A 461373-nucleotide genomic window follows, 5' to 3' on the forward strand; every position below is an offset into this window, starting at 1 on the left:
TTTCGCCATCTTCATCGCGTTCAACACCTATGTGGTAAAGTTCATGCTCAATCAAAGCACAAAACTCGCTATCGTTTGCCTTATCGCAAAACCCGCCATCAATCGTAATTAAATATGTTGGTACAAAACCAAACCAGTCGCGCATTTGCTGTTCTTGTCTTGCTTTACGCCAGCCACCAACGTTAAACATAACTTTCTCACATTGCCCTAACACCATAGCTTGTTTACTTTTATAAGCTGAAGAAGCCCAAGCAAATGCTAAAAACTCATCTTGATCATGAAGTATTTCCGCAATGTGGTCATGGTCAGGGTTGTGAAGTGGTCCACCCAATGTAAGAAAGTTTGCTTTAACCCACTCCATTAATTCTGGTGCAGGGATTAAACGGATAGCTTTCTCATTTTCCGATTGATCAAGAAAGTCCGTTGGAGGGAATGGTCTGATCTCCATTAAATATTTGCCTCTTTAAATTTTCGAGCCACTGGCTGGCAAAGTGAGCTTGTATCTGTAATGGTCCAGATTCATTGATTTTGAATCTAGCTGCAGATTCCAATCGAACAATCGTATACCCCATAACATGAGCAGTATCTTCACGATCCGAATCATAAGAAATTTGTTTTCTTTTTCTTCCTGCTGACCAAGGGCCGCCAGCAATTTCCACTAAAATTTTGTACTCAATTAAATGAAAATCAAATCGCCAATGCTTTGTTGTTTTAAACTGAAAATTCTTTTCATATTTGATATCCAAAATATCTAAAGCCTTTGTAAATTCTTCTTCTGCTTTTAAATATTTCTCGGTGGCTTTAGGTAATGGACGGCTTTTGGGTTTTGTTTTAATCTCCCTTTTTCTTGTTAGGCCAAAATAGTCTTTAATTTCCATATAAAGCAGTCCGTAAATTTTTAACTTGCCCCTTTAATCGAACAATTATCCTATCTATAACGAGCATCTCATCACGAGTTAGACCTGTACGCGATAAATTTTGATAACGCTCCAATTCTAAGGAAAATTTATCAAGATTCTTTTTACCTTCATTTTTGTCCATAATCACCCCAAGAAATGCCAAGACATCCAGATTATTGCGACACATAATGTTAGCCAGATGCCGACTTTTACACCCTTGATAAGCTTTGATTCCTTAAGGCCTTCTATTGGTTCAAGAGTTAATTCATCATGAGCATTATTCCACTCATAAATGTCTTTCTTCTCTTTTGGAGTCATATAGACCTGAGCTTGCTTTTGAGTATGGGCTTTAGCATTCAAACGCTTTGCTTTCTTTTGTTTTCGATTCATTGGTGAACAATCCTTAAAAATAATTACCCAACAAAGTCTTTCAATATTTCAAGCAACTTTTTGGCTGCATCTTTGCTAATCACAATGTCTGAATCTTTTTGATAAAGAATTACTGTGCTTTCTTCCACCTCAACTTCTAAACTGAAGTACTTCTCTTGTATGATTTCGATACTCATTTTTGAATCCTTTATAAAAGAAAACCCCACACTAGGCGGGGTTGTATTGGTTCAATTCAACTTAATTATTTTGACTTTCCAGATGAGTATCTAATGCTTTTTCAAGATTAGGGATTTCACTTCCATCTAGCTTGCCAAGATAACCTTTTATGTAAATCAAATATCTTGTGTCATTTCTATCCAAATGGTGATAGTAAATAGAATTTTCACTAACCTTTCCTGAAGCTAAATCCACACCACTATCATTGATAGAATTTGGATATGATGGAGTTATACCATCATCATTAAATTGCAGTTTAAGTGAACCATCAAATTGTCGTGTTGTTTCTAACCGAACTAATTTCATACAACCTATACCATTATCAAATTAGCTAAATAATGAAGCTATTTCATTCAGTTTGCAACAACAAAATTTAACGTAAGCTATTGTATTCTCAATAGTAAATTATATTCACTCAATCTTACAAGAATAAAATAAAAGCCCCTCCAATAACCATTTTTTAGAGGGGCCGTTTGTGCCGCAATAACTACGGCAAACTTACAAACCAAATTATGAAACTAGTAATTCATAATTATTAGTTCTTTGCTTTTCTTACTCTTAGCAGCCAAATCACGGCCAACAGAGTAATTAATTGAAGTAACAGCAAAATTAAAACCTTTATAGATCTCCCGAATCTTTTCATGATCATTAATTGAAAGCATTACCTTCCCTTTGCAATTCTTCATTTTTTCAGAAAGCAATTCATATTGATCAAGTGGAAAGTCAATTCCATAACCTGCGGTATCAAGATAAGGTGGATCTGCATAAAAGAAAGTGTGTTCCCGATCATATCGATCAAAACACTTATTCCAAGATTGATTTTCTATATACACACCATTCAATCGCAAATGTGCTGCGCTTAAATGTTCTTCTATCCGTAAAAGATTTAAAGATCGACCTGTTGTGGCATAACCAAAAGTTTGACCAGAAACCTTCCCACCGAATGCATGTTGCTGAAGATAATAAAATCTTGCTGCACGTTGAATATCTGTAAGAGTATCTGGAACCTTTAATTTTTCCCACTCAAATATTTGTCGGCTTGATATACACCACTTGAATTGCCTCACGAACTCTTCTAAATGGTTTTGAACAACTCGATAAAGATTTACGAGCTCACCATTTAGATCATTTATAACTTCTGTTTTAGCTTGATCTTCCTTTAAGAAAAATAAAGCAGCTCCACCGCAAAACAATTCCACATAACACGAATGATCTGGGAATCTACTCAACAAATCCTTAGCTAAACGGGTTTTACCACCCTGCCATGGAATTATTGGTTTTGATTTCATAAATATTTTCCTGTGCAAAAGCAATTGATTCTGATAGCCTTCGCAAATCGTGTGCACGATAGCTGGGCTTGGCTTTTGGCAGGCTACATCTGTCAGGAGGTCGAAGTGCTGTTACCGCAGTACTTCGTCCCCAGTTTTACTCGATATAAAAAAACTCGGTCGCCATTAGGGACCGAGTTTTTTATTTATTTATTTTCTAATGCAGTAACACGTGTCTGAACTGCATTTAAGCCATTATTCAAAGTTGTGATCGAATTACCTTGGCTTGTATTTACACCTTCAACACTCGTTACTCGGGTAGTCAAAGCACTCACTGCTGTAGTATCAGCTTTATTGCTAACAGTTCCTTGAAGAGCTGTTAATTTTGTTTTAAGAGCATTTATTTCATTCTCTAATTCTGCATTTGTCATAGTCATGATGTTTTTCCTAGAAGCAATTTTAAAATAAAAAAACTCGGTCTCCGTAAGGATCCGAGCTTTTATAAGGGCAATAAAAAAGCCCACCTATTTAGATGAGCTTTTAAATTCAATTTGGTCTAATTTATACTACGACCAATTTAATAAAACTATACCCTAGTTATCGCAAAAGTGGAAACTAATTTCTCACCTCATTTAAAGTTTCTTCCTTGTAACGTCTAGCAATTTTAGTCGCTTTTTTAATTTCTTCCTCTAATGCAGTTACCATTAACTTTTCATATCGCTTCCATGTTTGGCGATATACATCAGGATTCATTTGAAAACTTCTAATACCTGCATATACCAATCGACCAGGGTCTTTATGTCCACTTTCCAACTCAGGATCTAATGCATAATCAATCACAATGCGAGCAATTAACCATGCTAAATGATAAATAGCTATTCCTTCAGGTTCTCGTCTTTTATCTTTTTTGGCACCATCCATCATAATTTTAGCTAAATGGTTCCGAACATATTCATAATCTTGTTGAGATTTACCTTCAGACAAAATTACCATTGCAACTGATTTCGTAAGTTGATCACCCATAGCAGCTACCACCCCCAGTTTATCTTGAAAGTCGATTGACCTCCCATCTGTACATCTGACATTCGCAGCACCAAAAGATGGTGATTTTGGATTAGAACCACTTACGAACCATTCAAAAATTGAAAATCTTGACCAATCCATTACAAATGTAGTTTGCATTTTCACCACCTCAAGTATTTAAAAGCTTTTGGAACTCACTAAATAAGAGCTCTTCAATTGGTTCATCTACACTTGCATCTTCATCAAGCGCCCAAGGATTTATATAAACCTTATCCCCACACATAACGGCGAGCTTTCCCTTAAATACACAACCAGAAAATTCCTGACTGTATTTACGAACATAAAGCCCAGCCAAAGCATCAAATTCGTCAGTAGTCAAAAACGCATCCATATTTACTTTTAATATGAAAAACTTCTTATCTACCGTCCAACCCACCGTTTCAATATCGGTCATAAACACTCCTCAAACCTCTCTAACATCAATGCCGTGTACAGTTTTCATCAAATGCTTTTTATTGCGGTAACTCGGCAATTTACGTGTTGCAAGTGATTTAACGTCCTCAACAATGAATTCGCCATTAATGAGGTAGTAAGTAAAATCAGCAAAATATCTAAGTGCTGGTTTAGCTCGTTTCTCCCCTTCTAATTTTGTCTTCGGTGCCAATTCAAATTTTGTGTGATGCTGCAATTCTTTAATTTCACCTCGTTGTTGTAGAGCCTTTAGCTCGATATACCGTTTGTATTCTTTAGTACTGTCAAAAGTCATTCCATCCAATTTAATTTTCGAAGCATTAAACTTGTTTCGACCCTTTTTAACTTTTTGAGCTTTCGGACATGTTGCGCGGTAATCTGCAAGGCTCATTGAACTCATTCTTCAAACGTCTCCTTTCTTGCCAACCACCACAAAACCACCGCACCGCTAATAGCTGCTGTAAAAAATGAAATTAATAAGCCCCACGCTAAAATCTCGAATTTATTCATATATTCGCCCCATCAATTAGCTGAAGAATATTTCTAGGAATCGGCATACCCTCCCGACGGCACATCTCTGCGTATTCGTGTGGATTATCGAAAGGATCAGGGCCCAACTCTTTTATAAGCTCAGGCTCTTTTTCCTTAGCCTTAAGCTTTTGTACTGGTACAGGTTTACGACCATTGATTTTTAAACGTTCCATCAATGATTGGAGATGCTTTTGCGCTTCGTCATTGCTTACTGGGGTGTGTTCAGGTTCTTTATGCTCTAGTTGTAGCGGTGGAGTGTAAAACTCTTGCTGACGGCCTTTTAACTGAGCTTTAGCCACCATCACGTTGTAGGTCCCGAAGAAATTATCTTGAGCTGCTCGCATTTGGCCGGCTTCGATCAAATACATAACCTCGTCTAAGGCGTACTTAGTGATTTGGGTAATAACCACGGAACGGTCAGTTGTAAACTTACATGCGCGAGACCAAGCTTCTTCTGGAGACATCCAACTTTCACCGATACACCAGGTGCGAAACTCGGCAAATGACGGCATAAAGCGTCCACCTGCTGTAAGTAATCGAGCAAGTGCGTTGTTAAATTGGTTTTGTTGAACGCCAACCAGTGTTTTAAGTGCAATTTGCTCAACTACTGACAGAGGAATTGCACTTTCGCCTGTTGCTGGAAATTGCTTATTGAACTGAGCAGCGTAAACAGTGCGAAGAGAAGCGATTAATTGACGCACTTCGTTCAAGGTAATCTCATGCATGACCTACCTCCTCAATCATTGGAAGCTTTTTTGCTGGGGTTACATCCACGATTTGAGATTCGCTCTGTTCTTCAAAAAGATTAGCGAAGTAACCCGACTCTTCTGGTTTTTGACCGGTTGAAGTGATTTGCTCTTGTTTCTTGCGGTTAGCAGCAACTTGTTTCTCGTTGTTTTGAACCCAAGAGAACCACTTAACCAACCAGATGCTTGGTGTATTCAACGAGCTTGATTCATTTGCAAAGTACCAGTCACCGAAGTTTTGAATCATGGTTCTCAAGTCGATTTCAGGTACCGAAACAAATCTTTGTTGAGCAAGTGAGATGAAATCGTATTGAAACTCGCTGTATTCAGAAATGAATTCACGCATTGAATAGCGTTTGTGATCATCGATCTGATACTGAGCAAATTGAATTGGAGTTAATTGCGAATTTTCTCCACGCGTATTACTACTACTATCAATAATTGGTTCTTGGTTAATGGTTAATGGTTTATGGTTATTGGTTGGTTGCACGCCCGTTTGTTCTTCGTTTAACGGATTTTCAACGACCGTTGAATTTTCGTTAGACGATTGATCATCTTTTGATGAACCACTGTTGGACGAACCTTTCTTTTTCGCTGCACGTTTTGCAGCAGACGCTTTACCAGCCTCACTCGCTTGTTTCTTTTTCCCGTGGTATTCAGCAATTTCTCGTTCACAACGATTATTGCGATAAACACCTTCTTCAAGAATGAAAAACTCATCAAGTACATATTTGAGAGCTTCTTTTTGCTCTTCGGTAGTACATTGCAAACGACGTGCTAAACGATCAATGCTTGTTGCATCAATCGCCTTCTCCGTGTCGTAATACATGTCTAATAAGTCACGGTAAATCGCACGCTCAATTAAACTGAGGTGGCGAGTCGCATTGTTAAAGTCACCAATATGGTGTTGGTAATAATTCATGCGGCCCCCTTAATTTGTTGCGTAATAAATGGATTATTTGCTCTGGCAATTGCGGCCATAGGCTCTGGTGAAACACTATTGCCGCACATATGGACTTGTTCAGTCTTAGTTAATGGCTTTCCATCGTGTCCACGGTCAATAATGTAAGACTGTGGAAATCCTTGGGCTGTATACAACTCACGTGGATAAAGCATGCGCATTTTTATATCCACAATTACCCATGGTTCTCCTTTAACCCAAACAGTTACAAGAGCTAGTCGGTCTTTAGTGGTTAGGGTGTCGATGGGTGCAGTAATGTCGCGGGCATCGCCGTTTCCGTAGTAATTGATTAAGAAAGCCGCGACACGCAAAGCACCATCAATATTTTCTTTACTCAATTCCGCAGTAACTAACTGCTGCTGGCTTCCTTTATTTGTGATTGTCGTTAACGGTTCACGTAAATCGTGACCTGCCGTTTCGTTAAATCCACCGTTAGCCTGCATCATGTAGGCTGTAACTAAGTTACGTTGAGCACCTGATGCTGTTACTGTACCTAAAGGTTGACTAATGCAGTCAAAACCTTGGCTCCATCGTGGGTTATCAGGTGTTCCTTCGCCATGTCCTACATGTACAAGCATTGGTGCCACTAACGCATGATGACCACCCTTAACTTGAGCGCATATCGTTGTTAAGGGCTCGAAAATGCCCCAATTCCGTTGGTGTGATGCATTTGCAAACTCTGTTAAAAATGGAGCTAAGATTGGGCTGATTAGAGAACTATGTCCACCATATCCAGCAGTTGTTGTGCCTAATGGCTCGGAGATTGCATGACCAAAACTCGTATTAAAGTCACGCCCAATAAATGGTGCTGCATTTTTTACGATGTATGGTTTTTTGGCATCAAGTACGAGTTTTTTCATTCCTCTTGCAACACGTCTCAAAGTCGCATCAACAAGAGGTTTTGGGCGATCAAAGATAGAATTACCCAAATCACTAAAATCAATGCACTCAGCTGCTTCACGCCATTTTTTCTGACCACGTTTAGGTTTTTTTGCATGCGTAGCTTCTGGCCAAACGATTGATTGTCCATCACAACGTGCAACCATGAACAAACGTTTACGTATTGTTGGAGCGCTATAGTCAGCAGCTATAATCTTTTTCCATTCCACAACATAACCAAGTCGTTGAAGACTACGCACAAAGTGGCGCCAAGTTTTACCCTTCTTTCTTGGATCTGGCACTAAGAACTGATTATTTCTTGGTACATGTTCACCAGGTTCTGCAACTCGATGCACCTTTTTACCGTTCACTTCGATTTTTTCTAAAGTAATAACACGTCCAGTGACCTTGTCGCGTTTAGCAATAAGTGGACCCCAATTAAGGATCTGCTCAACATTTTCCAAACTAATAACGTCGGGCTTAACCTTGCCTGCGAACTTAAGAACCACCCATGAAAGGTCGCGTATTTCTTTTTTACGTGGTTGACCACCAGCGGCTTGCGAGTGATGTGTACAGTCTGGGCTTGCATGAAACCAACCCACTTGATAGCCATCGCATATTTCAACTGGATCTACTGCGAATACATCTTGAACATAATGCTTAGCATGGGGGTGATTAGCTTCATGCATAGAAATAGCTTTAGGGTTATGATTTACAGCAACATAAACAGGTCTGTTTAAGCCCATTTCTAAACCAGTGCTTGCACCACCGCCGCCCGCAAAGAAATCAACAATGATTTTTTCCGAGAAATTCAGATCAAACTGAGTTCTGAAAGAACGTGTAGCATCAACAAATGTATTCATGCTTCACCGCCTTCATTCATCTGAATAAAAGTGCTGCCCAAATAACGGATCCGTTTAGCCCGATATAAACTTGAAATGATTTGACCAGCATGGACCAGATAAAGACCATGCTTTCCGTGTTGATCCACCAAAGCTTGCATAAACTCATCACGTGTTACGGCAGCGTTATTTACATCACGGTTTTGACGAGCTAAATTTTCCTTTCGTTTTTTCAATAAACCAGACAAAGTTCTTAATGCTGGTTCATGCCAGGATTGAATATTCTTTTGTTGTTGTTCAGAGGTACTCATGACACCTCCGCTAATGCTTGCTCAGCGCTTGTTAGTCGGCGTTTGGCATTAAGTTCAGCAACTGTTGCTGTGCGGATTTCTTTTGAAGAAACCAGAATCAAATGATTCTCTGATTTGATGGTCCATAAACTAGTCAAGGTTTTATTTTTGACTTCAAACAAATCATTTGATTTAAAACTACGGCACTCTTCAGTAAGTACCACTACATCACCCACTAAAAACTCTTGTAAGTTGTGTTTGGACGTTTGATTTGATAAATTAGTTTGCATATTCATGGGTTCCTAAATTTGTGAATTAAGAAGCCTGATCTTGACCATCAGGCTTTTTTATTGCGTTCTCTCCGAACGGATTGTTTTCTTTGTTCATATAAATCAAAACGTTCTCTGGGTATTCCAGATACCTGTGACATAAGATTCTTGTCATCTTCACAACGCTTCATATCCAGAATGGCTAACCATCTTAAATACTGGCTGTTAGACCAGCCTCGTTCATATGCTTCCCTTGCCACATGCTCAGCTACAGGCTCAGATAAATGTGTCGGCATGCACACCGTCTTTTTTGCACTTGGCTTTTGTTTGGTCATGGTTGTTCCTAAACTGATATTTGTTCATGAGGTCAGTTATGCTATAGACGACTCTGGCTTAGCATTCTCAAGTAGCCATTCAGCCGTAAACTTTCCACCGCTATTAATTGCAAGTATCTGGGCATATTTGGTTTCGCCCGTATATTCAGTTCTTGGTAATACCCCTCGTTTTTCCATCTTGCTCATGGCCATGTATGTACGGTTTAGTAACGCTGCTGCTTTAGATCGACCACCAACAGCATCAAAAGCATATTTAATGGGATTCAAAGTTAAATCTCCCTTTTAATTGATTTCACCAAAATTAAATCATAGGTTTAATTTTAATACAATCCATGATTGCTTCTATTTTTTTAAATTTCCAATAGAATTTTAAACCAAAGGTTTATTTTATTAATGATTATGGAATCTATAGCTGAACGCATCCAAGCAGCACTTGATTATGCAAATCTAAAATGGTCAGCAGCATCTCTCAAATTGGGACTATCAGCTCAAGCTGCATCTAACTGGAAAAAGGGGAAAATTGGTAAGGAAACCCTGAAAGAGCTAGCGGCTTTAACTGGAGTAAGTGCCGGATGGTTGCTAGATGGTTCTGGATCAATGATCGAGTTGGCTGACAATCCTGAGAATGCTGATGCATATAGGCCAGTTATGGCATGGGAAGCACCGGATGACCTCGATCCTAATTCTTTTATGATTATTCCGCATGTAGACGTCAAGTTTTCCGCAGGTAATGGCCGACTGGTTGAATTTGAGCCAACAACCAGGATGACGGGATGCGCACAACGCATGGAGTGGTTTCATAAGAAAAAAGTTTCACCTAAAAATCTTGTAGAAGTGGATGTTGATGGTGACAGTATGGAACCAAGGATACCAAGCGGCAGCGTTGTAATTATCGACAAGTCTGTTAATAGACTAGAGCAAGTTCAGAACAGAAAGGTGTATGCAATCAGGTATGGTGATGAACTAAAAATCAAAAGATTATCTCGTAGATATGACGGAGCCTTGATTATTGATAGTGATAATCCTAGCTATGAAAGAGAGATCGTTGAGCCGCAAGACTTGGAGCATATTGGCATCATTGGTAAATATGTTTCTCATTCTTATGATGGTGAAATTTAGGCGAGCTAAGTAATTAATTTTTAAAGAAAAGAGGGTATTATGATCGCAACACTTAATAAATCCAAAACTGCGCTAACGATTAATCGCCAAGAGTTCAAATTAGCATTAGGTAAAATTGGCGAAGGTATTGAAAAACAAATAGCCTCACTTAAAAAAGCCAAGCAAAGTTATGACGCTACTGAAATGGCATGTGAGGTCATTAATGAAGCAAATATCTTTGAGGCTATAATCGAAGGATTTAATGAAGCTGAAGGTACTAATTTAAAACTATCAGATATAAGTAATTTGGAGCAAGCGCAAGGCTGGGTTGATGATTTTCTAGAAAAGTACAGCACTTGAAAAGGTAAATAAGAAGAAGTTGATGAGGTAAGATTCGTAATGAATAAAAAATATATGCCACCAGAACTTTACGAATACAGGCATCTAACAAGCACTGAACAAATGGCAATTCATCAGATGCTTATTTCTTATGTTCGTGAAGATCACCGCTTCAATATCATCATGATGGGGGCTGCGGAGCCTTACAACTTAGTAAAGATAATCAGTGTGAATTTTGAAAATGAAGCTGCAGGTATATGGATTCACTTCGAAACTATTGTTGGTGAAAAGCTGGCCTTGCCTATTGATTTCATTTCAAGAATTGAGTTTTCAGGGCAGCAGGAAATTTAATAAAAAAGATTAGTTTAGGGTTGGAGGAATATTAGGAAATGAAGTGGAATCCACAATATGCAAAAAATTGAAGTTAACTCCCGTAATATCAGCCATGTTCTTTATCAACACTTCTTGTTGACGGTAGTGCTTAGAACAGGTGAAAGGTTTATTTACAGACTTCTTGAAGCAACCACATTCAAAGAGTTTGTTGATTCAGAAGATAAAGATAAATTTTATAGAAGTCATATTGAGGCTAATAAAGAATTTAAGCGGATTCAGCTTTTTGTTTAATTGAAACCGTGACCCGACACAGTGCTTTAAACCATATCGGTAGAGAATATATGTATAAGATACCTAAAGTAGTTATTCCTGATTCCGCTAAAAAATATAGGCCTCCCAAAGTTAAATTAACGCTAGAAGAAATCAAGCAACTTTCAGATGACGAGTTAATGATGCTTTTAAGCGGTGAAGGCCGAAGCGGAATTATCCCAGCACCACTTCTACAAGCTATAAGCTATGAATTGACATCAAGACAGATTAAAAAATCCAGCAAACCGCATTGGACTGCTTATGTTGGGGTGCTGCTGGCCTTAATTGCTGCAGTCACTGGTGTTGTTGCAATACTAAAATGAGAGTAACGATAACAGAGCACATTGAGATAAAACTAAGCACAAAATTTACTATACGTTTGTTTTTGATTTTCATGACATATCCACCAGTAGCACCCTCTTAACAAGTAAAGCAATTGAGGTGATTAGAGGTATTAAGCTAATTAACAGACCAGCTCTCGTCAACTTTATTTCACACATAAGAACTCTCTTTAAAATGTGAACCAAATGGCAATATTCACAAGTATTGTTACCATGCTAATAAACATTTGCATATTTAGTATCTGATCTAATTTCATAAAAATACCTTTGTCAGGTTAAATCAGCGACCAACCCACCACCACGGTGGGTTTTCTTTTGTCTATTAAATCTAAAATTTAAAATAAATTCAATCTTAGGTTTAAATATCTATTGCATCAAAATTAAATCTAAGGTTTAATAATTTTCACCAGATAACAAAAAAGCACACCGCCCTCCCCAGGTCCGATGTGCTTTGCTATATGCGAGATCAATTATGAACGTAAAAGCTACCCCTTTCAACTCATTTGCATTTGTCAGCATGGCTGCTCTTGCAATCTCTGGTGGTTCTTTAGTTGCTTGCCAATTGCAGCCAGCTTTCCAAACAAAAGAAGCACCTACTCTTTTTACACCTAAAACTCAACCAAGTACTTACGGTGTTTTAACCGCGAAAATCACAGGTAAACATTCTGGCGTTGCTGTCATCAAATTAGATAGCTTCCGTTTAAACGTTAGCTTTGATTTTGAAGCTCATCCTGACAGTTACGGTGTTCCGGGTTCTGAATTTACCGCTGTTGATATTACCCAACTCACAGTAAATGAAATCACTGATGTTAATGGTAAGTCATATAACGATTTCACCGAATTTGAAGACATCCGCAACATCAATGCCCTTCTAAAAGGTTTTATCGAACGTAACAAGTTGGTGGAGGCAGCCTAATGAAAGATTACAACTGCCCTACTTGCAAGAAGATGATCCCTGTTGACCGTTCAAAAATAAAAGCTGGTGATGAGGTTTCATTTTGCAGAGTAACCCAATCTTCTAAATCTGCACGTTTTTCTTCAAGAGAAGGAATTGTCAATTGCCGTGAAGGTGATGTGGTTTTAGTTAAATATCGCAAAGAAATTATTCCTTTAAATATTAAGGACGTCTCACCTGTTGATGCTCCTAGCCCGCTTACGTATGCCTTTGTAGGTACATGCGAATGTAAGGAGGCCGAACATGTCTAATTACAAAAAGCACCCTGACGGCTATAAGTCATTTTTAGGCCGTGATGATAAGGGCCTCTACTCTGTTCGTATTGGCTGGCAAGTGTACGCATCTAATGCTAATGGCTCAGTTCTTTACAAAGTTAAAGACGGATTTAAGACGCCTTTAAATGTGTTCAGGTTCCAAACTGACTATCCAAAAGTTTGGAATGAACTTACTCAAGAAATTGATTTTCAACGCAGAAAGCAGCTCGCTATAAAACTGCGTGAAACAAATATCCCTACTTATGACCGCAAAGCATATAAGCAAAAACGCGGCTTCACCGGCTCTAGATGAGGATAAGAAAAATGACAACTGAAAACTCAAAAGACAACTTACATATCTGGAATGCAGTTAAGCAAACGCCTACCAATTTTCTTAAAAAAATTGAGTTTGGTTATTTAAAAGGTAAATCAGATATTAACCCTCAATGGCGATTAATGGCTATGACTCAGGCCTTTGGTCCCGTTGGTCATGGCTGGACTTATAGACATGTACGTTTATGGTCTGAAACTGCTCCAGATGGAACCATTATGGCTTTTGCTGAAGTAGCAGTAAAAACCAAGATTGATGGTGTTTGGGGTGAGGAATTTTTCGGCAACGGCGGTTCAGCAATTGTTGAAGTTCAAAAGGGCAAATTAGTAGCGATTGATGAAGGTTATAAAAAGGCCGTTACTGATGCTCTTGGTGTAGCGTTTAAAGCTATTGGTGTGGCAGCTGATGTCTACCTCGGTAATTTTGATGGAAGTAAATATCTATACAACTATGACTATGCCTATCTAGAGCAAAATGCCTCTACCCCAGCAGGTCAAAATACAAATCAAAATAATCAGACAATCGCTCAGGGTGGTAACCAGAAGCCGCCTCGTACTCAGGACCAACTATATCAAGATGCATTAAAAGCAATTAAAGATGCACCAGACACCAACATCTTAAATGCTGCGATTAAGAAGTTTAAAGGTACTACGTATGAGGCGGGTATCAATAGAGCATGCCAAGCACGTGCCGATCAGATGGGTTGGGCACCTAAAAACAATCCTCAGCAAGTTCAGCAACAACAGTCGTTACATCACTAAAAGGAGAGCTATTTATGTCTAACTTACTAACTGCAGCTGAAGCATTTGCAGCTCTTCAAAACGGTAAAACTGTTCTATGTCGTCCTATTGGAGACATGTTGGACTTTTCTGACTTAGATCAATTCCCCGCTTCTGTTTTTGGTAAACCGGGTTTTGAATTCTGCATCAAAATCGAAACTATTGAGCTGGCTGGCATTACATTCACAAAGCCATTAACTATTGATGAGTATGAAGAAGGTCAGGATGTTTTTGTAATTACTACATATTCGCCTTCTATTTACGTCGTGAATTTTAAAACCACCGCATTAATTGATTCTATTAACTGTGGCTTCGTTCAACGTGATGCAGAAAACGCCAAGCTTCAATTAAAAGCACTGTCCAAAGCGTTAGGTTTTGAAGTTAGTGACGATTTAAGTGTTATTCGCTTAGGTGATGAAAAAAAGAAACAGCGTGGCAAGAAATCAAAAGCAGAAAAGCCTATTGAAGTTATTTCTGCAGAAATTCAACCAACAATTGTTATTACCGAACAAACAAATGTCACCACATCTGAGGATCTGTTAGTTCCAGAAACTAACGAGCCTAAAGTAGATCCAGAATATCAGCAAACCCTAGATACTCTTCTACAGCGTGTAAAAGAGTCAAAAACACCTGCAGAAGTAAATGCGGTTTATCGTTATACCCGCACATGGGATGACGAACAAATGAAGCCTATCCTTCTCGCCACTCACAAACGTCTTGAAGAGCTAGAAAAAGAAAAGGCATCTGCTAATGAGCCACCCTCTTTAATGGTTCAAATCCAAACTGCACCAGACCTTACAACGCTAGATGCTTTGGAAATAGATGTGGCCGCACGAGATCCACAGATTCAATCACGACTCATGGATTTTGTTAAAAAACGTCGCTTTGAGTTAGAAAATCCAGCAGTTTCTCAACCAGAAGCAGACCCTGATTATCTATTAGTGGATGGCTTCTAATATGAAAGATCAGTACAAGAAAGTGAGTCAAAAACACATGCTTGGCTTTATGTACTACTTGCAATTGCTGGGCTATGTAATAGTCCGGCAAGGCATGGATCAAGCGATGTTTCTAACAAAGCATTATGCGGTACCAGTCGCTTGGCGCCGCATAACGATCGACTATCACAACCGATTAAATAAACCAGCACAACAACTTTATAAAGAGTTTGTTGAATGGACTAAAGAAGAATATTTGAGGGCTTAGGTAATGATTGATTTAAAAACTAAACAAGCATTTTGGGCTGAGCAATTGCCTATTTTTAAAGAAAAATATTGGATTCCCGAACATTTAGATGTCCTCGAATTCGATATGAATGGCGGCTGTTTTGATATTGCTGAAGGTGTCAAAACTGATCTAAGTGAAGAAGACCTTTTTGATGTTTACCATCGTGTAAATAGTGGTTGGGCAATGTGGAAGAAAGCTGTAGATTTCATGAAATCCAAAGTTCCAACGTGGATTAGCGTGACTGATGAATTGCCACCTACTGACATAATGGTACTTATTTGTTGGGCAGATGCTCCTGATGTCACCCCAGAACAAGACTATATGACTATTGATGAGGATTTAAATAGCGTATGGGCAAACTATCAAAATGATCCACCTTCACATTGGATGCATTTTCATAGTGTGCCAAACGTATCGGGAGCTGAACAATGAGCATAACACTTAGCGGTCATCAACTAAAAAGCCTTCTCGAATTTGTAAATCCAGATGGTGAGAAAGATTTAGATCAACTTGATACTGAACTAACAATTAAATTCTTTGAAGATGGCCACAGTGGAAAAGGCTATTACTTTTGGATGACCGAATATCCAGATGAAGGTGCAATGAAGTTGGATATTGAATCGGGAGCTGAAGGATGAGCAAAGTTATTGGTGAAGTTAATTTGAGCCCTAGCAGTATTGAAGGTACTCCGGATCAGGTAGCTGTTCATATTTTTGAAAAAATCATTTGTCCAAGTACTGAGGAGCTTCTCAAAAATAATCCTGAGGCTGCAAAGGTTTTTGCATATCACATTTTTGGTTTAGCACTGTCTCAACTAGCAGAGTTTCATTCAACCAAAAGTCTAGATAAAGCTGTAACCGTTACTTTGCATAACCTTTTGCGCCAACTGAACAAAGAACGTAATGAATTGAAAAATTAAGGAGGTTCAAATGTCTTGGTATTCTTTACGACAACTCGCTAAGGAACTTGGTATGGCTCCAAATACATTTAAAAAATATTATTTGGAGAAATTCCCGCCAGATCGAGAGTCAAAAACTTATAAGGGATGGACTTCTCAATCTGTAGCAAAAATTAAAACTGCAATTCAAGGCGCTAAATAAGCGCCTATATTTAAATCGTATTTTTAAATTCACTTAACTCTTTTATCCATTTTTTTGATATCAAGATTATTTCAACTAGGGAATCAATTAAGTGTTCAGGATAAAATATTCTTTGCTCTTCAAAATATTCTGTGAATTCACGAATATTTCCATGCATAAGATCATTTCTTAGCTTAATTAGATTGATCTTTTCATCATTTGTTATTTTTTTATGAAAATCTTGTTCATTACTAAAAGCTAGTGCTGAAATAGGTAAACCTTTATTTTTAGCATCAATAATCATCTCTTTATTCATAATTTTATTTACATACAATCTATCTTCTTCACCATCACTCATCAAATGAAGTGTCGATCTTAAAGAAGACTCTATTCCACATATTAGGCTTAATAAAGCAGGAAGAAAATGTCCATTTATATAGGCTTCAAGACCTTCGATAAAGTACCAGTGAAATTCTGCACCAGAGTTTTTTTGAATAAATTCATTTTTATATCTCAATTTCAAGCATTGAAAATCAGCCATTCGTGAATAATATTCTTCAATATTTAAAAAATTGTCTGGATCTAGGTTATCAATTGAACTATTTATAATATCTTCATATACATATGGATTACCCAGTAGCTTTATAAATTCAACTTCATCTTTACATCCAATAATTGTGTAATCAGCTTCTTTATTCATTAGTCTTTTAACCATCCTTCCACTTCATTTGCATACCAGGTCATAAGTTCCACACGCTCATCCCAATATTCAGCACGGTTATATATTTTACTTGTCTTATCCGCTTTGGTTGATTTGTTCACGTGTGCAATTTGATAATCGATAACCTCACCACGGAACAATTTGCTTTCATTAGCATGGGTCGAGAACAATGAACGAAAACCATGGGTAACCATTTTATCTGTGTAACCCATTCTTTTAATCATTGTAAGAACTGATTCAGATGTCATGTGTTCATAAGGTTTTCCACGTTTTTTAAATAAGTACCCGTCATCAGTCTTGACGCTTTCGAGCTCCTTAAACAAGGCATAAATTTGTGGTACCAACGGAACCATTAATTCTTTTCTTTTTTTCATCCGGTCTGCAGGAATTATCCAGACTTTATTTTCAAAATCTATCTCTCCAGTATCCCACCTAGCTTTTAACAATTCTGTTATTCGGGTTCCGGTATAACAAACTAAAAGCATGGCCATTTTTACTATTGAGCTAGAATGACTCGCTTTCATGCGCCGAAAGAATTCGGGCATTTCACTTACAGGTAAACAAGGATGGCTATCAGATTCATACTCTGGAATTACATCTTCTACCAATGTACATGGATTACGATCTGTATAATCTGAGGCAATTGCAAAATCAAATACTTGCTTACCAAGTCTTAAAGCTCGGCTTGCTGTTTCTAAAGTACCCTTTGCAACAATTTCTTTAATTTTCTTTGAGATGTGTTTTCTTTCAACTTCATTAACTGGAAGATTTTTAAAATCCTCGGTTAGATATGCAAGTCGATATTCGACTGTGTCATAGTATTTTTTGCTGGTCCATTGTGATTTCATGATGCTCAACCATTCCTCAACTACTTTATGGACTGGTGGAGAATTGGCTACCTTGCCCTGATATTCTAATTTTAATTGTCTTGCTTGTTGGCGTGCTTCTTTACATCCCATAACAGGATATTCACCCAGCATCTTTTGATTTTGTTTTCCATTTTGGCGATAAGACAAAACCCATTTCTTTTTTCCATTAGGAAAAACGGAAATGTTTAATCCTTCCCCATCTGCTACTGAATATCTAGATTCTTTAGGTTTTAATGACTTTACTTGGGCATCCGATAACATAGTGTTATACCGTATAACAGTTGTATAACAGCTTATAGTGATAAAGTTTGATTATCAATGATTAAGCTGAATCAAGAATGATTAAATCAAAGGCATTAAAAAAGCCCTAAATCGTTAAGATTTAAGGCTTTTTGATCAACTCTAATCATATGTGATTAACTTTGATCTTAGTATTTGGTGGAGATGGCGGGAGTTGAACCCGCGTCCGCCAGCACTACGCTCGAGAATACTACATGCTTAGATATCGTCTATTGTTTTAACACCAAGTGACCCGACGAACAGGGTACAAGGTGCGATCCTCTAAGTTTGGTATAAAGCCCCGAGGCTTGACTCTATACGGACTTGTGTGCGTGCGCTTCAGTCGGGTTCCCAGACCACAAGTATTCTAGGAAGCGGACAAGCGGCCCTTAGGCAGCTAGAGCGTAAGTTTCGTCGTTTGCGACTATTTAAATGCAAATTTTATTTACGAGAGAAAATGCGCTCTCGGCATGCATCTATGAGTTTCATCACCGGCGTCGAAGCCAATAACATCCCCATGAATTTCTGCACATCATAGCATAACTAAAATAAAATGCTGTGCATTTTATCAACAGTCTGCCACTGATGAACATACTTACATAATGGAGTGCCTTTTATTTTTTTCAAGGCCCCTTATAAAAAAAGCTGCCAAAAATGACAGCTTTTTTTAAAGTTTGCTCTATAAAGCACCATTGCCTAGCACGATCCCTTCACGGCGTGGGTCTACCCCACCTGCGTATTTACTTTGATTATTTATATTTACTTTCATAATCGTTGAAATACCACTGGTTTGTGCAGTGTTCGATATGCCATGCCCTTTTGCTTTTAAACCTTCAATCAGGTCAACTAAGGAAAGCTGTACATTCGAGCTATCCACATTGGTGTTTTTGCTATTGGTCGCGCCAAAGTTTACAAGCGAAGTCGCCTGCTGTGCATTTAAGTTCCAGTCCAATGCACCTACCAAAGTTTTAACCACATATTGAATGATGGTACCACCACCTGGTGAACCTGTTGCCATATAAAACTCATCTGGCGTGGTGCCTTTAAACACTAAAGTTGGCGCCATAGTACTACGTGGGCGTTTGCCCCCTTCTACACGGTTGGCAACCAGTGCCCCAGTGCTGTCATAAGGGTTCGCGCTAAAGTCAGTTAACTGGTTTGACAGCAAGAAACCATCCACCATGTGGAATGAACCCATGCTCGATTCAACAGTCGATGTCATTGAAACCACATTGCCATAGGCATCTACTATCGTAAACTGAGTTGTGCCATGTTCAACAGTGGTATCCACTCCTGCCGCTGTATTGAAATTACCTGCTGGTGCTACGCCCATACTTTGGTTCGGGTTAATCAGTGCTGCACGTTGTTTTTAAGTAGTTTTTATCAATAAAACTTGGAATACCCTGTGCCGGCAAACGAACAAAGTCGGTATCTGCTACATATTTGTCACGGTCGGCGTAGGCCAAACGCTCTGCCTCAGACACTAAATGCACGCCCATCACATCGGGCACACCGCCTTCATTTTCAGGGTTTTTAGGTGGATAGAGCGACATATCAAAGTTTTCTAAAATACCCAGCGTCTGTGCAACTGCAATCCCTCCCGAAGATGGAGGTGGCATGGTACATACATAGTAACGGTCACGGTACGTCGTACAAATCGGGTCGCGTTTTTTCACCTGATAGTTCGATAAATCCTGCAAGGTCATCAAACTTGGGGTAATAGGAGTTTTTGCTGGGTCGTCTCCTTCAGTTCGGCCAGCTTCACTAACAATCGCTTGAGCAATCCGACCAGTATGTAATGCATTTGCACCCTCGGAGACTATTGCTTTGAGGGTATCTGCATATTCTTTATTGGTCATGGTCTCGCCGACTTTGCGTGGTGAACCATCTGAATGAAAATAGATTCTCATTGCATCTGCATCGAGCGCTAAATTGCTCGCATTACTTGCAATGGCATCTGCCAAACGCCCCGGTATACGGAAACCGTTATCAGCCAAACCAATCGCTTCACCAAAAAGCTGTTTCCATTCAAGCTTGCCATGTTCTTTTTGTGCTTGTTCAAGCAAACGCATCACACCCGGCACACCAATCGAGCGACCACTACGGCGGGCACTTGGTACAGGCGGAGGTGAATTTGGGTCATATATATTTTGGCGAATTAAATAAAATTCGTTGGCTGCAGCAGGTGCGGTTTCACGGCCATCATAAGCAGTGACTTGCTTGGTTTTGGCATCGTAATACATCATAAAACCACTACCGGCAATGGTACTCGACTGTGGCTCGACCAAACCAAGTACGGCTTGTACCGCAACGGCTGCATCGACTGCGCTACCGCCTGCTTTTAACACATCACAACCTGCTTTTACCGCAAGTGGCGTGTTTGCCACCACCATATATTTATCTGCGTATTTAACCGTGTTACCGAGTCTATAACCCGAAGCACCCTCTGGTGCGGCGGGGTCACCATTTTGGTTTGAACCGACTACCACGCTTGAACCGTCTTGTGCCAGTTTGCTACAACTGGTCGGGTCATTATCTACAATTAAATTGGGCGGGGTTGTATTTGAATCATCCTTGGGCTGATCTGACGAGGAGTCATCTCCACATCCTTGTAATAAACCGACTGCTAATAAACTACTGAACAAAAATGAATATCTTTTATTCACGTGATAACTCCAATATATACGCCTGCCTATCCATGCAATTGCCATGCAAGCTTCTTTGTTTTCAGGTCTTCAGTTTTTTAATCTTTGATAAAAATAAAGTTTTAATAATATTAAATGATTAAGGGTGTTTATTTTGTGCTCTTTGTGATGTCTCCTTAGTTGTTATCACACTCTTTTATAACTGATTTGCCCAATTCTGGCATGCTTTATTTCTTTAAATACAGGCAAAATCTGCTATTTATAAACCTGCTCATTTTGTAGTAGGCCTAAAAAAAGCACCTCCGAAGAGATGCTTTTTGATATTTAGTGAGAAGGCATACCGCTAACCTGTTTGGGTTTTGGACACAGCCAAATGACCAGCCCTGCAAAGACAAACACAATCGCAAATAGCAAAAACACATGGTTTGCCGACATGGTAATGGCTTCTTTATCGACAAGGTTAGAAATAATTCCTAAGGTCGAGTCAGCCGAAAAACCATTTTGCAAAAGTGTGTTTTGTACTTCAGTTGTATGAAGGTTTGACACCATTTCACTGCGTGCAACTTTAGCGTGGTCATCCCACACTGTGACTGCAATTGAAGCACCAATCGCCCCTGCCATGGTTCTTAAAAAGTTCATGAGGCCCGCAGCAGATGCAATTTCTTGCTGGAGCACCGAACCCAGTGCAATGTTTGACAGTGGAATAAAGAAGAACGGTACAGCAAAACCTTGCAGGATTTGCGGCCAAGCCAACGCCATAAAGTCGGCGTCTGTGGTCCAGAATGCCCGCATTAAGGTCACAGCACCCAGCAAAATCAAACCGAAACTTGCCAGTGCGCGCGGGTCATGTTTGGTCGAAAGCTTTGCCACAATTGGTGACATGGTCAAACTACCAAAGCCCATGGTTGCAGTTAAATAGCCGGCCCAAGTCGCGGTGTAGGAAAGGTTCATTTGCAGCCACTGGGGAATCAGTACAATACTGCCAAAGAACGCGCCAAAGCCAAGCGACAAAGCCAGCACCGATATGGCAAAGCCCCTATGCCTAAAGACTTTGACATCCACGACGGGATGTTTGTCGGTGAGTTCCCATATGAGGAACACCACAAAGCCAATGGCGGCAGTTAAAGCTAAAACGATAATGCTGGTGCTATTAAACCAGTCGCGTTCGTGCCCCAAATCGAGCATGAGCTGTAGCGCACCAATCCAGAGAATTAACAAACCTAAACCGACCGTGTCGATTCTTAAAGAAATCGTTTCTGTTTCGGCTGGTTTAAGCAAACGGATTGCCGCTAAAACACAAACAATGCCGACCGGAATGTTAATAAAGAAAATCCAGTGCCAAGACAGGTTATCACTAATCAGACCACCCAAAATTGGCCCTAAAATTGGTCCAACGACGGTGGTCATGGCCCATAGACCCATCGCCTGTGCATGCTTTTCTTGAGGGAAAATACGCATCAGCAAGGTTTGACTGAGTGGCATAAGTGGGCCACCGCATAGACCTTGGCCAATACGGAAAAACACCAGCATCCCTAACGAGTTTGCTAGGCCGCACAAGAAAGAAAAAATGGTAAAACCAATCAGGCCAAAAATAAAAACCCGAACGGTTCCAAAGCGACCCGCAAGCCACCCTGTTAAAGGTACACAAATCGCTTCTGCAACGGCGTACGACGTAACAACCCATGTGCCTTGTGTACTTGAAACAGCAAGGTTACCAGTAATGTGCGGTACAGATACGTTGGCAATGGTCGTATCGAGCACGACCATAAAGTTCGACAAGGCAATAACAAACGCTGCCAGTATTAAACGGCCACCGCTTAGTTCGGCAAAAGGTGTTTGCGTTTTCATAAGCGTTTACTTCGCAGATAAGTCGACTTTTGCTTCCATCGACAAGCCAACACGCAGTGGGTGTTCAGCAAGTTCTTTCGGGTCAAGTGCAATACGAACCGGTAAGCGTTGAACCACTTTAATCCAGTTGCCTGTTGCGTTTTGAGCCGGAATTAAGGCAAAGGCAGAGCCAGTACCACCAGAGAAACCCATCACTTTGCCGTGATATTCAACGTCATCGCCATATAAATCTGAAGTAAGCGTGACTTCCTGACCCGGACGGACTTTTTTCAACTGACTTTCTTTAAAGTTTGCATCTACATATAAATCATTGAGCGGCACAATCATCATCATGCTGGTGCCCGGCGCAACACGTTGACCCACTTGAATATTACGACGCGTAACCACCCCATCAACTGGTGCACGAATCACGGTACGTTCCAAATCAAGCTGAGCTTGTTCAACATGTGCTTGTGCAACTTGTACATCAGGTGTCGAAGTTTCGCTTACACCCTGAATTAACGCTTCATTTGCAGCTAAGGTACTTTCAGCAGCTTTACGGCTCGAAGAGGCTTGCGCTAAACCAGCTTTAGCAAGCTCTAGCCCTGCTTTGGCTGTTTCAACTGCACTTTGTGCCTTAGTGAGTTCTTCTTTAGACACTGCACCAGAGGCAGCAAGCTGTGCACGGCGGTTTAACTCTAAAGCAGCTTTGTCATAATCTGCCTGTGCTTGAGCAACCTGTGCTTTGGCACTGTTAATTTCATCAGCACGCACCACAACTTGAGAGTTTAAAGAACTACTGTTTGCCGCAGTTTGTTTGTATTGGCGTTTTGCTTTGGCAAGTTCTGCCTCAGCTTGGGCCAATGCAATTTTGGCATCACGGTCATCAATACGAACTAGCACGTCACCACGATGTACCGTTTGGGTATCTTTTACGACAACCTGAGCGACCTGTCCGCTCACCATTGAAGTAATTTGCGCGGTTTCTGCACCGACATAGGCATTATCCGTACTCACGGAATTATTTAAAAATAATGCCCAGATTGCATACAAAATAGCGGCGATCAATAAAATCAGCGCAAAGAAACCAAGAAATTTTTTGCGCTTGTTTTGATTGTTTTCATCCGAGGCAGATGTTGTTGGCACTGTTTCTTGTACATTGCTTTGTGCATCAGTCATGGTATGTTCCTAAAGATGAGTTGGCTTTGCCATCAATCTCGCACTACACCTTGTTATAGAGTTTTTATTTTTCTATAAACAAGACATACCGCATTGTCAAAGGAGCTAATTTTAACGCTAAAACCTCATAATATGAGAATAAAATTTTATAACTCATGCGTTCGTTCTAATTAAATTAATGTTTATCTCAAAGTTTTTGTAAAAATTTTAGCTTTTCAAACACTAAAAAAAGCGCACTTGGCGCTTTTAAAGGGTTCAATTCATTGCTTAATAGGCATATGAAGCAATACCCGCAGCAATGGCTTTATCTTCATCATTGACCATGGTCATGCGCATGGTACAGCCCTTACGACCTAAACGTAGTACTTCAGCACGAGCAATAAAATATTTACCACGCCCTGGTGCTAAATAATCTACACGCATGTCGACTGTTGCCAAACGCGACACTTGCTTAATGGTTTCAGTTAAAGTTTCGGGAGTTGAACGGCGATAGAGGTGTTCCATTGCCACAATTCCACCAATACTATCGAGCAAAGTTGCAGCAACACCGCCATGCAAAATCTGAAATGCCAAATTGCCAATCAGGTTGGGTTGCATCTCGATATAGCCTTCAATGTGCCCGTCCACCACACGCATAATCATTCCACTATGCTTAAAAAAAGGAGAGCTATTAAACGCCTTACATAATTGGTTGAGAACCACAGTCAGGTCTGTTTTTGCACCTAAATGGATGTTCCCAGTCCAATTTTTCTTTTCTTCACTCATATGTTGCCTAAATTTAAAAGCATGATAAACGCCCATAATTTTGTACAAATACAGCATTATGGGGCTACAATACAGCAGTCGGTTGACAGTAATGGAATATCCGCCAACCTATCCTAGTGTAATACCGAACATCGAGATTGTTATGACTTATACGTTCAATCGTCCTGCATTTCCAGCCACTCGCATGCGCCGTATCCGTAAAAATGACCAGTTGCGTGCGATGGTCAGCGAAACACAGCTCACTACCAATCACTTGATTTATCCAGTATTTGTATTACCGGGACAAAATCAGACCCAAGATATTCCAAGTATGCCGAACATTCAGCGTTTGTCGGCAGATTTGTTACTGAAAAAAGCTGAAAGACTTCTGGAATTGGGCGTATCAAAACTGGCTCTTTTTCCAGTTACCCCGCAAGAAGATAAAAGCCTCACCGCAGAAGCTGCATGGCGTGAAGATGGTTTAGTACAAACCACGTGCCGTTTACTTAAAAAAGAATTACCAGAAATGGTGTTAATCACTGATGGTGCCCTCGACCCATACACCACGCATGGTCAAGACGGCATTATTGATGAAACTGGCTATGTGCTCAATGACGAGACTGTAGAATGCTTGATTAAACAAGCGTTAAGTCATGCAGAAGCAGGTGCCGAAGTGATTGCACCAAGTGACATGATGGATGGCCGTATTGGCGCGATTCGTCAGGCTTTAGAAGCCAATGGTCACATCTACACCAACATCATGGCCTACTCTGCGAAATATGCGTCTAGCTTCTATGGCCCGTTCCGTGATGCTGTTGGCTCTGCATCCAACCTCAAAGGTGGTAATAAATATAACTACCAGATGGACTTTGCCAACCGTGCCGAAGCGTTACATGAAATCGCGCTTGATATTCAAGAAGGCGCCGACATGGTGATTGTAAAACCGGGCATGCCATATCTGGATGTGGTACGTGAAGTGAAAGATACCTTTGGTATTCCGACATTCATTTACCAAGTGAGTGGCGAATACGCAATGTTAGCTGGCGCAATTCAAAATGGCTGGTTATCAGATTCAGTCATTTTAGAATCACTCATGTGCTGCCGCCGCGCTGGTGCAGACGGAATCTGGACTTACTTTGCAGAAACCGCTGCTGAAAAACTCAAGGAAATGAACTAAGTTCGCAGAGAAAGGATAACACTGCATGCATATTGCAATCATTGGCGCGGGCATAAGTGGATTAATGTTTGCGCTGGAGTTGGTTGAACAAGGCTGTAAAGTCAGCATTTTTGATCAACAACAAGCGGGACAAGCAGCCTCTTGGGCTGGCGGAGGCATTCTCTCTCCGATGTATCCATGGCGCTATGTGCATGCAGTGAACCAACTCGCTCAATTTGGCAAAGCCTCTTATCAAGCATGGAACCAAAAGCTCTACCCTATTACAGGGATTGATTTTGAAATTCATGACACAGGCATGCTAATTTTTGATGAAGAAGATTTTGACGTCGGGCTTTCCTATGCAAATCAACATCAAGAACCGATGCAGCGCTGTGAATATTTACAGCGAGATGCGTTAGAACAAGTCAATCCACATATTTCCGAAAAGTTCCAAGAAGCGATTTATTTCCCTGAACTGTCTAATATTCGCAACCCGCGCGTATTACAGTCCCTCATTAGCTATTTAAAACAACATCCAAAAGTTGAGTTTTTTGAACACGCTGCTGTTAAAAAACTGATTCAACAAGGTGATGCCATACAAGCTCTCCAAACCGAAGATGGACGCAAACATACGGCAGATCATTTTGTAATAACTTCGGGCGCTTGGAGCCATTACTGGAACTCACAATTACAACTAGAAATTCCAGTCGAACCTGTTCAAGGCCAAATGTTGTTATTTAAAACCCCAGCTCACTGGCTACCGACCATGTGTATGAATCGAGTGATGTATCTCATTCCACGTATGGACGGTCATATTGTGTGCGGGTCTAGCATGGCGCATCGTGGTTTTGACACCTCTACCGATGAAACCACCCAGCACAATATTTTAGAAGCGTGTTTAGAAATGGTACCTGAACTGGCCAATTTCCCGATTGTACATCGCTGGGCAGGCCTCAGACCAAGTTCACCAAATGGCGTTCCCTACATTGGCAAAATGCCTGAAATGGATAACCTCTGGGCAAACTTTGGTCACTTTAGAAATGGTTTATGTATGGGCGCAGGCTCTGCGCAATTGCTCCGTCAGCTTATGCTGGGTCAACCGACATTAGTTGATGCCAAAGCATATTCGCCAGAGCGTTTGCAAAATAAAATCTTAGCCTGACGCCAATATATTCTCTAAAGCCATTTTTAATTGAGGATAAGCAAACTCAAATCCCTCTGCTTGCAGGGCTACGGGTTTGACGTATTGCCCATTTAAAATCAATTGCGACTGTTCCCCTAACACACAGCGAAAAACCGTACTAGGCACCGACAATAATGGTTTCTTATTTAAAACCTGCGCAGCTTGTTCAACAAAAGCTTTTTGAGTCACATTTTCTGGCGCTACGACATTGTGAATTTGAGCAGATTGAGGATGTTTAAATATAAACTCAATTGCGTTTAATACATCTTCAATATGTACCCAAACCACAGGCTGACGACCATGACCAATTTGACCCACTAAATTGAGTCGAATCGGAAGCAACATTTTAGGCAAAATGCCACCGCCCTGCCCAAACACTACGCCTAAACGAATAATTTTAGTGTTTTGCTGAGCGTCTGCTAAAGCTGCGTGTTCCCACTCTTGGCAAAGCTGAGACATAAAAATAGGCTGTGGCGAGCTTTGTTCGGTGCACACTTCTGTCCACTTTTCTTGATCATCTATTCCGTAATAACCAATTGCAGAACCAGACACAATTACTTCCGGAAAAATTTCAGACTGCTTGAGCCATGCATACAATTTTTGTGTCGTATTTACACGGCTTTCAATGAGTTGTTTTTTACGTGCCTCGGTCCAGCGTTTTTCGCCAATATTTGCGCCTGCCAAATTCACCACATAGTCAATTTGACGTGTCGTAATATCTTCAAGTTTTTGCACCCACTGTAAGGCAGGATGGTCAGATTCCTTTCCAGCCTGCCGTGTCACAGCAATCACGTTATAATTTTTTTGCAGCAGGAACTTAATTAAATGCGTGCCAATAAAACCACTTGCACCTGTAATTAATACATTCTTATTCATATTTCCTCCTAAGCTGAGGATTCAAGTTTTATTTCATTGTATAAGACTCATTTATATTTAATCGTATGAGTTTTCGTAGTGATCTATTACACGTTAAACATTTTGTCAGCCATTCGCTGTGCCTGCTTGCCATAAAACCAGTAGGTAATTAAATAAAGCGGAATAGCTAACATTAAAAGCATAATCACCATAATGCTTAAAAACTGAGGTTGTTTGAGGTAAAGCATAAAGTTCTGCAAAATCTCAGGGTCTTTTCTGGCAAATAAAAACAGACCAAATAAAACACCACACAAGTTATAGCCCCAAAAAATCAGGGTAAAACCCAAAGTAAATTTCTTTTTTTCTGGCACAGTCGGGGCACGGCGTTCTTTCTTTAAAAATTTAAATAAGACAAAAATCATTGCGCCTAAATATGGAACGGCTGTTAAAATACCACCTACACTCGCTGGTAATAGTGCTGCAACCACACCTACAATTAATGTGAGCACAATGCATAAACCAAAAAACCAGAGAAAGTAAGAACGTAATTTGGTCATATTTTTGCCTAATTTATGGGTTCAAAAAATAATTATAAATTTTTTTCGATTTTTTTTCATTTTTCTGTCAACCAATCCTGATCTCTTGACGTTATATAGGGTAACAAGGTCGCAGCAACCGAATACTTCCTTTGCACGGCATCCGCAAAATTGTTTCGGTGACCTTTCATTACGACTCTTTCCTTCCTTCGGATTAGGTTTTGTTAGCAGCCGAAACCCTTGATGAAGTTTTTGACCGACGATTCTCTCATCACTCGAATCGTCGGTTTTTATTTTCTAGCACTTTCATTTATTTTACGCTCATCATACACAATAGTCCTTTCGTGGCTATAAAGGCTATGCGTATACTTTTTGCACCATAAAAATATGATTTAAATAATATGAACACTATTGCCTATTTTGAAATCCAGTCTTCAAACCCTGCCCGCGATGCGCAGTTTTACCAAGCTGTGTTTGGTTGGCAATTTAAATTAGATCCAAACTTACCAATTGAATATTATCGCATAGAGACACCTTCGATTATGGGTGGACTATTAAAACGCCCTGCTCAAACACCGCCAATGGAATATGGCACCAATGCATTTACCTGTTCGGTTCAAGTCGAAAACTTCGATGAAGTGGCTGCAAAAATTTTAGAGCAAGGTGGCATTGTCGCGATGGATAAATTCGCTATTCCGGGCCGTGCTTGGCATGGTTACTTTGTCGATTTAGACCACAACGTTTTTGGTATCTTTCAAGTCGATGAAAACGCAGCTTAAAGATTTTATTTATTTTTAATGTATAGCCACCGCCTTTTTATTGGTGGCTATTTCATATTATTTATTCGGCAAAGCTAAAACTTGCTTCACATGTAATTGGGAAATTCATCGAATTGGCAATCATACATTCGTGATGTGCTTCTTCATGCAGTTTTGCTGCAAGCGCTTGGTCAGCACCTTTTTCTAACACAACCTCTGGCCTTAAAATAATTTGGGTAAAGTGACCACGTTTAACTGGATCTGCATCTTCCATAAAGCCAAGTGCTTTGTCGACATAACTCAGCACATGAATATGATTGACTGCACACAGATGTAAATACCAAAGCTTATGACAAGCTGAAGCTGATGCCACCAATAAATCTTCAGGGTTCCATCTGGTCACATCGCCTAAATAGGCAGGATCTGATGAACCTTGAATTGTGGCCTTTTGCGGATGCTGAATACTAAAATCGCGTTTATAAGAATGATAAGATGAAGTGCCTGTACCCATATTGCCTTCCCACTGTATTTTTACTTCGTATTCATGAATGGTCATTTTTTTCTCAAAGTTCATGGTTTAAGTCGATAGTAACAAAGCAGCGTTTAAAGTGAAAAATTTAATTCAAGTTTTAGTGGGGCTTAAATAACGAGCACTTTAAAATGTCTTGATAAAATCTCTCGCCAATTTATGCTAACGTATCTGTGTTTATTTTGGTTTGATGTCTGTTTCTATGTCCGTACATTTTCTACATACTTCTGACTGGCATTTGGGGCAGTTTTTTTATAATCATTCACGCCACTACGAACACCAACAATTTTTAAGCTGGTTACTCACTCAAATTCAAGAAAAACAACCACATGCTCTGCTCATTGCCGGCGATATTTTTGATGTCATTAACCCTGGATCTCAAGCACAAAAACAACTCTACCAATTTTTAGCAGATGCACATCGCATTGCACCGCACATGCAAACACTCATGATTGCGGGTAACCATGACTCAGGCTACCGTATTGAACAGGTCGAACCGCTTTTAGAAAAATACAATGCAAAAACTGTGGGTGTGGTTTGCTGGAATGAAGATAAAACTCTAGATATCGATCGACTACTTTTACCTATTTATAATCAAAATCAGGATATTGTGGCGTGGTGCCTTGCCTTGCCTTTTTTACGCTCGGCCGAAATTACGGGCTTCAACGAACATACCACTAACAGTAAAAATGCGATTGCCTATTTACACCAGCAGCTCATTGCCGAAGCTAAACGTCGTAAAACACCAGACCAAGCGCTTATTTTGATGTCGCATGCCCACATGCAAGGTGGGGAAACATCCGACTCTGAACGCCCCATTATTATTGGTAATGAAGAAGCACTTTCAACGACATTGTTCGAAGATGCTGTCGACTATGTCGCTTTAGGGCACTTACATAAACCACAAAAAGTAGGCCAGCCGCACATTCGTTATAGCGGCTCACCCATTCCACTTTCTTTTAGTGAAATTAACTATAAACACCAAGTGGTTGAGGTCAAAATTGACCCTTCTCAAGACATTGACAGCCGTTTGCAATTTGAAGCTGTCGAAATTCCGCGTTGCATACAATTGCACCGCATTCGTGGTGAGCTAAACGAGGTGCTGCAACAACTCAAAGCCTTGCCTCATGGCGTGATTGAAAATATTGACCACCGTGAATATATCGATATTGAATATTATAGTTTAACGCCGCCACAGCCTAATTTACGTCAGCAGTTTGAAGCGGCCCTACCACCTGACCGCTATCGTTTAGTGCGTATTTCACGTCAATATGTAAATAAAGACGCGATCAACTCAAATACTACTCAGCAAATCGCACTTGAACCACCAACACCAGAAAGACTCTTTCAAAATATTTGGGAAAAACAAGGTTACAACGCCGATGATGCGGTCTTAAAAGATTTTCTAAGCCTAGTACAAGAAGCACAAAAACATCTTGAAAATGATGCAACACCTTAAGGATATGTCATGAAAATTTTATCCATTCGAATAAAAAATCTGGCATCTCTTTCTGATGAACACTTTATTGATTTTGAAAGCGCACCTCTCGCCCATGCAGGTCTCATTGCGATTGTGGGAAAAACTGGTGCTGGTAAATCGACTATTTTAGACGCCATGTGTCTGGCTTTGTTTAATCGGGTGCCTCGCTTGAAAGACAATGATGGCAAATTAAAAGATGTTGATGGTTCTGAGTTGCTCACTAACTCACCTTTAACAGTCTTACGCCGTGGTACAGGACATGGTTTTGCTGAACTTTGCTTTATTGCACAAGATCAAAAACGCTATTTGGCACGTTGGGAAATTAAGCGGGCACGTGAAAACCCAAATGGTAAATTACAAAGCGTACAGCGCCATTTAAAATGCCTGACCGATGGTGTCGTGCTTGCCGACAAAGCCAAAGCGGTTGATGAAAAAGTTAAACAAATTACCCAGCTTTCTTTTGAACAGTTTACACGTGCCGTATTACTTGCCCAATCAGAAGTGACCGCGTTTTTAAAAGCACGAGACAGCGAACGCGGTGAGTTACTCGAGTACCTGACCAACTCCAGCATTTTCGCCAAAATCGGTGAGCTGGCTTTTCGTAAAACAGCAGATATTGCAAAGCAGCGTAAACAGCTTGAAGAGTTCTTAGGCCACATTGAAATTTTGTCTGATGAAGAGATTGCTGCATTTACCGAACAATATCAGCAAGCCGAACAAAACCATCAAAAGTTAGAACAGCAAAAAAATGTCTTAGACAAACAACAACAATGGTTTGAGCGTAAAGCGAAACTTGAGCTAGAAGTCCAAGCTAAACAGCAACAGTTTCAAGCACAGCAAAATCATCATCAACAATTGGCTGGTGAGCGTGAGCAATTAAAACGACTCGAAGTTTTCTCTGAAATACGCCCACAAGTTTTTCAGCAATCTCAAAATTTACAAACCCTACAACAACTTGAGCCGCAAATTCAGCAAGCTCAGACCAAGTTTAATGAGTTGGTGCAAATTTTTGAAACGGGACAAAAACAATATCAACTTGCAGAACAAGAACTCAAACAGACGCTTGATTTTGAGCAACAGCATCAACAAGCTTTAAATCAAGTTCGGCAGTCCATTCAAGAACGTGCTTTTATTGCTGATGAATATAAAAAGTGCAAAGAAAAGAAAAATGTACTTGAGCAGAAACTCAGTCCAGTGCAACAACAGCAAAACACTGTGCAACAGCAGATTATACAGCTTGAGCAGAACAAAATTCATCTACAACAGCAGCTTACTCAAACTCAGCAATATGCTGTATTGGACAAAGGCCTTTCAGCCCATCTGCATCAGCTCGGGCAATTTATTCAAAATTACGAAGCAATTGAACAACAGCTCGGAAACCCGACTCTTGCCCGCCAAAAATTATCGGAAGCTAAAAGTGAACTCGAACAACTCACAGCTTCACTCGGCACAGTTGAACAAATTGAGTTAAAACTTGAGCAACAGCGTAAAGATAAAGATCAGAAACTTGCTCAAATCACTCAGTTAGATCTGATTCAGCAAAAAATAAAAATTTATCATGAGCTATATGCTGAGCTTCAACAATTTAACGAAAAACATACTCAAGCCTCCGCGCAAGAAGAACAGCTTAAAACTGTTTGCCAGTTAGCTGAACAAGACTACCAAACAGCAAAAACTGAACGTGAAAAGTTACAGCACATCCTGCAACAGCAGCGTTTACTACACACTGAAAATATTGAGCAGTTACGTGCCAATCTTAAAGAAGGTGAAGCGTGTTTAGTCTGTGGAAGTACCCACCACCCTTACCGTATTGATGATAGTGCAGTTTCCAAAGCTTTATTCGATTTGCAGCAACAACAAGAGCAGCAAGCTGTTGCACTCGAGCAAACTAAATTTAATGCATGGCAAACCCAGCAACATGCACTTACCCAGTGTCGTGCCGAGCTTGAGCAAGTTCAGAAATATCTAGCTCAACTTCAAACAAAACAATCAAGCTTGCAACAAGAACTTGAGCAAGCGTTTAAGCTCAATCAATTACATATTGAGCTTAATCAAGCTCCTGAGCAGATCTTGCTAACGCTGAATGAACTCAGACAAGCCGCGCAAACAGCCATAAGTTCATTTGACTCAGAAAACTTGCGTTTAACCCAAGCGATTAAACATCACAATCAACTGCTGCAATCTATTCAGCGCAATGAAAGTTTGCTTAATACAGCACAGCAATGGCAACAACAAATTCAACATATTGTCGAGTGTTTATCGGAAGCCGAACAGCACGCATGGCAGCAGTCGAGTAGCCAAACGGCTAAGCAGACTTGGACTATTCTTGATGCACGCGCTAAGCAGCTTGAGCAACAAGAACAGCTTTCACATCGTTTTGAACAGCAGCAACAAGAACTTAAAATGTTGACTGCTAACTTTGAACAAATGGCCAAGCAAATTGATGAGATCGATCAAAATCTCAGAGAGATTACGCTTAAAGGCCAACAAAATAATGAAAAAGCGGTGTCGCTCATTCAGCAAATGACGGGCCTCTCTGATATTAAACCGCACGAATGGCTAATTGAGCATGACGTTAAACGTCAGCAACAACAAACGGCGTATCACGAGGCTAAACAACGTTTTGAACAAACCAGACAGCACTTTGAGCAGCAAAAACAGGCGCTCGATCAACTTAAACATCAGTATCAACACACTGCGGAGTACCAGCAGCAAATTGATGGGCAAATTCAAAACTGGTTAAAAGCCCACGTTGATTTTCAGGCAACTGATCTTACGGCGCTCATGCAAATCAATTCCGCCCAAGAGCAAGACATTCGTAATCGTCTTAATCATGCTGAGCGTTTATTAAGTGAAGCCTCTTCTGCCCTTAAAACCATGCAAGAGCAATTAAGCGAGCACTTACAAACTCAGCCAGATATTGAATATGAAAAGCTTGTTAGCCTTATTCAAGACAATATTGCAGAGCTTAAAGCACAACTTGAAGTACGTGATCGACTTAAGCTTAAGCTCGAAGTGCATCAGCAAAATCTGGCTAAACAGCAACAATACGCCGAGCAAATTCAAAATATTCAGCAAGAAGAACATCGTTGGAGCAAAATTTCAGGCTTGATTGGTGATGCAAAAGGTAAAGAGTTCCGCGACTATGCCCAGCAATATCACCTAGATATTTTAGTGGAACATGCCAACCAGCAACTGGCAATGCTGTCTCAACGTTATACGTTAAAACGCCTAGATCAGTCTCTAAGTCTTGCCATTATTGACCACGACATGGATGGAGAAACCCGCTCAGTTGCATCTTTGTCTGGCGGTGAATCGTTCTTAACTGCCCTTGCCTTGTCTTTAGCGATTGCCAATATGGCCTCGGGTTCAATGAAAATTGAATCGCTGTTTATTGATGAAGGCTTTGGTACTTTAGACGCCTCATCTTTGCACATGGTGATGAATGCTCTAGACCAACTACAAAATCAGGGACGCCAAGTCATTCTCATCTCACACATTCAAGAAATGCATGAACGTATTCCTGTACAAATTCAGGTAAAACCACTCGGCGCGGGTGCAAGTACCATAGAAGTAGTAGGTTAAAACTAAAAAGCCCCGACATCCTGTCGGGGCTTTTTTAGATTCTGCGTTGGTATAACTCCTGTCGTACCTGTATGCATCCATTCATCACTGTTTATTGTTATTCTTAGAAACATCCTGTTTCCTGATGAGTTCATAATACGAAAAAAGCATTGTCTGCCATAGCCGCAAAAGGCCGCAATTTCTGTAAGATAAAGCTTACATCACCCTTTTTGCGAATAGTCTCTAGCACCAAACAACGCCGTTCCTACACGTACCATAGTTGAACCAGCCGCAATTGCAGCTTCTAAATCACTCGACATTCCCATACTTAAAGTGTCCCAATCTTCTGGGTGCGTATGTTGGCCTTTCACAGCATCAAACAAGGCTTTAGCATCTGCGAAAGCGGCAGTATTGTCAGGTGCTGGAATGACCATTAAACCGCGTAATTTGATTTTAGGTAACTGACTCATTTGAGCAACCAGCTCGGCAACTTCATCTGGTGCGCAACCATCCTTACTGTCTTGCCCATCAATATTCACTTGCAAACAAATATTCAGAGCAGATTGATCATCACCACGTTGGTTAGATAATCGCTCGGCAATAATTAAACGATCTACACCATGTACCCAATCAAATTTCTCGGCCAAATGCTTCGTCTTGTTGCGTTGAACATGACCAATAAAATGCCATTCAATGTCTAAATCCTGTAAAGCTTCGACTTTATCTAAAGCTTCTTGCAAATAGTTTTCGCCAAATGCTCTTTGCCCTGCTGCATACATTTCACGCAAACTTTCACTTGGATGTGTTTTCGATACGGCTAAAAGTTGTACGGTTTCAGGCGCACGTTGAGCATGTTCACAAGCACTTTGGATTTGCTGTAATACGTGCTGCCGCGCATCTTGCAGGTAATTCATTGACAAGGTTCTCATTTTCAAAAAACTTTTTTGCTTTTCACCTAAAGCGAGGTGTTGGTAAGCCTCGGTGAAAGCCGTATATTATTCTACAAAATAATGACATATTTTGATTTACTTGGGGAAATTATGGATATTACAGAGCTACTCGCCTTCTCTGTGAAAAATGGCGCGTCCGATTTACACTTGTCTGCTGGCATGCCGCCAATGATTCGCGTTGATGGTGAAGTCCGTCGCATTAACTTACCTGCTCTAGATCATAAAGATGTTCATCGTTTGGTCTACGACATCATGAATGATAAACAGCGTCGTGACTACGAAGAAAAACTCGAAACCGACTTTTCTTTTGAAGTACCCAACGTTGCTCGTTTCCGTGTTAACGCATTTAATCAAAACCGTGGTGCGGGTGCAGTGTTTCGTACGATTCCGTCCAAAGTACTCACCATGGAAGATTTAGGCTTAGGTCAAATCTTTAAAGATATTTGTGATTATCCACGCGGCATTGTACTGGTGACAGGTCCAACAGGTTCTGGTAAATCGACGACACTTGCAGCGATGATGGACTACATCAACGAAAACCGTTATGACCACATTCTAACGGTTGAAGACCCTATCGAATTTGTACACCAATCTAAGAAATGTCTCATCAACCAACGTGAAGTGCATCGTGATACACACGGCTTTAATGAGGCACTACGTTCAGCACTGCGTGAAGACCCAGATATTATTTTGGTCGGTGAGATGCGTGACCTTGAGACTATTCGTTTAGCACTTACTGCTGCCGAAACAGGTCATTTAGTATTTGGTACTCTTCATACCACTTCTGCTGCGAAAACCATTGACCGTGTAATTGACGTATTCCCAGCCGAAGAAAAAGACATGGTTCGTGCCATGCTCTCTGAATCTTTACAGGCGGTTATTTCACAAACCCTGCTTAAAAAGAATGGCGGCGGCCGTGTGGCAGCTCATGAAATCATGATTGGTATTCCTGCCATTCGTAACTTAATTCGTGAAAATAAAGTCGCGCAAATGTACTCAGCTATTCAGACTGGCGCAAATCATGGCATGACCACCCTCGACCAAAGCTTAAAGAATTTGGTGTCTCGCGGTGTGATCAGCCCGCAAACGGCTCGTACTGCTGCTAAACAGCCTGAATCATTTCTATAAAAATAATTAGAGAATAAATATGGATTTTAATGACCTGCTCAACCTGATGGTTGAAAAAAAATCATCCGACCTCTTTATTACAGATGGCGTTGCACCATCGATGAAGATTAACGGGCAAATTGTTCCCATTTCAAAAAATAGTCTTTCAGGCGAAATTATTGGGCAACTCTTACATTCCATCATGAGTGAAAAACAACGCAAAGAATTTGCTGAGACTCGTGAATGTAACTTTGCCATTATGAACCGTGATAAAACTGCCCGCTTTCGTGTGAGTGCTTTTCAGCAACGCGACATGCCAGGCATGGTATTAAGGCGAATTGAAACTAAAATTCCTTCAATTGATGACTTGCAATTACCGCCTGTGCTTAAAGATTTATCAATGACCAAACGCGGTATCATTATTTTTGTAGGTGCAACAGGTACAGGTAAATCGACATCATTGGCTTCAATGATTAGCTATCGTAACCATAACTCTAAAGGTCATATCATTACCATTGAAGACCCTATCGAGTTTATTCATGAACACGCTGGCTGCATCATTACCCAACGTGAAGTTGGGATCGATACAGACTCATTTGAAATTGCTTTAAAGAATACGTTGCGACAAGCACCCGATGTAATCTTGATTGGTGAGATTCGCTCTCGTGAAGTTATGGACTACGCGATTGGCTTCGCCGAAACAGGTCACCTTGTATTAGCCACAATGCATGCGAACAATGCCAACCAAGCACTTGACCGTATTATTCACTTCTTTGAAAGTGACCGCCACAGTCAGCTCTACATGGACTTATCTCTTAACTTAAAGGCCATGATTGCACAGCAACTTATTCCGACTCCAGATGGTAATTCGCGCCGTGCAGCGATTGAGATTCTCATTAACTCACCACTAATTTCAGACTATATTCGCAAAGGCGAAATTCATGAAATTAAAGATTTAATGAAACGCTCACGTGAACTCGGTATGCAAACTTTTGACCAAGCACTGTTTGATCTTTATAAGTCAGGCCAAATTACCTACAAAGATGCATTAAAACATGCCGACTCACCAAACGATTTACGTTTAACAATTAAGCTTGCCGAAGAAGGTCCTGAGCAAATTGCAGGCACAAATCAGCATTTAACCTTCGACAGACAGTAATTTCTTCATAAAAAAAGGAAGGTTAAACGTAACCTTCCTTTTTTATTTGTTTTCTTTGTGTGAAAACGATTATTTCTTGCGCAGTACTTCCTGACATTCAGGTTCGTTACAGTAACCGTAGAGGTTTAATGAGTGACCCGTTAAGGTAAACCCATGTTGCTCAGCTACAGCATGCTGTTCTTTCTCGATAACATCATTAGTAAATTCAATAACTTTGTTGCAATTATGGCAAACCAAATGATCGTGATGATCTTCTTGCATAATTTCGAAAACAGAATGATTATTTTCGAAATGGTGGCGCTGAATGATACCTGCAGCTTCAAATTGTGTTAACACACGGTAAACTGTCGCAAGGCCGACATCTTCCCCTTGTTCTAACAAAGTCTTGTAAATATCTTCAGCGCTAAGATGATGTTGTTTTGAATTTTCTAATAATTCCAAAATCTTAATTCGAGGAAGGGTAACTTTAAGTCCAGCTTTGCGCAAATCTTGATTGGAAATAGGCATGAAAAAAGGTCTCTCAACAAATCTCAAGTTGGAATAGGCAATAGAATTTAGATGAAGTATGATCTATCCTTTGATCAAATGCATCATAATTTATTGGGATAGTGTAGCAAAATGCAAAAACTCGTGCTGACGTTATTAGTCACTTCACTCCTTGCTGGTTGTTCAATCTTTGGTGTATATAAGGTTGATATTCCTCAAGGGACTCCATTGACCAAAGCTCAAGCCTCTCAAGTACAAGTCGGCATGAATTTCCAGCAAGTGCGTTTTTTGCTTGGTAGTCCAACTGTGACTGATCCCCTCAATCCTCTACGTTGGGACTACATTTACAACTATATCCCGGGAACTTATGCTAAAAAAGCAAAAATCCCCGCAGCACATGGTCAGCATTTAAAAATTTACTTTGATGGCACTGGCACAGTAACTAAAATTGAAGGTTTAGAAACTATTCCAGAATCGCAACCAGGTTTACCTGCTTCTAAAGAAGCGATTTTAACTGCACCACCACTATAATCGTTTTTTCTAATAAAAATAAACCCCTCAAGTGAAATACTTTGAGGGGTTTTGTTTATGGGGCTTATTGCTTAAAGCGATTACTTTTAATATATCGCCCCACAGGGTTTTTCTCGGCGCGTTTACGACGTATATCTTTAGGGTTAATCGTTAAAGGTCGATAAACCTCAACTCGATCACCAGCTTGCAAAATCGCATGTGCTTCAACTTTTGTACCAAAGATGCCAAGTTGTAATGGCTCAGGCAAACTGACCTGTGTCTGCAAGCCACTCGCCTCAACTGCTTGTAATGCAGTCATACCAGCTTGAAATGGAATAGCAACTAAAAACTGTTGCTCTGGGGCTGCATAAGCAACCCACACTTGCTGAGCTTTTTCCATCAGATCATTTGTCCAATCACCGCAATCATGGCAATCACAATTGAAAGCGGCAATACAATACGTACCGCAATGCGCCATAAGTTATAAAACAACTCATTGCTAAAATTCATAGATTTACGCAAATGGCTAATTTTCATAATCCAGCCAGCAAAAATGGCATAGATCAAGCAAATGAGTAATCCCCAAAGCATCAAAATCAGCGTAAAGATGTTATGAAGCTCAGGCACAGCCCAAACAGCAATCGCTACAACAATAATCACCCACTGTAAAATAGGCATAAGCTGACGCTGAGCAAGCTGCTCTCTAGCCAGTTGCACAAATAACGCTGTGGTCATTACTGCGGTAAAGATCCAAGTAAAAACAGGAAGCTGTGCTTGTAAAGAAAAGAAACCGAAGGCAATCACAGCAATGAGCTGAGCTAACCAAATTGGAAGAACAGTTTTCGTTGCGCCTTCTTGCGTCTGCACAGCACCTACACTATTTTGCCAGTAAAGCCCTAAGCCTAATCCACTCGCAACGAGCGCAAGTACAGTCGCATTACCCCATTCTTTAAACTCAACATTGGTCCAGTGCCAAGGCTGTAAAGTCGTTCCCATCGTGTTAGCTAAAACAAGAGAAGCAATTACACCAATCGTCATCAGTAAGATTAAAATCTGACGTGGAATAAAAGATAAAATGAGAGCCACAACAGCAAGGCCAGCAAAAACAAGTTGTCCTGAAACACTATTATTAAGTTGTGTAGTCAGTAAATTGCCAGCGGTACTTAGTACATTACCAGCTAAAAATGGAATAAAAATAACTGCAAGCCAGCCAACCAAACGCCATTTTGGGGAACTATCTGCTTCACGAGTTAAACTTGATAAAGCATTTAAGGCTGTAGTCTTCGACCGTTTTGCTAAAGCAATTTCCAAATAACAAACTGGTAGTGCCAATAACAACATTGTGCCTAACCACAACAACCAGAAATCGAGTTGACGATCAATCTGGATTCCCATTGTGGGTGCCAATGTCGCCATAATGATGAAAGATAAGCAAAACGCCATCAGGGGCGATAACCATCGTGACATAGGTATGTCCTGCATTATGCATTCCTTGAAAAAGACTAGAGATATTTTGCCCGTGTCATGCTTGAAAATCAAAGTTTGCTCAATAAAAAAAGCAAACTACCGAATCGATAGTTTGCCGCGCTAACTGAAATTATGAGTTCTTTTTATTTCAGGTTATGAGAAAAACCGAGCAAACCAGTTTTTCCCTTTTTTCTTTTCTTTTTCTCTAATAATTCCCATCATATTTTCTTTTACTGCTCCTACATAATCGGCATCATCATGTTGAATATGGTTAATTAACCATTTAGCCAAAATTTCTTGTAATTCTGCTTCAATCGTGTGCCCCATTTCAAAACGTTCACGATATAACTCTATTTTTTTAATAAATAAATCATGTACACGTTTATGAGGTACACGATATTTATAATCAGCTTCCTCTTGCAAACTTTCTTCGAAAGTAAAATGTGATTGCGTATAATCGATAATATTGTCTAGAACATCTTTAATACGACGTCTATCCTCTTCATCTTTTACATCATCAATTTCATTAATATAATCAAGTATTCGTTTATGTTGCTCATCAATAACATCAATACCCGTATTATATTCTGAAGCCCATTTCATTTTCATACATCTCCCCAATGATGATTAATGATCGTTGCATAAACTGCATGATATATTTAAAGAATATAAATAAAAACAAACCTAATTTGTCGGCTTTAGCATATAAAAATTATATTTAACTCAAGTTATTGTTTTTTAAATATTAAATTAAAATTAACCAACTAAAATAATAAAGTATTTTTTAAACAAACTATTTTATTATTAAATGATAAAAATATATAAACATCCTTATTCATATATTTTAAATGTATTTTATATTAATACTGATCTGCACGCGTAATACGTTTAAGTTCAGGATTTTCCTGTTCGCGCTTTAATCTTTCTACAAAGGTAATAGCCTTTTTAATTGGTTGACCATGTTGAAATAAAATCATTTCACCAGGTTGGTATGCTGTCCAATTTTCATTATGTGTTAAAGGTTCAGTTGTTATTACTGCCACACGGTCTTCTGGAGTGGTTACCTGGCTAAAATCGACTTCGACATCTAAGTCAATTAAATGAGCATGATTAAATGGATATTCACGAACGAGCCAATGTAATTTAGTAATGGCATAACTAAATAATGCTTTGCCATTAGATAGACAATAATTAAATGTGCCGTATTCCGCAATTTGCGGAGAAATCTTTTCTAATACTTCAAAGATTTGTTCAAGACTTGGTTCTTCATAACCAAAAGCTTCAACGAGTTGATCGAGCAAATAACAAAATGCACGCTCGCTATCGGTATTACCTACTGGTGTGAAACGTCCACTTAACGGCGGATTAAAGTCATGTAAATCGCCATTATGGGCAAAAATCCAGTGTCGCCCCCACAACTCTCGAATAAAGGGATGAGAGTTTTCTAATGTGATTTTACCTTGAGTAGCTTTGCGGATATGTGCGATCACGTTACGTGATTTAATAGGATAATTACGAACGAGATCAGCAATTGGAGACTCAACTGCCGATTGGTTATCAACGAATAAACGGCATGCCTTATCTTCGAAAAATGCAATACCAAATCCATCACTATGATCTGAGGTAATTCCTGCCCGTTGTGAAAAACCACGGAAGGAAAAAGTAATATCCGTTGGTGTTGCACAATTCATTCCTAATAGCTGGCACATATCGCTTTTTAAACTACTTCTAATTACCCCATCTGCTCTATTGTGCATGAGAGTAAAAGTGCTTGCAAATCTCAATATGTGCTGGCTATTACAAAATAGGAAATATGATTAACGCTGCACCATTTTATTCATCACAAATGAGGTCGCGACTTTATTCACCTCAAGAAATACAAAATAATCCAAACAGTTAAACTCTTCATCAAAAAAAGCCTGTTTCGATAGTTTTGACTGCATGCTCAGATACATTTGGAATAGCTTTGGCATACGTTCATCTTGTGGGAAGCTAAACTCAGGATATTCAGGTTCATAGATTTTTTTCGAACGGATATCAATCGTTTTACTTTCTGGTAACTGCTGAATCTGGCGATGCGTGTAGTACGCTCTAGCCAAATTATCTTGTAAATGAATGCTGACACAGCCCATTAAATATTTAGCACGCATTGACCATAGCACTTTGGGTGCAAGGTTTAACCACAGCATAGATAATGCTTTACCATTACGAAAGCGAGGATGTACACAAGTACGGCCTATTTCTAACACATTTGGAAGATGGGAAAGCTGAGGAACAATATCAAACTCATGTGCGCTGTAACTCTGTGCTATTTCATGGCCTTGAAATAGTTTTAAACGAGTATACGCTACAATTTCTCCAGTCCACTTTTCACGCAAGACCGCATGTTCACAACCAAAATCGTAAATATCTTGGTCTAAGTTATCTTCAAACTTGATTCCGAATTGTTGACTAAATTGTTGTGCACGAAACCGTTGTACATCTTGTAATTCTTTTAAATTATCAACCCACTCAAAACGAAATTGCGTCTGATTTATTGCTTTATGACGATTTAAAGGTAAAGTCCAGGTTTGGCGATATTGATTAAATTTTTCCAGCATAATGAACGCTCCTAGTGACACCCCCTACACTAGTCAAAGCTCATGACAAAAAAATGACCAAATCAAGATGGTATAAAAAAAGACCACCTAGGGTGATCTTTTTATTGAGAATAACTGATTTCTTAAGCTGTTTTAGTTCGGTTAGAAATCAGCGTTCCAACACCATGATCAGTAAAGATTTCAAGTAATGTTGCATGTGGCACGCGACCGTCAACAATATGCGCACTCACAACGCCGCCTTTAACGGCATCAAGCGCACAGCCTACCTTAGGAATCATACCGCCATAGATCACACCTGTTTCAATGAGGCGATCAACTTCTTGTGTCGTAAGGCCAGTTAACAGATTTTTATTTTCATCAAGCACACCGCTAATATTGGTGAGCAAAATTAATTTCTCAGCGCCTAATGCTTCTGCAACCTTACCTGCAACTAAATCAGCGTTAATATTATAAGTATTGCCTTCTTCATCTACACCTAATGGCGCAATCACTGGAATAAAGTCACTTTGGGTGAACATTTCCAATACATCTGTTTTAACGCCTGTCACTTCACCAACCATACCCAAGTCGATATGTTTGATAGAACCATCTTCTTCTTGCTTTTCCATAAGCAATTTGCGGGCACGAAGTAAATTACCATCTTTACCCGTTAAACCAATCGCACGTCCACCGTGTTTATTAATCAGGTTAACGATTGATTTATTTACACTGCCGCCCAACACCATTTCAACCACTTCCATGGTTGCAGCATCAGTTACGCGCATACCGTCAATGCGGTCAGATTCACGGCCTAACTGCTTTAAGAATGAGTCCACTTGTGGTCCACCACCGTGAACAACAATCGGATTTAATCCTACAGTTTTAAGTAAAACGATGTCTCGGGCAAATGAACTTTCAAGCTCTGGATCAGTCATTGCGTTGCCACCGTATTTCACCACCAGCGTTTTACCAGTAAAGCGTTGAATATACGGCAAAGCTTCAATCAAGATTTTTGCTTTGTCGACACCGATATGCTGATGTTGTGGCATTACGCCTCTCCTTACTTAGGCCTCTGAAAGTTCTTGTGCAATTTGCGGATAGTGTTCTTGCAACATATCCACAAATTTTTGCTGGATTTCCTTTAATCGTAAAGGATTATCTGCATCAAATCGTACTGTAAAGTATTCACCAGTATTTGATGCTCGAATAATGCCAAAACCATCATCAAAATCAAGACGTACGCCATCAATTTTACTAATACGTGCCCCTAAGCGATGACTTAAAATCTCAATATCTTGTAATACATACTTTGGATCAGACTGATAAGTACCAATATAGGTATCTTCTGTACAACATCTTTCTGGATATGGAGCAAATAATTCAGAAATTGTAGCGGCATCAGATTGGGTAAAATACTCCATTACTCGTAATGCAGCATACAAACCATCGTCGTAGCCAAAACCACGGCCATCATTAAACACATAATGACCTGCATATTCTCCACCAAAAATGGCACGTCCATTCGATTGAGATAAATAAGCCCTTAGGAAACTACTTCCCGTGCGGATCATTTTTGCTTTTCCACCGAGTTTCTCGACGGTCTCTTGAACCATACGTGAACATTTCACATCAAAAACAATTTCTTGCTCTGGATGCTGCTCAAGGCACATTTGCGCAAAAAGCGACAATAAGCGGTCTGCTGTTAATATCTGTGCTTTTTCATCGACTAAAACAACACGGTCTCCATCGCCATCAAGAGCGATGCCGATATCCGCCTGCTGCTCAACTACAGCTTTACGCAAATGAGTTAAATGTGCCGCATGTGAAGGGTCTGGTGCGTGATCTGGAAACTCACCATTTGGATTGGTGCGTAAAGCAATGACTTCACAACCCATTTTTTCCAATATTAATTTTGAACAATGCCCAGCTGAACCATGCAGACCATCTAAAACAACTTTTAAAGGACGTTTTAAATGAATATCTTTAAAAATAGCTTGTTGGTATTGTTGGCAAAATTCAGCTTTAAATTGAGGTAATGTCAATTCAAGTACAGAAATTGAATGAGACGGTACATAAGTTTGGGCTTCTTCACCCACCTGCTGAATCATTTCTGGAGACGGCGGTTCACCCTTTAAAATCCACTTAATCCCATTGTCAGATTTTGGATTATGGCTTGCGGTCACCATAATGCCATTGCCCCCAAAATCTCGAGCAATGTAGTACATCATTGGTGATGAACAGCAACCAATATTGGTCACTTTTAAACCTTGTTCTACTAAAATTTCTTCAATTAAGTGTGCATAGGCTGGGCTTGTGAGACGGGCATCATAGCCAATTACTAATTGAGTTTGTTTTGCTTGTTTGTATTGTTGTGCCAATCCGTAGGCAATTGAACGGACAACGTCCGTGGTTAAGAAAGAAAGTTTGCCTCTAATATCGTAAGCACGAAAAATACTTTTTGGAAATGAGTGTCTTACATTCATAGCGTATCTTCTATTTAAAGATCAATTCGATCTATCGCAAAAACATAGATTATTCAAAATTTTTGAAAGATTTGTTTGCTAAAAAAGTTAAAAGAATATGAGTAAAGCGTGTTGTAATATAATCCTTTGTAACATTCAAGATGTAAAAAGAAACGCCTGTTCAACAGGCGTTTGATTTTCGTTAATATTTAAAAAACTTATTGTTTACCTGTGTGACCAAAGCCACCTGCGCCACGTAAAGTTTCTTCAAATTCTTCTACTTGCTCAAATTCAGCTTGTACGACAGGCACTAAAACGTACTGTGCCAAGCGCTCACCTGGTTCTAAACGGAATGTGGTTTGACCACGGTTCCAAACTGAAACCATCAATTCACCTTGATAATCCGAATCAATCAAACCAACTAAGTTGCCAAGCACGATACCGTGTTTATGACCTAACCCTGAACGCGGTAAAATTAAACCAGCAAAATTTACATCATGAATATAAATTGCCATACCTGTTTTAACTAAAACAGTTTGTCCTGGTTCAATATCAATTGCTTCATCTAAACAGGCACGTAAATCTAAACCCGCTGAACCTGCTGTTGCATATGAAGGTAAAGGCCATTCTTTACCTAAACGCGGATCGAGCAATTTCACTTGAACTTTCATGGGATTTCCTAAAAAATAAAAAAATTAACGCTTTAATAAAGCTTTTAAATTTGCCAGATATTGTTGAGCCTGTTCTTTAGGATCAACATTAGCCGCAATTTTCTTTTTACGCCCTAACCACTCAAGCTCATCTTGCGGAAGCTCATCAAGGAAACGGCTAGGCGTCATTTGTTTCATCTGTCCACCATTTTTACGCTGTTCCGCTAGAGTTAACGTTAAACCTTGGCGTGCACGTGTAATTCCCACGTACATGAGACGGCGCTCTTCCTCAATGGTTTCTGCTGCAATCGAGTTCTTGTGAGGCAATAGTTCTTCTTCAAGTCCCATAATGTACACATATGGGAATTCCAGACCTTTTGCTGCATGCAAAGTAAGAAGGTTCACTTTGTCTGTATCTTCTTCTTCCTGCTGCTGTTCTAACAGATCGAGCAAAACTAGTTTTCGGATAACACTTTCAATATTCTTTTCATCAACATCTTCTGCACGATTAATCAGATTTTGAATACTGGTAAATAAATTCTCGATGTTATCGAGTTTACTTTTCTCTTGTGCAGGTGTAGCTGACTGTTCGCGAACGTAATCCATATAACCCGCTTCATTCATCATTTGACGAACTTTAGGCACAGGCTCATCATCTTCCAACAATTCACGAGTAAATGTCGCAATAAAGTCAGCAAACTCATGAAGCTGTGTTTCTGCCTTTTTAGGAAGCACCATACTTAAACGCTGGTCAGCAGAAGCACCGAGTAAAGACAAATTATTTTCTTGTGAAAATAAACCTAGCTTCTCTAGAGTAACAGGGCCAATCGCACGTTTAGGCGTATTAATAATTCGTAAGAAAGCACTGTCATCTTCTGGATTAATAATAAGACGTAAGTAACTCATCACGTCTTTAATTTCTGCACGGGCGAAGAACGATGTACCGCCAGAGAGTTTATACGGAATTTGCATTTGACGAAGCTGGGTTTCTAACACACGTGCCTGAAAGTTTCCGCGGTACAACACAGCATAATCTTTCCAGTTCTTACCGTTCATCAGCTTATGAGTCAGTAAGTCTTTTACCACGCGCTCTGCTTCATCGTCATCATTACGACATGTAATGATTCGGATGACTTCCCCATGTCCTTTATCACTCCACAATTTCTTGTCAAAAATATGTGGGTTGTTTTGAATCACACAGTTAGCTGCTTTTAAAATACGGCTGGTCGAACGGTAATTTTGTTCAAGCTTAATAATATGTAGATTTGGGAAATCTTGTTTAAGCAATGCCATATTTTCAGGCTTAGCACCACGCCATGCGTAAATCGACTGGTCATCATCACCTACCGCGGTGAACTGCCCCATTACCCCAACTAAAAGTTTGACCAAAATATACTGCGCGGTGTTGGTATCTTGATATTCATCGACTAATAAATAACGGACACGGTTTTGCCACTTGTCACGTACTTCTGCATTTTCTTGCAATAAGCGTGTTGGCATAACAATCAAGTCATCAAAATCGACAGCATTGTAGGCACGTAAATTACGTTCATAAAGTTGATAAAGATGAGCAAACTGGACATCTTCTGGTGTTTCACAAGTCGAATGCGCTTGTTCAGGCAAAATCAGATCGTTTTTCCAATCTGAAATTTTCTTCATTGCCTTGGCAATTAATTCTTTACTCTCTGCACCCGATAAATTGTCACGATGCATCAAATCCATCAAAATACGTTTACAGTCGTCTGCATCCAAAATCGAAAAATTAGCTTTTAAAGGTAAATTTTTAAGTTCTAAACGTAAAAGATTTAAACCAAAAGTATGGAAGGTAGAAACAGATAAACCTTTTGCTTCTTCACGTGACAAAAGCTTAGTCACACGTTCTTTCATTTCACGTGCAGCTTTGTTTGTGAAGGTCATCGCGGTTATACGATGCGCAGGAATACGGCAATGTTGCACCAAATAGGCAATTTTACGCGTAATTACCGATGTTTTACCTGAACCAGCGCCAGCAAGCACCAATAAAGGGCCCTGAGTATATTTCATGGCTTCTTCTTGCTTGTTGTTCAATTGACTGGCAGATGACATCGTGTATTACCTCTTAATTTTTCGAGCATGATTATAGTCATCTCTTTTTTAGAATCCCAATAGTAAATCTACGGATATGTATAAATGATGTCTAATAATGCAATTTATGCGCCGCAGAATGTCGTGATTATTTCTTGTACTGCACCCATAAAAAAACCACCCGAAGGTGGTTTTTGAAACAATAAACTAGATCTTATTGTTTAGCATAAATGCTGATTTCTACACGGCGGTTTTGTTCACGGCCAGATGCAGTTGAGTTATCTGCGATCGGGTTAGATGAACCATAACCTTGCGCGTCGATACGGCTAGCAGATACGCCTTGGCTAGCTAAATAACTACGTACTGATTGAGCGCGTGCTTGTGATAATGGAATATTGATAGAGTCATTACCAGTGTTATCAGTATAACCAGTTACAAGAATTGCACTCTTGTTATCTTCAGCCAAAGTTTGAGCCACTTTGTTCAAAGTTGCGTAGAAGTTTGGCTTGATATTTGATTTGTTTGTATCAAAAGTAATGCTACCAGGCATGATCAATTGAACAGAACCATCTGGGTTACGGCCAACGTCTACACCAGTACCCGCCATTTGTTGACGTAATTTTTTCTCTTTCTGGTCAAGATATACACCACCAGCAGCACCAAGAACTGCACCAATTGCCGCAGCACGGTTGTTTTGACGGCTAGAGTTTGCATTTGATTTAGAAATACCATAACCAGCTGCTGCACCAATTAAAGTACCTAATGCGGCTTTATCGTATTCAACGCCACCAAGATTATTACCAGTTGTTTGACAACCAGAAAGAACTACTGCTGCCCCTACCACTGTTGAAATAACTAATGCACGCATTGCATGCCTCCTCACTTTGTGTGTTTTGTTGTCTGAATGAATAATGAAACAAAAAGGAAGTATAAAACATTGATATTTTGTTAATAATAAACAGTTTAGTTATGTTTTTGTAATATTTTGATGCACTTTAAGATGCTAGCTCATCACAATTTCTTCATTGTTGTCTAAGATAACGTTGTATTTCCTATTATGACAGTTATAGTTGAACAACTTTACTATGGATTTGAGACATTCGGGGTCTTTTATATGTCAACTGCACCCAATAAACAATCTGCGCTAAAAAAAATTACACGTGGACTCACTGTAGGTACAGTCATTACAGGAAGTACTTTTTTTCATGGTCCTCCTGTTCTTGCATTAGGTCTGACCAAGCTATTAAAAAAATCATCAAAAATAGATGAAACTAATATTCAAATTACAAATAGCTGGTTAGGGGTAAATAATTGGTTAATTGACCATGTTCTACCCAATCTAAAATGGGACATTACCATTGATGAAGGACTTGATCTGAATATGCAAGGTCGTTATCTCATGACCTGTAATCATCAAAGTTGGGTTGACACGACTGTAAATCAATATTTTGGTTTAACCCGTATGCCCCTTACCCGTTTCTTTACTAAATGGGAACTCATCTTTATTCCTTTTGTTGGGCAAGCATTTAAAATTTTAGGCTTCCCAATGATGAAGCGTCACACTAAAGAACAGATCGCGAAGAATCCTGAACTTAAAGACCGTGACATGATGGAAGCACGTAAAGCTTGTGAGCAGCTTTTAAGTCAGCCCTTCACCCTATTAAATTATTTGGAAGGTACTCGTTTTACTCAAGAAAAACATGACCAGCAAAAATCCCCTTATAAGCATTTGCTAAAACCCAAAGCAGGTGGCTTGGCGCTTGCATTAAACATCTTGGGTGACAAAATCGATGCCCTAGTTGATATGACCATCGTCTATCCTGATGGCGTACCGGGATATAGCGATTTCTGGCTTGGGGATGTTTCTAAAATTGCGGTTAACTTACGTAAAATTGAAATTCCAGACTGGGTACTTGGCGGCAACTATGAAGATGATGCGGCTTATCGTGAACGTTTTCAGCAATGGGTTCATGACATTTGGACCGAAAAAGATCAACTTATTGAGCAAATGAAGTCTCAATATACCACTGCAAATATTTAAGAAAGCACCCGTTATTATGCAAAACAGTTCTGGGAAAAAAACGAAATACCATCATGTAGACCCAAACAGCCTTTCATTTAAGCTGTTTTTGGTCTACGACATCTTTATGGTGTTTATTATCATTTTTAACTTGTTCTGTCTTGCGACTAATTTCTTTTTAATGAGCAGTATTGGGGCATGGTTCTTTGAACATATTCACTTGCCCCAAGTACTCAGCTTTTATCGTACTTCACTACATCCTTGGGTGATTACGTCAGAAGCTTGGTTTATTGGTTTTTTAATTATTGAGCTGCTTGTACGCTGGGCTATTGCGATCATCAATAAGCACCATAAGCGTTGGTTCTTTTTTCCTTTTATTCACTGGTATGAAATTTTAGCTATTATTCCTCAGCTCCGTTTTTTACGTTTATTCCGCGCTGGGATTATTGCTTACCGTTTACATGAGTTGGGCTATCCAGTTGTTCCTGAAAGCTGGCGAAAAACTGGGCTGTTTTACTATCGCGTCGTAATGGAAGAATTATCTGACCGCGTTGTAATTACCGTGATTGATGGCATTAGATATGAACTTGAAACCAGTTCTAGTCATAAACAGATTATTCACGACTTGGTTAATCATCATCGTGAGCAATTTACTGTCGCTCTAACCGCATTATTACAAGAATCTTTAGCCACCGCTTTAAAAGAACAAAAGCCTGCCATTACAAAAGGTGTGGGCAAAATTGTAGATCAAGCCATTATTGATACGCCTGAGCTAACTCAATTATTACGCTTAATTCCTTTAGTCGGTGGCCGCATTGAACAGCAAATTCAAAGCATTGGTCAAAGATTAGGTGAAAATATTAGTGCAGGTTTAATTGAACCTTTAATTGAGGGATCTCAAGATGCTCCAAATCCTACTTATCAATTAATTTCTCAAAGAATAAGTGAGATAAATATTAATAATCGTCAGCTTGAGCAATTGGTTGAATCTGTCGTGTTCGAGACACTGGAGTCTGTACGTAAACAAGTCAAGGTCAAACAATGGCAACAAACCCTTGCGGAGTATGATCGAATCAAAGAATAAGCATTTATTTAATTTTTTATGAATCACGCTAGAGAATTGGCACGAATTGTTCTAGCATTTGCCCTATTTACAATAAACTTAACGATATTACAGCTCGTTTAACGCCTTGAAGGAAGACTTATGGCTGATATACGGATTACCGGCAGAATGGTTAACTTTAGCAGGATAACCTTCGATACCAATGATCATGATGTGATCCGCCAGCAATTATCAAATATTTTAAATGAAGGTTCCTATCAAGGAACTTTAGTGATTATTGACAGTACAGTTGAGCAAGAGTTAATTGCATTAATTCAACTTCTGGTGAGCTTAGGTTTACAACCAATGGCGGTAATCGACGGTATTTTAGGAGATGAAGCTCGCGCTATTCAATTCCCTGTTTTACCGGCAGATCAACCATTACAACGCATTAAAGCGACAGCTGAACAAGTGGCTATTGTGGAAAAACCTGCTACAGCTCCTGCCTCGTCTTCAGCAGAAACAAAAAAACCACTAAACAAGATAGCGGTCGCTCATATTACCTCTTATCATGATGAAATTTTGCGTACAGGCCAATCCCTTGTACAAGATAACGGCGATATTATTTTAAAGGCTGGCATGAATAGTGGTTCCGAGGTGATCGCTTCAGGAAATATACATATTTATGGCATAGTTCGTGGTAGAGTCATTGCTGGTGCGGGCGGGCACGCAGCTGCACGCATTTTTTGCCAATCTTTAGAGGCTGAGCTCGTTTCCATTGCCGGAACGTATTGTGTCGCAGATGATATCCCTAAACATGTGGTAAAAAAACCAGTACATATTTATTTAAATGAAAAGCAAGAGCTTGAATTTGAAGCTCTAGAACTTTAATTTATTAAGCAAATCACCAAAAAACAGCCCTTTTAAGGGTGTATGACCATAATAGGAGTGGATTCGGTGGCCAAAATTGTTGTCGTAACATCAGGCAAAGGTGGTGTAGGTAAAACTACAACGAGCGCATCTTTTGCAACAGGTTTAGCCCTTCGTGGTCATAAAACTGTTGTGATTGATTTTGATGTAGGCTTACGTAACCTTGATTTGATTATGGGTTGTGAGCGTCGTGTTGTTTATGATTTTGTTAATGTTATTAATAACGAAGCACGTTTGCAGCAAGCCCTTATTCGCGATAAAGATATCGAAAACCTTTATATTTTACCGGCTTCACAAACACGTGATAAAGATGCGTTGAGCGACGAAGGTGTTGCTCGAGTTATTGATGAGTTATCTCAAGAGTTTGATTACATCATTTGTGACTCACCTGCTGGGATCGAGCGTGGCGCGATTTTAGCCATGTATCATGCAGATGAAGCAATCATTGTAACAAACCCTGAAATCTCTTCAGTACGGGACTCTGACCGTATTATTGGTATGTTAGATAGCAAAACCAAGAAAGTTGAACACAACGAAGGGCGTATACGTAAACATTTATGTATTACACGTTTTAACCCGGAACGTGCTGACCGTCAGGAAATGCTGACAATTGATGATATTTCTAAAGATATTTTACGCGTACCGACATTAGGTGTTATTCCAGAATGTCCAAGTGTATTACAAGCATCAAACGAAGGTAAGCCAGTTATTCTGTATTCAGAAACTAAAGCTGGTCAGGGGTATGATGATTTGGTTGCACGCTTCCTTGGCGAAGACCGTCCTTATCGACACATCACAGCTCAACCTAAAGGCTGGTTAGCACGACTATTTGGAGCGTAGATATGGCAGGATTCTGGAGTAAATTATTTAGCAGCGAAGAAAAACCATCAAGTGCTCAAACTGCCAAAGATCGTTTGAAAGTTATTGTTGCTTCTGAACAAGGTTTAGGCCGCCGTTTAAGCCAAGACAAAATTGATCAGATGAAAAAAGAAATCATGCAAGTGGTTAGTCGTTATGTTAGTGGTGTAGGTGAACAGCATATCCAAATGCAAGTTCGCTCTGAAGCTAATATCGAAATGTTAGAAATGAATATCAATTTACCTGAAGAACGATAATTCTATTTCTGACTATTCAATAAATCAGAATCAAGGCAAAATAACGCAAGTTATTTTGCCTTTTTTAAAATGAGGAGATTGTCATGGCATTATCACAGCCAGCAACTTTCAATGAAGAATGGTCCGATGAGCGTGTTTTTGCCTACCTCAACCAACTTCCTCCAAGTGGTGTGAATGCAGATTTTCATGTGCTCTACCATGCATTCAAACATATGCGCCCAACAGACTATGAGCGTCTTTTAAAGCAATTTATTGCGGACGGACGTGATATTAATGCCAAAGACCCTGAAGGCCAACGCATCCATGATGTAATTGCTAAGTTTCCGCGTCAATCAGCACCATTTTTAGAAGTTCTAGCAAAGTTTGCTTAAAATAAAAAGCCTCTAAAAGAGGCTTTTTTCTTATCTAGACTTATCGATTACCAATCAGGAAAATACCAAATACGGTAAAAATACCACCCGAAATGCCATCAATCCATTTTGAAAAATTACGATAAGCTGCTCTAAAACTTGGTAGTGAAAAAATAAAAGTCACAAAGCAGAACCATAAAATTGTCTCGACCGTGACAATAATAAAGAGTAGCCAGTGAACTTGATCAAGTTGAGGATTAGCTAAAAATAAAGAGAAAACACTACCAAAATAAATAACAGCTTTTGGATTTGATAAATTGGTTATCAAACCTTTAATAAAAAATAAGTAAGGTGCTTTTGGGAGCTCAACAGCAACATTGCCATCTTGCTCATTTTTTGAAAAAGCTGAACGTAGCATCTGATAGCCCAACCAACATAGATATAAGCCACCAGCAATGAGCAACCCTTGCTTTAACCAAGCCATTTTCTCAAATATAAGATTTAATCCCATCAGTGCCAAGCACGCCCAAAACATAACACCTGCCGTTATACCAGCAACGACCAGCATAGCGTCTTTACGAGATCGACTAATCGCTGTTTGAGATACAAGAAAAAAATCAGGCCCAGGAGTGATCAGCGCACAAAAGTGAATAAAGGCTAAAGTAATCAGAGCTAATAACATGTCTTTCTCCTGATTTAATTCATTGTTATTTGTTTAGGGAAAATACATTAGCATTTTTTACTAGATGATAAAATCTTTAAGTCATTTATAAATAGGTTCACTTTATTTAAGTTATAAAAAAGCCTCCGAAGAGGCTTAAATTATATTGGCTTAAACTAGAATATCCCGTTTACCATTAGGACCCATTGAGCTCACAATGCCGTTCTCTTCCATTTGATCAATAATACGAGCAGCACGGTTATAACCAAGGCTAAATTTACGCTGTAGCGAAGATGTAGACGCTTTTCGAGTTTCTAATACGAATGACACACATTGATCATAGAGTGCATCTCGGTCAGAACCACCCTCACCCTCTTCAAAGCCACGTGATGCAGGCTCTTCATCAAATGGAGTCAAGATTTCATCAATATAATCAGGCTCGCCACGCTCACGCCAAGCATCACAAATACGGTTTACTTCATCATCACTAATGAAAGCACCATGCACGCGTTCCGGCTCAATTTTACCAGGGCCCAAGAACAGCATATCACCATGACCTAACAAGTCTTCTGCACCACCAGCATCCAAAATAGTACGTGAGTCAATTTTACTGTTTACACGTAGTGCTACGCGCGTTGGAATATTGGCTTTAATCAAACCGGTAATAACATCAACAGATGGGCGTTGAGTCGCAAGCAATAGGTGAATACCAGCAGCACGAGATTTTTGCGCCAAACGGGTAATCATTTCTTCTGCTTTTTTACCCACTTGCATAATCATGTCGGCGAACTCATCCGCAACAATGACAATAGATGGTAATGGCGTTAAACGAGGTGCACGTTCTTGTGTCGCTGAATCACTTGGCTTCCAAGTCGGATCAATTAAGTCTTCACCATTCGCAATCGCTTCTTCAACTTTACGGTTATAGTCACTTAATTTACGAATTTTTAAGAACGACATAAGTTTATAACGACGTTCCATTTCATTCACACACCAGTTCAAAGCACTTACCGCATCTTTCATGTCAGTAACGACTGGAGTTAATAAATGTGGAATATCATTATAGTTTGCAAGTTCGAGCTGTTTTGGATCGATTAAAATTAAACGTAATTGGTCAGGCGTATATTTAAGTAACATCGATAAAATCATCGAGTTGACCGCAACCGATTTACCAGAACCTGTCGTACCAGCAACCAACATATGTGGTGCTTTCGCTAAATCAGTGAGTACAGGATTACCTGAAATATCTTTACCCATCGCCATACTAATTAATGCACTTGGGTCACGATATGTTGGTGTTTCCAATAACTCAATCAAACGTACCATTTCACGGGCACTGTTTGGCACTTCAATACCAATGTATGGTTTACCAGGAATAACTTCGACCACACGTACAGATGCCATCGACATTGAACGCGCCAAGTCACGTGAGATATTCGTGACCTTAGAAGCTTTAACACCGGGTGCCAAATCTAACTCAAAGCGAGTTACAACTGGCCCTGGTTGAGCCTCTACCACCTGTGCTTTAACGTTAAATTCTTGCAATTTAATTTCAAGCAATTCAGACAAACGTGAAAGTTGCTCTTCAGTAAAGTTGACTTTCTTATTTGGATCGACCTTATCGAGTAAATCAAGACCTGGTAAAGTTGGCAAATCCAAACGCTTCTTAGCAACTTTCATTGCACGAGACATTGGGCGACCTGATGCATCTGTTAACGGTGCATCAAAATCGAAATCGTCTTCATCAAAATCAGCATTTTCCTGCGGTTTTCCAGCAGTCTCCTGCCAAGCTTCAATAAACTCTTCTTTTGAAAGTTTGTCGGCCTGAATAGTCGTTTGGATAGGAGCTTTTACAAATGCTGAAGATTGCGCATAACTACTTGCTCTCACAGGTTCAGTTGGGGCAATGTCTTCATCTATTAATAAATCATCAAAATCTTCAAAGACTTGTTCGTTTGCTAAATTTTTAGGTGATTGATTTAAATTTGAAATATTTGAAGATGTTTCATTCGCAATATTAACAGATTGCGAAGTTGGTTCGGCTTCTACATGGTGATCTTGAACAAACGGTGTATGCACATCTGTTGCAGTTTTACTGTTTGGAACTGCGGCAAGCAACTCATCAAAAATCTCATCATCATTCCAATCAAGACCATGTAAGTCTTGTTTAGAGGATGGTTGATTTTGATTTACTTGAGAAATTGTTTGCTGAAATTGCTCATGAGCAGGAACTTGTTCTATCTCTGTCGAATCATCAGCTGCTCTTAAAAGCGCATCAATTTCTTGCTTATGACTCGCATCATCACGCTGTAAAGCACGCCATACTTCGCCAGTCGCAACTAAACGTTGGCTATCTCGTTCAAGTTTATGGGCCTGTTCAAGTGTATGCTCAAAGTTCTGAGTATTTGCAACTGGTGTATCTGCAACAGGTTCAGGTCGGCTCTGCTCTTTCGCTAGCACATCTGCAAATAAGCGCTCAGCAACCGCATCATGTCGTGTTGTTGCTTGCGGTTGAGCTGTTTCAGATGGAGCTGATATCTCTTTCTCATCTGAAGCATTCGCATTCGTCTCTGCATTATCAACAACTTTAACTGCAGCTGCTTTATTGGCAGGTTGAGTTGTTAAGTCATAATCCGACTCATTCGGAGATACGTTCTTATAAAATAAATCTTGTAAATAACTTGGTGTAGCTTTGAGCGTAACCCATGTTTTACTCCATTGCACCCCAAATGCAAGAGTAAACAACACCACCCCGAAAACCAGTAAAAATAAGGTTGCACCGTAAATTGTTAACAATTGAGATAGACTTTGACCTAACTCATAACCAATAATTCCCCCAGCTGCGTTATCTAAAGTATCTGCCGGCACATTCCAGTGTAAATAAAGTAAGCTAGATACAACTAGAATTAAGAAGAATTGGGCAGCATAACGAAATGGGCGGTTTAGGAAACTACGTGGCCACCAAACCTGAATTGCTTCAATGAAAAGGAAAATTGGAATAAGCAAACTTGCCCATCCTAAAAAACCAAACAGCAAATCTGCAATCCATGCGCCAGCAATACCACTTGCATTGGATACTTGCTGAGTATCACTGGAAATATGCATCCAGCCCGGGTCAAATGGTGTATATGTTACTGTTGCCAGAAACATATAAATACCAAAAGAAACCAAGAATAATGTCATCAATAAGCGCTGTGCATAAACACTTGACACCGCAGTCATATACTGTCCTGTAACCCATTTAATTATTGGTTTAGAGATGTGAAGAACTATATTTTAGATCTTCAACGAATGAACTTTATATTATGCACCTGTTCTTACAAAAAAGGTGCATGATTCTTTACAGTTGTTGTTAACATAAGGCACTTCTATATTGTTATATAACTTAATTCGATTGACCTGATCAATATTATCCACATTGATTTAACGCTATTGATCGGCAAATTCACGTATAATTTTCAAAATTCTCGAAATAAATAAGGATACCCTCAATGAGTGCTCGTCATTCTCGGTTAATTATTCTCGGTTCTGGCCCTGCGGGCTATAGTGCAGCAGTATATGCAGCGCGTGCAAACCTTAAACCTACTTTAATTGCAGGTTTACAACTAGGTGGGCAACTTACAACAACAACCGAAGTTGACAACTGGCCGGGCGATCCTGAAGGTTTAACAGGTCCTGCATTAATGGATCGTATGCAAGCACATGCTGAACGCTTTGGTACAGAACTCGTCTATGACCATATTAACGAAGTGGACTTAAATGTACGTCCTTTTGTTCTTAAAGGTGATATGGAAGAGTACACATGTGACGCTTTGATTATTGCAACTGGTGCTACAGCTCAATATCTTGGTTTAGAGTCTGAACAAAACTTTATGGGCCAAGGTGTAAGCGCATGTGCAACATGTGACGGTTTCTTCTACAAAAACCAAAAAGTAATGGTTGTAGGTGGTGGTAACACTGCTGTTGAAGAAGCACTTTATTTATCAAATATTGCTTCACATGTAACGTTAGTACACCGCCGTGATACTTTACGTTCTGAAAAGATTTTGCAAGATCATTTATTTGCCAAAGAAAAAGAAGGCAAAATCAGCATTATCTGGAACCACGAAGTTGAAGAAGTATTGGGTGACAATACTGGCGTAACCAGTGTTCGCCTTAAATCAACTCAAGATGATTCTAAGCAAGACGTAGAGGTTCATGGTCTATTCGTAGCAATTGGTCACAAGCCAAACACTGGAATGTTTGAAGGCCAGTTAAACCTACGTGATGGCTACATCCAAGTGCAAAGCGGTACCTCTGGTAATGCAACAGCGACTTCTGTAGCTGGTGTTTTTGCTGCTGGTGATGTCGCTGACAGCATTTATCGCCAAGCGATTACTTCTGCTGGGTCTGGCTGTATGGCGGCTCTAGATGCTGAAAAATATCTAGATAATCTTTAAATCATAGATTTCTAGAGTTTTTAAAACAGCCGTTCTTATAACGGCTGTTTTTTTATAATAATGACTAGCTGACATATATTAATTTTTATAGCATAACCTTAAAGCTCATCTTATTTTGTTTTTATGAATACACTTCCACTTTCCCAATTCATTTTTCCTGATCCCATTGAAGCCGATCCAGATGGGCATGGTTTAATTTGTATCGGAGCGGACCTCTCCCCTTCTACCCTATATGAAGCATACACCCATGGTCTCTTTCCTTGGTTTAATGAAGATGAGCCTATTTGTTGGTGGAGCCCAGAACCTCGTTGCGTGATCTACCCTCAAAACTACAAACCAAGCAAGTCATTACTGAGAAATATGAAAAAACATGACTATGCAATTACGGTTAATCATGCTTTTGAACAAGTTATTCGCTCTTGCTCTTTGCCAAGAAGTTATGCAGACGAAACATGGATTAGTGAAGATATTATTCAAGGCTACTGTGAGATGTTTAATGCTGGTTATGGTTACAGTATTGAAGTATGGCAACAAGAGGAGCTTTTAGGAGGTTTATATGGTGTTACGATTGGTAAAGGGTGTTTCGGTGAGTCAATGTTTAGCAACGAAACCGATGTTTCAAAAATGGCTTTTTATACATTAATGCTCATAGGACAAGAAAATCAGCTACCATGGATAGACTGCCAACTCGTAAACAGTCACTTAATTAGTCTGGGAGCCAGTACACTTTCTCGTCAAGACTACTTAAAATCGTTACAAGATGTAATTATTCACCCCTCTATCAATTGGAAAAAGTATCAAGAACGTGTATTTTCAAGTAAAACAATAGCATTAGATGCAAAATTAATGGAATGATAACAGGAGGGACCAATCATGAAATCATATCACCCGAAGTCCCTTTTAAATGATCTGCAGTATTATATTACTCCACCTCATGATTGCAGCTATCTAGAAAATAAATCAGCACGCATGGTGTTTTTAGATCCCATCCATCGAATTGATGTGGTTACTCTTTCAGAACTTTCTCGTTTAGGCTTTCGCCGTAGTGGCGACTTTGTTTATCGCCCTGAATGTCACTTATGTAGACAATGTCTGTCTTGTCGTGTTCCAGTTGCCGATTTTCAAATGAACAGCATGCAAAAAAAAGCATGGAAACGAAATCAAGATCTCACCATGACTGTTCTGCCTACGCGACAAGCAGCCCAAATTCATTATGATTTATACGAACGATATATTAATGAACGCCATGCAGATGGTGATATGTTTCCTCCGAGCTTAGATCAGTTTGAAAAGTTTTTAGTACATAGCTGCACAGATAGTTTTTTTCTTGAGCTTTGGAAAGACAATCGGCTCATTAGTGTTTCTACTTGTGATTTAATGGATGATGGACTATCGGCTGTCTATACATTCTTTGATCCCGATGAGCATCGTAGATCACTTGGTGTTTACTCTATTCTTAACCAAATTGAATATGTGAAATCGCTCGGTTTAGAATATCTCTACTTAGGCTATTGGGTGCCGCATTCAGCTAAAATGAACTATAAATCTCAATATACACCTTTAGAACTTCTGCTCGATGGGCAATGGCGCCGTTTAAACAGGTCATTATCACCAGAGGAAATTCAACAGCTAGGTACGTCTCTTATGACTACGTTACCTTCTGAATGGAATAATTTAATCATTAAATAAAGATGCGAAATCATCTGTACAGGTTTTTACCATAATGACCGCATGTTCACGCCCACCATCTTGGGTAGGATAATAATTGCGACGCAGATCAATTTGGTGAAAGCCTGTTTTTTCATATAGACCAATAGCGGCTTTATTACTTTCACGGACTTCTAAAAAGATTTGTACTGGTTGATTTTCTAATTTTTCAATTGATGCACTTAATAACTCATATCCTAAACCCTGCCCTTGCATTTTAGGGTCAACTGCCATGAGTAACAAATTAGCTTCATCTAAAACAGGCTGTAAAATACAAAACCCAACCACTCTGTTTTGTGACTCAATCACTGTACATTGATAAGAATTCAAAGATTCAATAAATTGCTGTCTTGACCACGGATGTGTTTGTACTGATTTTTCAATTTGAACGACAATATCCACATCAGTGTTTTGCATAATACGAATCATGAGTTTCAACGCAATGAAGATTCTAAAGTAGTGCGTATTATAAAAACTTCCCACGAAAAAACGAGCAAAAAAAAAGGACAATTGAGTTGTCCCTTTTTTCTGTATTTTTTAAAGACCTAATTTTTCACGCCAAGTTGCTAGCAATGCTGTGGTATCCGAATCATTTGGATGAAATTTTGGTCTTAAAAAATCAAGTAACTCTGGAATTTGACGAGTCATAAAACCTTTACGACCATACATGAACTTAAGCATGTACTTCGTATCTTTCCAAGTTAATTTATCATCAGTTTTAAGTAACTTAGCAGTAAAATAAGACTGCGTTGCGAAGATTAATGCCATTGCAATAATTAAGGCTGTTGAACGCATAAAATAAGCTTTCGGACCTTGTCCATACATACTGGTATACACATCAAATGCGACAGCTTTATGTTCATTTTCTTCAACTGCATGCCACATCCACAAATGATACATAGTGTCGTCTTGGAACATGGCCTGAATTTCAGGGTTTTGTAAAAGTTCAGCTGCAATGGTCGATGTAAAATGTTCTAGTGCACATGTTCCAGTCAAATCAATCATTTCTTTGGTATAGCCAAAAGGTTTCATTAATTTGGTTACAACAGCTGTACCCATCTTAATGACTTTTCCTGTTTGCTTTTCCATATGACGCACATCATAACCATAAGCCTGTGCTGAAGCATTAAATGCTAAATGCTCTTTGGAGTGCATCGCTTCTTGACCAATAAAAGCACTAATTTCTTTTTGAAGATCTGGATCAGCGAGCTTTGGATCATTTCGAACGGCACGCGTACTATTTACAAAGAACTGCTCACCTTCTGGAAAAAGGGCCGATAATGCTGTCATAAAATGTGTTAATGCTGCATCATAATTTGCCCAATAACGTGGGACCTGAGCAAATTCAAAATCCATACGACGCACAGGGAAACTAGCGCCAGCACGATTGGAAATATTTACCTTAGCATTCATCTCAGACTCCTTTTAAGTGAATAGCTAATTCACATATAACTTTATTTATTTTCTTAATATTTATAATCATACGTCTTTCAATGTACCAATTAAGTGCAGATGAGGACAGAGAAATATCAGATGAGGTCATTTATAGACACATAAAGGTGCAATATCTGCTCCACGATCTCTTTAAAATAATTATATAAAAATAAAAAAGGGCCACTATCGGCCCTTTATAAATCATGAATTAAATCTATAAACCTAATTTTGCTTTCCATGTTTTCAATAGACCAACGGTATCTAGATCATTTGGATGAAAGCCAGGTTTAAAGTAAGCTAACATTTCTTTAGCCATACCACTAATAATACCTTTAGATGGGCTATATCCGTATTTATAAATTACTGATAGTTCATCTAAATTCAACTTGTTATCTTGCTTTAATAAACGAAGCACAAAGGATGACTGAATCAAAAAGATTAAAGTCATAGCAAACACTAAAGAACTGGTTCGTAACGCATAAGCTTTTATGCCTTTACCAAACACACCTTCGTACACGTCATAAGCTACGGCTTTATGCTCATTTTCTTCAATCGCATGCCAATACCACATTGTTGACATTGTCTCATCTGTCATAAGCTCTTGAATGTGCTTATTGACCAATAATTGCGACGCAATAGTAGCGGTAAAATGCTCAAGAGCCGTTGTAGCAGTCAAGTCAACCATTTCTTTTGTCATACCGAAAGGTTTGACAATTTTTACAAAAGTTTTAATGGCTGTTTGAATTGCCGTATCGGTAAATTTCTCTAACGTTTCTACATCATGACCAAACTTTTGAGCAGAAGCATTGAAGTTTACATGCTCTTGAGTATGCATTGCTTCTTGCCCAATGAAAGCACTAATTTCTTTTTGGAGCGCTTCATCATCTTTAATAGCTGGGTGATAACGTACTGCTCTTACACTATCTATAAAGAATTTCTCACCAGCGGGAAACAGTGCTGACAATGCAGTCATAAAGTGTGTGAGTCCAGCAGAACCATTCATCCAATATTCTGGTACATCATTAAAGTCAAAATTCATACGACGTACTGGAAAGCTTGCACCTGCACGATTCGTAATATTCACTTTAGCATTCATACCCAAAGCTCCTTAGTAAGTAACCCTAGTTACTCAAACTTTATTGTTCGTTTTCTTGATTCTTATCATACAAATTTAATAAAAAGGATTAAGGGGAAATAAGGACATTGAAATATCAGTTAGGGCCAGCCTTTATAGTGATTGTTAGACAATTAAGTATAAAAAAAGCGCTCTAAAAAGAGCGCTTTTTTTCACTGAAAGTGATTATGCAGTTACTTTCGCAACAACACCAGCACCTACAGTACGACCACCTTCACGGATCGCAAAACGTAGACCTGGGTCCATTGCGATTGGGTGGATTAATTCTACTGACATTTCAACGTTGTCGCCTGGCATAACCATTTCAACGCCGTCTTGTAATTGGATTGCACCAGTTACGTCAGTTGTACGGAAGTAGAACTGTGGACGGTAACCATTTAAGAATGGAGTGTGACGACCACCTTCTTCTTTAGAAAGTACGTATACTTCTGCGTCGAATTTAGTGTGCGGCTTGATTGTACCTGGTTTAGCAAGTACTTGACCACGTTGTACGTCTTCACGCTTAGTACCACGAAGTAAGATACCACAGTTCTCACCTGCACGGCCTTCGTCAAGAAGTTTACGGAACATTTCTACGCCAGTTACAGTTGTTTTAACTGTATCTTTAATACCAACGATCTCTACTTCTTCACCAACTTTAACGATACCAGCTTCTACACGGCCTGTTACTACAGTACCACGACCAGAAATTGAGAATACGTCTTCGATTGGCATTAAGAATGCTTTGTCGATAGCACGTTCTGGTTCTGGAATGTAAGAGTCAAGCGCTTCAACAAGAGCAAGAACTGAAGACTCACCATATTGACCAGCATCGCCTTCCAACGCTTTAAGCGCAGAACCACGGATAACTGGAGTGTCATCACCAGGGAAGTCATAAGTAGAAAGAAGCTCACGAACTTCCATTTCTACTAATTCAAGTAATTCTTCATCATCAACAAGGTCACACTTGTTTAAGAATACGATGATGTAAGGTACACCAACCTGACGAGAAAGAAGGATGTGTTCACGAGTTTGTGGCATTGGACCGTCAGTCGCAGCACACACAAGGATCGCGCCGTCCATCTGAGCAGCACCAGTAATCATGTTTTTAACGTAATCGGCGTGGCCCGGGCAGTCAACGTGCGCGTAGTGACGAATTGGAGAATCGTATTCTACGTGTGAAGTATTAATTGTAATACCACGTGCTTTTTCTTCAGGTGCTGAGTCGATTTGTGAGTAATCTTTCGCTTCACCGCCGTAAGTTTTTGCACAAATTGTTGCAATCGCAGCAGTTAAAGTTGTTTTACCATGGTCAACGTGACCGATTGTGCCCACGTTTACGTGTGGCTTATTACGTTCAAACTTGGCTTTAGCCATGATGATCTTCCTTTATAAACTACTCATGGAGGGTCACCCCATGAGCACTTGGTTTTTAACTAAGAAATTAGTTTGGGCTTATAGTAATCGAAAGATTACTCGTCGTCACCTTTTTTACCGCCAGCTTGGAATTTAGCGATGATGCCTTCAGCCACGTTACGTGGAGTTTCAGCATATTTAGCAAATTCCATAGAGTAAGTCGCACGACCTTGAGACATAGAACGCATTTGAGTCGCGTAACCAAACATCTCAGCAAGAGGAACTTCTGCACGAATTGCTTTTGTTCCACCAGGAAGATCGTCCATACCTTGAACCATACCACGACGACGGTTTAAGTCACCCATGATATCGCCCATGTAGTCTTCTGGAGTTTCTACTTCAACTTTCATGATAGGTTCAAGAAGGATAGGATCCGCTTTCATGAAACCATCACGGAAGGCATAAGAACCTGCCATTTTGAACGATAATTCGTCAGAGTCGACGTCATGGTAAGAACCGTCGAATAATGTCGCTTTAATACCAACAACAGGGTAACCAGCCAATACACCATTCTTCATACGTTCTTGAATACCTTTGTCAACCGCGCCAAAGAATTCTTTAGGTACTACACCACCAACAACTTCTTCAACGAATTGGTATTCTTTACCAGCTTCTTCAACATCAAGCGGTTCAAGACGTACATATACGTGACCAAACTTACCTTTACCACCAGTTTGACGTACGAACTTACCTTCTTGTTCAACAGACTTTTTGATCGTTTCACGGTAAGCAACCATTGGTTTACCAATGTTAGCTTCAACACCGAATTCACGCTTCATACGGTCAACAATGATGTCAAGGTGAAGTTCACCCATACCAGCAATAATTGTCTGACCAGATTCTTCGTCTGTACGAACACGGAACGATGGATCTTCTTTAGCCAAACGACCTAAAGCGATAGACATTTTTTCTTGGTCTGCTTTAGTTTTTGGTTCAACAGCCAATGAAATTACTGGCTCTGGGAATTCCATACGCTCAAGAGTAATGATGTTTTTCTCATCACATAATGTATCACCAGTTGTAACGTCTTTAAGACCTACACACGCTGCGATATCACCTGCACGGATTTCATCAAGATCTTGACGTTCGTTCGCATGCATTTGCACGATACGACCGATACGTTCACGCTTAGCTTTAACTGGGTTATAAACCGGATCACCTTGTTTAAGAACACCAGAGTAAACACGTACGAATGTTAAGTTACCTACGAATTTGTCGTTCATGATTTTGAACGCAAGTGCAGAGAACGGAGCTTCGTCAGATGCTTCACGAGACGCTTTAGTTTCGTCTTTATCGTCAAGGATACCTTCGATCGCTTTAACTTCTGTAGGTGATGGTAAGAATTCAATTACAGCATCCAACATACGTTGAACACCTTTGTTCTTGAACGCAGAACCACAAAGCATTACTTGAATTTCAGAAGCTAATGTACGAGCACGTAAACCAGCGATGATGTCTTCTTTAGAAAGATCACCTTCTTCTAGGTACTTGTCCATTAATTCTTCAGAAGCTTCAGCCGCAGCTTCAACCATTTTTGTACGCCATTCGTTAGACGTATCAACTAGGTCAGCTGGGATATCAGCATATTCAAACTTCATACCTTGAGATGCTTCATCCCAGATAATCGCTTTCATTTCGATAAGGTCAACAACACCCTGGAATGTATCTTCAGCACCAATTGGCACAACGATAGGAACAGGATTACCACCTAAACGAGTTTTAACTTGCTCAACAGCACGGAAGAAGTTTGCACCAGTACGGTCCATCTTGTTCACGAATGCTAAACGAGGCACTTTATATTTGTTCGCTTGACGCCATACAGTTTCAGACTGAGGTTGTACACCACCTACAGCACAGTAAACCATGCACGCACCGTCAAGAACACGCATAGAACGTTCAACTTCGATTGTGAAGTCTACGTGTCCCGGGGTGTCAATTACGTTGATACGGTGTTGTTCGAATTGGTTACCCATACCAGACCAGAAACAAGTCGTAGCAGCAGAGGTAATTGTAATACCACGCTCTTGCTCTTGTTCCATCCAGTCCATTGTTGCTGCACCGTCGTGTACTTCACCAATTTTGTGAGATACACCTGTGTAGAACAAAATACGTTCAGTTGTAGTTGTTTTACCTGCGTCAATGTGCGCAGAAATACCGATGTTACGGTAACGAGTAATTGGGGTTTGGCGAGCCATGATGTCTACATTCCTAAATGTTATATTTAAAACAGGACGCACCAATTAAATTGATGCGCGCGAATATCCAAACAGGCAACTTAAATACCTGCAAAGCCCCCACTTTGATAGAGAGCAATGTTGAATCGAGCTGCTGTACGCATGAATATTCTCCTGAATAAGGCCTGTTTTATCCGCTTAGAAACGGTAGTGAGAGAAGGCTTTGTTAGCTTCAGCCATACGGTGCACATCTTCACGTTTTTTGATTGCTGCACCTTTACCTTCAGCTGCATCAAGCAACTCACCAGCAAGACGTAAAGCCATCGTTTTTTCAGAACGCTTAGCAGCAGCATCTACTAACCAACGCATAGCTAAGGCAGTACGACGGGATGGGCGTACTTCCATAGGTACTTGATAAGTAGCACCACCAACACGGCGTGCTTTTACTTCAACCATAGGACGAACTTTTTCAAGAGTAGTCTCGAAAAATTCAACTGGGTCTACTTTGTTTTTTTCTTGAACGCGTTCTAAAGCACCGTAAACGATACTTTCTGCAATAGATTTTTTACCATCTTGCATTACGTGGTTCATGAATTTAGCGATTGTTTGGCTGCTAAATTTTGGATCTGGAAGGATCTCACGAGCAGCGACTACGCGACGTCTTGGCATTTTAATACACCTAATAATATGACACTTCAGGATGATCCAGCAGTTTGTACAAGTGTCATGTACACGACGCTGGCCTTACTATACGTCGCTTGAATTACAAATCTATGAAGAATTCAAACAAGCGAAACGCTAAAGGGCTTATTCGACTAGTTTCCTAGAATTACTTCTTAGGACGCTTAGTACCGTATTTAGAACGTGATTGATTACGATCTTTAACACCAGCACAGTCTAATGAACCACGAACGGTATGGTAACGTACACCCGGTAAGTCTTTAACACGACCACCACGGATAAGAACAACACTGTGCTCTTGTAAGTTATGGCCTTCACCACCGATGTAGCTAGATACTTCAAAACCTGAAGTTAAGCGAACACGGCAAACCTTACGCATAGCTGAGTTAGGTTTTTTAGGTGTAGTTGTATAAACACGTGTACAAACACCACGACGTTGTGGACAAGCCTTCAACGCAGGAACTTTGGATTTTTCAACCAAAGTCGTACGACCCTTACGGATCAACTGATTCGTTGTTGCCATATGGCAATTCTCCCGTTATTAAAAAACCTTAAAAAGAAAATACCTCTTTTTAAGGGCACATAATTGTAAGCCAAGATGCAAAAATGGTCAACACGGCAATACTTACCAAATGTTGACCATATCAATGTTTGACAGCACGATTTACAAATTTAAATAGAGGCTATTTTTACTTTTTAAACCTTCACTTTGTAAGCGTATTGTTAAGAGTATTTTTTATCTTCCAATATCTCGTCATCATCCTCTGGAGTTAGAGCAGGCTTTTGTTCAGTATGCTCATGTTCTGTCACATGTTTGTCAGCAAGTTTTTCTAAGCCTTTATGAACATTTTCCTGAACTTTCTCTTCACTTTTTTCACTTTCTGTAGGTTTTAACACAATAGATACTTTCGAGATTACCTCGTGGTTTTCTACTTTATGATGATGAGCAGCATGAATGTTGCCATCTTCCCCTACATTTAAAAGTCTTGGGCTTGCTTTTTGAATGAGTGTAACCGCAGCATAATAAGCCTGTAGTGGAGATAAATGCTCACTTGGATGTTCGTTTAAATAATGTCTTGCAGCTCCAAAAATTGCCTGAGCTTTATGTCCTACATCTTCTTGTAATTTCCAGCTATATACTGCACTTAAAACAGCGCCTGCAACTGGGGTAAACTTACCAAAAGCTGAAAGTTTAGGAATACGATTTAACCATTCCCATTTAAACTCCCCTTCTTCATCTGTTAACCAGTTCTTTAAAGTATCTATATCTGTGGTTGAACCTAATACTTGCTGAAATTGATGAATATCTTGAGTTTCCAACATATTCCGCAATGTTTTTAAAGCCAACAAAAGAGTTTGTTTCTCTGCAATCAGGCTAATGTCAACTTCTTTAAAAATAAACTCAACAACATCTTGGTCTGCCACCTCTAGCAAATCAAAGCCATGTGATCTTCCTGTCTGGTAAATAGTTCTTAAAACTAAAACCAATGAAACTGGAATATCTACAGCTGCACCAACCACGCCTGATACACCTGTAATTGCACCTTGTACAGTCGCAATGAGCTTGTTTTGTTCTATAAGCGCCTGACTTAGACGTTGAGAACGACCTGTATCTTTAGTTAATTCAAATAAATCTTTAGCACCCGCTTCTTCTAGGATTTTTTCAGTTAAGGTACTTTTTGAACTAAAGTCATTTAACCAATTAAATAAGTGGCCTGAGATTTTTTCATCCCAATCTGGCGAAAGAAATGTAGCGACACCATTTACTTTTTTAAAATGTCGACCAAATACCTGACGTGTGACTTTTGGTAAATGTTCTCTTAGCATTTGTTGAGGACTTTCATATTGCTCAACTTCAAATGGGCTTTTTGTTCTCGATCTACCTTCAACAGTTTTTCCAGTTGAGATTGGTTCAATTACCTTACTGACGTCACCTGATTGGTTCTGTTGCAAGATACTCAATCCTGTAGAACTGAGCTTTTTAGCCACTCCGAAGACCTGAGAAAACAAATTGTCAGATTGATTATTATTAAATTTTGTCATCAAGTACCTCGATTTTTTAATTTATCTAATTAGAGATAAATACTAGGTGGAATGTGGATTTATCTCAACTTGAATGTGTGTATTTTAGTTAACCCTAAATGCAACATACTATGTATTTGGTTATTTTTTTTAAATGTAAAATTGTCATAAAGATTTGCCATAAGAAATAAAAATCCTTTCTGCTATCATGTTAACAACGAAAAACATGAGTCCCGTTTTCTTACAGCTATATTCTCCTATTCATTTTCATAGCTGTTGAACACGATAGACTCTTAAATATCACCATAAAGGGACCTGTAGATGAAACGTGTTGTAATCACTGGTATGGGTATTAACTCATGTATCGGTAACTCTTTAGAAGCAGTTACTCATTCACTTCAAAATGGAATCTCCGGGACACGTTTTAACCCAACTTATGCTGAACTCAATTTTAAAAGTCATGTCAGCGCTGCTGCAGAACAAGACTTTGATAATATCGACCGTAAATTAAAACGCTTCATGGGCGTATGTGCGATGTATGCATACAACGCTGCTGTAGCTGCAGTTGAACATGCAGGCCTTACTCCTGAACAACTTGCTGGTAATCCACGTTATGGTATTGCAGGTGGTTCAGGTGGTGGCTCAACTGCTTCTGTTGTTGAAATGACAGAATTATTAGAGACTAAAGGCGCACGTAAAGTGGGTCCATTCTTTGTACCACGTAACATGTCAAACACCATTACTGCAAACGTAGGTGTTGCATTTAAGCTACAAGGTATTTCACATACTATTACAAGTGCTTGCGCAACTTCTGCAGATGCAATTGGTTATGCGTACAACTTAATTCAACTTGGCAAACAAGACCTTATGCTTGCTGGTGGCGGTGAAGAAGATCACTGGTCTCAAAGTTTATTGTTTGATGCAATGGGCGCACTTTGCTCGAAATATAACGACTCTCCAGAAACAGCATCTCGTCCATATTCAGCAGACCGTGACGGCTTCGTTATTGCTGGCGGTGGCGGTTTTGTAGTACTTGAATCACTTGAGCACGCGCAAGCACGTGGTGCGAACATTTTAGCTGAAGTAGTAGGTTATGCTGCGAACAGTGATGGCGCGGACATGGTTGCTCCAAGTGGTGAAGGTGCTACACGTTGTGTATTAATGGCACTTGAAGAAGCTAAGCAACATGGCGTAGAGAAAATTGACTATGTAAATACACATGGTACTTCTACTCCAGCTGGTGACATTACAGAACTTAAAGCAATGGAACGTGCATTTGGTGAAGGTAACGTACCTCCTCTTAGCTCAACCAAATCTATGACAGGTCATAGCTTGGGTGCGGCTGGTGTACAGGAGGCTATTTACTCTGTGCTAATGATGCAAAATGACTTTATTGCACCAAACATCAACGTGACTGAACTTGATGAAGGCGCAAAACCTTTCGATATCGTACTTGAAAAACGTGATGCAAAATTGAATACTGTAATGAGTAACAGTTTTGGCTTTGGCGGTGTTAACGCTTGCCTTATTTTCAAGAAGTGGGATGCATAATCCCACCTAGGATTATCGATGGATGCACCTTCTGATGCTTTTTTGTGGGTAAAAGCATTACATATTATTGCCGTGGTTTGCTGGTTCGCTGCTTTGTTCTACTTACCACGTCTATATGTTTATCATGCTATGAGTGAAGATGCTGCAAGTCATCAACGCTTTGAGGTAATGGAACGCAAGTTGTATCGTGGAATTATGTGGCCTTCAATGATTGCTACATTAATTACCGCCCATTTCCTTGTAGAGTGGGGTGATGCAACTCGACATTACCATCAAGCCACATGGTTTTACCTCAAAGTTGGATTAGTGGCTTTATTAGTGATTTATCATTTGGTATGTGGCTATTATCGTAAAAAGCTCATCGGAAATGCTCACTATAAATCACATAAGTTCTGGCGCTTTTTTAATGAAATGCCAACCTTAATTTTATTTGCTGTTGTGATTTTAGTTGTTGTAAAGCCTCAGTTCTAACTGGGGCTTTTGCTTTTCTTCTCTAAGAAGTCTTATATTCACAATAATAAAAACATGAAATTCATTTAAACATTTATAAAAACAGAACTATAAAACTAATGAATAGTCATAGCTCTTTATTTAGCAACACATGATCTATACTATGCTAAACAAATAGATGAACTCATTTAATGGCAAAGCTATGCTAACTTTTAATGCCCTTAAACGCTTAATCCATACACCATTTATCCTTCTTACACTTTTTATTTTCCGTCACTTAAAAAACTATCCGATTAGACATTTGACTGCTCAAGAAAAAATATTAGCGCAAATGGTTTTCGGTGACATGCTTGATTGCGAACGGCCTAAAATTATTGCTACGCGCTACCTCCCTTGGCAGAGTTGCGGTATTTTTATGGCCCCCAATGGGAATATTTATGTTAATCCTGCTGATTACAGTGAAAATTACGCTCTAGAGTCTAAGTTTATGCAGGGTATTTTCATTCACGAACTCACCCACGTCATGCAATATCAAAAAGGCATTCATGTACTATTTAAAGGTGCTTTATTACAATCAGCCTATTACCTCAGCTTTAAAAGTTACAATCCCTACAAATATACCTACCACCCTGACAAGGCATTTAGTACGTATAATATTGAACAGCAAGGTGAAATTGCGCGCGATATTTGCTCTGGAAAAATCCCAAATATTATCTGTTCACCTCGACTTCATTTGTAACTAAATAATCAATCTCGCTTTGAACGTAACATTTTTTGCGTAATGTAAATGAGAATTCTTATAAATCAGAAATACTTATCTAAACTATAAAAGTGCGCTTATTCAATTCAAATTATTGAAAAAAATAGAACAGACTTATTCCAAATTAGCTTGTGATAAGGCAGTATACAAACAATAAAAATAATGAAGCCTGTTTCTATTCTATACAGAAAATCTCGTTATTTTTACGCAGAAAATATGGGATTGGTATATATTATTGATCTTGACATTTTTGTTTACTATTTTAATTGTTTACTATCGTATCATACACATCGTTGAAAAATTATATTCATAAAAATCAACACTGTGTGTATCTATATTCGTTATGATCTAGGATTAGGTTTGAATGAAAAGTTTTAAAGTTGCCCTTGCTCAGTTTTCTCCGCATATTGGCAATATTGACTCAAACACCCAAAAGATGATTGAGCAAGTAAATCAGGCGAAAAAACAAGACGCTGACCTGATTATTTTTCCCGAGCTTTCTGTTATTGGTTATCCAGCTGAAGATCTATTGTTACGTCCAAACTTAAATAAACGTATGCAAAAGGCTTTTGCACAACTTGCCGAAGTTAAAGATATTGTTATGGTTTTCGGATTTGTAAACCAGACAGAAGATGGTCAACGTTATAATTCTGCTGCTGTCATGAAAGACGGTCAAGTTTTGGGTGTTTTTAATAAACATAATTTACCAAACTATGGCGTCTTTGATGAAAAACGCTATTTCCAAAAAGGCCATCAGCATTTGGTGTTTGAATATCTTGGACATAAGTTTGGTGTATTAATTTGTGAAGATATCTGGTCAATTAATACGGTCAAACAGTTGAGCCAATTAAATGTTGATACTGCTCTTGTACTCAACTCATCACCATATGAAGTCGGCAAACCACAACACCGTATACAGACCTTAAGTGAACTTGCAAAACAACTTCATCTAAATATTGTTTACGTTAACCAAGTGGGCGGACAAGACGATTTAATTTTTGATGGTACAAGTTTTGTCAGCAATCAAAATGGTGAAATTGCTTTACAAGCACCAAGCTTTAAAGAAGACATTTATATTGCTGAATTTGACCGTGATACAAAGTTATTTAAAGTCACTGAATCTGCTCCTGCATTAGAAACATTTGCAGAAATCTATCAAGGTTTAGTCATGGCAACTCGTGACTATGTAGAGCGCTCAGGCTTCCCAGGTGTGATTCTGGGTCTTTCTGGTGGTATCGACTCTGCCCTTACACTTGCGATTGCTGTGGATGCAATCGGTGCAGAAAAAGTGCAAGCTGTAATGATGCCTTATACTTACACTTCTCAAATTAGTGTAGAAGATGCGGCTGAACAAGCTCGCCGTATGGGTGTGACTTTCGGTATTGCTGAAATTCACTCAATCGTAAATAGCTTCATGCAAACCTTGTATCCTTTCTTTGGTAATTCACCAGCTGATGCAACTGAAGAAAATTTACAAGCGCGTGCTCGTGGTACATTGCTTATGGGCTTATCAAACAAGTTTGGTAATTTAGTCCTTGCTACAGGGAATAAATCTGAACTTTCAGTTGGCTACTGTACGCTTTATGGCGATATGGTTGGTGGCTTTGCTGTTCTAAAAGATGTTTATAAAACTATCGTGTTTGAATTAGCAAAATACCGTAACAGCTTAAGCGAAACTCCTGTGATTCCTGAGCGTGTGATTACCCGCCCACCTTCAGCAGAACTTCGCCCAGATCAAAAAGACCAAGACTCTTTACCAGCATATGATGTATTGGATGCCGTCCTTTATGCATACATTGAAGAAGATTTAGGTCAGGCCGATATTATTGCCAAAGGTTTTGATAAAGAAGTTGTTGAAAAAGTCATCCGTTTAGTTGATCGTAATGAATACAAACGTCGTCAAGGTGCGATTGGCCCGAGAATTACCTCTCGTGCATTTAGTCGTGAACGACGTTATCCGATTGTCAACGGTTGGACAGCGAATGACTGAGCAGAAAAACTCATCAAAAACTACAGCACTTGCTCAAGCACTTTTGCTTGAGCAGGTGGAATTTTTCAAAAAACAATTATCTATAGAAAACTCACCTATTTATTTCCAGCAGTTCATTCAGTTATTTATGCAACATGCTGACGAAATCAAGCTACATGAGGTTGTTGATTTAGAACAACTACAAGCGGTTGTGAAACGCTATGCTTTTGAAATGCAGCTAGGTGCCGGTTTACTTGAGTTTATTGGGGAAATCGCGCAGCGTATTTATTTATCTGCTATGAAGTCTCCAATTCAGTTACAAGACTTGGTCTCTGACCACCAATTTGAAATGTGGCTTTCTAAATTTTTAGAAATGGAGCATATTCCTCATTATCTCAATCAGTTTTTAAGAACTAGCCCTTCTGTACAACAGCTTTGCCAATATATTGCAACCTCAACTCTAGAACAAAAATTACCAAAACTTCTAACTGCATCTAGAATAGATGACTACCATTTTGAATGGCAACATAAGCTCAAAAAATTCTCTTTTTTACAGCAACAACGTCTTGAGCATAAACTTGAAACTTGGATTGCCAGTTTTATTCATGAGCAACTTACAGAATTAAGTCTTTTATCGAGTGAAGATTTAGAAAGTCTAGTACGTCATGTTTGGGAAGATATTAGACATAAAAAAATGTATGAATTTATGAAACAGCTCACTCCTCTCGATGTTGAAGAGTTTTTTGTTTTAATTTACGAATACTGGAAAGAATTACGCCAGTCACAATTTATGCAAGATCTGATTTTGTATGGTGTCGAAGTTTTTTATGACTTTTATAAAGATCAGAGTTTATTTGAAGTATTAAGTGAGATTGGGTTAACCGAAAGCGATTTACAAACCGAAGCTTTACGTTTTTATCCGAAGGTTATGGATGCCTTTAATGAGCACGGTATTTTAGAACCTTTACTTCAAGCGCTTTTAGCTCCCTTTTATCAAAGCTCAAAAACACTCGATATGATTGAAAAACATTTTAATGAGTAAAAAATAGATAAAAAGAAACCACGCAGGAGCGTGGTTTTTAAAATGGTGGCTATGACGAGACTTGAACTTGTGACCCCCGCATTATGAGTGCGGTGCTCTAACCAACTGAGCTACATAGCCGTAAACTGTGTGCGCATTATCTATAGTTCTGTATAGCAGGTCAATAGGTAAAAACCCTTAATGCCCATCAATTGAACAAATAAGATTCAGATCATCATTATTTGTTCTTTTTTTAGCATTTTTTTGCTTTAAACAATTGATCGGCCACAGAAATATATTAAAGATCTAATACTAGTTTTTTACCTTTAGCTCTCGATACACAAATCATCATGCTCTTCTGTGAGGCCTTTTCTGCATCACTTAAGTATTGATCGAAATGCTCTGCTTCACCTTCTAAAATAGCAGTTTCACATGTACCGCATACGCCTTCGCGACATAAGCATTCCACATCAATATTTAATGTTTCAATAGCTTGTAAAATCGTCTGGTTACTTTGTACTTCAATTTCCTGATTAGACTTGGCAAGTACAACCGTAAAAGCTTCCCCATCTTCAGGAACTGTTGAAGCAAATTGTTCCCAGTGAATGTACTCATCGCGATAACGATGCTTATTACAACAGTCAATTACCGCATCGATCATGGGTTTAGGACCACATACATAAACATGTGTGCCTTTTGGTTGTGATGAAATGAGTTGATCTAAGTCAAGCGTACAGCCTTCTGAGTCAACATAACTAAATACACGCTCTGCATGTTTCTGCTTTAACTCATCTAACAAAGCCGCATGTTCAGGTGAGCGGTAAGCATAATGTAGCTCAAAATCTGCACCACGTGCTGCAAGCTCGTCCATCTGAGGTAAGAATGGTGTAATACCAATTCCACCTGCAATTAAAATATGTTTATTGCCTGTTTCAGCTAAAGGAAATAAATTTTTTGGTTCTGAAATCTGAATTTCACAGCCTTCATTACACTGATCATGCATAAACACTGAACCACCCTTACCTTCCACATCTTTACGAACACAGACTTGGTAAGTTGATAAATCTTGCGTACAGCTCATCAATGAATACGCATTTGAAAGCTGTTCATTCATTTTGACAATAATATGGCTTCCCCCACTAAATCGAGGAAAGTTCTGCCCATCTTGACGTTTGAACGTAAACCGTTTGATTAAAGGGGTTAGCTGTTCCACACGAGTAACAACCGCTGGGAACATTTCATAATGATTAGCCATATTAGAATCCTTCTTTTACCGCATATTCTTGTTGTTAGGGCTTATCCTTAAAGCCCTAAACACATATATTTAATGGTCATAAATTCTTCAAGACCATACTTTGAGCCTTCACGCCCAACACCTGATTGCTTCACACCACCGAATGGTACAACTTCATTTGAAATTGCTGTGGCATTCATGCCGACCATTCCATATTCAAGCTGTTCTGATACTCGCCATAAACGTGAAATATTTTCGCTATACACATAAGCAGCCAAACCGAAGATCGTGTCATTTGCTTGAGAAACGACGTCTGCTTCATCTGTAAAGCGAATAAGCGGCGCAACTGGACCAAAAATTTCTTCTTGGACAATTTCCATTGTACGGTCAACGTTCGTTAGAACTGATGGCTCATAAAAGGTTTGCCCTAAAACATGCTGTTTACCACCGCAAGCAATTTTAGCGCCTTTGCTCACTGCATCATCAATCAACTGCTGTGCTTTCAAAACTGCTTTTTCATTAATTAATGGACCAATTTGTACGCCATCTTCCAAACCGTTACCGACTTTAAACTTTTGTACTTCTTGTACAAACTTCTCGGCAAAAGCTTGATAAATATTGTCATGTACATAAATGCGGTTAGCACAAACACAGGTCTGGCCTGCATTACGGAACTTGGCAAAAATCGCACCTTGTACAGCTTTATCTAAATCGGCATCGTCAAATACAATCAAAGGAGCATTTCCGCCCAACTCAAGCGCCAATTTTTTAATGGTGCTTGAACACTGCTGCATCAATAAACGGCCCACTGGCGTTGAGCCAGTAAAGGTCAATTTCTTCACTTTTTCATGGGAAGTAAATACAGAACCAATTTCTTGAGATTTACCGGTAACAACATTAATTACACCAGCTGGAATACCTGCTTTTTCGGCAAGTTTCGCAATCGCTAAAGCACAGTAAGGTGTTTCATTTGCTGGCTTAATCACTATCGTACATCCAGCTGCTAAAGCTGGTGCTGCTTTACGCGTAATCATAGCAATTGGGAAATTCCACGGCGTAATAGCAGCCACGACACCCATAGGTTCTTTACTAATAATAAAACGCTGCTGATTATTGACGGTTGGAATCACATCGCCATAAATACGCTTGCCTTCTTCGGCAAACCATTGAATAAATGATGCAGCGTAACGTACCTCACCTTTCGCTTCTGCCAAAGGTTTTCCCTGCTCAATAGTCATGATTAAAGCAAGTTCATCGGTATGATCGAGAACCAATTTGTACCAAGCCAATAAAATATCTGCACGGTTTTGGGCAGTTAAAGCTTTCCAACTTTTTAAAGCCGTATAAGCAGCCTCAACTGCTTGAGTCGCCTCAGCCGCTCCCATATTTGGAATTGTGCCAATTTCTTCGCCTGTTGCAGGGTTAGTTACCGGAACCGCCGCATTCGACTGTGCAGCTAACCATTGTCCGTTAATATAGGCTTGTTGCTGAAATAATTCAGTACTTTGTAAACTCGACATATCATCTTCCTAACTGAAGAATCAGGTGTAAGTCATCTTTACACCTGAATAGATCCATTTGTTTTATTTGTGATGCTGCGCCACTAAATGTTGGAAGTAAGCAATACCATGTTCACTAATTCCTGAACGTTGCTTATCAGTCATAATACGGCCTTGACCTCGATAACCACGTGATTTCAAACCACGTTGTACACTTTCTACCAAGTTCAAATCTTCAGGACGGAATACATTGCGATACCACTCAATCAAATCTTTTTGATCTTGAGTAAGTTCTTCGTTCGTAAAGTAAATATCGTAATGCTGCAAAGTCGTTTCTGCATCGACTGGGAACTCATAGATTACAGTCATGAAATTACTGCCCGGTGGTACGTTGAACATCGTGCAAGGCCAAGTCCAGAAACCGTGAAATTCAGGATCTGTTACTGATGGATCAAGCTTGAATGACTTCTCAGATGAGCGCGCAAAGCCATATTGCAATGTCCAGTTCTGATGTGTGGTATGCCAATATTTATCAACTTGTACCGAATCAGCAAAACCAGGATGCGCTGGTCCACAGTGGTAACATTCTAGATAGTTATCAACAATCACTTTCCAGTTTGCTGGCGTTTCTGTCACAAAACGTGCTGCCAGTTTCAAATCTTTAATTACGCTACATGCTTGATTTAAACGCTCAGCAAATTCCGGAAGTTGGTCTTCTACACAAGTCGCATTTTCATCCATATTAATGAAAACAAAGCCTGCATATTCCTCAACTTTTAAAGGCACCATGCTTGAATTTTCTTTATCAAAAGATTCGACATGGTCACAGTTACGCGCCAAAGCTAAGCTACCGTCTAGCTTAAAAGTCCAAGCATGATATGGGCAGGTAATTACATTTTTTGCTTTACCACTGCCACTTAAAAGCTCGTGACCACGGTGCGGACACACATTATAAAACGCACGTAAAACACTATCTTTACCACGAATGATGACAATATTTTCACCAATTACTTTACGGGTAATATAGTCATTCGGTTGTGCCAATTCACTGCCATGTGCAACACAAATCCAGCTTTTAGCAAAGATTGCTTCTTTCTCATGCTCAAAAACTTGTGATGAAGTATAGAAAACTTTAGGGAAAGTCCATGCAACATCTGGGTTTGCGCAAAAATCTTCAGGTAATTTTTCAACTGCACTCATGTTATTACTCCATTAAATTCTTTTCGTCCAAATGACTCGATATTAAATTGATGTCTTTTCGACACTGCCAAACATGCGACGTATCGCACTCAGCATGTTTTGATATAACTGTTGAACTTCTGGGCAATCACGCATGAGACGTAAACTGCCATGTAATAAACCTTTGCCTAAATGGAACTCGTTAGGGATACCTGCTTGTTCCAATTTTTGGGTAAGGAAATAACCGTCATCACTTAAAGGGTCATATTCTGCAACCGCCACAAAACTTGTAGGCATATCTGAAAAATCAGTTGCCAATAAAGGCGCTAGACGTAAATCCTGCCAATCTTGTGAATTCGGTGCATATTCCTTTAAATAAAAATGCATATCTTCGGTTGTGAGTAACGGCGCATGGGCATGCTGTTGTGCGGCTGGTGTATCAAGTGCTGTAGTTAAACACGGATAAACCAAAGCCAGACCTTGAGCTTGCATACCACTATGCTGTAGATGCACTGCAAGGGCTGCTGCTAAGTTACCGCCTGCGCTATCGCCTGCTAGAACGATATTTTCGCTATCAATCTGCCAGTCAGAACTATGTTGTTTAAGCCATTGATAAACTGCTAAACAATCTTCAAAGGCTGCTGGAAAGCGATGCTCGGGTGCCATGCGATAATCCACACCAATGACAACTGCATTTAAGTCCTGACATAAATAACTGGTAATAAACTCATGTGAATCGAGTCCACCCACCATCCAACCGCCACCATGTAAATACAACACACATGGCCAACCAGCTTCAGGTCGTTTAGTTTTTGGTGAATAGATGCGAACAGGTACTGAATGCTCTGCATTTGCAACAACTCTATCTTCTACTTCGATCTTGCCATCACGAGGCAAAGTGTAGTGTCGACACATCGCGTCATAGGCCGCGCGGACTGAGTCAATATCTGCATCTGCTGGTGAATAAATGCTGCTCCAATACACAAGGCTTTGCATTTCTTCACTTAAAACATACGTGGTCTGTTCACATGTAGTCATTACCATTCCCTCTAGCTGGTTTTTCTGTCCAGTTTGATTGAGCTTGCAAGCTCAAGCTGCATCCGTTTTGCATGTTCATCTTGAGACTGGTTTAAACCAATTTCCGCATCATCATAACCTTGTTGTTCAATCAAATGTGATGGGACTTTGGCATAATCCTGTATGAGCCATTTAACTAAGCCATAGGTCTGAATCAGAATAATCACGATGAATGGTAAAGCCGTCACAATAGTTGCCGTTTTCATGGTGTCTAAAGGTGCCTTACTAAAGATCATGGCAATTGGAACCAAAGTCAGCATGACACACCAGAACAGACGTGCGTTTGGCGATGGATCTTGCCCTTCACTTAAACCACGTGTACATGTTGCTGAAACTGCATATCCGACCGCATCCATATGTGCTGCCAAGAACACCACCATAATGCCGAGGAAAATCCACATCATCAGCTTTCCAGCAGGTAACAGGCTGAGCAATTGTCCAATTGCAACCTCACCACCCTGTTGGCTTAAGATTTGCGGTACATTTACAGCCCCATGAATAAAGCTATAAACGCTGTAGTTTTCAAACACACCAAAGATAAACCAAAGACCAACACTGCCACCAATCACCATGGCAAAGATCACTTCTTTAATAGTACGGCCTTTAGAAACACGCGTTACAAACAGTGCCACACCCGGTGCATATGAAATCCACCATAACCAGTAGAAAACAGTCCATTCACGAGTAAACTTGCCGTCACCCATTGGGTCGGTAAACAAACTCATATCAACAAAGTTGGTAGCCATTAACCCAAAACTCATTAATGAATTATTCAAAATGAATTGAGTCGGACCAAAGCAAAGTACATAAATTGCAAATAGCACTACACCTAAGCACACCATGTGACTTAAACGTTGCATGCCTTTATCCATACCGACATAAGAACTTAGTGCAAACAGAACCGAAACACCCAAAATAATGATGACTTTAGTCATAAAGGTATTTGGAATGCCTGTGAGCTGAGACAAAATATTGGTAAATGTCACGGCAGTGAGTACCAATGAAATCGTCAATGCACCGAACATGCAAAGCAAGAACATTAAGTCGACTAAACGACCAACCACGCCAGTTGATTTAAAGCCTGTCACAGCCTCAATCACTGAAGCTAAACTTAAACCCTTGTTTTTTCTCACATGGTAGCTGTAGCACAAAGAAATTGATGCCAAAGCATAAATTGCCCAAGCACTTAAGCCAGAATGAAAAAAAGAGTAAGCCACGCTATATTTTAATGCTTCTGCTGACTCAGGCGGTAAGCTCAAACCCGGAGTTTGATAATAATAAGCCCAGTCCAAAAAGCCCCAGTACAGTGTAGAAGACCCAATACCTGACAAAATGAACATAAAAATCCATGACATCGTGGTGTATTGAGGCTTCCCTTCACCTAGTTTGATTTTGCCGTATTTACTAAAGGCCAGACCAAAAGTAAAAATGATAGCTAAAAAAGCAAACAGTAATACTGGTGTTGTAAATACCGATGTCGTCCACTGCATCCATGTTGCAGCAATCTTGATCGACTCTTGCGAATAAATCGCCAAACCAGCAACTGAAATAAATACAAACAGTAAGCTGGTTACGGCAAGAACTTTATCCGTATAAATTTTTGTGTTTTGATTATCCATATCCATACATCCATTTTTGGATGGCGTTATTCCATAGCGAACACGTCCATTTTAATTTGGGCTACACACGATGCAATTGCATCTCCTACCTCATAAGTTTTTGCCTGACCGCCGATATCGGCTGTCTTTGGCCCATTAATTAATACATGCTCAATCGCCTGCATAATGTCCTGACCTGCTTGAATGCAACGTTCATCTTCTTCGCCAAAGAATTCGAACATCATGGCAGCTGACCAAATCGCAGCGATTGGATTGGCAATTTGTTTACCGTAAATATCTGGTGCCGAACCATGTACAGGTTCAAACAATGATGGGAATTTTCTTTCTGGGTTTAAATTTGCCGAAGCAGCCAAACCAATAGTTCCTGTACATGCAGGGCCTAAATCGGAAAGAATGTCACCAAATAAATTCGATGCCACAACCACATCAAAACGCTCAGGCTGCAACACAAAACGAGCTGCTAAAATATCAACGTGCTGTTTATCAGCTTGAATTTGTGGATATTGTTTTGCCATTGCGTCAACGCGTTCATCCCAATACGGCATGCTGACGGCAATACCATTTGATTTGGTCGCTGCTGTAATTTTTTTCGCTTCACGTTGATTTGCAAACTCAAATGCATAACGCAAAATGCGATCTACACCATGACGCGTAAATACAGCTTCTTGTAAAACAAACTCTCGATCTGTTCCTTCAAAAGCCTTACCACCAATGGCTGAATATTCACCTTCACTGTTTTCACGGACCACGTAGAAGTCGATATCGCTTGGTTTTTTACCTACTAAGGGACATTTAACACCCGGCATTAAGCGCACTGGACGTAAATTCACATATTGGTCAAAACCACGACGGAACTGGAGCAGCGAACCCCAAAGCGAAATATGGTCCGGCACTTTATCTGGCCAGCCTACAGCGCCAAAATAAATTGCATCGTAGCCCTGCAAAGTTTCAAACCAGTCATCTGGCATCATTTTGCCGTGCTCAAGGTAGTAATCGCAGCTTGCCCAATCGAAAGCATCTAACTGAAGCTCAATGCCATGCTTTTCTGCTGCTGCCTTTACAACCTTAATGCCTTCTGGTAGAACTTCTAAACCAATGCCATCGCCTGCAATCGTGGCAACTTTATATCTTTTTGCCATAAGCTTCCTTCACACCTTCGACTAATATCCTTGTATGGCTTAAACATGATGTTTTAAGCAAAAATGATCAACAACAGAACTATCACTCCAATGGACACGGATCGTGAATAATCTACCTAACCTATCGGATTTAAAGGTTTTTTGCACAGTCGCCAAACTAAAAAGTTTTGTCGAATCTGCTGAGGAACTCGGGACTTCGCCAGCTTTTATTAGCAAGCGAATTAATATTTTAGAAAACACGTTAAGCTGCAAACTTTTTCATCGCAGCACGCGTCATGTCAGCCTAACGGAAGACGGCAAACTTATTCTTGAAAGAGTTTCAAATATTCTTGAAGAATTTGATGAAGTCTGTGAACTAGTGAATAACCCGCTGAGTACACCCACGGGTCGTATGGATATTATTAGTAGCTTTGGTTTTGGCAGAAAGCATATCGCCCCAATTCTGTCTAAATTAATGATGCTTTATCCAAAGCTTCAAATTCATTTTGATACCATCGACAATACTAAAGACCTGATTCAACACAGTATTGATTTAGACATCAGAATTGGTAATGAAATTGCGCCAAACATGATTGCGAAAAAGTTAGCTTCTAATTTTCGAATTTTATGTGCAGCACCAAGCTATTTACTTAAACATGGCGTACCAGACAGCATTGAAGACTTGCAAACACATGATTGTTTGACGATTAGTGAGCGTGATCAATCATCTGTGCTATGGAAATTTAGACATGCTTCTGAAGATGTCTCGGTTCATGTCAAACCACGCTTTGTTTCTAATAACGGCGAAATTATTCATCAACTTGCCATAGAAGGCCACGGGATTATTTTCCGATCAATTTGGGATGTTGCAGATGAATTAATTACAGGTCAACTCCAACACATTTTGCCCGAATATTGGCAAGATGCGGATATTTGGGCGGTTTATCCATCACGGCTTAAAAGCTCATCTAAATTGCAAACCTGTATTTTGTTCATTCAAAACGAATTGCTCAATCGTTTACAGCACGTTCAAAATCTAAACCGAGGACAACTCATTTCTCCAGCAGTTAAACGAGAACCGCCGCCTGAAAAAGTCTTTCTATAAAAAAAGCCCTAAGTGAGGCCTATTCACTTAGGGCAATCGTTTACTTTTAAATTTTAGAAATAATATCCAATTGAAAGATAGAACAGTTTATCCCAATCATTACGACTACCTTGTGCAAGGCCATCAGCCCCACCACCAACCATTGGATCATTTTTACTCATAATGTATTCACCCTGAATACCAATGGCTTTGTAATTAAAATAAACCCCTGCAATTAAGCGTTCAGAGTCTTTATAACCATTCTCATCTTTAAAGAAGCGGCTATGAGAGATATAAGGTTTAATATTTTCAAGTTTGTGAAATGGCTGAGCAAAGGTATAGTTAATTTCATTGACCAGATATTTGCCTTTATTAGCAACTTGATATGGATAGTCGAACGCACCAATCGTTGAACTATTAGGGAATAAATCGTCGCCATTCGTGACATCTTGCTTACCAGCTAAGAATATCCATTGCCATGCTTGATATTGCGTTTGAGCAAATACATTCCATGATTTGCGGTGTCCATCTTCATCTGTTCTTTTATTTTCTAAATCAGAATACCAGACTGAACCTCCTAACTCGGTCGAAATTTTTTGAGCTTTATCAAGCTCAAATTTTGTAGAGGCCCGTGCAATCCACATATTTTTTTCTTCAATATTGGTTCCTGTAGTTAAATCATCAGCTTCAACGAAATTACCGCTGTATCTACTTGAGTCTTTTGACGTTCCCTTATAGTTTCCTCCATCAGTTGGATAGAAACCTAAGGTCAAATTATATTTATCATCTGCAAATTTATATTTAATCCCCAGATTATCGATATCTTCTAAACCAACTGTATTTAAAAGTGTTTCGTAATAACTACTGCCCCAAAACTCGCCAAAGCCAAAATCAACGGGTTGCAAACCTGCCGTGATTCTCTGCTGATCAGATAATTTATAACCTACCCAAGCTTTTTTTAGGAAAATCGCATCACATAAGCGATCATATTGATAACAACGGGCATCCGCACCTGCAATCCAATCTGGATTTTCATAACCTAGCACTAATTTAATATCAGTTAATCGCCAGTCATCATTTTGAGAACCTTCATTTGCATCAACCACATAATCTTTATGCAAATAACGGGAACGCACGGCACCAGAAACTTTAAACTGTCCCGAATCCAAAGTTGGATCTCCCCAACTCAAATCAGCCGCAGAAGCCTCTACTCCCGCCGTTAAACTTAAAATTCCAAAAAATAATAATGACCTTTTCATGTCTTCAACATCCTTGTTAAGTGTTATAAGAACATGAAGAAATTGATCTAGACAAACAATGCCATAACTATAAAGTCGGTCTTTACAAACTGTGTTTAATCAAAAAATGAGCATAAAAAAAGACCACGCAGGAGCGTGGTCTATAAAATGGTGGCTATGACGAGACTTGAACTTGTGACCCCCGCATTATGAGTGCGGTGCTCTAACCAACTGAGCTACATAGCCGAAAACTGTGCGCGCATTATCTTAACTTCTTTAACGCACGTCAAGAAAAATTTTAAATAAAATGAGGTGAAGTGAGCCTATAAGCCGGGTTCTGTCGAGGATGGTCATTCCTCTAGGCGTACAATCACTCATACGCTCAAGCGACCTACCCGAATCCAGTACGGGCCGTACCTCAGGATTCCTATTTGGTCTTGCTTCTGGTGGGGTTTACCATGCCGTGAACTGTTACCAGACACGCGGTGCGCTCTTACCGCACCCTTTCACCCTTACCTCACGAATGAGGCGGTCTACTCTCTGCTGCACTTTCCGTCGGCTTTCACCGCCCAGGCGTTACCTGGCACCCTGCCCTATGAAGCCCGGACTTTCCTCCCCTGCTTCAGTCACGAAGACCTCCACAGCAGCGACCATCCAGCTCACTTCAGGGGCGCATATTAACAAATTTATTTACTAATTGCTTGTGCTTTTTTGAGCAATTAATTTTTTATATTTATCGAATAGCTCATCTTCCGTCTCCACATGCTGCGGATCTTTAGGAATACAGTCCACTGGACAAAATAACTGACATTGCGGCTGGTCATGATGACCAACGCATTCAGTGCATAAATCTGGGTGAATTTCATAAATCACTTCACCCATGAAAATAGCTTCATTTGGGCAAACTGGTTCACAAACATCACAGTTTATGCATTCATCGGTAATATATAACGACACTTTACCAACCTTGTTGATGTTTACGTTCAAAAGCCTCAACCACAGCTTGCGGAACAAACTTGGTTACATCCCCTTTTAAACGAGCAATTTCTCGAATCAATGTCGAAGAAATAAATGAATACTGCTCAGATGGTGTTAAAAATACTGCTTCAAAATGTGGGTCAAGTTGACGGTTCATATTGGCAAGTTGAAATTCATATTCAAAATCAGAAACTGCTCTTAAACCACGAAGTACTGCTGTTGCCTTTTGCTCTTTGAAAAAATTAACAAGCAAACCATCAAAGCCTACAAATTCAACATTTGATAAATGGCTGAGTGATGTTTGGGCCAGTTCAACTCTCTCTTCTAGACTGAACAAAGGGTTTTTATGATGTCCAATTGCAATTGCTACTACAACCTCATCAAACATTCTTGATGCTCTAGTAACTAAATCAACGTGTCCATTCGTGATGGGGTCAAATGTTCCAGGATAAATTACACGCGTTTTAGACATCCGCTAGTACTCTAATTGTATTGTGAACCTATTTTAGCAAAAGTTATACATCAGGCAAAATATTGACGTGCAGGAAAAACTTCACCTTAGCATCAGTTTACGGCACAATAGGGGCAATTGTGGAAGTTTGAATTATGGCGAAAGCGACAGTAGTGAAAAAACATAATGGCGGAACCATCGCACAAAACAAACGTGCCCGCCATGATTATTTTATCGAAGAAAAATTTGAAGCTGGTATGTCTTTACTAGGCTGGGAAGTAAAGTCTTTACGTGCTGGTCGGATGAGCTTGACAGAAAGTTATGTCATTTTTAAGAATGGTGAAGCGTTTTTATTTGGTGCACAAATTCAACCGCTCCTTTCAGCATCTACTCATGTAGTACCTGAAGCTACACGTACACGTAAATTATTATTATCACGCCGAGAACTAGAAAAGCTAACAGGTTCAGTTAACCAAAAAGGTTACTCATGTGTTCCTTTGGCATGTTACTGGAAAGGTCACTTGGTTAAACTTGAAATCGCGCTTGTGAAAGGTAAACAACTTCACGACAAACGTGCGACTGAAAAAGATCGCGATTGGCAGCGTGATAAAGCTCGTATATTTCATAAGTAATTAAATAAAAAGCCTCTTTTTAGAGGCTTTTTTATATCGCGGAATTTATTAATTTAATCTATATAAGAGTCCAGCAAGATATTCACCAAACCATTTTGCAGTATCTAAATCGCCTTGTGGAGGAGTAATTTCAACAGGTGCATTATCTGACTGCGTCATTAAACCTAAACAACTCGATAATCGATTTAAATCTTTTTCACTATGCCCAGTCGTCATTAAAGGTAAACCTGACCAAAGCATGCCATGTTGCATCGCAAAAATATTTAATTGTTGTAATACCGCTAATTTATCGCCGCTTAGACCACCTGAGTTTGCAAAGCCAGCTGCAAGTTTGCCTTGCCACAAACGCTCTTTCCAACGTTTAGAAGTACTGTCCATAAACTTTTTAAAGTCAGCGGTCATACTCCCCATATAGGTAGGCGAACCAAAAATAATACCGTGCGATGCATCAAGTGCATCCCAATCAATATGTTCAATATTCATTAAATGTACTTTTACACCCATCACCTCTGCCCCAGCAGCAATAGCGGAAGCTACCTTCGCGGTATGACCATATGGACTGTGGTAGACAATAGAGAGATGTTTTTCAGGCAAAGACATAAGATTAAAATTTTGAGCGATTTTTTCTATTTTATCATTTTATTAACGCTTGCTAAACCTTCATCTATAAATATGAAATATAAGGTTTTCACTACCGCGAACTATAGAAATATTTTCAAATTAAATAAAAAACTCTCCTATTTTTAATAAATATAAAATAAGAGAGTCATTTAAGGAAGTTATCAAAACTTACATAAAAACAAACGTAGCCATACGTCCTGTCTTCGCATCACGACGATAAGAAAAATACTCATCACCCTGTTGATAAGAACATTGATCTCCACCTAAGACTTGTTGCACACCTAGACTTTGCAAAATAAAGCGTGCAATGGCATATAAGTCTGCATGAAATTTATTTGGAGCCACGCCCTCAACAAAAGCTGTTTCCAACTCTGGATATTTATCACAAAAAGCAGTTTTTACTTCGGCCCCAATTTCAAAACAAGGTTGGCTGATTGCAGCTCCTAACCATGCCCAAGTTGGAGGATTCTGCATAGCGGCTACTGTATTTTCAATAATGCCACCTGCTAAACCACGCCAACCCGCATGCAAATTAGCAACTTCACTGCCTTCGGCATTTCCCAACACGACAGGTAAGCAATCAGCCGTCATCATCATTAAAGCATGGCCTTTAGTTTGAGTAACTAAACCATCACCAATTAAAGCTTTAAAAGGAATTTGTTCATTTACAGTATGGCAAATCGTACTATGCGTTTGAGTCATCCATGTCATTTTTTTAACACCAAATTTCGCAAACTCATCTAACAATATCATTCGATGCTGTTGAACACGCTGTGCCTCATCTTTGACATGTAAAGCCAAATTGAAGCCAGATAATTCAAGTTGATCCGTTGGTAATGCCAAAGGATGTTGAACACGTGTCTGCCCTACAAATACGCCTTGAGGTAAACCTTGAACAAATTCCATATGCACGTCCTTAATATGCAGCGTTTTCTGAACGTAACACATTCACTAAATGTGTAAAATCTTCAGGCCACGGCGCGTCAAATAGCATTTCTTCACCAGTACGAGGGTGTTTTAAGCCCAATTTAGCTGCGTGCAATGCCTGACGTTTAAAACCACGTAAAGTTTCAATGAGCAGCTCAGATGCACCAGCTGGCACACGTACACGGTTCATATAAACCTGATCGCCAATCAAGCCATAACCAATGTAACTAAAATGTACACGGATCTGATGTGTTCGTCCTGTTTCAAGACGAGCTTGTACACGAGTAAAATCTTTAAAGCGTTCTTTTACATTGTAGTGAGTTACCGCATCTCGCCCACCCGGTAAAATTGCCATTTTCACACGGTCAACTGGGTGACGTTTGATTGGTTCATCAATCGTACCGCCAGCAATAATATTTCCATAAACAACCAAATCATATACACGGTAAACCGTTTTATTTGCCAACTGTTTACTTAAAGAAAATTGAGCTTCTAGGCTTTTAGCGACAACCAGTAAACCGCTGGTATCTTTATCAATACGGTGTACTAAACCAGCACGCGAAAGTTCGGCCAATTTGGGGAAATGGTAAAGCAAAGCATTCACTAAAGTTCCAGAACTATTGCCTGCTCCTGGATGTACCACCATGCCTACTGGCTTATTAATGACTAAAATATCATCGTCTTCATAGACAATATTAAGTGGAATGTTTTCGGGTTGACTCGTCGTCTGAGCTTCGAGCTCTACTTCGAGCGTAAGCAGCTCAGTTCCTTCACAACGGTGTTTAGGCTTGACAATGTTACCATTCACCAACAGATGGCCATCTTTCAACCATTGCTTGAGCTTTTCACGTGAAAACTCGCTCCATACCAAGGCTGCTACCTGATCGATACGTTGTCCCAGATAGGTTTCATCTAGCTGAACTTGCAACGATAAACGTGTTGCAGTTGTATCAGAAGTATGGTTATCTGCATCCTCAGAATCTTCAAGTAAATTGAAGTCGGTTTCAGAGAAGTTTGTGTTTGAAGATTGTGCTGAAGTCATTTGATCATTGAGATAAAAGTGGTTTAATAGCGCAATTGTAGCTCATTGCCCAACATAACAGAGGAGTTTTTATGTCGCTACCACGTTATAAAATTACGATGCTTGCCTTATCTTTAGGCGTAGCGTCTGCATTTGTGGGCTGTAGCAGCAATCCAAGTAAAAAAGAAGTGGTCGATACTGGCCCTCAATCTAGTGAACAAGCTTACTTCGAAAAGGCCCAAAAGTCGCTTGACCGTGGTCAATATCTTGATGCGACCAAGTCTTTAGAGGCAATCGATACTTATTATCCGACTGGACAATACGCTCAACAAGCACAACTTGAACTTCTATATTCGAAATTTAAACAAAAAGATTATGAAGGCGCGATTGCCTTAGCAGAACGTTTTATTCGTTTAAATCCTCAACATCCAAATGTGGATTATGCTTATTATGTTCGTGCTGTTGCCAATATGGAGCAAAACTACGACAGTTTGATGCGTTATACCTCTTTGCAACAGTCACATCGTGACGTGAGTTATTTAAAAGTTGCGTATCAAAACTTTGTTGATTTAATTCGTCGTTTCCCAAGTAGCCAATATTCTGTCGATGCTGCTCAGCGTATGAAATTCATTGGGCAAGAACTTGCCGAAAATGAAATGACTGCTGCCCGCTTCAACGTTAAACGTAAAGCTTGGATCGCCGCTGCAGAACGTTCGCAATGGGTGATTGAACACTATCCACAAACACCTCAAATTCCAGAAGCTTTAGCCACTTTGGCATATAGCTATGACAAGTTAGGTGATAAAGCTACTTCGCAACAATATATTGAAGTTTTAAAACTTAATTATCCAAGCCTTGTGAAAAAGGATGGCACAGTTAACATGCGTGCTGCTCGTAAAGAAGGTAACTGGATCAACCGTGCAACTTTAGGTATCTTCGGTCGTGAATCGACTGCTGCAACGCCAGAGAGCACAACTGAAGCAGAAGCTCCAAAACGTGGTTTCCTCAACCGTGTTAGTTTTGGTTTAATTGGTAATTCAGATAAAGAAGAAACTGAAGCACCAGAACAAACACCTGTTGAAGCTCCTAAGTCTGAACGTAGTTGGACAAACCGTTTAAGCTTCGGTTTATTAGACAAACCTGAGCCACAAGCAGCAGAAAATACAACTGTTGCACCAGCTGTAACCTCTACTGAATCTTCAACTGATGTGCAATCAGATGAAGCAACTCAAGGTGCGGATGACGCTGCTCAATAAGTTTAAGCTTTAAAAAAACATCAACAAACAGGCAAGTGATATCACTTGCCTGTTTGTTTTTATAAAATATTAAAATATTTATTGGGCATATCTCGATTCATCATGTCAGAATATTCTGACTCACTGTCTCATCAAGTTTTAATACGGTTATCTGAATTATGGCAATTCCACAACATACGATTGATCAAATTCTAGATCGCACAGATATTGTCGATCTGATTGGTCAGCGTGTGAAATTGAAAAAAACCGGACGTACATATTCCGGCTGTTGCCCTTTTCATCAAGAAAAAACGCCCTCATTCCATGTCTACCGTGATAAGCAGTATTATCACTGCTTTGGTTGTCAGGCTAACGGAAATGCAATCCGTTTTCTTATGGATATTGATAACCGAAACTTTATTGAGGTAATGAAAGAATTATCGAGCAGTACCGGAATTGAATTACCCAAAGATAATACTGAGAATAAAAAACTATCTTATACCCGTCAGGTTACAAAGCCACCTGTTACTAAAACAAATGCGGCAGAGCCTGTAACTTCACAACAACCAAGTGATGAGAGCTACAACACGCTTGAACCCGTATTTTTTGATGATCCTTTTGCTCAGTTCGAACAGCCGTTTAGCTTTGATGAACCAGTTCAAGAAGGTAATTTATATGACTTACTGGAAAATGTTGCTCAGTTTTATGAACAACAATTACCTCATAGTCAAAAAGCCAAAAATTACTTTAAACAGCGTGGACTAACCAATCAGACGATTCAATTTTGGCGCTTAGGCTATGCTCCAGAAGACTGGCAACATCTAGAAAAAGCTTTTCCTTATGACATTGACGGTTTAAAACAACTCGGACTTATCCGCTCAAGTGATAATGGGCGTGATTTTGATTTGTTACGTGACCGCGTCATTTTCCCAATTCGCGACCCTAAAGGCCGAGTGGTTGGTTTTGGTGGGCGTGCTTTAAATGATGAAATAAAACCCAAATATATTAACTCGCCGGACTCAGAAGTCTTTCATAAAAATCAGCTACTTTACGGACTTTATGAAGGTAGAAAGCTTAAATCTAGCGATTGGTTAATGGTTGAAGGCTATATGGATGTCATTGCGCTTCAGCAATATGGCATTACAGGAGCTGTAGCAACCTTAGGGACTGCAAGTAATACTGAACACCTTAATATTTTATTTAAACAAAATAGCCGAATTACCATTGCTTTTGATGGTGATGCTGCTGGTCAAAAAGCAGCACGCAGAACTTTAGAAATTGCTTTACCACTTCTTAATGATGGTCGTGAACTCAAATTTTTTGTTCTACCGAATGATCATGACCCCGACTCTCTCATCCGTCGAGAAGGACTCGAAAATTTCCAAAAACTATTACAACAAGCCCCTCTTCTGTCCGATTTCGTGTTTGCTCACTTAACTGGTCAGCACGATATCAGTACGCCTGAAGGGAAAAGTTTAGTCATGGGAGAACTCAGAGAACTAACTGAACTCTTACCTAAACAAGGTTCTTTCCGCTACTTGCTTACTCAATCTTTCCGTGAAAAACTCGGACTAGGTAAACGTTTTACCCCACAAATCAGCCACGATGCCTCGCTCTCATTTAACATCCATACAAAAGATGAAGACTTTGCGATTGCAATTTTAATGCATCATCCTTTTCTTTATATTCATTTTGAAGGATTACGGGCTTATATTCACCAAGATGAATTATTAGCCAAAGTACTGGCAATCTTAAATCGTATTTTTGATGATTTACCGGATGATCAAGAGCTGGCAACTTATTATGTGCTTGGTGCGTGTAGTAGTTACTGCCATGAAATCGCCGATATTATGCAAAGAACAAATATTCAGGCATTAACACAGGCTCCTGAAGTAGCTGACAAGTTAGCTAAAGAATATTCATTAAGTCTGCAAGAAAGATATTTACGTCAAAAACTGAAATCACCGATTTCTTTAATTGAATCAAGAAATCTAAGACAACAATTGAATGAATTAACAAAACAAATTAGCTTAAAGTTGTTGTCTTAATGTTTTGGCTTACGTTCATGCTCAAACACATCCTGTAAATGCTGTTGTAACCATTCAAAATAATCAGGATTTTCTGCTTTAGCAGCTTCACGTAATAATATCGATGTAGGATGCATAAGTTTTTGCGTCAAACGGTGTGCAAAATGCTGTAATACCTGTTCGGCACTCTCACCATGATGCAAAGCTTCTAACGCATGTGTAAGCTCTTGTTGACTAATCTCTTCACTGTGCTGGCGGTAAGCATGAATTGTACTACCCGCCTCTTTAACTTTTTGATGCGTAATAAGCTGAGTAGCTAATTGATTAACCATGACCTCTGCTTCAACAGCCGCCTGACGACGTTGAGCAAGGTTTTCATCAATCACACTTTGTAAATCATCAACACCATACAAATAGACCCCATCAAGTGCTTCAACTTTAGGATCTATATCACGTGGTACAGCCAAATCAACCATTAACATTTGTTGGTAGCGGCGTTTTTTTAATGCGGCCTTAACATCAGAATAAGCAATAACTTGATATAAACTTCCAGTACAACTCGACACAACATCAGCACGATATAAATTCTCTGCTAATCCTGAAAATTCAATAATTTCAACTTCAACCTGATGTGCAATTTCCTGAGCCAACTGATCAGCGCGCTCACGGCTACGATTACAAATAATAATCTTCGCGACACCCATTTCAGCCAAATGTTTAGCCACCAAGCTATTCATTTCACCCGCAGCAACCACCATAACAGTAAGCTTTTCAGGCTTACTAAAAACCTGTAAGGCCAGTTGTGCAACTGCATAACCCATTGAAACAGCATGACTACCTACCGCAGTTTCGGAACGTACCCGTTTAGCTGCATAGAAAGCGTATTCAAAAACACTATTTAATTCAGGAGAGACCGTTTGCGCTTCTTTAGACAATGCCAAAGCGCTTTTGACCTGCCCTAAAATTTGTGGCTCACCAAGCATGAGAGAGTCTAGACCACTCGCCACTCGCATTAAATGTGTAATCGCCTGCGTATTCTCGTAACGATAAACATGATGAATTAACTGCTTTACATCAATATTATTGGCATCGGCTAACCATTTTAGAAGGCTTTCGGCGTTTTCTGCCATGGCATAAACTTCTGTACGGTTACAGGTCGAGACGACCACCAAATCCTTTAAGTTTTGGTGATGGCGTTGTTCGGCAAGCAAACGACTTAATCGCTCTGCATTGAAAGCAATTTGTTCGCGGAGTTCTACAGAAGCTGTTTGATGGTTGACACCCAATGCAAAGAAAGACATATCAGATCATCATTTCGCTAAATTTATGCTATTGTGCAACATCGGTGTCATAAAAAGCATTACTTTGGATCAATAAAAATTGCGTCAAATGAATAGCCGTATTAATTTTAACGGTGCTTCGATAAGACAGTATTCTACCACATTCTTGTTGTTAGGTAGCATGTCCTCGTATGTCTATGCACGTCCTGTGCAAGAGACCTATGCCGTGCATTCATTTGATCAGGCCCTAGAGCAAACAATGGTCGCTGAATTTGCTCTAGCTTATGACGATATTCCAAATGCTTTGCATAATTACACAGTGCTCGCAATTAAAAGCAACTCTACATCAATTAAGCAGAGAGCTTTAGACGTTGCACTTGAATATAATGATTTACAAGCTGCGTTAAATATTGCTACACACTGGGTAGCTCAAGAACCTAAAGATGTACCAGCTTTATTTTATTTGTCACACATTGCTTTAAAAACGCACGAATATCAGCTTGCTGCTGAGACATTAGATAAAATTTTAAAGATAGATCCCACTGCCGATTTAGAACAAATTTTAGCTAGCATTGCTCCAGAAAATGCGCAAGATCGAGAAGTATTATTAACAGCTTTACGTTCTAGCGCAGAAAAAGACAATCCTTCTATTTTGGCACTCATCGCCAATTTAGAAGCTCAAAATGGTCAATTACAAACTGCGCTAACTAACATTAACAAAGCATTACGTCGACGTCCTAAAGTAACGAGCTTTATTTTAATGAAAGCAAACTTACTTATTGCTCTCAGCGATCAAGAAGGTGCGCTTAAATGGTATGCAAAGTCGAGTCGTAAAAATAAGAAAAATTTAGATATTCGATTAGCTGAAATCCGCTATCTCATACAAATTAACCAATCTCAGCTTGCGTTAGAAAAACTTGAAAAGATTATAGAAACTAACCCTAAAGCTGAAGAAGCCTTATTTATTGCAGGCTTAACAAGTATTGATTTAAAGCAATATGACAAAGCGGAACAATATCTTGTTGACCTACGAAACTCGGCAAAATACCAAAATGAAGCGTATTACTACTTAGCCATTAATGCAGAGCGTAAACAGCATTATGAAACTGCAAAAGCTTACTATCGTTTAGTTGATGGCAGTTTATATGTGGTATCTAGACGAAACTTGATCGCAATATATGATAAACAAGAAAACTTACACGATGCTTTACGGTTCCTTACTCAAGAACGAGTAAATTATCCTCAACATGCAAGTTTCTTATATCAAGCCCAAGCTGAAATCTTAAAGAAAATGGGCAATAAAAAAGCTGCACTAAATCTATTAGATGAAGCAATTAAAAACCTACCCGACGACCCAGAACTGATTTATGCGGAAGTTTTATTACTTGATCCATATACGGACCGTGACAAGCTGGACAAAACCTTAAAACAATTATTACAACTTGAGCCCAACAGCCCAACGTATCTAAATGCATATGCTTATACACTGGCACTGCAAAACCGTCGTTTAAAAGAAGCACGTCAGTATGCAGAGCAAGCATTAGAATATGCGCCTGAACAGGCCTCAATTCTTGATACGCTAGGTTATATTGCATTTTTACAGAATGATTATGAAGCTGCGGCGGAAGCCTTAGGCAAAGCGTATGAACTTAGCCATAATATAAATATTGGCGTTCGTTATGCTAAAGCTTTGTATATGCAAGGGTCACTCACGCAATTTAGCGCAGTGTTACAACAACTGAAACAAAAACATGCCAATGATCCACAATTACAACAGCTTGATGCGTTAATTTTACCTACATCTGCAAAAAAGAGTTAAATATATGAGCAAATTTGCCCAACTGTGCACAGCGATCTGTGGATCAAGTGTATTATTTCTAACCGGTTGTCAGCATTTTACTCAACCAAAACCAGCGGTTACCCAACAAGTTCAAGACGAAAAACACTTTAATTTACAAGGTAAGATTGGGGTTCGTACACCACAGCAAACCGGTAGTGCGTTTTTTACCTGGCTTCAACAGCAAGATAATTTTGATATCGAATTAAGCGGTATTTTAGGCGTTGGAAAAACCCAAATTCAGGGTAAACCGGGCGAAGTAACTTTAAATAGTTCTAAAACAGGACTTATTAGCGCAGCCTCTCCAGAAGAACTTTTAGAGCGAGCAACGGGTTGGCAAGCACCAATTACACACTTAACGAGCTGGATTTTAGCAAAACCAGCAACGCTAAATGCTCAAATTACGAAAGACGCTGCAAATCGAGTGAGTCAACTGATTGAAGATGGCTGGACAGTTAATTTCAGTTACGACGGTGAACAAACTTTGCCAAACAAACTGGTTTTAAAGCAAGCTCTTGCTGAAGATAAAGAAAACCGTATTACAATGGTCATCCAAAACCGCTAAGTCTAATTATATAAATCTATGATTCGAGTTCCTTCCCCTGCTAAGCTCAACCTGTTTTTACATATTACAGGCCGACGTGAGAATGGTTACCATGAGCTACAAACTATTTTCCAACTGATTGATTTATATGATTGGATGACATTTACACCGACTTTGGGCGAAGAAATCAAAATCGATGGGTTAAGTGAAGTTCGTGCTGAAGAAAACTTGATTTATCGGGCAGCTCAAATACTAAAACCACATGCGAAAAAATTTTGTGGCTTGCACATCAAAATTGAAAAAAATATTCCAATGGGTGCAGGTCTAGGTGGCGGTTCATCTAATGCCGCCACAACGCTTATTGTGTTAAATCAATTATGGGAATGTGGCCTAAAGCAAGAACAACTTGCGGACTACGGTGTAAAGCTCGGTGCTGATGTTCCAATTTTTATTTATGGTAAAAATGCATGGGCTGAAGGCATCGGTGAACATTTATCATTCATAGACTTAGATCAAAAACAGTTCATTATTTTAAAACCTGATTGTTTTATCAGCACTCAATTGCTTTTTTCACAAAAAACATTGACAAGAGACTCTAAGACCACTAAATTTTGCGCCTATCAGTTAGAACCTTCTAATTTTGGAAATAACTTTGAGCCACTGGCTCGGCAGTTATACCCTGAAGTAGAAGAAGCAATGCAATATTTAGATCAATTTGGTCAAGCAAAGCTTACAGGTACAGGTGCTTGTGTTTTTATTGAAGTAACGAATGAAATGAATATTGATGAAATTCTTAAGCATTCACCATGTAAATCTTACTTGGTAAATAGTTTAAAAGAATCTCCTCTTAATCATTTTAAGGTTACACGTTAGGGGCGTCGCCAAGTGGTAAGGCACCGGGTTTTGATCTCGGCATCCGTTGGTTCGAATCCAGCCGCCCCTGCCAACCTCACCTGTAATGATGATTATATTAGGGGCGTCGCCAAGTGGTAAGGCACCGGGTTTTGATCTCGGCATCCGTTGGTTCGAATCCAGCCGCCCCTGCCATCATATATATCATCGAATTTAGGGGCGTCGCCAAGTGGTAAGGCACCGGGTTTTGATCTCGGCATCCGTTGGTTCGAATCCAGCCGCCCCTGCCATTCTCTTATTTTAAAGACAGACTTAATTGCTATGCTTTTTGTTGATTAATCTTGACATTGCATTGCAAAAATATTAAAGTTCTGCCGCATTAGGGGCGTCGCCAAGTGGTAAGGCACCGGGTTTTGATCTCGGCATCCGTTGGTTCGAATCCAGCCGCCCCTGCCATCTATTTCATTACATACCAACCGCCAAGGGTGCTTCATGCCCAATCTTGTCGTTTTTAGTGGAAATGCTCATCCACAGTTCGCTCAAAAAGTCGTAAGTCACTTACATATCCCTCTAGGTGCTGCATCAGTCGGTCACTTTTCTGATGGAGAAATTTCAGTAGAAATTACTGAAAATGTTCGTGGTAAAGACGTATTTATCGTTCAGCCTACTTGTGCTCCTACCAATGATAACCTTATGGAAATCTTGGTTATGGCAGATGCTTTGCGTCGTGCAAGTGCTGGTCGTATTACCGCTGTTATCCCTTATTTTGGTTATGCTCGCCAAGACCGTCGTCCACGTTCTGCACGTGTGCCGATTACAGCTAAAGTTGTCGCAGACATGCTTACCACTGTTGGTATTGACCGTGTCGTGATGATCGACTTACATGCTGACCAAATTCAAGGTTTCTTCGATATTCCAGTCGACAACATCTACGGTACTCCTGCTTTGCTTGCTGACTTACGTCAACAACAACATGACAACCTTATGGTGGTTTCTCCTGACGTTGGTGGTGTAGTACGTGCTCGTGCTGTTGCCAAACAGATGGGTGACATCGATTTAGCAATTATTGATAAACGTCGTCAAAAAGCCAACGAGTCGCAAGTTATGCACTTAATTGGTGACGTAAAAGATCGTGATTGCGTTATCGTAGACGATATGGTTGATACTGCTGGTACATTGTGTAAAGCAGCTGATGCGCTTAAGCAATTTGGTGCACGTCGTGTAGTTGCATACGCAACTCACCCTGTACTATCAGGTAAGGCTATTGAAAACTTACGTAATTCAGTTATTGATGAACTGGTTGTAACTGATACCATTCCTCTTTCTGAAGAAGCATTGACCTTAGGCAAGATCCGTCAGGTTTCTGTTGCTAGCATGGTTGCTGAAACGATTCGTCGTATTAATAACGAAGAGTCTATCAGTGCAATGTTCGATAGTTTATAATATTGCAGCTTTTTATAAACCCTAGCCTTGGCTGGGGTTTTCTATCACTAAACTGGTCGCAAGTTTAGTCTTTTAAACTTTAATGAGGATTTACTCATGGCAAACTTCGTATTAAACGCTCAAGCGCGTGCTGAAGACAAACAAGGGAAAGGTGCGAGCCGCCGCCTTCGTCGCGAAGCTTTAATTCCAGCTATCATTTATGGTGGCAACGCTGAGCCTGTAACTGTTACTTTAGAACTTCGTGAGCTTGTAAAAGCTTTAGAAAGCAATGCTTTCTTTGAAGAAGTTGTAGAAATCAAAGTGGGCGACAAAGTTGAAAACGTTAAAATCCAAGCGTTACAACGTCACCCATCTAAAAACACTCCTATGCACGCTGACTTCAAACGCGCATAAGTGTTTAAAGGCGTAGATTAGTGTCAAATATTTCGCTAATTGTTGGTTTGGGCAATCCTGGTTCAGAATATGCCCAAACCCGCCATAATGCAGGTTTTTGGTTCATTGAACAGCTTGCTGACAAATATGGCATTACATTAAAAAATGATCCGAAATTTCACGGAATCAGTGGACGTGGTAATATAGAAGGACACGATGTCCGTCTACTTCTACCCACTACATTTATGAACCGTTCTGGACAAAGTGTAGTTCCATTTGCAAAATTTTATCAAATTGCTCCTGAAGCAATTTTGATTGCTCATGATGAACTTGATATGAACCCAGGTGTAATTCGTCTTAAAACAGGCGGTGGACACGGTGGTCATAACGGTTTACGTGACATTGTCCCTCATATTGGTCCAAATTTTCACCGTTTACGTATTGGTATCGGACATCCTGGCTCGAAAGAGAAAGTTTCAGGTCACGTACTTGGAAAAGCACCAAGTAGTGAACAAAGTCTGATGGATGCAGCAATTGATCATGCCCTTTCTAAAGTGAAGCTACTTGTTCAAGGACAAGTTCCACAGGCCATGAATCAAATTAATGCATATAAACCCACTTAAATTGTTGAACAATCATGCTTGCTATCTTGCTTTTTTAGGAGCAAAATGCGCATCAGCCACTTTGCCAACCGCAAAAGCTAAAGATTTCACCATAAGATCTACATCTTAGGTCTACTCAGGAGACGCTAGCCATGCTATCTCGTTTATTAAAATGCAAAATTCACCGTGCAGTTGTAACCCATGCTGAACTTCACTATGAAGGTTCTTGTGCAATTGATGGCGTATTGATGGACTTAGCTGGTATTCGTGAATATGAAGAAATTCATGTTTGGAATGTAACCAATGGCAAACGCTTCACAACTTATGCGATTCGTGGTGAAGATAACTCTGGAATTATTTCAGTAAACGGCGGTGCTGCACATCAAGCAGACGTTGGCGATTTAGTAATTATTGCTACATTTGGTGATTTTACTGAAGCTGAAGCAAATATTCATAAACCACGTTTGGTATATGCTAATCCAAATAATACAGTCAACCACACAGCGAATTGCATTCCTGTTCAAGTTGCCTAATTTATTTTAAGAATAAAAAGCCCGCATTGACGGGCTTTTATCATTTTATAAATCCTTAATAGTTCCTTCCCACCAGTTCTTTTGTTTTTCACAATTTAATGGTTGAAGCTGTTCTCCTCGTAATTCGAACAGTATCGCCTCTCCTTTAGAATTTACCTTAAATTCAGCATATTTGGCTTTTTCATAACATTGAGCCAAGCCTTCTGCAAACAAGAAACTGCGAGAGGCAGGATATAAAGCCTGCAAACGATTTTCAGGATTTTTTAAAATTAACCTCTGCCCAGCAAATGAATTATTGATATCTAAAACTGTACGAACTACGCGATTTTGTGAATCCAAAATAACTTTTGCGGGAACGGAAGAGTGATTAAAAATCACCTGTTCTAGAGCCTCACTTTCAGTTCCTGCAAGAGCTTTAATAGATTGTAAATGTAATTCATAAGCCAGTGCCATATAGTCACCTTGTAAAATTGAACGAGGATCAACTGGCTTAAGCTCAATGAAAATACTTTTACTATGGTGCAGATGCCATTCGTTTTTCGCCACTAAACCTGCAAAAAATAATAGCGTAATAAAGGCAAGAATAAGAGAAAAATACTTTTTCATTCTTTCTCTCCTTTAACAAGATCATTTTTATTTTCACGTTGAAGTAACCAAGACAGAGCCAACAAAACAATGCCCGAAATAAAAATAGATGCACTCTTAGCTAGAAAAGTTATTTGTAGGTTGTAATAGAGCTGCCAGAACACAAAAACGAATACAGTTAAGCTCACTCCATACACAATATAATCTTTCTTTTTTAATACCCACGTTAAAATAATAAGCAGGATGAAAATTTCAAAATATCCCAACACAATAAGTAACACACCAAATATTAAAAAGGCGAAAAAAGTGAGTGCCTTAAGTTGTCGATATAAATGAAGAACACTAAAGCAAAGTAACCAGACAACAGGTAGCAAATATAAAACCCATAACTGCTGATCTATCGAATTTTCTGGTACCAACCCCATAAAAGTATTGAAAAAAAAAGCTACAAGAATTACGACCAGCACGCATAAAAAAATACTACGCTCGTATAGGGCTATTGATTCTCTCTTAGGTAAGAGCACCAAACTAAAAACCAAGTAACTGAGCAAAGTTAAATTTAAATAAGTCTGAGTAGAATGTATTGACCACAATGAATGGTCCAGTTGTAGCAAATAGATAAAAGCTATGCCATACGTAGCAAGCATTTGAATTAAAATGAAGAACCAATGTGGTTTAAGAAAATAACTAATACATAGAATAATAATCTGTGCAATTAAAACCCATAGAATTTGATCTGTTTCTGAACCAAGATGAAACAAGAAAGCGGTCTGCCCACTGATAAACAAACAATAGGCAAATTGCCGAAAGAAATAGCTTTGTGATTTCTTTAAAACAATAAACGCCAATCCAACAAAAACAACTCCAATAATTAAAGAAATAGTCTCCCAAAACACCAGCGTAAAAGCTGCAAGTGCCAAGCCAGCAAGCCAAGCACCAATTGCCAATGGAATGACATAAAAGCGGCTTTGACGAAAAATTTTTATTAAAAGAGAGCTAATCAGCGCAAACCAAATAAAAATAATGCCTGCAATCAATAAAAAAATGAACTCATTAGAATCTTTAAATAAGGTATTAATCCCATCTACAAGCCATATGGTTGCGGTCACGCCTAGAACAGCAGCCATCAAACTGGCACATAGCTGATCGTCTTTTTTGAAGAAATAATAAAAAGCGACTATTCCTGAAAAGAAGGCAGAAATTAGATAAGGAATATTCTCATTCGATAAATATTGAATCATTCCAATAATCGAAATAACGGCGAACCAAGCGATAAATACAAATCGTAAAGCACGATATTTCTTTATGCATACCCCAAATTCAATAAGGCTTAATAGATTCAGAGCGAATAGATATAAATAAGGAAATTTTTCGGACCAAAAAGTCTGTTTAAAAAATAAAAAAAGTGTAAGTTGGCTGGTAATACAAATTAAAGCAAAGATTCCAATATTCGGTCGATATAACCACGGTAATAAAAGCAATGTCCAAATTAAAAAAAGCAAATAACTGTCTGCATCAGTTTGATAAACCTGTCCAATAACGGCCAAGCTTAAGCCTATCATCAAACCACAAACGCTGTGTAAGGTCTGCCTAACCCCATCACTTAAAGTATCTTTTGTGCTGAACCATGCTGACACAAGTAATATAACGGGCGGGATAGCGAGTTGAATACTGTTTGGAAGCATAAACCAGTTGGCAGCAATTAAATAAAGGATACTTACCGCCATAAATACATAACTGAAAATATGGAGATGCTGAATAAATGAACTATTGGTCAGAGGATAATAGTCTCTTCTCTGCATGGAACACCTATTTTATTTATAATTTTCTATAAAAAACATAGCATTCCATTTTCATATCAACAAGTAAGCTCTTGTTAAAAAGCCTATTTCGATTTATGAAAATGCTTATTCAGAAAGAAACTTAGCATTCTATAAAAGCATCTAGCCAATTTTATCAAGCGCGCTATAATAAAACCCATCGCTTCAGGGCGGGGTGTAATTCCCCACCGGTGGTAAAGTTAATTTTTATAAATAGGTTAACAAGCCCACGAGCTTAAATTGTGTAATTTGAGCAGATTTGGTGAAACTCCAAAGCCGACGGTATAGTCCGGATGAAAGAAGACGACGAACTGGGATAAATCCGTTTTATTTCAGTGCCAGCCTGTTTTTACATCAGTCCTGAAATGTTCAACCGTATTTTTACGAGAGCGTTTCATTATGTCTAGCTTAATTCAACCAGAACTTTTTTTCTCAGCCCTCTCTCCTGCTGAGCAACGCATTCAACAAGCATTAGAAGATATTCGTCAAGGCAAGCCTGTCTTGGTTATGGACGACTTTGATCGCGAAAATGAAGCAGATTTAATTGTTGCAGCCGAAACTTTAACGGTAGAAACAATGGCACGTATGATTCGTGATGGTTCAGGTATCGTATGTTTATGCCTTACAGAAGAGCTAGCAGATCATCTAGAACTTCCTCCAATGGTTTCTCAAAACTCGAGCCAATTTCATACCGCTTTCACAGTAACCATTGAAGCTGCTCAAGGCGTTACCACTGGTGTTTCTGCTAAAGACCGTGTAACAACTATTCAAACTGCTATTAAAGATGGTGCTGTTGCAAGTGACTTAAATCGTCCGGGTCACGTTTTCCCATTACGTGCACGTAATGGTGGAGTTCTTACTCGTCGAGGTCATACTGAGGGAACAATTGATCTAGCAAGACTAGCTGGGCTTAAACCCGCTGGCGTATTATGTGAATTAACCAATCCAGATGGCACGATGGCATCGGGCATTCAAGTTTTAGCATATGCTCAAACTCATCACTTAACGGTGATTACGATTGAAGAACTTGTTCAATACCGCCAGCAACACGGTATTTAAATAAAAAAGGTTTGGCTTTAGATCAAAGCCAAACCTTCAAATTAAAATTTAATAATATTTAAGAAACTTTCTTTTGTGCTGCCAGTTCTTCAACATAGTCCAAAAGTTCAGAGAATTGCTTAATCATTGCTTTAGGCTGTGCTTGAGCAAGTTCCTCTGCTGTTCCATAACCATAAGTCACCGCTACCGCCTCAATACCGTTATGACGAGCACCCAAAACGTCATATTGACGGTCACCGACCATTAAACACTCTTCTGGGTTTAATTGCTCATGCTCAAGAATATAATGGATAAGATCAGCTTTATTAGTGCGCTCACCCGTTAACTCACTCCCATAGATATGTACAAAGTATTGGCTTAATTCAAAATGATCCAAAATACGTTTTGCATAAATCGTTGGTTTAGCAGTTGCAACAAATAAACGATATCCTTCTTTTTTTAAAGCGCTAAGCGTTTTTGCAACAGATGGATATACTTCATTTTCAAACAGGCCAACCACCGAAAAACGCTCGCGATAAGCAAGTAAAGCTTGTTCAGCTAAAGCATCATCTTGAGTAGCTAATAATTTTGCGAGTGATGGCTTTAAGGGTGGGCCAATTGTCCAGTCAATATCTAAATCGGCAGCCAATGGATAGCCTAATTTATCCATTGCATAGCGAATTGAAGTATGGATTCCAACTTTTGGGTCTGTTAAGGTTCCATCTAAATCAATCAAAATATGTTTTATAGCCATTCAATCATTAACCCAGTAAAGTATTTAATTCAATTGGTCGAGAGTTTAATCAAACTCTCTTATACTAACGTAAATTTAAATTGAAAAGGAAATAACCGTGCGTCCAACCGTACTTTGTTTCTCGGGTTTAGACCCTTCAGGTGGTGCAGGTTTACAAGCCGATATCGAAGCAATTGGACAAAGTGGTGCCCATGCAGCAATTGCATGTACTGCCCTCACCATTCAGAACTCACAACAAGTATTTGGCTTCGAAGCAACCTCAAAAGAACTCTTATTAGCACAAGCAAATGCAGTTGTAGGTGACTTACCCATTAAATGTGTTAAGTCAGGCATGCTTGGCACAACAGATAATATTGCGGTACTAGCTGAATTTTTACGTGCTCATCCTGACTATCAGTATGTACTTGATCCTGTTTTAGTCGCAAATAGTGGCGGCTCTTTAGGTGATCAGGCAACTCTCGTTAAAGCGTTCGTTGAACTTATTCCTCTAGCCACAATTATTACTCCAAATACCGTTGAATTACGTGCTCTAACAGGTATTACTGATTTAGATCAAGCCACTCAAAAGCTTTTTGAAATGGGTGCTAAAGCTGTTCTAGTGAAAGGTGGACATGAAGATACACCAGATCATATTAAAAATAGTTTATATATCGATGGTGAACTAGTAGCGAGTAGTAGCTGTCCTCGCCTTGAAGGTGAATATCACGGCTCAGGTTGTTCTTTAGCTAGCTTTATCGCTGGCCGTTTAGCTTTAGGTGATTCTTTAAAAATTGCAGTACAGCATGCTGAAACATGGTTATTCGGTGTTTTAAAAAATGCAGATACCCCTGTACCAAACGGACAAAAGATTCCAAAGCGTTTTTAAAAGCACAAAAAAGGCGCTTAAAGCGCCTTTTTTATTAACCTCAATTATTGAGGAATACGTAAAACTTGTCCTGGGAAAATCTCATCAGGATCTTTTAACATTGGTTTATTTGCTTCAAAGATTTTCGGGTACTGATTTGCATCACCGTAAACTTCTTTCGCAATTTTTGAAAGGTTGTCACCAGATTTCACTGTATAAAATTTACTTTCTGGTTCAGGAGTTGCCACTGTCATCTGGTCATCTACTTGAGCCACATGATCAATGTTTCCAACAATAAGAATAATTTTCTCTTTATCTGCTTGGCTTTTTACCTGCCCTTTAATAATTGCAGTATCAGTAGTACCGTTATAGGTTACAGATAAGCCTTCTACCCCTAAGCCCAAACTTTTAATTAAACCTAATAATTTATTTGCAACTTCTTGTGCAGAAGGTTCTGCTGGTGTTGCTGGAGCTGGTTGTGGTTCTGCTGGTGCGGTATTTTTCTTGCCAATACCTTTTACAAAATCAAAAAGACCCATCTTTTAGTCCTCATATTATTGTTTATAGTAAAGTCATTAAACTGACCTTTATTGTTATACTTCAAAAAAGTTATACCTCTGCTATCAATTGAGGTTGATCTTGTAAAAATATGTATCTCTTAAATTTTTTCTAAAATAAAAAAAGCCACCTTACGGTGGCCTTCTTTTTATTCAGCAATATGCGAATTAACCAAGTTTTTTAGTTACATAGTCAATTGCAGATTGAACTGTAGTGATTTCGTTAGAATCTTCATCAGGGATAGTGATGTCGAAGTCGTTTTCGAAAGACATAACAAGTTCAACTAAATCTAAAGAGTCAGCACCTAAGTCATCCATAAAAGATGCTTCGTTTTTAATCTCTTCAGCTTTAAGACCAAGTTGTTCTGCAACCGCTTGTTTAACGCGTTGTTCGATATCGCTCACAGGAATTCTCCTCATTGCTTGTGGCGTTTAATTTGCCACTAGTTTAATTGAATATAAAAATTTTTAAAAGTTTATACATCGGCGTTAGGCCATGTATAAACCACCATTTACATGTAATACCGTACCGGTAATGTAACCTGCTTTATCACTTGCAAGGAAACTCACCGCATTTGCGATATCTTGTGGCTCACCTAAGCGATTTAAAGCCACTTGATCACTCATTTTTTTGCGAATGTCTTCACTAAGTGCATCTGTCATTTCTGTTGCAATAAAACCTGGCGCCACACTGTTTACAGTAATTTGGCGGCTACCCATCTCTTTTGCAAGGCTACGGCTGAATGCTTCAATACCTGCTTTAGCAGCAGAATAGTTCGCTTGGCCTGGGTTTGCAAAGTGAGCTACAACAGAACTGATATTAATAATTCGACCAAAACGTGCCTTCGTCATACCCTTAAGCACACGTTTAGATAAACGATAAACTGCTTTAAGGTGAATGTTGAGAATGTCATCCCAATCATCTTCAGACATACGAAGCAACAAATTGTCTTTCGTAATACCTGCATTGTTAACTAGAACAAGTACAGGACCATAGTTCTGTTCAATATGAGAAACGACTGCTTCAATCTCATCGAGATTACGCACGTCGAGCGCCAAACCTGCACCTTGTTCACCAAAGCTATCACTTAACTTTTGTGCACCAGATTCAGAAGTCGCAGTACCTACAACAAAATAACCGTCTTGAATAAGTTGCTGGGCAATGGCAGCGCCAATACCCCGACTCGCGCCCGTTACTAATGCAACTTTGCGTTCTTGTGTCATGCAATTTTTCCTTCTGCCACTAAAACAGCATTTAGGGCATCTTCCATTTTGCTCTTACTATCAATAGAAAAAGCTTTTTCAATATTTGGTAAACGCTTTGCGAGGTTACTCAATACTGTACCTGGACCACACTCAACAATGTATTGAATACCTTGGTCTTGTAGAGACTGCATGGTACGTGTCCATTGTACTGATTGGTACAATTGTGCAGTTAATGCCTGACGCAATTGAGCAACATCGGTAGCTATTCCCGCGTTGACATTTTGTATTACAGGAATGGTAGGTAGCTCAATGGCAGTTTGTTCCAAAGCTTCTGCAAATTTCTCAGCGGCAGGTTTCATCAACGAACAATGAGAAGGAACTGACACTGGTAAAGCAATTGCTTTAGCTGACTGCTCTTTTGCCAAAGCCATGACTTCTTGTACAGAAGCTGTACTTCCTGCAATCACAACTTGACCTTGTGAATTATAGTTTGCAGCTTCTACAGAACCTTCACCTGATGCACTCACGGTTTGACAAAGTTCAACCACTTTTTCATCAGCCAAACCAAGGATTGCAGCCATAGCCCCCTGACCCTGAGGTACAGCACTTTGCATGAGCTTGCCACGCAAGTTAACTAATTTAACTGCATCCGCCAAGCTCATAGAGCCTGCAGCTACCAATGCACTGTATTCACCTAGTGAATGTCCTGCAAGGTATTTAGGTGCCAGACCACCTAAATCAAGCCATACACGCCATAAAGCGATACTGGCAGTTAATAACACAGGTTGGGTATTTTCTGTTTGGTCGAGACCTTCGCCACTTTGTGCAATATGCCAAAGATCAAATCCAAGAGCATCTGAAGCTTCTGCAAAAGTTTGCCCGACCCCACTAAACTGTTCTGCTAGTTCAGCAAGCATACCGACTTTTTGTGAACCTTGACCAGGAAACACAAATGCAGTTTTTGTGGCTAAAGCTACTTGTTCAAGACGTTTAGCAGACATAAGAAATCCTTTTTTGGGTTTTCACTCATTTCTGGAGCGGAAATTTAACATGTTATTTATATATTTATAATTGCGAAAAACAACAAAAAAAGGGAGCTTTCGCTCCCATTTTTTCTATACTTAAGCATCACGCTTAATGCATATCATGCAATTATTCAGCATCAGCTGCTTTAGCGAATAATTGACGACCACGGTAGAAACCGTCTTTAGTCACGTGGTGACGACGATGAGTTTCACCAGTTGCTTGGTCTACTGTTAATGCATTCTCGGTTAAAGCGTCATGTGAACGGCGCATGTCACGGCGAGAGCGACTTTTACGGTTTTGCTGAACGGCCATGATGGCTCCTTACAAAGATCGAAAAAATGGATCAGAACAAATTCAGTTGTCTTATCTCATAATTATAACACAAATTATGAGTTAAGTTTACCCTTCAAACCTGCCAAAACATCAAACGGATTATCCCGTTTTTCTTCGACAACATTCTGAATGGTAGGTTGATGTTTATGTTCACAAGCATCATGCTTGGGAGATAAAGGCATCAACAATAACAGTTCATCTTCTAGTAATGCGAGTAAGTTAATCGAGGCAGGCGTATCATAATCGCCTTTCGTCGAAGACTCACTTTCACCTAAAACGATGAAATCAGCATCCTCATCCAAGCGCTCTATCAGTGACTCATCATCCACTAATGCAATATGGAAGTCTAAGACAAGAGGCATTTCAACAGGTTCCAAACAACGTTGGCACTCCATTGGAACTTTCGTGTCCATGTGACCGTCCATCCACACAATGCGATGATATGCATCCATTGATAGCTTACAGTCTATGTTGATCAATTGATTATCAATTGATCCAACAGCTTCACGAGCGATACGAGCAAAGCGAGACAAGGGCAGTTGACCTGACCATGTAAAGCCTTGTTCAGCCCATTTAAACGGCTCAATCTGTGCCGGAAAGGTATTTGCTGACATAATTAAGGCGGCAATTCTACAAATTCATCGGTACTCTGTCAAAGATTAAGATACAATTTTGCACTTCTTTAGACAGAACTCGGGGTAAATTAAGCAATGCACCTGTTGCAGCCGCAACCTGAAGTTAACACTTCATTACTCGTTTGCACCCATTCAACTCATCAGAACACTCTTGTACCTGACCTAGTGCAACTCTCACCATGGTCAAGCTCAAAATCGGAGTCTGAGCAAGTTGATTGGCTTATTTTACACTTTAATCACTGGTTTTCCCACCATAATGTGACATTAGTTCGTGGTGATTTTGAACCTGAATATTTCCCAGCGACAAATAAAGAACCAGCCAAGATCCAATTTGCTCACGGTTTCTTTAATAGTGCTTTGCATGAAATTAGTCACTGGTCTATTGCAGGTGAAAAAAGACGTCTATTACCAGATTTAGGTTATTGGTATGCACCTGATGGTCGAACCCAAGAACAGCAAAGTTTATTTGAACAAGTAGAAATTAAGCCACAAGCAATTGAATGGTTATTTGCACAATCTTTTGGCCGAAAATTTAGAGTTTCACTTGATAACCTTACGGGTGATGGCGGAGATGGCAAACTATTTAAAGATAACGTTTATGCTCAAGTGCAACGTTACTTTTCAGGTGAAGCTAAGTTGCCACGTGATGCAGCAGCATTTATTGGTTTTATTTGCCAATGTACACGCTCGGGTACACCTTTACAATTAAATGAATTTAAACGTGAACTCCTTGATTAATTGACAAAAAAGCTACGTTAATTGCTTGCCTAGGCCATTTAAAAAGCCTAATAATTATTTTTAACACTGGCGTGATGGAGTCTCTAAAATATGATGCATTTACATGTACATCCTGAAAATCCACAGCAACGCCTCATTGCCCAAGCGGTTGAACGTATCCGAGCAGGAGATATTGTGGTCTACCCTACCGATGCTGCCTATGCAATTGGGTGTCAAATCGGTAATAAAAGTGCCATGGAACGTATTGCACAGATTCGTGGCTTAGGACCTAAACATCAATATGCCATTATGTGCTGTGACTTATCTGATATTGCAACTTATGCAAAAGTTGATAATGCGACATATCGTTTATTGAAAGCGAATACACCGGCTATTACTACGTTCATTTTACCTGCAACAAGTGAAGTTCCTCGTAGATTGATGCATCCTAAAAAGAAAACGATTGGTTTACGTATTCCAAGTAATCCAATTTGTCAGGCTTTATTAAAAGAACTTGGCGAACCTCTACTCACCAGTACATTAATTTTACCAGGACAAGAATACCCTCTAGATGACCCTTACGATATTGAAAATCAGTTAGATAAACGAATTGATGTATTTATTGACGGAGGTTTTGGTACCTTGACCAGTACAAGTATCGTTGATTTATCGGGCGAACATCCTGAAATTATCCGCCGTGGTGTTGGCGATGTAAGTGCTTTTGAATAAGCACTTACATTTTTTACCAATAGTTTAAAAAAAAGTATTATCACTCAAAAAAATACTCTTTATTTATTTTGGATTTTTTTTACACTTTAGTCGTTAAGTAATTTATTAAAAGACACAATTCATTTAGAATGATTTTCACTATCTGCTGTTCTTCTACTTACAGCTGTCTAGGACTTGAATAACAAGTCTCATGCTTTTGAAAATTCGCGTGGCTTATAATCGTAATGAATCAATCACTTCATCAATCCATGGAAGACGCTCCACACATCCGTGTTTTAGATGAGTGGCATGACAAAATTCCAGAAGATCTCTATATACCTCCAGCTGCATTTGAGATTTTGCTCGAGCGGTTTGAAGGTCCATTAGATTTTTTAATTTATCTGATTCAGAAAAACGGTTTCGATTTAATTCAACTCGATATTGCTCCTATAGCGACTCAATATTTGGCCTATATGGATAGCATGAAATCTTTAAATATCGAGTTGACAGCAGATTATATGGTGATGGCTGCTTTATTGGCTGACTTGAAGTCTCGCCTACTTCTACCAAAACCTACAATTATAAGTATTGAAAAAGATCCTAAGCAGGAGCTTATTGATCGTCTTGAAACCTATCTACGCATTAAGCAAGCAGCTGAGCGTTTAGGTCAAATGCCAATTCTTGAGCGCGATACATTTAGTGCCAATGTAAGCTTGGGACATATCTCTCCTGTTTATGAAGGTTACGATATCTCAGCGCTACATGATGCGTTGTTCTGTGTATTTAATCGCCCCGAACCTATTACCCATGTTGTCGCTCAAGAACCTGTTTTACTCGAAGAACGTATTGCATATATTGAAGAGAAATTAGAGTCTGGTGACGTGTTAAGTTTTAAAGAATTACTCAATCCCCAGCAAGGTCGTATGGGAATGGTTGTTACATTTATGGCAGTTTTAGAATTGACTCGCCAACAGAAAATTAAAATTATTGCCACTGGTATTGAAGCCCCGTTAGCAATTCAAGGATCTTCAATATGAGTAGTTTTGAACAAAATAATAGTGATTTGTCATTAGCTGACATACATCATGAAGTCTTATTACAACTTGAAGCAATTATCTTTGCCAGTGAAGCGCCTGTTTCAATTGCCCGCTTAAAAGAAGCATTTAACAATCAATATAATAAACAACAGCTTCGTCAGCTCTTGCAACAGCTCGCGCTATTGCAACATGGTCGGTCTATTGAGCTGATTGAAACAGCACAAGGGTTTCGCTTTCAGGTAAGATCTAAATATCGTAGTATTATTGCGCAAATTTGGCCAGAGCGACCAACAAAACTGTCGCCTTCATTACTAGAAACCCTGGCTGTCATTGCTTATCATCAACCGGTTACCCGAGCTGATATTGAACAAATTCGTGGTGTATCTAATAATAGTCAGATTCTTAGAACACTATTTGACTGGAACTGGATTAAAGAAGCCGGTTTTAGAGATTTACCCGGAAGACCTGCGTTGCTAATTACAACGCCTCAGTTTCTGAATGCTTTTGGTCTAGCCTCTCTAGGCCAATTGCCTCCCCTACAGAACGCCAAGGAAGCCTTTATGGCTCTCGATGCAAATGCACCGAAATCATAAAGAGGTGGACTGTTGATCATTATGTCTAAGGTTGTGCTGTCATGAGTGAAAAATTGCAAAAAGTATTAGCGCGAATCGGATTAGGTTCCCGCCGATATATGGAAGAGGTTATTGCCGCAGGACGCGTGAGTGTAAACGGTCGTGTTGCCCAAGTGGGTGAGCGCATTGAACCAGGCGATGAATTACGCATTGATGGCCGTAAAGTTCAGTTTCAGATTGAAGACGAAATTCGTCGTCGTGTACTGATTTATTATAAGCCTGAGGGTGAAATCTGTTCACGTAATGACCCTGAAAAACGCCCAACCGTATTTGATCATTTACCACAAATTGCCAATGACCGCTGGGTAATGGTAGGTCGTCTGGATATTAACAGTACTGGTTTATTACTATTCACAAATGATGGTGAACTTGCTAACCGCTTAATGCACCCATCTAATGAAATCGAACGTGAATACGCTGTTCGAGTAATGGGTGAAGTAACGCCAAAACTACGCCAAAACATGGTCAACGGAGTAGAGCTCGAAGATGGCCCTGCCAAATTCGAATCATTCTCTGAAATTGGTGGTGAAGGTATTAACCGCTGGTACCAAGTTGTAGTAAAAGAAGGTCGTAACCGCGAAGTACGTCGTATTTTTGAATCGCAAGATCTTAAAGTAAGCCGTTTATTACGTACACGCTACGGCACAGTTATTTTACCGCGCGAATTACGTACTGGTCGTTGGATGGAACTCGACAAAACTGACATCGACAACTTAGCCAAATCGGTTGAGTTAAAACCACGTCAAGGTACAGGTTTATTTGGTATGGCAAAACGCCGTACTGATCGTATGACTGAAAAACCAATGGCTGCGCGTCGTGGCGGATACTTACGTCAACAACGTCGTGATGATGAAAAAGAAGCTCCTGTTAATACAGGGAACCAACGTAAATCGACTGGTTTTAACCGCGGTTCGAAGAAATTCTAAGATATTAAAAAGATGTAAAAAAAACCGCTCAAATTTGAGCGGTTTTTTTATAGCATGTTTAACTTAATTCATTTTCGCCAATTCGATCCATTTAGCTTCAGGAAAATGAATAGCTAAATAATCTTTCAAAAAATTTGAAGTATCTTGAGAAATTAATGGATCTTTTGATTCATCTTTTAGGTTATAAACCAAGGCATGCAACTTCAACCCACGAGACTTAAGTGCTTCAAGACTAAGTAAAGTATGGTTAATACTTCCTAAACGGCCCGATGTTACTAAAATAACAGGAAACTGATGCTGAGCGACATAATCAATGGTCAGCAGACTAGTGGTTAATGGCACCATTAAGCCTCCCGCACCTTCCAGCAATACGATTTCAAAACGCTCTGCCAAAGTTTGGGTCGCATTTTCAATTTTTTGAAAATCAATTTCTCGGTTATCAAGACGAGTTGCTAAATGAGGTGAAGCAGGATAACTGAAGATTTCAGGCATGGTTAGCTTGTCATGATCTTCTTGAAACCAGCCCTGCCCCATAATTTCACGATGCTTTTCAATATCCTCAGAAATATCAGCGTTACCTGTTTGAATGAGTTTTTGGGTAATCACTTTTTTACCCTGCTCAGTCCATAATTTTGCTAAGAAACCTGTCGCGTAGGTTTTACCAATTTCGGTATCAATCCCGCTCACAAAATAGATCTGACCACTCATTTACTTCATTCTCCGGGCAATACAATAAATCGGATGATACGTTAGGGAATATCCTTCGGCACACTTAAACTGCTCATAATCTTGATAAAACTGTTGTAAAGTTTGCTTAGTCCAACGATGCTGAGCAGTTGCTGTTACACCTGTTGCTTTTAAATGCTGTAACACATCTTTAGGTGAATCGAAATAGAGTTGCGTTTCTGATTCTGACAAATATAAAATCTCAAAACCAGCCTGAGTTAAGGCACTACTCCAATTTTCAACTGACCAATAATTTAAACCTTGACCTGTTAATTCTTTAATCTCTAATAAGTTTCTAGATCCAAAGGTTGAAAAGCACAACCAACCTCGCTCAGTTAAAGCCTCATTACAACGTTCGAGCAAGTGCGGTAAATCTTGCATCCACTGTAAAGCTGAACCTGAAACAATCATATCGAGCTGCAGGGGAAAATCTAAAGTTTCAACATCCCCAATCAACCATTTTAAATTTTCTTGATGACTAAAGTGCTGCTGCACATCTGCATATAGATCATTCAAAATTAACTCTTCAAACTGAAAAAATGTAGCAAGAAGACGAGTTAAATTGCCAGAACCACAACCAATTTCAAAGACACGCGACATCGTACGCGGGCAGAACTGCTGAACTAAACCTATTAAATTTTGGCAAATTTGTTTTTGAACAATTGCATGTTCTGAATAGCTTTGCCCTGCTTTGGCAAAACGCTGGGCAACCAAGTTTTTATTCAAACTCACAGAAAACTCACCAATTCTTCAAGTTCATGTTGCTGCACCATTGACGTTAAAGAAATACGCAAACGCGAACTGTTTTTAGGTACTGTTGGTGGACGTACAGGCATAGCATAGAAACCACTTTCCTGAACGTATTTCGCTTTATCGATCGCAGCCTGACTTTCTCCAACAATGACTGGAATAATATGACTGGTCGATGGGCTTACATAACCCTTTTGCACAACAGCTTGTTGAAGATATTGGCTAATACTTTTTAAATGTTCACGCTGAGATTGAGCGATTAATACTTTTTGAAAAACAAAGTTTGCCCATGCCATAACAATCGGAGGCTGTGCAGTACTAAAAATAAGTGGGCGCATTTTATTAATGAGATAATCTTTAATAATTGGATCACAAATAATGTAACCACCGACTGCTGCTAATGCTTTGCCTAATGTACCGACCAGAAAATCAATTTCCTGAATCACATTATATTGTTCAGCACATCCTAAGCCTTGCTGACCACGAACACCAATTGAGTGTGCTTCATCGACATATAACATGGTTTTAGCAAAACGTTTTTTAAGCTGGACTAATGCAGCTAAATCCGTCTCATCGCCGTCCATACTAAAAATACTTTCTGTGACCACAATGATTCGTTCAATCTTGTCATCATCATGATATTTTTGGAGGAGTTGTTCCAAGTGCTGTAAATCATTATGTCGATAACGCACATACTGCGCACCAGATAAACGTATACCGTCAATCATGCTCGCATGGACTAACTTATCTGCCAAAATTAAAGTTTTACTATCAGCAACAGCAGGCAAAATGCCAATATTCATGTGATAGCCACTATTAAATAGTAGAGCCGAACGACCACCAAATGCATTACTTAGGCTATTTTCCAACTGTTCATATTCATCAAAGTTACCTGTCAATAAACGGGCCGATGAAGAACTAAAATAGCTCCGCTCTAACGGTAAGCTATCTAAAAACTCTTGACGAAGATTGAGATCAGCCGCAAGTCCAAGATAATCATTTGAAGCTAAGTTGAGCATTGTTTTATTTTGAATTGTAATAAAACGCCCCTGCTGCACATTTTGGGTAAATTGTCTAAAATTACCTTGTTGTTTTAACTCATCTAACTCGTTAGCAAAATGATCAAGCAATGACATCTTAATTCGCTCCCTGCATCGTTTGAACAACTTCAACCAATTGTTCGAGCAAATCGTTTAACTCTTGTTGAGTAATGACATATGGTGGCATCACATAAACCAATTTCCCAAAAGGACGGATCCAGATTCCTCGGTCTACAAATTGTTGCTGTAAAGTTTTCATATCAACATTAAAGGTGAGTTCTACTACACCAATTGCACCCAGCACTCGTACATCAGCAACATAATCAAGCTGACTTAAAGGCGTTAAATATTGGCTAAGCTGTTGCTCAATTCGCTTAATATTAGCTTGCCAATCTTGCTCAATTAATAATTGCGTACTTTTTAAAGCAACTGCGCAAGCAAGTGGATTGGCCATAAAAGTTGGGCCGTGCATAAATACCCCAGCCTCACCGCGACTAATGGTTTCTGCAACATGCTTTGTCGTTAAGGTAGCAGATAACGTCATATAGCCGCCTGTTAGCCCTTTACCTATGCACATAATGTCTGGCTCAACTTGTGCATGTTCCCAAGCAAAAAGCTTACCCGTGCGGCCAAAACCAGTCGCAATTTCATCAAAAATTAATAACAGATTATATTGTTCACAAAGTGCTTTCGCCTGACGTAAATATTCAGGATGATAAAAACGCATCCCCCCTGCACCTTGTACAATCGGTTCAATAATCAGTGCAGCAAGGTTTTCATGATTTTGCTGAATAGCTTGTTCTAGCTCGGCAATATCTTCTTGGTTCCACTCTTCATGAAATTTGGTTTGCGGTGCTGCTACAAAAAGACGGTTCGGTAAACTTGTACCAAAAATCTGATGCATGCCTGTCACTGGATCACAAACAGACATCGCATTCCATGTATCACCGTGATAACCAGAACGTGTAGTAATAAAATTTGTTTTTTGTGGTTGGCCTTGTGCTGTCCAGAATTGCACAGCCATTTTCAAAGCAACTTCAACGGCAACCGAACCTGAATCTGCATAGAAAATTTTATCGAGACTTGGCGGTGTAATTTTTAAAAGAATTTTTCCAAGTTCAATTGCAGGATCATGAGTTAAACCACCAAACATGATATGCGACATGTTCTGTAATTGATCTGTCACTGCCTGATTGAGTTCAGGGTGGTTATAGCCGTGAATTACACACCACCATGACGACATACCATCAATTAAAGTCTTACCATCATCTAGTTCAATCGTTGCCCCATAGGCACGTTTAACTTTAAACGTTGGTAAAGGTTGGGTCATTGAGGTATATGGATGCCAAATATGTTCCAAATCAAAATTATCGGTCATCCTCTATACCCTTTTACAGCAATTAAATCTTTCATTTAGCACATGTTAAACCTGTTAAGAATGAAAGAAAATTGCGAGATCAACCAAAGCTTATTAACTTTGCTGATGAATTGTTAAAAATTGGCAGATTTCTTCAATTGTTCGGTCCACTTCTAGGTATGGAAAAGCATGAGTAGCGCCTTCTAATACTTTATAAGTCATGTTTTCTGTCACGATATCCTTGAAATTTTCAATAATTTTGCAAGGAATGACATTATCTTGCTCGGCAAACACATGAAGCTGCGGACCTAGATAGTTTTTTAAGTTATTTACCAAATTTAGTTGCTCAAGCATTTGCAAACCTTCTGATAGCAATTCACTTGAAGGCGGATTTGCTATGTTTTGTATGCTTACCCAATCTTGTTTGGCCTGAGATGAACCGAGTGTAATTAAGTAATAAAAACGCTTTAAAGTGGCTTGTGGGTTTTGAAAAAAAGAAGCTTTAAATTTACTAAACACATCAGCAGGCATAGCAGTTTGCCAATCAGTGTGCGCAACGAAACAAGGATTTGAAGCGAGCGTAATTAAAGTTTTTGTTTGCTCTGTTTGTTCATAAAAAGTATTAACCAGTTGAGTTGCTAACTGTCCACCTAAAGACCAACCTATTACAACATCAACCTCAGACACTAAATCCACCTGTTCTTGAAAGTTACTGTCTAAAACATTAAAAATATTAATAAGTTGAGTTTCAAAACCCTTTTTTTCCAAATGCAATTTTAGAGATTGCAAAGGTTCCACGCCTACTCCCCAGCCCGTAATTAATAAAATTTTATTTTGTAACTTCATATGCTTGTCCAAAGCCAACTTTATAAGGATTATATAATACTATCGGTTTAAAATATCTTTTAAAATCAATATAAAAAGTAAACTCTAGAGCATAAAATTAAGCATTTATAATAAGATAATATTCTGAAATATATTGATAAATAAGACCAGCATTATTCATAGTAAACATACAAAAAATTAATTATCTAAACATTGAAGCCAATCAAAAAACAACATACTCCACACTTCGCCTATAAATCCATTATGCAATGTAATTAATGTTAATACTTATGTTTTTTTATTAAAAGAAATGACTCATCAATTCATTTTAATGCTAGAAGATTAATTATTGATCAAAAAGTATTAGGAAGGCTAATATGAACAGTCAAAGCACAATATCTGATAGGAGAGAAAAAAATACATCTTTTGTTACACCCAACGATATTATAAATAACTTATCTTTAGATAAAAATTACTGCTTATTTTTGGATATTGATGGCACATTAGCACCCTTTCAAATTAATCCTGAGCATAGTTTTATTCCACAAACTACATTAGATGTTATAAAAAAAATTACTAAATTAAATATACCTGTTATTGCTGTAACAGGTCGTGATGTAGATACAGCAAGCAAACTACTACATTCTATTGAAGTTCCAATTGCTGCTTTACATGGTTTAGATATTTATTTTGATTCAGGAAATTATATTCGACCAGATTTAAGCAGTATTAATTTCAAAAAATTAAAACAAGATATTATCAAAAATTGTGATAAATATCCCGAATTATTAATTGAGGATAAAGGATATTCTATTGCCTTACATTATCGTAAAAATCCTAATTTAGAAAATAATGCTATTAATATTATGCAGCAAATTAATCTCAATTATCCCCACTTAAAAATAAATAGAGGAAAATTTGTTGTTGAATTAATTCCAAACCAAGCTGATAAAGGTAAAGCAATTGAAACCATATTAAATCATCTTAATTTATCTACTGTATTACCCATTTTTATAGGTGATGATTTAACAGATGAATCTGGTTTCACTTACATTAATCAGCAATCTGGCCTTAGTATTAAAGTAGGTCCGGGCGAAACACAAGCTAAATATAGATTAAAAGATATTAATAGTGTCGCGGATTTTCTTCTTTTATTTCAAAACAGAATAAAAAGCTTATATGTCAAAAATAGCCAAAATCAGAACGGAGAAAAATTATGTCTAAATTAATCGTATTATCGAACAGAATAAGTATGCCATCAGGTAAAGCTTCAGCAGGTGGTCTTGCTGTAGCTGTACAAGATGCACTAAATGATAGTAACGGCATCTGGTTAGGCTGGAATGGGCAGCAAATTACCGATAGCGAAGCGCCAGAGTTTGAGCAGGCTTATTCTCAAGGAATTGACTACATTACCTGTCCCCTCACTCATCAGCAATATGCCCAATATTATTGTGGTTTTGCTAACAAAGTTTTGTGGCCAGCAATGCATCATAGAGATGATCTAATTGAATATGATGCAGAAGAATATAAGACCTATCAAAAGGTCAACCGTTTGTTTGCTGAAAAGTTAAAACAGCTTGCTCAACCTGAAGATCTTATTTGGATACACGATTATCACTTTTTTAGTGTAGCGCGTTACTGCCGTGAATTAGGCATGCAAAATAAAATTGGTTTCTTTTTACATATACCATTTGCTAGCCTCAATATCTGGCGCAAAATTCCAGTGGGCCGAGAATTAATTCAAGACTTGAGTCAATATGATGTTATTGGTTTACAAACCCAAATCGATCAAAATGCATGTATGCAGACTTGTCTAAATTTACTCGAAGCTCAGAAAATACAAAGTAACAGTATTAGCTACAAGAAACGTCAAATATTAATTAAGTCATACCCAATTGGTGTTCAGCCCGAAATTATACAAAAGCAAGCCCAACAAGATTTGGCGATCTCTTCTGTGTTTAATTTTGAGGAAATACCACGTCAAAAAACAATTATCGGGGTTGATCGTATTGATTATTCGAAAGGCTTGCTCGAAAGATTTAATGCATTTGCAACCTTTTTGGAAACCAGCCCTGAATATCATGGCTTAGTTCGACATCTTCAAGTGGCGATCCCTTCTCGTACCGATATTCCAGCTTATCAACGCTTATATCAACGTTTTAAAACCAAGCTGGAGTTAATTAACGAAGAGTTTGCGCATGAAGACTGGAGACCTGTAGATTGCTGCTATGACACGGTACAACACCATAATCTCATGCACATTTATCGTCATTCAGATATTTGTTGGATTAGTTCACTACGTGATGGGATGAATCTAGTGGCTAAAGAATATATTGCGGCACAAGACCCAGAAAATCCAGGTGTGCTCATTTTATCTAAATATGCTGGTGCTGCTGAGCAAATGTCTCAAGCCTTGATTGTTGACCCGCAAGATAGAGCGGCAATGATGGATGCTTTAAAAATGGCTTTAGAAATGTCTAAAGCTGAGCGTATTAATCGTTATCAACAATTGATAGAGGGATTAACATCATCTGATCTTACCCAGTGGCGAAATAATTTCTTGGATGATTTAGAAAAGACACCAACTTTACTAATGAAGCCTCAGCGATTATTACAAGATAATTATCAATCTATTTATCAGGTTTTATAAATCTAAATAAAAGAACATCGAGAAATTTAATTTCTCGATGTTCGCTATTTGGTGATTATTATTTATAAATTAATTTGTCTTTACTAATGTAAAGCGGTTAAGTAAAGCAATAATAAATAGTAATACAGCGACGCCTGTTAAAACCGTACTTAAACCAGTCCATTCCCCAATTAAACCGATTAAAGCTGGTCCACTTAATGAACCTGTATAGGCAATTGTTGATACTAAAGAAAGTGCTGCTGCTTTAGGCATATTGTTTTGTCGACCAACACGAGAAAACATCACTGGTACAATATTAGAACAACCTAATCCTAATAGTGCATAACCTAATACAACCACTTGCCACACTGGTGCCGTTACAATAACAGCCATACCAATAGCGGCTCCAATTGCACTATAAGTCACAATATTTTTTTCACCCCATTGCTTAAGCAAGATATGACCTGCAAAACGACCAGTCGTCATGCTAAGCGCAAAGAAAGTGTAAGCTAAACCAGCAAAAGCAGGATTAAGCTGATATTTACTTGTTAAATAAATACCACCCCAGTCCATTGCTGCACCTTCTGATAAAAAGGCGATAAAACACATCATACCAATAAGCAGAATAATGCCATCAGGACGATAAAGTTTTTTGGGCGCTTGAGTGGTATCTTCATGTGGCTTTTCGTCCTGTTCAAAAGACGTTAAACAAGATGGAATCGCAACACCACCAATAACAAGCAAAATCATAACGACTGATAAAGTACTCATTAAGGGTGAAAGACCTACTGCCAATAATGCTGTCACAAGCATAGCGCCTGTTAAGCCACCAAGACTGCACATTCCATGGAAGCTAGACATAAGAGCTCTCACACTATGTTTTTCAACAACTACTGCTTGTAAATTGATAGCTACTCCAAGACATCCTGCTGCCGATCCAAAAATAAACAATGCTACAGCCATCGTCACAATGCTGCTCCACATCGTAAGGCTAGGCAATAAAACCATTAACAGCATCAATGCCAAAGCAATTAACGGACGACATCCCCAGCGCTTTACTAAAGCACCAGTCGCAGGCATAGCAATCATTGAACCAATACCCATACACAGCAAAAGTAAACCAAAATCGGCATGATTTAGGTTTAAACGCTGCTGTGCAAAAGGAATAAGAGGTGCCCAAGCTGCAGTCGCAAAACCTAAGCTAAAAAAGCTTAGTCGTGTTGCAAGACGCTGTGTGCTTAGGAGAGTAGCTGTATCTAAAACAGCAGGTTTGGTAAATAACATATTTCGCGAACTCACCATAAAATCATTGGCGATCCATACCAACTGATTTTCCATAGAAAAACCCTTGCCTCATTAAATTTCTAGGCAAGGGTTTTGTTGGCGAAATTATAAACAATTCCATAAAAAAAACAGGGGGTGTGATACAATTTTTCTGACTTTTTTGTAACTGCCAAAGCCTTATATAGTAAGGCTTTGAATATGTTCAATTTGATAAAATCAACATCTAAGTCAAGACTTCATTTTATTAAAATGAGCCAATAAAAAAACCCAGCCTTAGCTGGGTTTTTTATTAAATTTGAGATTGAATATAGTTTTGCAAGCCAATCAACTCAATTAAACGTAATTGCTTTTCTAACCAGTATGTATGGTCTTCTTCAGTATCTGATAATTGTTGACGCAACATATCACGGCTAATGTAATCGCCCTTCTCTTCGCAAAGTTTGATACCTGTCGCCAACTTTTCACGAACATGATATTCAAGCGCCAAATCAGCTTTTAAACAAGATACAACGTCTGTACCAACATTGATATCTTCACGGTGCATATTTGGTTTAGCACCTAAAAACAATACACGGCGAATGATCGCATCAGCATGAGAAGCTTCTTCTTGCATCTCATGATCAATACGTTCATAAATTTTATTTAAACCCCAATCTTCATACATACGAGAATGGATTAGATATTGATCACGGGCAGCCAATTCTCCGCCAATGAGCATATTTAAATAGTCTATGACTTCTGGATTGCCACGCATAATAAATCTCCTATCGTATGAGAACTATTATGGGCAATCTTAAAAGTGATTGCAAAACAAAAAATGGTTAAGTTTATGATTTTTATCAAATTAAAATGAGAAACATACGCATTTGCAGTTTAAGTTATTTAAATTTCCTCTGCAAAAAGAAACGCTTGTCCAATTTATAAGTCCAGACAAGCGTTAAAATATGGCTCAAACCATCAATTTATAAATTTGTAACTAAAATCAATGGTTCTTATTTCGGTAGATCTATTCGCTTAAAGTCTGCCCGTAGCTTGCCATAAGTGATAAGAAATCAGTCTCATTCATAACAGCAATACCTAGTTTTGCTGCTTTTTCTAATTTCGAACCAGCCTTCTCGCCCGCAACAACACATTTGGTTTTACTCGATACACTACCGCTTACACGCGCACCTAATGCTTGTAGCATTTGTGTTGCCTGATCACGGGTCATTTGCTCTAATGTGCCCGTTAACACCCAGCTTTCGCCATTTAATGGCTGTCGTGTTGGTGCAGTCGGTGCATCCCAATGAATTCCTGCTGCAATTAAGCGATCAAGCACTTCAATGTTGTGCGGTGCCAAGAAAAAGTCAGCAATCCACTCGGCAGTAATATCACCAACATCTGGTGTTTTCTTTAAAGCTTCAACATCAGCAGCTTTAAGCGCCTCCAAAGTTTGGAAAGTATTGGCTAACATCCTAGCTGTTGTTTCACCTACCCCACGAATTCCCAGAGCATAAATAAAACGCGCAAGCGTTGTCTTTTTACTGGCTTCAATGGCATCAATCAGATTTTGTACCGATTTCTCGCCCATTTTTTCAATCCCGAGTAAAGTTTCTCGGTGTTCGTGCAAATGATAAATATCGGCAACATCTTTGAGCAAATCGAGGTGTAATAAAGACTCTACCCAACGATCGCCTAGACCTTCAATATCTAGAGCTTTACGTGATACGAAGTGACGAATCGCTTCAATACGCTGTGCAGCACAATACAGTCCACCAGAACAACGTGCTAAAGCTTCCCCTTCTGGCATTACCACTGGTGAGGCACAAACAGGACAGTTTTCAGGTAAATGTACAACTTCAGCATCAACAGGACGGAACTCTGGCCAAACTTTTTCTACTTTAGGAATAACATCGCCTGTACGATAAACACTCACCGTGTCACCAACACGTACATCTAGGCGATGGATCTCACCAATGTTGTGTAAAGTTACATTGGAAACTGTAACTCCTCCCACAAATACAGGGTTTAAACGCGCTACAGGAGTCAAAGTACCTGTACGCCCTACTTGCCAGTCAATCTGATCAACTGTAGTTAATGCAGCTTGTGCAGGGAATTTATAAGCAGTTGCCCAACGTGGTTCACGACTTAAAAAACCAAGTTGTTGTTGTTGCTTTAAGTCATCAACCTTTACAACCATCCCATCAATTTCAACTTGTAGATCTGAACGTTCTTGCTGAATTTGCTCATAACGTTGCTGTACTTCTTGAATTGAATTACACAGATATTGACGTTCAGCAATTTCAAATCCAAGTTTTGTGAGCCATTGCAGACTGTCATGCATGGTAGTTAAGCCATGATTAGGTTCACATTGAGCGATGCCGTAAGCATAAAATGCTAAAGGTCGAGCCGCAGCAATATTAGGATCGAGCTGTCTTAAACTACCAGCTGCGGCATTACGCGGGTTGGCAAATGTTTTATCGCCTTTGGCTTCCTGTTCAGCATTGAGTTTTTCAAAACCAGACTTTGGCATAAGTACTTCACCACGAACTTCCAGCAAACGTGGAATTTCAAAGTGATCTGAATGTAACACTTTAGGCAAATTACGAATCGTTTTAACGTTCTGCGTAATGTCCTCCCCAGTTTCTCCGTCACCACGTGTAACGCCACGTATTAACACACCATTTTCATACCAAAGAGAAATCGCAAGACCATCAAGTTTTAGTTCGACTTCGTATTGTACTTTTTGATTAGGCAAACGCTCTTCAACACGACGTGCAAATGCGAATAAATCTTCTTGATTAAAAACGTTCCCCAAAGAAAGCATCGGAACTACATGAGTCACACTTTGAAATTTAGAGAGTGCTTGTCCACCTACTTTTGTAGTTGGTGAATCTGATTGAACAAGATCAGGATATTGCTCTTCTAAAGCTTTTAACTGGTGAAATAAATGATCATATTCACTGTCCGAGATTGTTGGCTGATCCATGACATAGTAGGCATGGTTATGCTTTGCAATCAGTTGAATAAGCTGACGCATCTGTTCGATCACGGAAGTTGTTGCCATTATGTTATTCACCATAAAAAAGGGTGGAAATTTCTCCACCCTGAGCTGCGACTAGATATGTTGCAATTATCGCAACGAACGTAAAAAATTAAAACTAGGCGGTCGCCTGTGCCGGACGATAATCAATCACATGATGACGCCAGTGCTCTTTTAACTGTGGCGTAAATTCAAGATTATTCTCATCGTAAACTTTGCCATCAATTTCGCGAGCAATTAAACCTGCAATACTCGCCATCATGTCAAAACCAGTCACGGCTTTACTATTTGGAAGCGCAAGGAAAAATGCTAACCCTTGAACTTGTTCAGTAGATAGAGTTTCAAGATCAAAACCAGCTGGTCCATTGTCTGTCATACGCAATACAGAGAACATGAGTACACTCGGCTCATCGGTATTTTCATAACGATGGAAGCACGACATTTCGCCGTAGCGTAAACCATATTTCAACAGCACTTTAAGCGCTTTATCGCCAGACAATGCACGACGAGGGTTTGGATAAACATTTAGCGCAATAATCTGTTCAGCCATCGCTAATGCACTTTCATCATCATAACGTTGCTGTTCATGTAAATGCACATCCAGAATATTACTCTCGCCTTCAAACTCAGCAATTTCGGCGGTTTCAATATTCGGGTTTAAACTCAACTCAGGCTCAGTTTTTTCGCTTTCAGCTTCCAGATTTTCTTTTGCTAAAGCTTCAGCTTCCGGTTTAACAGAAACTGTATCAACCAACTCAACTGAACCATCTTTATGAATGGTAGAGCTTGGTACTGTTTGTTCAGATTTAATTTCTTCTACATAAGCATTTTCAACAACTGCTTGAGTTTGTTCAGTTTGAATTGCTTTAGCGGGTTCTACGGTCTCAATTTCTGACTGTTTTGTTTCAGGTACTTGTGACGGCGCAGCTTCGCTTAAAGTCGGTTCTACTCGCTCTGCACTAGTCACCGCTACAGATTCAGCTTCAGTTTTCTCAAGCTGATCTCTCACGTGCCTAGGTATAACCGGTTGATTACTATCAGGATTAATATGCAAATCACTGTCTAATGAGGGTTCAGCATGGTTTGGCTTTTTTAAAATCATTTTTAAGCCAATTAGCATAATTATAATGGCAACAACGATGCCAATAATCGTATTGATTTCCATTCTATGACTCCGAAACTAACCCGTATTCTTTTGCCTGTTCTAAATCGACAGTGACTAATTTTGATGTACCCGGTTCAGGCATGGTCACACCCAACAAATCAGTTGCCATGGTCATCGCCAGCTTATTATGTGTAATGTAAATGAATTGTACATGTTCAGAAAGTTCTTTTACCAAATTACAATATCTCTGAACATTCGCATCATCAAGTGGTGCGTCCACTTCATCTAGTACACAAAACGGTGCCGGATTTAATCTAAAAATCGCAAATACTAATGCTAACGCTGTTAAAGCCTTTTCTCCACCGGAAAGTAATGCTAGAGAACTATTTTTCTTACCCGGTGGCCTTGCCATCAGTTTAACACCAGATTGCCAGTCATCTTCAAGACTTAAACTCGCCTCACCACCATTAAAAACCTTTGGAAACAGGTTTTGCAACTCCTGATTGATCTGATCAAAAGTTGTCATAAACAGCTTACGGGTTTCTTGGTCAATGCTTTTCATCGCATCTTTTAATTGAGTTACCGTATTTTCCAAATCTTGAATCTGGTGACTCAGCTCATCAAAACGCTGAGAAACTTCTTCAAACTCTTGTGAAGCGGCAAGGTTAACTGCACCGATTTTTTCAAACTGTTTCTGTACTTTTTCCAGTTTTTGCTGGTGCTCGACTAAATCTATTTGTAAGCCTTTTTGAAACTCGGCATTTAGCTCTTTAAGCTGCTCTTGATAATGCTCACGATCTGACTTGGCTGCTTGCCATGCCAATCGTTTCGCTTCAAGTTGTTCTCTAAGCTGCTCATCTTTTTGTTGATATTGATGACGCTGATCGGTCAAAGTCTGCTGTTTTTCCTGCACACTATTGAGTTCAAGCTGCCATTCATTCCAGTTCTTTTGCAACTTTTCAGTTTGAGCAAATTGTTGCTGAAACTCTGACTCAAGATTTGGTAACTCCAATTGAATAGGGTCAACAAACTTTTTCGCTTGCTCCATTTGAACATTAATTTGCTGATATTGGCTTTGCAAGAATGAGATATCTTTTTCAAGCAACTCAATCTGTTGAGTTGTCTGCGTGCTATTACGGCGTAAAATTTCACGTTCTTGTTGCTGATGTTGCAGGGCTTGTTGTTGTTCCTCAAGCTGCTCTGTTAATTCTTCTACCCGAAATTGCAAAGTTTTATAGTCAGGTAAAATGGTTTCAAGCTTGATTGCTAATGCATGCAAATCAATTTCAAGATCGTCTTTTTGCATTGCATCTTCTTCAAGCTGCATGTCTAACTGACCAAGTTGATCTTTTAATTGCTGTTTTTGCAGTAAAAATGCTTGTACTGCGGTTTGTTGCTTGGCAATTTGCACATCAAGCTGTTGCAAGTCTTTTTGTTTTTGTTTAATGACTTGTTGTTTTTGCTGTAGATCAACTTGTAACTGCCCTAGCTCATCTTTTTGCTGAACTATAATTTGATCTAATACTTGTAATTCTGGTTGCTGCTTTTCAAGAACTTGTTCAATTTCATCTAGACGAATACGGTGGCTCAGCATACCTTGTGCACTTTGACTTTCGTCGTCATATATAAGGGCAATCGCCCAATCCTGCCCGACATGATAGCCATCTAAAGTCAAAACAGACTGGCCATGTTGCAACTGCTTTTGCTCATTTAAAGCTTGAGTCAAATCTTGTGCAATCGCTACATTTGAAAAGATTGATAGCTGTGGCGATGCAATCCACTCATTTAAACAAGCCAAGTTACCTTTAAATTTACTTGTTTGCTCTGAAGGTTTTAGCTGGCGAGCAACTCCTTCTTGAAAGACTTGTTCAGTCTCAAGAATATGAGCTTGCAACCATTTTGCTAAAAACTTCTCAACAATCTGCGCATGTGGTTTACCTTGCTCAGTTAACTCTAGAGCCTGCATTAAACGTAGCGTATCTTGGTTTTGCTTTGGATTTTGTTTAGCAACAAGCTGGCTTAAGTTTTTCTGCTCTGATAATAAAACTTGGATTTCTGTTTTCAGCGTTTGCTGCTGATTTTTACTTGATTGATGTTGCTGTTGAGATTGCTCTAAATGCAGTAATTGTTGCTCAATTTCAGTTTCAAGCATCGAAATTTCACTATGCAACTGTTGTTGCAGTTGCTCAAGCTCACTCTGCTCATCTTCATGAACATGCGATTGAATTTGATTTGCTTGATGCTGCAAAGTTTCTTTTTGCTGCTCAATGCGCTGAACATTTTTACCCAACTGTTCAATTTGAGCTGACATCTGCATTTTTTGCTGCTGTTGTTTTTCAACTTGAGCTTTTACTTGTTCAAACTGTTGTTGTGCTTGTTTTTGCTGAGATTGTAAATCAGCAAAGTTTTGTTCAGCCTCCGTCGCTGTATGCTCAACTCCAGTTAAAGCTTCTGTTTGTTCTTCTAGCTGATTATTCAGTGTTTCAAGTTGCAATTCAGAAAGCTGTAAACGTTCTTTAGTTTGGAATCTTTGCTGCTCTAACTGAACGAGAGTCGTACTATTTTGCTGGTATAGACTCTGTTTTTGTTCAAGAGTCATTTTCAGCTCAGATAGTTTCTTTTCAGCTTGTTGCCATTCTTGTTGTAGCGGTGAAGATTGCTGAATAAGTCGCTGAAACAAAGCACTGGTTGCTTCTAAATCATGTTCAATCGTGCTTAATTCTGAGCGAACCAATTTAAAGGTTTCACCCAATTCATTCATTTGAACGGTATATTCTTCTTGTAGGCGTACACTTTTCTCTGCCTGAAAAGATAAAATTTCAATTTTAAGCGTACGAATCTGGCTTTCTAAAGTTTTATATTGAACCGCTGCTTCCGACTGACGCTTAAGCGTTTTAAGCTGCGATTTTAACTCTAGTGCAATATCGTCTAAGCGTGAAAGGTTTTGCTCTGTATGTTCAAGATGCTGCAAAGTTTCACGGCGACGAGCCTGATAACGAGAAACACCCGCGGCTTCCTCAATGAACACACGCATTTCTTCAGGCTTGGCATCAACTAAGCGGTTAATCATGCCTTGCTCAATGACCGCATATGAACGTGGTCCTAAGCCTGTTCCCAAGAAAATATCGGTAATATCACGGCGGCGACAACGTGTACCATTCAAGAAATATTCTGACTTACCTTCACGAGTGACCTGACGGCGAACAGCTAACTCATTATAAGCATTATACGATCCACCTAACTTTCCATAAGTATTATCAAAGCGTAGCTCAACACTGGCCACACCAACGGGCTTACGTCTGGAAGTCCCCGTAAAAATAACATCTTGCATGCTACCACCACGGAGTTGACGAGCGTTTGATTCACCCATCACCCAGCGGATTGCATCGATTACATTGGATTTGCCACAACCATTTGGACCAACCACTGCTGTGCGGTTAGCCTTAAAATTTAAGGTTGTACTATCTGCAAAAGATTTAAAGCCGGAAAGTTTTAAACTGCTTAAACGCATAATGCCCTAACTAGCGGCGTGAGCGTCTTGCCCAAGCCAATTCAATCTGTTTCATTCGTGTCAGCGATTCCAACACAAGGTTACGTAAGTGTCGACAAAAATCTTCCATAAATAAAGCGGCTTGTTGTGATTTTCGGATTAAAATTGCATCAGTCACGAGTTTAAATAATGCAAATGCTTCTTGTAGTTCCCGCTTAGAGGTATTTAAGGTCAAAAAATAACTACGACGTAATGAGGGTAATAACTCTTTATAAAATTTCATTAGATAAGGATTCCCCACCATATCTTGCTGTTCAGCTAAATATTGGAAGACTCCATCATAAAATTTTTCGATATCACCTGCTTTGACATGCTCAAGAAGTTGCTCTAATAGCAACTGTAATTGATCTGCTTCATGCGCACGCCATGTTTCGCTCATGCGTTGTACAATATGCCCCAATAACATCATATTTGTATCAAACAACGCTTTAACTTGTTGTGCAGACATTTCTGAAACAATTGCTCCACGGCGTGGAAAAATCTCAATTAAATGAGTACGCTCTAATAATAACAATGCTTCACGAACTGATCCTCGGCTAACGTCAAGTTCTTTGGCAATACGTAGTTCTTGAATACGTTCGCCTTCTACTAGCTCGCCACTAATGATCTGTTCGCTAATATATTTGACAATTTGCTCAGAAAGACTTTCTGTGTCTTCGAGATTCATAAATCACCCGCTACTTTTTATATGCATTAATCCATGCTTTTCTTTCGCATCCTTGTTTTTAACTGATCCCATCGATTAAAAACTATGTCATTGTCTGACAATTTTATTGCATTTTAAGCCAACTCATTTAAAAACAACATCAAAATCAGATGAATAAAAGCTTGGAACGCTCTTATATTTTATAAATAAAAAAAGCTCGAATTTCTAAAAACTCAAGCTCTTACACCACGGTCTTATAAATTTAAGATTTTAGTCTCTAGTGCATAATACCTTTATAAATAAAATAACTGCCTACCACCACTAAGAGGCAAGCAAAGCATTTTTTTAACATCTGCGGCGACAACGCATGAGCAACCTTTGCTCCAAACTTCGCTGTGACAAAACTCATGACACTAATGCCAATAAAAGCATAGATATGCACATAACCAATCGTGTTAGGCACTGAGATTTGTTCTTTGGCACCAAACCACATAAAGCCAATCGCTCCAGCAACTGCAATTGGTAAACCACAAGCGGCCGAAGTCGCGACTGCTTTTTGCATAACCACGCCATGACGGTTTAAATATGGAACGGTTAAACTTCCTCCCCCAATTCCAAAAATTGCAGAGGCAATACCAATGCCTCCACCCGCCATGAATTGCATAGGGGTTGAAGGAAGCTGACGCGTTGGATCAACAACTACATGTGCTCCTTTAAACATCCGATAAGCCATCACAACCGCAAAAATACCAATAAGAAGTTGCAAATGCTGGCCAGACATCAGGTCGGCAATACCCGCCCCTAAAAATGAGCCCAACACCAGTCCAGGCGCTAAATTACGAAAAACAGGCCAAAGTACTGCACCCTTTTTATGATGAGCTGTAACAGAACTAAAAGACGTCACAATAATGGTTGCAAGTGATGTTCCGACTGCAATATGCATGATTACCGCGGGATCGTAGTGCAATTGGGTAAAAACGACATAGAGGATTGGTACAATAATTAGTCCACCACCAACTCCAAACAATCCGGCAGTAAAACCAGCAATTGCACCAATGAGTAAATATATGATTAACTCCATAAATGTTTTACCACTCTGCTCATATTCAACATGGATTTAGAGACTCGCCAACTACAACAACTTTTAAGCGCAAAAAACCAACTTCCAGAAGTGGTTTTATTAAAAGCAACCACAACTTCGACCAATGATGATATTCGTGAAATTGCCCAAAAAGGCATTACAACGGGCTTGGTTTGCAGTGCTCAACAAACTCAAGGGCGAGGTCAACATCAACGGCAATGGATTTCACCTGAAGGAAACATTTATTTAAGCACATTGGTGCAAACTCGAACACCCTTAGATGGTCGCTTAGCACTTGAAGTTGCTCTGAATATTTTGCAAATCCCCCAGTTACAAGCTCTGAATCTGCAAGTGAAATGGCCAAACGATTTATATAGTGCTCAGGGAAAATGGGGGGGAATTTTAGTCGAACCACTGTCTCAGCATCAGGCTATTGTAGGTGTAGGCATTAATTTAAAAACACCACCAGTGACTGATAGTGATCAGCCAATTACCTCTTTAGAGGATTTAGGTCTAGAGCAAATGGGACGTCTTGAGTTAATTTCAGAACTTTATATTGCGATTCAAAATGCTGCTCGCTGGTTTGATCATGGCTGCTACAATTTAGCGGGACGTTTTAACCATCATGCGGCATGGATTAATCAGCTAGTTCAGTTTGAACATAGTCAGGGACTGGTACATGGCCGTTTCGTTGGAATCTCCAATGAAGGTGCAGTAATTCTTGAAACTCCAGAACCACAGCAGTTTTATCAAGGTCGCCTAAGACCACAAACAACTCAGTAATCAGGTATTTCCCCCATGAAAAGTTTATGGCTTGATATCGGAAACACCCGTTTAAAATACTGGATTACTGAAAATCAGCAAATTATTGAACATGCAGCTGAGCTACATTTACAGTCTCCTGCCGATTTATTACTTGGGTTAATCCAACACTTTAAACATCAAGGTCTACATCGCATTGGAATTTCTTCGGTACTTGATACCGAGAATAATCAACGCATTCAGCAGATTTTAAAATGGCTTGAAATTCCAGTAGTTTTTGCAAAAGTTCACTCTGAATATGCAGGCTTACAGTGTGGTTATGAAGTTCCGAGTCAACTCGGAATTGACCGCTGGTTGCAAGTGTTAGCTGTAGCTCAAGCAGATGAAAACTATTGCATTATTGGTTGCGGAACAGCACTCACAATTGACCTGACGCAAGGCAAACAACATTTAGGAGGTTACATCCTGCCTAATCTGTATTTGCAGCGAGATGCTCTTATTCAAAATACCAAGGGTATTAAAATTCCAGACTCAGCTTTTGACAATCTAAATCCGGGCAATAACACTGTAGATGCAGTACATCACGGTATTTTATTAGGCCTGATTAGTACCATTGAAAATATTATGCAGCAATCTCCTAAAAAGCTGCTGCTAACTGGTGGCGATGCGACACTATTTGCCAAGTTCCTACAAAAATATGAGCCTGTGGTGGAAACCGATCTTTTACTCAAAGGACTACAGCAATATATTGCTCATTATCCTAAAGACTAAAATACACAACAAAATAAAAGGCGCTATATGCGCCTTTTATTTTATGGATTTATTTCTTTTGGTCGTTGTTACCAAACAGTGGTCCCATTCCGCCACCGCCACCGCCAAATTGCTTTTGCATATTGCCTAATGAACGCATCATTTTGCTCATACCAGATGGATTGGCAAACTTCTTCATCATTTTGGCCATTTGTGCTTGTTGCTTGATAAGTTTATTCACTTCAGCAACATCCATACCGCAACCTGCTGCAATACGTTTTTTACGACTTGGGTTCATTAAGTCCGGATTACGGCGCTCTTTAACAGTCATTGACTGGATAATAGCTTCCATCTTCTTAACTTGTTTTTCAGGGTTCGCTTGCTCAATTGCTTGCTGAATTCCTGCACCGCTCATGCCAGGCAACTTGTCTAAGAAGCCCATCATGCCGCCCATTTTTTTCATTTGTTCAAATTGCATCAGCATATCTTCAAAGTTGAAGCTACCGCCTTTTTGCAATTTTTTCGCCATTTTTTCGGCTTTTTCTTTGTCGATTTTACGTTCAACTTCTTCGACTAAAGAAAGTACGTCACCCATACCTAAAATACGTTGAGCAACACGGTCCGGATGGAATGGTTCTAAAGCGTCAAGCTTCTCACCCATACCCAAGAACTTGATTGGCTTACCAGTAATGGCACGCACAGAAAGCGCTGCACCACCGCGTGCATCACCATCAGTTTTAGTAAGAATCACACCTGTAAGTGCTAAAGCATCATTAAATGCTTTTGCTGTATTTGCAGCATCCTGACCTGTCATGGCATCAACCACAAACAAAGTTTCAGTCGGCTTAACTGCTGCATGCAATTCTTTAATTTCGTCCATCATGTCTGCATCGACATGTAAACGGCCTGCCGTATCGACAATCAATACATCAGCAAACTGGATTTTTGCCTGTTCAATTGCACGATTAACAATATCAATTGGCTTTTCAGAAGGATCTGAAGGAATAAAGCCTGCACCAACTTCATTTGAAACAGTTTCTAACTGTTTAATTGCTGCCGGACGGTAAACGTCGGCAGAAACAGTCATTACTTTTTTCTTTTGACGTTCTTTTAAGAAACGTGCCAGCTTGGCAGCAGTTGTGGTTTTACCTGCACCTTGTAAACCAGCAAGTAATACTACAACAGGAGGTTTCGCACTTAAATCAAGTGTTTCATTAGCCTCACCCATCATCTTGGTGAGCTCGTCATAAACAATTTTTACAAATGCCTGGCCTGGTGATAACTGAGTCATCACTTCTTGGCCCAATGCCTCTTCCTTAACTTTCGCGATAAATTCACGAGTTACAGGTAACGCGACATCGGCTTCAAGAAGTGCCATACGTACTTCACGTAAGGTATCTTTAATATTGTCTTCGGTCAGCTGCCCTGAGCCAGTAACATTTCTTAAACTCTGTGTGAGTCGTTCTGTTAAGGTATCAAACATTGCAAAATCCGCTTAAAATGGCTAGTTGCAAAAAAATCTTTCTCGAAATAGAAAATTTATGCATAGAATGCTATAGGATACTTTAGTTCGCAGCGAATTTATATCTTATATAGATGAATTAATCCTGAAAAAGGTTTGACATGATTAGCCTCCCCTTGGTTTATACAATTTTGGCACTCATCGCATATACCACTTCTTTCTGGTATCTGTTTATTCGTTTAATGTCAAAACGTGAACCAAACTCATGGTTATTTGCTTTTGTTACTATCTTGGCATTAGTACTGCACGGCACAGTTTTATGCGATGCCATGCTTACACCAGCAGGAATTAACTACGATGTATTTAACCTGATGTCTTTTACATCAGGGCTTATGTTATTGTTAAGCTTAATTTTTAGTACTTTTCGCCCTATTCTGCCGTTAAATTTGTTAGGCATTCCTGTCGCAGCTATTGGTCTTATTTTAGGGTTTGCCTTTAGTCGACCAGATCAATTTATTGAACAACATTCGTTAGGACTTGATACTCATATCATTCTTTCGCTTTCTGCCTATGCAGTTTTACTGATGGCAACCATACATGCGATCTTAATGTGGTTCCAAAACCGTGAACTCAAAAAGAAACAAAAAAAACGTTTCTGGGTCAACTTACTCCCGCCAATTCAGGCGATGGAATCTTTATTATTTGATCTGATCATTACTGGTTTTATTTTATTAACGATTGCGCTTACATTTGGTTTTTTAACCATTGATAACTTCTTTGCTCAGCATCTCGCTCATAAAACCGTATTTAGTATTATTTCTTGGTTTATCTATGGCTCATTACTGATCGGCCATTACAAACTTGGCTGGAGAGGCCAAAAAGCAATTCGTTTTACCTTAATGGGTTTTGTACTTTTAGCGATCGGATTTATCGGCAGTAAATTTGTGCTTGAGATGATCTTAGGGCGCTAAAAAAATTAAAATTTAATCGATACTAGACAGCGTTATGCATATCCCGTATAACGCTGTTTTCGTTTTACTCAGGTGACACAGACTGTGAAACTCATACTCGCTCCAATGGAAGGTTTAACTGACCCGATCATGCGGGATACACTCACATCTGTTGGTGATTTCGACTGGTGTGTGACCGAATTTATTCGCGTTACAGACAGTATTTTGCCAGACCACATCTATTATAGTTTTTGTCCTGAACTAAAAAATGATGGTAAAACAGCAGCAGGTACGCCTGTTCATGTTCAGTTCCTAGGTAATAACCCAGATATGCTGGCAGCAAATGCAGCAAAAGTTGTTGAATTGGGTGCACCTGCAATCGACCTTAATTTTGGTTGTCCTGCAAAAACTGTAAACCGACACAGAGGCGGCTCTGTTCTTCTTGATGAACCTGATGTTGTACATATGCTAATTAAAGCAGTGAGAGATGCAGTACCTGCACACATTCCTGTTTCAGCAAAAATGCGTTTAGGTTATCTCGATGAAAATCACACCATGGAAAATGCCCACGCTGTTGAAGATGCGGGTGCAAGCTGGTTAACTGTACACGCTCGAACTAAAGCAGATGGCTATACGCCACCAGCTTATTGGGAAAAAATTCTACCGATTAAAGAAGCTTTAAAAATTAATGTCATTGCGAATGGTGAAATCTGGACCAATGCTGATGCTAAAGCTTGCCAGCAACAGTCTGGTTGTGAAGACTTAATGATTGGCCGTGGTGCGGTAACGACTCCAGATTTAACCCAATGTATTCGTGAAAATATGAATGAGGCATTATTCAGTTGGGAACAACTCGTTGACTTACAAATTCGCTTTTTAAACGGTCAAGCAAAAACAGAAATTGGGATGGTTGGTCGTTATAAGCAGTGGTTAGGCATGATGACCAAAGCCTATCCTCAAGCGAAAGAATTATGGGACCAAGTGAAACGTATCAAAGCTTTAGATGAAATTGTTCAACAATTAGAACACACCAGATCATATACTATTTAACTCGGCATAGCCTTTAAAAAAAGAGGGCGATTATTTTCATAGTCGCCCTCTCGTATTTCAGGTTAAGCTATTATTCTTTTTTAAAAGCCGCTTACTTTCATTTTAAAGTCAGTTACAGAAACACCAGTGACACCAAAACTCCCCATAGAACCATTAGGTAAATTATTAAACGTTGTTGTATTTTGAGTACCCATATTCCCTAAAGTGACATTATTAAGTGAAGCATCAAATTTACTAGATGCGCCTGTATTCCCAAAAGTTAATCCAGTTGGATCAACTCCTGCATAAAAACCATCTAATACAAAACCAGTTGAGGTATTTGTTCCTGCAAACTTAAACCCAAATGTAGCACCTGTATTATCGGACACTAAAGTAATTGGACAACCCGTAGCAGCAGAACAAATAGATTGAATTGCCCCACCAAATTTAACCATAACGGACTGGGCAGCATGACCCAGTTGAATGTTTAAACGGGGTTTATTGGTTTGTACAAAGTTAATATCTAGATTTCCAGTAGAACGAATGATTTCTTTTACACCCGTATTTACTGTCGTTCCCGAACTAAAAATTGATTTTGGTGCATAACTTGTTAATGCATAATCGGATGGACTAGATAAAGATGTACTTGGGGCTAAATAAACTGAAAAAGGTAGAAGTCGAATTCCGTTTACATCATTTCCCATAGATATAGCTAAATTTAAAAAAGGATTTCCCCCCCCAGCATCGGTATCCATTGCAATATTAAAAGAAGGATTACCCGATACAGCAGCTTTAATAAACTCTATACCAGGAACTGGGTTAGTAGAGTTTCCAGCAATGACAAAACCAGCTTTACTGTTATAAGAAGTTGAAACAATACCATTAGTATCAATAAGTGCGACTTGATTAAATTTAACTTTATCGACCTGAATTCCTAAAGTTAAGCCATTTTGACCCGTCGCTGCTGCAAGGCTTTGATCATCCAAAGGTTGCATTGCAAAAACACTTGAACTACTGGCAAGTAGCAGCCAAAACCCTATATTTTTATTCTTCATGTCGCTCTAATCCTTAAGAGACAAACGCTTATTATTTGTTCAGACTATCAGAATAATATTCAAGTACAAAGCAATTATCTCTATAACCCGACGAATGCAAATCCAATCACACTAAAATAAAATTTATATAAAAAAGTGACGATAATCGTCACTTTTTTATATTAGTTAAAGGCCCCATTTCTAGGCACAATACTAAAGCTACTATTTAAACGTCCACCCGTAATTGCAAGCTCACCTAAACGTGCTCCCGCTCCTGTTGAAGGCGGATAGAAATTAATATCTTTAACACGTAACGCGCCGTCAATACTCTTATCAGGGTTGAAATAAACCGCTGTATTTACCCCAACTTTACCTAAACCACTTGTTGTATCTTTACCCACAACCAAAGCGGTATTAAACGCTAGCTTTCCTGTAATATTGTCAAAACCAATTGCAGAACCATCAATCGGATCACTAATTTGAACCGTATTTCCAGTTGCTGTCGCAGGCACTGTGAAATCGCCTAGTACAGTTAAAGCACTACCATCTGCAATTGAACTATTTGGCACAATTGATAAGTTAAGATCGCCACCTAAACGGAGTTTTAGACCAAATAACACATCATTATTTTTGGCAAAATTATCTATAGGTGAAGTACATGACCCCGTCGCTGGACAAGTTTTATATTTAGCCCCTGGTAAATAACCAGCTGCAATTTCTGTTGATAAAGCAAGTAGCATCTCTTTTAAACTAATATTAAGACTGCCATTTTCTAAACCAATACTTCCATTGCCTTTGAGGAACATATCGATATTACGTAAGCCCATGTAATAATCAGTAGGACTACCACCATTATTAGCATTTGGAGAACCATCAATTAATAAAATTGAGGTTGTTTTAGTTCCAGTCGCATCACGTCCCGTAGTTCCAGCAGCAATACCAAAACCTAAACGCGAAGTCGTTCCAGATGCAGCTACAGCATTTCGAATAGGCTTACCATTTGTATCTTTTGTATAGTAATAAGCGCTATTTGCCGGTGCATCTAAACCATATACAGCAGCGTTAGCATTTAAATTATAAAAAGGTAAGGCTAAGCCCCACTGGTTATTTGCACCATTGTCTGCAAACTGATTGGCAGCAGCAACATTTGCACTTGTCGTAAAACGACCGCGTCTTGAAAATGCTTGAAACTCTGCTCCACGCATCGCAAGAATTAAGCTAAACGGATTAGTGACCGTATCACGGTGAATATTATGCTGATAATCAGCAGCTGTTGTTAAAGTACCCGACCCTAAACGAATTGCATTTAAGGTCGCGTTGTTTGGCATTAATAATGTTTTTGTATCAGCAAGATTTAAATAAATATTTCCGCTGTCAAAATAACCACGCGTAGCGGAGTTAAGGCCGGTTAAATTACCAAATTCGAAACCATAAGCATTCAGACCTGCTCCACCAATTTCTAAAGTGGTTGCTTTGCCATCTGAGCCCAACATTGAGTCATTGTCTTTAGTGAATTCACCTTTCATACGAAAGGCAATCCCAGAATTACCTAAAATACTATTACTTGAGCCCGTACCCGTAGCGGTATTTGCAGTGCCTAAAGTGGTAGTGTCCGCCGTACCATCCATGCCACGGACTTGTAAATAACTATTTACCATACGTCCGCTAGCACCTAAACGAATCAAACCTTTCGCATTTTGGGGACTATTGGTTGCATCTAAAGCATAAGGGTTAGTTTTATCCACATTAGAACTTAACATGACCTCAATATTCAGGCCTGAATTAGTTACTTTTCCACTACTATCTACATATGTTCCTGCTGTTAGACCAGAAGCTGAATCTGCTACACGATTAAAATCAACATAGCCATAGGTACTATTTGGGGTTTGTCCTACACCAGCGACATTAGTTCCAGTATTTGTCTGTAAAACCACGCCACGAATTGGATCAATCAGCATGGCTCCTTTACCGACAAAGTTAAAGTTAAAATTTCTTAAAATTAACTGATTTAGCTGACTACGAGCATCTAATTGCCCTAAATAAATATTGGCATTATTAATACCAAGCGTCATGCTTGACTGACTATTTGCATTAAATAGACCATCTTGGGTTGTAAGTGCCAAATTTAGAGGGGAAGTCGTTTGAATAGCCAGCTGGCCCATTGTTGGTGAACAAGTAGCAGAGGTATTACATACTTTAAAACTATTTACAGTTATAAGTGATGGACTGCTTTGCATAGAAAAGTCGAGTCCAGTTTTACCCGTAGTTGGGTTACTCCCTACATCTAAACGGTAATTAGTGCTTAAAGTTTGGCTAGATGCATTACTTTTTTGGACTTTTACACCACTTGCTTGAGCTCTTAATACCTGATCAGCACTTGTTGGTGTGCCTGCATGGTCATCCCAGTAAGCATTATCAATATTAATTTCATTAAACGTCGTTTGAATCGAGATCCCATCTTGTCCATTGACGGCGCTCAAATCAGCATCTGTTAAAGCTTCTAAAGCATAAATTTGACCACTCACTAACAACATGCTGGTTGCTAATGTATTTAAAATAAACTTTGAGCTGTGATTTTCTTTATTTTTTTTCATCACTTCAGTTCCTTTGAAATCTACATTAACCCTTAACAACGAGGATGGCTGCCATCACAGCTAAAGACCATGACTTTTCCTTGAATAGCCAAATTCCCATTCATCATCAAGCCCATAAAACCAGTTTCACGTCCATGGTCATACGCCGATGGTGTTGCAGTAGCAACTTGCTGGTTTGCACTATTAGCAGTCGCCGCATAAGTTGGCTTTTTGAAATATGCATAATCATACATATTCGCACTCGAACCTTGCGCTGTTGTTGAGCTGCTAAAGTTATCTTGCTCAATTGATAAGGCATTAAAACCAAAGTTACGAATTAAAATTGGCTGTGCTGCACTAAAACTAAGCTGAATAGCAGGCTTAATCATTTCAGTATTGTTTTTATCCAAATACTTTAAATCAGCACCATCCAAACCCATTTTTTGGATATTTAAAGTACCTTGTACGCCTTTAAATACAAGCCAAAGTTTATTACCACTATCACTATTTTCGGCCCAACCACTTGGTTTGGTCGCATCTGCTTGTACAAAACGCTTATTAATTGCCAAGCCAATATGGCAAAACTCTACGTTCTCACAGACACCACCACTACCATTGTCAAATACACCGTTAGCTGTCTGGTTTAAATTGAGCATTAAAGATAAATCAGCACCCGCCTGACCATTAATCGCCTGTAATGCTTCATTATCTAAAGTTTGTAGCTCTGCATGAGTCACCGTTGCACAAAGAGCGAGGATTAAAGTACTTATTTTTTTCATAGCATTCTCCTCCTCCTTATAGACCTTTAGTTGTCAGTTTCAAGTGTTGGATTAAAACACCGTCGATTGAAGCGGATCCCAAGTTATTTAAAGGACTAATGTTAGACAAAGCTGGAGCTTGATTAGCTGTAGGAATAACGTATCCAGTTGTGCCATTACTACTACCAATTAAATCGTTGACGACAGCATTTCTTGAAGTCAACCATGGAATAGCAGAGTTAGTCCAATCACGATTCGAAGTAGCTCCATACATTGGCGTCGAACCCGATGTACTCGTACATCCTAAAGCACCAGAACAAGTTGTTGCATCAGCTGGTTTTGGCGTTGGATTTGTAATAACCCACGCACCAGTTCCTTTGCTATATTCCCATTGATATAAATATCCTAATGTTTTATAACCACAGTTAGAATTAAACAAACCACAACTATATTCTTGTTTCCATGTCTGGGTATTCTGTTGTCTTTGTTTAAAACGGACCTCTGTCATTGTGGCGGAAGTAGTACCAGATACTGAATTAGTCATTGATACCAAACTACCGGCAGAAGTCCCAGAAACTTGCGTACCTGTTGAAATTAAACGCCCAAAGGAAACGCCAATTGCACCTTCGCCGGTATTTGCTAACAAGGTTTTTCCATTATCAGGACTATATACGGTACCAATCGTAATACTACTATGCGTAGGGTTAACACATGAATAAACGTTACACGTAGAACCTTTGTAAGTCGTGTCAGCACCAGTGTAATCAGTATAAATCTGTTTATATATTTCTGGTTTATTTGCAATTCGAGCAATTTCAATACTAAAGTTTTTGCCGTCGGAACCTAAAATAAGCGGTTGATATAAATTACCTAATACTAAATTAATATTTGGATTGTAGAGATATAAGCCTTCACTATCAGCAAACTTCGGTGCTACAGCGCCTGCAGAGTCAAATGCAGGTGTATATAAATTGTTTGATGCATTTGGTGAGTCTGAAGTTTCACGGGTACTAAATCGCAATACCTTATTTGTATCATTAAAGGCAATTCGTGTTTTATTCGATGTTTTTGTATCTGTTCTAGTTCGATTTTCTACATAGTAACGGCATCCACGAGAGGTACTAAAACTCCCTGTGCCACTGTTACCACAGTCTCCAGTACTACTTGCACTTAAAGTTGAGTTTGCACCCGCATGTACTGTTTGCCATCCATTATTACTACTTGTAGCGTATGTCTGCGTTTGACTCGTAACATTTTCAGTCACAATACTGGTATTTTTGCTATCACCCGTATTTAAGCGAACTAGTCCAGACATTCCTAACGTATTATTATAAAAAGGACTCATTCCTCCAGCCGTAGTTGCACCACCTAATGTTTGGAACATACTAATCTGGCTACCATTTAAACTAAAGCCATTTAGAATGCCTTGCAAACGTAATCGGTTAGCACGAGTTGTATCAATACTGGTACCAATTAACCCGTTATTATTACCATATTGAAATTGGGCTAGAGAGCCATTTGTTGTAGCGACAACATTGGGATTACGTACAAATGCATCAGCCCATAGCCCTAATTTTAAATTATATGCATCAGCTCCCTCTGCCCCATCAATTAATGGTTGATATAGAGGAGCTTCTAAAGATAAATACGTTACTGGGTAAACACCGCTATCTGTTGTACTAAAATTAGGAACATTGGTCGCAGTTTTTACTTTAAATATCCATGGATTGGCTCCTGTGCCCCAACTTGAAATCGCTGCTGCAGCTGAGGTGTTAGCAATACGCGAATTTGCATCGCCATCTGACTTAGATAATGCTAATCCATAAAGAAATATGTCTGCTTTACCTACTGCGCGGTCTTCTGGTCCAACAGTGCCATTACCACTTGTATCAGCCGCACCAACACTCAAAGGCCCTACGGGTACATAGTTAATATAACCTGTATCTTTACTACGATCGGTAATAATTTGATTTACAGATTCATTTGGACCAGCGCCACGAAATACCATGAATGTATTTTGTGGTAATATTGCAATACCTTCGCCTGTAGTTTCACTTAAACCAGCATCAGAAAGTTCTTCAAGAGCAAAGCTTGACTGACTTAAAAAAAGTCCAATTAAACTTGCTAAAACGGTTTTTTGAAACCTTACCGTATAATTAAGTGTAGTCATCGTGACCTTCCTGTTTTATACGATGCCACGCACCATATTTCTTTTTCTTTAACAGTCCTTGATGTGAGATTATTTCCTTTTTCATCTCACAAGGGGCAAACTTTTAAAAATTGCCAACCTTTCCACATTTCCATTATGCTGAATATTTACTCAAATGCAAAATTAAATAAATAAAAACTCATTTTTCCGATAAACGAGAAATAAGAGATGCATTTAACAGAATTTTAAAGAACCATAACAGTTAGCTGAGAAGTTTTGTTTTTGAAGCACTACATTAGTTAAGGCCATAGAAGCTGGTGTTTTCCCTGTTAAATCAACAGTTCCAATAGGAAGATTACCTGCTAAACAGTTTAATGCTAATGCTCCACATTTAACAGGATGTGTTTCTAGATAAGAACTAACTTGTCCCAAGGCATCAGTAATTGTAGCTAATGCAATATCAACATTTCCCGTAGGAGTAATTTGTCCAATATCAATTGGGTTTGTAAGCTCTAGCCACCATCCTGTTTGTGCCGTTGAGGCTGCCTCTGGCCATAATATATTTACGCCCTGTACGGAGAGATAACCAGCAGAGCCATTCAGTTGAGCAGCATGGAAATAACCCAGACTTTGTTTAATTGCCACATTTACATCAAGATTATTTACTGTTCCAGTTACATCACCCGAAATCGGAACAGGAATACCCAGCACTGAAGCAGTTGCATCTAAAGTCCCCGTAACTGCAATCCCTCCAACCCTTGCTGTTGCATTCAAATTAGCTGTATTAATACGCTTACCCGTAATAATTTGTTGCCCCATAGACAATGTTCCACTACCTGCACCTAAATTTAGATTATAGGCCGTAGATGTAAATGGAAGTGTTGCTATGTTACCTATAAATTCTGCCCGTCCTGTAATTGCAGTTCCGGTTTCATCTTGGGTAATACCATAGTAAGGATTCGTAGTTACCGTACCTCCAGTTGGTTTAGTTACCATATATCCACTTAATGAATTAATACCACTAGCAGCATCACCATTTTCTAAACCAAAAGTAAGTAAACCCGAAAGTGACTTAGCACTTAACCGAAAACCTTGGATCTCACGTGTAGAAGCTGAATCTGGATTTTTAACAGCAAATTCTAAAAATGGATTGGTAATAATAGCGGAAGAAGAAGCACGCTCAGTACTAGTACTATCTACCGTGCCACCACTTAAACTCAAATAATCAATATCGATGTCACAGGCACCAGCGCCATTTACCCCACCACAACCTAACTGTAATTTTTTAATATTGGCATTAAGTTCTAATTGGGCATCTAATGCAAGTCGGTAAAACCCCATATTTCCATTTGAACTTGAGTTACTTGCAGAATCTGTAGGCGCAATATAAGACATACCCATTAAAGCTTGGCCACGAGTTGCTGATAGTTCAGCATCTGACATAGGGACTAGTGTAGAAGCAGCGTAAGCTGAAGAAAAACATAAGCTTCCGAGAGTTAAAAGTGCTACTCGAAGAGACGTAAACTGTCGCATGGCCGACCTCCGTATCCGTGGGGGCATAATCCTATTTAATTTCTTTTTATTTGGCCTATCTGCATTTGATAAATATTTAACTAAACATTATCAAAGAGAGCCTATATCAACCACATTTGCCTTTAAATTCTGTGATGCAGAACAAAAAACAAATCAATTATTGATCATATTATATCATTTTTTACAAAAGGAAACTGTCGTTTATCATAATTCCGATAAACGCTTCTCAAAAAAATTTTATTTATAAAATTGGGCCACCTAAGTGACCCATTATTTTTAAAATCTTTTCATCGAGGAAAGATTAAGTTTTAGGAAGCGTAACACCTGTTTGACCTTGGTATTTACCACCACGGTCTTTATAAGAGGTTTCACATACTTCATCACTTTCAAAGAATAGCATTTGTGCTACGCCTTCCCCAGCATAAATACGTGCAGGTAAATTTGTCGTATTTGAAAATTCTAACGTAACGTGACCTTCCCATTCAGGTTCTAATGGAGTCACATTTACAATAATACCGCAACGAGCGTAGGTCGATTTACCTAAGCACACTGTTAACACATTGCGAGGTATACGGAAATATTCAATTGTACGCGCTAGAGCAAATGAGTTTGGCGGAATAATACAAACGTCAGACTCAATATCGATAAAACTTTTGTCATCAAAATTCTTTGGATCGACAATTGCAGAATGTACGTTTGTAAAAACCTTGAATTCACGGGCACAGCGTACATCATAACCATAGCTAGAGACCCCGTAGGAAATCAACTTTTCACCATTTTTATCAAAACGGACTTGATTCTCTGCATAAGGTTCAATCATGCCGTGTTTTTCGCTCATCTCGCGAATCCAACGATCAGACTTAATGGCCATGTATTTTCTATCCAAAAGGTAAATTCATTGATTTCGACGTACTTTAACTTAAAAAACCAATTATGAAAACAACACAGAGCTACTCAAATAAATAAGAATAGCTCAGCAGTACGTTTAAAGGTTCAGTAAAGCAGAATAACTAATTGGAATTGAAAAGCTGACCAATACAAGTGAAGCGGTTTTTTGCAAGTTAGTTTGATTTAACCAACCCACTTTCTTAGAAGCTAAAACCGATCCCAAGAAAATCCAGAACAATGCAATTGGGGTAATAAGCGCTAAATAAGCCATCATATGAATTAAATAAATATGAAAATTACTCCATGCAGCTACCGGGAAAATTGCTGAGGCAAAGAGTAAGGCTTTTGGGTTTAATAAAGTGGCGCAGAATAACTCACGAGCACGAATCGTTGGCTGATTTAATTCAACTTCTTGATTTGCCGTATGCCATAACTTGATGGCTAAGAAAATAATATAGCAAGCGCTCAATAGCTTTAGAATAGGCGGCAGCATTGGTAGTGTGCTAGACACTTTTCCAATCAGCATTCCCCATGCAGAAATAGAGATTACATAACCCAAAACTTCTGCTGGAATAAGTTTTACTGACTTCCTTAAACCCACTTGTACTCCTGAAGAAGCGAGCAGAGTATTGGTTGGGCCTGGAGTAAGTAAAATTGTGGCTACTAAGCCAATAAAAAGCCATGAAATCATTGAATGACCTCACAATATAGTCATCTCAGATTAATAGATATCCTGTCACAAGGCAAAAGGTAATTGTAAGACAAAGTATTTCAAGTTATTTTCAAAATAAAAATAAAGTATATAAAAACAAATATTTATAAAATTACCACATAAAGTCGAGAAGAAAACTTTACGGTCAGTTGTTATACTTTTTAAATAGATTCTGAGTTAAGTAACATAACTATTTTTATTTTAAGTCTATTTTTCCATCAAAAGTCTTTATAATAAAAAATATATAGCAATGGTAAGTTTAAATTTTAAGCTTTTAATAAGTTTCAATTCATATATTGTTTCTGATTTTTTTATATAGAGCATCTCGCTTTACTACCCTTAATGATTATGGCAAAGCATTTTTTTCAATCTTGGCTTCCCTCCCCCGAGAAAGTTTCAAATATGAAATTTCTAAGGATTTTTGGTAAAAAGACCCTTAATCCTGTGCTTTGGTATGTCAATCGAAAATCAATTACCCGAGCTGTTTTTGTCGGAACTTTTTTTGGTTTACTGCCTATTCCTTTTCACAGCGTATTTATTGTAATGGCTGTATTGCTATTTGAAGTAAATTTACCAATTAGCTTGATGCTCGCGTGGTTAAGTAACCCGCTTACATTAGTTCCTATTCTATATATTGGATTTTGGTTCGGTGCTCATATTTTTCATGTGCATATGATTAACAAAGAAATGTTGCTAGGTGTATTGCATCAGATTTCTCGTTGGATTACTCATTTCGGCCATGGCCACATTGATTTTAGTCTTGCGAAAATCTTGATGACTGGACTTGTTGTAGAAGCTTTTGTATTTGCTGTCATTTTATATATATGTACAGAAATTTTCTGGCGCTGGATGGTTGTTAAAAACTGGAAAAGTAGACATCGTCAAAAGAAGCAAGAAGAGGTTTTATAAAATTTTCGCTCTTCTTGCATAAGTTTAAATCATTATTTCGGCAATTTTGATTTCATATATTCTTCAGCTACATTAAGTACATATTCTTGGCAAGCCTCTCCTGTACCAGGGTCATAAGCTCCATTATTGGTAATATTAAGAGGTGGTCCCACATGTTTGAACAACTAAAAGCTTATTTATAAGTGATACTCTGCTCTAGTTAAGCTACCTTATTTTGTTGTGGTAGCTGGTCATAGTAAAACTCATCTGGAGTCATTTTGTCCAGACTCGAATGAGGTCGTTTCAAATTATAAAATTCAAAATATGCGTTTAATTGCTTCTTCGCATCCAAAACATTGCTGTAGGCTTTGAGATACACCTCTTCATATTTAACGCTCCGCCATAATCGTTCAACCATCACATTATCAACCCATCGACCTTTACCATCCATACTGATTTGAATGCCATTTGATTTCAATACATCAATAAATGCATCACTGGTAAACTGACTGCCTTGGTCTGTATTAAATATTTCAGGTCGACCATATTTTTCAATAGCTTCATTTAATGTTTCTATGCAAAATGTAACCTCCATACTAATCGATACTCTATGCGCAAGTACCTTGCGGCTATGCCAATCAATCACAGCACATAAATAAACAAAGCCTTTTGCCATAGGGATATACGTTATATCCGTAGACCACACTTGATTACTGCGCTGAATAGCCAATCCTTTGAGCAGATATGGATATTTGCGGTGAGCTTGATTAGCCTGGCTTAAATTTGGTTTGCAATATAACGCATTAATGCCCATTTTCTTCATTAAAGTACGTGTATGACGTCGTCCTATATGATGTCCTTGACGATTCAACAAATCACGCATCATACGGCTACCTGCAAAAGGGTATTGCATATGTAACTCATCCATACACCGCATCAGCTTCAGATCTGATGCACTCACAGGTTTTGGGCGATAGTAATAACAACCACGGGAGACTTTCAGCAGCTGAGCTTGCTTAGATACTGAAATCTGAAGTGAGTCATCGATTAACTTTTGTGGTTGAAGCGGCCCAGTTTCTTCAACACACCTTCTAAAAAATCAATTTCTAATGCCTGCTCACCGATTTTTGCATGTAGTTTTTTTAGATCGATGGGTGGTTCTGTTGGAGCTTTTGATTGATCGAAAGCTTGCGAGGAAGCTGAAATCAGTTGATTTTTCCAGTCGATAATTTGGTTTTGATGAACATCAAATTCAGCACTCAATTCAGCAAGTGTTTTTTCTGCTTTAATCGCAGCAAGTGCTACCTTAGCTTTAAAATCATTTGAATGATTTCTTCTTGGTCTACGTGCCATAAAATACTCCATATATTGATGTTTATAACATCATTTGGGGAGCAAAATATCACTTATAAGTGTTGTTCAAATTTCCTGATCCACCTCTATTATTAGATAAGATTCGAATGCCTAAGAAAGGAACGTTAAATTGACTTGCGATTTGCGCAACAGATGCTGCTTCCATTTCTTCAACAGAAGTACCATAACGTTGATGGAAAAATTGAATACGATCTAGCTCATTATTCCAGACATCTGCTGAACCAATCGTTCCTTCAACCACATCACCTTTATCATAACGGACTTTATGTGCCGCCATTAACAACTCTTGGTCACCTTCAAATTTGCGTATTGCAATCGGCTCTGGGTCAGATTCACTTGTTGGCAAAACATCAAAAGCCTCAACCCATGTGAGTGAGTTTGAACCACCACCCACTGGCTGTTTAGGTGTTCTAAATGCACCAATATTGGTTGTATATTTTCCTAAAACAATATCATAAACATGTAAATCAGGATCATGTCCACCCGAGGTTCCCTGATTAATGATCGCAATCGGTTTATAACGCTCAATCGCTAGAGCAGTTGCTGCGGCAGAGTTACTCATACCCATGCGGGTTTTAGAAATAATCATTGGATAACCATTATAGGTACCCTTCCAGAATTTCCACCCACCAATTTCTTCAATAGTCTTATTCTCTAATTTTGAAGCCATTTTTTCCGACTCTACGGGTAAAGCACCCTGAATAATGATCGGCTGTAACTTCTGTTTTTGTTCCTGAACTGTTGGTGTTTGTGAAGCAGATGAGTTGTCATCGTTACATCCAACTAAAAATAAAGCGCTACATAAACTGATTACGCCCAAACTATACTTAAATTGCATTTTTTAACCTTTCTTTTTAAAAAGTGTAAGGTAGCAATCTACATGCCAATTTCAAGTTCAGCTTTGTTATTTAGATTCAGTAATTTAATTTTTTATTTTAATCAGATGATAAAAAACCCGACTTAAAGCCGGGTTTTAATAAATTAGAAAATACGCTTATCATCACGTGTGCGTTGAGGGATTTTTTCAATCTGCTGCCAGACTGCTTTAGCAATCTCAATATAACTATCAGCCGCATCATCCATTGCCACAACACTAGGTTTACCCTGATCAGCATGTTCACGTATTTGAGCATTGAGAGGCAAACGGCCTAGCAATGGAATATGGTATTGTTCGGAAAGCTTATCACCACCACCGATACCAAAAATTTGCTCTTCATGACCACAGTTTGAGCAAATATGAGTCGACATGTTTTCGACAACACCTAATACGGGAATACCCACTTTATTAAATAACTCAATTCCTTTGGTGGCATCAAGCAAGGCAACATTTTGTGGAGTAGTCACAATGATGGAGCCTGTAACCGGAATACGCTGTGCAAGCGTAAGCTGAATATCACCAGTACCTGGTGGCATATCAATCATGAGTACATCTAAATCAGGCCAAAGTGTTTGATTAAACAATTGCATTAGAGCGCCTGTTGCCTTTGGTCCACGCCATGCAACAGGTGTGTTGTTATCACCAGTTAAATGTCCAATAGAAAGCACAGCCATACCATAAGCATCTAAAGGTACAAAATTTTCACTTTCAATAAGTGGAGTTTTGCCAGCGTTTCCTAGCATTGTGGGAATACTTGGACCATAGATGTCAGCATCTAATACCCCAACCTTAAGACCCATTTTTTGCAAGGCAAGCGCCAAATTGACGGTAGTTGTCGATTTACCAACGCCACCCTTTCCAGATGAAACTAAAATAACATTCTTAATGCGAGGGTGAAGTGGGACATCTCTTTGTTGCGGAGCGGCTTTTTGAATCGGTGGATTATTTGGATCTGGTTCTGATTTAGGTGAGGCATCAAGCACAGGAGGTAAATTTGAACTTTCTTGTGTAGGGCGCTTTTGTTGAACCACATGTAAATTAAGTTCTTCAATACCGCACTTTTCTAATGCACCAGCTAAATCATCATGGATTTGCTGCAAATGCTCTTTTTCATCAGGAAATGTATTAATCGTAAGTTGCAATATACGACCCTGAACTTGAAGCTGACTAATACGCTCCTTTAAAGCATCTTTTGAATGCGGTAATAAATAATTTTGGAGTACGGTTTGGATTTCATCTTCTTTCACCTCTTGTGCAGGTGAAAAAACGGACTTTAATGAAGAAAGCCAAGACATATTGTTTACTCCAAAAACAGATCATTACAGCTTAGTGGAGATAGTGTAACAGTATTGCTCCGCACTCGCTCACCTTGGGATGAATAATTACTAACTTCAGATCTCATCTTTTAGGTAAGGAGTGCAGATTTTAGTTTAAATCAGCTTATTCAGCAGAATCATGGTTCCTTAATTTATTGAGTTTATCGGTCGCAGTTTTCTTCAACTCATCAAGTTTTGCGGTTGCTTGCGTTTTCAACTCATCCAATTTTGTAGCAGCCTCTTCCTTTAATCCCGCAGCTTTGGCTTTAGCATCGTCAAGTTTATGAGCTGCTTCTGTACGCAAGTGATCAAACTTATCATGTAGACTATGCTGAGCATCCTCAAGTTTACCTTTTAAATCAGTTGCTTTTTCTTCAAGAGCCTCTTTACCAGAAGCTTGTTTCTCTTTTACATTTTCCTTTAAATCGTCCAAAGCTTTTTCGCCTTGTACTTTCGCATCAGCCGCTTTTGCCTTTAATTGGTCTACCTTATCTTCAACTGCTTCTTTACCAGCAGCTTGCTTCTCTTTTACATTTTCCTTTAAATCGTCCAAAGCTTTTTCACCTTGTACTTTTGCATCAGCCGCTTTTGCCTTTAATTCATCTAATTTATTTTCTGTAGTCATCGTTGTTATCCTCATAGTTAATTAAAAAATTACCTGAATAAGTTATTAGTTATACATCGTTATGGCTTATTTTCTGACCGTAACTGCAATTTGAAACAAAGACAATACAGGAAGATTCAAATATTTTTTGATTTGTTTATCTGTTCTAAAGAGAAACCATGCCTGGCCAAAATCCATTTTAATAGAAATCGCTTATGCCAAGCTGGAGATTATTAATCTTTGCTTATCTCCGTGCATCAGTTAAAATCTTCCACCTTATAAATACGAATGAGAGAATGAAATCCGTGCGTAAAATTTTAGTCACTAATGCCCTCCCTTATGCTAATGGTCCAATTCATATGGGTCATTTACTCGGTTACATCCAGGCAGATATCTGGGTTCGTGCCATGCGAGCAATGGGTCATGATGTGACTTATGTATGTGCGGATGATGCTCACGGTACAGCAATTATGCTACGTGCCGAAGCAAATGGTATTAGCCCAGAAGAGCAAATTGCGAATGTTCAAAAAGAACACATCCGTGATTTTGACGGTTTTGGTGTACATTTCGATCATTACGATTCAACGCATAGCGATGCAAACAAAGCACGTTCAACAGATATCTATATTAAAAACCGTGAAGCTGGAAATATTGCAGTCCGTCCTGTAACTCAATTATTTGACCCAGAAAAAGGGATGTTCTTATCTGACCGTTTCATTAAGGGTACATGCCCAAAATGTAAGTCAGAAGATCAATACGGCGACTCATGTGAAGTGTGCGGTACAACTTACAATGCAACTGAGCTACTTAACCCGCGTTCGACTTTAAGTGGTGCAACACCAGTTGAAAAATCATCAGATCACTATTTCTTCAAGCTTCCAAACTTCTCTGAATATTTACAAAAATGGACGCGTGATGAAGGTCGTTTACCTCTTTCAATTGCGAACAAGTTAGATGAATGGTTTGAAGCTGGTTTAGCAGACTGGGATATTTCTCGTGATGCACCATATTTTGGCTTTGAAATTCCAGACGCACCAAATAAATATTTCTACGTATGGGTAGATGCCCCAATTGGTTATATGTCTAGTTTTGAAAACTACATCAAAACTAAACGCCCAGATTTAAACTTTGATGATTTCTGGAAAAAAGACAGCCAAAACGATGTTTATCATTTTATTGGGAAAGACATTGTTTATTTCCATGCTTTATTCTGGCCTGCAATGCTTGAAGGTGCGAACTATCGCACTCCAACAGGCTTGTTTGTAAACGGTTTCTTGACTGTAAATGGACAAAAAATGTCTAAGTCACGTGGTACTTTCATTAAGGCTGAGACTTACTTACAGCATTTAAACCCAGAATATTTACGTTATTACTTTGCATCTAAGCTTTCAGATAAAGTTGAAGACTCTGACTTAAATCTTGATGACTTTGTTCAAAAAGTAAATTCAGACTTAGTCGGTAAAGTCGTTAATATTGCTAGCCGTTGTGCGAAATTCATCAACAGCAGCTTTAACAATACGTTATCTGCTCAATGTGCAGAAACTGATTTAGTACAAAGTTTTATTGATGCTGGCGATTCAATCGCTGCTGCATATGAAGCACGTGAATTCTCTACGGCGATCCGTGAAATTATGGCGCTAGCTGACCGTGCAAACCAATATATTGATGAGAAAAAGCCTTGGGCACTTGCTAAACAAGAAGGTCAAGAGCAACAAGTTCTTGACGTCTGCTCTGTGGGTATCAACTTATTCCGTCAACTCGCAGTGTACTTAGCTCCAGTTCTGCCAACTTTAGCTCAACAAGTTCAAGATTTCTTAAAACTTGAAAGCTTCGATTTCGAGTCACGCAAACAAATTCTTGTAAGCCATGAGATTGCGCAGTTCCAACCGCTTATGCAGCGTGTTGATCCAAAAGCTGTTGCAGCTATGGTTGATGCTTCTAAAGAGTCTTTAGGTGCTCCTGCTCCAGAAGCAATAAAAGCGGTAGCGAAAAAAGACAAAGCAGCTGAGAAAAAAGCAATGCCTGCTCCAGCAGTGGGTGAAGCTGAAATTATCGGTATTGAAGATTTCTTAAAAGTTGACTTACGTGTTGCTCAGGTCATTGAAGCAGGTACAGTTGAGGGTTCAGATAAACTACTACAACTTACTTTAGACGTTGGTGAAGCTGAACCACGCAATGTATTTAGTGGCATTCGTAGCCAATACGCACCAGAAGACCTAAAAGGTAAATTGGTTGTTATGGTTGCTAACCTTGCACCACGCAAAATGCGTTTTGGTATTTCAAACGGCATGGTACTTGCTGCTGGAAATGGTAAAGGTATTTTCATTATTTCTCCAGACAGCGGTGCGAAACCTGGCGATAAAGTTTCTTAATCTGCTTTCAAAAAAAGCTCCCTAAATTGGGAGCTTTTTTATTTTTAAGGACTTTGAATAGGTTTAAACGAGGCTTACTAAATTAGGACCACGGCCACCCTTCGCAAGGGTTATTAAATAAAACGTGTATATTTCCCAACTCTTCATTTGTTAAATAGCCATTCTTATTTTCATCTAAATAATGAAATAGCTCTGTCTGTTTGTTTTCACCTTGAAAACGTTTATCCGTAGGCCAGTTATAGGGATAAAAGTCTTCAACCCGTTGAAATTCTTTTAGGCTATACATGTCATCATGATTTAAATCATATTTTTCCTGAAAAAGCTCCCAATCTAAAGAAGCAGGCTCACATGCACTTACCATATTCAAAACACAGTAAGTTGCACATCCAGCAAGTAACTTAATAGTTAGATTGCTCATGATTATTCACTTGTATATCGGAAATTTTATAATCCTTTTCATGAACTGGAGTACCCACAATACTCATGGTCCGCTCATTTGCTGGCTGTTGCTTGCTCATTGTTCTCATCTCACATCCTGTAGTTAAGATGAGAAAAACTACAGAAATGCTCACCATTAGTTTTTTCATAACGTGATCCTCATTTCTTTTTGTTTTATTTATTAAGTTACCACTTTTAAAGTGTTTAAGTACTAAAAAAGATATTTCAATTTGTATATATTTTACGCAAAAATAAAGCCAGACTATAAATAGCTGGCTTTGGATTTTTTAGATATTTTAATTAAAGACTTATCATTTGAAGAAAATTAACTTTAAGCCTAATACACTCACAATACTTCCAGCTACTCGGTCAACGGCAGTTTTTGCTTTTAAGTACATTGTTCTAGGCTTCTCTGAAGAGAGCAGCATTGCCACACATGAGTACCAACCCGCATCAATCATAAAACAAATCACTGGTAATGCGACATAGTAATAATTCGGAATTTCTTTTGGCAACAAAGCAGTAAACACACTTACTAGTACGACTGCAATTTTTGGATTACTTAACTGGGTAATTAAGCCATATCGATATGCCTGTTTATAGGTCATTTTCGATTTACCATCGTTTTCCATCGCAATTGGTTCTTTAGCATGTTTAATAATTTTAAAAGCCAGCCAAAGCAAATAAAGCCCACCACCAATTTTTAAAATTAAATAAGCAGAAGGCACCGCCAATAAAACTGCTTGCAATCCCATAACTGCTAATAGACCAAAAAGCGCTGCACCTGTCCCCGTCCCTAAAGCGGTAAACAACCCATGTTTACGTGATTTAGAAATTGAATTTTGTGCAACATAAATAAAGCTTGGCCCAGGACTTATTGCTCCAAGCATCAATGCCATCGCAATTGAAAAAAGAGGAATAAGGGACTCAAACATTGTATTGACCTAGCATCATGCAATTGCGCGGTATTCTAACAGCTTTTTATGACACATATAAAAATGGCGAAGATATAAATGATGAAAATTGAATTTTCATGTTTTTACAATTTAAATCTTCACAACGGACAAAAATGTCCGTTAAATATATAACCTTTCGAACTCCCCAAACCGATGACATGAGTAAACGTCAAAAAATTGCTGCCCATAATCGGGATGAATTACTCAATGCAGCCGAAGAATGTTTTCGTATTCATGGTATTAATGTTCCCTTACAAGTTGTGATTGACCACGCTGGTGTAGGCAGAGCGACGTTCTACCGTAATTTTTGTGATCGAAAAGCTTTAATTAGTGCACTTTTAGAACGCGCGATTACACAGCTAGAGCAAAAAGCAGCTCATTTTCAACAATTCGAAGATGGTTTATTTCGTTTAATTGAAGGACATATTGGGCAACTTCCCAAACTCGCAATTTTGCAAGATTTTTGGAGAGTGATTGATCGACAAGATCCAATTATGTTAAAAATTTATGAACGTCGAAATAATGCACTTAACCCACTGATTGAAAATGCGATAGAACAAAAATTGTGCCGAGCTGATCTGACCGCCGATGACTATGCAATGGTCACAGCAATGTTGGGTTCTTCATTTCAAGGACATGAGCCAGAAGAACAGACTCGCTTAGCAAAACGAGCAATTGAATTACTATTTCATGGTATTCAAATACAAAAAATTCGAGGGATAGAATGAGTAAAACGCCTCGTTACTTAGAAACACCACCCGACTGGACCCCAGAAGAGCAACCGACTTTACCTGGTTCACCAGCAGCTATTGCACACTCTGTACCTAAGCGGTTTATTTACTTTTTTATTGGTTTATTTATCGCCCTTTCGGCAAGCTTAAGTAATGGTTTTATTACGGCAAATTTACCTTTAATCCAAGGTGAGTATGGACTAACTCCTTCCGAAGCGGCTTGGTTGCCTGCTGCTTATGTCATGGCAAATGTCAGTTCAAACCTGATTTTATTTAAAGCCCGGCAACAGTATGGTTTGAGAGTGTTTTCAGAAATAGGACTCGTGATTTTTATTGCGGTTTTGGTATTACATATTTTTGTGCATACCTATGAAATGGCACTATTCGCTCGAGTTGTGGCAGGTTTAGCTGGTGCGCCATTAAGCTCTTTAGGTATGTATTACACCATGCAAGCTTTTAAAAAAGCAGACATGGCAAAAGGTATATATATTGCCTTTGGTTTTCAGCAACTTGGCGTGCCATTAGCTTGGATTATTTCTCCATTTCTTGTAAATACAGATAGTTGGTCTGTTCTATATACCTTTGAGCTCGGCTTAGCACTTTGTTGTTTAGCCATGGTCGTTTCATTGAAGTTACCACGTAGCTTAAGAATTTATGTTTTTGAGAAGCAGGATTTCTTTACATTTGCTTTATTGGCTCCAGGTTTTGCCTGCTTGTGTATTGTGCTCACGCAAGGTCCAATTTTATGGTGGTTTAACAGTGAATGGCTTGCTTACGTCTTAATTGCAGGTTTCAGCTTAGTTGTTCTTGGTTTGCTCTATGAGCACTATCGTGCCAATCCATTAATTATGACACGCTGGTTAGGTGCCGCTTCGACCCTACGCTTCATTTTTGGTGCCTTTGCCATTCGACTTTTAATGTCTGAACAAAGCTACGCAGCTGTTAATTTCTTAAAAACCATGGGAATGGGTCCTGACCAATTTGTTCCACTCTATGTGGTCATATTGATAGGGATTTTAAGCGGAACACTTTTTAGTGCACTGACTTTTTCACGCGAACGGATTATCTTCCACTTACTTTTTGCAGAATTTTTAATTTTAGTCGCGTGTGGATTAGATTATCACTTAACCAGTGATGTCCGACCTGTGAACTTCTTTGCAAGTCAGTTCTTAGTAGGCTTTGCAGGTGGTTTATTTATTGGGCCATTGCTCCTGATTGGCTTTGCGCAAACTTTGGCTAAAGGTCCTTCGTATGTGGTGACTTTTATTGTGCTGTTCTCTGCAACTCAAACATTTGGTGGTCTTGTTGGATCTTCTTTCTTCTCGACCTATCAACAACACCGCACGCAGAACTATCAAGTCGAGATTATTAAAGATTTAGAACAAGCAGACCCTCTAGTTGCTCAAAGGCTCTCTACATATCAACGCAGCGCATCAGTTACGACTACTGACCCAGCATTACAAACAGCCCAATCCATGCGCTCACTTAATCAAGTAGTCACTCGTGAAGCGCAAGTGCGTGCCTACAATGACGTTATTGCATTGAACGGTATTTTTGCTATCGCCCTACTCTTGTGGGGTGGATTTAATATTGCACGTAGTAAATATCTACAACGCAGAGGAATTAGCCGTCCTTAATGGCTTCTTTATTGATGAAATAGAAATTGAGATTGATATATGTCAGATGATCAAAAAAAACCGGAACAAGCTCCACCTCAAGCAGCTCCCGCTTCGTCTAATGAACCGGCACCTGCGAGCAAATTAATTCCAACAAAACGCTCAACTTTATTATGGATGCTAGTTGTGCTCATTGTCGGTATTTTAGTGATTTTGTGGGCATGGAGAATCGGACCTTTCGCAACGAGCGTTCAGCAAACTGACAATAGTTATATTAAAGGTAAAACAACGATTTTATCATCGCAAATTAATGGCTATGTTAAAGATGTATTAGTTAAGGACTTTGACCACGTTAAAAAGGGTCAAGTATTAATGCATATTGATGCAACCACCTACGACCAAAAAGTAACACAAGCGGCTTCTGGAGTTGAACAAGCTAAAAATACTTTAGCCAACCAGACACAGTCTATTGCTCAAAAACAAGCTGATATTGTGGCTGCACAGGCTAAAGTTGAACAAGTTAGGGCTCAATATGAGCTTTCTTTAGCACAGCTTAGACGATATCAACAGTTAGGAAATAGTGGAGCAGCCTCTAAATCTGAGCAGGATAAAGCCGCAGCAGATGCTGAAAATAACCTTGCAGCACTGAAGCAGGCAGAGGCCAATGTTTTAGTTGCCAAAGAAGCACTTAAAACAGCGCAAGTGGCAGAAGCTGGATTAGAAGCACAAGTTTCCAGTGCTAAAGCACAACTAGATCAAGCACAAACTACTAAAGACTATAGCGTTATTGTTGCTCCAATGGATGGTCAACTTGGTGAGGTGAACCCTCGTGTTGGGCAATATGTAGCAGCAGGATCACAATTACTCTACCTCATCCCACAGCAAACTTGGGTGATTGCCAACTTTAAAGAAACCCAAATTGCCAATATGCGAATTGGGCAAAAAGCATGGTTCACAGTCGATGCGATGAAACACAAAAAATTTACAGGACATATTGAACAGATCTCGCCTGCTGCGGGTTCCGAGTTCAGTGTATTAAAGCCTGACAATGCAACAGGAAACTTTACCAAAGTGGTTCAAAGAATTGCCGTACGCATTACCATTGATCCAAATCAAGAAGGAATGGAACACTTACGCCCTGGCATGTCAGTAATTACTTCTGTCGATACAAATTCGTAAACAGCTTTTTAAAGCTCTATTTAAAAAGCTACAATGTGATCAATCATTATTTTTCTCAATTTCTAATGTTTGATCACATTGCCCAACCTGTTTCCTATCAGCATATTGAACTCTCCTCTTTAGTTCATCTCGACATTAAGCGATTAGATTTAGTTCATCCTCAAATTTCGGGCAATAAATTTTTCAAACTAAAATACAATCTGCTTGTCGCAAAACAACAAGGTTTATCGAGCATTTTGACTTTTGGTGGCGCTTATTCCAACCATATTGCCGCGACTGCCTATGCCGCTCATCTTTTTGGCTTAAGAAGTATTGGAATTATTCGTGGTGAAGAGTTAGCTGACAAACCTCTGAATCCAACCTTAGCAAAAGCTCAAAGTTTAGGAATGCATCTACATTTTGTCTCACGCAATGAATATCGCTTACGAGATGATGCAAACTATCTTCAACAATTACGTCATCAATTTCCTGAAATTTTCATTATTCCTGAAGGCGGCACCAATGAATTGGCTGTTCAAGGTTGTCAGGAAATTCTCAGCCAAAGTGATTTAAATCAATATGACGTGATTTGCTGTGCAGTAGGAACTGGCGGAACGGTTTCGGGTCTTATTGAAACAAGTTCAGCCGATCAAAAAGTCTTAGGATTTTCGGCTTTAAAAGGTGATTTTTTACAACAAGAAGTTCAGCAGTGGACCCAAAAACAAAATTGGTCGCTGACAGATGCATACTGCTGTGGCGGGTATGCAAAAACTTCACCCGAGTTATTGGCATTTATAGAAAGTTTCGAAGAACAACATGCTGTACCACTTGAACCGATCTATACGGGAAAGATGATGTTCGGTCTGTTTGATCTTATAAAGAATAATTACTTTTCTGAAGGTACTCGCATTCTGGCAATTCATTCTGGTGGTTTACAGGCAGATATAAGAAATAAATCACATCAATAACTTATTAGCTTTTAGTGCACATTACTCCGCATAGCATTAAATGTCTTTAGCATGACTAAGGCTCGGCATGATAGTATATGCCCCTTTTAAATTTTCACGATTAATCGAGAATCTCTTATGTCTAACAGTCATGTCGATGTCATTGTCTTAGGTGCAGGTGCTTCTGGACTCATGTTGGCTGCCCATGCTGCTAAACGAGGGCGCTCGGTTTTAATTTTAGAAAAAGCCAATAAAATTGGTAAAAAGATTTTAATGTCAGGCGGTGGTAAGTGTAACTTTACCAACCTTTATGTAGAGCCTGACAACTATATTTCTCATAATCCACACTTCGTTATTTCTGCCCTATCACGCTATAGCAACTGGGACTTTATCGGTTTGGTAGGTGATTATAAAATTGCTTATGAAGAACGAAAACACGGGCAATTATTCACGCTAAACGGTGCTAAAGAAATTTTAGAGATGCTGGTGAGTGAATGTAATAAAACCAATAATGTTGATATCCAAACTCAATGTGAAGCTGTACAGATTGACCCATTAGAAAAAGGCGGTTTTACTGTACACACAAACCAAGGCCGATTTAGCTGTGAGTCATTAGTGGTTGCTACAGGTGGTTTATCCATTCCAACTTTGGGTGGTTCTGGATTTGGCTATGAACTGGCACAAAAATTTGGACATACGGTTTTCCCAACTCGCGCAGGTTTAGTCCCATTTACTTTTTCAGATCATATTAAAGAAGTCACTACACGCCTAAGTGGTAATGCTTTAGATGTGACTCTAAGTAACTCGAAGAATAGCTTTACTGAAGCATTATTGTTTACGCATCGTGGTTTGAGTGGTCCAAGTTCTTTACAGCTTTCAAACTATTGGAATACTGGTGAAAGTTTTAAAATTGACTTTTTCCCGAGCCAAGATTTAGCAAATTATTTAAAAGACAAAAAGAAAGCCCAACCTAAAGTTTTATTGCGTACTCTTCTGAATGAATTTACGGCAAAAAGTATTGTACAAGAGTTACAACAACTCATCTGGCCAGAGCAGAGCGAGACAGCAATTGGTAATATCAGTGATGCACAGCTAGATCATATTGCCGAGCAACTACATGGTTTTACCGTCAAACCATCAGGCACAGAAGGCTATCGTACTGCCGAAGTTACTTTAGGTGGAGTTGATACAAGTGAAGTATCTTCCAAAACCATGGAAAGTAAAAAGCAGAAAGGACTGTTTTTTATTGGGGAAGTACTTGATGTGACTGGCCATTTAGGAGGTTATAACTTCCAATGGGCTTGGTCTTCTGCTTATGCAGCAGCACAATACGTTTAAATGATCAATAAGCTAATTTGAGGCTTTCGAATCATTTGATGATTTTTCAGAATTACGTGTATGAGTTGTTGCCTGTTTTGATGAATTAGATTTATTAAACACAAATTTATAAGCACTTGCTAAAAAACCTACCGTAATTCCCGCAATGACAATCGGTGCTAAAAAACGACCTGGTTTCTTCATCGTATTTTCCTCACTTATTTGTTTTTATAACGTCTAAAAAGAACGACCACTCAATATAGAGTGGTCGAACTTATCACAAAAATCAAAGATTTTTTGTACGGTTTATCTGAAAATTAGTTTTACTTACTAAATTTCGTCATTTTCTCCAGTAGATCCAAACGGTTTATTTACTGGTGGTTCTGCTGGATTTACTTGTGCAGAATCAGCTGGTTTTGCATCAGATGAAACAGTTGATGGTGAGGTTGTAGTCGTTGGTGCAACTGTAGATGTTGACGAACTCGTAGTTGCAGATGAGCTACCAGCAGATGGGCTGCTCGTTGTGGTAGTAGACGGTGGTTGATAAAGCGGATTCGGTTCATTCGCTTCTTTTTTAGCTTTATCTAACAAATCACTCAACAGTCTTTCTGCTGGTTGGCGACCACCTAAACCAAATGCAAGAGCGAAAGCAACTGCAACTGCGCCTAGAGTCAAACCAAATGCAAGATTAACGATTGAATCTGCAATACCCATCGCTCTTAAACCAAGCGCAAGTACAAGACCAATAATTAACACACGAACTAAACTACCTAACCAACGCGAGCTATTATATTCGCCGCGTTGAACCACGTTCGCCACAACATTGGCAAGCCAGAAACCAATAACCAAGATTACAGCGCCCAATAGAATGTTTGCACCGAAATGGATAAACATTGCAATTAGACCACTAATTTGATCGAAACCAAGACGATCCGCAGCTTCAGAAACTGCAAATAGCATAGTAAAGAATACAATTAACCAGCCAACTGCATTAGAAACTTTAGTTTGACCTAAAAAGCGTTGTACATCTAACTTTGCAGGAATTTCATCAACACCAGTACCTGCAATTAATTCGGCTACTAAGCGGCCAACAAAACGAGAAACAATATAAGCAACTAGTAAAATTAAACCAGCAGCAATAATGTTTGGAATCGCCTGCAAGATTTCATTAAGCATTGCTGTTGCTGGCTGAGAAATTGTCTCAATGCCTAAAGCTTCAAACGCTACAATCAATGTTGTAATAATGATGATTGCGAAAACAAATGACCCTAAGAATTTGCCTACGTTAGAGCTTTTGAAAAGACCAATTTTTTCAGCTTGAGCCTGAACACCTAAGCTATTTACTAAACCTTCAACAATACCGCGTACAATTTTTGCCAAGATATAACCAACAAAAACGATAACACCAGCAATAAAGATATTTGGTAAGAATGCTACTGCATCATTTACCATATTTTGAACTGGAATCAGTAAGCCTGTTAATCCTAATATTGAAAGAACAATCGGAAGGAAAAGTAACAATACAAGCCAGTAAAGAATTTCACCAATATTCTGGCTAATTCCACCTACACCCACTTCACTGCTTAATTTATCATCAAGTTGAGTTCGGGATAAAACATTGGTCACCCCCGCTCGCACCAGTCGAGCAACGATCCAACCAATAAAACCCACCACAACAGCAGCAATAATATTTGGAATATAGACGAGTACCTGATTCACCATATTGCTGAACGGGCCACTTACTCCACTAATGTTAAGTACATTGAGAGCTGCGACAACAGCTAAGATTAGAATAAACCAGAATACTACTTTTGAAATAAGACCTTCTATGTTTGGAGCACGCCCAGTTGCTGAAGATAATTTTGCATTGGTATTTACTTTTTGCAGAAGTTTTTTTACACCTGCCGCAACTAATAAAGCGATTATCCAGCCCACCAGTAAGATGACGATTGCAGCTAAAATAGGATGAAACTGATCCCAGTAATACATCGCATCAAACTGAGCGCCGCGAGGCCCATTAAAAAATTCATTCATATTGTTATGTCCTCAATTGTTATGTTCTTTTCAGTGCCATCAATTATGAAAAACACCATTCGTTGTTAAAAATGACGATAAATGCGGTCTATCTCACCTTATGTTTTGAGTATTTTCTAATCAACACACTTCTGCATAAATACAACAAATTGATGCAAAAGGTTGCAAAAAAAGCCTTTAGGTCACATCCCAAAGGCTTTCTATCAAGATATACTGGTTGGCTTATTACCCTTTATAGAGATTCAAATCTGAAGTACTCTTAATGACATGCGGTGTGGCCTCATGTTGAAAAGCGGCTTCTTCTTTAGGTGTTTTGCTGTGATCAGCAACCATGTAGACGATAAGTGCAATAAGAAAAAGCCCAACAATAATTAAAATGTAAACTGGCAATCTTCTTTTTTTCGCAGTTTCTTCAGGACTCGTCACATGAGGTGGTTTTGAAAAATCATGCATCTTCTTTCCCCTCTTCTTTTATCATTAACTTTATAATCATCATAGCAATTTGGTTTGTTGCATTGTGTGAAAAAGCATTATGCTAAGGTGTCTGTGTTTGCAAAACTCTACTATTAAAATAATAAAAACAGTATAAAATTTAGGCAAAAATATTTAGCCATTAAAAAATAATGACAAGTTATGCTCGAGCTTCTTTAAGGTTCTATTTGTAATACAATATGTTTTAGCGCTTACTTTTTATAAAATAGGCTATAATAAGCCCCCTTGTTTTAAAGCTGCTCTATTTTATGATGTATCGTCAGCAAAACGTAACACTTGATCTCGACACTGACGTCACACATCAATGTTATATACATCAGACGAGAGACGAACATCTCATTGGTATTATTGAATTTAATAAACCAAGTTATGAACTCAAATGGGGTGATTTAGAGTATTTTCGTCGTCGTACTGAAGAATTTTCCGTCATGCCATTTCCTGACTGTATTAATGCCATGATTGTTGATATTCGTAATATCAATATTTTTCTAGACAATGATGTTCCGATTTTACCTTGGCGCTTACTAGAAGAAGACTGTCCTGTTCGCTTAGTCGTTCCACAAGATCGTTTGGAACATTATGCAGGTCTTTTTGAGCCAACTTGGCTTTCAACCGATGTAGACAGCGCAATTTCAGAAATTCGCGAATTTATGGATATGTTTGTCCACTAATAAACATATCCATAAAATTAATTATAAAGTTGTTTTCACCGCAATTTATTACCAGTAATTTTCTACCGCAATATTTCCCTCACCTCGACGATTCATCGTCAAACCACGGCGCTTTAAAGCCTCTTTCGTGTCATCTACCATTTGCGGATTTCCGCAAAGCATGACGTGGCTTGTGGCAGGATTCAGCTCTATACCAGCAGATTTTTCTAATTCACCATTTTCAATCAGAATCGGCAAACGATCATGCAATGGCGCAGAAGGATCTCGAGTAATAATCGGAATAAATTTAAATCCGTTATGTCCTTCCCCAAAAGTTTCAGCAATCTCTTGAATACGATCAACGTAAGCTAACTCAGCTGCGGTACGGACACTGTAGACCAAATTAATTTTTTGATATTTAGACCATGTATCGAAGTCTTGTAACATCGATAAAAATGGAGCTAATCCTGTACCCGTTGCCAATAACCATAAATCATGTGGTAAAGGTTGTTGATAGCGAGCTAAAGTCAAATAACCATAAGGTATTTTTTCTAAATACAGCTCATCTCCTACCTTTAAATGTTGAAGATTTGACGTAAATGCACCGTCTGGTACCACAATCGAAAAAAACTCAAGCGTTTCATCAAATGGTGATGAGACTACCGAATAAGCACGAACAACGAGTTCTTCTCCAACTTTTAGCCCAATACGTGCAAATTGCCCAGCAGTAAATTTAAAATGTGCAGGGCGAGTCATGGTGAAACTGAAAAGAGTTGGAGTCCAGCGGTGTACAGATAAAACTTTTTCTACGCTAAATTTTTCAATTGACATGATTTCAACGTGGCATGAAATAGTGCGCTCATGTTAGCATGACAGCCGAAATAATGAATACTTTTAAACGTTAAGGCTTTTTAAACATGCGCATGACATTACGCCAGTTGGCTGTTTTTGTAGCAGTCGCTCAAGAAGGAACTGTCACCAAAGCGAGTGATGCGGTCAGACTGACGCAAAGTGCAGCAAGTATGGCTTTAGCCGATTTAGAGGATGGCCTTGGTGCTCCTCTATTTGATCGTTTAGGTAAACGATTACAGCTTAATGATTTAGGTCGTTTTCTATTGCCTCAAGCATTAGAAATATTAGGTCGCTGTGAAGCTTTTGAGCAAGCTGCAAAAGGTGAATTGCAAAGTATTGATTTACGTATTGGGGCTACTTTAACGATTAGTGATTACCTCATGCCAGATTTAATGGCAAACTTTTTACAGCATCATCCTAAAGCGCATTTGCAATTACAAGTGGGCAATACACGCCAAATGATTGAAGCAGTCAATCAATTCCAACTTGATTTAGCTTTAATTGAAGGCTCATGTCACTTACCTCAACTCCAATGTATTCATTGGCGTGATGATGAGCTTGCAGTTTGCTGCGCCCCAAATCACCCGTTAGCACGTTTAAATAGACCTCTAACAGCGCATGATTTTCTTCAAGTCGAATGGATTTTACGTGAAGAAGGCTCAGGAACTCGTGAAGTGTTTGATAATGCGATATTGCAAGATCTGCCAGATGCGAATATTCGCTTAACCCTAGGTCACAATGAAGCAATTTTAAAAATCGTTGCTGGTGGTTTAGGTATGTCATGTATTTCTAAACTTGCCATTGAACCTTTAATTGAAAAGGGACAATTAGTAATTTTAGATACACCATTCTGGCAGCTTACCCGTCCGCTTTATATGCTGGTACATCGTCAAAAATATCAGGGTCCAGGCCTCAAAGCATTCTTACAATTCTGTGAAGATCAGGTTTAAAACCTGATCTTTTCGTTGATTAGCGTCGAAAATTTGATAGTAATTCGCTTGTGATCGCTTTATTGTGATCCGCAATTTTATTTTTCTTGGTTTTCGCAGGATTCGGGTCAACACGCTCAATTTTGATCGCTTTAAATTTGCCCTGATTATCTGCGGCAAGAAATCTTACTTTTTCATTTCTTTTCGGTTCGCCCTCTGATGCAGGGAAATCAGAAATATGAAAGAAAATATCTCCTTCACTAGTTTCAATAAAACCAAACCCTTTATCAGCGTTATATTGTTTTACCCATCCAGTATAAAACTCTTGCTTCATGATCTTTCCCCTACTTTTCCAATCCAGTTGTTGCGGTAAATAAAAAAGAGACTCACGATTCCGTTTTAAAATTATACGGTTTAATGAAGTCTCTTTTTAATGCGATTTCAAAAAATTAATCTTTTTGTACACTACCAAAAATTTTATCGCCAGCATCGCCCAAGCCAGGAACAATATAACCTTGTTCATTTAAGCCATTATCAATAGATGCTGTATAAATTTGCACATCTGGATGAGCTGCTTCAACTTTAGCAACACCTTCTGGAGCGGCAACTAACACCATAACACGAATATCTTTACAACCACTCGCCTTTAACACATCAATAGCAGCAACTAACGAATTACCCGTTGCTAACATTGGGTCAATAATCATCGCAAGACGGTTAGCGACATCTGGAACTAGTTTTTTATAATACGTGCGAACTTCTAAAGTTTCTTCATTACGCTCAAGACCTAAAACACTCACTTTTGCGCTTGGAATTAGATTAAGTACACCATCTAACATACCAATTCCAGCACGTAAAATCGGTACAATCGTTATTTTTTTACCAGCAATACGCTGAGTAGTAACAGTTCCAGCCCATCCATCAATTTCACAATCCACAACTGGTAAATCTTTTGTTGCTTCATAAGTCAACAACATAGTCACTTCCTGAGCAAGCTCACGGAAATTCTTAGTACTGATGTCAGCACGGCGTAACAAGCCTAATTTATGACGAATAAGTGGGTGACGAATTTCTTGAATGGCCACAGATGTTACCTAAAAATATAAAAACGTATTTATTATAATCTTTTTTTAACGCTCAATAAAAAAAAGCCTCCAGATTTGGAGGCTTTTTTGTACACCAGAATTACTGTTGTGAAAGCATGAAATGTAATGGAGATAAAATTTCTGCTTTTAATGCCAAATTAATCATTGGATCTGGATAAACACCCAAAATAATAACTAAGGCAGCAGCAGCCAATACCATTAAACCACCCACTTTTTGTCCCCAATGAGCATCTGCATCAATACGAGGAGTTTCCGGTGGTGTCATGTACATTACAACCATCACACGTAAGTAATAGTACAAACCGATACCACTACCCACAATAATCATTGCAGCTAAGAACCAGTGTTGAGTTGTTACAGCAGCCATTACCACCAAGAACTTACCAATGAAGCCTGCAGTTAATGGAATACCAGCCAAAGACAACATCATGACTGTTAAAGTTGCTGTAAGTACTGGACGACGCCAGAACAAACCACGGTAGTCTGCAAGGCTTTGTGCTTCATCTACGTTGTTATATGGGCTAGACATTAACGCTACCGCACCAAAGGCACCGATAGTAGTTAATACATAAGACACCACATATACAGTTACGCTACCTAAGCTTGCATAAGTCATGCTAATTAAAGCAATTAACAAATAACCAAAGTGAGCAATAGATGAATAACCAAGAATACGTTTTAAGTTAACTTGACGAACAGCAAGTAAGTTACCAACTAAAATCGACAATACAGCAATGATCGTCAAAATAGTTACTAACGAGTTCACCATCATTGCGCCTGAAGCAAGCATATAGCGCACGAACAAACCAATTGTTGCAACTTTAGCAGCGGTCGCTAAGAAAGTTGCCATTGGTGCTGGTGCACCTGCATATACATCCGGTGTCCATTTATGGAATGGCGCAAGCGATAATTTAAATGCAACAGCAAAGATAATAAGTGCTAAACCTAATAACACCATTGGCTGTTTGATTGCTTCAAATAATGCTTGTACAGAATCATAGAATGAAAGCGAACCTGTATATGCATAGATATATGCCATACCCATCAACAACATTGCAGAAGCTGTCGCTGAAAGTACAAGGTACTTAATACCCGCTTCAAGTGAGTTACTACGTTGATAAGTATAAGCAAGTAAGCCATATACAGGAATCGACATTAACTCAAGGCTAATGAAGAACGACGCATAGTGAGAGCTTGCAACCATCAACATTGCACCTGCTACTGAAGCAAGTAACAAAAGATATAACTCTTCGCGGTTGTCTTTATAAGTTTCGATGTAAGCATGAGACAAAGTACAACATGCCAATGCCGCAATCAAAATCATAAATTGATAGAACATGGTAAATGGATCAACCATAAACATGCCCATCACATTTGCCGGTACAAACTTACCGCCAAATACTGCAAATAAAATATAAAGTGCAGCAAGGTTTAAACCGACAACAGAGGTTGTTGCGATTAAATTATGATTACGCTTAATTGAAATTAACAGCATGACGACGACTGTTGTCAAAGCAACAATCATCACCGGAGCTAAAGGCATAAGCGTAGAGAATGATACTGTGAAGTTCATGATTATTGGATCTCCACATGGTCAAGTTGAGTAGCTGTTTGCTGAACAGTTTCAACGACTTCTTGTACTGGCACATAACTATTGACCAACCACTGCATGCTTGAATGAGATACATCCAAGAATGTTTGTGGGTAGATACCAAGCCAAACGAGACCAATCGCACAAATCATCAAAATACCAACTTCACGAGCAGATAAGTCTTTCAATGGACTAGTGTAATGTTGCTTTTGTTCAGGATTTGGTTCACCAAATAAAGCACGGTGAATCAAGATCAAGCCATATAAACCTGCAAATACAAGGCTGATAGAAGCAAGAATCGTGAAGACAGGATATTTATTAAATGAACCCATCAAAATCAGGAATTCACCAATAAAGTTACCTAAACCTGGTACACCTACAAGAGCAGCAACGAAGAACATCAAGAAAAATGGCAAGTACTGAAGCTGGCCACGAAGACCACCCATTAAACGTAAATCACGTGTATGTAAACGTTCGTAGATTTGACCAGACATAATGAACAATGCAGCTGATGACAAACCGTGTGCCAACATCATGATCATTAGACCTTGGAAGGTCAAAATATTACCTGCATAGATTGCAAGTATGATAAAGCCCATGTGTGAAATCGACGTATACGCGAGTAAACGTTTCATGTCAGTTTGCTGGTAAGCACACCATGCGCCGTAGAAAATACCAATCAAACCGAAAATAATCGCAATGTCTGCAAACTGTGCAGAAGCTGTCGGGAAGAATGGAATAACAAAACGAAGCAAGCCATACGCAGCTGTTTTAATCAAGATACCTGCTAAGTCTACAGAACCTGCTGTAGGAGCTTGAGCATGCGCATCTGGCAACCAACCGTGTAATGGGAATACTGGTAACTTCACCGCAAAACCGATGAAGAAACAGATCATGAAACCGTACGCTAAGCCTGCAGGTAAATGGTTAGCTACAGCTAATAAATAGTTGTAATCAAAACCGATCATGCCTGTCATCATGTAGCCATAAACTACAAGACCTAGGATACCGATTAACATCACTAGACCGGCAATCTGCGTGTAAAGGAAGAACTTAGTAGCAGCGTAAACACGTGAACGACCGTTTGAACCTTTATGACCCCATAACGCAATCAAGAAGTAGATTGGTACAAGCATCATCTCCCAGAAGAAGAAGAACAAGAACAAGTCAATCGCTAAGAATACACCGATAACGCCACCTAAACTCCATAATAGGTTTAAGTGGAAGAAACCAACGTTCTTTTGAATCTCGCCCCATGAACAACCAACAGCAAGTACACCAAGTAACGCTGTTAATAACACCATGAGTAAAGATAAGCCATCCACAGCTAAGTGAATGCCAATACCGAGTGATTGAATCCACGGTAAATAGAACTCAGCAGACCAAGTTGGGATTTTAGAACCCAACTCGTAGCTATAAGTTCCACTTTGCCAAAGTGCAAGACCTAAGCCCAAAGTAATGAGCATACCAATTAAGGCAATCCAGCGTGGCAAAGTTTTGTCGAGCTTATCGACTAACCAACAAATAAAACCGGCAATGAACGGAACAAGGATCAGCGCGGGTAAAATTAAATTGTTTTCCATTTTATTTCCCCACTACCTGAATAACGATCAAGATCATCAATAACACCACTACACCGAGTGACATGCTTGATGCGTATTCACGCAATGAACCTGTTTGACGTGAGCTTGTAAAACTGTTTCCGCCTTTCACGAGTGCAGGAAGAACTAACCACAAACCGTCAATCGGATCACGGCCAAAGATTTTGGCGAAGAATAAATAAGGTTTAACAAAAACGATGTCATACAATGCATCAAAACCAAAAGCAGTACGGCAAATATGTGCCAAACCTGAACCCAAACTTGTTTGAGCGAATGATTTCACTGCACCATAAGCAAATGTAAATAATGCTATACCAACAACTAGACCAACTAGTGCAATACCTACTGCTAAGTGCTCTGCCCCATGCATGCCTTCCACAAATTGTTCAGCGACATGGAATTCAGGAATTTTTGCAGTATTCAGAATACCTGCTACCGGTGCTTTTAATACCGCACCAACAAAAGTAGACAATACAGCTAGAATACCCAGTGGAGCCCAGTAAGTTGCACCTTTAATTTCATGGTAAGGCGTGTTTTCTTGACCAAAGAATACAACCCAGATTAAACGGAATGTATAGATTGAAGTCAGGAATGCACCTGCTACACCCACCCAATATAAGGTGTGATATAAAGCAACTGATTGACCTTGTACCCAAACTTCACCAAGAATCGCATCTTTAGAGAAGAAGCCAATAGTCAAGAATGGAATCGCTGCTAATGCACCGCCACCAATCGCGAAACAAGCAAACAGGAATTTGTTACGTTTGAACAAACCACCCATTTTGAAAATGTTTTGCTCGTGGTGATAAGCCAGAATTACCGCACCAGAAGACAAGAATAATAATGCCTTAAAGAATGCGTGAGCCAACATGTGGAACAAGCCAGCTTGATAAGCTTCCGCACCTACAGCCATAAACATATAACCAAGCTGACTCATTGTTGAGTAAGCCAAGATACGTTTGATGTCTGTTTGTACAAGTGCAGCAAAACCTGCAACTAACAACGTTACCGCGCCAGTTACCGAAATGAATTGCATCACTTCAGGAGCAAGTTCAAATACGCTGAATAGACGGCAGCATAAGTACACACCAGCCGTTACCATTGTTGCAGCGTGGATTAATGCAGAAACAGGTGTTGGACCTGCCATCGCATCTGCCAACCATGTTTGCAATGGAATTTGAGCAGACTTACCAGCAGCACCCAAGAACAACATTAATGCAGTCCAGATTGTAAGTGACGAACTCTTCGTCATTACTTCTGCTGCGTGTTCAACGATGTACTGAGTATTCAGCGTACCAAATTGTTGGTAAAGCAAGAATAAAGCAATAAGCAAGAATACGTCACCAACGCGGGTCACTGTAAACGCTTTGATCGCAGCCCAACCATTTGCAGGGTTTGCATAATAGAAACCGATTAGCAAGTAAGAGCAAAGACCTACACCTTCCCAACCTAAGAATAACAACGCCAAGTTGTCACCCAATACAAGCACAAGCATGCTTGCAACAAACAGGTTGAAATAAGAGAAGAAACGCGCATAACCCTCTTCACCACGCATGTACCATGATGCAAAGATGTGGATTAAGAAACCAACACCCGTGATCATGCCCATCATGAGTAAAGATAAGCCATCTAAATGTAAGCTAATGCCCGGCGCAAAACCACCAACATTGAACCATGTCCACAAGTTTTGAACAAAAACTTGCTGACCACTCGTGGTAAATGCCATTCCAGCAATGAGTGCAAATAATGCAGATAAACCTACAGAACCTACACCAATAACTGCTGCAACATTTTCAGAGAGTTTGTCTCGTCCTGCCGCCAATAAAATAAAACCGATTAGCGGAAATAATACTGTTAAATATAAATAACTCATCCGCGCATCTCACTAGCAGCATCCACATCCAAATGATGGAAGCGATGATAGAACTGAAGGACAATCGCAAGACCGATACATGCCTCTGCTGCTGCAAGGGTCAAAATCAGAATGAACATCACTTGCCCATCTGGTTGTGCCCATACGCTACCCGCAAGAACAAATGCCAATGCTGCAGCATTCATCATGATTTCAAGGCTCATTAACATAAATAATAGGTTGCGTCGCACCATTACACCGTAAAAACCGAGTGCAAAAAGGATGGTTGCAACAATCAAACCATGTTCTAAAGGAATCTGGCCCATTATTCTTTTTCCTCTTCTGCACCTGGTTCACGTTTACCTAAGTGGTATGCTGCAACAAGGGCTGCTAGCAATAACATCGCGGCAACTTCAACCAATAATAAATAGTGAGTAAAGAGTGCTTGACCAACTACTTTTGGTCCAATCACTTGTGCCCCAAGCGGTGCTGAAATAGTGGTGTATTCACCACCAAGCATCCAAACTAAAAGCAAGCCGAGTAAGAAACTCATGAGTGCTGGATATGCCCAAGCATCTGAAGAAAGCCATTTACGTTCTTGTTCAACGGTGTGTTGACCTAAGTTAAGCATCATCACCACGAAGACAAACAGAACCATAATTGCTCCGGCATAAACAATGATTTCAAGAGCACCTGCAAAAGGCGCCCCCACGATCATGAAAATACCAGCAACAGCAAGCAATGAAACAATTAGACTAAGTAGAGCGTGTACAGGGTTCGTGTTAGTCACTACACGAACCGTAGAAACGATGGCCACGAGTGCCATCAAATAAAACGGCCACATCATGGTAATAGACTCCGTACATCGATTGGTGCACTTTCTTTTTGTGCTTGACCTTTCTCTTTACCGTTAATTGCCATACCCGTTACACGGTAGAAGTTGTAATCTGGGTATTTGCCCGGACCTGAAATGAGTAAGTTTTCTTTCTCATAAACAAGGTCTTGACGTACATATTCGCCTAACTCGAAGTCTGGTGTGAGCTGAATCGCAGTTGTTGGACAAGCTTCTTCACACATACCGCAGAAAATACAACGTGAGAAGTTGATACGGAAAAACTCCGGGTACCAACGACCATCTTCTGTTTCTGCTTTTTGTAGTGAGATACAGCCAACCGGACATGCAACCGCACATAGGTTACATGCTACGCAACGCTCTTCCCCATCAGGGTCACGCGTTAATACGATACGACCACGAAAGCGTGGCGGCACAATCTGTTCAGCCGGAACTTCTGGATATAAAATCGTGTCACGTTTACGTGTTGCATGGCTGAACACCATGAGTAACGTACGTACAATTGATCCGAATCCAGCTAGAAATTTATACATTTTGTACTCCCTGCTGTCCTAGGCCTGATTCATCAGAATCACAGCACCAGTCACTAACAAGTTGACCAACGCCAATGGCAAACAAATTTTCCAACCAAAGTTCATGACTTGGTCATAACGTGGACGCATTAAAGAACCACGTGCCAATACAAACATCATTACAAAGAATGCTGTTTTAATCACAAACCAAAATACTGGTGGAACAAATGGAATTTCTAAATTGAATGGCGCTAACCAGCCACCAAAGAATAAAGTCACGATCAATGCAGAGATTAGTACTACGTTGACATATTCAGCAACGAAGAACATACCCCATTTCATACCGCCATATTCAACATGGTAACCTTCTGCCAATTCTTGTTCTGCTTCTGGTTGGTCAAATGGATGACGGTGAGTTACCGCAACACCAGCAACTACGAAAATCAAGAAACCTAAGAATTGCGGAATGACAAACCAAACATCACGTTGTGCTTCAACAATTTCACGAAGGTTAAATGAGCCTGCAATTGCAACCACACCCATCAATGAAATACCTAAGAACACTTCATAAGAAATAGTTTGAGCTGCTGAACGTAAACCACCAAGCAACGAGTATTTGTTATTTGAAGCCCAGCCACCAAATAAAACCGCATAGACCGCAATACCAGCCATTGCCATGAAGAACAACAAACCGATACTCATGTCGGCAACACCCAGTGAAGGACTCACCGGGATTACCATGAACGAAAGAACCGCTGTTGCCATTGCAACAGCTGGTGCTAAACGGAATGTAAGTTTGTCAGCAAACTTTGGTGTCCAGTCTTCTTTGAACATGATTTTGAGCATGTCGGCAACGATCTGGAACATACCACCAGGACCAACACGGTTTGGACCATAACGGTCTTGCCACCAAGCAAGTAAACGACGCTCAATAAAAGACATCAACGCTGCAACTAAAACTACAACAAGCAAAATCACAACTGCTTGAACGACAGCATAGGCAATCGGCCAGTTCTCAGCCCAAAGTGGCGTTTGACGTATAATTTCTTGATTCATGAATTACACTCCTAAAGCCACTGAAACAGGCTCAGCTAGTGACACCATTGGTGCTAAACCAACTGGGTAACCAATATAACCTGTAGGTAAATATTCAATTACTTGTACCGGCAAGCTTACAGTTGTTTCGCCTGCTTTTACTGTAATGCGTTGACCTTCTTGAAGGTTCAAACGAGTTGCATCTTGTTCGCCCACTGCAAACACAGCTTCAGGAATACGAGTTTCCATTGCAGGTGTTTTAATGGTGAATTCGCCAGAACCAAAAATATGATGCATTGGTACTAAGCGGAAACTTTCAGGGTTTGCAACTACTGGCACTGGAGCAACGTAGCTACGTGCAGGACGTTTTGCCAAGCGATCGAATAAACGAACACCAGAATCACCACCTTTTAAGTGACCACCGACTTCATCTTGGTATTTGTTCCAAGATTGTGGAGAGTTCCAACCAGGAGCCCATGCAAATGGTACTAATGATGATGCTTTTTGCGGGCCAACATAACCTTCCATTGAGAATGTTAATGCTGAATCTGGATCAGTAGGCTGTTTAGGTTCATGAACCGATAACGGCGCACGCATTGCTGTACGACCTGAATAACGACGTGGTTCACGCGCGATTTTCAAACCATGTACACGGTAACCTGCATCAGGTGCAACGTCTTGGATAGCTTCAAGTACTGGTACATTTTTCACGATGCTTTCAATTACATCGTCAAGCAATGTCCAATCTACAGCCTTACCTTTAATGCCAGTTTCAATGGCATGTAACCAACGCCATGATTCTTTAATTGCGTATTCAGGCTTGTAGTAACTTGGATCGTAAACTTGATAGAAACGCTGTGCACGGCCTTCTTGGCTTACAACAGTACCATCACCCTCTGCAAAGCTTGCTGCTGAAAGAACGATATCAGCCTGTTTCACAGTTTCAGTTTCACTGTGATCAAGCACGATTACTGTTTCAGCTTTATCTAATGCAGCTTGTACTTGTGCAGCTGGTAAGCGACGGAACAAGTCATTTTCAACAATAACAAGTGTGTCGTAATCTTGAGCAAATGCTTGTTCAAGGCTTAAACCACCGAACAATGCTAAGCCCATAGAGTTCACTTCAGGAACTACAAGACTTAAACCAGCTTTAGAACCTAGGTTCTGAGTCAACTGTGCTGCAGCTTCCATAATAGAAGCGTCTTGCAAACTCGTACCCGCAATAATTAATGGTTTGTTTGCTGCTTTTAGAGTGTCAGCAATGGTTTGAGCAAATGCTTTTGCATCTTCATCTAAACCACTTACAACTACACCATTCACTGCCGCAGCAACTGCAAAGCCTAAACGTGCGATGTCATTTGGAGAAGCAACCACTTCACCAGTTGCAACGTCAGCAAGACGAGTTTGAGTTGCAGCTAAAATGTAAACCGGAGATTTTGCTTCTTGGCCAATACGTTGTACAGGCTCAGCTAACCAATCTGGTGTACGTGTTTTTGCAGCCATTTCACGCGCTTTGTTTTTCGCAGCTTGGCGAACAGACAATGCCATGCGAGGTGCAGTTTGAGTTAGGTCTTCACCTAAGATCAGAACAGCATCATAGCTTTCAATTTCACGCATATTCGGGTTGTAAATACCCTCTGTTTGCATGATAGATGCAGCAAGTTCAACAAGCTTTTGCTCTTTTTGTGCAATACCAGTTGAATAATTTGCCTGACCTACAAGCTCACGTAATGCATAGTTCGATTCCAAGCTTGCGCGAGGAGAACCAATACCCAAAACTTTTTTGCCTTGAAGCTTAGCAATCGCTTGATCGAGAGCTTGATCGACAGAAACAGTTGCAACAGTTTCACCATTACGGAACTGAGGCTGACGTGGACGGTCTGCACGGTTTACATAACCTGTGCCAAAACGACCTTTATCACAAAGGAAGTACTGGTTAACCGAACCATTAAAACGGTTTTCTACGCGACGAATTTCACCATAACGTTCACCCGGAGAAATGTTACAACCTGAAGAACAGCCTTGACACACGCTTGGTGCATACTGCATGTCCCACTTACGGTTATAACGCTCTGAATGAGTCTTATCAGTGAATACACCTGTTGGACATACTTCAGTCAAGTTACCAGAGAATTCAGACTCTAAAGTACCTGATTCCGGACGACCAAAGTAAACACGAGATGCATTCGCATATACGCCAAAATCTGTACCGCCCGCATAGTCTTTGTAGTAACGAACACAACGGTAACAAGCAATACAGCGGTTCATTTCATGCGCAATGAATGAGCCAAGTTCTTGGTTGTAATGCGTACGTTTTGTAAAACGATAGCGACGACGGTCATGACCCGTCATTACAGTCATATCTTGTAAATGACAGTGACCACCCTCTTCACAAACTGGACAGTCGTGTGGGTGGTTGGTCATCAAAAATTCAACAATAGATGCACGGAAATCCGTTGCTTCTTTGTCTTCAATTGAGATATAGGTATTGTCAGATGCTGGTGTCATGCAAGACATGACTAAACGACCACGCGTATCTTCTGGATTCGCATATTGCGTAACAGCACATTGACGGCAAGAACCAACCGAACCTAAGGATGGATGCCAACAAAAATATGGGATGTCGATGCCCAGACTCAAACATGCTTGTAGCAAGTTTTCCGAGCCGTTGACTTCATACGATTTTCCATCGACATGAATTGTAGCCATAGTCGAATTCCTTAAGCTTGTTCTACGTTGCTGGTTTGCACGACAGGACGATTTGTCACTTTCGCTTCAAACTCACCACGGAAATGTTTGAGTGCGCCCATAAGCGGCTCCATCGCACCTGGTGCGTGGGCACAGAAAGTTTTACCAATCCATAATTTACGAGTTAGTTCTTGTAAATGGTCGATATCTTCTTTCTTACCTTCGCCTGCTTCAAGTGCTTTAAGCGCTTTAACAGCCCATGGCAAACCATCACGACATGGTGTACAGAAACCACATGATTCACGCGCAAAGAACTCTTCTAAGTTACGAGTGAGCGATACCATACATTGGGTTTCGTCTACTACCATTAACAAACATGTTCCCAAACGAGAACCTGCTTTCATAATCGTGTCTGCATCCATTGGTAAATCAATGGTATCTGCTGGTAAAAAGTCAGTTGAAGCACCACCTGGCAACCATGCTTTGAGCTTTAAGCCCTCACGCATACCACCTGCATGATCTTCAATTACTTCACGTGCAGTTGTACCAAACGGCAATTCCCAAAGACCTGGGAATTTAACTTTACCCGATGCACCATAAATTTTAGTGCCTGGATCTTTTGATTTACCCGCTGACAAGCCGATATACCACTCTGGTCCACGAAGCATGATTGCTGGCAAGTTGTTATAAGTTTCAACGTTGTTCACAATCGTCGGACGACCCCATGCTCCTGCAACTTGCGGGAACGGTGGCTTAGTACGTGGGTTAGCACGACGGCCTTCAAGCGAGTTAATCAATGCAGTTTCTTCACCACAGATATAACGCCCTGCACCCGTATGTACATGCAGATCAAAATTCCAGCCAGAACCTAAGATATTTTCGCCTAAATAACCTTTAGCACGAATCTGTTCTAATGCTTCATTTAGATATTGAGCAGCCTCGATGTATTCACCACGGATAAAGATATAACCTTGAGTTGCTTCTAAGGTATAACCCGCAATTAACATCCCTTCGATCAACTGATGTGGAAGTTTTTCCATCAACAAACGGTCTTTAAAGGTACCCGGTTCCATTTCGTCGGCATTACAGATCAAGTAACGTGGACCACCATCATTTGGTGCCATCAATGACCATTTAATACCCGCTGGGAAACCCGCACCACCACGACCTTTTACAGTTGCAGCTTTAATGACGTCTAACACTTCAGCAGGTTTCATGCCTAATGCTTTTTTAAAGCCAGCATAGCCTTCAAGTGCTTCGTAATCATCAGCACTACGTACCGCTTCTTGTTTGCTTAAACGCCAAGTGAGCGGATGAGTTTCCGGATTACCGTCGCCATAAATTGGTTTTGGTTCAGTATTCATACATACTTCTCCAATAACTGTTTAATTGATGTCACTTCGACTAAACCGTGAGTATCTTCATCAATCATTAAAGTTGGGCCTTTATCGCAGTTGCCTAGGCAGCAAATTGGAAGCAGCGTAAAACGACCATCTGGTGTCGTTTGACCATACTGAATTCCTAATTCACGCTGGAATGCTTCAGCAAGTGTTTCTGCACCCATCAAGAAGCAAGCAATTGAGTCACAAAGCAAAATTACGTGACGACCTACCGGATGGCGATAGATACGGTTGTAAAATGTTGCAACACCTTCCAAATCAGCAACGCTCATCGACAACAACTGTGCGATAGCATTCATCTGAGCGTCATCTACCCAACCATTACGGCGCTGTACACACTTCAATGCATCCAAAGAGGCTGCACGAGGGTATGGATAGTGACCAATGTGATGTTCGATTTCGTGAATTTCTTCCGCAGTCAAAATCCCTTCGACATTCACACGTGGTTTTTTATCAGTCAAAATCATCATTATGTGTTACCTCTTAGCGATCCACGTCAGCCATAACCACGTCAATGGTCGCCAGATAAATGATTAAGTCAGATACTAAACTTCCGTTAATCACTGAAGGCATTTGCTGTAAGTGAGTAAACGTCGGTGTACGAATACGAGTACGATAACTCATGGTCGCTTTATCTGAAGTCAAGTAGTAAGTACTTGCACCTTTAACCACTTCAGTCATAAATGATGACTCGCCCGCTGGCATGACAGGACCCCATGAAACGCTCAAGAAGTGCGTAATCAAGGTTTCAATATCTTGTAATGTCTTATCTTTCGGTGGTGGAACAGCCAATGGATGATCCGCTTTGTATGGACCAGAAGGCATGTTATCCAAGCACTGTTGAATAATTTTTAGCGACTCGGTAATTTCACGGAAGTGAACAATCACACGTGCGTATGCATCGCCTTCATACTCAACCGGCACATCAAAATCGAAGTTTTCATAGCCGCTGTATGGGCGATATTTACGTACGTCAAAATCGATACCTGTTGCGCGTAAACCAGTACCAGTTACACCCCATGCGAGTGCAGATTTGGCATCGTATTGTGCAACATTACGCGTACGTCCAATAAACACAGAGTTTTTCAATGCCGCTGTGTAGTATTCATTTAAGCGTTTAGGCATCCACTCTAGCAATTCTTTAACAAGCTTTTGCCAGTTGTTTGGAAGATCGTGTGCTGTACCACCAATACGGAACCATGCTGGATGCATACGGTAACCCGTGATTGCTTCAACAATGTCGTAAACTTTTTGACGGTCTGCGAACATATAGAATACTGGTGTCATACCACCGGCATCCTGAATTGCCGTACCACAGAATAACAAGTGGTTATTGATACGGAACAACTCGTTCAACATGACACGAATCACTTGTGCACGCTCAGGAACTTTAATACCTGCCATTTGCTCTACAGCCATCACATACGGCATGTTTTGAGCACAACCACCTAAGTAGTCAACACGGTCAGTATAAGGAATGAAAGAATGCCATGTTTGACGTTCAGCCATCTTTTCCACACCACGGTGGTGATAACCGATATCAGGTACACAGTCCTTCACTTCTTCGCCATCTAACTGCAATACAACACGGAACGCACCATGTGCAGATGGATGGTTAGGACCCAAGTTCAAGAACATGAAGTCTTCATCAGCGTTACCACGCTTAAGACCCCAGTCTTCAGGTACAAAACGTAAGTGTTCTTGTTCAAAGTCTTGTTTCGCTTTGTCTTGCATGTACGGCGTATATTCTGTCGCACGTGCTGAATATTCTTTACGAAGCGGATGACCTTCCCAATAGGTTGGCAACAAAATACGACGGAGCATTGGATGCCCTTCGAAATTGATACCGAACATATCGTAAGCTTCACGTTCATACCAGTTGGCATTTGGCCAGATATTTGTCGCTGTCGGAATGTTTAGATCATTTTCGTTCAAGGCAACCTTGATACGAATGTCACTATTACGCTCAAGCGATAATAAATGATAGAACACAGTGAAGTCAGATGCTGGTAAACCATCACGATGAACACGTAAACGTTCATCCATCGCAGATAAGTCAAATAGCATTACATACGGACGTTCCACTTTACGCAGGAACATAAGGACTTCTTGCACGCGTGCGCGCTCGACCCAGACTGTTGGAAACTCTTCAAAAGTCGCCTGCACGTAAAAGTTCTCACCAAATTTGGTTTTGAGCTCTTCTACGATTGCAAATGCTGGGCGTGAATCAACTGCTGTTGACTCTGGCATAGCAATGTCAGTTTCAGCCATTGGCTTGGCTTCCTATTTAATACAAATTCTGTCAATTTTCTCGATGAACATATCAGTTAGATATGTCAAAACACCGTCAAAAAATTATTTAATCTCATCCATAGAGCGTAAGTTTTTAACGGCAATACGCTCAGCATTCTTACGGTCACGTTCTGGCATCATCTTTGGCTTATATACTGGCTGAAGATCATCACCGATCACGGCAGAAAGCGGGCGTCGCTCTAATTGAATCTGGTCTTGTAAAAGCATTAAAGCTTGAATTAATGCTTCAGGACGAGGCGGACAACCTGGGACGTACACGTCAACAGGAATAATTTTGTCTACACCTTGTACTACTGAATAGATGTCGTACATACCTCCAGAGTTTGCACAAGCACCCATCGAGATGACCCATTTAGGCTCTAACATCTGTTCATACAGACGCTGAATAACTGGTGCCATTTTTACGAAACAGGTACCTGCAACAATCATCAAGTCAGCCTGACGAGGTGAAGCACGGATAACCTCTGCACCGAAACGTGACAAGTCATGCACACCGGTTAAGGTCGTTGCATATTCGACGTAACAACATGAGGTACCAAAGTTAAATGGCCACAAAGAGTTTTTACGTCCCCAGTTTACTGCTGTATGCAAGACATCCTCTAAACGAGTCATGAATACGTTTTTATTCACTTCCTCTTCAAGCGGATCCGTCACAATTTGACGTTCTTGCAATGGGTATTGATCAGCATCCGGATTCGCGCGGGTCAGAGTATATTTCATCCCGACTTACTCCTTTTCAGATGACAATGCAGGTGTAGTTTTTGACTTAACACGACCTGATGATTGAGCTGGAATCTGACCTGTAGGGTCAGTTACGAGCTCTTCAATAGAATTAAAGCGTGTAATTTCAGCAATGTTCATTGTTGGTGAACCGATTTTAACCGCCTTACCTGCTGATTTACGGCGATCTGCTGGTGACCAACTTAAAGCACCTACAGAGAAGGCATAAACAAGCGCAATCAATAAATCAACGACAAAGATCACTACAGTGGTATATCCCAACCACCCTACTTCACGCACAGAAGTAGACCATGCATAGAGGTAAAGTGCCTCTAAGTCGAAGACAACAAAGAAAATTGCAACTAAATAGAACTTTGCAGACAGGCGAATGCGAGCGCCACCAGCACTCACGACACCTGATTCAAACTGCTCTTGCTTAGCACGTCCCCACGATTTTCCCCCGAGGAGTAAGGGAACTGTGAGCATAAAGACGCAAAGAAATGTAACGCCGATCACGAAGGCGATAATCGCCCAGTCGTATGGAGTAATGGCACTCATGCGGGGATAACTCCTGGCAGGCCTATTATTTAACAAAGAATGTATGTATTGGCCTTCAAATACACCAAACACAAAATTAATCCCGCCAATTGTACCTGATTTCTAATTTCCCATGCTAGTTGAAGCGTCTTAGTCTTTCGGATGATTTTCTAGACAAAACTATTCATCTATGTGTTGTAAGGGGGGTTTCACCGCACATAATCGGTTTATTTAATTGTTTCTTTATTTATGATGATTTTTTTCATTTTTTAATTTTAGAATATTTACACAGTTGAAGCTCTTATTAACTTTTTATAACTTACTTTTTTATAATATTAGTTTGTTTTTTTATTGTATTCAGCTTCTCCTCTGAATTATGATGAATGTTTAATCATGCATAATATTTTATTACTCTTGGATAAGAGTATTTATCATTAAGGGCAGCTGATGCCATACTCACTTCGTGAATTTTCATTTCTCTCCTTTTTAAAATTTTTTCTCCTATTTAGCTTCATTATTGCGACATGTTGTTTCATTGGCATCGCATCTCGCCCTTTAAGTTTTCTTGCATTCTTTTGGCCTGCCAATTCGGTTTTGCTCGGGTTGCTTATTCGTTTCCCAATCACACGCCGACCAAGCACATTTTTAGGTGCCTATATAGGATATGTGATTGCTGACTTATTTCAGGGCACTCCATTTGCTCTCACACTTGTTTTAACAACATCAAACTTTCTTTATGTTGTTACTACGTTTGCGCTCTATATGTTTTTTAATCAACATATTAAGGCGGCCTATCGCGGTTATTCCTACCTTTTTTTATTTGGATTATGCGCTATAGGTAGCGTAGTAGGTGCATTGTTTGCAGCAACTTTCGTGCCTATGTTTAATACCAAATTTATGATTGGTGGCTTGTTGGATGAGTTTGGTTACTGGTTTACTTCAGAACTGCAAAATGCCTTGCTTCTTTTACCTATCATATTGAACATCCCTCAATATAGTCAGGTTAAGCATTACTTTTCAAGAAATCGTGGCCTACAACCAACCGACCTTTTACCTTTTGGCGCTGTGCTTATTTCGATTGCTGCTAGCTATTATGACTCTGGCCCAGGTTCACTCCTCTACCCGATTGCTGCACTGATCTGGTGTGCTATTCGCTACAAACCTATTGTTGTTGCACTCATTACCAGCTTTACCAGTGCTTATATTATTTATCATGTCTCTGGACATTACCTTTTGCTCTATCCAAACGAATATTTCAGCAATACGATCTCAATCCGAATTGGGTTAATTATGATGACGATTGCCCCACTTACGGTTTCTAGTATTAGTGTTTTGCATTCAGAGTTAATTCAAAAGCTTCAACATGCCATTGCACATGATGAGCTAACTTCAAGTCTGACTCGACGCCAGTTTTTACAGTCGGTCAGATTACTTCAAGAAAAAGTACAAAAAGAAAATAAGACCTCAGCTTTTTTCATGCTTGATGTCGACCACTTTAAGCAAGTTAACGACAACTACGGTCATCAAATCGGTGATCGGGCGCTACAAACTTGTGTCACCACGATTCAGAATATTTTACATCCTCATGATTTATTAGGTCGCTTTGGAGGTGAAGAGTTTGCCATTTTTATTGCAGATACTACCAAGGAAAGTGCATTTGAACTGGCTGAACAAATTCGAATTAAAATTAGTCAGCAACCGATTTATATTTATGGGAAATTACCAATTTTTATACAGGTGAGTATTGGGATAAGCTTATATTCACCATCATCCCATCGAGCGATTGAAAGTTTATTTAAAGAAGCAGATGACGCTTTATATCAAGCAAAACGCCAAGGACGTAATCGAGTGTTTATCTCTTTATAATATTTTCATTTCATCATCTAGTGTAATGAATTTTATACAATAACCTATGTTTTGCCATGTATGCTAATAACAGATAATAAGGAGAAAAATGCATGACTCTAGAATATACGCATAAACCAAACTACTACTTGTTTGCACAATTACTGGTGCGACATATAGAAAGCTATATTCACAAACATCCAGATGCCAACAATGCAATTTTTGACTTGAGGGATGTCTATGAAATATTTAGACAGGATTTTGCGTCAACGACAACAAACCTAGAAGGTATTTTGCATATTGCAGATGAATATAAAATAGAAACGCTTAACGGAGATCAACCTCTTATTCAAAAATACCAGATTGATGCAAAAAACAATTCGTTACTGATCGATTTTAATTCCGATGCGTTAACCAGCTTAAGAAGCGGAAAACCTATTTTGGAACCAGATGCAACCCAACTATAAGTAGATTAATAAAAAAGCACCTTATGAAGGTGCTTTTTTATTGGCTTTTAAAGGAGGCTGTTTAAAGCGTTTTGCTGGCCATGTCATAATAAAACGAGCGCCACCCAAAGTTGGGCTTTCATCCACTTTAATTTCACCGCCAAACCAATAGGCAATACGGCTTACGATAGACAACCCTAAACCATAACCACCCGACGCACGCGTACGGCTATCGTCTAGACGGGCAAAAGCTTCAAATACTCTTTTACGGTCTTGTTCAGGAATACCTGCACCATCATCTTCAACACAAACAAAGGCCATGCCATCACTGTGGATACCACCGGTAATCCGAACTTTATTATCGCAATAACGAACCGCATTACCTACCAAGTTTTGAACAACACGATGTAAATAACGGCGCTCAGCATCTACTTTTACATAAAGTGGAGGGGCAACAAGTTCAATTTCTTTTTGCGTTTTTAAGGCTTCGGTTTCGACCGCAACCTGATCTAACACATCAAATAAAGTAATTTCATCAAAATCTAGTGAAGGTGTACCCTGCTCTAGTTTTGCATAAGTCATGATTTCATCAATTAAAGTATTGAGTGCTTCAATATCTTTATCAATCATATCGACCTGATGCATACGATGGTTGTAATCATCTTCTTCCGCCAACATCTCTGTACCAAAACGAATACGGGCAACAGGTGTTCTAAGCTCATGAGATACGGCTCTCATTAACTCACGCTGAGCCTCGATTAAACGCTGAATATGATCAGACATGTTGTTATAACTTGATGCTAAGTTTGCCATTTCGTCACTTCCTTCAATAGGAACACGCAATGATAAATCACCAGACTTCATGCGGTTTAATGCATAACGTACTTGGCGAATTTTACGCTCTAGCGGCAAGATCAACCCATAGACACCTAGACTCAGCAAAAATAAGCTAAATAAAGTAATCCCTGCTGAAAGCTGCAAAGGCATCCAGTTAAACATCGGAACTGGTCCAAGCACGAGAACCCGTGTAGGCTGATTCGGAATTGGAGAGACGATTGAAATAGTTGTTCCGCGTACTGTCGCACTGTCTTTGTACAACATGACGCTTTGGTCTTGGCGTAAACGACCAATTTGTTCGGAGTCCAGATTAATATCTTGAATATTGTAAATATTAATTGGGTAAGAGAAATGTTTTTGAATCTTGGCAAGATATTCTTGTTCTTGCCCCGGATAAAACATTAGATAATCAAGTACAAAAATAGGGAGAGCCTTCATTTGGCGCTCAGTAATTTTGTCGACTTTTATAGATAAAAAGTGCTGAGGATCATCACGTAAGCCAATAATGATATACGCAATACTATTACTGGCATCATAACGGACAACAGATTTTTGAGCTTCGATTCGTTTTTTCTCGGTACGAGATAACTCAACCTTGCTTGCATCAGTATAATAAATTGGAAGTTCCAATAAATCTGATGCATCTGAAACCCAGTCTATTTTCTGTTGTTTCCCCGGTTGTCGAGCGACTCCCTCACTAATGACATAAGAGATACCATCAGTTAAAGATTCTCGGTATTCTTGTGCCCGTTGATAATTGATAATTTGTACAAGCAAATAACCAAAGACAGCAACCAAAACAACAAGAATTACCAGTCCCGCATATATTCGCAGGAATATACTGTGTTTAAACACTCGACCAACCTTATAGGAAGTTTATTCAGATCTTATAACCCATTGGTTTCTTTAACGAACAAGTAACCTTTACTACGTACTGTTTTAATACGCTTTGGATTTTCAGGATCATCACCAATTTTTGGACGAATACGTGAAATACGGACGTCGATTGAACGGTCCTGACCATCGTATTCGATACCACGTAAACGTTCGAAGATATCTTCACGCGATAAGATACGACCAGCATTTGATGCAAGCAACCATAATAGGTCATATTCTGCGCTAGTGAAGTCAACAAGTTCACCATTTAGCGTTACAGAACGACCGCCATTATCAATTACAAGGTCATCGAACTCGATACGCTGTGCAACTTCATCTTCTACAGTTTTATCTGTGCGACGTAATAGTGCACGGATACGCGCTAAAAGAACACGTGGTTGAACTGGTTTAGCAACATAATCATCTGCGCCCATTTCCAAACCAAGTACCTGATCCATGTCTTCTGTACGTGCAGTCAACATCAGAATCGGTTGATGGTAATGTGGACGAACTTCACGGCAAACTGTTAAGCCATCGGCACCCGGCAACATGACATCCAAGACCACTAGATCTGGTTGTTCACTAATAATACGACGAATTGCACGGTTACCATCAGTTTCTACACCAACTTCCAAGCCGTTGCGAATTAAATATTCTTGAGTTAATCGCGCTAAGCGCTCGTCATCTTCAACGATCAGAATCTTTGGTAACTTTTCTTCTTGGCTCATATCATTGCCCCTATAAATCTCGTTTCATGCATCTTAAAAATCTTGCAGATACATTCGTTTATCATTTGCAATATACACACGTTTACATTGTAAACAAGTAGGCGTTCACCAAACTGATACATGACCATCGTATTTTGTTGCATTTTATTAGCCTTTGAATTTTCACGTGTTTTTAAGATTTATTTATTGTTATTAAATTTCATATTCTATTCATATTTCCAATGTATGAATATTAAACAAATTATTTCTCTGTTTAGTTTAAATTTATTTAAGTGTTTGTTTTTTGAGTTATCCACAAAGTTATCTATAAGCGTTTTTTAACAGCTTTGCTATGCTATCTCCCATCAAATCATACAGATAAAAAATTACTAAAAAGTCAAGATTGATCTGCTATGAAAAATCCCGTATCTTGTGTTGAAAATAAACTTTAACTACTAAGTCTTGTGTTTATCCCTCAAATATCGTGGCATGTTTTTTGCTCGGTTCAAACGGTCTATGAACATAACAAAAGTGACAATGGAGCTATGCTGGCATGAGCGTAATTACTTCGACTCCCGGTCAAATTCAGGTGATTAAGCGCACTGGAGATGTTGCTGCATTTGATGCAGAGAAAATTTCAGTTGCGATTGGTAAAGCTTTTCTTGCTGTGGAAGGTCAACAGAGTTCGGATTCTAGCCGTATTCATGACCGTATTACCCAGTTGACGGAAATGGTCTTAAATACTTTTACTCGCCGTTTACCATCGGGCGGTACGATCCATATTGAAGAAATTCAAGATCAAGTAGAACTTGCTTTAATGCGTACTGGGGAACAAAAGGTTGCCCGCGCTTATGTGATTTACCGTGAACAACGTGCTAGCGCTCGTCAGCAAACGAACTCAAACCACCACCCTACTTTACAAGTTACCGACACAAACGGTCAGCTTCAGCCACTTGATTTAAGTGCATTGCAAGCAACTGTTTCTAAGGCAGCTGAAGGTTTGGAAGGTATTGACGTTCAAGCCATTGTCGATGAAACCGTTAAAAACTTATATAACGGCGTAAAAGAAAGTGATATTGCCACTACAATGATGATGGCAACACGTACCCGTATTGAACAAGAACCAAACTACACTTACGTGACTGCACGTTTGCTTTGTAACGAATTAGTGAGCACTGGTTTAACGTTCTTAGGCTTATCAACAGACACACCTGAAAACAATGCACTTGAAGCATTCTTGAAAAAAGGTGTTGAGCTTGATTTGCTTTCACCTGACTTGCTTGACTTCGACTTAGAAAAATTATCAGCAGCAATTCAGCCAGAACGTTCTAATCAGTTTACCTATTTAGGCTTACAGACTTTATTTGACCGTTACTTCATTCACTCAAACGGCGTTCGCTTCGAATTACCACAATTATTCTTCATGCGTGTGTCGATGGGTCTTGCACTCAATGAGCAAGATAAAGAAGAGCGTGCAATTGAGTTCTATAACTTATTGTCTAGCTTCGACTACATGGCTTCTACGCCTACCCTGTTTAACTCAGGTACATTACGTCCACAGCTTTCAAGTTGTTACTTAACAACGATTGGCGATGACCTTTATGACATTTATGGCGCAATGCGTGACAACGCGATGCTTTCTAAATGGGCTGGCGGTTTAGGTAATGACTGGACACCTGTACGTGCCTTGAACTCTTATATTAAAGGTACAAACGGTAAGTCTCAGGGTGTTGTTCCATTCTTGAAAGTTGCGAACGATACAGCTGTTGCAGTAAACCAAGGTGGTAAGCGTAAAGGTGCTGTGTGTGCATACCTAGAAACTTGGCACTTAGATATCGAAGAGTTCTTAGAGCTTCGTAAAAACACAGGTGATGACCGTCGCCGTACTCACGACATGAACACTGCGAACTGGGTTCCAGACTTGTTTATGCAACGTGTATTTGAAGATGGTGAATGGACATTATTTACCCCTTCTGAAACTCCAGACTTGCACGATTTGACTGGTGCTGAATTTGCTGAGCGTTATGCTTACTATGAGTCTGTAGCGAAAGAAACTAACATGCTACACAAGAAAGTACGTGCTAAAGATTTATGGCGCAAAATGCTTTCTATGTTGTTTGAAACTGGTCATCCATGGATCACATTCAAAGATGTATGTAACTTACGTTCACCACAACAACATGTTGGTGTAGTTCACTCATCTAACTTATGTACTGAAATTACCTTGAACACAAATCAAGACGAAATTGCAGTATGTAACTTAGGTTCGATCAACCTTGTACAACACGTTCAAGGTGGTGTGTTAGACCGTGAGAAATTAGCTCGCACAATTAAAACAGCTGTACGTATGCTCGATAACGTGATCGACATTAACTACTACGCTGTACCACAAGCGAAAAACTCGAACTTGAAACACCGCCCTGTCGGTATGGGTATCATGGGCTTCCAAGATGCGCTATACGAAATGGGTATTGCTTACGGTTCAGACGCTGCTGTTGATTTTGCAGATGAATCAATGGAAGTAATTAGCTACTACGCGATTGAAACTTCAAGCAACTTGGCTGTTGAACGTGGTGCTTACTCAACATTTAAAGGTTCATTGTGGGATCAAGGTATCCTTCCAATCGACTCTTTAGAAATTGTTGCGAAGTCTCGTCCAGAGCGCATGTTCGAAGTTGACCGTACTCAACGTTTAGACTGGGACACTTTACGTGCCAAAGTTCAAAAAGACGGTATGCGTAACTCAAACGTGATGGCGATTGCTCCAACTGCAACCATCTCTAACATTTGTGGTGTTTCTCAGTCTATTGAGCCAACATTCCAAAACTTATATGTGAAATCTAACTTGTCTGGTGAGTTCACTGTTATTAACCCATACCTTGTTCGTGCATTAAAAGAACGCGGTCTTTGGGACACAGTAATGGTTAACGACCTTAAACACTTTGAAGGTTCAGTACAAAAAATTGCTCGTATTCCTGAAGAATTAAAAGCAATCTTTGCTACTGCGTTTGAAGTGGATACACGTTGGATCGTTGATGCTGCATCACGCCGTCAAAAATGGATTGATCAAGCTCAGTCGCTTAACCTTTACATCTCTGGTGCAAATGGTAAGAAACTTGACATCACTTACAAGATGGCATGGTTACGTGGTCTTAAGACGACTTATTACCTCCGAGCTTTAGGTGCAACTTCTGCTGAAAAATCTACAATCAACACAGGTGCTTTAAACGCAGTTAAACCTGCGACTGTTGAAGCAGCGGCGGTTGCTGCCCCTGTTGTAGAAGCGAAGAAACCAGAAGCAGCAGTTGAAGAAGAAGGCTTTACTCAAGCAGCTCCTGTACCAATGGCTTGTTCAATCGACAACCCTGATTGTGAAGCTTGCCAATAACATTTAATAAGATTGCTCTTTTTCACTAAAGAGCAATCTTAAAAGAGGTAAAGATTATGCTTTCTCATCTCAGCCATAACTATATGCTTGGTGTTGGAGTTTTAATCTTTGCCTTTATTTTCTTTTATATGCCGATGGTTTACGCATTTATCACAATACGTAAGCAACAGCGTAAACAAAATAAGTTGTAGTGAGTAGAGACCAAAGGCCCAAAATTTGGTCATGCATCAATAAAACTTAATTTTGTTTACACATTAAAAGCGTATAGTAGGGACATCTTCGTTTAAGAGATGTCAAATATAGATATATACAACGAAGAGAGAACAAAAATGTCTATCCTTAGTTGGGACGATTTTGAAGATGATTCGCAAAAACCGACTACACCTGAACACAAGTCTACGCCCGTCCAATCGGAAAAAGCGTCAGATTCGCAGAATGTATCTACTGCGCAGCCATCATCGCCGAGCGTGGCAGCTCCACAATCCGCTGGAACCCATTCCGTGCGATCAACAGTTGCCTCCGATACAGTGGCTAGAGCCGCTCAAGCCTTAGAACATTTAGACGTTGCCCCTGGCCTTGAAGAGCTAGAAATGGGTGCTCAACGTGTTCAAGTTGACGACAAAGCAATGATTAACTGTCGTGCGGACTTGAATCAACTTGTACCATTTAAATATGAGTGGGCTTGGCAGAAATATCTTGACGGGTGTGCAAACCACTGGATGCCTCAAGAAGTTAACATGAACCATGACATCGCACTTTGGAAGTCTGAAAATGGCTTAACTGAAGATGAGCGTACTATTGTTATGCGTTCTTTAGGTTTCTTCTCGACTGCGGATTCTTTAGTTGCAAACAACTTGGTATTGGCGATTTACCGTCACATTACTAACCCTGAATGCCGTCAATACATCTTGCGTCAAGCGTTTGAAGAAGCGATTCACACTCACGCTTACCAATACTGTATCGAATCTTTAGGTATGGACGAAGGCGAAGTCTTCAACATGTACCGTGAAGTTCCATCTGTTGCACGTAAAGCAGCTTGGGGTTTGAAATATACTCAATCTTTAACTGATCCTAATTTCCACACAGGTACGCCTGAAAACGACCAACGCTTACTTCGTAACTTGATCGCATTCTACTGTGTTCTTGAAGGGATCTTCTTCTACTGTGGCTTTACTCAAATTTTGAGTATGGGCCGTCGTAACAAGATGAACGGTGTTGCTGAGCAATTCCAATACATCTTGCGTGATGAATCTATGCACTTGAACTTTGGTATCGACATGATTAACCAAATCAAGATTGAGAACCCTCACCTTTGGACTGCTGAGTTCCAACAAGAAGTGGTTCAAATGATTGTTGAAGGTACGATGCTTGAAATCGAATATGCACGTGACACAATGCCACGCGGTGTATTGGGTATGAATGCAAGCATGATGGAAGAATACTTGAAATTCATCTGTAACCGTCGTTTATCTCAGTTAGGTTTACCAGAGCAATTTGCTGGTGTAACGAATCCATTTGCGTGGATGTCTGAGATGATGGACTTACGTAAAGAGAAGAACTTCTTCGAAACTCGCGTAACTGACTACCAAACTGGTGGTGCGTTAAGCTGGTAAGTTTAACTTATCAAATCAAAAGAGCCGCTCTACTCGAGTGGCTTTTTTATTGAATATATAGAGAATTAGCAAATCAAAGATTTATTCCATATAAAAAATATTAAAATCAAAATATAAAAATTAACAGGTACATACCCAAAACATATTATAGATAAGGTGAGTTGGCGCTCTTGCAGGATAAGTATCTTTTTCGAAAACCTTATAGGTTCTATTCTTATATTTGATGATCAATAATTCTTCTTTTCGATCAATAACTAAACCAACTTTATAAATAAAATAAAAAGAATCATTCTTATTTATGCGTCTAAATACAAATTGTACTAAATCTTCTTTTTGTATTTTTGAATGATCAACCACTATAAAACCTTCACATATAGAACACTTCCATTTGATTAAATCAATACTCATATCCATATTTCGAGCTACCAAAATTATATAAATAAACCTTAAGTTAATAAATATAACTTTTAATAAGTTAAGATATAGCTAAAGGCCTATACAACAATATCAATAGAAATATTAAAATATCAATATGAATTTAATTTTAAAATTTAAATATTAATTTAATAAGTATTAAATAAAATTTTAAAACATGATTTAATACTTATTAACAGCAAAATTTTTCATATCTTAATTGTCAGATTTTTTAATTATTCTTTGAATCACTGTCCTTGAGACAGCAAGGTCCTTAGCTAACGAATACACACTAAAACCTTTCTTAAATTTATTAATAACATCCTGTTTTTGATCGTTGGATAATTTTTCAGGTCTACCCCCTTTTCTGGATAAACTAGATTTTTTTTGTCCAACACAATCAATTAAAAAAAGTTTTTCAAAATTAATGCAAATTTCTATAAAGTGGATAAAATTATTTTTAATATCATCTTCAAATTCACAATTAAAATAATCCAATATAATTAATTTAATCTTCTTTCTTTCAATTAACTTAATAGATGATAATATCTCCGTAAAACTACTACCCAAGCAATCAATACCTTTAACTATTAAAAAATCATCTTCTTCTAAAGAATAGTTAATTAAATTAAGAAAAATAGTTCGTAAAGTAATAGGTTTATCTACTGATACTAATTCAAAAATGACTCTCTTAGGATGAATTTTATAATCAAAGCTATTTAATAAAGAAATAAAAGATTCTTTCTCTTCTTCAATATTTTCAATACTACAATTTACTCGTATATAGGCATAAATACGCATATCTCCTCCTATTCCTTAGAGTGATGTGAAGAGTGATGTGTGCTGAGAAAACAGGAGGTTTTAACTTGGTAAACTATAGACACTCATCAGGAGTTTACCATGAGCAAGAAACAGAAGACTTACACCGCAGAATTTAAAGTTGAAGCAATAAAATTGATTGAAGCCAATCAAGGCAATGTATCGGAAACAGCCAGACAACTTGGCATTTCAATGCAAACTCTTTCAAATTGGAATAATAAAGCAAAGACTGGCACCTTAGCAGGCACTAAACAATATTCACCTGATCTAAATGCCTTACTCGAAGAAAATAAAAAGCTCAAACAACAGCTCAAAACAGCTGAAATGGAACGTGAATTTCTAAAAAAGGCAGCAGCGTACTTTGCGAAAGAAAGTCAGTAAGGTACGCCTATATGAAACAGCAAAGATATTTATTCCCGATTAGCTTTATGGCTAGATTACTTCACGTTTCAGTGTCACGATTTTATGATTGGCTAAAACGAGGCATGAATAAAAGATTGGTTCAGCGAAATCAACAGACAATTTTGGTCAAAATAGCTCATGAGGAAACTAAACAAAGCTATGGCTATATTCGATTAACTAAGCATTTACAAGCGCAAGGTATCAAAATCAGTACGTATGCTGTACGTCAAATAAAAAAGCTCAACCAGCTGTATTGTAAGCGTCATAAGCGTTTCAAAAGAACTACGAAGAGTGATCATAATCGAGCGATCTACGCAAATTTACTAGAGCAACAGTTTTCAATGACTAAGCCCAATCTTGCATGGTCAAGCGATATTACATACATTTGGACTGCTGAAGGTTGGTTATACTTGGCAGCAGTAAAAGACCTGTACACGAAACAAGTGGTTGGCTATAGCTTAAATGAGCGTATGACCGCACAACTTGTTTGCAATGCACTGACTATGGCGATTCGTAATCAAAAACCAACGAAAGGCTTAATTATTCATTCGGACAGAGGCAGCCAATATTGCAGCCATGAATATCGAAAGATACTGGAAAAATGTGATTTTCAAGGTTCAATGAGCAAACGTGGGGACTGTTACGATAATGCACCGATTGAAAGTTTCTGGGGCATACTCAAGAATGAATTAGTGCATCATTGCAACTATAAAACCAGAGATGAAGCTAAAGCAGATATTACAAAATACATTGTGTTATTTTATAATCAGCGAAGAATTCAAAAGAGTTTGGATTTTAAAACGCCAAATCAAATAGCAGAGAACTTTTATCGGTTAGCTGCCTAGCATATCCCAAGTGAAAGTCTCCTGCTAATTCAGCACATATCAGAGTATCTATAAAGTAAATTCAAATCAAAATATACTTTTTAGCTCTTCACTTATTGTTTGTTATATAATTAGTTTATTAATTTTAGACATTTTATAGTAATGTAAATATTTTTATATTTCCATAATTTTAAAAATTCCCACATGGCAAAATTTAAACACATATAATATAATAAAATATTATATAATTATTAAAAAATTAGTTGAAAAATACTTTAATTTTATAATAAAAAAGTTTAGTATTAAATAAATTATAAATATAAGAAAATATTAATTTTTTTTAAAACATGTTTATGAAATATAAATAAAATATTTAAAATTATAATTTAGATCATTTACAAACGACCACATTAAATAGTTTTAAAACTATGTATTTTATTTTTATCAAAATTAAAAACACAATTAAAAACACAATTAAAAACAAAAATAAAAAATAAAATTCATTTAAAATCAATTATATAACAAAAAAGCTAGTAATTAGCAGATTGACCCCATAATGTTTTGTTACGTCATACACCATTAAATTAATTTAATTAAAAAATAAAACTAGATTTTAATATTAGATTTATATTAAATTCACGAATAATTAAGTAAGGAGATTATTAAAGATGAAAAAAACAAACATCATAGAACTAACAAAATTATTAACTAATATAATAAAGATGATAAAAAAACCTAATAACCCATATAGATTTAAGTATGTATTTAATTAACATGTTTTAAACACTGTATAGTACACTTTTGTGATTTAGTTCATGTTTTTTTTAAAAAAATAAGATGCTAAGATTTGTTTTGTTTTTGTTTAATTTTGGTGTTTTTAATATGCGTACATATGCCTATGTTAGAATAGAGCCTAATTTGCAGTTTGAATTTTCTAGATATATCACCTTTTTTAGTGAGTATGGCTATAAGATTCAAAAGAATAGATTAGTAGTAGAAGAAGTATCGGTTGATAAATCTATTATTTATAGAGATAAATTTCTTAATCTAATAAGTTATTCATTAGAAGAAGGCGATATTTTAGTGATAAAAAGCATGGATTGCTTGGGTAACAGTTTTGAGGAAATTTTAAGTATAGTTGATAAAATTGATCAAAAAAAAATCCGACTAATATGCTTGGATTACTCAAAAAATGAGATTAATGGTGACTTAAAAATTTTCTTTCTACATTTTTTAAAGCTATCAGCTGAATTTGAGAAATTATTTAAGTGTAATAATAAAAAATCCAAAGATCACAATCCGGTAAGAAAAGTTGGTAGACCGGAAATATTAAATAATGAACAAAAAACTAGAGTGATCGAATTGTTTAAAAAAGGCTATAGTGTGTATTCACTTGCTAAAGAATTTTCGGTTACAAGAACAGTAATTCAAAGGATTTTGAACAATGCCACTAAAACTAATATATTGTAGTTACTAGGAATTTTTAAGTTTAATTCTATTAAATAAATATGGAATATATAAAAATGGAATTAGAGATGAGTTACATTTTTTAATAAGGTTGATCTTCTACACCAAATTAATTATTAAAAATTTTAAGACAGACTCAACAACGTATTGATATATACAAACATATTCAAGCTATATTGTTATTCTTAAAATTTATATTATAAACAACTCGTTATAATTCAATATTAAGTTAATTTTGTCTTACAATTTTAAGGATTTTTTATTTTCATTAATTTTTAATTAATTAAGAGTAGCCAATTAAGCAAATCAAAAATATACTTTATTTTCAGTTAATTATAAGAAATTTTGTGTAAAAAATAATTAATATATATTTACTATTGATTATCTTATATATACAAAGTAAAGTTGCTTTATCAGAAATGATTTAACCAAATTATCAAAAAAAACTTGATAGTATTAATTTATTTCAAACATCAACTTAACACTTTAACTTTTTAAAATTTATGATTTTCATTTTGTATAAATTAACTTAATGCTTTTAAAGCATTATTACGAAAATTATTTTTTAGTTATGATAAACATTTAATATGAATGATATTTTTTGGAATTCTCTACCCGGCTCAGCAACCGGTGAGATTTTTACTCCCGAAGGAATTGGGCCTTTTCCAGCAATTATTATTTTTGATACAGGATTAAAAGAAAGTACTAAAACTTATGCTACTTTCTATGCAAAAAAAATGAAAGAAAGAGGTTTTTCTGTCTTTATAGTAAAATTAAACTTAAGTAAAAAAAATGAAATAGGTTCAGTAATAGAATTTATTTTAAAAAGAAATGAAGTAAACAGTGATAAGATATATTTAATAGAAATTGAAAAAAACAATTTGATAAATCTGAATATAGAATTATATAAAAATTACTTTCAAGCTATTGCTTCAATTAATTATTTTAATTACTTTTAGGAGAGTAAGCTACTAAAGCTTAGTCTCCCTTTATATATTTAATTATCAAAATCCGTGGCTTACAGATGATTTGGAAACATAAATTGAGTTTTGTGGGTTCGCATCTTCGACCCAACACGATTTAGGGACATTAACTTCCTCGCCACTTACTAAAGTAATCTTTGTCTGCTTCAACTCACTAATAGTATTACTCGCAGCATAGTAATGATGTTTATCACAAATCACTGTCTTCTTATGATTATTTGCATATTGAGCAGCTTTATCTGCTGTAACCTCACCTGTACCAAAGCTAGGATGGCCTGATTTTTCTGCTATTAAGTACAATTTATGATTCGCAATTGTATTAATAGAAGGTGGTGAATAAACCGATTGATGTCCATATGGTTGATTCACACAACCAGAAAAGATTAGTGTTAATGAAAATACGATTTGAGTTAGAATTAAATTCTTCATTAATTTTAATCCTCATGTTAAATATATAAAAATCCATTTTATAAATCCCATCTTAAATTAAAATTTAGAGAGTTGGGATTATTAATAATAGATAGACCCCAATACATTTAAGTGAAATTTAACCTTGCATTCTTAAATTGGAATAAAAGAAATCAATATAACTTTAAGTTCTTTATTAATTAAGAAGAGTCCACACCCTAAAAGGCTGTGGACTTAGTGAATATCACTCAAACCTGAAATACGAGGATAGTTGCATAATAAAAATCCTCAAAATTATATTCACATAAGCCTCCATTTGTATCAATTACAAATCAATTAATTTCAAAAATAATTTTTTTATTAAAAAATTATCTTTATTTTACATACACTAAGATCACTTCCATCAAAAAAATGTTTTAAAATCATGTTTTAAATACTTAAATTTCAAACATTATAAAAATAATTAAAGATAGAATGCTTTCAAAATTTATTGTCCAGAATTTATAGTTTTTACATCTATATTAATTTTCATCTCAACTTTCATTTCGTTTATAAAACTTATATTTAAGTAATAAACAATTAAATAGATCATTTTATAGATTCAAAGCAAGCTAATCTTTTAATATCCGCATAAAAGTGATTCCTATGAATGATAGCAATAGTACTTTTTTATTGTTCTATGCAAATAAAAAGTACGCTTATAGATTTCCAGCTTGGTCAAGAATATTTAAGGTTGGCAATCCCCTTGCACACATCCCTGCGATCTTAGTAGCTTTGTCAGCCAAATTATGATGATCCCTGTCAGCCGCTTGTAAATTTATGATATTTGATGCCCAAGATAATTGAATCAACTTGTCATGAAGTACTTTTTGAGAAACCCAAGGCACAATACTGTCATTTAAATCCCCCACAACAAATACTCTATTCGCTGGGTGCTTGGGTGTAAGTGCTGTTATTGCATCTACAGTTTCAAATAGTCTTGGATCAGATGTCTTCCCCAATGCTTCTGCCAATATTTTTGGTGATGAAGGGGCTGAACTTGGGATAGCACATAATATATCTGTCCTTTTTGATAATAAGGCAGATACAATATGACCACCACCACTATGCCCAACTAACACATAATTAAGGATTTGATGCCTTTGTTTAATTTTATTTAATGCTTCAGACATTAATAAAGATTCTAATCGCTTTCTAGCACCATTATGTACACCAGACGATCCATAAATCCCTGGACGAGCTACAAAAATATATGGAAAATTATACAAATGTGTGGACTTAACGACTGCTTCATTAACTTTGTCCTGTGGTTTTTTATCAGTATATGATGCAGGTGCTTTGCCTCCTACAATTGCTACATCACCAGAAAAATACGCAATCGCTCTATTATTCGTTTGATTTTCGAGTAATCCGGCAGAATAATATCGTATGCATTCTTTATATGAGTAACCGTTTAAATTCACTTCAGCCCAAACTGTTCTTCCGATTCCCGAATTGTCCAATTGTGTACATTGTGCTTGGGTCGAAGTAACAACTTTATATGCATCATCTCCGATAAAATTTCCATTTGTTAAATCAATACTAACTGTTTCAGCAAAGCTATGATTAGCAGCTAAAAATATCAAAAAAGAAATTATTTTTTTCATAATTAACCTTTTTAATTCAAATAAATTTTAGACAATTAAATTAACAATCAAGATTAATTAACACAACAAAAATAGAAATATTAAAATTATATAAAACATATAATTAATTTATTTTATCAAAAAAAATAAACTAGGACACATAAAATTATGTTTTAAATCATACTAAAATTAAAACATATGAATTAAATTTCGAATAATTTTAAACATAACTAAAGCCTTAAAATCACTTCTAGTACAACAAAAAAACCAATACAATAACAAGCAGAATTAAATATCACTCTATTATTTTTTAAGAAAGGAATTAAAACAATTTAATTGTTTTCTAGCCAAGATTAACTTAATTAGGTCGCAATATGCTACATCAATTAAAATATTTAGATTTAAGTAATTTAAAAAATCAGATCAGTGAATGGATATCACTATATGATCAGACTGACTCTGAAAAAAAAATAGTCTTTATCTCATATAGTTGCCTAGATCAACGGTGTAAAGTTTTTTCAATTGCTAGTTCTGATATACAAAAGTTGCAAAAAAAAATAAATAACTTTTTAGAAAAAATTTTTCTTAAAGATAAACGTTATCTAGCCTATATAAAACTTGATATTGTAATTCAGATAGAAAAAAAAAGTTGGACTGATGTTACCAATGATATATCTAATCAAAAGCATAATAATCATTTTAGGAAAGGTATTGGTTTTGATAAAGATTTCAATATATGTTTTTTAGAGCAAGAAATTTATGGGAATGCAATCATACGAGGAATTTCATATGATCAAAAAAATTTCATTGACCAGAATAATTTAAATAATGCAATCAAAAAAAAATATCCTTCTATTAAAAAAGAATTAGAAATTAGTAAAATTAAAGATGTTTGGCTTTTTGAAACTGAGAGTGTATTTTACGAAAATGGGAAATTTATTAAACTTCAAAGTGGTGGTTGTGAAAATGGGGTTAGATTTATTGATAGAAATGATAAATCTCATATTAAAGAAATAATTAATAAAAATGCTAAATTTCTATCCAATCAACTTTTAGAAGATGGGAAATTTATCTATGGCTATTTCCCTGCCTTCGATAATGAAATTAAAAGCTACAATACAATACGGCATTGTACTTCAATTTATTCTCTTTTAGAAACTTTTGAGATTGAAGAGAATAATCAATATTGGCCTAAAATTCATTTAGCTATTGAGTACAGCATCAAAAATTTTTATAAATTAATAGATGAAGATACAGCTCATATGATTGATGGAAATGACAATAATCATGAGATCAAGCTTGGTGCGAATGCAGCTGCTATTTTAATGTTAACAAAATATCAGGAAATTACTAAAAATAAAAAATATCTAGAATATGCAGAAAAAATAGCAAATGGAATTATGCAAATGATTGATAAAACAGGAAAAACTACTCACATTCTGGAATACCCAGCCCTGTCTATTAAAGAGAAATTTAGAATTGTTTATTATGATGGTGAAGCTGCACTGGCACTCTTAAGGCTTTATCAGTTAAATAATAATAAAGTTCTTTTAGATACTGTTAAGTTAATGTTTGATAACTTCATATCTAATTCATATGAAAAATATCATGATCATTGGTTAAGTTATTGTACGAATGAATTAACATTAGTATGTCCAGAAGTTAAATACTATCAGTTTGGTATAAATAACTATTTAAATCATATGGACTTTATTAAAAATCGTAAAACAGTATATGCTACTTTCCTTGAGATGATGATGTCTGCTTATAAAATGGTGAATCGTCTAAATATACAAGGCCATGATAATCTATTTAAATCTGCTAAATTTGAAGAATTAAAATCTCTTATTCAGTTACGTGCTGAATTTCAACGCACAGGTTTCTTTTATCCAGAAGTTGCCATGTATATGAAAAACCCCAAGTCTATATTAAATTCTTTTTATGTAAGACATGATCGTTTTCGTGCTCGAATTGATGATCAAGAACATAATTTATCAGGTTACATTGCTTATTATTTACATTTCAAATATTAGTTTAAAATCCAAAATTATTTAATAATGTAATTAAAGGTATTTTTATGAATAATGAAATATTTACTTTATCAAATGAAACTACAAATGTTGAGTTTTTTAAAATTGAAAAGAGTCTTAGTCGACTTAATATAAATATGTTTTTCCTTAAAAAAAATCCACATAAGCTTATTACACTAAATAATGATTTGAAACTTGAAGGACATAATAATTTTTATAATTCTGTTCTAAGCCTTTGTACAATTGGTGCCTTCTCATACTCATCTTCTAATCTTAACTATGGAGTATCTATTGGCCGCTATTGTAGTCTATCAAGTAATATCAAAATTATGGGTGCTCACCACTTCCCCGAGTGGATTTCTACTTCACCTCACTTTTATAGTGAGGACTATCATGATACTGATCCAGCATTAGTCACCCATAATTATAGAAGTCGGCGTAATGTTATTATTGGAAATGATGTTTGGATTGGAGCTGATGTTGTTTTAAAAAATAATATTACAATTGGTGATGGAGCAATAATTGCTTCTAATAGTGTTATTACAAAGAATGTAGAGCCATATACTATTGTGGGTGGTAATCCTGCCAAATTAATTCGTAAAAGATTCGAAGATACAGTCATTAAAGAATTAATGCACTTAAAATGGTGGAGATTTCATAAAAATGATTTAAAAGGTCTAAATTTTACAGCCCCATCTGATTTCATAAATAATTTAGCAAAAAGAATTTATATGGAAAAATTAAATGAATACCACCCACCAATTTTTACAAAAAATGATTTACTGAAACCATCGTAAAGCAAACAAATCTTTTATGTTGTATAAATTATAAAATGGCTATTTATTATGAAAACTCAATATTTTTTTCTATTCCCAAAAATTGACCAAAAGAAAAATGGATTGGTTTTTGCTCTTTTAAAGCGCGCAAAAATACTAAATGAACAATTAGGTATTAGCCCCACAATTATTACTACTGAATATGATCGCTCACTTGCAGAAAATTATTGGAGCCTTATATCTACAAACTTAGCTCCTCCTTCTATTGGATATCTCAATTTATATGGTGATTTTCAAGGAACTCATCTAAAACTAGCTAATAAAAAAATTCATAGCCCTATGGTAGAAATGTTTAACAGTAACATTTTAAAAACTATAATTCCTTTCACCTACAATCAACGTTTTCATGATAAAAATAATAAAAACTATTTGTACGAAATACGGCAAAATGACTCTCCTACTTTAAGTTATGTGAATACTTTCAAAAAAGGTGTAAAAACAGGACGAATTATTTATGACTCTTATGGTTATCTTAGTTGTATTCAAGTCATCAACCCAGAAAATCAAATGATAATAACTGAAACTTATTATCATACAGAAGGTTATCCAGTTATTATAAAAAACTATCAACTCAACGAAAAGAATAAAAATATTGTTTCAAATATTTTTTTATTTAATAAACAAGGTGTTATTAATGAGGTTTTCGATACTGAGTCTCAGCTCATTCAGTCTTGGTTCCTAAAAATCTCTAAACTTTATAAAAATGATCTAATGTATATTCTTATCGACCGTGCAATTCATTTCTATGAACCACTTAGAGAGATAAAACAAGAAAACATGCGATTTATTGGGACAATTCATGCTACCCATTTAAATGGTCATGATATTCAAAATTCTACAATTAATCGTCATTATCGTAGCTATTTTAAATATAGTAATGAATTAGACGCACTAGTAATCTTAACTGAACGCCAAAAACAACATATTCAACAGCGCTTTGGAATGAAAGAGAAATTATTTGTTATTCCACATATATATGAAAAAACTATTGATCATGTCAATTTTTCAAACAGAGATCCAATGTTTTGCTTAACTATTGCTAGATATGATAAAGCGAAAAATTTAGATAGCTTAATTAGGATTTTCAAAAAAGTTGTAGAAGTAATCCCCAATGCTTATTTAAACATTTATGGTTTTGGAAGTGAGCATAACTTCTTACAAAGTCAAATTGATGAACATCAGTTAAATAACCATATTAAATTGATGGGCTATAATGAGAATACTGATGCTTTATATAATAAGGCAAGCTTATTCCTTTTTTCTAGCCGATCTGAAGGTTTCGGTATGGCAGTTTTAGAAGCTCTATGCCATGGCTGCCCTGTCGTGAGTTATGACATCGATTACGGACCATCAGACATGATTAATCATGATGAAAATGGCTATTTAGTTACTTTTCAAGATGAAGAATTATTTGCACAGAAAGTAGTTTCTTTATTAAAAGATGAACACAAACGGCTTAAACTTAGTGAAAATGCATATGCATGTAGTCGACTCACAGATCAAAAACAATTTGCCCTAAAATGGCAAGAGCTTTTCCAGGCTATTCAGTAATGTTTTTTATGCATAAAAAAACTTTGGTTTTATTATTCTCTACATTTTGTGTATCTACTTATATTCATGCAAAAACTGATTGTTATTCAAGTAGCCCTCCTGTTGTTAAACAACTTGATCAAGTCTATTATGGCATGAATAATCTGCGTATTTTTTACACTACGTCTGGTGATAATGCTTTAATATTTCAGCAGGATAAAAATCTAAATCATGTTCCAGACTATGTAGAAAATATTGCTATTCAAGCAAATACCACACGAAAAGCTTGGTCCGTTTTAGGCTACCAAGATCCTTTGAATAGTCCACGCTATAAAAATAACGTCCAATATATTGATATACAAATACAGAAGCTTGATGGACTCGGACTAGCTTATGATGAACCCCATCGACATTCCAATAATCCATTAAAAAAAAATGCTTGTGCTCTAATTATTCTTATTAGCAATAATATTCCAAATCTAACTACTGACTCTTCATTAATAGCACATGAATTATTTCATCTTTACACCTATGGTTATACGATGTTTAAGCAACCTTGGCTGACAGAAAGCTTGGCAGCTTGGTCAGAAGGGATTATCAGAAAAGATAAGTTTGGTACATATGGACAAAGAAATTTGCCGAAAAATGAAGAAGATTTTGACAAATACATCTTGCAAAGAACTTATAGGACATCTCAATTATGGAACCGTCTTTCTACACTTGTAGATACATCTGATGGAAAACTATTTTTACCCTCTTCTCTCATAAAACAGAGATACACTGATGGGCAACCTGTTTTTCAAGATCAATATTTAAAAGGAACCGTCTTTATGAAAAAGTTTCTTGAAAATCTTAGAAGACAAGATCAACAAATTTCTATTTTAAATAATTGGAATTTATATCATTGGAAAGAAATTGATCAAAATTCAGCTCATTTCAACACACAAATTTTAGATACATTATTGATAACTCTAGAAAGCAAGAACGAACGTAATATAGAGAAAAATGAATTTAAAAGACTCTTAAAAAAAATTATAAAAAATAAAAAAATCTGGGACTGTTCTAAATTTTGTGTAAGTACTTAATTTTCATTTATCCTTCAGAGGATAATTACAAAAGGTACTTCACATGGATGAAGCAACAATCAAAAGTATGGCTGCCGAATTGGCTAAAGGTCTAAAAACACCAGAAGACTTAAACCAAATGACAGCAGTCTTTAAAAAATTCATGATTGAAACTGCACTCAATACTGAACTTTCAGACCATCTCGGTTATGAAAAGCATCAGCCCAAGAAAGGCTCAAATAGCCGTAATGGGTTTAGTTCTAAAACCATTACAACTCAAGATGGACAACTGGCTTTAGATATTCCCCGTGATCGAGAAGGTTCATTTGAGCCACAAATTATAAAAAAGCACCAAACACGCATCACCAGTATGGATGACCAAATCCTCTCACTGTATGCAAAAGGAATGACTAATAGGGAAATTGTAGCCTTCTTCAAAGAAATGTACGATGCCGATGTGTCAGCATCTCTCATCAGCAAAGTTACCGATGCTGTGATTGAGCAAGTGACTGAGTGGCAAAATAGAGCCTTAGATAGCCTTTATCCTGTTGTCTATCTTGACTGTATTGTTGTCAAAGTCCGTCAGCACTCCAATGTGATTAACAAGTCCGTATACCTTGCTTTAGGCATCAATATGGATGGGCAAAAAGAATTACTGGGTATGTGGATTGCTCAGACAGAAGGTGCCAAATTCTGGCTGTCAGTCATGACAGAGCTAAAAAATCGAGGAGTACAGGACATTCTTGTTGCCTGTGTAGATGGATTAAAAGGCTTTCCTGACGCGATAGCCTCTGTTTACCCTCATACTGATATTCAACTGTGTATCGTGCATGTTGTACGCAATAGCCTGAGATTTGTAAGCTGGAAAGACTACAAAGCTGTTACGTCGGGTCTGAAAGCGATTTATCAGGCAAGTACAGAGGAAAATGCTTTAAAATCCCTAGACATCTTCTGTGATCAATGGAATCACCAGTATCCCAAAATTGGAGAATCCTGGCGGGCCAATTGGGAAAATATCCGAACGATCTTTAGCTATCCAGCCGAAATACGTCATGCAATTTATACAACAAATGCGATTGAGTCGTTGAATAGCGTAATACGCCATTCAACGAAGAAAAGGAAAATCTTTTCATCTGATGACTCAGTAAAGAAGGTCATTTACTTAGCAACATCAAATGCTGCGAAGAAATGGACGATGCCAATTCAAAATTGGCGTTTAGCAATGAATTGGTTTACGATTCAGTTCGATGATCGATTAAAAGATCATTTATAAAAAATGGAACTTACACAAAATAATTTACAGGCTCAAAAATCTAGTTAATTTTACTTTCAAAAATATTAAATAAGCCATTTACTGCGACTAATACTTTTAAAAACTGTTTTTCAATAAAAAAAGAGAAGGCACTGGTGCCTTCTCTTTTATTTACAGATTTCTATCAACAACAATCAATTAAAACAACAACTGATTATTATTCAATAACTCATCCAGTGTTGTATCTGTATTTTTCAATACAATGAGATCAGTTGAGTTATAGGTATTTCCAGTACCATCTCGATCAATACTAATCAAAGTATTACCCGCACCGTCAGAAGTAACAGACACATAATTAGAGATATTGCTTGCATTAGCGCCATTTAACAATGAACTAATATCAACTTTATCACCTTGTGCCAAATTAAAGTCAGTCCATTCATCCTTACCATTGCCACCTGTTGCATCAGCAGCGTTCAGTAAGTTATAGACAACTGTATCTGCACCAGCTCCAGTAGTAATAATGTCGTGGCTAGCGGTACTGATGGCCTCACTACCAATATTCACGGTCAAAGTTGCAGGTGTACTTTCATCACCTGTTGCAGCAACCAGTTTATAGTTCAATGTAGCGACATCACCAGAAGTAGCAGAACTATTTGCTGTGAACGTATATGTTCCATTTGCCGAAACAACGAATGTACCATCCTCAACCGTGATTGTTTGACCATTCGCTTGTACATATGTACCAGGCGAAGTTTCTACAAATACTTTTGTACTTGCTCCACCCGTTACATCTACACCATTACCAGAATCATCTGTTAACAAGTTACCCGTAGCAGTTACCGTCGCACCATTACCAACGAATTGGTCATAATGTGTGAAAGTAGCATTTACAGTAGTGTTGACAGTAGTTGTATTCGTTCCAGCAATCAGAGGAATATTAGATTCTGTGCTACCAAACACGATACGCCATTGACTAGCAGTGTCTGATGCAGAAACCTGATAAGAGCCACTGATCAACACAGTACCGCCAGCATCACCTAAGATTGGTGATGAATGTACAACAGAAGCTGATGCTCCAGGTTGAGTTGTCCAAACACCATTCACAAGTTTTTGCACTTGATAACTGAAAGTATCACCATTAGCAGAGCTATCGAGGATACCACCTTGTGTAGTTACTGAGAAATTAAGCGATGCGGCAGTATTTGCAGCGACATTAATCACATCGCTCGTATCACTACCAGCAATTGAAGTAGCAGCGCCAAATAACGGTTTCGTACTACTTGCAGCCATACTACCCGTATCAACAGTTGTATTGGTTGATGGAACTAATGTAATCGCAGCTGCTGCTGTATTATCAGTTGCCGTCAACTCTACGACACCATCTTGAGTTGGATCTTCTGGCCATGTGATATCAAGATCATTTGTATCAATGCGAACATTTAAAGTCGCTGTATCTTGATGCCCGTCACTATCCTGAATGGTGTAAGTGAAACTATCTACTTTACCTAAACTATTTGGAATGGTGAAATCACGGATGTATTCATAATTACCATTCTTATCAATAAACAACTCACCATATTCACCTTGAATACGAGTAAATGCTTCACTGTCTTGTGGTAGAGCAGTTATCACACCATCTTCATTAGCAACACTGATAACCGTTGCTGTTTCACCAGCATGAATCACATCAGCAACGTCCGTTGGATTTTCAGGATTATTTGCTGTAATCACATTACCTTTTGCAACGACATCACCATAATCACTCAACACCTCGTTGGTAACAGAAATTGAAGCGATACCAATTCCTGTAACTTGTACGCCCTCACCTGGAGTTAATACAAGTGCATATTGTCCTTCAGGTAGATTACTGATGGATGCTCCACCTCCCATGACGCCTAAACCAACTCCAAGCATGGATCCAGCATTATCTATTTTATTATAGAGCTCATATCCACCCGTATTCTCGTTATAACGAAGAATATTAAGGTCATAAGAACCAATACCACCACCTATTAGAACTCCACCAAAAGATACATCAAACGATGCAATTCCACCTTCAGGTACAGTCACTGTAATTGGTGTTTGACCTTTCAAGTCAATAATTGGCCCAATCAATGATAATGATGGGAAGGTTACTAACGCACCACCCGGAATATCAGGATGAGTTACTACAGGATTAACCTCACTTAATACCGTAGCAATATCATCAATAGCATCAATGAAAACTGGAACTATAGATGTGACTGGTAATGAAGTATTACCTGCTGCATCTGTCGCTGTTGCTGTGACAACATCGCCAGTTACTAATGTGCCAGGATTAGCTACAGACCAAGTACCATCACCTTCTGTAGTAGTAGTAATGGTACTACCATCTGGGAAGGTTACAGTTACTGTTGAACCTGGTTCTGCCGTACCTGTGATCGGATCAACATCATCCAATTCATCAATAGCAATTACTGGAGGTACAGTATCTACAACTTCTGTTGCCGGTACTGATTCATTACCTGCTGCATCTGTCGCTGTTGCTGTTACAACATCGCCATTATTCAAGCCTGGGTTCGGTACTGTCCAGCTTCCATCTGTACCTGCAACAACTGTTGCTGTGGTGCCATCTGGGTAAGTCACTGTCACTGTTGAACCTGGTTCTGCCGTACCCGTAATCGGATCCGTGCCATTGATTGGATCAATCTCTGGTGCAGTCGGAGCCAATGCATCTACAACTTCCGTTGCCGGTACTGATTCATTACCTGCTGCATCTGTCGCTGTTGCTGTTACAACATCGCCATCATTCAAGCCTGGGTTCGGTACTGTCCAGCTTCCATCTGTACCTGCAACAACTGTTGCTGTGGTGCCATCTGGGTAAGTCACTGTCACTGTTGAACCTGGTTCTGCCGTACCCGTAATCGGATCCGTGCCATTGATTGGATCAATCTCTGGTGCAGTCGGAGCCAATGCATCTACAACTTCCGTTGCCGGTACTGATTCATTACCTGCTGCATCTGTCGCTGTTGCTGTTACAACATCGCCATCATTCAAGCCTGGGTTCGGTACTGTCCAGCTTCCATCTGTACCTGCAACGACTGTCGCTGTGGTGCCATCTGGGTAAGTCACTGTCACTGTTGAACCTGGTTCTGCCGTACCTGTGATCGGATCCGTGCCATTGATTGGATCAATCTCTGGTGCAGTCGGAGCCAATGCATCTACAACTTCCGTTGCCGGTACTGATTCATTACCTGCTGCATCTGTCGCTGTTGCTGTTACAACATCGCCATCATTCAAGCCTGGGTTCGGTACTGTCCAGCTTCCATCTGTACCTGCAACAACTGTTGCTGTGGTGCCATCTGGGTAAGTCACTGTCACTGTTGAACCTGGTTCTGCCGTACCCGTAATCGGATCCGTGCCATTGATTGGATCAATCTCTGGTGCAGTCGGAGCCAATGCATCTACAACTTCCGTTGCCGGTACTGATTCATTACCTGCTGCATCTGTCGCTGTTGCTGTTACAACATCGCCATCATTCAAGCCTGGGTTCGGTACTGTCCAGCTTCCATCTGTACCTGCAACGACTGTCGCTGTGGTGCCATCTGGGTAAGTCACTGTCACTGTTGAACCTGGTTCTGCCGTACCTGTGATCGGATCCGTGCCATTGATTGGATCAATCTCTGGTGCAGTCGGAGCCAATGCATCTACAACTTCCGTTGCCGGTACTGATTCATTACCCGCTGGATCTGTCGCTGTTGCTGTTACAACATCGCCATCATTCAAGCCTGGGTTCGGTACTGTCCAGCTTCCATCTGTACCTGCAACAACTGTTGCTGTGGTGCCATCTGGGTAAGTCACTGTCACTGTTGAACCTGGTTCTGCCGTACCTGTAATCGGATCCGTGCCATTGATTGGATCAATCTCTGGTGCAGTCGGAGCCAATGCATCTACAACTTCCGTTGCCGGTACTGATTCATTACCCGCTGGATCTGTCGCTGTTGCTGTTACAACATCGCCATCATTCAAGCCTGGGTTCGGTACTGTCCAGCTTCCATCTGTACCTGCAACAACTGTTGCTGTGGTGCCATCTGGGTAAGTCACTGTCACTGTTGAACCTGGTTCTGCCGTACCTGTAATCGGATCCGTGCCATTGATTGGATCAATCTCTGGTGCAGTCGGAGCCAATGCATCTACAACTTCCGTTGCCGGTACTGATTCATTACCCGCTGGATCTGTCGCTGTTGCTGTTACAACATCGCCATCATTCAAGCCTGGGTTCGGTACTGTCCAGCTTCCATCTGTACCTGCAACAACTGTTGCTGTGGTGCCATCTGGGTAAGTCACTGTCACTGTTGAACCTGGTTCTGCCGTACCCGTAATCGGATCCGTGCCATTGATTGGATCAATCTCTGGTGCAGTCGGAGCCAATGCATCTACAACTTCCGTTGCCGGTACTGATTCATTACCCGCTGCATCTGTCGCTGTTGCTGTTACAACATCGCCATTATTCAAGCCTGGGTTCGGTACTGTCCAGCTTCCATCTGTACCTGCAACAACTGTTGCTGTGGTGCCATCTGGATAAGTCACTGTCACTGTTGAACCTGGTTCTGCCGTACCCGTAATCGGATCCGTGCCATTGATTGGATCAATCTCTGGTGCAGTCGGAGCCAATGCATCTACAACTTCCGTTGCCGGTACTGATTCATTACCTGCTGGATCTGTCGCTGTTGCTGTTACAACATCGCCATCATTCAAGCCTGGGTTCGGTACTGTCCAGCTTCCATCTGTACCTGCAACAACTGTTGCTGTGGTGCCATCTGGGTAAGTCACTGTCACTGTTGAACCTGGTTCTGCCGTACCCGTAATCGGATCCGTGCCATTGATTGGATCAATCTCTGGTGCAGTCGGAGCCAATGCATCTACAACTTCCGTTGCCGGTACTGATTCATTACCTGCTGCATCTGTCGCTGTTGCTGTTACAACATCGCCATCATTCAAGCCTGGGTTCGGTACTGTCCAGCTTCCATCTGTACCTGCAACGACTGTCGCTGTGGTGCCATCTGGGTAAGTCACTGTCACTGTTGAACCTGGTTCTGCCGTACCTGTAATCGGATCCGTGCCATTGATTGGGTCAATCTCTGGTGCATCTGGCGCGGTTGTATCTGAATCGCTGTCGGAATCAGAGTCACTGTCAGAGTCAGAATCGCTGTCAGAATCAGAGTCGCTGTCAGAATCAGAGTCGCTGTCGGAATCAGAGTCGCTGTCGGAATCAGAATCGCTGTCGGAATCAGAATCGCTGTCAGAGTCTGAGTCACTGTCGCTATCAGAGTCTGAGTCACTGTCAGAATCAGAGTCGCTGTCAGAATCAGAGTCGCTGTCAGAGTCAGAATCGCTGTCGGAATCAGAGTCGCTGTCGCTATCAGAGTCTGAGTCACTGTCAGAATCAGAGTCGCTGTCAGAATCAGAGTCGCTGTCAGAGTCAGAATCGCTGTCGGAATCAGAGTCGCTGTCGCTATCAGAGTCGCTGTCAGAGTCAGAATCGCTGTCAGAGTCAGAATCGCTGTCGGAATCAGAGTCGCTGTCAGAGTCAGAATCGCTGTCGGAATCAGAGTCACTGTCGGAATCAGAGTCACTGTCAGAGTCAGAATCGCTGTCAGAATCAGAGTCGCTGTCAGAGTCTGAGTCGCTGTCGGAATCAGAGTCGCTGTCAGAATCAGAGTCGCTGTCAGAGTCAGAGTCGCTGTCAGAGTCTGAGTCGCTGTCAGAGTCAGAATCGCTATCAGAGTCAGAATCGCTGTCGCTGTCGCTGTCAGAGTCAGAGTCTGAGTCACTGTCAGAGTCAGAATCGCTGTCAGAGTCTGAGTCACTGTCAGAGTCTGAGTCGCTGTCGCTATCAGAATCAGAGTCACTGTCGGAATCAGAGTCGCTGTCGCTATCAGAGTCAGAGTCGCTGTCAGAGTCTGAGTCACTGTCGGAATCAGAGTCGCTGTCAGAATCAGAGTCGCTGTCGGAATCAGAGTCGCTGTCGCTATCAGAGTCGCTGTCGGAATCAGAGTCACTGTCAGAGTCTGAGTCGCTGTCGGAATCAGAGTCGCTGTCAGAGTCAGAATCGCTGTCAGAGTCAGAATCGCTGTCAGAGTCTGAGTCACTGTCAGAGTCAGAATCGCTGTCAGAGTCTGAATCGTTATTTAAATTATTATTTTTATCATCACTATCATGTGCCCACCACAAAATTCCTGCTGCGGTTAGCGGTACAGATAACCACGCCCATGGAGATGCAACTCCATCGTGATAAAGAAGCGGTTCTATACTATCAATATAACTATAAGTAATATTTTCTAATAATGCCCCGTTGGCATCAGTAAATTGTACCCAAATTAATTTATGATTGTTATCCTCAAAAACTAAGCTATTATCAGTTGAATAATTACTACCGTTAAAAAAATCAACTATTACTATTTGTTCACCATTTTTTAAAGTAATAATTGCATTTCGACCATCTTGTCTAATTTCGGAAACATCATCTTTATTTACTTTTATTAAAATAACAGATGCTTCGGAAAGAGAGACTGTATCCTTTGTCGTAATTTCTAAGGTTTCATGACTCTCCTTAGAAACCACCCTTATCTCTGACATATTTATTCCCCTTGTACAGGATTATTTAATTAAACCAATCCAATTTAAAGCCCTTATTTTTTGAAATAAGAAGAGCCCAAATTAAGGAATAAACTAGAGAAAACAAAAGCCAACCTCAACGCAAAAACCAATTATAAACATGAATCACGTCACGAAAAATGTGACAAAAATAAGTTTGTTTATTAACCAAATAAAAAATTAAAATAATAAATATTGTTTTTCAAAAACTTATAAATAAATAATACTCACAATAGTGTTTTAATTTTCTTATGTTTTAAAACATAAATAATAAAAACCACACATTTAAAACAAAAATTTTTATTATTAATATCTATATAGCTTTTAAATATTTAAAAGCTATATAGATTTAATTTTTTATCTTTCTCTCAGAGGTGGTCCCACATGTTTGAACAACTAAAAGCTTATTTATAAGTGATACTCTGCTCTAGTTAAGCTACCTTATTTTGTTGTGGTAGCTGGTCATAGTAAAACTCATCTGGAGTCATTTTGTCCAGACTCGAATGAGGTCGTTTCAAATTATAAAATTCAAAATATGCGTTTAATTGCTTCTTCGCATCCAAAACATTGCTGTAGGCTTTGAGATACACCTCTTCATATTTAACGCTCCGCCATAATCGTTCAACCATCACATTATCAACCCATCGACCTTTACCATCCATGCTGATTTGGATGTCATTTGATTTCAATACATCAATAAATGCATCACTGGTAAACTGACTGCCTTGGTCTGTATTAAATATTTCAGGTCGACCATATTTTTCAATAGCTTCATTTAATGTTTCTATGCAAAATGTAACCTCCATACTAATCGATACTCTATGCGCAAGTACCTTGCGGCTATGCCAATCAATCACAGCACATAAATAAACAAAGCCTTTTGCCATAGGGATATACGTTATATCCGTAGACCACACTTGATTACTGCGCTGAATAGCCAATCCTTTGAGCAGATATGGATATTTGCGGTGAGCTTGATTAGCCTGGCTTAAATTTGGTTTGCAATATAACGCATTAATGCCCATTTTCTTCATTAAAGTACGTGTATGACGTCGTCCTATATGATGTCCTTGACGATTCAACAAATCACGCATCATACGGCTACCTGCAAAAGGGTATTGCATATGTAACTCATCCATACACCGCATCAGCTTCAGATCTGATGCACTCACAGGTTTTGGGCGATAGTAATAACAACCACGGGAGACTTTCAGCAGCTGAGCTTGCTTAGATACTGAAATCTGAAGTGAGTCATCGATTAACTTTTGTGGTTGAAGCGGCCCAGTTTCTTCAACACACCTTCTAAAAAATCAATTTCTAATGCCTGCTCACCGATTTTTGCATGTAGTTTTTTTAGATCGATGGGTGGTTCTGTTGGAGCTTTTGATTGATCGAAAGCTTGCGAGGAAGCTGAAATCAGTTGATTTTTCCAGTCGATAATTTGGTTTTGATGAACATCAAATTCAGCACTCAATTCAGCAAGTGTTTTTTCTGCTTTAATCGCAGCAAGTGCTACCTTAGCTTTAAAATCATTTGAATGATTTCTTCTTGGTCTACGTGCCATAAAATACTCCATATATTGATGTTTATAACATCATTTGGGGAGCAAAATATCACTTATAAGTGTTGTTCAAATTTCCTGATCCACCTCTCTCAAAGCTTCTTTGGCTTTATTAAATGGTTTAAGTAAGTAATCGAGTATTGTTTTTTGACCAGTACGAATATCTACTGTTGCCACCATACCCGGTGTAATACCAAAAGCTTTACCTTCTTTATTGTAAAGTTTGTCGGAATCAGTGCGGATATAAACACGATAATAGAATTGATCCTGTTTCACTTCATCACGAATGGTGTCTGGTGAAATAACCGTAACCTTACCTTTTAAACCACCATAAATTGAGTAGTCATAGGCAGTGATTTTAACCAGTGCTTCTTGTCCCGGACGAATAAAGGCAATGTCGCGCGGCAAAATACGCGCTTCAATCAGCAGTTGCTCATCAATCGGTACAATCGTCATCAATTTACCGTTTTGTGGAACAACACCACCATGGGTAGTCACCGCAATTTCTTTGACGACACCACGCACTGGTGCTCTGAACACTGCACGGTCTAAACTGTCACTACGACCCAGCACGATTTGTTGTTGCGTTTCGCTATCCGTATTCGCTTTAGATAACTCTTCACGCGCTTTCACATAGTACTGGTTCTGCGCATCATTCATTTTATTTTGCAAATCATTTGCTTCACGACGTAAACGTAAAACCTCAACCTCACTTGCTGCACCTTTAGCAACCAAAGGCTCTGTCATCGCCAGTTCTTGTTGTACTAACTGTAAAGCTTGCCTAAAACCCGCAAGGGTTTCTTCAAGATTGGCTCTGCGAGATGTATATAATGCAGTTTCTTCTTGTACTAACTTTGGTTCTTTCATCACAATTTCAGGAAAAACCAAAGGTGTACCGTTTACTTCCGCACGCAAACGCGCTGCTGTCGCTTGAGCAGAGATCAGCAAAGATCTTGATTCACCAACATTTGATGCAAAACGGGTTGGATCGAGCTGTGCAAGAATTTCGCCCTTTTGAACAATGTCACCTTCTTGTACATTCAGCTTAGTTAAGATACCGCCTTCTAAAGACTGGATGACCTGTTCTTTAGATGATGGAATGACTTTACCTGTACCAGTAGAAACTTCTTCAAGTTTAAATACCCACGCCCAGATAAAGAAAATAACCAAGCCAATGCCCACAATCCAGATCACTAAACTTGCACGTGGTAAGGGTGGCTCACTATAAGAGACATTCATTGAACGGGTGAGTTGTTGTTCTTGTTGTGGTTCGCTCATGAATTACCCCCTTGGCTCACTTGTTTTTGTTGGGCTGTTGATTGATTGAGTACCTGATCTCTTGGACCGTCCATCACGATTTTGCCTTCATTCACGACAATAATACGGTCTACAAGTTCTAATACAGCGCGGCGGTGGGTCGCAACGACCAAAGTACGATGTGCCAGCCAACCTTTTAAATGATCAATCAGTTGTTTCTCTGCCACGTCATCAATGGCTGCTGTCGGTTCGTCTAACAATAAAATGTTCGGTTGACGAATCAATAGACGAGCCAGTAACAATGCTTGTTTCTGACCACCAGAGAAACCAACACCACCTTCTAAAATCAGGTGATCAAGCCCTTCTTTTTTCTCTTGAACAAAAGGTAATGCACCCGTTACCACTAATGCACGAAGAATCTCTTCATCCGTTGCAAGCGGTGCGCCCAAAGTGAGGTTTTCACGAATCGTACCGTAGAAAAGATGCGCATTCTGGTTGAGTAAGCCCATATCACGACGTACATCAGACGGATCAATTAATGAAAGATCCAGACCATCTAAATGTACTGCGCCTTGAGTTGGAACTTGCATACCCGATAGAAGCTGGAGCAGTGTTGATTTACCTGCACCGTTACGCCCCAATATTGCAATTTTTTCACCAGCGCGAATTTTTAAATGACGAACCGCAAGGCTAGGACGCGGTTCATCCTCACTATATTGAAACAAGACATTTTTTAGTTCGTAATCGCCATTTAAAACAGCCTTATGTACCAGATGAGAACCCTCTGGCTGATCAATCGGACGTTGCATAAGCTCATCTAGGCTTTGTTTTGCAACTTTCGCCTGCTGTAAACGCCCTAAAACACCTGTGATATGACTAATCGGTGCCAACATTCGTGAAGATAAAATTGAACAAGCCACTAATGCACCTGTCGTCATTTCACCATCCATCACGGCAAAACACCCCACCAAAACGACAAGTGCGTAGGTCAAACCTTGAATCTTTTGGGTCCATGCCATTAAGGTACCGACAATTTTACGCTGTCTCATACCAATGTCAGCTGAAACTTCGTTCATGTGGTTCCACTGGTTTTGGAAACGAGACTCAGCACGTAATAACTTGATGTCTTCAATACCCTGCACCGCTTCAACAAGAATGGCGTTACGGATTGATGATTCTCTCATGCCCTCTTGTGCGAGTTGCGCTAGCTTTTTCTGTGCCAGAATACCCGGCAAAAGCATAAGTGGCACAACCAACAACATCACCCAAAACAGTTTTCCACCGATAATCGCAAAAATGATCAGGAACAGGAAAAAGAACGGAAAATCTGCCATCGCAGTAATGGTAGTTGAAGTCACCAGTTCACGCACACCTTCGAGCTCACGAATTTGGGAAATAAAACTACCGGTAGACTTTGAGCGGTCTTTATTTCTGATGCGTAAGGCATGGCCAAATACACGATCAGATACCCGCAAGTCAGCACGTTTACCAATAATATCGGATAAATAAACTCTAGCTACACGTAAAGTAAACTCAAAAATAGCTGCAATGAGTACACCACCTGCCAGCACCCATAAAGTTGGAATAGACTGTGAAGGAACAACACGGTCATACACTTGCATTGAGAAAATAATGGTTGCCAGTGCCAAGACATTGGCAATCAGTGAGGCAAACATAATGTCAACGTAGCGTTTCCAGTCTCTTAAAACAATCGACCAGAACCAGCTTGCTTCGTATGGTTTGATATATTCGTCAATACGCGCATCGGGAATAGACGTTTCAGGGCGCAAAATATAAATATTTTTGACCGTATCTTTCAAAGCACTTAAAGACGCATTTTGCGAAAGTCCCTGATCTCCACTAAACTGGATACTGACATTTCCTTGAGTATCGGCCTTATCAATTACACCAACTTGTCCGTCATTAAACTCGACCATGACCGGTAGACGCCATGGATTAAGTAAATCTAATGAAAAAGGTACTTTACGTAAATTGAGTCCAACCTGACGTGTCATTAACTGCAAAACATCATCAAGGTTTTGATTTTGGTTCCAGTCAAGTTGTAAACGGATTCTTTCTTCTGAAGGCTCAATTCTATAATGTTTAGCAATCGTTAAGACCGCCTGCAACCAGGGCTGGTAATTTATTTTTGTCATCATGGTTGTACTTCGAACCCCTGAATTGAAATATTATTTAAGTCATAAGCTTGGCGGGAACGTCCTGTTGCTGCAATGTACTGAACAATACTGCTGTAGATGTCATAACGTGCAGTTTCAAGTTCTGAATTGGCACTATGAATCGCCTGTTCAGCATTCAATAAGTCAACCAATGAACGGGTACCGAGTTTGTACTGCTCTTGATAAAGTTCGCGTGTACGAACTGTCGTCGCTTGGCGGTTGGCTAAAACCTGCATTTGACGTTGTTTATTTTCAATTTGCTCACGACTGGTTCTGATCTGATCGAGCACATCCAGATACACAGAATTCACTTTGGATTTAGCGGCTTCTTCTGCATAACTTGCCATTTTTACCTGAGAAGAAACTGATCCACCTTGATAAAACTGACTGGTGGCTTCAAGCATGATGGAACTATATAAACCGTCATCTTCATTATTGTTTGGGTTTCTTCCGTTAATAGCCTGACTCAAAGAGCCTTTCACTGCCAAAGTCGGATAACGACTCAGTCGGGTCTGTTCCTTTTGAGCTTTAGCCACTTCAATGCCCGCTTGTGCAGCGATCATTTTTGGAATGGTATTAAACTCAGGTTCACTATAAAGACCAGATTGTTTCACTAAATCGTCAGGAATGATCCATGATTTATTAAAAACATCTACGCCTACCAGAGTTCTTAAATGTTGTTGGTATTGACGTAATAAAGATTGCTGTGCAATGAGTGTTGACTGCGCAGATTCTAAATATGTTTGTGCCTGAACTGGATCAGCTTGGCTACTAATACCAGCATTTGCACGTAAATTAGCGATTTCCTGAATTCGCTGAATACCCGCAATTTGCTGCTCGGCAATTTTATTTAATTGGAGATAGCGCTGAATATTGATAATCGACTGAGCCACATCAAGTGCAATATCGTCAATGCTGACCAACACATTCGCCTGTTCGACTTGGAGTTTGGCCTTCTCAACCGATACACCTGATTTGACTTTACCAAAATCAAAAAGCATTTGAGTTGCAGATAATGTGAGTAACTGCCTTCCCCGCTCACCGCTACTCAAGTCACCTGTGGTAATACCACCTGAAATTTGAGAGTAATAACCCGCCTTCGCAACATCAATACCAGCGTTTTGGCCAGCTAAAGTTGAAATGGCTTGAGAAATGTTAGGATTTCGTTGAACTGCATATTGAACAGCATCAACTAAACTGACTTGATTATTCCACATCACAGTAGAAGTCGGTAAATAATTCCCATCATTTCCAAACCGTTGAAATTGGTTCTGATCAAAGCCTAAATTACTTAATTTTTGGAAGTCGATAGATCGATAGCTTTCATCTGGTGTGGGTTTAAAGAGCTTAGAAACTTTTTTTGTTAAGTTTTTTCCCGAGTTAACAGACACCGTCTCTGCTTTTGTGATTGATATTGATAAACTAGAAGCAATACAAAAATATAAAAAAAACTTTGTACCTGATTTGATTATAAGTTGTAAATCATTGTGTGGAAGAGGCAATTTACTCATTAGAAGATCTAATCTCTTGAAATATTTTAAAACAATCCAAAACTTATTTAAAAATTATTAACCCCCACACATTAAACAAATAATTTTCAGAATAATTTTCTTTTAAAAAAATAAAGCGAAAAATGATTATTTTTTAAAAACATTAACTAAACAATTAATTTTTTTAAAATTTAAATTATAAAAATAAGTTTTAAACACACACATTTAAAACCTAATAAAACTATACAACTCAACAGCTATAGTAAAAATTTTAAATAAAAAAAACCTACCCCTTGGGGAAGTGGTAGGCTATAAAATCTAAAAAATCATATATTAAAGATATATCATTTATTTAAAAGCAGCAATAATGATTAATTTAAATAAATTTAAAACACATGATTAAAAACATATAAAATTAATAAAAACACTCCCCCATCTATTTTATAAACACAATATATATTTTGCGAAAAAGGATGGCAATAACAGCCCTTTTTATATCTACAGATTCATAAATTAATAATATTACGTCAGATCCAAATACCCAAATACAGCCTTTTCAACTCGCTGCTGTAAATGGTTTAAATCACTTTCCCCTACTATGCCTGCTGCGTTAATCATTCCTTTACTTAAAGCAATCACATCTTGTGCGGCTGTCTGCGCATGTGAAATGCCAGAATGTATAAACAGATCAGAAATTATGGTTTCAAGCTCGTGTTGATGCTCACTTTCCTCAATGTCTTTTCCAATCAGTTCGGAAGCAAACTCTAAAGTTCGTGCCAACTGCGGACGGCTCAATTGATGTTGCACAGCAGCCTGAATGATGAGTTTTAATTTTTCTTTTAAGTCTGCGGCTTCATGCTGCTGTATGGCTTCAACAATATGGCTTGAAAGTTTGGCGCGCTCACGTCGAATTAACTCGACAATTAAAGCATCTTTAGATGGAAAGTATTGATATAGGCTACCAATGCTTACGCCAGCAAGTTCAGCCACGGCATTTGTGTTAAATCCAGCAAAGCCTAACGTCTCTAAAATGCGAGCAGCCGCCTCTAAAATGGCTTCAAAGGTAGCCACTGAGCGTGTTTGACGCGGGCGTTTGCGTGGGTCTGGAAGTGTTTCTGACATGGGCCGAAATGCGAGTATTTAATGTGAGCAATCACTCATATACTGACTGAGTCATGTTGATATGACAAGCAAATGCTGTTTTTTCAGTTGAACTACAACTCGGCCCTGTCATGGAGTGGTTATGTCTAGAACCTATACTTTTTTTATTCATTTAAGAGCTTTGCCTGCTTGGTTGGCTTTAGCTCGTGAAAAGCGGGCTGAGTTTAGTGCACAGAAGCTTGAACCGATTTTTGAAAAGTACCCGACTGTAAAAGTTCGATGGTATGACGTTGAAGCATTTAGCACTAAAGTCAGTGATATTGCTGTATTTGAAACGACATCTTTGCAAGATTATTATTTTGTGATTGATGCGATACGAGACTCTGAGTTTTGTACAGTGCCCTACTTTGAGTTTGTAGAGATTATTCCTGCAATTGAAGATGGATATGTGGAGTATGAGGGTTCTTTATAAACTCTATTAGTCTAATTAATTAAAAACAGATATTACATATCAATTTCAAACAATTACAATAAATTTTTAAAATTTGTAAGAACATATAAAATTAAATCTACTAAAAATAAAAAAATATTCAAAAAAACAACACCATTACCACTTCAGGGTCATGGTGTTATTACAAATAATCTATTTTACTTAAACCAATTTAAAATCCATGTTTTAATATTATTGAAAGTACTAACAATAGAATCCCAAGCACCTTTTATCCATACAATAATATCTGAAACAATTTTAACAATATAATCAACCAACCTAGTAAATAAATCATTGATTAAATCACTAATTTTTTGTGCTGCAACGATGATAAGGTTTTGAGCTACAGGAAAAGTATTACCAATCTTTTCTGCTTCTGCAAAAATCTTCTCAATATTATCATTTGCTTTCTTCTTAGCATCCTCTTTAATTTTATTCAGTTTATCTTTAAATTTTGAGTGTGAACTATCAGAATTACCACTATCTTTCAGCTCTTTAGCAGATTTTTTTAATTCTTCTTCGATAGTTGAAGCAGTATTTGTAGACAAATCCTTTGCTTGATTTTGTAAATCATTCAATTTACTTTGAACAGAATTATCTGCTAATTCACTATCATCAGCGACCAGATACTTATTCGTTGCCTCCATTAAACCTAAAGAATCTTCAACCAAATTAGGATAATATGGTATTGCCACACCATTATTAATATTATTTTGGTAGTGCTCTTTCATTTCATTTAGAACATTAACGAAGTTTGTCATATATTATTCCTATAATACTTTTTAATAATTAGCAAGATATTTATTATGATTAGAATTTTTTAAATTTTTCATTATGATTAATATAAAATAATTCTCACCACAACACAAAATAGATTAACATAGTAAATCTATAAGTAAATATCTCACTCCACATCAATTACAAATAAAAAACAATAAAATTATTATTAAATTAAAATTAAAAATCATTTAAAAAAATCACAAAAGCGCTTAAAAAAACTACATTTTAATTAATTATTTTAAATATTAAAACAATCTAAATAATATTGTTAGCAGAAGTATTTCATAAATGTTTTAATGCGAACTGTCACCTCTAAAATATTCTCAAATTATACCCTAAACCTATACTTTTTTATTCATTTAAGAGCCTTGCCTGCTTGGGTGGCTTTAGCTCGTGAAAAGCGGGCTAAGTTTAGTACATAAAAGCTTGAACCTATTTTTGAAAAGTACCCAACTGTAAAAGTTCGGTGGTATGACATTAAAGTATTTAGCACTAAAGCGAGTGATATTGCGGTGTTTGAGACGATATCTCTGCAAGATTATTATTTTGTGATTGATGCGATTCGAGACTCTGAGTTTTGTACAGTGCCCTACTTCGAGTTTGTAGAGATTATTCCAGCAATTGAAGATGGGTATTTGGAGTATGAAAGTTCTTTATAAAAATTATGAATAAAAAACCGCTATCTAATAGCGGTTTTTTATTCAATCTTTAAGATCTAAATTGAAGTATCACTGATGAAACTAAACAATAAAAACATCAGCTTTAATTAAGTCATCCAAACTAGCTACATTTGTTTGATTATTTAAAATTAATAGCTTGGTAGCTGAATAATTTACATCATTTCCGTCTCTATCCAAACTTAGCGTAATTGTTGAACCACTTTTTTCAAATGATACAAACTGATTGAGATTTTCTTTACTCGCTTGACCAACAATTAAATCAGAAATATTGATTTTATCTCCATGAGAAATGTTAAAGTCTGACCATGTATCAACACCATTACCACCTACAGCATCATTTCCCAAACCTTCTAAAATTTTGAAAATCACAGTATCAGCACCAATTCCACCATTCAATGTGTCGTTTCCTGCTCCCCCATTCAGAAGATCGTTACCATCTCCACCATTTAAGATATCATTTCCAGTACCACCGATTAGAATATCCTTTCCAATATTACCTGTTAATGTATCATCACCAGTTGTACCAATAATCTCTAAACCTATCTTAGGAATATCTGAAGATATTATGGTCTGGTCAGAGAAAGTAAACTTCTCAATGTCGTAATAAGTATTAAAGAAGCCCTTAATCGTGATTTCGTCACCTTCGTTATAGCCAGATAACTTCAGGTCAGTTCCTTCTTTCCGGAACTTTACTTCATCAAATTTCACATCTGTAAACTTGATAATGTCTTCACCAGCAGTACCAGCGCTGTAGTCACTAATGATGTCCTGTCCATGGCCTTTCGAGAAGATATAGGTATCACCTTGATATCCACCTTCAAGATAGTCATTACCCGTGCCACCAACCAGGATATCTACACCAGCTCCGCCATACAGCTTGTCATTACCACTGCCTCCGTCAAGTACATCGTCAGAACCTGAAGCAGTCACGATATCGTCTCCAGCCCCAGCCTTTACGATGCTCTTGTTTGACCAGGTTGTAATTGTCTCACCTGCATCCGTACCATCAAACGTCAATCCGTTCTGGCGGAAATAGTCCATGGTAACGGTCTGGTCCGAGAAGACAAACTTCTCAATATCATAATAGGTATTAAAGAAGCCCTTAATCGTGATTTCGTCACCTTCGTTATAGCCAGATAACTTCAGGTCAGTTCCTTCTTTCCGGAACTTTACTTCATCAAATTTCACATCTGTAAACTTGATAATGTCTTCACCAGCAGTACCAGCGCTGTAGTCACTAATGATGTCCTGTCCATGGCCTTTCGAGAAGATATAGGTATCACCTTGATATCCACCTTCAAGATAGTCATTACCCGTGCCACCAACCAGGATATCTACACCAGCTCCGCCATACAGCTTGTCATTACCACTGCCTCCGTCAAGTACATCGTCAGAACCTGAAGCAGTCACGATATCGTCTCCAGCCCCAGCCTTTACGATGCTCTTGTTTGACCAGGTTGTAATTGTCTCACCTGCATCCGTACCATCAAACGTCAATCCGTTCTGGCGGAAATAGTCCATGGTAACGGTCTGGTCCGAGAAGACAAACTTCTCAATATCATAATAGGTATTAAAGAAGCCCTTAATCGTGATTTCGTCACCTTCGTTATAGCCAGATAACTTCAGGTCAGTTCCTTCTTTCCGGAACTTTACTTCATCAAATTTCACATCTGTAAACTTGATAATGTCTTCACCAGCAGTACCAGCGCTGTAGTCACTAATGATGTCCTGTCCATGGCCTTTCGAGAAGATATAGGTATCACCTTGATATCCACCTTCAAGATAGTCATTACCCGTGCCACCAACCAGGATATCTACACCAGCTCCGCCATACAGCTTGTCATTACCACTGCCTCCGTCAAGTACATCGTCAGAACCTGAAGCAGTCACGATATCGTCTCCAGCCCCAGCCTTTACGATGCTCTTGTTTGACCAGGTTGTAATTGTCTCACCTGCATCCGTACCATCAAACGTCAATCCGTTCTGGCGGAAATAGTCCATGGTAACGGTCTGGTCCGAGAAGACAAACTTCTCAATATCATAATAGGTATTAAAGAAGCCCTTAATCGTGATTTCGTCACCTTCGTTATAGCCAGATAACTTCAGGTCAGTTCCTTCTTTCCGGAACTTTACTTCATCAAATTTCACATCTGTAAACTTGATAATGTCTTCACCAGCAGTACCAGCGCTGTAGTCACTAATGATGTCCTGTCCATGGCCTTTCGAGAAGATATAGGTATCACCTTGATATCCACCTTCAAGATAGTCATTACCCGTGCCACCAACCAGGATATCTACACCAGCTCCGCCATACAGCTTGTCATTACCACTGCCTCCGTCAAGTACATCGTCAGAACCTGAAGCAGTCACGATATCGTCTCCAGCCCCAGCCTTTACGATGCTCTTGTTTGACCAGGTTGTAATTGTCTCACCTGCATCCGTACCATCAAACGTCAATCCGTTCTGGCGGAAATAGTCCATGGTAACGGTCTGGTCCGAGAAGACAAACTTCTCAATATCATAATAGGTATTAAAGAAGCCCTTAATCGTGATTTCGTCACCTTCGTTATAGCCAGATAACTTCAGGTCAGTTCCTTCTTTCCGGAACTTTACTTCATCAAATTTCACATCTGTAAACTTGATAATGTCTTCACCAGCAGTACCAGCGCTGTAGTCACTAATGATGTCCTGTCCATGGCCTTTCGAGAAGATATAGGTATCACCTTGATATCCACCTTCAAGATAGTCATTACCCGTGCCACCAACCAGGATATCTACACCAGCTCCGCCATACAGCTTGTCATTACCACTGCCTCCGTCAAGTACATCGTCAGAACCTGAAGCAGTCACGATATCGTCTCCAGCCCCAGCCTTTACGATGCTCTTGTTTGACCAGGTTGTAATTGTCTCACCTGCATCCGTACCATCAAACGTCAATCCGTTCTGGCGGAAATAGTCCATGGTAACGGTCTGGTCCGAGAAGACAAACTTCTCAATATCATAATAGGTATTAAAGAAGCCCTTAATCGTGATTTCGTCACCTTCGTTATAGCCAGATAACTTCAGGTCAGTTCCTTCTTTCCGGAACTTTACTTCATCAAATTTCACATCTGTAAACTTGATAATGTCTTCACCAGCAGTACCAGCGCTGTAGTCACTAATGATGTCCTGTCCATGGCCTTTCGAGAAGATATAGGTATCACCTTGATATCCACCTTCAAGATAGTCATTACCCGTGCCACCAACCAGGATATCTACACCAGCTCCGCCATACAGCTTGTCATTACCACTGCCTCCGTCAAGTACATCGTCAGAACCTGAAGCAGTCACGATATCATCTCCAGCCCCAGCCTTTACGATGCTCTTGTTTGACCAGGTTGTAATCGTCTCACCTGCATCCGTACCATCAAACGTCAATCCGTTCTGGCGGAAATAGTCCATGGTAACGGTCTGGTCCGAGAAGACAAACTTCTCAATATCATAATAGGTATTAAAGAAGCCCTTAATCGTGATTTCGTCACCTTCGTTATAGCCAGATAACTTCAGGTCAGTTCCTTCTTTCCGGAACTTTACTTCATCAAATTTCACATCTGTAAACTTGATAATGTCTTCACCAGCAGTACCAGCGCTGTAGTCACTAATGATGTCCTGTCCATGGCCTTTCGAGAAGATATAGGTATCACCTTGATATCCACCTTCAAGGTAATCATTATCCGTGCCACCAACCAGGATATCTACACCATCTCCGCCATACAGCTTGTCATTACCACTGCCTCCAACTAAAGTATCGGAACCAGCAGCACCATTTAATATGTCATTTCCTGAAGCACTTACTAAAATATCATCTTGAACTGTACCATTTAAAGTATCATCCAATTTTGTTCCGATAATAAAACCTGATTGATCTAATGTTTTTAGATCAACTTTAGATGCTAAATCGTCCCACAGTCCTTGATCAATTACTTCATTTAAGAATTGAATTAATAATATTTTTCCTTCTGGCAACCAATTAGTTAAAACATCAGGATGATGGTTTACTAAATCAGTTAAATCTGTAAATGCTTTCTCCGGATTAGTTATAAAAGTTTGCTCTAATTTTTCCTGAATTCCGGAATAATCAAACAACTCAGATGGATTTGTTGCTTGTAAATTAAATTTAATCTCTGCCAGATAATCATCTAAGCGAGTTTGATAAAGTAAACCCGTATAAATCCCTTCTTTTAAACTCATATATGCATTATTTATAGTATTAAATACATTCTTAATATCTGCTTCATTGTCATAATAAATTTGTGAAGATTTTGAACCAGAAAATGCATTTAATATTGGAAGCATATAATGGATTTTATCTAACATTATCTTCGATTCTTGTGACAATGGTGCTGCCAAAGTACCTGTCGATGCTTGTCCCGGGGTTAATGCAATACCTTCATTAGCAGTTTTAACCCAAGATACCATTTGCAATTCATTTGCTTCTTTAAAATCTGGATCAGTTTTTGCCCAATTTAAAATCAATTGATCTAATAGATCATACTGCTCAGATCTAGTTTCTGCATTTGAATAATTTTTTAATGTTTCTGCTAATTCTGGAGATAAAGCGGCAGCTTCTCTAAGATCACGAACACGTCCAGCACCTTGTAGATTAGCAGCTTGTTGTTGTTCTGCTGTTAGTTCGATAGCGTTATTAAAACTGCTGTAGATACTATTAAAACTAAAATTGACGTCTCCCATTATATGGCTTTGACCATCTAGAGTTTCAAAGCTTCCAGTTTGAGCCAAGATGTTGTCATTACCCAACGCAGTATCAGTATTTGTATGATTTAAATTTAAAGATTGAATCCCTAACTCAGTTAAACCAAATAATTCATTCGTCTGACTAACTCCATCTTGGTTTAGGTCACGCCAAACTTTAAGCTGCTCAAAGTTTGTATCTTCAGCATTTACTTTACCATCGCCATTACTGTCAAATTCAGCTAGAGCAGCATAACCATTAGTTGCTTGGCTACCATCCTTCAAAGTTACACTGTCACCAAATAACTCACTACCATCATTAATGACACCATCACCATTGCGATCCAATACTAGGATACCGTCATCCGAACCAACCCAACCTGTTGATGTACGGATACCATCATTATCATGATCGAATAACACACCAGCCCATTTATTGGCAGCAATCGTTTCAATACCATCCCCATCTAGATCTAAGACAACTGGATCATAAATATGATACTTCTTTACACCATCGCTATTTGGATCGATATTTTTCCACGGATTCCAATCATCTGGGAACCAGCTATAAAACTCTTTTGACCAATCCTCTAATACTTCACCAACAAAACCAGGCAATAAATCAGGGTCTAGTTCCGGGAATGTTCCATCGTGTTGCATTTTCTGTATTTCTGAAAGAGCATTAGCTAAAGCATCTGCTATTTGCGGTCCTTTTTCTGCAATATTAGAACCCACCCCTAGAAATCCTGAAAGTGCATTTAATTGCGCACTTAACCCAGGTTTGTCTACTGCAAGAGCTGCGAGACTTGTTGCTGTAGACATTGCCGCCAGAGTATTTGAAATTGCCCCAGAGTAATTTCCTTGATCTATATTGATCATAGCTTGAGTCAAAGCTGCACCAGTTAAGGCCGCATCAACTTGATATTTTAAACCAGTTAAACCTGCTGCCGTATTGGAGTTATTATTAGCATTTGCTAATGTAATCCCAACACCTAAAGTTGTTGAAACTAATGAAAGCTGAGCTATTTGCCGGTCAATACCTGTTCCATCTCCCTGTGAAATAGCTGAATTTAAATCATTAACATTACTATATAATTCATTAATTTGTATAATTAAAGAAGAACTCATTTAAACCCCTAGTTAAAGTATTTTTAGTATAAAGTCACAAAAAATGTTATTTAATTCCCCCCACTAAATTAAAATAGAAATATTAAAAAAATAATTACAAAACTATTGTAAAAAAACCTGAAGCCAATAAAACTCCAGTACTAAAAGCACCCAAAACACTAATAAAATTTACAATACGTTGTTCTTTTTTTCTTATATATTTCTTTATTTGATTTAACAAAAAAAACATAAAAAAGAATAAAAAATAAACAACAAAACTATTAACTGAATATAAGTCATTAAAATAATTTATCCCTTTACTTCTTTTAGCAAGAAGATAAAACATAAAAATAGAATAACTGACCAATCCAAAAAAAAGAGCAATAATCACCCACACTTCTGATTTGCTCATAATTTCGTTTTTCATAAATCCCCCAATAAAAAAGTAATTAAACTAAATTTTCATGAAATATAAAACTATTTAATTTTAAATTTATTATTTCAATTTACATTGAAAAATATTCTGCCTTTTTATCTTCCAGCCTTCTTTAAATTTTCATATAAAATAAGCCGAAATTTTCAACATTATCCTTTCGTATTGCTATAGTTATTCTTAAATGATTAGTCACTGTTTTCTCTTTTTAAGTTTCACAATATTTGTTTGATGCAATATTACCATTAAGTTACTTTTTTATAAGGTAAAATTTTACCACTACGACAAATATTGTCGTTTATAAAACTAATATCCCCTCTCCCAAAACCTCTCCAACACCACATCCCGTTCATTCAAACTGTTAGAGCTTAAAACCTGTAGCATCAAGCCATCAATTAAGTTTAAAACCATGTTGGCATCGGGTTTGAGTTTGTTAGTTTCCAGACTAAAAACTAAATCAAAAATTTCTTTCAATAGCCATTTTCGATATTCAACTGCCATGCGGTAAGCCCGTGGATAAAGCAGTTTTAATTCAAAAATGGCTTTAAACAAAAGATGGTAAAGGCTATTTACATCGACATGTAAGCGGACAATTTCTTTGAGTTTATCGGCTGCGTTTGGGTAGCGATGTGAATAGACAATTGCTAGAACTTCTTCTTTGAGTCGGCTTTTTTGAAAGATTAGACACATTTCAACAAGGCGTTCTTTCGAGTGAAAGTAGTTATAAAAAGTCGCTTTTTGAATTTTGGATTTTTTGATAATCAGGTCTACGCCTGCATTATGGAATCCATGCGTCGTAAAGAGTTGGATGGCGGTTTGAATAACCTGTAATTTTTTGGAAGATCTTTCTAAAGTTGGCATAGTTTTACCGTTATAAGTTCTTGTTGTTTCTGCATGAGATAAAAAGCCTGTGCCCTTTCTGGGAGAAAAAAAGGCACAGCAAAGCCGTAAGACGGTGCTTGGCACATCTCAAGTTTTGTTTTGCTAAGTTTTAAGTAAAAATGACTTAAAGCCTGAAAACCTTATGGCATTCAAGCTGCTGTAAATTTTTAAGCTGTGTCGTTATAGCTTTTGGCACGGAGTACCAAAAAATGATGGATGTGCATAGCCAACTCCTGATTTTGGGAGTTCTGCCAAAGCATTCATTTGGAAGTATGGTGGCAGAACGAAAGAGGGTTGACAGACTGGTGAAAGATTTAACCAGCACACCCGAAGGTGTCCCTCTCCCGTCCTACCGCTACGGGAGGAGACGAGGAGTTTACGCATAAGACTATCCCTCAGACGGAATAACTCTGATGCGATCTTTCATTCAGCCTGTCAAAGCCGGCTGGCAATGTAGGCCAGCACGCAAAGCATAATCTGAGAGTTTAGAGGTGTCAATGTAGCTTTTATGACAAGTATTTAAATTTCTTATTATTTTTCATTAGATTAACTTAATTATTATTTTAGATATTATATTTAATTGTATTTATTTATTTTTTAAAAAGAGTCAGATACGGTAAGCTAAACCACATGAATTTTACTTTTTGATTTGGAATATTTTTTAGAACTTTACGAGAACATAAATGATAAGACTATCTTCAAAGTCCATTTTAATATTAACAACTGGGTGTTTGTTAAATGGCTGTAGCCAAGGCCCTCTTCCATTAGAAGTTACGCTACATCAAGATTATGTATGTGCCTTTACCAATAACCCTAAAAAAACAAATTATTCTTTTGATAAGAAATTTTTGATTTTTATGGGGAAAGTGGACTACCAAAACGGATTTAAAAGTTCTTATGAGAAAGAATATTTAAATGCCCCTCTGCCTATAGAAGAAAAAGATTGTGTAAAAATTCCTCTAAAAGAATTTGAAAAGAATGTGGTTTATGACATTACTTTGGATACATACAAAACTTTCGATACACGTATTTGTGTAGTAGAACATAACAATAAGCTAGAAATTCGAGAGCCTGAACCCGGTGAAACAACTTGTAAATAGGCTTGTTCCTAGGTCCTCATTTCATCCTTTCAGAAACAACAAAACAGGTGGGATTAGACAATCTCGGTCTGCCCCACTTGGTGATAAGCACGGTTAAAATAAACCAAACTTTGGTCATGTTGGCTTTGTTTAATCGCTACAATCGGACATATAAAAATTGTGTGTGTACCGACTTGTTGAATTTGCTCAATCTCACAATCGAAACTTACCAAAGCATCATCTAACACAGGTGAACCCGTTTCTAACTCAATCCATGCGCCATGTTTAAAGCGCTCTTCTGGTGTGAGCTTAGATGAAAATGCTTTTGAAATATGTTCGTGATGCGCGCCTAAAACATTCACAGTTAAGATTTTGTTATCTAGGAAATGTGCATGTGAACTCGCAGATTGGTTCATACACACCAATAATGTCGGAGGTGTGTCGGTCACACTACAAACAGCAGAGGCAGTAAATCCAAAACGGCCAGACATGCCTGCCGTAGTCACAACACTAACTGCACTTGTGAGTAAAGACATTGCATTTCTAAAGTCTGTTGCTTGAACCATGACATTATTCCTAAATTGAACCGTACCTTGTCCTGAGTGTTTGCTATACCGCTCAACTCCATCAGGAAGGTACTTTATCGACATGCATTCTGATGTAGAACGACATGTAGTAAGTAAAATGAGGGTTACTTGTTTGATTATCAACTGCCATCAAAAAAGTAACCCTTTATACCACTTATTGGTAAATATTAAGCAGTAAGATCATAACCAGTCAGTTCTCGGCGAACGATTTCTGCACCTGCACTTAAAGCATTTAACTTGCCACGTGCCACTTCACGAGAAAGAGGTGCCATGCCGCAGTTTGTGCAAGGGTAAAGCTTGTCAGAGTCTACAAACTGAAGCGCTTTACGTAGTGTGTTAGCCACTTCTTCTGGTGTTTCAATCTGGTTAGATGCAACATCAATTGCGCCGACCATTACTTTTTTACCACGAATGAGTTCGAGTAAATCGATAGGCACATGTGAGTTGTGACATTCTAACGAGATGATATCAATGTTAGACGTTTGAAGTTTCGGGAAAGCTTCTTCGTATTGACGCCATTCTGAACCTAATGTCTTTTTCCAGTCAGTGTTGGCTTTAATGCCGTAACCATAGCAAATGTGCACCGCAGTTTCACATTTTAAACCTTCAATTGCACGCTCTAAAGTCGCGATGCCCCAGTCATTTACTTCGTCAAAGAATACGTTAAATGCAGGTTCGTCAAACTGAATAATGTCTACACCAGCAGCTTCTAACTCACGCGCTTCTTGGTTTAAGATTTTTGCAAATTCCCAAGCAAGTTTTTCACGGCTCTTGTAGTGGCCATCGTAAAGCGTATCAATCATGGTCATTGGGCCAGGTAACGCCCATTTAATTGGCTGATTGGTTTGCTGACGTAAAAACTTCGCATCTTCAACAAACACAGGCTTTTGACGAGACACCGCACCAACTACAGACGGTACGCTTGCATCGTAACGGTCACGAATACGAACTGTTTCGCGCTTCTCAAAATCTACGCCATTTAAGTGTTCAATAAATGTCGTCACAAAGTGTTGGCGAGTTTGTTCGCCATCGCTCACAATGTCGATGCCAGCAAGTTGTTGTTCGTGCAATGCCAAACGTAACGCGTCTTTTTTACCTTCAACTAAGCCTTCGTTTTCGAGTTTCCAAGGTGACCAAAGCTTTTCAGGTTCTGCAAGCCAAGACGGTTTTGGTAAGCTGCCAGCAGTTGAAGTTGGTAATAATTTTTTCATGATCAATGACCCGTATGTTGATTAATTAGGAGCGTAATTAGCAGACCACTGCTCAAGAATCGCTTGGTATGGTTTGATAAATTGCTCTTCAACAAACTTCCCCTGCTCAATAGCCAAACGGCTACGTTCTTCACGGTCATACACAATTCGAGTAAGTGAATAATCTTCGTGTTTCAAGCTTGGTTGATAAGATTTTCCAGCCACTGAATTTGCGTTGTAAATTTCAGGACGGTAAATCTTTTGGAACGTTTCCATCGTACTAATGGTACTAATCAACTCAAGGTTGGTGTAATCACTCAACAAATCGCCTGTAAAATAGAACGCTAACGGCGCAACGCTATTTGGCGGCATGAAGTAGCGAACTTTTAAGCCCATTTTTTGGAAATATTCATCAGTTAATGAATAATCTTCTTGCTTGTATTCAACACCTAAAACTGGATGTTCGTTTTCAGTACGGTGGTACTCTTTAGTCGTCGAAACGCTTAAGCAAATCACAGGTGCCTTTTTAAAGTTGGCTTTGTAAGTTTCAGAGTTAATAAAGCTCTTAAACAAGTTACCGTGCAATTCACCAAACTTTTCTGGCGTGCTAAAAGTCGACTTGTTTTTGTTGTGATCTAACAACAGCACACTAAAGTCATAGTCACGTACATAAGACGAGAAGTTGTTGCCTACAATACCTTCGATGCGTTCATTGGTTTTCTTATCAACAATATTGGTTTTCAATATTTCGATGAGAGGAAGCCCGCTAGTACGGTTTTCGGCATCAATGTTCATTTCAACTGAAATGATTTCAAGTTCAACGCCATAGCGGTCACCTTTAGGGTTGTCCCAATGAGCTAAGGCATTGAAACGATTGTCGATCATCTGCAATGTATTGCGCAAATTCTCTTCGCGGCTCATCCCTCTTGCCAAGTTAGCAAAGTTGGTTGTAATACGTGTATTGTCTGCTGGACGATAGTTCTCATCGAAACAAATACTCTTAATCGTAAATGTAAATTCTTTACTCATTGTGATCAGTACCCTAATTTCTGAGATAAAACCTAAATAAAAACTTTTTGCTCTTTCTAAACTTTTCCAGACTTGTCAGATTTGTGCCTTATGGTCTTATCAAAGTGAATTACTGGAGCGCTTCAGAGCATGAATAGATTTATACCGCAATCAGAACATGAATAAAAATGATTTAGTCTCATTACAAACTGAGTGAAATTCATGTTTAGGATTTAATAAATAAGTATGAAGTTAAATATTTTTCATCTTAGAGAATGTTAGACAGGAGAAATTCAATATACGGCGCTCAAGCAGCGCTTTAATAAATTAAAATATTTATCATTATTTTCAGAAACTTATTAAGAAAAATTCAATTTTAAAAGAATCAACTTAAAGTAATATGTACTGACTCTCATTCATCTCTGTTTTTAGCCATTCTAAAAATATGGTTTTACGTGAATCTTCCTCAAAAGCGCCATGAGAAAGTAAAAAATAGGCTGAATTATCTTGCACAACAGGTGAAATTTTTTTCAGTAAATTCCACTCAAGCTCTTTTTCGATCATATAAATTGAGATGACTGTAGCTCCGAGTCCCGCTAAACAACCTTCTAAACATAGATAAAAATGTTCGAGTTCAACTTTCGTGTAGCCTTTTAAACTCTGCTTTAACTCAGCAATGCGGCTCATACTTTTGAAAAAATTCGGTCTAGAGGTCGAAATGAGTACGTCCTTGGTTTCCGATGGCTTGGTTGCTTGAACGAGAGCGATATATTCATCGGCAATTTTTTCACTATAGATATGCTCTCCCCAATCAAAATCATTTCTGCGAATTGCGATATCAATATTATCTTTTTCAAAATCGACCACGCCGCCTGCGGTAAGTAACACAATCTCAAAATCATGACCAAGTTTTTTAAATTTTAATAATCGTGGAATGAGCCATTTCATAGAAAGAGTCGGTTCACACGACAAGACCAGTTGTTTGCTGTGAGTTTTAGGTTGGCTTAGCTCTATTAAACATTCATCGAGTTGACCAAACACCTGATGGCAACAACTCAATAAAGTTTCACCCTGTTCGGTCATCACAAGTGTTTTATTTTTTCGGTCGAATAAAGTCGTATTTAAAGCTTCTTCTAAATTATAAATCTGTTTACTGACTGCACTTTGCGTCACAAATAATTTCTTTGCAGCTAACGTGACGCTGCCATACTTCGCCACAAAATAGAAAAATTTTAGTGAATTCAGCGATATTCTTTCAATCATTCCAAAAACTCATAGATGTGTAGTCGTTTTTATTGATTTTTATTTTTAGGTTTCTGTTCAAAATAAAAATCATCTTTCTTAAAACCTATTTTAGATGATGAAAAATATATTAGATATCTATATCTATCTTCAAAAATGTAAAGCCCCAATCTTTCTCACAAAAAGAATAACAGCTTTAAGCAAAACAGTTCCCCTCTCAAATACATTCCAAAAAGTACTGATCAACCCCCTCATTTTTAGTGAGGGCACAAGATAATGGCAGAGTTTATTGCGGTTATTCTCATTACGATTTTGGCGGTGGTTAGCCCCGGCGCTGACTTCGCGATTGTGACCAAAAATAGTTACTTGTACGGCAGAAAAATAGGTGTGTTCACTTCACTGGGAATATCGCTTGGCGTGTTGATACATGTAACCTATACACTTGTAGCCGTTGCCTTTGTGATGACTTATACGCCACAAATTTTGAATATTGTTAAGTATATTGGCGCGCTTTACCTAATCTATATTGGCTATAAAACTTTTACTCAAAAACCAGTTTTAGACACTGCGGCTTTAACTTCTTTAGGTACTTTGCAAGCCATAAAATACGGCTTTTTTACCAACGCCCTCAACCCTAAAACCACACTATTTGTGATTAGCACTTATACGCAAATTGTGAGCTTAACTACGCCTAAATCGATTCTTTTGGTTTATGGCTTTTTTATGTATTTTGCCCATTTTGTATGGTTTTCACTGGTGGCGGTGCTGTTCTCATCCATGCTACTGAGACAGAAAATGTTAGCCAAGCAAGTACAGATTAATAAAGTGATTGGCTCTATTTTATGTGTATTAGGCGTGATTTTGCTTTTTACTAAGTTTCAGTAGAGGTACTTGATTGCTAAAGCGATAATAAATACAGAGCATCGCTTTAGCTTATTTTGTTCAATAGATTAAGACATTACATGACTTAACCATGTAGACACTAACCATAGATATTCCTCCACCTAAACGTTCTCTTCAGTCGTCTAAGAGGTCTTACTTTTTAGATTTAAAAAACAATTGCAGACTGTATTGATAAAAAAAGCGTGTAGTGAGAATTACGAAAATTAATCTTGAGAGTTGAAAGGAAACGACGATGGGTACTGCGAGTCCGAGAGCTTTAGCCATCAGTGACATTTCTGCGATGCCTCCGGGTGAAAGGCCTAAAATCAAGATTTGTTTTTCTGTATGACTTAAATTAACCAGTAATAAAGCAACGCTGATCGATAACGCTAAAGCCAGTAAATTGAATATCAGTGTGATTCCAATAAATTTTTTATTTTTCCTTAAAAAGCTAAATGGAAATTTGCTACCTAATGACCAGCCAATACAGACTTGACCAAAGGCAGTAAACCATTCAGGCAATTTCATCTGAAGTATTCCACAAAATGACAATAACCCAATAATGGCGAGTGGCCCCAAAATCCAAGCATTCAAAAGATTAAAAAATTGAAAAACCTTACCCACAAACAGAGCCAGACAAAACAGTAATACAACCTGAAAAAAGCTAAATTGATCCGACACTGGTATCTTTAAACCAGTCCATTGAACATGAAAATAAAGCTCCATAAAAATTGGAACCAGGACAACCAAAATCACAATTCTCAAACTATGGGCAGCAACGACTTTATCGACTTGAGCTTGATATCGTTCTGCAATATTCACCATTTCACTAGCGCTACCAATCGCAGAAGAAAACCATGCAGTTGCCCAATCCAAGGCATTAACTCGATATTGCAATCCAGCCAGCAACGTACCCAACACAAGTGACCATGCCAAACCTATGAGGATAAAGCCCCAATATGCTGCCACTGCCTGTACCAAAGCTGGTGAAAAGTATAGGCCTAAAGCCATACCAATAATAACCTGCCCTATGCGTCGCCACTGGGGATCACAGGCAAGTGGATGACCAACACTACCGAACAATAAGGCCGTCAATAAAGGTCCAAGCAACCAAGGCAAGGGAATATGCAAGTATTTGGCAATTAAAGCTCCGACCAGAGCAATTGCTAATCCTTTGAGATTTGAGCTTATTTTTTCCATAATTCAGAGCAATAATAGCCAACCAATGCTGACTATTATTGCTGTCCTATTAAGCTTGTTGCTTTTTGATAAACAAGTATTTACGAACGATTGGCAAGATCAATAATAATCCTGACATGATCCAAAGTCCTATACTAATGTTACTGCTCCATAAGACATTAAGTTCCCCTTGAGAAATTGAAAGTGCACGGCGCAGATTCGATTCCATTAATTCGCCAAGTACAAAACCAAGAATCAGCGGTGCCAATGGGAAATCAAATTTTCTGAGAATATATCCACATACACCCAAGCCCATACATAACAACAAGTCAAAGATATTGCTATGAATAGCATATACACCAACAAAACTCACACTTGCGATGATCGGAATCAGAATGTAATTAGGAATACTCAGCATGCGGGCAAAGAAGCCTACCAATGGCAAGTTCAATACCAACAGAATGATATTACCCACCATAAGCGATGCAATCAGCGACCACACCAATACAGGTTGCTGAACAAATAACTGCGGACCTGGTGCGATGTTGTACATAAGCAACGCGCCCATCATGACCGCAGTCGTCCCCGAGCCCGGTACACCTAGTGTCAACATGGGAACAAATGAACCACAAGCGGCTGCGTTATTCGCACTTTCTGGTGCAGCAAGCCCACGTAAATCACCTTTACCAAACTTGCTACTATCCTTTGCCATTTTTCGCTCAGTGGTATAGGCCATTGCACTTGCAACGGTTGCGCCTGCTCCTGGAAGAATACCCAAGAAGAAACCAATCACTGAACTGCGGATAATAGCAACCAACGAGAAAAAGAACTCTTTAAGATTAAAAAGAGAACGCTTTCCTTGTTTTAAAGCAACTTGACCAATTGTCGTACGTTCGAGCATTAATAGGATTTCGCTTACACTAAATAAGCCAATAACCAAAGTAGTAAAAGCAATACCGTCACTTAAACCCACACTGTTAAAGGTAAAGCGATATACACCTGTAATTGCATCCATCCCTACAGTTGAAAGTGCTAGGCCCATGAGTGCCATAATTAAAGTTTTAAAAGGCTGCGTACTAACCAGACCAGTTAAACAAACAATTGCAAAGACCATCAGAGCAAAATATTCAGCGGGACCAAACGCAATTGCCCATTTCGCCAATATAGGAGCAAACAGCACAATCCCAATAAAGGCAACCGTACTTCCAACAAAGGAACTAACCGATGACAAAGACAATGCGATTCCTGCCTTACCTTGCTGTGCCAATGGATAACCATCTAACGTGGTCATAATGGCTCCAGCATCTCCGGGTACGTTTAACAGAATCGCTGAAATACGTCCGCCATATTCACAGCCCAAATAAACTGCTGCCAATAAAATCAAGGCACTATCTACGGGTAAACCCAAAGCGTAAGCAAACGGCAATAAAATTGCCACACCATTAATTGGACCTAACCCCGGTAATAAGCCAACAATCGTTCCAATAAATGCGCCAATCAAAGCAATTAAAAGATTCTGTGGTTGTAAAGCAACCTCAAAACCCATCATTAAAAAACTTAATACATCCATAGCGGGTCATCCTTAACCAAAAAATCCAAGTGGTAACGGCACATCCAAGAAACGGTCAAACATATAGTAGGTACTCATACTAAGTACCAAACCTGTCACCAAAACCGGTATGGTTTTGCCATGGAAAAGTTTGCCCACTGCAATGGTCATCAACAGGGTTGCAACAATAAAGCCGAGCCATTCAAAAACTAATGCATATAGCGTTAAAGCCACCACACACAACACTAACTTAACGACTAGATGTTTTGTCCATCCCAATTCCACGGGTTCAAACATAATGGCCGGTCGAATAGTGAGATACGCTGCACTCGCTGTAATTAAGCCCATTAATAAAATAGGAAAAGCTTTAGGGCCCACTGGATCGTAGGAAATTGGGGCTTCAAAATTGCTCGCATAAATCAACAAAAATAACCCACAAACCGTAATAATGGCGGTAAGAATCCGTTCAGATTTCATCATCTATCCTCAGAAAAAAACTGAGCTGAAAATAGTTTCTCAACCCAGCCGATTTGTTATTGTGATAATTTATATTCTTGCGATAACTGCCGCATTTCCGCGGTCTGTTTATAAACATAAGCTTTGAGTTCTTCACCTGTCAGCTGAAATGGGAGTAGATCCTGATTTTCACGGACTGCGTCAAATTTCTGGTTAGCCATCATTTTATCGAAGGCATTTTTCCACCAACCATAAGCTTCATCACTGACCTTTGGCCCCATATAGAAACCACGGATCACCGGCCACTCAATGTCATAGCCTTGCTCTTTTGCAGTAGGTAATTTTGAGAACTTCCCGTCTAAACGCTTGTTAGCAAAAACTGCCAATACCCGAATATCACCAGACTCTAGGTATGAACTGACTTCACTAATATTGCCTACCCCAACTTGAATATGCTGTCCCAGTAATGAAGTCAGCACTTCCCCACCGCCTTCAAGTGCAACAAATCTTAAATCGGCAGGACTAATACCTGCTTTTTTTGCCAACATTGCTGTTTGCATCCAGTCTTGACCGCCCACACTTCCGGCACCACCAAAGCTAAGTGCTTTTGGGTTTTCTCTGAGTGCTTTCATCAAGTCATCAAGGTTTTTCAATGGTGAGTCTTTATGTACCGAAACCAGACCATAATCGACGGCGACGCCAGACAACCATTTCACATCTTTTTCAGTGAAGTGTCCGAATTTTCCTTGTGCTAAGTTCAAGAGTGAACCAGTGGAAAATGCAACCACGGCATTATTATTCGCAGGGTCACTGTTTACGATTTTGTTATAGGCTACGGCACCTACCCCACCCGGCATATAGGTTACGCGTATTGGATCTTTGAGCTGGTCTGTTTGTTTAAAGCCAGATTGAATCAATTTACAGGTCATATCAAACCCGCCACCCGGCTTGGCTGGTGCTATACATTCCGGACGTTTTGGCTGACCCGCCTCTTTAGAAGCATTTCCTGAACCACACCCAGCCATTGTCACACTGACGCATGTTAATGCGAGTAAAGTTAAATTTTTCATGTTACATACATCCTTATAACGTTTTGCTCTATTCATATTTTGATTTTTACCAATCTCCATAATCGACCTCCTTGGCACGATCATGCTTATTGGTTTTTAGTTTTGGTCTTATGTTTGAAATGCGCTTTTCACAGCGAATTTCAGTAATGCAGCGTTACTAAAAAAATTACGAATCAATCGACTGAAAGAAATAGCTAAGTAGAGGGAAAGTTAGGACAATCACCAGATCTATAATGAGAATTAAAACCTTTGCAGAAATATCTAAAAATGCTACGGTTAAATAATACTGATGAATAACAATAAGATAGTAAAAACGTAATCTATTGAGTTGTCTTTTGCATATCCATGCTATGGGTAACGTTAATATTTAAAAAAATAAACCTATTTACCCAATCTTCCCTTCTGATCAAATGAGCTAAATACTCATATATTTTTCCAATAGTTATTGAATCAGTTACTCTTCTTCATAATTTGAAAATCCATCATATTTTCTAATGCATCATGCATTTAATGTGCTCCTTTTTTTCATTTGAAAAGATTAAAGCACAGATCAAGAAAACATCGTGATACCAATAAATTAAAGGGGGCATTAGTAAAATTAAATAGGTTAAAAGTCTAATAAAAGAGCATGGGAGAGACTGAAAATTTAAGGGTAAATTTATCGTAATAATAAATAAAAGTTAGAGGAGAAATTTTAATATTAAAGTTGAAAAAGATCGTTTTTATTATTTTTAGAATATCAAATTAAAGATCTTTTTAATGGATTGCTGTTAATATTAAAGCACATGATAGATTTCCCAATCCTTCATATCTGTATAAATTAAATCAAGGATGATGAGCGAACACATTTATTATGGAAATCAAACAAATAAAGTATTTTTTGACTGTGGTTGAAGCAGGTAGTATTGGTAAAGCTGCCCAAAAACTCGATGTGGGTGCTTCTGCTATTAGCCAGCAAATTAGTAAATTAGAACAAGAGCTAAGCATTCGCCTATTACAGCGTAATGCCTTTGGTGTAACCCCCACTCCAGCAGGTCTCGCCTTTTTAAAACATTCTCAACTTATTTTACGTCAAGTGAACTTCGCGGTAGATGCTGCTCATTCTGCACGACTGTCTGGACATGTCAGCCTTGGCTTTCCACCGACGATTACTGCTTTGATTGGTATCCCTTTAATGAAACTAATGTCTGAACGTTACCCAGATATTCGTTTAGAGATTGTGGAAACACTATCGGGTAATCTAATTCAGTCTATTAACTCGCGTCAGCTCGATATCGCCATTATTTTTACCAATGAAATTGATAAACAGTGGTCGATTCAACCCTTGGTACGCGAGCAAATGTATTTAATGGCACGAAAGGAAGTTCTAGAAGAATATGGTCTTGCCGATTGCATCAAAAGTGGTGTGATTCAGTCTCAACAAATTGGAGACCTTCCTTTAGTACTACCACGTCAGCGCCATAGCTTAAGAAAGTTGCTTGAGCACAAGATTGGTCAGCTTAATGTCGTCTATGAAATTGATGGCCTACACTTACTCATGGACAGTCTAATTCACCTCGACCTTGCCAGCGTCCGCCCAGGTAGCGCTTGTCTACAAGAGTACAAACATAAGCTTCAATTACTCAAGTTAGTAGACCCTGAAGTTGAACGAATCAATTACTTGGTAAGCCTTGCCGAAGAAGAATTATCACCTGCAGCACTTGCCGCAAAGTCAGCCATTAAGGCCTGTGTGAAAGATTTGATTCAAAACCAGATTTGGCCATGTTCGGAAATTATTTTATAAAGAGTCATTAATTTTATTAAATACCTAATTAATTTTGCCCTCTCACTCCCTCCTGCTTTTTGAGATTACATTTTCGTCCGAATGATAAGTGGTTTTCCGCTTATCGAAATATAGATGTGTAGTTTGAACTGGAAACAAGGCATCACATTTTCTGCAAAGGACCTCGCTAAATCTCATCTCTAACCCATTTGCTCTTTAGATTTATTGATTGAATCAATTTAGGTCCAGCCTCGAAAATCGTGAATGTTTCCATTTTGTCAGGCCAAGGAGGTCTCCAATGGATGTCGTGAATAACCGTAGGGCTACTTTTAAAAAAATATTAAATGTAACGAGTGGCAACTTTTTAGAGCAGTACGACTTTTTTCTTTTTGGTTTCTATGCCACTTATATCGCAGCAAAATTTTTCCACTCTGAAAATGAATATGTCTCTTTAATGATGACATTTACTGTGTTTGCTGCGGGCTTTCTTATGCGTCCTCTCGGCGCTATTTTCTTGGGCGCTTATGTCGACAGAGTTGGTCGACGCAAAGGTCTCATTGTTACTTTAAGCCTTATGGCCATCGGAACCATCTTAATTACCTTTGTACCGGGTTATGAAACTATAGGTATTATTGCGCCGATTTTGGTGGTGATTGGACGTCTATTACAAGGCTTCTCGGCAGGTGTTGAATCTGGCGGTGTTTCTATTTATCTAGCAGAAATTGCAACGGATAAAAATCGTGGATTTATCACAAGCTGGCAGTCTGGCAGCCAACAAGTTGCTGTTGTATTTGCTGCATTACTTGGCTACTGGCTCAACACCATCTTAACTACTGCTCAAGTGGGTGAATGGGGCTGGCGTATTCCGTTCTTAATCGGTTGTTTGATTATTCCTTTAATCTTCTTGTTCCGTCGTACTTTAGAGGAAACTGAAGACTTTAAATCGCAAAAGACTCATCCTTCAACAAAAGAAATTTTCAGCACACTGGCAAGCAACTGGCGCATTGTACTTGCAGGTATGATGATGAGTGCGATGACGACGACCACGTTCTATTTCATTACGGTTTACACCACAGTGTATGCAAAACGTACTTTAGAAATGTCAGTAACAGACAGTCTTTTAGCAACCGTGTTTGTTGGTTTGTCTAATTTCTTCTGGTTACCAATGGGTGGTTTGCTTTCAGACAAAATTGGTCGCCGTCCAGTACTAGTCGGTATTACTACACTTGCTCTCTTTACAAGTTATCCAGTTTTAAATTGGTTAGTGAGCAACATTAGCTTCTCAAACCTTCTAATTACGCTTGCTTACTTCTCGTTCTTCTTTGGTATGTACAACGGAACCATGGTCGCAACCCTTGCAGAAGTGATGCCAAAACGTGTGCGTACAGTTGGTTTCTCTTTAGCGTTCAGTCTTGCAGCCGCTATTTTTGGTGGTATGACACCAATGGCTTGTACCTTCCTTGTCGAAAACACAGGCAACCCAAGTACCCCTGCTTTCTGGCTCATGCTTGCTGCGGTCTGTAGCCTCATCTCAAGCTTGTATCTATGCCGCGGTTCTAAACAGAAAAATACTGACGCGATTGCTGAACCTGCAAAAATTAGCGCTTAAAACAACTACTACTTAACCTGAAATTTTAATGAACAGTACGGCAGATCTTACGTCTCCGTACTGTGTTCTCCTGTCATTAAAGCGAGATACTATGAAAAAGTCCCCTATCTTCATGACCATTTGCCTAGCTAGTGCTGGCTTAGGCTCAACTCTTGCTAACGCAGATACTATAGAAGTAATTAGCTCAGGTGGTTTTTATTCATCTATGGAAAAACTCATTCCATTATTTGAAAAACAAACAGGCCATACTGTGCATCTCTCGTCTGGTTCATCAATGGGTGCATCACCAACTGCAATTCCAAATCGACTCGATCGTGGTGAACGTTTTGACGTGGTGGTCTTGGCTGCTCCTGAACTGAGCAAGCTCGCAGAAAAGGGTTATGTAGACCCAAATTCACAAAGTGCTTTAGTGAATTCAAGCATTGGCATGGCTGTGCCTAAAGGGGCACCAAAGCCAGATATTAGTTCTGCAGAAAAATTTGAAAAAGTTTTATTAAATGCCAAGCATATCGGCTATTCAGCAAGTGCGAGCGGTACGCATCTTGAAAAAGATGTTTTCCCAAGCTTCCCGCCTGTCGAGTACAAAGTAATTTCAAGTAAGGCAGAAAAAGTAGTTGGTGACCGCGTTGCAAAACGTATCGCCGAAGGCCAGTTTGATATTGGTTTCCAGCAAATTAGTGAAATCAAACCTTTTACAGGCAAATATGGACAAGTTGAATTAGTCGGCCCAATCCCTGCACCGTATCAAAAAGTGACGGTATTTGCGGCAGGCATTGGTAAAAACTCGGAACATGCAAAAGTCGCAAAAGAGTTAATTAAATTTGTGAAATCGCCACAAGCAACACAAATTATTGAAGAACAGGGTCTTGAGCAGGTTAAAGAATAAAAGCTCTAAAAGGCAACATCTTGAGGTGATGTTGCCTTTACTCTATTGCCAGTTTACTCAAAGCAATAGAGTAAAAACTATAGCGACAAACCAGTGTAGAATTAATCCATAAAGGTTAATGTAGTATTTGCCGTGGAACTGAAACAATTAAAGTATTTTATTGCAGTGATCGAGTCAGGAAGCTTGGGTAAAGCTGCAAAAAATCTCGATATTGGAACTTCTGCATTAAGCCAGCAAATCTCAAAATTAGAAAGCGAGCTTTCTATTCGCCTTTTACAACGTACCGCTTTGGGTACGGTTCCTACCCCTGCGGGCTTAGCTTTTTTTCAACAAGTGCAACTGGCACTTAGACACCTAGACCATGCCGTAGACTCTGCGCATTCTTCACGTTTAAGTGGCCACGTCACCGTCGGTTTTTCGCCGAGTGTTGCAGCAGTTATTGGCACGCACTTTTTAAAACTCATGAGAAATCGTTACCCCGACATTAAAGTCCGTTTAATCGAAGGCTTATCGGGTGACCTCAAAGCCTTGGTTAATGCAAGGCAGCTCGATGTTGCCATCATCTTTAGTGATGATGTTGACCCACAGTGGGCCATACAGCCTTTAGTCAAAGAACAGATGTTTTTAATCTCACCTAAAGAAGTGCTGAGTGAGTACCATCTTGAAAGCTGTATCGATACTCAGACCATTACTCATTCGCAGCTTAAAGAACTTCCTCTGATTTTACCGAGTCAACGACATGGACTGCGTTTATTGCTCGAACAGAAAATTCATCAGCTTAAAGTGGCTTATGAAATTGATGGACTACATTTGTTAATGGAAAGCATCAGCCAACTGGAAATGGCAACCATTCAACCTGCGGGTGCATCGTTAAACTCAAGGCAAGACTTGTGTTTGCTACGCGTTGTAGAACCTGCCATTGAGCGTATTAACTATTTAATTAGTCTCTCTGAAGAAGAACTCTCGCCAGCTACTTTAGCTACGAAAGTGGTGATTCGTGCCTGTGTAGCAAACTTGATTAATGAAAAGCGCTGGCCCAGTGCGAAACTCATAAACACTTAAGCTGTTAGTGTTTATTTTTACTAAACACCCATTCAAGCCTAGCCTCTCACTTCGCCTTCCCTTTTAAAGCTACATTAGCCCTAGCTGAGAAAGGGAGAAATCCATGCATGATGTGATTGTAATTGGTGGTGGGAATGCCGCACTGTGTGCCGCGCTCACGGCAAAAGAAAGTGGCGCTTCTGTGCTTGTGCTAGAAGCAGCACCTAAAGAATGGCGCGGTGGTAACTCACAACACACTCGTAACCTTCGCTGCATGCATGATGCTCCTCAAGATGTATTGGTCGATGCCTATCCCGAAGAAGAATATTGGCAAGACCTACTTAAAGTGACTGCGGGAAAAACCAATGAACATTTAGCTCGTCTGGTCATTCGTAGCACTGCAACCTGCCGCGACTGGATGCGTAAACATGGTGTGAATTTTCAGCCACCGCTATCGGGTGCTTTGCATGTTGCACGTACCAATGCATTTTTTATGGGCGGCGGTAAAGCCCTCATTAATGCGTACTACCGTAGTGCCCAAGAACTTGGCATCGAAATTTTATACAACACAAAAATTAAAGATCTAAAGTTAAACCAAGGACACTTTGAAGCCGCAATTGCGGAAGATGGCCGTGTGTTTAAAGCCAAAAGCTGTGTATTGGCCGCAGGTGGTTTTGAGTCAAATCTTGAATGGTTAAGAGAAGCATGGGGGCAAAATGAAAACGGCGAATGGCCTGCCGATAATTTCATTATCCGTGGAACCCGCTTTAATCAAGGCAACTTGCTTAAATTTATGATAGATCAAGGCGCCGATATTATTGGTGATCCATCACAATCGCACTGTGTCGCCGTAGATGCGCGCGCACCCTTATATGACGGTGGTATTTGTACTCGTATTGACTGCGTTTCCTTGGGAATTGTGGTCAATAATAAAGCCGAACGTTTTTATGATGAAGGCGAAGACTTCTGGCCAAAACGTTATGCGATTTGGGGCCGCCTTGTTGCTAAACAACCCCAGCAAATCGCCTATTCCATTATTGATTCAAAAGCCATTGGTCGTTTTATGCCACCTGTGTTTGCTGGCGTAAAAGCAAATAGCATTCATGAGTTAGCCGAAAAAATCGGGCTAGATGTCAAAACCTTATGCCATACCGTAGAAGAATTTAATCAAGCCTGTGTGCAAGGCACCTTTAACCATACCGTTTTAGATGACTGCACCACCGAAAATATTGTTCCCAATAAAACCCACTGGGCCGTTCCTCTCGACCAGCCACCTTTCTATGCCTATGCCCTTAAACCCGGCATTACCTTTACCTATTTAGGTTTAAAAGTCGAAGATGATGCGGCTGTGCGTTTTAACAATAAACCAAGCCGCAACCTGTTTGTCGCAGGTGAAATGATGGCAGGCAACGTACTTGGTCAGGGTTATACCGCAGGCGTTGGCATGTCGATTGGCACGACCTTTGGACGCATTGCCGGAAAAAATGCCGCCCACTATGCACTTTCACAAGGAGTTGAACATGAATGCTAATAGCAAAGCCCTAATTCCAGTTGTTCAGCTCTCTGACCATGAGCAAGAAGTCCAAAGAGCCCTACAGATTTGTAATGCTTGTCGCTACTGTGAGTCTTTTTGCGCTGTTTTTGCAGCCATGACCAAACGCCTTGAGTTTAATCAAGCCGATATTCATTACCTCGCAAACCTGTGCCATAACTGTGGTGCTTGTTTACACGCTTGCCAGTATGCCCCACCTCATGAGTTTGGCGTAAACATTCCAAAAGCGATGGCACAAGTACGTTTAGAAACTTACCAAGAGTTTGCGACCCCTCAGCCTTTAGGTCGACTTTATAAATCTGTGGGTATTCCTTTTGTCTCGGTGTTAACACTTATTTTCTTTTTTTGCATGTTAGCTGTGGTGTGGTACAAAGGTACCGACCTGTTTGCAGGCTATCAAGGTAATTTCTATGCGATTTTCCCGCATAACTTTTTAGCTCTATTATTTGGAGCGACCTTTACAGTTGCCATTGTTCTGCTCGGCATTGGAATTGGCAAATTCTGGCGACAAACTTCTAAAGTCATTCATGGCAAAGTTGAGAAACCCGATCTGGTTCAAGCCACTCAAAATGTATTAACGCTTAAATATTTAGATGGTGGACATGGCAAAGGCTGTAATGAGCAAGATGATCGTTATACACAAATCCGCCGTCTGTTCCATCACCTGACGTTTTATGGCTTTATGCTCTGCTTTGCAGCTACAGGTGTAGCGACGTTATATCACTATTTTCTTGACCTACATGCACCTTATCCTTACCTAAGCTTACCTGTGATTTTAGGCACTTTAGGCGGCATTGGTTTAGTTATCGGACCATCTGGCTTACTCTATTTAAATCTTAAACGCCATCCGTTGCATGGTGACCGTGAGCAAAAACCTGTAGATCGAGGCTTTATTTTCCTTCTACTTATCGTTAGCGCTTCAGGGCTAGCACTCATGGTATTTCGCAATACCCCTTACATGGCACTTTTACTGATTTTCCATTTAGCCACTGTCATGACTTTCTTTATTACCATGCCATTTGGAAAGTTCGCACATGGTTTTTACCGCAGTGCTTCTTTACTCAAATTTGCTATCGAAGAGCGTATTTCGAAGAAGTCATAATTTCATTCAAAAGTATTCACTATCTTGGCATAGTGAATACTTTTATTATTTTTAAGCTCAAAATATTTCATACCTCACCTACTTTTTACTATTTAAAATTCCTAAGCCATACATCGGCCACTTGGTACTCGCTTTAATATTATTAATGAGCATCGCCACCAAAACCAAAGACACTGCGCCAACCAAAACAGGGAAAATTAAGAAACTCCACTCGTAATGTATGCTGCTTGCAGTGAGTAAAATAACCAAAGGATTGGCTCCGGCAGGTGGATGAATGCATTTAAAAACCTGCATGAGCGCAATGGCACAGCCCACGGAAAAAGCAATTGTAAAAATGGAAACGCCGACAAATTTTAGAAAAAACAAACCTACAAAAGCCGAAATAAGATGTCCAAATATAATATTTCTCGGCTGTGCCAAAGGTGATTGCGACACGGTATAGAGCAATACACAGGTTGCACCAAACGGCGCCATGATAAAGATATTATGTGTGAACTTACTCAACCACAGAAGTATAAAAATACTGAGCGTCCCCCCAACAAGGCTTCTTAAGACATCAACTTTAGTGGGCGACGGAGCCAGTTTTTCTTTGCCATAAAAGATCGAGAACATGGTTTTTTCCTCAAACAAAAATTTGCTTTTTAAAAAGCATATAGATAAAATTTCAAATAGTACAGATCTGTACTATTTTATTTTTTGGAAAAGACACATGTCAAAATCTGCCTTAAAAATATTAGATACAGCCGAGAAGTTATTTAATGAAAATAGTTTTGTCGGGGTTGGTGTTGACCTGATTCGGGATGAATCTGGCTGCTCTAAAACCACCATGTACACGTACTATAAAAATAAAAATCAACTGGTTAAGTCTGTGCTCGTTGCACGTGATGAACGGTTTAAGCAAAGCCTTTTGGGCTATGTTGGAGATGCAACAGGGTTAGAAGCCATCAATAAGATTCTGGATTGGCACACCAACTGGTTTAGGCAAGATTTTTTTAAGGGCTGTTTATTTGTAAGAGCTGTCGCTGAATCTAACCAAGATGATCAAGACATTATTTCTATTTCTAAAGCCCATAAACAATGGATTAAAGTATTGATTGCGCAAAACTGCAATGTGCCAAATGGTGAAGCTTTATCTGAGCTGATCTATACGGTGATTGAAGGGCTAATTAGCCGCTTTTTAGTCGATGGTTTCGATGAAACACTTGCTATAAATATGAAAAACTCGATTAATCAATTATTTAATATTCATCAACATTAGCATGAGAACTTAAAATGGAAGTGGACCATATTTTTATTTGTGTACAATCAGGCGCTCCCGAAGCTGAAACTTTAAAAAAATTCGGTCTAACAGAAGGTTCATCCAATAAGCACCCGGGTCAAGGTACCGAAAACAGACGCTTTTTCTTTAAAAATAGCTTTATCGAATTAATCTTTTTAAATAACCCAGAAGAAGCCTCAAGCGATCTCACCAAACCAACTCTGCTTTTTGAACGACTCAGTGCTCAAAATAATATCGCGTCCCCTTTTGGTATTTGTTTTCGCCCTAAAAATAAAGATGATAACAGTGCAAAATTTCCTAATTGGGTTTACAAGCCAAGCTATTTACCAGCCAGCTTAGAAGTAAATGTTGCCAAAGATGCTGTTGTATCTGAACCGATGTGGTTCTTCCTTTCATTTGCTTCACGACCAGACCTTGCTGTAAAAGACAAACAACAACCACTTGTGCATAGCAAAGATTTATCAGAAATCACCGCGATTAAGGTTTCTATTCCAAACCTTAAGCAGCATCCTACTTCATTACTGTTCAATAAACTTGATAATTTTGAAGTCACCGATGGACCGGAGCATTTAATGGAAATTAGTTTTGATCATGAACCTCAAGGAATGATTCATGATTTCAGACCAGAGCTGCCGCTTATTTTTAAATATTAAAACGCTTACTTTTTAATAAAAAAACTGTGATTTATTGCAAATCACAGTTTTCATTTAAATTGAATCACATTAAAAACCACAATAGCTTAAGCAATTTTCCCATCAATAATGCCTTTCTCTTTTAACGTAGCCAGCTCCTCTGCTGTTTTAAATCTCGATAAGATTTGAGCAGTATGTTCACCAAGTTCTGGCGGCGCATGATGATATTCAACTGGAGTATCAGACAGTTTGATGGGTGAGCCAATGGTTTGGAAGTTTTCATTTAAACGATGAGGAATATTCACCACCAAGTTGCGATGTACGATTTGTGGTTCAGCCAAAGCATCTTCAATAGAGTTGATAACACCTACAGGTACTTTTAAAGCATGAATCATCTCAACCCATTCTTTGGCAGTTTTCTGCAAAAAGTGCTCCGACAATAAAGGAATCAGTTCATTTCGATACTTTACGCGGTCCTGATTACGGACAAACTTTTCATTTTCGAGCAGCTCTGAATAACCAATCGCAACACACAAATCTTTAAACTGCTTGTCGTTACCGCAAGCAATAATAAACTCTTTATCTTTAGCCTTAAAAGTTTGATACGGCACAATACTCGGGTGTTGATTACCCATGCGCTGTGGTGCTTTACCCGAAGCTAAATAGTTCATTCCCTGATTTGCCAGTGCCGCGACCTGTACATCAAGGAGTGACATATCAATATACTGACCGCGTCCTGTGTGTGAGCGTGCAATCAGTGCCGCTTGAATGGCAATGGTGGAATACAATCCAGTTTGAATATCTACCACAGCCACACCAACCTTTTGCGCACCACCACCTGCCACATCATCAGGCTCACCAGTAATGCTCATTAAGCCAGACATACCCTGAATAATAAAATCATAACCGGGTTCTTCCGCACGTGGACCATCTTGTCCAAAACCCGTAATCGAACAATAAATAATGTTCGGGTTCAACTCACTTAATGACGCGTAGTCCAAACCATATTTAGCCAAAGACCCTGTCTTATAATTTTCAATTACCACGTCGGCAGTCTTTGCAATTTCATAAATTAAGGCCTGACCTTCGGATGTGGTTATGTCTACCGCAACCGAATATTTATTGCGATTCGTACACTGGAAATAACCAGATTCACGGGTCATGTTACCGTCTTGATCGGGCATCCATGGTGGACCCCACATACGGGTATCATCACCTACTCGAGGACGTTCAATTTTAATCACTTCTGCACCGAGGTCTGCCAAGATTTGCCCGCACCAAGGCCCTGCAAGTACACGACTTAAATCTAAAACCCGAATTCCTTGTAATGCACCCATAACGATACCCTTATCTTTTTAGAAGGTACTAACGCACCTCCCTGTCATTGTTTATGATTGTCTTTGTGGATCGTACTGACGATCTTTAATAAATAAGCCCGGCAATACACCCGCAACAAAATACGCAGCGCCCATCACAATAAAGGCCATGGTAAAAGTTCCACCCGATGCTAAGAAACCAATGGTAGCTGGTGCAATAGCAGCCCCGACACGACCAATGTTATAAGCACCGCCAATGGCTGTTCCGCGCACATCGGTTGAAAAACTTTCAGCCATATAGGTCGCGTTCACACCGTATGGTATGCCGTATAAGAAGCCAAAAGTGATCAATAAATACAGAATATTGTCAGGGGTATTGAAGAAAATAATGATTGGCAAGAACACGGCGCTGGCTATTGTTCCAAACACAAAAACAGCACGGCGATTAAATTTGTCAGCAAGATAACCCGCTAAAATTTTGCCTAGAATCATTGCAGTATATGAACCCACCATGTAACTGGTTAAGTTTTTAAAGTTCATATGTACTTCTGTTTCTAAATAACTTGGCATCCAGTTGTTAATGCCGTAATAACCAAACTGTAAGAAAAATGCTGTGGTCATCCACAACAAAAACATTTTACGGTGCTTAAAGTTATTAAAGATTTGTTTGTAGATACTGCTACTTTTCGGCTTTTCAGCCACCACTCTTTCTTTAGTCTGTCTGTTGCCTTGTAAGCTTTCAATTTTGGTGAGCTGCCAAGATTTTGGCTCTGGCACAAATCGTTGTAGGAAAATATTAACGAAAGCAGGCACTACAGTCAGGAAGAACAAAACACGCCAGCCATGATCTGGAATAATTGCGCCAGCTAAGAGGGTTGCCGCAATATAACCTATGGTCTGACCCGTCTGTAACGTACCTAAAACTGTTGTACGGTAAGTGGTTGGCACATATTCAGCCATTAAGGTATTACAAGCCATATAGAGTGCTCCAATACCCAAAGCACCAATAAAACGTAAAGCCATAAATTGCTCGAAGCTTTGCGTAAAGCCTAACAAACACGTCGCTACCGAAAAGAAAGTAACTGAGTTGGCAATGGTTCGTACACGACCAAACTTGTCACATGCCCAGCCACCCAAAATACCACCAATACCCATACCTGCCAAAGAAGCACTGCCTAAGGCACCCGCTTGAAAGGTACTTAAACCAAACTCTGCCTTTAAACTGGTCAAGCTATAAGACAACAGCATAATATCAATGCCATCGACCACCATTGCAAAATAGGCAAATAACAACGCCCATTTCCATGTATTTGGTCCAATCTTTTCGTATGTCCCAAGGTTACTTGGAAATGTATTTCTTAATTCTTTCGATATTACTTGAACGTCATTGTTCATATTTAGTTCCTCATTTTCCCAAATGAGTCATCGGTAGCCTACTTATGTTTTCTGTATGACTTAATCTTCTATATTTTCATCACCTTACATTTAGTTTTAAGTACACAGAGGCACATCTTTACATGAGTATCCTTACGATGAATCTTGTCATTTTCCATAAATTTTTGCGTAAAAATCCCTAAAGGCATTCTCGAAAGAACACCTCTATCTTTTAAATGAATGAGTTAGTTACTAAATGCTGCGATGCCTGTTTGTGCACGACCTAAAATTAAGGCATGAACGTCATGTGTACCTTCATAGGTATTTACGACTTCAAGGTTAACCAAATGACGTGCTACGCCAAACTCGTCGCTAATCCCATTTCCACCCATCATGTCACGCGCCATACGAGCAATATCAAGCGCCTTTCCACAATTGTTGCGCTTAATTAGAGATGTGCCTTCAACTGACGCAATGCCTTCATCTTTCATACGGCCAAAACGTAAAGCTACTTGCAAGCCTAATGCAATTTCAGTTTGCATATCTGCGAGTTTCTTTTGAATCAACTGATTTGCAGCCAACGGACGACCAAATTGTTTACGGTCCATGGTGTATTGATGTGCGGTATGCCAGCAGAACTCGGCAGCCCCCATCGCACCCCATGCAATACCATAACGCGCACTGTTTAAACAGGTAAATGGACCTTTTAAACCTCGAATTTCAGGGAATGCATTTTCTTCAGGTACAAAAACGTTATCCATTACAATTTCACCTGTAATTGAGGCACGTAAACCGACCTTGCCATGAATGGCAGGTGCAGATAGACCTTCCCAGCCCTTTTCTAAAATAAAGCCGCGAATATCGCCAACATTACCTTCAGCAGAAACTTCTTTTGCCCAAACGACAAATACATCGGCAATTGGACTATTGGTAATCCACATTTTTGCGCCACTTAAACGGTAACCACCGTCAACTTTTTTAGCACGTGTAATCATACTGCCCGGATCTGAACCATGGTCAGGTTCGGTCAAACCGAAACAACCAATGTATTCACCCGTAGCTAGTTTAGGTAAGTACTTCTGCTTTTGCTCTTCGGTACCAAATTCATGGATCGGAACCATGACCAATGAGCTTTGCACACTCGCCATAGAGCGGTAACCCGAATCGACATATTCAATTTCACGCGCAACCAAACCATAACTCACATAGTTCAAACCTGCGCCGCCATATTGCTCAGGAATGGTTGGCCCCAGTAAGCCGAGCTCTCCCATTTCACGAAAAATAGATGGATCTGTTGTTTCATGACGAAATTGTTCAAGTACACGTGGTTGCAAACGTTCTTGGCAATAGGCGTGAGCAGCATCACGAATCATGCGCTCATCTTCGGTAAGCTGTTGCTCAATTAAAAATGGGTCTTGCCAGTTAAATTGAACTTTTGCTTTTTTTGTTGTCACCATGTGATTCATCGCATCCTCTGCTTGATTTGATCTTCTTTATTTAACTCGATGTTATGCGTGAAAAATGCAGTAATCAAATGATAAATGTTCATGCAGATATGCGACTTACGCATATTTAAAATAAGATGCATTAAATTTAGATATTTAATTCGTTGTATTTCATTAAAAATGGCTTATTTTTATACTAAACTCTGCTCTCTGCATTTAGGTCATATGCTGTTTTGAAATATGACGACAAATAAAAGGATTTATTTATGCGAAGAAGTATCCCATCCATTCAGGGCCTGATTTGCTTTGAAAGTGCAGCAAAACATCTAAGTTATACCTATGCTGCCCAAGAGTTATGTATTACCCAAAGTGCAGTCTCGCGCCAAATTCAGCAGTTAGAAGATTTCTTGGGCGTTGAACTCTTTATACGTACTCGGCATGGCGTTGAACTCACCATTGCAGGCCAACAATATTTTAAAAGCATTAAACCCTACCTATTAGGTCTAGAGAAATGTACAGCCGATGTGATTTCTCATAAAGGTTTAGGTGGCACACTAAAATTAGGTGTGGTTCCTACCTTTGCAACACGCTGGCTGTTACCCAAGCTTCATCTTTTAAATCAAAAACACCCTGAAATTACGGTTCACTTAGAAACCAGTACCAAGCCTTTTTTATTTAACGATAATATTTTTGATGCTGCTATTTTTGCAGGTACTCAGCAGCAAATTGACCACTGGCCCGGTATACAAGCACATTATTTAATGGATGAAGAAATTGTACCTGTATGCTCACCAAAACTCATCGAAAAGTATTTTCCAGATGCAGTCATGATCAATGAAAATACCTATGATTTAAGCTCTGAAGATTTACTGAAAATCCCCCTACTTCAACAAACCACTCGGCCTAGCATTTGGCAAGAATGGTTTCTAACCCATCAGATGCAACACCCGAAGCCTTTTGATGGACAACGCCATGAGTTATTTTCAATGCTTGCGGTTGCTGCAAGCCATGACATGGGAATGGCCTTAATTCCACAAATGTTGATTGAGTCTGAATTACAAAAAAAGGAACTGGTGATTGTTTCCAATAAAAAATTAAAAGGTAGCCGAAAGTATTACCTTATTCATTCGAGCCAAGACATCTCACCGACTATTCAAAAATTTGTTGAGTGGATTTACCAAGAGTTAGAGCAGTTAAAAAGTAATACCAATTAGCTTAGCAGCTTTGATTTATGCCACATATTGCGATCTATAAATATAAAAAAGATTGTGATTAATCAAATCACAATCTTTTTAGTTAAGTGTAAATGACTTTGAATTAATGACTCATCAATTGAATGTCTGAACCACTACGTTTTGGGTCAATCAAGATTTTGGCGTGCTGTTCAGGGTCACGTAATGCCTCAAATGCACTCGTAACACCTTCTAGGCCAACAACACCTGTAATTAGCGGTGAACAGTTCACTTTACCTTCTGCAATCATATGCAGCGCATCTCTAAACTCAAGCGGTGTATAGCCCAACACAAACTGAATTTCTAACTCTTTATTAATCGCAAGTGCTGGTTCGATTTTGTCACTTTGCATGCAGACACCCACCCCAACAATTCGGGAAAACAAAGGTGCACCTTCAATAATTTGCTGCAAGACACCCGGTACGCCCACACACTCAAAAATAACAGGACGTTTTGGCAGAGCACCTAATTTATCAATCATGCGCCATCCATGCCACCACGGTAAGCGAGTTGCTTGCAACTTATCAAACAGCCCCATGCCCATATTAATTGCGTCAGAAACATTGCCAAGCAAACCAAACTCTTTCCAGTTGGCAAATGGCGATGTCTCTTTAGGGTCTACCACAATATCCGCACCACATTGCTCGGCAAGCTTACGTCGGTTTGGTGAAAAATCACTGGCAACTACAGTTTTAACCCCAGCTGCTTTAAGCATTAATATGACACCTAACCCGACAGGACCACAGCCAATCACAATTGCAGGTTCACCAGTTTTCACACGGCTACGGCGAACAGCATGCAATGCAACCGCCATAGGTTCAGTCATGGCAGCACTATCGGCATCTAGACCGTTGGGTACTTCAAACATCAAGCTCGATTGAGCCAATACTTGCTCGGCATAGCCACCCGAAGCATTTGGAGAAAGCCCTGTAGATAAATAACCATGCTGATCTACATTTAAAAGAGGCATTGCACAGACAAGTGTATCGGCTTTAAATTTATGGCGTGTTTTTGGACCATAATCCAAAACCTTGCCACAGAACTCATGTCCTAGTACAAACGGGTCTGTAGACTTGGCTAAACCATTAAATCCGACACGTGCAGCCAAATCATGCATGTGGTCGCAGTGGTGCTGCATATGTAAATCTGAACCACAGATCCCGCATCGCACCACTTCCAATAAAACTTGCCCTTTTGCAGGTGTTAAGTTCGGTTGGTCTACTACTTGCAATGTTGCTTGATGACAAAGTACCGACTTCATTTGAGTGCTTCCTATTTCTTCTTTTTCATTTACTTGCCAGAAATAGATTTCTACAGATAAATTAATCGCTTTATCGGTTTGGTCTTTAGCAAGCCTTTATTCATCTTTACAAGTAAAAGGCAAAATACCAATGACCATTCTTCAGCCAATCTATTGTTGAAAAGTCAACAAAAAAAGGCTCAGCGAAATTAAAAACAATAAAAATCTTGGTGCTCGTATCTTACACAGACTGTGTTGTCTTCTTAGGCCAGAACAATGTCATCAAAATTAAAACTTATACAAATATAGTAAGTTCAAAAAACTCAACTCAACCATTTTCACAAAAACATAGCAAAACCAAACTTTTATCAGTGCATCTAAACAGGCATGATGAATTGATGCAAACAGATAAGAAGAAATCTATGATTACAAAAACACTTCCACTTACAGATATACACCGCCACCTTGATGGCAATATCCGCATTCAAACCATTTTAGAGTTGGGGCAACAATACAATTTAGATTTGCCTGCTTACGACATTGAAACGTTACGCCCACACGTACAAGTGATAGATAATCAACCTGACTTATTAAGTTTTTTATCCAAACTCGATTGGGGCGTAAAAGTATTAGCAAGCCTAGATGCCTGCAAACGTATTGCTTTTGAAAACATGCAAGATGCAGCACAACAAGGCCTAGACTATGTAGAACTACGTTTTTCACCGGGTTATATGGGCATGACCCATCAACTCCCCCTTGAGGGCGTAGTTGAAGCTGTGATTGCTGGTGTAAAAGAAGGCAGTCAGGCATATGGGGTAAAAGCGAATTTAATTGGCATTATGAGTCGTACTTTTGGTCAAGAAGCCTGCGAAAAAGAATTAAATGCCCTACTCGCTCATAAAAATGATATTAAAGCATTGGATCTTGCTGGAGATGAGCTTGGTTTTCCGGGCAATTTATTTATTGATCATTTTAAAAAAGCGCGTGATGCAGGCTGGCACATTACAGTACATGCAGGTGAAGCTGCTGGCCCAGAAAGTATTTGGCAAGCTATTGAAGAATTAGGTGCTGAGCGAATTGGACATGGTGTTAAAGCAGTTCAAGATTTAAAACTTTTAGATTATTTGGCTAAACATCAGATTGGTATTGAGTCTTGTCTCACCTCAAATATTCAAACCAACACAGTGCCTTCTTTAGCAGAGCATCCATTAAAGACTTTTTTAGAACATGGTGTGCTTGCTACCATTAATACGGATGACCCAGCAGTAGAAGGCATTGAGATACAGCATGAATATTTAACTGCTGCCCCACTAGCAGGTTTAAGCCCTGAGCAAATTTATACAGCTCAAGAAAATGGACTTAAAATCGCATTTTTATCAGAACAAGAAAAAGATGAGTTAAGACAGAAATATCAATAACAGAGAACAGAGAACAGAGAACAGAGAACAGAGAACAGAGAACAGAGAACAGAGAACAGAGAACAGAGAACAGAGAACAGAGAACAGAGAACAGAGAACAGAGAACAGAGAACAGAGAACAGAGAACAGAGAACAGAGAACAGAGAACAGAGAACAGAGAACAGAGAACAGAGAACAGAGAACAGAGAACAGAGAACAGAGAACAGAGCTTATATAATTAAGTTCAGATATTGGAGCAATTTGGAATAAAAATTTTATTATAGAAAACAAAAAAATTTCTTCTATCCATAACATAAGAAGAAATGATTTTAATATATGGGATATTTTAGAAAGCTTAAACGCTTTTAAATATGGTCGGAGCAGTAGGATTCGAACCTACGACCCCCTGGTCCCAAACCAGGTGCACTACCAGGCTGTGCTATGCTCCGAAATTGGGGTGAATGACGGGATTCGAACCCGCGACAACTGGAATCACAATCCAGGGCTCTACCAACTGAGCTACATCCACCATCAAATAAGTTCTACGTACCAAGCTACCAAATGGCGCGCCTGACAGGATTCGAACCTGTGACCATCCGCTTAGAAGGCGGATGCTCTATCCAACTGAGCTACAGGCGCTTAACCGATGATGCTTATCATGCGATACTTCGCCGATCTTAAAATATTCTTTTAAGTGGTCGGAGCAGTAGGATTCGAACCTACGACCCCCTGGTCCCAAACCAGGTGCACTACCAGGCTGTGCTATGCTCCGATCTATCTCAGCTTTTGCTGTATCGCACATCGTGCGGTACGGTGTGCATTCTAGGCGCGACGCCCTCAGACGTCAACACCTATTGTCAAAAAAAGTTAAAAATCCTTATCAAATGTATATTTAACAAGCATTTTGAGGCTTTTTAACGTTTTAATGATGCACTAAAGGCTAACATTCGATCTAAAGGCATTTTGGCACGTTCAGCAAGTGCTGGGTCAACGTGTATTTCTTGATCACCTTTTTGTAAAACTTCTAAAATTCCGTCGAGTTCATTCATTGCCATCCACGGACAGTGGGCACATGAACGACAAGTTGCCCCCTCACCCGCTGTTGGCGCTTCAACTAAAATCTTATTGGGTACTGCTTGCTGCATTTTGTAGAAAATACCGCGGTCAGTTGCCACAATGAGTCTTTCGTTTGGCAAAGTCTGCGCAGCTTTAATGAGTTGAGAAGTACTACCTACCGCATCTGCAATTTCTACAACCGACTCTGGCGATTCTGGGTGTACCAATACAGCAGCGTCTGGGTACAGTGCTTTCATGTTGGCAATACCACGTGCGCGGAATTCTTCATGCACAATACATGCGCCATCCCAAAGCAACATATCTGCACCAGTTTTTTTCTGAATATAGCGACCTAAGTGCTGATCTGGCGCCCAAATAATTTTTTCGCCTAAGCTGTCTAGATGTTCAACAATTTCAACAGCACAGCTCGAAGTCACGACCCAATCGGCACGTGCTTTAACAGCAGCCGATGTATTGGCATAAACAACTACGGTATGGTCAGGGTGCTGATCACAAAATGCCGTGAACTCATCAACTGGGCAACCCAAGTCGAGTGAGCAGGTTGCTTCAAGTGTCGGCATTAAAATTGTTTTTTCAGGAGACAGGATTTTTGCTGTTTCTCCCATAAACTTAACACCAGCCACAACCAGTGTAGAGGCTGCATGATCTCGTCCAAAACGGGCCATTTCTAAAGAGTCAGAAACGCATCCACCTGTTTTTTCGGCAAGCTCCTGTACTTCAGGGTCGCAATAGTAATGAGCAACAAGGACAGCATCACGTTTTTTGAGCTCTGCTTCGATCTGCGCAAACTTTTGTTGTTTTGCTTCTTCACTTAAGCGATTGTCTTTTGGCTCACCTAAACGGTCTAAATGCGCTTGTACAATGTTTTTTGCATCGTTGGCAATTAAAGTCGCATCACTCATAAAACGTCTTCTCTATCCTTCATGCTGGCATACCTGCTCGCATATAACGTTACTGCTTAAATGATTTACGGATTGAATCATTTAATATCAAAAGATGGGGCTAATAAAAAAGCCTCTTTGTCGAGGCTTGATTATAACTGATATTTAAGAACGGTAATCAGCATTAATTTTGACATAGTCGTAAGATAAGTCACACGTATATACCGTGTCTTTGGCCTGACCACGTCCTAAATCAACACGAATGGTAATTTCGGTTTGTGCCATAACACGCGCACCCGCTTCTTCGGTATAGTCCTCAGCTGCGCCACCATCTTTACAGATTTGTACATCGTCTAACCACACTTGAATTTTAGACACGTCTAAGTCTTTAACGCCTGCATAGCCAATCGCAGCTAAAATACGTCCCCAGTTGGGGTCCGATGCAAAAAGTGCAGTTTTGACAAGTGGTGAATGCGCAATGCTATATGCAATGTCACAACATTCTTGAGTATTCGCGCCGCCTTCTACAGCAATAGTAATGAATTTCGTCGCACCTTCACCATCACGGACAATTAACTGTGCTAAACGATTCATTACACGAGCAAGAACTTCTAACACTTTAGCGTAGCGTACATCACTGTCCGATGTAATTTCAGCGCCACCCGCCTGACCTGTTGCTACGAAAATACAAGAGTCATTAGTCGAAGTATCGCCATCAATCGTAATACGGTTAAATGAATGCTCAACTGTTGTCTTTAATAGCTTTTGTACTAAATCACGGCTAATAGGTGCATCTGTTGCCACAAAGCTCAACATGGTTGCCATGTTCGGGCGAATCATTCCGGCGCCTTTACTAATACCTGTCATGGTATAAGTAATGCCATCAAGTTCAAATTGTTCAGATGCGCCTTTAGGCACAGTATCTGTTGTCATAATGCCAGTTGCAGCATCATTCCAAGCAGCATCTTGTACACTATTTAATGCAGGCTGAAGACCAGCAAGTAAGCGCTCCATCGGAAGCTGCTCACCAATCACCCCCGTAGAAAACGGAAGCACTTCAAAACTATTAACGCCAGCAAGCTCCGCTAACTTTGCACAAGTATCCTGAGCGTTTTTCAAACCTGTAGGTCCGGTACCTGCATTGGCATTACCCGTGTTAATTACTAAATAGCGAGGATTACCTTCGGCAAGATGAGCTTTAGAGACATGAACAGGTGCTGCACAGAATGCATTTTGAGTAAATACACCAGCAACATTTGAGCCTTCTACAAACTCAAAAATGACTAAATCTCGTCGGTTTTGGTAACGTACATATGCTTCTGTTGAGCCAATTTTTACACCTTTTACCACATGCATTTGTGGCATTGTTACGTCACCGACAGCCATTTTTAGAACATCCAAAATTTGTTGAATAAGATCAATATTTCAAAAAAAGCGATGCAATAAAGCACCGACCTTATGAAATATCATTGTGAACAGCTTAGTAGAAAAGACTAAAAAAATCGAGCGCAAAAACGGCTCATTGTTGCTCTAGTTTTAATAAAATATCTTTCTTATCAAGCCCACCAGCAAAACCAACTAAAGCTCCACCCGCACCAATGACTCGGTGACAAGGTGCAACAATTGAAATCGGGTTTTTGCCATTTGCAGCGCCAACTGCTCTCACCGCTTTTTCATTGCCAATTTGAACAGCAATATCTTTATAGCTTCTTGTTTCACCATAAGGGATGGTCAGTAAAGCAGACCAGACCTGCTTTTGAAATGCAGTTCCTTCGAAATCTAACGACAATGTAAATTCACGGCGTTTGCCTTCAAAGTATTCTTGTAATTGTTGTTCCGTCTTTAATAAAACTGGATGCTCAAGTTGTTCGACCAGCTCGGCCAGTCGAACACGTTTTGGATTTTCATTGTCCCAGAGTATTGCCACCAAAGCATTTTCATTCGCAACTAGTTTTAATTGCCCAACAGGCGAATTGATATACTTATAAGACAGCAACATAATTTATTCTCTTAGGAAGGCGATGAAATTTTCATTAAAACCAAGCCTGACACAATTAATACAGCGGCAATCATTCTCATAGCGCCAACAGGCTCATGAAGAAAGAAAATACCGACTAGAAATGACCCGATTGCGCCAATTCCTGTCCAAACCGTATAAGCAGTACCAAGCGGTAAAGTTTGCATTGATATTGAAAGCAGAACTACACTCAAAATCATAAAAACTACGGTAATAACACTAGGGGTTAAACGTGTAAAACCTTCGGACATTTTCATAGAATATGCCCAAATGATTTCAAATACACCTGCTAAAATTAAAATAGCCCAAGCCATAACATTCACTAATTTTTATAGCGTCAGGTCGTCCCGACATGATGACCCATTATGGGGGAGGTCGTTCCTCCTTTATGTGAGAACTCAGTTTACTTTAAAATAAAAAATGAAGGCAAACCCGAACTCAAGCTTGTCTCTATCAGAAAATATTATTCATTTTTTAACTGTAAAATTTTTCGTGCACCATTTAAAACAAACAAAACAATAATTAATCCAATCATTAAATCAGGATAACGCGAACCTGTAATGACAACCAATATTCCCGCGACAATGACACCCAAGTTAACGATGACATCATTTGCAGAAAAGATATAACTCGCCTTCATGTGTGCCCCGCTCTCCTTATGGTCTCTCATTAAATAAAGACAACTAATGTTGGCCGCAAGAGCTAATCCGCCAATTAAAATCATGAGAATTGAAACAGGTTCACTGCCATAAATAAAACGACGCAGTACATCAACTAACACAATCATGGCTAAACCAAACTGCAACCATCCTGAAAGATGCGCAGCCTTTAATTGTGCATTTAGATTTTTACCAACCACAAATAAAGCAATGCCATAAATTGCAGCATCGGCAAACATATCGAGTGAATCAGCGATTAACCCTGTCGATGAAGCAATAATGCCTGCCATCAACTCAATAACAAACATGATCCCATTAATGAGTAACAACCATTGTAAAACTTGTTTTTGTGCTGCATTGGTTGAAGAACTAGCTCGAACCTTTTTAGGTTTTTCAACAGGTTCATAATGTGGCTGTGTTTGTTGTAACTCGGCCCCTAGTCCCAAACGCTGTAAACTTTGAGTAATCCTTTCAGCTTGAAGACTGTGATAAATCGCTAAATGGCGTGCAGGCAAATCAAAATGAAGCTCTTGAATATCGTCAGTGTAAGAGGCCAAAGCCATCCGCACCATTTGCTCTTCGGCTGCACAGTCCATGCGAGGAATATGGTAATAACTTACCCATTGACTCTTTTTAGCCACAGGTTCACTAGGCGTAAAACACTCCTGAGACGACATGCTTGAGCATTCGCAGTTAGAGCTATTTTTACTTAAATGTATTTGATTCTCTTGTTTTTCTAAAGCCATCTTTGCACCATAACTGACACAAAAAACAATGCCATTAGTATAAACCAATGGCATATGTTTAAGCTTACTTTTTGTTCGGCAATTAGAATTTTAGTGTTAACCCAGCTCCATAATACCAACCATGTTCGGAGTCGGTTCCAGTTTGCCAAGCAGTTTGTTTTAAACCTTTTTCATAGCCGTAACCAACATCAACAAATGGCATGACCTTTTTGTTGATTTCATAACGGGTTTGAAAACCAGCTTGTAAACTTGATAGCCCTGTTTTACTGGCATAGCGAGATTCATCTTGCAAAACGACATCTGCTTTTAAATAAGGTTTACCAATTAACTTTTGGGTAAAGAGCAAGTCCCTTTCCGTTTCTAAACTTAACTTCCATAGCTGGTCTTCACCTGCATAAAGATATGCATCGGTTTCAAAAAAGTAAGGCGCCATGCCATGTAAACCCACGACACCAGCCCAGCGATCTTGCTTTTCATCTTCCCGTTGCAAACGTTCGTAGTTTACACCGGCCTGTACATCCCAATAGTCAGCTACATTTCGACTATAAAGTACTGAACCGCCATAATTGGCATCTTCTGACTCTGCTTTTTCAACGTGGGCTTTAATGAACAATTTATTTTCATCCGTTCCCACCCAAGTTTCTAATTCAGAAGAAAAACTACCTTCTCCTTCTTCATTTTGAGTCCAGCCAGTATCAATTTTTGTTGCTTGATAAACCTGTCCACCATGTTCACGTAAATGATCATGAGTTAAAGGCTCTTGAGCAAAAGTAAATACTGATATGCTCGAGAAAGCACCACAATATAACATTTGAGAAAATAACTTAGTGATGCGCATGACTAGCTCCTTTCTCATTTTCAGATTGAACAGGTGATTGAGCTTGAGCAGGTTGTTGTCCATCATTCACTTGAGCCACAATCAACTTATTCATCATTCCAGCACTCATGTGATAAAGCAGATGGCAATGAATCGCCCATTCGCCTAAGGCATCAGCTGTCAATAACGCAGTAACGGTTTTTCCTGGTGGAACAATAAGAGTATGTTTATTTGGTAAGTTTTCAGCTTGTTGGCCATTTTCTAATTGCATGAACATGCCATGTAAATGCATTGGGTGAGCCATCATGCTGTCATTCACAAACTTCAAGCGAATACGTTCGCCATACTTAACTTGTAATGGCTCAACTTCGCTAAATTTTTTGCCATTAATGGTCCAGATATAACGCTCCATGTTGCCACCTAAACGAATAACTAATTCACGTTCTGGTGCACGCGTGTCTGGCTGAGGTGTTAAAGATTGCAAATCACTATATTGCAGTGCTTTCATACCCGCTGGTGTCGAAGCATTTGCCCAGCCATAAACGGGTTCATCCTTTTTAGGCTTATTCTCAGATTGCGCAGGCATCTCATGATTCATATTCATCATAGCGTGGTCATGCTCGCTAGCTGACATTGCCTGCATATCATGCTTCATTTCAGGCATCGCTGACATGTCATGCTTCATTTGCATCATGGAATGATCATGTTCGCCAGATGCCATATTTTTCATGTCATGATCCATGTTCATCATTGTAGAATTATGATTAGCATGGCTCGCCTCTTTTTTCATTTCAGGCATCGCTGACATGTCATGCTTCATTTGCATCATGGAATGATCATGTTCGCCAGATGCCATATTTTTCATGTCATGATCCATGTTCATCATTGTAGAATTATGCTTAGCATGGCTCGCCTCTTTTTTCATTTCAGGCATAGCCGACATGTCATGTTGCGTGTTCATTTGATGGCCAACATGTTCATCACTTGCCCCATTGCCATGACTCATGCCCATATCATCCATAGTTAACAAAGCACGTGGACGTGGCTGCGGTATTTGAATTGGCCCTACAGCCTGCGCATTTTCATTATGCAAAGTCCCAATGGCAAAACCACTGCGGTCAATAGACTCTGCTTCAATCTGATAATTTGATTGCGTAGGTTCTACAATGACATCGTAGGTTTCGGCTGTACCAATACGGAACTCGTCAATTGCAACTGGCTTAACTGGCTGCCCGTCTGCACTTACAACTGTCATTTTCAAATTTGGAATTCTGACATCAAAAAATGACATTGCCGATGCATTAATAAATCGTAATCGAACCTTATCGCCAGTCTTAAAGTTACCTGTCCAGTTTTGCTGAGGTGTTTTGCCGTTGACTAAGAACGTATAGCCCGTCACATCAGACATATCGGTTTTTAACATCCGCATCTGATTCCACATCGAACGATCTTGCCAAGTTGCTTTTAAACCTTGCGTTTTAACTTGCTTCAAAACATCAGATACCGTTTCACGGCGGTTTTGATAATACTCAGCAGATTTCTTCAAATTCTTCATAATGCTATCGCTAGAAGAATTATGAAAATCTGAAAGCATCACCACGTAATCACGGTCTGTTTTCTCATGAGCAGCAACAGGTATCTTGCCTTTTGGGTAAATCACAAGTGGTCCATATAAACCATCTTGCTCTTGGCCTTTACTATGCGCGTGATACCAATAGGTGCCGTTTTGTTTCACCTTAAAGCGGTAAACAAAATCACCGTTTGGCGCAATTCCTTTAAAACCATTGAAACCCGGTACGCCATCCATTAACCCTGGCAGTAATAAGCCATGCCAGTGTAAAGACGTATCTTGATTCTTTAACTGATTATGAACATGAATAACAGCGTCATCCCCCTCCTCAAACTCAAGGAGTGGTGCTGTAAACTTGCCATTTACGGTAATTCGTTTTAAAGGTTGGCCCGTAACATTGACCTGTTGTTCATTAATATTAAGGTGATATTCCTTAATTGCTGCGAGTGACCATGGTGAAACCAATAGCCCAAATACAGCGACTAAGCTGCTAATTGTTTTATGAGACATTGCTGTGATCCTTTTTAATTAAAAAAATAAGTAAATAAGGATCAAGCTTTAGGAGGACGTAAAATCTCTTGCCAGTATCCGGCTAAATGTTGAGCCTGATAAATACTGCTAAATTGATATGAAATAGGAATAAGTGGGGATTCAACGTCAGGTACAGCTTGCTGCAGAGCTAAATTCACCATTTGGCAATGAACTGGGTTACAGTCCTGACAATGCTCACCATGTGAATGAAGAGGCTGAGTCATCTTTTGATGACATACGGTCTGATCATTTGCTTGAGTATGCATATTGTTATGCGAAAATTTTTCGCTATGACACGGCATAGTATGAAGATCATGTTGCATAGGCGTCTGTGCAATAGACACACCACTCCACCCAATGACGAAAGCCATTAGGAACACAAACCAAGCATACTTGCGTAAGTGTTGTAGAGCCATTGTGATTTATCGCCTAGAGCCGATGAGTGATCTTAATGCCATTAGCATAACGAAGTTTTAAAAGAGATACAATTTTCTATCTTAACTGCTTGTTATAGAGCAATTAAGCAAATGGGGGTTGATGCTGAAGTACTAAATCAATCACCTCTAATGCACCTTCTTGCTCATTATTTACAGTGGTATAAGGCGCCACTGCTTTTAATGCTTCTACTGCATTTTCAACTGCAAACCCATAACCCACAGCTTTAATCATCTGCATATCATTGTTGTTATCACCAATCGCAACCACTTGATTAGGTTCAACCTGCCATTTTTGTAGTAATAAGTTCAAACCGTGTGCTTTATGCTGGTCGGGAAGAATCAAATCGATAAAATTAAAACCACTTGAAACAGGTACCAAAACTTTATCTGCTACAAAACTTTGCTTCTGAAAATGCTCAAAAATCGCAAAGCTTTCGTTTTCCTGAGCGGTAAAAGTAATTTTGCACACTAAGTCATCTAGTGCATAAAAGTCATCTACAACTGTCAGCTTTTCAAAATATCGGGCAACTTTGGCATAGTCTTCTGCATTCATACTTCTATGCACGTAAGCACTTTTTTTTCCACAGATCACCATGGTTGAGATATATGAAGAGTCAATCGCTTTTAAAATCTCAACGTATTGTTGCTGACTTAAATGAGCAAAAGCTATTTCTTGCCCAGCATCTACAACATGTGCGCCATTTTCTGCAATAAATGCAATCTCATGATTAATCTCTGGAAAATAGGTAACAAGTTTTGCAAGTTGATTACCACTGGCTACCACAAAATGAATATTATTTTGTTTTAGTTGTTCGTATTGTTTTAAAAAACGTGCTTTGTTGTACTGCTTTTTGGAATTAAGAAAAGTCCCATCCATATCTACCGCTAAAATTTTTACTGTCATTAATTATCGAGGTCTCTTACTAAAAACTTATTAAACCAAATTTAGCTTTATTTTTCATGACACTTTTACAGTTTTATACGTATCTATGCACAAAAAGTTTTACACAGAGCTACATCGTTTTTTGCACAGGTTATTTTTTAGCAAAGCTTAATAAAAAACCAGCTAATAAATTATTCAACACGCATAAAAAAAGAACGCCAAAACGTTCTTTTTTCATAGTTTTTGTCTATAGAATAAACGGTTGATCTAATTTTGTTTATTTTACCAACATCTTATCCATACGGTTATCAACACAGTTATCCATACAGTTATAAACAAAGTTATCCACAAGTCTATTTTAGATTAACTCTATCTTTTTAAGCATCAACACTGCCTACTTTCGCAAGCTCTGCACGCATTTGGTCAATCACAACTTTATAATCGGGTTGACCAAAAATTGCGGAACCCGCAACAAACATATCTGCACCAGCTTCTGCAATTTCACGGATATTTGCAGGGCCAACACCACCATCAACTTCTAAACGGATATCACGGCCACTTGCATCAATAATTTTACGAGCTTCACGTAATTTTTCTAAAGTCATTGGAATGAACTTTTGTCCGCCAAAACCCGGGTTTACACTCATTAATAAAATTTGGTCAACTTTATCAAGTACATAATCTAGATAATGCAATGGCGTTGCTGGGTTAAAAACCAACCCTGCTTTAGCACCACCAGATTTAATCAGCTGTAATGAACGGTCAATGTGGTGAGATGCTTCTGGGTGGAATGTAATAATATCTGCGCCTGCTTCCAAAAAGTCTCCAATAATTCGGTCAACTGGAGATACCATTAGATGCACGTCAACAGGAGCTGTAATCCCGTAATTTTTTAAAGCCTTACATACACCTGCACCAAAAGTTAAATTTGGAACATAGTGATTATCCATCACATCAAAATGTACTACATCGGCACCTGCGGCTAACACTTTGTCTACATCTTCGCCTAAACGAGCAAAATCGGCAGATAAAATAGAAGGAGCAATCAAGTAAGGCTTGGACATAGGTGGATGACCTGGCTAAAAATTTAAGGAGAGGCTGAAAATTATAACAAAAAAGAACCTACTTAGCCCGCCCTTCCTTGCTTAAATGACAACATTTCAAACTTGAAACGTAACGTTGCAACAATAGAATGCTAATGGCGAAACGAATTTGTTAAGGTACATTAAACCAATGTGAGGATTGATAATGAAAAGCACAACTCATCTATTAACAAACGATGGAAAACGCATTGCAAAACGTTTAGTTAATCATTGGAAACACAAATTTGAAGTACAAGAAACTGAACAAGATTTTAAAATCTTAATGCCTACCGCAACAATTACGCTTGCACCAGAAACAGAGCAGTTAAACGTTGCTATTGATAGTCAGTTAGATGACCACAACCACTTAGAAAAAGTTGTCCTTGATCATCTAAACCGTATGGCTCAACAAGAATTTCAGGTTGAATGGCTACACTAATTAGCCAGCGACCTTTTCTAATTGGATCGCATGAAACTGTAAATGCTCATCCATAAAGGTTTGAATAAAGTAATAACCATGATCATAGCCAGCATGTTGTCTTAAAGTTAAAGGCTGCCCTGCTTTTAAACATGCTTGCTTAAACTTTTCAGGGTGAAGTTGTTCATAAAATTGGTCATCTAATCCCTGATCAACCAAAATTTCGTCAAATACTGCACCATTTTTTGAGACCAAAGCTGTAGCATCATGAGCTAACCAGCTATTGCGGTCTGCACCCAAATAATGGCTAAAGGCTTTGTCTCCCCATGCACATTCAGTTGGTGCACAGATCGGAGCAAAAGCAGATACCGACTTAAACTTTTCAGGATATTTAAAAGCCAAAGTCAATGCGCCGTGGCCACCCATTGAGTGCCCAAAGATACCAACTTGTTGAGCGTTTACAGGAAAGCTTTTTAAAGTGAGTGGATATAACTCATCAATTAAATAACTTTCCATTTGATAATGCTCAGACCAAGGTGCTTCTGTGGCATTAATATAAAAGCCTGCGCCTTGACCTATATCCCAATGATCCCCTGCCGCAACTTGTTCGCCACGAGGAGAAGTATCTGGGGTAATCAGTATAAGACTAAGTTGAGCTGCCATATGCTGTGCATGTGCTTTAATGGCAAAGGTTTCTTCAGTACACGTTAACCCAGCCAAGTAAAATAGAGTTGAGCAAGCTTTACCTTCTAGAGCTGCTGGTGGTAAATAAACACCAAACTTCGCAGGTCCTTTTAAATAAGAAGATTCAAATTGGTATATACGCTGCTCGCCCTCAAAGCAGCGGTTTTTTTGCAGGAGTTGCATCGTTTTTAGCCTCTGTTTTTGTTTGAGCAATATCTACACTACCCGTATTTTGCTGAGGAAATAGATACTTTTCCAATTGAGGTAGCATAAGTTCCATATTTTTACCGATCATCCACTGAGGTTCCGAAGGTTCAACACCTTGAGCCACTTCCCATTTGGTTACCGTTTGCTTAGCTGTGTTAAACGAATCTTTCATCGACGATTGCTCTCGCATAGCCAAATCAAAGAAAGCTCGACCAAAATAGGTATAGTCAGCTTCGTTATTACACCCAAAAGAAGTTTTATCAGCAGCCGATGCAGTAATAATTAAGGTATCAGGAGACTGTAAAGCAGGAATAAAGCTTCCTGAATAACAGGCTGAGATCACAATTACACGCCAGCGAATACCGGATTTGTCCAGTGTTTCTCGCAACCATTTCGGGTCCACTTGCCCTAAATCTAATGGCGCATTTTCAATTTCGAAGTGATTTTGTTCACCGTGTGAAGTCATATATAAAAATAGTACATCACTATCACGGTTCATTTGCTGGCCCATGCGGCGTAGGGCTAACTCGATACTGGTTTTAGAGGCAATTGGGATCTCTGTACGTGTATCTGGATTATTGACTAACATCATCGAACGGCCAATCGTTCCGAAACGTGTATCAAACTGTTCTTTAATACGGACCACTTCCGATTTAAAAACATCTTGATAACTATCGCCAGCAACACCTAGAAAATACCAATGGCTTTTGGCGAGCTCACCATATTGAACTTGCTCTAAAGAATCATTTAATAGTTTACTTTGCGCATAAAAAGCATCTTCAGCAAACGTTGGAGCCGAATCTTCCACCTTCCAAATCGGTTGATCTTTTACAGAAAGTTGCCACACGACCATTGTCGCAATAGTTGCAACCATGACGAGTGCACGTTCCCACCAGGGCCATTTAAGCTCACGTGAGAAAACCCAAATTACTGCTAAACTTTGCCATACAAATAAAGCTACAAATAAGCTCGGTAAAATTCCGTTATAAATAGCGTCGGGAATAAAGTTGAGATAACCGTTAGACCCCAAATACTGAATTAAACATTGAATTAATAAGATATTTGTATCTAGAACCAGCCAAAGTAAAGCAGGAACTAGCATTAAACGAGGTTGGTTGGTTCGCTGTGATAAGAAAATACCAACAATTAAAGCAATGAATGGCCAAAGTGCATAACCAATTAAACCTTGTGAATTAAAATCACCGATTTGACCAGCGACAAGCCAACTATACAGAGAGTTGGTACATCCTCCTAAAATTCCCCAGACAATAAGCTGAAGAATAGATGGATGCACAATCTGTAAAGAACGTCTTGACCCCAAAAACAGCCACATTCCGGCAATTTGGTTGCTTTTAAAATCATGCCAAAAGTTAATGGAGGGTTTAAGATCAATCATAAAAGGTTTTCAAAAATTTCGTTTTTGACAGGCATCTTAAGTGTATGCCTGCTAAGAATTTTAGCAATCATGCTTTTGAACTATATCACATATATTTGTGCATTATTCAAGCAATAAAACCTAACCTTACATAAGCCTACTGAAAATACGCATCAAAACGACAAGCATCCCCTTGCCATTGATGAGCTGGCTCTTGATTTGCCAAGAAAATAGCATGCCGTGGCCGCTTAACAACTACACGTTTAGCAACTTTCTGTGCCAAAACCAGCAAATTATCCCCCAAATCCATCTCACCATCTTCGGGTAAAAGGAGATGTAAAAGCTGCATTTGTTTTTTGACTTGAGCTTGTTTTTTGATGGCTTGGTGATTCTGGTCACGCTGTGGAAACATCGGATCTAGATAAACCACATCAACTAGTTGAGCTGTTTGTTGTAACTGTTGTAAATAACTTGCAGAGTCAGCAAAGATCAGTTGAATACGATCCATAAATTGACTTAAAAATGGATCACGTTCCGCCAGAGCTTTTGAATCTTCAAGTAAAGTAAATAAAATCGGATGGCGCTCAACGAGCTGGATTTGGGCACCTAAACAAGCCATAAGTAAGCTGTCATGGCCTAAACCCGCGGTAGCATCAACCAGTATGGGTTTTTCGCCTAACTGACAGGCACGAGCAATCATTTCCGATTTAAGACTTGCACGTTTTAAACGTGGAATTTCAGCTTTCCAGTCGGGTTGCATTTTCATGCCATTAGCAGATAACCAAAGTCCGTTTTCATCTACACAAAGGGCAATTTCAGGATTGAAGCGTAAAAACCGTGCATTCAGCTTTTCAATTGGCTTTAAATCGACAGTCACACCTCTAGAACAAAGCACAGCTTGGTAGTGCTGTGCTTGTTCTTGAAAATCTTGTTCAAAATATATATGCATGAGTACTGCCTTTACTTTGCTTTACCCTGATCCGCTATCTTTTTCCACGCATCATCACGTAAATAAACTGGCAAAGCATGCTCGGCATCCACCCATTGCTTTTGTGCAGCATAGACACGTGCAATAGAAGCAATATCCTGTGCAGTTGCAGTGATTGTTTGATGCTCTGCATCAACTTGAAGTAGCTTGGCGCCCGAACCAATTAAGCAATGTTTTGCATAAGCTGCTGCTGGCTCATAGCCCATTAATTTTTCTTCATCAATACACTGCATAATTCCTTGTTCATCTAAAACATAACTTGCAATATAAACTTCATTCATACGCGCATCGAGCACGGCAGTCACTTGTTCCAAACCTTCAAGTCGGTATGCCGCTTGTGCTAAAGCTTGCAATGTAGAAACTGGAACCACAGGTAAATCTTGTGACCAAGCTAAAGCTTGGGCAACAGCAGCATTAATTCGAACACCACTAAAAGAACCAGGCCCACGGCTAAAGGCAATCGCATCCAAACCAGCAACTTCAAGACCTGTTTGTTGTAGCCCTTGCTCAATCATAGGCAAAATGGTCTGGGTTTGTGCTTTCGCCCGCGTATCGAGTTGAAAAAATAGTTCTTGGGTTTCATCGACTAATGAAATAGAACACTGCTCATTTGCAGTTTCCAACGCCAGCAATTTCATGCACAACCTTAGTATTAAATCAGATTAAAAACGAAAGTTATGATACCCCACTCGGCTCTGATAGGCGAGTTGTTCTCTTTCTAAATAAAAATGCCAAGCTTGTGCTTGGCATAGAAAATAACTTATAAAGATTTTAAAAGTGGAATTCTTTTAAATCTGCATAGTTCTTAAAGTGCTCAGCATAATGCAATGCGCTCAAGCGTATTTTCGCTGCCCCATCTTCATCTAAAGTTTTGACAATTTTGCCTGGTGAACCCATCACCACTGAATTATCTGGAATCACCTTCCCTTCAGGAATTAAAGCATTAGCACCGATAATACAATTTTTACCAATCACCGCCCGATTTAAAATTACGGCGTTCATACCAATCAAACTATTATCACCAATCGCACAACCATGCAGCATGACTTTATGTCCGACTGTGACATATTCACCAATATTTAGCTCAATTCCGGCATCGGTATGCAAGACAGAATTTTCTTGAATATTAGAAAAATTACCAATTCGAACTACACAGTTATCAGCACGAACTACTGCACCAAACCAAATGCTGACCTGACGGCCTAGTTCTACCTGCCCAATAAGCGTTGCAGTTGGAGCAACCCAGCCATCCCATGGCTCATGTAAGGCTTTTGGGTGCTGTCCTTGATAGCTATACATCATAATTTATCAATCCTGATCTTTATTTTTTATGAGAAAACTTTGGCATTCCAAAGGTTGGTGAGTTAAGTAAAAATGGCCAATCTTTTTGATAACCTAGTCCATATTTAAACAGAGCAACTAACATACGAGCAGTTAACCCCCAAATAATTTCATTATCAATCTGTAAGCTTGGGAAATATAAAGACTGATGAGCATATCGAACTTCATAGGGTGTCGGACGCGTCTCGATCAGTTGCTGTAACGGAACAAAGAAAATTCGATCAATTTCGGTAGGCTGAGGTATTAAAGTCACCTCTGGAGGAATAAGTCCAACGATCGGTTTTACAGACAAACCGCTTCTTGCACGCTGCATCGGCAAATCACCTAACAACTGTACATCAAACGGATTTAAAGCTGTCTCTTCTTGAGCTTCTCTCAACGCTACAACAATATTACTGGTATCACTAGGATCACGCTTTCCCCCAGGAAAAGAGACTTCCCCCGCATGGTTGTTCATATGTATTGAACGGCGTGTAAGCAGTACCTTTGGATCATTTTCATTAGTAATTGCAATCAGTACTGCTGCTTGTGCTTCTTGTATGCGGGTGGAAAAGCGCAATCTTTGCTGTAACTTTTGTGTTAGCAAGTGCTCTTCCATACCATTCACCTATTATTCTATCTCTCTTTGCATCATATCTGAAAATCAAACTTAGGGAATAGAGTTGATGCGTAAGTCTAAAAATTCAGTTATGCTGAGTCATCTCTATACTCGATGATAATTATGAGTTTCTGTGTAGCGTGTGGGCATAAAACCGAACAAAAAATTCCTTTAGGTGATCATAAAGTACGCCGTGTTTGTACTCATTGTGGAAATATTCACTATGAAAACCCCAAAGTAATCTGCGGTGCCTTAGCGTTATGGGAAGACAAAGTATTACTCTGTCGTCGTGCGATTGAACCTCGTTATGGTTTATGGACTTTGCCTGCTGGCTATATGGAATTGTTCGAAACCATGGAGCAAGGTGCAGCACGCGAAACTCGAGAAGAAGCAGAAGCCGAGATAGAAATAGAACAACTGTATTGTATGTACAATATTCCGCGTATTGGTCAAATTTATGTACTGTTCAAAGCACAGCTGAAAGATGGCATTTTTGGTGCAGGTGAAGAAAGCATCGAGAGTCGCCTGTTTGAAGAGCATGAAATTCCATGGGGTGAACTTGCATTCCCTAGTGTTGAACACACTTTAAGACATTATTTTGAAGACCGTAAAAAACAAGTGTTCCCAACACATCTTGAAACTTTGGGTACTCGTTTAGACCATACGGGTTAATCATTTAGATAATAAAAAAGACCGCTTTCGCGGTCTTTTTTATATGTCTTTTATTTTTTTAAGATTTAGTCTTAATCTGATAACAATCAGCTGTTCTAAGTGTCACAGTTCCAGCCATACGTTGACCTAAAGCTTTTTCAGTCTCAGTCGGAGCAGGTGAAATATCTTTAATATTATTATAAACTTGTTGATAGAAAGCATACGGATTTAACCATGAAACTGTTTTGTTATCATAGGTAGTAAGATTCGCACCACTGGTCTGCCCTTGTAATAGATTAGCAACGTTAATTTTTGCGCCACTTACAAGTAAAGTTTGGCTACCAGTTTGAGAAGTACTTTGAACTACATTTGAATTTAGGCCTACCACAATGCCATTTAAATTCCCTAATTGAGGCACCCCAAAAATCATTCTTACTGTAATTGACTTATCATTGGTGGCCGACTCTGTTCCTCCAGTTGTGCCAATTCTGTACTGCTGAACGCCATTGTTATCAATTAAACTCGTATTCGAAACCACTCCACACTGACCAGACATGTCTGTTGCAGTAGCATTAGGTTTAATATCTGTTCTAATGTCTCCATTTTCATCAACTACAATACCCAAATCAATAGGGGCAATTCCTGCTGTATCAAATTTAAAGTTTAGAGTTGCATATAATGGGAAAATATAAGTTTGACCAGATTTGACATTATTAGCTGTTTTAAAGATCTGATTAGACAGATAGCTCGCAGGGCTTACCTTATAAATATCCATAGAACCATTATAATTTTGGTTATCAACACTCTGTTTCCATAAAGCATACTGCTGAGGATTAGGAGTTTTAGTATTTGTTAACCCGAAATATGAACTATCACGTCCTGCAATAAGTGAATCATTCAATAATTTGCCTTGATAAATCACTAAATCTTCATTTGTATTGCTAGAAGTTTTTAAACGGAATGGTTGTGTTGATTTAATTTCTGTCTGTATTGGATCAAGCCAAGTAGTTTGCGAGTCTGCAACCATTTGAGTTGGCTTAGATTTCGTCAAGACATTTAATACTGCACTAATTGCTAACTGGCTTGTAATTGTACTCGTTCCTTTCCATTGTAAACCATAACCAAATGTATATCCCCGACGATCAGATAGTAAGAATAAATTACCAAACATATGTTGGGTATTAGCGCTATTTTTTGGGCAATCTGCTAAATTAGTTAAATTACATCCATAAAAATTTTCAGATATTAAATTAGGCTCAGCCAAAGTAATATAATCTGATTGATATAACCCTACTAAACTTAAGTGTGCCAACTGCGTTACCAATTCAAAAGCTTGCGTATCTGATACTGGACTTACATCTAACCATGGTTTCAAAATATTGGCATAAGCACCATTTTTCCATTCTGTAGCTGTAATATTTTGAACTAAAATATTTAAAGTATTTTTCTTCTCATCGGTAAATTGGGTTGGCTGCAAATCACCAGCAACATGATCTCCCCTCTCTAAGCCAACGCTTTGAAAAAGTTTTACCAATGCCATTGCAACCCGCACTGTAGGATCATTCTGGTTAAGTGAGGTTGGTGTTTGCCCAGTTAATCCAATCGCCATATCCATGACTTTCAAACGTGGCGGAACAGTCATCTGAATTTTTGAAACAGTGTCTAACTTAACAGAGCCTAGTTCAATTTTTCTTGTAGCTTTGGTATCTTGCAAATAAAAACTAGCAGTATCGCCTGCTTTACAAGATCCGATAACACTATTTCCAGAAGCCTTAGTAACAAAACTTAGATTCGCTGCACTACTACAGGTAAAATTAATACCCGCTATTGGGTAATCTAAAGAGAATTGTAGACAATCACTGTTTGTTACGGAACAACTTCCATTAGCAGTAGCTCCTCCTGATCCATTTGTAGGATTCTCATTTATTGTGGAACTACCACCACCACAACCGTTTAGCATCAGTGCCAATGTGGTAAGTGCAAAAGGCCATAAAACTTTTTTATTCATTAGATATCCTACTTATTTTTAACGTAATACTGAAATTTGAATTTGTCCCTGATTCGTTAACTCATTTTCTGCCACATCTACGGCAGAGGATAATGGCGTCAACATCATGTAATGTGCTAAGGGTGGTAATTTTAAAACACCTTGGATTGATGCGTGTTGTAATAGAGTAGAAGGATACGATTTACTCTTGAAACCGCTCACCCCCTCTAAAATACACCCTTTATCATCTAAAAAAATAACTAAAGGCCAATAATATAAAGGTCTTTCATTACTAGCAGCGAATGACATAAGTTTTAAATGTTGAATTGAAGGATCAAGCTTTATCAACTCATACTCAAACTTTTCTTTAAGAGGTTTTCTTGGCCACAAATTTACTTCTTTACTTATACTGAGCTTTTTAATTGATTTATTATAATTTTTAATAAAACACTTATCTTGTTCAAAAGTTGCTTCTAAATCTTGAGAAGATAAACGTATATACGTCGGCGCTAATACCACTGCCGACTCTGTATCTTGAGTATGTCGATTAAAAAGCTGATCCAACGTTGATCGACTTAGACCTTTTTTACGTTCTATTGACTCAGTTCTGCCTAAACCATCTGGCACGATATAAAAACGTTTTTTTCCTTCTAAATTAAACTCTTGGTCTTCAAGATATTCACTATTTACATATTCTATGCCATCAATAGTAGTAAATTTAGACTTATCTTGTGAAGAATTTGGCTCAGGGGAAGCCTGTGAAGTACTTTTGATCGGAGGTGGAATTAAAAGTAATTGTTTCTGCCATTCATCATTAGATGCCGTCTGAAGTTTTACATTTTCAATAGGTGTTTTTAATTCATGACTATTTGCTGAAGTAGGCTGAGTATTTTGGACTTTTTGCGGTGCAGTCGGTGCAGTCGGTGCAGTCGGTGCAGTCGGTGCAGTCGGTGCAGTCGGTGCAGTCGGTGCAGTCGGTGCAGTCGGTGCAGTCGGTGCAGTCGGTGCAGTCGGTGCAGTCGGTGCAGTCGGTGCAGTCGGTGCAGTCGGTGCAGTCGGTGCAGTCGGTGCAGTCGGTGCAGTCGGTGCAGTCGGTGCAGTCGGTGCAGTCGGTGCAGTATTTAATTTCTTTTGTGTTGATTGCTCCATTTTTTTTGGTGAATCGATAGTAATTTTTTCTTTAGAAACTTTTTGAGCTGGATCAATTATAATTTTATTCGGTAGATTTTGAGATTGTATTTCCACTCTAGGAGGTAGCTGTCTTTTTTGATCAACTTTTTTACTCGGTACAATCATAGGACGCCCATCTGGACCTATAATCGTGTAAAAACCATCTGCATAAGATACAGAAACACTTACCATCGCAACAGATAAAATTGAGATAGCAAGTTTAGGGCGGAACATCCATTTATATTGTCTTACCATTTTGTTCTATAACTCAAACCAAGCACTGTAACTTTAGTATTCGTTTTTACATCTAAACCCGCATAAGGATTTAATAAAATATTATCAACACCACATTTATTCGATAAAGTACTTGTACACGCGGGTATGTTATCGCGACTGCGTAAGAAACCAACTGAAAGATCCAAATCTGTATCTGCATCAAAACGATAACCTAATCCTAAACCAAATAATTGTGCATTATTAATTGGGACCATGGTATTACGTTTGTCATTAGGAATAGCACTGGCACGGGGCTCATAACCAGCTCGTAATTTTAAACGATCCGTTGCTGAATACTCTAAACCAATACCCCAACTCCATGGTGAAGTAAATTTTAAAGGTAATGCTAAAGAGTTATCAGTCACATCATTAGATAATAATTTTGCAACTTTGAGTAATGAGATCTGACGATCAAACTCAAATTTAAATTTATCCCATGCCGAATAATCTGTCCAACCAACATCAAAATTCACTTGTAAGTCTGGCAAGATCTTATACTTAATACCTGCCTGAAAATGTGCAGGGTACTCTAGATCCATTGCAACTAAACCTGATTCAATATCAGGTACATAACCAGGCAAACCTAAAATTCTAGCTAAAATTTGACCTGTAGCAGATGAATTCAATCCCTTAATCAATTCTTGTGGTGCTTTAGCGTTATCAATCAAGTATTTGCCTTTCATACGCATCTTGGCTGAACTTTGATAAACCATACCGAAGCCAAAATCGTCTGTCGGTTCCCACAATAAGCCCAAGTTATAACTTGGACTTAAAGACTGCTCCAATGAAACTTGTAAAGCTCCCATTTTATTAAATGGGTTCATTCCTTCCTGAGCATTACACATACCAAATAATAATAAGTCGGTAATCATGTCATTGTTATTCTTAAATGGTGCGCAAACCACTTCATCAACCATACGCAATACACCAAGCATCTCATTTGGAAAGCGAAGATCAGTTTTCAATGCTAGTGCGTTATAAGACATACCAATTGAGGCACCAATTGATAAGTGATCATTTACTTGAAAACCAAAAGATGGGGATAAATAGGTGATTCGCTCTACTGCAACTTGCTGCCCCATATAGTTACCAGCATTTCCATTTTCTGCTCCAAAACCAGCAACCAATGGTGCATATATCGCTGTTGCATAAGTTACTTTTGAGCCAGGTGGTTTGTAGGCAATTCCTGCAGTAGGAGCAACCAGTGGATAACCCTCCCCTAAATCAACCATTTTTTTAAGGATAGGGACATACAAGCTAGCGTATTCAACATCACCACGCACAGGTCCCTTAAAATCTGTACAAATATTAGCAGTAACCTCTGGTCCATCATTACAGACAAGAGGATCATCTGAATAACCAAAAATATTATAACCAGGGGGGGCTGAAAACTCGCGTTGGATATCAAAATTAGCAAGAATACCCTGTACATCAGTTTGTAGCCCATCAATCTTGGCTAACGCTGCAGGGTTAAAATGAACAGCACTAATACCTGGTGGATCTGCTGTTACAGCATTCCCCATCGATAATGAACGAATATCTACAGCTAGGTTTTGTCCTAATTGAGCATTGGCAAAGCTAGAAAAACCAGAGATCACAATTGCCACTGTTAAAGGACATAATTTAGGATATTTCACCTGCCTATCTCCTTATTTTTATTTTTTGCGCAAACCTAAGATATCTAGCGGGAATGACAAACCAAGTGAAACGTCTGGTGCATCCTCTGTTAAACCAAATCCAACTGTACCGTTAACAATCGTATCAGGTGAAACACGCACCCCCAAAGCAAAAGCCATCACCGCACTACTCTGATCTGGTGACTGATATGATTCACCATTTGCAAACTGAAACTCTGAATTTAAGTTAAAGCTTTGTTGGTAAGACATGGTTAACGACACATCATAGTTAAAGGAATAGGCAAAACCGAAAGAGAATCCTCCACTAATTCCAGGATCAAAAGATTCTAAAATACGATTACCACGTACCTGATTTAAACCAGTCTCTTTAAAACCATAATTGGCAGATGCTGAAGCAAATAAAACCACCGGATCGATATATTTACGAGTACTTGCTCCTAAACCTACAGAGTAATAACCTTTACCAGTTGAAAGTTCATTTTGAGCAACTTCATATGGACTATCACCAGTTTTAGTAGAAACGCTACCAAACAAAACTAAAGGTAAGCGTCCTTGTTTCAATGGGAAAGGTTCCCAACGTGCACCTAATGAAATATCCCCTAACCCTGCAGTATCTGAATCACTAGCAATATCAGATTTAGCAACAAGAGGTACAGTCGCTGAAAGTGTTAAATTATCTAAAACACCATATTGAGCTGTAAAACTGTTGGTCAATGTATGCTGAGCATCTTCCCTAATACTCAATCGACTAATACTAGAATTATCATCTCCTAATGCTAAATCTAAAATACTATCGCGGTAATAGGTATAATCGAGATCATAATATGTTGAAATTTCGCCTTTTTTAATTAATGAATATTGTCGTTCATTCGAGGTAAAAACTTCTTGTAAATTGGTCTCTTGGCTCGCATCTCCTTCTTTTTTCTGTAAAGCAGTCGCGGCTTGATTTGCTTCTGGATTAGCTGATGTAGGTTCAGATTCAGTAGTGGTAGATCCATTTGTCGGAGCTAATGCATCTTCTTGCACTGAATTTGATGTTGGCGTTACATCTGATACCGTGGTCGCTTCAGAAACAGCTGTACTATTTTGTACATCTGCTTGTGCAACTTGATCATCTGCATAAAGTGTACCTGTAATAGCACTCATGCTTAATGCCAATACACTCATCTTCATCCATCGATTATTCATATTTCTTCCCACCCAATTTATTTATTTTACTAAATCAAATTTTCATTACTTACGCTTGTAATAAAGACGCATATAAGTTTCTATCGGCTGATTATGATTGGAAGAGTGACTATCATTATCCAGAACCCTTCGCATTGTTGAGGCTTTATTTGCTAAACGATCATAATTAAACGTTGGATATTGCGCATCCACAAAGGCATAACGGTTAACAGTTGCATCTTCCACATGACGCATATCAGCATCTTTCAATGTTAATAAGTCTTTACGCTGTGATTCAGGCACAGAAATAACAAATAACGTATTATTATCCCAAACCTCTTTAAAACGATTTTCATCAAAGCTGATATTGCCTAAAGCAGGATCAGCTACATAGACTCGTCCATCTTTATAAGCTTTATATACGACAAAATGTTTAAAACCAGCATATGAAATAGGAACAATCGCAGGTTGACCTAATTTAACTAAATCCGAAAACTCCCCTCGATAACCGCCACTATCCAAACCAATAGCAGTTACGAAACGCTTCATATCAAGTAGTGAAAAGCTACGGCGTTCAATAATTCGTTGATACTCACCATACTGAAGTAAACCACTCATTGTTTGTTGTTCAGTTAAGCTTGTACCCACATAACCATTCAACAAAGTTGTAAGTGCAGCTGAACCACAGCTATAGTCATATGCTTGTCGAACAATACCGCGAAATTGATCTTCTATCGCAGGCTTAATCGTTACTGGCTCAATATGATTTCGGCGAAATGATAAATTACGTGAATCGGCAGTCTCTGTATAATAAACAGTTCCCGGTGGCTTTTTTTCTATTTCGAAGGCTTCTGTCGCAAAGTAATATATCAATGCTGAGCCCAAAGCAATCTCTAACATAAGCACTTGTTCTAAATGGTGGCCTAACTGGCCTTATTCATTTTATTCTTAGAGCAATAGCTCTACATCCCTGTGTGTTGAAGATACCTTTTTTTTTTGAAAAAAACAGCCTTTTTTTACTTTTTTTTGATGAACGTTTAGTTTTATAAAAATAAAGAGACTTTTATAGTTAATTTAAATTGATTCTTAATTTAACGGCTTATTTTTATCAATTAAAATATATTTTTATATAACAAAACTAGATGAGTTAATAAATTAAAAAAGCGCGTATTAAACGCGCTTTTTTTATTAAAACTTTTAAATTAGTGGCCAGAAATTGTAATTGTAGAAGTACCTACATTAATACCTTGGATTTCAACATCACCAATTGAAGCAGCAGTATTTGAACCTAAACGAATACCCTGTGCATAGACGTTCATGCCTTGAGTACTATTATTTTGAATCTTCAATCCAGTCGGCACAACAGAAATGTCAGCATTCACATCTAAGTTACCAGTTGTATTACCAGCACCACGGACCATAACTTTATCAAGGACAATTTTACCACCGCCAGCAGCATCATTAATACCTAGGTTAGATAAAGTTAAACCACCTTGCAAACTTGAATTTACTTTAATCATTGCACCTTGTGGTGTAGCACCTAATTGAACATTAGCTGAAATAGCGCCTAAAGATAAATCTAAACCAGAAAGAATTTCAGTTGGAGCTGCTTCTGTAATACCACGTACAGCAGTAGTTTCATTTAAAGTACCAGAACTACCAACACCAATAGAACCAACTTTTACATTAACTGCACCTACATTTGCAGCAACGTTTAAAAACGCGCCATTTGTAGCAGATGCACCAACGCTATCAATTTTAAGATCTAATAAATTCTGTGTTGTATCTACCTGCGTAAGAGTTATCGCTTTACCTTGAGTTGCATCTGTACCCGTAATTGTGATTGCACCTGCAGTTGCTGTAGCACCCACAATACCTGTAGTTGGGTCTAAACCATCGTTATCGTGAATATATAATTTATCGATGGAAATACCGCCAGCACCCAAAGCGATACCGATATTAATACCATCTTGACCAGTAGCAGCACTAAGCGCAGCATCGTCCATTGACTGCATTGCCATTGCATTTGCGCTGATAGCTAAAGAAGAAACTAAAGCAAGTTTAGTGAACATTTTCATTGAGCACTCTCCCAAGAGCATTTATTTTTTGACTTTAACCACTCTCATTGTCTCAAGTCGCATTTTTCTTTATATGGCAACCGAAACTTCCAATCCTTGAGTAGTTTTGCTTAGCAATTACTAAATTACATCTACGTTACTTTTTGTTCAACTAGTGTTGTGCATTTTTTGCCAATTACCCGACAAACGGTACACCTTAGGTTTTACTTCATAAATGATCATAAACATATAAAATCTTAAGCTGTAATTGTGCTTGTTTTATCAGCAAAAAACTTTCCAATTAAAACTCTTCCTCCTGATGAACTATGACTTGTAGTAAACTATGTTCTCTCATTAACCACTACCTTATTTAAAAATGTCTCAGTTAAAGAAAAAAATCTCTTTACATGGTAAAAGTGCTGCCGATATTTTAAAAAAGTTACACGGGTTAACTGGGCTTATTTATTTAAATGACAATAACAATCCAATTATTGGATTTCTTCCTCAAAAATATATTCTTTTTCAAGATGAAAGTTATTTAGAGTTTCATCATCAAAATTTTAATGAATATAGAAATATATCAAAATTAAATCACTTAATAGACTTTACCCAATTTAAAGAGAATAATTCACAAGGAAATATTAAATCTACGACAAGTTTTACAGGAGGTTATATTGGTTTTATCAGTTATGATTTTTCTGCTCATCAGTTTATTGACATACGAAACCACATACAGCCCTCTTTATTCTTAGGACAATATCGCTCTTTTTTAAAATATATAGATAATGATTGGTATTTTTTTAGTGATGAATCAGATGCACTTGAGCTATTCTCATATATTGAAAATAGAATAGAGAATTCTATTTCTAATCATTCTAAAAATATATTTGAATTAAAAACTACTATTCAGCCAAGATGGTCTAAAAAACAATATTTTGATGCTTTTAATAAAATACAAGAATATATTAAAGCTGGTGATTGCTATCAAATTAATTTAACCCAAGAATTTAAAGCTGATTTCAAAGGATCTTTATTAAATAAAGCAGCAGATTTATGGAATCTTACTAATGCACCATATGCAGGCTATTTAAAGTTAGATAATTTTGAATTATTAAGTTGTTCCCCCGAGCTTTTCATCGAATTTAATCAAAATAAACAAATTAAAACTAGACCTATTAAAGGCACAATGCCTCGCTATAAGAATGCAGAAAAAGATTTTATTTCTAAACAAACCTTAAAAAACTCTCAAAAAGACCAAGCAGAAAATGTGATGATTGTCGATTTATTACGTAATGATTTGAGCATTTATGCCAATACAGGATCTGTCAAAACAACAAAACTATTCGAGATTGAAAGTTTTAATCAAGTACATCACATGGTAAGCGAGATCGTTGCCACTCTTAAAGATGATATCAATCCTATGCAAATGTTGCTTTCAGCCTTACCCGGAGGCTCAATCACAGGTGCTCCCAAAATTCGGGCAATGCAGATCATTGAAGAGTTAGAAGAATCAGCAAGAGGCGCATATTGCGGAACATTGGGTTACTTCAATTTTGATGGAACCGGTCGCTGGAATATTCTTATCCGTAGTTTTCAACAATATCAGAATCAGCTTTCTTTATGGGCAGGTGGTGGTATTACGATTGCATCAAATGCAGAAGCAGAATATCAAGAAAGTCTTGATAAAGTCTCTGCTATGCTGAACTTGATGAACAGCACAGCAGAGTAAAATTTAGAGAATATCTTCTTTTAATGTCTGTACTAAACGCTCATTTTGCTCATCAGTTCCTACAGTTATTCGCAAGAATTGATTAATACGAGGCTTATTGAAATAGCGCACAATAATGCCCTGCTCACGTAATTGCTGTGCAAGCTGACCTGCATCATGCGATGGATGTGAAGCAAAAATAAAGTTTGCTTTAGAAGGTAAAACTTTAAAGCCCAAAGTAGTTAATTCATCTACTAGCTTTTCACGACTAGAAATAACTTTTTGACATTGTTCTTCAAAATAAGTTTGATCTTCAAAAGAGGCTACCGCTGCTGCAATTGCAAAACGATCAATAGGATATGAGTTAAAGCTATTTTTGACAGCTTCAAGTGCAGCAATTAAATGAGACTGAGCAATCGCGAAGCCAACGCGTAAACCCGCAAGAGAGCGAGATTTTGAAGTTGTTTGGCACACAACCAGATTCTCATAGCGATTTACTAAACTCACCGCTGATTCTGCACCAAAATCAACATAAGCCTCATCAATGACAACCACTCGATCTGGATTAGCTTTTAAAATTTGTTCGATTTCTGCTAAGCCTAGTGCAATACTTGTTGGAGCATTAGGGTTTGTAATAATAACCCCACCATTTGGTTGCACATAATCTTTAACTTCTATCTCAAAATTATCATTGAGTGGGATTTCTTTAGTCTTTGTACCAAAAAACTGACTATAAACTGGATAAAAGCTATAAGTGATATCTGGATAAAGAATTGGTTCATCTTGAAGAAAAAATGCTTTAAAAATATGAGCAAGTACTTCATCTGAGCCATTACCAACAAAAACTTGTGAAACGTCAATATTCTGTTGCTTAGCAATCGCATGTTTTAATGCCGTAGCATCTGGGTCTGGATATAAACGCAATGCATCAGCCTGATGAGTTAAAACAGCTTGAACTGCTTCAACTACTTTGGGTGATGGCGGATATGGATTTTCATTTGTGTTGAGTTTCAATAAATTCTGAATTTTAGGCTGTTCGCCAGGAACGTACGGCTCTAACTCACGAACTTCTGGACTCCAAAAGCGCATTTGTGCTGTAGATAAAGTCATGGTCTTATCTCAAAAAGGGCTGAAAACCAGCCCTGAGTAATAATTAAAAAACTACAAGGTTTATAAGCTTATTGATAACGATAGCGAGCTGAGCGTGCATGGGCATCTAAGTTCTCTTGAACAGCCAATATATCTGCTGTCTTAGCTAACGATTTGACTCCATCTTTCGAACACATAATTAAGCTCGAACGTTTTTGGAAATCATAAACACCTAGTGGAGAAGAAAAACGAGCAGTTCCAGAGGTCGGTAATACATGGTTTGGGCCTGCACAATAGTCACCAATTGCTTCAGGTGTATAGCGCCCCATGAAAATTGCTCCAGCATGGCGAATATCTTCACTCATAGCCTCGGCATCATCTAAGCAAAGTTCCAAATGTTCTGGTGCAACTTGATTAATCAAATCAATTGCTTCTGCACGGTCCTTTACTAATACCAAAGCACCACGGTTTTCAATCGAAGTTCTCGCAATGTCTGCCTTTGGCAATTCATTTAAATGCTTTTCAATTGCCAACTCTACCGCATTAAGCAAAGCTTCATCAGGAGTAATGAAAATAGCTTGAGCAACTGTGTCATGTTCAGCCTGAGATAAAACATCCATAGCTAACCAATCTGCATTATTTTCACCTTCTGCATATACTAAAATTTCAGAAGGTCCAGCAATCATATCAATACCGACCTGACCAAATACAGCGCGTTTGGCAGCTGCCACAAAACGATTTCCAGGGCCAGTAATTTTATCTACAGGTGGAATGGTCTGAGTACCATAAGCAAGCGCTGCTACAGCTTGAGCTCCCCCAATAGTGAATACTCGACTCACTCCTGCAAGGTAAGCCGCAGCTAGAACCAATGGATTTAGTTCACCGTTTGGTGCAGGAACAACCATAATAATTTCAGGTACACCAGCAACATGGGCTGGCACTGCATTCATTAAAACTGAAGACGGATAAGAGGCTAAACCACCTGGTACGTAAATACCCACACTGTCTAGAGGTGTGACTTTTTGTCCTAATGTATTACCCAAATCATCTATATAAGTCCAGCTCTCTTGTTTCTGAGCTTCATGAAATGAACGAATACGCTTTGCTGCTAACTCTAGAGCATCACGAATTTCTGGGCTTAAATTATCAAAAGCAGTTTTAAGTTGTTGTTGAGATAATTCTAAATCTGAAAATTGATGCGCAGGATGTCGATCGAACTGTTGAGTAAGCTTTAAAACATGATCATCACCATGCTGACGAACATCAGCAATAATTTGATCTACTGTTTGCACTAAATTAAGATCATTTACAGTTTCAAATGCTAAAAGCTCAGCAAAAACCTGTTTGAAGTTCTGATCTTGAGTCGATAAACGTCGCATCAATTTACCCACAAGGCGAAAAAGAAAAACCAAGTTTACTCTTTTTCTAAGCGCTTGTGGGCATCATCTGAAGCAACTATCACAAAAGCATGATGGGAAATTGCTTTTAACGTGATTGAACAGCTTGCTCAAGCTGTGAAATGATTGGATTTAATAGAGTTTGCTTACGTTTAAAACTAGCTTTATTTACAATTAAACGTGAAGAAACTTTGCAAATTTCCTCTAATGGCTCAAGACCATTCGCTCTTAGCGTATTACCAGTGTCGACCACATCGACAATGTAATCACCCAAACCCACCAAAGGCGCTAACTCCATAGAACCATAGAGTTTGATCACATCGACTTGCTCACCTAAGCTTGCATAATACTGACGTGTAAGATTGATGTATTTCGTGGCAATTTTTAAACGGCCTTTTGGACGTTCCATTCCCACTTTACCAGCAGTCATTAATTTACACTTAGCGATTTTCAGGTCAAGTAGCTCATATACATGCTGAGCGCCATGTTCCATCAACACATCTTTGCCTGCTACACCTAAATCTGCTGCGCCATTTTCTACATAGGTAGGCACATCAGATGCACGTAAAATCAAAATACGTACTTGCTTATGCGTAGTAGGAAAAATCAGTTTGCGGGACTTTTCCGGATCTTCGAGCAAATTAATACCCGCTGTAGCTAGTAAAGGTAACGTCTCTTTTAAGATACGTCCTTTACTGAGTGCCAAGGTCAAACCATGATCAAAATTGCCCATCACATCAAAATTAGGATCATCGTTTCTTACATCATTCATTAACTTACTCGCTTAATTTTGGCACCTAAACCTTGAAGTTTCTCTTCGACATGCTCATAACCACGGTCAATATGGTAGATACGGTCAATTAAGGTATCTCCTTCTGCCACTAAAGCTGCCAAAACTAGAGAGAACGAAGCACGCAAATCTGTTGCCATTACAGGTGCAGCCTGTAAAGTTTCTACTCCAGTCACGACAGCATCATGACCTTCAACCTGAATATTAGCACCCATGCGTGACAATTCAGGAACATGCATAAAACGATTTTCAAAAATCGTTTCAGAGATAGTTGCAAATCCACGACCAATAGCATTTACAGCCATAAGCTGAGCTTGCATATCTGTTGGAAACTCTGGATGTGGCAAAGTTCTAAAACTTACAGCTTTAGGGCGTTTGCCTAACATATCAAGTTCGATCCAGTCATCACCACGAGTGACTTCGGCACCCATTTCTTCAAACTTATCCAAAACAGATTCAAGTAATGCAGGGTCGGTATGTGTAGTTTTGACACGACCGCCCGTAATTGCCGCAGCTGCCAAATAAGATCCCGTTTCGATACGATCAGCTACCACAGCATATTCACAGCCATGCAAACTTTCTACTCCAGTTACAACAAGAGTATCAGTATCAAGTCCTTCAATCTTAGCGCCCATTTTAATGAGCATTTGAGCAAGGTCAGTGATCTCAGGCTCACGAGCTGCATTACGAATAGTCGTAACACCATCAGCTAGTGCAGCAGCCATCAAGATGTTTTCAGTACCGCCAACGGTAACCATATCAAAAACAACTTCGCCACCTTTTAAACGACCTTCAACTGAAGCATGGACATAACCATTTTCAACTTCAATATGTGCACCTAAAGCTTCTAAAGCTTTTAAATGTTGATCAACTGGACGTGATCCAATTGCACAACCACCTGGTAAAGAAACTTTCGCATTACCGTAACGCGCTAATAATGGTCCTAAAACCAAAATTGAGGCACGCATTGTTTTTACTAGCTCATAAGGAGCAAACTGATTATCTAAAGTAGAGGTATCAGCTTTTACTGTGTCATTTTCATAGCCGATTGTAACCCCTAAACCACCAATCAACTTGACCAAAGTATTTACATCTTTAAGATTTGGAACATTAGTGATCGTAATTGGAGAGTCTGCAAGAATAGTTGCAGCAAGTAATGGTAAAGCTGCATTTTTAGCACCAGAAATGCGCACTTCCCCGTCGAGCTTAACACCACCCGTAATTAAAAATTTATCCATTAATATTTAAGCTCCGAAAAGGCTTGCTTTACGCCATTCATCTTTGGTCATTGCACGAATTGTTACCGCGTGAACTTCGCCACTTGCAATATAAGTATTTAATGGTGCATAAACTAATTGTTGGCGAGCAACAGTACGCTTACCGTCAAATTGATCATCCACAATACGGAGGTCAAATTTTCCGGCCTGTCCGCTCACCGCTACTTCCGCTTCAGGGAAAGCTTCTTTTAAAATTTGAGTGAGCTGTTCACTATTCATTGCAAAGACCTCTGACACAACCTAAGGTGTAAAACGAAGTATTTTACTATAACTTTTTCAAAGAATTCAGTACGTGTTTATATTTTATCAATAAAAAAGAGGCTATGTTTCAAGCCTCTTTCAACTATATAAAACTTATTAAATAGAAACAGCAACTTGCGAATAAGTGCACTGCATTTTCCGATATTTTAATAATTGTTTTTTTAATTTTTCAGTTAGTTTTTTAATTGAAGTATACATATCATCAGCAGTTGCCTGAGCAAACAACTCAATTCCCGGCAATCTTACAATAGCCTCTGCAACATGGTTCGAACTACCTTTATGAGAGCGCTTATCAATTTGATGATCTTTTGTTAATTTAATCTGCATACTATTCACCTGATCTAAGTGTTTTGTTAACTGATTAAATTTTGATTTAATATTTTCTTCTATAGCTGGTGTAATTGCTAAATGATGTCCACGAATCGTTATTTGCATAATTCTATCCCTCACCTTTTTTAGGTTATCTAAAGAAGAACTAAAACGATTTAATGCTATCAAAAAGAAAACTTAGAACAATTAAACCATTTTAGTTACTCTCTTGGTGAAAATGAAATTTCATTATTTCGTCATAATGAATCTCTAGAATAGCCATACTTCAAAATTCAGATCAAGACTTTTCTTTCAGACGACGAAGGAATATGTAACGATTCTCGATATTTTGCGACCGTTCTTCGAGCCACTTCAATTCCCTCATCCTTTAACAATGTAGCAATTACATTATCTGACAAAGGCTTACGTGGATTTTCGTTGGCGACTAGTTTCTTAATCATTGCCCGAATTGCGGTGGAAGATGCCTCTCCCCCTGCTGTTGTTCCTACATGGCTAGAGAAAAAATATTTCAACTCAAATAGACCACGAGGCGTAAGCATATATTTATTTGTAGTTACACGAGAAACTGTAGATTCATGCAATTCGACTTCTTCTGCCACGTCTCGAAGAACTAGCGGCTTCATCGCTTCCGGGCCTATTTCCAAAAAAGCTTTTTGATGATCTACGATACAAGAAGCTACTTTTAATAACGTTTTATGCCTTTCATCAATACTTTTAATAAAGTTTTTCGCCTCAAGCATCTGGTTACGTAAATATAAATTATCCTCACTCTGATCTGCTCTACGAATCATACTAGAGTAAAAAGAATTAATTCTTAATTTAGGAAGTACATCTGGGTTTAGCTGAACCTGCCAATGTAAATCTTTTTTTGAAACTACTACATCGGGAATTTGATAATCAGATTCTTGCTTATCAAAATCCATACCAGGATAAGGTTTTAACGTTTTTAAAAGATTGATTGCAAACTTTAATTGGTCTTTCGTTAAACCAGTTTGTTTGAGTAATTTATTAAGATCATTGGCTATCAAAAGCTCATAATACTGTAATAGATTTTTTGCCTCATTTAGATATTCAACATCTTTGGGCAGAAACTCTAGCTGTATTTTTAAACATTCCGCTAAATTACGCGAACCGATCCCTAAAGGATCAAGTCGTTGAATGTGTTTTAAGACAACTAAAACCTCATCTTCTTCGATCTCTTCCTCAATATCCATTTCATTCAATAATTGTTGTGCCGCTAAAATTATTTCTTCAATTTCAGCATCTAAAAACCCTTTATCATCTAATGCATCAACAATACAATAAGCAATTAATTGATCTATTTTAGAAAAATGCAAAAGATTAACTTGTTCTAGAATATGTTCCTTTAGCGATAATTGAACTTGGCGATTATCTTCTCGCTCTTCAAATTCTGGAGTAGCCAAAGCCGTTGATTGATGGCTATAAACATCATCCCACTCAGTATCAACGGGTAAATCATCAGGCAAATGATCTGCATTTAGCTCAGTCGTTAAGTCATCCGATTCTTTATTTTCTAATGCAGCCAGACTCTCCGTTAGTGATTCTTCTTCTATTTTTTCAAGTAAAGGATTACTATCTAGTTGAATCTGAATTTCCTGTTCAAGCTCTAAACTAGAGAGTTGTAACAAACGAATCGCCTGCTGCAATTGAGGTGTTAACGATAGAGAATTCGCTACTTTCAATCCAACAGATAATTTCATATATTTCATTTTCCATAAAACAAGCAAAAATCATGCCTATTCAATATTTATAACATATAGTCTCTATTTGTCATACATATCCAACTGAAATTTGTAGAAGAAAAAAGAGATTTTTCCAATTATAAAAATAATCTTATTAAATTAATTCTATCAAACATAGTTCCCATATGATGTCAGACGCGAAATCTTGTTATAAAAAGTTAATTAGGAGAATCTAGCCCTCTTTTAATTTTGTTTAATTGATTACTCTTCGGTTGTATAGTTTTTTCTATTAAATTTAAAGATTTCAACTCATAGCTTACTATTTCATATTTATTCCCCCACACATATATTTTTTCTCCCCCGATAAAAAAACACCCCCATTCATTAGAACGGGGGTGTTTAGAATAATGAGCTGGCGATGACTTACTCTCACATGGGTAACCCCACACTACCATCAGCGCTAAGAGGTTTCACTTCTGAGTTCGGGAAGGGATCAGGTGGTTCACTCTTGCTATGGTCGCCAGCACAACTGGTATGGATACTTGCTTCGTTTTATTCACTGTGTGATACGTTGCGTTTTCCAAATCTTGACAGATGGGCTGATTGAATCTGATTTTTCGTTGTTCATTTTAGCTAGTAGTATAACTAAATCAAGTTGCTTTGCATGTTTATGAATCGATTGATGCTTCATATACAACTGCTTGGGTGTTGTATAGTCAAGCCTCACGAGCAATTAGTATTGGTCAGCTTCACATATCACTATGCTTCCACATCCAACCTATCAACGTCCTAGTCTCGAACGGCTCTTTAGAGGAATAAATTCCTAGGGAAATCTTATCTTGAGGTAGGCTTCCCGCTTAGATGCTTTCAGCGGTTATCCCTTCCGAACATAGCTACCCGGCGATGCGACTGGCGTCACAACCGGTACACCAGAGGTTCGTCCACTCTGGTCCTCTCGTACTAGGAGCAGATCCTCTCAAATTTCCAGCGCCCACGGTAGATAGGGACCGAACTGTCTCACGACGTTCTAAACCCAGCTCGCGTACCTCTTTAAATGGCGAACAGCCATACCCTTGGGACCTGCTTCAGCCCCAGGATGAGATGAGCCGACATCGAGGTGCCAAACACCGCCGTCGATATGAACTCTTGGGCGGTATCAGCCTGTTATCCCCAGAGTACCTTTTATCCGTTGAGCGATGGCCCTTCCATACAGAACCACCGGATCACTAAGACCTACTTTCGTACCTGCTCGACTTGTGGGTCTCGCAGTTAAGCGCGCTTTTGCCTTTATACTCTACGCGTGATTTCCGACCACGCTGAGCGCACCTTCGTACTCCTCCGTTACTCTTTAGGAGGAGACCGCCCCAGTCAAACTACCCACCAGACACGGTCCTCGTCCCGGATAACGGGACAGAGTTAGAACCTCAACATTACCAGGGTGGTATTTCAAGGACGGCTCCATTGGAACTAGCGTTCCAACTTCAAAGCCTCCCACCTATCCTACACAAGTAAGGTCAAAGTTCAGTGTCAAGCTGCAGTAAAGGTTCACGGGGTCTTTCCGTCTAGCCGCGGGTACACTGCATCTTCACAGCGATTTCGATTTCACTGAGCCTCTGCTGGAGACAGCGCCGCCATCATTATGCCATTCGTGCAGGTCGGAACTTACCCGACAAGGAATTTCGCTACCTTAGGACCGTTATAGTTACGGCCGCCGTTTACTGGGGCTTCGATCAAGAGCTTCGCTTACGCTAACCCCATCAATTAACCTTCCAGCACCGGGCAGGCATCACACCCTATACGTCCACTTTCGTGTTTGCAGAGTGCTATGTTTTTAATAAACAGTTGCAGCGGCCTGGTTTCTGCGGCTGTCGTCAGCTCAGGAAGCAAGTTCCATCACCAACAACAGCGTACCTTCTCCCGAAGTTACGGTACCATTTTGCCTAGTTCCTTCAGCAGAGTTCTCTCAAGCGCCTTGGTCTACTCGACCTGACCACCTGTGTCGGTTTCGGGTACGATTCCTGTGTAACTGAAGCTTAGAGACTTTTCCTGGAAGCATGGTATCAGCCACTTCACTGTACAAGTACAGCTTGCTATCGGATCTCAGTATAGAGTACCCCGGATTTGCCTAAGATACATACCTACATCCTTCCACCTGGACAACCAACGCCAGGCTGACTTAACCTTCTCCGTCCTCTCATCGCATTACACAGAAGTATTGGAATATTAACCAATTTCCCATCGACTACGCCTTTCGGCCTCGCCTTAGGGGTCGACTCACCCAGCCCCGATTAACGTTGGACTGGAACCCTTGGTCTTTCGGCGAACGGGTTTTTCACCCGTTTTGTCGTTACTCACGTCAGCATTCGCACTTCTGATACCTCCAGCATACTTCTCAATACACCTTCATCGGCTTACAGAACGCTCCCCTACCACTTGACTAATGTCAAATCCGCAGCTTCGGCACATAATTTTAGCCCCGTTACATCTTCCGCGCAGGCCGACTCGACTAGTGAGCTATTACGCTTTCTTTAAAGGGTGGCTGCTTCTAAGCCAACCTCCTAGCTGTCTATGCCTTCCCACATCGTTTCCCACTTAACTATGATTTTGGGGCCTTAGCTGGCGGTCTGGATTGTTTTCCTCTTGACTACGGACGTTAGCACCCGCAGTCTGTCTCCCGGATAGTACTCATAGGTATTCGGAGTTTGCATCGGTTTGGTAAGTCGGGATGACCCCCTAGCCGAAACAGTGCTCTACCCCCTATGGTATTCGTCCGAGGCGCTACCTAAATAGCTTTCGGGGAGAACCAGCTATCACCAGGCTTGATTAGCCTTTCACCCCTATCCACAAGTCATCCCCTGGCTTTTCAACGACAGTGGGTTCGGTCCTCCAGTTAGTGTTACCCAACCTTCAACCTGCTCATGGATAGATCGCCTGGTTTCGGGTCTATACCCAGCAACTAAACGCCCTATTAAGACTCGATTTCTCTACGGCTCCCCTATACGGTTAACCTCGCTACTGAATATAAGTCGCTGACCCATTATACAAAAGGTACGCAGTCACACCACGAAGGTGCTCCCACTGCTTGTATGCATGCGGTTTCAGGATCTATTTCACTCCCCTCACAGGGGTTCTTTTCGCCTTTCCCTCACGGTACTGGTTCACTATCGGTCAGTCAGGAGTATTTAGCCTTGGAGGATGGTCCCCCCATATTCAGACAAGGTTTCACGTGCCTCGCCCTACTCGTCATCATTATGTGTGCCCTTTCGTGTACGGGAATATCACCCTCTACGTTCGCACTTCCCAGAGCGTTCCACTAAAACACACATAACTTAATGGGCTGATCCCCGTTCGCTCGCCGCTACTGAGGGAATCTCAATTGATTTCTTTTCCTAAGGGTACTGAGATGTTTCACTTCCCCTCGTTCGCCTTGCAACACTATGTATTCATGTTGCAATACCTACCTTAAAGTAGGTGGGTTCCCCCATTCAGAAATCTCCGGATCAAAGGATATTTGCCGCCTCCCCGGAGCTTTTCGCAGGCTATCACGTCTTTCATCGCCTCTGACTGCCAAGGCATCCACCACATGCACTTAATTACTTGACTATACAACCCCAAACAGTCGTCAACACCTACAAGTGAGTGTTGTCCGTGCGATTCTTCATCGCTACTATCTGTTGTCTGTGTACTTAAACACTGTACAGCTTCAATCTAAATTCATATACCAAAACGCTTGATTCAGTTAATTTGCTAGTTCTCAATTCATCTAGATTAATTGCTTAATCTAAACTCTTGAGTGAACAATTTATTTCAGACTCAATTTTGCCAATCTGTTAATGAATAAACATGCCTTCGTCAGGTCATGCTTAATACCGTGATACTTAAATCACAGAAGTTAATAAACCAAGATCTAAATCTCTATTTACTAATTTCTGTAATCCGAACTTCTCTTAAGTTCTGGTGGAGACTAGGAGAGTCGAACTCCTGACCTCCTGCGTGCAAAGCAGGCGCTCTACCAACTAAGCTAAGTCCCCAGCTTACATCATCAGTCATGTATCTTTTATCTATAACTTCAACCAGTCAAAGTCATGGTGGGTCTGACAAGACTTGAACTTGTGACCCCACGCTTATCAAGCGTGTGCTCTAACCAACTGAGCTACAGACCCTCAGATACATCTATGAAGAACAACTTGTTGTGGATTCTTACCAATCGTCAATCTTTCGTTAAGGAGGTGATCCAGCCGCAGGTTCCCCTACGGCTACCTTGTTACGACTTCACCCCAGTCATCGGCCACACCGTGGTAACCGCCCTCTTTGCAGTTAGGCTAGCTACTTCTGGTGCAACAAACTCCCATGGTGTGACGGGCGGTGTGTACAAGGCCCGGGAACGTATTCACCGCGGCATTCTGATCCGCGATTACTAGCGATTCCGACTTCATGGAGTCGAGTTGCAGACTCCAATCCGGACTACGATCGGCTTTTTGAGATTAGCATCCTATCGCTAGGTAGCAACCCTTTGTACCGACCATTGTAGCACGTGTGTAGCCCTGGCCGTAAGGGCCATGATGACTTGACGTCGTCCCCGCCTTCCTCCAGTTTGTCACTGGCAGTATCCTTAAAGTTCCCGACATTACTCGCTGGCAAATAAGGAAAAGGGTTGCGCTCGTTGCGGGACTTAACCCAACATCTCACGACACGAGCTGACGACAGCCATGCAGCACCTGTATGTAAGTTCCCGAAGGCACCAATCCATCTCTGGAAAGTTCTTACTATGTCAAGGCCAGGTAAGGTTCTTCGCGTTGCATCGAATTAAACCACATGCTCCACCGCTTGTGCGGGCCCCCGTCAATTCATTTGAGTTTTAGTCTTGCGACCGTACTCCCCAGGCGGTCTACTTATCGCGTTAGCTGCGCCACTAAAGCCTCAAAGGCCCCAACGGCTAGTAGACATCGTTTACGGCATGGACTACCAGGGTATCTAATCCTGTTTGCTCCCCATGCTTTCGCACCTCAGCGTCAGTGTTAGGCCAGATGGCTGCCTTCGCCATCGGTATTCCTCCAGATCTCTACGCATTTCACCGCTACACCTGGAATTCTACCATCCTCTCCCACACTCTAGCTAACCAGTATCGAATGCAATTCCCAAGTTAAGCTCGGGGATTTCACATTTGACTTAATTAGCCGCCTACGCGCGCTTTACGCCCAGTAAATCCGATTAACGCTTGCACCCTCTGTATTACCGCGGCTGCTGGCACAGAGTTAGCCGGTGCTTATTCTGCGAGTAACGTCCACTATCTCTAGGTATTAACTAAAGTAGCCTCCTCCTCGCTTAAAGTGCTTTACAACCATAAGGCCTTCTTCACACACGCGGCATGGCTGGATCAGGCTTGCGCCCATTGTCCAATATTCCCCACTGCTGCCTCCCGTAGGAGTCTGGGCCGTGTCTCAGTCCCAGTGTGGCGGATCATCCTCTCAGACCCGCTACAGATCGTCGCCTTGGTAGGCCTTTACCCCACCAACTAGCTAATCCGACTTAGGCTCATCTATTAGCGCAAGGTCCGAAGATCCCCTGCTTTCTCCCGTAGGACGTATGCGGTATTAGCATTCCTTTCGAAATGTTGTCCCCCACTAATAGGCAGATTCCTAAGCATTACTCACCCGTCCGCCGCTAAGATCAGTAGCAAGCTACCTCTCTCCGCTCGACTTGCATGTGTTAAGCCTGCCGCCAGCGTTCAATCTGAGCCATGATCAAACTCTTCAGTTAAAATCATTTTGCACCTTATTAAAGACAAGGTGCCAATTCTGGCTCATCAATTACTGACTTAAATTTCGCTCAAATAAACTTCGAGTAATTTAAACCAATCAATTAATGAAAATTATTTCGATTAATCAATCAGTAAAAATCCACACAAGTTGTTCTTCAATTCTCTTAATGATCTTCTTCCTGGTTCGTCACCAGCAAGCTAGGTCGGCTATATTACTCTTAATCTCTTAAAAGTCAACAGGTAATTTCGATATTTTTAAAACTCATCTCTCAAACCAACTCACCATCAAATTCATCACTTAAAGCAATCAACTTAATCACAAGTAACTGTTTTTCAACAAGTTTCTATCTGCATCACCGCCGATGGATGTGCATTATAGACCATTAACAACCCTTTGCAACCCTTTTTTTAAATCAATATCACCAACTGGATACTTTTTAAGCTTTTTAGCATTTTATCTATATTATTTGATCAATTTTACATTGATAATAGGTTATCAATTTTGTATTAAAACATATCTCCACCCAACTGCACATTTAAGTATTAGCCTGGCTGGCGGTTAAGGAATTATATGAATTATTCTAATTTAATTTTACTAAGCGTATTATCTGTAGGTGTTTGTACCTCTCTATATGCTCAAGAAAATACTATAAGTGAATCTTCTGATGCTAGCTCACTAGAAGAAACAGCACCGACTCATACGCGCTCACAAATTATTAAAGATTTAAAAAATATTAAAGTTAAAGATTTAAAAATTAATGCGAATGCAGCACAACCAGATCCTGTAAAAGACCCATTACAATCATTAAATCGTCCAATTTACTCATTTAACGACATGTTGGATCGAAATTTTTTACGCCCAGTTGCTGTGCAATATAGAGAAAAGACTCCAGAAGATGTCCGTGGTTCTTATCGTCAGTTCCGTAAAAATCTTGGAGAACCTTGGAATGCTGTTAACCAGCTTATTCAAGGTCGCCCTGGTCGTGCAGCAAAAACCATAGGTCGCTTTACAATTAATACATTAACGACTCTTGGTTTAGCTGACCCTGCCAGCCGTTTAGGTTTACCGACTGAAGAAGAGAATTTTGGTGTAACTCTTGGTTACTATGGTGTTCCTTCTGGCCCATTCCTGATGTTGCCTTTTTTCGGGCCAAGTACCTTACGTGATGGTTTTGGTTTAGCAGTAGACGCCCAAGCACGTCCACAGAAATATGTTATGGATGATCAAGAGGGTCTTTATTGGTCAAGTAATATGTTACAAGCGGTTGATACACGCGCTCAATATCTAGACCTAGATCAGACCTTACAAGGTGATCAATATGCCATGATTCGAGACTTATATCTCCAACGTAAAGCATTCCAAATTGCAGAGAAAAAGGGCGACTCAGCTGATGTATCTTTCATTGATGATGATTCAGAAGACACGCCAGATGACAATCAAAACCCTTAAAAGATGAAATCAAGGTATTGCTTGGATTAAGAGTTCGGCAATACCTTGATTTTGATCATACATACTCTATGATGAATAAAGTGATCATATAAAAGGACTACCATCTCTTCTATGTATTTTATTAAACCGACACGCTCTATCCCTTACTTAGAGCAAGCTTTGGATAAATTGCCAGGCTTACAAGTCATTAACATAGATGATTTAGATTTATATGATCCAACCATCATTGCAATAGCAGATGTACAAGATTTCCTGACATATAAATGGAATTTACCAACGATTGTCATTGCTTTTGAACATGAAGGTAGCGCTTTAGCTCAAGCTTGGGAAGCGGGTGCTCTTGCAGGTTGGGTATGGAATCAACTACCTAACGATTTAAATAAAGCATTATCAAGAATCGATGCTCAATATAAACGTAACCAAGATAGCCGCGATTTACCTTCGGCTGCTGAACTACAAAAACGATTACTGCCTAATCCAATTGATTTATTAAATTATCAAGTCGAAACTTTCTTTCAGCCTTCAGCTTATCTTTCTGGTGATTGGTATGACTACTGGAAATTAAATGATAAGGAAGTTTTATTCTATCTTGCCGATGTTTCAGGACATGGCGTAACTAGCAGCTTATTAACTTCTTGGATGGCAGCTTTCCATGGCCGCTCAAAAACCCCAAGACAATTAATAAAAAAATTAAATGGAATGTTGGTTCAAGAGAATATTGAAAAGCACATTACGATTGTGGTGGGTATTTTAAACCTTGAAACACATACACTTCGCTGGTCAAGTGCTGGGCACTACCCTCCTCCTATCATTTTTGAACCTAATCAAGCTCCAAAAATTCTAACAACAAGTAGCTTCCCATTAGGCTTGACTGATGAACTCGAAGTTGAAGAACATGTTTGTACATTAAATCACCAATCACGCTTCATTGTTTGCTCAGATGGGGCCCTTGAACCTTTTGATGGCGGCTTAAATGATCAGTTCCAACAATTGGTTCATCATTTGCAAAATCAATCATTCCAAGCACCCGATCATGTGGCTGATGACATTGCCATCTTCAGTCTTTGTCGAATGAATTAATTTACGAATCAATTAATTACATAATATACGACTTAAGGACTCTTGAGTCTGCGATGGCACTATGTGATAATTTTTCTATCCTTCTCTGAAAATGGCATTTATATGTCAACAGGTCATGTTGAATATGCAAGTTTAAATGGAACGCATATTTTCAAACTTATTGGTGAAGTGCGAGCCCATTCTTGTATAAGTCTAGACAAACTTTTAAACAGAATTGAACAGCAAGAGAATGTTGTTGGTGCAATCGTTGATTTAACCCAAACAACATTTATTGATAGTACGGTGTTAGGCATCCTGGCTAAGCTAGGTTTAAAGCTTAAACAAACTCATCATATTCAAGCTGTGATGCTATCTACCAATCCAGATATCACAACCTTAGCCAACAGTATGGGGCTAGGGCAGGTTTTTGTCATTTTGAATTACTGTGGCGATCCTAACGTTTGCACATTAACGTTAACTGATGAACAGATCACTCATAATGCAATGCTAAGAACAGTTCTGGATGCACATAAGACATTGATGAAACTCAATGCAAACAATCAGAACATGTTTGAGCCACTTGTGAAGCAGTTACAGAAAGAACAAGATACGCTTGAACAGGTATCAGATAAGCAAAATGCCTGACTTTAATCATTAAGCCGGATTATTAGAATATGACCCTTATTTCTGTTGCTCAAATGAACTCTCAAGATGATATTGAAAATAATTTTCAAGTCATTGAGTCGTTGATTCAACAAAGTAAGGCGCAAAATGCTAGCCTGATTGTTTTCCCCGAAAACTTTGTATGTTTTGCAGCTGGAAAACAACGCGAAACAGCTGAGCAATTTGAGTCTATTCAACAACGGCTTGAGAAGCTAGCACATCAATATCAAATCTGGATTGTGGCCGGTACCTTACCATGCCCATTTCGTCCAGATGGATCTACTATTCAAGATGGTCGAGTCCGGACGGTTAGTCTTTGTATTAGCCCTGAGCGTACAGAAGCACGTTATGACAAGATCCATTTATTTGATGTACAAGTGGGCGATGCGGTCGGTGGTTATCAAGAGTCTCGTTTTTTTGAACCTGGAACAGACGTAGTAGTCACATCTACCCCTTTTGGCAATATTGGCTTAATGGTATGTTATGACTTACGTTTTCCAGAGCTTGCTCTAACTCTGAGACAACAAGGCGCTCATATTCTGACTGCTCCTGCTGCATTTACTTATACAACTGGACAAATGCACTGGCAGCTTTTGCTACAAGCTCGGGCAATGGATAGCCAATGTTATGTTTTAGGCGCAGCACAACAGGGCTGGCATGGTGAAAAACGACAAACCTGGGGACACTCTGGGGCAACAGATAGTCGTGGTCAAATTTTAAGTATGATTGGATATGAAGGGAGTGGTTTAATCACTGTACCCTTTGATTTAACAGCACAAGAACTCGTCCGCTCTTCAATGCCTCTCATGACTCACCGTAAATTGATTCATTATTAAAAGTTTAATTATTCATGTGGAAATACTTATTTAGCATTTTTTGCTTGGGGGCAAATATTCATTGTTATGCAGAGCTTGGTACAACAAACCATTTTGTTTCGCCTACTGCACAGCTCAAATCAGATATTCTTCCAGAAACTCCTAAAAATATCCCCTTGCCCGCTTTTGGCCAAAGAATTATTGGTTGGGGTACAGGCGCAGAAGGTGCAAGACAACGTTTAGAAAATATTCAGCCAGCAGATGTTTCTGTGATTAAAAAACAAGGAACTACGCTTGAAATGATTACTGCATGGCAAGATTTTTATGAACAAGAGCAGCAACGTAATGCAAATAATCCTACTGCGAAGTATCGTGCGCGTTTAATGAAAAAGATTGCAGATTTGTGGTAAACACTTTCATCTAGACTATTTTTATCTTATGGAATAATTGATGTAATTATTCCATTTTTTATATCCCTTAATTTACTTTATTCATAACCTATTCTTATGAACATTTAAGAAACTGAATAGAACGCGATATACTACAAAAGCAATACTAGTTTCTTTGAGGAAGATATGGACCAAGACTGTCAAAACTTAAAGCTTGAGAATCAATTATGTTTCCTCATTTATTCAACGAATTTAGCGCTTAATCAACTCTACAGAAAACTTCTAGCACCTTTGGGCATTACCTATCCCCAATATTTAGTGATGTTAGTGTTATGGGAGCAGGATGAAGTGACTGTTTCAGAAATTGGAGCTAAACTTTTTTTAGAATCATCTACCCTCACTCCTATCTTGAAAAAGTTAGAAGCCTCGCATTTACTTCATCGTACCCGTTCAACTCAAGATGAGAGACAAGTGATTATTACGCTAAGTGATGAAGGAAAAAAATTAAAAGATCAAGCAATCCATATTCCAGCAAGCGTATTAGAAGCAAGTTCATGTGATATGACAACACTACTAGGCCTTAAAGATCAACTTACTAAACTCCGTACAAACTTAGTCAAATAAACAGCAATTTTTTTAAAAAATATACTTGTCAAAATAATTAAGTCGTGTACGATATATTTGCATTCAATTTATTTTAGGAATAAAAACGATGTCATTAGAAAAAGTTGTTTATCGTGCAAAAGCTAAAGCAACCGGTGGTCGTGATGGCCGTGCGACTTCATCAGACGGCGTATTAGATGTACAACTTGGTGTACCTAAAGAAATGGGTGGCGCAGGTGGTGCTGTAACAAATCCAGAGCAACTATTTGCAGCTGGTTATTCAGCATGCTTTTTAGGTGCTTTAAAATTTGTTGCAAACCGCGATAAGTTTAATATTAGTAAAGACGCTTATGTAGAAGGTGAAGTAGGTATTGGTCCAATTCCTACAGGTTTTAGCATCGAAGCGACTTTAAATGTTTACTTAGTGGGTATGGATCGTGAAGAAGCTGAAAAGTTAGTTGCAGCAGCTCATATTGTTTGCCCATATTCAAATGCAACTCGCAATAATATTGATGTGACGTTTAATATTGTGACTGAATAAGTTTTGATATTTAAAAAATGCCCGAATCAAATCGGGCATTTTTTACATCTTAAATATTATGCTTCACTTGCCTCATTGGTTACGCGAAGTACTTCTTCGAGTGTAGTTTTACCTGTAAGTACTTTGCGCAAACCATCGTCACGAATAGAACCTGAATACTCACGAGCATGATTTTCTAATTCATATTCAGCTGCGTTACCATGAATCAGACGGCGCATAGGTTCATCAACTGGTACGATTTCATAAATCGCTGTACGTCCATTAAAACCTAAATGTGAACAATGATCGCACCCTTTAGCTTCAGGTAACTGCAACAACGGTTCATTATTAATATGCTGAAAAACCTGTTTCTCAAAAGTATCTGCTTCACGCCATGTCATACAATGTGGACATAAAGTACGAACCAAACGTTGAGCAATCACCCCAATTAAAGAACTTGATAATAAGAAGGGTTCAATCCCCATATCTTTAAGTCGAGTAACTGCACCAATAGCTGTATTGGTATGTAGTGTTGATAAAACTAAATGTCCTGTTAAAGATGCTTGAACTGCAATTTCAGCAGTTTCTAAATCACGGATCTCCCCCACCATCACCACATCTGGATCTTGACGTAACATTGCTTTTAAAGCACGAGCAAATGTCATATCCACTTTGGTATTCACTTGTGTTTGACCAATACCTTCGAGTTGATATTCGATTGGATCTTCAGCAGTTAAGATATTACGGGTATTGTCATTTAGATCAGATAAGGCTGCATATAAGGTGGTCGTTTTCCCCGAGCCAGTAGGCCCTGTGACCAAAATAATACCGTGGGGACGATGTACTAACTGAGTTAAACGCTCATAGTCATTAGCCATTAAACCCAAGTGAGTCATGTTGAGTCGGCCCGCTTGTTTATCAAGCAAACGCATAACGACCCTTTCACCATGTGACGATGGCAAAGTTGAAACACGCACATCCACTTCACGGCCAGCAAGACGTAAAGAAATACGTCCATCTTGTGGTACACGTTTTTCAGCAATATCGAGCTTCGCCATAACTTTAATACGCGAGACTAATAAAGGCGCTAACTCACGGCGTGGTTGTACAATCTCACGTAATTGTCCATCTACACGTAATCGTACAGATAGTTTCTTTTCAAAAGCTTCAATATGAATATCAGAAGCCCCTACTCGAATTGCCTCAGAGAGTAGCGCATTGATCAGACGAACAATAGGTGCGTCATCTTCTTGGTCCATCAAATCTTCTGTTTCAGGAACCTGATCGGCCAAACTCAATAAATCCGGATGATCTTCTAAACCAGCTGCAACTTGTTGTGATTCCCCTGTATCACCTGCATAACTCGTACTTAAGAGCGTATTAAATTCTTGTTCAGTACATAATTGATAATGAGCTGGCTTACCCAAGATGCGTCTTGCTTCCTGCAATGCAATTTTTTCAGTGTTTTGACGTCTAATAATAAATACCTGATCACCGTCATAACGAAATAAAACACCATGACGCTTGGCAAAACTATATGGAACTTGTATTTGTTTCAATATTTGCATCACAATTTATAATGATGAGTAAGATGATTTTGAGTGTACTCTAAGCAGATTACAGCGTGAAGTCTGTTTAACAACTCGGTAGAGGAATTTTGCGTCTTGTTTGAAAATAATGAATATCAGCCTCGCCCCCAGAATTCTTTAAAATGGTGGGGTGAACAGCACTTTGAAATTAACCAATCCAAAGCATGGCAATTCGGTTCAATGCTCTTTCGTTTAACACGTGGCATAAAAGAATGGCGCATCGAATATTATCGTCCCTCTCTTCAAGACGATAATGAACAAGATTGGCACCCCATTGCCGATCCACATTTTGCCTTTCCGCATACGGTTCAAGTAGAACGTTACATGTTTCGAAAGACCAATCCAGAATTTTTACTGATGCCACGTCTGGCAGATCGTTCTGTGGTCATTAAACCTGTCGATCCTATTTATATTCCAGCAGGTCAACGTGGGACTCTATATATCAGCACACCATTATGGATTGCAGGCTTAGTTGAAAGTCAGCATGAACCTTTGTTTGAGATTCCTGTGATTCAGCCTAAAGATACGTGGTTTGGTCCTAATGCGCAGCAAGGAGAAATCTGTTATGCCACTTCCGTGGATGGCCGTACTGATTTGAATCTATTAACACCACGCGCTTTCCGTGCTGTTACTCCAATCGACTTTCACAACACAAGTAATCATCAATTACGCTTTGATCGCATGAATGTGCCAGTGACGGCCCTACCGCTATTTTATAGTGAAAGTACAGGTCGTTTATGGACTTCTCAAATTAAAGTTTATTATGAGGGTTCTGATCGTCCGGCACGTATTCGTATTGAAAATCGTACGCCACCTCTTGCTGGTGAAGTGACCTATGTTCACCCACCACGCTCACCTGGTGGAGCATTATTCAATATGTTTGATTCATTCTTTTAAGAGGTTTATATGGCTGATTCAAATATTCCAAAAGATATCGCTGATAGCCTCAAAAGTATATTTACCAATATCAATACCGAACGTATTAGTGAAATTTTAGTCGCTGTTGTACTGTGTTTCATTGGCTTTGTTCTTGCTCGTATTATTTCAAATACGTTTATTAGAACCATTGGCTCACGTTTTAATGCTCACCAACGCCTTGTATGGCGCCGTGGTATTTTTTATTTCATTTTCTTACTCTTCATCATGACAAGTTTGAAAGAAGCTGGGTTCAAACTTAGTGTATTCCTCGGTGCAGCAGGGATTTTAACTGTAGCACTCGGTTTTGCATCGCAAACATCTGCCAGTAACTTGATTAGTGGTTTATTTTTGATTGGTGAAGGTTCATTTGAAGTCGGTGATACGATCCAGATTACTCTCATTCGTGGTAATACAATTGAAGGCGAAGTAATTTCAATTGATTTGCTTTCGGTAAAATTACTTACACTCGACAATGTCTATATTCGTTTGCCGAATGAACAGCTTATTCGTGCGCCTGTACACAACTTGTCTAAATATCCGATACGACGTATCCCAATTACGCTCGCAATCAACTTTCACGAAGATATTATTAAAGTCCGTGAGGTTCTACTGAATGTAGCAGCTCATTATCCACTTGTACTGGATGATCCAAAACCTGCAGTTACGGTTACCGCATTCAGGGAGTCATCAATTGAGCTTTTATTCACGATGTGGTGTAGACAAGAGAACTCTTTAAAAGTTCGGGATGAAATGCAAGAACGAATCCGAAATGGATTTTTAGATAACCGAATTGAAATTCCTGTTCCTAAAATGGGCTTGATTGATCGACCGTCTACTGGTTTTGCTGAAGATGATATCGATCAATATAGCAATCAAAAAGAATTAAAAAGAGAGCCTAAAGCTTAGGCTCTTGATTCTTGTGTGCGGTAGATGACGGGGGTAATGGCGCAAGATAAGCAATAATTAACATTACTCCACCTGCCCCAATAAACGAAATGACTCGAGTTAATGTCGCACTTTGTGATAGGTCAAGCAAAATCAACTTTAATACCACAATACCTAAAAGCGCAGCACCTACAAACCAGAGTTGACGAATCATTTTACGGCTTGAGAATGTAGTGAGTACAAATGCCAAAATGACCCAAAGCAATGTCAAACTTAACTGCACTTCACCATTCATCCAAATTGCTAAGCTCCATAGTGGTGTCCCCCAGTAATGATGTAAGCCCCTAACGACCACACTACTGAATACCAATAACCCAGCTAAAATTGTTGTAATTTTAAAAGTCCACTCTAGTGATTTATCTTGATCAAAAGCATGTTGATAAATAATAAAGAGCAGACCTGCAAATACTACAATAGAAAGAAAATCAGTTAAGTTAAATAAAGGAACAAAATAAAGGTACTCAGCAGAGTGGCGATCAACGCTCACAACTAGCAACCAAATTAAGCTTAAACACCAAACCGGAATTTGATGCAATAGTGTCGTTTTATGAGCCTTATACGCCCAAAGCGAATAAACCACAGGGATAAAAGCCAGAGCAACAACTGGCATTTTTGGAAAGATCGCCAAACCAACTGCTGCTAACGCCAACCAGCTTAAACCAGCCCAGACATTTAAGTACCCAGACTCATCCGACTGCGGTTGAGCCATAAGAAATAAGGCACTTAGAATAATGGTAGCGACTAAGAAAGTAGTTTGTTTTAATGAGTCTACCCATTTAAACAACGTAAACACTTGACTCGCAAACGCTTCACCCAAAACTAACAGCAGTAACAGGCTAATTAAAATTAACTGCAAACTTTGCCATTGCACACGAAGTTTATAGTGCACAACTGCGCTAAATATTGCTATTAGAACTACGGCGAACGTCAAATATGGACTCAAAGAATGATGATGCCATGTCATTATTTCTACACCAGCTACAGCACCTGCATACATCCCTAAACACAAGAAAATGCCACTAAACATGCTTGCGCTAAAATAGCGTTGCTCTTTACTGTTGTATTGCAATAAATAAAAGGCAGAAATAAATTGGGCAATTGCATAGATGCTTGTGCTTAGCGTTGGGAACTCTTCATTTGCCCACACTTGATAAAACAGTGCAATAGAGCTAAGTAAAACTAAAACTACACCAATATATCGGCTTAAACGGTAGCGCTCAGTTACTCCCCACACAATTAAAGCCGTACCTTGAGCAACCCAACCAATTGCTGTCCAATGTGCTCCTTTTGCAAGCGGGAAAATTAAAGCAAAAAATGCAACCGCGAGAATGAAAAAGCTTTTTGCAAGAACTGAAAGCTGAGGATGAGTTTTTTTAATCCAGAAAGTTAATACTGCATAGGTACCCGCCAAGACGGCTGCACCAATCGTCAATGCTTGTGTAGACTCATGTACTAAGTAGGCATGAAGGGTAAAGCCCAGCACTGGCACACTAAAAATAAGACCAACATCTAAGAGCGGAGGTAAACGAATCCCTTCTTGTTTTTCACTTGCTGACGTCCGAGATATATTTTGGCTATAACGAACACTAAGCCAAATAAACAGCGCGATATGGCACCACAAAATCCAGTCTAATGTATTAAATTTTTCGGGTTCTGCATAAAATGCGATTGCACTACCACCAATAAACATTGTGGCAAAGAAAGCAATTTGATTTAAGATTTTCCAAGGCTGAATAAAATTAACCGCAGCAACTGCTAAGTTAATTACTAAGTAGTAGCTAAATAGGAAGGTTACATCAGGGCGATATTGAGGAATAACTAAAGGAGCCGCATAAGCCATACCCAGTGCTAATATTGCCAAATAAATAGCTTGTTGTTTTAAGCTCAGGAATACCGTAATAGCTAATAAAATCGTAAACAGAATACTCGCTGTAGTTAGGTTGGCAATTACACCAAAATGATGTGAGAACACAAGTGTCAGGAATACAACAGCCAGCCCGACACCTTGCAATGCCACAGCAAACAGCTGATTTTTCTTTTGCAATGTATACCCAAATGCCGTTAACACACCTCCAGCAATCGCAATAAATCCAAGTTTCACACCTAAACTAAGTTGCCAATGCTCGCTTGCAAAACGTAATAGCAACACTACCCCAACCATAAGCACAGCAACAGCAACTCTTAAGATTGGATTACCATGAATCATCCAATCTACGGCTGGTTGCCACCATGCGGCCTGTACATGAGCTGGTTGTTCTGTTTGGTTGAAAGTTGCTGTTTCGGCAGGGGCTAGCGTGTCTGTATTGCTGGCACTAACTTGTTCTATTACAGGATTTATAACTTCTGTTTGTATGGTCTCATTTACATGAACAGTTTGTTTTGCTGACTCGAGGTATAATAGTCGAGTATGAAATGCACTGATGGTTTGAATCAAACATAGCAATAAAACCAGTAAAGCCCCACCAACAATCCACATCCAATGATTGATATAAGCAACTAATGCAACCAAGGCTGCTGCATAAATCACTGTTCTTTGCAGGTGAATAGAATAAAGTGGCGTTTTCTGCTGAGAAAACTGCTGTTCTAAATGAGTTAAACGCTCATGCAGATTTGACAGTAATTGAACTAGAATGACAGTAAGTGCAATAGATAAAGCAATAACAGCACTCTGAAATTTAAAACCAATTGAAATGGCTAAAAACAAAGTCAAAGCGATCAAAACAATGATCATTCCCTGTTTGTCTTTTTTATACATGGGCTTAGCAATATGACACCTTCATTACAGGTCATCTTACTTCAAGCCAATACAAGCGTATATTTATACATACAAAATACTGCAAAAATCATAAACCTGCATTCATAGCCGTTTTCACGTAAAATACCCCTAATTCAAATTAAGGAATTGTTCAATGCCACCATTTGTCTTGGTTGATGGGTCCTATTTTTTATTTCGTGCATATCATGCATTACCACCATTGACGACCTCTACAGGGTTACATACCAATGCAATACGTGGGGCAATTTCTGCCATTCAAAAATTAATGCGCCGTATGCAGCCAACACATATGGCCGTCATTTTTGATACGCCCGAGCCAACTTTCCGCCACAAGCTTTCACCTATTTATAAAGGTGACCGTCCTACCATGCCGGAAGAGTTATCTCAACAGATTCCATATTTGCATGCATTGATTAAAGCTCATGGGATTCCTTTATATAGTCTTCCGGGTGCAGAGGCAGATGACATTATCGGTACGCTCGCTAAACGTGCCGTACTCGAAGGCCACCATGTACTTATCTCAACCGGTGATAAAGACATGGCTCAGCTCGTCAATGATCATGTAAAACTCGAAGATAGCTTTAAAGATCGTGTACTCGACACTGACGGTGTATTTGAAAAATTTGGGGTTTGGCCAAATCAAATTATCGATTACTTAACCCTTATGGGCGATGCATCTGACGGCATCATGGGTGTGCCGGGCGTAGGCGCAAAAACAGCAGCGAAGTTACTAACTGAATATGGCACTTTAGACAATATCATTGCCAATGCTGATCAACTTAAAGGCAAGATTAGCCAAAATATTAAAGATAATTTAGACAATATTAAGCTTGATCACCAGTTAGCTAGCATTGTTTGTGATCTTCCTTTAGAACTCGATTGGCATGAGTTAAAGCTTACTGATCCAAATGTTGAGGCTCTACGTAATCTTTATACTGAGCTTGAGTTTAGAAACCAATTACAGTCGCTTGATCATCCAAACAATCCAAATAGCTCAAGCTATAAACAACAAGCTTCACAGACTATTGTGCAAAATGAAGTTAGACCTGCTGAATCTATAGAAACTGAAGATCAAGCAAGCTTAACTAGTCAAGATGACCAGCTTGGAACTGCAAATTATCATACTGTTTTAACCCAAGAAGCATGGGATCAACTCTGGCAACGCATGCAAAATGCCGATCATTTTGCTATTGATACAGAAACTACAAGTCTGGACTACCGTATTGCCGAGATGGTTGGTTTCTCAATCGCATTTGATGCGAAAGATGCCTACTATGTTCCATTAGCGCATGATTATGAAAATGCGCCGCAGCAACTGGATCGTGATCAAATTCTGGCTCAAATTAAGCCTGTACTAGAAAATGAAGCAGTTAAAAAAATTGGGCATCACCTTAAATATGATGCCCATATCTTTGCCAATCATGGCATAGAACTTAAAGGCTGGTATTTCGATAGCATGCTTGCATCTTATGTATTGAATGCAGCGGCCACTCGTCACGGCATGGATGACGTAGCTCGTGTCTACTTAAGCCATTTAACCACCACTTTTGAACAAATTGCTGGTAAGGGTGCTAAACAAAAGACTTTCAATCAAATTGAGATTGAAGTTGCTGCTCACTATGCTGCAGAAGATGCTCATGTGACCTATCGTTTGTATGAAGTGCTTTCAAACAAACTTAAGCCATTTCCTGAGCTAGAAAATATTTTATATAACATCGAAATGCCAGTTGCCCGTATTTTATCGGGTATGGAAGAAGATGGTATTCGTCTAGATCATGCCTTCTTAGATAAATTAAGCGTTGAATTTGCAAAAACGATGGAAGGGCTTGAAAATCAAGCGATGGAAATTGCAGATGAAACTTTTAATATTGCATCTCCTAAACAAGTAGGTGAAATCCTATTTGATAAATTAGGAATCAAAGGCGGTAAAAAAACTGCAACTGGACAATACAGCACCAGTGAAAGTGTTTTAGAAAAAATTGAACATCCTTTAGCGGAGATTATTCTAGAGCATCGCGGTTTAGCAAAGCTAAAAAGTACCTATACTGATCGTCTAGTTGAGCAATCTCATAACGACACGCATCGTGTACATACAAGTTATCACCAAGCGCTCACAGCAACAGGTCGCCTCTCCTCTTCAGATCCTAACTTACAAAATATTCCAATTCGTAGACAAATTGGGCGTCAAATTCGTAAAGCATTCATTGCGCCAGAAGGCCGAGTACTATTGGCTGCCGATTACTCTCAAATTGAATTACGTTTAATGGCTCATTTTTCTCAAGATGAAGCATTAGTACACGCATTCCAGCATGGACAAGACGTTCACCGTCGTACTGCTGCCGAAGTATTGGGCATTGCAATTGAAGATGTGACCAATGACCAACGCCGTCAAGCGAAAGCAGTTAACTTTGGCCTACTTTATGGTATGTCTGAGTTTGGTTTGATTCGTCAATTAGGCTTTACACGTCAAGAATCGCAAAACTATATTAAGCAATATTTCCAACGCTATCCTGGCATCTATGAATATATGCAACGTACCCGCCAAGTTGCATCAGAGCAAGGTTTTGTTGAAACTATTTTAGGTCGTCGTCTTTATACACCTGATATTGATGCACGAAATGTAATGGTACGTAAGGCTGCCGAACGTGCTGCAATTAATGCACCGTTACAAGGTAGTGCCGCTGATATCATTAAACTTGCAATGATTGAAGTCGATAAAATCTTACCAAAAGATCAAGCCAAACTACTACTTCAAGTACACGATGAATTAGTGTTTGAAGCAGATCAAAACATTGCCGAGGAGCTCTCTAAGCAAATCGCGACTGTCATGGAATCTGTAGTAAAAATTTCTGTGCCTTTAGTTGTTGAAGTTGGGCAAGGGCAAAACTGGGATGATGCCCATTAATTAGTAGAAATAAAAAAAGGGCTGTATTAACAGCCCTTTTTTTTTGCGTTAACTTAAAGTCCCGTTAAAAGAACTTTTGCAACTTCATTCATTAAGATCTCGGCAATATAAAGCGCCAAAAACGCCAAAATTGGAGATAAGTCAATCATTCCCATATTAGGCAATAAACGACGGAATGGTGCGAGTAATGGTTCAGCTAAATCTTGAATCACTTCAATATAAGGTGAACGCGATTGAGTGAACATAACCACCCAACTCAAAATAATTGTCGCGAAAATTAAATAACGGCAGAAACGAATTAGGTCCTGAATCATAGTCACAAATGTCAGAATCACTAAGTGAACCGGACTATTTGGCATAGAACCAGAAAGATACATCACGCCAAAAATTTTCAGCAAATATAAAATAATTAAAAGAACCAACGCAGCCAAATTAAATCGGCCTTTTGCGACCGTCGGAAAAATTCGGCCAAAAATATCAACAATTTTAGTCGCCTTTACGGTCGATAAAACCACAGGATTATAAGGACTTACTGCCGCCAATTGCATTAAAAAACGGAAAAAGACCAATAAAATCGCGACATTAATTAAAATTCCAAAAATTAGCGCAGAATTTGCACCCATAGTTGTCTTATCCTATTTAAGCTATTTCGCACTGTCACTCAATTCTTGAGCCAATTCTTGACTACGCTTCTGTGCAGCAGCCAATGCAGATTGAATATTTTGGGAGATTTGTGCACGGTCAAAAACTTCAAGTGCAGCTTGAGTTGTGCCATTTGGCGATGTCACATTCTTACGAAGTTCAGAAGGAGTGTTTGAACTCGTAATTGCCATTTGAGCTGCACCTAATGCCGTTTGAAGAGTCAACGCAGTTGCAACTTTTTCATCAAGTCCTAAATTTTTACCCGCACGGATCATACTTTCCATGAGATAGAAGAAATATGCAGGACCTGAGCCAGAAACCGCTGTTACCGCATCAATTTGAGCTTCGGAGTTTACCCAAATTGTTAAGCCTGTGGCTGCTAAAATCTGACTTGTTAATTCACGATCCGAAGTACCTACTACATCATTTGCATAGATACCATGTGCACCCGTCTGAACTAGAGCTGGCGTATTTGGCATAACTCGAACAATTCGATTGCTATCAATTAAGTTTGATATCGTTTGGATTTCAGCACCAGCAATAATTGAAATAACCAATTTATCTGATAACAGTCCTTTTAAAGGACGTAAAACAGTCGCCAAAACTTGTGGTTTTACTGCCAGTACAACGACATCAGCATTTTTAATTGCAGCTACATTATCTTGTGTCACATGGACTTCTTTTTCTTGCAATAATTGACGTATTTGCTCAACAGGATCTGAAACGGTAATACGTGTTGGCGGTAAACCTCTTGAAATGAGCCCACCAATCAAAGCTTGGGCCATATTACCACCACCAATAAAACAGATATTACTATTTACTGCACTTGTCATAACCATCTTCGCCATTTACCAGATTACAAGAATAAGAAATTAAATCTGGTTGCCATCCTCCTTGCTCACAATACGGAGACTGAGCCAACCAAAATCCTTTCGGTGTAAAAACCCCAAGCATAACATTATCTATGACTAATATTTGAATTGTATGACGAAGCCAAGGCAAAATATGTGCTTCTTGAATTGCTTTTTTTAATGGCCATTGCCCAACACGACCATATAAATGGACCTTTTCACCACCTTGGCGTCGAATAATTTTTAATTTTTTATTTAATAAAGATGCAGACAAACCCATATTTTTTTGAGTAATTTGAAATTGTCCTGAAGCACAGTGCACTATTTCCCCTAGTTGAAAATAATGCTCCATCTCGGTTTCAACTGGGTTTAATTTTTCAGCAAGAAAAACTTGTCGACTCAATCTATAAAGATGATGTTGATAACGGACATAGTAAAACTGGTTCCAATGTAATGCCGCTTGTGCATCAGACTTTGAATCAATTACTTCATTTTTTAACCGCTCAACCATTTCAAATGCAGGGCGATATTGCCCATCACCTTTCATCCAAACCGAAAGCAATTGACGCTGTCGAGCAGAAGATAGTTCTAATAGCTGAGTTAAATCCAAACATTCGTCCGTACCACAATTTTGCAAATCAACTTTTAAAACTTCTTCTAAAATTTCAGAAGCATCTTGCATCAAATAGCTAGTACGACTAAGTGCTTGCTGCATTTTTGGAAAACGGTTTTGTAAGAAGGGCCAAAGTTCTTCACGCGACCACGCCCGATCATAATGGATATCGTAATTTGTAGGATCATCTACATACTCAATCTCAAGTTGAGTGGTCCACTCGGCAATCTGCTCACGGGTTAAATCCAAAAAAGGGCGCCAAATTGTCATATCAACACGATGATCAATACACTGCATAGCAGCAAGCCCATCAACACCCGCACCCGATAATAAACGCAATATTACTGTTTCAGCCTGATCTTGCTGGTGATGAGCAAGCACTAAAATTTCGTTGGCTTGTAAATGTTGTAGATAAGCGTAATAACGTGCCTGACGTGCTTGAGCTTCCAAATTACCGTCAGTAACTTGAACTTTTTGAATGGTATAAGGAATATTTAAACGAGTCGCTTGTTTAGCAACGAGTTCGCCCCACTCTGCACTTTTTGATTGCAGTTGATGATCTATGTAAATTATTCGGATCTTATGAGGGAAAATTTGAGACATCAAATGTAGTAGCAGCATTGAATCCATGCCACCACTACATCCAATAAGAAAAGTACTATTTTCTGAAAACTCTTGAGCCTGTTTTAAGACGCAATGCCTAAATTTTCGCTGCCAAACTTCATTAAACGTTGATAACGTGCTTCGCATCGTTCATTTGCATCCATTGGTAGCAACTCATCCAAAGCTTGCTTCAAAACTACTTTTAGGTTTTGCATGACTTGCTCAGGGTCTAAATGAGCCCCTTCGCCTTCATCTACTACATATTCAACAATACCTAGAGATTGTAATTTATCTGCTGTCAAACCTAAAGCTTCACTTGCTTGAGCCGCTTTTTCAGCAGTTTTCCATAAAATAGATGCACAGCCTTCTGGTGAAATCACAGAATAAATACTATGCGACAACATAATTACTCGGTCAGCAACACCAATACCTAAAGCACCACCAGAACCGCCTTCACCAAGTACTGTTGCGACAACAGGAACTTTCAAACTTGAAAGTTGAGCAAGGCTAGTTGCAATTGCTTCAGCTTGTCCACGCTCTTCAGCACCAACACCTGGATAAGCACCCATAGTATCAATAAATGTGAAGACCGGAAGATTAAAGCGCTCTGCCATATCTAATAGGCGTTGAGATTTACGGTAACCTTCTGGGTTAGCCATACCGAAGTTGTGCTTTAATTTTTCACGGGTACTACGACCACGGTGTTGGCCAATAACCATCACAGGTTGACCATCAAAACGAGCAAGACCACCTACCATCGCACCATCGTCACCAAACAAACGATCACCATGCAAGGCATCAAACTCTGTAAAGATTTCACCGACATAATCTAGAAACTGCGGACGATCAGGATGACGTGCAATTTGAACCGTTGTCCACGCTTTGGACTGAGTAGCTTTTTTCATAGGTCGAATATTATCCCTTTAATCGATAAATTTTTCCGACTGAATATTCAATTCAATGTCCCAATGCTTAAACTGCTCTTGCTCATCATGCAAGTCGGCAACTAACAATGGCCATTGTTTGGCATCACCAGAAACACTAAGTTGCCATTGTTGATCATTTATGATGGTCAGTTCAATGGCAGGAAGCATCTGATCACTTCGACTATGGTTGAGTAAAACTGCTAGGCGAAGTAATAAACATAGATAAAGTAATTTATGACCACCAGCCTTCAAAATTTCATTTTTTACATCATTTCGCAATTTACGACGGTGGTGAGCGACCAAATGTGAAAGGTGATTTTGGTCAATTTGTGAGAAGCCCGGAATATCAGAATGCTGCAATAAATAAGCACCATGACGGTGATACCCACCATGACTAATCGCCAAACCAATTTCGTGCAAATAGGCAGCTCGGCGCAGTAAGTCACTGTCTTCACTCGTTAAATTGAGAGGTTCTGCAACACCATCAAATAATTGTTGTGCTGTATTTACGACTCTTTCTGCTTGCTTTGGATCAGCGTTATAACGTCCCATTAAAGCTTGTACACTACGATCACGGATATCTTCATGTTTAAAACGACCTAATAGGTCATACATGACTCCTTCACGTAATGCACCATCAGAATATGCCAAACAATCAATTTCTAAAACCTCAAAAACTGCGTACAAAATTGCCAATCCGGCTGGCAAAACTGCTCGTCGGTCTTCTCTTAACCCTTCAAAATCAATTTCAGAAATATTTTTAAACTTAAGTAATTTATCTTTGAGTTTGTATAACCCTTCTCGAGTGACGTTTTCTTGCTCATCACTCAAGCCCATATTCACCATAATTTGGCGGCAAGCTTTAATCGTTCCACTAGAACCAACGACAGTATCCCAACCTTCCATTTTATACGTTGTTGCAATAGCTGAAAGTTCTTTACGGGCAGCAACTACTGCTTTATCAAAGGCTTTTTGTGTGATTTCGCCATCGGCAAAGTAGGCTTTTGTATAAGCCACACATCCCATTTGCAATGACTCTGTATAAATAGGCTCAAACTCTTCACCAATAATGAACTCAGTAGAACCACCACCAATATCTACAACTAAACGTCGACCACCATTTGCCATGGTATGCGATACGCCAAGATAAATCAGACGCGCTTCTTCTCGCCCAGCAATAATTTCAATAGGTTTAGGCAAAATTTCTGCTGCTTTTTGAATAAATTCATGACCATTTTTTGCCTGACGCAAAGCATTGGTCGCCACAATTCGTAAGCGATTTGGTTGAACAGAACTTAATCTTCCTACAAAACGAGCCAAGCAGGCTAAGCCTCGTTGCTGAGCGGCTTCTGTTAGGTTTTTATTCTCATCTAAACCAGCTGCGAGCTGTACTTTTTCTGACATCGAAGCAACTTTTTTAACTTCGCCATGATCTACCCGTGCAATTGCAAGGTGAAAACTGTTCGACCCCATATCTATGGCGGCAAGTAATTCTTCATCAATCAGAAAATCAGACATTATTGAACTAAACCCATAACAATTCACGCCTAGAGTAATTCACAAGAATGCAATTGAAAAGCCATTTTCATCAACAATTAGCTGTGATTTAAATTTTTCTATTTATAAGTTGATTGTACAAGTCGATGATGAATATCGTGAGCATCCATTAGACAATTTTAGTTAAGCCTTGAATAATAGCATCAAACCCTTACATTGAACTAAGTAGCTATGTAATACTGATAGAGATAATTTTCTCCTGTAATAGCACTTTTTTCTAAAAATTGGAGCCGTACCATGTCTGCGACTATTGTAAATACAACTGATGATAACTTCCAAGCAGATGTTTTAGATGCTGAAACCCCTGTACTTGTTGACTTCTGGGCAGGATGGTGTGCACCTTGTAAAGCAATCGCACCTGTGCTTGAAGACCTATCAAGTGAATATGCTGGTAAAGTAAAAATTGTTAAAGTTGATGTGACTTCTTGCGAAGATACAGCAGTGAAATACAACATCCGTAACATTCCTGCTTTACTACTTTTCAAAAATGGTGAAGTTGTAGCTCAACAAATTGGTGCTGTACCTCGCTCTAAACTTGTTAGCTTTATTGATGAAAACGTTTAAGTCAAAATGCTAAAAAAGAAAATACGCTATACTTTTTTATAGCGTATTTTTTTCGCCTATAAATTGACAAATTTGCTAGGCTGGCTTATATTGCATGCTCAAGAGGCACTGAAGGGAATCATCTTCGTCCGGCTTCTTACAAGACACAAACATAAAGATCGCCACTCGGCAACAGAAATTGTTTTTTCACATTTCTCTTCGAAACAATTAATCAGACTTCTGAATTGTTATTGTGTAAATACAATTGCGATAATCTTTTTTGTATGCGAGCGATTTTTCTTCTTTTTAAACCACACTCTACTCTTTCCTAATTCTGACCCTTATGAATTTAACTGAACTCAAGAAAAAACCAATCGGCGAACTAATTAAAATTGCTGAATTTATGGGCCTGGAAGGTATGGCTCGTAACAGAAAGCAAGATATTATTTTTGCCATTTTGAAACGCCATGCGATGAATGGCGAAGAAATTTTTGGTGATGGCGTTCTCGAAATTCTCTCTGATGGTTTTGGTTTTTTGCGTTCTGCCGCAGGTTCGTATTTAGCAGGTCCGGATGATATTTATGTGAGTCCTTCACAGATCCGACGCTTTAACTTGCGTACAGGTGATACCATCACAGGTACTATTCGCCCTCCAAAAGAAGGTGAGCGTTATTTTGCGTTGCTCAAAGTTAACCAGATTAACTATGACACGCCAGAAAATTCTCGAAATAAAATTTTATTTGAAAACTTAACTCCCCTTTTCCCTACCGAACAATTGGTTATGGAATTAGGTAATGGTACGACAGAAGACTTAACTGCTCGTGTCGTTGATTTAGTTGCGCCAATTGGTAAAGGCCAACGTTCTATTATTGTTGCACCGCCGAAAGCGGGTAAAACAATGTTACTTCAAAATATTGCTCAATCGATTGTTAGAAACAATCCAGAAGTATTCTTGATTGTTCTATTAATTGACGAACGTCCAGAAGAAGTAACCGAAATGGAGCGTACTGTTCGCGGTGAAGTTATTGCGTCAACATTTGATGAAGCACCAGCTCGCCATGTACAAGTTGCAGAAATGGTAATTGAAAAAGCTAAACGTCTTGTTGAGCACAAAAAAGATGTTGTGATTCTTCTTGACTCTATTACCCGCCTTGCACGTGCTTACAACACTGTTATTCCGTCATCAGGCAAAGTATTAACTGGTGGTGTAGACGCTCATGCATTAGAGCGCCCTAAGCGTTTCTTCGGTGCAGCACGTAATATCGAAGAAGGTGGCTCACTTACGATCATCTCTACTGCTTTGATTGAAACAGGCAGTAAAATGGATGATGTAATTTATGAAGAATTCAAAGGTACAGGTAACCAAGAGATCACTCTTGATCGCCGTATTGCTGAAAAACGTGTCTTCCCTGCTATGAATATCAAAAAATCTGGCACACGTCGTGAAGAGCGTTTAATGGATGAAGATAAATTACGCAAAGTATGGATCCTCCGTAAGCTACTTCACCCTATGGATGAGTTGGCAGCAATGGAATTCTTACTTGACCGCATGAAAGAAACCAAAACAAATGATGATTTCTTTGATCAAATGAAACGTAAAGCTTCAACTTAAGTAATTAAGCCTTCAAAAAAAGCCACTCTTTTGAGTGGCTTTTTATTTGGTTGACAAGCTTTACACAAAAATACATTTTGCTTATTTTTATGTAAAATTATTTATAAGCTTTTGATAATAAATATTTTTGCATAAAAAAGCTTAGTTTTTTTAGTAGCTTACCTCTACCTTTTCCAATATACACGAGCTGATTAATTGTTTTTTTCTGTTAAAAAACAGTCTGTTTTTCTCTTTTTCATACGTTTTTTTGACAGACGACAGTAGTATTTCAGCATTTGCAGTGATAGCATAGCGGCAGACCAGTTAGACTGCTCCATGCGTTGTTACCTAGCTACGTTTTAGGAATAATAAAAGCAAAACAGTCCAACTTAGGTTTTTTTAATCTCAAATCTTTTTTGTGAGAGTGATGCCATGTTATTCAAAAAATTCGCTGTTGCTGCTGCTGTTGCTGCTACTTTAGCTTTCGTTGGTTGTTCTAAGAAAGAAGAAGCTCCTGCTGCTGCTTCTGAAGCTGTAGCTGCTGCTTCTGAAGCTACTGAAGCTGCTTCTGAAGCTGCTGTAGCTGTTGACGCTGCTGCTTCTGAAACTGCTGCCGCTGCTTCTGACGTTGCTGCTGCTGCTTCTGACGTTGCTGCTGCTTCTGCTGCACACTAATCTATATTCTAGATTAGATAAAAAAGAGGACATTTTGTCCTCTTTTTTTATATCTAAATTTTGATTTTCTAAGATTAAGCGGTCCTATATTGCTGCCCAATAAACTATATAAAGCTATTTAAAATATAAAAAAAGCAGATCAATCGATCTGCTCATTTCCAACGCGTTGTCTAAACTTCTGACCCGCTCTGAAGGTCACTACCCTACGTGCTGAAATTGGAATTTCTTCACCTGTCTTAGGGTTACGTCCTGGACGTTCGCGTTTATCTCTTAACTCGAAATTACCAAAACCAGAAAGCTTAACCTGCTCCCCTGCAATAAGTGCTTGGCTAATCTCGTCAAAGAACAACTCGACCATTTGTTTTGCTTCACGGCGATTTAAGCTGGTTAACTCACTTAAATGATCAGCCATGTCTGCTTTAGTTAATGCTGTCATGAGGCCCTCAATGTCGCTTGATAAGTGTTTTCCAACACTTGGATTATATTGTCCATACCAGATTTAATTTCAGCATCTTCAAGCGTACGTGAAGGATGTTGCCATAATAATGCAAACGCCAATGAGCGCTTACCTTCTTCGACACCCTGCCCCGTATACACATCGAATAACCATGTAGAGTCTAAAAGCTCTCCACCAGTTTTTTCGATTAACTGCTGAATATCTCTAACATTTATATTATCAGAGATTAAAAGCGCAATATCACGTCTGATCGAAGGAAAACGTGATAATTCTGTAAAATTAGATACATAAGATTGCAAAACGGCTGTTTGATCGAGTTCAGCAACCCACGTTGTTGTTAAATCAAGCTCATTTTCTAGAGATGGATGCAAACGTCCTAAATAACCAATTGATTGTCCATCAACTAAAATTTCAGCAGACTGCCCCGGATGCAACCATGCACGCTCAGAACGTACATATTCAACTTTGACACGACCAGCAGCCAAAATCTCTTCTATCTCTCCTTTGAAGTCAAAGAAATCCATTGGTTGAGGCTTCACATGCCAAGATTCTGGTTGTTGGGAGCCAACTGCCACTAGAGCTAAAGTTGGAATCTGTTTTAGATCTTCAATACTCTTAGCATCTTGATAATCAAAACGCAGTCCTAATTCAAAGAAACGAACACGGCTTTGCTGACGGTTAAGATTATATTGTACGCAAGGAATTAAACTTGAAAGCAAAGTACTACGCATCGCAGCCAAATCACTTGAAATTGGATTTGCTAGCATTAACGGATTTACTTGCGGGTTCAATTGCTTTTCAAGTTTTGCATCAGCAAAGCTAAAACTAATTGCTTCTTGATAGCCTAAAGTCACGATAGTTTGACGCAACTCTGCAATTTCAAATCGGTCTTGATATTTAGCTAATTGAACATCCATGCTTGGTAAGCTAATTTGGATATTGTCATAACCATCAATACGTGCCACTTCTTCAATTAAGTCTTGATAAATAGCCATATCATAGCGATGTGATGGAGGCACTACGCTCCACTCACCTTCAGCTTTAACAGTTACTTCACATCCTAGTCGATTTAAAGCATCTGCAATGAAATCAGCCGTCAATTGATATCCCAACAATTGGTCTACCTGAGCTTGTTTCAGTTCAATTGCTTCACGTTTTGGTAAAATTTCAGTTTTTTCAGCTACAGTAATTGGACCAAACTCACCACCTGCTAACTCTTGAATAAGCTGCGAAGCACGGTTCATGGCAATTAACGGCAACTCAAAATCTACACCACGTTCATAACGCTGCGAAGAATCAGTATGCAAGCCAAAACGACGAGCACGTCCAGCAATAGCAAGTGGCGCGAAGAATGCACTTTCTAGGAAAATGTCAGTTGTGTCATCAGTTACGCTTGATGCTAAACCACCCATAATTCCGGCAATTGCCAAAGCTTTCTGGTCATCAGCAATCACCATTATATCTTCTTGCAACTCAACTTCTTGATCATTAAGAAGTTGTAGTTTTTCTTGTGGCTGAGCTTGACGCACATGTACAGTTCCTTCGATTTTAGCTAAATCGAAAGCATGCATTGGCTGACCCAGTTCCATAAGGACATAGTTCGTCACATCAACCAAAATACTGTGCGTGCGAATTCCTGAACGAGCTAAAGCCTGTTCCATCCACTCAGGTGTAGCAGCTTTTACATTAACGTTTTTAATTACACGTCCTAAGTAGCGTGGAGCACCTTCAGTGCTGATCACTACTTTCTTCTCATCAGCAATTGTCGCATCAACTGATTTAATATCAGGTTCATTCATTTGCAGTTGGTTAATTACTGCAATCTCACGAGCGATACCACGGATACTGAAACAGTCACCACGGTTTGGTGTAATGCTGATATCGATGACGTTATCATCGAGTTTTAAGTATTCACGGATGTTTACCCCTACTGGAGCATCATCTGGTAGTTCGAGCAAACCATCGATTTTATCTTCAAGATCGATCTCAGAAGCACCACAAAGCATGCCTTGTGATTCAACTCCACGAAGTTTACCTTTTTTGATTTTGAAATCACCCGGTAATACAGCACCAATCATTGCAACTGGAGCTTTCATGCCAGCACGAACATTCGGTGCCCCACAAACAATTTGTAAAGGCTCGCCCGAACCAATATTAACTGTCGTTACACGCAAACGGTCTGCATCAGGATGTTGCTCAACTGTTAAAACTTCGCCGACCACGACGCCAGTAAATGGCTTAGCAACAGGTGCAAGTTCATCAACTTCAAGACCAAGCATAGTTAACTGATCAGATAATGTCTCACTATCAATTGCTGGGTTAACCCATGTGCGTAGCCAATTTTCGCTAATCTTCATCTTTATAAACCTTTTTTAATCCTGAAAAACTGTTAGGCAAATTGGCGTAAGAAACGCACATCATTTTGATAGAACATACGCAAATCATTAATGCCATAACGCAACATTGCAAAACGCTCTACCCCTAAGCCAAAAGCAAAGCCTTTGTATTTATCAGGATCAATACCTGCAGCACGCAATACATTTGGATGTACCATGCCACAGCCTAATACTTCTAACCAACGCCCACGCTCATCCATGATATCTACTTCTGCACTAGGCTCTGTAAATGGGAAATATGAAGGACGGAAACGTACTTTTAAATCTTTCTCAAAAAATTCATTCAGTAGGTTAATCAATAAACCTTTTAATTCAGCAAAGCTGGTGTTCTCAGCAACGTATAAGCCTTCGATCTGATGGAACATTGGCGAATGCGTTTGATCCGAATCACAACGGTAAACACGGCCAGGGCACACGATACGAATTGGCGGCTCACTCGTCTCCATTGTACGAATCTGTACCCCAGAGGTATGCGTACGTAGCAAGTGAGTGGCATCAAAGTAGAAAGTATCGTGCATAGCACGTGCTGGATGGTGACCAGGAATATTTAATGCTTCGAAATTGTGATAGTCATCTTCAACTTCTGGACCGGTTGCAACTGTAAAACCAGCTTTAGTGAAGAACTGACAAATTCGCTCTTGTACTTGAGTAACAGGATGAACTGTACCAATACGTTGACCACGGCCCGGCAGTGTAATATCAATCGTTTCACTTGCTAGCTTTTGCGCAAGTGCTGCCTGTTGTAGTGCCGTTTGACGCTCTGTTAATGCAGTATTAATTGTTTCTCGAACAGCATGAATCGCAGCACCTTGTACTTTACGTTCTTCAGGGTCCATTTTCCCTAATGCTTTCGATTGTTCTGCAAGCTGGCTTTTTTTCCCTGTAAATTGCACACGCACCTGATCAAGTGCAACAAGGTCTTGAGCTGCTGCAATGGCAGCAAGCGCTTCTGTGGTCAGGGCTTCCAGTGACATATTAACTCTCAAAGCAACAAATTTAAAAAATATAATAAAACACTGCATTCTAACAGTTTTTCATCGAATTGATGAAGTTTATCCATCATGAAAAATGTATTAGGCAACAAAAAGATAAAACGTATAAGATAGTAGCATCGTCAATGAGATCAACTATTATGGCGCTTAATCAGATTTGGAAACAACAACTTACGCTTGTGACATATGGTAATGAATACCTCCGTCAGAATTTAAGCTTTAACCAATGGCGACAACATCATATTTTCGACCATCATAGTTTTCAGTTTCGTGACTTAACTTCTCAACATTTGTTGGCCCAACACTTCCAAGTTTGGTTAGAAGCATTAAAAAAACAAGGCACCACAAAGCTCAGCTTACATTTATCAAGCCTTCTCAATGAAGAGCAAAATCCAAATAGCAATGTCGAGCTCTTGCCTTATACTCATTTTATTGTGAGTCATCAGAATGATAAGAAATTTGCTTGGATTTTTGGCCATGAGCTTGCCGAATGGTATAACAATGATAATGAGTTTGAAGCCCCTGCCTCACAAACCTGTGAGCTTCGTTTAGAAACTTTCTGGCGTTTTGAACTCAATGAAAAATTATCAAAAAAAATTGAAGCTGATTTAAAAAATCCGCCATGGCAAGAAATAACTGATTTTATGGATAGTGAATTATTTCGTAGTAAATATGCAGCAGGCTTTGAGGAGCCAGAACTTCAAAATGCTCTTTTTGATGGTACAAATATTAAAAGCTTAGAGCCAAAACTTGCATTAATTCCAGAGAATTATCCCGCAGATTACGCTCATCAACTTTTATCTCGTACACAAGCATTAGCCAATTATTTAGAACAAAAGAAACGCCTTGCAAATGATCCTTTAGGAGAAGAACTAGACCAAGAGCAACTCATTAATTTAAGAAACTTTACACAAAAAACTGATGATTTGTTTGCCAAGCTTATTGTGAAAGTTGCCAACCATTATCAGACAGCTCAGATGGTACCTGTAGTTAAATCATCTCCATTTGAGCAATCAAATGAAAATCCACAGCATCTCAAGTCTCAGCACCATAAAGGCACTGGTTCAGGCGTTATTAAGCTGATTATTCTAACCATTATTATTTGTGCTCTGGCTTATTATTTTGGCCTTTAGATAAATAATAAAAAAGACCGCTAAAAAGCGGTCTTTCTTTGAATCTCTAAGCTTATGCAGCTAATGCGCCTTTAGCTTTTTCAGCTAAAGCAGCAAATGCTACTGCATCATGCATAGCGATGTCAGCTAATACGCGACGGTCGATGATCACTTGAGCTTTTTTCAAGCCATCGATCATACGGCTGTAAGACAAACCGTTTTGACGAGCACCAGCATTGATACGCGCAATCCATAGAGCACGGAATTGACGTTTCTTTTGACGGCGGTCACGGTAAGCGTATTGACCAGCTTTGATTACCGCTTGGAACGCTACGCGGTAAACGCGTGAACGAGCACCGTAGTAACCTTTAGCGCGAGCAAGAATTTTTTTGTGACGACGATGAGCCACTACACCACGTTTTACACGAGCCATTTATAATCTCCTTAGATGTATGGGCACATACGACGAACTGAATTCATGTCAGAAACATGAACCATTACACAGCCGCGTAATTGACGGATACGTTTAGCAGATTTTTTGGTCAAGATGTGGCGCTTGAACGCTTGTTTACGCTTAAAACCGTTTGCAGTCGCTTTGAAGCGTTTAGCTGCACCACGGCGAGTTTTTAACTTAGCCATAGTAACCTCTTTTAGGCACCTGTTCGGCGCGATTGCACCATTGCAAAATCGACCTGCAGGTAAGGAAGCGCGTATTTTATAGCAACCTGAGCAAAATTAAAACTATTAGTTACTGTTTTTATGGTTGCAAAAAAGACTTTTCCAAATTCAACCGTGTCAGCAATATCAATAATAAATAAAGCGCCTGTGCTTTTTTCCATTTATAATACGATCAAATTATCAACATACGATATTCCTAATGCAGAAACATGATGCATTTGCTGCCTTACGCTACAGAGATTTCTCAATTGTTACGATTAATCAATTTTGCTTAACTTTAGCAATTCTGATTCAAGAAATTATTGTTGCTTATTCACTTTATCAAATTACCAAAGACCCTCTGACTCTAGGTTTAATTGGACTCGCAGAAGCCATTCCTTTTATTGCTCTTTCTCTTTGGGGTGGCTATTTTGCAGATAGATTTAATAAACAGATTATTATGAAAATCTGTTTGTTTTTCTCGGTTCCTCTTCCTTTAGTGCTGTGGTCGCTGTTCCATCTGCATGGTTTAGGTCATATCAGCGTAAATTTCCTTTCATGGGGTATTTATGCTGTTATTTTTGGCTTAGGTACTATACGTGGGTTTTATAATCCCTCTGCAACGTCTTTAAAACCATTTTTGATTCCTCGTGAACTGTATGCAAATGGTGCAACATGGACGACAATCGGTTGGCAAAGTGGTGTAATTATCGGGCCAATGCTTGGTGGTTTCATGCTTGCCTATTTAGGCCGAGAAACAAGTCTATTTAGTGTTGCGGTTTTACTTGGTATTTGTTTCATCTTAATTAACCTATTGCATAAGCGTACTTTTCCTAAAATTGAAACTGCTAATGTTTTAGAAAGTTTAGGAGATGGTTTCCGTTTTATCTGGAAAACTAAAATTGTTCTTTGGGCAATTTCTCTTGATTTAGCTTCTGTTTTATTTGGTGGTGTCATCGCATTATTACCAATTTTTGCAGAAGATATCTTAAAAGTCGGTCCAGAAGGACTGGGATATTTGCGTGCGGCGCCATCTATTGGAGCGCTGGTCACTATGATTGCTTTGACTCGCTTTCCACCAACTCAGCATGCATGGCGTAACATGCTACTTGCTGTTGCAGGATTTGGTGTTTTCACGATTCTTTTCGCGTTCTCAAATAACATGTGGTTATCACTATTTGCGTTGGCTATGACGGGCGCTTGTGACAGTATTTCAGTTGTGGTTAGACAAACCATTTTGCAAATTTTTCCGCCAGAAAATATGCGTGGTCGTGTTGCTGCCGTAAATGGCATGTTCGTTTCATCAAGTAATGAGCTTGGTGCATTTGAGTCAGGTTTAGCAGCCAAATATTTAGGAACGATTGCAGCGACTATTTTTGGTGGTTGTATGACACTTGCAGTGGTCACCTTCTGTTGGCTAAAAACCAATGACCTATTTAAAGTCGATATTACAAAAAGCTCAGAAGACTAGTTAAACCATTTTAATAAAAGCATCTTCGGATGCTTTTATTTTAAATAAAACCTGTAATCACCCAATAAATAAAAATATAGCGTCCTGCTTTAGCAATCAAAACTATAATTAAAAAGCGCCAAAAATTTTCTTTAAATAAACCCGCAACTAAAGTAATTGGGTCACCAATCACAGGTGTCCAACTTAGAAGCAGCGAATAAAATCCATACTTATGATAAAAGCTTTGAGCTTGCTCTAAACGCTTTTCAGAAACAGGAAACCACTTTTTGTGTTTAAACTGCTCTATTTTTAAACCAAGCCACCAGTTCACACACGAGCCCAGTACATTTCCGAAAGTGGCGATAGAAATTAGAAGAAAAGCAGAATATTCTTTTTTCAATAATAAGGTGGCGAGTACAGCTTCTGATTGTAACGGTAATAATGTAGCCGCCCCAAACGCGCTCAAAAAAAGTAAAAAGTAACTTAGCATATTAAATTAGACCAAATCACCTTTCACTTTATTCATTACGCTACCAATAAGAGTTAGATGACTTTAATTGATAGTGCTTTTTGTACCGCAGGACGTGCCGTCAAGCGGACAATGTATTCTTGCACATAAGGATAATCCTCTAGCTGAATACCTTGCCATTCATAGCGCAAAATCCAAGGTAAAATCGCCATATCAGCAATCGAATATTCACCCGCAACAAACTTCTGGCCAATGAGCTGCTTATTCAGCACACCATATAAGCGCTTAGTCTCATTTACATAGCGGTCTATAGCATATGGAATTTTTTCTGGTGCAAAGCGGTTAAAATGATGATTCTGCCCAAGCATAGGCCCTAGCCCACCCATTTGCCACATGAGCCATTGTTCAACTTCAACTCGCTCTTGCTCATCAGTTGGATAAAATAATCCAGTTTTCCGACCTAGATATTGCAGGATCGCACCTGATTCAAATATTGAAATTGGCTCACCACGAGGTCCATCTTGGTCAACAATTGCCGGAATTTTATTATTTGGAGAAATTCTCAGAAAGTCTGGTTGAAATTGATCATTTTCTAAAATATTTATTGGGTAAAGAGTGTAGTCCAGTCCCATTTCTTCTAAGGCAATTGTGATTTTATGTCCATTGGGAGTTCCCCAATAATATAGATCAATCATTCTATTTTCCTATTCATCGTTATCATGACTGCGTCTTGCGTTATAGCATGTTTTAAGAGGGACGATGAGATTTCCAACACTAAAAAATACATAAAATTCAAGAATTGAATTTCTTTTAAAAGATATAGCAATTGTCTTAAATAAAACTGAACAGAGAAAATTAAATCATCTTTTTTTATTATGATGAAGATATAAAAAAGCACTGCTTTTGCAGTGCTTTTTTTGAGTATTACTTTTTCTTTTTAGGTCCAAGTAACATACCCATTTGACGGCCTTCCATTTTAGGTGCTTGTTCCACAACCCCAAACTCAGCGACATCCGCTTCAATTTTTTGTAATTGAGCTAAGCCAAGTTGTTGGTGAGCCATTTCACGACCACGGAAACGTAAAGTGATTTTCACTTTGTTTCCTTCTTCAAGGAATTTCAAAATAGCACGAAGCTTAACTTGATAATCACCAACATCAGTTGCAGGGCGCAGTTTGATTTCCTTCACTTGCACTTGATGCTGTTTTTTCTTCGCATCTTTTTGCTTCTGCTTAAGGTCAAACAAGTGCTTGTTGTAATCCATAATTTTACAAACAGGCGGCTCGGCGTTTGCAACGATCTCAACTAGGTCAAGATCTGCCTCTTCAGCAGCGCGCAGTGCTTCATTTAATGAAACAATTCCTTTTTGCTCACCGTCAGCACCAACGAGGCGTACTTCTTTTGCACGAATCTCGTCGTTAATTGCTGGACGGTTGCTTTTTGCACCTTGTTGTTGGTTACGGTCAGGCTGTTTAATCTTTCTTACTCCACAATATACCGGCCACGTTCGGCGACGGCAGACTTCACTAAGTCAATGAATGCATCTACTGACATAGTACCTAAATTTTTTCCTGAGCGGGTACGCACATTCACTGTACCTTCTTCAACTTCTCGATCACCAAGAACTAATAGGTAAGGAATACGCTCTAGAGTACGCTCACGAATCTTAAATCCGATTTTTTCATTTCTCAAGTCAGAAATAGCACGAAGGCCATTTTCTTTGAGTTTTGCTACGACTTTCTCACAAGCTTCAGCTTGAGAGTCGGTAATATTCATGACACATGCTTGTAACGGCGACAACCAAGGTGGCATGAAACCAGCGTAGTGTTCAATTAGTATACCAATAAAACGCTCAAAACTGCCAAGAATTGCACGATGCAACATCACAGGCTGATCACGATCATTGTCTTCAGTCACATAAGATGCATCTAAACGTTCTGGTAAGTTGAAGTCACACTGAATAGTACCACACTGCCATACACGTCCGAGACAGTCTTTCAATGAGAATTCAATTTTCGGACCGTAGAACGCGCCTTCACCAGGTTGTAATTCCCATTCGAGACCCGCTGCATCTAAAGCATCTGCTAAAGATTTTTCAGCCATATCCCAAAGTGCATCATCACCCACACGTTTTTCTGGACGTGTAGAAAGTTTCATTTGCACTTCTTCAAAACCAAAATCTTTATAAACTTCTAAAGTCAGCTTAATAAAGTCTGCAACTTCTTGACCGATCTGTTCTTTAGTACAGAAGATGTGCGCGTCATCTTGTGTAAAACCACGTACACGCATAATGCCGTGTAAAGAACCTGATGGTTCGTTACGATGACAAGAACCAAACTCTGCTAAACGAATCGGTAGATCACGGTAAGACTTCAAACCTTGGTTGAAAACTTGCACGTGACATGGGCAGTTCATTGGCTTAACTGCATAGTTACGATTCTCAGAATGAGTCGTAAACATGTTGTCAGCATAGTTCGCCGCATGTCCTGATTTTTCCCACAATGTAAAGTCTACAATTTGTGGTGTTTTAATCTCAAGGTAACCGTTGTCTTGCTGAACTTTACGCATGTATTGTTCAAGTACTTGGTAAATAGTCCAGCCATTTGGATGCCAGAACACCATACCCGGTGCTTCTTCTTGCATATGGAACAAATCTAAAGCTTTACCAATTTTACGATGGTCACGCTTTTCAGCTTCTTCGATACGTTTGATGTATGCAGCGAGCTGTTTTTTGTCTGCCCAAGCTGTACCATAAATACGTTGAAGCTGTTCGTTCTTCGCATCACCACGCCAGTATGCACCAGAGATTTTAGTGAGCTTGAACGATTTTAAGAATTTGGTATTCGGTACGTGTGGACCACGACACATATCCAAATAATCTTGATGGTAGTACAAGCCCATTTGTGTTTCTTCAGGCATGTCTGCAATCAAGCGTAATTTATATTCTTCGCCACGCGCAGTAAATTCAGCAATAACTTCATCACGTGGTGTCATTTTTTTAACGACATCATAATCTTGATCGATGAGCTTTTTCATGCGCTCTTCGATAGCTGCCATATCATCCAAAGTAAAAGGACGTGGCATCCAGATGTCGTAGTAAAAACCTTCTTCAATGACTGGACCAATCACCATCTTGGCTTCCGGGAAAAGCTGTTTAACAGCATGCCCTACAAGGTGTGCACAAGAGTGGCGAATAATTTCAAGACCTTCCTCATCTTTTGGAGTGATAATTTGTAAGGTCGAATCTTTGGTAATTAAGTCACATGCATCAACTAAGCGATCATTTACACGGCCAGCAACAGTATTTTTTGCTAGACCAGGCCCAATACTTTGGGCAACTTCCATAACAGATACAGCGTGATCAAAACTCTTTTGATCGCCATTTGGCAATGTGATAATTGGCATAAAAAAATCCTTAAGGAGTGATGCCCTATACGAAGGAGCATTTCACCGCGAGATTATGATCGAGGCGAACCTCAAAATATAAAAACGGTGTAAATCAAAGTTAAAAAACCTGAAAGATTTTACACTTGTTCAAGCAATGTGAAAACCTTTGAGTCCATAAAATCATAAATACATTTTGCTTATCGCGTAAACAGCAATAAATGACTTAAAAAATATATTGAGATGATTTTTAAACATGTTTAACACAAGTGGTTTAAGATGAAGAAAATAGCATTTCTGCTCATTTTTTGACTGGAGGGTATCGCTCTTTAAGACTAAAGCATAGATGCTTTGATTAATATTAAATCATATGTTCAAAGAATGAATTAAAAATAGAACACGGAGTTGTTTCACATGGTTAGTGCTTATGATGAGTTACCACGCACACCCGCAAACTTTGTTGCGTTATCACCTCTACGCTACCTAGAGCGTGCGGCTTATATTTACCCAGATCAAGCTTCGATTATTCATGGTAAGCGCCAAATTTCATGGAAAGAAACTTATCAACGCTGCTGTCAATTTGCATCTCAGCTCAAGCAACTGGGAATTGAGAAAAATGATACGGTATCAGTCTTATTGCCAAATATTCCAGCCATGATTGAAGCACATTTTGCAGTTCCTATGGCGGGTGCGGTACTTAATACCCTCAATACACGTTTAGATGCAAAAACAATCGCTTTCATGTTGGAACATGCTGAAAGTAAAGTGCTGTTGGTTGATCCTGAATTTGTGAATTTGGCAAGAGAAGCCCTCTCACTTATTCCGAATCAGCACATTGTTGTGATTGATGTAGCTGATACGGAATACGAAGGTGAAAATCAGTTTTTGGGTTCCTTTGAATATGAAGAATGGATCGCTCAAGGCGACATTAACTTCTCTTGGCATTTACCAGAAGATGAATGGGATGCGATTAGCTTAAATTACACATCTGGAACTACAGGTAATCCTAAAGGTGTGGTCTATCATCATCGCGGGGCTTATCTTAATGCTGCAAGCAATATCTTGGCTTGTGGAATGAAACCGCGTGCTGTGTATTTATGGACACTCCCCCTCTTTCATTGTAATGGCTGGTGTTTTGCATGGAGCATAGCAGCAAGTGGTGGAACCAATATCTGTTTACGCAAAGTCGATCCCGAATTAGTCATGCAATTGATTGCAGCCCATAAAGTTGATTATTTCTGTGGTGCGCCTATTGTTCTTTCAATGATTCTTAACTTACCTAAAGAAAAACAAACCAGCTTTGCTCACCATGTTGAAGTCATGGTTGCTGGGGCAGCTCCCCCTGTTGCCATTATTGAAGGGATGCGAAACATGGGGATTAACGTAAACCATGTATATGGCTTAACAGAAACTTATGGGCCTTCTGCCCTATGTGCTTCGCAATCTGGATGGAATGAACTATCAATTGCTGAACAAGCCCAACTTCATTCCCGTCAAGGCGTACCCTACCCGTTACAAGACAGTATGCGTGTGTTAGACCCCGAGACTATGGAACCTGTGCCTAATGATGGTCAAACCATGGGAGAAATCATGTTCCGTGGCAATATTGTCATGAAAGGCTATTTAAAGAACCCTAAAGCAACTCAAGAAGCCTTTACTGGCGGATGGTTTCACACGGGCGACCTAGCCGTTTGCCACCCAGATGGTTATGCAAAAATTACTGATCGTTCGAAGGACATCATTATTTCAGGTGGAGAAAACATTTCATCTTTAGAGGTAGAAGATGTTTTGTATAAACACCCTGCTGTATTAACCGCTGCTGTAGTCGCTAAACCCGATGCACGTTGGCAAGAAGTACCATGCGCGTTTATTGAATTAAAGATGGGTGCTACAGCAACACCTGAAGAAATTATTGCACACTGCCAAAAAGAATTAGCGCGCTTTAAAGTGCCTAAAGATGTGGTTATTACAGAAATTCCGAAAACATCGACAGGTAAATTACAGAAATTTATCTTGCGTGAATGGGCAAGAGAACGGGCTGAAAATGTATAAATAAAAAAAGCGACGCCTTGAGCGTCGCTTTTTTATGGAAAAGCATTTAGCCTTGATCAGACAATAAAGCAATTTGCTGTACATAGTTTACAAATTTACCTTTTGACGCCTCAAGCTCTGCCTCACTCACTTGTTGACTCTTATCACGGTTGATTCTCAACACATGCTGACGCAAGGTGTGCCGTTCCGAAGCATTATAAATTTTACTAAATTCATTAATTGCAGGGTCACCTTGTTCGATCATACGATCAACCCAACGCATCAATTGAGCCTGTTTTTTTGCGCCTTGCTGCGGAGTTAAATAAGACAAAATAACGGTCTCATCTTCATTACGCAATAATTTACCAATACGTTGAAACTGACGACGACGAGCTTCAAAAGAACTAATGTTCTGTACTTCCATTAACGCATCAATTAAACGTTCATCAACTGGGAGTTTTTGAATCTGTTTAACAGAAAGTTGTGCTAATTGCTCACCTAAAGCAGCCATACGTTGAACTGCTTTTTTCTGCTCTGTCTTACTTGCACGTCCTTCTAAAGAGCCAAAATCTTCTTCAGTATAACGTTGGGGACGACGTGCCACGATTAATCTGCCTCATAAAATTTTGCGGCGAATAACGCCTGTACTTCATTTAATGCCTGCTCTTCGTCGGTACCATCAATGACCAATCGCAAAGTGGTCCCTTTACCTGCACCTAACATCAGCAAAGACATAATATTTTTTGCATCTACTAAATGATCGCCTTTTCCAATTTGGATTGACGAACGAAATTTTGTAGTGACCTCTATCAGTTTTCCTGATGCACGAGCATGTAAACCGAGTTTATTAATTACATCAACAGTTGTGTCTATCATGACCAGTGCTTCATTTCTCTGTGTAAGACCTGAACAGACCATTCTGCCTCAAGTGCTTGTTTTAGTCTATCTACGATATAAACGGAACGATGTTGACCACCCGTACAACCAATAGAAATCGTCATATAGTGACGATGTCCTTCAGCAAATGCTGGAAGCCATTTTTTTAAGAAGTGAAGGATATCATCAAACATTTCGTTTGCTTGCGGACTTGCTTCTAAAAATTGTCTTACTGGCTCATCCAAACCAGAAAAACGTCTCAATTCTAAATCCCAATGCGGATTTGGTAAATGCCGTACATCAAAAACATAATCAGCATCTAAAGGAATGCCATGTTTATATCCAAATGACTGCAATATCACGATAAGCTTATCCGACTGCCCCAATTTAGACAGTAAAATATGCTTTAAATCATGAACACTTTTATCCGTTGTATCAATATGAACCGTAGCACGGAACTGAATTGGGAGCAGCAATTGCTTTTCTTCATGAATACATTGCAACAGACTTTTAAAACGATTGGCCAATGGATGCGGACGACGTGATGCACTAAAACGTGCGATCAAATCCTGATCTTGCGTAGTCAGATAAATCACATCAACTGTGCCATGTTTTTGTAGTTGCTCAAAAACATGATCGAACTCTTGCATATCTGCACGAGTGCTTCGAACATCCACACCTAATGCCAACTGCTCTAGATTATTTTCATGATCTAGCTTTGCCACAATTTCGGGCAGCAATGCCAAAGGCAAATTATCAATACAGTAATAGCCCAAATCTTCTAACACTTGGAGAGCCGAAGATTTTCCTGAACCAGACTGTCCTGTCACGATAAGTATACGCTTCATGGCATGGCTGTCCTTTGATCTGTTTATTGGGGTGTAAAGGCAACTTCTAAATTATCAATCAAACGAGTTGCACCCAATTTTGCCGCGATGAATAACACAATATCACGATCAAACTGAGTAGCAGGTAACAGATTTGACTGACGAGCTTCGACATAATCCACAACAAACCCATTATCTGTCAACTGAGTTTTGATATCTTCTAAAACTTGTTGTAGATCTTTGCCTTGATGTAACTGCTGCTCAGCTTGCTTTAAACTTTGATAAATAACCGGAGCGACCTGACGTTGCTCTGGACTTAAATAACCATTTCTTGAACTAAGAGCTAAGCCATCTGCTGCACGAACAATTGGCACACCAATTACTTCTAGCGGGATATTTAAATCTTGTACAAACTGGCGAATCACTGCTAACTGTTGGTAATCTTTTTGACCAAAGAAAGCATAGTTAGGTTGCACAATATTAAAGAGTTTGGTGACCACCAAAGCTACGCCATCAAAATGCCCAGGACGTGAACTACCACATAAAGCATCAGTAATTTGGCTAACACTTATATTGGTTAAACGTGGCTGAGTACCGTACATTTGCTCGACTGATGGTGCAAAAATAATGTCACAACCAACATCGGCTAATAGACGACTATCTTGTTCTAAAGTACGAGGATAGTTGTCAAAATCTTCACCCGGTCCAAATTGAGTTGGATTTACGAAGATACTAACAACCACAACATCACATAACTTTTTCGCTTCACGAACAAGTGTGAGATGTCCTTCATGTAGATTTCCCATTGTTGGGACAAAACCAATAATTTTACGCGCAGCTCTAGCAGGATTTAAAGAAGCTGCAAGACCTTGTATGGTGGTTTCTGTTTTCATGAATTACAGCTCAACGTGGAAAGTATGTTCTTTGGCTGGAAATGACTGGTCCTGCACAGCAGCATGAAAAGCTTTAAAAGCATCTAGGATTGCTGTTTCACCAGATTGTTCTTTCATAAAGTTACGGACAAAACGCGCAACTCGACCAAAAGTTAAACCCAACATGTCCTGTACCACAAGTACCTGACCATCAGTCGCATTACCCGCACCAATACCAATCACAGGTGTATTTGGAAATAGTTCGGCAATTTCCTGTCCTAACTGAGCAGGAACACATTCAAGCAATAGAACTGCCGCACCCGCTTCAACCACTGCCGTACAGTCAGCAATAAGTTGATCAGCTGCTTCACGTGTTTTAGCTTGTAATTTGTAACCACCAAATACGTGTACAGATTGAGGAGTTAAACCTAAATGTACACATACAGGTACACCATTACGTGTTAACACTTGTACAGTTTCACTTAGCCAAGCGCCGCCTTCGATTTTGATCATCTGAGCACCAGCTTGCATAACTGTTCTTGCATTTTGCAAAGCATCATTTAAGGTGGCATAACTCATAAATGGTAAGTCAGTCATAATCAAAGCATGCTGGTTACCGCGACGCACCGCCGCCGTATGATAAGCCATGTCCTCAACAGTTACAGGTAAAGTTGAGTCACGACCTTGAATTGCCATTCCAAGAGAATCACCAATTAAGATTGTATCAATTTCAGCAAGTTCCATTGCTTTTGCCATACTCGCATCGTAACAAGTTAGACAAGAGAACTTACGTCCTTCGGCTTTAAATTTTCTTAAGTCACTTAGACTAATCATGATGGTATCCTCTACAGGAGTTTGCAGAACGTAATAAGTCAGGTTTTAAGCCCAAGACTCATCAGCAAGTACAGTCAGCGTGGGCTGCTGTATGAGTTCTAAATTTTTAAGTGGCTGATCATTAATATGTAAATCAGCGTCTAAATCTAATAAAGGAATTACAACGAAATCTCGCTCTAGAATTCCAATGTGTGGCACAGTTAAGCGCTCATTTTGAATTTTTTCATCACCATATATAAGCAAATCCAGATCTAAGGTACGCTCTCCCCAACGACGAACGCGTACACGACCAGCTTCTTGCTCAAATCGTTGTAACTGGTCTAACAAATCTAAAGGCATGAGATCTGTATTTAGCTCTGCAACTGCATTTAAATAATTTGGTTGATCTTGAGGCCCCATAGGTGGACTTTGATAAAGTTTAGAAACTTTCACTCCACCTAAAGTTTTAAGCTTAGCAATGGCTTCAGATAAGATTTGGCGCGAATCACCCAAATTACTTCCTAAACCAATATAGGTCTTCGTTGTCATTGCGTTGGCCCAAAAATAACTTGGCTTAAATCGCGTTGTACTCGCTTACGCTTCAAAATCGGATGGTCGCTCATCACCCCAGCTTCTGAAGCAGAGGCTTTTTCAACGAAACGACCCATCGATTGTTCTTGTCGAGCACGTTCTTTTTTCCCACGACGGCTGCGTGGTTCAGGAATATCAACCAAAGGTTCGATTTCCGTCTCAACTTTATTGTTTTCAACAGGTTCAGCAACGGCTTTACGACGGTTTCTAGCTTTCTGACGATTGTACTGGCTAATTGCAGCTTCTTTTTCGTCATTCGACATTTCTTGGTAGGCTTCCCACCAGCTTCCCATTCCTTGTGTTGTGTCATCACCTGACTTTTCACGAAGTAACAAGAAGTCAAAACCAGCACGGAAACGCGCATGTCCAGCCAATGCTTCAATTTGCTGTGGTTTCGGATTAAGCAAACGGGTCTGCATTTCCCAAACTTCACGAATAAAAGTTTCTGCAAAACGAGGAATCACAGTGCGTGTTGCCTGACGTTTTAAGACATCTAAACCAGCTTGTGCACGCGCTTCAGCTGGTACCACACCTTTAGATAAATAAAATTCACAACGCTCTAAAAATGGTTGCCACAATAAGACTGCATAGAAAAATGCAGGGTTGATTGTTTTACCCACTTGAATACGCTGATCTGTATTCTTTGCTGCCCTTAGAATAAATGGAGTGAGGTTAGGCTGAATATCGGCAAAGAGTTGTTTCCAAACACCAAACTCAATCAACATTGGCAAAACACGCGCCAAATGTCCCATTGTAAAGAGCTTCTGAGATTCATCATATAAACGATGTGGAGAGACGTCACGCAATAGTTGCGTCATCTCTGCATCAAATATATTGAGAATATCTGAGTCAATTTTGAAATTTAACTTGGCTGCAAAACGTAGAGTTCGCAGCATACGCACTGGGTCTTCTTCGAAGCGCTGTGCAGGATCGCCCAATAAACGTAGAGTTTTATTTTTTACATCATCAATTGCTTTGCAGAAATCAAGCACAATACTCTTACGCGGTTGGTAATATAGCGTATTGATTGAAAAGTCACGGCGAGCAAAGTCTTGTTCGATGGTTCCCCAGTTATTGTCACGTAAAATCATGCCTGAAGCACTGGTGACTGCTTTTTTTGGAGGAGCACGGAAAGTTGCAACTTCAATAAGCTCACGCCCTGAATAGACATGTGCTAATTCAAATCGACGGCCAATGATTCGACAACGTCGACCAAAAACTTCTTTAATCTGGGAAGGTGTTGCATTAGTGACTGCATCGAAATCTTTAGGATTAAGCCCTAGCATTAAATCACGGACACCACCCCCAACAATATAAGCTTCATAGCCAGCTTTAGTCAGGCTATCGATCACATCTAAAATCGAAGAAGGAAGTTGGGCTGTGGACAAACCACATTTTGACGCTCGCAAGGTTTGCAAAAGACGCTGTCTCCTACGTCAGGACGTAAATAACAAGTTGTCGCTAATCATAGCTCTAACGCACACAAAGGGCAATTTGATTCTCTGTAGTTTGCGCATGAAATGATAATTGACAGACAAATGATTTATAAAGTCAAACGCGTTTTATTCTTTTCAAAAATGGCTGGACCAATGCCCTTTACGTTTTTAAATTCATCAATATTTTTAAAGCCGCCATTCTTTTGACGGTATTCCACAATTGCCTGAGCCTTTTTCTCACCAATACCTTTTAGCTTTTGGAGCTCATCAATATTGGCTTGATTCAAGTGTATTTGCCCTGACGAATCAGTCATAACTGAACTTTTTGGACTGTTAGAATGAGAGGAGTGCTGCATGCTCAACTTCTGATCATACCTCTGCTGTTTAGCCTTCCACTCCTTAAAATTTTGATCAAAAGATTGAGCCTGAACTAGCGTTGATGAGATCAGGCTCCAAAATAAAATAATGAAAATATTGTGCTTATTCTTCCAAAGATTCATGCTGAGCTGCATGTGTTTTTTCCCCTAACTTTAACTGCCGCTTTGCCTGATTCCACAATTCATCCATTTCAGACAAGGTCATGTCCTCTAATGTTCTTTGCTGTTTTTGCGCTTGATCTTCAATAAAAGCAAAACGGCTTCTAAATTTATGTATTGTCGATAAAAGTGATGTTTCACTTGAAATCGCAAGTTTACGTCCAACATTGACTAATGAAAACAGGCAATCTCCAAATTCGTCTTGAATTTCATCAATATTTTGATTTTTTAGGGCTTGCTTAAACTCGTCCAACTCTTCTTCTAGTTTTTCATAAGCATCTTCTACCGTTTCGAAATCAAACCCAACCTTAGCTACATTTGCTTGAATTTCTTGTGCCTGTAACAGGGCTGGCCCATGTTTAATTTCATCTAATCTTGATTGCGGCTTGCCTTGTTTTTCTTGTTGCTTAATTTGTTTCCAAAGCTCACTTACTTGTTCTGGTGTTAAAGTATTAAATTGATCTGCCTGAAAAACATGGGGATGACGGCGTATTAACTTTTCACTTATTGCCTCAACAACATCTTGAAAGTTAAAAGCGCCTTGCTCACTAAACATTTGTGATTGAAACACAACCTGTAATAACAAATCGCCTAGTTCATTTCTAATTTCATTAATATCACCTTGACGGATGGCCGACTCGACTTCATACGCCTCTTCAATCGCATATTTAGTCAGTGACATTGGAGTTTGCTGTTGATCCCACGGACATTTTTCACGTAACTCTTGCATGATTTTAAGCAATTTATCCATGGTAACCCTCAAGTTTAAAAAGTCGGTCAGTCAAACTAAGATTTTAATTTGTTATGATCAAAATCAAAGCGATTAAATCAGTCGCACTATTGTACTGACAAAGAGAAAAAAGATGAGATACAGTATTCTGATTAGTGGTGCCGCTCAAGGTATTGGGGCTGAAATTGCACGCGTATTCTACAAACAAGGATATAAAGTAGGCATTTATGATATTAATGAATCGCTTGCCCAGGAACTAGCAAATCATTTAGGGCCAAACGCCCGTGCCGGCTATCTAGATGTAAGTGTTTACAGCCAGTGGCAACACATATTAAAGGAATTTACCGAATGGGCTGGTGAACTTAATATTTTGGTAAATAATGCAGGTATTTTATATTCTGGCGCGTTTGAAACGACTGATATTAAAGCTCATCAAAGAACAATAAATATTAATGTAAACGGCGTAATCAATGGCTGTCACGCTGCTCTACCCTACTTAAAGCAAGCGTCTTTTGCACGCATTATCAATCTCTCTTCAGCTTCTGCAATTTATGGTCAAGCTGATTTGATCTCTTATTCAGCTAGTAAATTTGCAGTTCGCGGAATTACTGAAGGTTTAGATGTGGAATGGAAAAAATATGGTATTCGCGTTTTAGATGTGATGCCGCTATTTGTCCAAACTGCAATGGTTAACAATATGGATGCAGGCACCATTCAGAATATGGGGATAGATTTAACCCCAAATGATATTGCTGAGCAGGTGCTTACGCTTGTAGAGAAAAAAGCTCATTTTTGGACGCCCACCCACACTCCAGTGGGTATAAAAACCAAACTGCTTTATCAACTCTCAACGTTGAGCCCTCAGTTTCTAAATCGACTCACCAATATTTATTTATCTAGAAAATAATTTGCAGTAAAAAGGCTGTCATTTGACAGCCTTTTTACTCAATTTATTAAACACCTTGAATCATGCGTCGCGCACTAATGATTCCCGGTTGCTGCTCTAAACGAGCCAACAAACGAGAAAGCTGTGCTAAACCTTTAACCTCAATGAGCAACTTCATATTGGCAATACCATCTGCCTCAGAAATTGTATTAACTTGACGAATATTGATTTGGTCAGAGAAAATCACTTGAGTTAAGTCTTTAAGCAGACCACGACGATCATAAGCTTCCACCACAATTTGAACGCTTTGACCACGTGTTGGCTGCATTTCCCAATCCGCTTCAACAGCACGCTCTGGCTCTTGCTTAATCATACGCTGATAGTCAGAACAAATGACTTTATGGATGCTGACACCACGGTTCAAAGTAATATATCCAGCGATTGATTCCCCATGCACTGGCTGACAGCATTGAGCGATGTGCAGCTCTACATTATCCAAACCATCAATTAAAATGCCATGTGCTGATAGTGTATGGCTGGCACGTGGATTTAATGTTGGTTTTAGTACTAGTTCAGGCTCATCCTGATCTAGATGCATTTGGCGGTTCACCTGATTAATCAGGGCATGTAAGCTAATATCGCCACTGACCAAATTCACCAAAATGTCGTCGCCGGTCTTCACATTAAAATGTGATGAATAATCGTTTAAGTCGATACTTTTTGGGTGAATCGCAAGACGAGCTAACTCTTTATTAAGCAGTTCTCGGCCTACTTCAAGATTCTTGCTACGGTCTTGCTGTCTAAACCAATGACGCAACTTGTCACGTGCACGAGAGGTTTTAATATAACCTAGAGAGTTCACTAACCAGTCACGGTTTGGTTCACGATCTTTTTTAGTTAAAATTTCAACCTGTTCACCCGTTTTTAAAGTATAGGTAAGTGGCACATAACGCTGGTTGACCCGCGCTGCATAACACTTATTCCCTACTTCTGTATGCACATGATAGGCAAAATCTAAAACTGTTGAACCACGCGGCAATTCTTTAATATCACCATCACGACTGAAAACATAAATCTTCTCAAAGCCTTCAAAGTCTTGTAACTGTTCAAAGCCTTCTGTTTCATCTTCATTTTGGTGTACCGTCGTTTCATTACGTTCTTGATAGTGTTCTAAAACAGCACGTAATGAATGCAAACGATGGTTAAAGGAATGGTCAGTATTCTTTGAACCTTCTTTATAGTTAAAGTGTGAACATACGCCTAACTCTGCTTCATCATGCATCTCATGAGTACGAATTTGCACTTCAAGAGATTTATTTTCAGCAATTACAGCCGTATGCAAAGAACGGTAACCATTGGCTTTCGGGTTTGTAATATAGTCATCAAACTGATGCGGAATATGACGCCAGATTTGATGTACGATACCTAAAGAGTGGTAGCATTCTGGCACACTATTGACCAACACACGCAAAGCACGAATGTCATAAAGTTGGTCGAAGCTCAGGTTTTTGCTCTTCATTTTTCGATAAATCGAATAAATGTGTTTTGCACGCCCTGTAATTTCAGCTTCAATGCCGTAAGACGCTAACTCATTTTTCAAACGATCAATGACGAACTGAATATAATGCTCACGCTCTAAACGCTTTTCATTGAGTAATGAAGCAATCTCTTTATAACGATCTGGAGCCAAATAGCGAAACGCTAGATCTTCAAGTTCCCATTTAAGCTGAGCAATACCGAGTCGATGTGCCAACGGCGAATAAATAGTAAGAATTTCACGCGCTACACGCTCTTGGCGTTCACGAGAGGAATTTGCAAGCTCTCGCAAAGAATAAGTACGCTCAGCCAACTTAATTAAAACAACACGAACATCTTCGGTCACCGAAATCAGCATTTTATAAATACCGCTTAGATGTTCTCGTTGATTATTATTAAAGTGATCTTCTAACCGTTTATTTTTTTCAATAAGTTCTGAGAGCTTACCCATTGCCAAAGTACCTTTGACAAGGTTGTAAACTTGCTCCCCGAATTTCTGTTTTACTTCTTCTATATCGGTAATGCCTTCACGCACACTACGATAAAGCATTGCTGCTGATAAAGTATCTTCATCTACATGGAGATGTGCCAGAATGTCGGCCATTCCAACGCCTGTAGCAAAAGTATTGGAACGATGATTAACCGTTGAATCTAACTCTTTTTGCAGGGTTAAATGAGCGACTTTTTCAAGTTGTTCAAGCTCCGCCCCATCTAATATTTCACGCACCCGATCCAACCATGAGGCTAAACCGATTTGCGTTTCGGCGGCATGCTCTACAGTCGTTTCCTCTGACAACTCGGTTAGTTGTTCAGGTAACTGTTCACGTACTGTGACCATACCATTCTCCTCAATATGTAACTCATGTTTTTAATCGTTTATCTCTTGAATTTTTTCAAATAGTGCAATGGATTCAACATGTTCGGTATGCGTAAACATGTCCATCACTGCTGCTTTTTTTAACTGGTAACCATATTGGACCAAAACACCCGCATCCCTTGCCAGTGTAGCTGGATTACATGATACATAAACGATTCTTTTTGCTCCAAAATTTGATACATACTGCATAATTTCATATGCACCAGCACGAGGAGGATCAATCAATAATGCATCAAATCCTTGATTTGCCCAAGAATGATGCGAAAAATCTTTTGTTAAATCTTGTGAAAAGAAGGTTGCTTGCACCAAACTATTGCATTTCGCATTAGCTGTTGCTCGCTGCACCATTTCTTCACTCCCTTCAACACCGACAACCTGACCACTCTCACCAACACATCGTGCTAACGGGAGTGAGAAATTGCCCAAACCGCAAAATAGATCAAGTACCTTTTCACCTGGTTGCAACTGAAGCAATTCACATGCCAATTGAACCATCTGTTCATTTACTGTGGCATTGACCTGAGTAAAATCCAATGGCGAAAAAGCAAAATTTACATTAAACCTTTCTAAGGCATAATGTAAACGTAAAGCACCTTGTTCATCATCAATACGACGAATGCTTTCAGGACCTTTTGGTTGCAAATACAACTGCCATCCTTTGTGTAACGCAAATTGCTTTAATTGGTTGACATCAGAATTGTTTAATTTTTCTACATGACGAACCAATAAAGAAATTTCATTATCACCTTTTGCTAATTCTACATGACCAATGTGCGCTTTGCCTTTTAGACTTTGGAGTAAAGTACGTAACTCAGGCAGACTATTTGATAAGTTTTTATCCAAAACACTACAGCTATGGATCGAAGTTAAACGATTACTATGATGTTCGCGAAAACCCATGATTAAGCGATCTGGTTTTGGCAAATAGCGCACGCCTATTCGAGCACGACGACGATAATCGCTTTGTAAAGATCGAATCGGTTCTAGCCACTGTTCAGGTTGAATACCTGCAAAATGCTGTAAATGTGACTGGAGTACATTTTGTTTTAAACGGATTTGTTCATCAGGATGAATATGCTGCATGCTACAGCCACCACAAACACCATAATGAGGACAAATTGCCTCTATACGATGTGCTGAAGGTTCTCCTAACAACTGCAACATTTCAGCTTCTTCAAGACGCTTCGCTTGATGGGTAATCCGAGCTTTTACAGTTTCTCCTGGCAATGCATAACGAATAAAAACTTTTTTGCCATGCTTATCTGCAGGGTGCTCAGGATGAGAACCATAATGTGCAATTCCACGCCCCTCATGAGAAAGTGTTTCAACCTGAAAAATATATTCAGGTTGTTGGAGGTTGCGAGATTGGGCTTGTTGTTTCAAAGAATGAACCTAAAAATCTGAAGAATTAAAATAGTGAGAAGTAAATTCAGTATGTTTCGAAGTACGTTCCCATACTTCAAGGAAGTCGGCCTGCTGTGGCATAGTCTGTAAATACTCAATACTCGAACTGATCCAGTGGTTATGTTCATCTGCATTCAATTGACCTTTTAGTACCAACCAACGCAAATAAATAAACCATGTATTGAGCACATCCCCTTCACAATAGCTCGTCAATTTTAACCACTGTTGATTACGAACATATTCAGGCACATGATAACCCGACTCACCACGCTTACCTGGTAAACCTAAAATACAGGCAATATCATCAAGCTTTTGAAAATTACGACCATTAAACATTGCCATCACGTCCATTAAATCTATATGGCGATGGTGATAACGGTTTTGGTAATTATTAAAACGCTTCTGGCTATCAATCTCACCTTGATCAAACAGACCAGGTGCAGAGAGCCCATGATACATAGCGCGAAATAGGATAACTGGTAAATCAAATTGCGAACCATTCCAACTTACTAGAGTCGGATGGCGCTTATCAAAAATAGATAGAAATTTCTGCAAAATTTCTGCTTCAGAATATTGTTCTCGACTGAAAGAAAATAATCGAAAACCAGACTCATCGATCCATAAGCCAGAAATACAAACAATTTCATGTAAAGGCAAACGCTGAAAATCCATACCAGATTCTTGGCGACGGATTTTCGTCAATGCTTGCTCTACATCGGCTTCAGGTAAATCAAGATGATATAAATGCGCACCCGCTTTTAAATCAGTTAAAGTTTCAATATCAAAAACTAAGGTAGGGAAACGCATTATTTCTCTCAATTATGAGTTATCGTCCTGTACTGAAAACAGACCTGTAGACAAGTAGCGATCGCCACGGTCACAGATAATGCAAACAATAACAGCATCCGGATTTTCTTCTGCAATTTTGATTGACGCCCAAACTGCACCACCTGAAGATGTACCAGCACTAACACCTTCCATACGTGCTAATTTACGCATGGTTTTTTCAGCTTCAATTTGTGGAATATCAATAATACGATCCACACGGCTACTATCAAAAATAGTAGGCAAGTATTCTTTTGGCCAACGGCGAATACCAGCAATACTTGATCCGTCTGCTGGCTGTAAACCAACAATTTGAATATCTGGGTTTTGTTCTTTTAAATATTTAGAAACGCCCATAATAGTACCGGTTGTACCCATTGAGCTTACAAAATGGGTAATTTTCCCACCTGTTTGTTTCCAAATTTCTGGGCCAGTTGTTAAATAATGTGCTTCAACATTATCAGGATTACCAAACTGATTTAAAACGTGACCTTTACCTTCTTTTTCCATTTGCAAGGCTAAATCTCGTGCACCTTCCATACCTTGCTGTGGTGTCACTTCAATCAGCTCTGCGCCATAAGCCAGCATCGCATCTTTACGCTCTTGGCTCATGTTGTTCGGCATAATAAGTTTCATTTTATAGCCGCGCATTGCCGCAACCATAGCCAACGCAATACCTGTATTACCGCTGGTTGCTTCAATTAATGTATCACCCGGTTTAATTTGACCACGTTTTTCTGCCTGCATAATCATGTTATATGCAGGACGGTCTTTTACAGAACCTGCCGGATTATTACCTTCCAATTTTGCTAAAACTATCGCTTGCGTATGAGAAGCTAATCGCTGCAAACGAACTAGAGGTGTCTTACCTACATAGTGATCTAACAAAAATTCGTCAGCTAAAAAATCAGGTTGTGTATTACTCATGATCAACACCTATATCGAGGTGGGCCTATTGTATGAAAAAATGCTCGGTACTGCACCCATTTCAATATGCTTTTTCATGAAAGCGATTAAAGCTCGGTCATTTATAAAATGCCGTCTGTTTTAAAATAAAGCGTGATAAGATGCCGTACAGAGAGATAAATCTGATGTAGCCATGTCTAATTTCAATAAAACCTTATCGAAACGCTTACGTCTGAATCATGCATATGGGCAATTGATTGCTCTTATTTTTGTGCCCATTATGATTTTAACGTGTGTTGGTGCTTTTCTGGTTTTAACTGAAACCTCGCATTCAGTAAAACAACAACAGCTACATCATGCCTCAGCAATTTTAGCCCGCTATAATCAAATCGCACTAGATTTATACCACCTAGTCGAACTACAACCCGATGAATATGACCATGCTCAGCACATCATGCAAAGCATGTTTAATGAAAAAAATCTAAAACGTGCTGCTTTAATTGATAGTAATGGCCAGACTTATTTAAGTATCGGTTATCGAGACAATCGCTACTGGCCAAACTTTACTGAAAAAAATAATTTTTTTGGTCCAATCTCTTATAACCACAACAATATTTATGGACTTCGTATTAGCGATACACCAGGAAAAACACCTGTCTGGCTCGTGATTGAGATGGACAATCAGCCACTAGAATTGGCACATTACCGTATTTTGATTGCCCTCGTCATTACTGGCTTAATGACCTTACTGTTACTTTTACTTTGCTTGAATTTTTATTCGCGTCGCTGGATTGCGCCGATGTACGAAATTCGCATGCAGTTGCAACGTTTAAATGCAGACACACTAGACCAGCACATGGTAATTAACAGTACTGGTGAATTACGCTTGTTACAGCGAGATATTGCAAACGTTGTTAAACGATTGCACTTTAGCTTTTTAGAGTTAAAAGAACACACCGAACAAACCGAAGAGGACTTACGCAGAACGCTAGACACCTTAGAAGTTCAAAACATTACCTATCGTCAAGCACGTGACCAAGCGATTTCATCGAACCAAGCCAAATCGGTTTTCCTTGCCAATATTAGTCATGAGCTTCGAACGCCTTTAAACAGTATTGATGGCTTTATTCATTTATTACTTCGTCAGCAAAACCTAAATAACGAACAAAACCTTTACCTACAAACCATTCGCAAGTCATCTGCCCACTTATTAGCATTAATTAATGATGTATTAGATTTCTCCAAAATTGATGCGGGTAAATTAGAGCTCGAAACAGCACCGTTTGATTTAGAAGAAGCTGTCTTTGATGTCATGGACATGTTGTCTCCACTGGCTGCTCAAAAGCATATTGCAATGGCGTTTTATTATGCAGACAACATTCCACAACAAGTGATTGGTGATGCTTTACGCTTTAAACAAATTCTAACTAATTTGATTTCAAATGCGATTAAGTTCACTCCAGACGGCGAAATTATTGTTCGTGTTCGTATGGAACATGATGATATCGGACAATGCCTACTTCATTTTAGTGTTCAAGATAGTGGTATTGGTTTAAGCGGCACAGATCGTAAAAAATTATTTGAATCATTCTCGCAAGGTGATGCATCCGTTACACGTCAATTTGGCGGTACAGGTTTAGGTCTAGCTATTTCTAAACAGCTTGTCCATCTCATGCATGGTCAAATTGGCTTTGAGGATAACCAAGAACGCGCTCCAACAGAAAAAGGCTCTACGTTCTGGTTTACCGCACAATTTGTGGTAGATGAAGATTACGAGATCGAACATCCACACTTTGAGCATTTACAAGTGGTGTCTTATCTTGCACACCCTGCTACCGCAAGTGTTTTACGTTACTATCTTGAAAACTATCATGTTCCTCACATCGAGACACAATCGATTCTGGACTTATTTAGTCGTTTAAAACATCTTGATCAAAAAGATAATACATGGCTCATTGTTGACCATAGTGGTGATACTGAAGCGTTATTAAAAGAGATTCGTAGTCGTTATCAAGGTAATTTGGCAGTTTATGGCTATCAAATGACGCTTGAGCCAAACATGCTCACTGAATATCGTGCTCGCCCTTTATATCAACCATTAAGTCGAAGCGGACTCATTCAATTATTAAATGATCAGCCTATTTTTGAAGAGGAGCAACAAGATTTTAATGGTCAAGGTTTACACATTCTGGCAGTCGATGACCATTTACCTAACTTAATTGTTTTAGAAGCCTTGCTAGGCGAACTCAACGTTAGAACAACTAAAGCTCTCAGCGGTCAAGAAGCGCTGAACCTGATCCAAGAGCGAATTGACCAGAAGCTTAAACCATTTGATTTGGTATTTATGGATATTCAAATGCCTGTTATGTCAGGTATTGATACAACTCGCGCTATTCGCTCATTAGAGTCGACTTTAGATGGTGAAATGCAGCTTCCAATTATTGCATTAACAGCGCATGCCCTTGCTGATGAAAAGCAAAAACTCCTCAAAGTAGGCATGAATGACTATGTTACCAAGCCAATTCAAATGGAACAAATTATCCAAATTTTAACGCAATGGACCAAAAACAACTTTACATCAAAAGCTCTAGATAAAGACCATCATGTCGTTGCAGAAGCATTAGACCCAGAAATTCTAAACTGGCAACAAAGTTTGCAGCTTGCAGCAAATAAAGAAGATCTTGCTCAAGATTTACTTAAAATGTTAGTTGATAGTTTCCCAACTGAGCTAGACGAAATGCAGCAGCTCATCGAGCTTGAAGACTTCCCTCAACTTGAGCATGTTTTACATCGTCTTTATGGTGCTACCCGCTATGTAGGGACTCCAAAACTGCAACAAGTGACAGGTGATTTTGAGCAATTTATTTCAACACTACGCAAAGAACGCCGTATAGCCGATGAAGGATTTATTGAAGAAGTTATGAGACGCTTTGATGAGTTAGGACTTGTTGTTAAAGAAGTGGAAAGTGCAGCCCACCAAATCTTGGTGATTCCTGACTAGCATATCTACCAAATGGTATGACTGAGCTGTCATGTTTCCAAATTACAGCCATGTTATGCTCCGCTTATCGATAAAAAAATAAGCGGGAATTTCATGGCACTTTTACGTATTGAAAAGAATAATGGCATTGCAACAGTTTATCTAAACCGTCCTGATAAACGTAACGCCATGAGTTTTGCCCTTCTCAAAGAACTCGTTTCAACAGCAAAAGCCATTAAAAAAGATAGAGATATCCGCTGTGTGATTTTGACAGGGGAAGCACAAGTTTTTAGTGCTGGAATTGATTTATCTGATCTGAATAATCCGAAAAACTCCGCTTTTGCCATTTGGGAGCTTGTTAAACCTGGCCAAAGCCTCTTCCAGAAAGCATTCCTGATTTGGCAAAATTTACCTGTACCTGTGATTGCAGCTCTTGAAGGATATTGTTTTGGTGCCGGAATGCAACTTGCCTTAGCAGCTGATATTCGCATTTCTCATCCAGACACTAAAATGTCGATTATGGAAAGCCGTTGGGGCTTAGTTCCAGATATGGGACTTACTCGCTCATTGAAAGGCTTAATTGGTGTTGACCTTGCAAAAGAACTCACCTTAACGGCCCGCGTTTTTGATGGAGATTATGCAAAAGAAATTGGTCTTGTAACTCATTTAAGCGACTCTCCGCTAGAAAAAGCAAATGAAATTGCCACTGAAATGTTACAACGCTCACCTGATGCCCTAACTGCAGCAAAACGTGTACTTGATGCAATGGAACACCAACCTGAAAAGTCATTACGTCTAGAAAAAATCTGGCAACTTAAATTATTACTTGGTAAAAATAGCAAACTTGCTCGTAAAAAAGACAAACATCCAGAAGTTAATTTTTTACCACGCCAATATAAATAAAGAGCTTAGATTATGAATTTTGATCGCAACACCCCTATTGCTTTTTTAGGTATAGGGCTTATGGGGAGCCGCATGGCAACTCGTCTTATTCAGGCAGGTTTTCAAGTTGCTGTCTGGAATCGAACCCCTTCTGCATGTGAAGAACTGATTGATATCGGCGCACAACCTTTAGATCTTATAAATATTGGCGAATATCCTGTTATTTTGACCTGTCTAGCAGATGACAAAGCTGTACAAACTGTATTTGAACAAATTCAGCCGAACTTAAAAGCTAAACAGGTAATTGTTGATTTCTCAAGCTTATCTGTTGCTGCAACAAAAACGCTTGCTCAAACTGCTGCCGCGCATGACGTTATTTGGATTGATTCACCTGTATCAGGTGGAACAGCTGGAGCAGAACAAGGCACGCTTGTTATTTTTGCAGGTGGTGATGCTCAAACCATTACAGAATTAACGCCTGTTTATAATGTTTTATCTCAACGTGTAACACGAATGGGAGATACAGGAACTGGCCAAGCCACCAAAATCTGCAATCAACTCATTGTTGCAGCCAACAGTGCTCTTATTGCAGAAGCTGTTGCACTAGCAGACCGAGCTGGTGTAGATACCACTTTGCTCGCTCCAGCCTTAGCAGGTGGATTTGCAGATTCAAAACCTTTTCAAATTCTCACCCCACGTATGGCAACTCATACCTTTGAACCTGTTCAGTGGAAAGTTCAAACATTATCAAAGGATCTTAACAACGCAGTAACATTGGCTAACAATGTTAATTTAGATATCCCAGTTGCACAAAAAGCTCTATTACAGCTACAAACTCACCAAAAAAATGGCTTTGCCGAGAAAGATTTAGCTACTATGATTCAATTAATAGAGCAAAAATAAACGGAGTTTGAGTATGGGTCGTCTTGCAATCAATTTATCCATGATTTTTACCGAAGTTCCTTTAATTGAACGCTTTGCTCTGGCCCATGCTCAGGGCTTCGAATATGTCGAAATTCAATTTCCTTATGAATTGTCTATTGCAGATATTCAAACTCAACTCGAACGCTACAACCTCAGCCTTTGCTTAATTAATGTGCCTGCAGGTGATCTTATGCAAGGCGGAAACGGTTTAGCAGGCATTCCCGGCCAAGAAACAGCTTTCCATGAGGCATTAGAATTGGCTATTAGGTATGCCACGGCTTTAAACGTTCCTCGTGTTAATATTTTGGCGGGTAAGCAACCACTAGATGCTGACTTACTTCCTTGTTTAAAAACACTAGCAGCCAATTTAAAACTTGCCTGCAACTTACTCAGTGAACATGATATAGAACCCGTTTTTGAAATGATTAATGGCACGGATATGCCTCGCTTTTTGGTGCAGAACATTGCGCAGGGCCAAGAAATGCTCGAAGCGGTTAACCACCCTGCCCTCAAAATGCAATATGACTGCTATCACATGGCCATGATGGGGGAAGATGTACTTGAGGGTTTGCAAGAGAATATTAACTTAATTGGACATATTCAATTTGCAGACTGTCCGGGCCGCCATGAGCCTGATACAGCTCAAATTCCTTATGAACAAATTTTTTCTTGGTTAAAGCAAAGTTCATATCAGAACTATATTGCAGCGGAATATAAACCTGAGAATGGTTCAAATCAGTCGTTGACATGGAAGAAAAAATACTTTTCTGATGATGTAAATATATAAACTGTTACGACTTCTGTTTGAAATTTAGTGCGAAAACCACTATATTAGATAGTGAGTAATTGTCAGGAAAATATACCCTATATGAATTTAGAACCATCGCCCAGCGTGTCTAATTCTCACGATTTCGCAATGAACACTTCAAATAAAGACGTACAAGCTTGTCTCAAAGTCGTCCACGACGCTTTAGTTGATGTAAAAGCAAAAGATATTCTCCAGTTAGATGTTAGCTCAATTAGCAATGTCGCTGATGCTATTGTAATTGCAAGTGGTACTTCTACTCGCCATGTCAAAGCACTTGCTGACAATGTTGCAGAAGAAGCTCGAAAAGCCGGTTTCCGCCCGATTGGCGTTGAAGGTGAACGAGATGCAGAATGGATCTTAATTGATCTCGGCTTTGTTGTAGTACACGTAATGCTACCAACAGCTCGTAAATTCTATGATTTAGAAAGCTTATGGCGTACCGCTCCAGAGTCGGTTGCTTAAAATTTTGCTTTTAAAAAAAGCGGCTCTTTTGAGCCGCTTTTTTAGTTGTTAAAGGTGATATTTTTCATTACCACCTACAGTTTATTGTGTACTAACTTTTCTTTCTTCTCGAATAACTTTAAGCATTTCCTCAGTCATATTTATCTTCATTTTCTTTACAATATCACTTTGTAGCTCAGAAATTAGTTTGAGTTGCTCCTCACTTATATTTTTATAATCATCACCCGCCAATTTTTTTATATCAATTATCCCCATCCATTCCTTTTCCTCTTGTCTACATTTATAGAAAGCATCTTCAACAATATCATTTTCATCTTTATTCATTTTTATTTGAGGCCCAACTTGCCCCATCAAACAATTTGAATATTTTTCACTTACCTCCTCAAGAGGCTCTGCCAAAGTTACCGATGAAAAGGAAAAACTGATAAATGAGATTAAAAAGAATATTATTTTTTTAACCACTTAAATTCCTTAAATAATTACTATATATCAATCAAATATTATCATTCTTAGCATCCAGTTAAAGTAGAAAATAGCCAATATAGCCCCATCACATTAAATAAAAATAAATACCTCCATTTTTGATTATAGAGATTAAGTGAAAGTCCAAAAGCTGTCAGTCATCACCCATTTTTAAATTTGACATGACAAATTGTCAAATTTGCAGCACTATACAAATTCTTGAAGTCCCCACCAATAAATAGCATAACCGGAGTACAGAAAGTGAAGATATTAATTACAGGTGCTAATACGGGCATAGGTTTCGCGACAGCAGAACAACTCGTTAAACAAGGGCAACATGTGATTTTGGCATGTCGAAATCCTCAGAAAGCGCAAGAGGCACAAAACAAACTAAGCTCACTCAACCAAGGACAAGTCGATATCGTTTCTCTCGACTTAAATAGTCTTGAATTAACTAGAAAAGCCGCCGATGAAATTGCTGATCGCTATAGCAACCTGGATGTACTTATTAATAATGCAGGTTTATTTGCCAAAACCAAACAGTTGACCAGTGAAGGCTTTGAGCAACAATTTGGGGTTAATTATTTAGGTCATTTTTTATTAACTCAAAAACTACTCCCAGTTTTACAACAATCTCCTAAAGCGCGCATTATTCATCTTGCGTCTATTGCTCATTGGGTTGGCTCAATTAAACCCAATAAATTTCGCGCAGAAGGTTTTTACAATCCCCTGTTCTATTATGGTCAATCAAAGCTTGCGAATTTACTATTCAGCAATGCATTAGCAGAACAGTTAGCTGGAAGTTCAATTACCAATAATGCATTACACCCGGGTGGTGTTGCTTCTGATATTTATCGCGACTTACCCAAACCTGTCTATGCGGCGATGAAATTAGGCCTAGTACCAACTTCAGTTCCAGCCAAACTCATTACAGAAATGGCAACTGGAGATGCATGGCAGAAGCGTAATGGTGAATATGTGAGTGCACATATGCCAGACTGGAAATCCTCACATGCTAAAAATCAGCAACTGGCACGTGACTTATATCAACAATCTATGGATCTTGTAGAAAAATTTCTTTAAAAATCAGCCCAAATAAAAAACCACCCGAAGGTGGTTTTTTATTTCAAAGCAAATTAGTGGCCTGTACCGTTAATTGCTTTTGTCATATCTTCAACAACTTTCTTGGCATCACCAAAGATCATCATTGTTTTTTCGTTATAGAACAAATCGTTGTCTAGACCAGCATAACCAGTTGCCATAGAACGCTTAATCACCATGATTGTACGCGCTTTATGAGCTTCAAGAATCGGCATACCATAAATCGGTGAGCTTGGGTCATCTTTTGCAGCTGGGTTTACAACGTCGTTTGCACCAATTACAAGTACTACATCTGTTGCAGGGAAGTCTGAGTTGATCTCATCCATTTCCAAAATGTCTTCATATGCTACGTCTGCTTCAGCAAGTAGTACGTTCATATGACCAGGCATACGACCCGCAACCGGATGGATTGCGAAGCGAACGCGAACACCCTGTTCTTTCAAAAGTTCACACAACTCTTTTACAGCATTTTGTGCACGACCTTGCGCCATACCATAACCAGGTACAATCACAACGCTGTCCGCATTTGACATTAAGAAGCCAGCATCATCAGCAGAACCTGAACGGTAGTTACGTTGAACTTGTTCACCTTTATCTGCAGATGCAACTGCTGCACCACCCATTGCTCCACCAAACAATACATTGATGATCGAACGGTTCATTGCTTTACACATGATGTACGACAGAATCGCACCAGATGAACCTACAAGCGAACCTGCAACGATCAACATGTTGTTTTCAAGAGTAAAACCGATACCTGCCGCTGCCCAACCAGAGAATGAGTTAAGAAGCGATACCACTACAGGCATGTCACCACCACCCACTGGTGCAATCCAAACCCAACCAAATGCAAGTGCAAGTGCTGTCATTGCCCAGAAAGCAGTCATGTTGCCAGTTGTAAAGAAGTAGAAACCACAAGCTAACATCGCGATAAAGATGAGTGCTTGAACAGGTTTAACCCATGTACCAGAAATAGTTTTAGCCCATTTTTTCGCAGCCAATTTACCATACGCAAACACAGATGCAGTAAAGGTAATCGCACCAACGAAACAACCAACAAACAATTCAAATAAATGAACCTTACTCATGTGTGCATGCTGCACGCCAGCTGCGGTTAAAGCCGCCTCATTTTGAGCGAATAGTTCAGTAAGTTGGTTATTATGTAAAATTGCAGCAATCGCAATTAATACCGCAGCCAAACCCACTAATGAGTGCATAAGCGCAACAGTTTCTGGCATTTGCGTCATTGGCACTGTACGTGCACGCGCAATACCCACGATTGCACCTAACACCATTGCCCCAACGATCATCCAAATAACTGGGTTATTCGCAACAAAGAAGGTTGTTACAACTGCAATCGCCATCGCGATCATACCGTAACGGTTACCTTGAATTGCTGTTTTAGGACCAGATAAGCCACGAAGCGTCAAGATAAAGAGGATTGCGCCAACAAGGTACAACCAGTTTGCATTTGCTTGAATAAATTCCATGTCAAAGCCCTCTTATTTCTTTTGCTTAGGCTTGAACATTTCCAGCATGCGTGCAGTTACTGCAAAGCCACCGAAAATATTAATGCTTGCCAAAAATACTGCAATCGCACCGAGTACGCTCACCACATTCACACTTTGAAATGCAACGTTAGCATCTACACCTAAAACTGGCAGACCTACAGTTTGCAACATCGCACCTACCACAATAATAGATGACAACGCATTAGTTACCGCCATAAGTGGTGTATGCAAAGCTGGCGTAACACCCCAAACCACGTAATAACCTACGAAGATGGCAAGGACGAAAATTGTAATAGTTTCAACCATGAGAAATCTCCTTAACCACGCTTAAGCAGTACTTGACCGCCATGAGTGACCAATAGGGCTTTTTGGATTTCGTCTTCCTGATTAATCGCAAAGTTTTTCTCTTTGTCGAATAAGGTCTCTACGAAATTAAAAACGTTACGCGCATACAATGCAGAAGCTTCTGTTGCTACAGTTGCCGGAATATTTGGAACACCCAAAATTTTCACGCCATTTTCTGTAAACACAGTCTCACCAACTTTAGAGCCTTCAACGTTACCACCAGTTTCAACAGCCATATCTAAAATGACAGAGCCCGGTTTCATCTTGGCAACAGTTTCAGCTTTAATCAGACGCGGCGCATCACGACCTGGTAACAATGCAGTAGTAATCACGATATCAGCATTAGAAACAGCTTTATCTACAATCGCAGCTTGGTCTTTGATGTATTGCTCACCCGGCATCCATCCATAACCATTTTTAGCGGCATCTGCTGCACGTTGCTGCTCTTCTTCAGACATTGGTACGTCTAACCACTTACCACCTAAAGACTCAACTTGATCTTTTGCTGTAGGACGTAAGTCTGTCGCTTCAACAATTGCACCTAAACGTTTTGCAGTTGCAATCGCTTGAAGACCAGCAACCCCAACACCCATGATCACAACACGCGCAGGCTTTACAGTACCCGCAGCAGTCATAAGCATTGGGAACATGCGTTGATATTCAGCAGCAGCAAGTAAAACTGACTTATAACCAGCTAAGTTTGCTTGAGAAGACAACACATCCATGTTTTGTGCACGAGAAAGCGTACGAGGAAGCAGTTCTAAAGCAAAAGCAGACACTTGTTGATTCGCAAACTGATCTAGCTCGGTGTTACGATAAGGATCAAACATTGCTACAACAGCAGTATTTGCTGCAAGTTTCTGAATTTCCCCGCCCTGTGGTGCGCGAACTTTCAAAATAATTTGACTACCCGTATAGGCATCATCCGTAATGGTTGCACCGACCTGTTCATAAGCACTGTCAATGTACGCAGCCTTTACACCAGCACCACGTTCAATCACAACGCTATGACCAGCGCTAATCAACTTCTTTACTGTCTCTGGCGTAGCAGCTACACGATTTTCACCGACGACAGTTTCGGTTGGGATTCCGATCTGCATGAGCGTTCCTCAAGCTAATTTCTCATTGTCAAAAACATTGCAAGCTGCAATGTTTCCCCCATGTGTATTCTTTGTACAGAATTTGGATTCTAATTGAACTTTTTTAAAATACCACCCACTATTTATTTAATAAATACCCATATTTTGAACTGATGATTCACGATATTTGTTTAGAGGTGTAATATGGGAAGGTTTTTCTTTTTTTGCAGACAATAGTCTCTCTTATACAGTCCTGTATATGAAAATTTCTTTATCTTCGTTTCAAATCGGGTCTTTTTTTGCTCTTTGCTCTGCGTTTCTATTCAGTACAAAAGCAATCTTTATTAAACAGACTTATGCCCTTTCTCCATTAGTAGACGGTACGGTCCTGATGGCTTTACGTATGTTAAGCGCTTTACCGTTCTTTCTATTAATTTGCTGGTTTAACAGGCATCATAATCAGGGCATAAAAAAGAAGGATTGGCTAATTTTAATTTTTGCTGGTCTATTAGGCTACTACTTTGCAAGTTGGCTCGATTTCATGGGCCTTATGTTTATTAGTGCCTCTTTAGAACGAATTATTCTATTTTTATATCCCACGCTTACAGTCATCGTATCAAGCTTACTCTACAAACAAAAATTAGATGTAAAAAGTTTCTTTGCCATTTTTCTTAGTTATGGTGGAACCGTGCTGGTTATGCTTCAGGAGCACAACAACGCACCAATTCAGGGCAACTTCTGGTTAGGGACAAGTTTAGTATTTGCAAGTGCCGTGGCTTTCGCCGGCTATTTGTTGCTGACGCCACCTCTCATTAAGAAATTTGGCTCTTGGAATTTCACAGGGTTAGCCTTAACTGTGGCTTGTATCGGTACATTAACTCATTACGCACTAAGCACACCTCATCCGATTCAACTCCTATTACAACTCCCTTCTAGTGTAATTTGGTATGGCATTGGCTTAGGCTTTTTAGTTACCGTGTTACCTACCGTTATGCTCATGCAAAGCATTGAACGATTAGGTGCCTCTCAATCTGCAATGATTGCTTCAATTGGACCAGTTTTAACGATTTTGCTTGCCGTTGCTTTTTTAAATGAACATCTCAATATGTGGCAATGGGTCGGCTGCCTTCTTAATATTGTCGGTGTCATGATGATTACACTCAGAAAGAAAAGACTAAAACATTAAATTCTCTTGACCTCAACTTAAGTTGAGGTTGGATACTCATCTAAATTTTAATAAATGGTTGAGTTCCAACATGAGTCCAGAAATTTTTAAAATCATAAATCCATCAACTTTATATGACCCAACGCCAAACGCTTATAGTCATGTTTCTTTAGTGGAAAGCTTTAAGAATATTATTCATGTGGCAGGTCAAGGAGGCGAAAATTCCCAAGGTGAATTAAGCCCAAGTTTTGAAGAACAAGCGAACCAAGTTTTTGATAATATTCAACATGCTTTAAAAGCGGCCAATGCAGAGCTTAGCAATATTGCTGTATTGAGAGTTTTAGTTGTTGACCACTCGGTCGAAAAACATCAAATTTTGATTAAAATTATGCAAAATTTATGGAAAAATCATCCTTTTCCTGCCTGTACACTTATTCCTGTGCCGCGCCTTGCGCTAGAACACATGCTTATTGAAGTTGAAGCAACGGCATACACCCAATAAACTGAGAGAACGTCATGTCTACCTCTGAAGATATCAGTCAAAATAAACCTTTGCTTTGGTTGATGGCAGCAGCATGCGGTTTATGTGCAGGTGTGAATTATTATTGTCAGCCTCTCATTCACTCTATTCAGCAAGAGTTTGCTGTAACTCAAGCACAAGCCGCTTTAACAGTGACATTTGCTCAGGTGTCTTATGCCCTCGGTTTACTCTTTATTGTCCCATTGGGTGATATTGTTAATAAAGCCAAAGCTATTCCGTTTTTGATGGTGCTTTGCGCAGTTGGTCTATTTACATCTGCTTTTGCTGTGAACTTACCCATGTTGTGGATTGGTACAATTTTAGCGGGATTATTTTCTGTTGCTGCCCAAGTCCTCATCCCACTTGCCACAATGACCGTAAAACCCGAGAAAACTGGCGAGATCATTGGTTTTTTAATGAGTGGCTTATTGGTCGGAATTTTACTCTCTACCAGTTTAGCTGGCTTATTTTCCAACCTTTTCCACTGGAAAGTAGTGTATGTCGTCAGCGGCATATTAATGCTTCTGTTGGCATTTACCTTAAAAAGTCGCTTACCTTATGTCTTGCGTATGAAAATGAACTATGGACAAATATTTGTTTCCATGGCTCAACTTTTAAAAGAGGAAAAGCGACTATTATTAAGAGCGCTTACAGGTGCTTTCGCCTTTGCCGCAGTAAGTATTCTGTATTCCACCATCGCCTTACTTTTAACTTCGGCACACCATTTGCCCGATCTATTTATCGGACTAGTCCCACTAGTTGGTATCTTTGGGGCATTATCAACACGCTATATTGGTAAATATGCCGACCAAGGCTACACAAGGTTACTTACGTGGATGGGTTGTGGACTGTTTTTGGTGAGCTGGCTTTGTTTCTATTTCGGACAAACCCTCCTTTCTAGTTATGTTATTGGCTTTGCTTTAATTCAATTAGCACTCGCGCTCGTTCATACTAGCAACCAGAGCATTATTTTCCGTTTACGTCCAGATGCTAAATCTCGTATTAATGCCATCTATATGACAACTTATTTTATTGGAGGAGCTGGTGGCTCTGCCTTAGGGATTTTTGCTTGGAATCATGGCGGGTGGACTATGACATGTGTTGCAGGTGTAGCTCTTGTTCTGCTTTGTATTTTATTTAGTGTCATTGATGCTTTCTTACAAAAAAAGCAGCTCGCTCACTCATAAAGTAAATTGTTATAAATCATCTTTCTATATTCAACATAAGGGTGGTTATAAATTACTCGGTTAAATGCCACTGTCGATTCAAGGCTAAACCCCGTATAATGCTGCCCTTTCATTAATTTAGCGACTTTTGGGTCTATTGGCTATGCAATCACTTCAATCGTTACAACCTCGTATTTCTGTCGCACCTATGATGGATAGGATCAACTAAAATAAAATATCATTTATTATTAAAAACTTAGAAACAAAAATAAAATTCATGGTGTAAATTTAGTGTAAAAATTTAATTACTGAAAAATAATTTAAAAATCCAGCCCATTTATGAATGGCTGGATTTTTATTTGATCTATTTTTGATAAGCTAGCTCAAAAGATCCTATTTCCTCTAAGACATACCGAATGTGGTGGCTCGTATCAATTGCAACCCATTGCGTAGGATTTCCTATAAAATTATTAATACCGTGCGCACATTCAAAGATTTTATTGTCTCCCCAACTAAAGCTTACATCTTCATAATAGATAGAATTAATTAATCTCATTGCTAGCTGCTTTCTATGCCCATGACTTCCACCATCTCTAGAAAATGGATGGCCTCTTACGACATAGTAATTTTTATCTATAGTGTAGATAATTTTTCCATTCGTATGTTGATTAATAATCTGCTTTTCTGGAGCTGGATGTCTTGCTCCATGATCTGCAAACTTCAATTTAACATTAGGGAACATGTTTCTTAAAGTCTGCCATACAACCATTTCTTTTCGAAGTACTGGACCATCCGTATCATGATCTTCAATGGCTTCTGCAACGCTTGAAGGATATGAAGCTCCACTGATAGAAATGTATTTAAAATCATATTCAGTTAATACTTCTAAAAAGTCTCTAGACTTGCTTAGCATCTGTTCAATTGTTATACGATTGACACTTACATCCCCAAAATCTAATAATATAGAACAATTATTTTCTGCTAATTTTAAATCAGAAATAATTGATTCTAGTTGTTCTTTGAAAAAATCAGGTTCATCAATATCATACATTGCCTCACCATCTAATCTAATACAAAAATAAGGAGCCTCTGGATAATTTAAATTTTTCATTGTTTGATGATAAAGACTGCTCATTTGATCAAACCAACGGTCATAACCAATTACAGGAACTACCTTTACTCCTAATGCAAACAATTTGTTATACGTATAGGTTAGGAAATGCTCACCATTCTCCAATAAAGCTTCAGATGGTTTCCAAAAATAACCATCCACTAAAGCAATATTTCCACTCCATAATTTCCCTATTTTCTCGCAACGGCTATTAATATCAACAAGTCTTGAAACCCCTTCTTTATAAATATTAGGCATTTCAAATAAAGGGTGGAAAGTTGGCTGTATTTGATATTCTAACTGCTCAGACCTAATAGGTTTTATCGCATCAAATTCACCTTGCTTCGCTTTCATGATTGGGACATATTCTGGAATTTTCATCATCTCTACTCCTCAACACTTAATAAATGAGAATTGGTTAATAATGCCTTGACCTGATATTGACCAACCAAGTCTGAAAATAAGGTGTAATTTCCCAACTCTTTTCGAATACGCCCTGCAATGATTGCTGGATGAACTCTCAACTCTTTAGCCAACTTTTCAATAGATTCTTTACTTGGTGAGATAAATGCCTCTGTACGTCTCAAAACTCCTCTTGGTATAAATGCCTCTCTTGCCAATCGATTTGCTTCAGCCTCCCTCCGATCCTCCATACTTGATGAATCTAAATCATCGAGAAATGCTTCTGTTTCATCAACATGCTTCCAAATATGTGCGCATTCATGTAGTAACGTAAACCAAAAATTATCCAATCGGTCATATCGTAAACTTAGCCCAATAATAGGAGTGCCGTCACTGTCCTTCAATGCCGCTCCATCAAGATGCGTACCCTTAAGATGAGGCTCAATGACTACAGCAATTCCATGCTTTTCTAAGTATTCAATTGCTAATATTGGCCCATGCTCAAACCAGCTTAATTGAGCTAACTCTCTTAAAAAATTACTATTTATTAAATTAGGGTCATATTTTCCTAGACTATCTTTCTTATCTCTAGCTTGGAGAATGACTCTAGCTAGCCACGCATACAGTGCATACATCGTATTAGGTGTTTGGGCATCACCAGACAACTTTCGTTTAAAAGAAGCTGAGCCGATTTGTAACCCTGATTGAGCAATATATTTTTGGATAATACTCTCAGTTGATGCTGCCGTATCAGCAAGAAATGTTTTTAACCACCCCCTATTTTTCATCTCTTTAACAGGAAATTTAGACCAATCAATATTATTTTTATCTAATGTATTCTTTGAATTTGATAAACCAATTAATGTCTCTACCGACAGTCCCAACCCTACAGATAATGCTCGGATCATATCTACGGTTAAAGCTCTTTTTCGATTAAGAACTTCAGAAACTCTACTAGTAGTACCAAAATATGGGGCCAAATCAGCTTGTTTTAACCCTTTCTCATGCATCCTAAATAGAATTGCATCAATAGGATCAGGCGCCTCTATCGGATATTGTTTATTTTCATAATCTTCTATTAAAACCGATAATAATTCCAACCGATCACTCTCAGGACTTCCTATAGCCGGATTTAGCATAATTAAAGAATGCACTTCGTCAAGATAAGCTTGATACTGCTCTCTTGTACGAATAACTTTAAATTCCATTGTTAGCACCTTTAATGTTTACAGCTTTAATAATCGCTATTCTTTGAGAAAACGCGATTTGTAGACAAATAACCCATTTAGAGTTATGTATCGAAAATTCGAAACATTGATTTTCCAAAATAGATACTTTTGGAAATTGTTTCAGAATATCTTCCGCGCCCCGCCAATGAGCATCACGTATTTCAGAGATCCAACTTATGAGCCATTTTTTAGCAAACTCACACTCAATCACTGTTATTTTTTCAAGACCTAAAAGCTTCATTTAAAAATATTCCCAATTTGGGAATAAATTACACCATTTCAAAATACAACTCAATTCCCATTTTGGTAATTATCATAAACTAATTATTGAGAACTACTTTAATTGCTTAAATATTTATCAGTGATATGGTCTTTGTTAGATTTTTTTGAAATAAAAGAATAAATTTAATTAAATAAATCAATATTTAAAGTTTGATATGTTAGATATTGAATTGACATAAGCTGCCCATAATTCCTTCATTCAAAACCTAATTTAGTCACGGTCTTTCTAACAGAATTACAGTCTGACTAACCTCTAATGATCTTAAATAATAAATAACAGTAAAAATACTTTCTGTTATAGGGATAGGTAGTCTATAGATTGTTTTATGTATGTGGACAAATCCAGACTTGTCCACATATTTAAAATTAGGAGTCACTACCTATGCGTTTGCGTTCACGACTTCTAAAATTTTTCACATATAGGCCATCAATCATTTCTTTTGGCTCTAAAGCTAAGGCGCAATTAGCTAAAGTAGCAATTGTATTATCTGTTAACTTAAAGTCATTAGGTAAGAAACCATATTCTTTCTGACGATTACATTCAATAGCTTCAAATAAAGCTCTAAAATAATCAACTAAGGAAGCTCTCTCACCTCTTGTTGCCACTTCAGTAATAGAATCAATAGCAATAGGTACGGCCATTCTTGCATCTTCAGCGATAACTTTCATTACATCATCTAACCGAGGCCAATATTTAAGATCAAACCGACCTTGGAGTTGCTTTAATTTATCTAGCAAAGATGTTCTAAAATACGGATTATTCTGAGATGCTTCACGAATTACATTACCAATGTGATAATGGGTATCTGTCATAAAGCCAGAAGTATTTATTAACTCGGATCTAGTTTCTAGGAGAGCTGCTAATTCATGAGCTTTAATAGAAATTTGCTGATTAATCTCATTCAATTTTTTCTGAGCAGCTCTAGACTTTATTACTTCCTCTGGACTATGCATTGAAGTAATTTCTACTAACAAATCTAAAAAATTTGTGAGGGCTTGATGATATTTCCCTAGTTTTGAATACAACTCACTATAAGCATGTTGTAACTCAACTTTACGCTCAAGTAACCTATCAATGATTATATTTTCACTAGGAAGTATCTTGGCTTGCGTATTAGTAGCTTTTTTATCTAATAGAATAGCTACACATACCTCTTGAGCTTTTATTTCATCTATAGACTTCATGATTTCATCTCTGTAATTGGTTCTGCTTACAGTGTAATTAGCTCAATTAAATCTGTCGGTATCTGAGTAATAACAACTTTTGTAGTACTCAGATACCTCCTTACTCATGAAAGAGTATATAAACAGTAGACTAGTTTTATTGGGAATTATATTAAGCAACTAGAGTCTAGTTAAAATTTTCCAGTTATTGATCACTAACTAAATTAGAACCAATACCACCAAAAAAAAATATAAGTGTTTGATATAAAAAATATATAAACCTTCTATATCTTTAGCCATCCTTTATTTAAGAATTTTTAATCTATAGCTAAGTAAACAGCTATTTCATCGACTACTGCTTTGGCTGTTCTAGAAACCCCAATTAATGTTGCCGATGCCATGCCTGTCCATTCACCATAACCAACTAGCCAAAGGTTGTTTATTTTTATTGAACGCCCATCATTGACAGCAACAGTCTGATTAGGTTCTATCACTCCTAGACTCCTTAAGTGATTTAGGGATGCTTTGAAGCCTGTACACCAAATCACAGCATCAACCAATTGTGTTGAACCATCCTCCCAAACAACCGAATATTCTTTAAATGCTTTAAAGGGTTCTCTGCTATGTAATACCCCACGTTCACGTGCATCTTTGACACTATCAATCATGACAATATCCCCTAGACCACCAATGGGTTGATCAACTATTCGTCCCTCCTGTTGTGCCTTCAAACGTTCTGTTGCTCGAAGGAATAAAACACGCCCATCAACATCATCCGATAAAAATTGAGGAGGATTTACTGTGATCCAAATAGTGTCTGCAACTTCTGAAACTTCAGCAAGAATTTGAGCACCAGAGTTACCTCCTCCTATCACTAGAACCTTTTTATTAATAAAAGGTTCTGGATTAACATAATGTGCTGAATGGGTTTGTATTCCTTTAAATCTTTCTAATCCTTCGTAATGTGGAATATAAGGCTGACTCCATGTACCTGTAGCACTGACAACGGCCTTTGCTCGCCAATATTTATCACCCGCATATACATCTAAGCAGTCATTTTTTTTCTCAATATGATCAACATGTATAGGTCGAATGACAGGAAATTGATAGCGTTGTTCGTATGCAGATAAGTATTGAATCACCTCATTCCGCGTTGGATAAGTTTGTTCAGTTTTTGGCATCATCCAGCCCGACAACGAACTCCAAGTATTTGGAGAAAAAAGACGTAAAGACTCCCAAGCATGTAACCATGCACCACCTGCCTGATTTTGGTCATCTAAAATCACAAATGGAATTTTCTTACGTTTTAAAAAATAGGCTGTAGCAAGAGCTGCTTGTCCACCACCAATAATGACTACATCTACTTCAGCTTGTAATTGAGACAAATTATCTCTCCCTCTTCTTTATTGTCATAAACAAAATCAAAAGCCCAGCCTGTTTAACAGACTGGGCTTATTTCTTAAAACTTTCAAGTGATTGAATTAGCTTTTCAATCGTTCAATTGATCTAGATATTTTTCAGCATCTAGAGCAGCCATACAGCCTGACCCAGCTGAAGTAATCGCTTGACGATAAATGCTGTCAGCGACGTCACCAGCAGCAAAAACACCAGCTACAGAAGTTGCTGTTGCATTACCAGAAGTACCGCTTTGTACTTGGATATAGCCATCACGTAAGTTTAATTGACCATCAAACATTCCAGTATTTGGTTTGTGGCCAATTGCAACGAATAGACCATGAACCTCTACGTCTTGCTTAGACTCATCTTGAGTTGATTTAAGGCGAACACTTGTTACACCAGTATTGTCACCCAATACTTCTTCAACTTCGTGATTCCAGATAATGCTGATTTTGCCTTCTTTTTCTTTAGCAAATAAATGATCTTGCAAAATCTTTTCAGAACGTAAGCTATCACGGCGGTGTACTAGCGTTACATGTGAAGCAATATTTGATAAATAAAGCGCTTCTTCAACAGCAGTGTTACCACCACCTACAACCATTACTTTTTGGTTTTTGTAGAAGAAACCATCACATGTTGCACATGCGCTTACGCCTTGTCCCATAAAGTTTTGTTCAGACTCTAGGCCAAGATATTGAGCTGTAGCACCAGTTGCAATAATCAAAGCGTCACATGTGTACTCTTCCATGTCACCTTTTAAAACAAAAGGACGTACATTTAAGTCCACTTCGTTAATATGGTCATAGACGAGTTCTGTACCAAAGCGTTCAGCATGTGCTTGCATACGATCCATTAATGCAGGACCAGTTAAACCTTCAGGATCGCCCGGCCAGTTGTCAACTTCGGTTGTTGTTGTAAGTTGCCCACCTAGTTGTAAACCCGCAATTAAAGTAGGTTTAAGGTTTGCACGCGCTGCATAGACAGCTGCACTATAGCCCGCAGGGCCAGAACCGAGAATTATCAGACGTGAATGTCTACTTTGCATTTAGTTCTCTCCAATGTGTTACAGACTACGCTGGTTAACACGTTTAGATAATTCTTCAGCAGATTCTTTACGCTCAGAATATCGATCAGTTAGATACAGGCTTTGTCCACGCGTAAGTAATGTAAACTTATAGAGTTCTTCCATCACATCTACTATACGATCGTAATAAGAAGATGCTTTCATACGTCCATCTTCTTCAAACTCTAAAAAGGCTTTAGGAATTGAAGATTGATTCGGGATTGTAATCATCCGCATCCAGCGCCCCAAAATACGCATCTGGTTAACGCTATTAAAAGATTGTGAACCACCACTAACTTGCATAAGTGCTAAAGTTTTACCTTGCGTCGCACGTATTGCACCACCAGCCAAAGGAATCCAGTCGATTTGGGATTTAAAAATAGAACTCATAGAACCATGACGCTCAGGTGAACACCAAACCATACCCTCTGACCAAGCCAAAAGTTCATGCAATTCTTTTACTTTTGGATGTTCAGTATCGGCATCTTCTGGCAAAGGCAATCCTTTCGGATGAAAGATTTTCACCTCAGCACCAAACTCCTCCAAGATTCGTCCTGCTTCCATCACCGCTAAACGACTATAAGAACGTTCACGATTCGAGCCATATAACAATAAGATGCGTGGTGCATGATCCAGTGCTTTAGCTTGAACTTTCTCTAAAGTAGGTCGATCAAGAAGATTCATATCAACATTTGGGAGATTCATAGATTTACACCGATTCAAAATACTTTTTTCTTAGCCATAAAGAGACACTGACCAAAGCAATCAAAACTGGTACTTCAACTAATGGCCCAATGACTGTAGTAAATGCCACAGGCGATGCTAAACCAAAGGTTGCAATGGCTACAGCCAGTGCTAACTCAAAATTATTACCCGCAGCAGTAAATGAAATTGCTGTAGTTTTTGGGTAGTCATTACCCATCCACTTACTCATAAAGAAACTAATGAAGAACATTACGATAAAGTAAATTGTTAATGGAATCGCAATTCGAATTACATCCAAAGGCAGACTCACTACATCTCCACCTTTGAGACTAAACATAGCAACAATAGTAAACAGTAATGCCAATAGACTTAATGGACTGATCTTCGGTAAAAAGACATTTTGGTACCACTCTAAGCCTTTGGCGTTGACTAAGATCAAACGGGTCAAGAAACCAAGAAAAAAAGGAATACCCAAGTAAATTAATACCGCGTGGGTAATCGTCCAAAAATCCACATTGATTACTTGCCCAGCAATACCAAAATAAGGTGGTAAGAAGGTAAGAAATAACCAAGCATAAGTACTAAAGAACAAAATCTGAAAGATACTATTGAATGCAACCAATGCTGCTACATATTGGTTATCGCCGCAGGCTAAACCATTCCAAACTAAAACCATTGCAATACAACGAGCTAATCCGATCAGGATTAGTCCAGTCATATACTCTGGATAGCTATGCAAAAAAATAATTGCTAATGCAAACATTAATACAGGAGCAATAATCCAGTTCTGTACTAAAGACAAAGTTAATGTTCTTTTGTCTTTAAATACTTGTGGTAGAGCTGCATAGTCCACTTTGGCTAACGGTGGATACATCATCAGAATCAAACCAATCGCAATTGGAATATTGACAGAATCCACACTCATTTTGTCTAAAGTAACGGAAGCTTGAGGTAAGAAGACACCTATCGCAATCCCCAACCCCATCGCAATGAAAATCCATAGCGTCAGGTTACGATCTAAAAATGACAGTCTTTGTTGAGCCATGATTTTCTCATTCAATATCTGATATGTGATTGATTGCAGCAATTAATTCAGGACGAGACATATTTGCTGTATCAAGTGCAAATAAAGCATCTAAACGACGGTTGATATGGTCTACTGTCACTTGGAAAGCTTTTAATTTTTCCTCTTTAGGCAAGTCTAAATGTGATGGATCAGCCAAGCCCCAATGTGCCTTGATCGCTCCCCCCAAATAAAGAGGACAAGCTTCTTGAGCTGCTGAATCACACACAGTAATCACTACATCAGGTTTATATTGCTCACAGTCATCAATGGTTTTACTCCATAAACCTTCTGTTGAAAGACCAAGGTTTTCCAAAGTTTCAATAGTCAATGGATGCACCTGTCCTGATGGCTTACTACCTGCACTGTATGCTTTCCAGTCATGAGGAGCACGACTGTTAAAAAGCACTTCAGACAAAATGCTACGACAACTATTTCCAGTACACAAAAAAAGGAATTTCATAATCTATTACTCACAATAACTATTTATAGAAAGCGTGTTGGTATTGCTTACAACTTGACTAGATGATGTTTTTTTTAAAGTATCTAGAATTTCAAAACACCATGCTGGAAGTTGTTGATTAATGCTGTAGTACACCCATTGGCTTTGTCGTCTGTCTTGTAAGAGACCAGAAGAGCGTAATAAAGCTAAATGCCTAGAAATCTTTGGTTGACTCAGTTGTAGCTTTTCTGTCAGATCACAAACACAGAGTTCTTTATTCTCAGCAATTAAAGTGACAATATTGAGACGGGTTTCATCTGATAAGCATTTAAAAAAATTAACTTGATCCATCTTTGCTACCTATAAATTTGGATATGCAGATAATCACATACAAGAACTAAATTTTTTAATTTACTCTCTGACCATTTTCGTCGATCACTTGTTCACCATCTTCTTTAGTGAAAGCACCTTTTTGTGGTAATGGCAGAATATCCAAGACAACTTCTGAAGGACGACTTAAGCGAGTACCTAATTCAGTAACAACAAATGGTCGATTAATCAAAATAGGATGTTCAAGCATAAAACTGAGTAGTTGTTCATCACTCAAATCACTACGATCAAGCTGTAAATCCCGATAAGGATCTACATTCTGACGAATAGCCTCTCTTACTGTTAAGTTTGCATCCTGAATCAATTTAACTAATTCGTCATGACTAGGTGGTGTAATGAGATATTCAATAACGGTTGGTTCAATTCCTGTATTGCGAATCAAAGCCAAAGTATTCCGAGAGGTGCCACAAGCAGGATTGTGATAAATCTTTACATCTAATGAAGTTGTCATGAAACTGGGACCTCTAATATATTAATATCTTTATATATGAATTAGCATATATATGCAACTTCATATATGATGGTCTGCAAAATACAATCCATTAAATAAGCTAGTTAAATTTGAAAAACTGCTGTAAACAATTCATTTTAGATTAAGAATTTAGCAATAATATTAAATAAGCCAATATACGTATCAGTAAGTTTGAGAAACAAATGTGATCACTAACTTTTTATTCAGGCTAACTTCTTCAGTACACCACATTTGTCCACTGTACATAACCCATCACAAGTCTTTCTTATTTCTAATAGCTGCTGTATGAGTTTCTGCTGATTCCGAATATTTTCCTCTACATCGTTAATATGTGAATCGATAAGCTCATTCACATCAGAACAATTTAGATTAGGCAGATCCTTATAATTTAGTAATTTTTTGATTTCAATTAAGTTCATATTCAAAGAACGACAATTCACAATGAATTTCAACCGATCAATGTAATCTTCAGTATATAGTCTATAGTTACCTTGAGTTCGATCAGGTTGCGGGATTAAACCTTCTTTTTCATAAAACCGTATTGTCAGTACTGAGCACGACGTTTTCTCAGAGAGCTCTCCTATCTTCATAAACATTAGAAATACTCAAAATCCAACTTGACTCTATAGTAGCTATAGAGATTTTAATATGCAATAAGTAAAGATATGACTATGGGCACATCAATGAGTGGTTGCGGTTGTAATAAAGAAAGTTCTTGTGAAGACACTAAGCAAAATCAAAATGAATCAGAAACAAATTCTGGTAACAGTAAAGATTTAACTGCTGAAGAAAGTAAAAGCTCTTGTTGTGGTAATGAAGTACCACAACAATCTAAGCCAGATGAAAAAGATTCTTGTGCTAGTACTCAGCCATGTTCTACGCAGTCAAACTCATGTTGCACCCCAGATTCAATAAGTTCACCTGAGATAATCAGTGATAATGAGGGTGTAGCGACTTTCATCAGTGACTATAAAATCCCTAAAATGGATTGTTCCGCAGAGGAACAAATGGTTCGGATGACTTTATCTTCTTTGGTAAATGTTAAGAGGCTAGTTTTTGATTTGCCGAATCGAAACCTAAAAGTTATGCATAATGGTGAAAGTAATGAAATCACTGCAAAACTTGAAGCTCTTGGGTTTGGCGCTAAATTAAATAAAACTGAAGCCTATGTAAATAAAGAGCATGCAAAAGAAATCAGTACGTTTCTGATTCCGAAAATGGATTGCTCTGCTGAGGAGCAAATGGTTCGTATGGCATTGTCTCCAGTGAGTGAGGTCAAAGGACTAATATTTGATTTACCTAATCGGAAATTAAAAGTTTTTCATAATGATGGTCTTAATGAAATTACTAGCAAACTTGAAGCACTTGGTTTTGGAGCCAAACTTGAAAGTACCGCTGCCTCTGTGGGTGAAATGCCTGAAAAAGCAGATACGTCTGAACAAGCAAAAGTTTTAAAAATTCTTTTAGCGATTAATCTCCTATTATTCTTTATAGAGTTTATCAGTGGTTTGGTAGCTGCCTCTACAGGCTTGATTGCTGACTCATTGGATATGCTTGCTGATGCCACAGTGTTTGGTATAGCACTGTTTGTTGTTGGTAAAAGTGTAAAAAAACAATTAAAAGCAGCGCATCTTTCAGGCTGGTTACAGTTAATTCTCGCTACTTCTGTAATTGTAGATGTTGTGCGTCGGTTCATTTATGGTAGTGAGCCAGAGTCTTTCTTGATGATTGGAATTGCTGCTTTAGCGCTAATTGCCAATTTTTATTGTATATACCTAATGTCTCATCAAAAAAATGATGGTGCACACATGAAGGCTAGTTGGGTCTTTTTATCCAATGATATCATAGTCAATTTTGGTGTGATTTGTGCAGGGATACTAGTTGCTTTGACAGGTTCCGCATATCCAGATCTTGTTATAGGAATAATTGTTTCACTTTTCGTACTTAACGGTGCTCGAAAAATTTTGGCATTGAAATAAGAGTATTAAAAATGAATTTATTCCAAGTTAAACCAAACGAATTTGTCAAAATTGTTGACCTAAAAAAAGGTAACCAATATTTAGATAAAAATGATCCAGTTCTCGAACGACTTGAATTGTTAGGTTTCAGAATTGGTGAAACTTTACAAGTTCTAGCTAAGGGACTTTTCGGTGGTGATCCAGTATTGGTTCAAATTGAAACTTCTCGATTTGCGTTAAGAAAGAATGAAGCTGAACGAATTTTTGTAGAGATTGTTTCAAATGAACAGTAAAAATATTGCACTTATTGGTAACCCAAATTGTGGGAAAACATCTCTCTTTAATACTTTAACAGGTACTCGTCAAAAAGTAGCTAATTATGCTGGTGTTACTGTTGAGCGGAAAGAAGGTTTTTTTAAACTACCTTCTGGTGAATCAGTTCGAGTTTTAGATTTGCCCGGCACATACAGCTTAAAGCCTACGAGTCTAGATGAAGAGGTAACAAGGGCTGTATGCTTAGGTGAGCTTGAGGGTGAGGTTCTACCTGATATATATGTATGTGTGGTTGATGCCACTAATTTACATTTACATTTAAGTCTTGTGCTTGAAATAAGGGCATTGAATCGACCAATGCTTCTTGTTTTAAATATGATGGATGAGGTCAAAAAGCGTGGTATTTCGATAGATATTAATAAGCTATCAGAATTGTTGGGTATCCCTGTTATTGAGGCTGTTGCCGTTAAAACTAAAGGCGTGCAAGAACTACTAAATCAATTAGATCAAAAAAATCTATTTGTCACTCCTTATCATTCTGATCTGAATCATTTTGATCAGATTAAAAATATTACTAAACAGGTAATTTTAAAAAATGATAACGGTGATGCAAGAACAGCTTTCTTGGATAAAATTTTCTTACATCCTGTACTTGGTTTAGTCATCCTAACGCTTACCATGTTTGTCATGTTCCAAGCCGTTTTTATCTGGGCACAACCTTTTATCTCATTAATTGAAAATGCAATTGCTTGGTTAGGTAATACAATTGGCCCGCTTATTACTCATCCATTACTTAGAAGTCTTATTGTTGATGGGGTAATCGCTGGATCGGGTAGTGTTTTGGCTTATATGCCGCAGATCCTTATCTTATTCTTCTTTATTTTAATTTTAGAAGAATCAGGTTATTTGCCACGAGCAGCATTCCTTTTGGATAAATTAATGTCCAAAGCTGGTTTAAGTGGACGTTCCTTTATTCCACTATTGTCTAGTTTTGCCTGTGCTATTCCTGGTGTCATGGCAACACGAAGCATTAGTTCGGAAAGAGATCGTCTAGCAACCATTATGATTGCGCCATTAATGACTTGTTCTGCAAGATTACCTGTTTATGCTTTGCTAATTGCGGCATTCATTCCAAACAAATTAGTTTATGGTTGGTTGAGCCTACAAGGTTTAGTTCTTTTTGGACTATATATGGCTGGAATTGTTTCAGCATTATGTGTTTCTTTATTTTTGAAACTAGTTAGAAAAGATAAAACAGAAAGTATTTTTATCTTTGAGTTGCCTACTTATCGATTGCCAGATATTCGAAACGTTGCATTAGGACTTTATGATCGAGCTACGATCTTTCTAAAAAGAGTTGGTGGTATTATCGTAGCATTATCTATATTGCTTTGGGTGTTGGTTACGTTCCCTCAACCACCTGAGCATGCCACGATGCCTGCTATCAACTATAGTTTAGCTGGACAACTTGGACACATTATTCAGCCTATATTTGCACCTATTGGCTTTACTTGGGAAATCTGTATCGCATTAATTCCTGCTATGGCTGCAAGGGAAGTTGTCATTGCTGCTTTAGGTGTAATTTATGCTATGTCTGGAGATGAAGATACTGTAACTCAAACATTGTTGAGTCAAATCTCTGGTCCTGATGGTTGGGGGCTAGCTACAGGGATGTCATTATTAGTTTGGTACATTTTCGCACCACATTGTCTTGCAACATTAGCGACCATTCGTCGTGAAACTGGTAGCTGGAAACAGCCTGTTATTATGGCGACTTACTTATTTGGGCTTGCGTATTTCTTTGCCTTCATTACATATCAGCTTATTAGTAGACTTTAATCAAAATAAGAATATTTCATAAAGAAAAATGGATGCCTTCGCATCCATTTTTCTTTTAAGTATCAAACTGATTATGAGCTTTTTTTCACAGCAACAATAATCTGACTCTCACCCTCTATTTTTAATTCGAAGTCAACCTTTTCCCCTACAGTTAAACCATTCAATAATGCTGGATCTGCAACTTTAAAGCCCATGGTCATTGCAGGCCATTTAATTGCAGGAATTGCTTCATGGTCGAGTGTTAGAATATTTTCTTTCGTATCAATAGCAGTAATCACACCAACAGCTTGAGCTGTTGCAACTGTAGATGACTCTTTACTCATCTGCTCCATCGGTGCTTCCGCTTTCTTTTGCTCTGATGCCTCATTTTTGCTACATGCACTTAACGCAGCAACAGTTGCAACAAGAGCCACAATTTTCATAAATTTCAACATAATAAAACCTCTTTTGACGAAATAATAAAACTATCAATTCTTTGATAGTTTTCTTTTGATTAAAAGCTGATATGCCGCAGGGATAACAAACATAGATAAGAGAGGGGCTGAAATCATCCCCCCAACCATAGGTAAAGCAATACGACTCATTAATTCAGAACCTGTTCCAGTCCCCAACAGAATAGGGATTAACCCCGCCAAAATGACAGCGACTGTCATTGCTTTAGGGCGAACACGTAGCACGGCTCCTGTATGAATTGCCTTATTGAGTTGTTGCTCTGTTAAGGATGCCGTTGAAGAAGATAGGCTTTGCTGTGCATGCTCAATTGCTTGCTTTAAATAGAACAACATGACTACACCAAACTCTGCGGCAACACCAGCAAGTGCAATAAAACCAACAGCAATCGCAACCGAAAAGTGATAATCACTCAAGTACATAGCCCAAATACCACCAATCAAGGCAAAAGGTAGTGTTGCCATAATCAGAACAGCATCTTGTACTTGCCTAAAAATCAAATAGAGCAATAGAAAAATGATCATCAAAGTAATTGGAATAACAACTTTTAAGCGAGCATTCGCACGCTCCATGAACTCAAACTGTCCTGAATAGCTAATGCTCATGGCAGAAGAACGTTTTACTTTTTGGTCTATGGCCTGCTTCAAATCTTGTACAACCGAAGCTAAGTCACGTCCTTGTACATCGACATAGATCCAACCACTTGGACGGGCATTCTCACTTTTAAGCATTGGCGGCCCATCTGTAATTTGAATATTAGCAACACTACTCAAGACTATTTGTTGACCAGATTCAGTTAGAATCGGTAAATTTCTTAAGGCTTCCAGTGAATCTCGAATCTCTCGTGGGTAACGTACATTAATGGGATACCGTGCCAAGCCTTCAACAGTTTCACCAATATTTTCCCCGCCAATCGCTGATGAGACGATTTGCTGTACATCTTTAATATTGAGACCATATCGCGCAGCCTGCATACGGTTAATATCAACATCAACATATCGACCACCTGTGAGCCGTTCAGCTAAAGCTGAACTAACACCGGGCACCTGTTTAGCCACTTGTTCAATTTGCTGTGCTACCCGATCAATATCTTGCAGATCATTTGCTGAAACCTTAATCCCGATTGGACTTTTCACCCCAGTTGCCAACATATCAATCCGGTTACGGATAGGTGGCACCCAAATGTTTGTTAAACCCGGTACTTGGACTGCCTTATCTAGTTCTTTTATCAATTTGTCAGGTGTCATACCTGAACGCCATTCAGACCGTGGTTTGAACTGAATCGTGGTTTCAAACATTTCTAATGGTGCAGAATCTGTGGCTGACTCTGCGCGACCAGCTTTACCGAATACTGTTGCAACTTCAGGAACGGTTTTAATCATTCGATCAGTCTGTTGGAGTAGCTCAGAAGCTTTTGCTGCGGACAATCCCGGTAAAGCTGAAGGCATATACAGTAAATCACCTTCATCCATATTGGGTAGAAACTCCCCACCTAACCGTGTTAAAGGGAAAAGACTAATAAGGAAAATTAGCAATGCACCAAGTAAAATTGTCTTTGGATGAGCTAAAACCTTATCCAACATAGGGCTGTATATTTTGATCAGAAAACGGTTCAGTGGATTACGCTGTTCAGAAGGTAATTTCCCTCGAATCCAATAACCCATTAAAACGGGAATCAAGGTAATGGATAAACCTGCTGCTGCTGCCATTGCATAGGTTTTAGTAAATGCCAGTGGTGAGAACAAGCGACCTTCTTGTGCCTGTAAAGTAAAAATAGGAATGAAGGATAAGGTAATGATGAGTAGACAGAAAAATAAAGTTGGCCCGACCTCACTGGCAGAACGTGTAATGATGTTCCAACGGACTTGTGCTTCCAAGACTTGCTCAGGATGTTCGTGTTGCCAAGTTTCGATATGCTTATGTGCATTTTCAACCATTACAATTGCGGCATCGACCATAGCGCCAATCGCGATAGCAATACCACCCAACGACATGATATTGGCATTTAGCCCTTGATAATGCATCACCAAGAAAGCAGATAAAATCCCAAGCGGCAAAGAAACAATAGCCACCATTGCTGAACGTAAATGCCAGAGGAATAGTCCACAGACTAAAGCCACCACAATAAACTCTTCAATTAATTTATGGCTGAGATTTTCTACTGCTCTATCAATCAATTGACTGCGATCATATACAGGAACAACTTGTACACCTTTCGGTAGACTTTGTTGTAATTCAGCTAGCTTCGCTTTCACAGCAGTAATCGTTTCACGTGCATTTTTACCTGCTCGTAAAATCACGACACCCCCAACCGTTTCACCTTGCCCATTCAATTCACTGATGCCACGACGCATTTCTGGACCAAGTTGAATAGTTGCAACATCACCTAAAGAAACAGGAACACCGAAACTATTTGTTCGTAAAGGAATTTGGCGAAAATCATCTAAAGTTTTTAAATAACCAGAAGCCCGCACCATATATTCCGTTTCAGCCATTTCCAGAACTGAACCACCAGTTTCCTGATTAGCTTTTTGAATCGCCTCAATGACATTGTTTTGTGTGACACCTAAAGTAGCCATCTTGCTTGGGTCTAAGACAACCTGATATTGCTTAACCATTCCCCCAATTGTGGCAACTTCAGCCACGTTAGGTAATGTCTTCAGTTCATACTTTAAAAACCAGTCTTGTATGCTTCTCAGCTCCGAAAGATCATGCTGTCCTGTTGGGTCTACTAATGCATATTCATAAACCCAACCAACGCCAGTGGCATCTGGTCCCAATGAAGATTTCGCATTTGCAGGCATTTTCCCTTGAATTTGATTTAGATACTCCAATACACGAGAACGGGCCCAGTAAAGGTCAGTATGTTCATCAAAGATGACATAAACAAATGAGTCACCAAAAAAAGAATAACCGCGAACAGTTTTAACACCGGGCACCGATAACATGGTTGTTGTTAAAGGGTAGGTCACCTGATTTTCAACAATTTGTGGTGCCTGACCAGAAAAATTAGTTCGAATAATTACTTGTACATCAGACAAATCTGGTAATGCATCGACCGGAGTATTCTTTACGGCCCAAGTTCCCCAAGCAGCCAGAATTAAAGCGGCCAACAGGACAAATACACGATTTGCAATTGAAAAACGAATAATACGGGCAATCATAATCGTCCTCCCGTTTAGTTCTTCATAGATGTCATAGACATCTTGGAAATGTCAGAAATAACGTAAGTATCTCTAGCATGTGTAAAACTAAAACGGACCTGATCGCCTTGCTGAATTTGGGTAAATGGTTGCACTGGTTGTTTAAAGCTCATAGTCATAGCCCCCCAACCCAACTCAGGAATCGCCTGATGTGAAATGGTAATGTCTTGAGCTGTGACTTTTTCAACTTTACCAATGCCTTGATATATTGATGTCTTAACCACTTGAGATGAAGTCTTCGATTGTCCAGTGTTCAGCTTATCCAATACACCTTGTAAATTTGCTTCAGAATCAATCAGGAATTGCCCTGAAATTACCACCTTCTGACCAGCTTTCAACCCTTTTAGAATTGCAATTTTATTGCCATCACTTTGACCTAACTGTACTACAACAGGTTCAAAACGCCCTTGCTCATGTCCCACAATGACAACGTTCCGAGTACCTGTACGTATAACAGCTTGCTCTGGTATAACTAAATTGCTTTGTGGGTTGTTGGAGAATTTAACGGAAGCAAACATTCCCGGCTTGAGCAATCCCTCTCTATTGGGCAACTCAATACGAACTTTTATGGTTCTACTCGTGCTATCCAAAGTTGGTAAAATATCAATGACTTTACCGGACACTATTTGAGAATATGCAACAAAAGTAGCTTCAACTTTCATTCCCCGTTTTATCCCGGCAATTTGTGCTTCTGGAACAGATGCTTCTAACCAGATTGGGCTTATCCCCTTGATGGTGACAAGCGTTTGCCCCATAGCTAAAGCCATTCCATTGCGGACTTCTAACGAATCAATAAATCCACTTACAGGTGCACTTAAAGTCATATTGGATTGCACTCGATGTGTCCGCTCGACTTGATTAATCACATTTTGTGGGATTCCTAAAAGCTGTAAACGTTGTCGGCTTGCCTGAATAAGAGAACGATCTCTTGTTCGGAGTACAGCTAGAAATTCAGTTTGTTCTCCTGTCCATTCAGGTATTGAAATATCAGCTATGGGACTGCCTTGCGTCACCATATCCCCAACAGCATGTCCGTACACTCGTTGGACGAAACCACTTGCTCTTGTTTGTAAAATAGCTACCTGTCGTTCATTGGTCTGCAATATACCATTGGTTAACAAAGTATTTCCCATCACAGCTTGTTCGACTGAAGCATAACGAATTGCTAAATTTTGTTGGAGGGATGGATCAATCTTAACCGCAGGATAACTGTCTTCAGTCATCGTAGTATTTTCATCTGCATATTTAGGAACCAGTTGCATGTCCATAAATGGCGATTTCCCCGGTTTATCAAAATGCTGTTCAGGCTTCATTGGGTCGTACCAATACAACACTTTGGCAGCCTGTTGCGGACCTGATTGAGGATTGTATTTCTGATGTGCAATCCAGTATCCAGCACCACCACCCGCAGCCAGACTAATTACCGCAACGCCCATGACAGTAACTGCTAATTTATTTCTTAACATTATGGCTGCCCCTCAACATGGTTTAAGGTCGGTTCTTCAAAGGCATAATAAAGTTGGGCTTTAGTCACAGCCTGTTGCTGTTGGAGATCAATGAGACGCAAACGCTGTTCTAAAAGAGCTTGTCGAGCAGCAATAACATTAGACAAATTACTTTTACCTGCTTGATAGCTTGCCAACTGTAAACCCACTTTTTGTTTAGCGAGTGGAATACTTGTTTGCATCGCACGTCTAATTTGCTGATCAAGTGCATCAAGATCGGATAACCCATCATCTAGCATAGTGAGATGGTCACGGTATTGGACTTCTTGATCGGCGGTAATCCTGTTTTGTTCGGCTAAAGCTGCCTGAATGAGTGGACTACTACGTCTTTTTGAAAAGACAGGAAGCTCTGTTGTTAGTTGCACCCCGATCATATCGCCAAATTCGGGTGCTCGATGCTGATAAGCAAGTTCAATACCCCAATCTGGTTTCTGTAAAGCCTGAGCTTGCTTCAGTTTTGCTTCAGCAGTTTGCTTTTCTGCCTGAAATGCTTTTAATTCAGGATGTTGATGCAAATGATGATATAGCTTTGATGTATCAAGGTAGATAGATGGTGCTTGGTCAGGTAAGGTTTCAATTTGAGAGAGATTTTCAGTAGGTTCTGCACTGACTAACCGATGCAACTCTAACTTGGCTTTATTTAAATCACGAAGTAAATCATCCTTCTGGTCAAGCAATACCGTGGCTTCTTGTCTTGGATCAAGTGCATCGGCAATGATTGTACGACCAGAGATGACCTGTGTTTGAGTAATTTGAGAAAGTAATCGATTCTCTGAAAACAGTTCATCATATAGTGCTAATTTACGTTCAAGATAAAAGCGCTTAAGCCAAGCAGATGCGACTTTCTGACGTACCTCAATACGCAGAATCTCAGTTTGAGCATTGGCCGAACCTAGTTCAGCTTTTGCTAAATCGACCTCAGCTTGTCTTTTGGCACGATTTGGAAAATCTTGCATCACGCCAATTTTTTGCATAGTCATACCTTCGCGTGTGACTGACCATGCGGCATCGCCGGATACAGGGTAATTATCTAAACCTACAAATAATTTAGGGTTGGGTAAAATACCTGAAGCTGAAACCATATTTTCAGCCCCTTCAATCCTTGCACTATTTGCTCTTAGGGTAGGTGCATATTGCTCAGCAAGCTTCATAGCTGTATTCAAAGTTAATGGCTCAGCATAAGCCTGACCATAGACCAGACAGAAACAGATAGTAGCTATTGGCCATCTCTTACGATGAGATTGCTTTTCTTTATAAATATTCATATTTTTTGCTCTAAAATGTTTACGCGCACGCGCAGAACATTCATAGAAAATTCTATGAATGATAGAGGACTATCAAATTAGTTAGAGCGTGGAGGCTTCCATAAACCCGAAGGGTATGGAGAAGGAAGATTTTGATCTAAAGAGTAAAAAGCTGAGCGCTCTATAGGAAAGGAAACCATTGAGTGCAAAATACCCTGAACGTCATTAGCATATACAAGCTTGGTAAAAGACATAATGCAATCTTGTTCAGACAGACAGGATGGATCATGCAGAGTTTTTTTGGACTTTGCTTCTCCTTTCATACAATCAGTATGCATCATATTCTGATTTTTCGACTCTTCCATTTGCATGGATTGCATCTGTTCAGATGGCATTAAACATCGTTTATGTACAGACGAGGCAACAGCAGCCGATCCTACTAACAGGATAGCAAACGATAAAAACAGCGATAGGCATGTTTTTAACCACTGCATAGACATAGACCAAATTTTAAGCTTTTTTAGTTTTACAGAATTGAATCGTAATAGCAACAATTTCATGAATAGTAGCCGAAACTACTATTCATGATTTCAAGTTATAGTATTTTAAAATACCAATTCGATGCCTGCACCATATTTCCATCCTTTTTCGGACTCAGTTGCTTCTTGCACGTTAGTTGCTTTTTGTCCTTTTTCATATTGGTAAGCAACATCCACAAAAGGTCTGACTCTTTTAGTGACTTCATATCGGGTTTTAATACCGGTTTTTAGTTCAGACAAACCTGATTTTGCAGCATAGTTAGAATCATCGCTAAATACAGCATCTACTTCAAGATAAGGTTGTGTGATCAATTTCTGGGTTAACAGGAAATCACGCTCGACTTCTAAGCTTGCCCCCCAAAAATTATTCTCACCACCGTACAAATAAGCTTGGGTTTCAAAGAAATATGGAGCTAATCCCAACACGCCAACAACACCATCAACCCGATCGCTGTTGCTGTTATTTTTATCTTCACTGTATCTCACCCCAGCCTGTACATCCCAAAAGGGTGCTACATTACGGCTATAAAGCGCAGATACATCATATTTTGGATCATGACTTTCTGCTTTATCCAAATTTGCTTCAATAAATAGGCGATTTTCATCTGTACCTATCAATGTTTCAATTTTCGATCCTAAAGCACCTTTGCCATCTTCATCCACAGTCCACTCATTCTCAAACTTAGTCATTTGGAAAACTTGTCCACCATGTTCTTTCAGATGTTTATCATGATTTCGGTTATTAGAAGTTTCGGCTTCCAGGCCTATACCATTATCTCCATCATTACCAGAAGTTGAATTTTGGTAAGTATTACGATCAACATAACCTAATCCACCAGGCTCTTTTAACAGCATTTTCATACTCTCGGACTGAGAGGATTTAGTACTACTATCCATGCTTTGAACAGCAGTATCATTTGCAAAAGCTACACCTGATAATCCAATTAAAGCTATAGATAAAAATGTCTTAGAATATATTTTTTTAGTGGTGCGCATGTTGATTTACCCCCTTATCATTAGTATTAGGTTGAGCAACAACATCTTTCGAATCAGTACTATTACTATCGACATTTGCCACAATAAGTTTATTCATCATTCCAGCAGACATGTGATAGAGCAAATGGCAATGGATAGCCCATTCACCTAACTCATCAGCCGTTAATAAAGTTGTAACTGTTTTACCTGGTGGAACAATTACTGTATGTTTATTCGGCATATTGCTAGGATCTTGGCCATTTTCCAGTTGCATAAACATGCCATGTAAATGCATTGGATGAGCCATCATACTATCGTTAACAAATTTCAAGCGTATACGCTCACCATATTTCACTTTAAATGGTTCAGTTTCATTAAACTTCTTACCATTAATTGTCCAAATATAGCGCTCCATATTTCCACCTAAGCGGATTTCAATTTCACGTTCTGGAGCACGGGTATCTTTTTGGGGGGTTAAAGATTGTAAATCACTATATTGAAGTGCTTTTAGACCAGCTGGTGTTGATGCATTCGCCCATCCGTAAACCACTTGATCAGATCCAGAAGAGCTTACTGTTTTTGAAGGCATATCATGATCCATACCTTTCATTGAAGACATATCATGATCCATACCTTTCATTGAAGACATATCATGATCCATACCTTTCATTGAAGACATATCATGATCCATACCTTTCATTGAAGACATATCATGGTCCATTCCTTTCATTGAAGACATATCATGATCCATACCTTTCATTGAAGACATATCATGATCCATACCTTTCATTGAAGACATATCATGATCCATTCCTTTCATTGAAGACATATCATGATCCATACCTTTCATTGAAGACATATCATGATCCATTCCTTTCATTGAAGACATATCATGATCCATTCCTTTCATTGAAGACATATCATGATCCATACCTTTCATTGAAGACATATCATGGTCCATTCCCATATCTTCCATCGTCAGTAAAGCACGGGGACGAGGTGTCGGCATCGTAGTACTTTTTACAAGTGAAGTATTTTCATCATGTAATGTACCAATAGAAAAACCACTTCGATCAATAGATTCAGCTTCAATCTGATAATTTGCTTGTTTCGGTTCTACAATAACATCATAAGTCTCAGCTGTTCCTATCCGGAATTCATCCACTGGCACGGGTTTTACTGGTTGTCCATCTGCGCTGACTACTGTCATTTTCAGATTAGGAATTCTTACATCGAACAAAGACATTGCCGAGGCATTAATAAACCGAAGACGTACTTTTTCTCCAGCTTTAAAATTTCCAGTCCAATTTTGTTCTGGAGTCTTACCATTCATTAAAAACGTATAGTTTGTTACATCAGACATATCTGTCTTAAGCATTCGCATCTGATTCCACATGGAACGATCTTTCCATGTTGCCTTTAAACCGTCTCTTTTAATCTGCCTAAAAACATCAAAAACTGTTTCTCTTCGATTCTGGTAGTAATCAGCTTCTTTCTTGAGATTACTCATAATCTGACCACTAGTAGAGTTGTGAAAATCAGAGAGTAAGACTACGTAATCTCTATCAGCTTTTTCTCCGGCCGTTAAAGGTACTTTATTTTTGGGATAAATGACTAAAGGGCCATACAGACCATCTTGCTCTTGACCTTTACTATGCGAGTGATACCAATAGGTTCCATTCTGACGAACCTTGAATTTATATTCATAGGTTTTATTTGGTGCAATACCATCAAACTGGTTGAACCCAGGTACTCCATCCATGATGCCAGGTAAAATTAAACCATGCCAATGAATTGAAGAATCTTGGTTTTTCAACTTGTTGTGTACACGAATAACGGCATCATCGCCTTCCTCAAACTCAAGAAGAGGCGCAACAAACTTACCATTTACAGTAATTCGTTTTAGAGGCTTTCCTGTAATATTCACCGTCTGTTCAGCAATTGTTAAATCATATTCTTTAACCGCTGCCATAACCCAAGTCGACGAAAACAATCCGACTCCTATTAAAAGGACATGACTTAATTTTCTAGACATTTATTTTCACCTATCTATAGTTAATTGAGGGCTAAGCAGGTGGATAAAATACTTTTCCCTCAATATCTTATTTCGCGTATTAATTATTTATTTGGCATATTCATTTGAGAATGGTCCATCTCACCCATTTTAGAATGATCCATATTCATCATCTTAGAATGGTCCATATTCATCATCTTAGAATGGTCCATTTGGGACATATCAGACATTTGGCTGTGATCATGCTGACTATGATTCTGTTGATTTTCCTTATCTTCTTTCATATCACAAGGTTTTTTGCATTTCTCTTGCGCTTTTGAATTTACTTTAACTTCTGTACTTAAAGTATTTTTCTGTTGAGCATCAGCAGCCCAAGATTGGCTTCCAGCAATTAAAGTCCCAACACACATAAAAGCAGTTAAGCCACGACGGAATAGAGTTTTCATTGATTGCTCCAAAAATAAATTTTATATAACTAACTTATAGGTTGGAACCGGACATCTATGTGACTTGAAAATGACATTTTTGTAATCTACATCGCATCCTGTATTTATAACGTTATTATGGTCTTAATATGCGATACGGGGCTTAATAAATGAGAATCTTACTAGTTGAAGATGAACAAAAAACTGGTGATTATCTAAAGCAAGGTCTTTCTGAAGCAGGATATATTACAGACTGGGTTACAGATGGCTTATCAGGTAAACATCAAGCTCTTTCAGAAGAATACGATCTAATTATACTAGATGTAATGTTACCGAAGTTAGATGGCTGGAATATCATTAATGATATTCGCAAAAGTGGCAAAACTATGCCTATCCTTTTTCTCTCAGCTCGTGATCAAATTGAAGATAGAGTTAAAGGCCTGGAACTAGGAGCTGATGATTATCTCGTTAAGCCTTTTGCTTTTGCAGAACTTCTTGCCCGAATTAAAACCTTACTTCGTCGCGGTCAACAAAAGGAAGATAGCAATATTATTACAATTGCTGATCTTGAACTTGATCTTCGTAAACGTCGCGTCACACGTGCTGGACAAAGAATTGACCTTACAGCTAAAGAGTTCGCATTGATGGAATTATTTATGCGTAGACGTGGAGAGATTCTACCTCGTGCTCTTATTGCTTCTCAAATATGGGATATGAATTTTGATAGTGATACCAATGTTGTAGAAGTCGCTATTAAACGTCTAAGAAATAAAATAGATAGTAATTTCAGTCCTAAGTTGATCCAAAACATCCGCGGAATGGGGTATGTCTTAGAGGTAGAAGATGACTCATAAACTGTTTAATGCGATCAGTTTCCGTATTGCGATCATTTTTTCATTATCTACCATTATTATCTTAATGATTATGGGGCTGGTCATTCATCAGCTTGTTATGCATCATTTTGAAACTCAGGACCGCACTCAGCTAGAAGGGAAAATTCAGCTTTTAGAAAATTTACTGGAACAGAATCCGAAAAACACCGATGAACTAAAGATATATTTAAAAGATGCTTTAGTTGGTCATCATGATCTAATTGTCCAGATTGAACGCCCAACTGGCCAAATCATTTTTAGTTCAGCACCTGCCGTTATAAAGGCTCAAACATTAGTAAAGTCTAAACATATCCCTTGGATAGAGTGGGAAATTCAAAATAAAACATACCGTGGCTTAGTTTATAAAAAATCGTTTGATAAAAATATGAGTGTTCCAACTGCTCAAATTATTGTTGGAATCGATACCTCCGAACATCAACATTTTTTAAACGACTTTAGACGACAATTGTTATATATCGGAGTTGTGGGCACAATTTGTTTAATGTTTTTAGGTTGGTTTGCCGCATGGAGGGGCTTACGTCCAGTTCAGAAAATGGCAAAAGTTGCAGAAGGCATTTCAGCTCAGCATCTATCTGAACGATTAGCGGTCGATAATACACGCACTGAACTAAAATCATTAGCCATAGCCTTTAACGATATGTTAGATCGGCTAGAAACGGCTGTAGAAAAACTCTCAGATTTTTCATCTGATCTGGCCCATGAAATTAGAACACCTATTAATAATTTAATGACTCAAACTCAAGTATGTTTATCTCGTAGTCGGGATATTAATACTTATCAGGAAGTCCTCTTTTCTAATCTGGAAGAGTTTGAACGTTTGGCTCGAATGGTTTCAGATATGTTATTTCTTGCAAAGGCAGAGCATGGCCTACACTTACCAAACCTACAACAGGTCAGCCTAGTAAAAGAGATTTCTGCTTTATTTGACTTCTATGATGCTATCGCTGCTGAAAAGGGAATGTCCCTAGAACAAAGTGGACAAGGATACGTAAAAGGCGATCCCTCAATGTTACGTCGTGCACTGAGTAATTTACTATCAAATGCGATCAAATATGGTAAACCTGATTCAATAATTAAGATTAATTGCCGACAAAATATTGATACCACTATATTCACAATCGAAAATGAAAGCTCACCAATAACATCTGAACAGCTGAATCGATTATTTGACCGTTTTTACCGTACGGATGCATCCAGACAAAGAGTTGAGGAAGGCACAGGTTTAGGTCTAGCAATTACCAAGTCAATTCTTGATGTACATGGCGCAACGATTCAAGCAGACTATAACAACGGTCGGATAGTTTTTAAAATAACTTTTAAAAACTAATTTTTGTAAATAAAAGACAACTGACTACTCATTTCCAGTATCTAAAAAATTATGAGTAGTCAGAAAATGATCCTTTCTTAACTACGTAGCCTTAAAGCATTACCAATAACCGATGCTGAACTTAGGCTCATTGCTAAAGCTGCGATCATAGGAGAAAGTAGCCAACCAGTAAATGGATATAAAATACCCGCGGCTAAAGGGATGCCTAATGCATTATAAAGGAATGCAAACATCAGGTTTTGCTTCATATTTTTAATAGTGGCCTCTGACAGGGAGCGAGCGATCTCTATACCTCGTAAATCACCTTTGACTAAAGTGACTTGAGCACTATTCATAGCCACATCTGTTCCAGTCCCCATTGCAATACCAATATCCGCTTGAGCTAAAGCTGGGGCATCATTGATACCGTCACCTGCCATTGCAACCATTCTTCCTTCTTTTTGTAATTTATTAACCAGTTCCAGTTTATCTGCTGGTTTAACTTCTCCGTAAACTTCATCAATACCTAATTTAGCTCCAACTGATTTTGCAGTAGTTAAACCATCTCCTGTGGCCATTATAATTCTTAATCCAGAATTCTTCAGAGCATGCACAGCTTCAGGTGTACTGACTTTGATTGGATCTGAAACAGCCAATAGTCCTACGAGCGTCCCATCAACAGCCAAATGCATAACACTTGCGCCTTCTGCTCTTAATTGCTCAGCTTGAGGGATATATGTATCAACTGATATGCCGAGTTGTTCCATTAAAGCTGTATTGCCTAATGATAATTGTTGTCCATCTAACTCACCCTTAACACCAATTCCAGAACCTGACTCAAAAGATGTTGGTGTTGTTAGTACAAGATTTCTTTCACGGGCAGCCTGTACAATTGCATCCGCTAATGGATGTTCACTACCTTGATCCAAGCTGGCAGCTAATCTGAGAACTTCATTTTCTTCATATCCAGATAAAGCAATGACCTTATCAAATGAGGGGCGACCTTCTGTTAAGGTCCCTGTTTTATCAATAATTAATGTATCAATCTTACGTAAATTTTCTATTGCTGCAGCATCACGGAAGAGTACGCCATTGGATGCACCACGACCCGTTGCCACCATGATTGACATTGGTGTGGCTAATCCTAAAGCACACGGACAAGCAATAATTAAAACTGCGACAGCATTGATTAGTCCGTATACCCAACTCGGTTCTGGTCCAAATATTCCCCACCCAAAAAAGGTAAGGATAGATATACCGATCACCACCAGTACAAACCAGCCAGCTACCTGATCTGCCATTCTTTGCATAGGGGCTTTAGAACGCTGAGCTTGCGCTACCATTTGAACTATCTGTGAAAGTACTGTTGAAGAACCGACCTTTTCCGAACGTATCACTAATGAACCGTTCATATTCATTGTCGCACCGATTACTTGGTCACCTATACGTTTTGTTACTGGAACTGGCTCTCCCGTTAACATTGATTCATCAATAGAACTTGAACCTTCTGTAATTATTCCATCAACGGGGACCTTCTCACCTGGTCGTACTCTCAGTAAATCTCCAACATGTACATGGGAAAGTGGGATATCTTCCTCTGTGCCATCTTCATTAATTTTTCTTGCGGTTTTCGGTGCCAACCCAAGTAAAGATTTTATTGCTGACGAAGTTTGCGAACGTGCCTTTAACTCAAGAACTTGACCTAATAAGGTCAGTGAAATAATTGCGGCTGTTGCCTCAAAATATACAGCAACACGCCCCATAGAGATGAAAGACGCTGGGAAAACTTGTGGGGCTAGGGTTCCAACGACACTATAAATAAATGCAGCTCCAGTCCCAATTCCAATTAAAGTCCACATATTCGGACTACGATTTAAAATTGAATGCCAACATCTAACAAAAAATGGCCAACCTGCCCAAAAGACGATAGGTAAAGTAAGAACAAGTTCAATCCAGCTTTGTACCTTCATCTCAAACCAGTTCAACTGATGACCAAACATCGCCAAAAATATGATAATGAGGGTTAACGGTAAGGTGTACCAAAATCTTCTTTTGAAATCTTTAAGTTCAGGATTATCATCGGCTTCATCTAGATTGGGAAGTAATGGTTCTAGTGACATACCGCAAATCGGACAGTTACCAGGATGATTTTGTCGGATCTCCGGATGCATTGGGCAAGTATAAATTGATGAGGTATTTACACTATCTGAGTGTGTATCCATCTTATTTAGGGAGACATTTTCGGAAACAGATCTATCTTCTTTAGCAATGTAAAAAGTAGGATCATGCTTAAATTTTATCTGACATTTTTCACTACAAAAGTAAAAAGTCTTATTGCCAACTTGTTCATGAAATTTAGATTCTTCTGTTACAGCCATGCCGCAGACAGGATCCTTTAGTACGTTATTTATAGTTTTCTTTTCATGATGATGGTCCATATAGAAACCTCCTTCATATTTGATTTTAAAAAATTAATTACCTTCGTGCAGAAATACATTTCTGATTATTTGAGTATTTAATGAACATTATTCTTGATAAAGTCAGTGTAACACTTGTGAGTTTTTAATTCTAAAAATGACAAAAATGTAATTTTGGAGTCATCAAGACGTTGCTCTCTTTCTTAAATAATAAGCATACAAAGAGTGATGACCAACTCGATCAATTTAGGAATTTCACTGGGTCATTACTTAGCACGTACTAATTTTTAAAAGGTGATGAAATGAAAATTTTCCAAAATAAAGTGTCAGCTCTACGTAATGTACTAGTAGGTGCGACTATGGTTGTAGCTGCTTCAAGCGCATTTGCTCATGTCAAACTTGAAAGTGCCACTCCAGCTATTAATGCATCTGTAGCAAGTCAGCCAAAAAATATAACTTTAAATTTTGGTGAAGAAGTCATGTTAATGAATGTCAAATTACTTGATGCTCAACGTAAAGACATCCCTTTAACTTATCAGATAACTCATGATTTAAAAAAATCATTTGAAGTAGCAGTACCTAAACTTAAGAAAGGTAAATACACAGTGGTTTGGACCACAATGGGTACTGATGGCCATAACATGAATGGCGAATATAGCTTCACTATTAAATCAGCGAAATAACTATAGAGCATCAATAGTCTATATGCCAGCAGCTTGCTGGCATATTGCTATCGCAGGGAGGAAAAATATGAATCCTGAAACTTGGATATATGCAACGTGGCTGATTAAAGTCGTTTTATATTTAGGAATAGCATTTGTTGTTGGTGGTGCCTTTAGCTATTTTCTACTGGGACGTTATGTAGAAATCAGGGAAACTCTTCTAAAGTACATTACTATTGGTGCAGGATTAGGCTTTATTTCAAGCACTTTAGGCTTCTTTGTTCTTATAGGAAGTTTTGCCAATACAGGTCTTTCAGGAATGTGGGACAGTAACTACATTAATATCTTAATAAATACTCCCACTGGGCATATCCATATCATCCGCTCAGTTAGTTTTGCACTTTTATTGTTATTTATGATTGTAAAGCTTAGTAAAGGGACTATCCAAGTTTCCAAAGTAGAAGGAACAATTTTTACCATCCTACTTATCCCCATGGTTTTTAGTTTTTCACAATTAGGCCATGTCACAAACTTGCCCTTTTTCGCTCAATTCTTATTATCAATACATGTCCTTGTAATGTCCTTATGGATGGGATCACTTTTTCCTTTATGGAAAACAAGTAAAAAAATTACTGGTCTTCCATTAAAAGATCGCATGCACTTATTTGGGAGAATCGCAGCATTTGTTGTGGGAATACTACTCGCTTGTGGTGCTAGTATTGCTCTGTTACTCATTAAAGATTTCAATACTCTACTAAATACTCCTTATGGGCATGGTTTTATTATTAAGATCGCATTTGTTCTAAGCATTTTATTATTAGCTGCTTTCAACAAATGGTATTTTACCCCTCGCTTACAAGACCCGAAATTTGCCAGACAGTTGGGCTATGCCATTTTATTTGAAATGTCATTAGGCCTAATGATCCTTTTAACGACTGGATATATTACAACTGTAGTGGGAATTGATTAAATAGGTATATAGTAATTTAAAAAAGTAAAATGAAAAAAATTATCTGATTCTGCTTGATTTCATCATTGGTTCAATCCTTGATATTTTTTCTAACTCCATAAGCTTTACTATTGTAAGTAGAGTGTAGTGTAAGACTGTAGAGTCTCAGATCTTTTAAAATATAGGGGTAAAATTACTTACCCCATAATCTGCCCATGTTTTTATAAATTAATTACATGATTTTCTGTAATTCATGTATAAATAAACTTAAACAAATAATCATAACTTATACAACCATTCTTAGTGCCTGTTCCAGCCCGCGTTGTTTAAGGTTGGCTCCTACCCCAAACCATGCTGAATCTAATCGGTGATCTTTTGAGATCGCACGTCGCTCATGATCAACAAACTCGGTAATACTACAAAGCAGTCCATACGCCGTATCTTTAGCTGAAGCTAACTCGGCACCACGACCATGCCCGTTAAACATGGTCATGACCTTAGACATCGCACGTCCATTTGGCTCAGTTTTATTGTCGGTTTTGGATGAGTTGATTTGTTTAGGCGTAGCTACATTACGGTAGAACTGAATGATACTTTCATCTTGTTCAGCAATATTCAGGTTTGTATTATTGAACACTGCATCGAAGTAAGCTGCTGCTTCCTGCTGGGTGACTTTACGCTGGCTGAGCTGCTTCATTTCATACATGTGCTCGTCCCATGCATGAACCGAAATACCCAATTGCTGTTTAATCTTTTCAGCATCAAACTTGGTACTGTGTGGAACTTTCACCACACCTGCACTACTATTCTGCCCACGTAAGGCAATCGCTAAGGTGTTATTACACACCACACGTACACTTGTAAATTGCGCCGTGGTGGCTAATGTCCCATCACATGCTGTTGCCAGAAGGATATAACCATTACTCACATCCTTTCCTTTCAGTGCTGTTGATTGTCCAGTCGTAGCCAGTGCCCAGAACTTACGACCACCTTTCAATACCCCTGCTGTTTCCAGTTCAAAGCCTGATTGTTCTGTCAGGTCTTTATAGAAGTTTAATATCTCCATCGGTTGCACCTCCTGATAACGCTGACTTACCACTGATAGCGGCGCATGAGTATCTGAACGATAAAGGACTCTCTGATCTTCATACGGCATGATGATGTTTTGTCCACGTTCATTTTTTGTCATATAGCTGACATTGGATGATTCAATTCGCCAATCCATCCCTGCTTGTTGTGCCCATACTTCTAAAGGTTGATTTCTAGTGAGTTGATTGCCCAAACCATGCCAAGGGGTTTGACCTACAAAAGCCATTGTTTCAACTTGATGTGCCATGATGTTTTTCCTATTAAGTGATTTAAATAATTTGATTAAGAGTTTGGGATGAAGTTAAGAAAAGCTTGATTGCTGGATTTCAAAATGTTGCAGACACTGCTCACACTGATAATGCAAGGTCACTGTATTGTCTTGATGCTGGACGTAGAGCAGAAACATGCCCCCTACAACTAAACCAACAAAGCCACCGACTAGTGGGTGAATAGGACTACGTTTTGACAATTGCATACAGGCTGCTGCCAGAGACATGGGGGAGAATGATGAAAGTTTTGCAAATACACCTTGATGGCTTTGTTCTGACTGCCGTAGTAATTTCAGATGTCTCGAATGGCAGTAAGGACATTGATGCATAGTCGTCTCCTCTCAATAAAAGGCATAAAAAAAACCACAAGCAAATGCTTGTGGTTTGATTGAGCTTTATGTCGTTTTAGATTAAGTCAAATTAACGAGTTACTTTTGGAGTCGCTAAACCTTTCTTGCTACAAGGTTGGATACTTTCAATATATTGACCATCTCCAGTGTCTTTAAAGAAACCATGTTTTGATTTGATTTCTAAACATTGCCCCTTCTTAAAAGGTTTAACTTGTGGAACGACTTTAGCTGGTATAGCGTAGCTATTTAAAATGACTTCGCCTTTAGTAGTTGGAAAAACCACCGATTCTTCGCCGTAATAGACATTGGCTTTAAGTGTAATCTGCTCAGTTTTAGCAAAAGCAATAGAACTGAGTGAAAGACTTAAAATTCCACATGCGATAAGTTTGATTGGGTTCATGGTATTTTCTCTGATTAAGTAAAGTAATAATTAAACGAATGCTACAGACCAGCTTTAATTAGTGACCAAAGCATGGCTGGTATCCTTCGTGAAGGACTTGATTGCTGTTCTTATCCCAACTCACCACATACCAAGTACATTGGTAACGGTCAGAGTCCCATGCAGTACGATAGGTCATGGTATTACCTTGCTGGCTCCATCCTTCAACTCGTTTACTCACCTGATCTGGACTTGAGCGGCCCCATACATTCATGAGATGTGACGCTAACATTTGATCAATATTCGGGATGGTTGACTTTAAATCAGCTGGAGCAGATTTGATTGGCTTTAATCCATAGCGAGAAGCATTGGAACTTAAGGTTTTCCCTTCATGGTACTCACCATCAACTTCTGAACTGAGATTACCTAGACTTGTATCTTGTGCTTTTGCCTGATCAACCGCGGCTATTGCCCCCGCAACAACCTCATCTTCAGCTTGTGAATGAGCAGATTCTGATTCCGGGTTTTCCACCATACTTTCAATTCCAGTGAAACCTGATTCAACGGGTTCCGATGCTGCTTGTGTTGTGGCAGATTGATTTTGTACCTTAGATTGTTCTAAAGCGAGTTGTGCTAACTGAAGTTCAGTTTGTCGTTTTTGATGTTGATTAAATAAAATACCGCCTGCAATTAACACCGCCATCATGACTACAGTTAACAACCAATATAACGGTGGTATCTTTTTAGTTGAGTTAGTGCTGTTCTTTATCATATTCATATCATTACCTTGAAATAGAGGATATACGGCGCTTTAGGGCTGCCTTCACTGGGGTAATATGTAAGTAAAAATTCTTTATTTTCAGTTATTGTCCAAATAGCTTTTTAATAAAGCTCTTGCTTCATTCAGTTGCTGTGCCTGACTTTCAATCAACTGACGAACAGATTCAGGTAAGTTCTGGTATTTATCGGGATGGAACTCAGCCATCTTTTTTCGGTAAGCAGATTGTAAGTTCTGCTCAGTCAGTGAATTAGGCTGAATATCAAGAAGTTTGCACGCTTGAAGTTGTCCACCGTTGAAAGTAGAAGTAGTAGACTGATTCATTTCATCAGCCAGACATTGATAGATAATTTTGACCAGATCAGGAAATACGGCTTTAGAAACATTGGATACACGACATAAATGGGTCATGAAGAGATCCGCCTGATTCTGCTCAACCTGACCCAGTGCCATGGCATAAACCAGTTGTTCGATCATCTCCGTACGAAGCTTGTAAGCCAGCACATCTTTCAGTTCTGCAAAGCGATGTAATAATTCTTCATATTCAAAGTTGGGATGTTCAGTCAGTAACCTTTTAATATAGTGCTGTGATGCTTCATCATTCAGCTTTACAAAATGTTTAGATATTGCATGACTAGATTCAGGATTCCACTTACCCATATTGAATGTGATGAAATAAGCAAACAGATCAATAATTACCTTCAGTTCTGCATCAATCTGTGGTGGAGCCCGATCGGTTTCTGTTTCACCCTGACAAACTTCATTTAGAAATGAAGCCAATGTTCGTACTGTGCCCTTATCCAGTTGGGTAAAGGTCAGGGTTTCTATACGATTCAGTACGATGCCATGATTAATGACGCCAATATCTGCCTCGACATGATGAATACTTTTAAAGAGATAAACCGCTTCATCTCCAAAGCTTTCTTTATAAAAGAGTCCTGTCGCCGTCACACAAAGTCCAGCTTTAGCACTGCCAAATACCGTATCGTCAATTAGCATAAGGATTTCATCTGGATGAATTCCTTGAGGGAGATAACTCATAGCCCCTTGCAATTTTTTATAAGGAATAGCGGGTGCAAAATAAATATTGTCACTCGCTCTTAACATCAACATCCAACGGCTTTTCTGGAGTGATTCTCTCGATATGATTGTCATGGCAACTTCCCCAATTTAGCGACTAAAACAACCAACGTAGAAAATCAGCAGGCCAAACAAGTGCCCGACCCAAAGAATATGAACCAGAATAAATAGGGTACTGCCAAATCAAATACAGCCAATAACCAATCACAATGGTGAAATAAAGGCCAATCAATGGATGTTTCATTGTAAATTCCTCATTTTTTTAGGTAAGCCTATCCAACCCACTGCTCTATGGCAGCAGGTGAGATCAAAAGACAAACTAAGATTTAATGTGAATACGAGCTCTAAAGTTTATGTGCACATTGCTGACCAGACTTAAAAGACACCTCTTCGAAATCCTCTGGCATCCTGACTTGCATCATGCCAATCGCCTCCAGCTTTTCTTCACCATAATGTTCTTCCATCCTGTCGTAGAAGCAGGAACAGAAACTGCGACTTCCTCCCGTATTCCTACAGCTTTGTTTCATACCCTTTTCGAAATCAGAAGAACAACCAGTAACCAACAAAATACTGACACCTACCAAACCCATCAAAATTTTATTTTTCATCATTTTATCCAGTGACGTCGTCATGGAGCTTAGGCTTTTTTAGGCAACACGAAGCCTTGCCATGGTGTAGCTCACATGACAATTTTTTAAGTAAATTTTTAGACGAAAAGATCTAAAGCTTGAGAAACTAGAAGTTCATCAAATCCTATTAAAACTAATCAGGCGTTATAAAAAGAATATGCATAGCCAACTCCTTTATATTGGGAGTTCTGCCAAAGCATTAGAGAATTATGGTGGCAGAACGAGAAAGGGTTGACAGACCGGATTGGATTGACACCAGCACACTCGAAAGTGTCCCTCTCCCGTCCTACCGCAACGGGAGGAGACGAGATGTACCCTCAAAATTATTCCTCAGAAGGAATAACTCTGATGCAACCCAATAAAACGGTCTGTCAAAACCGACTGGCAATGTGGCCAGCAAGCAAAGGATAATGTGCAATATTTAAGGTGTCAATGATCTATCGACTAAGTCGTAAAGTGATTGTTATTGTTTTTCATTAGATTAATTCTTTAAACTAACCATTAGGTAAATTTAAGGATGATTCAGTGTTTCGGTTAAAGTGTCTTGGTGGTCCACTGTATGGACAAGAATATTCTCATGCTCAGGATGAGTTTATTTTTAAAGACAAACAGACAGGAAAGCAGACGCGTTATCGAAAGCAGGCTTTAAACTTCACCCCACCCCAAGAGTTCTTTATAGCAGAGTCAATTTCTACAACCGTAGCCTACAATCTTGCATTGCAATTAATGAAACGCTATTGAGACCTTTTAGTAATACAAAGACATACTATTAACTAACCAATAATGAGTGATTTTCTAGCACTTGATTCAGTCCATAATAAATTTATAATCCAGTAGAATGCTTCACAGTACTACAAGTTTAGTCCAACAATTATAACTCTAAGCTACATTTTGATTTTGACTACTTTTCACCCAAAACATCGCAAGTCGGTACAGAATCATCATAAGTCGGTACATAAATGGAGTGCAGTTTAACACCTAACACCCCTCTACAAATGCTCATAATTCACTCTCAAGTTAAGCTAAATCATTTTTAAATTATAAGTAGTTACGACTTATAATATATGCACTTCTTTTAAAATGAATAAGTGAACTTGATTACATGGCAACTTCAGCTAAAAAAAATGCTAAGGCTAAACAAGAAACCACATCTACGAGTAACATCAAAAAACTTATTGGCTTAATTGACCAACTTGAAGAACATATTATTAAAAGACATAAATTTCCCTATGGTTTGCCATCAGCCTATGCCGAACACTACAAAGCTTATTTACCCGAACAAATGGAACCTATCAGTGAAGAAATGACGGATAATGACCGAAAGTGGTTTTATGAACAGCTTGATCAAGGCTTATTAAAAGAATCGCCAGAACAAAAGGCTCTCCGTCAACAGGCATGGAGATTACCCCCACCATTACTTCGAGGTAAATCGGAAATTTACATCTACATTCCCGAAGAGGACCGACTTGCCCGACACTATGGCGAAATCGCGACTGAAATTCGTAAATTCAAAAACTTGGTATCAACTAAAACCAGAATATTCAAAAAAACAGCACAACAAGCTGAGAAACATTTTGAAGAAGCATTTCGTCTCTACTCCAAACATTATGATTGTTCTTTCTATATCTACACGCTACCAGAAGATATCTATAAACAGATTAGGCAATCTCAATTAGCCCGAAACAGCCATAAAAAATCCCAGAGGGTAAAAAAAACTTACCTCTCACTTGTTCAACGTTTTATTACCAGTAATCAAAAAACTTACTCAAGTATGGATACGGTTCTAGGAGCCATTGAGCAGCAAGCTATCTCAAAAATTCCAGAATACCTCACTCAAGAATACAATGCTGAAATAGAACATTGTTTACGAAAAAAAGAAGAAGCTGAATATTTTCTTTTTGCAGCTCGAAATGATCTATCTACAGCTGAAGTCAAAGAAATTGAAGAATATGGTAAAAAAACTGTAATCATACAAGCTCAGAACCGTGATCAACCCCTAACTTCTTTTGCAGGTCGCCCTATCGAACGTTATAAGGAAATAAGAGTATTTTATCAGAAAAAGATTTCTGCCTTAGAAACTCAAAAAAGTAAAATTAGAACCGACGATCAGAGAATGAAGTTACTGAATAGCGCTAAATCTTGGTTAAAGGAAAGCGAGCCAAGCCTATATGATGCGCTGAACATTTTTATAGAAAAGAAAGGTAGAAAACTTTAGAATTCCCCTCCCACCCCAATAAAAATCCGATCACTCACATAATTTATTTAGAGCCTGTTAGTTCTACACTGACATGCTCTTAAAAAAAATTAATAAATTTTTAAAAGAGTAATAATTACAATGAAATTTCTATATTTTAAAGATTTTAAATACATATATATCAGTAGCTTAAATAAATTCTTCGCAGATTTTTAGAGGGTGCTTAATTTTTTTCTAGAATTTCCCTTATGCAATCAAGCATACAAAACTTGCTACATAAGGAACCAATATGACCAACTCAAACCTAAGCCAGCAACACATCAAATTAATAAGTACATTCAATTGGAAGCTTAGCAATTTACGGGTGTGGGTCACCCGAAGAATAGCTCAACGAAGCCATTTAAATGCTGCATAACGCAGGACATCACAACTTTTAAAAAGTCCTCGTATTACCGTCATTTTTTGGTAGAGCATTCTCGAAGTAAAGTGCAATCGGCTTTTCGGTTTAAATACAATTGTAATAAGTAATATTAGATATATGTAATTAATCTACTAGATACTTATTGTCATAAGCAGTGTGCCTTAGCAAATACTGCTTATAGATTAGATTGATTTAATTGTGTATCCATTTGAGATGAATACACTCCAGATAGATTAGCCAATATCCACTCTACGCCTACCCTAATGGACATTTCTAAACGATGTCCATAGGGAGAGCATTTACCTCATGACGCCTGATACGTAATTAATTATTTGTATGTAGGTAAGAGGTGGTCCCACATGTTTGAACAACTAAAAGCTTATTTATAAGTGATACTCTGCTCTAGTTAAGCTACCTTATTTTGTTGTGGTAGCTGGTCATAGTAAAACTCATCTGGAGTCATTTTGTCCAGACTCGAATGAGGTCGTTTCAAATTATAAAATTCAAAATATGCGTTTAATTGCTTCTTCGCATCCAAAACATTGCTGTAGGCTTTGAGATACACCTCTTCATATTTAACGCTCCGCCATAATCGTTCAACCATCACATTATCAACCCATCGACCTTTACCATCCATGCTGATTTGGATGTCATTTGATTTCAATACATCAATAAATGCATCACTGGTAAACTGACTGCCTTGGTCTGTATTAAATATTTCAGGTCGACCATATTTTTCAATAGCTTCATTTAATGTTTCTATGCAAAATGTAACCTCCATACTAATCGATACTCTATGCGCAAGTACCTTGCGGCTATGCCAATCAATCACAGCACATAAATAAACAAAGCCTTTTGCCATAGGGATATACGTTATATCCGTAGACCACACTTGATTACTGCGCTGAATAGCCAATCCTTTGAGCAGATATGGATATTTGCGGTGAGCTTGATTAGCCTGGCTTAAATTTGGTTTGCAATATAACGCATTAATGCCCATTTTCTTCATTAAAGTACGTGTATGACGTCGTCCTATATGATGTCCTTGACGATTCAACAAATCACGCATCATACGGCTACCTGCAAAAGGGTATTGCATATGTAACTCATCCATACACCGCATCAGCTTCAGATCTGATGCACTCACAGGTTTTGGGCGATAGTAATAACAACCACGGGAGACTTTCAGCAGCTGAGCTTGCTTAGATACTGAAATCTGAAGTGAGTCATCGATTAACTTTTGTGGTTGAAGCGGCCCAGTTTCTTCAACACACCTTCTAAAAAATCAATTTCTAATGCCTGCTCACCGATTTTTGCATGTAGTTTTTTTAGATCGATGGGTGGTTCTGTTGGAGCTTTTGATTGATCGAAAGCTTGCGAGGAAGCTGAAATCAGTTGATTTTTCCAGTCGATAATTTGGTTTTGATGAACATCAAATTCAGCACTCAATTCAGCAAGTGTTTTTTCTGCTTTAATCGCAGCAAGTGCTACCTTAGCTTTAAAATCATTTGAATGATTTCTTCTTGGTCTACGTGCCATAAAATACTCCATATATTGATGTTTATAACATCATTTGGGGAGCAAAATATCACTTATAAGTGTTGTTCAAATTTCCTGATCCACCTCTGTATACTATGAAATCTCTGAACAACACAGCTAAACCAATTCTTCCACCTATCGCACAGTTCTCAGTTGCAGATAGAGATGCATTCCTAGAACAGCTCAAGGAAGATTTTTCAACTCATGAGTACATGACAGAAAACGGTAAGATTAAAGTATTCAAAACGAGTATAAACCCTGAAGTTGAAAAAATGCTCAGTCGTGTTGAGTTCATCAAGTATTTTGAGAAAGAGCGCCCAATCGCTACTCTTAAATCTGTTCAAAGTTTTAAGGGCAAAGAGCAACTACGTGTTGAATATGCGAAGGATATTCCACTTTTGCTTAAGTGCCAGCTTACAACAATCTTTGTGTCTGCTCACTCTGGCAATTACAAGATGGGCATAGAGTTACAGGCCTTTAAGGATTCATTCTTAGAACTTTCAAAGGAAGAACAATATACCCTTTATGAATTTTCTCTGATCAATCAGTGTTACACATCTGAACAGGCTCAGGCTTATGTTGCAGCTTTAATTAAATTTCAGAAGTTGTTTGCAATAAGAATGAGCAGTGCCTCAATTCGTAAACAACTTTCGAATCGTGCTAGTAATCGACGCCGTTCTAAAGAGCGTTGTGTTGAGCTTGTAGAGACTCTACTCAAGATCCATTCTCGAATCCTTGTTGTTCGAGTAGACCTAGGATTAATACGCGATCCAGCTAAGCTTCAACAGCTTGCTATCTCAACTGATTTTGCTCAGGCTGAACATGATAGTGAGTTTATGCAAGAGTCTTTTATTCGGTTCTATGATGCATCTAAGCATAATCAGCTTAAGCAAGCGCTCGGGTATATCCTGCGTATTGAACACACCCCAACCAAGGGATTCCATGGACATCTTTATTACTTCTTCAATGCCAATGACCATCGTGAGGACATCACGTGGGGGCAATATATTGCTGAGAAATGGAGGGTTGCTACAAACAATCTTGGGACTGCTTTTATCTGCAATATGAAGAAAGATGAGTACCGCTATCGTGCCTTAGGCATTTTGGAGTATACCGACCATGAAATGCTTAAGAATCTCAAGGCTACGTTTGACTACATATGCAAAAATGATCAGTACTTCGCCTTTACTAATGGAGAACAAATTCGGAGCTTCCGAACAAGCCAAATACCAAAAGTTCCTGCTACCAAACTTGGCCGTCCACGCAAGTTCGAGCAACTTAACCTACTAGACTCTGATCAGTCAGATGATGCTCAAGTAGGAGGACAGTAACATGACTAAGTACGCATCAGATGCTTTACTTGCAGCTACACATTCGTCATGCAGCATTCAACCTATTTGGGCTTACGATCTGATTGGTTCTGAGAAGTCAGCAAAAGCTCTTGGGAGATCAAAAACTACAAGCATGTTTGCAAAACAAAATTCTCAAAATAGTAATCAGGCATTATCTCTCAGTAAACCTGTTGAGTTGATTAGATCAGCATATCCATTAGTGACAGGCTCCCCTGTCACTAATGGGATGTTATCTGTTCGACTAAAGCCAGAGAACGAATTGTTTATTCAGTTTATTAAACATATGGGGCCTATGCTTAATGGGGGGATTTACTGCCACGATCAGTATTTTTCTAATCAAATTACGGGCTACCAATATATGCTCAACACTAGGCAGTTTAGTGAGGATTTAACAGCTTGGAATACAGAACAAAGTCGTGCTGAAGAGTTATTTGATTCGACAATGAAGGTTCTATTCAGAGACTACGCAGGCTTCGAAACACATGAGCTATATTTGCCAATGCTATTTACGCTTTCAGCGAATACTCCAATGTATTCGAAACAACAATATTTAGATCAGCAGAAAAAAGAGATGATCGCCATTTTCCTTAATGAAGGTGGAAATAATGAAATTATTGCCGTATTTTCGAAATGGGAACTTACACCCCAAGGACAATTAGCACTTAGGCTGGTGTTTTTACTGGAACGCCAGTTCATAGATGATCCTGTTGGTTCTTCTGATGAAAATGCTTTCATTGCCTTACGAGGTAATCTGGAAGGCCTATTTAATTGCAAAGCATATCCTGTATCTATGCCATTAAACGGGTTTATGCAAACTAATCATTTTTTTAAAAGTGATCCAAGGTGCAAAGATCTTATTAAGCTGCTCAAAACGTACCTGATAGGCAGTGATGCAGTCCTTCGAATTTGGGATACACAGTCCAATTTTGATGTGTTGTATTCAAAGTTTAAAACTAACTAGTTAAGAGGCTATTTCACAATGGGTGCATTCCAGTTAAACACCGCTGATTACCTATTTATGAAATATCGCTCTATGACTGTCGAATTAATGAGCATAGTACAAGACTACTATCCTCACTTAAGCAAGGCAGAGGCGCTGAGAAAGGCAAATAATCAAGAGTTTCCTTTCTCTGTCTTTAAAATAGATTCAAGCAAACGCGCACCATTTCTGGTGCACGTTAAAGACTTGGCTGATATCTTAGATAAGAAGTATTCTGAAGCTGCTAAAGACTTTGCTACGTTTCATCAATGAGGCGTAGCACCTCTTCCAATTGAATTACATTTCGCCTTGACTTCACAGAAACATACCGCTGTAAGCTCCCCCAAGAATCATGCAAACTTACTTTCTGAATTTCAGGAATAGTAAAACTTTGTTCTGCAAGTCTCGTACAACCTTCATGTCTCAAATCATGAAAATGTAAATCCTCTATTCCCAATATTTTACATGCTTCGCGAAACTCTTTTCCTATGCTTTTGGGATTCAAAGGTAATAAGAGTTGTTCATCATATCCTAATCGAAGCATACGACTCCGCACTTCATTATCTAATAAAAGTTCAATTATTGTTTTACAAGGTTCCAACACATCAAAAGACTTGTGATTACCTTTAGAACCGTTCGGATTTTTCAAATCATGAACTTTCCATGAAGAGTTGTAAGAATCATAATCTTGCAGCCATAAGCGTGTTAACTCTGCTTCACGTCTACATGAAAAAATTGCGAACCAAATAATTAAATGCATTGGATACTTAGTACCGTATTTATTTAACTTCCAACGCTCAGCAAAAAGTTTTGTTAAAGCAATTAACTCTTCCTTTGTAGGAAGCCTATCTCTCACTTTACTAGACGAGATTTGACGAGTTTTTCTAAGCTGTGCTGTAGCTTTATCGAAGTTACTTAAATCAACTTCCATACCCCACATAACAGATGCATGAGATAGAACACCTCTAATATGTAAAAGCTCATGCTGCTGTGTACTTGTTGCAATAGGTTCTAAACCAAGATTAGGCACGCCTCTTCGTCTTAGAGCCACATGCTCAGCCAAATGTATCGAATGTATTTTTGTGATAATATTGCGCGCAATTGGCAACTTCTTAATTAAGAGTAGAGAATAGCGTTTCGTCCTGCCGTACTCGCTCCCAACTTCATCCAAATATTTATCTATGGCATCTGACAAAGTTAGATCAATCAGTTGTTCTTTGCCAAGTAAAATGTCTGGATTTTCTTGAATCTCAACTTCTCTTTTTTTAAGCCAGTTTTCTGCCACTTTTTTTGAATAAAATGTTTTGCTTTCAGAATAAGCAGGATAACCTTTTTTGTTGATCCGGATAGCAGCTCGGTAACTAACACTTCCATCTGCACTTTTTCTGGCAGTAATTGACCCCATAATTTTACACCATGAACCATTTTTTTCATTATGGTGTAAATTCTGGTGTAAATGCAAACCGATTAACGCAGCTAAACATGAGTTCCCACAGATTCAAACAGGTTGCAAAACACTGATTAAAGGTATGATTTTTAATGACTATTAACAAAACCATTGAAACTATTAAATCTCCAAGAATCAGTGTAGCCCCAATGATGGACTGGACTACAAAGGACTACCGATTCTTTGCACGCTTGTTTAACCCAAACGTTGTGCTCTATACAGAAATGGTGACTACAGGCGCGATTTTATTTGGCGATGCAAAACGTCATTTAGACTATAACGCTCAAGAACACCCAATCGTATTACAACTTGGCGGTTCAAACCCACAAGAGCTTGCCACTTGCACAAAAATGGCTGAAGACTGGGGTTATGACGAAGTCAACCTGAATGTAGGCTGCCCAAGTGACCGCGTACAGAACAATAAAATCGGTGCATGTTTAATGGCAGAGCCAGACTTGGTTGCTGAGTGCATTCATACCATGCAAAAGGCAGTGAATATTCCGGTAACAGTAAAGCACCGTATCGGTATTGATGACATGCAATCTTACGAAGAAATGCTACATTTCGTAGATACTGTCGCTGCAACTGGTTGTACGTATTTCGTTGTGCATGCCCGTATTGCTATTTTGAAAGGTTTGTCTCCAAAAGAAAATCGAGAAGTTCCTCCTTTACGCTACGAAGATGTATACCGCTTAAAGCAAGAACGTCCGCACCTAACCATTGAAATTAACGGCGGAATTAAAACTTTTGCCGAAACTCAAACTCATTTACAACATGTTGATGGTGTCATGATTGGCCGTGAAGCCTATCACAACCCTTACCTACTTGCTGAGCTTGGCCAACTTTGGAACTTAGAAGCACCAGACCGTTTCGATATTATGGAACAAATGCTGCCTTATATTGAGCAACGCATGGCTGAAGGTGCTCCCCTTTCAATCATTACACGTCATATTTTAGGTTTATTCCAAAACTTACCGGGTGCTCGTAAATGGCGCCAAGCACTAAGTGGCGGAAATGCAAAGACTTTAGCTGATGTTGAAAATGCAATTCAGAACATGCGAGTAGCCATGATTCGCACTGAAGAATATGTAAAAGAGCAGCAGGTTTAAGTTGGCGACGACTTCTTAAATTGTAAGAAAATGTGGCATTTTAAATCAGAGACTTAGATTTTGAGTATATTCGTAAATGTTGAAGCAAAATATTCAAATTTAAGTTCTGATTTATTGTTTATTTATAATGATATCAATAAATTAAATTTCACTATTTTTAACCACCTCTTTTGCTAAGTAGCTTTTCGCACCAAGGCAGCCACCTCTGGAAAAAAGATACGTTATTACATAACATAAACAAAACTTTTAAGATATGCCTATTAGTATCTCTGAACGCCACAGGTAGCTGGTGATTTTTTTAATATGGATATGGGTAGCACGATAGAGATTTCACGATGATTATTTATGACGGACAAGTAGCTGATAATTACATGTATCAGGATTCAAATCAGGCAGCCATTGTTGTATCGCACAGCGCACCAAGCCTCCCTTATCCTTTCACCATGAAACCCAATAATCATCAAACTCAAACTTCAACCAACCCACCGATCGATGTAGAAAAGTTTGTAGAAAAATTAGAAAGCGTTACTTCTAGACGCAGTAAAGCTAGATGCGCACGTAGTATCCGTCTTGCACTCGAATCTGCTGGTGCTAATGTTGAAAACCACCCAATCGCAGCTTCAGATTGGGGCGATACCCTCAAAAAGATTGGCTATAAACAAATTGATCCAGCCTTCGACGAACCTCAAGAAGGTGACATTTACATCATTCACAGAACCCGCAACCACATTTATGGACACATCGCAGGATATACTGGAAGTGAATGGGTCTCTGACTTCAAACAAAATAGCTATGACGTCTATAAAGATGACAGCGTAACTTATACTTACTATAGATTAGCCGCTTAATCATTTTTCTAAGATTGAAACGTTTGATAAATGAGTTCAGCACAATGCTGAATCATTTCATCATGATCTTTTTTATAAATCAAAACCACTTCAGAAAGTGATAACAGATCGGTTAAAGGCAATAGTTTCACGTGAGCAGGCAAGATCTGCTGAAACTCTTCAGGTACAATACTTACACCAACATTTGCAGCCACGAGTTGTAACTGTGAAATCTTACGCGACTGAATTGGAGCTTTTTGTGGGGTAAATCCTGCGGCTAAACATAGATTTGAGACCAAATAGCTTAATCCACCTCTTTTAGAATGAGGGGTAGAAACAAAGTATTCATCTTTTAAATCTTTGACACTCACCTTCTCTTTATTTGTAAACTTAGCATGATCAATGTGCACGGCCACCATTAAAGGTTCTTCATATAATTTAATAACATTGACGTCATCTAATGTGTGCCGAACTGGTGGTCTAATCAAACCAATATCAATTTCCCCATTCAGTAAAGCCAAAATCTGATGCTCAGATGACAAGGTATTTATCTCAAAATTGATTTGTTGCGTTAAGCTAATTTCTTTTAATATCTGGATCTTTCTATCATCCATAATAATACTGCTCGAATGAGCAATTTTAATCTGACGATTTTTTCCTTCTGCAATATTCTTAGAAACTCCAATGATCTCATTTAAATAATGCATATTATCTTTAATTTTTTTATAGAAGGCCTCTCCTGCCGCCGTGAGTTTTACTTTCTTATCAGTACGATCAAATAGCTGAAAATCAATTTCTTCCTCTAATAGCTTCATTTGCCGACTTAAAGCAGACTGAGCAATGAATAGTTTCTCTGAAGCAGCAGTAAAACTCCCTTCTTCAACAATTTTTATGAAATATTGGAATTGTTTTAATGTGAGCATAACCATCTCAAAATTAGATTATTAGGTCTATTTTCCATATTAGATTAGATGGATTGCCTTCGCTAGAATTTTATCAAGACCATTCACTTGATTGAATTATTGATGAAGTATTTAAAAGGTTTCGCTATATTCACTTTGGTTATTTTAATTTTATGTTGCTTTAAATTTTATGATCAGCAACTACCCACACAGCCCCAGCAAGACAACATAGAGCTGTATGATTAAATAGTTTCTCTCAAAAATAAAAAGGCATGCACTCACATAAGCACATGCCTTTTCAATATTTAAATTAGGCTTTCTTTAAATCAAGCTTTTTCAAAACTTCAGCCACAGCAATCATCGCAAAGCTTGAAGTCACCACTACCGCTGAACCATAACCACCACAGCGCAACCCAGCCGATGGGCAGACATCTGCGCTTGAAAATGGATTGTCGATTGAGTAAATACAGGTAATGCCAAATTTCTCTTTTGGCTTTTTACAGATGCCACGAGCACGAAGCTGACTACGTAACTTCGCTAACATTGGGTCTTGTTCTGTTTTTGATAGATCCGCCACGCGAATTTTAAGTGGATCGAGCTTACCACCTGCCCCACCCGACACAATCAAAGGAATTTTGTTAAAACGACAATGGAGCATTAAAGCCAGTTTTGCCTTAACATCATCAATGCAGTCCAAAACAATGTCCGGTACAGGGTTTAAAAGTTCTGCAACATTTTCTGGTGTTAAGAAGTCATCAATAATATTGACTTTAATACGTGGGTTAATTTGGCGACAACGTTCCGCCATAATCTCAACTTTTTCACAACCCAGAGTTGATGTCATTGCAGGTAACTGACGATTCACATTTGATGCTGCAACCACATCCATATCTACTAGTGTAATCTCACCAATACCTGTACGCGCTAAAGCTTCTACCGCCCAACTACCGACACCACCAATACCAATCACCATCACATGACTTTTTTCATAGTGCTGGAACGATGAATCACCATAAACTTTGGCTACACCTGCAAAACGGCGGTCATATTCATCTTGTTGGAGATCGGTCATTGCTACTCTTTGAGGGGATATAAAACACGGAGAGTATTTTACTGCTTTTCAGAAGAAAGTGTATTTTAGATCAAAGAAAACTTGAGACTGTAATATTTAAACTCACGACAAGTCTTATGATTATTAATCAAATTATACGGCTTAAGATTTAAACTATTGATTACTAGTGTGACAGGCGGCATGGATGCCGCCCAGTTGGGCTGCGGTATAAGGACATACCGTCAGCCCGACAAAGGATTTTTGTTACTTTTTATCCTTAAAAAGTAAGGATATGGCTATATACCCAACATTAGCTCATTCATATTCATTACAAGGCTGTACAAGCTTAGCCAATTTATGAAGCAATCAAATTCCGTAGTACATAATGCAAAATACCACCTGCCTTAAAGTACTCAACCTCATTTAACGTATCAATTCGACATAAAACATTAAAATGACTGGCTACCCCATTTGGCCCTTTCACATCAACCTCAAGAATTTGATGAGGCTGAACGCCATCAGACAAACCTCGAATTGATATCACCTCATGACCAGTTAAGTTGAGAGATTGTCGAGTTTGTCCATCAATAAACTGTAATGGCAACACTCCCATACCTACCAAGTTTGAACGGTGAATACGCTCAAAACTTTCAGCAATGACAGCTTTTACACCTAACAAGTTCGTTCCTTTGGCAGCCCAGTCACGTGAAGAGCCCGTTCCGTATTCTTTACCAGCAATAATCACAAGCGGTGTATGTTCTTGTTGGTAACGCATCGCCGCATCATAAATAGCGAGCTTTTCACCACTTGGCACATGAATGGTATTACCACCCTCTTCACCACCAAGCATTTCGTTCTTAATACGAATGTTGGCAAAGGTGCCTCGCATCATAACCTCATGATTACCACGTCGAGAACCATAGGAGTTAAAGTCTTTTGGCTCAACACCTTGCTCTTGTAAGTATCGACCTGCTGGGCTGTCTTTTTTGATATTACCAGCCGGTGAAATATGGTCAGTCGTTACCGAGTCACCAAGCACTGCCAAAATACGTGCCTGTTCAATATTTTTAATCGGTTTGGGTGGCTCACCAATTCCTTCAAAGAATGGCGGATGACGGATATAAGTCGAATCATCCGCCCATTCATAAGTTTTACTTTTTGGAATCTGAATGGATTGCCAGCTTTCATCACCATCAAACACCGCAGCATATTCTTTATGGAACATCTCTGTATTTACTTTCTGTAAGACAGCATCAATCTCTGCCTGACTTGGCCAGATATCTTTTAAATAGACAGGTTGTCCATCTTTACCTTGCCCAATAGGTTGCGTAGTCAAATCGGTACGAATATTACCAACTAAACCATATGCCACTACCAAAGGTGGCGAAGCAAGCCAGTTTGTTTTAACTAATGGATGTACGCGTCCTTCAAAGTTACGGTTACCAGAAAGTACTGATGCAACATTCAAGTCATGGCATTGAATTGCATCTTCCACTGGCTCCGGTAGTGGACCTGAGTTACCAATACAAGTTGTACAACCATATCCCACCAAGTTATAGCCCAACTCATCTAAATACGGCGTAAGTCCAGCAGCCAGCAAATAGTCAGTCACGACTTTAGAACCTGGTGCAAGAGAGCTTTTCACCCACGGTTTACGCTGCAAACCTTTTTCAATCGCTTTTTTAGCAAGTAAACCTGCTGCTAGCATTACACTTGGGTTAGAAGTATTGGTACAAGAGGTGATTGCCGAAATAACAACATCACCATGATTTAATGGATAAGTTTTTCCTTCAATCACGCAAGAAGGACTTTCATGTTGGATATTTGCTTTTTTTGCCTCGACAGCCGTACCGCCACCGCCTTCATTTTCTAAACGCTCTTTAGCTTCTTTGGCAGGTTTTAATGTTAACTCCATGAGCGCATTAAAGGTTTTCGGCACCTCTGATAAAAGCACGCGATCTTGTGGACGTTTTGGGCCAGCTAGACTTGCCTGAACAGTACTCATATCAAGACTTAAAGTATCGGTGAAAACAGGTTCATCACCCGCATTGCGCCATAAACCTTGCGCTTTGCTATACGCTTCGACCAATTCAATACGATCACTTTGACGACCAGTTAATTTCAAATATCCTAATGTGACTTCATCAATCGGGAAGAAACCACAAGTCGCACCATATTCCGGTGCCATGTTGGCAATGGTTGCACGGTCGGCCAGTGGCAAATCGGCTAAGCCGTCTCCATAAAACTCTACAAATTTACCCACCACACCTTTTTGACGGAGCATTTGAGTAATAGTCAGCACCAAATCAGTTGCAGTAATGCCTTCTGGTAGTTTTCCTGTCAATTTGAAACCAATGACCTCAGGAATAAGCATTGAAATCGGTTGGCCCAACATAGCCGCTTCGGCCTCAATTCCCCCTACACCCCAACCTAAAACACCTAAACCATTAATCATGGTAGTATGTGAGTCTGTACCCACTAAAGTATCAGGAAAAGCAAAAGTCTGGCCGTTATCTTCACCTAGCCACACCGCTTGAGCCAAATATTCTAAATTAACCTGATGACAAATTCCCGTACCCGGTGGAACTACACTAAAGTTATTAAATGCTGATTGTCCCCAACGTAAAAATTGATATCGCTCACCGTTACGTTGCATCTCGATTTGTACGTTTTCTTCGAAAGCTTGATCATCAGCAAAATAGTCGACCATCACCGAGTGATCAATCACCAAATCAACAGGAGATAATGGGTTAATTTTTTCAGGGTCGCCGCCCGCTTGTGCCATCGCTGCTCGCATTGCAGCTAAATCAACCACTGCTGGCACACCAGTAAAATCTTGCATTAAAACCCGCGCAGGTCGATATTGAATTTCCTGATCTGAGGTACGGTTTTTTAGCCATTCTGCTAAAGCATGGATGTGTTGTGTTTTAACGCTATGCTGATCTTCAAACCGTAATAAGTTTTCCAATAATACTTTTAAAGATTTCGGCAGTTTGGCAATATCCCCTAGCGTTTTCTCTGCTTGGGCTAAGCTAAAAATCTGATAATTGCTGGAACCTACTGTTAGCGTCTGTAAAGCATTAAAACTATTGATATTGCTATACTTAGCCATTGGGTTATCCTCCCACGTCTGGCAATGTTATTTTTCACGTTTTTACATGTTGTTTTCTTACTTTAAGCTTCTTTTTTAATCGCTGTGTTTTGTTTTAGTTAATATTTTTAATCTTTGATTTTTATTACGATAATTTCAATGTAGTGAGAGAGTTTTTCCACAGCAACTCAGCCAAATCTGGCTCTGGCATATTTAAATTCTCAGCCAAACTTTGTAGAACGTAAGGCAAATTGACAGGGGTATTACGAGTCCGCTGTTCTGTTGAGGTTTGACAGCAAAGCGGTGTCATATCTGGACAATCTGTTTCAATCACCAAGTGCTCTGCACCTATAGCCTGCACAACCGTATGAAGTTTTTTCGCATTCGGGTTGGTGATCTGCCCCGTCACACCAATTTTAAAACCAAGCTTAATAAGACCCTTTGCCTCTTCTACTCCACCACTAAAGGCATGAGCAATTCCTCCAAATTTAAATTTTTGAGCTTTTAATATAGCAAGCACATCACCGTGCGCTTTTCGAATGTGGAGTAACACTGGTTTTTGGTATTGGGTTGCAAGCTCTAACTGAGCTGCAAAATATTGTTTTTGCTTTGCATATACATCTGGCTGCTTATGTTCTTTCAAGAAAGTATCTAAGCCAATTTCACCTACAGCCACGCAGTTTTCTTGCTGCAAGATTTGTTCAAGATGAGAAAGATGCTCTGGTTGATGCTGCTCAATATAAAATGGGTGTAAGCCTGGTGCTAAATAAGAAGTAGGCACATTTTCCCAACTTTTTAACTGATGATGAGTCTGCACCAACTCATCAAAACGTGACTGTAGAAAGCCAATTAAAACCAAAGCATCTACACCCACTTTTTTAGCCTCGAGTGCTAGCTGCTGCCGATCTTCATCAAAATCGGCAACATCAAAATGGGTATGGGTATCGAACAAATGCATTAGCCAGCACTTTTTGCAACTGGTGCCGAAGCTGGTTTAGCTTTAGGCTGTGGCAAATATTCTTCTTTCAACACATCTTGTAATTGGTCATAAGGAATGACTAATCGAGGGAGTCCAACCACGTATGGGCCAATTTCATACTCACCGTATTGAAGGATTAAACCTTGCTCACCCAACAAGAAGTTATTAGATAATTTAAATGGCCATGCTTGTTCATAGTCAGCAACATTATCAGCCAATTTAGAGTCCGTTACCCATGTCTTAAAGGCTTCATGAGCTAACTTCTCTAAAGTTGCTTTTTGCTGAGGACGTAATAAATCTTCAAGCTTAATTTGCTTTTGCTCTTTTAAATCAAAATTATAATAATGCTGTGCAGCAGAGCCATGAGCCCCACCTAAATAGCTACTACTATTAAGCACCACAGTTACAACTTTACCTTGAGCCTGCAAAATCTTAGGTTTAACTAAAAGATTAATCTGATGATTACTACTTAAAGCTTTTAATTCATTATCTAGATCAATAAATGAATTTGCATAGCGTTGCACCTGTGCATCAAAGCTATTTTTTTGCTCTGCACCCGCTACAGCTGAAGCTTCTGACTTTTGTTCCGTTTGCGTACTCTTAGCATCAGGTTCAGCAATTTCTAAAATTTGATTTAGTGTACTTAAGATTTGTTGATCTATAATTTTGTCAATAAAAGGAAAATTACTTTGTAAACGTTCAACTGTGAATTCGGGACAAGTTTTACCATCACAATCAGGTAAAACCACCTTACTAGGAATTGTTTCACCCTTCAAAGTCAACTCTACTGGCTTTTGTTCTTGAACAGTTGATTTCTGCTGCTCTTGAGAATCCTTAGGATCAGCTTTAGGTTGGCATGCTGCCAGAAATATAGCAGAAGCAAGCAAAGTTAATCGCAGTGAAGCTTTAGAAGATAACATCATATTTTGCCTTTTATTCTAAGGAGATTACGCTATGCCTTTCTAAGAAATTAGCGCATATAAATAGAGGTTGCAAATTCTGCTACCATCTTAAAACATTTGTTCATAAACCTCGGGTTGTAATATTTTTTTGGTCTGTTCTTTAGATAAATAAATATCGAGCTGTGGAGCTTCTTTAGTAATCTGGTTTGCCTGATAATGTAAGCCAACACCTTCACCATCAAAGAACCAATCTGCCTGCCCCCAATATAAAGTTTTTGGTGCTTCTTTCTTTATGTCAGCAGTCTGCTTTTTTAACCAGTCTTGATAGGCCACCTGCACCATTTGATGCACAGTAGTTTGTTGATCTTTTTTCAAAACATCTAACAAAGTTAAGCTCTTATGCAGTTTGCGGTCGGCCACAAAAAAGTAATAACGGTCTTTAATCGTGAGCTCTTCCTGCTTGGTATCAAGTCCTAATTGCAATAAAACATATTGGTTACGCTGCGATGCAATACGGGTATGAAGATGCAATTCATAAGCCCGATTCTTTGAATATTTATCTTGCCATTCATCAGACTTTTTAACATAAGCATTAATGGCTTGCTGCAAACTTAAGTCTTTTTTCAAATCAATTTGATCTTGAATTACTTTAGCCTGACTTTTCGCGATCCATTCATTTAGCCATGCATCTTGAGTCTTTATTGTTTGAATATCGACATCAATACAATTTTTCTTCTCACAAAATGGCAAAGCATAATCAGCTTTTACTTGTTGCAAGTTTAGAAATGGTAGTACTTCCGCTTTCTCTATATTTTGATTTTGGGTAGAAGCCGATTTCATTTGAGAAGATGATGAAGGTTGAAAGCTTTTCCAGACAAAAAGGCAAATAGCTAAAAGTAATATGATTACCGCAACTAAAAGTGCAATAACTGTCTTTCTATTCAAATTCATTTCATCATCCTTTCTTATTTTTCAAAACAAAACAGCTTCTGTTCGAAGCTGTCTGTCAAATCTTAAAGATTAGTGTTCACGCGTGTTACGGAACTGAATATCAGGCCAACGCTCTTGCATAATCTGCAAGTTGACACGACTTGGCGCAAGATAAGTTAAGTGACCACCACCATCGATAGAAAGCTGATCATGTGCTTTTTTCTTAAATTCATTGAGAATCTTATCATCATCACAATGAATCCAACGAACCGTATTAACACTTACAGGCTCATACACGCAGTCAACTTTATATTCTTCTTTCAGACGGTAAGCAACCACATCAAACTGAAGCACACCAACTGCGCCCACAATCAAGTCATTGCTAATTTGTGGCATAAATACCTGAGTTGCGCCTTCTTCAGACAACTCTTTCAAACCTTTTTGCAATTGTTTTGACTTTAATGGATCTTTCAAACGCACACGACGGAACATCTCTGGTGCGAAGTGCGGAATACCTGTGAAATGTAGATTTTCACCACTTGTGAAAGTATCACCAATTTGAATTGTGCCGTGGTTATGCAAACCAATAATATCACCTGGCCACGCTTCTTCTAGATGTTCACGTTCACCCGCAAGGAATGTCAATGCATCACTAATACGAACATCTTTACCAATACGTACATGATTCATCTTCAAACCTTTTTCATATTTACCTGAGCAAATACGCATAAAGGCAATACGGTCACGGTGTTTCGGATCCATGTTGGCTTGAATTTTAAAGACGAAACCAGAAAAACCTTCTTCTTTCGCATCAACAACACGCTCTTGTGTTGGATGTGCTTTAGGTTCTGGTGCCCAATTCATAAATGCGTCTAACACGTGGTCAACACCAAAGTTACCTAATGCTGTACCAAATAGAACTGGAGTTTGTTTACCTTGTAAAAATAATTCGCGGTCCAAAGGCTCATTCGCCATTTGTACGAGCTCAAGTGACTCTTCAAAAGACGCCCAAGCCAGCTCACCTACTTTTTCACGGATATCTGCATGGTCATAGCCATCGCGTACTTCAATATCTGTAATAGTTGAACCAAAGCCTGCTTTATAGACATACAATTTGTTTTCAAGAATGTTGTATACACCAGCAAAATCACGTCCCATCCCTAATGGCCATGTAATTGGTACACAGCGAATATTGAGGACATTCTCAATTTCATCCAGTAACTCAAGTGGTTCACGAATCTCACGGTCCATCTTGTTTACAAATGAAATGATCGGAGTGTCACGCATACGACAAACTTCCATCAATTTGATGGTACGTTCTTCGACACCTTTTGCACCATCAATCACCATTAACGCAGAGTCAACTGCAGTTAGGGTACGATAAGTATCTTCAGAGAAGTCTTCATGTCCCGGTGTATCAAGTAAGTTAATGGTGTGACCTTTATAAGGGAACTGCATAACAGAAGTGGTAATGGAAATTCCACGCTCTTTTTCCATTTCCATCCAGTCAGATGTAGCTGCGCGGTCAGATTTACGGCTTTTTACCATCCCTGCAACCTGAATTGCTTTACCCCATAACAGTAATTTCTCTGTCATGGTTGTTTTACCGGCATCGGGGTGGGAAATGATGGCAAATGTGCGGCGTTGAGCAACCTGTGCCGCTAACTCATCTTTAAAACTCATGAAATACACCTACTGCGGAGATTGCAGTGCCAAAGACCTAAAGTCGATCAAAATAAAAATTGGCGTAATTGTAGCAGATTTATAGAACTGTTTAATGATTGTTGATAAGCCATGAGTTACTCACGAGCTTTTTTGAGTATGGAGTTTAACTTCTTAGAAATTTTACAGTTAAAAAAGCCCACCTGTTTATAGATGGGGCTTGATTAAGACTTAACAGAATCTTTACGCCAATTTCTTTTCTTCAATGAATTGAACATCTGCAATTTGTGCATCCCAGAACTCATTCCATAAAGCACAGTAATCAATACATAGCTTGGTTAAGCTTTCATAATCATCTTTTGTAATTGCTTGTGCTAATGCAAACCATAAATCATCTTCATGATCATCATCAGCAGCCTCAGATGTTTCATCCGTAGATACACCATGTACATGGTAGTAACCACCACCTTCAACATCGATATTTACGAATTTGGTTGCTTGACGTAATGGAGGACTAAAAAGAATGACTTCCTCCTCTGCAACAGCTAATAATGCCACGACATTAATATAACTATCATAAGAAGATTCTAAAAATGATCTAACCTGATCTGCAAATTTTGATGGTTTATAATTACGACGGTCAAGTTCCGTTAAACCATAATCATTAAGTAAATCTTCATATAAAGGATAATGAGCATATTCAGGATTACCCAGATAGTAATTATCTTTGTCTAAACCAGGGCGAAAACCAAACTCATCAAGTATATTTAAACTTAATAATACCCGTGGATACATCTTCGCCCCAGAGTGGAGTTTAGGTTCCAATTGTTTTGTTAAAAATTGAGCCTTTAATAGAGCGTCAGTAAAAATTTGTACAATCGCATGACGATATTCTAAATGGATAAGAGTCAAACGTTGTTTATCAAGGTATCCACCGTTTAACAGTTCAATAGCAGGATGGTTACAAACTGGTAACTCTGCAATCGTTTTTCTTAACTGTTTAAGAAATTGTAAATTTTCATCCCATTGTTTTGCAGGAATACTATTTTTCATCCCCTGCAATGCTTTTTCTCTTGGATTATTAAAGTCTTCAAATTTTTTTAACATAATGATTCTCTGTAAAAAGTTTTTCTTATAGTTAAGTTATAGGCTCTCTCTTTATTACAATTTTGCATTCAATTGCTAAAATAAATTCCGCACACCCATACTTAACAAGTTGATACTATGTGTATTATCTCAACAAATCAACGGATTAATTAATAATATTTAAAAAAGTAAACTATTGCCAATTAAATATATAATATGTTGTTTTTTAAATTAACCAAGCTATTGAATAAATATAATTTTTTAAATACTATAAAATAAGTTTTATTTAAGCTTATACACTTTACAATAGCAAAGTTAATCAAAAAATATCCGCAACGGGGAACCCGATGACAAAAAGAGAAACTATTATAACAACAGCAACATCCCTCTTTAACCAAAAAAGCTATACTTCTATTGGTGTTGATCGCATTATTGCTGAATCAAATGTTGCAAAAATGACTTTTTATAAATACTTTTCTTCTAAAGAAGCCTTAATTGAAGAATGTCTTTATAAGAGAAATTTAGAGATCCAATATTCAATATTGGAAAAAATTAAAAATACCAATAACCCACTGATTAAATTAAAAAAGATATTTAATTGGTATATCGATTGGATTAATACAGATGACTTTAATGGCTGCTTATTTAAAAAAGCGACCATCGAAGTCATGCAATTGTACCCTTCTATTAAGCATCAAATTAATGAGTATCGGGAGTGGATTTACTCATTAGTTTTCTCAGCTCTTTCAGAATTAGAAGTGGAAAACACAAAAATTCTAACAGGGCTCTTTCTTAACATTGTAGATGGAATCATTATTGACGGCACTATAAATAAAGGAAAGATTAATCCAGAACAAACGTGGTCTTATATAAACAAAATTATTGAATTAGAAACAGTTCGAGAGTATGCAACTATTTAATTTATAAATTAATTAAATATTTATATTTTAATAAAGATAAAAAATATTTTTTTAATTCGGTGGAGTCTACTCTCCAACTCCACCAAAAATCTATTCAACCCCTAAAAATTAATATTTTTATTTAGTTCTATCTTCATTAATTCTAATTATTACATAAACTTCACAATACTTTATATTAACCCTTTTTATTCCTTATATTTTATAAAATACAAACATCAATTTATTAGTATTACTTTATACTTGCAGTATATATTCACAAATTATTATATGTAAAACATTTAACTAACTGAGAAACTAATACTATTCACTACTACAAATATATAGGTGTATTTTAGAAGATAAATTTATTTAATTATTTGTTCTTTAAAGATAAAATTAAAAGGAAATGTTAGATTTAAAAATCGATATAGAAAAGATTAAGCGAAGTGAGCGCCTTGAGATTCAATCAGTTGATCGACATGAACAGGCATTCCTAATAAATAACCCTGAAATTGCTGACAGCCTAAACGGGTTAAAATCTCAACTTGCTGTTGAGTTTCCACCCCTTCCGCTGTTACGGTTAAACCTAACTTTTTAGCTAAATGTATTATACTTTCTAGAATCACTTCTTCTTTTGAGCCTGGTTTTAAGTCAACAATAAAACCACGATCAATTTTCAATTCATCTACAGGTAAATCTTTTAAATATAAAAAGCTTGAATGGCCTGTTCCAAAATCATCAATTGCGACTCGAATGCCCATATCACGTAGTCGCTCACAAGCTCGAATACTTAAATCGATATGTCGCATTGCAGTTGATTCAGTAATCTCAACAATTAAGTGATGAGGTTGAATTTGATATTTTTTCAATAATGCTTCGAGTGTACTAAATAATTTTTTATTTTCGAACTGTAGTGCAGATAGGTTTACTGCGACTGGATAAAATGGGGTGTTACTGCGTTCCCACTCTTGAATTTGCAGGCAAGCTTGCTCAAGTGCCCAATATCCCATTGGAATGATCAAACCCGTTTTTTCTGCACCTTCTATAAACATATGCGGTGTGAGTATTCCTAAAGCTGGATGATTCCAACGGATTAATGCTTCAACGCCACAGACCTCAAGGTTCGTATTAAATTTTGGTTGGTAATATAGGATGAACTGCTTTTCTTCTACGGCCTTATAAAGATCATTGATCAGTTTTGACTGACTTCTCGTTTCTTGTTGATGGGTTGAATAACTAAAGATGGTATAAGTATTTCGGCCTTGTTCTTTAGACATGAGCATCGCGGCATCAGCGTTCATGAGTAAGTCCTGAACATTTTGTCCGTGCTCAGGAAATAGTGCCACTCCTAAGCTTGCAGAGATATTAATTTCTTTACCAGAAATCTGATAACTCTCTTGAATCAGCTGTAAAACTTTCTCAGCCAAAATAACTGCTTCATCGGCATTTGTATTTTCGGCAATAAGCAAAAACTCATCACCGCCAATTCTAAGCAGTTTACACTTCTCATTGAGTTGCCAATGTAAGCGGTTCGCCATCTGAATAAGTAATTGATCACCCACATGATGTCCAAATGCATCATTCACCGATTTAAATCGATCTAAATCAATGTATAAGAAAGCAATTTTCTGGTCTTTGTATCGATGATCTGAAAGTAATACTTCAGCATAATCCACCAAATAAAGGCGGTTAGGTAATTTGGTTAAATTGTCTTGTATAGATAGATTAGCTAATTCTTTATTTGCTTTGCGCAGCTCTAAATTCTGTTGAGTAAGGCGTTGCTCTAACATTGCAACAATAAAACTTGCTACGAGTACCAAACAGGTGACTAGAATAATTGTAAATAATAATAAGTCATGTTCAGCCTGATATTGGCTAATAAATTTATCAGTAATATTCGTCGCAATAAGCGCTGTGTAGTGCATCCCCATAATACTTAAGGTCATCATAACCGAAAATGCGATTTTTAAAGTTAAGCGATATCGTTCAGTGTCTTTTAATTTATAGGCGAGTAAAAACGCTAGCCCTGAACCACTCATCGCAATTAATACAGAAAATAAAAGTAAAAACGAAGTGTAATCTTTTTTATAAACATTAATATTCCAGCCCAGCATGCTAATGTAATATGAAGCTGAAATTCCGATTCCCATAATAATCGAGCTCAAAATGAGTCTAAATAAAGGGAGTGTAAAACGCGAAGTCAACCACATCGCAATGCAAGATAACAATGCACTAATAGCATAAGATATTGCAATTAAAGGAATATTAGAGTGAGCTGTATCAAACAGATGATAAGCTTGTATACCAACAATATGGACGATGCTAATTGCTAAGGCGAGTAGCAATCCATTAATAAATAAAATTAAGGATTCAAATTTCTTATAGACTTGCTTGAATATTAGTTGCTCCATGGAAATTACAATATAACAAATGAAGCCAGCTGCAATAAAAGAGCCGACGATCAATGTGCTATCGTAATCAACATGACCCATATTGGACTTCCATGATTATTCAATACTTTTTTTTATTTTGTTCAACTCATTGCCCAAAATACAATTAAACATGTTAAAGAAATTTTAGTAAATTTGACTTATTCAGTCAGTTATAAACAATAACATTATCTATCTTTTGGTCAAGTATTTTTTACTTTATAAATCAATAAAGTAAATAAAAATTAAGCAGCCAATTATATGAAAAATATAGAATTTATTTAATCTAGTCAAGTTGGCCTAATCGCAATTTTCACATTCAAATAAAATAGTATAAATAAAGAACCCTGCTTAAAGCAGGGTTCTTTTAAAACGTTAGATAAAGAAAATTAGTTCTTTTCTTTGTCTACGATTTTGTTTGCTTGAATCCATGGCATCATTGCACGCAACTTATTACCAGTTACTTCAATACCATGTGCAGCATTTTGACGACGACGAGCAGTCATAGATGGGTAGTTTAACGCACCTTCTTGAATGAACATCTTAGCGTACTCACCAGATTGAATACGTTTCAATGCATTACGCATTGCTTCACGAGATTGTTCGTTGATTACTTCAACACCAGTTACATATTCGCCGTACTCAGCATTGTTAGATACTGAGTAGTTCATGTCAGCGATACCGCCCTCGAACATTAAGTCAACGATCAATTTAAGTTCGTGTAAACATTCGAAGTAAGCCATTTCTGGTGCATAACCAGCTTCAACTAAAGTTTCGAAGCCCATTTTCACTAATTCAACCGCACCACCACAAAGAACCGCTTGCTCACCGAATAAGTCAGTTTCAGTTTCTTCACGGAATGAAGTTTCGATAATACCTGTACGGCCGCCACCTACGCCAGAAGCGTAAGAAAGAGCAACGTTACGTGCATTACCAGAAGCATCTTGGTGGATTGCAATTAGGTCAGGAACACCTGAACCACGTTGGAACTCTGAACGTACAGTGTGACCTGGTGCTTTTGGAGCAACCATGATTACGTCTAAATCTTTACGTGGAACAACTTGGTTGTAAAGAACAGAGAAACCATGAGCAAATGCAAGAGTCGCGCCTTCTTTGATGTTTGGCTCAATCACGTCACGGTAAAGTTGTGATTGGAATTCATCTGGAGTCAAAATCATTACGAGGTCAGCTTGCTTAACAGCAGCAGGAACTTCTGCAACTTTAAGACCTGCATTTTCAGCTTTCTTCCAAGAAGCTGAATCTGCACGTAAACCTACAGTTACGTCTACGCCTGAGTCTTTAAGGTTAAGTGCATGAGCATGACCTTGAGAACCGTAACCAATAATCGCTACTTTCTTGCCTTGGATGATTGATAAGTCACAGTCTTTATCGTAAAAAATTTGCATTTGTGTTCTCCGCTAAAATACTTTTTAAAAAATTAAATGGCTAATACTTTTTCGCCACGGGCGATACCAGATACACCTGAACGAACGACTTCTAGAATAGTGTTTTCTGCAAGCGCATCGATAAAACCATCTAATTTTTCAGTTGTCCCTGCTATTTGAATGGTATAGGTAGTTGGTGTCACGTCTACAATCTGCGCACGGAAAATATCCGCCGTTCGCTTAATTTCAGCACGTGAAGCACCTAACGCTTTTACTTTAATCAGCATCAGTTCACGCTCAATGTGTGAACCTTCTGATAAATCAACTACTTTTACAACTTCAACAAGTTTATTGAGCTGCTTTGTAATCTGTTCAATCTTATGGTCATCACCATAAGTTGTTAATGTTAAGCGTGACAAAGTTGGGTCTTCGGTTGGCGCAACATTCAGTGTTTCAATGTTATATCCACGTTGGCTAAATAAACCAACAAGGCGAGAAAGCGCACCAGCTTCGTTTTCAACGAGTACAGAAATAATATGTCTCATTATGTACGCTCCCCTTTACCTAACCACATATCCTTCATAGACTGACCTGCGATCAGCATTGGATAAACATGTTCCGTGCGATCAACCATGACATTAATGAATACACATTTATCATTAATCGCCATTGCTTCAGCAAGCTTCGACTCTAGTTCATCAGCATGATCAATCTGGATACCAACGTGACCATAAGCTTCCATTAACTTGCCAAAATCAGGCAATGATTCAACGTATGAGCTTGAGTGACGGCCCTCATAGTTCATATCTTGCCACTGCTTCACCATACCTAAAGCACGGTTATTCAAGCACAAGATCTTCACATTCATGCCATATTGCTTACACGTTGAAAGCTCTTGAATACACATTTGAATTGAAGCTTCACCAGTAATACAAACAACTTGTTGATCTGGGAAAGCGAGCTTCGCAGCCATTGCATAAGGTAAACCTACGCCCATGGTGCCCAATCCGCCTGAGTTAATCCATTGACGTGGACGTTTGTATTTGTAATACAACGCACCAAACATTTGGTGTTGGCCCACATCTGAAGTGATGATGGCATCACCATTGGTCGCTTTATATAAAGCTTCAACAACTTGCTGCGGCTTCATTGTGCCATCAGTCGGAGTTTCAAACTTTAAGCCATGAACTTTACGCCATTCATTAATTTGATCCCACCACGCAGCAATTGCTTCAGGGTTTGGCTTAGACACATTTAATTGTTTCAACTGCGTCAACATTTCCTGAAGTACAGGCTCAACCGCCCCTACAATCGGAATATGCGCCATAATTGTTTTTGAAATGCTCGCCGGATCAATATCAATATGAATAACTTTAGCATTCACACAGAATTTTGCTGGGTTATTGGTTACTCGGTCATCAAAACGCGCACCAATTGCAAGAATGACATCAGCATTATGCATCGCCATATTTGCTTCATAAGTACCGTGCATACCTAACATGCCCACAAATTGTGGATCATCGCCAGGGAAGCCACCAAGGCCCATAAGTGTGTTAGTTACTGGATAACCTAGTAAATGCGCGAGTTCAGTCAATAATGCCGATGCATTACCTTGAACAACACCACCACCCGTATAAATTACAGGGCGTTTTGCACTTAAAAGCTCATCAATCGCTTTACGAATTTGGCCAGAATGACCACGTGAAGGTGGCTGATAAGAACGCATCTTCACTTTTTCAGGATATTCGTACGCAAATTTTTCTGCAGGATTTGTCGCATCTTTAGGAATATCGACTACAACTGGACCAGGGCGACCACTTGCTGCGATATAAAATGCTTTTTTGATAATTGCAGGAATTTCGCTTGCATGACGAACTTGGAAGCTGTGTTTCACGATTGGACGTGAAATACCTACCATATCAGTTTCTTGGAAAGCGTCTTCACCAATAAGATGTGATGCAACCTGGCCAGACAAAATCACCATTGGGATTGAGTCCATATAAGCTGTTGCAATTGGAGTCACAGTATTAGTTGCGCCAGGTCCAGAAGTGACCAGTACTACGCCAGTCTTACCTGTAGCACGCGAGTAAGCATCTGCCATATGACCAGCAGCTTGTTCATGACGTACGAGGTAATGATTAATTTTGTCTTGTTGAAATAGCGCATCATAAATATGTAATACAGCGCCGCCTGGATAACCAAAAACATGTTCAACGCCTTCGTCCGCAAGAGCACGAACGAGCATTTCACCACCAGATAAAAGTTCCAACGTGATTCACCCTAAAATCTTTATCACTATTTATGGAAGGCACAAATAGTGTTTCATTCATTGAATTGTCTGCACTGTTATAGCACACATATTGTCTAGTTTTCGTTGCAATAGAAAAATTTCTGTTTTTCAGCCGTATAAGCTTTTTTAACATTAATAAAGCATGTCTGGATATACATACTTTAAGTAAAATCAATCTCTCGGCTAGAGAGAATGTCTATTACAAAACATGACGGTTATTCGAAGGGTGATCAAATAATCGCATATAAAACTAAAGGAAGCATTTTTGTTGTTTAATTCACTAAAGTCAAGATTAAAGAAACACTTTTCTATGATTATTTTTTAACTGACTATTTTTTCATCTTATTTGATTTTTCCACTTTTCTTTTTTTATGATTACCCCGCTTTTTTCAGGTTTATTCTTGTTTAATTTTTAACGGAAAATAAATCCATCCCAAAACTGCATTTTTGTCGATTTTGCGCTATGCTGTGCAACAATCTTTAATATCAATTTTTGTTGTATAGCTTACGTCTATGACTATTTCTCACATTGACCCCGAATATCAAGCAAACACGATTGAACCATCAGTTCAACAAGATTGGGAAAATCGTAAAGTCTTTAAAGTTGCCGACACTGTCGAAGGTAAACATCGTTACATCCTGTCAATGTTTCCTTACCCAAGCGGCAAGCTGCATATGGGGCATGTGCGTAACTATACAATTGGCGATGTGATTAGCCGTTTTTACCGTTTAAAAGGTGAAACTGTATTACAACCTATGGGTTGGGATGCATTCGGTTTACCTGCGGAAAACGCAGCAATTGCCCATAAAGTTGCTCCAGCAAAATGGACATTTGAAAACATTGCGTACATGCGTGACCAATTAAAAAAATTAGGTCTATCTGTAGACTGGGATCGTGAATTTGCAACTTGTACACCAGAGTATTATCACTGGGAACAATGGTTATTTGTTCAGCTTTATAAAAAAGGCCTGATCTACCGTAAACTTTCAACAGTAAACTGGGATCCGGTTGACCAAACTGTTTTAGCAAACGAACAAGTTGAAAATGGTCGCGGATGGCGTTCTGGTGCATTGGTTGAAAAACGCGATATTCCAATGTACTACTTCCGTATTACTGACTATGCACAAGAATTATTAGACGACCTAGACACTCTACAAGACGGCTGGCCTCAACAAGTGTTGACCATGCAACGTAACTGGATTGGTCGCTCTACAGGCATGGAAATTACTTTCCCATCTGCCAATACCGAAATTTATGCTGATGGCTTAACTGTTTATACAACACGTGCTGACACGCTTATGGGCGTGACATATGTTGCCGTTGCAGCAGAACACCCTCTTGCGCTTAAAGCTGCTGAAAACAACCCTGAATTGGCTGCATTCATTGAAGAGTGCCGCATGGGTTCAGTTGCAGAAGCAGACTTGGCAACAGCCGAGAAAAAAGGCATGGCGACAGGTTTGTTTGTAAAGCATCCTGTAACTGGTGAAGAGCTTCCTGTCTGGATCGCAAACTACGTATTAATGTCTTATGGTTCTGGCGCAGTCATGGCTGTACCGGCACATGACGAACGTGACTTCGAATTTGCAAACAAGTTCAACTTGCCTATTAAGCAAGTAATTGATGCCAAAGGCGCTGACGATGCAGACTACTCGGCAACCGAGTGGCAAGAATGGTACGGTTCAAAAGAAGGTAAACTTGTTAACTCTGGTGAGTTTGACGGTTTAGAATTCCAAGCTGCTTTCGATGCATTCCTTGCAAAATTAGAACCACAAGGTTTAGCAAATTCTAAAGTTCAATTCCGTTTACGTGACTGGGGTGTTTCTCGTCAACGTTACTGGGGTTGTCCAATTCCAATGATTAACTGTGATACTTGTGGTCAAGTCACAGTTCCAGAAGATCAGCTTCCGGTTGTATTACCAACTGACGTTGTTCCAGATGGTTCAGGTAACCCGCTTAATAAAATGCCTGAATTCTATGAAACTAAATGTCCTTGTTGTGGTGGTGATGCACGTCGTGAAACAGATACCTTGGATACTTTCGTTGAGTCATCTTGGTACTACGCACGCTATGCGTCTCCAGACTTCACTGGCGGAATGGTGAAACCTGAAGCTGCTCAAAACTGGCTTCCTGTAAACCAATATATTGGTGGTGTTGAACACGCGATTCTTCACTTACTTTATGCACGTTTCTTCCACAAATTAATGCGTGATGAAGGTGTAGTACAAGGTAATGAACCATTTACCAACTTGTTAACTCAAGGCATGGTGCTTGCGGATACATTCTATCGTGAAGCAGAAAATGGTAAGAAAACTTGGTTTAACCCTGCTGATATCGAATTAGAACGCGATGAAAAAGGTCGTATTCTTTCTGCAAAATATTCAGGTGACGGTCAAGAAGTTGTGATCGGCGGACAAGAAAAAATGTCTAAGTCGAAAAACAACGGTATCGACCCACAAGCGATTATTGATCAATACGGCGCAGATACAGCACGTGTATTTATGATGTTCGCTGCTCCACCAGATCAATCTTTAGAATGGTCTGATGCAGGTGTTGAAGGTGCAAACCGTTTCTTAAAACGTGTGTGGCGCCTTGTAGCAAGCTTCCTTGAAAAAGGCAACCAAGCTTCTACGATTGATACTGCTAACTTGTCTAAAGATGCTCAAGATTTACGTCGCAAAACTCACGAAACTATTCAAAAAGTAAGTGATGATATCGAACGTCGTCATGCATTCAATACTGCGATTGCTGCTTTGATGGAATTGTTAAATGCGAGCAACAAGTTTGAAGCAAAAGATGACAACGACGTTGCTGTAGAACGTGAAGCGATCACTACACTGTTAACTTTACTTGCTCCATTTGCACCGCACTTAAGTCAAACGTTATTGGCTCAGTTTGGTACAGATGTAACAGAAGCAAGATTCCCTGAAGTCGATGCTTCTGCATTAACTCGCAATACACAAACGATTGTTGTACAGGTTAACGGTAAACTTCGCGGTAAACTTGAAGTTTCGGTTGATATCTCTAAAGAAGATCTATTAGCTCAAGCTAAAGCCCTTCCAGAAGTTCAACAATTCTTAACAGGACCAACAAAGAAAGAAATTGTGGTTCCAAATAAATTAGTTAACCTCGTGGTTTAATTAAAGTTATTAATGAGAGGATCAAGCATGCACTTTGCCAAACGTTTAGCCGCTGTTGTTTTGACCTTAGGCCTTAGTGCAGGCTTAGTCGGGTGTGGATTTCATTTAAAAGGAACCAACCCGACTGCAACTCCGCTTGTTTATAAAAAATTAAGCCTTGAGTTACCAGCTAAAACTGATGATTTAGAAACCCAGTTAAAAGTTTATTTAGCTGCAAATGGTGTTCAATTCAGCAATGATAATGATGCCTACGTACTCCGTGTTTTAGAGTACACACCACGCCGTCAGCTTTTAAATGGAAAACTAACGGAAGTATTATTACGCTTAACCGTAACCTTCCAGATTGAAGACCGTCAGGGTAATAAAATTACTGAACCACGTTCATTAACTGCATCTCGTAGTTATCAATATGATCTTGCAACGGTTAACACCGAAAATCAGCAAGAATCTTATTTGCAACGTATTGTGATTGATGACATTGCACAGCAAATTACTCGTCAGATTTCAGCAAATCGTTTACCAAAAGCTCAGCCTTAATCTTTATTTTTACCAGCAATGAAAATTGACTATTTACAAGCCTTAAAACGCATTCCGGAAGCACGGGGTGCGTGGATTTTACACGGCCAAGAACCTTTGCTGGAACAAAATTTATTAGATGCTTTTCGTAAAAGTTGGCAACAACAAGAAGTTGAAAGACAGCGCTACGATATTAGCAGTGTAAGCGACTGGAAAAATGTTTTTAATGCTCTCAATAGCTTATCTTTATTTTCTCAGCAGCTTGCCATTGAAGTACATGGCAATATAAAGCCTGACGCAAATGGGCTAAAACAACTTAAAAGCTATATTCAGCATAATGAAACTAACCTGCTTTTAATTGTTCTACCTAAGCAAGATAGTAGTAGCTTAAAGTCTGCTTTTTTCCAAGTTGTGGAAGCAAATGGTGTTGTTGTTGCCCTTACGGCAAACTATCCGCAAGACCGCCAAAGAATTTTATCTGCCGAAGCAGAGAAACTTGAAATTCAACTCGATAATGACGCATGGCAGTGGCTCATGCAGCATCATGAGCATAATCTGCTCGCAGCTAAGAATAGTTTGATGCGTGTAAGAGATACTTTTCCAGACCAACAACTGATTCAAATTGAACAGCTGTATGCTTGTTTACAAGATCAGTCTCGTTACACCACTTACGATTTAAGTGACGCACTGTTAGAAGGTAATCTCGCTCAATCTATTAAAATTTTTCAATATTTAATTGCAGCTGGTGAACCAGAAAGTCTGATCTTATGGACACTAAGTAAAGAAATGCGTTTATTGATGCAATTATTTGAACAGCCTCATAATGCATTACAACTTGGTATCTGGAAAACTAAAGTCAGTTTATATCAACAAGCGTTAAGAAGATTAAATCCTCAACAGTTTTTAGGCTGGTCTACCCTTCTATTGCAAGTTGATGCAGCAATTAAAGGTATGTCGAATGAAAATGCCCAACATTTGATGCAGCAGGCCATTGCTGAATTATGTGGAAAAACGCTATTTATACAATAATTCGGCGGAATCATTTTTCTTCATTCTTGAAATATAATAAAAATTCACGTTTTATCCTCATTTCGCTTTTATACTAAATTAAATTTTAAACTTTTCGACCTCTCACCATGCCAAAAATAAAGCCAATCAAACTTGTTATTATTATCCTCTGTATAGCAGTTATTGCTGTATTAGCTTGGAAGTTTTTAAAGCCTAAAGAGCAGCAACCTCAGTATATTACTGCTGAGGTGACACGTGGGGATATTGAAAATAATGTACTTGCGACAGGTACACTAGATGCAACCAAACTCATTAGTGTGGGTGCGCAGGTATCTGGTCAGGTTAAAAAGATGTATGTACAGTTGGGTGATCAGGTTAAACAAGGTCAACTCATTGCACAAATTGACTCAACTACCCAAGAAAATAGCTTAAAAACTTCTGATGCAAATATTAAAAATTTAGAAGCACAGCGTCTTCAACAAGTTGCTTCCTTAAATGAAAAACAACTTGAATACCGCCGTCAGCAACAAATGTATGCACAAGATGCAACACCGCGTGCAGATTTAGAATCGGCTGAGGCAAGCTATAAAACAGCTCAGGCACAAATTAAAGCATTAGATGCACAAATCGAATCTGCAAAAGTCACAAAATCTACGGCACAAACCAATATTGGTTACACACGTATTGTTGCTCCAACTGATGGTACGGTTGTCGCGATTGTGACTGAAGAAGGTCAAACCGTAAACGCGAACCAAAGCGCACCCACAATTGTCAAAATTGCAAAATTACAAAACATGACGATTAAAGCGCAAGTCAGTGAAGCTGACATTATGAAAGTTGAAAAAGGACAACAGGTTTACTTTACAACCTTAGGTGATGAAACTAAACGCTACGCAACTTTACGTCAAATTGAGCCTGCTCCTGACTCAATTTCTAGTGAATCAACAAGTACAACAAGCTCAACAACCAGTTCGGCTGTTTACTACAATGCCTTATTCGATGTGCCAAATACCGATGGTAAATTGCGTATTGATATGACTGCACAAGTTTATATCGTATTAAATTCAGCTAAAAATGCTCTACTCGTTCCATCATCAGCACTGAGTTCTAAACAATTTTCAGGTCAAAGAAAATCAGGTCAATCCTCTGATAAATCAAGTTCTTCACCTGAAGCAGCTAAAAAATCTCAAGGAAATGGAGCTCGTTTGGAGCGTCTTAACCTGACTGCTGAACAAAAACAACTCGTTGAACAAGGTAAATTAACGTTAAGTGTTGTACGTGTATTACAAGCTGACGGCACAACTAAACCGACTCAAATTTTGGTGGGTATTAACAACCGTGTAAATGCGCAAGTTCTTGCTGGCTTAAAACAAGGTGATCAAGTTGTCATTGCCGATAGCGCAGATACTTCTGCTGCATCAGCTAATAGTAGTAATAACCGTCGCCGTAGTGGCCCAATGGGAATGTAAGCATGACAAAACAAGCTTTGCTTGAAGTCAGCAATCTAGTCCGGGAATTCCCTGCTGGCGAAAGCACGATACAAATTTTAAAAGGCATTGACCTGACCATTTATGAAGGTGAACTGGTTGCCATTGTCGGCCAGTCTGGTTCTGGTAAATCAACACTCATGAATATTTTGGGTTGTTTGGACCGACCTACGAGTGGTAGTTACAAGGTTAATGGACAAGAAACAGGTAAACTTGAGCCAGATCAGCTGGCTCGACTACGCCGTGAATATTTTGGTTTTATTTTCCAGCGTTATCACTTACTGGGCGACTTATCTGCTGAGGGTAACGTTGAAGTTCCGGCTGTTTATGCAGGTGTTACACCTTCTGAACGTAAACAACGCGCAACGGCTTTATTGACCGAATTAGGTTTAGGTACTAAAACCCTCAATAGACCAAGCCAACTTTCTGGTGGTCAGCAGCAACGTGTTTCTATTGCCCGTGCGCTGATGAATGGCGGTGACGTTATTCTGGCAGATGAACCAACAGGGGCGCTTGACTCTCATAGTGGTGTTGAGGTGATGCGTATTTTGCGTGAACTCAATGCTGCAGGTCACACTATTATTTTAGTCACCCACGATATGCAAGTTGCAAAAAATGCGACGCGTATTATCGAAATTAGTGATGGCGAAATTATTAGTGACCGCCCTAATGTTCCAGATCAAGCAGCCGAACCAATCAAGACTGATCCTGATGCGGCGCCTGCTTTGCAAGGTAAACAGAAGAAAGGCAAAAGTATTTCTGCATGGCGTTCTACTTTAGACCGTTTATCTGAAGCCTTTCAAATGGCTTTACTGTCTATGAATGCCCACCGCATGCGTACTTTTTTAACCATGCTTGGGATCATTATTGGTATTGCATCGGTTGTTACGGTTGTCGCGCTAGGTAAAGGCTCTCAACAGCAAATTTTAAGCAATATTAGCAGTCTGGGAACAAATACGATTACGGTATTTCAGGGCCGCGGTTTTGGTGATAACTCTAAAACTGCAAGTTTTAAAACCTTGGTGCCTGCCGATGCCGATGCGTTAATGACTCAACCGTATGTCAGTGCAGTTAGCCCCATCGTCAGCACATCCAAGACCATGCGTTACCAACAAAATGAAGCGAACGCGACCATTAATGGTGTGAGTAACGATTATTTCGATGTGAAAGGTTTGGTCTTTAAAGATGGACAAACTTTTGATCAACGTAGTGTTCGTGATCGCTCACAAGATGTTGTAATTGATACTAATACGCAAAAGCAATTCTTTGGAGATGGTAGCAATCCAATTGGCCAAGTCGTACTGCTCGGTAGTGTACCAGCACGTATTATTGGGATTGTAGAACCGCAGACAAGCGGCATGGGCTCAGATGATACATTAAATGTCTATATGCCTTATACAACCGTAATGAGCCGTATGTTAGGTCAATCTAATGTACGTAATATCGTGGTTCGTATTAATGACAAATATTCAACTGCTGCCGCAGAAAATGCGATTGTAAATTTATTAACCCAGCGCCATGGTGCACAAGATATTTTCACCATGAATAGTGACAGTATCCGTCAAACCATTGAGAAAACAACCAGCACAATGACGCTTCTGGTTTCAGCAATTGCCGTAATTTCACTGGTGGTTGGTGGTATCGGGGTAATGAACATTATGTTGGTTTCAGTGACTGAACGTACTCAGGAAATTGGCGTACGTATGGCCGTAGGTGCTCGTCAAAGTGATATTTTGCAGCAATTCCTGATTGAAGCAATTTTGGTGTGTTTAATTGGTGGTGTGCTTGGCGTCTTACTATCGCTTGGCCTTGGACAACTTATTAATAAATTTGCTGGTGGTAACTTTAGCGTGGCTTATTCAAGCACTTCTATTATTGCAGCATTTGTCTGTTCAACACTGATTGGGGTCGTTTTTGGTTTCTTACCAGCCAAGAATGCCGCGAAACTTGACCCTGTCGCCGCACTATCTCGAGAATAAGGAAAATTGCATGTCTTTCTCTATGACTAAACTCAGCACAGCACTTCTTCTCACAGGTTCTCTTGTCGGATGTGCAGCTGTAGTAAAAACACCTTATGAAACACCTGCAGTACAAGTTCCGGGTAGTTTTCAGTATGACACAGCAAAAACAAAAACCATGTCTGCCAATCAATATTCTGACCGTTGGTGGACACTCTTTAACGATGCACAGCTCAACCAACTTGTAAGCAATGTATTAGAACGTAATAGTGATTTAGCAGTTGCAGGTATTGCTCTAAAGCAAGCCCGTCTACAAGCTGACTTAACCGCTAACAAACAAGGCTTACGAACCAGTTCAAGTGTTTCTACAGGGCATTCTTTCGATTTAAATTCGGGAGATGATAGTGCTAAAGGTCTATCAATGAGCGCTGGCGTAAGCTATGAGCTTGATTTGTTTGGCAAGCTTGCTCGCCAAACCGAAGCAAGTAAATGGGAAGCTTTAGCGACAGAACAAGACTTACAAGCCACGGGGCAAAGTTTAATTGCAACCACTGCCAAACTCTATTGGCAACTCGGTTATTTAAATGAGCGCTACACAACTGCCCAGCAAAGTCTAGCAACCTCTCAAAAGCTTTATGACTTGGTACAGATTCAATATAAAGCTGGTGCCGTTTCAGGTGTAGATCTGACTCAAGCAGAACAATCAGTACAAAGCCAAAAAGCGAGTTTAAGCCAGATTGAACAACAACTGGTTGAAACTCGCACAGCCATTGCGGTGTTATTACATGAACCATTGCAGCAATTAAATATTCAAGAGCCAAAGCGTTTACCACGCACTGCTCTACCTGCAATTGGTGCTGGCTTACCTGCCGACATTTTATCGCGCCGACCTGATTTGCAAGCAAGTGAGCTCCGCTTAAGAAAAGCATTAGCAACTAAAGATGCAACCAAAGCAAGCTACTACCCATCAATTAGCTTAACCAGTAGTTTAGGCTCAAGCAGCACATCGTTAACGGAGTTGTTACGCAACCCTGCCCTTACGCTTGGTGCAAGTTTAAGCTTACCGTTTTTGCAATATAACGATATGAAAAAAGATATCGCGATTAGCAATCTAGATTATGAAAAAGCGATTATTCAATATCGTCAAACGCTTTATCAGGCTTTTGCTGACGTAGAAAATGCTTTATCGAGTCGTACCGAACTCGACAAACAAGTAGCGTTACAAGAGCGTAATGTTGAACTTGCAGAAAAAACTGAACGTCTAACCGAAGTTCGTTACCGTTATGGTGCTGTTGCATTAAAAACACTTCTCGATGCTCAGCAAACCACACGTACTGCACGTCTAAGTCTCGTTGAAACCAAGCAAAGCCAATACAATGCTTATGTCACCCTCATGCAAGCTCTAGGTGGTTCCCCTGTAAAAGAACTACCGCAATAACTTGTACCAATTAAAAAAGCCGTAGTCCTTCAACTACGGCTTTTTTATGGCTAAATAAATTTTAAAACTTATTCATCATCCATCATAGATTGGCTCATACCTACAGTATTGAAACCAGCATCTACATATAGAATTTCACCAGTAATACCCGAAGCCCAAGGTGAGCATAGGAATAATGCTGCGTTACCTACTTCTTCAATGGTTACGTTACGTTTTAATGGCGCAACTTTTTCATTGGCATCTAACATTTTACGGAAAGATTTAATACCAGAAGCAGCTAAAGTACGGATTGGGCCCGCAGAAATCGCGTTTACACGAATACCATCAACACCAAGGCTTGATGCCAAGTAACGAACACCAGCTTCTAAAGAAGCTTTTGCCATACCCATAACGTTATAGTTAGGCATAACGCGCTCAGAACCTTGGTAAGTCAAAGTCAATAAACAACCTTGGCGAGCTTGTAAGAGAGGTTTTGCAGCACGTGCCATTGCAACAAAGCTGTATGCACTGATGTCATGAGCAACTTTAAAACCTTCACGGTCAGTCACGTCAGTAAAATCACCATCAAGTGTATGTGCAGGTGCGAAGCCAATTGAGTGTACAACACCGTCTACACCATCCCAATGTTTTGCAAGTTCTGCAAATGCATTATCAATTTCAGCATCAACAGCAACATCACATGGAAACACAAGCTTAGAACCGAATTGCTCAGCAAATTCATCCACACGTTTTTTTAATTTTTCGTTTGGATAAGTAAACGCAAGCTCTGCACCTTCACGGTGTAATGCTTGGGCAATACCAAAAGCAATTGATAATTTACTAGCAACGCCTGCAATCAAAAAGCGCTTACCTGCTAAAAGTCCTTGTGTCATGCCGATCTCACTCAAAACAATTTCAAGCATAATGCCAATATTCGGCGGTTTTCGAAATTGCATAATGCATCTTTTTTCAAAAATCGCACGAAAAAAAATCGCTCCTGATGAGGAGCGACTTCTAGATGAATTCAATCTTAGTCGTCAGACAATAAGCCCAGTAAGCGTAAGAAAGAAATATACATCCATACTAAAGTTGCAAGTAATGCGATACCACACAACCATTCCATGAATTTTGGTGCACGATATGCTGCATTAGTTTCGATTAAATCAAAATCTAAAATCAGATTAAGCGAAGCAATGACCGCGACGAATGCAGCAAAACCAATACCTAACCAGTTACTTTCAAAAATATAAGGAACACTTGAACCAAATGCTAAACGCATGACCATCTGCACGATAAATACAATAAAGATCGCCAAAGATGCAGAGATCACAACTGACTTAAACTTTTCAGTTGCGCGAATAATTTGGAATTTATATAAACCAAACATCACCAAAGTGGTGACAAAGGTCGCTAATAAAGCCTGAAGTGGAACTCCTGGGTATTTCAACTGGAAAGTAAACGAAATACCACCTAAAAAAGCCCCTTCAAATAAGGCATACGGAATTGCCAATGTTGGCGCGGTCGTTGGTTTAAACGTTGTAATTAAAGCTAAAACCAAGCCACCAATTGCACCCACAATTGAAGCCGCGTAAGCAATACCAACATTTGCAGTAAAGGCTGCATAGAAAAATAAAGCGACACCCACAGCAGCTGCAATGACTGTCAACATAACAGATTTTTGAATCGCACCTTGCACAGTCATCGGTTGACTATAGTCACTGACCGTTTCAACGCGCGTCAGTATCGGGTTATTACTTTGCATAAATGCTCTCTTTTTATAATTAAAATTTAAAACATCATTTTAAGCAAAATGAATATGAAAGCCAAATCAGGCGATCGGCATTATTGTAACAATGTCCTTTATGCAATAAAAAAGGAGGCCTAAGCCTCCCTTTCATATCACATCTACAACGTAATCAATCTTTACCATCTGTATTCATGATAAAGAAATATTCGCGGTAATATTTCAACTCTGAAATTGAGTCACGAATATCATCCATTGCCAAATGTGATGCATTCTTTTTCAGGCCACTCATAATTTCAGGGCGCCAGCGTTTTGAAAGCTCTTTTACCGTAGATACATCAAGATTACGATAGTGAAAATACTGCTCAAGTTCAGGCATAAGACGGTGTAAGAAACGGCGGTCCTGACAAATCGAGTTACCGCACATTGGTGAAACTTTTGGATTCACCCATTTTTTTAGGAATTCTAAAGTTTGTAACTCAGCATCACGAGCTGTTAATTTACTGCGACGAACTCGTTCAATTAGTCCAGACTGCCCATGTTGACGAGTGTTCCATTCATCCATTGCATTTAAAATACGATCAGGTTGATGAATAGCCAAAACTGGACCTTCGGCAAGTACATTTAAATGATCATCTGTAATAATTGTTGCGATTTCAATAATTTGGTCATTATCGGTATCTAATCCGGTCATTTCCAGATCAATCCAAATTAATCGTGTATTTAAAGTACTGCTCATGAATGTACGTTCTAAAATGCCGTAAAAACATCAATAGTAGCAAATTTCTTGCTTCCGCGCTGTAATTCTATAGCTGCTTCATGCTATTTTTGCGGTCTTCAAACAATGGTTTTTTTTGGGATATGAATGGCTTTAATTCGTAAGCGTCGTTTAACTGAACAACAGCAACGTCGTATTGAAAAACAGCATAAAACTCGCCAAGAAGAGATCGATACTTCACAGGATCTAGACGGACTCGTTGTACAACATTATGGCCGTCAACTTGAAGTACAAGCCCTCTCTGTACCGGAGCATCACCCAGAAAAACCACAAGTTGCCGAAGGAGAACCAGAACCATTCTGGAAGCCGATCGAGCTCAATAGTGTTTGGCGTTGCCATACTCGAACTAATCTTGAGTTACTTGTAACTGGTGATCGTGTTAAATGGCAGGCAGACCCAAATACGGGTTTAGGCATTATTACAGCCATTCACCCACGTACATCTTTACTTACCCGTCCTGACCGCTATCACAAAGTTAAACCAGTAGCCGCGAATATCAGTTTGATTGTGATTGTATTTTCACCGCTTCCTGAACCAGCTCCAACGCTAATCGATCGGTATTTAGTTGCTTGTGCAGATGCAAATATTCCTGCTCTTTTGGTCCTCAATAAGTCTGATTTACTCACTGAAAATGACCCAATTCTTACCCTATTAGAAGAATATAAAACCTTGGGTTATGAGGTGATGATTTGTCAGTCTAAGAAGGGAGATATCTCTGCTTTATCTGAGCGTTTAGATGGTGAAACCGTAGCATTTGTAGGGCAATCAGGCGTAGGAAAAAGCTCTTTAATTAATGTGCTCATTCCAGATGCAGAGCAAAAAACTAATGTTATTTCTGAAAACTCTGCACTTGGACAACACACGACAACCTCTACGCGCTTAATCAACTTCGGTAAAAATGGTGCCTTAATTGATTCTCCGGGAATTCGTGAGTTTGGACTTTGGCATCTCGATTTAGAAAAAATTCGTATGGGCTTTCCAGACATTGCAGCACATCTAGGATCTTGCCAATTCCGTAATTGCACACATACTCATGAAAAGAATTGTGGGCTTAAACAAGCCGTTGAAGCAGGTGAAATTTTGCCACGACGTTTAGATAGCTTTTTGCGTTTAATCGATGAGATTCAAGAAGCGCAGCAAAAAAACTGATTTTCTGCCCTATTTGCCCTTGAAGTGGTGATTTTGATCACCATCTATATACGCTATACTCTAGGTCAATTTTGTTTTTTAATTTTTTTAGGTGACTTGTGGAACGCTGGTTAGAGTTTATGGGGAATCACCCCATTTTGTTTGGTACGCTCGGAGTCTTGATCGTGTTGTTCTTCATTTTTGAAGGTCAACGTAATGGTCGTAAAATTTCTCCACAGTCGCTTGGTATTTTAGTGAAAGCGAAAAATGCTCTTTTGATTGACTTACGCGATAGCAAAGATTTCCGCGAAGGTCACATTAGTGGCAGTCGCAATATTCCGTATAGCCAAATCGCAAGTCATGCTGACGAATTAAAAGCAAGTGACCGTCCACTGGTATTTATTTGCAACTTGGGGCAAGTTGCTGGAAGTGCTTTGCAAAAAGTTGCTCACCACGATAGCTATCGTCTTGATGGTGGTATTAGTAACTGGAAAGCACAAGGCTTACCTCTTGTTAAAAGCAAACCAAAAGCTTAAGGAGAATTATCATGGCTGCAAATGTCATTGTTTACTCAACTTCTGTATGCCCGTATTGTGTTCGTGCTAAACAGTTACTTGAGCGTAAAGGTGTTGCTTATAAAGAAGTAAATCTTTCTGTTGAAGCACCAGAAGTACGTGTTGAATTAATGCAACGCACAAATCATCGTACTGTCCCACAAATTTTCATTAACGATCAGTTTATCGGTGGTTTTGACCAACTTTATGCTTTAGAGCGTGAAGGTAAACTCGACGAATTATTGGCTTAACATCGCATCCATATTAAGGAAAAAACAATGAGCGAAGAACAACAAGTTCAACCACAATTAGCTTTAGAGCGTATTTATACAAAAGATATTTCTTTTGAGGTTCCTGGGGCGCAGGTTTTCACAAAACAATGGCAACCTGAACTTAATATCAATCTTTCTTCTACTGCAGAAAAGATTGACCCGACTCATTTTGAAGTTTCTTTAAAAGTTGTGGTACAAGCCGATAACGACAACGAAACAGCGTTCATTGTAGATGTAACTCAATCCGGTATTTTCTTGATCGACAACATAGAAGAAGAGCGTTTACCTTATATTTTAGGCGCATACTGCCCAAATATTTTGTTCCCGTTCTTACGTGAAGCTGTAAATGATTTAGTAACTAAAGGTAGCTTCCCACAGTTACTTCTTACTCCAATCAACTTTGATGCAGAGTTCGAAGCTAACATGCAACGTGCTCAAGCTGCTGCAGTTGAAGGTCAAGCTTAATTTTTTAGCTTCTCCTTTTAATAAAAAAACCGCGTATTACGCGGTTTTTTTATGTGTGCTATTTAGATTATTAAAGATCAAGTGAGTGAAGCTGAATAGACGGAAACTGAAAACCACGGCAAGATAACTCTGAACGCCATGCTACAGTTAATATCATATTGCCAACAATAAAATTCTGATAAGCAAATGTCCCATTAAGTGGGTGAGAACAGACTCCACCATGATTGGTAGGATGTGCCTGAGTATTTAACGTATTTAAATCTAAACGTATACCAAGACCCGATGCTTTTAAAACAGCTTCTTTAGTCGTCCAGACTTTGAACCAATATTCTCTATCTTGTTCTAAGCTTAACCATATTTCATATTCATCAGGATGAAAAGCATGTTGTGCCAGACTATCCAGACGTACTTTACGATCAAGCTCTTCAACATCTATGCCAATATCTTTAACTTGTTCGCTCATGGCTAAAGCGTAGTATTGTTGGCTATGTGAGTGATTAAAATGCAAAGTGTGATTCAATAAATAAGGTTTACCATGTTCATGCTTGGCAAACTCCAATTCCATTGAATTGAATTGTAGTTTCTCTGCAATCAGTCGATTTCTGACACTCTGTATTTGTTGTTTTTTATAATGATTAAATGAACGGAAGTCTGGAAAGTTTTGTTGTTCTTGTTTTAAAAACTCATTGAGCTTTCCTATATAAACTTCAATTTTCTTATCATTCATCTTTCTAAATCCATCCCATGAGGGACTAAAGCTAATATAAAAAATACCAATAACTTATTAAACCATGTAATAAAAAACCCAAAGAAAACTTTGGGTTTTTGAACAGTAAAAAACTTAACGGTTAAATTTTTTCTCTGCTTTCTTAAATTTCTGAATATAACGACGGCGACGTGCAGCAGTACGTTCATCAACCTGACTCTTACGACCTTCAAACGGGTTTTCAGAAGTTTTAAAGTCAATACGAACTGGTGTACCTTCGAGTTTATACACTTTACGGAACACGTTTTCTAAATAACGGCGATAATCGGCAGGTGTCTTATCAACCTTATTACCATGAATCACAATAGTCGGTGGATTCTGACCACCCATATGTGCATAACGCATTTTAATACGACGACCGCTAATCATTGGTGGTTGATGGGCTTCTGTCGCATCACTCAAAATTTGAGTCAATTTAGCTGGTGATACTTTTAAGTTCGCAGACTCATAAGCACGGTGGATAGAAGGATATAAATCACCTACCCCAGTTCCATGTAAAGCAGAAATTAAATGGATTTTTGCCCATGGAATAAAGTCAAAACGACGCTCAACATCAAGCTTACATTGCTTGCGGTCATATTCAGACATGTTATCCCATTTGTTGATGGCAATAACCATGGCACGACCAGCTTCAAGCGCATAGCCAATTAAATGCAAGTCTTGCTCAACAATACCTTCACGCGCATCGACTACAACTACGACAACATGTGCATCTTTCATTGCTTGCAAAGTTTTAACAATTGAGAACTTCTCAATCATTTCATCAACCTTACCTTTACGACGCACACCTGCTGTATCAATTAAAGTGTATTTACGGCCTTCACGCTCAAAAGGAATGTAAATCGAGTCACGCGTTGTACCTGGTTGGTCAAATGCCACCACACGGTCTTCACCCAGCAAACGGTTGACCAGTGTTGACTTACCAACGTTAGGACGACCAATAATTGCTAAACGTAAACCAGTATCTTTGTCATGCTCTTCTGGATTTTCATCTTCTGGAACTTCTGCAAGTACATCTTCCAGCATTTGCTGTACGCCACGACCATGGCTCGCTGCAACTTGTAATGGTTCACCCATACCAAGTTTATAGAACTCAACCAAAGCTGCTTCAGCATGAACACCATCTACCTTGTTCGCAACAAGATAAATTTTCTTGCCTAACGTACGTAGTTCACGAGCAATTTGCTCATCAGAAGCTAACAACCCAGCACGAGCATCAACCACAAAAATAATAATATCTGCTTCGTTGATCGCTGTTTTTGACTGCTCGGCCATGTAGTTATCGATACCGCCTTCGCTCTCACCGATACCACCAGTATCAACAACAATGAAAGACTTATTTTGATAGGTCGCATCACCATATTTACGGTCACGAGTCAGACCCGCGAAGTCGGCTACAAGTGCATCACGACTCTTGGTAATCTGGTTAAATAACGTTGATTTTCCGACATTCGGACGACCAATGAGCGCAATAACGGGTTTCATACAATAACCTTAATTCAAGACCAGCCATATCTCATGGCATGAGCATTAGAAACAATACAGGAGATATATTTTAAGGTCAGATATGACCATAATAAAAGACGGGGCTTTGAACTGATTTAATTCAAACACCCCGATATTTTTTTAACAGCGTAATTTGTTAAGCGGCTATTTTAGCACAAGCAAACGAAATTAACGATTCTGCCAAATACTTAAATCGCCTTTTCTGGTCGAAACGTAAAGTTGGTTCTCAATAACACGTAATGTATTGACCTCCCCACTTGTTTTTGAACGACCAATCAACTTACCTGTTGCAGGATCAACAAGATGTAATACGCCATCTAAATCACCAACAATAAGGTCCGACCCCAACACAACAGGGTTACTTAAATGACGGTTTAATAAACTATCATTTTGCCAAACTTGTTCGCCTGTCGTTAAATCATAAGCAGTTAACTTACCATCAGTTGATGAAACAAATACTTTATTGTCATAAACTTCTGGACGCTTCGTGCTGCTTGAGTCTTCACTCCAAACTACACGTTGCGAAGCTAGATCAGTTACGGTCACTTGTCCTTGGAAACTAGTCGTTACCATAAACTGTCCAGCAACTGCAGGATCACCATCGATATCAATCAAACGTTGAATATCAGAACGGCCTTCACTTACTGCAACACGGCGTTGGAAACGTGGAATACCACTAATCGTATCAATTGCATAAACATACGCATTCGCAGATGCGATTAATACGGTACGCGGGTCAAGACTCACCGGTGAGGCCTGACCACGTAAACTAAATTGGACATTTGGTAATTTATAAGCCCAAACTTGTTGGCCTGAACCAGCATCATGCGCAAATACAGTACCATCATTAGCAATGGTAATAACGCGTCCAGACTGAACTAAAGAAGGACTTAATAGTGCACCAGATAACTGTGCAGTCCACTTTTGTTCACCTGTTGCCTGATCTAAAGCAAAAAGTTGACCTTTACTATTACCAACAACAACAATTCCTTCAGCAGCTTCAACACCAGAGCTCAAGCCTAATTTGCTGACTTTTTTCTCCCAAATGCGTTCCTTGCCACGATATGCAGCGACCTCACCTTTTGGGTCAAGCGTAAAGACCACGCCCTCACTTGCGTCAAGCTGCAAACGTAATGGATCTGCCTTATCAGTAGAAGAAACACTGCGCGAAAACACGGGTACTAGAGTCTTTTTCGACTCAGTCAATTTCGGTAGTGGATTTGGTTTTGCTTCTTTTACTTTGTTGCTAGAACATCCCACCAGTACAGCTGATGCGATTGCAATTGCCAAAGGCAGTTTGAATTTCTGATTCATTAAGACTCTTCCACCTGTGTTTCCAAAATTGGGCGCTCAATCTGTGGATCTTCAACTAAAACGCCAACACTTTCGAGTTTAATTTGTAAAATTTGTCGTTCTTGTTTACGTTCCAGTAACGAATCCCATGCTGCCTGATACGCTTTTTTAGCAGAATCAACATCTTTCTTAGCAACAAAGATATCACCACGTAACTCTTCTACTGTTGCTTTAAATGCAGGATCGACGTTACCAGACAAGGTTTTTAGTGCTTCATCATATTTGTTTTGCGCCAATTGTGCATCTGCTAAACGCAATTTTACAACCTGAATCAAACCTTCATCTTTTACTTTTGAATTTTCAACTTTCTTCAATGCTTTTTCAGCAGCAGCATAATCCTGTTTTTCATAGGCTAATTTTGCTAATACAAACTGAGTCTGTATCGCCTGAACAGAATTGATATCATCTTTTACGATTTTATCTGCCGATGCAGTGACCGAAGTTAAAGCATTAGGATTATCAGCACTTGCATTTGCCTCATCCATTAACTGCTGTACTTTTGCAGTTTCTGTCTGGCTGCTCGCAAGATTTCTTTTTTGCCAATATTCCCACCCAAAAAAGGCAATCAATGCAATGAGAATCCCGCTAATCATGGCAGAACCATATTTTTTGGCGAACGACTTTAAGCTGTCGAATTGTTCTTCATCACTTACACTCATGTGATTGTCCTTTTCCAGATGTTTCAGTTTATTTTGTAAATTTTTCGATTAAGAATGGTACAAGCTCAGCCAGCGCAACTTGAGACTGCTCAGCTGTTGCTAACTCTTTGATAGCAAGTTGCTGTGCTTCCCATTCACGCTCACCTAAAATCATGGCGTAAACAGCCCCAGCCTGATCAGCTTTTTTCATCTGACTCTTCATACTGCCTTGTGAACCTGTTTTGATTCGAATACTGCTATTTTCAGCTTCTAACTGGTCACGTAATTGTTCCGCTAAAATCAAAGCCTTAGTTTGATAAGCAGGTTCTGCAACCAAGAAGACTTCACAATCACGAATAACTTGAGCCTGTTCAACTTGCTCAACCAGAAGCAATAAACGCTCCATCCCCATACCAAAGCCAACAGCAGGTACAGATTGATCTGGCTTACCTTTTAGCTGACCAACAAGACCATCATAACGACCACCGCCACACACCGTACCTTGCGAACCAAGTGCAGTTGTTGTCCATTCAAAAACGGTTTTATTGTAGTAATCCAGACCACGCACCAATTTTTGATTAATGACAAATTTAACACCCGCAGCAGTCAAATAGTCTTGTAATTGTTGGAAGTGACTTAAACTATCTTCTTTCAAAAAGTCATATAATTTCGGCGCATTTTCCAGAATTTTCTGAGTCGATTCAATTTTAGAATCCAAAATACGTAGTGGATTCGTTGTTAAACGGCGCTGTGAATCTTCATCCAACGCATCTTTATGCTCATTTAAAAACGCAACCAAAGCATTACGATACTCTGTACGCTCATCTTTTTCACCCAAAGTATTCAACTCAAGTTGAACCATGTGATCAACGCCCATATGTTTCCATAATCGAGCTGTCATCAAGATAACTTCAGCTTCAATATCAGGAGTCGCAACACCGAAAGTTTCCACACCAAATTGGTGGAACTGACGGTAACGTCCTTTTTGTGGTTTTTCATAACGGAACATAGGTCCCATATACCACACGCGTGGCGTAGCACCGCGCAACAAATTATGTTCAACCAAAGCACGAACACAACCTGCAGTACCCTCTGGACGTAAGGTTAATGACTCTGGTGGATTACCTTTGTCAAAAAAGGTATACATTTCTTTTTCAACAATATCGGTAGCATCACCAATAGCACGTTTAAACAAGCCCGTTTGTTCAACGATCGGCAAACGAATTTGTTGATATCCATAAGCATCCATTAAAGATGCTAAATGTTGCTCGAGACGTCTCCACGCTACTGTTTGCGTTGGCAAGATGTCATTAAAACCTTTGATTGCGACGATTGAACTCATGATGAACTACGAATAATTTCTTTAGATTTAGCTTCTTCAAGCTCTTGGACACGTTGACGAACCATAGTTTCGATTTCATCAACCAATTGATCGGTATCGATTAAATGGCTTTTTTCACCATTACGATAAACCAATGAGCGAGGCGCAGCCCCAACGACCCCGATATCGGCTTCTTTTGCTTCACCTGGGCCGTTTACTTTACAGCCAATTACCGACACATCCATTGGAGTACGAATATCTTCTAAACGCTCTTCCAATGCTTGCATTACCTGAATAACATTAAATTCTTGGCGAGAGCAACTTGGGCAAGCAATAAAGTTAATACCGTTAGAACGAAGTCCTAGTGATTTTAAGATATCAAAACCAATCTTGATTTCATCTTCCGGTTCGGCGGCAAGCGAAATACGCATCGTATCGCCAATACCTTCCATCAACAATCCGCCAAGGGCAATCGCCGACTTCACAGTACCTGTACGATAAATACCAGCTTCAGTCACACCTAGATGTAATGGGTTATCAATTTGCTTTGAAAGTAAACGATAAGCATCCATGGTTAAAAACACATTTGATGCTTTTACGCTGACTTTAAATTCATGGAAGTTGAGACGATCTAAAATATCAATATGACGTAGTGCTGATTCAAGCAGCGCCTCACCTGTAGGTTCGCCATATTTCTTTTGTAAATCTTTTTCTAAAGAACCCGCATTGACCCCAATACGCATAGAAATGCCATGATGACGCGCCGCAGCAACGACTTCACGCACTTTCTGGTCTGAGCCAATATTGCCTGGGTTAATACGTAAACAGTCTGCACCATAGTCTGCAACTGCCAGAGCAATTCTATGGTCAAAGTGAATATCAGCCACCAATGGAACTGAAACACGTTTACGGATCGCACCAAATGCCTCAGCAGCCTCCATAGATGGGACCGAAACACGCATAATATCAGCACCTGCATCAACGCAACGCTCGATTTGAGCAACGGTTGCATCGACATCGCAAGTTTCGGTATTTGTCATACTTTGCACACTAATAGGTGCATCGCCACCGACATACACCGAACCAACACGGATTTTACGTGTTGGTCGACGTTTAATTGGGTTCTCTATCATTGTATCGCTCAACTCATGGTATTAGCGGGATAAACGGAATTCTGCTTTACCGTTTACCGTATATGGAGACAATGAAATCTGTTCTTGGTTTAGACTTAATGACACAGCCGTTGCATCATCAAGACGAATCTGGAATGGAGACTCACCAGTTAAGTTTAAAGTTGATGACTGACGACCTGTCGCCAAAACTTTACCTGTTGCATCAACAATATGAACAGAAGTTGGTCGGTTAAAGTTTAACACCAATTGATCACCCACTGTTGAGGTGGTAGCCCCTTGCATAGGTAAAACTTCAACATTCGATTGATTTACTTTAGGTAAATCAGCATCTTCTTTCTTTGAAGTCCATTTTTGGACACCCATAACAAGCAATGACACAACAGCAAGAATTACAACAGCAAGAAGTGCGCGCTTTAACCATTTCTTATTACGATCACTATTAGAACCCGGGAGTTTACCCATGATTTTAATTGGCGAATTATTTAAGGCATGATTTGGTAACAGCCCAGTATCATTTGCATAAATCTCATCGAAACGCTGAATAATTGCCGTCGCGTCCGTATTTAAATATTTTGCATATGAACGGTAATAACCCTTAATAAAAGTCGCTTCCGGCAATGATTTATAGTCATCTTGCTCTAAAGCGGTCAAGGTCTTAACCGGCATATTTAAATCTGAAGAAACTTGCCCTAACTCTTTATTCTGAGCAACTCGAATTTGACGTAAATACTCACCAGGACGTTGAATATTTCCTAAAGCAGAAGTCGGTAAGCTTGAGCCAGTTGGCTGCTGTGAATTAGGATTTATTTCCATACGGCCTCAGTACTATACTGTAATTGCAAATAACGTTGATATTCTGGACTTTCCGGGAACAAAGCACGTAACTGGTTTACTAACACTTGCATTCCCATTTTATCCGCATTGGCTCGAGCCACTCTTACACCAATCCAAAGTGCTCTTGCACCCTGATTTTTCTGCCCCACTGTACGAACATATTGCTCATACATTTGTGTAGCAGCCGGAATCTGCTGCTGCAAATAAAAAATTTCCGCTAACTCTAACATTGAAATATAAGAGTCGCGGTTAGCAAGGAGTGCTTGTTTGAATGTTTTTTCAGCATTCGCAACATCACCCAATTTTAAATAAATACGCCCCAGATTTTCTAATGCCTGATAGCGTTGGTCATAACCTAATGTTGCGCCAGCAATACGAAATTGCTCAACCGCATCATTATAACGCTCCATTTGATATAAATAAGTACCATAATTATTATGTGCTTGAGCATTATCCGGTTCAGATGAAATTGCTCTTTTAAAATAATGTTCTGCTTTTTCTAAATTGGGTTTGCTACCTTCTTGCTGTAGCAAAATACCCATCATCATATTTGCAGTAGCATCGCGGCTATCTACACTTAAAGCTTGATCAAGAGCTCGCTTTGCTGAGTCCAAGTCACCCGAACGGATATGTTCAGCAGCAAGTTGTGTACGCACCTTTACCGCTTTCTCAGGGTCTTTTTTTTGCGTATGCGTTGTCTGGCAACCACTTACCAGAAATGCAACTGCAATCCCCATACATAAAACCGTTTTTAACTTTGGAATACTCAAAGCCTGCCCTCAATTTATCCTTGTGTACGCAAAATCTCTTGACGCTGTGTGACTTTTTTCTGCCACTGTTCAGCACGACGGGTTCTGTCAGCCACTTGACCCACTAACTGCCCACATGCAGCGTCAATATCATCACCACGTGTTTGACGAATCGTACACACAAATCCAGCATCAGACAAAGTTTTTTGGAACGAGATAATACGATTTCGGCTTGAACGACCATATGGCGCATGCGGGAACGGGTTAAACGGAATCAAGTTAATTTTACTTGGTAAATTTTTTAATAATTTAATCATTTGCTGTGCATGTTCAGGCTGATCATTCACGCCTTCTAACATCACATATTCAATCGTCACATGTTTACGCGTACTTTCATTACCATCTTTGGCAATATAACGCTGACATGCTGCAATTAACTGAGCCAATGGATATTTTTTATTAATAGGTACTAATTCGTTACGTAATTCATCGTTTGGCGCATGTAAAGAAATGGCTAAAGCCACATCAATGTCTTTTGCAAGCTGATCAATTTTTGGTACAACACCTGACGTTGATAAAGTCACACGACGTTTTGACATGCCATACGCAAAGTCATCAAGCATAATCTGCATTGAGCTTAATACAGCATCATAGTTGAGCAATGGCTCACCCATGCCCATCATCACAACATTGGTCACTGAACGTTCGCGCTCGGCAACAGGCACTTCTTCCATATAAGAATAGTTTGCCATCCAGAGTTGCCCAATAATTTCATCTGGCGTTAAATCACGTTGGAAACCTTGTTTACCTGTTGAACAAAATGAGCAATCTAATGCGCAGCCCACTTGAGAGGAAATACAAAGTGTTTTACGTAACCCAGTTTTATCTTCGGCAGGAATTAATACAGTTTCAACTAAAGAGCCTGCACCCTCACCTACGCGAAACACCCACTTACGTGTACCATCTTTTGAGTAATGACGGTGAACCACTTCAGGGGCTTTAATTTCACAAATCTGTTCAAGCTTCGCACGTAGTTTGCCTGAAATATTGGTCATTTCAGCAAAGTCAGTAACAAAGTATTGATGTATCCATTTCATGACCTGTCCGGCACGAAACTTCTTCTCACCAATATCTTCAAAGAATTTTTCTAACTCAGGACGAGACATGCCGAGTAAATTCACTTTATTTTCGGCAGCAGGGATTACCGGCGTGGACGAAGATTGCTGCTGTCCATCAAGATTTTCAGATGAAACGACCACTGCAGAACTCATGTGTATTTACCTAAACCATGTCAAAAAACTGAAGATATTGTTCAAGAATCAAACAATATTCTCTTAAGAGAATAAAAAAACCAGATAAGTAGTATACCACTTATCTGGTTTGAATGCTTTCGATTAACGAGTGCGTGGGCAGATCTCGTTGTCAGCAAAGAAGTAAGCAATTTCACGCTCTGCAGAAGCAACTGAGTCAGAACCGTGAGCAGCGTTTTCGTCGATGCTTACAGCAAAGTCAGCACGGATAGTACCAGGAGCAGCTTCTTTAGGGTTTGTAGCACCTAAGATTTCACGGTGTGCAAGAACTGCGTTTTCACCTTCAAGAACAGATACTACAACTGGACCAGAAGTCATGAATGCAACTAAGTCACCAAAGAAACCACGTTCTTTATGCTCAGCATAGAAACCTTCAGCATCAGCTTGAGAAAGGTGTTTCATTTTAGTCGCAACAATTTTTAAACCCGCTTTTTCAAAACGAGCAAAAATTTCACCGATGTGGTTTTTAGACACTGCATCAGGTTTTACGATAGACAAAGTACGTTCAATAGCCATGAGTGGCTCCTTTATTTTAAGATTTAAACTTTAAAAAATTTGCCGCATTATACCGATGTCATAGGCAATAATCAGCTTTGAATGTGTAAAAGTTGCGATTTTTTCTACTGTTTTTAGCGAACTTCGTCTATCCAGGCCATCTGAATGCCTTCTAGCAATCCTTCTGTCGATTTATTTGGGTCATCACTGAAGTCTGGCAATGCACACACCCATGCATGTAAATCGGTAAAACGGATCCATTGCGGATCAACTTCTGGATGTGCTTCTGACAATTCAATGGCAATATCAATCGTATCTGTCCAACGTAAGCCCATAGCGGCTCCTATCTGTTTAATCTGCTAAATCACGAACTGTGTACTTTAGCAAATCCACAAACCTAATCGATAGCTTAAGCTGATAAAAATTACCGATGCTTATAAAGCGATGTTCAATAATGGCGCCACAAAAATAATCGTAGCCGCGACCGCTGCACCAATTAGCGCACCAACAATCACATCACTTGGATAATGAAGACCCAGTACCATACGAGATAAAGCGACAAGCACCATGAAAGGAAACATCGCCGCAAGCAGAACTGGCTGAATGTAACCCAATACAATTGTCACCATGACCGCATGCAGCGTGTGACCTGATGGAAAACTAAAGTGATCAAGTGGTCTTTCACCGAGCACAATCACCTGATGCACCTGATAAGGACGTGGTCGCGTTGTTTTATGTTTTAAAAATTTATAGATTGCTGTGCCGACAGAACCACCTAATAACAAGTAGATGATTTGCAAGCTATAGTTAATGCCTTGCATACCCCACACGATTGCCAACATGAGATACCAAAATGGACCATCACCAACACGACTGATAATTTTGAAGAAAAGGGCAACACGCTGTGAGTGAGAGAAATTGTTCAGATATAAACAGCCTCTCAAATCTAAATCGAGTATTTTTATTTTTGCATTCTTAAATTTCATGGTCATTCTCCTATCTTAGGATACTTAGGTGAAGTCCAACGAGGGCTCCTTCACTACCTGATAAAATGCCTGCTCCAATTGCTGAACCGGAAGTTGCCAACCGCTTTGCTGTACTTTATGACAGGCTTGTACGCCCATTTCTCTAAGTTGTTTTACTGAAGGAAGCTGATAAATTTGTTGTATAAAGTGGTTTTTTTGTCCAAGTGGGCTTAACCAGCCATTCACACCATGTGTTAAGTATTGATGTGCACATGCATAATCATACGCTATAACTGGTAAACCACTTGCCATTGCCTCTAAAACTACGTTACCAAACGTTTCAACTTGACTCGCAAATACGAATACATCTGCACTCGCATAGGCAGCCGCCAAATCTTGACCTCTCAGACTTCCGGTAAAGATAACACCCTTCGCTTCAGGTAGTGACTTTAAACGAGCAAAATCTGGGCCATCTCCTACAATTACTAATTTAGTTTTATGTGGCTGAATGGTTTGTAGGTTCGCATAACTTTCAATGAGAACTTGCACTTCTTTTTCGGGAGACAAACGCCCCACATAAAGCATAACGCGTGTATTCTCATCAGCATCCCATTGTTTTCGCAAATTTTCAGAGCGATGCTTCGGTGAAAATCTGGTCGTATCTACGCCACGTCCAACAACAACCAGTGGACAAGTAATACCAAAACCGCGTAATGCTTCTTGAGTATCTTTACTCGGTACACAAGTTACTTGAGTGTTATTGTGAAACCAGCACAGGTATTTTTGAATCGGCTTGACTAAAAAAGCCAAATCGAAGAAACGACTAAAGTCTTGAAATGGCGAATGAAAGCCGCTCGAAACAGGAATAGCTTTTGCCTTAGCAGCCTGCATGGCGGTTAAACCTAACGGCCCTTCAGTCACGATGTGCACAACATCTGGCACAAACTTTTCAAAAGCTTTCGATACTTTTAAATATTGTGGCCAACCAAATTGTAAAGTTGGATATTTTGGAATCGCCTGCGACATCACCAGACATTCTTGCTCTGGCGTAAAGTCATGACATTTCGCTTTTTGCTCTGGGCGAATCAGTAAAATCTTATGCCCCTGTTTTTGTAAACCTTGGCATAACTGTAATAATGATAGTGCCACACCATTGATTTCGGGTGGCCAAGTTTCCGTCACAATCGCAATTTTTAAACGTGGGCGCACCAAATCATGCAATGAATGTGCATTAGATAGCTGCTGCTTTTGTTTAAAAAAGAATTGGAAGCTTTCAGGAAGTTGCTGTTGTTTTAATAGTGCTGTCGCGTATGAACTTTGCATAGCGCCATCCATCAATGTATTTATTTTCATGCTTAAAGATTAAGCAGTTTTTTTGACATTTTGATGATAAATGCATGACAGTTTACTGACATGAAAAATAAAAAAAAGCATGCTGATGACAGCATGCTTTTTTCTTAAATCCTAGTAACTCTTAGCGATTTTGCAATTTTGCATAATCCATGAGTACATTAGCAGCTTCAGTCACAAAAGTTTCTTCTTCTGGTAACGCTGGACGTTGTGATGCTTTCATTTTAGCGCGAGATTCAGCTAGAGCATCTAATGAAGCTTGATAGCTTTCCCAGTTTGCAAAAGGCTTTTGACCCGTTGCAGCACGGCGTTCATTTTCTGCATCTAAAGTTTGTTTCTCTAAGCCAAGTAATTCAGCACGGCGCTTATCAATATCAAGTACTACTTGTTTTTGATCACTCGTCACCTTAGCAATCGCAGTACGTTTATTTAGATATTTAAACTGAGCGTCATTGCCAACACGTTGTTCAGAGAATTGGGACAACTTTGTCACATAAGGCTGAACAGAACCTTCTCGTTTAAATGGTGCAGTAGGAATTGTGTCCCACTTCAACGCATTCTTCGATTTACGCTCACCAAACTCTTCGTTATAGATGTCGACGAGTTTAATGTCTGGCACTACACCTTTATTTTGTGTACTACCACCTGTAATACGATAGAACTTACGCTGAGTTAAAGTCGCTTGACCATATGCCAGAGTATCAAGTTGTACCTGAGCTGTACCCTTACCAGTGGTTGTACTACCAATAATAATACCGCGCTCATAATCTTGAATTGCAGCAGAGTAAATCTCACTTGCCGATGCAGATGCCAAGTTCACCAATACCGCGAGTGGGCCTGTATAGATTTGCTGGCCGCCATCGTTATCTTCAAACACGCTTACGTTGCCATTACCATCACGAATTTGTACCACTGGACCAGACTTAATCACCTGCCCCAACATACGTGCAACTTCTTCTAATGAGCCACCCGGGTCATTACGTAAGTCAATAATAATACCTTCTACTTTCTTCGCTTTTAGCGCTTCAAAAGCATTTGCAGTATCTTCAGAAACTGAACGGTATTGTTGCCCCGCACGACGTGAACGATAGTCAAAATAGAATGATGGAATTTCAATTACACCCAACACATGCTTTTTACCATCACGTGTCACTTCAACTGTGCGTGAACGAACACCAGCATCTTCTTCTTGAATCACATCACGTACCAGGGTCACATTACGTGCCTGACTCATTGATGCACCAGCACCAAGAAGTTTTAGCGTGACTTTTGTTCCGCGTTTACCACGAATAAGCCCAACAATTTCAGAACTTGTCCAACCGATTACATCAACCATTTTCTCGCCTTCTTGGGCGACACCAATGATTCGATCTCCTGATTTCACTTGGCCAGACTTACTTGCAGGACCACCCTCTACAATGGTTTCAATCTTGGTGTAATCTTCGTTGCCACGTTCTGGACGAATCGACACACCAATACCTTCAAGCTGCAAGGTAGTTTGGCGATTAAGTTCTATCGCATCAATTGGCGGGTAATAGTTACTATGTGGATCATAAGTTGCCAACATTGCATTTAATGTTTTATCCAAGACGTCATCGCTTTTCACACGACTAATTCTTTCAAGCTGACGCGTATAACGTTTAGTTAACGTTTGGGCTGGCGTTAAATCTTCTGGGCCAGTTAAGTCTTGCCCATTTGCAAGTGAAGGATTCTCTTTAAGCGCTTTTTGCTTCGCCTGCTCTTCTTCACGGCTAATGGTTAAGTTGATTAACTGTGAAACCAACATTTTTCGCCAATGATTCTGTTGCTCAGCAGTCGTTCTAAAATACGGTGCTTTTTCACGATCAACTTCAATATAACTATTTGGCTGCTTTAAATTTTGCTGTTGTTTTAACTCAGCTAACATGAACTCATAAAATTGTTTTAAGCGTTCACGATATTGCTGATGAATTGCAAACGGTCCAGTTAAATTCCCCGCTTTTAATGAAGCACCAAAACTTGAACCATATAGTTTTTTATAATTTTGAACTTCAGAATCTAGAAATAATGAGTGATCTGGATCAAGACTATCTAAATACATATCCAGAATACGATTTGATGTGGTCGCATCCAGACGCATATTTAAATAATGTTGACGATCAACTAAAGTTGCCAGTTGGCGAGCCACCAAAGCCTGTTCTTGCGTTGGCTGGATTGATTGAGAAACCGCAGCAGTATTGGTTGCCGCTCTCGCTTCATTCATCGTATGAGAGAAGAATAAACCGCCAGTCGCGATCGCTACTGCACAAGCTATAGTTTGAAGTTTCATAAATTTTTAATACTTCCTTGGGTGTTCCTATCTTACACGCTCTGTTTTCGATATGAACTAAGCAGATTCAAAATCTTAACCAACTAAATTGTTTATACCGTGTAGTTTTATCATATTCTGTACTGACAAAATGTAGCAAAACATTGCAAAATTCGCTTATTGTTTTTCAATCAAAATTCAAATGGAACCAATATGATTGGCGCATTGATGCTGGACATCGCCGGCACAGAACTTACTCAAGAAGATATTGAACTATTACGCGCTCCGCAAGTCGGTGGCATGATTTTATTTGCACGAAATATTGAATCTCCACAACAAGTACGTGCTTTAACCGACCATATGCGTCAAATTCGCCCAGATATTTTGATTGCTGTTGACCAAGAAGGTGGCCGAGTTCAGCGCCTAAGATCAGGTTTTACCTTATTACCGGCGATGGGCCGTTTCGGTGAACTCTATATTACTCAACCTCAAAAAGCACTTGAACTGGCTAAACAGTGCGGCTGGTTAATGGCAACTGAAGTTCTTGCTGTCGGTATCGATTTTAGTTTTGCACCAGTTTTAGATCTTAATGCAATTAGTGACGTGATTGGCGACCGTGGCTTCTCTAAAAATATTGAAGATATTGCCCCACTTGCAGGCGCATTTATGCAAGGCATGAAAAAAGCTGGAATGGCAAATACGGGCAAACATTTCCCAGGCCACGGTTCTGTGAAAGCCGACTCTCATGTTGCTGCTGCAATCGACAGCCGTAGCTATGACGAAATTTATAACCATGATATGCAAAGCTTCATTAAGCTTATGCCTCAGCTTGATGCGCTCATGCCAGCACATGTGATTTATGATCAAGTTGATCCAAATCCAGCAGGTTTTTCACCTTTCTGGATTCAAGAAGTTCTACGCAAGCGTTTGAAGTTTGATGGTGTACTTTTCTCTGATGACTTAAGCATGCAGGCTGCATGTGTAGCAGGTGGCGCAGATGCTCGTATTCAAGCTGCTCTAGCGGCTGGGTGTGACATGGGGCTGGTGTGTAATGACCGAAGTGCAGCCTGTACAGCGCTCGAAGGTATTACAAACTTAGAACTACCAAACCAAGAGCGTTTAGAACGCATGCGCGGCCAAATTCCACAAATTCAAATTGGTGAAACCTTATCGCTTGGAAACGAGTGGCAAGCTGTCAAAACAGCCATTGAAGAGTTTAAAAATTCGATTTAAGTTAGTAAAAATTTTAATTGGCTACAAAAACCTATTCACTATCTGATACGCGGTTAAGTCATACGCAACCTGCTCATCTGCTGAAGGATATTGATTGCTTCAATATATTTGATAGATTCAGAAAGTGAACAGGTTTTGCGTATGACAATGGTTTTGGTTACTTTTCCCGAAATAAAAGTAACTCCAACTGAAAGTTCATCCCAAAATGCTAACCTAATTGACAGGACTCCGTCATGCAGGTTCATTCAACATCAATGCAGTAAAAACTCTTCATTTTTATAAATAATGAAGATCACACAAAAACAATAAATCGAGTTCAGGACGAATGACACAACACCTTTCAAAACACCGCCACATCTCTTTTACAGCCCACTATACGGGTTATATCTGGTATCAAATGGGGATCTCTCATGAAGCACTTGCCACAACCAAAGGCAAATCACTGGCTTATTTGGTTCATCCAATAGAATCATGGGCAGAGAAATATGTCGGCGGTAGCATGCGTACCACGCTTAAACAACGCCACACCATGCTTGACCATCATTTAGAACAACTCATTCAAGAAAATCATGATTTACAGGTGCTTGAAATAGCATGTGGCCTGTCGCCACGTGGCTGGTGGTTTAGACAACATTACCCTTCTATTACCTATCGGGAGCTTGATTTGCCCGATATGGCACAAACCAAACAAAATGCGTTACAGCAAATTGAAAAAAATGCACCTGAAATCTTATCAGTTGATTTATTTACAGAAGCTTTTGAACAAGCATTTGAAGTATTTGACCCTAACCGCCCATTGGTTGTAATCAGTGAAGGCTTGATTAACTATTTTGATAAAAATTTATTAAAACAATTGATCCAATCGATTGGCCACTATGGTGCTACTTTTAAAAAGTTTCACTATTTAACTGACTTATATCCTGAACCCATTAAAAACAAACTCGCCAGTATTATTTGGAATAGCAGTAAGTTACTTAAACTCATGTCTCGTAGTTCATTTAGTTTTCATTTCAAAAGTCCACAAGAAGTGAAAGACTTTTTTAAAGATACAGAATTTGAGCAGGTTACTATTGAACAGCCACAAATATTTTTTGGGAAAGTTTCTCAAGATAGCCATGAAGAGCATTTAGGCGATTTAGTCTGGATTATTCATTCTCAAATAAAATAATAAATATAAAAAATGGAAGCTCGAAGTAAACAAGCTTCCATTTATAAAAACCTAATTAAGCAGTTTGTTTTTGACGGACAATAAAACGACTTAAACGATCGGCAAGCTCAAAACTGCCATGTTTAAATAAAGCACGGATTCCGTGTTCAGTAGCTTCAAAGATTAAACATTCAATCGAGAAAGGGCCTTCTTCATCTTCTAAATGCAGTGCCAAATCACGTGGATGGTCATTCACAAAATCAAGCTGTGAAACATCATCCATTTTTAAATACATCCCAAAGAAAGTCACATCCACAATCGTTACTGGCACTTCTGTTTTACATTCACGGTGGCTCAGTTTCGTTTTAGGATGAAGAACTGAAATCCGTTCTTCACCTCGGCGCTCCATGTTTTGCATTTGTTCACGTGTCATAGGAATAATACCATCCAAATTTTGGATAGATTCACCCTTCAAGAATGAAGTGAACAAACTCATAGTTTCTTTACGACGCTGGAGCTGCGGTACATGATCAGCGTTTGCAATCAGAGCAAATTCCATATCCGGACATTGCAAAGCAAAATTGGCATTTTCATGAGGCAAAGTAAAACTATCGTACTGCCCTGCTGCTACCAGTGTTTTGCACTCGGGAATAGGTACATCTGTTAACCGCAAAAGGCGATTACAGTTAATTTCATAACGTTCTCGCTCAGTCCCCGTAAACTCGGCCATTTGTCTAAAAAATAACTTTTTAGCGGTTGGTGACATACGAGTTTTATCTAATTTTGCATGATTAACTAAATACAAAATAACAGCTTGCCCAAACTCTTCCATGCGGTTTTCTTGCATGAGTTTGAGGGATTCTTCCAAAATCATTCGCCAACTTTTTCGGGTCTTTTGCATAACACCCATCAAAATCATACGATCCATTAGGTCAGGACGGTGATGAGCAAAACAAGAGGCAATCACGGACCCTAAAGACATTCCCATTACAGAAACTTTTTGTATTCCAACGATATCTAACCAACGCCCTAACATTTCAGATAAATCAGGAAGTTCTAAAGTACCGGCAGATACTCCTGTGTCGCGATTGGTAATTTGCTGATTTGCACCCATTGAAGGTAAATCAATTAAAATAACTGGACCACTTTCAAACAATTGTTCAACACAATATTTATAAGAATTAAAATTCTGGAAAGCACCACCAACAATCACAATCGGCGTTTTGTGAATCGTTTTAGGATCGGCAATTGCCATATATTCAATTTTCCAACCGTCAATCCATGTTGTACGAGCAGGTTGTTTAAAACTATCTCTATGGTAGATATCGAAAAAGCCAAAACCGGCATAAGCTTGGTTGATCTCCGAATCCATTTGAATAATGGAATTCATATCCTTGCTTCCTCCTTGCTGTAATTTTTTTATGCTGCAAGAGTTCCTTCTTGAACACGTAATCTTTTATGCACAAAACTTTAAATTTTGTATTAGTTTGTATTGCACAATAACATTCTAAACAATTGTCTGAAATATACGCAATCGCTGAAATGACCGCTCATCTTGTTTAAGTCGCTAATAGTTTGCAAAATATTTAAATGTTTTTTTATGGCGGTCACATTTTTGAAAAAAAGCCATTCATTGTTCCGCATTTGACTGCTACTATCTTACTCATTGGTAAATGATTAAAAAATGCTATGCAAGATTCAATTGAACAATATATGCAAAAAGTTGGGCAACAAGCACGCGAGGCCTCACGCGTCTTAACAAGTGCTTCTACCTCACTAAAAAATCATGCACTCTCTGCTATTTATACTGCTTTGGAAAATAATCAGGCAGCAATCTTGGCGGCGAATCAAATCGACATGGATAAAGGTCGTAGCAATCAGCTCGACAGTGCCTTACTTGATCGTCTTGAGCTTACGCCCGCACGCTTTAAAGGGATGTTGCAAGGTTTAAAAGATGTGATCGCGCTTGTCGATCCAATTGGAGAAATTACTGATCTTGCATATCGCCCCACAGGCATTCAAATTGGAAAAATGCGTGTACCTTTAGGTGTTGTTGGTATGATTTATGAATCACGTCCAAACGTAACACTTGAAGCTGCATCTTTAGCGATTAAATCAGGTAATGCCATTATTTTACGTGGTGGTTCAGAAGCACTCGAGTCAAATAAAGCAATCGCAGAAGCAATTAAGCATGGTTTAAAAGTTGCCGGTTTACCTGAGCATTCAGTACAAGTCATTGAAACTTCTGACCGTGCAGCTGTTGGTCATCTCATCACCATGGCTGAATATGTAGATGTCATTGTTCCACGTGGCGGTAAAAGCTTGATTGAGCGCGTAACCAACGAAGCGCGTATTCCGGTGATTAAACATCTTGATGGTAACTGTCATGTATTTGTTGAAGCACAAGCAGATTTGCAAAAAGCATTACCAATTACTTTAAATGCAAAAACACATCGTTACGGTGTTTGTAATGCGATGGAAACGCTGTTGGTTGATGAGAAAATTGCAGACGTTTTCTTACCGCACATTGCTGAACTGTATGCTGAAAAACAAGTTGAGTTACGTGGCTGTCCAGAAACACGCCGTATTTTGGGTGCCTCTGTAAAACCTGCAACAGAAGAAGATTGGTACACCGAATATTTAGGGCCAATTCTTGCAGTTAAAGTGGTGAGCGGGATTGATGAAGCAATTGACCATATCAACAAATATGGTTCACATCACACTGATGCAATTGTGACTGAAAACTACACTTTAGCTCGTCAGTTCTTGGCTCGTGTAGATTCAAGCTCAGTTGTGATTAATGCATCAACTCGTTTTGCGGATGGTTTCGAATATGGTTTAGGCGCTGAAATTGGTATCTCCACCGATAAAATCCATGCCCGCGGCCCAGTTGGTTTAGAAGGCTTAACTTCACAAAAATGGATTGTGTTAGGTGACGGACAAATTCGCCAATAATTAAATCTATGAGTTCAAATAAAAACGCCTGATCAATTTCAGGCGTTTTTTATTATTCAAGTTATAAGTCACTATAAAAAAGCCAGCCCGAAGGCTGGCTTTTTATTTTTATATTTATTAGAAAATAAAGTCCGTATTCACAAATTTAGAATAGTGCTCAGATACCATAGAGGCCAACATGCCCTTACTGTCATCTGTCTGCTTAGCAGCAATCATGGAACGGATAGAGAACGCTCGCAGAGCATCATGCACAGACAGTGTACCTTCCGCAGAATCTTTACGACCACCGAACGGGAACACATCAGGGCCACGCTGACATTGACAGTTGATGTTCACACGACAAACCTGATGAACCAGCGGATCAACCAAGTGACCAATTTGCTCAGGGTCGCTACCAAAAATACTCACCTGCTGACCATGATCAGAAGTAGTGACATAGTCCAGCACAGTTTCAATGTCATCGTAAACAGAGACTGGTATCACTGGACCAAACTGTTCTTCGCGATACAGCCTCATTCCCTCACTCACTGGATAAACTACAGCTGGATAGAACATCGTTTTGCAGAATTCACCGCCTTCCGGATTAACTACTTTTGCCCCTTTAGCTACAGCATCTTCAATGACTTCAGTCATGTAGTTCGTACGGTGCATACCTGGTAACGGAGTAATAAACACACCTTTTTCCCAAGGCATACCCACTTTAAGTTTGGCCAGCTCAGCCGTTAAGCGGTTAACAAATTCATCTGCTATTGAACGATGTACCATCAACATTTTGAGTGCGGTACAACGCTGACCATTAAACGACAATGCACCCAGCAGACACTCTTTCACTGTTAGATCCAAGTCGGCATCTGGCAGAATAATAGCGGCATTCTTCGCATCTAGCCCCAAAATCGCACGCAGACGGTGAGATTTAGGATGTTGCTTCTTCAAATGATCAGCTACTTTACTAGAACCAATCAGTGCCAGTACATTAATTTGCCCAGATGCCAGTAGATGGGGTACCACTAGAGAACCTGGTGCATAAATGGTATTGATCACACCTTTTGGAAATGAATCACGGAACGCTTCTAGTAACGGTTCAAACAACAAAGTCCCAAATTGAGGTGGTTTAAAAATAATGGTATTACCCATCAGCATGGCTGGGATCAGAGTCGCAAAGGTTTCGTTCAGTGGGTAATTGTATGGCCCCATACACAACACGACACCTAGTGGAGTTCGACGGATTTGACCAATCGTACCTTCGGCAATTACAAAGCGAGAGTTAGCATTATCCAAATCTTTTAGGGCATCAATCGTTTGACGCATGTAGGTAATTGTACGGTCAAATTCTTTCTCTGAATCCGCCAAGCTTTTGCCAATTTCCCACATGATCAGCTTAATAATCAGATCTCGCTGCTCCACCATACGCTGAATAAAATTTTGCATACAGGCAATGCGCTCACCAACCTTCATCATTGGCCATTCGCCACGACCATTATTGTAAGCCCGTACCGCTGCTTCTAGTGCTTCATCGCTTTCTTTTTCACCCATGACCGGATAACTACCAAGTTCAACTTGCTCTAGGCGACCGTCAGGCTGCTGAATCCAGATTGGAGATAATGTTTTCTTGGTTGCACCAGCCCATAACTTCAACTCACCATCCACGAGTGAAACACGCTGATGAATTTGAGATGGCAGACGCACACTTTCAGGAATACCGTCCACTACTGGGAATTTATACTTTAAATTATTTAACTGATTCATTCTTCTTAATACCTTATTATTCGTATGTCTTTTATATATTCCCGAACTCGCCACTGTAATCAGGTTTTATTCGGGTCAATATCACTATTATTATCCGTACTCACCTTGCTTGAACCGTAAACCACAAGGTGAATATCTTAAAGCGTTGATAATCTTTCTAGATGAATTTACCCCCGACACACACTATCAGTCACCCCTAGCTTCTGGATGACTTGTTCAATAATCTGTTCTGGTGTGAGAGCAATATCAATAGCAATTGCTTCATTCACATCAGGTTCTTCTAATGTATCTAGCTGAGTTTGTAGTAACGCTGGGTCAAAAAAATGACCTGATCTTTCTGCAAGTCGTTGCTGTAATAACTCATAAGAACCTTTTAAGTAGACAAACTTAACATTCTGGTCTTGCCCTCTTAAAATATCGCGATACATGCGTTTTAAAGATGAGCATGTAAATACAGCCGTTTCACCGTCTCTTTGTTTGGTTTCAATGACCTGACGAATTGCCTGTAACCATGGCAAGCGGTCTTCATCAGTTAAAGGGATACCTTGACTCATCTTACTTTTATTTGCAGCTGAATGAAGCGCATCGCCATCAAGGAACTCACAAGCCAAACGCTCTGATAACAATTCACCAATTAGGGTTTTACCTGTTCCACAGACACCCATTGCAATCACAATCATGGATTACTCACCTTTAATTATAAAATAGTGCTAAGCAGTAGCGTGAAAGATAAACCCAACACTGAAATGATCGTTTCCAATACTGACCAAGTTTTGAGTGTCTGCCCTACTGTCATACCGAAATATTCTTTGATTAACCAGAATCCTGCGTCATTTACATGTGAGAAAACTAATGAACCTGAACCTGTGGCAAGTACCAAAAGCTCGGGTCTAACTGCAACACCCGCCGTAGCTGCAATTGGAGCGACAATACTACACGCTGTAGCCATAGCCACCGTTGCCGATCCTGTTGCCAAACGAATTAATGCTGCAACAAACCAACCCAACAATAACGGCGACAGGTTTGCCTTCAACGCTGTAGAAACAATCTCATTAGAAATACCAGTGTCACGCAAAATACCGCCAAAACCACCACCAGCACCTACAATCAACATAATCCCAGCAATAGAAGCTAAACATCCGCCACAGAATTTTTCAATTTGTTCACGGTTAAAGCCCTGCATCGTACCAAAGGTAATAAAGCTGACCAGCACAGCAATAAGTAATGCGATATCAGAAGTACCAATAAAACGTAGCAAATCATTTGCGAAAGTTTGTGGTGCAAAGAATAGATCAGCCCAGCTACCAACCAACATTAATACTACAGGCAGCATGATTGTGAATAAGGTAATCCCAAAGCTTGGTAGCTCACGAGTTCTATTGGTATCTGCTTCAATAAACTGCTTCGCTAACGGATTATTTTCAGGCAATTTAACGTATTTATTAATCCAAAGTGCATACAGTGGTCCAGCAACAATAGCCGTTGGCACACCAACGATCAGACTATAAGCAATTGTTTTACCAATATCAGCATGATAAGCCTGTACTGCCAACAGTGCCGCTGGATGTGGTGGAATTAAGCCATGCACAACCGATAAACCGGCAACCATTGGCAAGCCAACAACCAGTAAAGATTTGCCTGTCCGTTTAGCAATGTTGAACGCAATTGGAATGAGTAGAACGAAACCTACTTCGAAAAATACGGGAAGGCCAACAATAAGGGCAATAAACATCATGGCCCAGTGAATATTTTTCTCACCAAACCACTTAATTAAAGTAATTGCTATTCGCTCTGCACCACCAGACTCGGCCATCATTTTACCGAGCATTGTTCCTAGTGCGATTACAATCGCGAGGTGACCTAAGGTTTTACCTGTACCGGCTTCATAAGACTTAACAATATCACCCATTGGCATGCCAACAGCCAAGGCTAAACCGAGTGAAACAATAATGAGAACTAAAAATGGATAAATTCTAAACTTCGCGATCATGACCACTAAAGCAATAATCGCGATTACAGTGTAGATCAGTAACATGCCACCCTGAACCGTCTCCATGAGACACTTCTCCTTGGAATAATTATTTAGGCACACTGCCTAAACAAGGGTCTTCAACCACAGTAATTCCTACTGTTAAGACATTAAATTTTTATATTTAGGTGTGACCAGCACAAACTGGTCACATCAATACAGCCTTTAAAGCACATAGAATGCACTTCATTTTTTATAAATATTGTCTACATTTACAAAGCTCTCAACTGACTCGCAATTTGTGCCAAGCGAGTAATTTCAGCCCAGTCTTGGGCAGCTACAGTAGCTTTAGGTGTTAACCATGAACCACCTACACAAACCACGTTAGGTTGTTTTAAGAAATCTGGCGCTGTCTCTGCCGTAATTCCACCAGTCGGACAAAAGCGCAAGTTTGGAAATGGACCATAAAATGCTTTTAGCATCTCAACACCACCTGCCTGTTGAGCTGGAAAGAACTTCACAATGTCATAACCCAATTCAATCGCTTGAATCAGGTCACTTGGTGTCATTACACCCGGCAATAGAGGTAAGCCAGCATCTTGCGCAGCCAAATGTAAGTCTTTAGTCAAACCAGGAGATACACCAAATTGAGCGCCTACTTTTTTGGCTTGAGCACAGTGTTCTGGTTTGGTAATCGTACCTACACCCACCACAATGTCATCGGCCAACTGGCTAGCACGCTCAATAGCAGCAAGACCTGCAGCGGTACGTAACGTAATCTCAAGAACTTTCACACCACCCGCATGTAAAGCACGTGATACATCTTCACCTTGCTCGGCAGAATCAAATGCCAATACAGGAATGACTGGGCCTAATTTGACGATATCTTCAATTTTAATCATTATTTTTCAGTTCCTTTGATTCAAATCTGCTCTGGTGAATTTTCACCAACCAATGCACCAAATACAGATGCTCCATGTTCAGCTGGCGCAGCAGCAGCACGGAAAACACCAAATAATTCACGGCCAAAGCCAACTTCGTTTTCTGCCTGATGTTCTGGCTGTGCAACAGGGCGTGACTGCCATACATCGTCATCTATTTCAACATCGAGTACGCCAGCCTCAGCATCAATGATTAACATATCGCCTGTTTGCACTTTAGCAATCGGCCCATTTAGTAAGGCCTCTGGAGATAAATGAATCACTGCAGGAACTTTACCTGAAGCACCAGACATACGCCCATCAGTGACTAAAGCAACGTGGAAACCTTGATCTTGTAAAACACCCAACACAGGCGTTAAACGATGCAATTCAGGCATACCATTAGCACGCGCACCTTGGAAACGAACAACTGCAATAAAGTCTCGATGTAATTCACCACGATCAAATGCAGCTTGCACTGCTTCTTGAGAATCAAACACAATTGCCGGAGCTTTAACTTTACGGTGTTCTGGCGCAACAGCAGAAATCTTGATCACACCACGGCCAAGGCGACCTTGCATTAAGCGCAAGCCACCATCTGGTTGAAACGGCGCATCAATGCTACATAGAACTTTGTCATCAAGGCTTTGAACCACACCGTCAACCCAAGTGAGCTTACCATCAATCAATTTCGGCTCTTTGGTGTAGTGCTGTAAACCTTTACCAGCCACTGTCGTTACATCGTTATGCAACAGACCAGCTTCAAGTAAGTTACGAATGAGGAAAGCGACCCCACCCGCAGCTTGGAAATGGTTTACATCAGCCTTACCATTTGGATAGATTTTTGCGAGTAATGGAACAACAGCCGATAACTCATCAAAGTCATCCCAGTCAATCAAGATGCCAGCGGCACGAGCAATCGCAATAAGATGTAGAGTGTGGTTGGTTGAACCACCTGTAGCGAGTAACGCCACGATACCGTTTATAATTGCTTTTTCATCGACAACATGACCAATCGGCGTGTAGTTTCCACGCTCAACTGTTAAATCAAGTACACGAATCGCCGCTTCTGCGGTGAGTGCATCACGTAATGGTGTATGAGGATGAACAAATGCGGAACTTGGCAAATGTAAGCCCATTACTTCCATCAGCATTTGATTACTGTTGGCTGTACCATAAAAAGTACAGGTCCCTTGACCGTGATAAGCAGCTGACTCAGCTTCTAGCAAAGCATCTCGGCCAACCTGACCCGTTGCAAATTGCTGACGAATTTTGGCTTTCTCATCGTTAGATAAACCACTGGTCATTGGGCCAGCTGGCACAAAAATAGTAGGTAAATAGCCAAACTGCAAAGCACCAATGAGCAAGCCCGGCACAATCTTGTCGCAAACACCAAGACATAAAGCTGCGTCAAACATGTTATGAGACAATGCAATCGCTGTACTCATCGCAATGGTTTCACGAGAAAACAATGACAGTTCCATGCCAGCATTACCTTGGGTAATACCGTCACACATCGCAGGAACACCACCTGCAAACTGTGCCACGCCGCCATTCTCACGAGCGGCTGTTTTAATTAAATCTGGAAATGTTTTATACGGTGCGTGAGCCGACAGCATTTCGTTGTATGAAGATACGATGCCAATATTTGGTTCACGGCCTACTTTAATAATTAATTTTTCATTATCGTCCATACTGGCAAAACCATGAGCCAGATTGGCACATGAAAGTGCTCCACGAGCAGGAAATTTGCCTTGTGCATGTTCAATACGTTGTAAATATGCAGAACGAGTTTTTTGACTACGTGCGATTACACGCTCGGTCACTTTTGCCAATACTGGATTCGGCAAGTCCATGCTGGACGCTCCTGTACAACCGGATAAGCCGGAACATAAAAATAGACCAAATGATATATTTCATCATCATTTGATAAGGGGAAGGGACAATATTATTAAGGCAAAAA

The 461373-nt window shown here is 39.1% G+C and carries 428 protein-coding genes, 12 tRNA genes, 3 rRNA genes, 2 other RNA genes, 5 pseudogenes and 1 riboswitch (1 of these 451 running past the window's edge); of the genes and pseudogenes, 159 read left to right on the plus strand and 291 right to left on the minus strand.

The window, feature by feature from the left end; all coding sequences use genetic code 11:
• From H7R46_RS13885 to H7R46_RS13975, 19 genes are all read right to left on the minus strand, one after another.
• On the minus strand, nt 1–448 hold the 5' portion of the coding sequence (locus tag H7R46_RS13885; protein WP_057090120.1) for a putative metallopeptidase. Its footprint begins 191 nt before the window's first position; 448 of the gene's 639 nt are visible here — the first part of the coding sequence; its start codon is at nt 446–448; its stop codon lies beyond the left edge, outside the window.
• The gene (locus H7R46_RS13890) at nt 411–878 is read right to left on the minus strand and encodes a hypothetical protein (protein ID WP_032046633.1); all 468 of its coding nucleotides are present in this window, start codon (nt 876–878) and stop codon (nt 411–413) included. The genes H7R46_RS13885 and H7R46_RS13890 overlap by 38 nt, the downstream gene beginning before the upstream one ends.
• Nucleotides 868–1041, minus strand: coding sequence for a hypothetical protein (locus tag H7R46_RS13895; RefSeq protein WP_171071219.1), 174 nt, complete (start codon nt 1039–1041; stop codon nt 868–870). Before H7R46_RS13895 ends, H7R46_RS13890 begins: the two co-directional genes overlap by 11 nt.
• Before the next feature lie 2 nt (nt 1042–1043).
• Nucleotides 1044–1289, minus strand: a complete 246-nt coding sequence (locus H7R46_RS13900) for a hypothetical protein (protein ID WP_032046631.1) — start codon at nt 1287–1289, stop codon at nt 1044–1046.
• A gap of 23 nt (nt 1290–1312) precedes the next feature.
• Nucleotides 1313–1465, minus strand: coding sequence for a hypothetical protein (locus tag H7R46_RS13905; RefSeq protein WP_171250664.1), 153 nt, complete (start codon nt 1463–1465; stop codon nt 1313–1315).
• A gap of 61 nt (nt 1466–1526) precedes the next feature.
• Nucleotides 1527–1811, minus strand: a complete 285-nt coding sequence (locus H7R46_RS13910; protein ID WP_057090119.1) for a hypothetical protein — start codon at nt 1809–1811, stop codon at nt 1527–1529.
• A gap of 212 nt (nt 1812–2023) precedes the next feature.
• Complete coding sequence (locus H7R46_RS13915; protein WP_086225821.1) at nt 2024–2794, minus strand: DNA adenine methylase; 771 nt, start codon at nt 2792–2794, stop codon at nt 2024–2026.
• A gap of 185 nt (nt 2795–2979) precedes the next feature.
• On the minus strand, nt 2980–3210 hold the full coding sequence (locus tag H7R46_RS13920) for a hypothetical protein (protein ID WP_086225820.1): 231 nt from the start codon (nt 3208–3210) through the stop codon (nt 2980–2982).
• A gap of 178 nt (nt 3211–3388) precedes the next feature.
• Complete coding sequence (locus H7R46_RS13925) at nt 3389–3955, minus strand: hypothetical protein (protein ID WP_081310296.1); 567 nt, start codon at nt 3953–3955, stop codon at nt 3389–3391.
• Between the two features lie 10 nt (nt 3956–3965).
• Nucleotides 3966–4250 carry a hypothetical protein gene (locus tag H7R46_RS13930; protein ID WP_086225819.1) on the minus strand — a complete coding sequence of 95 codons (285 nt, stop codon included), beginning with the start codon at nt 4248–4250 and terminating at the stop codon, nt 3966–3968.
• Between the two features lie 9 nt (nt 4251–4259).
• Nucleotides 4260–4667 (minus strand): DUF1064 domain-containing protein, encoded by a 408-nt coding sequence (locus tag H7R46_RS13935; RefSeq protein ID WP_032007719.1) that lies wholly within the window; start codon nt 4665–4667, stop codon nt 4260–4262.
• A complete protein-coding gene (locus H7R46_RS13940) occupies nt 4664–4777 on the minus strand; it encodes a putative phage replication protein (RefSeq protein ID WP_031968553.1) in 114 nt (37 codons plus the stop codon). The genes H7R46_RS13935 and H7R46_RS13940 overlap by 4 nt, the downstream gene beginning before the upstream one ends.
• A complete protein-coding gene (locus tag H7R46_RS13945; RefSeq protein ID WP_057104471.1) occupies nt 4774–5523 on the minus strand; it encodes a hypothetical protein in 750 nt (249 codons plus the stop codon). Before H7R46_RS13945 ends, H7R46_RS13940 begins: the two co-directional genes overlap by 4 nt.
• Nucleotides 5516–6466 (minus strand): YdaU family protein, encoded by a 951-nt coding sequence (locus H7R46_RS13950; protein ID WP_031968550.1) that lies wholly within the window; start codon nt 6464–6466, stop codon nt 5516–5518. Before H7R46_RS13950 ends, H7R46_RS13945 begins: the two co-directional genes overlap by 8 nt.
• Complete coding sequence (locus H7R46_RS13955) at nt 6463–8247, minus strand: DNA cytosine methyltransferase (protein ID WP_031968548.1); 1785 nt, start codon at nt 8245–8247, stop codon at nt 6463–6465. Before H7R46_RS13955 ends, H7R46_RS13950 begins: the two co-directional genes overlap by 4 nt.
• The gene (locus H7R46_RS13960) at nt 8244–8537 is read right to left on the minus strand and encodes a hypothetical protein (RefSeq protein WP_031968546.1); all 294 of its coding nucleotides are present in this window, start codon (nt 8535–8537) and stop codon (nt 8244–8246) included. Before H7R46_RS13960 ends, H7R46_RS13955 begins: the two co-directional genes overlap by 4 nt.
• On the minus strand, nt 8534–8806 hold the full coding sequence (locus H7R46_RS13965; protein WP_031968545.1) for a hypothetical protein: 273 nt from the start codon (nt 8804–8806) through the stop codon (nt 8534–8536). Before H7R46_RS13965 ends, H7R46_RS13960 begins: the two co-directional genes overlap by 4 nt.
• A gap of 47 nt (nt 8807–8853) precedes the next feature.
• Nucleotides 8854–9120, minus strand: a complete 267-nt coding sequence (locus H7R46_RS13970) for a hypothetical protein (protein ID WP_000166124.1) — start codon at nt 9118–9120, stop codon at nt 8854–8856.
• Nucleotides 9121–9156: 36 nt separating this feature from the next.
• Entirely contained in the window at nt 9157–9387 is a 231-nt protein-coding gene (locus H7R46_RS13975; protein ID WP_001068174.1) for a hypothetical protein, read from the minus strand.
• 126 nt (nt 9388–9513) lie between these two features.
• Between H7R46_RS13975 and H7R46_RS13980 the strand changes: the two genes are divergently transcribed.
• The 15 genes from H7R46_RS13980 (at nt 9514) to H7R46_RS14050 (ending at nt 16183) form a co-directional block, all read left to right on the plus strand.
• Nucleotides 9514–10239 carry an XRE family transcriptional regulator gene (locus H7R46_RS13980; RefSeq protein ID WP_000605245.1) on the plus strand — a complete coding sequence of 242 codons (726 nt, stop codon included), beginning with the start codon at nt 9514–9516 and terminating at the stop codon, nt 10237–10239.
• A 39-nt stretch (nt 10240–10278) separates the two neighbouring features.
• Nucleotides 10279–10578, plus strand: a complete 300-nt coding sequence (locus H7R46_RS13985; protein WP_000562174.1) for a hypothetical protein — start codon at nt 10279–10281, stop codon at nt 10576–10578.
• A gap of 39 nt (nt 10579–10617) precedes the next feature.
• Complete coding sequence (locus H7R46_RS13990) at nt 10618–10908, plus strand: hypothetical protein (protein ID WP_001037047.1); 291 nt, start codon at nt 10618–10620, stop codon at nt 10906–10908.
• A gap of 57 nt (nt 10909–10965) precedes the next feature.
• Nucleotides 10966–11181 carry a KTSC domain-containing protein gene (locus H7R46_RS13995; protein WP_001169164.1) on the plus strand — a complete coding sequence of 72 codons (216 nt, stop codon included), beginning with the start codon at nt 10966–10968 and terminating at the stop codon, nt 11179–11181.
• A gap of 50 nt (nt 11182–11231) precedes the next feature.
• Nucleotides 11232–11522 (plus strand): hypothetical protein, encoded by a 291-nt coding sequence (locus H7R46_RS14000; RefSeq protein WP_000276791.1) that lies wholly within the window; start codon nt 11232–11234, stop codon nt 11520–11522.
• 490 nt (nt 11523–12012) lie between these two features.
• Nucleotides 12013–12456, plus strand: a complete 444-nt coding sequence (locus H7R46_RS14005) for a hypothetical protein (RefSeq protein ID WP_031968543.1) — start codon at nt 12013–12015, stop codon at nt 12454–12456.
• Nucleotides 12456–12746, plus strand: coding sequence for a hypothetical protein (locus H7R46_RS14010; RefSeq protein ID WP_000656410.1), 291 nt, complete (start codon nt 12456–12458; stop codon nt 12744–12746). Before H7R46_RS14005 ends, H7R46_RS14010 begins: the two co-directional genes overlap by 1 nt.
• Nucleotides 12739–13062, plus strand: coding sequence for a hypothetical protein (locus tag H7R46_RS14015; protein ID WP_032024183.1), 324 nt, complete (start codon nt 12739–12741; stop codon nt 13060–13062). The genes H7R46_RS14010 and H7R46_RS14015 overlap by 8 nt, the downstream gene beginning before the upstream one ends.
• An 11-nt stretch (nt 13063–13073) precedes the next feature.
• Nucleotides 13074–13841, plus strand: coding sequence for a hypothetical protein (locus H7R46_RS14020; RefSeq protein WP_000206152.1), 768 nt, complete (start codon nt 13074–13076; stop codon nt 13839–13841).
• A gap of 14 nt (nt 13842–13855) precedes the next feature.
• Nucleotides 13856–14815: a hypothetical protein gene (locus H7R46_RS14025; RefSeq protein ID WP_182924010.1), complete on the plus strand. Its 960-nt coding sequence runs from the start codon at nt 13856–13858 to the stop codon at nt 14813–14815.
• 1 nt (nt 14816) lies between these two features.
• Nucleotides 14817–15062, plus strand: a complete 246-nt coding sequence (locus H7R46_RS14030) for a hypothetical protein (protein ID WP_000654847.1) — start codon at nt 14817–14819, stop codon at nt 15060–15062.
• Between the two features lie 3 nt (nt 15063–15065).
• Nucleotides 15066–15515 (plus strand): DUF551 domain-containing protein, encoded by a 450-nt coding sequence (locus H7R46_RS14035; RefSeq protein ID WP_000566258.1) that lies wholly within the window; start codon nt 15066–15068, stop codon nt 15513–15515.
• Nucleotides 15512–15721 (plus strand): hypothetical protein, encoded by a 210-nt coding sequence (locus H7R46_RS14040; RefSeq protein WP_000028955.1) that lies wholly within the window; start codon nt 15512–15514, stop codon nt 15719–15721. Before H7R46_RS14035 ends, H7R46_RS14040 begins: the two co-directional genes overlap by 4 nt.
• Nucleotides 15718–16002: a hypothetical protein gene (locus H7R46_RS14045; RefSeq protein WP_000048756.1), complete on the plus strand. Its 285-nt coding sequence runs from the start codon at nt 15718–15720 to the stop codon at nt 16000–16002. The genes H7R46_RS14040 and H7R46_RS14045 overlap by 4 nt, the downstream gene beginning before the upstream one ends.
• A 10-nt stretch (nt 16003–16012) precedes the next feature.
• A complete protein-coding gene (locus H7R46_RS14050) occupies nt 16013–16183 on the plus strand; it encodes a hypothetical protein (RefSeq protein ID WP_000119263.1) in 171 nt (56 codons plus the stop codon).
• Nucleotides 16184–16193: 10 nt separating this feature from the next.
• On the opposite strand, the gene H7R46_RS14055 is transcribed toward H7R46_RS14050, so the two are convergent.
• The 7 genes and pseudogenes from H7R46_RS14055 to H7R46_RS14085 all read right to left on the minus strand — a co-directional run bounded on the left by H7R46_RS14055 (nt 16194) and on the right by H7R46_RS14085 (nt 24447).
• On the minus strand, nt 16194–16862 hold the full coding sequence (locus H7R46_RS14055; protein WP_002037254.1) for a hypothetical protein: 669 nt from the start codon (nt 16860–16862) through the stop codon (nt 16194–16196).
• The gene (locus tag H7R46_RS14060; protein ID WP_000947481.1) at nt 16862–18013 is read right to left on the minus strand and encodes a tyrosine-type recombinase/integrase; all 1152 of its coding nucleotides are present in this window, start codon (nt 18011–18013) and stop codon (nt 16862–16864) included. Before H7R46_RS14060 ends, H7R46_RS14055 begins: the two co-directional genes overlap by 1 nt.
• Nucleotides 18014–18188: 175 nt before the next feature.
• Nucleotides 18189–18548: a transfer-messenger RNA gene (gene ssrA / locus H7R46_RS14065) on the minus strand.
• A 162-nt stretch (nt 18549–18710) separates the two neighbouring features.
• Nucleotides 18711–20697, minus strand: a pseudogene (gene ggt, locus H7R46_RS14070) (gamma-glutamyltransferase).
• A 303-nt stretch (nt 20698–21000) separates the two neighbouring features.
• Entirely contained in the window at nt 21001–22524 is a 1524-nt protein-coding gene (locus H7R46_RS14075) for a DHA2 family efflux MFS transporter permease subunit (RefSeq protein ID WP_005070832.1), read from the minus strand.
• 6 nt (nt 22525–22530) lie between these two features.
• Nucleotides 22531–23682 (minus strand): EmrA/EmrK family multidrug efflux transporter periplasmic adaptor subunit, encoded by a 1152-nt coding sequence (locus tag H7R46_RS14080; protein WP_005070833.1) that lies wholly within the window; start codon nt 23680–23682, stop codon nt 22531–22533.
• Nucleotides 23683–23949: 267 nt separating this feature from the next.
• On the minus strand, nt 23950–24447 hold the full coding sequence (locus H7R46_RS14085; RefSeq protein WP_002121786.1) for a thioesterase family protein: 498 nt from the start codon (nt 24445–24447) through the stop codon (nt 23950–23952).
• Between the two features lie 142 nt (nt 24448–24589).
• Here H7R46_RS14085 and hemB point away from each other — a divergent pair, with 142 nt between their 5' ends.
• Both hemB and H7R46_RS14095 read left to right on the plus strand, forming a co-directional pair.
• On the plus strand, nt 24590–25603 hold the full coding sequence (gene hemB / locus H7R46_RS14090) for a porphobilinogen synthase (protein WP_000222569.1): 1014 nt from the start codon (nt 24590–24592) through the stop codon (nt 25601–25603).
• 25 nt (nt 25604–25628) lie between these two features.
• The gene (locus H7R46_RS14095) at nt 25629–26744 is read left to right on the plus strand and encodes an NAD(P)/FAD-dependent oxidoreductase (RefSeq protein ID WP_005070836.1); all 1116 of its coding nucleotides are present in this window, start codon (nt 25629–25631) and stop codon (nt 26742–26744) included.
• On the opposite strand, the gene H7R46_RS14100 is transcribed toward H7R46_RS14095, so the two are convergent.
• Both H7R46_RS14100 and H7R46_RS14105 read right to left on the minus strand, forming a co-directional pair.
• On the minus strand, nt 26736–27641 hold the full coding sequence (locus tag H7R46_RS14100; protein ID WP_005070837.1) for a TIGR01777 family oxidoreductase: 906 nt from the start codon (nt 27639–27641) through the stop codon (nt 26736–26738). The genes H7R46_RS14095 and H7R46_RS14100 overlap by 9 nt on opposite strands.
• Nucleotides 27642–27727: 86 nt before the next feature.
• Complete coding sequence (locus H7R46_RS14105; protein ID WP_002121708.1) at nt 27728–28177, minus strand: ABZJ_00895 family protein; 450 nt, start codon at nt 28175–28177, stop codon at nt 27728–27730.
• Between the two features lie 380 nt (nt 28178–28557).
• Here H7R46_RS14105 and H7R46_RS14110 point away from each other — a divergent pair, with 380 nt between their 5' ends.
• On the plus strand, nt 28558–28935 hold the full coding sequence (locus H7R46_RS14110) for a VOC family protein (RefSeq protein ID WP_005070840.1): 378 nt from the start codon (nt 28558–28560) through the stop codon (nt 28933–28935).
• Nucleotides 28936–28996: 61 nt separating this feature from the next.
• On the opposite strand, the gene H7R46_RS14115 is transcribed toward H7R46_RS14110, so the two are convergent.
• Nucleotides 28997–29470, minus strand: a complete 474-nt coding sequence (locus tag H7R46_RS14115; RefSeq protein WP_005070843.1) for an OsmC family protein — start codon at nt 29468–29470, stop codon at nt 28997–28999.
• Between the two features lie 163 nt (nt 29471–29633).
• Here H7R46_RS14115 and H7R46_RS14120 point away from each other — a divergent pair, with 163 nt between their 5' ends.
• Nucleotides 29634–30902: an exonuclease SbcCD subunit D gene (locus H7R46_RS14120; RefSeq protein WP_005070848.1), complete on the plus strand. Its 1269-nt coding sequence runs from the start codon at nt 29634–29636 to the stop codon at nt 30900–30902.
• A gap of 9 nt (nt 30903–30911) precedes the next feature.
• Nucleotides 30912–34508 carry an AAA family ATPase gene (locus tag H7R46_RS14125; protein WP_086260977.1) on the plus strand — a complete coding sequence of 1199 codons (3597 nt, stop codon included), beginning with the start codon at nt 30912–30914 and terminating at the stop codon, nt 34506–34508.
• Nucleotides 34509–34708: 200 nt separating this feature from the next.
• On the opposite strand, the gene H7R46_RS14130 is transcribed toward H7R46_RS14125, so the two are convergent.
• Complete coding sequence (locus H7R46_RS14130; RefSeq protein ID WP_005070852.1) at nt 34709–35401, minus strand: YggS family pyridoxal phosphate-dependent enzyme; 693 nt, start codon at nt 35399–35401, stop codon at nt 34709–34711.
• Nucleotides 35402–35527: 126 nt separating this feature from the next.
• Here H7R46_RS14130 and H7R46_RS14135 point away from each other — a divergent pair, with 126 nt between their 5' ends.
• The gene (locus H7R46_RS14135; RefSeq protein WP_002121749.1) at nt 35528–36565 is read left to right on the plus strand and encodes a type IV pilus twitching motility protein PilT; all 1038 of its coding nucleotides are present in this window, start codon (nt 35528–35530) and stop codon (nt 36563–36565) included.
• Nucleotides 36566–36584: 19 nt separating this feature from the next.
• A complete protein-coding gene (locus tag H7R46_RS14140; RefSeq protein WP_005070855.1) occupies nt 36585–37703 on the plus strand; it encodes a PilT/PilU family type 4a pilus ATPase in 1119 nt (372 codons plus the stop codon).
• 69 nt (nt 37704–37772) lie between these two features.
• On the opposite strand, the gene fur is transcribed toward H7R46_RS14140, so the two are convergent.
• Nucleotides 37773–38210 carry a ferric iron uptake transcriptional regulator gene (gene fur, locus H7R46_RS14145; RefSeq protein WP_002121758.1) on the minus strand — a complete coding sequence of 146 codons (438 nt, stop codon included), beginning with the start codon at nt 38208–38210 and terminating at the stop codon, nt 37773–37775.
• A gap of 111 nt (nt 38211–38321) precedes the next feature.
• Here fur and H7R46_RS14150 point away from each other — a divergent pair, with 111 nt between their 5' ends.
• A complete protein-coding gene (locus H7R46_RS14150) occupies nt 38322–38720 on the plus strand; it encodes an outer membrane protein assembly factor BamE (RefSeq protein WP_002121740.1) in 399 nt (132 codons plus the stop codon).
• A gap of 64 nt (nt 38721–38784) precedes the next feature.
• On the opposite strand, the gene H7R46_RS14155 is transcribed toward H7R46_RS14150, so the two are convergent.
• The 10 genes from H7R46_RS14155 to H7R46_RS14200 form a co-directional block, all read right to left on the minus strand.
• A complete protein-coding gene (locus H7R46_RS14155) occupies nt 38785–39099 on the minus strand; it encodes an RnfH family protein (RefSeq protein WP_005070859.1) in 315 nt (104 codons plus the stop codon).
• A complete protein-coding gene (locus tag H7R46_RS14160) occupies nt 39099–40166 on the minus strand; it encodes a hypothetical protein (protein WP_005070863.1) in 1068 nt (355 codons plus the stop codon). The genes H7R46_RS14155 and H7R46_RS14160 overlap by 1 nt, the downstream gene beginning before the upstream one ends.
• A 153-nt stretch (nt 40167–40319) precedes the next feature.
• A complete protein-coding gene (locus H7R46_RS14165; protein WP_002121698.1) occupies nt 40320–40775 on the minus strand; it encodes a bacteriohemerythrin in 456 nt (151 codons plus the stop codon).
• Nucleotides 40776–41026: 251 nt separating this feature from the next.
• Nucleotides 41027–41875, minus strand: coding sequence for a class II glutamine amidotransferase (locus H7R46_RS14170; protein WP_014205980.1), 849 nt, complete (start codon nt 41873–41875; stop codon nt 41027–41029).
• 108 nt (nt 41876–41983) lie between these two features.
• A complete protein-coding gene (locus tag H7R46_RS14175; RefSeq protein ID WP_002121744.1) occupies nt 41984–42766 on the minus strand; it encodes a GNAT family N-acetyltransferase in 783 nt (260 codons plus the stop codon).
• A 122-nt stretch (nt 42767–42888) separates the two neighbouring features.
• Nucleotides 42889–43794: an acetylglutamate kinase gene (argB, locus tag H7R46_RS14180; RefSeq protein WP_002121716.1), complete on the minus strand. Its 906-nt coding sequence runs from the start codon at nt 43792–43794 to the stop codon at nt 42889–42891.
• A gap of 15 nt (nt 43795–43809) precedes the next feature.
• Nucleotides 43810–45228 carry a phosphomannomutase/phosphoglucomutase gene (locus tag H7R46_RS14185; RefSeq protein ID WP_005070866.1) on the minus strand — a complete coding sequence of 473 codons (1419 nt, stop codon included), beginning with the start codon at nt 45226–45228 and terminating at the stop codon, nt 43810–43812.
• Nucleotides 45229–45425: 197 nt separating this feature from the next.
• Complete coding sequence (dut, locus tag H7R46_RS14190; protein WP_002121799.1) at nt 45426–45878, minus strand: dUTP diphosphatase; 453 nt, start codon at nt 45876–45878, stop codon at nt 45426–45428.
• Between the two features lie 24 nt (nt 45879–45902).
• Nucleotides 45903–47942: a UvrD-helicase domain-containing protein gene (locus H7R46_RS14195; RefSeq protein ID WP_005070868.1), complete on the minus strand. Its 2040-nt coding sequence runs from the start codon at nt 47940–47942 to the stop codon at nt 45903–45905.
• 193 nt (nt 47943–48135) lie between these two features.
• Complete coding sequence (locus H7R46_RS14200; RefSeq protein WP_005070886.1) at nt 48136–48789, minus strand: OmpA family lipoprotein; 654 nt, start codon at nt 48787–48789, stop codon at nt 48136–48138.
• Between the two features lie 246 nt (nt 48790–49035).
• Between H7R46_RS14200 and H7R46_RS14205 the strand changes: the two genes are divergently transcribed.
• From H7R46_RS14205 to H7R46_RS14230, 6 genes are all read left to right on the plus strand, one after another.
• Nucleotides 49036–49962, plus strand: a complete 927-nt coding sequence (locus tag H7R46_RS14205) for an acyltransferase (protein ID WP_005803140.1) — start codon at nt 49036–49038, stop codon at nt 49960–49962.
• A gap of 16 nt (nt 49963–49978) precedes the next feature.
• Entirely contained in the window at nt 49979–51025 is a 1047-nt protein-coding gene (locus H7R46_RS14210; RefSeq protein ID WP_005070894.1) for a hypothetical protein, read from the plus strand.
• 120 nt (nt 51026–51145) lie between these two features.
• Complete coding sequence (gene minC, locus H7R46_RS14215; protein WP_005070895.1) at nt 51146–51874, plus strand: septum site-determining protein MinC; 729 nt, start codon at nt 51146–51148, stop codon at nt 51872–51874.
• Nucleotides 51875–51940: 66 nt separating this feature from the next.
• Nucleotides 51941–52753 (plus strand): septum site-determining protein MinD, encoded by an 813-nt coding sequence (gene minD, locus H7R46_RS14220; protein ID WP_002121719.1) that lies wholly within the window; start codon nt 51941–51943, stop codon nt 52751–52753.
• A 2-nt stretch (nt 52754–52755) separates the two neighbouring features.
• The gene (minE, locus tag H7R46_RS14225; RefSeq protein ID WP_000896934.1) at nt 52756–53028 is read left to right on the plus strand and encodes a cell division topological specificity factor MinE; all 273 of its coding nucleotides are present in this window, start codon (nt 52756–52758) and stop codon (nt 53026–53028) included.
• An 83-nt stretch (nt 53029–53111) separates the two neighbouring features.
• Nucleotides 53112–53399, plus strand: a complete 288-nt coding sequence (locus tag H7R46_RS14230; RefSeq protein WP_005070896.1) for a PA4642 family protein — start codon at nt 53112–53114, stop codon at nt 53397–53399.
• A 40-nt stretch (nt 53400–53439) separates the two neighbouring features.
• Here H7R46_RS14230 and rhtC read toward each other — a convergent pair whose 3' ends face one another.
• Nucleotides 53440–54060 (minus strand): threonine export protein RhtC, encoded by a 621-nt coding sequence (gene rhtC, locus H7R46_RS14235; protein ID WP_005070901.1) that lies wholly within the window; start codon nt 54058–54060, stop codon nt 53440–53442.
• A 150-nt stretch (nt 54061–54210) separates the two neighbouring features.
• Complete coding sequence (locus tag H7R46_RS14240) at nt 54211–57261, minus strand: DNA translocase FtsK (RefSeq protein WP_005070903.1); 3051 nt, start codon at nt 57259–57261, stop codon at nt 54211–54213.
• 269 nt (nt 57262–57530) lie between these two features.
• On the opposite strand from H7R46_RS14240, the gene trxB (H7R46_RS14245) reads away from it, so the two are divergent.
• From trxB (H7R46_RS14245) to H7R46_RS14255, 3 genes are all read left to right on the plus strand, one after another.
• Entirely contained in the window at nt 57531–58478 is a 948-nt protein-coding gene (gene trxB / locus H7R46_RS14245) for a thioredoxin-disulfide reductase (RefSeq protein WP_002121722.1), read from the plus strand.
• Nucleotides 58479–58601: 123 nt separating this feature from the next.
• A complete protein-coding gene (gene aat, locus H7R46_RS14250) occupies nt 58602–59333 on the plus strand; it encodes a leucyl/phenylalanyl-tRNA--protein transferase (RefSeq protein WP_182924218.1) in 732 nt (243 codons plus the stop codon).
• Nucleotides 59334–59351: 18 nt separating this feature from the next.
• Complete coding sequence (locus H7R46_RS14255) at nt 59352–60167, plus strand: arginyltransferase (RefSeq protein ID WP_004703325.1); 816 nt, start codon at nt 59352–59354, stop codon at nt 60165–60167.
• On the opposite strand, the gene rimI is transcribed toward H7R46_RS14255, so the two are convergent.
• The 8 genes from rimI to H7R46_RS14295 form a co-directional block, all read right to left on the minus strand.
• Nucleotides 60153–60614 carry a ribosomal protein S18-alanine N-acetyltransferase gene (rimI, locus tag H7R46_RS14260; RefSeq protein WP_002121701.1) on the minus strand — a complete coding sequence of 154 codons (462 nt, stop codon included), beginning with the start codon at nt 60612–60614 and terminating at the stop codon, nt 60153–60155. The genes H7R46_RS14255 and rimI overlap by 15 nt on opposite strands.
• Before the next feature lie 108 nt (nt 60615–60722).
• Nucleotides 60723–61598 (minus strand): metal-dependent hydrolase, encoded by an 876-nt coding sequence (locus H7R46_RS14265; RefSeq protein ID WP_002121736.1) that lies wholly within the window; start codon nt 61596–61598, stop codon nt 60723–60725.
• A gap of 235 nt (nt 61599–61833) precedes the next feature.
• Nucleotides 61834–62715, minus strand: a complete 882-nt coding sequence (locus H7R46_RS14270) for a metal-dependent hydrolase (protein ID WP_002121792.1) — start codon at nt 62713–62715, stop codon at nt 61834–61836.
• A 204-nt stretch (nt 62716–62919) separates the two neighbouring features.
• Entirely contained in the window at nt 62920–64110 is a 1191-nt protein-coding gene (gene tuf / locus H7R46_RS14275) for an elongation factor Tu (RefSeq protein WP_005065785.1), read from the minus strand.
• A 95-nt stretch (nt 64111–64205) separates the two neighbouring features.
• Nucleotides 64206–66344 (minus strand): elongation factor G, encoded by a 2139-nt coding sequence (fusA, locus tag H7R46_RS14280; protein ID WP_002120436.1) that lies wholly within the window; start codon nt 66342–66344, stop codon nt 64206–64208.
• 177 nt (nt 66345–66521) lie between these two features.
• The gene (gene rpsG / locus H7R46_RS14285; protein WP_001138055.1) at nt 66522–66992 is read right to left on the minus strand and encodes a 30S ribosomal protein S7; all 471 of its coding nucleotides are present in this window, start codon (nt 66990–66992) and stop codon (nt 66522–66524) included.
• A gap of 160 nt (nt 66993–67152) precedes the next feature.
• Nucleotides 67153–67527, minus strand: coding sequence for a 30S ribosomal protein S12 (rpsL, locus tag H7R46_RS14290; RefSeq protein ID WP_002050319.1), 375 nt, complete (start codon nt 67525–67527; stop codon nt 67153–67155).
• Nucleotides 67528–67727: 200 nt separating this feature from the next.
• The gene (locus H7R46_RS14295; RefSeq protein ID WP_005070914.1) at nt 67728–69047 is read right to left on the minus strand and encodes an EcsC family protein; all 1320 of its coding nucleotides are present in this window, start codon (nt 69045–69047) and stop codon (nt 67728–67730) included.
• A gap of 300 nt (nt 69048–69347) precedes the next feature.
• Here H7R46_RS14295 and H7R46_RS14300 point away from each other — a divergent pair, with 300 nt between their 5' ends.
• From H7R46_RS14300 to H7R46_RS14320, 5 genes are all read left to right on the plus strand, one after another.
• The gene (locus H7R46_RS14300) at nt 69348–70577 is read left to right on the plus strand and encodes a beta-ketoacyl synthase N-terminal-like domain-containing protein (RefSeq protein WP_002120440.1); all 1230 of its coding nucleotides are present in this window, start codon (nt 69348–69350) and stop codon (nt 70575–70577) included.
• An 18-nt stretch (nt 70578–70595) separates the two neighbouring features.
• On the plus strand, nt 70596–71048 hold the full coding sequence (hemJ, locus tag H7R46_RS14305; RefSeq protein WP_002120291.1) for a protoporphyrinogen oxidase HemJ: 453 nt from the start codon (nt 70596–70598) through the stop codon (nt 71046–71048).
• Between the two features lie 157 nt (nt 71049–71205).
• Nucleotides 71206–71766: a hypothetical protein gene (locus tag H7R46_RS14310; protein WP_005070918.1), complete on the plus strand. Its 561-nt coding sequence runs from the start codon at nt 71206–71208 to the stop codon at nt 71764–71766.
• A 385-nt stretch (nt 71767–72151) separates the two neighbouring features.
• A complete protein-coding gene (locus H7R46_RS14315) occupies nt 72152–73777 on the plus strand; it encodes an NAD+ synthase (protein WP_005070920.1) in 1626 nt (541 codons plus the stop codon).
• On the plus strand, nt 73770–74798 hold the full coding sequence (locus H7R46_RS14320; RefSeq protein WP_005070922.1) for a hypothetical protein: 1029 nt from the start codon (nt 73770–73772) through the stop codon (nt 74796–74798). Before H7R46_RS14315 ends, H7R46_RS14320 begins: the two co-directional genes overlap by 8 nt.
• A 43-nt stretch (nt 74799–74841) precedes the next feature.
• Here the strand turns inward: H7R46_RS14320 and H7R46_RS14325 are convergent.
• The 7 genes from H7R46_RS14325 to H7R46_RS14355 form a co-directional block, all read right to left on the minus strand.
• Nucleotides 74842–74918: transfer RNA gene (locus H7R46_RS14325), tRNA-Met, on the minus strand.
• A gap of 157 nt (nt 74919–75075) precedes the next feature.
• Nucleotides 75076–76032: a carnitine monooxygenase, reductase subunit CntB gene (gene cntB / locus H7R46_RS14330; protein ID WP_005070924.1), complete on the minus strand. Its 957-nt coding sequence runs from the start codon at nt 76030–76032 to the stop codon at nt 75076–75078.
• A gap of 47 nt (nt 76033–76079) precedes the next feature.
• Nucleotides 76080–77531, minus strand: a complete 1452-nt coding sequence (locus H7R46_RS14335) for an NAD-dependent succinate-semialdehyde dehydrogenase (protein WP_005070926.1) — start codon at nt 77529–77531, stop codon at nt 76080–76082.
• A gap of 63 nt (nt 77532–77594) precedes the next feature.
• The gene (gene cntA, locus H7R46_RS14340) at nt 77595–78710 is read right to left on the minus strand and encodes a carnitine monooxygenase subunit alpha (protein ID WP_002120432.1); all 1116 of its coding nucleotides are present in this window, start codon (nt 78708–78710) and stop codon (nt 77595–77597) included.
• Nucleotides 78711–78752: 42 nt separating this feature from the next.
• Nucleotides 78753–79727 carry an alpha/beta hydrolase gene (locus tag H7R46_RS14345; RefSeq protein WP_005070928.1) on the minus strand — a complete coding sequence of 325 codons (975 nt, stop codon included), beginning with the start codon at nt 79725–79727 and terminating at the stop codon, nt 78753–78755.
• 11 nt (nt 79728–79738) lie between these two features.
• On the minus strand, nt 79739–81391 hold the full coding sequence (locus H7R46_RS14350) for a BCCT family carnitine transporter (protein ID WP_080631146.1): 1653 nt from the start codon (nt 81389–81391) through the stop codon (nt 79739–79741).
• 20 nt (nt 81392–81411) lie between these two features.
• Nucleotides 81412–82524, minus strand: a complete 1113-nt coding sequence (locus H7R46_RS14355; RefSeq protein WP_005070931.1) for a tartrate dehydrogenase — start codon at nt 82522–82524, stop codon at nt 81412–81414.
• Between the two features lie 103 nt (nt 82525–82627).
• Here H7R46_RS14355 and H7R46_RS14360 point away from each other — a divergent pair, with 103 nt between their 5' ends.
• A complete protein-coding gene (locus H7R46_RS14360; protein WP_005070933.1) occupies nt 82628–83608 on the plus strand; it encodes a LysR family transcriptional regulator in 981 nt (326 codons plus the stop codon).
• Nucleotides 83609–83661: 53 nt separating this feature from the next.
• On the opposite strand, the gene H7R46_RS14365 is transcribed toward H7R46_RS14360, so the two are convergent.
• From H7R46_RS14365 to coaD, 5 genes are all read right to left on the minus strand, one after another.
• Nucleotides 83662–84846: a porin gene (locus H7R46_RS14365; RefSeq protein ID WP_005070935.1), complete on the minus strand. Its 1185-nt coding sequence runs from the start codon at nt 84844–84846 to the stop codon at nt 83662–83664.
• Nucleotides 84847–84994: 148 nt separating this feature from the next.
• Nucleotides 84995–85071 (minus strand) — tRNA-Met (locus tag H7R46_RS14370).
• A 64-nt stretch (nt 85072–85135) separates the two neighbouring features.
• An RNA gene (gene rnpB / locus H7R46_RS14375) (RNase P RNA component class A) lies at nt 85136–85491 on the minus strand.
• A 27-nt stretch (nt 85492–85518) separates the two neighbouring features.
• Nucleotides 85519–85782 carry a YfhL family 4Fe-4S dicluster ferredoxin gene (locus H7R46_RS14380; RefSeq protein ID WP_005070936.1) on the minus strand — a complete coding sequence of 88 codons (264 nt, stop codon included), beginning with the start codon at nt 85780–85782 and terminating at the stop codon, nt 85519–85521.
• Between the two features lies 1 nt (nt 85783).
• On the minus strand, nt 85784–86275 hold the full coding sequence (gene coaD, locus H7R46_RS14385) for a pantetheine-phosphate adenylyltransferase (RefSeq protein ID WP_005070938.1): 492 nt from the start codon (nt 86273–86275) through the stop codon (nt 85784–85786).
• A gap of 134 nt (nt 86276–86409) precedes the next feature.
• Here coaD and smpB point away from each other — a divergent pair, with 134 nt between their 5' ends.
• On the plus strand, nt 86410–86886 hold the full coding sequence (gene smpB, locus H7R46_RS14390) for an SsrA-binding protein SmpB (RefSeq protein WP_002120348.1): 477 nt from the start codon (nt 86410–86412) through the stop codon (nt 86884–86886).
• Nucleotides 86887–86934: 48 nt separating this feature from the next.
• Here the strand turns inward: smpB and H7R46_RS14395 are convergent, their stop codons facing one another.
• The 3 genes from H7R46_RS14395 to rluD form a co-directional block, all read right to left on the minus strand.
• Entirely contained in the window at nt 86935–87486 is a 552-nt protein-coding gene (locus tag H7R46_RS14395) for a flavodoxin family protein (protein WP_005070940.1), read from the minus strand.
• Nucleotides 87487–87675: 189 nt separating this feature from the next.
• Nucleotides 87676–88413 (minus strand): peptidoglycan editing factor PgeF, encoded by a 738-nt coding sequence (gene pgeF, locus H7R46_RS14400; protein ID WP_005070942.1) that lies wholly within the window; start codon nt 88411–88413, stop codon nt 87676–87678.
• A 10-nt stretch (nt 88414–88423) separates the two neighbouring features.
• Nucleotides 88424–89476 (minus strand): 23S rRNA pseudouridine(1911/1915/1917) synthase RluD, encoded by a 1053-nt coding sequence (gene rluD / locus H7R46_RS14405; protein ID WP_005070945.1) that lies wholly within the window; start codon nt 89474–89476, stop codon nt 88424–88426.
• Nucleotides 89477–89547: 71 nt separating this feature from the next.
• Between rluD and H7R46_RS14410 the strand changes: the two genes are divergently transcribed.
• Both H7R46_RS14410 and H7R46_RS14415 read left to right on the plus strand, forming a co-directional pair.
• A complete protein-coding gene (locus H7R46_RS14410; protein ID WP_005070947.1) occupies nt 89548–90711 on the plus strand; it encodes an outer membrane protein assembly factor BamD in 1164 nt (387 codons plus the stop codon).
• A 158-nt stretch (nt 90712–90869) separates the two neighbouring features.
• Nucleotides 90870–92738: a DNA primase gene (locus H7R46_RS14415; protein WP_005070950.1), complete on the plus strand. Its 1869-nt coding sequence runs from the start codon at nt 90870–90872 to the stop codon at nt 92736–92738.
• On the opposite strand, the gene hemA is transcribed toward H7R46_RS14415, so the two are convergent.
• Complete coding sequence (gene hemA / locus H7R46_RS14420) at nt 92735–94018, minus strand: glutamyl-tRNA reductase (protein ID WP_005070952.1); 1284 nt, start codon at nt 94016–94018, stop codon at nt 92735–92737. The two genes, H7R46_RS14415 and hemA, sit on opposite strands and share 4 nt — an antisense overlap.
• 88 nt (nt 94019–94106) lie before the next feature.
• On the opposite strand from hemA, the gene H7R46_RS14425 reads away from it, so the two are divergent.
• From H7R46_RS14425 to panD, 11 genes are all read left to right on the plus strand, one after another.
• Nucleotides 94107–95816: a tetratricopeptide repeat protein gene (locus tag H7R46_RS14425; protein WP_005070953.1), complete on the plus strand. Its 1710-nt coding sequence runs from the start codon at nt 94107–94109 to the stop codon at nt 95814–95816.
• 4 nt (nt 95817–95820) lie between these two features.
• Nucleotides 95821–96399: a lipoprotein insertase outer membrane protein LolB gene (gene lolB / locus H7R46_RS14430; RefSeq protein WP_005070955.1), complete on the plus strand. Its 579-nt coding sequence runs from the start codon at nt 95821–95823 to the stop codon at nt 96397–96399.
• A gap of 18 nt (nt 96400–96417) precedes the next feature.
• The gene (gene ispE / locus H7R46_RS14435) at nt 96418–97251 is read left to right on the plus strand and encodes a 4-(cytidine 5'-diphospho)-2-C-methyl-D-erythritol kinase (protein WP_005070958.1); all 834 of its coding nucleotides are present in this window, start codon (nt 96418–96420) and stop codon (nt 97249–97251) included.
• Nucleotides 97250–97324: transfer RNA gene (locus H7R46_RS14440), tRNA-Gln, on the plus strand. The genes ispE and H7R46_RS14440 overlap by 2 nt, the downstream gene beginning before the upstream one ends.
• Nucleotides 97325–97350: 26 nt before the next feature.
• Nucleotides 97351–97425, plus strand: a tRNA-Gln gene (locus H7R46_RS14445).
• Between the two features lie 20 nt (nt 97426–97445).
• Nucleotides 97446–97520: transfer RNA gene (locus tag H7R46_RS14450), tRNA-Gln, on the plus strand.
• A gap of 91 nt (nt 97521–97611) precedes the next feature.
• Nucleotides 97612–97686: transfer RNA gene (locus tag H7R46_RS14455), tRNA-Gln, on the plus strand.
• A 36-nt stretch (nt 97687–97722) separates the two neighbouring features.
• Nucleotides 97723–98673 (plus strand): ribose-phosphate pyrophosphokinase, encoded by a 951-nt coding sequence (locus H7R46_RS14460; RefSeq protein WP_002120445.1) that lies wholly within the window; start codon nt 97723–97725, stop codon nt 98671–98673.
• A 96-nt stretch (nt 98674–98769) separates the two neighbouring features.
• Nucleotides 98770–99066 carry a 50S ribosomal protein L25 gene (rplY, locus tag H7R46_RS14465; protein ID WP_002120443.1) on the plus strand — a complete coding sequence of 99 codons (297 nt, stop codon included), beginning with the start codon at nt 98770–98772 and terminating at the stop codon, nt 99064–99066.
• Between the two features lie 20 nt (nt 99067–99086).
• Nucleotides 99087–99668, plus strand: coding sequence for an aminoacyl-tRNA hydrolase (gene pth / locus H7R46_RS14470; protein ID WP_002120328.1), 582 nt, complete (start codon nt 99087–99089; stop codon nt 99666–99668).
• A 131-nt stretch (nt 99669–99799) separates the two neighbouring features.
• Complete coding sequence (gene panD, locus H7R46_RS14475; protein WP_002120296.1) at nt 99800–100180, plus strand: aspartate 1-decarboxylase; 381 nt, start codon at nt 99800–99802, stop codon at nt 100178–100180.
• A gap of 45 nt (nt 100181–100225) precedes the next feature.
• On the opposite strand, the gene H7R46_RS14480 is transcribed toward panD, so the two are convergent.
• Nucleotides 100226–100786 carry a GDYXXLXY domain-containing protein gene (locus H7R46_RS14480; RefSeq protein ID WP_005070966.1) on the minus strand — a complete coding sequence of 187 codons (561 nt, stop codon included), beginning with the start codon at nt 100784–100786 and terminating at the stop codon, nt 100226–100228.
• Nucleotides 100783–102567 (minus strand): DUF2157 domain-containing protein, encoded by a 1785-nt coding sequence (locus H7R46_RS14485; protein ID WP_005070968.1) that lies wholly within the window; start codon nt 102565–102567, stop codon nt 100783–100785. The genes H7R46_RS14480 and H7R46_RS14485 overlap by 4 nt, the downstream gene beginning before the upstream one ends.
• A 176-nt stretch (nt 102568–102743) precedes the next feature.
• Nucleotides 102744–102894: riboswitch (FMN riboswitch) on the plus strand.
• A gap of 90 nt (nt 102895–102984) precedes the next feature.
• Here H7R46_RS14485 and ribB point away from each other — a divergent pair.
• Nucleotides 102985–103644, plus strand: a complete 660-nt coding sequence (gene ribB, locus H7R46_RS14490) for a 3,4-dihydroxy-2-butanone-4-phosphate synthase (RefSeq protein WP_005070969.1) — start codon at nt 102985–102987, stop codon at nt 103642–103644.
• Between the two features lie 58 nt (nt 103645–103702).
• On the opposite strand, the gene H7R46_RS14495 is transcribed toward ribB, so the two are convergent.
• A complete protein-coding gene (locus H7R46_RS14495) occupies nt 103703–104377 on the minus strand; it encodes an HAD-IA family hydrolase (protein WP_005070970.1) in 675 nt (224 codons plus the stop codon).
• 97 nt (nt 104378–104474) lie between these two features.
• On the opposite strand from H7R46_RS14495, the gene H7R46_RS14500 reads away from it, so the two are divergent.
• On the plus strand, nt 104475–105242 hold the full coding sequence (locus tag H7R46_RS14500; RefSeq protein WP_005070972.1) for a hydroxymethylpyrimidine/phosphomethylpyrimidine kinase: 768 nt from the start codon (nt 104475–104477) through the stop codon (nt 105240–105242).
• 44 nt (nt 105243–105286) lie between these two features.
• On the opposite strand, the gene lysM is transcribed toward H7R46_RS14500, so the two are convergent.
• The 6 genes from lysM to H7R46_RS14530 form a co-directional block, all read right to left on the minus strand.
• Nucleotides 105287–105760, minus strand: coding sequence for a peptidoglycan-binding protein LysM (gene lysM / locus H7R46_RS14505; RefSeq protein WP_002120434.1), 474 nt, complete (start codon nt 105758–105760; stop codon nt 105287–105289).
• A 186-nt stretch (nt 105761–105946) separates the two neighbouring features.
• The gene (gene acpP, locus H7R46_RS14510) at nt 105947–106183 is read right to left on the minus strand and encodes an acyl carrier protein (protein ID WP_001279871.1); all 237 of its coding nucleotides are present in this window, start codon (nt 106181–106183) and stop codon (nt 105947–105949) included.
• 84 nt (nt 106184–106267) lie between these two features.
• Complete coding sequence (gene fabG / locus H7R46_RS14515) at nt 106268–107002, minus strand: 3-oxoacyl-ACP reductase FabG (protein ID WP_002120395.1); 735 nt, start codon at nt 107000–107002, stop codon at nt 106268–106270.
• Nucleotides 106999–107985 carry an ACP S-malonyltransferase gene (gene fabD, locus H7R46_RS14520; protein WP_002120357.1) on the minus strand — a complete coding sequence of 329 codons (987 nt, stop codon included), beginning with the start codon at nt 107983–107985 and terminating at the stop codon, nt 106999–107001. Before fabD ends, fabG begins: the two co-directional genes overlap by 4 nt.
• A gap of 151 nt (nt 107986–108136) precedes the next feature.
• On the minus strand, nt 108137–108322 hold the full coding sequence (gene rpmF / locus H7R46_RS14525; RefSeq protein ID WP_000290730.1) for a 50S ribosomal protein L32: 186 nt from the start codon (nt 108320–108322) through the stop codon (nt 108137–108139).
• A 74-nt stretch (nt 108323–108396) separates the two neighbouring features.
• On the minus strand, nt 108397–108957 hold the full coding sequence (locus tag H7R46_RS14530; protein ID WP_002120393.1) for a YceD family protein: 561 nt from the start codon (nt 108955–108957) through the stop codon (nt 108397–108399).
• A 96-nt stretch (nt 108958–109053) separates the two neighbouring features.
• On the opposite strand from H7R46_RS14530, the gene H7R46_RS14535 reads away from it, so the two are divergent.
• The 5 genes from H7R46_RS14535 (at nt 109054) to rluB (ending at nt 112998) form a co-directional block, all read left to right on the plus strand.
• Nucleotides 109054–109716 (plus strand): elongation factor P hydroxylase, encoded by a 663-nt coding sequence (locus tag H7R46_RS14535; protein WP_005070976.1) that lies wholly within the window; start codon nt 109054–109056, stop codon nt 109714–109716.
• Between the two features lie 90 nt (nt 109717–109806).
• Nucleotides 109807–110424: an L-threonylcarbamoyladenylate synthase gene (locus tag H7R46_RS14540; protein ID WP_005070980.1), complete on the plus strand. Its 618-nt coding sequence runs from the start codon at nt 109807–109809 to the stop codon at nt 110422–110424.
• Nucleotides 110425–110648: 224 nt separating this feature from the next.
• Nucleotides 110649–111440, plus strand: coding sequence for a segregation and condensation protein A (locus H7R46_RS14545; protein WP_017387236.1), 792 nt, complete (start codon nt 110649–110651; stop codon nt 111438–111440).
• Nucleotides 111437–112033, plus strand: coding sequence for an SMC-Scp complex subunit ScpB (scpB, locus tag H7R46_RS14550; protein ID WP_002120355.1), 597 nt, complete (start codon nt 111437–111439; stop codon nt 112031–112033). The genes H7R46_RS14545 and scpB overlap by 4 nt, the downstream gene beginning before the upstream one ends.
• Before the next feature lie 41 nt (nt 112034–112074).
• Entirely contained in the window at nt 112075–112998 is a 924-nt protein-coding gene (gene rluB / locus H7R46_RS14555; protein ID WP_002120431.1) for a 23S rRNA pseudouridine(2605) synthase RluB, read from the plus strand.
• A 63-nt stretch (nt 112999–113061) separates the two neighbouring features.
• On the opposite strand, the gene bioD is transcribed toward rluB, so the two are convergent.
• The 5 genes from bioD to H7R46_RS14580 all read right to left on the minus strand — a co-directional run bounded on the left by bioD (nt 113062) and on the right by H7R46_RS14580 (nt 117717).
• The gene (bioD, locus tag H7R46_RS14560) at nt 113062–113706 is read right to left on the minus strand and encodes a dethiobiotin synthase (RefSeq protein WP_005070985.1); all 645 of its coding nucleotides are present in this window, start codon (nt 113704–113706) and stop codon (nt 113062–113064) included.
• The gene (bioC, locus tag H7R46_RS14565) at nt 113707–114456 is read right to left on the minus strand and encodes a malonyl-ACP O-methyltransferase BioC (protein ID WP_005070987.1); all 750 of its coding nucleotides are present in this window, start codon (nt 114454–114456) and stop codon (nt 113707–113709) included. It lies immediately after the preceding gene.
• Entirely contained in the window at nt 114453–115610 is a 1158-nt protein-coding gene (locus H7R46_RS14570) for an 8-amino-7-oxononanoate synthase (protein WP_086260951.1), read from the minus strand. The genes bioC and H7R46_RS14570 overlap by 4 nt, the downstream gene beginning before the upstream one ends.
• A 1-nt stretch (nt 115611) precedes the next feature.
• Nucleotides 115612–116892 carry an adenosylmethionine--8-amino-7-oxononanoate transaminase gene (bioA, locus tag H7R46_RS14575; protein WP_005070991.1) on the minus strand — a complete coding sequence of 427 codons (1281 nt, stop codon included), beginning with the start codon at nt 116890–116892 and terminating at the stop codon, nt 115612–115614.
• A 93-nt stretch (nt 116893–116985) separates the two neighbouring features.
• Nucleotides 116986–117717: an alpha/beta fold hydrolase gene (locus tag H7R46_RS14580; protein WP_005070994.1), complete on the minus strand. Its 732-nt coding sequence runs from the start codon at nt 117715–117717 to the stop codon at nt 116986–116988.
• A gap of 356 nt (nt 117718–118073) precedes the next feature.
• Between H7R46_RS14580 and otsB the strand changes: the two genes are divergently transcribed.
• Together otsB and H7R46_RS14590 are read left to right on the plus strand one after the other, a co-directional pair.
• A complete protein-coding gene (gene otsB, locus H7R46_RS14585; protein ID WP_005070996.1) occupies nt 118074–118925 on the plus strand; it encodes a trehalose-phosphatase in 852 nt (283 codons plus the stop codon).
• The gene (locus H7R46_RS14590; protein ID WP_005070999.1) at nt 118913–120346 is read left to right on the plus strand and encodes an alpha,alpha-trehalose-phosphate synthase (UDP-forming); all 1434 of its coding nucleotides are present in this window, start codon (nt 118913–118915) and stop codon (nt 120344–120346) included. The genes otsB and H7R46_RS14590 overlap by 13 nt, the downstream gene beginning before the upstream one ends.
• A 69-nt stretch (nt 120347–120415) precedes the next feature.
• Here the strand turns inward: H7R46_RS14590 and H7R46_RS14595 are convergent, their stop codons facing one another.
• The 7 genes from H7R46_RS14595 to H7R46_RS14625 all read right to left on the minus strand — a co-directional run bounded on the left by H7R46_RS14595 (nt 120416) and on the right by H7R46_RS14625 (nt 131013).
• Entirely contained in the window at nt 120416–121609 is a 1194-nt protein-coding gene (locus H7R46_RS14595) for an MFS transporter (RefSeq protein WP_078225478.1), read from the minus strand.
• A gap of 289 nt (nt 121610–121898) precedes the next feature.
• Nucleotides 121899–122363 (minus strand): heteropolymeric bacterioferritin subunit Ftn, encoded by a 465-nt coding sequence (gene ftn / locus H7R46_RS14600; RefSeq protein ID WP_001214863.1) that lies wholly within the window; start codon nt 122361–122363, stop codon nt 121899–121901.
• 252 nt (nt 122364–122615) lie between these two features.
• A complete protein-coding gene (gene ligA / locus H7R46_RS14605) occupies nt 122616–124655 on the minus strand; it encodes an NAD-dependent DNA ligase LigA (RefSeq protein WP_005071003.1) in 2040 nt (679 codons plus the stop codon).
• A gap of 94 nt (nt 124656–124749) precedes the next feature.
• Nucleotides 124750–125796 carry a cell division protein ZipA C-terminal FtsZ-binding domain-containing protein gene (locus H7R46_RS14610; protein ID WP_005071005.1) on the minus strand — a complete coding sequence of 349 codons (1047 nt, stop codon included), beginning with the start codon at nt 125794–125796 and terminating at the stop codon, nt 124750–124752.
• Nucleotide 125797: 1 nt separating this feature from the next.
• Nucleotides 125798–129247: a chromosome segregation protein SMC gene (gene smc / locus H7R46_RS14615; protein ID WP_005071007.1), complete on the minus strand. Its 3450-nt coding sequence runs from the start codon at nt 129245–129247 to the stop codon at nt 125798–125800.
• Nucleotides 129248–129257: 10 nt separating this feature from the next.
• On the minus strand, nt 129258–129953 hold the full coding sequence (locus tag H7R46_RS14620; protein ID WP_002120391.1) for a GntR family transcriptional regulator: 696 nt from the start codon (nt 129951–129953) through the stop codon (nt 129258–129260).
• A gap of 256 nt (nt 129954–130209) precedes the next feature.
• On the minus strand, nt 130210–131013 hold the full coding sequence (locus tag H7R46_RS14625) for a sulfite exporter TauE/SafE family protein (RefSeq protein WP_005071011.1): 804 nt from the start codon (nt 131011–131013) through the stop codon (nt 130210–130212).
• Between the two features lie 30 nt (nt 131014–131043).
• On the opposite strand from H7R46_RS14625, the gene H7R46_RS14630 reads away from it, so the two are divergent.
• Complete coding sequence (locus H7R46_RS14630; protein ID WP_005071013.1) at nt 131044–131796, plus strand: biotin--[acetyl-CoA-carboxylase] ligase; 753 nt, start codon at nt 131044–131046, stop codon at nt 131794–131796.
• Between the two features lie 15 nt (nt 131797–131811).
• Nucleotides 131812–132546: a pantothenate kinase gene (locus tag H7R46_RS14635; protein WP_005071015.1), complete on the plus strand. Its 735-nt coding sequence runs from the start codon at nt 131812–131814 to the stop codon at nt 132544–132546.
• A gap of 49 nt (nt 132547–132595) precedes the next feature.
• Here H7R46_RS14635 and ffh read toward each other — a convergent pair whose 3' ends face one another.
• On the minus strand, nt 132596–134008 hold the full coding sequence (gene ffh, locus H7R46_RS14640) for a signal recognition particle protein (RefSeq protein ID WP_002120334.1): 1413 nt from the start codon (nt 134006–134008) through the stop codon (nt 132596–132598).
• Between the two features lie 140 nt (nt 134009–134148).
• On the opposite strand from ffh, the gene H7R46_RS14645 reads away from it, so the two are divergent.
• Both H7R46_RS14645 and H7R46_RS14650 read left to right on the plus strand, forming a co-directional pair.
• Nucleotides 134149–134958: an inner membrane protein YpjD gene (locus tag H7R46_RS14645; RefSeq protein ID WP_005071018.1), complete on the plus strand. Its 810-nt coding sequence runs from the start codon at nt 134149–134151 to the stop codon at nt 134956–134958.
• A gap of 84 nt (nt 134959–135042) precedes the next feature.
• Nucleotides 135043–135987, plus strand: coding sequence for a tRNA dihydrouridine synthase (locus H7R46_RS14650; RefSeq protein WP_005071020.1), 945 nt, complete (start codon nt 135043–135045; stop codon nt 135985–135987).
• An 80-nt stretch (nt 135988–136067) separates the two neighbouring features.
• Here H7R46_RS14650 and H7R46_RS14655 read toward each other — a convergent pair whose 3' ends face one another.
• The 7 genes from H7R46_RS14655 to H7R46_RS14685 form a co-directional block, all read right to left on the minus strand.
• Entirely contained in the window at nt 136068–137021 is a 954-nt protein-coding gene (locus H7R46_RS14655; protein ID WP_005071022.1) for a DUF6160 family protein, read from the minus strand.
• Between the two features lie 161 nt (nt 137022–137182).
• The gene (locus tag H7R46_RS14660; RefSeq protein ID WP_005071024.1) at nt 137183–139594 is read right to left on the minus strand and encodes a DUF6160 family protein; all 2412 of its coding nucleotides are present in this window, start codon (nt 139592–139594) and stop codon (nt 137183–137185) included.
• A gap of 32 nt (nt 139595–139626) precedes the next feature.
• The gene (locus H7R46_RS14665) at nt 139627–140352 is read right to left on the minus strand and encodes a DUF6160 family protein (protein WP_005071027.1); all 726 of its coding nucleotides are present in this window, start codon (nt 140350–140352) and stop codon (nt 139627–139629) included.
• A gap of 16 nt (nt 140353–140368) precedes the next feature.
• Nucleotides 140369–142501 (minus strand): hypothetical protein, encoded by a 2133-nt coding sequence (locus H7R46_RS14670; RefSeq protein ID WP_002120326.1) that lies wholly within the window; start codon nt 142499–142501, stop codon nt 140369–140371.
• Between the two features lie 213 nt (nt 142502–142714).
• A complete protein-coding gene (locus tag H7R46_RS14675; RefSeq protein ID WP_005071030.1) occupies nt 142715–144013 on the minus strand; it encodes a hypothetical protein in 1299 nt (432 codons plus the stop codon).
• A 301-nt stretch (nt 144014–144314) separates the two neighbouring features.
• A complete protein-coding gene (gene dcd / locus H7R46_RS14680) occupies nt 144315–144884 on the minus strand; it encodes a dCTP deaminase (RefSeq protein ID WP_002120290.1) in 570 nt (189 codons plus the stop codon).
• A 114-nt stretch (nt 144885–144998) separates the two neighbouring features.
• A complete protein-coding gene (locus H7R46_RS14685) occupies nt 144999–145592 on the minus strand; it encodes a LysE family translocator (RefSeq protein WP_005071033.1) in 594 nt (197 codons plus the stop codon).
• 363 nt (nt 145593–145955) lie between these two features.
• Here H7R46_RS14685 and H7R46_RS14690 point away from each other — a divergent pair, with 363 nt between their 5' ends.
• The gene (locus tag H7R46_RS14690) at nt 145956–146522 is read left to right on the plus strand and encodes a DUF2062 domain-containing protein (protein WP_017401861.1); all 567 of its coding nucleotides are present in this window, start codon (nt 145956–145958) and stop codon (nt 146520–146522) included.
• Between the two features lie 32 nt (nt 146523–146554).
• Here the strand turns inward: H7R46_RS14690 and H7R46_RS14695 are convergent.
• The 5 genes and pseudogenes from H7R46_RS14695 to H7R46_RS14715 all read right to left on the minus strand — a co-directional run.
• Nucleotides 146555–146659, minus strand: a pseudogene (locus H7R46_RS14695) (5'-methylthioadenosine nucleosidase); the annotation flags it as partial.
• Nucleotides 146660–146721: 62 nt separating this feature from the next.
• Nucleotides 146722–147854 (minus strand): IS3 family transposase gene (locus H7R46_RS14700; RefSeq protein ID WP_223235881.1). Its coding sequence is split into 2 segments (ribosomal slippage): nt 146722–147602 and nt 147602–147854, totalling 1134 coding nucleotides; the frame shifts between segments, so codons are not numbered across the junction.
• A gap of 73 nt (nt 147855–147927) precedes the next feature.
• Nucleotides 147928–148713, minus strand: a pseudogene (locus H7R46_RS14705) (5'-methylthioadenosine/S-adenosylhomocysteine nucleosidase); the annotation flags it as partial.
• A gap of 143 nt (nt 148714–148856) precedes the next feature.
• Nucleotides 148857–150047 (minus strand): iron-sulfur cluster carrier protein ApbC, encoded by a 1191-nt coding sequence (gene apbC, locus H7R46_RS14710; protein ID WP_005071039.1) that lies wholly within the window; start codon nt 150045–150047, stop codon nt 148857–148859.
• A gap of 145 nt (nt 150048–150192) precedes the next feature.
• Nucleotides 150193–150693, minus strand: a complete 501-nt coding sequence (locus tag H7R46_RS14715; RefSeq protein WP_005071040.1) for a hypothetical protein — start codon at nt 150691–150693, stop codon at nt 150193–150195.
• 284 nt (nt 150694–150977) lie between these two features.
• Between H7R46_RS14715 and metG the strand changes: the two genes are divergently transcribed.
• Nucleotides 150978–153044 carry a methionine--tRNA ligase gene (metG, locus tag H7R46_RS14720; protein ID WP_005071043.1) on the plus strand — a complete coding sequence of 689 codons (2067 nt, stop codon included), beginning with the start codon at nt 150978–150980 and terminating at the stop codon, nt 153042–153044.
• 82 nt (nt 153045–153126) lie between these two features.
• Here the strand turns inward: metG and H7R46_RS14725 are convergent, their stop codons facing one another.
• The 3 genes from H7R46_RS14725 to H7R46_RS14735 all read right to left on the minus strand — a co-directional run bounded on the left by H7R46_RS14725 (nt 153127) and on the right by H7R46_RS14735 (nt 154417).
• Nucleotides 153127–153462: a hypothetical protein gene (locus H7R46_RS14725; RefSeq protein ID WP_005071045.1), complete on the minus strand. Its 336-nt coding sequence runs from the start codon at nt 153460–153462 to the stop codon at nt 153127–153129.
• Nucleotides 153443–153631, minus strand: a complete 189-nt coding sequence (locus tag H7R46_RS19235) for an NF038215 family lipoprotein (protein ID WP_005071047.1) — start codon at nt 153629–153631, stop codon at nt 153443–153445. Before H7R46_RS19235 ends, H7R46_RS14725 begins: the two co-directional genes overlap by 20 nt.
• A gap of 162 nt (nt 153632–153793) precedes the next feature.
• Nucleotides 153794–154417, minus strand: a complete 624-nt coding sequence (locus H7R46_RS14735) for a LysE family translocator (protein ID WP_086260952.1) — start codon at nt 154415–154417, stop codon at nt 153794–153796.
• Between the two features lie 179 nt (nt 154418–154596).
• On the opposite strand from H7R46_RS14735, the gene H7R46_RS14740 reads away from it, so the two are divergent.
• From H7R46_RS14740 to H7R46_RS14760, 5 genes are all read left to right on the plus strand, one after another.
• Nucleotides 154597–155166 carry a TetR/AcrR family transcriptional regulator gene (locus H7R46_RS14740; protein ID WP_002120318.1) on the plus strand — a complete coding sequence of 190 codons (570 nt, stop codon included), beginning with the start codon at nt 154597–154599 and terminating at the stop codon, nt 155164–155166.
• The gene (locus tag H7R46_RS14745) at nt 155163–156806 is read left to right on the plus strand and encodes an MFS transporter (RefSeq protein ID WP_005071053.1); all 1644 of its coding nucleotides are present in this window, start codon (nt 155163–155165) and stop codon (nt 156804–156806) included. The genes H7R46_RS14740 and H7R46_RS14745 overlap by 4 nt, the downstream gene beginning before the upstream one ends.
• A gap of 39 nt (nt 156807–156845) precedes the next feature.
• The gene (locus tag H7R46_RS14750; RefSeq protein ID WP_005071054.1) at nt 156846–157964 is read left to right on the plus strand and encodes an HlyD family secretion protein; all 1119 of its coding nucleotides are present in this window, start codon (nt 156846–156848) and stop codon (nt 157962–157964) included.
• A gap of 65 nt (nt 157965–158029) precedes the next feature.
• Nucleotides 158030–158911 (plus strand): 1-aminocyclopropane-1-carboxylate deaminase/D-cysteine desulfhydrase, encoded by an 882-nt coding sequence (locus H7R46_RS14755; RefSeq protein WP_005071056.1) that lies wholly within the window; start codon nt 158030–158032, stop codon nt 158909–158911.
• Between the two features lie 117 nt (nt 158912–159028).
• Nucleotides 159029–160228 (plus strand): NAD(P)/FAD-dependent oxidoreductase, encoded by a 1200-nt coding sequence (locus H7R46_RS14760; protein ID WP_005071059.1) that lies wholly within the window; start codon nt 159029–159031, stop codon nt 160226–160228.
• A gap of 12 nt (nt 160229–160240) precedes the next feature.
• Here the strand turns inward: H7R46_RS14760 and H7R46_RS14765 are convergent, their stop codons facing one another.
• The 3 genes from H7R46_RS14765 to H7R46_RS14775 all read right to left on the minus strand — a co-directional run bounded on the left by H7R46_RS14765 (nt 160241) and on the right by H7R46_RS14775 (nt 162694).
• Nucleotides 160241–160411 (minus strand): hypothetical protein, encoded by a 171-nt coding sequence (locus H7R46_RS14765; protein ID WP_002120038.1) that lies wholly within the window; start codon nt 160409–160411, stop codon nt 160241–160243.
• Nucleotides 160412–160537: 126 nt separating this feature from the next.
• The gene (locus tag H7R46_RS14770) at nt 160538–162241 is read right to left on the minus strand and encodes a mechanosensitive ion channel (protein ID WP_005071062.1); all 1704 of its coding nucleotides are present in this window, start codon (nt 162239–162241) and stop codon (nt 160538–160540) included.
• Nucleotides 162242–162466: 225 nt separating this feature from the next.
• Complete coding sequence (locus H7R46_RS14775) at nt 162467–162694, minus strand: hypothetical protein (protein WP_005071064.1); 228 nt, start codon at nt 162692–162694, stop codon at nt 162467–162469.
• Nucleotides 162695–162984: 290 nt separating this feature from the next.
• Between H7R46_RS14775 and H7R46_RS14780 the strand changes: the two genes are divergently transcribed.
• Nucleotides 162985–163404, plus strand: a complete 420-nt coding sequence (locus tag H7R46_RS14780) for a hypothetical protein (protein WP_014205905.1) — start codon at nt 162985–162987, stop codon at nt 163402–163404.
• Nucleotides 163405–163452: 48 nt separating this feature from the next.
• Here the strand turns inward: H7R46_RS14780 and H7R46_RS14785 are convergent, their stop codons facing one another.
• Entirely contained in the window at nt 163453–164214 is a 762-nt protein-coding gene (locus H7R46_RS14785) for a ferredoxin--NADP reductase (protein WP_002120057.1), read from the minus strand.
• Nucleotides 164215–164300: 86 nt separating this feature from the next.
• Here H7R46_RS14785 and gigC point away from each other — a divergent pair, with 86 nt between their 5' ends.
• Nucleotides 164301–165185 (plus strand): LysR family transcriptional regulator GigC, encoded by an 885-nt coding sequence (gene gigC, locus H7R46_RS14790; protein WP_002120024.1) that lies wholly within the window; start codon nt 164301–164303, stop codon nt 165183–165185.
• A gap of 19 nt (nt 165186–165204) precedes the next feature.
• On the opposite strand, the gene H7R46_RS14795 is transcribed toward gigC, so the two are convergent.
• From H7R46_RS14795 to ndhC, 15 genes are all read right to left on the minus strand, one after another.
• Nucleotides 165205–165498 carry a cold shock domain-containing protein gene (locus H7R46_RS14795; RefSeq protein ID WP_005071069.1) on the minus strand — a complete coding sequence of 98 codons (294 nt, stop codon included), beginning with the start codon at nt 165496–165498 and terminating at the stop codon, nt 165205–165207.
• Nucleotides 165499–165613: 115 nt separating this feature from the next.
• Nucleotides 165614–166249 carry a uracil phosphoribosyltransferase gene (gene upp / locus H7R46_RS14800; protein ID WP_002120045.1) on the minus strand — a complete coding sequence of 212 codons (636 nt, stop codon included), beginning with the start codon at nt 166247–166249 and terminating at the stop codon, nt 165614–165616.
• A gap of 100 nt (nt 166250–166349) precedes the next feature.
• Entirely contained in the window at nt 166350–167843 is a 1494-nt protein-coding gene (gene nuoN / locus H7R46_RS14805; protein WP_005071077.1) for an NADH-quinone oxidoreductase subunit NuoN, read from the minus strand.
• A gap of 2 nt (nt 167844–167845) precedes the next feature.
• Complete coding sequence (gene nuoM, locus H7R46_RS14810; RefSeq protein ID WP_086260953.1) at nt 167846–169444, minus strand: NADH-quinone oxidoreductase subunit M; 1599 nt, start codon at nt 169442–169444, stop codon at nt 167846–167848.
• 1 nt (nt 169445) lies between these two features.
• The gene (nuoL, locus tag H7R46_RS14815) at nt 169446–171335 is read right to left on the minus strand and encodes an NADH-quinone oxidoreductase subunit L (RefSeq protein ID WP_002120008.1); all 1890 of its coding nucleotides are present in this window, start codon (nt 171333–171335) and stop codon (nt 169446–169448) included.
• Nucleotides 171332–171640: an NADH-quinone oxidoreductase subunit NuoK gene (gene nuoK / locus H7R46_RS14820; RefSeq protein WP_000529822.1), complete on the minus strand. Its 309-nt coding sequence runs from the start codon at nt 171638–171640 to the stop codon at nt 171332–171334. The genes nuoL and nuoK overlap by 4 nt, the downstream gene beginning before the upstream one ends.
• Entirely contained in the window at nt 171640–172158 is a 519-nt protein-coding gene (gene nuoJ / locus H7R46_RS14825) for an NADH-quinone oxidoreductase subunit J (RefSeq protein WP_014205902.1), read from the minus strand. Before nuoJ ends, nuoK begins: the two co-directional genes overlap by 1 nt.
• Entirely contained in the window at nt 172158–172700 is a 543-nt protein-coding gene (gene nuoI, locus H7R46_RS14830) for an NADH-quinone oxidoreductase subunit NuoI (RefSeq protein WP_002120012.1), read from the minus strand. Before nuoI ends, nuoJ begins: the two co-directional genes overlap by 1 nt.
• 18 nt (nt 172701–172718) lie before the next feature.
• Nucleotides 172719–173735, minus strand: coding sequence for an NADH-quinone oxidoreductase subunit NuoH (gene nuoH, locus H7R46_RS14835; RefSeq protein WP_004703499.1), 1017 nt, complete (start codon nt 173733–173735; stop codon nt 172719–172721).
• Between the two features lie 3 nt (nt 173736–173738).
• Nucleotides 173739–176423 (minus strand): NADH-quinone oxidoreductase subunit NuoG, encoded by a 2685-nt coding sequence (gene nuoG / locus H7R46_RS14840; protein WP_086260954.1) that lies wholly within the window; start codon nt 176421–176423, stop codon nt 173739–173741.
• An 11-nt stretch (nt 176424–176434) separates the two neighbouring features.
• A complete protein-coding gene (gene nuoF / locus H7R46_RS14845) occupies nt 176435–177766 on the minus strand; it encodes an NADH-quinone oxidoreductase subunit NuoF (protein ID WP_002120030.1) in 1332 nt (443 codons plus the stop codon).
• The gene (nuoE, locus tag H7R46_RS14850; RefSeq protein WP_002120040.1) at nt 177763–178272 is read right to left on the minus strand and encodes an NADH-quinone oxidoreductase subunit NuoE; all 510 of its coding nucleotides are present in this window, start codon (nt 178270–178272) and stop codon (nt 177763–177765) included. Before nuoE ends, nuoF begins: the two co-directional genes overlap by 4 nt.
• Before the next feature lie 13 nt (nt 178273–178285).
• Nucleotides 178286–180073, minus strand: coding sequence for an NADH-quinone oxidoreductase subunit C/D (gene nuoC / locus H7R46_RS14855; protein WP_005071088.1), 1788 nt, complete (start codon nt 180071–180073; stop codon nt 178286–178288).
• An 84-nt stretch (nt 180074–180157) separates the two neighbouring features.
• Complete coding sequence (locus H7R46_RS14860; protein ID WP_002120034.1) at nt 180158–180835, minus strand: NuoB/complex I 20 kDa subunit family protein; 678 nt, start codon at nt 180833–180835, stop codon at nt 180158–180160.
• Nucleotides 180836–180841: 6 nt separating this feature from the next.
• Nucleotides 180842–181393: an NADH-quinone oxidoreductase subunit A gene (gene ndhC, locus H7R46_RS14865; protein WP_005071091.1), complete on the minus strand. Its 552-nt coding sequence runs from the start codon at nt 181391–181393 to the stop codon at nt 180842–180844.
• 426 nt (nt 181394–181819) lie between these two features.
• Between ndhC and H7R46_RS14870 the strand changes: the two genes are divergently transcribed.
• Together H7R46_RS14870 and H7R46_RS14875 are read left to right on the plus strand one after the other, a co-directional pair.
• A complete protein-coding gene (locus H7R46_RS14870; RefSeq protein ID WP_005071095.1) occupies nt 181820–183238 on the plus strand; it encodes a sensor domain-containing diguanylate cyclase in 1419 nt (472 codons plus the stop codon).
• A 92-nt stretch (nt 183239–183330) separates the two neighbouring features.
• The gene (locus tag H7R46_RS14875; protein WP_002120022.1) at nt 183331–183684 is read left to right on the plus strand and encodes a hypothetical protein; all 354 of its coding nucleotides are present in this window, start codon (nt 183331–183333) and stop codon (nt 183682–183684) included.
• Between the two features lie 21 nt (nt 183685–183705).
• Here the strand turns inward: H7R46_RS14875 and bfmS are convergent, their stop codons facing one another.
• The 3 genes from bfmS to H7R46_RS19365 are packed head-to-tail and all read right to left on the minus strand — an operon-like array spanning nt 183706 to nt 186283.
• On the minus strand, nt 183706–185355 hold the full coding sequence (gene bfmS / locus H7R46_RS14880) for a sensor histidine kinase BfmS (protein ID WP_002120020.1): 1650 nt from the start codon (nt 185353–185355) through the stop codon (nt 183706–183708).
• A gap of 32 nt (nt 185356–185387) precedes the next feature.
• On the minus strand, nt 185388–186104 hold the full coding sequence (gene bfmR / locus H7R46_RS14885) for a response regulator transcription factor BfmR (RefSeq protein ID WP_000076440.1): 717 nt from the start codon (nt 186102–186104) through the stop codon (nt 185388–185390).
• Complete coding sequence (locus H7R46_RS19365) at nt 186101–186283, minus strand: hypothetical protein (protein WP_031944149.1); 183 nt, start codon at nt 186281–186283, stop codon at nt 186101–186103. Before H7R46_RS19365 ends, bfmR begins: the two co-directional genes overlap by 4 nt.
• 353 nt (nt 186284–186636) lie before the next feature.
• Between H7R46_RS19365 and H7R46_RS14890 the strand changes: the two genes are divergently transcribed.
• The 3 genes from H7R46_RS14890 to H7R46_RS14900 all read left to right on the plus strand — a co-directional run bounded on the left by H7R46_RS14890 (nt 186637) and on the right by H7R46_RS14900 (nt 191084).
• Nucleotides 186637–189471 (plus strand): ribonucleoside-diphosphate reductase subunit alpha, encoded by a 2835-nt coding sequence (locus H7R46_RS14890; protein WP_005071099.1) that lies wholly within the window; start codon nt 186637–186639, stop codon nt 189469–189471.
• A 56-nt stretch (nt 189472–189527) separates the two neighbouring features.
• On the plus strand, nt 189528–189662 hold the full coding sequence (locus tag H7R46_RS14895; protein WP_002120013.1) for a hypothetical protein: 135 nt from the start codon (nt 189528–189530) through the stop codon (nt 189660–189662).
• A gap of 138 nt (nt 189663–189800) precedes the next feature.
• Entirely contained in the window at nt 189801–191084 is a 1284-nt protein-coding gene (locus H7R46_RS14900) for a ribonucleotide-diphosphate reductase subunit beta (protein ID WP_005071102.1), read from the plus strand.
• A gap of 120 nt (nt 191085–191204) precedes the next feature.
• Here H7R46_RS14900 and H7R46_RS14905 read toward each other — a convergent pair whose 3' ends face one another.
• Nucleotides 191205–191498, minus strand: a complete 294-nt coding sequence (locus H7R46_RS14905) for a hypothetical protein (protein ID WP_002120070.1) — start codon at nt 191496–191498, stop codon at nt 191205–191207.
• A gap of 216 nt (nt 191499–191714) precedes the next feature.
• The gene (locus tag H7R46_RS14910) at nt 191715–192299 is read right to left on the minus strand and encodes a recombinase family protein (protein ID WP_005071105.1); all 585 of its coding nucleotides are present in this window, start codon (nt 192297–192299) and stop codon (nt 191715–191717) included.
• Nucleotides 192300–192398: 99 nt separating this feature from the next.
• Between H7R46_RS14910 and H7R46_RS14915 the strand changes: the two genes are divergently transcribed.
• The 3 genes from H7R46_RS14915 (at nt 192399) to H7R46_RS14925 (ending at nt 195969) form a co-directional block, all read left to right on the plus strand.
• Nucleotides 192399–193564, plus strand: a protein-coding gene (locus tag H7R46_RS14915) for an IS3-like element ISAba21 family transposase (protein WP_085947552.1) whose coding sequence is annotated in 2 segments (ribosomal slippage) — nt 192399–192657 and nt 192657–193564 — 1167 coding nt in all. Because the reading frame shifts where the segments join, the coding sequence is not laid out codon by codon here.
• An 861-nt stretch (nt 193565–194425) separates the two neighbouring features.
• Nucleotides 194426–195013 carry a recombinase family protein gene (locus tag H7R46_RS14920; protein ID WP_025469862.1) on the plus strand — a complete coding sequence of 196 codons (588 nt, stop codon included), beginning with the start codon at nt 194426–194428 and terminating at the stop codon, nt 195011–195013.
• A 584-nt stretch (nt 195014–195597) separates the two neighbouring features.
• The gene (locus H7R46_RS14925) at nt 195598–195969 is read left to right on the plus strand and encodes a hypothetical protein (RefSeq protein ID WP_005071111.1); all 372 of its coding nucleotides are present in this window, start codon (nt 195598–195600) and stop codon (nt 195967–195969) included.
• Between the two features lie 45 nt (nt 195970–196014).
• On the opposite strand, the gene H7R46_RS14930 is transcribed toward H7R46_RS14925, so the two are convergent.
• Nucleotides 196015–196422: a hypothetical protein gene (locus H7R46_RS14930; RefSeq protein ID WP_005071113.1), complete on the minus strand. Its 408-nt coding sequence runs from the start codon at nt 196420–196422 to the stop codon at nt 196015–196017.
• A 622-nt stretch (nt 196423–197044) separates the two neighbouring features.
• Nucleotides 197045–197669 (minus strand): annotated as a pseudogene (locus H7R46_RS14935) (hypothetical protein).
• A 731-nt stretch (nt 197670–198400) separates the two neighbouring features.
• Between H7R46_RS14935 and H7R46_RS14940 the strand changes: the two are divergent.
• Genes H7R46_RS14940 through H7R46_RS14960 form a run of 5 tightly spaced genes read left to right on the plus strand, consistent with a single transcriptional unit; the run spans nt 198401 to nt 204759 of the window.
• Entirely contained in the window at nt 198401–200059 is a 1659-nt protein-coding gene (locus H7R46_RS14940; RefSeq protein ID WP_005071116.1) for a hypothetical protein, read from the plus strand.
• Nucleotides 200060–200103: 44 nt separating this feature from the next.
• The gene (locus H7R46_RS14945) at nt 200104–200853 is read left to right on the plus strand and encodes a CatB-related O-acetyltransferase (RefSeq protein WP_005071119.1); all 750 of its coding nucleotides are present in this window, start codon (nt 200104–200106) and stop codon (nt 200851–200853) included.
• A gap of 48 nt (nt 200854–200901) precedes the next feature.
• A complete protein-coding gene (locus tag H7R46_RS14950) occupies nt 200902–202443 on the plus strand; it encodes a glycosyltransferase (RefSeq protein WP_005071121.1) in 1542 nt (513 codons plus the stop codon).
• Nucleotides 202443–203507, plus strand: a complete 1065-nt coding sequence (locus H7R46_RS14955; protein ID WP_182924262.1) for a peptidase MA family protein — start codon at nt 202443–202445, stop codon at nt 203505–203507. The genes H7R46_RS14950 and H7R46_RS14955 overlap by 1 nt, the downstream gene beginning before the upstream one ends.
• A 43-nt stretch (nt 203508–203550) precedes the next feature.
• Complete coding sequence (locus H7R46_RS14960; protein WP_000343018.1) at nt 203551–204759, plus strand: IS256-like element ISAba26 family transposase; 1209 nt, start codon at nt 203551–203553, stop codon at nt 204757–204759.
• Between the two features lie 177 nt (nt 204760–204936).
• Here the strand turns inward: H7R46_RS14960 and H7R46_RS19515 are convergent, their stop codons facing one another.
• From H7R46_RS19515 to H7R46_RS15020, 6 genes are all read right to left on the minus strand, one after another.
• The gene (locus H7R46_RS19515) at nt 204937–211359 is read right to left on the minus strand and encodes an ABSDF2314 family large adhesin (RefSeq protein ID WP_413773220.1); all 6423 of its coding nucleotides are present in this window, start codon (nt 211357–211359) and stop codon (nt 204937–204939) included.
• Between the two features lie 449 nt (nt 211360–211808).
• A protein-coding gene (locus H7R46_RS15000) for an IS3 family transposase (protein ID WP_085944219.1) occupies nt 211809–212953 on the minus strand; the annotation gives its coding sequence in 2 pieces (ribosomal slippage) (nt 211809–212689 and nt 212689–212953; 1146 coding nt in all).
• Between the two features lie 54 nt (nt 212954–213007).
• Nucleotides 213008–214216 carry an HlyD family efflux transporter periplasmic adaptor subunit gene (locus H7R46_RS15005; protein WP_182924220.1) on the minus strand — a complete coding sequence of 403 codons (1209 nt, stop codon included), beginning with the start codon at nt 214214–214216 and terminating at the stop codon, nt 213008–213010.
• A complete protein-coding gene (locus H7R46_RS15010; protein WP_086260927.1) occupies nt 214213–216354 on the minus strand; it encodes a type I secretion system permease/ATPase in 2142 nt (713 codons plus the stop codon). Before H7R46_RS15010 ends, H7R46_RS15005 begins: the two co-directional genes overlap by 4 nt.
• Nucleotides 216351–217883 carry a TolC family protein gene (locus tag H7R46_RS15015; protein ID WP_005071136.1) on the minus strand — a complete coding sequence of 511 codons (1533 nt, stop codon included), beginning with the start codon at nt 217881–217883 and terminating at the stop codon, nt 216351–216353. The genes H7R46_RS15010 and H7R46_RS15015 overlap by 4 nt, the downstream gene beginning before the upstream one ends.
• 501 nt (nt 217884–218384) lie before the next feature.
• Nucleotides 218385–218984: a TetR/AcrR family transcriptional regulator gene (locus H7R46_RS15020; protein ID WP_005071138.1), complete on the minus strand. Its 600-nt coding sequence runs from the start codon at nt 218982–218984 to the stop codon at nt 218385–218387.
• Nucleotides 218985–219105: 121 nt separating this feature from the next.
• Here H7R46_RS15020 and H7R46_RS15025 point away from each other — a divergent pair, with 121 nt between their 5' ends.
• On the plus strand, nt 219106–219435 hold the full coding sequence (locus tag H7R46_RS15025; RefSeq protein WP_005071141.1) for a darcynin family protein: 330 nt from the start codon (nt 219106–219108) through the stop codon (nt 219433–219435).
• Nucleotides 219436–219611: 176 nt separating this feature from the next.
• Here H7R46_RS15025 and H7R46_RS15030 read toward each other — a convergent pair whose 3' ends face one another.
• Nucleotides 219612–220214, minus strand: coding sequence for a hypothetical protein (locus tag H7R46_RS15030; protein WP_005071143.1), 603 nt, complete (start codon nt 220212–220214; stop codon nt 219612–219614).
• A 315-nt stretch (nt 220215–220529) separates the two neighbouring features.
• Here H7R46_RS15030 and H7R46_RS15035 point away from each other — a divergent pair.
• Nucleotides 220530–220892, plus strand: a pseudogene (locus tag H7R46_RS15035) (darcynin family protein).
• Between the two features lie 81 nt (nt 220893–220973).
• Here H7R46_RS15035 and H7R46_RS15040 read toward each other — a convergent pair.
• From H7R46_RS15040 to H7R46_RS15050, 3 genes are all read right to left on the minus strand, one after another.
• Nucleotides 220974–226772: a calcium-binding protein gene (locus H7R46_RS15040; protein ID WP_182924221.1), complete on the minus strand. Its 5799-nt coding sequence runs from the start codon at nt 226770–226772 to the stop codon at nt 220974–220976.
• A 94-nt stretch (nt 226773–226866) separates the two neighbouring features.
• Nucleotides 226867–227178 (minus strand): hypothetical protein, encoded by a 312-nt coding sequence (locus H7R46_RS15045; RefSeq protein ID WP_005071149.1) that lies wholly within the window; start codon nt 227176–227178, stop codon nt 226867–226869.
• Between the two features lie 312 nt (nt 227179–227490).
• A complete protein-coding gene (locus H7R46_RS15050; RefSeq protein WP_005071151.1) occupies nt 227491–228045 on the minus strand; it encodes a TetR/AcrR family transcriptional regulator in 555 nt (184 codons plus the stop codon).
• A gap of 704 nt (nt 228046–228749) precedes the next feature.
• Here H7R46_RS15050 and H7R46_RS19520 point away from each other — a divergent pair.
• Complete coding sequence (locus tag H7R46_RS19520) at nt 228750–229166, plus strand: NF045616 family extracytoplasmic (lipo)protein (protein WP_005071152.1); 417 nt, start codon at nt 228750–228752, stop codon at nt 229164–229166.
• A gap of 53 nt (nt 229167–229219) precedes the next feature.
• Here the strand turns inward: H7R46_RS19520 and H7R46_RS15065 are convergent, their stop codons facing one another.
• The 4 genes from H7R46_RS15065 to H7R46_RS15080 form a co-directional block, all read right to left on the minus strand.
• Nucleotides 229220–229711, minus strand: coding sequence for a flavin reductase (locus H7R46_RS15065; RefSeq protein ID WP_000249487.1), 492 nt, complete (start codon nt 229709–229711; stop codon nt 229220–229222).
• A 188-nt stretch (nt 229712–229899) separates the two neighbouring features.
• On the minus strand, nt 229900–230943 hold the full coding sequence (locus tag H7R46_RS15070) for a methionine synthase (protein WP_000735359.1): 1044 nt from the start codon (nt 230941–230943) through the stop codon (nt 229900–229902).
• A gap of 21 nt (nt 230944–230964) precedes the next feature.
• Nucleotides 230965–231951 (minus strand): DUF1852 domain-containing protein, encoded by a 987-nt coding sequence (locus H7R46_RS15075; RefSeq protein WP_000031350.1) that lies wholly within the window; start codon nt 231949–231951, stop codon nt 230965–230967.
• A gap of 369 nt (nt 231952–232320) precedes the next feature.
• Nucleotides 232321–233193, minus strand: coding sequence for a LysR family transcriptional regulator (locus tag H7R46_RS15080; protein ID WP_005071157.1), 873 nt, complete (start codon nt 233191–233193; stop codon nt 232321–232323).
• 255 nt (nt 233194–233448) lie between these two features.
• On the opposite strand from H7R46_RS15080, the gene H7R46_RS15085 reads away from it, so the two are divergent.
• Nucleotides 233449–234057, plus strand: a complete 609-nt coding sequence (locus tag H7R46_RS15085; protein ID WP_005071159.1) for a LysE family translocator — start codon at nt 233449–233451, stop codon at nt 234055–234057.
• A gap of 150 nt (nt 234058–234207) precedes the next feature.
• Here the strand turns inward: H7R46_RS15085 and H7R46_RS15090 are convergent, their stop codons facing one another.
• Genes H7R46_RS15090 through H7R46_RS15105 form a run of 4 tightly spaced genes read right to left on the minus strand, consistent with a single transcriptional unit; the run spans nt 234208 to nt 238368 of the window.
• Nucleotides 234208–235254 (minus strand): AbrB family transcriptional regulator, encoded by a 1047-nt coding sequence (locus H7R46_RS15090; protein ID WP_005071162.1) that lies wholly within the window; start codon nt 235252–235254, stop codon nt 234208–234210.
• Nucleotides 235255–235303: 49 nt separating this feature from the next.
• The gene (locus H7R46_RS15095) at nt 235304–236803 is read right to left on the minus strand and encodes a tripartite tricarboxylate transporter permease (RefSeq protein ID WP_005071163.1); all 1500 of its coding nucleotides are present in this window, start codon (nt 236801–236803) and stop codon (nt 235304–235306) included.
• A gap of 12 nt (nt 236804–236815) precedes the next feature.
• Complete coding sequence (locus H7R46_RS15100; protein WP_078224226.1) at nt 236816–237262, minus strand: tripartite tricarboxylate transporter TctB family protein; 447 nt, start codon at nt 237260–237262, stop codon at nt 236816–236818.
• 53 nt (nt 237263–237315) lie between these two features.
• The gene (locus H7R46_RS15105) at nt 237316–238368 is read right to left on the minus strand and encodes a Bug family tripartite tricarboxylate transporter substrate binding protein (RefSeq protein WP_005071167.1); all 1053 of its coding nucleotides are present in this window, start codon (nt 238366–238368) and stop codon (nt 237316–237318) included.
• A gap of 793 nt (nt 238369–239161) precedes the next feature.
• On the opposite strand from H7R46_RS15105, the gene H7R46_RS15110 reads away from it, so the two are divergent.
• The 6 genes from H7R46_RS15110 to tcuB all read left to right on the plus strand — a co-directional run bounded on the left by H7R46_RS15110 (nt 239162) and on the right by tcuB (nt 246260).
• Complete coding sequence (locus H7R46_RS15110) at nt 239162–240091, plus strand: LysR family transcriptional regulator (protein WP_005071169.1); 930 nt, start codon at nt 239162–239164, stop codon at nt 240089–240091.
• Between the two features lie 277 nt (nt 240092–240368).
• Entirely contained in the window at nt 240369–241679 is a 1311-nt protein-coding gene (locus H7R46_RS15115; RefSeq protein ID WP_005071170.1) for an MFS transporter, read from the plus strand.
• 91 nt (nt 241680–241770) lie between these two features.
• Entirely contained in the window at nt 241771–242565 is a 795-nt protein-coding gene (locus H7R46_RS15120; protein WP_005071173.1) for a substrate-binding domain-containing protein, read from the plus strand.
• Nucleotides 242566–242697: 132 nt separating this feature from the next.
• Complete coding sequence (locus H7R46_RS15125) at nt 242698–243627, plus strand: LysR family transcriptional regulator (protein WP_005071175.1); 930 nt, start codon at nt 242698–242700, stop codon at nt 243625–243627.
• 103 nt (nt 243628–243730) lie between these two features.
• Nucleotides 243731–245137, plus strand: coding sequence for an FAD-dependent tricarballylate dehydrogenase TcuA (gene tcuA / locus H7R46_RS15130; RefSeq protein ID WP_005071178.1), 1407 nt, complete (start codon nt 243731–243733; stop codon nt 245135–245137).
• Entirely contained in the window at nt 245127–246260 is a 1134-nt protein-coding gene (tcuB, locus tag H7R46_RS15135) for a tricarballylate utilization 4Fe-4S protein TcuB (protein WP_005071180.1), read from the plus strand. Before tcuA ends, tcuB begins: the two co-directional genes overlap by 11 nt.
• 78 nt (nt 246261–246338) lie before the next feature.
• Here the strand turns inward: tcuB and H7R46_RS15140 are convergent, their stop codons facing one another.
• Complete coding sequence (locus H7R46_RS15140) at nt 246339–246872, minus strand: HPP family protein (RefSeq protein ID WP_005071183.1); 534 nt, start codon at nt 246870–246872, stop codon at nt 246339–246341.
• A gap of 97 nt (nt 246873–246969) precedes the next feature.
• Between H7R46_RS15140 and H7R46_RS15145 the strand changes: the two genes are divergently transcribed.
• Nucleotides 246970–247518, plus strand: coding sequence for a TetR/AcrR family transcriptional regulator (locus H7R46_RS15145; protein WP_005071185.1), 549 nt, complete (start codon nt 246970–246972; stop codon nt 247516–247518).
• A 14-nt stretch (nt 247519–247532) separates the two neighbouring features.
• Nucleotides 247533–248192: a VOC family protein gene (locus tag H7R46_RS15150; protein WP_086260924.1), complete on the plus strand. Its 660-nt coding sequence runs from the start codon at nt 247533–247535 to the stop codon at nt 248190–248192.
• Between the two features lie 86 nt (nt 248193–248278).
• Here the strand turns inward: H7R46_RS15150 and H7R46_RS15155 are convergent, their stop codons facing one another.
• From H7R46_RS15155 to H7R46_RS15165, 3 genes are all read right to left on the minus strand, one after another.
• A complete protein-coding gene (locus H7R46_RS15155) occupies nt 248279–249508 on the minus strand; it encodes a CaiB/BaiF CoA transferase family protein (protein ID WP_005071189.1) in 1230 nt (409 codons plus the stop codon).
• 51 nt (nt 249509–249559) lie between these two features.
• Entirely contained in the window at nt 249560–250882 is a 1323-nt protein-coding gene (locus H7R46_RS15160) for an MFS transporter (protein ID WP_005071191.1), read from the minus strand.
• A gap of 224 nt (nt 250883–251106) precedes the next feature.
• Nucleotides 251107–252327, minus strand: coding sequence for an acyl-CoA dehydrogenase (locus H7R46_RS15165; RefSeq protein ID WP_005071193.1), 1221 nt, complete (start codon nt 252325–252327; stop codon nt 251107–251109).
• Between the two features lie 245 nt (nt 252328–252572).
• On the opposite strand from H7R46_RS15165, the gene H7R46_RS15170 reads away from it, so the two are divergent.
• On the plus strand, nt 252573–253520 hold the full coding sequence (locus H7R46_RS15170; protein WP_005071195.1) for a LysR substrate-binding domain-containing protein: 948 nt from the start codon (nt 252573–252575) through the stop codon (nt 253518–253520).
• A gap of 103 nt (nt 253521–253623) precedes the next feature.
• Here H7R46_RS15170 and H7R46_RS15175 read toward each other — a convergent pair whose 3' ends face one another.
• Nucleotides 253624–254799 carry a zinc-binding dehydrogenase gene (locus H7R46_RS15175; RefSeq protein WP_005071199.1) on the minus strand — a complete coding sequence of 392 codons (1176 nt, stop codon included), beginning with the start codon at nt 254797–254799 and terminating at the stop codon, nt 253624–253626.
• 401 nt (nt 254800–255200) lie between these two features.
• On the opposite strand from H7R46_RS15175, the gene add reads away from it, so the two are divergent.
• Complete coding sequence (gene add / locus H7R46_RS15180; RefSeq protein WP_000629048.1) at nt 255201–256196, plus strand: adenosine deaminase; 996 nt, start codon at nt 255201–255203, stop codon at nt 256194–256196.
• Between the two features lie 351 nt (nt 256197–256547).
• Here the strand turns inward: add and H7R46_RS15185 are convergent.
• From H7R46_RS15185 to rpe, 14 genes are all read right to left on the minus strand, one after another.
• Nucleotides 256548–256624, minus strand: a tRNA-Pro gene (locus H7R46_RS15185).
• 4 nt (nt 256625–256628) lie between these two features.
• A tRNA-His gene (locus H7R46_RS15190) sits at nt 256629–256704 on the minus strand.
• 33 nt (nt 256705–256737) lie between these two features.
• A tRNA-Arg gene (locus H7R46_RS15195) sits at nt 256738–256814 on the minus strand.
• 56 nt (nt 256815–256870) lie between these two features.
• A tRNA-Pro gene (locus H7R46_RS15200) sits at nt 256871–256947 on the minus strand.
• A 142-nt stretch (nt 256948–257089) separates the two neighbouring features.
• A complete protein-coding gene (gene nadA / locus H7R46_RS15205) occupies nt 257090–258154 on the minus strand; it encodes a quinolinate synthase NadA (RefSeq protein ID WP_002115913.1) in 1065 nt (354 codons plus the stop codon).
• Between the two features lie 144 nt (nt 258155–258298).
• A complete protein-coding gene (gene argJ / locus H7R46_RS15210) occupies nt 258299–259519 on the minus strand; it encodes a bifunctional glutamate N-acetyltransferase/amino-acid acetyltransferase ArgJ (protein WP_005071205.1) in 1221 nt (406 codons plus the stop codon).
• 133 nt (nt 259520–259652) lie between these two features.
• The gene (locus tag H7R46_RS15215) at nt 259653–260132 is read right to left on the minus strand and encodes a methylated-DNA--[protein]-cysteine S-methyltransferase (RefSeq protein WP_005071208.1); all 480 of its coding nucleotides are present in this window, start codon (nt 260130–260132) and stop codon (nt 259653–259655) included.
• Between the two features lie 11 nt (nt 260133–260143).
• Entirely contained in the window at nt 260144–260464 is a 321-nt protein-coding gene (locus H7R46_RS15220) for a DMT family transporter (RefSeq protein ID WP_005071209.1), read from the minus strand.
• 149 nt (nt 260465–260613) lie between these two features.
• The gene (locus H7R46_RS15225; RefSeq protein ID WP_005071211.1) at nt 260614–261609 is read right to left on the minus strand and encodes a cation transporter; all 996 of its coding nucleotides are present in this window, start codon (nt 261607–261609) and stop codon (nt 260614–260616) included.
• Nucleotides 261610–261637: 28 nt separating this feature from the next.
• Nucleotides 261638–262393 (minus strand): copper resistance protein B, encoded by a 756-nt coding sequence (locus H7R46_RS15230; protein ID WP_005071213.1) that lies wholly within the window; start codon nt 262391–262393, stop codon nt 261638–261640.
• Nucleotides 262380–264452 (minus strand): multicopper oxidase domain-containing protein, encoded by a 2073-nt coding sequence (locus tag H7R46_RS15235; RefSeq protein WP_182924222.1) that lies wholly within the window; start codon nt 264450–264452, stop codon nt 262380–262382. The genes H7R46_RS15230 and H7R46_RS15235 overlap by 14 nt, the downstream gene beginning before the upstream one ends.
• A gap of 41 nt (nt 264453–264493) precedes the next feature.
• Complete coding sequence (locus tag H7R46_RS15240) at nt 264494–264889, minus strand: hypothetical protein (RefSeq protein ID WP_005071216.1); 396 nt, start codon at nt 264887–264889, stop codon at nt 264494–264496.
• A gap of 103 nt (nt 264890–264992) precedes the next feature.
• A complete protein-coding gene (locus H7R46_RS15245) occupies nt 264993–265814 on the minus strand; it encodes a Cof-type HAD-IIB family hydrolase (protein ID WP_005071218.1) in 822 nt (273 codons plus the stop codon).
• A gap of 356 nt (nt 265815–266170) precedes the next feature.
• Nucleotides 266171–266857, minus strand: coding sequence for a ribulose-phosphate 3-epimerase (gene rpe / locus H7R46_RS15250; protein ID WP_000043044.1), 687 nt, complete (start codon nt 266855–266857; stop codon nt 266171–266173).
• A 184-nt stretch (nt 266858–267041) separates the two neighbouring features.
• Here rpe and H7R46_RS15255 point away from each other — a divergent pair, with 184 nt between their 5' ends.
• On the plus strand, nt 267042–267314 hold the full coding sequence (locus tag H7R46_RS15255; protein ID WP_005071220.1) for a DUF2218 domain-containing protein: 273 nt from the start codon (nt 267042–267044) through the stop codon (nt 267312–267314).
• Here H7R46_RS15255 and fghA read toward each other — a convergent pair whose 3' ends face one another.
• The 6 genes from fghA to H7R46_RS15285 all read right to left on the minus strand — a co-directional run bounded on the left by fghA (nt 267315) and on the right by H7R46_RS15285 (nt 272495).
• Complete coding sequence (gene fghA / locus H7R46_RS15260; protein WP_005071222.1) at nt 267315–268160, minus strand: S-formylglutathione hydrolase; 846 nt, start codon at nt 268158–268160, stop codon at nt 267315–267317.
• On the minus strand, nt 268129–269580 hold the full coding sequence (locus H7R46_RS15265) for a C13 family peptidase (protein ID WP_005071224.1): 1452 nt from the start codon (nt 269578–269580) through the stop codon (nt 268129–268131). The genes fghA and H7R46_RS15265 overlap by 32 nt, the downstream gene beginning before the upstream one ends.
• 136 nt (nt 269581–269716) lie before the next feature.
• Entirely contained in the window at nt 269717–270508 is a 792-nt protein-coding gene (locus H7R46_RS15270; RefSeq protein WP_005071226.1) for a class I SAM-dependent methyltransferase, read from the minus strand.
• Nucleotides 270509–270519: 11 nt separating this feature from the next.
• Entirely contained in the window at nt 270520–271185 is a 666-nt protein-coding gene (gene tsaB / locus H7R46_RS15275) for a tRNA (adenosine(37)-N6)-threonylcarbamoyltransferase complex dimerization subunit type 1 TsaB (protein ID WP_005071228.1), read from the minus strand.
• A 133-nt stretch (nt 271186–271318) separates the two neighbouring features.
• Nucleotides 271319–271846 (minus strand): gamma carbonic anhydrase family protein, encoded by a 528-nt coding sequence (locus tag H7R46_RS15280; RefSeq protein ID WP_080631236.1) that lies wholly within the window; start codon nt 271844–271846, stop codon nt 271319–271321.
• Between the two features lie 22 nt (nt 271847–271868).
• The gene (locus tag H7R46_RS15285; protein WP_014208431.1) at nt 271869–272495 is read right to left on the minus strand and encodes a CoA pyrophosphatase; all 627 of its coding nucleotides are present in this window, start codon (nt 272493–272495) and stop codon (nt 271869–271871) included.
• Nucleotides 272496–272609: 114 nt separating this feature from the next.
• On the opposite strand from H7R46_RS15285, the gene H7R46_RS15290 reads away from it, so the two are divergent.
• A complete protein-coding gene (locus H7R46_RS15290; protein ID WP_002115876.1) occupies nt 272610–273158 on the plus strand; it encodes an NUDIX hydrolase in 549 nt (182 codons plus the stop codon).
• Nucleotides 273159–273216: 58 nt separating this feature from the next.
• Here the strand turns inward: H7R46_RS15290 and H7R46_RS15295 are convergent, their stop codons facing one another.
• From H7R46_RS15295 to H7R46_RS15320, 6 genes are all read right to left on the minus strand, one after another.
• Nucleotides 273217–275145 carry a hypothetical protein gene (locus H7R46_RS15295; protein WP_002115900.1) on the minus strand — a complete coding sequence of 643 codons (1929 nt, stop codon included), beginning with the start codon at nt 275143–275145 and terminating at the stop codon, nt 273217–273219.
• 18 nt (nt 275146–275163) lie between these two features.
• A complete protein-coding gene (gene filE, locus H7R46_RS15300) occupies nt 275164–276549 on the minus strand; it encodes a putative pilus assembly protein FilE (RefSeq protein ID WP_182924223.1) in 1386 nt (461 codons plus the stop codon).
• Nucleotides 276543–278207 (minus strand): OmpP1/FadL family transporter, encoded by a 1665-nt coding sequence (locus H7R46_RS15305; protein WP_002115895.1) that lies wholly within the window; start codon nt 278205–278207, stop codon nt 276543–276545. Before H7R46_RS15305 ends, filE begins: the two co-directional genes overlap by 7 nt.
• 18 nt (nt 278208–278225) lie before the next feature.
• Nucleotides 278226–279395: a transporter gene (locus tag H7R46_RS15310; protein ID WP_005071236.1), complete on the minus strand. Its 1170-nt coding sequence runs from the start codon at nt 279393–279395 to the stop codon at nt 278226–278228.
• Between the two features lie 45 nt (nt 279396–279440).
• On the minus strand, nt 279441–280274 hold the full coding sequence (locus H7R46_RS15315) for a C39 family peptidase (RefSeq protein ID WP_005071238.1): 834 nt from the start codon (nt 280272–280274) through the stop codon (nt 279441–279443).
• A gap of 302 nt (nt 280275–280576) precedes the next feature.
• The gene (locus tag H7R46_RS15320; protein WP_005071240.1) at nt 280577–281452 is read right to left on the minus strand and encodes a DUF6160 family protein; all 876 of its coding nucleotides are present in this window, start codon (nt 281450–281452) and stop codon (nt 280577–280579) included.
• 355 nt (nt 281453–281807) lie between these two features.
• On the opposite strand from H7R46_RS15320, the gene H7R46_RS15325 reads away from it, so the two are divergent.
• On the plus strand, nt 281808–283160 hold the full coding sequence (locus H7R46_RS15325) for an anthranilate synthase component I family protein (protein WP_005071242.1): 1353 nt from the start codon (nt 281808–281810) through the stop codon (nt 283158–283160).
• A 3-nt stretch (nt 283161–283163) separates the two neighbouring features.
• Here the strand turns inward: H7R46_RS15325 and hisC are convergent, their stop codons facing one another.
• From hisC to H7R46_RS15385, 12 genes are all read right to left on the minus strand, one after another.
• Nucleotides 283164–284249: a histidinol-phosphate transaminase gene (gene hisC / locus H7R46_RS15330; protein WP_005071244.1), complete on the minus strand. Its 1086-nt coding sequence runs from the start codon at nt 284247–284249 to the stop codon at nt 283164–283166.
• Nucleotides 284250–284317: 68 nt separating this feature from the next.
• Complete coding sequence (gene hisD, locus H7R46_RS15335) at nt 284318–285607, minus strand: histidinol dehydrogenase (RefSeq protein ID WP_025469866.1); 1290 nt, start codon at nt 285605–285607, stop codon at nt 284318–284320.
• 106 nt (nt 285608–285713) lie between these two features.
• Complete coding sequence (gene hisG, locus H7R46_RS15340; protein WP_086260810.1) at nt 285714–286397, minus strand: ATP phosphoribosyltransferase; 684 nt, start codon at nt 286395–286397, stop codon at nt 285714–285716.
• On the minus strand, nt 286397–287653 hold the full coding sequence (gene murA, locus H7R46_RS15345; protein ID WP_002115380.1) for a UDP-N-acetylglucosamine 1-carboxyvinyltransferase: 1257 nt from the start codon (nt 287651–287653) through the stop codon (nt 286397–286399). Before murA ends, hisG begins: the two co-directional genes overlap by 1 nt.
• A gap of 6 nt (nt 287654–287659) precedes the next feature.
• Nucleotides 287660–287911 carry a BolA family iron metabolism protein IbaG gene (ibaG, locus tag H7R46_RS15350; RefSeq protein WP_002115399.1) on the minus strand — a complete coding sequence of 84 codons (252 nt, stop codon included), beginning with the start codon at nt 287909–287911 and terminating at the stop codon, nt 287660–287662.
• 138 nt (nt 287912–288049) lie between these two features.
• Nucleotides 288050–288388: a ribosome hibernation-promoting factor, HPF/YfiA family gene (gene hpf / locus H7R46_RS15355; RefSeq protein ID WP_005071251.1), complete on the minus strand. Its 339-nt coding sequence runs from the start codon at nt 288386–288388 to the stop codon at nt 288050–288052.
• Between the two features lie 167 nt (nt 288389–288555).
• Nucleotides 288556–290004, minus strand: a complete 1449-nt coding sequence (locus H7R46_RS15360; protein WP_025469867.1) for an RNA polymerase factor sigma-54 — start codon at nt 290002–290004, stop codon at nt 288556–288558.
• Between the two features lie 392 nt (nt 290005–290396).
• Nucleotides 290397–290511: ribosomal RNA gene (rrf, locus tag H7R46_RS15365) — 5S ribosomal RNA — on the minus strand.
• Nucleotides 290512–290698: 187 nt separating this feature from the next.
• Nucleotides 290699–293589 (minus strand): 23S ribosomal RNA (locus H7R46_RS15370).
• Between the two features lie 352 nt (nt 293590–293941).
• Nucleotides 293942–294017: transfer RNA gene (locus tag H7R46_RS15375), tRNA-Ala, on the minus strand.
• A gap of 55 nt (nt 294018–294072) precedes the next feature.
• Nucleotides 294073–294149: transfer RNA gene (locus H7R46_RS15380), tRNA-Ile, on the minus strand.
• Between the two features lie 59 nt (nt 294150–294208).
• Nucleotides 294209–295746 (minus strand): 16S ribosomal RNA (locus H7R46_RS15385).
• The 16S, 23S and 5S rRNA genes sit together here with 2 tRNA genes alongside, the layout of an rRNA operon.
• 572 nt (nt 295747–296318) lie before the next feature.
• Between H7R46_RS15385 and H7R46_RS15390 the strand changes: the two genes are divergently transcribed.
• From H7R46_RS15390 to H7R46_RS15420, 7 genes are all read left to right on the plus strand, one after another.
• Nucleotides 296319–297197: a VacJ family lipoprotein gene (locus H7R46_RS15390; RefSeq protein WP_005066322.1), complete on the plus strand. Its 879-nt coding sequence runs from the start codon at nt 296319–296321 to the stop codon at nt 297195–297197.
• A gap of 111 nt (nt 297198–297308) precedes the next feature.
• On the plus strand, nt 297309–298277 hold the full coding sequence (gigA, locus tag H7R46_RS15395) for an RsbU family protein phosphatase GigA (RefSeq protein ID WP_005066321.1): 969 nt from the start codon (nt 297309–297311) through the stop codon (nt 298275–298277).
• A gap of 102 nt (nt 298278–298379) precedes the next feature.
• Nucleotides 298380–298901, plus strand: coding sequence for an anti-anti-sigma factor GigB (gene gigB / locus H7R46_RS15400; protein ID WP_002117273.1), 522 nt, complete (start codon nt 298380–298382; stop codon nt 298899–298901).
• A gap of 29 nt (nt 298902–298930) precedes the next feature.
• Nucleotides 298931–299755, plus strand: a complete 825-nt coding sequence (locus H7R46_RS15405) for a carbon-nitrogen hydrolase family protein (RefSeq protein ID WP_005066320.1) — start codon at nt 298931–298933, stop codon at nt 299753–299755.
• A 14-nt stretch (nt 299756–299769) separates the two neighbouring features.
• Nucleotides 299770–300144: a DUF4951 domain-containing protein gene (locus tag H7R46_RS15410; protein WP_005066318.1), complete on the plus strand. Its 375-nt coding sequence runs from the start codon at nt 299770–299772 to the stop codon at nt 300142–300144.
• Nucleotides 300145–300309: 165 nt separating this feature from the next.
• The gene (locus H7R46_RS15415) at nt 300310–300747 is read left to right on the plus strand and encodes a MarR family winged helix-turn-helix transcriptional regulator (protein ID WP_005066317.1); all 438 of its coding nucleotides are present in this window, start codon (nt 300310–300312) and stop codon (nt 300745–300747) included.
• Between the two features lie 88 nt (nt 300748–300835).
• On the plus strand, nt 300836–301267 hold the full coding sequence (locus H7R46_RS15420; RefSeq protein ID WP_005066315.1) for an organic hydroperoxide resistance protein: 432 nt from the start codon (nt 300836–300838) through the stop codon (nt 301265–301267).
• A 56-nt stretch (nt 301268–301323) separates the two neighbouring features.
• On the opposite strand, the gene gspE is transcribed toward H7R46_RS15420, so the two are convergent.
• A complete protein-coding gene (gene gspE, locus H7R46_RS15425) occupies nt 301324–302814 on the minus strand; it encodes a type II secretion system ATPase GspE (protein WP_005066314.1) in 1491 nt (496 codons plus the stop codon).
• 96 nt (nt 302815–302910) lie between these two features.
• Here gspE and H7R46_RS15430 point away from each other — a divergent pair, with 96 nt between their 5' ends.
• A complete protein-coding gene (locus H7R46_RS15430; RefSeq protein ID WP_002117309.1) occupies nt 302911–303732 on the plus strand; it encodes a hypothetical protein in 822 nt (273 codons plus the stop codon).
• A 9-nt stretch (nt 303733–303741) separates the two neighbouring features.
• Nucleotides 303742–304659 (plus strand): mechanosensitive ion channel family protein, encoded by a 918-nt coding sequence (locus tag H7R46_RS15435; protein WP_005066312.1) that lies wholly within the window; start codon nt 303742–303744, stop codon nt 304657–304659.
• Here H7R46_RS15435 and H7R46_RS15440 read toward each other — a convergent pair.
• A complete protein-coding gene (locus H7R46_RS15440) occupies nt 304649–307453 on the minus strand; it encodes a DUF2339 domain-containing protein (RefSeq protein WP_005066309.1) in 2805 nt (934 codons plus the stop codon). The genes H7R46_RS15435 and H7R46_RS15440 overlap by 11 nt on opposite strands.
• Nucleotides 307454–307607: 154 nt before the next feature.
• On the opposite strand from H7R46_RS15440, the gene polA reads away from it, so the two are divergent.
• Nucleotides 307608–310379, plus strand: coding sequence for a DNA polymerase I (gene polA, locus H7R46_RS15445; protein ID WP_005066307.1), 2772 nt, complete (start codon nt 307608–307610; stop codon nt 310377–310379).
• A gap of 53 nt (nt 310380–310432) precedes the next feature.
• Here the strand turns inward: polA and H7R46_RS15450 are convergent, their stop codons facing one another.
• From H7R46_RS15450 to ppx, 5 genes are read right to left on the minus strand one after another with little or no spacing between them, the layout of a single operon-like run.
• Nucleotides 310433–311002: a YggT family protein gene (locus tag H7R46_RS15450; protein ID WP_000501183.1), complete on the minus strand. Its 570-nt coding sequence runs from the start codon at nt 311000–311002 to the stop codon at nt 310433–310435.
• Between the two features lie 21 nt (nt 311003–311023).
• Nucleotides 311024–311860 (minus strand): pyrroline-5-carboxylate reductase, encoded by an 837-nt coding sequence (gene proC, locus H7R46_RS15455; RefSeq protein ID WP_005804294.1) that lies wholly within the window; start codon nt 311858–311860, stop codon nt 311024–311026.
• Nucleotides 311835–313235 carry a tRNA lysidine(34) synthetase TilS gene (gene tilS, locus H7R46_RS15460; RefSeq protein WP_080631001.1) on the minus strand — a complete coding sequence of 467 codons (1401 nt, stop codon included), beginning with the start codon at nt 313233–313235 and terminating at the stop codon, nt 311835–311837. Before tilS ends, proC begins: the two co-directional genes overlap by 26 nt.
• On the minus strand, nt 313172–313993 hold the full coding sequence (locus tag H7R46_RS15465) for an acetyl-CoA carboxylase carboxyltransferase subunit alpha (protein WP_005066304.1): 822 nt from the start codon (nt 313991–313993) through the stop codon (nt 313172–313174). The genes tilS and H7R46_RS15465 overlap by 64 nt, the downstream gene beginning before the upstream one ends.
• 18 nt (nt 313994–314011) lie before the next feature.
• Entirely contained in the window at nt 314012–315532 is a 1521-nt protein-coding gene (ppx, locus tag H7R46_RS15470; protein WP_086260955.1) for an exopolyphosphatase, read from the minus strand.
• Between the two features lie 276 nt (nt 315533–315808).
• Here ppx and trxA point away from each other — a divergent pair, with 276 nt between their 5' ends.
• Entirely contained in the window at nt 315809–316135 is a 327-nt protein-coding gene (gene trxA, locus H7R46_RS15475; RefSeq protein ID WP_002054512.1) for a thioredoxin, read from the plus strand.
• A 322-nt stretch (nt 316136–316457) separates the two neighbouring features.
• Nucleotides 316458–317726: a transcription termination factor Rho gene (rho, locus tag H7R46_RS15480; protein WP_002117304.1), complete on the plus strand. Its 1269-nt coding sequence runs from the start codon at nt 316458–316460 to the stop codon at nt 317724–317726.
• Nucleotides 317727–317917: 191 nt separating this feature from the next.
• Here the strand turns inward: rho and H7R46_RS15485 are convergent, their stop codons facing one another.
• Nucleotides 317918–318043: a hypothetical protein gene (locus H7R46_RS15485; protein WP_002117184.1), complete on the minus strand. Its 126-nt coding sequence runs from the start codon at nt 318041–318043 to the stop codon at nt 317918–317920.
• Between the two features lie 94 nt (nt 318044–318137).
• On the opposite strand from H7R46_RS15485, the gene H7R46_RS15490 reads away from it, so the two are divergent.
• A complete protein-coding gene (locus H7R46_RS15490; RefSeq protein WP_002117215.1) occupies nt 318138–318380 on the plus strand; it encodes a hypothetical protein in 243 nt (80 codons plus the stop codon).
• 139 nt (nt 318381–318519) lie between these two features.
• On the opposite strand, the gene H7R46_RS15495 is transcribed toward H7R46_RS15490, so the two are convergent.
• The 3 genes from H7R46_RS15495 to pheS are packed head-to-tail and all read right to left on the minus strand — an operon-like array spanning nt 318520 to nt 322207.
• Nucleotides 318520–318816 carry an integration host factor subunit alpha gene (locus H7R46_RS15495; RefSeq protein WP_000126166.1) on the minus strand — a complete coding sequence of 99 codons (297 nt, stop codon included), beginning with the start codon at nt 318814–318816 and terminating at the stop codon, nt 318520–318522.
• On the minus strand, nt 318813–321194 hold the full coding sequence (gene pheT, locus H7R46_RS15500) for a phenylalanine--tRNA ligase subunit beta (RefSeq protein WP_005066297.1): 2382 nt from the start codon (nt 321192–321194) through the stop codon (nt 318813–318815). Before pheT ends, H7R46_RS15495 begins: the two co-directional genes overlap by 4 nt.
• Nucleotides 321195–321226: 32 nt before the next feature.
• Nucleotides 321227–322207, minus strand: coding sequence for a phenylalanine--tRNA ligase subunit alpha (gene pheS, locus H7R46_RS15505; protein WP_005066295.1), 981 nt, complete (start codon nt 322205–322207; stop codon nt 321227–321229).
• 158 nt (nt 322208–322365) lie between these two features.
• On the opposite strand from pheS, the gene H7R46_RS15510 reads away from it, so the two are divergent.
• Nucleotides 322366–323358, plus strand: a complete 993-nt coding sequence (locus H7R46_RS15510) for a hypothetical protein (protein WP_005066292.1) — start codon at nt 322366–322368, stop codon at nt 323356–323358.
• Between the two features lie 52 nt (nt 323359–323410).
• Here the strand turns inward: H7R46_RS15510 and rplT are convergent, their stop codons facing one another.
• Genes rplT through H7R46_RS15525 form a run of 3 tightly spaced genes read right to left on the minus strand, consistent with a single transcriptional unit; the run spans nt 323411 to nt 324176 of the window.
• Complete coding sequence (gene rplT / locus H7R46_RS15515) at nt 323411–323770, minus strand: 50S ribosomal protein L20 (protein WP_000124858.1); 360 nt, start codon at nt 323768–323770, stop codon at nt 323411–323413.
• 11 nt (nt 323771–323781) lie between these two features.
• A complete protein-coding gene (rpmI, locus tag H7R46_RS15520) occupies nt 323782–323976 on the minus strand; it encodes a 50S ribosomal protein L35 (RefSeq protein ID WP_002054552.1) in 195 nt (64 codons plus the stop codon).
• 11 nt (nt 323977–323987) lie between these two features.
• On the minus strand, nt 323988–324176 hold the full coding sequence (locus H7R46_RS15525) for a hypothetical protein (protein ID WP_005066290.1): 189 nt from the start codon (nt 324174–324176) through the stop codon (nt 323988–323990).
• 38 nt (nt 324177–324214) lie between these two features.
• On the opposite strand from H7R46_RS15525, the gene nreB reads away from it, so the two are divergent.
• On the plus strand, nt 324215–325465 hold the full coding sequence (gene nreB, locus H7R46_RS15530; protein WP_002117292.1) for a nickel resistance MFS transporter NreB: 1251 nt from the start codon (nt 324215–324217) through the stop codon (nt 325463–325465).
• Nucleotides 325466–325505: 40 nt separating this feature from the next.
• On the opposite strand, the gene H7R46_RS15535 is transcribed toward nreB, so the two are convergent.
• The 4 genes from H7R46_RS15535 to thrS all read right to left on the minus strand — a co-directional run bounded on the left by H7R46_RS15535 (nt 325506) and on the right by thrS (nt 329317).
• Complete coding sequence (locus H7R46_RS15535) at nt 325506–325934, minus strand: YqaA family protein (protein WP_005066279.1); 429 nt, start codon at nt 325932–325934, stop codon at nt 325506–325508.
• Nucleotides 325935–325987: 53 nt separating this feature from the next.
• Nucleotides 325988–326608 carry a glutathione S-transferase N-terminal domain-containing protein gene (locus H7R46_RS15540; RefSeq protein ID WP_002117212.1) on the minus strand — a complete coding sequence of 207 codons (621 nt, stop codon included), beginning with the start codon at nt 326606–326608 and terminating at the stop codon, nt 325988–325990.
• A gap of 229 nt (nt 326609–326837) precedes the next feature.
• The gene (infC, locus tag H7R46_RS15545; protein ID WP_075383312.1) at nt 326838–327389 is read right to left on the minus strand and encodes a translation initiation factor IF-3; all 552 of its coding nucleotides are present in this window, start codon (nt 327387–327389) and stop codon (nt 326838–326840) included.
• A 5-nt stretch (nt 327390–327394) separates the two neighbouring features.
• Nucleotides 327395–329317 (minus strand): threonine--tRNA ligase, encoded by a 1923-nt coding sequence (gene thrS, locus H7R46_RS15550; RefSeq protein ID WP_086260956.1) that lies wholly within the window; start codon nt 329315–329317, stop codon nt 327395–327397.
• Nucleotides 329318–329710: 393 nt separating this feature from the next.
• On the opposite strand from thrS, the gene H7R46_RS15555 reads away from it, so the two are divergent.
• Nucleotides 329711–331348: an acyl-CoA synthetase gene (locus H7R46_RS15555; protein WP_005066275.1), complete on the plus strand. Its 1638-nt coding sequence runs from the start codon at nt 329711–329713 to the stop codon at nt 331346–331348.
• 46 nt (nt 331349–331394) lie between these two features.
• Here H7R46_RS15555 and yjgA read toward each other — a convergent pair whose 3' ends face one another.
• The 9 genes from yjgA to mazG form a co-directional block, all read right to left on the minus strand.
• Complete coding sequence (gene yjgA, locus H7R46_RS15560) at nt 331395–331931, minus strand: ribosome biogenesis factor YjgA (protein ID WP_002117241.1); 537 nt, start codon at nt 331929–331931, stop codon at nt 331395–331397.
• Between the two features lie 2 nt (nt 331932–331933).
• Nucleotides 331934–332203 (minus strand): HPr family phosphocarrier protein, encoded by a 270-nt coding sequence (locus tag H7R46_RS15565; RefSeq protein ID WP_000567533.1) that lies wholly within the window; start codon nt 332201–332203, stop codon nt 331934–331936.
• Nucleotides 332200–333051, minus strand: coding sequence for an RNase adapter RapZ (rapZ, locus tag H7R46_RS15570; protein WP_005066272.1), 852 nt, complete (start codon nt 333049–333051; stop codon nt 332200–332202). The genes H7R46_RS15565 and rapZ overlap by 4 nt, the downstream gene beginning before the upstream one ends.
• A 23-nt stretch (nt 333052–333074) precedes the next feature.
• Nucleotides 333075–333923, minus strand: a complete 849-nt coding sequence (gene panC / locus H7R46_RS15575; protein WP_002117191.1) for a pantoate--beta-alanine ligase — start codon at nt 333921–333923, stop codon at nt 333075–333077.
• A 3-nt stretch (nt 333924–333926) separates the two neighbouring features.
• Entirely contained in the window at nt 333927–334736 is an 810-nt protein-coding gene (gene panB / locus H7R46_RS15580; RefSeq protein ID WP_002117298.1) for a 3-methyl-2-oxobutanoate hydroxymethyltransferase, read from the minus strand.
• A gap of 45 nt (nt 334737–334781) precedes the next feature.
• Nucleotides 334782–335264 (minus strand): 2-amino-4-hydroxy-6-hydroxymethyldihydropteridine diphosphokinase, encoded by a 483-nt coding sequence (gene folK, locus H7R46_RS15585; RefSeq protein WP_002117282.1) that lies wholly within the window; start codon nt 335262–335264, stop codon nt 334782–334784.
• Nucleotides 335261–336724 (minus strand): polynucleotide adenylyltransferase PcnB, encoded by a 1464-nt coding sequence (pcnB, locus tag H7R46_RS15590; protein ID WP_005066269.1) that lies wholly within the window; start codon nt 336722–336724, stop codon nt 335261–335263. The genes folK and pcnB overlap by 4 nt, the downstream gene beginning before the upstream one ends.
• Nucleotides 336725–336849: 125 nt before the next feature.
• Nucleotides 336850–337254, minus strand: a complete 405-nt coding sequence (locus tag H7R46_RS15595) for a ComEA family DNA-binding protein (protein ID WP_005066267.1) — start codon at nt 337252–337254, stop codon at nt 336850–336852.
• Nucleotides 337223–338029 (minus strand): nucleoside triphosphate pyrophosphohydrolase, encoded by an 807-nt coding sequence (gene mazG / locus H7R46_RS15600; RefSeq protein ID WP_005066265.1) that lies wholly within the window; start codon nt 338027–338029, stop codon nt 337223–337225. The genes H7R46_RS15595 and mazG overlap by 32 nt, the downstream gene beginning before the upstream one ends.
• Before the next feature lie 112 nt (nt 338030–338141).
• Here mazG and H7R46_RS15605 point away from each other — a divergent pair, with 112 nt between their 5' ends.
• Nucleotides 338142–338915 carry an SDR family oxidoreductase gene (locus tag H7R46_RS15605; RefSeq protein WP_005066263.1) on the plus strand — a complete coding sequence of 258 codons (774 nt, stop codon included), beginning with the start codon at nt 338142–338144 and terminating at the stop codon, nt 338913–338915.
• 46 nt (nt 338916–338961) lie between these two features.
• On the opposite strand, the gene H7R46_RS15610 is transcribed toward H7R46_RS15605, so the two are convergent.
• Genes H7R46_RS15610 through cysM form a run of 4 tightly spaced genes read right to left on the minus strand, consistent with a single transcriptional unit; the run spans nt 338962 to nt 344463 of the window.
• The gene (locus tag H7R46_RS15610) at nt 338962–341268 is read right to left on the minus strand and encodes a RelA/SpoT family protein (protein ID WP_002117181.1); all 2307 of its coding nucleotides are present in this window, start codon (nt 341266–341268) and stop codon (nt 338962–338964) included.
• 30 nt (nt 341269–341298) lie between these two features.
• Nucleotides 341299–342690: a 23S rRNA (uracil(1939)-C(5))-methyltransferase RlmD gene (gene rlmD / locus H7R46_RS15615; protein ID WP_005066262.1), complete on the minus strand. Its 1392-nt coding sequence runs from the start codon at nt 342688–342690 to the stop codon at nt 341299–341301.
• A gap of 9 nt (nt 342691–342699) precedes the next feature.
• On the minus strand, nt 342700–343518 hold the full coding sequence (locus H7R46_RS15620) for a 3'-5' exonuclease (RefSeq protein ID WP_005066255.1): 819 nt from the start codon (nt 343516–343518) through the stop codon (nt 342700–342702).
• Between the two features lie 12 nt (nt 343519–343530).
• On the minus strand, nt 343531–344463 hold the full coding sequence (gene cysM, locus H7R46_RS15625) for a cysteine synthase CysM (RefSeq protein ID WP_002117176.1): 933 nt from the start codon (nt 344461–344463) through the stop codon (nt 343531–343533).
• A 172-nt stretch (nt 344464–344635) separates the two neighbouring features.
• Here cysM and H7R46_RS15630 point away from each other — a divergent pair, with 172 nt between their 5' ends.
• The 5 genes from H7R46_RS15630 to rsfS all read left to right on the plus strand — a co-directional run bounded on the left by H7R46_RS15630 (nt 344636) and on the right by rsfS (nt 350498).
• A complete protein-coding gene (locus H7R46_RS15630) occupies nt 344636–347443 on the plus strand; it encodes an ATP-binding protein (RefSeq protein ID WP_086260957.1) in 2808 nt (935 codons plus the stop codon).
• A gap of 93 nt (nt 347444–347536) precedes the next feature.
• Nucleotides 347537–348325, plus strand: a complete 789-nt coding sequence (locus H7R46_RS15635) for a crotonase/enoyl-CoA hydratase family protein (protein ID WP_005066251.1) — start codon at nt 347537–347539, stop codon at nt 348323–348325.
• Between the two features lie 12 nt (nt 348326–348337).
• A complete protein-coding gene (locus H7R46_RS15640; RefSeq protein ID WP_005066249.1) occupies nt 348338–349207 on the plus strand; it encodes an NAD(P)-dependent oxidoreductase in 870 nt (289 codons plus the stop codon).
• 13 nt (nt 349208–349220) lie between these two features.
• Nucleotides 349221–350015 (plus strand): hydroxypyruvate isomerase family protein, encoded by a 795-nt coding sequence (locus H7R46_RS15645; protein ID WP_005066247.1) that lies wholly within the window; start codon nt 349221–349223, stop codon nt 350013–350015.
• A gap of 81 nt (nt 350016–350096) precedes the next feature.
• Nucleotides 350097–350498 (plus strand): ribosome silencing factor, encoded by a 402-nt coding sequence (gene rsfS, locus H7R46_RS15650; protein WP_001047580.1) that lies wholly within the window; start codon nt 350097–350099, stop codon nt 350496–350498.
• A gap of 81 nt (nt 350499–350579) precedes the next feature.
• Here the strand turns inward: rsfS and H7R46_RS15655 are convergent, their stop codons facing one another.
• Nucleotides 350580–350960: a hypothetical protein gene (locus H7R46_RS15655; protein WP_005066245.1), complete on the minus strand. Its 381-nt coding sequence runs from the start codon at nt 350958–350960 to the stop codon at nt 350580–350582.
• Between the two features lie 261 nt (nt 350961–351221).
• On the opposite strand from H7R46_RS15655, the gene H7R46_RS15660 reads away from it, so the two are divergent.
• Nucleotides 351222–352043, plus strand: coding sequence for an SDR family NAD(P)-dependent oxidoreductase (locus H7R46_RS15660; protein WP_005066242.1), 822 nt, complete (start codon nt 351222–351224; stop codon nt 352041–352043).
• 53 nt (nt 352044–352096) lie between these two features.
• On the opposite strand, the gene H7R46_RS15665 is transcribed toward H7R46_RS15660, so the two are convergent.
• The 3 genes from H7R46_RS15665 to H7R46_RS15675 are packed head-to-tail and all read right to left on the minus strand — an operon-like array spanning nt 352097 to nt 355017.
• A complete protein-coding gene (locus tag H7R46_RS15665) occupies nt 352097–353551 on the minus strand; it encodes an NAD(P)(+) transhydrogenase (Re/Si-specific) subunit beta (RefSeq protein WP_005066239.1) in 1455 nt (484 codons plus the stop codon).
• A gap of 12 nt (nt 353552–353563) precedes the next feature.
• Nucleotides 353564–353878: a proton-translocating transhydrogenase family protein gene (locus H7R46_RS15670; protein WP_000230434.1), complete on the minus strand. Its 315-nt coding sequence runs from the start codon at nt 353876–353878 to the stop codon at nt 353564–353566.
• 11 nt (nt 353879–353889) lie between these two features.
• Nucleotides 353890–355017 (minus strand): Re/Si-specific NAD(P)(+) transhydrogenase subunit alpha, encoded by a 1128-nt coding sequence (locus H7R46_RS15675; RefSeq protein WP_002117245.1) that lies wholly within the window; start codon nt 355015–355017, stop codon nt 353890–353892.
• A gap of 238 nt (nt 355018–355255) precedes the next feature.
• Here H7R46_RS15675 and H7R46_RS15680 point away from each other — a divergent pair, with 238 nt between their 5' ends.
• The 3 genes from H7R46_RS15680 (at nt 355256) to H7R46_RS15690 (ending at nt 357868) form a co-directional block, all read left to right on the plus strand.
• On the plus strand, nt 355256–356182 hold the full coding sequence (locus tag H7R46_RS15680) for a DMT family transporter (protein ID WP_005066236.1): 927 nt from the start codon (nt 355256–355258) through the stop codon (nt 356180–356182).
• Nucleotides 356183–356252: 70 nt separating this feature from the next.
• Entirely contained in the window at nt 356253–356663 is a 411-nt protein-coding gene (locus H7R46_RS15685; RefSeq protein ID WP_005066235.1) for a RidA family protein, read from the plus strand.
• A 14-nt stretch (nt 356664–356677) separates the two neighbouring features.
• Nucleotides 356678–357868, plus strand: coding sequence for an MFS transporter (locus tag H7R46_RS15690; protein WP_005066234.1), 1191 nt, complete (start codon nt 356678–356680; stop codon nt 357866–357868).
• Between the two features lie 343 nt (nt 357869–358211).
• On the opposite strand, the gene H7R46_RS15695 is transcribed toward H7R46_RS15690, so the two are convergent.
• The 12 genes from H7R46_RS15695 to cadR form a co-directional block, all read right to left on the minus strand.
• The gene (locus H7R46_RS15695; protein WP_000975797.1) at nt 358212–359342 is read right to left on the minus strand and encodes a beta family protein; all 1131 of its coding nucleotides are present in this window, start codon (nt 359340–359342) and stop codon (nt 358212–358214) included.
• Nucleotides 359343–359344: 2 nt separating this feature from the next.
• A complete protein-coding gene (locus tag H7R46_RS15700) occupies nt 359345–360568 on the minus strand; it encodes an ImmA/IrrE family metallo-endopeptidase (RefSeq protein WP_000394712.1) in 1224 nt (407 codons plus the stop codon).
• Nucleotides 360558–360830: a type II toxin-antitoxin system HigB family toxin gene (locus H7R46_RS15705; RefSeq protein WP_000770669.1), complete on the minus strand. Its 273-nt coding sequence runs from the start codon at nt 360828–360830 to the stop codon at nt 360558–360560. Before H7R46_RS15705 ends, H7R46_RS15700 begins: the two co-directional genes overlap by 11 nt.
• A gap of 407 nt (nt 360831–361237) precedes the next feature.
• Nucleotides 361238–362056, minus strand: a complete 819-nt coding sequence (locus tag H7R46_RS15710; RefSeq protein WP_000835370.1) for a hypothetical protein — start codon at nt 362054–362056, stop codon at nt 361238–361240.
• 296 nt (nt 362057–362352) lie between these two features.
• Nucleotides 362353–363420, minus strand: a complete 1068-nt coding sequence (locus tag H7R46_RS15715; RefSeq protein ID WP_000080827.1) for an ArsO family NAD(P)H-dependent flavin-containing monooxygenase — start codon at nt 363418–363420, stop codon at nt 362353–362355.
• Nucleotides 363421–363524: 104 nt separating this feature from the next.
• Nucleotides 363525–364478, minus strand: coding sequence for a thioredoxin-disulfide reductase (trxB, locus tag H7R46_RS15720; protein WP_001191832.1), 954 nt, complete (start codon nt 364476–364478; stop codon nt 363525–363527).
• Nucleotides 364479–364496: 18 nt separating this feature from the next.
• The gene (gene arsH / locus H7R46_RS15725; protein WP_001052988.1) at nt 364497–365201 is read right to left on the minus strand and encodes an arsenical resistance protein ArsH; all 705 of its coding nucleotides are present in this window, start codon (nt 365199–365201) and stop codon (nt 364497–364499) included.
• Nucleotides 365202–365205: 4 nt separating this feature from the next.
• A complete protein-coding gene (gene arsB / locus H7R46_RS15730) occupies nt 365206–366246 on the minus strand; it encodes an ACR3 family arsenite efflux transporter (protein WP_000068658.1) in 1041 nt (346 codons plus the stop codon).
• A 7-nt stretch (nt 366247–366253) separates the two neighbouring features.
• Nucleotides 366254–366727 (minus strand): arsenate reductase ArsC, encoded by a 474-nt coding sequence (locus H7R46_RS15735; protein WP_000670223.1) that lies wholly within the window; start codon nt 366725–366727, stop codon nt 366254–366256.
• Between the two features lie 6 nt (nt 366728–366733).
• Nucleotides 366734–367057 carry a metalloregulator ArsR/SmtB family transcription factor gene (locus tag H7R46_RS15740; protein ID WP_000373080.1) on the minus strand — a complete coding sequence of 108 codons (324 nt, stop codon included), beginning with the start codon at nt 367055–367057 and terminating at the stop codon, nt 366734–366736.
• Between the two features lie 55 nt (nt 367058–367112).
• Nucleotides 367113–367547, minus strand: a complete 435-nt coding sequence (gene arsC / locus H7R46_RS15745) for an arsenate reductase (glutaredoxin) (protein WP_000213577.1) — start codon at nt 367545–367547, stop codon at nt 367113–367115.
• A gap of 224 nt (nt 367548–367771) precedes the next feature.
• A complete protein-coding gene (cadR, locus tag H7R46_RS15750) occupies nt 367772–368164 on the minus strand; it encodes a Cd(II)/Pb(II)-responsive transcriptional regulator (protein WP_000480874.1) in 393 nt (130 codons plus the stop codon).
• Between the two features lie 75 nt (nt 368165–368239).
• Between cadR and H7R46_RS15755 the strand changes: the two genes are divergently transcribed.
• From H7R46_RS15755 to feoB, 3 genes are read left to right on the plus strand one after another with little or no spacing between them, the layout of a single operon-like run.
• A complete protein-coding gene (locus tag H7R46_RS15755) occupies nt 368240–369547 on the plus strand; it encodes a cation transporter (RefSeq protein ID WP_000537300.1) in 1308 nt (435 codons plus the stop codon).
• An 11-nt stretch (nt 369548–369558) separates the two neighbouring features.
• Nucleotides 369559–369819, plus strand: coding sequence for a FeoA family protein (locus H7R46_RS15760; protein WP_001048218.1), 261 nt, complete (start codon nt 369559–369561; stop codon nt 369817–369819).
• Nucleotides 369809–371638 (plus strand): ferrous iron transporter B, encoded by a 1830-nt coding sequence (gene feoB, locus H7R46_RS15765; RefSeq protein ID WP_001086233.1) that lies wholly within the window; start codon nt 369809–369811, stop codon nt 371636–371638. Before H7R46_RS15760 ends, feoB begins: the two co-directional genes overlap by 11 nt.
• Nucleotides 371639–371709: 71 nt before the next feature.
• Here the strand turns inward: feoB and H7R46_RS15770 are convergent, their stop codons facing one another.
• The 8 genes from H7R46_RS15770 to H7R46_RS15805 form a co-directional block, all read right to left on the minus strand.
• The gene (locus tag H7R46_RS15770) at nt 371710–372072 is read right to left on the minus strand and encodes a copper-binding protein (RefSeq protein ID WP_000911302.1); all 363 of its coding nucleotides are present in this window, start codon (nt 372070–372072) and stop codon (nt 371710–371712) included.
• 33 nt (nt 372073–372105) lie between these two features.
• Nucleotides 372106–375252 (minus strand): efflux RND transporter permease subunit, encoded by a 3147-nt coding sequence (locus H7R46_RS15775; RefSeq protein ID WP_000561666.1) that lies wholly within the window; start codon nt 375250–375252, stop codon nt 372106–372108.
• Nucleotides 375253–375266: 14 nt separating this feature from the next.
• A complete protein-coding gene (locus tag H7R46_RS15780) occupies nt 375267–376757 on the minus strand; it encodes an efflux RND transporter periplasmic adaptor subunit (protein WP_005066233.1) in 1491 nt (496 codons plus the stop codon).
• The gene (locus H7R46_RS15785; RefSeq protein WP_001028920.1) at nt 376757–378061 is read right to left on the minus strand and encodes a TolC family protein; all 1305 of its coding nucleotides are present in this window, start codon (nt 378059–378061) and stop codon (nt 376757–376759) included. Before H7R46_RS15785 ends, H7R46_RS15780 begins: the two co-directional genes overlap by 1 nt.
• Before the next feature lie 77 nt (nt 378062–378138).
• Complete coding sequence (locus H7R46_RS15790; protein WP_000771473.1) at nt 378139–378600, minus strand: hypothetical protein; 462 nt, start codon at nt 378598–378600, stop codon at nt 378139–378141.
• Nucleotides 378601–378645: 45 nt separating this feature from the next.
• The gene (locus H7R46_RS15795; RefSeq protein ID WP_001260874.1) at nt 378646–379575 is read right to left on the minus strand and encodes a copper resistance protein B; all 930 of its coding nucleotides are present in this window, start codon (nt 379573–379575) and stop codon (nt 378646–378648) included.
• Nucleotides 379562–381589 carry a multicopper oxidase domain-containing protein gene (locus H7R46_RS15800; protein WP_087089936.1) on the minus strand — a complete coding sequence of 676 codons (2028 nt, stop codon included), beginning with the start codon at nt 381587–381589 and terminating at the stop codon, nt 379562–379564. Before H7R46_RS15800 ends, H7R46_RS15795 begins: the two co-directional genes overlap by 14 nt.
• Before the next feature lie 83 nt (nt 381590–381672).
• The gene (locus H7R46_RS15805) at nt 381673–382014 is read right to left on the minus strand and encodes a hypothetical protein (RefSeq protein ID WP_000853608.1); all 342 of its coding nucleotides are present in this window, start codon (nt 382012–382014) and stop codon (nt 381673–381675) included.
• A gap of 149 nt (nt 382015–382163) precedes the next feature.
• On the opposite strand from H7R46_RS15805, the gene H7R46_RS15810 reads away from it, so the two are divergent.
• Both H7R46_RS15810 and H7R46_RS15815 read left to right on the plus strand, forming a co-directional pair.
• Nucleotides 382164–382847 (plus strand): heavy metal response regulator transcription factor, encoded by a 684-nt coding sequence (locus H7R46_RS15810; protein ID WP_001221580.1) that lies wholly within the window; start codon nt 382164–382166, stop codon nt 382845–382847.
• Nucleotides 382837–384213 carry a heavy metal sensor histidine kinase gene (locus tag H7R46_RS15815; protein WP_000149039.1) on the plus strand — a complete coding sequence of 459 codons (1377 nt, stop codon included), beginning with the start codon at nt 382837–382839 and terminating at the stop codon, nt 384211–384213. Before H7R46_RS15810 ends, H7R46_RS15815 begins: the two co-directional genes overlap by 11 nt.
• A 77-nt stretch (nt 384214–384290) precedes the next feature.
• Here the strand turns inward: H7R46_RS15815 and H7R46_RS15820 are convergent, their stop codons facing one another.
• Entirely contained in the window at nt 384291–386630 is a 2340-nt protein-coding gene (locus tag H7R46_RS15820; RefSeq protein ID WP_000349577.1) for a heavy metal translocating P-type ATPase, read from the minus strand.
• A gap of 281 nt (nt 386631–386911) precedes the next feature.
• Between H7R46_RS15820 and H7R46_RS15825 the strand changes: the two genes are divergently transcribed.
• Together H7R46_RS15825 and H7R46_RS15830 are read left to right on the plus strand one after the other, a co-directional pair.
• A complete protein-coding gene (locus H7R46_RS15825; RefSeq protein WP_000689221.1) occupies nt 386912–387292 on the plus strand; it encodes a copper resistance protein CopC in 381 nt (126 codons plus the stop codon).
• Between the two features lie 67 nt (nt 387293–387359).
• Nucleotides 387360–388241: a copper resistance D family protein gene (locus H7R46_RS15830; protein ID WP_002035490.1), complete on the plus strand. Its 882-nt coding sequence runs from the start codon at nt 387360–387362 to the stop codon at nt 388239–388241.
• A gap of 265 nt (nt 388242–388506) precedes the next feature.
• Here H7R46_RS15830 and H7R46_RS15835 read toward each other — a convergent pair whose 3' ends face one another.
• From H7R46_RS15835 to H7R46_RS15865, 7 genes are all read right to left on the minus strand, one after another.
• Complete coding sequence (locus H7R46_RS15835; RefSeq protein WP_000951143.1) at nt 388507–389556, minus strand: DUF932 domain-containing protein; 1050 nt, start codon at nt 389554–389556, stop codon at nt 388507–388509.
• 54 nt (nt 389557–389610) lie between these two features.
• Nucleotides 389611–389907: a hypothetical protein gene (locus H7R46_RS15840; protein WP_032012387.1), complete on the minus strand. Its 297-nt coding sequence runs from the start codon at nt 389905–389907 to the stop codon at nt 389611–389613.
• Between the two features lie 91 nt (nt 389908–389998).
• On the minus strand, nt 389999–390328 hold the full coding sequence (locus H7R46_RS15845) for a hypothetical protein (RefSeq protein ID WP_001068164.1): 330 nt from the start codon (nt 390326–390328) through the stop codon (nt 389999–390001).
• A 58-nt stretch (nt 390329–390386) separates the two neighbouring features.
• Complete coding sequence (locus H7R46_RS15850) at nt 390387–391085, minus strand: hypothetical protein (protein ID WP_001985473.1); 699 nt, start codon at nt 391083–391085, stop codon at nt 390387–390389.
• Nucleotides 391086–391166: 81 nt separating this feature from the next.
• Nucleotides 391167–392192 (minus strand): J domain-containing protein, encoded by a 1026-nt coding sequence (locus H7R46_RS15855; protein WP_000942646.1) that lies wholly within the window; start codon nt 392190–392192, stop codon nt 391167–391169.
• Between the two features lie 70 nt (nt 392193–392262).
• A complete protein-coding gene (locus H7R46_RS15860) occupies nt 392263–392409 on the minus strand; it encodes a hypothetical protein (protein WP_000682545.1) in 147 nt (48 codons plus the stop codon).
• 100 nt (nt 392410–392509) lie between these two features.
• Nucleotides 392510–392773: a hypothetical protein gene (locus tag H7R46_RS15865; protein WP_000790976.1), complete on the minus strand. Its 264-nt coding sequence runs from the start codon at nt 392771–392773 to the stop codon at nt 392510–392512.
• Nucleotides 392774–393319: 546 nt separating this feature from the next.
• Here H7R46_RS15865 and H7R46_RS15870 point away from each other — a divergent pair.
• Both H7R46_RS15870 and H7R46_RS15875 read left to right on the plus strand, forming a co-directional pair.
• The gene (locus H7R46_RS15870) at nt 393320–393535 is read left to right on the plus strand and encodes a hypothetical protein (RefSeq protein ID WP_000489165.1); all 216 of its coding nucleotides are present in this window, start codon (nt 393320–393322) and stop codon (nt 393533–393535) included.
• Nucleotides 393536–393896: 361 nt separating this feature from the next.
• Nucleotides 393897–395009, plus strand: coding sequence for a hypothetical protein (locus H7R46_RS15875; protein ID WP_000235770.1), 1113 nt, complete (start codon nt 393897–393899; stop codon nt 395007–395009).
• Between the two features lie 806 nt (nt 395010–395815).
• On the opposite strand, the gene H7R46_RS15880 is transcribed toward H7R46_RS15875, so the two are convergent.
• Nucleotides 395816–396960, minus strand: a protein-coding gene (locus tag H7R46_RS15880; RefSeq protein ID WP_085944219.1) for an IS3 family transposase whose coding sequence is annotated in 2 segments (ribosomal slippage) — nt 395816–396696 and nt 396696–396960 — 1146 coding nt in all. Because the reading frame shifts where the segments join, the coding sequence is not laid out codon by codon here.
• An 83-nt stretch (nt 396961–397043) separates the two neighbouring features.
• Between H7R46_RS15880 and H7R46_RS15885 the strand changes: the two genes are divergently transcribed.
• From H7R46_RS15885 to H7R46_RS15895, 3 genes are read left to right on the plus strand one after another with little or no spacing between them, the layout of a single operon-like run.
• Nucleotides 397044–398279, plus strand: a complete 1236-nt coding sequence (locus tag H7R46_RS15885; RefSeq protein ID WP_000838817.1) for an inovirus-type Gp2 protein — start codon at nt 397044–397046, stop codon at nt 398277–398279.
• A gap of 1 nt (nt 398280) precedes the next feature.
• Nucleotides 398281–399261: a hypothetical protein gene (locus H7R46_RS15890; protein ID WP_000170392.1), complete on the plus strand. Its 981-nt coding sequence runs from the start codon at nt 398281–398283 to the stop codon at nt 399259–399261.
• 18 nt (nt 399262–399279) lie between these two features.
• Nucleotides 399280–399552 carry a pyocin activator PrtN family protein gene (locus tag H7R46_RS15895; RefSeq protein WP_000500676.1) on the plus strand — a complete coding sequence of 91 codons (273 nt, stop codon included), beginning with the start codon at nt 399280–399282 and terminating at the stop codon, nt 399550–399552.
• On the opposite strand, the gene H7R46_RS15900 is transcribed toward H7R46_RS15895, so the two are convergent.
• Complete coding sequence (locus H7R46_RS15900) at nt 399536–400684, minus strand: tyrosine-type recombinase/integrase (RefSeq protein ID WP_000534873.1); 1149 nt, start codon at nt 400682–400684, stop codon at nt 399536–399538. The genes H7R46_RS15895 and H7R46_RS15900 overlap by 17 nt on opposite strands.
• A gap of 134 nt (nt 400685–400818) precedes the next feature.
• Here H7R46_RS15900 and dusA point away from each other — a divergent pair, with 134 nt between their 5' ends.
• Nucleotides 400819–401835 (plus strand): tRNA dihydrouridine(20/20a) synthase DusA, encoded by a 1017-nt coding sequence (gene dusA, locus H7R46_RS15905; protein ID WP_005066221.1) that lies wholly within the window; start codon nt 400819–400821, stop codon nt 401833–401835.
• 335 nt (nt 401836–402170) lie between these two features.
• Nucleotides 402171–402683: a hypothetical protein gene (locus H7R46_RS15910; RefSeq protein ID WP_005066219.1), complete on the plus strand. Its 513-nt coding sequence runs from the start codon at nt 402171–402173 to the stop codon at nt 402681–402683.
• A gap of 8 nt (nt 402684–402691) precedes the next feature.
• Here the strand turns inward: H7R46_RS15910 and H7R46_RS15915 are convergent, their stop codons facing one another.
• Entirely contained in the window at nt 402692–403591 is a 900-nt protein-coding gene (locus tag H7R46_RS15915) for a LysR family transcriptional regulator (RefSeq protein ID WP_080630997.1), read from the minus strand.
• A 96-nt stretch (nt 403592–403687) separates the two neighbouring features.
• Between H7R46_RS15915 and H7R46_RS15920 the strand changes: the two genes are divergently transcribed.
• Nucleotides 403688–403810, plus strand: coding sequence for a hypothetical protein (locus H7R46_RS15920; protein WP_080630996.1), 123 nt, complete (start codon nt 403688–403690; stop codon nt 403808–403810).
• A 64-nt stretch (nt 403811–403874) separates the two neighbouring features.
• Here the strand turns inward: H7R46_RS15920 and H7R46_RS15925 are convergent, their stop codons facing one another.
• From H7R46_RS15925 to H7R46_RS15955, 7 genes are all read right to left on the minus strand, one after another.
• Nucleotides 403875–404636 carry a ThiF family adenylyltransferase gene (locus H7R46_RS15925; RefSeq protein WP_000130931.1) on the minus strand — a complete coding sequence of 254 codons (762 nt, stop codon included), beginning with the start codon at nt 404634–404636 and terminating at the stop codon, nt 403875–403877.
• A 334-nt stretch (nt 404637–404970) separates the two neighbouring features.
• On the minus strand, nt 404971–407727 hold the full coding sequence (acnA, locus tag H7R46_RS15930; RefSeq protein WP_005066213.1) for an aconitate hydratase AcnA: 2757 nt from the start codon (nt 407725–407727) through the stop codon (nt 404971–404973).
• Nucleotides 407728–407851: 124 nt separating this feature from the next.
• The gene (locus H7R46_RS15935; RefSeq protein WP_005066211.1) at nt 407852–408664 is read right to left on the minus strand and encodes a TatD family hydrolase; all 813 of its coding nucleotides are present in this window, start codon (nt 408662–408664) and stop codon (nt 407852–407854) included.
• The gene (locus H7R46_RS15940) at nt 408664–409605 is read right to left on the minus strand and encodes an RsiV family protein (protein ID WP_017399903.1); all 942 of its coding nucleotides are present in this window, start codon (nt 409603–409605) and stop codon (nt 408664–408666) included. The genes H7R46_RS15935 and H7R46_RS15940 overlap by 1 nt, the downstream gene beginning before the upstream one ends.
• Nucleotides 409606–409695: 90 nt before the next feature.
• Nucleotides 409696–410538 (minus strand): hypothetical protein, encoded by an 843-nt coding sequence (locus tag H7R46_RS15945; RefSeq protein WP_005066206.1) that lies wholly within the window; start codon nt 410536–410538, stop codon nt 409696–409698.
• 69 nt (nt 410539–410607) lie between these two features.
• A complete protein-coding gene (locus H7R46_RS15950; RefSeq protein WP_005066204.1) occupies nt 410608–412200 on the minus strand; it encodes a peptide chain release factor 3 in 1593 nt (530 codons plus the stop codon).
• 222 nt (nt 412201–412422) lie between these two features.
• Entirely contained in the window at nt 412423–413286 is an 864-nt protein-coding gene (locus tag H7R46_RS15955) for a hypothetical protein (protein WP_005066203.1), read from the minus strand.
• 326 nt (nt 413287–413612) lie between these two features.
• On the opposite strand from H7R46_RS15955, the gene H7R46_RS15960 reads away from it, so the two are divergent.
• On the plus strand, nt 413613–414185 hold the full coding sequence (locus H7R46_RS15960) for a TetR/AcrR family transcriptional regulator (RefSeq protein WP_002117307.1): 573 nt from the start codon (nt 413613–413615) through the stop codon (nt 414183–414185).
• A gap of 416 nt (nt 414186–414601) precedes the next feature.
• On the opposite strand, the gene H7R46_RS15965 is transcribed toward H7R46_RS15960, so the two are convergent.
• From H7R46_RS15965 to H7R46_RS15980, 4 genes are all read right to left on the minus strand, one after another.
• Complete coding sequence (locus H7R46_RS15965) at nt 414602–416656, minus strand: EAL domain-containing protein (RefSeq protein ID WP_005066201.1); 2055 nt, start codon at nt 416654–416656, stop codon at nt 414602–414604.
• Nucleotides 416657–416982: 326 nt separating this feature from the next.
• Nucleotides 416983–417999: a ketol-acid reductoisomerase gene (ilvC, locus tag H7R46_RS15970; protein ID WP_002115094.1), complete on the minus strand. Its 1017-nt coding sequence runs from the start codon at nt 417997–417999 to the stop codon at nt 416983–416985.
• A 32-nt stretch (nt 418000–418031) separates the two neighbouring features.
• Nucleotides 418032–418523: an acetolactate synthase small subunit gene (gene ilvN, locus H7R46_RS15975; protein ID WP_002114824.1), complete on the minus strand. Its 492-nt coding sequence runs from the start codon at nt 418521–418523 to the stop codon at nt 418032–418034.
• A complete protein-coding gene (locus H7R46_RS15980; RefSeq protein ID WP_002115026.1) occupies nt 418523–420247 on the minus strand; it encodes an acetolactate synthase 3 large subunit in 1725 nt (574 codons plus the stop codon). The genes ilvN and H7R46_RS15980 overlap by 1 nt, the downstream gene beginning before the upstream one ends.
• A gap of 534 nt (nt 420248–420781) precedes the next feature.
• Here H7R46_RS15980 and leuS point away from each other — a divergent pair.
• The 6 genes from leuS (at nt 420782) to H7R46_RS16010 (ending at nt 429813) form a co-directional block, all read left to right on the plus strand.
• Nucleotides 420782–423406, plus strand: a complete 2625-nt coding sequence (leuS, locus tag H7R46_RS15985) for a leucine--tRNA ligase (protein WP_005066198.1) — start codon at nt 420782–420784, stop codon at nt 423404–423406.
• Nucleotides 423407–423433: 27 nt separating this feature from the next.
• Nucleotides 423434–423943, plus strand: coding sequence for an LPS assembly lipoprotein LptE (gene lptE / locus H7R46_RS15990; protein ID WP_002115142.1), 510 nt, complete (start codon nt 423434–423436; stop codon nt 423941–423943).
• An 18-nt stretch (nt 423944–423961) separates the two neighbouring features.
• A complete protein-coding gene (gene holA / locus H7R46_RS15995) occupies nt 423962–424951 on the plus strand; it encodes a DNA polymerase III subunit delta (RefSeq protein WP_002114918.1) in 990 nt (329 codons plus the stop codon).
• 107 nt (nt 424952–425058) lie between these two features.
• Nucleotides 425059–426399 (plus strand): MacA family efflux pump subunit, encoded by a 1341-nt coding sequence (locus tag H7R46_RS16000; protein ID WP_005066196.1) that lies wholly within the window; start codon nt 425059–425061, stop codon nt 426397–426399.
• Nucleotides 426400–426401: 2 nt separating this feature from the next.
• Nucleotides 426402–428396, plus strand: a complete 1995-nt coding sequence (locus H7R46_RS16005; protein ID WP_005066194.1) for a MacB family efflux pump subunit — start codon at nt 426402–426404, stop codon at nt 428394–428396.
• 22 nt (nt 428397–428418) lie between these two features.
• Nucleotides 428419–429813, plus strand: coding sequence for an efflux transporter outer membrane subunit (locus tag H7R46_RS16010; RefSeq protein ID WP_080631010.1), 1395 nt, complete (start codon nt 428419–428421; stop codon nt 429811–429813).
• 68 nt (nt 429814–429881) lie between these two features.
• Here the strand turns inward: H7R46_RS16010 and H7R46_RS16015 are convergent, their stop codons facing one another.
• The 3 genes from H7R46_RS16015 to orn all read right to left on the minus strand — a co-directional run bounded on the left by H7R46_RS16015 (nt 429882) and on the right by orn (nt 432275).
• Nucleotides 429882–430685, minus strand: coding sequence for an enoyl-ACP reductase (locus tag H7R46_RS16015; protein ID WP_031944198.1), 804 nt, complete (start codon nt 430683–430685; stop codon nt 429882–429884).
• Nucleotides 430686–430822: 137 nt separating this feature from the next.
• A complete protein-coding gene (locus tag H7R46_RS16020; RefSeq protein WP_004794670.1) occupies nt 430823–431554 on the minus strand; it encodes a Bax inhibitor-1/YccA family membrane protein in 732 nt (243 codons plus the stop codon).
• Between the two features lie 154 nt (nt 431555–431708).
• Complete coding sequence (gene orn, locus H7R46_RS16025; protein ID WP_000099436.1) at nt 431709–432275, minus strand: oligoribonuclease; 567 nt, start codon at nt 432273–432275, stop codon at nt 431709–431711.
• 126 nt (nt 432276–432401) lie between these two features.
• On the opposite strand from orn, the gene rsgA reads away from it, so the two are divergent.
• The 4 genes from rsgA to secB all read left to right on the plus strand — a co-directional run bounded on the left by rsgA (nt 432402) and on the right by secB (nt 434733).
• Nucleotides 432402–433463 carry a ribosome small subunit-dependent GTPase A gene (rsgA, locus tag H7R46_RS16030; RefSeq protein ID WP_005066188.1) on the plus strand — a complete coding sequence of 354 codons (1062 nt, stop codon included), beginning with the start codon at nt 432402–432404 and terminating at the stop codon, nt 433461–433463.
• A 98-nt stretch (nt 433464–433561) separates the two neighbouring features.
• Nucleotides 433562–433978, plus strand: coding sequence for a rhodanese-like domain-containing protein (locus tag H7R46_RS16035; RefSeq protein ID WP_000443006.1), 417 nt, complete (start codon nt 433562–433564; stop codon nt 433976–433978).
• An 11-nt stretch (nt 433979–433989) separates the two neighbouring features.
• On the plus strand, nt 433990–434247 hold the full coding sequence (grxC, locus tag H7R46_RS16040) for a glutaredoxin 3 (RefSeq protein WP_002114715.1): 258 nt from the start codon (nt 433990–433992) through the stop codon (nt 434245–434247).
• 27 nt (nt 434248–434274) lie between these two features.
• Nucleotides 434275–434733, plus strand: coding sequence for a protein-export chaperone SecB (gene secB / locus H7R46_RS16045; RefSeq protein ID WP_005066187.1), 459 nt, complete (start codon nt 434275–434277; stop codon nt 434731–434733).
• A gap of 70 nt (nt 434734–434803) precedes the next feature.
• Here the strand turns inward: secB and H7R46_RS16050 are convergent, their stop codons facing one another.
• The 14 genes from H7R46_RS16050 to H7R46_RS16115 all read right to left on the minus strand — a co-directional run bounded on the left by H7R46_RS16050 (nt 434804) and on the right by H7R46_RS16115 (nt 449461).
• A complete protein-coding gene (locus H7R46_RS16050; RefSeq protein WP_182924224.1) occupies nt 434804–435460 on the minus strand; it encodes a 4'-phosphopantetheinyl transferase family protein in 657 nt (218 codons plus the stop codon).
• A gap of 114 nt (nt 435461–435574) precedes the next feature.
• Nucleotides 435575–436984 carry a ribosome biogenesis GTPase Der gene (der, locus tag H7R46_RS16055; RefSeq protein WP_005066184.1) on the minus strand — a complete coding sequence of 470 codons (1410 nt, stop codon included), beginning with the start codon at nt 436982–436984 and terminating at the stop codon, nt 435575–435577.
• Between the two features lie 189 nt (nt 436985–437173).
• The gene (gene bamB, locus H7R46_RS16060) at nt 437174–438319 is read right to left on the minus strand and encodes an outer membrane protein assembly factor BamB (RefSeq protein ID WP_005066182.1); all 1146 of its coding nucleotides are present in this window, start codon (nt 438317–438319) and stop codon (nt 437174–437176) included.
• A complete protein-coding gene (locus H7R46_RS16065; RefSeq protein WP_005066180.1) occupies nt 438319–439017 on the minus strand; it encodes a YfgM family protein in 699 nt (232 codons plus the stop codon). The genes bamB and H7R46_RS16065 overlap by 1 nt, the downstream gene beginning before the upstream one ends.
• A 28-nt stretch (nt 439018–439045) precedes the next feature.
• On the minus strand, nt 439046–440338 hold the full coding sequence (hisS, locus tag H7R46_RS16070) for a histidine--tRNA ligase (protein ID WP_005066179.1): 1293 nt from the start codon (nt 440336–440338) through the stop codon (nt 439046–439048).
• Nucleotides 440335–441450 carry a flavodoxin-dependent (E)-4-hydroxy-3-methylbut-2-enyl-diphosphate synthase gene (gene ispG, locus H7R46_RS16075; RefSeq protein ID WP_002115078.1) on the minus strand — a complete coding sequence of 372 codons (1116 nt, stop codon included), beginning with the start codon at nt 441448–441450 and terminating at the stop codon, nt 440335–440337. The genes hisS and ispG overlap by 4 nt, the downstream gene beginning before the upstream one ends.
• Nucleotides 441451–441471: 21 nt before the next feature.
• Nucleotides 441472–442263, minus strand: coding sequence for a helix-turn-helix domain-containing protein (locus H7R46_RS16080; RefSeq protein WP_002114935.1), 792 nt, complete (start codon nt 442261–442263; stop codon nt 441472–441474).
• The gene (pilW, locus tag H7R46_RS16085) at nt 442254–443054 is read right to left on the minus strand and encodes a type IV pilus biogenesis/stability protein PilW (RefSeq protein WP_002114699.1); all 801 of its coding nucleotides are present in this window, start codon (nt 443052–443054) and stop codon (nt 442254–442256) included. The genes H7R46_RS16080 and pilW overlap by 10 nt, the downstream gene beginning before the upstream one ends.
• Nucleotides 443055–443068: 14 nt before the next feature.
• Nucleotides 443069–444304, minus strand: a complete 1236-nt coding sequence (gene rlmN / locus H7R46_RS16090; protein ID WP_002115097.1) for a 23S rRNA (adenine(2503)-C(2))-methyltransferase RlmN — start codon at nt 444302–444304, stop codon at nt 443069–443071.
• Between the two features lie 123 nt (nt 444305–444427).
• The gene (gene ndk / locus H7R46_RS16095) at nt 444428–444859 is read right to left on the minus strand and encodes a nucleoside-diphosphate kinase (protein ID WP_000963851.1); all 432 of its coding nucleotides are present in this window, start codon (nt 444857–444859) and stop codon (nt 444428–444430) included.
• 113 nt (nt 444860–444972) lie between these two features.
• Nucleotides 444973–445173, minus strand: coding sequence for a Fe-S cluster assembly protein IscX (gene iscX / locus H7R46_RS16100; protein ID WP_004698764.1), 201 nt, complete (start codon nt 445171–445173; stop codon nt 444973–444975).
• A gap of 99 nt (nt 445174–445272) precedes the next feature.
• Nucleotides 445273–445824, minus strand: coding sequence for a phosphatase PAP2 family protein (locus H7R46_RS16105; RefSeq protein ID WP_005066176.1), 552 nt, complete (start codon nt 445822–445824; stop codon nt 445273–445275).
• A gap of 24 nt (nt 445825–445848) precedes the next feature.
• The gene (locus H7R46_RS16110) at nt 445849–447138 is read right to left on the minus strand and encodes a glycosyltransferase family 4 protein (RefSeq protein WP_080591623.1); all 1290 of its coding nucleotides are present in this window, start codon (nt 447136–447138) and stop codon (nt 445849–445851) included.
• Nucleotides 447139–447277: 139 nt separating this feature from the next.
• A complete protein-coding gene (locus H7R46_RS16115) occupies nt 447278–449461 on the minus strand; it encodes a carboxy terminal-processing peptidase (RefSeq protein WP_005066169.1) in 2184 nt (727 codons plus the stop codon).
• Between the two features lie 192 nt (nt 449462–449653).
• Between H7R46_RS16115 and nagZ the strand changes: the two genes are divergently transcribed.
• Both nagZ and H7R46_RS16125 read left to right on the plus strand, forming a co-directional pair.
• Nucleotides 449654–450673: a beta-N-acetylhexosaminidase gene (gene nagZ, locus H7R46_RS16120; RefSeq protein ID WP_005066165.1), complete on the plus strand. Its 1020-nt coding sequence runs from the start codon at nt 449654–449656 to the stop codon at nt 450671–450673.
• Nucleotides 450674–450998: 325 nt separating this feature from the next.
• Nucleotides 450999–451841, plus strand: a complete 843-nt coding sequence (locus tag H7R46_RS16125) for a class I SAM-dependent methyltransferase (RefSeq protein ID WP_005066161.1) — start codon at nt 450999–451001, stop codon at nt 451839–451841.
• A gap of 55 nt (nt 451842–451896) precedes the next feature.
• On the opposite strand, the gene H7R46_RS16130 is transcribed toward H7R46_RS16125, so the two are convergent.
• Nucleotides 451897–453210, minus strand: a complete 1314-nt coding sequence (locus H7R46_RS16130) for an alpha/beta fold hydrolase (RefSeq protein WP_005066159.1) — start codon at nt 453208–453210, stop codon at nt 451897–451899.
• 299 nt (nt 453211–453509) lie between these two features.
• On the opposite strand from H7R46_RS16130, the gene H7R46_RS16135 reads away from it, so the two are divergent.
• Nucleotides 453510–454775 carry a glutamate-5-semialdehyde dehydrogenase gene (locus H7R46_RS16135; protein WP_005066156.1) on the plus strand — a complete coding sequence of 422 codons (1266 nt, stop codon included), beginning with the start codon at nt 453510–453512 and terminating at the stop codon, nt 454773–454775.
• A gap of 117 nt (nt 454776–454892) precedes the next feature.
• Here H7R46_RS16135 and H7R46_RS16140 read toward each other — a convergent pair whose 3' ends face one another.
• From H7R46_RS16140 to edd, 5 genes are all read right to left on the minus strand, one after another.
• Nucleotides 454893–456521 (minus strand): NADP-dependent glyceraldehyde-3-phosphate dehydrogenase, encoded by a 1629-nt coding sequence (locus H7R46_RS16140; protein ID WP_005066148.1) that lies wholly within the window; start codon nt 456519–456521, stop codon nt 454893–454895.
• Between the two features lie 167 nt (nt 456522–456688).
• The gene (locus H7R46_RS16145; protein ID WP_005066143.1) at nt 456689–457201 is read right to left on the minus strand and encodes a gluconokinase; all 513 of its coding nucleotides are present in this window, start codon (nt 457199–457201) and stop codon (nt 456689–456691) included.
• Nucleotides 457202–457218: 17 nt separating this feature from the next.
• Nucleotides 457219–458577 carry a gluconate:H+ symporter gene (locus H7R46_RS16150; RefSeq protein WP_002115035.1) on the minus strand — a complete coding sequence of 453 codons (1359 nt, stop codon included), beginning with the start codon at nt 458575–458577 and terminating at the stop codon, nt 457219–457221.
• A 185-nt stretch (nt 458578–458762) separates the two neighbouring features.
• A complete protein-coding gene (gene eda / locus H7R46_RS16155; protein WP_005066137.1) occupies nt 458763–459392 on the minus strand; it encodes a bifunctional 4-hydroxy-2-oxoglutarate aldolase/2-dehydro-3-deoxy-phosphogluconate aldolase in 630 nt (209 codons plus the stop codon).
• 20 nt (nt 459393–459412) lie between these two features.
• Nucleotides 459413–461266: a phosphogluconate dehydratase gene (gene edd, locus H7R46_RS16160; protein ID WP_005066134.1), complete on the minus strand. Its 1854-nt coding sequence runs from the start codon at nt 461264–461266 to the stop codon at nt 459413–459415.
• Between the last annotated feature and the right edge of the window lie 107 nt (nt 461267–461373).

Source organism: Acinetobacter sp. BEC1-S18-ESBL-01, from assembly GCF_014169935.1.
GTDB lineage: Bacteria > Pseudomonadota > Gammaproteobacteria > Pseudomonadales > Moraxellaceae > Acinetobacter > Acinetobacter pittii.

Coding starts and splice junctions, on each gene's coding strand:
- H7R46_RS13890 (WP_032046633.1), bottom strand. CDS start 878: ATGGAAATTAAAGACTATTTTGGCCTAACAAGAAAAAGGGAGATTAAA.
- H7R46_RS13895 (WP_171071219.1), bottom strand. CDS start 1,041: ATGGACAAAAATGAAGGTAAAAAGAATCTTGATAAATTTTCCTTAGAA.
- H7R46_RS13900 (WP_032046631.1), bottom strand. CDS start 1,289: ATGAATCGAAAACAAAAGAAAGCAAAGCGTTTGAATGCTAAAGCCCAT.
- H7R46_RS13905 (WP_171250664.1), bottom strand. CDS start 1,465: ATGAGTATCGAAATCATACAAGAGAAGTACTTCAGTTTAGAAGTTGAG.
- H7R46_RS13910 (WP_057090119.1), bottom strand. CDS start 1,811: ATGAAATTAGTTCGGTTAGAAACAACACGACAATTTGATGGTTCACTT.
- H7R46_RS13915 (WP_086225821.1), bottom strand. CDS start 2,794: ATGAAATCAAAACCAATAATTCCATGGCAGGGTGGTAAAACCCGTTTA.
- H7R46_RS13920 (WP_086225820.1), bottom strand. CDS start 3,210: ATGACTATGACAAATGCAGAATTAGAGAATGAAATAAATGCTCTTAAA.
- H7R46_RS13925 (WP_081310296.1), bottom strand. CDS start 3,955: ATGCAAACTACATTTGTAATGGATTGGTCAAGATTTTCAATTTTTGAA.
- H7R46_RS13930 (WP_086225819.1), bottom strand. CDS start 4,250: ATGACCGATATTGAAACGGTGGGTTGGACGGTAGATAAGAAGTTTTTC.
- H7R46_RS13935 (WP_032007719.1), bottom strand. CDS start 4,667: ATGAGTTCAATGAGCCTTGCAGATTACCGCGCAACATGTCCGAAAGCT.
- H7R46_RS13940 (WP_031968553.1), bottom strand. CDS start 4,777: ATGAATAAATTCGAGATTTTAGCGTGGGGCTTATTAATTTCATTTTTT.
- H7R46_RS13945 (WP_057104471.1), bottom strand. CDS start 5,523: ATGCATGAGATTACCTTGAACGAAGTGCGTCAATTAATCGCTTCTCTT.
- H7R46_RS13950 (WP_031968550.1), bottom strand. CDS start 6,466: ATGAATTATTACCAACACCATATTGGTGACTTTAACAATGCGACTCGC.
- H7R46_RS13955 (WP_031968548.1), bottom strand. CDS start 8,247: ATGAATACATTTGTTGATGCTACACGTTCTTTCAGAACTCAGTTTGAT.
- H7R46_RS13960 (WP_031968546.1), bottom strand. CDS start 8,537: ATGAGTACCTCTGAACAACAACAAAAGAATATTCAATCCTGGCATGAA.
- H7R46_RS13965 (WP_031968545.1), bottom strand. CDS start 8,806: ATGCAAACTAATTTATCAAATCAAACGTCCAAACACAACTTACAAGAG.
- H7R46_RS13970 (WP_000166124.1), bottom strand. CDS start 9,120: ATGACCAAACAAAAGCCAAGTGCAAAAAAGACGGTGTGCATGCCGACA.
- H7R46_RS13980 (WP_000605245.1), top strand. CDS start 9,514: ATGATTATGGAATCTATAGCTGAACGCATCCAAGCAGCACTTGATTAT.
- H7R46_RS13985 (WP_000562174.1), top strand. CDS start 10,279: ATGATCGCAACACTTAATAAATCCAAAACTGCGCTAACGATTAATCGC.
- H7R46_RS13990 (WP_001037047.1), top strand. CDS start 10,618: ATGAATAAAAAATATATGCCACCAGAACTTTACGAATACAGGCATCTA.
- H7R46_RS13995 (WP_001169164.1), top strand. CDS start 10,966: ATGCAAAAAATTGAAGTTAACTCCCGTAATATCAGCCATGTTCTTTAT.
- H7R46_RS14000 (WP_000276791.1), top strand. CDS start 11,232: ATGTATAAGATACCTAAAGTAGTTATTCCTGATTCCGCTAAAAAATAT.
- H7R46_RS14005 (WP_031968543.1), top strand. CDS start 12,013: ATGAACGTAAAAGCTACCCCTTTCAACTCATTTGCATTTGTCAGCATG.
- H7R46_RS14010 (WP_000656410.1), top strand. CDS start 12,456: ATGAAAGATTACAACTGCCCTACTTGCAAGAAGATGATCCCTGTTGAC.
- H7R46_RS14015 (WP_032024183.1), top strand. CDS start 12,739: ATGTCTAATTACAAAAAGCACCCTGACGGCTATAAGTCATTTTTAGGC.
- H7R46_RS14020 (WP_000206152.1), top strand. CDS start 13,074: ATGACAACTGAAAACTCAAAAGACAACTTACATATCTGGAATGCAGTT.
- H7R46_RS14025 (WP_182924010.1), top strand. CDS start 13,856: ATGTCTAACTTACTAACTGCAGCTGAAGCATTTGCAGCTCTTCAAAAC.
- H7R46_RS14030 (WP_000654847.1), top strand. CDS start 14,817: ATGAAAGATCAGTACAAGAAAGTGAGTCAAAAACACATGCTTGGCTTT.
- H7R46_RS14035 (WP_000566258.1), top strand. CDS start 15,066: ATGATTGATTTAAAAACTAAACAAGCATTTTGGGCTGAGCAATTGCCT.
- H7R46_RS14040 (WP_000028955.1), top strand. CDS start 15,512: ATGAGCATAACACTTAGCGGTCATCAACTAAAAAGCCTTCTCGAATTT.
- H7R46_RS14045 (WP_000048756.1), top strand. CDS start 15,718: ATGAGCAAAGTTATTGGTGAAGTTAATTTGAGCCCTAGCAGTATTGAA.
- H7R46_RS14050 (WP_000119263.1), top strand. CDS start 16,013: ATGTCTTGGTATTCTTTACGACAACTCGCTAAGGAACTTGGTATGGCT.
- H7R46_RS14055 (WP_002037254.1), bottom strand. CDS start 16,862: ATGAATAAAGAAGCTGATTACACAATTATTGGATGTAAAGATGAAGTT.
- H7R46_RS14060 (WP_000947481.1), bottom strand. CDS start 18,013: ATGTTATCGGATGCCCAAGTAAAGTCATTAAAACCTAAAGAATCTAGA.
- H7R46_RS14075 (WP_005070832.1), bottom strand. CDS start 22,524: ATGAAAACGCAAACACCTTTTGCCGAACTAAGCGGTGGCCGTTTAATA.
- H7R46_RS14080 (WP_005070833.1), bottom strand. CDS start 23,682: ATGACTGATGCACAAAGCAATGTACAAGAAACAGTGCCAACAACATCT.
- H7R46_RS14085 (WP_002121786.1), bottom strand. CDS start 24,447: ATGAGTGAAGAAAAGAAAAATTGGACTGGGAACATCCATTTAGGTGCA.
- hemB (WP_000222569.1), top strand. CDS start 24,590: ATGACTTATACGTTCAATCGTCCTGCATTTCCAGCCACTCGCATGCGC.
- H7R46_RS14095 (WP_005070836.1), top strand. CDS start 25,629: ATGCATATTGCAATCATTGGCGCGGGCATAAGTGGATTAATGTTTGCG.
- H7R46_RS14100 (WP_005070837.1), bottom strand. CDS start 27,641: ATGAATAAGAATGTATTAATTACAGGTGCAAGTGGTTTTATTGGCACG.
- H7R46_RS14105 (WP_002121708.1), bottom strand. CDS start 28,177: ATGACCAAATTACGTTCTTACTTTCTCTGGTTTTTTGGTTTATGCATT.
- H7R46_RS14110 (WP_005070840.1), top strand. CDS start 28,558: ATGAACACTATTGCCTATTTTGAAATCCAGTCTTCAAACCCTGCCCGC.
- H7R46_RS14115 (WP_005070843.1), bottom strand. CDS start 29,470: ATGACCATTCATGAATACGAAGTAAAAATACAGTGGGAAGGCAATATG.
- H7R46_RS14120 (WP_005070848.1), top strand. CDS start 29,634: ATGTCTGTTTCTATGTCCGTACATTTTCTACATACTTCTGACTGGCAT.
- H7R46_RS14125 (WP_086260977.1), top strand. CDS start 30,912: ATGAAAATTTTATCCATTCGAATAAAAAATCTGGCATCTCTTTCTGAT.
- H7R46_RS14130 (WP_005070852.1), bottom strand. CDS start 35,401: ATGAATTACCTGCAAGATGCGCGGCAGCACGTATTACAGCAAATCCAA.
- H7R46_RS14135 (WP_002121749.1), top strand. CDS start 35,528: ATGGATATTACAGAGCTACTCGCCTTCTCTGTGAAAAATGGCGCGTCC.
- H7R46_RS14140 (WP_005070855.1), top strand. CDS start 36,585: ATGGATTTTAATGACCTGCTCAACCTGATGGTTGAAAAAAAATCATCC.
- fur (WP_002121758.1), bottom strand. CDS start 38,210: ATGCCTATTTCCAATCAAGATTTGCGCAAAGCTGGACTTAAAGTTACC.
- H7R46_RS14150 (WP_002121740.1), top strand. CDS start 38,322: ATGCAAAAACTCGTGCTGACGTTATTAGTCACTTCACTCCTTGCTGGT.
- H7R46_RS14155 (WP_005070859.1), bottom strand. CDS start 39,099: ATGGAAAAAGCTCAGCAAGTGTGGGTTGCTTATGCAGCCCCAGAGCAA.
- H7R46_RS14160 (WP_005070863.1), bottom strand. CDS start 40,166: ATGTCACGATGGTTATCGCCCCTGATGGCGTTTTGCTTATCTTTCATC.
- H7R46_RS14165 (WP_002121698.1), bottom strand. CDS start 40,775: ATGAAAATGAAATGGGCTTCAGAATATAATACGGGTATTGATGTTATT.
- H7R46_RS14170 (WP_014205980.1), bottom strand. CDS start 41,875: ATGTGCCAGCTATTAGGAATGAATTGTGCAACACCAACGGATATTACT.
- H7R46_RS14175 (WP_002121744.1), bottom strand. CDS start 42,766: ATGCTGGAAAAATTTAATCAATATCGCCAAACCTGGACTTTACCTTTA.
- argB (WP_002121716.1), bottom strand. CDS start 43,794: ATGCCACAACATCAGCATATCGGTGTCGACAAAGCAAAAATCTTGATT.
- H7R46_RS14185 (WP_005070866.1), bottom strand. CDS start 45,228: ATGAATGTAAGACACTCATTTCCAAAAAGTATTTTTCGTGCTTACGAT.
- dut (WP_002121799.1), bottom strand. CDS start 45,878: ATGAAAGTTCAAGTGAAATTGCTCGATCCGCGTTTAGGTAAAGAATGG.
- H7R46_RS14195 (WP_005070868.1), bottom strand. CDS start 47,942: ATGTCATCTGCCAGTCAATTGAACAACAAGCAAGAAGAAGCCATGAAA.
- H7R46_RS14200 (WP_005070886.1), bottom strand. CDS start 48,789: ATGCGTGCATTAGTTATTTCAACAGTGGTAGGGGCAGCAGTAGTTCTT.
- H7R46_RS14205 (WP_005803140.1), top strand. CDS start 49,036: ATGTCAACTGCACCCAATAAACAATCTGCGCTAAAAAAAATTACACGT.
- H7R46_RS14210 (WP_005070894.1), top strand. CDS start 49,979: ATGCAAAACAGTTCTGGGAAAAAAACGAAATACCATCATGTAGACCCA.
- minC (WP_005070895.1), top strand. CDS start 51,146: ATGGCTGATATACGGATTACCGGCAGAATGGTTAACTTTAGCAGGATA.
- minE (WP_000896934.1), top strand. CDS start 52,756: ATGGCAGGATTCTGGAGTAAATTATTTAGCAGCGAAGAAAAACCATCA.
- H7R46_RS14230 (WP_005070896.1), top strand. CDS start 53,112: ATGGCATTATCACAGCCAGCAACTTTCAATGAAGAATGGTCCGATGAG.
- rhtC (WP_005070901.1), bottom strand. CDS start 54,060: ATGTTATTAGCTCTGATTACTTTAGCCTTTATTCACTTTTGTGCGCTG.
- H7R46_RS14240 (WP_005070903.1), bottom strand. CDS start 57,261: ATGACTGCGGTGTCAAGTGTTTATGCACAGCGCTTATTGATGACATTA.
- trxB (WP_002121722.1), top strand. CDS start 57,531: ATGAGTGCTCGTCATTCTCGGTTAATTATTCTCGGTTCTGGCCCTGCG.
- aat (WP_182924218.1), top strand. CDS start 58,602: ATGAATACACTTCCACTTTCCCAATTCATTTTTCCTGATCCCATTGAA.
- H7R46_RS14255 (WP_004703325.1), top strand. CDS start 59,352: ATGAAATCATATCACCCGAAGTCCCTTTTAAATGATCTGCAGTATTAT.
- rimI (WP_002121701.1), bottom strand. CDS start 60,614: ATGATTCGTATTATGCAAAACACTGATGTGGATATTGTCGTTCAAATT.
- H7R46_RS14265 (WP_002121736.1), bottom strand. CDS start 61,598: ATGAATGCTAAGGTAAATATTTCCAATCGTGCTGGCGCTAGTTTCCCT.
- H7R46_RS14270 (WP_002121792.1), bottom strand. CDS start 62,715: ATGAATGCTAAAGTGAATATTACGAATCGTGCAGGTGCAAGCTTTCCA.
- tuf (WP_005065785.1), bottom strand. CDS start 64,110: ATGGCTAAAGCCAAGTTTGAACGTAATAAGCCACACGTAAACGTGGGC.
- fusA (WP_002120436.1), bottom strand. CDS start 66,344: ATGGCTCGCCAAACCCCAATTACTCGTTACCGTAACATCGGTATTTCT.
- rpsG (WP_001138055.1), bottom strand. CDS start 66,992: ATGCCAAGACGTCGCGTAGTCGCTGCTCGTGAGATCCTTCCAGATCCA.
- rpsL (WP_002050319.1), bottom strand. CDS start 67,527: ATGGCAACAACGAATCAGTTGATCCGTAAGGGTCGTACGACTTTGGTT.
- H7R46_RS14295 (WP_005070914.1), bottom strand. CDS start 69,047: ATGACAAAATTTAATAATAATCAATCTGACAATTTGTTTTCTCAGGTC.
- H7R46_RS14300 (WP_002120440.1), top strand. CDS start 69,348: ATGAAACGTGTTGTAATCACTGGTATGGGTATTAACTCATGTATCGGT.
- hemJ (WP_002120291.1), top strand. CDS start 70,596: ATGGATGCACCTTCTGATGCTTTTTTGTGGGTAAAAGCATTACATATT.
- H7R46_RS14310 (WP_005070918.1), top strand. CDS start 71,206: ATGAACTCATTTAATGGCAAAGCTATGCTAACTTTTAATGCCCTTAAA.
- H7R46_RS14315 (WP_005070920.1), top strand. CDS start 72,152: ATGAAAAGTTTTAAAGTTGCCCTTGCTCAGTTTTCTCCGCATATTGGC.
- H7R46_RS14320 (WP_005070922.1), top strand. CDS start 73,770: ATGACTGAGCAGAAAAACTCATCAAAAACTACAGCACTTGCTCAAGCA.
- cntB (WP_005070924.1), bottom strand. CDS start 76,032: ATGGCTAATCATTATGAAATGTTCCCAGCGGTTGTTACTCGTGTGGAA.
- H7R46_RS14335 (WP_005070926.1), bottom strand. CDS start 77,531: ATGTCGAGTTTACAAAGTACTGAATTATTTCAGCAACAAGCCTATATT.
- cntA (WP_002120432.1), bottom strand. CDS start 78,710: ATGAGTGCAGTTGAAAAATTACCTGAAGATTTTTGCGCAAACCCAGAT.
- H7R46_RS14345 (WP_005070928.1), bottom strand. CDS start 79,727: ATGACTACATGTGAACAGACCACGTATGTTTTAAGTGAAGAAATGCAA.
- H7R46_RS14350 (WP_080631146.1), bottom strand. CDS start 81,391: ATGGATATGGATAATCAAAACACAAAAATTTATACGGATAAAGTTCTT.
- H7R46_RS14355 (WP_005070931.1), bottom strand. CDS start 82,524: ATGGCAAAAAGATATAAAGTTGCCACGATTGCAGGCGATGGCATTGGT.
- H7R46_RS14365 (WP_005070935.1), bottom strand. CDS start 84,846: ATGAAAAGGTCATTATTATTTTTTGGAATTTTAAGTTTAACGGCGGGA.
- coaD (WP_005070938.1), bottom strand. CDS start 86,275: ATGTCTAAAACGCGTGTAATTTATCCTGGAACATTTGACCCCATCACG.
- smpB (WP_002120348.1), top strand. CDS start 86,410: ATGGCGAAAGCGACAGTAGTGAAAAAACATAATGGCGGAACCATCGCA.
- H7R46_RS14395 (WP_005070940.1), bottom strand. CDS start 87,486: ATGTCTTTGCCTGAAAAACATCTCTCTATTGTCTACCACAGTCCATAT.
- pgeF (WP_005070942.1), bottom strand. CDS start 88,413: ATGGAATTTGTTCAAGGTTTACCTCAAGGCGTATTTGTAGGGCAGACA.
- rluD (WP_005070945.1), bottom strand. CDS start 89,476: ATGACTTCAGCACAATCTTCAAACACAAACTTCTCTGAAACCGACTTC.
- H7R46_RS14410 (WP_005070947.1), top strand. CDS start 89,548: ATGTCGCTACCACGTTATAAAATTACGATGCTTGCCTTATCTTTAGGC.
- H7R46_RS14415 (WP_005070950.1), top strand. CDS start 90,870: ATGGCAATTCCACAACATACGATTGATCAAATTCTAGATCGCACAGAT.
- hemA (WP_005070952.1), bottom strand. CDS start 94,018: ATGTCTTTCTTTGCATTGGGTGTCAACCATCAAACAGCTTCTGTAGAA.
- H7R46_RS14425 (WP_005070953.1), top strand. CDS start 94,107: ATGAATAGCCGTATTAATTTTAACGGTGCTTCGATAAGACAGTATTCT.
- lolB (WP_005070955.1), top strand. CDS start 95,821: ATGAGCAAATTTGCCCAACTGTGCACAGCGATCTGTGGATCAAGTGTA.
- ispE (WP_005070958.1), top strand. CDS start 96,418: ATGATTCGAGTTCCTTCCCCTGCTAAGCTCAACCTGTTTTTACATATT.
- H7R46_RS14460 (WP_002120445.1), top strand. CDS start 97,723: ATGCCCAATCTTGTCGTTTTTAGTGGAAATGCTCATCCACAGTTCGCT.
- rplY (WP_002120443.1), top strand. CDS start 98,770: ATGGCAAACTTCGTATTAAACGCTCAAGCGCGTGCTGAAGACAAACAA.
- panD (WP_002120296.1), top strand. CDS start 99,800: ATGCTATCTCGTTTATTAAAATGCAAAATTCACCGTGCAGTTGTAACC.
- H7R46_RS14480 (WP_005070966.1), bottom strand. CDS start 100,786: ATGAAAAAGTATTTTTCTCTTATTCTTGCCTTTATTACGCTATTATTT.
- H7R46_RS14485 (WP_005070968.1), bottom strand. CDS start 102,567: ATGCAGAGAAGAGACTATTATCCTCTGACCAATAGTTCATTTATTCAG.
- ribB (WP_005070969.1), top strand. CDS start 102,985: ATGTCTAGCTTAATTCAACCAGAACTTTTTTTCTCAGCCCTCTCTCCT.
- H7R46_RS14495 (WP_005070970.1), bottom strand. CDS start 104,377: ATGGCTATAAAACATATTTTGATTGATTTAGATGGAACCTTAACAGAC.
- lysM (WP_002120434.1), bottom strand. CDS start 105,760: ATGGGTCTTTTTGATTTTGTAAAAGGTATTGGCAAGAAAAATACCGCA.
- fabG (WP_002120395.1), bottom strand. CDS start 107,002: ATGACACAAGAACGCAAAGTTGCATTAGTAACGGGCGCGAGTCGGGGT.
- fabD (WP_002120357.1), bottom strand. CDS start 107,985: ATGTCTGCTAAACGTCTTGAACAAGTAGCTTTAGCCACAAAAACTGCA.
- rpmF (WP_000290730.1), bottom strand. CDS start 108,322: ATGGCCGTTCAGCAAAACCGTAAAAGTCGCTCTCGCCGTGACATGCGC.
- H7R46_RS14530 (WP_002120393.1), bottom strand. CDS start 108,957: ATGTCAGCAAATACCTTTCCGGCACAGATTGAGCCGTTTAAATGGGCT.
- H7R46_RS14535 (WP_005070976.1), top strand. CDS start 109,054: ATGCACCTGTTGCAGCCGCAACCTGAAGTTAACACTTCATTACTCGTT.
- H7R46_RS14540 (WP_005070980.1), top strand. CDS start 109,807: ATGATGCATTTACATGTACATCCTGAAAATCCACAGCAACGCCTCATT.
- H7R46_RS14545 (WP_017387236.1), top strand. CDS start 110,649: ATGAATCAATCACTTCATCAATCCATGGAAGACGCTCCACACATCCGT.
- scpB (WP_002120355.1), top strand. CDS start 111,437: ATGAGTAGTTTTGAACAAAATAATAGTGATTTGTCATTAGCTGACATA.
- rluB (WP_002120431.1), top strand. CDS start 112,075: ATGAGTGAAAAATTGCAAAAAGTATTAGCGCGAATCGGATTAGGTTCC.
- bioD (WP_005070985.1), bottom strand. CDS start 113,706: ATGAGTGGTCAGATCTATTTTGTGAGCGGGATTGATACCGAAATTGGT.
- H7R46_RS14570 (WP_086260951.1), bottom strand. CDS start 115,610: ATGTCATTGCTTGATCATTTTGCTAACGAGTTAGATGAGTTAAAACAA.
- bioA (WP_005070991.1), bottom strand. CDS start 116,892: ATGACCGATAATTTTGATTTGGAACATATTTGGCATCCATATACCTCA.
- H7R46_RS14580 (WP_005070994.1), bottom strand. CDS start 117,717: ATGAAGTTACAAAATAAAATTTTATTAATTACGGGCTGGGGAGTAGGC.
- otsB (WP_005070996.1), top strand. CDS start 118,074: ATGAACAGTCAAAGCACAATATCTGATAGGAGAGAAAAAAATACATCT.
- H7R46_RS14590 (WP_005070999.1), top strand. CDS start 118,913: ATGTCTAAATTAATCGTATTATCGAACAGAATAAGTATGCCATCAGGT.
- H7R46_RS14595 (WP_078225478.1), bottom strand. CDS start 121,609: ATGTTATTTACCAAACCTGCTGTTTTAGATACAGCTACTCTCCTAAGC.
- ftn (WP_001214863.1), bottom strand. CDS start 122,363: ATGCGTGGCAATCCAGAAGTCATAGACTATTTAAATATGCTCATTGGC.
- ligA (WP_005071003.1), bottom strand. CDS start 124,655: ATGGCAACAACTTCCGTGATCGAACAGATGCGTCAGCTTATTCAACTG.
- H7R46_RS14610 (WP_005071005.1), bottom strand. CDS start 125,796: ATGGAAATCAATACGATTATTGGCATCGTTGTTGCCATTATAATTATG.
- smc (WP_005071007.1), bottom strand. CDS start 129,247: ATGCGTTTAAGCAGTTTAAAACTTTCCGGCTTTAAATCTTTTGCAGAT.
- H7R46_RS14620 (WP_002120391.1), bottom strand. CDS start 129,953: ATGAATCTCGAAGACACAGAAAGTCTTTCTGAGCAAATTGTCAAATAT.
- H7R46_RS14625 (WP_005071011.1), bottom strand. CDS start 131,013: ATGGAGTTAATCATATATTTACTCATTGGTGCAATTGCTGGTTTTACT.
- H7R46_RS14630 (WP_005071013.1), top strand. CDS start 131,044: ATGGATTTAGAGACTCGCCAACTACAACAACTTTTAAGCGCAAAAAAC.
- H7R46_RS14635 (WP_005071015.1), top strand. CDS start 131,812: ATGAAAAGTTTATGGCTTGATATCGGAAACACCCGTTTAAAATACTGG.
- ffh (WP_002120334.1), bottom strand. CDS start 134,008: ATGTTTGATACCTTAACAGAACGACTCACACAGAGTTTAAGAAATGTT.
- H7R46_RS14645 (WP_005071018.1), top strand. CDS start 134,149: ATGATTAGCCTCCCCTTGGTTTATACAATTTTGGCACTCATCGCATAT.
- H7R46_RS14655 (WP_005071022.1), bottom strand. CDS start 137,021: ATGAAGAATAAAAATATAGGGTTTTGGCTGCTACTTGCCAGTAGTTCA.
- H7R46_RS14660 (WP_005071024.1), bottom strand. CDS start 139,594: ATGAAAAAAAATAAAGAAAATCACAGCTCAAAGTTTATTTTAAATACA.
- H7R46_RS14665 (WP_005071027.1), bottom strand. CDS start 140,352: ATGAAAAAAATAAGTACTTTAATCCTCGCTCTTTGTGCAACGGTGACT.
- H7R46_RS14670 (WP_002120326.1), bottom strand. CDS start 142,501: ATGACTACACTTAATTATACGGTAAGGTTTCAAAAAACCGTTTTAGCA.
- H7R46_RS14675 (WP_005071030.1), bottom strand. CDS start 144,013: ATGCGACAGTTTACGTCTCTTCGAGTAGCACTTTTAACTCTCGGAAGC.
- dcd (WP_002120290.1), bottom strand. CDS start 144,884: ATGGCCATTAAGTCTGATCGTTGGATTCGCGAGATGAGCGAAAAACAC.
- H7R46_RS14685 (WP_005071033.1), bottom strand. CDS start 145,592: ATGATTTCATGGCTTTTTATTGGCTTAGTAGCCACAATTTTACTTACT.
- H7R46_RS14690 (WP_017401861.1), top strand. CDS start 145,956: ATGATTATGGCAAAGCATTTTTTTCAATCTTGGCTTCCCTCCCCCGAG.
- apbC (WP_005071039.1), bottom strand. CDS start 150,047: ATGTCTTGGCTTTCTTCATTAAAGTCCGTTTTTTCACCTGCACAAGAG.
- H7R46_RS14715 (WP_005071040.1), bottom strand. CDS start 150,693: ATGACTACAGAAAATAAATTAGATGAATTAAAGGCAAAAGCGGCTGAT.
- H7R46_RS14725 (WP_005071045.1), bottom strand. CDS start 153,462: ATGAGCAATCTAACTATTAAGTTACTTGCTGGATGTGCAACTTACTGT.
- H7R46_RS19235 (WP_005071047.1), bottom strand. CDS start 153,631: ATGAAAAAACTAATGGTGAGCATTTCTGTAGTTTTTCTCATCTTAACT.
- H7R46_RS14735 (WP_086260952.1), bottom strand. CDS start 154,417: ATGTTTGAGTCCCTTATTCCTCTTTTTTCAATTGCGATGGCATTGATG.
- H7R46_RS14740 (WP_002120318.1), top strand. CDS start 154,597: ATGAGTAAACGTCAAAAAATTGCTGCCCATAATCGGGATGAATTACTC.
- H7R46_RS14745 (WP_005071053.1), top strand. CDS start 155,163: ATGAGTAAAACGCCTCGTTACTTAGAAACACCACCCGACTGGACCCCA.
- H7R46_RS14750 (WP_005071054.1), top strand. CDS start 156,846: ATGTCAGATGATCAAAAAAAACCGGAACAAGCTCCACCTCAAGCAGCT.
- H7R46_RS14755 (WP_005071056.1), top strand. CDS start 158,030: ATGTTTGATCACATTGCCCAACCTGTTTCCTATCAGCATATTGAACTC.
- H7R46_RS14760 (WP_005071059.1), top strand. CDS start 159,029: ATGTCTAACAGTCATGTCGATGTCATTGTCTTAGGTGCAGGTGCTTCT.
- H7R46_RS14765 (WP_002120038.1), bottom strand. CDS start 160,411: ATGAAGAAACCAGGTCGTTTTTTAGCACCGATTGTCATTGCGGGAATT.
- H7R46_RS14770 (WP_005071062.1), bottom strand. CDS start 162,241: ATGAATGAATTTTTTAATGGGCCTCGCGGCGCTCAGTTTGATGCGATG.
- H7R46_RS14775 (WP_005071064.1), bottom strand. CDS start 162,694: ATGCATGATTTTTCAAAACCACCTCATGTGACGAGTCCTGAAGAAACT.
- H7R46_RS14780 (WP_014205905.1), top strand. CDS start 162,985: ATGTATCGTCAGCAAAACGTAACACTTGATCTCGACACTGACGTCACA.
- H7R46_RS14785 (WP_002120057.1), bottom strand. CDS start 164,214: ATGTCAATTGAAAAATTTAGCGTAGAAAAAGTTTTATCTGTACACCGC.
- gigC (WP_002120024.1), top strand. CDS start 164,301: ATGCGCATGACATTACGCCAGTTGGCTGTTTTTGTAGCAGTCGCTCAA.
- H7R46_RS14795 (WP_005071069.1), bottom strand. CDS start 165,498: ATGAAGCAAGAGTTTTATACTGGATGGGTAAAACAATATAACGCTGAT.
- nuoN (WP_005071077.1), bottom strand. CDS start 167,843: ATGAACTTCACAGTATCATTCTCTACGCTTATGCCTTTAGCTCCGGTG.
- nuoM (WP_086260953.1), bottom strand. CDS start 169,444: ATGGAAAACAATTTAATTTTACCCGCGCTGATCCTTGTTCCGTTCATT.
- nuoL (WP_002120008.1), bottom strand. CDS start 171,335: ATGAGTTATTTATATTTAACAGTATTATTTCCGCTAATCGGTTTTATT.
- nuoK (WP_000529822.1), bottom strand. CDS start 171,640: ATGGGCCAGATTCCTTTAGAACATGGTTTGATTGTTGCAACCATCCTT.
- nuoJ (WP_014205902.1), bottom strand. CDS start 172,158: ATGTGGCCGTTTTATTTGATGGCACTCGTGGCCATCGTTTCTACGGTT.
- nuoI (WP_002120012.1), bottom strand. CDS start 172,700: ATGTATAAATTTCTAGCTGGATTCGGATCAATTGTACGTACGTTACTC.
- nuoH (WP_004703499.1), bottom strand. CDS start 173,735: ATGAATCAAGAAATTATACGTCAAACGCCACTTTGGGCTGAGAACTGG.
- nuoG (WP_086260954.1), bottom strand. CDS start 176,423: ATGGCTACAATTCATGTCGATGGAAAATCGTATGAAGTCAACGGCTCG.
- nuoF (WP_002120030.1), bottom strand. CDS start 177,766: ATGAATACTGAACCAAAACCAATTTATGGCGACGGTAATCCGGAAACT.
- nuoE (WP_002120040.1), bottom strand. CDS start 178,272: ATGATGATTTTGACTGATAAAAAACCACGTGTGAATGTCGAAGGGATT.
- nuoC (WP_005071088.1), bottom strand. CDS start 180,073: ATGGCTGAAACTGACATTGCTATGCCAGAGTCAACAGCAGTTGATTCA.
- H7R46_RS14860 (WP_002120034.1), bottom strand. CDS start 180,835: ATGAAATATACTCTGACCCGCGCGAATCCGGATGCTGATCAATACCCA.
- ndhC (WP_005071091.1), bottom strand. CDS start 181,393: ATGAGTGCCATTACTCCATACGACTGGGCGATTATCGCCTTCGTGATC.
- H7R46_RS14870 (WP_005071095.1), top strand. CDS start 181,820: ATGCCATACTCACTTCGTGAATTTTCATTTCTCTCCTTTTTAAAATTT.
- H7R46_RS14875 (WP_002120022.1), top strand. CDS start 183,331: ATGACTCTAGAATATACGCATAAACCAAACTACTACTTGTTTGCACAA.
- bfmR (WP_000076440.1), bottom strand. CDS start 186,104: ATGAGCCAAGAAGAAAAGTTACCAAAGATTCTGATCGTTGAAGATGAC.
- H7R46_RS14890 (WP_005071099.1), top strand. CDS start 186,637: ATGAGCGTAATTACTTCGACTCCCGGTCAAATTCAGGTGATTAAGCGC.
- H7R46_RS14895 (WP_002120013.1), top strand. CDS start 189,528: ATGCTTTCTCATCTCAGCCATAACTATATGCTTGGTGTTGGAGTTTTA.
- H7R46_RS14900 (WP_005071102.1), top strand. CDS start 189,801: ATGTCTATCCTTAGTTGGGACGATTTTGAAGATGATTCGCAAAAACCG.
- H7R46_RS14905 (WP_002120070.1), bottom strand. CDS start 191,498: ATGGATATGAGTATTGATTTAATCAAATGGAAGTGTTCTATATGTGAA.
- H7R46_RS14910 (WP_005071105.1), bottom strand. CDS start 192,299: ATGCGTATTTATGCCTATATACGAGTAAATTGTAGTATTGAAAATATT.
- H7R46_RS14920 (WP_025469862.1), top strand. CDS start 194,426: ATGCGTACATATGCCTATGTTAGAATAGAGCCTAATTTGCAGTTTGAA.
- H7R46_RS14925 (WP_005071111.1), top strand. CDS start 195,598: ATGAATGATATTTTTTGGAATTCTCTACCCGGCTCAGCAACCGGTGAG.
- H7R46_RS14930 (WP_005071113.1), bottom strand. CDS start 196,422: ATGAAGAATTTAATTCTAACTCAAATCGTATTTTCATTAACACTAATC.
- H7R46_RS14940 (WP_005071116.1), top strand. CDS start 198,401: ATGCTACATCAATTAAAATATTTAGATTTAAGTAATTTAAAAAATCAG.
- H7R46_RS14945 (WP_005071119.1), top strand. CDS start 200,104: ATGAATAATGAAATATTTACTTTATCAAATGAAACTACAAATGTTGAG.
- H7R46_RS14950 (WP_005071121.1), top strand. CDS start 200,902: ATGAAAACTCAATATTTTTTTCTATTCCCAAAAATTGACCAAAAGAAA.
- H7R46_RS14955 (WP_182924262.1), top strand. CDS start 202,443: ATGTTTTTTATGCATAAAAAAACTTTGGTTTTATTATTCTCTACATTT.
- H7R46_RS14960 (WP_000343018.1), top strand. CDS start 203,551: ATGGATGAAGCAACAATCAAAAGTATGGCTGCCGAATTGGCTAAAGGT.
- H7R46_RS19515 (WP_413773220.1), bottom strand. CDS start 211,359: ATGTCAGAGATAAGGGTGGTTTCTAAGGAGAGTCATGAAACCTTAGAA.
- H7R46_RS15005 (WP_182924220.1), bottom strand. CDS start 214,216: ATGAGCGAACCACAACAAGAACAACAACTCACCCGTTCAATGAATGTC.
- H7R46_RS15010 (WP_086260927.1), bottom strand. CDS start 216,354: ATGATGACAAAAATAAATTACCAGCCCTGGTTGCAGGCGGTCTTAACG.
- H7R46_RS15015 (WP_005071136.1), bottom strand. CDS start 217,883: ATGAGTAAATTGCCTCTTCCACACAATGATTTACAACTTATAATCAAA.
- H7R46_RS15020 (WP_005071138.1), bottom strand. CDS start 218,984: ATGTCAGAAACACTTCCAGACCCACGCAAACGCCCGCGTCAAACACGC.
- H7R46_RS15025 (WP_005071141.1), top strand. CDS start 219,106: ATGTCTAGAACCTATACTTTTTTTATTCATTTAAGAGCTTTGCCTGCT.
- H7R46_RS15030 (WP_005071143.1), bottom strand. CDS start 220,214: ATGACAAACTTCGTTAATGTTCTAAATGAAATGAAAGAGCACTACCAA.
- H7R46_RS15040 (WP_182924221.1), bottom strand. CDS start 226,772: ATGAGTTCTTCTTTAATTATACAAATTAATGAATTATATAGTAATGTT.
- H7R46_RS15045 (WP_005071149.1), bottom strand. CDS start 227,178: ATGAAAAACGAAATTATGAGCAAATCAGAAGTGTGGGTGATTATTGCT.
- H7R46_RS15050 (WP_005071151.1), bottom strand. CDS start 228,045: ATGCCAACTTTAGAAAGATCTTCCAAAAAATTACAGGTTATTCAAACC.
- H7R46_RS19520 (WP_005071152.1), top strand. CDS start 228,750: ATGATAAGACTATCTTCAAAGTCCATTTTAATATTAACAACTGGGTGT.
- H7R46_RS15065 (WP_000249487.1), bottom strand. CDS start 229,711: ATGGTTCAAGCAACAGACTTTAGAAATGCAATGTCTTTACTCACAAGT.
- H7R46_RS15070 (WP_000735359.1), bottom strand. CDS start 230,943: ATGAAAAAATTATTACCAACTTCAACTGCTGGCAGCTTACCAAAACCG.
- H7R46_RS15075 (WP_000031350.1), bottom strand. CDS start 231,951: ATGAGTAAAGAATTTACATTTACGATTAAGAGTATTTGTTTCGATGAG.
- H7R46_RS15080 (WP_005071157.1), bottom strand. CDS start 233,193: ATGATTGAAAGAATATCGCTGAATTCACTAAAATTTTTCTATTTTGTG.
- H7R46_RS15085 (WP_005071159.1), top strand. CDS start 233,449: ATGGCAGAGTTTATTGCGGTTATTCTCATTACGATTTTGGCGGTGGTT.
- H7R46_RS15090 (WP_005071162.1), bottom strand. CDS start 235,254: ATGGAAAAAATAAGCTCAAATCTCAAAGGATTAGCAATTGCTCTGGTC.
- H7R46_RS15095 (WP_005071163.1), bottom strand. CDS start 236,803: ATGGATGTATTAAGTTTTTTAATGATGGGTTTTGAGGTTGCTTTACAA.
- H7R46_RS15100 (WP_078224226.1), bottom strand. CDS start 237,262: ATGATGAAATCTGAACGGATTCTTACCGCCATTATTACGGTTTGTGGG.
- H7R46_RS15105 (WP_005071167.1), bottom strand. CDS start 238,368: ATGGAGATTGGTAAAAATCAAAATATGAATAGAGCAAAACGTTATAAG.
- H7R46_RS15110 (WP_005071169.1), top strand. CDS start 239,162: ATGGAAATCAAACAAATAAAGTATTTTTTGACTGTGGTTGAAGCAGGT.
- H7R46_RS15115 (WP_005071170.1), top strand. CDS start 240,369: ATGGATGTCGTGAATAACCGTAGGGCTACTTTTAAAAAAATATTAAAT.
- H7R46_RS15120 (WP_005071173.1), top strand. CDS start 241,771: ATGAAAAAGTCCCCTATCTTCATGACCATTTGCCTAGCTAGTGCTGGC.
- tcuA (WP_005071178.1), top strand. CDS start 243,731: ATGCATGATGTGATTGTAATTGGTGGTGGGAATGCCGCACTGTGTGCC.
- tcuB (WP_005071180.1), top strand. CDS start 245,127: ATGAATGCTAATAGCAAAGCCCTAATTCCAGTTGTTCAGCTCTCTGAC.
- H7R46_RS15140 (WP_005071183.1), bottom strand. CDS start 246,872: ATGTTCTCGATCTTTTATGGCAAAGAAAAACTGGCTCCGTCGCCCACT.
- H7R46_RS15145 (WP_005071185.1), top strand. CDS start 246,970: ATGTCAAAATCTGCCTTAAAAATATTAGATACAGCCGAGAAGTTATTT.
- H7R46_RS15150 (WP_086260924.1), top strand. CDS start 247,533: ATGGAAGTGGACCATATTTTTATTTGTGTACAATCAGGCGCTCCCGAA.
- H7R46_RS15155 (WP_005071189.1), bottom strand. CDS start 249,508: ATGGGTGCATTACAAGGAATTCGGGTTTTAGATTTAAGTCGTGTACTT.
- H7R46_RS15160 (WP_005071191.1), bottom strand. CDS start 250,882: ATGAACAATGACGTTCAAGTAATATCGAAAGAATTAAGAAATACATTT.
- H7R46_RS15165 (WP_005071193.1), bottom strand. CDS start 252,327: ATGAATCACATGGTGACAACAAAAAAAGCAAAAGTTCAATTTAACTGG.
- H7R46_RS15170 (WP_005071195.1), top strand. CDS start 252,573: ATGCGAAGAAGTATCCCATCCATTCAGGGCCTGATTTGCTTTGAAAGT.
- H7R46_RS15175 (WP_005071199.1), bottom strand. CDS start 254,799: ATGAAGTCGGTACTTTGTCATCAAGCAACATTGCAAGTAGTAGACCAA.
- add (WP_000629048.1), top strand. CDS start 255,201: ATGATTACAAAAACACTTCCACTTACAGATATACACCGCCACCTTGAT.
- nadA (WP_002115913.1), bottom strand. CDS start 258,154: ATGAGTGATGCGACTTTAATTGCCAACGATGCAAAAAACATTGTACAA.
- argJ (WP_005071205.1), bottom strand. CDS start 259,519: ATGGCTGTCGGTGACGTAACAATGCCACAAATGCATGTGGTAAAAGGT.
- H7R46_RS15215 (WP_005071208.1), bottom strand. CDS start 260,132: ATGTTGCTGTCTTATAAGTATATCAATTCGCCTGTTGGGCAATTAAAA.
- H7R46_RS15220 (WP_005071209.1), bottom strand. CDS start 260,464: ATGGCTTGGGCTATTTTAATTTTAGCAGGTGTATTTGAAATCATTTGG.
- H7R46_RS15225 (WP_005071211.1), bottom strand. CDS start 261,609: ATGCCATTGGTTTATACTAATGGCATTGTTTTTTGTGTCAGTTATGGT.
- H7R46_RS15230 (WP_005071213.1), bottom strand. CDS start 262,393: ATGCGCATCACTAAGTTATTTTCTCAAATGTTATATTGTGGTGCTTTC.
- H7R46_RS15235 (WP_182924222.1), bottom strand. CDS start 264,452: ATGTCTCATAAAACAATTAGCAGCTTAGTCGCTGTATTTGGGCTATTG.
- H7R46_RS15240 (WP_005071216.1), bottom strand. CDS start 264,889: ATGGCTCTACAACACTTACGCAAGTATGCTTGGTTTGTGTTCCTAATG.
- H7R46_RS15245 (WP_005071218.1), bottom strand. CDS start 265,814: ATGACAGTAAAAATTTTAGCGGTAGATATGGATGGGACTTTTCTTAAT.
- rpe (WP_000043044.1), bottom strand. CDS start 266,857: ATGTCCAAGCCTTACTTGATTGCTCCTTCTATTTTATCTGCCGATTTT.
- H7R46_RS15255 (WP_005071220.1), top strand. CDS start 267,042: ATGAAAAGCACAACTCATCTATTAACAAACGATGGAAAACGCATTGCA.
- fghA (WP_005071222.1), bottom strand. CDS start 268,160: ATGCAACTCCTGCAAAAAAACCGCTGCTTTGAGGGCGAGCAGCGTATA.
- H7R46_RS15265 (WP_005071224.1), bottom strand. CDS start 269,580: ATGATTGATCTTAAACCCTCCATTAACTTTTGGCATGATTTTAAAAGC.
- H7R46_RS15270 (WP_005071226.1), bottom strand. CDS start 270,508: ATGCATATATATTTTGAACAAGATTTTCAAGAACAAGCACAGCACTAC.
- tsaB (WP_005071228.1), bottom strand. CDS start 271,185: ATGAAATTGCTGGCGTTGGAAACTGCAAATGAGCAGTGTTCTATTTCA.
- H7R46_RS15280 (WP_080631236.1), bottom strand. CDS start 271,846: ATGTATAGCTATCAAGGACAGCACCCAAAAGCCTTACATGAGCCATGG.
- H7R46_RS15290 (WP_002115876.1), top strand. CDS start 272,610: ATGAGTTTCTGTGTAGCGTGTGGGCATAAAACCGAACAAAAAATTCCT.
- H7R46_RS15295 (WP_002115900.1), bottom strand. CDS start 275,145: ATGAATAAAAAAGTTTTATGGCCTTTTGCACTTACCACATTGGCACTG.
- filE (WP_182924223.1), bottom strand. CDS start 276,549: ATGGTAAGACAATATAAATGGATGTTCCGCCCTAAACTTGCTATCTCA.
- H7R46_RS15310 (WP_005071236.1), bottom strand. CDS start 279,395: ATGAATAATCGATGGATGAAGATGAGTGTATTGGCATTAAGCATGAGT.
- H7R46_RS15315 (WP_005071238.1), bottom strand. CDS start 280,274: ATGTTAGAGATTGCTTTGGGCTCAGCATTGATATATTACTTTGCGACA.
- H7R46_RS15320 (WP_005071240.1), bottom strand. CDS start 281,452: ATGAAAATGTTCACTAAACTTGCTTTAGTTTCTTCTTTAGCTATCAGC.
- H7R46_RS15325 (WP_005071242.1), top strand. CDS start 281,808: ATGTCTCAGTTAAAGAAAAAAATCTCTTTACATGGTAAAAGTGCTGCC.
- hisC (WP_005071244.1), bottom strand. CDS start 284,249: ATGACTTTATCTACAGCACAAATGCGCTTTTGGAGTCCAGAAGTTCGT.
- hisD (WP_025469866.1), bottom strand. CDS start 285,607: ATGCGACGTTTATCGACTCAAGATCAGAACTTCAAACAGGTTTTTGCT.
- hisG (WP_086260810.1), bottom strand. CDS start 286,397: ATGAATGATGTAAGAAACGATGATCCTAATTTTGATGTGATGGGCAAT.
- murA (WP_002115380.1), bottom strand. CDS start 287,653: ATGGATAAATTTTTAATTACGGGTGGTGTTAAGCTCGACGGGGAAGTG.
- ibaG (WP_002115399.1), bottom strand. CDS start 287,911: ATGAATAGTGAACAGCTCACTCAAATTTTAAAAGAAGCTTTCCCTGAA.
- hpf (WP_005071251.1), bottom strand. CDS start 288,388: ATGCAAATAACGATTCGTGGACATCATTTAGCAATTACACCAGCTATA.
- H7R46_RS15360 (WP_025469867.1), bottom strand. CDS start 290,004: ATGAAATTATCTGTTGGATTGAAAGTAGCGAATTCTCTATCGTTAACA.
- H7R46_RS15390 (WP_005066322.1), top strand. CDS start 296,319: ATGAATTATTCTAATTTAATTTTACTAAGCGTATTATCTGTAGGTGTT.
- gigA (WP_005066321.1), top strand. CDS start 297,309: ATGTATTTTATTAAACCGACACGCTCTATCCCTTACTTAGAGCAAGCT.
- gigB (WP_002117273.1), top strand. CDS start 298,380: ATGTCAACAGGTCATGTTGAATATGCAAGTTTAAATGGAACGCATATT.
- H7R46_RS15405 (WP_005066320.1), top strand. CDS start 298,931: ATGACCCTTATTTCTGTTGCTCAAATGAACTCTCAAGATGATATTGAA.
- H7R46_RS15410 (WP_005066318.1), top strand. CDS start 299,770: ATGTGGAAATACTTATTTAGCATTTTTTGCTTGGGGGCAAATATTCAT.
- H7R46_RS15415 (WP_005066317.1), top strand. CDS start 300,310: ATGGACCAAGACTGTCAAAACTTAAAGCTTGAGAATCAATTATGTTTC.
- H7R46_RS15420 (WP_005066315.1), top strand. CDS start 300,836: ATGTCATTAGAAAAAGTTGTTTATCGTGCAAAAGCTAAAGCAACCGGT.
- gspE (WP_005066314.1), bottom strand. CDS start 302,814: ATGCAAATATTGAAACAAATACAAGTTCCATATAGTTTTGCCAAGCGT.
- H7R46_RS15435 (WP_005066312.1), top strand. CDS start 303,742: ATGGCTGATTCAAATATTCCAAAAGATATCGCTGATAGCCTCAAAAGT.
- H7R46_RS15440 (WP_005066309.1), bottom strand. CDS start 307,453: ATGTATAAAAAAGACAAACAGGGAATGATCATTGTTTTGATCGCTTTG.
- polA (WP_005066307.1), top strand. CDS start 307,608: ATGCCACCATTTGTCTTGGTTGATGGGTCCTATTTTTTATTTCGTGCA.
- H7R46_RS15450 (WP_000501183.1), bottom strand. CDS start 311,002: ATGGGTGCAAATTCTGCGCTAATTTTTGGAATTTTAATTAATGTCGCG.
- proC (WP_005804294.1), bottom strand. CDS start 311,860: ATGGTTATGACAAGTGCAGTAAATAGTAATATCTGTTTTATTGGTGGT.
- tilS (WP_080631001.1), bottom strand. CDS start 313,235: ATGCGAAGCACGTTATCAACGTTTAATGAAGTTTGGCAGCGAAAATTT.
- H7R46_RS15465 (WP_005066304.1), bottom strand. CDS start 313,993: ATGAAAAAAGCTACTCAGTCCAAAGCGTGGACAACGGTTCAAATTGCA.
- ppx (WP_086260955.1), bottom strand. CDS start 315,532: ATGTCTGATTTTCTGATTGATGAAGAATTACTTGCCGCCATAGATATG.
- trxA (WP_002054512.1), top strand. CDS start 315,809: ATGTCTGCGACTATTGTAAATACAACTGATGATAACTTCCAAGCAGAT.
- rho (WP_002117304.1), top strand. CDS start 316,458: ATGAATTTAACTGAACTCAAGAAAAAACCAATCGGCGAACTAATTAAA.
- H7R46_RS15485 (WP_002117184.1), bottom strand. CDS start 318,043: ATGGAGCAGTCTAACTGGTCTGCCGCTATGCTATCACTGCAAATGCTG.
- H7R46_RS15490 (WP_002117215.1), top strand. CDS start 318,138: ATGTTATTCAAAAAATTCGCTGTTGCTGCTGCTGTTGCTGCTACTTTA.
- H7R46_RS15495 (WP_000126166.1), bottom strand. CDS start 318,816: ATGACAGCATTAACTAAAGCAGACATGGCTGATCATTTAAGTGAGTTA.
- pheT (WP_005066297.1), bottom strand. CDS start 321,194: ATGAAGATTAGCGAAAATTGGCTACGCACATGGGTTAACCCAGCAATT.
- pheS (WP_005066295.1), bottom strand. CDS start 322,207: ATGTCACTGGAAGCCCTGACCACAGAAGCGCTTGCTGCCATTGCAGCA.
- H7R46_RS15510 (WP_005066292.1), top strand. CDS start 322,366: ATGGCGCTTAATCAGATTTGGAAACAACAACTTACGCTTGTGACATAT.
- rplT (WP_000124858.1), bottom strand. CDS start 323,770: ATGGCTCGTGTAAAACGTGGTGTAGTGGCTCATCGTCGTCACAAAAAA.
- rpmI (WP_002054552.1), bottom strand. CDS start 323,976: ATGGCTAAGTTAAAAACTCGCCGTGGTGCAGCTAAACGCTTCAAAGCG.
- H7R46_RS15525 (WP_005066290.1), bottom strand. CDS start 324,176: ATGGAAAAAAGCACAGGCGCTTTATTTATTATTGATATTGCTGACACG.
- nreB (WP_002117292.1), top strand. CDS start 324,215: ATGCAGAAACATGATGCATTTGCTGCCTTACGCTACAGAGATTTCTCA.
- H7R46_RS15535 (WP_005066279.1), bottom strand. CDS start 325,934: ATGCTAAGTTACTTTTTACTTTTTTTGAGCGCGTTTGGGGCGGCTACA.
- H7R46_RS15540 (WP_002117212.1), bottom strand. CDS start 326,608: ATGATTGATCTATATTATTGGGGAACTCCCAATGGACATAAAATCACA.
- thrS (WP_086260956.1), bottom strand. CDS start 329,317: ATGCCAATTATCACATTGCCAAATGGCGATCAAAAGAGTTTTGATCAC.
- H7R46_RS15555 (WP_005066275.1), top strand. CDS start 329,711: ATGGTTAGTGCTTATGATGAGTTACCACGCACACCCGCAAACTTTGTT.
- H7R46_RS15565 (WP_000567533.1), bottom strand. CDS start 332,203: ATGATAGACACAACTGTTGATGTAATTAATAAACTCGGTTTACATGCT.
- rapZ (WP_005066272.1), bottom strand. CDS start 333,051: ATGAAGCGTATACTTATCGTGACAGGACAGTCTGGTTCAGGAAAATCT.
- panC (WP_002117191.1), bottom strand. CDS start 333,923: ATGAAAACAGAAACCACCATACAAGGTCTTGCAGCTTCTTTAAATCCT.
- panB (WP_002117298.1), bottom strand. CDS start 334,736: ATGATTAGTCTAAGTGACTTAAGAAAATTTAAAGCCGAAGGACGTAAG.
- folK (WP_002117282.1), bottom strand. CDS start 335,264: ATGACAACGAAGACCTATATTGGTTTAGGAAGTAATTTGGGTGATTCG.
- H7R46_RS15595 (WP_005066267.1), bottom strand. CDS start 337,254: ATGCAGCTCAGCATGAATCTTTGGAAGAATAAGCACAATATTTTCATT.
- mazG (WP_005066265.1), bottom strand. CDS start 338,029: ATGGATAAATTGCTTAAAATCATGCAAGAGTTACGTGAAAAATGTCCG.
- H7R46_RS15605 (WP_005066263.1), top strand. CDS start 338,142: ATGAGATACAGTATTCTGATTAGTGGTGCCGCTCAAGGTATTGGGGCT.
- H7R46_RS15610 (WP_002117181.1), bottom strand. CDS start 341,268: ATGGTCACAGTACGTGAACAGTTACCTGAACAACTAACCGAGTTGTCA.
- H7R46_RS15620 (WP_005066255.1), bottom strand. CDS start 343,518: ATGCGTTTCCCTACCTTAGTTTTTGATATTGAAACTTTAACTGATTTA.
- cysM (WP_002117176.1), bottom strand. CDS start 344,463: ATGAGTAATACACAACCTGATTTTTTAGCTGACGAATTTTTGTTAGAT.
- H7R46_RS15630 (WP_086260957.1), top strand. CDS start 344,636: ATGTCTAATTTCAATAAAACCTTATCGAAACGCTTACGTCTGAATCAT.
- H7R46_RS15635 (WP_005066251.1), top strand. CDS start 347,537: ATGGCACTTTTACGTATTGAAAAGAATAATGGCATTGCAACAGTTTAT.
- H7R46_RS15640 (WP_005066249.1), top strand. CDS start 348,338: ATGAATTTTGATCGCAACACCCCTATTGCTTTTTTAGGTATAGGGCTT.
- H7R46_RS15645 (WP_005066247.1), top strand. CDS start 349,221: ATGGGTCGTCTTGCAATCAATTTATCCATGATTTTTACCGAAGTTCCT.
- rsfS (WP_001047580.1), top strand. CDS start 350,097: ATGAATTTAGAACCATCGCCCAGCGTGTCTAATTCTCACGATTTCGCA.
- H7R46_RS15665 (WP_005066239.1), bottom strand. CDS start 353,551: ATGGAATTTATTCAAGCAAATGCAAACTGGTTGTACCTTGTTGGCGCA.
- H7R46_RS15670 (WP_000230434.1), bottom strand. CDS start 353,878: ATGGTTGAAACTATTACAATTTTCGTCCTTGCCATCTTCGTAGGTTAT.
- H7R46_RS15675 (WP_002117245.1), bottom strand. CDS start 355,017: ATGCAGATCGGAATCCCAACCGAAACTGTCGTCGGTGAAAATCGTGTA.
- H7R46_RS15680 (WP_005066236.1), top strand. CDS start 355,256: ATGAAAATTTCTTTATCTTCGTTTCAAATCGGGTCTTTTTTTGCTCTT.
- H7R46_RS15685 (WP_005066235.1), top strand. CDS start 356,253: ATGAGTCCAGAAATTTTTAAAATCATAAATCCATCAACTTTATATGAC.
- H7R46_RS15690 (WP_005066234.1), top strand. CDS start 356,678: ATGTCTACCTCTGAAGATATCAGTCAAAATAAACCTTTGCTTTGGTTG.
- H7R46_RS15695 (WP_000975797.1), bottom strand. CDS start 359,342: ATGATGAAAATTCCAGAATATGTCCCAATCATGAAAGCGAAGCAAGGT.
- H7R46_RS15700 (WP_000394712.1), bottom strand. CDS start 360,568: ATGGAATTTAAAGTTATTCGTACAAGAGAGCAGTATCAAGCTTATCTT.
- H7R46_RS15705 (WP_000770669.1), bottom strand. CDS start 360,830: ATGAAGCTTTTAGGTCTTGAAAAAATAACAGTGATTGAGTGTGAGTTT.
- H7R46_RS15710 (WP_000835370.1), bottom strand. CDS start 362,056: ATGAAGTCTATAGATGAAATAAAAGCTCAAGAGGTATGTGTAGCTATT.
- trxB (WP_001191832.1), bottom strand. CDS start 364,478: ATGCAAAGTAGACATTCACGTCTGATAATTCTCGGTTCTGGCCCTGCG.
- arsH (WP_001052988.1), bottom strand. CDS start 365,201: ATGAATCTCCCAAATGTTGATATGAATCTTCTTGATCGACCTACTTTA.
- arsB (WP_000068658.1), bottom strand. CDS start 366,246: ATGGCTCAACAAAGACTGTCATTTTTAGATCGTAACCTGACGCTATGG.
- H7R46_RS15735 (WP_000670223.1), bottom strand. CDS start 366,727: ATGAAATTCCTTTTTTTGTGTACTGGAAATAGTTGTCGTAGCATTTTG.
- H7R46_RS15740 (WP_000373080.1), bottom strand. CDS start 367,057: ATGGATCAAGTTAATTTTTTTAAATGCTTATCAGATGAAACCCGTCTC.
- arsC (WP_000213577.1), bottom strand. CDS start 367,547: ATGACAACTTCATTAGATGTAAAGATTTATCACAATCCTGCTTGTGGC.
- cadR (WP_000480874.1), bottom strand. CDS start 368,164: ATGTTTATGAAGATAGGAGAGCTCTCTGAGAAAACGTCGTGCTCAGTA.
- H7R46_RS15755 (WP_000537300.1), top strand. CDS start 368,240: ATGGGCACATCAATGAGTGGTTGCGGTTGTAATAAAGAAAGTTCTTGT.
- H7R46_RS15760 (WP_001048218.1), top strand. CDS start 369,559: ATGAATTTATTCCAAGTTAAACCAAACGAATTTGTCAAAATTGTTGAC.
- feoB (WP_001086233.1), top strand. CDS start 369,809: ATGAACAGTAAAAATATTGCACTTATTGGTAACCCAAATTGTGGGAAA.
- H7R46_RS15770 (WP_000911302.1), bottom strand. CDS start 372,072: ATGTTGAAATTTATGAAAATTGTGGCTCTTGTTGCAACTGTTGCTGCG.
- H7R46_RS15775 (WP_000561666.1), bottom strand. CDS start 375,252: ATGATTGCCCGTATTATTCGTTTTTCAATTGCAAATCGTGTATTTGTC.
- H7R46_RS15780 (WP_005066233.1), bottom strand. CDS start 376,757: ATGTTAAGAAATAAATTAGCAGTTACTGTCATGGGCGTTGCGGTAATT.
- H7R46_RS15785 (WP_001028920.1), bottom strand. CDS start 378,061: ATGAATATTTATAAAGAAAAGCAATCTCATCGTAAGAGATGGCCAATA.
- H7R46_RS15790 (WP_000771473.1), bottom strand. CDS start 378,600: ATGAAATTGTTGCTATTACGATTCAATTCTGTAAAACTAAAAAAGCTT.
- H7R46_RS15795 (WP_001260874.1), bottom strand. CDS start 379,575: ATGCGCACCACTAAAAAAATATATTCTAAGACATTTTTATCTATAGCT.
- H7R46_RS15800 (WP_087089936.1), bottom strand. CDS start 381,589: ATGTCTAGAAAATTAAGTCATGTCCTTTTAATAGGAGTCGGATTGTTT.
- H7R46_RS15805 (WP_000853608.1), bottom strand. CDS start 382,014: ATGAAAACTCTATTCCGTCGTGGCTTAACTGCTTTTATGTGTGTTGGG.
- H7R46_RS15810 (WP_001221580.1), top strand. CDS start 382,164: ATGAGAATCTTACTAGTTGAAGATGAACAAAAAACTGGTGATTATCTA.
- H7R46_RS15815 (WP_000149039.1), top strand. CDS start 382,837: ATGACTCATAAACTGTTTAATGCGATCAGTTTCCGTATTGCGATCATT.
- H7R46_RS15820 (WP_000349577.1), bottom strand. CDS start 386,630: ATGGACCATCATCATGAAAAGAAAACTATAAATAACGTACTAAAGGAT.
- H7R46_RS15825 (WP_000689221.1), top strand. CDS start 386,912: ATGAAAATTTTCCAAAATAAAGTGTCAGCTCTACGTAATGTACTAGTA.
- H7R46_RS15830 (WP_002035490.1), top strand. CDS start 387,360: ATGAATCCTGAAACTTGGATATATGCAACGTGGCTGATTAAAGTCGTT.
- H7R46_RS15835 (WP_000951143.1), bottom strand. CDS start 389,556: ATGGCACATCAAGTTGAAACAATGGCTTTTGTAGGTCAAACCCCTTGG.
- H7R46_RS15840 (WP_032012387.1), bottom strand. CDS start 389,907: ATGCATCAATGTCCTTACTGCCATTCGAGACATCTGAAATTACTACGG.
- H7R46_RS15845 (WP_001068164.1), bottom strand. CDS start 390,328: ATGAACCCAATCAAACTTATCGCATGTGGAATTTTAAGTCTTTCACTC.
- H7R46_RS15850 (WP_001985473.1), bottom strand. CDS start 391,085: ATGAATATGATAAAGAACAGCACTAACTCAACTAAAAAGATACCACCG.
- H7R46_RS15855 (WP_000942646.1), bottom strand. CDS start 392,192: ATGTTAAGAGCGAGTGACAATATTTATTTTGCACCCGCTATTCCTTAT.
- H7R46_RS15860 (WP_000682545.1), bottom strand. CDS start 392,409: ATGAAACATCCATTGATTGGCCTTTATTTCACCATTGTGATTGGTTAT.
- H7R46_RS15865 (WP_000790976.1), bottom strand. CDS start 392,773: ATGAAAAATAAAATTTTGATGGGTTTGGTAGGTGTCAGTATTTTGTTG.
- H7R46_RS15875 (WP_000235770.1), top strand. CDS start 393,897: ATGGCAACTTCAGCTAAAAAAAATGCTAAGGCTAAACAAGAAACCACA.
- H7R46_RS15885 (WP_000838817.1), top strand. CDS start 397,044: ATGAAATCTCTGAACAACACAGCTAAACCAATTCTTCCACCTATCGCA.
- H7R46_RS15890 (WP_000170392.1), top strand. CDS start 398,281: ATGACTAAGTACGCATCAGATGCTTTACTTGCAGCTACACATTCGTCA.
- H7R46_RS15895 (WP_000500676.1), top strand. CDS start 399,280: ATGGGTGCATTCCAGTTAAACACCGCTGATTACCTATTTATGAAATAT.
- H7R46_RS15900 (WP_000534873.1), bottom strand. CDS start 400,684: ATGGGGTCAATTACTGCCAGAAAAAGTGCAGATGGAAGTGTTAGTTAC.
- dusA (WP_005066221.1), top strand. CDS start 400,819: ATGACTATTAACAAAACCATTGAAACTATTAAATCTCCAAGAATCAGT.
- H7R46_RS15910 (WP_005066219.1), top strand. CDS start 402,171: ATGATTATTTATGACGGACAAGTAGCTGATAATTACATGTATCAGGAT.
- H7R46_RS15915 (WP_080630997.1), bottom strand. CDS start 403,591: ATGGTTATGCTCACATTAAAACAATTCCAATATTTCATAAAAATTGTT.
- H7R46_RS15920 (WP_080630996.1), top strand. CDS start 403,688: ATGAAGTATTTAAAAGGTTTCGCTATATTCACTTTGGTTATTTTAATT.
- H7R46_RS15925 (WP_000130931.1), bottom strand. CDS start 404,636: ATGACCGATCTCCAACAAGATGAATATGACCGCCGTTTTGCAGGTGTA.
- acnA (WP_005066213.1), bottom strand. CDS start 407,727: ATGGCTAAGTATAGCAATATCAATAGTTTTAATGCTTTACAGACGCTA.
- H7R46_RS15935 (WP_005066211.1), bottom strand. CDS start 408,664: ATGCATTTGTTCGATACCCATACCCATTTTGATGTTGCCGATTTTGAT.
- H7R46_RS15940 (WP_017399903.1), bottom strand. CDS start 409,605: ATGTTATCTTCTAAAGCTTCACTGCGATTAACTTTGCTTGCTTCTGCT.
- H7R46_RS15945 (WP_005066206.1), bottom strand. CDS start 410,538: ATGAATTTGAATAGAAAGACAGTTATTGCACTTTTAGTTGCGGTAATC.
- H7R46_RS15950 (WP_005066204.1), bottom strand. CDS start 412,200: ATGAGTTTTAAAGATGAGTTAGCGGCACAGGTTGCTCAACGCCGCACA.
- H7R46_RS15955 (WP_005066203.1), bottom strand. CDS start 413,286: ATGTTAAAAAAATTTGAAGACTTTAATAATCCAAGAGAAAAAGCATTG.
- H7R46_RS15960 (WP_002117307.1), top strand. CDS start 413,613: ATGACAAAAAGAGAAACTATTATAACAACAGCAACATCCCTCTTTAAC.
- H7R46_RS15965 (WP_005066201.1), bottom strand. CDS start 416,656: ATGGGTCATGTTGATTACGATAGCACATTGATCGTCGGCTCTTTTATT.
- ilvC (WP_002115094.1), bottom strand. CDS start 417,999: ATGCAAATTTTTTACGATAAAGACTGTGACTTATCAATCATCCAAGGC.
- ilvN (WP_002114824.1), bottom strand. CDS start 418,523: ATGAGACATATTATTTCTGTACTCGTTGAAAACGAAGCTGGTGCGCTT.
- leuS (WP_005066198.1), top strand. CDS start 420,782: ATGACTATTTCTCACATTGACCCCGAATATCAAGCAAACACGATTGAA.
- lptE (WP_002115142.1), top strand. CDS start 423,434: ATGCACTTTGCCAAACGTTTAGCCGCTGTTGTTTTGACCTTAGGCCTT.
- holA (WP_002114918.1), top strand. CDS start 423,962: ATGAAAATTGACTATTTACAAGCCTTAAAACGCATTCCGGAAGCACGG.
- H7R46_RS16000 (WP_005066196.1), top strand. CDS start 425,059: ATGCCAAAAATAAAGCCAATCAAACTTGTTATTATTATCCTCTGTATA.
- H7R46_RS16005 (WP_005066194.1), top strand. CDS start 426,402: ATGACAAAACAAGCTTTGCTTGAAGTCAGCAATCTAGTCCGGGAATTC.
- H7R46_RS16010 (WP_080631010.1), top strand. CDS start 428,419: ATGACTAAACTCAGCACAGCACTTCTTCTCACAGGTTCTCTTGTCGGA.
- H7R46_RS16015 (WP_031944198.1), bottom strand. CDS start 430,685: ATGACACAAGGACTTTTAGCAGGTAAGCGCTTTTTGATTGCAGGCGTT.
- H7R46_RS16020 (WP_004794670.1), bottom strand. CDS start 431,554: ATGCAAAGTAATAACCCGATACTGACGCGCGTTGAAACGGTCAGTGAC.
- orn (WP_000099436.1), bottom strand. CDS start 432,275: ATGAGCAGTACTTTAAATACACGATTAATTTGGATTGATCTGGAAATG.
- rsgA (WP_005066188.1), top strand. CDS start 432,402: ATGGCTTTAATTCGTAAGCGTCGTTTAACTGAACAACAGCAACGTCGT.
- grxC (WP_002114715.1), top strand. CDS start 433,990: ATGGCTGCAAATGTCATTGTTTACTCAACTTCTGTATGCCCGTATTGT.
- secB (WP_005066187.1), top strand. CDS start 434,275: ATGAGCGAAGAACAACAAGTTCAACCACAATTAGCTTTAGAGCGTATT.
- H7R46_RS16050 (WP_182924224.1), bottom strand. CDS start 435,460: ATGAATGATAAGAAAATTGAAGTTTATATAGGAAAGCTCAATGAGTTT.
- der (WP_005066184.1), bottom strand. CDS start 436,984: ATGAAACCCGTTATTGCGCTCATTGGTCGTCCGAATGTCGGAAAATCA.
- bamB (WP_005066182.1), bottom strand. CDS start 438,319: ATGAATCAGAAATTCAAACTGCCTTTGGCAATTGCAATCGCATCAGCT.
- H7R46_RS16065 (WP_005066180.1), bottom strand. CDS start 439,017: ATGAGTGTAAGTGATGAAGAACAATTCGACAGCTTAAAGTCGTTCGCC.
- hisS (WP_005066179.1), bottom strand. CDS start 440,338: ATGAGTTCAATCGTCGCAATCAAAGGTTTTAATGACATCTTGCCAACG.
- ispG (WP_002115078.1), bottom strand. CDS start 441,450: ATGATAGAGAACCCAATTAAACGTCGACCAACACGTAAAATCCGTGTT.
- H7R46_RS16080 (WP_002114935.1), bottom strand. CDS start 442,263: ATGGAAATAAATCCTAATTCACAGCAGCCAACTGGCTCAAGCTTACCG.
- rlmN (WP_002115097.1), bottom strand. CDS start 444,304: ATGAGTTCTGCAGTGGTCGTTTCATCTGAAAATCTTGATGGACAGCAG.
- ndk (WP_000963851.1), bottom strand. CDS start 444,859: ATGGCTATTGAACGTACTTTGTCTATCGTAAAACCTGATGCAGTGTCT.
- iscX (WP_004698764.1), bottom strand. CDS start 445,173: ATGGGCTTACGTTGGACAGATACGATTGATATTGCCATTGAATTGTCA.
- H7R46_RS16105 (WP_005066176.1), bottom strand. CDS start 445,824: ATGAAATTTAAGAATGCAAAAATAAAAATACTCGATTTAGATTTGAGA.
- H7R46_RS16110 (WP_080591623.1), bottom strand. CDS start 447,138: ATGGATGGCGCTATGCAAAGTTCATACGCGACAGCACTATTAAAACAA.
- H7R46_RS16115 (WP_005066169.1), bottom strand. CDS start 449,461: ATGAAACTTCAAACTATAGCTTGTGCAGTAGCGATCGCGACTGGCGGT.
- nagZ (WP_005066165.1), top strand. CDS start 449,654: ATGATTGGCGCATTGATGCTGGACATCGCCGGCACAGAACTTACTCAA.
- H7R46_RS16125 (WP_005066161.1), top strand. CDS start 450,999: ATGACACAACACCTTTCAAAACACCGCCACATCTCTTTTACAGCCCAC.
- H7R46_RS16130 (WP_005066159.1), bottom strand. CDS start 453,210: ATGAATTCCATTATTCAAATGGATTCGGAGATCAACCAAGCTTATGCC.
- H7R46_RS16135 (WP_005066156.1), top strand. CDS start 453,510: ATGCAAGATTCAATTGAACAATATATGCAAAAAGTTGGGCAACAAGCA.
- H7R46_RS16140 (WP_005066148.1), bottom strand. CDS start 456,521: ATGAATCAGTTAAATAATTTAAAGTATAAATTCCCAGTAGTGGACGGT.
- H7R46_RS16145 (WP_005066143.1), bottom strand. CDS start 457,201: ATGATTGTGATTGCAATGGGTGTCTGTGGAACAGGTAAAACCCTAATT.
- H7R46_RS16150 (WP_002115035.1), bottom strand. CDS start 458,577: ATGGAGACGGTTCAGGGTGGCATGTTACTGATCTACACTGTAATCGCG.
- eda (WP_005066137.1), bottom strand. CDS start 459,392: ATGATTAAAATTGAAGATATCGTCAAATTAGGCCCAGTCATTCCTGTA.
- edd (WP_005066134.1), bottom strand. CDS start 461,266: ATGGACTTGCCGAATCCAGTATTGGCAAAAGTGACCGAGCGTGTAATC.